Raw genomic sequence first — 444,390 nt, 5'->3', positions numbered from 1 at the left:
AACGACTCGCCGAACACCTTCACGCTCAGATTCACCGACTCCGTCAGCGGCAGTTCCTCCCACTGCCGCAGCAGGGCCTTCTGCGAGCGCAGCGCTTCGGGGCCGCAGTCGAGCAGCGTGCTCACCAGATGCTCGACGGCGGCGTCCAGTTCGCCCGGCGGGGCGACCTTGTCGACCAGTCCCCAAGCCAGTGCCGTCGGTGCGTCGATGTTCTCGGCGGTCATCACCAGCCAGCGCGCACGGGCCCAGCCGATCAGGCGAGGCAAGAGCGCCGCGTGGATCACCGAGGGGATGCCGACGCGCACCTCGGGCATGCCGAAATGCGCATCATGCGCGGCGATCCGGAAGTCGCAGGCCGCCGCCACTTCGAGCCCGCCGCCGAGGCACCAGCCGGGCATGCGCGCGATCACGGGTGCCGGGAATTGGCGTACCGCCTCGCAGAGATCGCGCAGGCGAGTGATGAAGGCCTCGGCGGATCGTTGGTCGAGCCTGGCCATCTCCTTGATGTCGGCACCGCCGATCATGCTCTTCTCGCTCTGGCCGCGCAGTACCACGACGCGGATGCTGCGGTCGGATGCAAGCTGCTGCAGGCCTTCGCGCACGGCGTCGGTCACCGGCGAGCCGAGAATATTGAGCGGGCCGGCGTTGCAGATCGCGACTTGAACGACGCCGCGCGCATCGCGCGTCACGCCGCAGTGGGGGTTGAGCATTTCCATCGTGGCATCTCGAAGGTTTCGTGGACCGGCGCGAGGCGCGGCGGTCGGTGCCACTTGCGGGCCGAAAGGTCCTTGTTGTCAAGCGGGTGGGAGGCGAGTTGCAAGTGCGAAGTCCGTGGCATAGCATGATGCATATCATACAAAAGGCATCCCATGACTGACCCGGACCAATTCGATCTGTTTTCACCCGCGCAACGGCGTGAGCGCGTGGTGGACTGGCAGGTGCCGGCGCCCGTCGCCAAGGTGGCGATGGGCCTGTCGGGCATGGCCGCGATGCAGGGCATTCGCGATGGCCGGCTGCCGCCGCCGCCTTTTGCCAAACTGATCGGCTTCACCATGGCCGTTGTCGAGCCGGGCCGGATCGTCATGGAACTGGAACCGCGCGAGGATCTCGAAAATACCATCGGCCTCCTGCATGGGGCGACGGCGGCGGCACTGATCGACACCGCGATGGGTTGCGCGATCTCGACCCGGCTGGAAGCGGGGCAAAGCTCTGTGACGCTCGACCTGAAAATGACCTTCCTGCGTCCGCTCTCGGTTCGCTCGGGCCTGATCTCGGCCGAAGGCAAGGTGGTCAAGCTCGGACGGCAGACCAGCTACACCGAAGGCTTCGTCCGGGACGGCAAGGGAAGCCTGGCGGTGCATGCAACTGCAACGTTTTCCATGATCGGAAGCAACTTAACATGAATTAATGCACCCGTGGCGTCATTTGCGTGCTATGAGATGACCCTCGACATTCAATGAGAACTGCATGCGCTACTCTCCGGAACACAAGCAGGAAACCCACGACCGCATCGTCAGGAAGGCCTCGGTGCGGCTGCGCGAAAAGGGCGCCCACGGCATTGGCGTCGCCGACCTCATGAAGGAGGCGGGCCTGACCCATGGTGGCTTCTACGCGCATTTCGATTCCCGCGAGGCGCTGGTCATCGAGGCGTTCGGGTATGCGATGGACCGCTCGATGGAGCACTGGCGCAAGCTCACGGAAGAGGTTTCGCCGGACAAGCGGCTGGCGATGATCGCGGACGCCTACTTGTCGACACTTCATCGCGACAATCCCGGCCACGGCTGCTCGATTCCTGCGCTTGGTGCCGAGATCGCCCGCGAGAGCCCGAAGGCGCGAAAGGCATTTGCCGGCAAGCTCGACGAGATGATCGAGCTGCTGGCCGACAACATCCCGAACGTGCCGCGCAAGGCCGCGCGCAAGCAGGCAGTTGCGACATTGGCGACGATGGCCGGCACCATGCTGCTGGCGCGCATCGCCGGGTCGAGCGAGCTCTCCGACGAGGTGTTGAAGGTGGGCCGGGACAGCGCGCTGGATGGCGTGAAGCGCGAGCCGGTTAAGGCCGCAGCAAAAAAGCCAAAGCAGGGCTAGCTCCCGTAGGGTGGGTAAAGGCGCGGTGGCGCCGTGACCACCCTCTCTCCGCGATGTCGGTTGCATGGTGGGCACGCTTCGTTTTGCCTACCCTACGAAACGGAACTCACGGCCCCGCAAACAGCGCCCGTTCGCGCTCGACGATCTCGCTGACGTAGTCCGCCACCGCCCTGATCCGCGCGAGATCCTTGCTGTCTGCGTGCATCAGCATCCAGAACGTGCGCGTGATCGAGATGTCGTCCGGCAGCACCGGAACGAGTTGAGGATAATCGCTCGCCATGAAGTGCGGCAGCACCGCGATGCCGAAGCCCGAGAGTGTCGCGTTGAGCTGCGCGATCAGATTGGCGCTGCGGAAGCGGGCTGAGATCCGCGGCGAGACCTGCGGCAGATAATCGAGCTCCGGCGTGAACAGCAGCTCCTCGATGTAGCCGACGAAGCGGTGCTGCGGCAGGTCCTGACGCGAGGCAATTCTCGGGAAACGCTCCAGGTAGGCGGGGGCGGCGTAGAGGCCGAGACGGTAATCGAGCAGCTTGCGGCCGACGATGCGGCCTTCCTTCGGCATGGTCAGGCTGATGGCGATATCGGCCTCGCGCTTGGAGAGGCTGAACAGCCGCGCGGTGGCCACCAGTTGCAGATCGAGATCGGGATACCGGTCGGCGAAGGGCGCCAGCCGTGGCGCCAGGAAAGCGGTGCCGAACCCGTCGGGCGCTCCGATCCGCACCGTCCCGGTCAGCCGCGCCACCGAGCCGCCGACCTGCTCCTGGTTGGCGACGATGGTCGATTCCATCGCCTCGGCGCTATCGGCAACGCGCTGGCCGGCCTCGGTGAGGAGGTAGCCGGTCTTGCGCCGGTCGAATAGCTTGGCCGAGAGGTGCTTTTCCAGCCGGTCGACGCGGCGGATCACCGTGGCGTGGTCGACTCCGAGCTGTTTCGCCGCAGCCGAGACCGAGCCGCCCCGCACGATGGCCAGCACAAAGCGAAAGTCGTCCCAATCGATAGCGCCTTGATCCAGCATTTTCGCACATCTATGGTGCATTATCTCGGACTTGAATCCTATAAAATGCAGGTCGATAGGATTTGTCAAAGCGGACCAGGCCTTAAGGAGAGCATTCCATGCGTTCAGTCGGACATTTCATCGGGGGCAAGGAGGTCAAAGGCACCTCGGGCCGCACTGCCGACGTTTTCGAGCCGATGACTGGTGACGTCCAAGCCAAGGTGGCGCTGGCGTCGAAGGCCGAAGTCCGCGCCGCCGTCGAGAACGCGCGCGCCGCACAGCCGGAATGGGCAGCCACCAACCCGCAGCGCCGCGCCCGCGTCATGATGAAGTTCGTCGAGCTGGTTCAGCGCGATTATGACAAGCTCGCCGAGTTGCTCGCCCGCGAGCACGGCAAGACCGTTCCGGACGCCAAGGGCGACATCCAGCGCGGCCTCGAGGTCGCCGAGTTCGCCTGCGGCATTCCGCATCTGATGAAGGGCGAATACACCGAGGGCGCCGGCCCCGGCATCGACATCTATTCGATGCGCCAGGCGCTTGGCGTCGTCGCCGGCATCACGCCGTTCAACTTCCCGGCAATGATCCCGATGTGGAAGTTTGCGCCGGCGATCGCCTGCGGCAACGCTTTCATCCTCAAGCCGTCCGAGCGCGATCCGGGCGTGCCGATGCTGCTCGCCGAACTGATGATGGAAGCGGGCCTGCCGGCCGGCATCCTCAACGTCGTCAACGGCGACAAGGAGGCGGTCGACGCCATCCTCGACGATCCCGATATCAAGGCCGTCGGCTTCGTCGGTTCGACGCCGATCGCGCAGTACATCTATGAACGTGCCGCCCAGACCGGCAAGCGCTGCCAGTGCTTTGGCGGCGCCAAGAACCACGCCATCATCATGCCGGACGCCGACATGGACCAGGCCGTGGATGCGCTGATCGGCGCGGGTTATGGCTCGGCCGGCGAGCGCTGCATGGCCGTCTCCGTGGCGGTCCCCGTCGGCAAGTCCACCGCCGACCGTCTGATGGAGAAGCTGATCCCGCGCGTCGAGAGCCTCAAGATCGGCACCTCGATCGATCCATCCGCCGATTACGGCCCGCTGGTGACGCGTGAGGCGGTCGAGAAGGTCAAGGGCTACATCGACATCGGCATCAAGGAAGGCGCCACGCTCGCCGTCGACGGTCGAGGCTTCAAGATGCAGGGTTACGAGAACGGCTTCTATCTCGGCGGCTCGCTGTTCGACAACGTCACCAAGGACATGCGGATCTACAAGGAAGAGATCTTCGGCCCGGTGCTTTCGGTCGTGCGCGCGCACGACTACAAGGAAGCGCTGGCGCTGCCGTCCGAGCATGACTACGGCAACGGCGTTGCCATCTTCACCCGCGACGGCGATGCCGCTCGCGACTTCGCGGCCAAGGTCAATGTCGGCATGGTCGGCATCAACGTGCCGATCCCGGTGCCGATCGCCTATTACACGTTCGGCGGCTGGAAGAAGTCGGGCTTCGGTGACCTCAACCAGCACGGCCCGGATTCAGTCCGCTTCTACACCAAGACCAAGACGGTGACCTCGCGCTGGCCGTCCGGCGTCAAGGAAGGCGCGGAGTTCTCGATCCCGCTGATGAAGTAAACTCCCTCAGCCGTCATTGCGAGGAGCTCTTGCGACGAAACAATCCAGGGCCTTTCCGCGGAGACAGTCTCGATTGCTTCGCTGCGCTCGCAATGACGGAAATAAGGTAAGCGGCAGCATGCAATTCGCTCTGAACGAGGATCAGATCGCAATTCGCGACATGGCGCTGGCGTTTGCGGCCGAGAAGATCGCGCCGCATGCGCTGCGCTGGGACGAGGAGAAGCATTTCCCCGTCGACGTGATGCGCGAGGCGGCGACGCTCGGCATGGGCGGCATCTACATCCGCGAGGATGTCGGGGGATCCGCGATGACGCGGTTCGACGCGGCGCTGATCTTCGAGGCGCTGGCGACGGGCTGTCCGACCACCTCGGCCTTCATCTCTATCCACAACATGGCGAGCTGGATGATCGATGCCTTCGGCAGCGACACCCAGCGCCACACATGGCTTCCGAAGCTCTGCACCATGGAGCTGATCGCGAGCTATTGCCTGACCGAGCCGGGTGCGGGCTCCGATGCGGCCGCATTGCGCACCCGCGCGGTGCAGGATGGCGAGCATTACGTGCTCAACGGCCAAAAGCAGTTCATCTCTGGTGCCGGTGGCACTGATCTCCTGGTCGCGATGGTGCGCACCGGCGGCGATGGTCCCGGCGGCATCTCGACGCTCGTCATCGACGGCAAGACGCCGGGCGTCTCCTTCGGCGCCAATGAGCGCAAGATGGGCTGGAACGCGCAGCCGACCCGCGCTGTGATGTTTGAGAACGCCCGTGTGCCGGTCGCCAATCGCCTCAGCGAGGAGGGCGTCGGCTTCAAGATCGCGATGGCCGGTCTCGACGGCGGCCGGCTCAACATCACGGCGTGCTCGCTGGGTGGTGCGCAGACCGCACTCGACAAGGCGCGCGCCTACATGAAGGAGCGCAAGGCCTTCGGAAAGCGCCTCGACGAATTCCAGGCGCTGCAATTCCGCCTCGCCGACATGGCGATCGAGCTCGAGGCTGCGCGCACGTTTCTGTGGCGGGCGGCCGCGGCGCTGGACCGGAAAGACCCCGACGCCACCATGCTGTGTGCGATGGCCAAGCGCTTCGGCACCGACGTCGGCTTCGAGGTCGCCAACCAGGCGCTGCAGCTCCACGGCGGCTACGGGTACTTGAGCGAATACGGCATCGAGAAGATCGTGCGCGATCTGCGCGTGCACCAGATTCTCGAAGGCACCAATGAGATCATGCGGCTGATCGTGGCGCGCAAGCTGATCGAGGGCGCGCGATGAATTCGGTGGAAGAGGGCGATCTCATCGTTCGCCGTGAGGGCGCGGCGGGCGTGATCCGCCTCAACCGGCCCAAGGCGATCAACGCCATGACCCTGGAGATGTCCGAGGGTATCGACGCTGCGCTCGACCGCTTCGAGACTGATCCGGACGTTGCGCTGATCATTCTGGAAGGCGCGGGCGAGCGCGGCCTCTGTGCCGGCGGTGACATTCGCGGCCTTTGGGAGAGCTCGCGCGAAGGCGGCGATCTCGGCGCGCGGTTCTGGCGTCAGGAATACGTCATGAACGCGCGGATCGCGAAGTATCCGAAGCCCTATGTCGCGTTCATGGACGGCCTCGTGATGGGCGGCGGCGTCGGTCTCTCGGGCCATGCCAGCCATCGTGTGGCCACCGATCGTACCAAGCTCGCGATGCCCGAGGTCGGGCTCGGATTCTTCCCCGACGTCGGCGGCACGTGGCTGTTGTCGCGCTCGCCCGGTGAGATCGGCACTTATTTCGGCCTGACCGGCCAGACCATGAACGGCCCCGATGCGATCCACGCCAGGTTTGCCGATGCGGTGGTGCCGGCGGCGAAGTGGCCGGAGCTGCGCGAGGCGCTGACCAATGCCGGAAGAGATGCCACGGCCGCGGATATCACCAGGCTCATCGACGGCTTCGCGACTGGTGAGACCGCGGGTCCCGTGGCCGCGAAGGAGCCGCTCATCGACGCATTGTTCGGCTTCGATCGTATGGAAGACATCTTTGCCGCGCTGAAACGTGACGGCTCGGAGTTCGCCTTGGCGACCCTGAAGACGCTCAACGAAAAATCGCCGCGCGGCATGGTGGTGACGCTGAAACTGCTGCGGCTCGCGCGCACCGCGTCGAGCCTGGAGGAGTGCCTGGTGCGGGAATATCGCGCTGCGCTCGAAGTGTTCCGCAGCGACGATTTCCGCGAGGGCGTGCGAGCCGCCGTGATCGACAAGGATCGCAACCCGGTCTGGTCGCCGCCGCGGATCGAGGATGTGACGCCAGAGATGCTTGCGCCGTATCTCGCCGGGATCGGTGCCGACGAGCTGAAGTTCAACTAAGCAACGAATTGAAGCGGAGGAAACGACAATGGCCACGATCGCATTCATCGGTCTCGGCAACATGGGCGGCCCGATGGCCGCCAACCTGGTCAAGGCGGGCCACAAGGTAGTGGCGTTCGATCTTGTCGAAGCCTCGCGCAATCAAGCCAAGGCCGATGGCGCCGGCGTTGCCGACAGTGCCGCGAGCGCGGTGAAGGGCGCCGATGTCGTCGTCACCATGTTGCCCGCAGGCAAGCACGTGCTCGGCGTCTGGAACGAAATCCTTCCTGCGATGACCAAGGGCGCACTGGTCATCGACAGCTCAACCATCGACGTGGAGAGCGCGAGGGCCGCGCATGCGCTCGCCGCCAAGCACGGCGTGCTGTCGGTGGATGCGCCGGTCTCCGGCGGCACCGGTGGCGCCAAGGGCGCAACGCTCACCTTCATGTGCGGTGGCGAGGAGAACGCATTCGCGGCGGCCAAGCCGGTGCTGGAGAACATGGGCAAGAAGATCGTGCATTGCGGCGGCGCCGGCGCGGGGCAGGCGGCCAAGATCTGCAACAACATGATCCTCGGCGTTTCCATGATTGCGGTGAGCGAGGCGTTTGCACTGGCTGAGAAGCTCGGGCTCTCGCACCAGGCCCTGTTCGACGTCGCCTCGACCTCGTCGGGGCAGTGCTGGTCGCTGACGACCTATTGCCCGGTGCCGGGCCCGGTGCCGACTTCGCCCGCCAACAACGACTACAAGCCGGGGTTTGCTTCCGCGCTGATGGTGAAGGATCTGACGCTGGCGCAGGACGCCGCCAAGGCCGCGGGCGCGGCGACCCCGCTCGGCAAGCATGCGCAGGAGATCTATCAGTCTTTCGACGCAGCCGGTCAGGGCGGGGTGGATTTTTCCGGAATTATCAAGCACGTTCGCAGCCTCGCTGGGCAATAGCGAGGCTTCGTGGCCCGGATGGCGCGAAGCGAAATCCGGGATGGCTCCATCTGGGGCCAGCCGCGCCGGATTGCGCTTCGCTCCAACCGGGCTACGCTCGAACATCAATTCGACGGGCCCGGAACATGACGACATTTCAGGACGCGCGCGCGTTTCTGCTCAAGCACCGCACCGATTACGATGCCGCGGTCAAAGGATTCCGCTGGCCGGACCCTGTTCCCTTCAACTGGGCGCTTGACTGGTTCGACGAGCTGGCGATGGACGCCGAAGCCAAGGACCGGCCGGCACTCTGGATCGTCGACGCCGCGCAGGATCGCCAGACGAAACTGTCCTTTGCAGCGCTCTCGAAGCGCTCGAACCAGGTCGCGAATTTCCTGCGTGCGCAGGGCCTGAAACGCGGCGATCATCTCCTGCTGCTGCTCGGCAATGTGGTTCCGCTGTGGGAGACGATGCTGGCGGCGATGAAGCTCGGCGTCGTCGTGATTCCCGCGACCACGCTGCTCACCGCCGATGAGCTGCGCGACCGGCTCGATCGCGGCAAGGCGAAGGCGGTGGTGGCGGCCGAGGATCAGGTCGCGAAATTTGCAAGCCTGGGCGCGGAGAACATCGTCCGCATCGTGGTCGGCCCGGCCCATGACGGATGGCTCTCCTACGATGAGGCCGCAAAGGCCTCCGAGGGATTTACCGCCGACGGCTCGACCCATGCCGACGATCCGATGCTGCTTTATTTCACCTCGGGCACGACAGCAAAACCAAAACTCGTCCGGCACAGCCAGCGCAGCTATCCCGTCGGTCATCTCTCGACCATGTACTGGATTGGGCTAAAACCCGGCGACGTCCATCTCAACATCTCCTCGCCCGGCTGGGCCAAGCATGCCTGGAGTTGTTTTTTCGCGCCGTGGAATGCGGGCGCCACCGTGTTCGTGGTCAACCAGCCGCGCTTCGATGCGAAGGGCCTGCTCGCCACCATCGGCCGTTGCGGCGTCACCACGCTGTGCGCGCCGCCGACCGTGTGGCGGCTGTTCATCCAGGAGAACTTGGCATCCTTCAAAGTGGCGCTGCGCGAGGTCTGCGGCGCTGGCGAGCCTCTGAACCCTGAAGTGATCGACCAGGTCCGGGCGGCCTGGGGCCTCACCATCCGCGACGGCTATGGTCAGACCGAAACCACGGCACTGGCCGGCAACTCGCCGGGCCAAAAGATCAAGGTCGGCTCGATGGGCCGGCCGCTGCCGGGCTATCGCGTCCAGATCAGCGACGCCGACGGCAACAAGGCCAGGGAAGGCGAGGTCGCGCTGGTGCTCGGCACCGAGCGGCCCGCCGGCCTGATGCAGGGCTATCAGGGCGACGACGGCAAGCTCTCCGGCGCCGAGGGCGAGCTCTATCGCAGCGGCGATGTCGTGTTCGAGGACGACGAGGGCTATCTTACCTTTGTCGGCCGCTCCGACGACGTGTTCAAATCGTCGGATTACCGCATCAGCCCGTTCGAGCTGGAAAGCGTTCTGCTCGAACACGAACTGGTTGCGGAAGCCGCAGTGGTGCCGAGCCCCGATCCGATCAGGCTCGCGATCCCCAAGGCGTTCGTGCTGCTGACCTCCGGCGCGGAGCGGACGCCGGAGACCGCGCTGTCGATCTTCAAACATCTGCATGCGCGGCTTGCGCCCTTCAAACGCATCCGCCGCCTCGAGATCGTCACCGAACTGCCGAAGACGATCTCAGGAAAGATCCGGCGCGTTCAACTGCGGCGGCTCGAGCGCGACGGCGACCGCGAGGATCCCCTGCGCGGCCGCGAATTCCGGGAAGAGGATTTTTCGGAGCTGGTGAAAACCAGGGGCGACACATAAGTGGACGAAGCCCGGACGTCTTTGCTCTTGTCATTCAGGGGCGCGCGAAGCGCGAACCCGGAATCCATTTGGCAACAGACTCTACGGCAGGATGGATTCCGGGCTCGATGCTGCGCATCGCCCCGGAATGACTGAGGTTGGAGTGCTGAATGAACGAAATCTGGAAGAAGCCGCCGATCACGCTTCAGGCCTATCAGGCCATGGTCGGCAAGGAGATCGGCGTGTCGTCGTGGCACCTGATCGATCAGCCGCGCATCGACACCTATGCCGACGTGACCGAGGATCACCAATTCATCCACGTCGATCCCGAGAGGGCGAAGGAGACGGCGTTCGGCACCACCATCGCGCACGGCTTCCTGACGATGTCGATGCTGTCGGTCATGTCCTACGAAGTGATGCCGGCGATTGCGGGGACCACGATGGGCGTCAATTACGGCTTCGACAAGCTGCGCTTCATCTCGCCGGTCCGTTCGGGCAAGCGCGTCCGCGGCCGCTTCGTGCTGGCCGAAGCCAAGCTGCGCAAGCCCAACGAGTTGCAATCCCGCACCAATGTCACGGTGGAGATCGAAGGCGAGGACAAGCCGGCGCTGGTCGCGGACTGGCTCGGGTTGATCTATTTCGCCTGACGCAGGGGTCGTTGCCGGACTTGACCCGGCAATCCATCGCTGCTCAAAAGCTGACCAAATCTGCGCGGAGGACTTTCACCCTCTCCCCTTGTGGGAGAGGGTGGCTTCGCGGAACGCGAAGCCGGGTGAGGGGTCTCTCTCCGCCAGCGCATCTGTTGCGAGAGACCCCTCATCCGGCGCTTCGCGCCACCTTCTCCCACAGGAGGAGAAGGAAGAAGAGGCAGGAACTGCACAATGGCAATCAGGTTCGACGGACGCGTCGCCATCGTCACCGGCGCTGGCAATGGTCTCGGCAAGGCGCATGCGCTTGGGCTGGCCAGCCGCGGCGCAAAAGTCGTCGTCAACGATTTCGGCGGCGCGCGTGACGGCACCGGCGGTTCGCTGTCGCCGGCGGAGAGCGTGGTCGAGGAAATCTGCAAAGCCGGCGGCACCGCGATGGCCGACGGCGCCGACGTCTCGAATTTCGAGCAGGTCACCGCGATGGTCGAGCGCGCCACCAGGGAGTGGGGCAGCGTCGACATCATGTGCGCCAATGCCGGCATCCTGCGCGACAAGTCGTTCGGCAAAATGGAGGCCGCCGATTTCCAGAAGGTGCTCGACGTGCATCTGGTCGGCACCTTCTATTGCTGCAAGGCGGTCTGGGCCGGCATGCGCGACCGCAATTACGGACGCATCGTGCTGACGACGTCGTCCTCCGGCCTCTACGGCAATTTCGGCCAGGCCAATTACGGCGCGGCGAAGTCCGGCATGGTCGGCCTGATGAACGTGCTCGCCGAGGAAGGCCGCAAGAACAACATCCGCGTCAACATCATCTCGCCGACGGCGGCGACCCGCATGACCGAAGAGCTGCTGCCACCACAGGCGCTGCAACTGATGAAGCCGAACGCGATCACGCCCGCGGTCGAGTACATGCTGAGCGAGGATGCGCCGACCCGCACCATCATGGGCGCCGGTGCCGGCTCGTTCGCGGTGATCAAGATCCTGGAGAGCGAAGGCGTCAACCTGCCGGAGTCCGAATGGACGCCGGACGCGGTCGCCGCGCATTTCGAAGAGATCAGCGACATGTCGAAGGCGAGGGCGCTGACCGGCGCGTTCGAGCAGACGCAGAAATACGTGGCGCAAGCCGCGGCACGGGCGGGGATCAAGCTCTGACCGATGTCGCCGTCATCGGTGCCGGTCCCGCCGGGCTGATGGCGGCGGAGGTGCTGACGCGGGGCGGTGCCCGCGTCACCGTCTACGACGCGATGCCGTCCGCGGGCCGCAAATTCCTGATGGCGGGCCGGGGCGGGCTCAATCTTACCCACAGCGAGCAGCTTGCCGAATTCCTGGCGCGCTATCGCGAGGCGGCGCCCCGGCTGCAGGCGGCGATCGAAGCGTTTTCGCCGGACGCACTGCGCGCGTGGAGCGAAGCGCTGGGTGAGCCGACCTTCGTCGGCAGCAGCGGGCGGGTGTTTCCAAAAGCGTTCAAGGCCTCGCCCTTGCTGCGCGCCTGGTTGCGGCGGCTCGATGCGAGCGGCGTGCGGTTTGCGTTTCGCCATCGCTGGACCGGCTGGGACGGTGAGGGACGGCTGCTGTTTCAGGGCGTAGCGCCCGTGGTCGCCGATGCGACCGTGCTGGCGTTGGGTGGTGCAAGCTGGCCGCGGCTGGGGTCAGATGGCAGCTGGGCCGACATCCTCGCCGCGAAAGGTGTGGCCGTCTCAAAGCTGCGACCAGCCAATTCCGGCTTCACGGTTGCCTGGTCAAACGTGTTTCGAGATCGCTTCGAGGGCCAGCCGCTCAAGGGCGTGGCGCTGACGATTGGTGCGCACACGGTGCGCGGCGAAGCCATGATCACGCGCGGCGGTATCGAGGGCGGTGCGATCTACGCGCTGTCGGCGGAATTGCGCGAAGCGGTGCTGGGTCTCGGGCAGGCGACGCTGATGATCGCCTTGCGGCCCGATCTCGATGCCGCCGCCCTGACCACCCGGCTATCGGGCACGCGCGGCAAGCAATCGCTCGCGAACTTCCTGCGGAAGGCGGCGCAGCTGTCGCCGGTCGGCATCGGCCTGATGCAGGAGGCCGCGCTTGCATCCGGCCGGCCGCTGGCCGCGTTCTCGCCGGCCGAGCTTGCGCAGCTGGTGAACGCGATTCCGGTTCAGCTCACCGGCGTTGCTCCGATCGAGCGCGCGATCTCGACCGCGGGAGGGATCACTTTCGACGAACTCGACGAGCACTTCATGCTGCGCAAGCTGCCCGGCGTGTTCGTCGCGGGCGAGATGCTGGACTGGGAGGCGCCGACCGGCGGCTATCTGCTGCAGGCGTCGTTCGCGACGGGGGCTGCGGCAGGCAGCGGCGTGCTGCAGTGGTCGAAAACATCGTCATTGCGAGCGTAGCGAAGCAATCCAAAATCTTTCCGCAGAGGTAGTCTGAATTGCTTCGTCGCAAGAGCTCCTCGCAATGACGGCTCGAGAACTTCGTCTACCTAAGCTTCCCCCGCGCCGCCACCGGCAGCGTGCCGATGATCTCCTCGCCGCGGACCATCACCACTTCATCCATCATGTTGACGACGACGCAAACATGGTTGGGCACGATGCGGACGACGTCGCCGACATTGGGCCGCGTGTTGCTGCGGGAGAGATCGAGGAAGCCGTGCTCCTCGGCGAATTTCGCGATCTTGGCTTCGGGGTGCTCGAGGATCAGGCCGTGGCCGTCGAGGCCACCGGTATCCGTGGTCAGCGTCTTCGAGCCGGCGTCGAGAATGCCGCGCTCGGGTGCGGCGCGGCTCACCACGGTCGAATAGATGTGCAGCGCGCAGTCGTCCCATGAGGCGACGCCGGCCGCGACCTGCATGCGGTCGTTGTAGATGTAGGTGCCGAAGCGGTGCTCGGTGCCGCCATTGAGTTTGCCGATGTTCGTGAGGTTCGGCGTGCCGCCAGTCGAGACGATCTTGGCGTCCAGCCCGCGAGCACGCACGCCGGCCAGCGCCTCGTCGAGAAATTTCTGCGCATCGCCCCAGCCAGTCTCGGTCGGATACATCATGAAGCCGGCGAATTGCAGCCCCTCCGATGAGGCGATCTCGCGCGCCAGTGCGATCGCCTCTGCCGGCGTCTCGACGCCGGCGCGCTTGCGGCCGGTGTCGCATTCGACCACGACCGAGAGCGGACGGCCTGACGCCGCTGCAGCCTTGGGCAACCCGGCGACGACGGTGGAATTGTCGGCGGCGACCGTCATGCTGGCCTTGGCATTCAGCGCGCCGAGCCGCGCCATCTTTTCTTCGCCGAGAAGGTTGTAGCTGATCAGGATGTCGTCGATGCCGGCATTGGCCATGATCTCAGCCTCGCCGATCTTCTGGCAGGTGATGCCCTTGGCGCCGGCCGCGACCTGCATCTTCGCGAGCGTCGGGTTCTTGTGCGTCTTGATGTGGGGACGGTTGGCGATGCCGGCGTCATCGCAGGCCTTCTGGATCCGCGCGATGTTGCGCTCGACCCGATCCATGTCGATGACGGCGCAGGGCGTGCCGTATTCGCGGGCAATCTTGGCGGCGAGAGTGGTGGTCATGGGTTATGCCTGTTCAATCTCTTCACGGAGCATTTCAAGCTCGAGCCAGCGCTCTTCTGACGCCGACAGTTCTTCATGCGCCTTGGCGATGGCGGCGGAGGTGTCGTCGAATTTCTTGCGATCCTTGGTGTAGAGATTGGGATCGTCGAGCACACGCTGCAGTCTTGCAATATCGGCCTGCAACGCTTCCATCTTCTTCGGAAGCGTGTCCAATGCATGCTTCTCGTTGAAGCTCAGCTTGCGCTTTGGCGTGGAGACGGGAGCCGCGGCGCGTCCCTCTTTCTTCTCGGCAGCCGGCGGTGCTTTGGCCGTTTCGCGTTTCAAATCCGCGCCGCGCTGAATCAGCATGTCGCTGTAGCCGCCGGCATATTCGGTCCATTTGCCATTGCCTTCGGGCGCGATCACGGAGGTGACGACGCGATCGAGGAAATCGCGGTCATGGCTGATCAGGATGACGGTGCCCTCGTAGTCGCCGAGCATGTCTTCGAGCACGTCGAGCGTTTCGAGATCGAGGTCGTTGGTCGGTTCGTCCAGCACCAGCAGGTTCGAGGGCTTGGCCAGCGCGCGCGCCAGCATCAGCCGGCCGCGCTCGCCGCCGGAGAGCACTTCCACCGGCGTGCCGCGCTGCTCCTGCGCGAACAAGAAGTCCTTCATGTAGCCGACGACATGCTTCGGCTTGCCGCCGACCATGATCTGGTCGCCGCGGCCGCCGGTCAGCGCTTCCGCCAGCGTCGATTTCGGATCGAGGCTTTCGCGATGCTGATCGAGCGTTGCGACCTCCAGATTGGCGCCGAGACGGATCGTGCCGGAATCCGGTTGCATGCCGCCGGTGAGCAGGTTGACCAGCGTGGTCTTGCCGGCGCCGTTAGGGCCGATGATGCCGAGCCGGTCGCCGCGCTGGATGCGGGTGGAGAAATTGTCGACGATGATGCGGTCGCCATAGGCCTTGGTGACGCCCTTCGCCTCGATCACCAGCTTGCCGGATTGCTCCGCTTCGGCCGCCGCGAGACTGGCGCTGCCGGCCGTGCCGCGATAATTGCGCCGCTGGTCGCGCAGCGCATGCAGATTGCCGAGACGCTTGACGTTGCGCTTGCGCCGGCCGGAGACGCCGTGGCGCAGCCAGTGCTCCTCGTCGACGATCTTGCGGTCGAGCTTGTGCTGGTCGCGCTCTTCTTCCGCCAGCACCTCGTCGCGCCAGCTCTCGAATGAGGCAAAGCCGCGGTCGATCTGCTTGATCTTGCCGCGGTCGAGCCAGGCGGTTGAGCGCGACAGATTGGTGAGGAAGCGGCGGTCATGGCTGATGATCACCAGCGCGCTGCGGCGACTGTCCAGCTCCTGCTCCAGCCACTCGATGGTCGCGAGATCAAGGTGGTTGGTCGGCTCGTCCAGCAGCAGAATGTCGGGCGAGGGCGCCAGCACGAAGGCCAGCGCTGCGCGGCGCGCCTCGCCGCCGGAGAGCTTATGCGGGTCCTCCTCCCCGGTCAGCCCGAGTTGCTCCAGCAGATAGCGTGCCTGGTGCTGGTCGTCGCCGGGCGCGAGCCCGGACTCGACATAGGCCAGCGTGGTCTTGTGGTCGCCGAAGTCAGGCTCCTGCGGCAGATAGCGCACGGTTGCGCCCGGTTGCACGAAGCGCGTGCCGCCGTCGGGTTCGACGAGGCCGGCCGCGATCTTCAGCAGTGTCGATTTGCCGGAGCCGTTGCGGCCGATCAGGCAGACGCGCTCGGCGGGTGCGACGTTCAGCTCGACACCGCTCAAAAGCGGCGTGCCGCCAAAGGTGAGCTTGATGTCCTTGAGTTGGATCAGCGGGGGCGCCATGATCAGCCTTGATGTGTTGCGGCCTGATCGGCGCGGCGGCGCTGGATCCGGCGCAGCGTCTGGTCGAGCGCCGAGAGAAAGGTGGAGCGGTCGCGCGGCGCGAACGAGCGCGGGCCGCCGGTCACTTCGCCGGCCGAGCGCAGATCGGTCATCAGGTTGCGCACCGCCAGCGTCATGCCGATCGACTCTTCCGTGAACGGCTTGCCGTTCGGGGCGATCACGTCGGCGCCGGCCTTCACGCACCGGCTCGCGAGCGGAATGTCCGATGTCACGACGACGTCGCCGGGTTTGACACGCTCGACGATCCAGTCGTCGGCGGCGTCCATGCCGGCGCCGGCCGCGATGCGCTCGATCAGCGGGTCCTGTGGCACGCGGATGAAATTGCCGGCGACCACGCTGACGGGCACGCCGTGCCGCAGCGCGACGCGGTAAATCTCGTCCTTTACCGGGCAGGCGTCGGCGTCGACATAGATGCGGGTGGGGGTGTCGGTCATTCGCCGCGTGGTACCCCATCCGGGGCGGAAAGGCGAGGGGATTGACCGGTGTTCCCCGGGGCTTACGATCGTGCCGAAACAACAAGAACAGGGAAGACGACCCCATGCCGAACCGGCTCGAAACCTGGCGCGTCGAGGCCTACAACACCGCCAAGCAATCCGAAAACAAGATGCATGACGACACGGTCGCGCGCCGCTTCGGCTTTTCCGGCGGGCTGGTCCCCGGCGTCGATGTCTTCGCCTACATGATGCACGTGCCCATGGCGCGGTGGGGTCGCGATTTCCTGTCCCGTGGGCTGATCGAGGCCCGCTTCATCAAGCCGGTCTATGACGGCGAGACCGCCGATGTCGATGCGACCGAGCACAACGAGTTGCTGACCATCGAGGTGTTCAGTCGCACCACGTTGTGTGCCACGGGCACGGCCTCGCTGCCGGCGGCGGCGCCTGTCGTGTCACTGAGCGACTATGTCGCGGTGCCCGTCGTGGCCGACCGCACGCCGGTCAACCCTGCGACCTTCGAGACCGGCAAATGGCTGGGCACCACGCCCCGGCGCTGGGCCGGGCAGGATGCCGCGGACTACCTCGCCGACATCAGGGAGACGGATCCGATCTTTGCGCGCGAAGGCCTCGGCCATCCCGGCCTGATCCAGCGGGTAATGAACCGCGTGCTGGTCGACAACACCATTCTGGGCCCGTGGATCCACGTCGGCAGCCGCATGCAGCTGCTGTCGGCGGCGCGCGCCGGCGACGAAATCACCGCGCGGGCGAAAGTCACTGCGAATTACGAGAAGAAGGGCCACCGCTTCGTCGAGTTCGACGCACTCGTCGTCGCCAACGGCACGACGCCGATCGCGCACTGCCAGCACGTGGCGATCACCCAGCCGCGTGAGCAGGCGGTGGCGTAGGTCGCAGGAACGGGCACACCGTCACCTCATCGTCATGCCCGCGCTTGTCCCGGGCATCCACGGTCTTGATGCGCGAAGGCGTGGATAGCCGGACAAGCCCGGCCATGACGGCGGAGAAAGAACGCCAGCCTCACGCCGCCTTCGTCTTCGCGTCCTGGATCGCGCGCCACACCCGCTCCGAGGTCAGCGGCATGTCGATGTGCTTGATGCCGTATTCGGACAAGGCGTCGAGCACCGCGTTCACAACCGTCGAGAGGCTGCCGGCGCAGCCGGCTTCGCCGCAACCCTTGCTGCCGAGCGGGTTGGTCGTCGCGGGCACCGGGTGGTCGCCGATCGCCATGTTGGGCACGTCCTCGGCGCGCGGCAGGGCGTAGTCCATCAGCGAGCCGGTGATCGGCTGGCCGCTCTCGTCGTAGCGGATGTGCTCCATCAGCGCCTGCCCTATGCCCTGGACGACGCCGCCATGGAGCTGGCCTGCGACCAGCATCGGATTGACCACCGTGCCGAAATCATTGACCGCGCTGTAGCGCACGATCTGCACCACGCCGGTCTCGGGATCGATCTCGACCTCGGCGACGTGGCAGCCGTTCGGGAATGCCGAGGCGACCGGTTCGCTGGTGTGATCGACGTCGAGGCTGTCCGGCACGCCCTCCGGCGTCTTGCTGTCATGCAAGCGCTTGGCGAGCTCCATGATGTCGATGCTGCGGTCGGTGCCGGCAATGGTGAAGCGGCCGCCTTCGAATTCGATGTCGGCTTCGGATGCTTCGAGCATATGCGCCGCCGCCCGCTTGCCCTTCTCGATGACGAGCTTGGCGGCCCCCACAATGGCCTGGCCGGTCGCCGTGATCGAGCGCGAGCCGCCGGTGCCGTTGCCGGCGTGGACGATGTCGCTGTCGCCCTGCACGAGCTTGACGCTCTCGAAGGGCACGCCGAGCTGCGCACTCAGCACTTGCGCGAACGGCGTGGCATGACCCTGGCCGTAATCGAGCGTGCCCGTAATGAGCTGCACCGTGCCGTCAGCATCGAACACGATCTTGCCGAGCTCCGGGCTCGGCGGCGCGGTGACCTCGAGATAGGAGCCGACGGCGATGCCGCGCAGCTTGCCGGCCTTCTTGCTCTCTTTCTTGCGCTTGGCGAAATTCTCGTGGTCGGAGATTTCGAGCGCCTTGTTGAACACCGCCTGGAAGTCGCCGCTGTCATAGGTGACGCCGGAGGAGGCCGCGAACGGGATCTGGCTCGGCTTGATGAAATTGCGTTTGCGCAAGGTCAGCCGGTTGATGCCCATCTCGTCGGCGGCGCGGTCGATCAGCCGCTCCATGTAATAGTTCGCCTCGGGCCGGCCGGCGCCGCGATAGGCGCCCATCAGCGTGGTGTTGGTCAGGACGACCTTGATGTCGACAGCCATGAGCGGCGTGCGGTAGACGCTGGAAAAGTTCTTGCCGGTGTTGAGCGACAGCGGCCCCGGCGCGACGCCGGTGATGTAGGCGCCGAGATTGCCGTAGCCTTCGAGTTTGGCCGCGAGGAAATTTCCCTCGGCGTCGAGCGCGAGCTCGGCATGGATCTTCTGCGCACGGCCGTGGCTGTCGGAGAGAAACGCGGTGGAGCGCTCGTCGAGCCACTTCACCGGCTTGCCCAGTTCCTTCGCCGCGTACAGGATGCACATGTACTCGGGGTAGTTGATGTTCTTCATGCCGAAGGAGCCGCCGACATTGGCGGTGAGGATGCGTACCTTCTCGTTCGGCACTTTGAGGTTCTTGGCGAGGTTGGCGCGGTTGCCGGCGACGCCCTGGGTCGGAACCTGAAGCGTGTAGCGCTCGGTCTTCTTGTCGTAGGAGGCAAGGCCAACGCGCGGCTCCATCGAGACCACGGCGACCCGGGTGTTCTCGATGTCGATCTTGGTGACATGGGCGGCGCTGGCGAAGGCCGCGTTGACCTTTTCCGTGTCGCCATAATGGTAGTCGAGCGCGACGTTGCCAGGGATGTGGTCGTAGAGCTGCGGCGCGCCGGGTTTTGCGGCTTCCTCGGGATCGGTCACCGCCGGCAGCGGCTCGATGTCGAGCTCGACCGCCTCTGCGGCGTCGCGCGCCTGCGCCAGCGTCTCGGCGACCACGAAGGCGACGGGATCGCCGACGAAGCGGACCTTGTCGGTCGCGAGCGGCTGGCGGTTGGTCTGGTGCAAAGGCGAGCCGTCGCGGCTCTTGAGCGGCAGCCCGCAGGTGAAGGGGCCGTAGCCGGCGGCGTCGAGATCCTTGCCGGTCCACACGCCCAGAACGCCCGGCATGGCCTTGGCGGCGTCGATGCCAATGCCGCGGATGAGTCCATGGGCGTGGGTGGACCGAACGACCACTGCATGGGCTTGGCCGGGCAGGTTGAAATCGTCGGTATAGCGGCCCTTGCCGCGCACCAGGGTGTCGTCCTCCTTGCGGCGGACAGGCTGCCCGACGCCGTATTTTTGCAGTGCAATAGCGTTTTCGAGCGTGGACGATGAGGTGTGATCTTGCATGGAATTGACCTGAAAAGCCGGCATTTGCGCAATTTCGCGGCAATGGGGCACCGGGCTCTCCTCAAATAACCCACCGCCCCGTTCACGACAACGCACGAATGGGCATGGTCCCATGTGATGCGTTGTTGCGCATACCCGCCGCGCTGCTAAGGTTTCAGGCGAAAAATCAATTCCAGACCGGCCCGACCGGCCGCGGAAAGACAGTTTGTATGAATGACCACACGCGGCTCCGCGACGGCCATGCGCCGCACGGTGAGCTGGAGGGGTCGATGGCGGCGGTGGCGTTGGCCACCGGACCGGCTGTCGGCGCGCAGGCGTCGGGAACCGGCGTCTATGCGGCGCTGGACCTCGGCACCAACAATTGCAGGCTGCTGATCGCCTGTCCGACCCAGGACGGCTTTCGCGTTGTCGATTCCTTCTCGCGCATCATCCGGCTCGGGGAGGGGGTCTCGTCGACCGGCTGCATCAGCGAGGCCGCGATCGAGCGCGCCATCGCTGCGCTCAGCATCTGCCGTGACAAGATCAATTTGCGCAAGGCGCGCCGGCTGCGGCTGATCGCGACCGAGGCCTGCCGCGCGGCCTCGAACGCCGAGGGGTTCCGCAGCCGCGTCGCGGCCGAGACGGGCATTGAGCTGGAGGTGATCGACCGCGAGACCGAGGCCGCGCTCGCGGTGGTCGGCTGCTCGCCGCTGGTCGATCCCAGGGGACGCGGCGCGATCCTGTTCGACATCGGCGGCGGTTCGACCGAGCTGGTGCGGATCGAGCGCGACGCAGACAATCCGGAGCCGCGCATCAAGGCCTGGATGTCGATCCCTTACGGTGTGGTTACGCTCGCCGAGCAGTTCGGCGGCCGCGACGTGACGCCGGAGATCTACGCCGCGATGGAGCAGGAGGTCGCCAACCACGTCGCGCCGTTCGCCGAAGTGCACGGCGGCGATCTCGCCGACATGCACCTGCTCGGCACCTCGGGCACGGTGACGACGCTCGCCGGCATCCACCTCAATCTCGCGCGCTACGACCGGCGCCGCATCGACAGCATCTGGATGAACGATTCCGACATCACCGCGACCATCAACAAGCTGCTCGGCATGAGCTACGAGGAGCGCGCCAACAACAGCTGCATCAGCGTCGAGCGCGCCGATCTCGTGCTCGCCGGCTGCGCCATCCTCGATGCCATCAGGCGCTTCTTCCCGCTGCCGCGCCTGCGCGTCGCCGACCGGGGCCTGCGCGAGGGCATGCTGGTCGAGATGATGCGCGAGGACGGCGCCCTCAGGAGCTGGTGAGATGGCGAAAGACACCACCGGCCGCTTGCATGTCCAGGTCAAGACCGGCGGCAAGCGCAAATTGTCGTCGAAGCTCTGGCTGGAGCGGCAGCTCAACGATCCCTACGTCGTCAAGGCCAAGGCGTTGGGCTATCGTTCGCGCGCCGCTTTCAAGCTGCTGGAGATCGACGACAAATACCGGCTGCTGAAGCACGGCATGGCCGTGGTCGATCTCGGCGCCGCGCCAGGCGGCTGGAGCCAGATCGCCGCCAAGCGCGTCGGCTCGGTCGACGGCAAGGGCAAGGTTGTCGCGATCGATCTGCTTGATATGCCCGAGATTGCCGGCGTCGAATTCGCGCAGCTCGACTTCATGGACAATGACGCCCCGGACAAGCTCAAGGCCATGCTTGGCGGCGGCGCCGACCTTGTGATGTCCGATATGGCCGCCAACACCACCGGCCACCGCAAGACCGACCAGCTCCGCATCGTCGGCCTGATCGAAACCGCCGCGGCGTTTGCCTGCGACGTGCTCAAGCCCGGAGGCTCGTTCCTGGCAAAGACGTTCCAAAGCGGCGCCGACGCCGAGTTGCTCGCCCAGCTCAAGCGCGACTTTGCGACGGTGCGCCATGTGAAGCCGTCGGCGAGCCGGCAGGATTCCTCGGAGCGTTACGTGCTGGCGACGGGATTTCGGGGCGCGACGAAGGAGTAGCTACAAGCTCCGTCTTTCCGGTGCGCCTCGCAGAGGTGAGCCCAAAAGCCCTGTCTCAGCGGATTTGCGGTCCGATGGAATTCGGTTTCGATGCTGCGCATCGCTGCGGAATCCCAGAGGAAATATTCACCCCAACCGCTGATCCCGCACGTCCTGGGTATCCTCCGTCGCCGCCTTGACGGCCGCCTTGGCCGCACTTTTGTCCGCACCTTTGCGGCTGGAAATGTCTCCCACCTTGCGGCCGGAGATCTCGTGGCCGGCATCGACGGGCATCTGCCAGAAGAACCAGCTCGACGCCGCCGAGGTCAGCGCGATCACCAGAAAGGCGGGAGCGAACACGGTGGCGTCGATCTCGCTGACATGGTGGAACCACATCGTCGTTTCCACGCAGGCCGCGCCGACGGCGACACCCGCCGACACAGCGAGCTGCTGGTTGACGCTGACGAGCGTGGTGGCGCGGCTCATCTGTGGGGTCTCCACGTCGGCGTAAGCGACGGTGTTGATCGCGGTGAATTCGAGCGAGCGGAAGAAGCCGCCGACCACCAGGATCACCATGATGATCAGCAGCGGCGTCGTCACCGTGAAAAGCGCGCAGACGCCCAGGAAGAACGCGCTGATGATCGCATTCACGGTCATCAGGTTGCGGAAGCCGAAGGTGCGGATCAGGCGGGCCGCCAGCGTCTTCATGCCCATCGCGCCGAGCGAGGAGGCAAAGGTGACGAGGCCCGAATGGAAGGGCGACAGGCCGAAGCCGATCTGCATCAGCAGCGGCAGCAGGAACGGCAGGGCGCCGATGCCGAGCCGGAACAGGAAGCCGCCGAGCACGGCCGCGCGCAGCGTCGGCAGCTTCAGGAGCGAGAAATCGAGCACCGGCGAGCCCGTGCGCCTTGCGTGGATGACGTAGAGCGTCATCGAGATCGCGCCGCCCGCGATCAGTGCGGCGACGGTGCTCCATGGCAGCAGGTTGAGACCGGCAACCGACAGGCCGAAGGCGATGCCGGCGAGGCCGATGCCCGCCAGCACCATGCCATAGAGGTCGAACGGCTCGCGGTCCTCGCTCTTGATGGGGTCGATGAACTTCAAGGCCATGAAGATGCCGAGCAGCCCGATCGGGATGTTGATCAGGAAGATCCAGTGCCACGACGCATAGGTCGTGATGAAGCCGCCGAGCGGCGGGCCGATCACCGGACCGATCAGGGCTGGGACCGTCACCCAGGCCATGGCGTTGACCAGCGCGCTCTTGTCGACCGAGCGCAGCAGCACGAGACGCCCGACCGGCGTCATCATCGCCCCACCCATGCCTTGCAGGATGCGCGCGAACACGAAATCGGTGACCGACCCCGAGAGCGCGCACCCGATCGATCCCACCATGAACACGCCGACCGCGATCGCGAAGACCATCCGTGCGCCGAACCGGTCCGCGGTCCAGCCGCTCGCCGGGATGAATACCGCGAGCGACAGCAGATAGGACGTGATCGCGAGCTTGAGCGTCAGCGGGCTGGTGCCGATGTCGGCCGCGATCGCCGGCAGCGAAGTGGCGATCACGGTCGAGTCCATGTTCTCCATGAAGAGAGCAGTGGCCACGATCAGCGGAATGACGCGTTGCTTTTCGACCATGAGGACGGATTGGTAATGAAAATCGGAAGAGGGATAGAGTTGCGGCTTAACACCGCCGCCCGCCCACGACCATTGCGGATCGACGCATAGCACCTAAATCCTGCGTGACAACGGTGCGACCGCCCAAGACGGTTGTGCTCGCTCCCCTCGTCATTCCGGGGCGCGCCCCTTGGCGCGAGCCTGGAGTCCATTCGGCCCCAGCGACTGCTGCTGGATGGATCCCGGGCTCGTGACTTCGTAGCGCCCCGGAATGACGATGGGGCACGCACGGGCTTTCCCCGCTGAATTTACGTAAAAAGCCTGTGCATGGCTGGCCAGCCATCCGAATTGCTTTGATTCGTCATCCGGCCGTGCTATCGACCCGCGTCAACCCCACCGATGGGCTCCGATTCTCAGGCGATGCCGCAAGGTCCGCCGAGGGCGGCGCTCATCCATAAGCATTTGCGGCAGGGCCGCGGAAGGAGTTGGCACATGGCCACGGTGCAACAAGGCATTCGCGAAGCCCTGACGTTCGACGACGTGCTGTTGAAGCCGGGCCTGTCGGATGTCATGCCGGGCGAGGTCGACATCCGCTCCCGCGTCACCCGCGCCATTCCGCTCAACATCCCGATCATGGCTTCGGCCATGGACACGGTCACCGAGTCCCGCATGGCGATCGCCATGGCGCAGGCCGGCGGTCTCGGCGTCATCCACCGCAATTTCGACCCGGAAGGGCAGGCTGCCCAGGTGCGGCAGGTCAAGCGCTACGAGTCGGGCATGGTGGTGAACCCGCTCACCATCAGTCCCGACGCCACGCTCGACGAAGCGCTGAAGCTGATGAGCGATCACGGCATCTCCGGCATTCCTGTCGTCACCGGCGCCGGCAAGAACACGCCCGGCAAGCTGGTCGGCATTCTCACCAACCGCGACGTGCGCTTTGCCACCGACCGCAGGCAAAAAGTCTCCGAGCTGATGACGCATGAAGGCCTCGTCACGGTGCGCGAGAATGTCAGCCAGGACGAGGCGCGGCGGATGCTGCATCAGCACCGCATCGAGAAGCTGCTGGTGGTCGACGAGCAATATCGCTGCGTCGGCCTCATCACCGTCAAGGACATGGAGAAGGCGGTCGCCCATCCGCTGGCCTGCAAGGATGCGCAGGGGCGCCTGCGCGTTGCCGCCGCCACCACCGTCGGCGACACCGGCTTCGAGCGCACCGAGCGGCTGATCGATGCCGGCGTCGATCTCATCGTCGTCGACACCGCGCACGGCCATTCCCGCCACGTGCTGCATGCCGTGAACCGGATCAAGCGCCTGTCCAACTCCGTTCAGGTCGTTGCCGGAAACGTCGCCACCACTGAAGGCACGCAGGCACTGATCGATGCGGGCGCAGACTGCATCAAGGTCGGCATCGGTCCGGGCTCGATCTGCACCACGCGCATCGTCGCCGGCGTCGGCGTTCCCCAGCTCACCGCGATCATGGATGCGGTCGAGGCGGCCAAGAAGGCCGACATTCCCGTCATTGCCGACGGCGGCATCAAGTTCTCCGGCGATCTCGCCAAGGCGCTCGCCGCCGGCGCCGACATCGCCATGGTCGGCTCGCTGCTGGCCGGCACCGACGAGACGCCCGGCGAAGTGTTCCTGTGGCAGGGCCGTTCCTACAAGGCCTATCGCGGCATGGGCTCGGTCGGAGCGATGGCACGCGGCTCGGCCGACCGCTATTTCCAGCAGGACATCAAGGACACGCTCAAGCTCGTCCCCGAAGGCATCGAGGGCCAGGTGCCTTACAAGGGCGCGGTCGGCCATGTCATGCACCAACTCGCCGGCGGCCTGCGCGCCGCGATGGGCTATGTGGGCGCAAAGGACATGAAGGAACTGCACGAGAAGGCCCAGTTCGTCCGCATCACCGGCGCGGGCCTGCGCGAGAGCCACGTCCACGACGTCACCATCACCCGTGAGAGTCCGAACTATCCGGGCGGGGGTTAGTCGCTCGCTCTCGGCACCGCGCGAGCGCGTGGGTTTCAACGCGCTTGCCTAAGTGCTGGTGTCATGCCTCGGCTTGACCGGGGCATCCAGTACGCCGCGGCCTCTCGGCTCGATTGCGACCGTCTCTGGAATACTGGATCGCCCGGTTCAATGTTTAGTCCGGAGACATGGCTGACACCTGTTCGGACACATCACTGACAGGTTGGGGGTTGGTCAAGTCGATTGATGCGACCTGCCAACTGGCGAAGAAGATGCCGTAACGGCCGTCACGATCCAGTGGCCTGATGGCCAGCCGTTCGCGTGCGAAGGCCTGAGGAACCTTCCAGAAGCGTCCCTTGAAGGAGATATAGGGTCTTGTCGATGAGACCCTGCGCACGATCTCGCCGCTATCGTACTCGACGCTCGGGATACGGGCCGGCATGGCACGGGCACTCGGTCGGAAGCGATCGGCGGGAACGTGCATATCGAGGCCTTGGTGGGGGCGCTCCAGATTGTAGACCGGCCGCCAGGCATCAAAGGCGCGTTGGACTTCCGGGAGAGTGCGGAAGCGACGCATCGCAAAGACTTCAGCTTTCAGCGTGCGATGGAAGCGTTCGTTCTTGCCGCGGGCCTGTGGGTGACATGGCCGGGCATGCACCACCCTGACGCCCAGCTTGAGCAGCCACACCTTCAATCCAGTCCAGCGGACGCCGGACGTATCGCCCCAGGGGGAGCCGTTGTCGGTGTAGAAGGCCTCCGGGAGGCCATAGCAGCGGAACGTCGCCGTCAGGTGATCCTGCACGGTAAGGCGCCGTTCGTCGGCGCACGCCTTCAGGCACAGGACATAGCGCGAGTGATCGTCGACGATGGTCAGCGGATGGCACCGCGTGCCGTCAGCGAGCGGCAGGTGGCCCTTGAAGTCCATCTGCCACAGCAGATTGGGTGCTTCCTTCTCGAAGCGGTGTCCCGGGTTGGGCGGCGCATTCTCGCTCGGTTTGACCCGGCCGTTCCGGCACAGGATCCGGTGCACCGTTGACGGCACAGGTACCGTCTGGCCGTTCCGCTTCAGGCAGTGGGCGATCTTGCGCGCGCCCCAGGCCGGATGCTTGTCACGCACCGCGAGCACCTGCGCCTCGACCGCAGGCTCGCTGCGCCTGGGCATCGCATGCGGCCGCCGCGAACTGTCGGCCAGCTCCCGATCGCCAGCCAGCCAGCGCCGCAGCCATTTGTAGCCGACGTCAGGACTAATGTTGAACCGTCGGCACAGCTCGCGCCGGTTAGCGCCTTCCCGCAAGGCCAGCCGCACAAACTCATGGCGCTGATCCATTCTCACTCCAGGGCATGGACGGCCTCCCGAATCGGACCAATCCAGCCATTGTTGATGTGTCAGCTATGTCTCCGAACACCCGTCAGTGATCTGTCCGGGCTAAACATCAACTCGGGCGATGACAGCGCGTGTGTGGCTCCACCGCTTTTGTGTTGACGCGGCTACCTCGCTCCGCTTCCGTTCACGCCGAAACACAATTCGGAGGAAGCCAACATGTCCCAAGCCAAACGCATCGTTCTCGCCGCCCGTCCCGTCGGCGAACCCAAGCCTTCCGATTTCCGCATTGAGGAATTCGCGGTTCCGACGCCTGGCGCCGGCGAAGTCCTGCTGCGTACGATCTGGCTGTCGCTCGATCCCTATATGCGCGGGCGCATGAGCGATGGTCCGTCCTATGCCGCGCCGGTGCCGGTCGGCGGCGTGATGGAAGGCGAGGCGGTCAGCGAGGTCGCAGCCTCCAGCAATCCGGATTTCGCCAAGGGCGACATCGTCCGTGCACGGACCGGCTGGCAGTCCCACGCGATCTCGAACGGCAAAGGCCTGATCAAGGTCGATCCCAAGCTCGGGCCGATCTCGACCTCAATCGGCGTGCTCGGCATGCCCGGCATGACGGCGTACACGGGCCTGCTCGACATCGGCAAGCCGCAGGAAGGCGAGACCGTCGTGGTTGCGGGCGCCTCCGGTGCGGTCGGCTCGGCGGTCGGCCAGATCGCCAAGATCAAGGGCGCCCGCGCGGTCGGCATCGCCGGCGGCAAGGACAAGTGCGACTACGTCGTGAAAGAGCTCGGCTTCGATGCCTGCATCGATCACCGCGATCCCGATCTTGCCGCCAAGCTGAAGGAGGCTTGCCCGAAAGGGATCGACGTCTATTTCGAGAATGTCGGCGGCGCCGTGTTCGAGGCGGTATTCCCGCTGCTCAACCCGTTCGCGCGCGTGCCGGTCTGCGGCCTGATCGCGCATTACAACGACACCGAGGCCAAGCCGCCGAAATGGGCCGCGAGCATGATGCGCGCGACGCTGACCAAGCGGCTGACCTTCCGCGGCTTCATCGTTTCCGACTTCGCCTCCCGCCACGGCGACTTCCTGCGCGACATGTCCTCCTGGGTCCGCGACGGCAAGGTCAAATACAAGGAGTTCGTCACCGAGGGCCTGGAAAGCGCGCCAAGCGCCTTCATCGGGCTGCTGAAGGGCGCCAATTTCGGCAAGCAGCTGGTTCGGGTCGGGCCGGACAAGGTCTGAACCACCACCTCCGCCACACGAAGGCGGGCGAATATGGTTAACAAAGAGTGACCGATCGGCCACACCTGCTCCGTAAAAGCCGCAGGTGTGACCGCCGGTTCATTGACCGCGGGGCGAAGACGTTGAATCATTGGGCATATTTTAGGTGCTACGATGTTAGAGATCAGTGTTTTCTGCGTTATCCTGCTTGCCGCCGGCTATTGGACGGCCATGTTCATCATGGGCCGCCACGACGACGTCATCCATGGCAAGTTCGTCCATATCGACCATGAGGGCGATCTTACCCGCCCGGCGATGCCGGAACCGCCGCCGCCATTCCCGAAGCGCCCGGTCAAGGCCGCGCAGCCCGTCAGGCAGCCGCCCGCCAACGATCTCTCGGCAAGGCCGGTGAACAGCGACGCGCTGCAATCCCTGCTCGCCGCGATCCAGCAAGATCTCAAGAGCGTGGCCTGAGCCGAACGGTGCGTCTCAATGCGGGCCGCCCATCCGGGCAAGCAGCTCCTCGATGTCGACATCGACCTGGCCCACGGCCCTGACGTGGCGGACCTCGAAGCTGTCGGGTCGGAAGCGATACTCGACCAGCCCGACCTCCTTGATCGCGATTCGGTCCTGCCTTGCATCGTTGATGACGAAGCCTGCCGATGGCGCCCAGATGTGGCGGGTGTGGCGATAGCTGAAGTCGCGTCGCTGGTGGACGTGGCCGCTGGCGACCAGGCGCAAATCGATTGTCCCGAACATCTCGATCAGCCGCGCCCGCGCCGGTTGCGGCACGTAGCGGATCGCGGTCCCCGGTGTTTCAGCATCGTCGGGTCGGTCGAGAAACAGCGGCTTGTGCAGGAACAGCGCAGCCGGCCGGCCGGCCGCGCGCGATATCTCGCGGCTCAGCCAGTCGAACTGCTCGGCCTCGAAGGCGAGCCCTGAATTCATCACCAGCGAGTTGAGGCCAATGAAGCACCAGCCGGCGGCCTCGAACGACCAATGGTCTTCGCCGATCAGGTCACAGAACTGCTGGCGGTACGCTTCCGTCACCGGCGGCTTCGGCGCCGGGCCGACCGCCGTCGGATTGTCGCCGATGTCGTGATTGCCGGGGAGGTAACGGCAGGCGACGGGCAGGGCGTCGTGCAGGTCTTTTGCAAACATAGCATCGTCGCGACTGGTCGGCCCGTCGAAGGCGATGTCGCCGGTGTTGACGACGAGATCGGGCCGGTTGCCGTCGATATGCGCGCGGATCGCCTGGAAGTTGGCGATCAGGCCGGGAAAGCGCCGGCCGAGATGGGTGTCGGAAATCTGCGTCAGGCGAAATTCGGACATGCGATCAGCGTACCCGCGCCGGCGCGTCGGAACGATGACAGCGCGGACATCGATCGCAGCGAACAAAGTTTAAAGCACGCGGTAGCGGATCTTGTAGGCGTCTTGCGGCGCGACGGTGTCGGCGAGCGGTGCGGCGATGCGGTCGGCGAGGTGCCAGGGGCCGAACTCCTGGGAGCGATGCGGCTCGGCGGGCAGGCGGAGGCGGAATTCGAAAATGCCCTTGCCCGGCAGGTTCACGACCAGCACGCGGTCCGCGGTGCGGTGGTTGAGCGCGACCGCGCCGCGCAGCAATGCGCGGCCGTCGCCGAGTTCGCTCACACCGTCGACCAGCGCCAGGGTCTGGTTGCGGTCGGTGTGCAGCTCGATCTGGGACTCGGACGCGGTCGTCAACGTGTCCCGGGGCATGCGGATCTCGAACTCGACCGCCGGCTTGGACGGGTTGAGGCCGAGATAGGCCGCCGCGGCATGGCGCATGTCGTAGGCGGCGAAGGCAAACAGGACGAGCGCGGCGAGGGTGGCGAGGCCATGCCTGACGACGTCGCGCCAGGTGCGGTAGGACAGGCGGAAATACACGGTCATTGCCAGCGCGACCGCGAGGGCCGCCGCAACACCTGACAGCGCCGACATCAGGATACCAAGCCTGCCGTCGGCGGAGTCGGTCAGAAGGCTGGACAAGGTTGTCATGGCTGGCTCGCCGTGCGGCCCGAAGAAGCAAAATCGCTTGAGCTATCGGCGGTTGGTCGCGGGAACGGGAACGCCGGTTCAACTCGTTGATTGTCAGGACCGGCGGACGCGGCTAATGACGGTCCGCGGCATGCCGCCTTACGGGAAAGTTCCGATGTCCATCCAGATGGTTCTGCTGCCTGTGTTCGTGCAGGTGGGTCTCACCTTCGCGCTGCTGATCGGCATGGTGCTGGCGCGCCGCCGAACCCTGGTCGCGGGCGAGACCAAAATTCGCGACATCGCGCTGGGCGAGCCGAACTGGCCCAAGGGCGCCACGCAGTTCGCCAATTGCTACCGCAACCAGTTCGAACTGCCGGTGCTGTTCTATGTCCTGATCGCGCTGGCGCTGCCGTTGCGCCATGCCGATCTCTTCATCGTGCTGATGTCCTGGGTGTTCGTGGTGACGCGGTTCGCCCATGCCGGGGTGTTCGTGTCTTCGAACGATCTCGGCCGCCGCTCCATGGCCTGGCTCGCCGGCGTGCTGGTGCTGCTCGCGATGTGGATCTACTTCGCGCTGAAGATGCTGTTGTTGATCTGACGCTTGCGCGCCGATCCTGACCTGAAAGATTCAAATGACTCCCGCTGCCCGGCTGTCCGCAGCCATCGAACTGATCGACACCATCGAGAAGGACCGCGTGCCCGCGGCCAAGGCGTTGAAGGAGTGGGGTACCGCGCACCGCTTTGCCGGCTCGGGCGACCGCGCCGCCATTGCCGGCCTGGTCTGGGACGTGCTGCGCCGCTACGCCTCGAGCGCGTTCCTGATGGAGTCCGATACCGCGCGTGCCAGGCTGATCGGCATGCTCCGGCTCGAGCGCGACATGGACATGGCCACGATGGGTGCGTTGTTCGACGGTAGCCGCTTCGCGCCGGCGCCGCTGACCGACGCCGAGCAGGCCGCGCTCGGCTCGCGGTCCCTCAAGGACGCGCCGGCGGCGATCGCCGGCGACTATCCGGAATGGCTGGATCCGCACCTGGCAAAAGTGTTCGGCGAGGACCGCGCGGCGGAGGCGGCCGCGATGGCCAGCCGGGCGCCGCTCGACCTCCGCGTCAACACGCTAAAATCCAATCGCGACAAGGCTCTGCAGTCGCTTGCTCATCTTCACGCGAAACCGACGCCCTGGTCGGCAACGGGCCTGCGCATCGCGCTTTCGGCCGATGCGCGCAACCCCGGGATCCAGGCCGAGGAGGATTTCATCAAGGGTGCGATTGAAGTGCAGGATGAGGGATCGCAGCTGGCCGCCCAGTTCACTGCGGCAAAACCCGGCGAGCAGGTGATCGACCTCTGCGCCGGCGCGGGCGGCAAGACGCTCGCGCTCGCTGCCCTGATGCAGGGCAAGGGCCGGCTGATCGCGACCGACAGCGACAAGCGCCAGCTCGCCCCGATCCACGAGCGGCTGTCGCGCGCCGGCGTCCACAATGCCGATGTCCGCACGCCCAAGGGCGACGCCGATCCCCTGGCCGACATCAGCAGCACCGCCGACCTCGTCGTGATCGATGCGCCCTGCACGGGAACCGGGACCTGGCGCCGCAACCCCGACGCCAAATGGCGCATGCGCCCGGGCGCGCTGGAGATTCGCCTGCGTGACCAGGTCGAGGTGCTGGAGCGCGCAGTGCCGCTGGTGAAGGCCGGCGGCCGCATCGCCTACATCACCTGCTCGGTGCTGTCGGAAGAGAACGGCGAGCAGGTGAGGGCATTCGTCGCGCGCCATCCCGAGTTCGCGCCCGTCCCGCCCGAGCAGACCGCGAGCGTGCTCTGGGACAAGGCAGAGGCGTTCGGCGAGGCCGCGCTGCAATCGCCGGAGGGTTGGCTGATGACGCCGCGGCGGACCGGGACGGATGGGTTTTTCGTGTCGGTGCTGAAGAAGGGTGCCTAATGACTCGCCCGTCATTCAGGGTTCGCCCTGCGGGCGCCCCGGAATGACAGACCGCCCCAAAACAAAAACCCCGCAGACCGGATCCCGGTCGCGGGGTTTTCAAGCTCTAACGTTCTGCCGGTACGTCCGTGGTCAGAACGGTGCGTTGGCGTTAGCCGACGCGGAGATTGTCAGCCGAGGACTTGCCGCTGCGACGATCGGCGACGATGTCGAACGAGACCTTCTGACCCTCGTTGAGGGAGGAGAGGCCAGCGCGCTCGACGGCGCTGATGTGCACGAACACGTCCTTCTGGCCGTCGTCCGGCTGGATGAAACCATAACCCTTTTGGGTGTTGAACCACTTCACGGTGCCCATAGCCATGGGAATTTCCTTTAGTTAGTTAAAGAGCCTACGCACGTGGACCGGTACGCAGCATGCGCCCATGGTCCTGTTCAGTCGATGTTTGGAGAAGTCATCTGAAGCGTGCGCGCCCGTCTGCAACGAAGCGAAGCGGCCCAGTCGTTCGGCCAAGTATCGATGATCACAATATAGCGAGAATTTGGGGCCAGTTCAAGGCATCACCCGCGACCCGGCACGTCGCATGACTTTGCTATTTTGCGGTGCAAATAAACCGCCGGTCGGATCTCAGTCCACGATGAAGAGCGTCGCGCCGGTTGCGGTCGACGACCGGTGCGCGGCGTCGCCGTAGTCCGAAACCTGGTAGCTCATCCCCGCCGTCAGCTTGAATGTTCGCCCGTCGCGCAGCTCGCTGTCGAGCTCGCCCTTCAGCACGTAGAGCACGTGGCCGCGATCGCACCAATGGTCGGCCAGATAGCCCGGCGAATATTCCACCATCCTGACCCGGAGATCGCCGATGGTGAGCGTGCGCCAAATGGCCTCACCGCGTTCGCCGGCATGTGCGGTCGGGCTGACCGTGCTCCAGTCGGTGACGGTAAAGGGGGAGGTGGGGAGCTTCATGAGGAGATCCTGTTTCAGAGCCGGCGGGCGCAGTGTTAGCGTACGCTCGTCCAGCGGTCTCTGTCCTGCAAGCGAACCGAAGCAGTCCAGTCATGCATCCGCGGCGACAGGCTGAATTGCTTCGTCGCAAGAGCTCCTCGCAATGACGAGGACAGGTTACTCCACCAGATGGTTCGCCGAACCCTGCACGATCAGCCCCGCCTCGTTCACCCGCAGATATTCGCAGATCCGCTTGCCCCGCTCGTTCTCGTAGAACACGACGACGCTGTCCGGGCTGACGAAGACGTCGATTACCGTGAAATGCAGGTTCGCAATCAGCCCGAGCGCCTTGCCCCAATAGGCCCGCAACGCCGCCTTGCCGCGCACCGTGCCGCTGGCATCGAACCCCAGCATCGGAATGCGGTCCGAGGTCATCACGGCGGCCTCGTCATAGAGTGCGAGCACGCGGTCGAGATCGCGCGCATTCCAGGCCTCGACCCAGGTCCGGCCGAGCGCGGCAAGCGTTGATGGCTGATGGTGCTGTGACACGAGCGCTCTCCCTGATGGGCTCCTGTGTGATCCGGAGCGAATTATGTCAATAATACTGACCTATTAGCGTTTGTCCATGCCCAAAGAAGAATGTGGGCGCGCGGTCCGCGCGGTTGCGGGCCGGTCGCACGTCGCGTATCTGCTGGCCATGACAGCAGCACAGCACGACCGCTCCGCGTCGACGCCCTCGGTGGCCTCGGCGCATGACAAGATTCTCATCGTCGACTTCGGCAGCCAGGTGACGCAGCTGATCGCCCGTCGCGTGCGCGAGGACGGCGTCTATTGCGAGATCGTCCCGTTCAACAAGGCCGAAGAGGCCTTCAAGGAGATGAAGCCGAAAGCGGTGATCCTCTCCGGCGGTCCGGAGTCGGTGCATGAGGCAGGCTCGCCCCGCGCGCCGCAGCTGATCTTCGATTCCGGCGTGCCCGTGATGGGCATCTGCTACGGCCAGATGACCATGGCGGCCCAGCTCGGCGGCGAGGTCGAGGGCGGCCATCACCGCGAATTCGGCCGCGCCGACGTCGAGGTCAAGGCGCCGAGCCAGCTGTTCGAGGACGTCTGGTCATCGGGCGGCAAGAATCAGGTGTGGATGAGCCATGGCGACCGCATCACCAAAATGCCGCCGGGCTTCTCGGTGGCCGGCACCTCGCCGAACGCGCCGTTCGCGATCATCCAGGACGAGACGCGCAAATATTACGGTCTGATGTTCCATCCCGAAGTGGTGCACACGCCCGACGGCGCCAAACTGATCCGCAATTTCGTGCGCAAGATCGCAGGCCTCTCCGGCGACTGGACGATGCGCGCCTTCCGTGAGGAGGAGATCGCGAAGATCCGTGCCCAGGTCGGCAAAGGCAGGGTGCTCTGCGGCCTGTCCGGCGGCGTCGATTCAGCGGTCGCGGCCGTGCTGATCCACGAAGCCATCGGCGACCAGCTCACCTGCGTGTTCGTCGATCACGGCATGCTGCGTCTCGACGAAGCCAAGACCGTCGTCGATCTGTTCCGCCACCACTACAACATCCCGCTGGTGCACGTGGACGCGTCGGAGCGCTTCCTCGGCGAGCTCGAAGGCGTCACTGATCCCGAAACCAAGCGCAAGACCATCGGCCGACTCTTCATCGAGGTGTTCGAGGCCGAAGCGAAGAAGATCGGCGGCGCCGATTTCCTCGCGCAGGGCACGCTCTATCCCGACGTGATCGAGAGCGTCTCCTTCACCGGCGGACCCTCGGTCACCATCAAGTCGCACCACAATGTCGGCGGTCTGCCCGAGCGCATGAACATGAAGCTCGTCGAGCCCCTGCGCGAGCTGTTCAAGGACGAGGTCCGCAAGCTCGGGCGCGAGCTCGGCCTGCCCGAAATCTTCGTCGGCCGCCACCCGTTCCCCGGGCCGGGCCTTGCCATCCGCTGCCCCGGCGAGATCACGAAGGACAAGCTCGACATCCTGCGCAAGGCCGACGCCGTCTACATCGACCAGATCCGCAAGTATGGCCTCTATGACGACATCTGGCAGGCCTTCGCGGTGCTGCTTCCGGTCAAGACCGTCGGCGTCATGGGCGACGGCCGCACCTATGACTTCGTGGTCGGCCTGCGCGCCGTCACTTCCACCGACGGCATGACCGCGGACTTCTACCAGTTCGACATGAAATTCCTGGGCGAGACCGCCACACGCATCATCAACGAAGTGAAGGGCGTGAACCGGGTGGTGTATGATGTGACGAGCAAGCCGCCTGGGACGATTGAGTGGGAGTAGCTTCCTCGCCAAGTTAAGCAAACTGAATTAGGTAGTTACGTCCCGGAGAGGCGACGCCGCAATAATCATGGGATTTGGGGTATTCATCCATCGGTCGGACTCGATCTACGATGACAGTCCCGCTGAACAATATCAATTTCCGAGCCAGTACCTGCGCCGCGTCGAAGCCTGCATCGGCGATTGGATCATCTACTATGAACCGAGCAAGGTGGCTGAAACGCGTGGCTACTTTGCGATAGCTCGTGTTCAGCAGGTCATTCCCGACCCTGCTATTTCGGGAATGTATCTCGCCCTGATTGAACCCGGAAGTTATCTCGACTTTGCCAATCCGGTTTCTTTCAACGGGCCAAATGGTCCGGTGGAGCGGGGCGTCCTGAATGAGCAAGGACGAATTTCGGGGCGTGCCCAGGCGGCAGTCCGGCCAATCTCTCCTGACGATTTCAACAGAATATGCGAACTCGGTTTGGCCGAGAGTGCACCGCTGCTGCCGCGGCTTGATGGAGATGTCCGACAGCTTGATCTCAATGAGACACAGGTGCAGTTCAGGTTCGAACAGCAGCGCGATCGTGTTAGTTTGACTGTCTCGAGAATTTTGCGCGATCGCGTCTTTCGCCGTGTCGTACTGCGCGCTTATGATGAGCGTTGTGCCATTACCGGGCTGAAGCTCATCAATGGAATGGGACGGGCAGAAGTTGCGGCCGCTCACATTCGACCGGTTGAGGCGAATGGGCCAGACATCATTAACAATGGCGTCGCACTTTCTGGCACCGCGCATTGGATGTTTGATCGCGGCCTCGTCAGCTTGGCGGATAATCTGGAAATCTTGATCTCTCGCCAGACAAACGATCTGGATGGAGTGCGGTCGATGATGAATAAGACCGGCTACGCAATTGCGCCGCAGCGGGCATCGGATTACCCGCATCCGCATTTCCTGAGGTGGCACCGCGAGCATTGCTTCAAGCAATAGGCAGGTGAGCCTTGCTTCGCTCGAATGTCGCCTGACGTGGCGCGTCCGGGAGTCCTTGAAATTGATGGCACTTCAATCAGACCGGCCCTGGGGCAGGAGCATGGGCCAGGATTTGCCGATGTCATCATTGCTGCCACTGCACGCCAGTATGCTCTGACGATCCTGTCGCGCAATGTCAGGCACTTCGAGCCGCTCGGCGTGCCCGTGCTCGATCGCTTCAGGGGCGTGCCGCCGTCCTGATTGTCGCGCAAGTGCTCGGCGCGAGCGCTATGGTATCTGGCGGCGAACCAAACGGAGAATACCTTGTTTGACCTACACAGGACTTCGGCAACTCGAGACTGGCGAGAAGCTTTACAAGCGCGGCGACCGCGACGGCATCGACGTTGCCGTCCTGCCCATCACCAAGCGCAAGCAGATCTGGACAGGTGGCGACCACACCTTCAAGGTCATGCATTGATGCGCGCCGCGTTGACAATGGTGATGGCTGCGATATTTGCCATGCCGCCTGCGGCGGCGCTGGCGAAGACTCCGGATTGCGCGAGTTGGCCCACCAACATGGCCCTCGTGCATCTCAAGAACGCCGGCCTCATCGATATCCCGTCCGTGAACGAGACGCAGACCAAGGCCGTTCGTCTCGCGTCCGAAAAGATCGGCAAGGATCGCTACCAGCAGGTTTACGACATCACGTTTCGCACTCGGGATGGCACGACGATCGAGGTCATCACGAACAGCCAGGCATCGAGCGAGGAATGTTCGATGAGTGCCGTCGACGTCTACGTGGTCTCGAAGAAGATCGGCGGCTCGGCAGCGCTGCCATCGGAGGACACGACCAAAAAGTGATCCGACCGTACCGGTCGCGTTCTCGTACCAAACTCCGGTTGCACCCCCGGTGTCCGGCGCGCAGGTGCCCGTCGCAAACGCGGGATGTCCGCGGTATTGTCTGATGCTACGACATCGGCGCCGAACGTCTGGAGCCATTGTCCATGTCCACCACCACACTCGCCGCCAGCCAGCCCACCGCCGCCGAGACCGATCCCGAAACCCTCGGCTGGATGCGCGGTTTCCCGCCGTCCCCCGATCGCCTCATCACCTTCCAGAACGGCTCCTTCCGCAGCTTCCCCGAACTGCGCTGGGCCTGGAGCAACATCCGCCAGCTCGTGCCCACGGTGAACGTCTGGCGCGGGGCAGGGCCGGCGTCGCCGCTTCCGCGCGAGGATCACGACATCGGCGCGGTCGCATCGACCACGATGGACGGCCGGCCCATGACCTTCGCCAAGATGCTGGAGGAGACCTACACCGACGGCATCGCCGTGCTGCATCGGGGCAGGCTGATCTATGAGCGCTATTTCGGCGCGTTGAAGCCGCACAAGCCGCATATCGGGATGTCCGTGACGAAGTCGTTCACCGGCGTGCTTGCCGGCATTCTGGTCAGCGAGGGCAAGATCGATCCGCAGGCGCCCGTGACCGACTATGTGCCGGAGCTGAAGGCGAGCGGGTTCGGCGATGCGCGCGTGCACGAGGTCATGGATATGACCACGGGGCTCGCCTACACCGAGGTCTACACCGACAAGAATTCGGACGTGTGGGGCCTGCGGCGGGCTAACGGCATGGCTCCGATCCCGCCTGATTACGACGGGCCGACCAACATCTTCGATTTTCTGATCGCGCAACAGAAGCAGGGCGAGCACGGCAAGGCCTTCGCCTACAAGACCGTCAACACCGACGTGCTCGCGTGGATCTGCCGACGCGTCAGCGGCTTGACGCTGGCGGAGCTCTTGTCCGAGCGGATTTGGCAACCGATGGGCGCGGAGGAGGATGCGCATTATCACGTCGATCGCATCGGCACCGAGAGCGGCGGCGGCGGCCTCTCCACCACCTTGCGCGATCTCGCCCGCTTCGGCGAGACCATGCGCAATCACGGCCGCTTCAATGGCCGCCAGATCGTGCCGTCGCAGGTGGTCGAGGACATCGCGCGCGGCGGCGATCCCGCAAAATTCGCGCCGGCCGGTTACCCGACGCTGCCGGGCGCGTCCTACCGCAACCAATGGTGGGTCACGCACAATGAACACGGTGCCTACATGGCGCGCGGCGTCTACGGCCAGGGCATCTACATCGATCCCAAGGCCGAGATGGTGATCGCGCGCTACGCATCGCATCCGGTGGCGGGCAACGCCGCCAACGATCCCGTGACGCTGCCGGCCTACATGGCGCTGGCGAAGGAACTGATGGCGGGCGGGTAGGGCGAGCGTAGCTTGTAGGGTGGGTAGAGCGAAGCAAAACCCATCGGCTTCTCTCGCCGAGCGCCAGCCATGATGGGTTCGCTTCGCTCTACCCATCCTACGAACGACACCCTGCCAAACCGCAAGATCGGTCGAGCGCGTCCCGCCCATCTTCGCCTAACTGCAGCCGCCACGGAGGAAGGACGATGACGACGGCGCTGCAAAACTATCAGGACCGGATGCGCCGGGTGCTGGAGCATATCGACCGGCATCTCGACGACGATCTGGACCTGGACAGTCTCGCAGCAATCGCCGCCTTCTCGAAATTCCACTTCCACCGGCAGTTTACCGCGACCTTCGGGCTATCGGTGCATCGTTACGTCCAGCTCGCCCGCATGAAGCGCGCGTCGCACCAGCTGGCCTACAGCGACGCGCGCGATGTCACCGATATCGCAATGGACGCCGGCTACGACGCGCCCGATGCCTTCGCCCGCGCCTTTCGGCAACGGTTCGGGCAATCGCCGTCGTTGTTCCGGAAATCGCCGGAATGGGAGCCGTGGCTTGCGGCCTTCGGGCCTCTCGACAAGGCGAGGAGCAAGCTCATGCAAATACGTTTTACCACGGCCGACGTGACGGTCCGCGACGTGCCTCCGACACGGGTGGCGATCATGGAGCATCGGGGAAACCCCGGAACGCTCGGTGCCACCATCAGGCGGTTCATCGCGTGGCGCAAGGCGGCCAACCTGCACCCCAGGAATCATCCGACTTTCACTGTATGGCATTCCGAGGGGCGTCCTGCGCAGCAGGCCGACTACAGCGTGGACCTTTGCGTCGGGACCGATCAGCCGATCGAGGCGCACGGCGAAGCGATCAAGGCCGGCGAGATCCCCGGCGGTCGCTGCGCCGTGTTGCGCGTCACGGGCTATACCGACAATCTGGAGCCCGCCGCACTCTACCTCTATCGCGATTGGCTTCCGGCCAGCGGCGAGGAGGCGCGCGACTTCCCGATCTATTGCCAGCGGCTGAGCTTCTTCCCGGAGGTGCCGGAGCACGAGACGGTCGCGGACGTGTTCCTGCCGCTGAAGTAGCGATCTTGGCCTGCATGGTTCGAGACGCCTGCTTGTGCGGGCTCCTCACCATGAGGTCCAAGAACTGGCCGCAAGAAGACCTCATCCCGTTTGCCCGCCGCAGGCGGGCGCCATCGAAGGATGGGCCGCGGACGGGCTCGCGCTCACTCGCCAGCCTCCTGCCAATGCGGATAGGTGACATAGGCGGTGACGGCACCCTGCTCGTGCGAGCGGATGGTGACCGTCTCGCCCTTCGGCATGTAGACGATCTCGCCGGCACCTGCCGTGACGGTGCTGCCGGCGCTGCTGACCGAGAGCTTTCCTTCCAGGACGAGCATGACGTCGTCGACGCCGAGCTTTTCGTCCAGCTGCTGGTTCGGTGCGTAGCGGCCGAAGCCGATGGTGATCGGCCCGCCGTGACGCTGGTCGATCACGTTCGCCGCGAAAATCTCGCCGTCCTGTCCCGGTGAGCGTTCGAACGATGCGTCGGCGAGGGTGATTTTGCGAACTTTCATGACAGCCTTCCGTCTGCGAGCACTGGGGGTGGGGTGGGGACGGAATAGACGCTTGGGCAGGGCTTTGGTTCACGCCGCCTGCGAGGTGGTTTGACGCACCGAGACGTAATATAAGTGTTGACTTATATTCGTAGAGACCGATATTCCGGCTCGAACGAAACGATCGGGAGAAATGCCATGCAGATCGACGTCGCCAGAGTCCTGGGCCTCGTTGCGCGCTCGGTGCGCAATTTCGACAAGGACGGGAAACCCGCGAGCGCGGTGACACTGACGCGGCTCTACGACACCGGTGTCGACGATCTCTGGGACGCCGTGACCAACAGGGACCGCATTCCGCGCTGGTTTGCGGCGGTCGAGGGCGACCTCCAGCTCGGCGGACGTTACCAGGTCAAGGGCAATGCCGGCGGCACCATCACGGCGTGCACGCCGCCGACTCATTTCGCAGCGACATGGGAGTTCGGCGGCGCGATCAGCTGGATCGACGTCACGCTGGCGGCCGAACGAGAGCAGGCGCGTTTGACGCTCGAGCACACCGCCATCATCGAGGATCACTGGACTCAGTTCGGTCCGGGCGCGGTGGGCGTCGGCTGGGACCTCGCGCTCGCGGGGCTGGATCGCTATGTTGCGACGGGGGCATCGGTCGACCATGAGACGGCCGAGGCCTGGATGGTCTCGCCGGAGGGCAAGGAGTTCATAACGACCAGCGGCGAGTCCTGGCGCGCGGCGCATGTCGCCAGCGGAGTCGATCCCGCCGAGGCGAAGCGGCGCTCCGACAGGACCATCGCGTTCTATCGCGGCGAGATGCCGCCCGACATCGCACATCCCGGCACAGGAAGCTGATGCAAATTTTCGAAGTCCTCGCCGATCCCGTGCGCCGCCGCGTCCTCGAGTTGCTGGCGCGCGGCGAGATGGCCTCCGGTGAGGTCGTCGAAATGATCGGGGTCGAGTTCGGGATCACCCAGGCGGCGGTCTCGCAGCATCTCAAGGTGCTGCGCGAGAGCGGCTTTGCCAACGTGCGCGCGGACGCGCAGAGGCGGCTCTATTCGGTCGACGTCGCCGGGCTTCGCGCGGTGGATGCGTGGGTCGGTCAGTTCCGGAATTTCTGGGAGCCGAAGCTGGACGCGCTGGCAACCGAGATCGCGCGCGGCAAGCGCGAGCGCCGCAACGCGCCGATCACCAAGCGGGGTGGGAAGAGGGCGTGAGGACGCGGTTGCCTGGTGGGGCGGCTTCGCCTGCCATCCGTCCAGGCGCCTGTCGTTGGCCGTCCCTCGGGATGCGGACCTGATGCGTGGCACGGGTCTCAAGCACCGATGCTGCTCAGCCTCAGCCTGAGGAGACCGCAAAGCGGTCGTCTTGCAGGACGCGGCGTCCGTCCAGATGGCGCAACGCGACGGATGCGATCGTCCTGCAAGCGGGAATGCATGCATTACGAACTCCGCCCCATCTTCTCGAACTTCTTCACCAGCCGCTCGCGCTTCAGCCGCGACAGCCGCTGGATCCAGAACAGGCCGTCGAGCTGGTCGATCTCGTGCTGATGGCACACGGCGCGCAGGCCGTCCGAGTCCTCGCTTCGCACGTTGCCGTCGAGATCCTGATAGCTGATCCGCACGCGCGCATGGCGCTGCACCTCGTCGTTGACCCCCGGCATCGAGACGCTGCCCTCGCGGTGGAGGATCATCTCGGGCGAGGTCCATTCAATGACCGGATTGACGTAAGTGAGAGGGCCATCTTTGGCGTCGAGCTCGAGTACGACGAGCCGCAAGGGCGCACCGATATGCGGTGCGGTGATGCCGATGCCGGGCGCTGCGCGCATGGTGTCGAGCAGATCCGCCGCAAGCTCGCGCAGGCCCTCGTCGAATGCGGTGACGGGGCGGGCCGGCATCGCGAGCCGGCGGTCGGGATAGCGGATGATGGGACGGATGGTCATACAGGGCTCCTAGCATTCACGGATCATTGAAGCATACTGCTTTGCCAGTTCTACCAACTGGAAGGTAGATAGCTTGCATGAGCAACGTTTCCTCTACTGCCGACGACATCCTGGCCTGTGCGCGCTCGCTGATCATTGCAGGGGGCTATAACGGCTTCAGCTATGCCGACATCGCTGACGTCGTCGGCATCCGCAAGCCGAGCATTCACCATCACTTCGCCAGCAAGGTCGATCTGGTCCGCACCCTCGTGGCGCGCTATCGCGAGGAGGCGCAGGCAGGATTGGCGGCGCTCGAGCGCAACATCCCGGACCCGCGCGACCAGCTCGAAAACTACGTGGCCTATTGGGAGGCGTGCATCACCGATGCGACAGCTCCCTTCTGCGTCTGTGCGCTGCTGGCGAGCGAGCTTCCAATACTCCCCGACGAGGTCGCGCTTGAAGTCCGCGCGCATTTTCGTGCCGTGGCATCGTGGCTGACGGCGGTTCTGGAGCGCGGCAAGCGGAAGGGGCGGCTGCACTTGTCCAGTTCTGCGAAGGTCGAGGCTGAAAGCTTCATGGCGACCGTTCACGGCGCGATGCTGTCATCGCGGGCCTATGGTGATGCCAGGATGTTCGGAACGATCACCCGGCCGTTGCTGGACCGGCTGTCCACCAGGCACTGACGGAGGTCGCGCGAGGCCGGTGGTGCAGCCGGCCTGCGATAATGAATTTGAACTATCAATCTACCAACTAGTAGGAAGAAACTGAAATGACAGATCGTGAGACAACCTTGAACATCGCCGACCGCGCCCAATGGCTGAAGCAGTATTACTTCCTGCGAGCGGCGTTTTCGCTCGCCTGGGTCATCGCGGCCTTGGCCATCGCGCCATCCTCGGCGGTCGTCGCCGCTACGCTGCTCGTCGCCTATCCGGCGTGGGATGCCGCCGCCAATTATCTCGACGCGCTCTGCAGCGGCGGATTGAGTCAGAACAGCACGCAGGCCCTGAACGTGCTGGTCAGCCTGCTGACCGCCTTCGCGGTCGCGTGGGCCCTGCGGGTGAGCATGAACTGGGTGCTCGGGATCTTCGGCGCCTGGGCGATGGTGTCGGGCTTGCTGCAACTCGGCACGGCGTTGCGGCGCTGGAAGCTTTACGGCGCGCAATGGGCCATGGTGCTCAGCGGCGGCCAATCGGCGCTCGCCGGCGGCTTCTTCATCTTTCAGGCCACGATGCCGGCAATCCCGTCGATCGCGAACGTCGCCGGCTACGCCGCGGTCGGCGCGGTCTACTTCCTGGTCTCGGCGGTCTGGCTCACGGTCAGCACCTGGCGCCGCAGCGCCGCCGCGTGAGGCCTTGCATCACACGTCCCATGCGTCGCAATCGGGCTGAGTCGTCTCTGCGCAGGAACCGACCGTCGGACAGGTGTTTTGCCCGACGGGTCAAATCGCGGCGGGCCGCCTTCAGCTCATCGACGCCGATCGTTAAGTCCTTGATCCCGCAGGGGCCGGCTACTGTGCATGGGGTTGTTTTCGCGAATTTTGCCTGGCAGGTCCTGCAAAAACTTGCGTGATCCCTGTCGGCCGGCGCAGTTCCCGTCCGTCTTCCCCTAGGACAAGATTAAATGCGGAGGCCAGAGATGAATTCTTCCACCTATCGCTGGGTGATCGTCGCCGCCGGCGGCCTGCTCGGCTGCGTCGCGATCGGCGGCATGTTTTCGCTGCCGGTGTTCCTGCAGCCGATCGCCAAGGACACCGGCTGGTCGGTGACCGGCATCTCCAGCGCGATGACGATCGGCTTCCTGGCAATGGCCTGCACCAGCATGGTCTGGGGCACGCTGTCCGACCGGTTCGGTCCGCTGCCGGTGGTGCTGACGGGATCGACGGTGCTGGCGCTCAGCCTGTTCGCGGCGAGCCATGCGACCTCCCTGATCGTGTTCCAGGTCGTGTTCGGCCTTCTGACCGGTGCCTCCTGCGCGGCGATCTTCGCGCCGATGATGGCGACCGTGACCGGCTGGTTCGATACCCATCGCAGCCTTGCCGTGTCGCTGGTGTCCGCCGGCATGGGCGTGGCGCCGATGACGATGTCGCCGCTGGCGGCCTGGCTCGTCTCGAACCATGACTGGCGTACCTCGATGCAGATCGTGGCTCTGGTGGTCGGCGCCATCATGATCCCGGTCTCGTTCCTGGTGCGCCGTCCGCCGGCGCTCGTACAGGCCGCGGCCGCACCGATGGGCGAGGGGGCCGGGCAGGACGAGATGTCGATGGGCGAGGCGCTGCGCTCGCCGCAATTTCTGATCCTGCTCGCGACCAACTTCTTCTGCTGCGCCACCCATTCCGGTCCGATCATCCACACCGTCAGCTACGCCGTGAGCTGCGGCATTCCGCTGGTCGCGGCGGTGACGATCTACAGCATCGAGGGTTTTGCCGGTCTCGGCGGCCGCATCGCCTTCGGCCTGATGGGCGACCGTTTCGGCGCCAAGCGCGTGCTGGTCTCGGGGCTGCTGCTGCAGGCATTCGGCGCGCTCGCCTACGTCTTCGCCCATCAGCTGGCGACGTTCTACGCCGTCGGCGCGGTGTTCGGCTTCATCTATGCCGGCACCATGCCGCTTTACGCCGTGCTGATCCGCGAAAACTTTCCGCTCAGGATGATGGGCACGGTGATCGGCGGCACGGCGATGGCCGGCAGCCTCGGCATGGCGACGGGCCCGCTCGCCGGCGGCCTGATCTACGACGCCTTCTCCAGCTACGCCTGGCTGTACATTCTTTCCTGGGCGATGGGCCTCGGCGCCTTCCTGATGGCGATGACGTTCAAGCCCTTCGCGAAGCCGCAGGTCGCCGTTGCCCCGGCGGCCGCATGATCGGAGAACTCAGAGGCGCTTCTCGAAGAACAGGTCCGGATAGGGATCGTCGTTGAAGCGCGGAATCTCGCGCCAGCCCATGCTGCGGTAGAGCTGGGCGGCTTCTGGCAGCGCGCTGTTGGTGTCGAGCCGCAGCAGCGTGATGCCGAGCTCGCGCGCGGCGCGTTCTGCCGCGTCCATCAGCCGCCGGCCGAGTCGCAATCCGCGCGCGGCGGGCGCGACCCACAGCCGCTTGATCTCGGCATAGCCGTGATCGGTTCCCTTGAGGCCGACGCAGCCGATCGGCAGCGTGTCTGACATCGCGACGATGAAGCAGCCGCGCGGGCGGCGCATGTCCTTGGCGTCGGGGTCGCGCGACAGCGAGACGTCAAAGCCTTGTTTGAAGCGGCGGCCGAGTTCGGCATAATACTCGCCGAGGCAGTAGCGCGCTTGCTCGCTTCGCGGATCCATCTCCTCCAGCGCAACACGCTCGCGCGTCAACGCGGACGCGATCAGGTCCATCGCCGCCAGCAGCGCCTCGCGTTGCGAATGCTGCGCGAGCAAGCCCTCGGCCTGCGTGTTCGACAGCGCCTCATACGCTGCGAACTCGCGCCGGCCTGTCCGTGTCAATCTCGCGACACGCCGGCGTGCATCGTCCTGATGCGCTTCGGTCTCGACCAGTCCTTCGTCCTCGAGACTGCGCAGCAGACGGCTCATCAATCCGGAGTCGAGACCGAGATAGTCGCGAATCTCGGCGACATCCGAACGCCCGTGCCCGATCGCGTTGAGCACCCGCGCCGCACCCAGCGGCCGGCCGCGCCCCAGGAAGGAACTATCTAGCGCGCCGACGGCGGAGGTGACGGCACGATTGAAGCGGCGAACGCGCGAGACGGGGTCGAGCATGATGTCTGACTTTAGTCAGGTATCGTTGCCTGTCAATTGCGCGATCAAGCGAACAGTCGCGCTTCTTTGTGAGTTGTGCCCGAGCGGCAGGCCGCTACCATATGCCAGCTGCCGTGGAACACGGGAGCCAGCAAAGCGGAGGCGACATGAGCGGGCAGGAGCGCAAGGTGAAGGGATCCGACCTGTTCGTCGCGGCGCTGGAGAACGAGGGGGTCGATCGGATCTTCGGCGTTCCCGGCGAGGAGAATCTCGATCTCGTGGAATCCTTGCGCACCTCCAAAATCGAGCTGGTCCTGACCCGTCACGAGCAAGCCGCCGCTTTCATGGCGGCGACGCATGGCCGGCTGACCGGCAAGCCCGGCGTTTGCCTGTCTACGCTCGGCCCCGGCGCGCTCAACCTGTCCACCGGCGCGGCCTATGCGCATCTCGGCGCGATGCCGATGATCCTGATCACCGGCCAGAAGCCGATCATGAGCAGCCGGCAGGCGCGCTTCCAGATCGTGGACGTGGTCGCGACCATGAAGCCGCTGACGAAGCTGTCGCGGCAGATCATCAATGCCTCGAGCATTCCGACCGTGGTGCGCGACGCCTTTCGCGTCGCGATGGAGGAGCGGCCCGGGCCGGTGCACCTCGAATTGCCCGAGGACGTCGCCGGTGACGAGGTGTCGGATGTCCCCGTGATCCCGGTGCATCCGATCGAGATCCCGGTGGCCCACCGCGCCGCGCTCGACCGCGCCGCGGAGATGATCCTGTCCGCAAAGCGTCCGCTGGTGATGATGGGGGCCGCAACCAGCCGACCGCGTTCGACGCACGGCATATCGAGCTTCGTGCGGCGCACCGGCATTCCGTTCTTCACCACGCAGATGGGCAAGGGCACCGTACCCGGCGGCACAAATCTCTACATGGGCACCGCCGCACTCTCCGAGCGCGACTACGTCCACGACGCCATCGATGCCGCCGACCTGATCGTCGCGATCGGCCACGATCCGATCGAGAAGCCGCCCTTCATCATGGGGCCATCGGGGCCGAAGGTCATTCACGTCAGCTACACGTCGGCCAGTGTCGAGCAGGTCTATTTTCCGGATGCCGAGGTTGTCGGCGATGTCGGCCCGAGCCTCGAACTGCTCGCCGACCGTCTCGAAGGCAAGCTGCCGCAGGCGGCGGCGCTGCTGCCGCTGCGCGAGGAGATCCTGGGCCACCTCGCCGACCGCGCCACCGAGGCTCGCTGGCCGCCGACGCCGCAGCGCATCGTGCACGACATCCGCCAGGTGATCCCCGAGAACGGCATCGTCGCGCTCGACAACGGCATGTACAAAATCTGGTTCGCGCGCAATTACCGCACACGCGTCGCCAACACGCTGCTGCTCGACAATGCTCTGGCGACCATGGGGGCCGGCCTGCCGTCGGCGATGATGGCCGCAATGCTCTATCCTGACTGCCGCGTGCTCGCGGTCGCCGGCGACGGCGGATTCATGATGAATAGCCAAGAGATGGAGACCGCCATCCGTCTCAAGCTCAACCTCGTCGTGCTGGTGCTCGAGGACAATGCCTACGGCATGATCCGCTGGAAGCAGGCCGTTGATCATTTCGCCGATTACGGCATGACCTTCGGCAATCCCGACTTTGTTCTGTATGCGAAGGCATACGGGGCGAAGGGGCATCGGATCGAGAACATCGACAGTTTCGGCCCGACGCTGGATGCCGCGTTCAAGGAGGGCGGCGTGCATCTGGTCGTGATCCCGATCGACTATTCGGAGAACGTGCGGGTGCTGGTCGACGAGCTGCGGGCGCACGAGAAGGCGAAGGCTTGACGACAGTGGTCTCGTGCCCCGGACGCAGCGCCTCTTGGCGGTGCGCTGCAGAGCCGAGTCCCTCCACCAGCGAGCCCTATCGCCTGCTGGTCCCGGCTCTGCGCAGCAACGCTAAAGCGTTGCAGCCCGTCCGGGACACGAGAGTGATAACTTGCGCCGCGCCGCTGGGCGCCGAAACTGAGTAGCCACCAACGATAGGAATAAAACATGGCTCGCATTCGCTGTATCACCGAGATGGGCATGGGCGTCGACGTCCACGGCAGGGACGCCACCAAGGCGGCCAAGCGCGCGGTTTCGGATGCCATCAGGCATTCGAGCCTCGGCTTCTTCCGCATGATCGGCAAGACTGCGAACGACATGTTCGTCGACGTCACGATCGCGGTGCCGAACCCCGAGGCGGTGGACAAGGAAGCCGTTGCGAAGGAGCTGCCTTACGGCACCGTCACCGTCACCGCCGTCAAGGGTGGATTGGAGATTCCCTCCGCCACGGAAGTCGCCAACGATCCCATCCTGATCGCGAATGCCGCCGTCATCGTCAGCTTCGAGAAGGACTGAGGCGGTGTCCGACAGCGATGAGGCGCTGCTTGATCGTCCGATCTGGAGCGCGCTGACGACCAGCCACAAGCATCTGGCCGAGGGAGGTCCGCTAGCCCGGCGCTATCCCGTCGACATGACGCCGTTCGCCGACATGGTCGACATGTCCGCAACAAGTTTTGCAGCGCTCGGCGATCTCATGTCGCCCTCGCAGGTCGCAGCGCTGTTCACGCCGGAGCCGGTCGAGATTCCCTCCGGATTCAAGGTCGTGCTGGCCGAGACGGGCGAGCAGATGATCGGCTCGCCCGCCGACAGTCCGTTGCGGGATGCCGAGATTATCACGCTGGGAGCGGCCGACGTGCCTGCGATGACGGCGCTGGTGGAGTTAACCAAGCCCGGGCCGTTCGCGCGGCGCACCCACGAACTCGGCACGTTCCTCGGCATCCGCGCCGGCGGCGAATTGGTTGCGATGACGGGCGAGCGGATGAAGCCGGGCAAGTTCGTCGAGATGACGGCGGTTTGCGTGCATCCCGACTATCGCGGGCGCGGCTATGCGCAGGCGCTGCTCGCGGCGGTGGCGCGACGGATCGAAGCGCGCGGGGACGTTCCATTCCTGCACGTATTCTCGAACAACACCTCCGCGATTGCGCTGTATCAGCGGCAGGGCATGCGGATCCGGCGTCGGCTGTACGTGACGGCGTTCATGAGGGAAGGATAGGCGGCCTTCATTTCCAACGAAAGTTCGCTATATCCGTTCTAACCAGATTTTGGGGGAAGCACATGGACGCCAGAACGACCGATTTTTCCGCCGTGCGGACGGCTATGCAGCGTTACGTCGATCAGGAGATCATCCCGGGCGCATCCTGGTCCGTGCTGCGCGGGCGCGAATTGGTCGATCAGCAATGCATCGGCTTTGCCGATCGCGAGGCGAACACTGCTCTGCGGCCTGACCATATCTTCCGCGCCTTCTCCAATACCAAGATCTTCGTCACCTGCGCGATCATGCTGCTGGTCGAGGAAGGCCGCATCGGGCTCGACGACCGGATCGAGACAATCCTGCCGCAACTCGGCAATCGCAAGGTGCTCAAGCAGGGTGCGAAGAGCCTTGCCGATGTCGAGCCGGCGAAGAGCCTGATTACGATCCGGCATCTCCTGACCCACACCGCGGGCCTCAGCTACGGCATCTTCGATCCCGGCTCGGTGCTGTTCAGAGGCTACAACGAAGCGCGCGTGCTCAATCCGCTGACGCCGCTCTCCGACATGATCGACAAGCTGGCCGATCTGCCGCTGTCTTATCATCCCGGCGCGGCCTGGGAATATTCGGTGGCGACCGACGTGCTCGGCCGGATCGTGGAGGTCGTCTCCGGCCGGGCGCTCGATGCCTTCCTCAAGGCGCGCATCTTCGATGTGCTGGGTATGACCGATTGGCTTCCACGTTCCCGAGGCGCAGCAGGGCAGGCTGGTTGCGCTCTACAATGGCGCCGACGTGCTCGATCCCATGAAGCCGGGCCTCACGCGGGCCGACAATCTGCCGTTTCCGCAAGCCTATCGACGGCCGTTCCCGCGGCTCTCCGGCGGCGGCGGTCTGGTCTCGACCTTGCCCGACATGCTCGCGCTGGTCCGCGCGTTGCTACCCGGTTCGGATGCGCTGCTGAAGCCGGAAACGCTGCGGCAGATGATGACGAACCAGCTCCCGGCAGGGCAGACCATCCGCTTCGCCAATCTCGGCCCGATCCCCGGCAAGGGTTTCGGCCTCGGCGGTGCCGTCACCTTTGCGCCGACGCCGTTCGATCCGCCGAACTCTACCGGTGAATTCCAGTGGGGCGGCCTTGCCGGCACCCATTGGTGGATATGTCCGCAGGCCAACATGGCAGGCGTCCTGATGGCCCAGCGTTACATGGGCTTCTGGAATCCGTTCTTCTTCGAGTTCAAGCGTCTGGCCTATCAGGCTGTCGGAGGCTGACGCGAAAATAATTACGCCCCCCGCGAATCCTTTTCGGCCGACGCACCCTCTTGATGGTCGAGGCATTGAGCCTCGGCTCATCTCGGAGGATGCAATGGCGTTTTACAGGAAGAACATCGGCGGTCTGCACCAGGCGTTGCGGATCGCCTTGGGCGCAGCGATGGTGGCCGCGGCGTTCATTTATCTGGTCGGGGCGACCGCCTTGCTGGTCGCGCTCGGCGGTGCCGGCGTCGCGTTGACCGGCCTTGTCGGTTATTGCCCGATGTGCGCGGTGGCAGGGATCGGGCGAGGGGGCGTGTCGTGAGTGCGGCTGCGATCTCATCTAAGCTGTTCGAGTGCGCACGGCTCGGCGATCCCCATGCGATCGCTGCGCTGCTCGAGACGGCGCAGCCCGACATCCGCCGGTATGCGCGCGCAACCTGCCGCAGCTCGGCGGATGCCGAGGATGCGGCGCAGGAAGCATTGTGGATCCTGTTCCGTCACGTCGGCACCATCCGCTCGTGGCTCGCGTTTTCGGCGTGGCTGTTCAGCGTTGTCCGCCGCGAATGCCTGCGGCTGGCGCGCAGAGCAGGCCTCGCGCCTGATATTGATGACGATGCGGCCGAAGCTCTGCTGTTGACGCGTCCCGAAAACGATCTGCGGATCGACGTGGCCGCGGCGTTCGAGGCGCTGCCGCCGCACTATCGCGATGTCGCGCTGATGCGGGACGTCAAGGAGATGACCATCGATGAAATCGCCGACGCAATTGGTGCGACCCGGCAAACCGTAAAGGCGCGCCTGCATCGCGCCCGCGCCTTGATGCGCGAATATCTGACGAGGTGAGCCATGACCGATTATCAAAACCCTGACGATCTCAAGTCGGTCCCGGCATTCGCAGCCCTCGCGCCGGTCGAGGCCAAGGCGTTCCTGGCCTTCAACCATGCGGTCGAGCGGAAGGACGGATTGATTCCGCCGAAATACCGCGAGCTGATCTCGCTCGCGGTCGCCCTCACCACGCAGTGCGCCTATTGCCTGGACGTCCACACGGCCGCAGCAGCCAGCGTCGGCGCTTCCCGGGAAGAAGTAGCAGAAGCTGCAATGATCGTGGCGGCCGTCCGGGCTGGTGGCACGCTCGGGCATGCGTTGCTGGCGCAGCGTCTGTTTGAACGCCATCACGACAAGACGTTGTAGGTCTTGGGACGCGCGAGGACATCGACCATGACGGACGCGTAACTTGCCAAATTATCTTGGCCTGGACGGATTTCGCCTTGGCTGGGTCGCGGCCTGGATCAACGAGCGCGGCGATCATGGCTTCGACTATTCGCCAGGCCTGACGCGCCTGCTCGCAATGCCGCATGCGCGTGCGATGATCGACATGCCGATCGGATTGAAACCGGCCGGCTATCGCCTGTGTGACCTGCGCGCGCGAGAGCTGATCGGCCCTGCCGTATTTCTCGGCGCGCGCCGCGATCTCTGGACTTTCTCCGACATGGCGGAGGCTAACCGCCACTATTGGACGCGTGAAGGTAGGGGCAGGGGTGTGTCGGCACAGCTGTGGAATATCAGGGACAAGATCAGGGAAGTCGACGATCTCATGACGCCGGCGCGACAAGCGACGGTCGGAGAAGCGCATCCGGAGCTGATTTTCTGGAATCTCGCCGGACAAGTCCGGCTCGCGAAAAAAACTTCGGCGCAGGGCCGCGAGCAGCGCGTGGCTCTGCTGAAAGCTCGGGGCTTCACCGAGGTCGAGAGATGGCTGACGCTGCGCCACGGCACCGGCATCGGTCGCGACGATCTCATCGACGCCTGTGCCTGCGCGGTGGCGGCGCGCGACAGCGCACAGCGTGCCGGGGGCGAGGAGACAGATCCGCGCGGATTGCGGATGGAGATCAACTATTGAGAAGAGCAGGCTGTTCGGGAAAAAGCGGCAATTTATTTGAAGCTTGCAGGAACTTGCGCCAGTCGCTCGGCGTTCCCGTCCGAACAAATGCCGGAGAAGCTCTTGCGATGAATGATGCCAGTCAGTTCGCCACTGCGATGCTCGCTCTCGTTTTCACTGGAGCACTGCTCGTCACCGGTCAGCTCTTCATCGAGCAACGCGCGCAGCGCGACGTCGCCTACACCAGCGGGCACGTGTTGCGGCCGATGTGACGGACGGGCGATTCGGGCATTGATCTGACGGCTGGTCGACCTTGCGCCGTCGGCAGGCTGGCCTAGATTAGGCGGCGTTTCACCAACGCAGCCGGAGTGCCGATGTCAGATCTCGCCGCCTTTCCCATCACCAAGCGCTGGCCGGCCAAACATCCCGAACTGCTCCAGCTCTATTCGCTTCCGACGCCGAACGGCGTCAAGGTCTCGATCATGCTGGAAGAGATCGGGCTTCCCTACGAGGTCCATCTCGTCGATTTCGGCAAGGACGACCAGAAGACGGCGGAATTCCTCTCGCTCAACCCGAACGGCAAGATCCCGGCGATCCTCGATCCCAACGGTCCCGGCGGCAGGCCGCTGCCGCTGTTCGAGTCCGGCGCGATTCTGCAATACCTCGCGGAGAAGACCGGCAAGCTTCTGCCCGAGGACGCTGCGCGCCGCTACCAGACCATCCAGTGGGTGCACTTTCAGATGGGAGGCATCGGGCCGATGTTCGGCCAGGTCGGCTTCTTCCACAAATTCGCCGGCAAGGATTTCGACGACAAGCGTCCGCGCGACCGCTACGTCGCCGAAGCCAGGCGCCTGCTCGGTGTGATGGAGGCGCATCTTTCGGGACGCCAATGGTTCATGGATGACGATTACACCATCGCCGACATCTCGATGCTTGGGTGGGTGCGCAATCTCATCGGCTTCTACGGCGCCGGCGATCTGGTCGAGTTCAGCCAGTTCAAATCGGTCGGAGCCTGGCTCGAACGCGGGCTGGCGCGCCCGGCGGTGCAGCGTGGGTTGAACATTCCGCCGCGGCCCTGAGAGATCAAAACAGCCTGCCGCCGTTCGGCACCGGCTTGCTCGGCTGCACCAGCACGACCTTGCCGTCGGCATCGGGGAAGCCGAGCGTCAGCACTTCGGAAATGACGGGCCCGATCTGGCGCGGCGGGAAGTTGACCACGGCGGCGACCTGCTGCCCGACCAGGGTATCGAGCGGATGATTCTCGGTGATCTGGGCCGAACTCTTGCGCACCCCGATCACCGGGCCGAAATCGATCCACAGCCGGAAGGCCGGCTTGCGTGCCTCCGGAAACGGCTTTGCATCGACGACGGTGCCGACCCGGATATCGACCGCGAGGAAGCTGTTGAAGTCGATGGTCGGCGTGGCGGCGGCTGCGGGATCGTGGGTGACGTGCATGGGATGTCCGTTCGGCGAGTTGGCGTCGTTCGCAATATTGTCGCGCGGGGCGGAGTTTCGTACAACGCTGCGAACGTCACGTAGGCCATGCGCGAGGGACATCTTGCCCACCACCATCTACGGCATCAAGAACTGCGATACCATGAAGAAGGCGCGCGCCTGGCTCGACACCCACGGCGTCGCGTATGAATTCCACGACTACAAGGCGGCAGGCGTGGACAAGGACAAGCTCAAGCAGTGGAGCGACAAGGTCGGCTGGGAGACGCTGCTCAACCGCGCCGGCACGACGTTCAAAAAGCTGCCCGATTCCGACAAGGAAGGCCTCACTGAGAAAAAAGCGCTGGCGCTGATGCTAGCGCAACCATCGATGATCAAGCGGCCGGTGCTGGAGATCGGCGGCAAGCTGCTGGTCGGCTTCAAACCCGACATCTATTCCAAGGACGTCAAATCGCGCTGAAGGTCAGTTGAGCTCGACGGTCTCGGTAGCGACGGCGGGACCGGACGAGTCGGCGAACTCGACCACGTCAGCGGCCGCGATGCGGCCGGGCGCGCGGTGGAACAGATCGCGTTCGATGACGGCACGCAGTTTCGGGCGCGGCAGCGCGTCATTTCCGCGCATCAGATTTCTGATCTCGAAGCCGCCGTCCTCGCAGAAGGTCTTCAGCGAGGCGATGATGTGGCAAACCTTGCCGTCGGTCCGGAACGGCAGCAGCAGCCGTTCGTAGGCGACCACGCGACCATAGATGTCGTCGACGTCGGCAACGCTGTAGACCGGCAGCCCGCGCGCGGCGCATTCATAATAGATCGGCATCACGAAAGGCACGAGACGCGGCCCGATATAGTCATCGAGCAGCACGCCCTTGCCGGTATGGCCGTAGGCGCGCGAGATCCGCGTGCCTTCGCTCTGGATGGTGAGCCGCGGCTCCGCTGTCGAGGCATCCACCGTATAGTAGATCAGATCGGACAATTCGTCTTCGAGGCGGGCGGGCTGGTACTCCCAGATCGCCGGCGCGTTCTGCTGGCGTGCATAAAGTCGCAGCCACGTGTTCAGGAGATCACGCTGCCTGATCGATTTGACGATGGAGGGAGCGGCGCTAGCGAAATTCAAAACAATATTCCCGGCAGTTCGAAACCCGCGAATGATCCTCCGCGCGGGAAAATTTTTGATGAAGGCTGGCGCGCGGGCCGAAAGACCGTTAACGACGGCTTGACGACCGGTGTCTTGCGAGCCGGGAGGCCGGGCAGGCGATATCGAAACGGGTCCGACTAAGGGAGCATAAGTCTCCCGGGCGGAGACCTGATCTGCTCAGCTTTCCGCCTTGCCTAACCCCCGTCACCTCCGGCATATTCCGCGCCCGGAGGCGACGTTTCGGGACAGGCTGCAAGGATAAGCTCCAAGGCCCCCGGAAAGCCGAAGCAACTAGGGATAGCCACGCTTTTCGCGGGCAGGGGGAAATCTGTTTGGCCGATGAGTTTATTCTCGAAACGGAAGGCTTGAGCAAGGAGTTCGCGGGCTTCTTCGCCGTCCGCGACGTTGCGCTCAAGGTTCGCCGTGGCAGCATTCATGCGTTGATCGGCCCGAACGGGGCCGGCAAGACGACGTGCTTCAATCTTCTGACCAAGTTCCTCAAACCGTCTGCCGGAAAAATCCTCTACAAGGGGCAGGACATCACCGCGATGGCGCCGGCCGACGTGGCGCGCCTGGGGCTTGTTCGTTCGTTCCAGATTTCGGCGGTGTTTCCGCATCTCACCGCACTGGAAAACGTCCGCGTCGCGCTTCAGCGCCAGCACGGCTCCTCGTTCGATTTCTGGCGCTCGAAATCCGTGCTCAACCAATTCAATGATCGCGCACGCGATCTGTTGAACGATGTCGGCCTCAGCGAGTTCGCGAACACGCCCGCGGTCGAGATGCCCTATGGACGCAAGCGTGCATTGGAGATCGCAACCACGCTTGCGCTCGACCCTGAGATGATGCTGCTGGATGAGCCGATGGCCGGCATGGGCCACGAAGACATCGACAAGATCGCGGCGCTGATCAAGCGCATCTCGGCGAAATACACCATCCTGATGGTCGAGCATAATCTAAGCGTCGTGGCCAACCTGTCCGACATCATCACCGTGCTGACGCGCGGGCAGGTGCTGGCGCAAGGCCATTACTCGGAGCTCACCAAGGACGAGCGCGTCAAGGAAGCTTACCTGGGAGCCGGTCATGCCTGACACTGCGATCGCCGGGGCTCCGGCCAAGGCTGCGACCGGCGGAAACATCCTTCAGATCCGCAACCTGGAAGCCTGGTACGGCGAGTCCCACATCCTGCACGGGATCAACTTCGACGTGAACGCGGGCGAGGTTGTCACCCTGCTCGGGCGTAACGGCGCCGGCAAGACGACGACGCTCAAGTCGATCATGGGCATCATCGGCAAGCGTACCGGCTCGGTGAAGTTCAACAACCAGGAGATCATCCGCGCGACCTCCGACAAGATCGCGCGCATGGGCATCGCATTCTGTCCGGAAGAGCGCGGCATATTCGCCAGCCTCGACGTGCGGGAGAATTTGCTGTTGCCCCCGGTGGTCCGTGAAGGCGGCCTGCCGCTCGAACAGATCTTCGACCTGTTTCCGAACCTGAAGGAGCGGCTAAACAGCCAGGGCACCAAGCTGTCCGGTGGCGAGCAGCAGATGCTGGCGATCGCGCGCATCCTGCGCACCGGCGCGAGCTTCCTGATGCTGGACGAGCCGACCGAGGGTCTCGCACCGGTCATCATCCAGCAGATCGGCCACACCATCGCGCGGCTCAAGAAGGAGGGTTTCACGATCCTCCTGGTCGAGCAGAATTTCCGCTTCGCATCGACCGTTGCCGACCGCTACTACGTCGTCGAGCACGGCAAGATCATTGACGGATTTGCCAATGCGGATCTTGCCGCCAACATGGACAAGCTCCACACCTATCTTGGTGTCTGATACCGCCAACGAGAAAATTCAAAAAAGGAAAGTTGCATGAAGACGACGTCGATTGCATCGTTGCTGCTGAGCACCGCGCTCACCTTCGCCGTGACAGGCGTCGCATCCGCCCAGGACAAGACCGTCAAGATCGGCGCGTTGTCCGATCAGTCCGGCCTCTACGCCGACCTTGGAGGTCCCGGCTCGACGCTCGCTGCACAGATGGCCGTTGAGGATTCCGGCCTTGCCGCAAAGGGCTGGAAGATCGACATCATTTCAGGCGATCACCAGAACAAGCCCGATATCGGCACCGCGATCGCGCGGCAGTGGTTCGACGTCGACAAGGTCGACATCATCGTCGACGTCCCGAATTCCGGCGTGGCCCTTGCCGTCAACAACGTCGTCAAGGAAAAGAACGGCGTCTACATCAATTCGGGCGCGGCGACCTCCGATCTCACCAACGCGCAGTGCTCGCCCAACACCGTGCACTGGACCTACGACACCTACATGCTGGCCCACACCACCGGCCAGGCGCTGGTGAAGGCGGGCGGCGACAGCTGGTTCTTCCTGACCGCCGACTACGCCTTCGGTGCGGCGCTCGAGCGCGATACCAGCGCGGTCGTCACCGCCAACGGCGGCAAGGTGGTCGGCGGCGTCAAGCATCCGCTGAACACGCCGGACTTCTCGTCGTTCCTGCTCCAGGCGCAGTCGTCCAAGGCAAAGATCATCGGTCTGGCCAATGCCGGCGGCGACACCACCAACTCGATCAAGCAGGCAGCCGAATTCGGCATCGGCAAGGGCGGTCAGAAGCTCGCGGCGCTGCTGCTCTTCCTGACCGACGTCAAGGCGATCGGTCTGGAAACGGCGCAGGGCCTCAACTTCACCGAGACCTTCTACTGGGACATGAACGACCAGACCCGGGCGTTCTCGAAGCGCTTCGGCGAGAAGATGAAGAACGGCGCGATGCCGACCATGGTGCAGGCCGGTGTCTATGCGGGCGTGCGTCACTATCTCAAGGCGCTCGAAGCCCTCGGCGGCAATCCGCATGACGGCGTCAAGGTCGTCGAGAAGATGAAGTCGATGCCGACGGAGGACGAGCTGTTCGGCAAGGGCGAGATCCAGCCCAACGGCCGCACCATCCACAGCGCCTATCTGTTCGAAGTGAAGAAGCCCTCCGAATCCAAGGGGCCGTGGGACTTCTACAAGCTGGTCGGCACGGTGCCGGGCGATCAGGCTTTCACGCCGCTGTCCGAGAGCAAGTGTCCGCTCTTGAAGAAATAAGACAACAGCCCGCGGCGCCGTCAGGCTCGCGGGCGACTTTCAGGGAACGCCGAAGGGACCGGGTGCGGGATCGATGCAGGCTCTATACGCTCAGCTACTGGTGGGACTGATCAACGGCTCGTTCTACGCGCTGCTCAGTCTCGGGCTTGCCGTTATCTTCGGCATGCTCAACATCATCAATTTCGCCCATGGCGCGCTCTATATGATGGGCGCCTTCGTCGCCTATTTCCTCTTGAACCTCGGCGGCATCAACTACTGGTGGGCGTTGCTGCTGGCGCCCATTATCGTCGGCATCTTCGGCATGATCCTGGAGCGGACCATGCTGCAATGGCTGACCGGGCTCGACCATCTCTACGGCCTGCTCCTGACCTTCGGCATCGCGCTGATCGTGCAGGGCGTGTTTCAGAACTATTTCGGCTCCTCCGGCCTGCCTTACGCGATTCCGGACCAGCTCAAGGGCGGCATGAATCTCGGCTTCATGTTCCTGCCGATCTACCGCGGCTGGGTCGTCATCTTCTCGCTGGTGGTGTGCATCGCGACCTGGTTCCTGATCGAGAAGACGCGGCTCGGCGCCTATTTGCGCGCAGCGACTGAAAATCCAACGCTGGTCCGCGCTTTCGGCGTCAACGTGCCGCGTATGATCACGCTCACCTACGGTCTCGGCGTCGGCCTTGCCGCGCTTGCGGGCGTGCTCTCGGCGCCGATCAACCAGGTGCGGCCGCTGATGGGCGCCGATCTCATCATCGTGGTGTTCGCGGTGGTCGTGATCGGCGGTATGGGATCGATCATGGGCTCCATCATCACCGGCTTCGCGCTCGGGGTGATCGAGGGACTGACCAAGTACTTCTACCCCGAGGCCTCCAACACCGTCGTGTTCGTGCTGATGGTGCTGGTGCTCTTGGTGAAGCCAACGGGATTGACGGGAAGGGCAGCCTGATATGACAACCCTGACGGACGACACGCTGCCGGTGACCCCTCGCGCGATGCGCGACGAGATGATCGCCTTTGTGCTGATGGCGCTGTTGCTGGCGTCGGTCCCATTCACGGGCGTCTACCCGTTCTTCGTGATGCAGGCGCTGTGCTTTGCGCTGCTCGCCTGCGCCTTCAACCTGCTGATCGGCTATGGCGGCCTGTTGTCGTTCGGACACGCCATGTTCCTGGGGACCGCCGGCTATTGCTGCGCGCACGCGCTGAAAGTGTGGGCGTTGCCGCCCGAACTCGGCATCCTCGTCGGCATCGCCGCGGCTTTCGTGCTCTCGCTGATCACCGGCTACATCTCGATCCGCCGCCAGGGCATCTATTTCTCGATGATCACGCTGGCGCTGTCGCAGCTCCTGTACTTCATCTACCTCCAGGCCCCCTTCACCCACGGTGAGGACGGCATCCAGGGCATCCCGCAGGGACGCATGTTCGGCGTCCTCGATCTGTCCAAGCCGACGGTGCTCTACTACGTCGTGCTGGTCGGGTTTCTCGCCGGCTTCCTGCTGATCTTCCGCATCATCAATTCGCCGTTCGGCGAGGTGCTGAAGGCGATCCGCGAGAACGAGCCGCGCGCGATTTCGCTCGGCTACCGGACCGACCAGTACAAGTTCCTGGCTTTCGTGCTGTCGGGAACGCTGGCCGGTTTTGCCGGTGCGCTCAAAGTGTTCGTGGCGCAGAATGCCTCGCTCACCGACGTTCATTGGTCGATGTCGGGCGAGGTCGTGCTGATGACGCTGGTCGGCGGTCTCGGAACCATCTTCGGCCCCGTGGTCGGTGCCTTCGCGATCATCGCCATGCAGCAATATCTCGCGGGCTTCGGCCAGTGGGTGACGGTGATCCAGGGCGCGATCTTCGTGATCTGTGTGCTGACCTTCCGCCGCGGCGTCATCGGTGAAATCGCGCATTACTTCCGGCGGTCGCTCTAACTGTCTGATACGAAAGCGGCTTACCGGCCGCTTGAAAGCGGTGGATGACCCGGCTCCGCGGGCGTGAGATGGCACGCGCGCGGATCGAAAATGGTCTATGACAGTTTCATGACGGCCTGACAGGGCCGGGCCATTTCCAACCGGTAGCCTACCCCCATGATGCGATGGTTTCGTGCTTTCCTGCCCAAGGAAGAACGGTTCTTCGACCTGTTCGACCGGCATGCGCAGACGGTGATCCAAGGCTCCATCGCGCTCCAGGGCATGCTGAACGGGGGCGAGGAGACGCCGGTCTATTGCCAGCGCGTCAACCAGTTCGAGAATGATGCCGACAACATCACCCGGGAGGTGCTGACGGCGGTACGCCGCACCTTCATCACCCCGTTCGACCGCGGCGACATCAAGAACCTGATCACGTCACTGGACGACGCCATCGACCAGATGCAGCAGACGGCGAAGGCGGTGATGCTGTTCGAGGTCCGCACCTTCGAGCCACCGATGCGCGAGATCGGCGGGCTGCTGATCGAATGCGCCAATCTGGTCGGCCGCGCGCTGCCGCTGATGCAATCGATCGGCCCGAACGTTGCCATGCTGACCGCGATCACGGAGGAGCTCGGCAAGCTCGAGGGCCGCGTCGACGATCTCCACGACATCGGCCTGAAGGAGCTGTTTCTCAAGCACCGCGACGGCAATGCGATGGACTTCATTGTCGGCGTCGAGATCTACGACCATCTCGAAAAGGTGGCGGATCGCTTCGATGACGTCGCGAACGAGATCAACAGCATCGTCATCGAGCAGGTCTAGCGCATGATCCGGAACAGTGTGCAGCGGTTTTCCTTCGCGACGAACGCCGAACGCGTTTGCGCGGAGATCATGCGCCAACTTTAAGGCAGGGCCGCCGTGGATGCCGCGTTGGGTCTTCCCGTCCTGGTCGGCTTGATCGCCGTTGCGCTGCTGTTCGACTTCCTGAACGGCCTGCACGACGCCGCCAATTCGATCGCCACCATCGTCTCGACCCGCGTGTTGCGGCCGCAATTCGCGGTATTCTGGGCCGCGTTCTTCAATTTCGTCGCCTTCTTGGTGTTCGGGCTGCACGTCGCCCAGACCATCGGCACCGGCATCATCGATCCCGCGATCGTCGATGCCCAGGTGATCTTCGCAGCCCTGGTCGGCGCCATCGTCTGGAACCTCGTGACCTGGGCGCTCGGCATCCCGTCGTCCTCGTCTCACGCCTTGATCGGCGGCTTGTTTGGTGCCGGCGTGGCCAAAGCCGGGCTTTCGGCTGCGGTCTGGAGCGGATTGTCCAAGACGGTGCTCGCAATCGTGCTGTCTCCGCTCGTCGGCTTCCTGCTCGCGATGGTGCTGGTTGCGATCGTCTCCTGGGCTTCGGTCCGCTCAACGCCTTTCGCCGTGGACCGCGCCTTCCGGATCCTGCAATTCGCGTCGGCCTCGCTGTATTCGCTCGGCCATGGCGGCAACGACGCGCAGAAGACCATGGGTATCATCGCGGTGCTGCTCTATTCGCAAGGCCATCTCGGCAGCGAGTTCTCGGTGCCGTTCTGGGTGGTGCTGTCCTGCCAGGCGGCGATGGCGTTGGGCACGCTGATGGGCGGCTGGCGCATCGTCCGCACCATGGGCCTGCGCATCACCAAATTGACCCCGATGCAGGGCTTCTGCGCCGAGACCGGAGGCGCCGCGACCCTGTTCATAGCGACCTATCTCGGGGTTCCCGTCTCGACCACCCACACCATCACCGGTGCGATCGTTGGCGTCGGCGCCGCCCGGCGCCTCTCGGCGGTTCGCTGGAATGTCGCAAGCTCGATCGTCTATGCCTGGGTCATCACGATGCCGGCCTCGGCCATCGTCGCGGCGCTGACCTGGTGGGCAGTCAAGCTCTTCGTCAGGTAACCAGCTTCAGCCCGACGATCCCGGCGACGATCAGCCCGATGCTGGCCAGGCGGAGGGCGGTCGCCGGTTCGCCGAACAGGATGATGCCGAGCGTTGCGGTGCCGACCGCGCCGATGCCGGTCCACACCGCATAGGCGGTTCCAACGGGCAGGGATTTGAGCGCAAATCCGAGCAGGACGACGCTGCCGGCCATGGCCGCGAGCGTGACGACGGACGGAACGAGCCTGGTAAAGCCCTCGGTGTATTTCAGGCCGATCGCCCAGGTGATCTCGAGAAGGCCCGCGACGAACAGGATGCTCCAGGCCATGACAACCCTCCATTCAAGGCAGGGTCGTCCCCGCGGCTGACATGCTGATGGGCGGGGAGGCCGTCCTCCCCCCAAGGCCGGTAGGGCCAAGGCCGATATGGGGCTGGCTGGAAGGCTCCGCAATCACCAAATGAGGCTTGATAAGGCCCATTTTCCCTGCCACACGCTGCCGCCATGTCCGACATCGCCACCACCACCGCCGAATCGCCGGCTCGTTCGCCGCTTGCCGCCGAAGTGGCGCGGCGACGCACCTTTGCGATCATCTCCCATCCCGACGCCGGCAAGACCACGCTGACCGAAAAGCTGCTGCTGTTCGGCGGCGCCATCAACCTCGCCGGCCAGGTCAAGGCCAAGGGCGAGCGGCGCAACACGCGGTCGGACTGGATGAAGATCGAGCGCGAGCGCGGCATCTCGGTCGTGACCTCGGTGATGACCTTCGAGTTCGAGGGCCTCGTGTTCAACCTCCTGGACACGCCGGGCCACGAGGACTTTTCGGAAGACACTTATCGCACGCTCACGGCGGTCGATTCCGCCGTGATGGTGATCGACGCCGCCAAGGGTATCGAGGCGCGCACCCGAAAGCTGTTCGAGGTGTGTCGTCTTCGCGATATCCCGATCATCACCTTCATCAACAAGATGGACCGCGAGAGCCGCGACGTGTTCGAGCTGCTCGACGAGATCGAGAAGACGCTGGCGCTCGACACCACGCCGATGACATGGCCGGTCGGCCGCGGCCGCGACTTCCTCGGCACCTACGATGTCGTCAACGGCGGCGTGCGCCTGCTCGAAGGAGGCGGAGCCAAAACCGGCGCGGCGCAGCAGATCGCGATTGAGGAACTGGCCAAGCTCAACGCCAACCTCGATGTCTCCGCGGTGAAGGACGAACTGGAGCTCGTCACCGCGGCGTCGAAGCCGTTCGAGCTCGAAGCGTTCCGCGAAGGTCATCTCACGCCGGTCTATTTCGGCAGCGCGCTGCGCAATTTCGGCGTCGGCGATCTCCTCGAAGGCCTCGGCAAGTTCGCGCCGGAGCCGCGCGCGCAGGACAGCGACCAGCGCAGGGTCGAGGCCACTGATCCGCGCATGAGCGCCTTCGTGTTCAAGATCCAGGCCAACATGGACCCGAACCACCGCGACCGCATCGCGTTCGCGCGCCTCTGCTCGGGCAAGCTCAGCCGCGGCATGAAGGCCAAGCTGGTGCGCACCGGCAAGAGCATGCCGCTGTCGAGCCCGCAATTCTTCTTCGCGCAGGACCGTTCGGTCGCGGATGAGGCCTTCGCGGGCGACGTGGTCGGCATTCCCAACCACGGCACCCTGCGCATCGGCGACACACTGACCGAGGGCGAGGATTTCAACTTCGTCGGCGTGCCGAGCTTTGCGCCGGAAATCGTCCGCCGCGTCCGGCTCACCGACGCGATGAAGGCCAAGAAGCTGAAGGAAGCGCTGCAGCAGATGTCGGAGGAGGGCGTGGTGCAGGTGTTCCGCCCGCGCGACGGCGCGCCTGCGCTGGTCGGCGTCGTCGGCGCGCTGCAACTCGACGTGCTGAAGGCGCGGCTGGAGGCGGAGTATTCCTTGCCCGTCGAGTTCGAGGTCAGCGAATTCCAGCTGGCGCGCTGGGTCTCCTCTGACGATCGCAAGAAGCTCGACACCTTCATCGCCGCCAACACCTCCAGCATCGCCGACGACGTCGACGGCGATCCCGTCTATCTCGCGCGGAACGAATTCTATCTCGGCTACACCAAGGAGCGCGCCGAGGGCATCGAATTTACCAACGTCAAGGACGTCAAGAAGAAGGGGTAGCGTGAACGCGCCCCGCTTGCAGCCTCACCCTGAGCTGTCATTCCCCGCGAAGGCGGGGAATCCAGTACGCCGCAGCCCATCGATTCCATCGCCGCCGTAACGGCGTACAGGGTCGCCCGGTCGAGCCCGACGACGACAGTGTGCCTTGAACGCAAGCACGTGAACAGCAACAGGCTTGACGTTGTCGGAGGCAATGCCACCTTCACCTCGTCTGACCTTGCGAGTTCAGTCCATGTGGCGCGGCATCTTCATCCTTCTGCTGTTCGTGGTCGCGGCTCACGCCGACGCGCGTCCCCGCCAGATCAATCCGATCCCGTTCTCCCACGAGCCCTGCAGCGTGCTCGACGGCCGGCCCTGCACCCCGTCTTATTGCAGCCCGCTCGAACCCGGTCCCTGCATTCCCGAGATCGACTATCCCTACGGCCAGAATCTCCAGCTCACCATCCAGAGCGTGCCGTCCGAGTCCGACCGCGCCAAATATCAAAAGCCCGATCACGATCTCGACACGATCGGCGACCTCTTCGCCGAGTTGCGCAGCTGCTGGTCGCCGCCACCGGATGGTGCGCGCGCCGGCATGCAGGTGTCGGTGCGTTTCAGTTTCAACAGGGCCGGTGGCCTGATCGGCCCGCCGCGCCTCACATTCGCGACCCCAGGCGTTCCGGCCGACACCCGCACGACATATCTGAAGGCGATCAACGCATCGCTGAACGCCTGCCTGCCGCTGAAATTCACCGGCGGACTCGCCGGCGCCCTGGCCGGGCGGCCGATCGCGATCCGCTATGTCGACAATCGCGAGCCGGGAAAATAGCTCTATCCCCTCATCCTGAGGAGCGCGTTCTTCACGCGCATCTCGAAGGATGAAAGGCCCCGCTGTTGCCGCAGCCTAGCCTGCATGGTTCGAGACGCGCGCAAGGGCGCGCTCCTCATCATGAGGGGTGAGAGTTGCGACCGCCGGGCAATCGATGATACGCCATTGGCGGGGGCTGCTTTGCGGGGAGGATGTCGTGGGTCTGCTGGTCATGATCCTGGGGCTGGTGCTGTTCTTTGCCACCCATGTTTTCACAACAAAACGAGACGCGCGCGCGCAGGCGATTGCAAGGCTGGGCGAGGGGACCTACAAGATCCTCTACGCCGTGGTGTCGCTTGCGGGCCTCGCACTGATCATCTGGGGCTTTGCGCATTACCGTGCGACGGGGTGGATCGACGTCTGGTATCCGCCGAAGGCGATGAAGCACATCGCGGTCGCCTTGATGCTGCCCGCGGTGATCATGGTGGTCGCTTCTTATCTGCGCGGCCGCATCTACGCGACGCTAAAGCATCCGATGCTGGCCGGTATCAAGCTGTGGGCAGCGGCGCATCTGTTGGCCAATGGCGATCTCGGCTCGATCATCCTGTTCGGCTCCTTCCTGGGCTGGGCGGTGTTTGACCGCATCTCGCTGAAGCATCGCACCGACGCCGGTGGCCCGCCGATCCCGGTCGGTGGTCTCTCCAACGATCTCATCGCGGTCGCGGTGGGTGTCGTCGCCTATCTTGCGCTGGCCTTTGCGTTCCATCCGGTCGTGATCGGCGTTCCCGTGATCGGGGTCTAGCCGGTCGGCACAAGGCGAGACTTGGATGTCCATGCGCGAAAGCTGACACGAGCAACAAGCCGAGGGCCCTTCGATGGATTGGTCGCAATCTCAGATTCCTCAGATGCGGTTCGAGGCGCGCTTTGGCGACCGCGTGGTACCCGCGTTTTGCGACAGGCCGTCGGGCGTGTGGGCGATGATCGCGGAGGCGCGCGATCGCAATGCCGACGGCGAGGCGTTGATCGCAGGCGATGTCCGGTTGAGCTGGCGGCAAATTGTGGAGCAGGCTACGCGGATCGCCACGGGTTTCCGCAAGCTCGGCCTGCAGCGCGGTGACCGCGTTGCGATCCTGCTCGGCAACCGCATCGAATTCCCGCTATTGCTGTTCGCCGCCGCGCATGAGGGGCTGGTGACGGTGCTGCTGAGCCCGCGCCAGCAGAGGCCGGAGATCGCCTATGTCCTCGGAGATTGCGGCGCCAAGATACTGATCTCCGAAGCAGGCCTCGCCGAGCGGCTGCCCGATGCGCGGGAGGTGCCTGATCTCGTCCACCGCATCGCCGTCGACGACGATCCGGCTCGCTCGCGCTTTGCCGAACTCGCCGACAACCCGCCGGCATCTGCACCGGCCGAGGTGAGCGAAGAGGACACTGCGATGATCCTCTACACCTCGGGCACCACAGGCAAGCCGAAGGGCGCGATGCTTGCCCATTGCAACATCGTCCATTCCTCGATGGTGTTCGTGTCCTGCCTGCAATTGACGCAAGCGGATCGATCGATCGCGGCGGTGCCGCTCGGCCATGTCACCGGTGTCGTCGCCAACATCACGACGATGATCCGCTGCGCCGGTGCGCTGATCATCATGCCCGAGTTCAAGGCCGCCGATTACCTCAAGCTCGCCGCGCGCGAGCGCGTCACGTACACCGTGATGGTGTCGGCGATGTACAATCTCTGTCTGCTGCAGCCGGATTTCGACCGCTACGATCTGTCGAGCTGGCGCATCGGCGGCTTCGGCGGCGCGCCGATGCCGGTCGCCACCATCGAGAAGCTGAAGGCGACAATTCCCGGCCTGAAGCTGATGAACTGCTACGGCGCGACCGAGACGACGTCGCCCTCGACGATCATGCCGGGCGAGCTGACCGAGAGCCATATCGACAGCGTCGGCCTGCCATGTCCCGGCGCTCGCATCGTCGCGATGGATCCGGACGGGCGCGAACTGCCCCATGGCGAGATCGGCGAGCTCTGGATCCAGAGCGCCTCCGTCATCAAGGGCTATTGGAACAACCCGAAGGCCACCGCCGAGAGCTTCACCAGCGGGTTCTGGCATTCGGGCGATCTCGGCTCGGTCGATGCGGACGGCTTCGTGCGCGTGTTCGACCGGCAGAAGGACATGATCAATCGCGGCGGCCTGAAGATCTATTCGGCCGAGGTGGAATCCGTGCTGGCCGGCCATCCGGCCGTGATCGAGAGCGCGATCATCGCCAAGGCCTGCCCGGTGCTGGGCGAGCGCGTCCACGCCGTGGTGGTGACGCGGGAGCCGGTCGCCAGCGAGGCCTTGCGGGCCTGGTGCGCTGAGCGCCTGTCCGACTACAAGGTTCCCGAAACCTTGGCGATCACGCCCGAGCCATTGCCCCGCAACGCCAACGGCAAGGTGCTGAAGCGACAGCTGCGGGAGCTGCTGGGCGCTTGAGCGGACAGGCGCGCCCCGGGTCTCCCAGGTTGTTAACGCCTTGATCGGGCTCGCTTTGCCTTGCCAGCGCCATATCGTTAGGGTACCTCGCCGCCACGTGGGGGACGGGATTCCTGACGCGAACGCTTCGGCGCGCGCACCCGGACGGGCATGGGATTAGCATAAGTGTCTGAATTATTTGACGAAGTCGACGAGGAAGTACGTCGCGAACAGCTCAAGAAGCTGTGGGATAGATACTCGGTCTACTTCATCGCCCTGATGGTGCTGGTCGTGGCGGCCGTCGGCGGCTGGCGCGGCTATCAGTATCTGGAGGCCAAGAAGGCCGCCGAGGCCGGAGCCGCCTTCGAGAAGGCGGCCGAGCTATCCGACCAGGACAAGCATGCCGAGGCCGAGGCCGCGTTCACCGAACTCGCCGCCAAGGCGCCGTCGGGCTATCGCACCCTGGCGCGCCTGCGTGCCGCGGCAGAGGCGGCGCCCCGCGACGCCAAGGCTGCCGCCAAGATGTATGACGACATCGCTGCGGACCGCAGCGTCGGTGGTGAGTGGCAGGATCTGGCCAGGATCCGCGCCGCCGGCCTGCTGCTCGACAGCGCGTCCTATGCCGACATGAAGCAGCGGCTGGAGCCCTCCGCCGCGCCCAAATCGACTTTCCGCCACAGCGCGCGCGAGATGCTGGCGCTGTCGGCCTGGCGCAACAACGACATGACCGCCGCCCGCAAATGGCTCGACGCGATCGGCGAGGACGGCGAAACGCCGCCCGGCCTGCGCTCGCGCGCCGAGGCGCTCCAGGCCCTGCTTCCGCCCGTCGCCAAGAGCTGAGCAAGAAGAGCTGAGCAAGAACAGCTGACGACGGCCCTTTGACGTAGACGAGACACACAAGATGCGCCGCACGCCACGCTTGATCGCAGCCGCCGTCCTGATTGCCTTCACGGGCGTCCTGGGCGGCTGCTCCAGCTTCGATCCAAGCGACATGCTCGATTTCCTCGACACCAAGAAGAAGCTGCCGGGCGACCGCAAGCCGGTCTTCCCGGAGGGCGTGCCGGGCCTCGAGCAGGGCGTCCCGAAGGATTTGTACAAGGGCGCGCAGCAACAGCCCGATCCGAACGCGCCGGCCGTCGCGGCTTTGCCCGCCGAGCCGCCGCCCGAGGCGAAGCCGGCGAAGGGTGCCAAGGCGAAGCGTACCAGGCAGCCCGCCGCCGCAGCGGTGGCGCCCGCGGAGGCGCCTGCGGGCGAGGTTGACGGCGAGGCCCAGCCGGAGGCGGCGCCGGCCACAGCCGCTCCGCCGCCCAAGCACAAGATCGTCCGCAAGCGCACCACTGCACCGCCGCCGGACCAGCCGGTCCAGCAGGCGCAACCGACCCAGACCACGCAGCAGCAGACGCAGGGCGGCTTCCCGGCGCCGCTGCCGAGCGGCAGCTTCTCGCGCTGATCTTCTTCATTGCATTGACAGACGCGGCTCCGGCAGCGCACGAATGATTCATGTCCTTCACGATCGCCATCATCGGCCGGCCCAATGTCGGCAAATCGACGCTGTTCAACCGTCTGGTTGGGCAGAAGCTCGCGCTCGTCGATGACCTGCCCGGGGTCACCCGCGACCGCCGCGAGGGTGAGGCCAGGCTCGGCGATCTCGAGTTCACCATCATCGATACCGCCGGCCTCGACGAAGGCGCCAAGGGCTCGCTGACCGCGCGCATGCAGGAGCAGACCGAGACCGCGATCGCGCAGGCCGACGCGCTGTTCTTCGTCATCGATGCCCGCGTCGGCCTCACGCCAACCGACCGCGCGTTCGCCGATTTCGCCCGCAAGGCCAACAAGCCGGTGCTGTTGGTCGCCAACAAGAGCGAAGGCAAGCACGGCGATGCCGGCGCGATGGAAGCGTTTGCGCTCGGCCTCGGCGATCCCATCCAGATCTCGGCCGAGCACGGCGAGGGCATGGGCGAGCTTTACGACGCGCTTGCCAAGCTGATGCCGGAGCCCGTCGACGACGACGAGATCGAGGACGACGCGCCGCTCACCGAGGAAGAGGCCGCGACGCGCCCGATCCGTGTCGCCATCGTCGGCCGGCCCAATGCCGGCAAGTCGACGCTGATCAACCATCTGCTCGGCGAGGAACGGCTGCTGACGAGCCCGGAGGCCGGCACCACGCGCGACTCCATCGCGGTCGAGATCAACTGGAAGGGCCGCGAGTTTCGCGTGTTCGATACCGCCGGTCTCCGCCGGCGCTCCCGCATCGAGGAGAAGCTGGAGAAGCTCTCGGTCGCCGACGCGCTGCGCGCGGTGCGTTTTGCCGAAGTCGTCGTGATGATGATGGATTCGCAGAACCGCTTCGAGGAGCAGGATTTGCGCATCGCCGACCTGATCGAGCGCGAGGGCCGCGCTGTCGTGCTCGCCGTCAACAAATGGGATCTGATGGAGAGCAAGGGAGGCGGCGCGATCTCGGGCCTGCGTCGCGATGCCGACCATTTGCTGCCGCAGATCAAGGGCGTGCCGATCGTCGCCGTCTCTGGCCTGATGGGCGAGGGCATCGATCGGCTGATGCAGGCGATCCAGGATGCCTACGCGCTCTGGAACAAGCGCGTGTCGACTTCGGCATTGAACCGCTGGTTCGAGCAGGCAGTGCAGGCCAATCCGCCGCCGGCTGTGTCCGGCCGACGGCTCAAACTCAACTACATCACCCAGACCAAGGCGCGCCCGCCGAGCTTCGTGCTGTTCTGCTCGCGCGCCGACGCGGTGCCGCAGTCCTATCTGCGCTACCTCATCAATTCCCTGCGCGAGACTTTCGAACTGCCGGGCACGCCGGTTCGCATCACCTTGCGCGAGAAGGCCAATCCCTTCGCCCACAAGCGCAAGCGACCGTCGTGAGCAACGATGCCGGCGAGGCGATGGCGCAGAGCGCTGCGCCGGTCCGGCGCGGTGCCGTTGCCTTCATCTTCGTCACCATCCTCCTGGACATGCTCGCGCTCGGCGTGATCATGCCGATCCTGCCCAAGCTCATCGAGAGCTTCGTCGACAACGACACCGCGCACGCGGCGCGCATCTTCGGCCTGTTCGGCACGGCCTGGGCGCTGATGCAGTTCGTGTTCTCACCGCTGTTGGGGGCACTGTCGGATCGCTTCGGGCGGCGGCCGGTGGTGCTGCTGTCGAATTTCGGCCTCGCCGCCGACTACGTGCTGATGGCGCTGGCGCCGTCCCTGCTGTGGTTGTTCGTCGGCCGCGTGATCTCCGGCATCACCTCGGCCAGCATCTCGACGGCGTTTGCCTACATCGCCGACATCACGCCGCCGGAGCGGCGCGCGGCGGTATTCGGGCGGATCGGCGCGGCCTTCGGCGCCGGCTTCATCCTCGGGCCGGCGCTGGGCGGCCTGCTCGGCGATATCGATCCGCGGCTGCCGTTCTGGGCGTCGGCCGCCCTCAGCTTCGCCAATGCGCTCTACGGGCTGTTCGTCCTGCCGGAATCTCTCGCGCCCGACAAGCGCTCGCCGTTCCGCTGGAGGAGCGCCAGTCCGGTCGGTGCGCTGCGCCTGCTGCGCTCCAATGCGATGCTTGCCGCGTTGTCAGTCGTCAATTTCATCGCGCAGGTCGCGCATGTCGTGCTGCCTTCGACCTTCGTGCTCTATGCGACTTATCGCTACGGCTGGGATTCCAAGACCGTCGGATTGACACTGGCGATGGTCGGCATCTGCGCCATGGTGGTGCAGGGACTCGCAATCGGCGCCATCGTGCGGGTGCTCGGCGAGCGGAATGCGCTGCTGCTCGGCCTGTGTTGCGGGGCGCTCGGCTTTCTGGTCCTCGGCAGTGCACCGACCGGGCCGCTGTCCTGGATCGGGATTCCCATTCTGGCGCTGTGGGGCATCTCGGGTGCTGCCTCGCAAGCGCTGATGACGCGGCTGGTCGCGCCCGATCAGCAGGGCCAGCTTCAGGGCGCGACCGCGAGCGTGCAAAGCGTCTCGCAGCTCGTCGGCCCGTTCCTGTTCACGCTGACATTTTCATATTTCATCGGCACCAGCGCGCCGCTGCATCTGCCCGGCGCGCCGTTCCTGCTCGCGGCGATGCTGATGGTGGTCTGCGTGGTGATCGCGGTGCGGACGCTGGGGACGAAGACCGTTTCGTAGGGTGGGCCAAGGCGCGCAGCGCAATGCCCACCATCTGTTCAGAATCGCAAGAAGTCGAGGGCACGTTTCGCGTTGCCCACCCTACGGCAGCGGAGAATACCGCGCGAGATCCCGGGTTCGATGCTTCGCATCGCCCCGGGATGACCGCGACGCGGTTACTTCTTAACCAGCGGGCAGTCGCTGTCCTTGAGCGGCTTGGCGGCATCTTCCGCCGAGATCGTCGCGATCTGCTTGTAGTAGTCCCACGGTCCCTTCGACTCCTCGGGCTTCTTCACCTCGAACAGGTAGGCCGGGATGAGGCGGCGGCCGTCCTGACGCAGCGGTCCGTTACCGAACAGCGGATCGTCGGTCGGCAGCTCCTTCATCTTGGCGACGACCTTGGCGCCGTCACGCGGATTGCCGCCGAGTGCGTCCATCGCCTTCAGATAGTGCAGCACCATCGCGTAATTGCCGGCCTGGGTCATCGACGGCATCGCGTTCTTGCTGGCCAGCGACGAGAAACGCTTCGACCATTCGCGGGTCTTGTCGTTCATGTCCCAGTAGAACGATTCCGTGAAGGTCAGCCCCTGTGCGGTCTTCAGGCCCAGCGAATGCACGTCGTTGATGAACAGCAGCAATGCCGCGAGCTTTTGACCGGCGGACACGATGCCGAATTCGGCCGCCTGCTTGATCGAGTTCGTGGTGTCGCCGCCGGCATTGGCGAGGCCCACGACCTTGGCCTTGGACGATTGTGCCTGCAGCAGGAAGGACGAGAAGTCCGCGGTGTTGATCGGATGCTTGACGCTGCCGAGCACCTTGCCGCCGTTTGCGGTCACGACCGCCGTGGTGTCGCGTTCGAGCGCGTGGCCGAAGGCATAATCCGCGGTCAGGAAGAACCAGCTGTCACCGCCGGCCTTGGTCAGCGCCTTGCCGGTGCCGTTGGCCAGCATGTAGGTGTCGTAGGTGTAGGAGATCGTGTTCGGCGTGCAGGCCTTGCCGGTCAGGTCGGCGGAGGCAGCGCCGGAGTTCAGCAGCACCGCATTCTTTTCCTTGACGAGGTTGCTGACTGCCAGCGCGACACCGGAGTTCGGCGTATCGGCGATCGCATCGACCTTCTCGTTGTCGATCCACTGCCGGGCGATGTTGACGCCGACGTCGGGCTTGTTCTGATGATCGCCGCTGATGACGTCGATCTTCCAGCCCTTCTTGAGCAGGCCGGAATCCTCGACCGCCATCTTGATCGCAACCACGGAATTGGGGCCGCCGATGTCGGCATAGAGGCTCGACATGTCGTTGAGCACGCCGATCTTGACGGTCTTGTCCTGCGCGTAGGCGGATGTTGAAAAACCGAAGGCGGCACAGGCCAGAAGGGCCGCGGAGCGGCGCACGAACGTCGTCGTCATAAAAGGTTTCCTCCATTGTCAAATATGCGGACGGCTCTCTTGCGGAGCCTTGTTCCGGCTGATGGCTCTAGCCTGTCCCAGGGCCGGCGGCAATGCGCCTAAAGCCGGATGACGCTGCGTCGAAGCGTCATCCGTCGGTTAACTTTTGGGCAAAATGCGTCGAGACGCTATTTGAGGGCGTCCGAGGTGAGCTTGAATTTCTGGATGCGCTTTCCGGTATCGACCTCGGCGGTATAGACATTACCCTTGGCGTCGATCGCCATGGCATGCACCCAGTGGAATTGACCGGCGTTGCGGCCGTTATGCCCGAAGCTGCCGACGACGCTGCCGTCGTCGCGCTTGATCACCCTGATCTCGTTGTTCTCGCCGTCGGCGCTGAGCAGCCAGGTCTGCTTCGGATCGGGCCAGATCGCGATGTCCCATACCGCGCCGTTGCCGAGGGTGTTCTTCTCGAAGAAGAACTCCTTCACGAAGCTGCCGTCCTTCTTGAACACCTGGATGCGGTTGTTGATACGGTCGCAGACATAGACGAGGCCGTCATTGGCGAGCTTCACGCAATGGACTGGATTGCCGAACTGCTGCGACACCGGCGCCTTGGGATCGTAAGCCGCCTGCTTGGCGTCGTCGGGCTTGTTGCCATAGGCGCCCCAGTGCCGCTTGTAGGCAAGCGTCGTTGCATCGAACACGATGACGCGGCGGTTGCCGTAGCCGTCGGCGACGTAGATCTCGTTGGCCTCCTTGTCGATCGCGGTCTCGGCGGGCTTGCCGAGCTGGGTCGTGTCGTTGCTGCCGAGGCTCGGCGCGATCTTGCCGATCTGGGCGACGAACTTGCCGTCGAGCGTGAACTTCAGAATCGCGTTGTCATTGTCGGCGTTGCCGCCGACCCAGACGAAGCCGCGCTCGTCGACCTCGATGCCATGCTCGCGGCCGACCCACTCGTAGCCTTGGCCGGGACCGCCCCATGAGCGCAGCAGATTGCCCTCGGCATCGAACTCGAGCACTGGCGGCGCCGAGACGCAGCATTTCGAGCGTGGCGGGGTGAGGCTTGCGCCCTTCTCGTCGTCGGTGAGCGAGCGCGGGCGATGGATCACCCAGATGTGGCCCTGGCCATCGACGGTGATGCCGCCGACCTGGCCGAGGATCCAGTTGTTCGGCAGCTGCTTCGGCCAGGAGGCATCGACCGCGAAGGTCGGAACGTCGCCGGCGATCGCCCTGCCTGGAAGCACGACGACCACGGCTGTGATCAGAATGGAGAGCGCGTGACGTACGAGCGCAGACGCAGAGCCTGCGCAATCATGCCATGGCGCCATGGCAACCTCCCTTTTTTGGCGTGCGGCTTGCTGCCGCTTGCGTGCGGGCAGTCAATCGCGGGGAGGCAGTCGAGTCAATCAGCCAAGGGATTCACGCGGGAGAGCGGAAGCTCATCAGGCTGCGGGTCTTGTAGTCGTAGAACTTGCCGGTCTCGGTCCAGTCGGGCGCGCACATCGGCACGATGAATTCGGCGACCTGCTCGGCGGTGTCCAGCGTCGCCGGGTCTTCGCCCGGCATCAGCGTGGCGCGCATGCGGGTGCGGACCGGGCCGGGGTTGAACAGATTGACGCGCAGCTTGGTGTTCGCGGTCTCCTGCGCCCAGGCGCGGGCCAGCGTCTCCAGCGCGGCCTTCGACGCCGCGTAGGGGCTGACATAGGCTGTCGCCTTGTTGGCGGCACCCGAAGTGACGAACACGGCGCGGCCGGCGTCGGACTGCTTCAGCAGTGGCTCCATGCAGCGGATCAGCTGGAAGTTGGCGGAGACGTTGACGGCCATCACGTCGGTGAAACTCTTCAGCTCGATATGGCCGATCGGCGAGGACGGGCCGAGCACACCGGCGTTGCCGACGAGGATGTCCAGCTTGCCGTAGCGCTCGTGCAGGCCTGCGCCGAGCCGCGCGATGCCGTCGGAATCGGTCAGGTTGAGCGGCACCAGCGTGGCGCTGCCGCCCAGTTTCCGGATCTCGTCGTCGAGCTCCTCGAGCCCGCCTTGCGTGCGCGCGGTGGCAACGATATGCGCGCCGGCTTTCGCCAGCGCGAGCGCCGTGGCGTAGCCGATGCCGCGCGAGGCGCCGGTGACGAGAGCGATGCGGTCGGCGAGGGGATTTGTCATCGTCGGATACTTCCGTCATGCCCGGGCTTGTCCCGCCGGCGCGGCCGAAGCCGCTTCGGCGAGGCGAAGGCCTGGGGCATCCACGTTCTTGCGGCGGGTATTACAGACGTCGATGGCCGGGACAAGCCCGGCCATGACGAAAAAACAGCTCTCTGATGAGCCCCGGGATGACGGCTGCGCCGTCAGCTCGCCTCCGCAAGCAGAGACAACTGCCGCGGCTGCTGCTCGGTCTGGGTCTGGTCGGTGAGGTGGGTCGGATACGCCCCGGTGAAGCAATGATCCGAGAACTTCGGATTGGCGGGGTCGCGGCCGGGCTCGCCCATGGCGCGGTACATGCCGTCGATCGAGAGGAAGGCGAGCGAATCTGCGCCGATGATCTCGCGCATCTCTTCCAGCGAATGGGTCGCCGCCAGCAGGCCACCGCGATCCGGCAGGTCGATGCCGTAATAGTCGGGATAGAGGATCGGGGGCGAAGCGAGGCGGAAATGTACTTCCTTGGCGCCGGCATCGCGCATCATGCGCACGATCTTCTTCGAGGTGGTGCCGCGCACCAGCGAGTCGTCGATCAGGATGATGCGCTTGCCTTCGATCGCGGCGCGGTTGGCGGAGTGCTTCATGCGCACGCCGGATTCGCGGATCGCCTGCGTCGGCTGGATGAAGGTGCGGCCGACATAATGGTTGCGGATGATGCCGAGCTCGAACGGCACGCCGGAATGCTGGCTGTAGCCGACGGCGGCAGGCACGCCGGAATCCGGCACCGGCACCACGACGTCGATCGGCACGTGGCTCTCGCGCGCGAGCTGCGCGCCGAAGGCCTTGCGCACCTCGTAGACCGAGCGGCCGTGAACGATGGAATCCGGCCGCGAGAAATAGATGTATTCGAAGATGCAGGGACGCGGCGCCATCGGCGGGAACGGCTTGTGGATGTCCTGGCCCTTCTCGTCGAACACGATGACTTCACCGGGTTCGATGTCGCGGACGAAGCGGGCGCCGATGATGTCGAGCGCGCAGGTCTCCGACGTCAGGATCGGGCAGCCGTCGAGTTCGCCGAGCACCAGCGGGCGGATGCCGCGCGGGTCGCGCGCGCCAACCAGCTTCTTGTTGGTTAACGAGACCAGCGCATAGGCGCCCTCGATCTCGCGCAGCGCATCGACATAGCGCTCAATGAAACGGGCGCGCCTGGAGCGCGCGACCAGATGCAGGATCACCTCCGTGTCGGTGGTCGACTGCATCATCGCGCCGTGCTTTACGAGCTCGCGGCGCAGCGTCAGGCCGTTGGTGAGGTTGCCGTTGTGGGCCACCGCGAGGCCGCCGGCGTTGAGCTCGGCGAACAGCGGCTGCACGTTGCGGAGGATGGTGGCGCCGGTGGTGGAGTAGCGGACATGGCCGACGGCCATATTGCCGGGCAGGCGGTCGATCACCTCGCGGCGGGAGAAGGTGTCGCCGACGAGGCCGAGGCGGCGTTCACTGTGGAAGCGGCTGCCGTCGTAGGAGACGATGCCGGCCGCTTCCTGGCCGCGATGCTGAAGGGCGTGCAGGCCAAGTGCGGTGATGGCGGCAGCGTCCGGGTGGCCGTAGATGCCGAAGACGCCGCATTCCTCGCGCAGCGTATCTCCTTCCAGGTCGTCCTGAACCTCTAGCGCGGCCGGCCCCGGGCCGGCGATGGGATCGAGATCGAATTGGGCGTCCTGGTCAGGGTGTCGCATCTCGTCCACGCCTCTCGTTAGGGGCAATCAACGCGCCGCAGGTTTCTCGATCAGCTTTTTCAGGCCGTCACGAGCAGGTTTACTGTATCCGTCGCCACTGCCCGAAGGCTGCTGCTCGGATTCAGCTTGATCATCATCTGGTTTGTTTTTCTTGAATCTCTTCAAGATGGTGTTCTCGGGGTCGTCAGGCAAGAGGGCCATCAGCCAATCCCCGGTTCCCTGCAGAACCACGCGGGATTTGGCCCCCGTGACCCAGTCCGGGCGCTGCTTGTCCGGAACCAGCCAGGTGAAGAACAGGAAGGCGACCACGACGATCAAAAGCCCTCGAGCCAGGCCGAACAGGAAGCCAAGCGTGCGGTCCAGGGCGCCGATTCGTGAATCCAGGATCATGTCGGAGATCCGGACCGTGATCACGGAGACCACGACAAGGGTGCCGATGAACACGCCGGCGACCACGACCACGCTCGCGACGGTGTCGTTGTTGAAATAGCTCTTGGCGGTCGGGAGCAGCTTCGAGAAGGAGTAGAGCGTCACGATCGCCGCCGCGCCCCATGCCGCGATCGACAGGATTTCGCGCATGAAGCCGCGGACCATGGCGAGCAGGCCCGAGATCAGCATCACACCGAGCAGGATCAGGTCGAGGAGTGTTACTGGCATCGGCTGGTCTGGTCCGCTCGTACGTCGAAGGTGCTCTAGCCGAATCGGTGCTTGGCCGCTGACCTAAAAGAGGGGCAGACGGCGTTCCCGGCAAGGCCGCAACTACGCAATCCCATGCTGCTTTTGTGACGGCTGTATAGCGGCGGGGGCGGGGGACGTCACCACCAGCTAACCCTCTCCGCGGCGGAATCTTGCCGGTGTGGCATTTTTCTCCGCCTGCGGGTTCTGTTCGCCCCGGCGGGAGCCTCGGGCGGCGATCTCCGCGACCAGCGTCGTCAGGCTGTTGACCGCGTTCAGGGACAGTCCGGCGTCGCCACCGGCATCACCGCCCCGGGCCGATTCGGGCAGCACGGCGCGCTTGAAGCCGAGCTTGGCCGCTTCTTTCAGCCGCGCCGGGGTCTGCGCCACCGGACGGATGACGCCGGAGAGCGAAATCTCGCCGAAATAGACTGCATCCGTGGGTAACTGAGCGTTAACCAGGGACGACACCAGCGCAGCCGCGGCCGCCATGTCTGCCGCCGGCTCGTGGATGCGCAAGCCGCCCGCGACGTTCAGATAGACGTCATGGCCGGACAGCTTGACCCCGCAATGGGCCTCCAGCACCGCCAGCACCATGGAAAGCCGGCTCTGATCCCAGCCGACCACGGCCCGGCGCGGGGTGCCAAGTGAGGTCGGCGCCACCAGCGCCTGCAATTCGACCAGAACGGGCCGCGTGCCTTCGATGCCCGCGAACACTGCGGTGCCGGGCGTGCCGAGGTCGCGCTCGGACAGGAACAGCTCGGAAGGGTTGGTGACTTCGCGCAAGCCCAGGCCCGTCATCTCGAACACGCCGATCTCATCGGTCGGCCCGAAACGGTTCTTCACGGCGCGCAGGATGCGGAATTGCTGCGAGCCTTCGCCCTCGAACGACAGCACGGCGTCGACCATGTGCTCGACGACGCGGGGACCGGCGATCTGGCCGTCCTTGGTGACATGGCCGACCAGGATGATGGCAGCGCCGGTTTTCTTGGCGAAACGGATCAGCGCCTGCGCCGAGGCGCGGACCTGGGTTACCGTTCCCGGGGCCGATTCCACCGTGTCGGTCCACATCGTCTGGATCGAATCGATCACGATCAGCCGGGGCACCGCGCCCTCGGACAGCGTCGAGACGATGTCTTCGACCGAAGTCTCGGCGGCGAGCTGCACCGGTGCATCCGACAGCCCAAGCCGTTCGGCCCGCAGCCGCACCTGCGCGACCGCCTCTTCGCCCGAGATGTAGACGATGCGGTGGCCGGCGCGCGCCATCATGCTGGTGGCTTGCGTCAACAGCGTCGATTTGCCGATGCCGGGATCGCCGCCGACCAGCAGCACCGAGCCGCGGACGAAGCCGCCGCCGGTGACGCGGTCGAGCTCGGTCATGCCTGAGGACAGGCGAGGCGCATCCTGGGTTTTGCCCGACAGGCTCTCCAGCGCAAACGTCCGTCCCTTGCGCTTGGAGCGAATCGAGACCGGCACGCTGCCGCTGGTGTCCTCTTCCGCGAGCGTATTCCACTCGCCGCAGGATTCGCACTTGCCCTGCCAGCGGTTGTAGGCCGCGCCGCAGTTCTGGCAGACGAAGGAAAGCGTGTTCTTGGCCATAGGGACAGCGAGTCGCGGGTTTCGGGTTTGCGCTGATAGCACGGAATGACAGGTCGAGGAGCGAACCCGACGCACGTCGACTACCGCAACTCCGCGTGCCCGATACACCCTTTGTTAGCTCTACCGGCCGCGCCTTGCGGAACTTTGCCAAATTTTAGCAGACGCGGGTCCAGCATTGGAACCAAGCGGGGATGGCGATACGAATGACGGGGCTTTGGCGGATATTGCTCGCTGCGGGCATGGCCTGGGGCGTTCTTATGCCGCAAGGCGGCGCTGTCGCGGCGGCTGCGAAGCGTCTGGAGATCGTCTTCGTCAATCCCGGCAAGATTGGCGAGGTCTATTGGGACATGGTCGCGCAGACCATGCAGGCCGCCGGCCGCAAGCTCGACGCGCGTGTCGAGGTGCTAACCAGCGAGCGCAACTATCGCACCATGCAGGAGCTCGGCTTCGGCGTGGTGGCGCGTCACGACAAGCCCGATTTCCTCATCCTGTCGAACGAGGAATCCGCCGCCGTCCCGATCATGGAAGCGGCGGAGGCTGCCGGCGTCAAGACGTTGCTGCTCTCGAACACGCTCATCGGCGAGGACGCGGTGCGTCTTGGACCGCCCAGGCAGAAGCTCAAGACCTGGCTCGGCGACATCACGACCGATCTTCAGACCGCAGGCGAACGGATGGCGAATGCGCTGATCCGAACTGCGCGTGACGAGAAATGGCAGAGCCCGGACGGCAAGATCCACATTCTCGGCATCGGCGGTGACGAGATCACGCCGGCCTCGATCGCGCGCAACGCCGGTCTCAAGCTCGCGGTGGATGCCGCGCCCGACGTTGTGGTGGATCGGCTGCTGTTCGCCAACTGGACGCAGTCGGAAGCCGAGACCGTCACCGCGAATTATCTAAGCTGGGCCTCGCGCAAGCAGATCCGACCCGCCGGTATCTGGGCCGGCAACGATCCCATGGCACTCGGTGCGATGCGCGCGGCGACTGCCGCCGGCCTCGTGCCTGGCCGCGACATCCAGCTCGTTGGCCTCAACTGGTCGGAGGAGGCGTTGCGCGAGATCAGGGCAGGCCGCCTGCTGCTGACCGATGGCGGGCATTTCCTGCTGGGCGGCTGGTCGATCGTCCTGTTGCGCGACTATGCCGACGGCTGCGATTTCGCGGCTGTGTCGCCTCGGGTCGAGGTCAAGACGTCCGCGATCACGCGCCAAAATCTCGGCTCGGTCGCCGACCTCATCAAGACGCGCGCGTTCGACCGGATCGACTTTGCCCGCTTCAGGGCGAAGGCGGGTCGCTGCGGCCACTATGACTTCTCCCTCGACGCGCTCGTTTCGTCCATGCCGGTTCCTGAAGGCGTTGCCGACTGATGAGCAAGGATGAGGCGATGACTGATCCTGAACGCCACGAGCCGGCCGCACCGCGCTTGCGCCCGGTCGTTCGCGCCATGATCTGGGCTACGGTGCCCGTGCTGCTGCTGGTGCAATTGCTCGCCTCGACCGGCATGGAGGCTTCGAGCTTCTGGTCCCAGATCAGTCAGCTCGATGCCCACATGGCCCGCGTCGCCGAGAGCCGGGCCGAGCTGATCGCCGAGCCGCTCTGGAAGATGCGCTACGACCAGGTGACCGGCGTGCTCAACGAGATCATGAACGACGAGACCATCGCCGGAGCGACCGTCTATGACGATACGGGCGCCGCGATCGCCCGCGTGGTGGCGCGCTCCGCAGACCATTCGATCGCAGAGATCTCGCGCCCGGTCCATTACAGCAACGGCAACATAGCGGTCCACGCCGGTCGTATCGTCATCGACTATTCCTATGCGGGGCTTTACGCGGGCGCGGGCAGCCGGATGGTGCGCCTGCTGGTCGTCGGCCTGCTCGCGACGTTCGCGACCCTGATCGCGATGCGGATCTCCGCCAACATCTTCATCGGCAGGCCGCTGGCGGCCATGATGTCGGCGATCCAGCGCAGCAAGCAAGACGGCCGGGCCTATCCGGCGGACGTCAAATCCTCCAACGAATTCGGCCAGCTCGCGCGCGCCTTCAACGCCATGCAGCACACGACATCGGGCGCGCTCGACCGGCTCGGGCACATGGCGGGGCACGATCCGCTCACGGGACTGCCCAACCGGCGCTCCCTGACCGAGCGGCTGGCCGTGGCGAGTCGCGATGGAGGCAGGCCGGATGCGCTGGTCGCGTTCTGCTTCATCGATCTCGACGACTTCAAGGGCATCAACGACACTTTCGGCCACGAAGCCGGCGACAATTTCCTGGTTCATATCGCCGAGCGCCTTCGCGGCGCGGTCGAGGCGGAGGACTGGGTCGCCCGGCTCGGCGGTGACGAGTTCGTCGTCATCCGTCCCGAGGTCGGTCACGAAAAGGCGGCGCACGCATTCGCCCAGCAGGTGCTGGACGCCATTTCCGAACCGATCCGGCTCCACGACAAGCAGGTCGTGCCGCGCGCCAGCATCGGCCTTGCCGTGCGCCGCGCCGACGATCCGGAGCTGTCGCATCTGCCGACGCTGGCCGACATCGCGCTCTATCACGCCAAGAGCAAGGCGCCCGGCACGGTCGCCGTGCTCGACGAAGCGCTGCAGCGCGACTATCGCCGCCGCAGGGATCTCGAGCTCGCCATTCCAACGGGCTTTGCCGAGGGGCAGTTCGAGGTCTGGTACCAGGGCCAGGTCGACTTCGAAAGCCACGACGTCGTCGGTCTGGAGGCGCTGATCCGCTGGCGCCATCCCGAACATGGCGTGATCGGTCCCGGCGAATTCCTGCCGCTGATCGAACGCAGCGGCAACAATGCGCGGCTGACCCGCTACGTGCTGACCGAGGCCTGCTGGGCCTTGCAGCGCCTGGCCGCCGCCGGCCGACCGCAGATCCGGATCGCGATCAATCTGCCGCCGTCCGAGCTTGCCGACCACTCGCTCGCCGCCGAGCTGCGCGCGACCTGCGCGCGCTTCAACGTTGCGGTCAGCTCGCTCGAGCTCGAGATCACCGAGGGATCGCTGATCAACAACATCGCCAGCGCCACCGCGACGCTGCATCGCCTGCGCCGCCTGGGTGCCACCATCGCGCTCGACGATTTCGGCACCGGCTACTCATCGCTCGCCCATCTCAGGCGCTTCCCGCTCGACAAGGTCAAGATCGACAAAGCCTTCATCAGCGAAATTCCCGACAGCGCAGAAGACAAGGCGATCGTGGGCGTCATCGCATCGCTCGCCGGCACGCTAGGCCTCACTTTGATCGCCGAAGGCATCGAGCGGCCCGAGCAGGCGGCGGCCATGCGCGAGATGGGCGTAAGGTTCGGGCAGGGCTATCTCTACCAGCGGCCGCAGCCACTCGACGCCATGCTCGAATGGCTCGCGAAGCGGCCCAAGTCCGAGAGCCGCATCGTCACCGACAGCCCTTCGATCGCTCCCGAATTTGCCGCCTGAGCGCAGCCGTTACGGCTGCGTCGCATTCCACAGCATCGAGAGCCCGGCTGCGATCATGATCGCGTCCATCACAAGGCGGAACATGTCCGGCTTCAGATGCAGCACGAAGCGTTTTGCGATGAAGGCGCCCGCCATCAGCGAGCAGCCCGCGATCAGGCCCTTCATGAAGACATCGCCGGTCAGCGCGCCGAAGCGCTCGAAGGTCACCGATTTGGCGAAGTAGAGGCCGAGCGAGCTCGCGGCCTCGGTCGCCAGGAAAGCCCCCCTGGACAGGCCATAGAACAGGAACAGCGGCACGCTGAGCGGGCCGGTCGAGACCACGATGCCGGTGAGATAGCCGATCACGGCGCCGCCGATCGCCAGATGCCAGAGATTGGCCTTGAGGTCGTGCCGCGCCAGCCAGTGCCGCACCGGCACCATCGCAATCAGGAAGACGCCGATGGTAAGATCGACGGCGTGCGAAGGCAGCGCCAACAGCGTCCGTGCGCCGAGCACGGCCGCTGGAATGCCCGTGACCGAATAGGCTGCGCAGGCCCGCCAGTCGACCTCTCGCCACCAGGCCAGGATGCGCGAGAAGTTCGCCATCACGGACGCCACCGCCATGATCGGCACCGCTTCCTTCGGCCCATAGGCATAGACCAGCACCGGCATCAGCATGATCGACGAGCCGGTGCCGACGATGCCAGAGATGGTGCCGGCGACGAGTCCGACGGCAAGGACAAAGAGGAAGGCCAAAGGGGAGGGCTCCGGAATCGCAGCACTTTAGCCGCGGACGGCGCTAAGCGAGAGACGAAATCTTCGCCCGCGTCGGCATGCCGGCCTGCGCACCCGGCGTGAGGCACTGTTGGGCTGCCGCTTCGCATCCGACCCCAAGAGCGGTCTGCAGCGGAACCCCTTCGTGGATCATCGCCGCAAATGCTCCGGCAAAGGTGTCGCCGGCGCCGGTGGTGTCCACGGGCACGATACGCGGCGCGGGCGCGCGCTGACAGGTTCCGTCCGCTGTGACAGCCAAGGCGCCTTGGGCGCCGGCGGTGACGATGCAGGTGAGGTCGCCGGCCCTCGCGAGCTCCATTGCTGCGGCTTCGTCATCGGAGCGAGCGAGGCCGATGGCAGCGGCAGCGTCGCGCGCCTCGTGTTCGTTGGCGAGGAGAAAGTCGGTGGCGGCGAGAAGCTCGGTTACCATCTCGCGGGTCATCTCCTCGGGAACGGGTGCGAGATTCCAGATGACAGTGCCGGAAGCGGAATGCGTCCGGCGTGCCGCTGCCAGCGCCTGCGCAAAGGGTATTTCCATCTGAAGCACAAGCACCGTGCCGGCGCCGAAGAGCACCGCAGGAAGCTCGCCCGCATTCGCCGTCATATTGGCGCCGCTGGCCACCGTAATCGCATTCTCGCCGGCCGGATCGACCGTGATGAAGGCGCAGCCGGTGGGCTCATCCGCCCTGACGACCAGCGCGGCGTCGACGCCATTGGCCAGGAGATTCTCGATCGCACTGTCGCCAAATCCATCCCGTCCGACGCGGCCCGCCATGCGGACCTGTCCGGGTGCGGCTATTCGCGCGGCAGCGACGGCCTGGTTGGCGCCCTTGCCGCCGAAATGGCGCTGGTAGGAGGGTGCGAGCACGGTCCGGCCGGGGCCGGGAATCACCGGGACCTGCGCCACCAGATCGATGTTGATCGACCCGAACACCAGGATCATGACGCGACGTCAGCCTTGCTCGTCCATGATGCGCAGTTTTTCGACGCGGCGGCGGAAATCCTCGTCGGTGGAGAATTCGGCGGAGAGGTAGGACGTGACGAGGTCGACGGCGAGCCACGCGCCGACGATCTGCGCGCCGATGCACATGACGTTCACATCGTCATGCTCGACGCTCTGATGCGCCGAATGGACGTCGTGGCAGACCGCGGCGCGGATGCCTTTCATCTTGTTGGCGGCGATGGAAGCGCCGACGCCGGTGCCGCAGACCATGATCCCGCGCGCTGCTTCGCCCGATGTCACCTTCTGGGCAACCGCCCGGGCGATGTCGGGAAAGTCAACCGGCTTGTCGTCATAGGAGCCGACGTCGACGACGTCGTGGCCGAGCTTGCGGATGTGGTCGATGACGGTCTGCTTGAGCGGCCAACCGGCGTGGTCGGATCCGATGACGAGACGCATGTGATGTCCTTCTTGACCTTGCAATGGCCGTGACAGCCGCACGCGGCTGTCACGGCGTCTGATTTCAGCTACGCATATCCGCGGGAAGATCGACGCCGTGGAATTTCTTGTAGATCGCGTTGAGCTTGCCGTTCTTGACGTTTTCGGTGATCCAGGCGTTGAGCTTGTCCATCAGGGGCTGCTCCCCCTTCTTCAGGCCGATGGCGAGGTCGAAGGTTGCCAGCGGAATCCTGGATTCGAACACGCGCGAAGGATTCTTTACGCCGATCTGGTTGATGATCGTCGCGGACGAGCCGACGCAATCGACCTGGCCCGAGACCGCTGCCGTCACCATGGTGGCGTCGTCGTCGTAGCGTGCGATCTTGAGGTCCTTGTCCTTCATGTTGGACAGGGTGGTGTCCTGCGTGGTGCCACGCGAGACGCCGATCGATTTGTCCTTCAGGTCGGGCCAGTCCTTGACGGTCGAGGATTTCAGGCAACCGACATCGGATTGCAGCGTCGCGTAGCGCTTGGTGAAGTCGATCACCTTGGCGCGGTCCGGTGTCACCGACAGGGTCGAGATGATGATATCCGCCTTGCCGGTCAGGACGTTGGGAATGCGGGTTGCGCCGGTGGTCTGGATGAATTCGAGCTCGAGCCCCCAGTCCTTGGCGAGCAGCTGCGCCACCTCGACGTCGGAGCCGGTCGGCTTCATGGTGGAATCCATCATGCCCGATGGCGGAATGGCAAGGTCCGTCGAGATGCGGATCTTCTTCGCTTTCATGATGTCGTCGAGCAGGTCGGCCGATGCCGGTGTCGCGGCCATCATGATGAAACCGCACAATGCGGCGGCAGCTCCCAGCATTATCTTCCTGGTCATCCCTGGTTCTCCTCTGCTTGTTATGATTTTAGGTTTCCCGTCCCCACGAATTGCGTGAGTTCGGGCGTGGTCGGCGACGTCAGGATCGAGGCGGGTCCGGTCTCGTGAACCTTGCCTCGATGCATGAACACGATCCGGTCGGCGATGCCCTTGGCGAATCCCATCTCGTGGGTGACCATCACCATGGTCATGCCGTCGGCCGCGAGCTGCTCGATCACCTTCAGCACCTCGCTGGTGAGCTCGGGATCGAGCGCGGAGGTGATTTCGTCGAACAGCATCACCTTGGGCTGCATGGCGAGCGAGCGGGCAATTGCGGCGCGCTGCTGCTGGCCGCCCGAGAGCTGCTCCGGATAGGCGTGCAGCTTCTCCTCGAGCCCGACCTGCGCCAGCACCTTCCGGGCGAGATCCCGGGCCTGGGCCGTCGCCATGCCCTTCACCGCGCAAGGCGCGAGCGTGATGTTCTGCTCGATCGTGAGATGGGGAAACAGGTTGTAGCTCTGGAAGACGATGCCGACGTCCTGGCGCAGCGCGCGCAGATCGACGTCGGGGCGGTCGACCCGGTGGCCGCAGACGACGATCTCGCCGCCGTCGACCTTCTCGAAGCGGTCGATGCAACGCAGCGCCGTGCTCTTGCCGGAGCCGGAGCGGCCGATCAGCGCGAGCACTTCGCCGCGCTGGACGGCAAAGGAGACGCCGTCGAGCACCCGGAGCGGGCCAAAGCTCTTTTGCACGTCGCGGAGCGACACGATCGGTTCGGATGATGGGTTCTGCTGCATGTCAGGCTGGCGCAAGGTTGGACCTGCCACGCCCCATCCGCTTCTCCAGCTTCTGGCTGAACAGGGAGAGGGGATAGCACATGGCGAAATAGGTGACGGCGATGATCGCGTAGATGGCGAACGGCTCGAACAGCGAGTTGTTGACGATCTGGCCCGAACGCATCAGCTCCACGAAGCCGACGACCGATGCGAGCGAGGTGTTCTTGATGATCTGCACCATGAAGCCGACGGTCGGCGGCGTGGCGATGCGGATCGCCTGCGGCAGGATCACCTTCATCATGCGCTGGGTCCGGCTCAGCGCCAGGCCCTCGGCGGCCTCCCATTGCGGCTTCGGCACCGACTCGATGCAGCCGCGCCAGATCTCGCCGAGATAGGCGGCGACATAGAGCGTCAGCGAGGCGCCGGCGGCCGCAAGCGGCGAGACCTTCAGGCCGATGGCGGCGAAGCCGAAATAGCCAAGAAACAGGATGACGAGCAGCGGCGTGCCCTGGATGAGCTGGACATAGACGGCGCTGGCGATCCGCACCGATTTGAGCGGCGAAATCCGCGCCAGCGCGATCACGAAGCCGACGATGCCGCCGCCGATCAGCGCGATCACCGACAGGCCGATCGTCCAAAGCGCGCCCTGGCCGAGGAACATCAGATGGTTGATGTTGAGATGTCCGCCCATGGTCATCTCACAGCGGCGTGCCGAGCCGGCGACGGCGCGGGAACAGTACAAGGCCGAGGCCCCAGAAGCCCGCGCGCATCACCAGCGACAGGATGATGTAGAGCACGGCGACGATGATGTAGGTCTCGAAGGCGCGATAGGTGTCCGACTGGATGTAGTTGGCGACGGCGGTGAGCTCTTCCGCCGAGATCTGCGAGCAGACCGAGGAGGCCAGCATCAACAGCACGAACTGGCTGGTGAGTGCCGGATAGACCTTCTCGATCGCGGGCAGCAGGATGATATGCCAGTAGATCTGCAACCGCGACAGCGCCAGGCCTTCGGCGGCCTCGATCTGCCCGCGAGGGATGGCCTCGAAGCCGGCGCGCATGATCTCGGCGGTGTACGCACCGACATTGATCGTCAGCGCCGCTACCGCCACGGTGAAAGCGGAGAGTTTCAGCCCCAGGCTGGCGAGGCCGAAATAAACCAGGAAGATTTGCACCAGCAACGGTGTGTTGCGGATCGCCTCGACATAGAATTTGCAGGCGCCTGCAATCGCTGCGCTCCGCGAGCCGCGGCCGACGGCTGCGAGCGTGCCGATCAGGGCGCCCAGCACGGTCGCGAAGAATGCCAACTCGAGCGTCAGTACGGCGCCGGCCAAAAAGCTTGGCCAGCGTTCCAGGACTGCGGGAAAGTCGAGTTGGATGCTCATTGTCGGAGGTTCAACCCGTGGTCTGGTTGGTCATGCGGTCGTAAACGCGGAACAGCGCCTGGTTGCCGTTGCTGCCTTCGCCATGAGCGCGGGCGTCGACATATTGGCTGGTCACGAGCGCGGTGCCGGGCAGGGGCACGCTCAGCGCCTGCGCGTGCTCCTGCACGAGGCGGAGGTCCTTGAGCTGCAGATCGATCCGGAAGCCGGCAGAGACGTCGCCTGCGATCATCGCAGGCCCGAGCTTGTCGAGCATCCAGGAGGCGGCGGAGCCTCCGAGCAACACCCGGCGCAGCAGGTTGAGGTCGAGGCCCGAAGCACGGCCGAGCGCCAGCGCCTCGCAGATCGCCTGAATGTTGATGCCGCAGATCAGCTGATTGCAGAGCTTGACCGTCTGTCCGGCGCCGGACGCGCCGACATGCGTGATGGTCGTGCCCATCGCGCGGAAGAACGGCTCGGCCCTGGCGAAGGCGTCCACATCGCCGCCGGCCATGATCGAAAGCGCGGCGTTCTTGGCGCCCACGGGACCGCCCGAGACCGGCGCGTCGATGAAGCTGACACCGACCTTTTGCAGGTCGGCGTGGATCTTGCGGACCGCGACCGGCGAGATCGTGCTCATGTCGACGATCAGCTTGCCCGGCGGCGGCGACTTCAGCAGGCCTTGCTCGCCGTAGATGGTCGCTTCGACATGGGGTGTGTCGGGCAGCATGGTGATGACGATGTCGGCGCCTTGCGCAGCATCGGCCGCGCTTCGGCCGCGAACTGCGCCTTCCTTGACGCTGTCGGCCAATGCGGCCTCGTTGAGGTCGAAGACGCGGACGGCGTGGCCGGCCACCAGCAGGTTGCGCACCATCTCGCGGCCCATCGTTCCGATGCCGATGAAGCCGACGCTGCCCTTGTCATTCCGTCCCATGTCGTCAGTCCGTTTCTTGATTGATTGAAGTCCTGGTCCCTTGGCCGGCCTGCATCAGCCCGAGGCGATGGTCCTGTCGATGTCGCCGACGATGGCGCGCCTGCGGTATTCGTCGCCGATGGCAAAGTGCTTGCGCAGCGTCGCGTCGGCGCGCTCGGGGTCGCGCGCGATCACGGCGTCGAAGATGCGGCGGTGGTCGTCGATCAGGTACGTCTTCATCGACGGGAAGGCCTGGACCAGCTTGCGGCGGCTGCGATGCGAATGGGTCAAGAGGCCGGCCAGCGAACCGTGCAGCACGGTCAGCGTCTCCGAATGCGAGGCGACGACGATGGCGCGATGGAATTCGAAATCGGCCATGCCGCCGGCATCCGCCTCGTCGATCGTCTCGCCGATTTTCGCGAGCGCGCGCTGCAGGCGTTCGAAATCGGCAATGTTGGCGCGCTCGCAGGCGAGACGGATGGCCTGGCATTCGATCGCGACACGCGCCTGCATGACGTCGTCGAGCATGTCCGCCTGCTGGGCGAGCGCGAAGGTGAAGAAGTCATTCAGCACGGAGACGTCCGGCCGCGTTACCACGGTGCCGATGCGGTCGCGGATCTCGACGATGCCGAGCACGGTGAGGGCGCGCAGCGCCTCGCGGACGATCGGCCGGCTGACGCCGAGGAGCGTGGCCAGCTCGCGCTCCGAGATGAGGCGGTCGCCCGGCTTGAGCGAGCCCGCAAGCAGCCGCTCCCGCAGGAAGGCAAATACCTTCTCGAACCCGGTTTCGCCGTCGGCGGTTCGCTTGAGTTCCATCCCGATCTCGTTGGTCTGATCTTGGTCAGACCAGTATGCTAACCAGTACGAGACGGTCAAGGGGCTATGATCGGTCGCAAGCGTGCAGCGCCTCCGCTCATGGAAGCGCAAGGCACTAAGCTGGCCACAGCTGTTGCGGCCACGGCCCGCGCACTCGCCGTCGATCCGGCCCTGCGGCCGGGTCGAGGCAAAGTCTTGGCCGCGGATCGGGAGGCCGGCCGGGCTCTGATATGGCTCCGACGGAGACCGTCGAAGGCTAACGGGGCAGCGGCGTCTCGACGATATCGAGCAGCGCCCCCAGACCTTGGCGCAGGCGTTGCGTGGCCGCGTTCTCGGTGGCGAGGCCGAAGACAACGAGCGATCGTCCGGTCACACCATAATCATGACCGAACTCGAACGCGGGCATTTGCGCATCCGGCTGGTTGGTGTCGATCAATCCCAGCCAACGGCTTCCGTCGGTGACGGGCGGCAAAGTGAAGTTCACGACGTCGTAGTGGGCGTTGTAGACCAGGAGCATCGTCGCGTCCGATCCGCGGCGCTTGATGCCGGTCTCCTGGGCGCGGCCATCGAGCAGCATGCCGAAGCACTTGGCCTTGCCGTCCTCCCATTGCTCGGTGCTCATCTCTTCTCCGGAGGGCGACAGCCAGGTCACGTCCTTGACGTCGAGATCCTCGTTGTGAGACCCGACCAGAAAACGGCTGCGATAGAGGATCGGAAAGGCCTTGCGCGTCGCAATCAGCTTGCGCGCGAATTCACGAAGGCTGCGGCCGTTTGCCGTGATTCCCATCCAGTTGAGCCAGGAGGTTTCGTTGTCCTGGGCATAGGCGTTATTGTTGCCGTTCTGCGTGTGGCCGAACTCGTCGCCGGCAAGCAGCATGGGCGTGCCGTGAGACAGCAGCATCGTCGCGAGCAGGTTCCGCTTCTGGCGTTCGCGCAGCGCGATGATTTCAGGGTCGTCCGTTGGTCCCTCCGCCCCGCAATTCCAGGAATGGTTGTTGCTGTGACCGTCGCGATTGTCTTCTCCGTTCGCCTCGTTGTGCTTGTCGTTGTACGAGACGAGATCGTTGAGGTTGAAGCCGTCATGCGCCGTGACGAAGTTGACGCTGGCCCACGGCCGCCGTCCGCGCTTGTTGAAGAGATCGCCGGACCCTGAGACCCGCTTGGCGAAGTCTGCAAGCGCGCCTTCATCGCCCTTCCAGAAGGCCCGCACGGTGTCCCTGAACTTGTCGTTCCACTCGGCCCAGCCGGGCGGAAACTGCCCGACCTGGTAGCCGCCGGGGCCGATGTCCCAGGGCTCGGCGATCAGCTTGACGCTGGACAGCACCGGATCCTGACGACAGGCATCGAGGAAGCCGCCGCCCTCGTCGAAGCCGTAGGGTTCGCGCGCGAGGATGGTGGCGAGATCGAAACGGAAGCCGTCGACCCGCATCTCCGTTGCCCAGTAACGCAAGGAATCCGCGACCAGCTGCAGCACCCGCGGATGCGACAGGTTCACCGTATTACCGGTGCCGGTGTCGTTGATGTAGTAGCGCTTCTGGTCCGGGAGCAAGCGGTAATAGCTTGCGTTGTCGATCCCCTTGAACGACAGGGTCGGGCCGAGCTCATTGCCTTCCGCGGTGTGGTTGTAGACGACGTCCAGGATGATTTCGATGCCGTGGGCGTGGAACTGGTTGACCATTTCCTTGAATTCGTTCGCGACCGGCGTCTTCAGGTAACGCGGCTCCGGCGCAAAGAACGCGATGGAGTTGTAGCCCCAGTAATTGCGCAGGCCCTTGTCGACCAGGTAGCTGTCGTCGACGAAGGCATGGATCGGAAGCAGCTCTGCGCTGGTGATGCCGAGCGAACGCAGATAGGCGGGGACTTCCGAATGCGCGAGCCCCGCGAACGTGCCGCGGTCGGCTTCAGGCACCAGCGGATGGGCCTGGGTGAAACCCTTGACGTGCATCTCGTAGACGATCGTGCGCTCCCACGGCACCTCGGGCTTGCGCGACGCGCCCCAGGTGAAGGCGGGGTCGATCACGCGGCACTTCTGCATGAGCCGGGCGCTGTCGCGCTCGTCAAAGGACAGGTCCTTGTCGGCGTGATCGAGCTTGTAGCCGAACAGTTCGGGTCCCCAGCGCAGCCGTCCGACCAGCTGCTTGGCATAGGGATCGAGCAGGAGCTTGTTGGGATTGAAGCGGTGCCCGGCGTCCGGCTCATAGGGTCCATGGACGCGGTAGCCGTAGACGGTGCCGGGGCGGGCGGACGGCAGATAGCCGTGCCAGACTTCGTCGGTATATTCCGGAAGCTCGATCCGCTCGAGTTCGGTTTTACCATCATCATCGAACAGGCACAGCTCGACCTTGGTGGCGTGGGCCGAGAACAGCGCGAAATTGACGCCGAGGCCATCCCAGGTTGCGCCGAGCGGAAACGGCTTTCCCTCCGTGATCCGGGATCGGCGTAGGCTCGACGCCGCCCGCGTCAGGGCGTCGTCCGGATGCGTTTTTTGGTCCATGTTTGCCCCCAATGACAATCCGGTCAGGATGTCGGCGTTGTTAAAGGTATTTCCGGTGAGGCCTGCTCGGTGGCCCCGGTCGCGGCGATCACGGCCGCCGGCGGCACATCGGCCGGCTTTGGCGGCACGTTGGCGCGCTGTTTGGCGACTTCCTTGCTGATCGCAGAGATCGAATTGCCGATCCGCCCGACGATGGCGGTCAACTCGGCGTCGGACAGGCTCAAACGTTTTCTCACGAGGCGCATCTGTACTCGGTCGGTCAGATCGAGCTTGTTGCGGACGGGTCTGGGTGTCGAGCGGCGCACGGCGGCAACTCCTGTAAGTGGTCGTAACCGTCGCCCCATGATTCCGTTCCCGCGGTCGCAGCGGCGTCAGCCCGCGCTGACGGTACTCATCTCGCGGCCGACGGAAGGCATGGGCATCCGGATCGCGTTTTCGCCGGCAGAGATCGCGAGGACGTCGAGCTGCGGTGCTTGCCGGAGCGCAGGTAAACGGCGGTAAGCCGCCAGATAATCCCGCGCCATCCTTTCGGCCGTAAAGCGTTGCTCGAACCGCTTGCGGATTGCCTGGCGCTCCAGAGTGCCGACCGATTTCGCTGCTGCGATTGCCTCGTCCAAGGTATTCACGACAAATCCACTGACCCCGTGGTCGATGACCTCGGGCACCGAGCCGTGGGCGAAAGCGATCACGGGCGTGCCGCAAGCCATGGCTTCGATCATGACCAGGCCGAACGGCTCCGGCCAGCAGATGGGAAACAGCAGGGCACGAGCGTTGCCGAGGAAGTCGGCCTTTTGGAATTCGTTGATCTCGCCGATGAACTCGACGTTCGGATGGGCCGCGACCATGGGCGCGATGACCTCATCCCAATAGCGCTGATCGGCGGCATCGATCTTGGCCGCCATCTTGAGTGGGACGCCGGCCCTGGCCGCAATCTCGATTGCCTTCTCTGGCCCCTTTTCCGGTGAAATCCGCCCGAGGAACGCAAAATAGTCGCCGGAAGGCGCGTGCTGGTAAGGCAGGACATTCTCGGGCAAGCCGTGAAGCACGGTGCCGAGCCAGTTGACCGGCGGCATCGGACGCCGTTGCGCATTCGATATCGATACCAGCGGAGACTCGGGGAAGGCCGAGTAGAACGGCAGCAGATCCGGCAGATCGAGCCGCCCATGCAGTGTCGTGAGAATCCGGTCTGCGTGGGGCCGCATCAAGGGATAGTGCAGGTGATCGATGTGGAAATGAAGGACGTCGAACTCGTCCGCACGCCGCGCCACCTTATCGAGCATCACGATATATGATGAGGCGTCATGTCCTTGACATCAGGATCGAGACGCAAGGCCATCTTCGAGCACGGCACCAACTCCGCTGACGTGATCGAATCTCCGCTCGCGAACAGCGTGACGTCGTGCCCCTGGCGCACCAGCTCTTCTGTCAGGTAGGAGACGATACGCTCGGTGCCGCCATAAAGACGCGGGGGGCAACTTTCAACCAGTGGTGCGATTTGCGCGATCTTCATGGTTCGTCCCCGATGCCTGCTAGATCGATGATTTGTAGAGCGCGGCGTAGGATTTGGCCGACTGGCTCCAGCTGAACGCCTGAGCCATCGCGGACCTGCGCATGTGGTCGAGGCGATCCTTCATGCCGAAGGTCGAGAAGGCGCGGCAGAGGCTCCCGAGGAAGCCCGGCGCCGATACATGGTCGAACAGGAAGCCGGTCTCGCCGTCGACGATGGTCTCCGCGAGGCCGCCGGTGCGATGGCCGATCGGCAGGGAGCCGAAGCGCTGGGCATACATCTGGCTCAGCCCGCATGGCTCGAAGCGCGACGGCATCAACGTGTAGTCGCTGCCGGCGAAGATCTTCCGCGCCTCGGCATCGTCGAAGCCGATCTTGACGGCGATGGAGCCGGGCGCGCGAGCCTGCGCCTGCAGCAGGGCCTGTTCGAACCGCGGTTCGCCCTTGCCGGTGACGACGATCTGGCCGCCGGCATCGACGATGGCTTGTGCGCTTTCGATCACGAGGTCGACACCCTTCTGGTGAACGAGGCGCGCGACGAGGGCGAACAAGGGGCCACGAGAGACCGCCAGCCCGAACTGATCCCTGACATCGTCGGCATTCAAGGAACGTTCGGCCCAGTCGCCGGCCCCGAACGGCTGGAGCAGCGATGAGCAGGTCCTCGGATCCCAGCTCTCGTCGATGCCGTTCAGGATGCCGGACAATTGGTTGCGGTCAGCTCTCTGCCTCAGGAGACCTTCGAGACCGCAGCCGAATTCGGCGGTCGTGATCTCCCGCGCATAGGTCTGGCTGACCGTCGTCAGGTGAGAGGCGTAGACCAGACCCGCTTTGATGAAGGACAGGCGGTTGTAGAATTCGACGCCGTCGATGTTGAAGCTGGCTTCGGGAATCCCAAGCGGAGCGAGCGAGCTGCGGTCGAAGACACCCTGGTAGGCCAGATTATGGATCGTGAAGACGGTCGGAATGTGCGCGTAGTGCCATTCCAGATAGCCGGGGATCAGCGCGCATTGCCAATCGTTGGCGTGAACCAGATCGGCCGACCAATCCTTGTCGACCAACCCCCTGGCAAGCTGCGCGGCCGCATACGAGAAGGTCGCGAACCTCACATTGTTGTCGCCCCAATCCGCGCCGCTGCCGTCGGCATAGGGCGTGCCGTCGCGCTCGAATAGCTCCGGGCAGCGCACGACATAGTAGGCCAGACCGTCCGCAGTGTGTCCGAGATCAACGTCGAACGCCGGCAGGGCAGCGAATGGCGGGCATCGACCCACGGTCTTGAGATCGCTCAAGCCGCGAAGGACCGCCGGATAGCCTGGAATGATGACGCGTACGTCAGCAAAATCTCGCAAGGCGCGCGGCAGGGCCGCAGAAACGGCGGCAAGTCCGCCAACTTGAATGAAGTCTGATACTTCAGGCGTCGCGAACAGGATCCGCATTCGCTATGCCCACCAACCGGGACAAACGTGGTCTTTGCCAACCATCTTCGAATTCCAAGGGCGCTTCCTCAGTGAAGCGCTGCTTCTCTGAATTCTGCGATGCAACAAAAGTTCCTAAGCTCTGCCTGCGACTGAGCTTTTTTTGTTGGTGAGTGCAAAAGTGTACACAGCTGAGCCGCGTCGGCCAACCGAGCTTACTTGGCGGAATGCATGAAGAAATGTGGACGCGCGCACGACTGTTGCGAGGAACGAATATACGAACGTCAGCTTTCCTGTCCCCAGGCATCCTTAAATACTCGTGACGGTTCGCCGATGGCACTTCATCCAGGGCATGCCGTCCTCGGACCTTGCAGGCGAAGGCAGACGAACTTGATACAAAGATTGGGACTAGCCGGCCAGGCTCGGCGCCACGGTGCTCACATCGTCGATCATGGGGTGAGCTTCAACCTGTGGGCCCCGTCGGCCCGCTCGGTGGAATTGCTGGAGGCCGGCCGACCCGCGCAACGGATGTCGCGCGATGACGATGGCTGGTATCAGCTGCTTAGCCCGACTGCGCATGCCGGCACGCGCTATCAGTTCAGGATCAACGAGGACCTGATCGTCCCGGACCCGGCCTCCTTCTTCCAGCCGGATGATGTCGGCGCACCAAGCGAAGTGGTCGATACGGCGACGCTGCGTGATTCCGTTGTTTATCCGGGTCGTGCATGGTCGGAAGCCGTGATCTATGAGCTGCACGTCGGCACCTTCAGCGAGGAGGGGACCTATGCCGGCGTCGAGAAACGGTTGCCCTATCTGCGCGATCTCGGCATCACCGCGATCGAGCTGATGCCGATCAACGATGTCCCCGGCCAGTACAATTGGGGCTATGACGGGGTGCTGCTGAATGCGCCCAATGCGCGCTACGGCAGGCCGCAGGATCTCAAGCGGCTTTTGCGGGCGGCTCACGCGCTGGACATCATGGTCTATCTCGACGTGGTCCATAACCATTTTGGGCCGCAGTTGAATTATCTTCACAGCTACGCGGAGAATTTCTTCACCCGGCGTCACACCACCGGCTGGGGGCCTGCCGTCAACCTGGAGGGACGAGACGGCGCCCTGGTGCGCGAATTCCTGATCGGGAACGCGCTGATGTGGCTGCGTGATTACGGCTTCGACGGGCTGCGCTTCGATGCGGTGCACGCGCTGAAGGACGATTCCGATCGGCACTTTCTCACCGAGCTTGCCGAGACCATCCGCCATGAATTGCCGGGCAGGCGCGTGCATCTGATGCTGGAGAACGAGGCCAACCAGGCGCATTTGCTGGATCGCGCGGAGGGACGACGCCCCAGACATTACGACGCTCAGTGGGGTGACGATTTCCACAATGCGCTTCATGTCCTGTTGACGGGAGAAGACGAGGGATATTACCGCGCGTTTGCGGACAAGCCGCTTGAACATCTTGCGCGATCGCTTACCGAAGGCTTTGCCTACCAAGGCGAGGTCTTCGCGCTTCATGACGAACCTCGCGGCGAGCCGAGCGCCCATCTGCCGCCGGAAGCGACGATCTTCTTCGCGCAGAACCACGACCAGATCGGTAACCGGGCCTTGGGTGAACGACTGTCCAAACTGGTCAGCCCGGACAAGCTTGGCCAGGCCATGGCGCTGGTCCTGCTCAATCCGCACATTCCGATGCTGTTCATGGGGGAGGAAGCGGCGGTCGAAACGCCGTTCCTGTTCTTCGCAGACTGGAAGGAAGAAGCCGCCGAGCTGACGCGGGAAGGACGGCGCAAGGAGTTCTCGCACTTCAAGTCATTCTCGACGCCTGAGATGCGCGCCAGAATTCCGGATCCGTGCGACGAGAGGACTTTTCATGCCTCGAAGCTTGACTGGAACGACATCGATCGGTCTCCCCGCTGCGCGCGGTTTCGAGCGTTGACGTCGCGGCTGCTAACGATCCGGCGCGAGAAGATCGTGCCGCTGATCGAACAAGGTTTCATGTCTGCGCACCGCGAACTGCTCGGCGATCACCCGCATCAGGGCGGGATCGACGTGCGCTGGACGACAGGGAAGGGCAACACGTTGCAGATTGTCGCGAACTTTGCCGACCGGCCGCTGCCCATGCCGAAGCTGCTGGTGGGCGAATGCCTTTGGCGGGGAGGGCCGGCTGAAGAGAAGGCGTTGCTGCCGGGCGACATCATCGTTCGGCTTGGTCGGCCATGACCTTTCACCGCGACATCGAGCGCGCCTGTCTCGACCGGATCTGGTTGCAATTGTCTGGGCAAATCGCGATCATGAAGCCGTGACCCTGCTGTCTCTCAGAAGCGACGTCCGGCGGCTGTATGAGGGCGCTACGCCGAATGGCGTGCGTTTCCGCTATGCGCTGCTCGCTTTCGATATCGTGACGGTGCTGTTCATCATCGCCACCTCGTTCCTGCATCCCAGCGAGGTCCTCGAGACGCTCGACGTGCTCTTCGGCGTGCTGTTGCTTGCCGACTTTTCGGCACGACTGCTCGCCGGCCGCCATCCATTCCGGAAATTTCGTCAGCTGGCGACCTGGGCTGACATGGTCGCGATCGTATCCTTCCTGGCACCGCTTGCCGGTGAGGCCGGCGGCTTCCTCCGGATCCTGCGAACGTTGGGGCTGCTTCGCGACTATCAGATGCTCGCGAGGCTCCGGATCGACTCTCCGTTTTTTCGTCGCAACGAAGAGGTCATCTTCGCTGTCACGAACCTCGCCGTCTTCATCTTCGTCATGACCGGCATCGTTTACGAGACCCAGAAGTTTCGTAACGAACATATCCACAACTACGCCGATGCGCTGTATTTCACGGTTACGGCGCTGACGACGACCGGCTTCGGCGACATCACGCTGCCGGGAACGCTTGGCCGTCTCATCACCGTCGTGATCATGATCTTCGGCGTCACCCTTTTCTTTAATCTCGCCCGCGCGCTTCTCAGTCCCAACAAAGTGCGATTTCCATGTCCGGATTGCGGGCTGCAGAGGCACGACGCCGACGCCGTGCATTGCAAGGCCTGCGGTGTCCTCCTCAATATTCCCGATGAAGGCGCGACCTGAAGCGCCCCGACCGCCGGATGTGTGGCGCATCGACGCAAGATTCAGGAGGCTCTAAGTCATTGAAACGACTGGCGTCGGCTACTGTGCATGGGGTTGTTTTCGCGATTTTTGCGCCGGCCGAGCCGCTGCAAGCATTATCGCAACACCACCCATGCCGGAGCGTGGTCGCTCGCCCCATCCTCACCGCGCACCTTCTTGTCCACCCCCGCCTTCGTCAGCCGTGAGACCAGCGCTGGGCTCAGCAGGAGATGATCGAGCCGCAGCCCCGAGTCGCGCGGCCAGCGGTTCCGTTTGTAGTCCCAGAACGTGTAGATGCGCTTTTCAGGATGCAGTTCGCGGATCGCATCGCACCAGCCCTGCGAGACGAGTGAGGCATAGGCCGCGCGGCTCTTCGGCTGGATCAACGCGTCCTTGTCCCATGAGCGCGTCGGATAGATGTCGATCTCGGTTGGCGCGACGTTGTAGTCGCCGGCGAGCACCACGGGCAAATCCTGCTTGATGAAGCTCCGGGCGTGGCGCCTGAGGCGGGCGAACCAGTCCAGCTTGTAGTCGAACTTCGGTCCCGGCTGCGGATTGCCGTTCGGGAGATAGATGCTGGTGACGATGATTCCGCGCACGGCAGCCTCGATGTAGCGGGCTTCGAGATCGCTGGGCTTTCCAGGCAAGCGGTCGCGGGTGAGAATGGGCTCTGCACCGCGGGCGAGGATGGCGACACCGTTCCATGTCTTTTGTCCGCGCCACACTGCGCCATAGCCGGCCTTTTCGATCGCGGCCGCCGGAAAATCGCCATCACTTGCCTTCAATTCCTGAAGCGCGACGACATCGGGCTTTGCCGCGCGCAGCCATGCCAACAGATTGGGCAGGCGGCGGTTGACGTTGTTGATGTTGAATGTCGCGATCTTCATGTAGAGCTACCCGCTCCTGCCTTCCGTATCCGGAGATACAATGTCCAAGTTGAACTTTGCCGCCATCGTCGTCGCCCTCGCGTTCTCTGGGGCTGCGTCGGCACAATCGTCCGACCCGCGCGGTGCGTGCAAGGCAGACTATGACAAATTCTGCGCCGGCATCGCGCCCGGTGGCGGCCGCGTCGTCGCTTGCCTCACCGACAAGCGCGACCAGCTCAGCGCGACCTGCAAGTCCGCTCTGGACAACAGGAAGAAGAAGTAAGCGATCCCTTCGTCTCCCGGACGCGCGCAGCGCGAGCCGGGGCGCAGAAAGGCAGCGTGCTCGGATTTTGAGAGATGGACCCCGGCTCAGCAGCGCACAACGCCGCGCAGCGCGCACGAGAGTATCGTTAGCCAGGTAGCGGCGGCGGTGCCGCGGGTTGCTCGATCGGTGGCGGGGAGGGCGGTTGCTCAGCTGTGCTCGCCGGGGTCGGCTTTACCAGCGGCTCCTCTACATTGCCGCCCTTGTAGAGGCGGGCGTAGCGGTGGCCGAGGCTGGTCAACACCTCATAGCCGATGGTGCCGAAATGATGCGCGAGCTCGTCGACGGTAATGCCGTCGCCGAGCAGCGTCACCATATGGCCGCGCCGCGCCGCGTTCGTCGGCAGATCGGTGATGTCGATCGCGATGAGGTCCATCGAGACGCGGCCGGCGACCGGGCAACGTTTGCCGGCGACGATGACTTCCGCACCGCGGGTGCCGTCATTGGAGCTGGCGGCGCGGAAATAGCCGTCGGCATAGCCGACCGCGATGATCGCCAGTTTCGTCGGCCGTCGCGCGGTCCAGGTGCCGCCATAGCCGACGCTCTCGCCGCGCTCGATGGTGCGGATCTGCACGATGCGCGCCTTGAGATCGACCACCGGCTGCATCGGATTGTCGGCCTCCGGCGTCGGGTTGACGCCGTAGAGGGCGGCGCCCGGCCGCACCATGTCGAACTGGAAGGGCGCGCCGAGAAAGATGCCGGAGGAGTTGGCGAGCGCCGCAGGCACGCTGGAGAATTCGCTGGCGATGCTGCGGAAGGCAGCGAGCTGCTTGGCGTTCACCGGGCTGTTGAGCTGCTCGGCCGAGACCAGATGGCTCATCACCAGCGTGATGCCGTGATCGCCGGCATTGATCCGCGGGATGATGGCCTGCGCTTCCGACAATGTCAGGCCGAGCCGGTTCATGCCGGTGTCGATGTGGATCGCCGCACCGCCGGTCCAGCCGGTGCGCCGGCAGAACACGTCCCATTCGGCGAGCTCGTTGAGGTCGCCGATCACGGGGCGGCAATTGATCTTGGCGTAGTGCTCGCCGGTGTTCTGGAAATAGCCGCCGAGCACGTAGATCGTGGGCTCAGGGACGGCGGCGCGCACCTTGCGCGCTTCCTCGACGGTGGCGACGAAAAAGGTCTTGCAGCCGGCCTTGCTCAGCGCACGCGCGACCTCGGCTGCGCCGCAGCCATAGGCGTCGGCCTTGATCACCGCCGAGCATTCGGCCGGCACCGCGGTCTTCTCGAGCTTGCGCCAGTTGGCGATGATGGCGTCGAGATCGACAGTCAGCACGCCGCCATAGGCAGCGAGCGCGGCAGCCTGATTGGCCTCCGCGGAGAGAAGGCCGGATTGCGAGATGGTTTTCGGGTCGGACGCCAGTGTCATGGCGTCGTTTTACGCAAGAGGCAGGTCCTGTTCAAGGAACTCAGTAGTCGTTGCCGCTGCGGGCCGGGAGCTGACTGTCGGGGGCGAGGTCGCCGAACCGCGTGACCGAGGCTTCGAAGGCCAGGTCGACGGTGCCGGTCGGGCCGTGACGCTGCTTGCCGATGATGACCTCGGCCTTTCCGTGCGCAAGGCTCATGTCGAGCTGCCACTTCTCGTGTTCAGGCGTGCCGGGGCGCGGCTCCTTCATGGCGAGGTAATATTCCTCGCGATACACGAACAGCACGACGTCGGCGTCCTGCTCGATCGAGCCGGATTCACGGAGGTCGGAGAGCTGCGGCCGCTTGTCGTCGCGGGACTCGACCTGTCGTGACAGCTGCGACAGCGCGATCACGGGAACGTTGAGTTCCTTCGCCAGCGCCTTCAGGCTGGTCGTGATCTCGGTGATTTCCTGCACGCGATTGTCGCTCCGCTTGCCCGAACCCGACAGCAGCTGGATGTAGTCGATCACCAGCAGGTCGAGGCCCTTCTGTCGCTTCAAGCGGCGCGCGCGCGCCATCAGCTGCGCGATCGACAGGCCGCCGGTCGCGTCGACATAGAACGGCAGCGATTGCAGCTCGATCGAGACCTCCCGGATCTTTTCGAAATCGGCTTCCGAGATGCCGCCGCGTCGGATGTGGGAGGAGGGAATGCCGGTGCGCTCCGCCACGATACGGGTTGCGAGCTGGTCGGCCGACATTTCGCAGGAGAAGAAGCCGATCACGCCGCCATTGGCCGCCTTCGTGGTGCCATCCGCCTGGATCTCGGGAACATAGGCTTGCGCGACGTTGTAGGCGATGTTCGTCGCCAGCGACGTCTTGCCCATGCCGGGACGGCCCGCGACGATGATGAGGTCGGAGTGCTGCAGGCCGCCCATCTTGGTGTCGAGGTCGCGCATGCCGGTCGAGATGCCCGACAGCTTGCCGTCGCGCTGGAACGCCTTTGCGGCGAGATCGACCGCGACCGCCAGTGCCTGGGAGAATTTCTGGAAGCCGCCGTCATAGCGGCCGGACTCGGCGAGTTCGTAGAGGCGGCGCTCGGCATCCTCGATCTGCGCCCGCGGCGCGAAGTCGACCGGCGCGTCATAGGCGACATTGACCATGTCCTCGCCGATGCCGATCAGGTCGCGGCGCAGCGCCAGGTCGTAGATGGTGCGGCCGTAGTCCTGGGCGTTGATGATGGTGGTCGCTTCGGCCGCGAGGCGCGCAAGATACTGCCCGATGGTCATACCGCCGACGTCGGTGTCGGCGGGCAGGAACGTCTTCAGCGTCACGGGCGTGGCGATCTTGCCCATCCGGATCAGGCTGGCAGCGGTCTCGTAGATGGTCTGGTGCAGCGGCTCGAAATAATGCTTCGGCTCGAGGAAGTCGGAGACACGGTAAAAAGCATCATTGTTGACCAGGATCGCGCCCAGAAGGCTCTGTTCCGCTTCGATATTATGCGGCGCGCTCCGGTAGGCGGGCGTGCCGGGCTCGGGCGCGAGCTTGAGGACGTTGGAGTCAGTCAGAGCCATAGTTCATGCTTGTTGTTGGGAGCGCGGGCCGGGGATAAAGCGCTTCTCTCTGCCTCGGAGAAAGCGCTCCCGTGCCTTATGCCCGATTCACACAATGTGCGGTGTGAATCCTCTGATCATGTGCTGTCAACGCCTTGACGCCGGAATTCCCAAAGAAGGCCGCGCTCGATGACGACGACATTCAAAAGCAATTGAGAACGCTGAGATTTTGGTGGGAACTTGGGCGGCGCAGTTCCGGCGATGAAGCTCTACCGAAATGTCCGAATCGCGTGAACCTCAGGGATCGGCTCACAGACGAATCCTGAGGCGCGCGGAATGACGCACGCTGGCGGCTCTCGGCTCGCCTTCAGATCAGCAGGAGGTAGACCAGCGCCGCCAGAGCCGCCCCGACGCCGGTAACGATCAGGGCAAAATCGGTGCGGAGGTCGTCCTGCACGTCGAATGAGGTTTGGGTCTCTTTGCTCATGGCGACGGTCTAAGCCAGGCCCGACCAGACTTATGTGAATTGGATCACATCTCCCCGGATTCTTTCGGGGGTATGGACGGAACAGGCAGGCGGAGAAGGGAATTGTCTCCCGCGATCCGTGAACAGGAGCGAGGCAGGCCATGCGGCCAGAACGGCGGCACCAGATTTGGCGGAGCGAAGCCGCCAGCCGGCTTTGGCTCTCGGGACTGATTGCAGCCATGGAGCACGCGGAACGGCCCGAAACCCGTCGCCAGCCTGTCGCCCCCGAAATTCTCGTCGAAATGCGGGCGCAGCTGGCGTTAACAGCCGGTATCCGCTCCTGCCAGATTTCGACCCTCCGGCACTAGAATTTATTCACCAGCAATGACCCCGTGGGTTTGCTCAAGCCTTGGCGGGCTTGCCGGGTCTCTTCACGCGGCATGTGGTCGCGCGTCACCAGCAACACGTCGGAGGTCTGCACGGTGCACTCGGCCGCGCCTTCGGTATCGGCTGCCCTAATGCGCTGAGTTCACAGCCGATATTCTCAAGCGGCTTAATCACATCCTTGCGTGGGGTGCCTGCTTCCATTCGTGGCTCAATCGGATAAAAGGTGACCCGCCGCCGCGCCCGGCGCCGGCTGCACTCTCGGAATTCAATGGAGATGATGGGAATGTCGAGCCGAGCGCTCAGCCTCGCGACGGTGTTGCTTCTGACCGGCTTCGGCGCGGTCGATGCCGTTTTTGCGCAGGTGACCAACCTCGAGGCCGGCAAGACTCCGTCCCAGATTTTCTCGCAGACCTGCAACGCGTGTCACAAGAGCCCGCGCGGACTTCTGAAGTCCGTCGCGCCGGGCTCGCTGCCGGGCTTCCTGCGGCAGCACTACACCACGAGCTCGGACATGGCGGGCGTGCTCGCCTCCTATCTGGTCTCGAACGGCGCCGCCGATACGCGCTATCAGGCCAAGGACGGCAAGGACAAGAAGGACGCCGCCAAGGACAAGGACGCCAGCTCCAATCCCGATCATCAGGGACGCCGCCCGCGCGCCCATGAGGCCGCCAAGCCGGATGGCGAGGCCGCTCCCGCCGCGGAAGGTGCGCGCCAGAAGCGGGCCGCACGTCCCGCCGAGGAGGGCACGAAGCCCGAGGGGCAGGCTGCGCCCGAAGGACGCAAGGCCAAGCGGCGCGCCAAGCCCGGCACCGAGGAAGCGCCGAAGGCCGACGCCGCTGCGCCGGTCGCTGAAGAGAAGAAGATCGAGCCCAAGCTGGAATCCAAGCCCGAGCCGAAGTCCGATGAGGCGAAGCCCGATAGCGCCAAGGTCGAGCCCCGCGGCAATGAGGCTCCGGCGCTGCGGCCCGATCCGGTCCCGGCCGTGACGCCGGCTGCCCCGGCCGCCGCGAAGCCCGCCGAGCCGGCCGCTTCCAAACCGGCGGAAGAGCCTGCTTCCAAGCCGGCGGCGCCTGCGGCCAGCTCCGAACCGTCGGCCAAGCCGCAGCAGCCGGCTTCGCCTGCCACCGCCGCAGCCCCGCCTGCCGCGCCAGCCGAGTCCTCCGGTCCGCCTGCGCCGCCGATCTCGCGCTGAGCCAGCCTGTTTTCTGATGAACATACGGAGGCCGCGTTCATCGCGGCCTCCGTATCGTCTTGACCATCATTAGAGCGTTGCTCTAGAGTGATACTCTAGGAGGCCTTGATGACGGCGACCATGCGGGACGACCTGTTGGCAGCCGGGTTGATCGTGTTCGACCGCGTCGGCTTTGAAGCCGCGACGGTGGCCGCGATCCGCACCCGGGCGCGCGCTTCCAATGGCAGTTTCTTCCACGCGTTTGCCTCGAAGAAGGAGCTCGCCGGCGCGCTGTTCCTGGAGGTCTTGCGGCACTATCACGCTGCGGTGCTGGCGGCGCTCGATCCCGTGCCCGATGCGGAGCAGGGCATCGGTCGGCTGATCCGGGCCCATCTCGACTGGGTCGTGACCAGCCGGCGCGAGGCGCGCTATTTGTTCGAGATTTCGCGCAGCGAATGGGGCGAGGACGTCCGCGACGCCCAGCGTGCGCAGAATGCACGGCTCGCCGAAGGCATCGAGCGTTGGCGCGCGCCGCTGGTTGCAAACGGCGAGCTGTTGCCGATGACGCCGGTGATGTTCGTGAGCCAGCTCATCGGCCCCGCGCAGATTTTCTGCCGCGCTTTCCTGTCGGGACGCGACCGCGCGGATCCGCGCGTCGAGGCCGATACGCTGATTGCCTGCGCCAGCCGTGCGCTGCGGCCGCCCGAACGCATCAACAGGACATAAGGAGAAGCCTCATGCACGCCGAAGCAGATCCCGAATTCGCGGCAGTCGCCGAACGCATTCACGCCAATGTCGGCCGGCAAGGCTTCATGAACCTGGTCGGCGCCGAGCTTTCGGAATTGTCGCGCGGCACCTGCACGATTGCCGTGGATCGCCGTCCCGAACTGCTGCAGCAGCACGGCTTCTTCCACGGCGGCGTCACCGCCTTCCTGGTCGACAATGCCACGACGATCGCAGCCGCGACCTCGCGTGGCCAGCAGGCGCTGACGGCGGAATACAAGCTCAATCTGCTCTCGCCCGCCGTCGGCGAGAAGCTGGTATGTCGTGCCCGGGTGATCAAGCCTGGGCGGCAGGTGTCGGTGGTCGCGGCCGACGTGTTCTGCGTCAGCGACGGTGTCGAGAAGCACACGGCAACGGCGTTGGCCTCGATCGCGATGTTGAGCGAGGACGTCGCCGCAAAAGCGAAAAACCCGGCCGCCTGAGGCGACCGGGCTTCGCTTCGCGCAGGACTAAGAGGCTTACTTCTCTTCCGCAGCCGGCGCCGGCTCGACGTCCTGCTCGGCTTCCGGATCGAAGAACTCGCCGGCGGCGGCGATCGCCTCGGCGGCCGCGTCGCGGTCCTCGTTGCGGGTCGAGATGTCCTCGCCGCGGTTGATGCGCTCGGCCTCGTCCTGGCTGCGCGCGACCGTGACGGTGATCTCGACCTCGACCTCGGGGTGGACGGCGACGGTGATGGAGCGCTTGCCGATGGTCTTGATCGGTGCGTCGAGCTGGACCTGCGGGCGAGCCAGCGAGATGCCGTCGGCTTCAAACGCGACCACGATGTCACGCACATTGACCGAGCCGAACAGTTGGCCGGCTTCGGAGGCTTGGCGGATCACGATGATGTTCTTGCCCGAGATCTTCTCGGCGACCTTGGACGCTTCGCCCTTCGAGGCGAGGTTGCGGGCTTCGAGGTCTGCCTTCATGCCGTCGTACTTGGCACGGTTGTCGGCGGTGGCGCGCAGCGCCTTGCCGCGCTTGAGCAGGAAATTGCGGGCATAGCCATCGCGAACCTTCACGACTTCGCCCATATGGCCGAGCTTGTTGACGCGTTCCAGCAAAATGACTTCCATATTCGTTCTCCTTTTGAAGTGCTCTGTATGGTTTCAGTTACGGTTTCGGCTTGAACTCAGGGGGTCGGCAGCGGAGGTGGTTGCCGGCTGCGCAGGAAGCGTTCGCGGAAGCCGAACATGGCATCCGCAAGTCCGAGGATCACCATCGCGATCACGGGCCATCCGAACACGACCACGACGGCGTAGGTCGAGCCGAGCCAGAACGTGCGGCTCTTCAATGCCAGCGTGAGCGTATGCAGCACGGCAAAGCCGGTCAGCGCATAGCCCATCATCAGCGCGGTCGCGGTGATCTGTGCGGCGATCGCGAGCAGTCCGCCGGTGAAGCAGAAGGCAAGCGCGATACAAAGCGCCACCAGCGTCATCGGCGGCAGCTCCACCGTCTTCATGTCCGGCCACGGTCGCCGTAGCCGGCCCGAGGTCGCCGTGATCTTGGCGCTGAGCCAGAGGTTGAGGGTCAGCGTCATCATAGTGATGATGGTGGCCCCGGCCGGTGCGATCCGCACCAACGCATCGACGAACTGACCCGCCTCGCCGGAGCTTTGCGGGTCGGCGGCCCGGAGCATGCGCATCAGGCCGCGCCGCAGCGCGCCGAGGATGGTCTCGGCGTCGGTCCCAAGCGTGAGCAGGGCGGCAATCGTGGTCAGCGTGGCGAAGCCCGCGAGCCACAGCAGCATGCGGCCGACCGGATACCATTCGAGCTCGGGCTCGGCGGTCGCAGCGGCGTCCGGCGCGGCCTGTCCGACTGGACGGCTGAGCAGGACGAGATGGCCGAGCCACCACGCCGGCAGTGCGACGGTAACGGCGAAGGCGATGCAATAGGGCAGGCCGAACAGGGCACCGAGGCCGATCGCGGCAGCAATGCCGCCGAGGCTCGCGCAAAGCGGCCCCCAGCCGATCGCGGCGACCATCAGCGGCAGCGGTGCGAGATAGAACAGGACGAGCGAGATCAGCGCGCCCGAAATGATCGAGGCGAACATCAGAGCCGACGCGGCGCCGGCGATCAGGGCTATGAGCACAAAGGCCATCATCAGCTGTCCCGCTCCCTTCGAGCGGTTAGAGGCGTTTCGCCCCAACCATCGGCAACCGGACGGCCCGGGAGCCTTATGAAACTTAAAGAGTGCAGCCGGAGGCGATGTCGCCGCCGGCTGAATTGGTCTTAACGAATGACGTAGGGCAGCAGGCCCAGGAACCGCGCGCGCTTGATCGCGCGGGCGAGTTCACGCTGCTTCTTCGCGGACACCGCGGTGATGCGGCTCGGCACGATCTTGCCGCGCTCGGAGACGTAACGCATCAACAGCTTGGAGTCCTTGTAGTCGATCTTGGGAGCATTGGCGCCCGTGAACGGGCAGCTCTTGCGACGACGGAAAAACGGGCGGCGTGCACCAGCTTCAGCCATTGTTCTTACTCCCCATCCGTCGTGGTCGTGGTTTCAGCGTCTTCGCGCGGACGGCGCGGGCCGCGGTCACCGCGGAAGCCACCACCCTCACGATCGCCGCCACGGAAACCGCCCTCGCGGTCGCCGCGGAAGCCACCGCCTTCGCGGTCGCCACGGAAGCCGCCGCCACGGTCGTCGCGCTCGCGGTCACGGTCCGCCTTGCGCATCATCGCGGACGGGCCTTCCTCGAGTTCCTCGACGCGGACGCTGAGATAGCGGATCACGTCTTCGCTGATGCGCTCCTGGCGCTCGATCTCGGCGATCGCCGCGGACGGCGCGTCGATGTTGAGCAGCACGAAGTGCGCCTTGCGGTTCTTGTTCATACGGTAGGTGAGGGAGCGTACGCCCCAATTCTCGGTTTTGGTAACCTTGCCGCCGAGACCCTCGACGATACCGGTCATCTGCGCAGTCAGCTCTTCGACCTGCTGCGTGCTCGCGTCCTGACGCGCGAGAAAGACATGCTCATAAAGAGCCATGGTGGTCCTTTCCTCATGTTGGCGCATCGCCCGGCGTCAAGCCCTTAAGAGGCCTTCGGAAAGGACTCTGGGATTAAGCTCAGAAGGCGGAAACACGGGACGACGGGCCGACTGGCCCTGCCACACCAAAATCACGAATGATTTGCTGAGACCGTCCGTTCAGCTCCCGGCCGGGGTCTGCGGATGCGCGCCTTATACGGATTTTGGCCGGCTTTGCAAGGTTTCAACCCCTCGTTTTGGGCCAGACGATACCGCCGAGACGGCCAGGTCCCCCCAAACCCGCTTGATCTATTTGTTTGTATAGCATACAAATAGTGCTTCGGGAGGCTCTGATGACGGGTGAGGCGATCCAGGCTCCGTTCGAGGCTTCGACGGGTGACCCCAAGCACGCTGCGCGGGCCACCCGGTCGGCCGGCCGCAAGATGCGCTCGCTGCTGCTGGATGCGGCGAGCCCCTTGTTTCGGGAACGGGGGCTGTCAGGTACGGCGATAACCGATATCGCGGCGGCCGCGGACGCATTCCCGAGCCAGATCACCTACTATTTCCGCACCAAGGAGGCGCTGTTCGTCGAATGCGCCTGCCGCGAGCTGCTGTATCTGGCGCGCGCGACCGAGCAGGCGGCGCTTAAGGCGCGCACGCCGCGGGACTACACGCATGCGCTGGCGGAGACCGTGACGGCGAGCGATTCCGTGGCGTTTTTCGCCGAAGCGCTGACATTGACGCGGCGCCGCCAGGACCTCGCACCGCTGGTCGAGCGCACGATCGAGCGCCTTCACGGCGAAGGCGCGCGTGCCTATGCGAGCCAAGTGGCGCGGCACGGCTGGCGCTCGCTGCGCGCGCCCGACGAAAGCTCGCGGCGGTTCTGGGCCGTTGCGATCGGAATCATTCTCGAAGGCTACGCCATGGGGCGTTCGCCGGAGGCGCTCTGCGCCGAGATGCTGCGCGTGCTCGGCGAGCAGGCGAAAACCACCGGCGACGCGACACCTCTGCGTCTCGTCGATGACGACGCAGGCAATTCGAACGAGGAAGGCTAGGCCATGACCGCGCTTCGCATGCGTGCCCGCGATTTCCTGAGCGACGCCCAGCTTGCCGACGTGCGCCAGCGCGTGACCTGGAAAGGCGTCGCGCTGATCGCGCACGCCTGGGCGCTCATCATCGGTGCGATCGCCTTGGTCGCGTGGTGGCCAAATCCGGTCACTTATGTCCTCGCTGTCGCGATCATCGGTTCGCGCCAGCTCGGCCTTGCGATCCTGATGCATGACGGCGCGCATGGCTGTCTGACCGCCGACGAGAAAACCAATCTGGCCCTGAGCCAGTGGTTCTGTGCCTACCCAATTTTTGCGGAGACCCGCAGCTACCGGCGCTATCACCTTCAACACCATGCGCACACCCAGCAGGACGATGATCCCGATCTCGTGCTGTCGGCGCCGTTTCCGATTACGAAGCTGAGCTATCGCCGCAAGTTCATTCGCGACATCACCGGGCAAACCGGATACCAGCAGCGCAAGTCACAGCTGCTCAACGCGCTCGGTCCGAAGGACTGGCCGTGGCGCCAGCGCGCGGCGCATTTTTGGGAGAAGCTCGGCCCGCAATGCATCGTCAACACCGCGATGTTCGCAGCGCTCGCGGCGGCCGGCGTGTGGTGGGCCTATCCGCTGCTCTGGCTGGTGCCGCTTCTGACCTGGATGATGGTCATCACCCGCATTCGCAACATTGCGGAGCATGCCGTCGTGCCTGACAGTGGCGATCCCCTGCGCAACACCCGCACCACGCATGCCAATGTTCTCGAACGCCTGTTCATCGCGCCCTACTACGTGAACTACCACCTCGAGCATCATCTGCTGTTCTACGTGCCCTGCTACAATCTGCCGAAGGTCCATCGCCTGCTGAGCGACAGCCGGCACGCTGGCCGCATGGAGGTGCAGCCGAATTACGCAGCGGTGCTGCGGCTGGCGACGGCAAGGCCGGACAGGGAGGATCAGCCGGGGCAGTTGGCGAGCAGCGCGCGCCGTGCGCGGGCTGGAGCAGAGGTTGATGCCAACCAGACCGCCGGTGGATTTTGACGGGACGTATCCCCAGTTGAATGCCGGCCAGGAGTTTCGCCGCGGCTTGACAGTCCGGCCCCTGACAGTGTCTACGGCCCCCTTTGGAGCATGATCCGGAACTACGGCCCAGGGCCGTGCGTAAAGGCCGCGTGTAAACGGCTGCCGGTCCTCGAACGGGATCGTGCCCGACAAGCAGGGAGCGCCGATGACGGCTGCATTTACATTTCCTGGGCAGGGTTCCCAGGCGGTCGGCATGGGCAAGGCCCTGGCCGACGCTTTTCCGGTCGCGCGGGCCGTGTTCGACGAGGTCGATGCCGCGCTCGGAGAGAAGCTGACGGCAATCATCTGGGATGGTCCGGCAGAAACCCTTCAACTCACGCAGAACGCCCAGCCGGCGCTGATGGCGGTCTCGATCGCCACCCTGCGTGTGTTGGAAGCTGAAGCGGATTTTTCCGTGGGGCGGGATGCCGCCTTCGTTGCCGGCCACTCGCTCGGTGAATATTCGGCGCTGGCAGCGGCCGGCAGCCTGAGGGTTTCGGATACTGCCCGTCTGCTTCGCACCCGCGGTCTCGCAATGCAAAAGGCCGTCCCGGTCGGCGCCGGCGCGATGGCCGCTCTGCTCGGTCTCGACTACGAGGCTGCCATGGCTGTCGCGGGCGAGGCGGCGCAGGGGCAGGTCTGCCAGGCCGCCAACGACAATGGCGGCGGGCAGGTGGTCGTCTCCGGCGACAAGGCTGCGGTCGATCGCGCCGTCGAGATCGCGAAGGCCAAGGGCGCCAAGCGCGCGATGTTGCTGCCGGTCTCCGCCCCGTTCCACTGCAAGCTGATGCAGCCTGCCGCCGACGCGATGGCGGAAGCGCTCTCGAATGTCACGATCAAGGCGCCGGCAGCGCCGTTGGTGTCGAACGTGCTGGCGAGCGCCATCACCGATCCCGACGAGATCCGCCGTCGCCTGGTCGAGCAGGTGACCGGCACGGTGCGCTGGCGCGAGTCGGTTGCCTATATGGCAGGGCAGGGCGTCACCCGTTTCTTCGAGATCGGCGCCGGCAAGGTGCTGACGGGACTCGTCAAGCGTATTGCCGACGGCGCTGTCGGCGTTGCCGTCGGCGGACCGAATGACATTGCCGCCGCCAAGGATGCATTGGCCGCTGCGAAGCAGGGCTAGAGGAGTTATCGATGTTCGATCTGAATGGCAAAAAGGCGCTCGTTACCGGCGCGACCGGCGGCATCGGCGGCGCGATCGCGCAGGCGCTCCATGCGCAGGGCGCGACGGTTGCGATCTCGGGAACGCGCAAGGAGGTGCTGGACGAGCTGGCCGGCAAGCTCGGCGAGCGCACCTTTGTGCTGCCCTGCAATCTCTCCAAGGCCGACGAGGTCGAGGCGCTGGTGCCTGCTGCCGAAGCGGCAATGGGCCAGGTCGATATCCTCATCGCCAACGCCGGCATCACCCGCGACAATCTCTTCGTGCAGCTTCGTGACGAGGATTGGGAGGAGGTCATCAACATCAATCTGACCTCGACTTTCCGCCTGGCGCGCGCCGCCACAAAGCTGATGATGCGCAAGCGCTTCGGCCGCATCATCGCCATCACCTCGGTGGTCGGCGTCACCGGCAATCCCGGGCAAGGCAATTATACGGCGTCGAAGGCGGGCCTGATCGGCATGATCAAGACGCTGGGAGCCGAATACGCCAAGCGCGGCGTCACCGCCAACTGCATCGCGCCCGGCTTCATCAAGACGCCGATGACCGATGCGCTCAACGACAAGCAGCGCGAAACGATTCTGACCAGGGTTCCGGCAGCCCGCCTGGGGACGCCCGAGGACATCGCCGCGGCCGCCGTCTACCTGAGTTCAAACGAAGCAGCCTACGTCACCGGGCAGACGATCCACGTCAACGGCGGTATGGCCATGATCTGACGTCTCGCTCCGCACCGCCCCTCGGGGCGGCCGGAATGCGGCAAACGGCCGTTTCCGGAGCGAAATGAGGCTTGTAGTCAAGGCAATTGAAGTATGATAACCGGACCTCCAACGGATGGGCAAAGAACGCCATTGCAGGTTTTTGAAACCCTGTATATTGGCGATGCGGAGCCTTGGCCGACGTTCGCCGGGCCCTGTATCGGTTAGCATGGGGCCAAATCAAAGTTCGTAAGCGAAGGCAAGTAACGCGACCACGACGGCTCGTATCGTCCCGGGGGGTCGGGTCTACAGGGAACAACACGAGGTTATGCAATGAGTGACATTGGCGAACGGGTTAAGAAGATCGTGGTCGAACACCTTGGTGTTGAACCCGAGAAGGTTGTCGACAACGCGAGCTTCATCGACGACCTCGGCGCCGACAGTCTGGACACCGTCGAGCTGGTGATGGCGTTCGAAGAAGAATTCGGTTGCGAGATTCCGGACGACGCCGCGGAAACGATTCTCACCGTCGGCGACGCCACGAAGTTTCTCGAGAAGAACGCGAAGAGCTAAGGCTCTTCATTTTCGCGGGGACAACATTGAAACCGGACGGGCCGCTTCCCAGCGGTCAGCCGGTTTCTTGTTATTGGCCGTGAATCTTTCGATGCGGAGTTTTCGGATATGAGGCGGGTCGTCGTTACGGGTCTCGGCATGGTCTCGCCACTCGGCTGTGGCGTCGAGCCGACCTGGAAGCGCATCCTCAACGGCGAAAGTGGTGCTCGCAAGATCGAGAGCTTCGACGTCTCCGATCTGCAGACCCAATACGCCTGCACTGTCGTGCGTGGCGACGGCACCAACGACAGCTTCAATCCTGATATCTGGATGGAGCCGAAGGACCAGCGCAAGGTCGACGACTTCATCATCTTCGGCATGGCGGCCGCGGGGCAGGCGCTCGACGACGCCAATTGGCATCCCGAGTCCGAAGAGGACAAATGCGCGACCGGAACCATGATCGGGTCCGGTATCGGCGGCCTCAGCGGTATCGCCGAGACTGCGATCCTTTTGAAGGAACGCGGGCCGCGCCGGGTGTCGCCGTTCTTCATTCCGGGCCGCCTGATCAATCTCGCCTCCGGATACGTCTCGATCAAGCACGGGCTGAAGGGACCGAACCATTCGGTGGTCACGGCCTGCTCGACCGGCGCACATGCCGTCGGCGATGCCGCGCGCCTGATCGCGCTGGGCGATGCCGACGTGATGGTCGCGGGCGGCGCTGAATCTCCGATCAGCCGCATCGGCATTGCCGGTTTCAACGCCGCGCGTGCGCTCTCGACCGGTTTCAACGACACACCCGAGAAGGCCTCGCGACCCTACGACAAGGACCGCGACGGGTTCGTGATGGGCGAGGGCGCCGGCGTCCTCGTGCTGGAAGAGCTCGAGCACGCCCGGCGCCGCGGCGCCAAAATCTATGCCGAGGTGATCGGCTATGGCCTGTCGGGTGATGCCTATCACATTACGTCGCCGTCGCCCGATGGTGATGGCGGCTTCCGCAGCATGTCGGCCGCGCTCAAGCGCGCCGGCCTGACCGCCTCCGATCTCGACTATATCAACGCGCACGGCACCTCGACGCCGCTCGGTGACGAGATCGAGCTCGGTGCCGTCGAGCGTCTGCTCGGCAATGCCGCCTCCAAGGTTGCGATGTCCTCGACCAAATCGTCGACGGGGCATCTGCTCGGCGCGGCCGGTGCGATCGAAGCAATCTTCGCCATTCTCGCGATTCGCGATAATGTCGTGCCGCCGACCATCAACCTGGACAATCCGTCGGTGGAGACCGCGATTGATCTCGTGCCGCACACGGCGAAGCAGCGAGAGGTCAACGTCGCCTTGTCGAACTCCTTTGGTTTTGGCGGTACCAACGCGTCGGTCATCCTCCGGCGCTTGGTCAGTTAGTTTGAGTTTGAAACAAATCCACCGTTTTGCCGTATTCGGCGATAGTCATGGACGTGGGCGCGTGCATTGGGCAGGGCAAGCGATTGTCGGGCCGCGGTTGAACCGGCAGGATTCAGGTTGTTTTGATGAGTGAAAGGCCGCCCATTTCGCCCCGGAGTCCGCGGGCAGCGCTTGAGCCTGAGCAGCTCCCGCCGCCGCCGAAGCGGTCGGAGCGTGCGCGCAATCCATTCGTGGTCGTCGGCAACGCCATCATCACCCTCCTGCTGATCGCCATGCTGGGCGCCGGCGGCATCTATTATTACGGCCGGCAGGTGCTGGAAGCGCCCGGGCCGTTGAAGGACGACAAGATCGTCAACATCCCGCAGCGTGCGGGCAAGCGCGACATCGCCGAGACGCTGAACCGGGAAGGCGTCACTGACGTCAATCCCTGGGTGTTCATTGCCAGCGTCGCCGCGTTGAAGGCGAGCTCGGACCTCAAGCCGGGTGAATATTCGTTCCAGAAGAACGCCTCGCTCCGCGACGTCATCGCCACCATCGTCGAAGGCAAGGTGGTGCAGCATGCCGTCACGATTCCGGAAGGTCTTACCTCCGAGCAGATCGTGGCACGCCTTTCCGACAACGACATCTTCACCGGCAGCGTGCGCGAGCTGCCGCGCGAGGGCACGTTGTTGCCCGAGACCTACAAATTCCCGCGCGGCACTCCGCGCGAGCAGGTGATCCAGCGCATGCAGCAGGCGCACAAGCGCGTGCTCGGCGAGATCTGGGAGCGCCGCAATCAGGACATTCCGGTCAAGACGCCGGAGCAACTGGTGACGCTCGCCTCGATCGTCGAGAAGGAAACCGGCAAGCCGGACGAGCGCAGCCGCGTCGCCGCGGTGTTCACCAACCGGTTGAAGCAGCGGATCAAGCTGCAGTCCGACCCGACCATCATCTACGGCCTCGTCGGCGGCAAGGGCACGCTGGGCCGCCCGATCAAGCGCAGCGAGATCACGCAGCCGTCACCCTACAACACCTATGTGATCGAGGGCTTGCCGCCGGGTCCGATCGCCAATCCCGGCCGCGCCTCGCTGGAGGCCGCCGCCAACCCGGCGCGCACCCGCGACCTCTTCTTCGTCGCCGACGGCACCGGCGGCCACTCCTTCACCGAGACTTACGACGCGCACCAGAAGAACGTCGCCAAGCTCCGCGCGATGGAGAAGCAGATCCAGAACGACACGGTGGAGCCGGCCGAGGACGCGCAGCCGCCGGCCGCCGCAGCGCCCGGAACTGCAGATACGCCGACGGCAGCAACGCCGGCGCGGCCCAATCAGCAAAAGAAGCCGCCCGCAGCACGCCCCGCTGGTCCGGCGCCGGCGCGGCAGGGCGCGGTGCAACCCTCGCCACCGGTGGTCCAGCGCTAGGCGCGCTGCAGACCTGCCCGCGGACTTTGCGGATTCCACTTTCCTGCAAAATAGTCTTAAGTTTCGCGGGGCTTGATGCCTCGCGAATCCCGTGTTTCTGGAGAATTTGACCTGATGGCGCTGTCGTCCATGACCGGCTTTGCCCGAAGCCACGGCGCAAGCGGGCCGTACACGTTCGAATGGGAATTGAAGTCGGTCAATGCCAAGGGCTTTGATCTCCGGGTGCGGCTGCCGCAGGGGTTCGACGAGCTCGAGGCACACGCCAAGAAGCGCGCCGGCGAGCTGTTGTCGCGCGGCACCGTCTACGCCAATCTCACCGTCAAGCGCGCCAACGCCGCTGCCGCCGTTCGCGTCAATGAGGACGTGCTCAATGCCGTCCTGAAGGCCGCCGCGGTCATCGCCGGCAAGGTCGACGCGGTGGCGCCGAGCGTCGACGGCCTGCTCGCCATCAAGGGCGTGATCGAGGTCGCGGAGCCCGAGGGCGACGAGGAGGAGGACAAGGCTGCGCGAGCGGCTGCCGCCGAGGCCTTCGACAAGGCGCTCGCCGAGCTCGTCGAGATGCGCAAGCGCGAGGGCACCTCGCTCGGGCAGATCCTGACCCAGCGGGTCGACGAGGTCGAGCAACTGGCGAAGCAGGCCGAGGCCGCGCCCGGTCGCAAGCCCGAGGCGATCAAGGCCAGGCTCGCCGAGCAGATCGCAACCCTGCTCGACACCTCCGACCGTTTCGATTCCGACCGCCTGATGCAGGAGGCGATCCTGATCGCGACCCGGGCCGACATCCGCGAGGAGCTCGACCGCATCGCTTCCCATATCGCGCAGGCGCGCGAGCTGATCGGCAAGGGCGGCCCGATCGGCCGCAAACTCGACTTCCTGGCGCAGGAGTTCCACCGCGAGGTCAACACCTGCTGCTCGAAGTCGAACGACATCGAGCTGACCAACACGGGGCTCGCCATGAAGAACGTGGTCGAGCAGTTCCGCGAGCAGGTCCAGAATCTGGAGTGATCGATGACGAGCGGCGGCGGTCACGGAACTGACGGTGTCGAGCGGCGCGGCCTGATGTTCGTGCTGTCCTCGCCCTCGGGCGCGGGCAAGACGACGCTGTCGCGTCTTTTGATGGACCGGATGTCCGGCCTGAAAATGTCGGTCTCGGCGACCACGCGGCCGAAGCGGCCGGGTGAGGTCGACGGCAAGGACTATCTGTTCGTCGACAAGCCGCGCTTCGAGGCGATGGTGAAGGGCGACGAACTGCTGGAATGGGCCACCGTGTTCGACAACAGCTACGGCACGCCGCGTGGCCCCGTCGAAGCCGCGCTGTCGGCCGGGCAGGACGTGCTGTTCGACATCGACTGGCAGGGCACGCAGCAGCTGCGCGAGAAGGCGCGCGCCGACGTCGTCAGTGTCTTCATCCTGCCGCCCTCGGCGGCCGATCTGGAGAAACGGCTGCACTCACGCGCGCAGGACTCCGACGAGGTCATCCGCAAGCGCATGAGCCGCGCCAGCCACGAGATGAGCCACTGGGCCGAGTACGACTACATCGTGATCAACCACGACGTCGACGAGGCCTTTGCCGAGGTGCAGTCGATCCTGAAGGCCGAGCGCCTCAAGCGCGAGCGGCGGACTGGCCTCGTTGGTTTCGTGCGAGGTTTGCAAGGGCAGCTTCAGGCCTAGGCTGCGGCAGTTGCGGCCCTTGCGTGGCCAGGCGTTCCAGCATGGCGGTGATCACGTCGACGTCGACGGCATCCTCGATCTGCACATCTTCGTCGCGACGGTCTTGGTCGCGAGCGACCGGCTTTTCTGCGTCGGCCTTCCGTGCCGCTAGCCGAGGCGCGGCTTCGATCTCGAAGGCGCCGTCGAAGATGTCGGCCTCGTCGAGTTCGGCGGCCTCGCTGCGAACGGCGGCGGATTGCGCCGCGATCCTGCCGATTTCCCTGCTGAAGGCGGTGAGTTGCGCGGTCTGCTGCGGCCGCGCTTCATCGAAGTCGACCGGGCGCGGTCGCGCGTCCGGTGTCGCACCGAGCCAAGGCGCGCGGCTTCCGTCCTGATCCTGCGTGCCCCAATCGTCCCAATGGCCGCGGCGCTCGGCGACCTGGACGCGCACGCGCCTGCGGGCAAGACGATAGATAACGCTGGCGAGCAGACCGGCGAGCGCCAGCGCGCCGCCGATCACGAGCAGCAGCATCTGCAACGAGCCGACCGGTTTGTCGGTGGTGCTGTCTGCCGCGGCCAGGGCCATCGGGGCGGGAGGCTTTGCCGGCTTCGCGCTCGGCGACACGGCGGCCGTGATGGGAGCAGGCTCCGGCGTCGGCGGTGCGACTGAGGTCGAGACATCGGGCCAGGGCGTGGCGACGGCAGGTTGCTGCGGGCTGCTGTCGGTGGCTTGGTCCGGCGTCTGTTGCGCCGGCGTCGAGGCTGTGGCCTGCGCGACGGCGTTCGACGTCCTGGAGGTGACGCCACTGCGTGGCGTCAGATATTCGGCTCGTGCGTCCTGCACCGTCTGCTGCTTTGACGGCGCCGGATCCGGCGTTGGCGTTTCGGTTGTCGCCTGGGCGCTCTGGGTGACCTTGCCGCCCTCGGCGCGCAGATACCAGCATTGCCGCTTGGTCGAGCGCTCAAGACGATAGTGCCAGTGCTGCCCCTGCGGCGCTGCGCCCTTCGGCGAGGCGAGGCAGTCGGCGGCTGCATTGGCTGTGGCTGGTGCGCTTGGCGCGCTTTGCGATACGGCAGCCAGTGGCGCGCCGGCAACGATGCTGCCGATCAGCGCGGATACGAATTTTGCGGTGCGGTTGCCCATCCTGGTCTCCCGGTTACGCATGACGCAACTCTTGAACAGCCCTTGTCATCAAAGACTTGGGTGGCAATGAGCCGCAATTCCGGAGAGGATGTGGCTTGAATCGGGCCTCGCGGAGCAGCCGGTCCGCCGCGGGTTCAGCGGTTGCCGGCTTATTGCTTGGCCGACGTCCAGGTTCCGCCGCAGCCGTCGGAGCGACGCCAGGTGCCGGAGCCGCTGCGGCCGGAGAGGCGGCCTGCACCGGTGAATGTCACGCCCTGGCCTTGGCCGCGTGTGCTGACCGAGCCACTGGAGCTGACGGTTCCGCTGACGCCTTCACCGATCACCTTGCCCGAACTGACGACGACTGCGCCGCTGGTCGAGCCTCCGCAGCCGACGCTGGTTACGATCCATGCACCGTCGAAGCCACCGCCACCTCCACCTCCGCCGCCGCTTCGCCGTGACGACGAGCGCGTGTCGTCGGCTGCCGGCTTGCTCCGGCGCGCGGGAGCGGCGGGCTCGGCCGAGCGATCCTGGCGCGAGCCGGACAACGACTTCTCGTCATTGCCGATCGAGCCGCCGGCGCTGCCGGACTGGGCGAAGATGGGTGACGAGGCGATGGCTGCGGTGAGGAGGACGGCAAGCGCAATCGTGCTGCGGATCACGACAACAGGCATGAGCAAACATCCAAATTGAAAAAAAGATATCAGCGGCCGGAGCCGTCGGCGCAGACGGATCCGATAATGCGGCAAGCTTTGCCAGCCTTGCCGCATTCGTCAAGCGCGGCGTCCTTGGCACGCTGCACGCCCTCGCGCTGGACCAGCGACCAGGACTTGTCGGAGATCGCAAACGCGCCGCAGCTTCGCCCGTAGAAGGACAGCTCGATCGGGCATTTTGCGCCGGCGCAATTGCCGCGCGCATCCGCGACCGCCGCGCGCCGCGAGGCGTGATTCCACGAGATGCCCCATTTGCTGCTGTCGGGCCCGTAGACGATCGAGCCCCAGGGCTTGAGATCCTCCATCTTGCGCATGCGCAGCAGCAGGCCTTCGGTGGCTTCACCCGTGGGTGTCATCGAGATCCGCTGTTGCAGCTTGGTGACGGCGCGGGTGAGGCCGTCGGGCGTATCAGGGTCGAAATTGAGTTCATAGAGCCGCTCGCTGAGCTCACTGAGCAGGGCAGCATCGCGCAAGGGGACACGATCAGGATCGGCACGCAGGCGCTCTGCCGGCAAGGGATCGGGCTGCATCGCCGCAATTTTCGGCGGGGCCGTTTCGGTTGGCGCCACGAAATAGAAGGTGCCGTCGATCGGCGAGGACGACACCCAGGGCTGCTGCGCGCCCGCGGTGGCGCGCTTCACGGCGAGGCCGACCTGGTTGAAGGTCTGGAACACGTCGAGACCCGCGGTCCGGATCGTCGTCGCCAGCGCCTTCGTATACGGGCTGTGACCGTCGCTGCCGTCCTGCGCGACATTGCCGGGCTGCGTCGCGTAGGAGATCAGCGTGCCTTCGGGCGCGCGCATCTGCGCCAAGCCACCGTCCGCGGCGCGCAAGCCGCGTGAGCCGAACGGGTTGTTGCGGCAGGCGTCCAGGATCACGAGGTTGAGCCGCGTGCCCGAACCCTGCATCTGGCGCAGCACCAGGTTGACGTCGGTCATCTGGAAATCGACGTCGGCCTCGCGCGTCGGATTGGCGCCGACAGGCACGAGATAGTTGGAGCCGGCGACCTGTACGCCGTGGCCGGCGTAGTAGAACAGCGCAACGTCGGCGCCCTGGACCTGGCGGCCGAAGTTCTGCACCGCGATGTCCATTGCGCCCTTGTCGAGATCGAGCTGGGCGCGGCCGCCCACCAGCGTAAAGCCGAGCAGGCCCAGCGTCTCCGCCATCAGGCTCGCATCCTTGGAGGGATTGTCCAGCGGCGTGATGTTCTTGTAGGCGGAGTTGCCGACCACCAGCGCGATGCGCCTTTCGGCCGATGCCGGGTGTATGGTGACGACCAGCAAGGCCAGCGCTGCCAGCCCCAAAACGCGATTGAAAATCCTCGCGCGCATCGAAATTCCCCAAAATAATGGCGCCAGTCTAGCAGCCCGGCGCGCGAGCGAAAAGTGGGCGCGAGCGGTGGTAGCCACGTGTCCCAGACAAGCCGCAACGCGTAGGCGTTGCGGCGCGGAGCCCAGCGCCTGGGAGTCCGCGGCGACATGGGCGCCGGCTCTGCAGCGCACCGCCAAGCGCGCTGCGCTGCGTCCGGGGCACGCGAGCGGAAATTCATGACAGAGCGGCGAGCAGACACGCCATCGCAATCTCGCGGCGCGTTTCGCCCGAGGCTTGCTGTCGTTTGCGTTCTTTGAAGGCCAAAGAGCGCAGGGAAGGCCGGGCGCCGGCGGCACCCGCAAGTCCGTGCACAACAAAAAATGCACACGGGTTGGACCACAGGTGTTGCCGGTCGCCCGGCCTTCCCTGCGCGGCTGGTTTTAACGGTGTCCTTCGTGCTCTCCTCGGGGAGCGTTGCACTATTGCCCCCGTCGCCTTGCGGATGGCTGATGCACGTGCCCGGTCGGGCCGCCGCATCACCGCAAGCCTTGACGCCAGAACCCCGGGCGCCAGGACCACACGACTTCTCCGTCCGCGGACGATCCCGCCGAAATCCCCGAAGGCTTGCGTGTGCTCGCCCTCAGGTCTCAATGAGACCGCTGTGACCGCGCCGTGTCGTATCGCGTCGCCTGATGACTCACGGTTGCCCGCCCTGTCATCATGCCGAGCCGCGCCGGCGCTACCGCGTCCACCGCACCCCGGCCCGCATCTCGTGACGATCGCGAAGCGCCCCTTTGGAAGGGCCAAGATGGCGCCTCTCTGCCACAAATCCGAAATTCGGGAAAGAGGAATATTTTTGCGCCGAGGGCTTGACCGGGTGTTTTGCCCGACGCCCCTCCCGAGCCGCCGTCAAGTTACGTTTGCAATGCTGCATAGCGGCAAGCGCTCCATCGGCGCGAATGTGCAAACGGACGTGCCCGCTTGGTCGGCGCTCATGCAGGAAGGTTCATGCGATTCCGGAAAATTTCTCGGCTCCTCAGTGGCCGCGTGCAATCATAGGATTGAAACGTCCGCGCGAAGATGCTGCAATTCCAATCGCGTTCATTCCGATCTCGGACGTTGGCGCCAGCGGCGCATCTGCGCGTCGAAGCGTTGCCTGGCCAAGAAACAAGAAGCACAAGGGGGGACCATCATGTCCGTGTTGTCACGTCGCGATTTCCTGGCACTTTCGACGTCCGCCGCGCTTGTCGGCCTCGCCGCGCCCGCGCGAGCCGCAATGGGGCCGAACGACAAGTACGATCTGGTGATCCGGGGCGGCGAGGTGCTCGACCCCAGCCAGTCGCTGCGCGCCAAGCGTGACATCGGCATCCGCTGGGGCGTGATCGAAACGGTGCAGGAGGCGATCCCGGCCGAGCGCGCGCTGAAGAGCATCGATGCGTCGGGCAAGCTCGTGATGCCTGGTCTGATCGATCTGCATTCTCACGTCTATCCCTACGGCTCGGCGATCGGGATTCCTGCCGACGAACTGGTGCAATTCCAGGGCACGACGACCGTCGTCTCCGCGGGCGACGCCGGGGTCAACAATCTGGCGGCGTTGCGCCGCTTCATCGTGGCCCAGACGCGGGCGCGGATGTACGCCTTCGTCCATATCGCCAATAACGGCCTGTCGGCGTTCCCGGCCGCCGAGCTGTACAATATCGACGTCGCACAGACTGAAGCCTGCGCGATGGCGCTCGCCGAGAACGCCGATTTCCTGCTCGGCGTCAAAGTGCGGATGTCGGAGAACGTGATCTACAAGCACGGGCTCGAGCCGCTGAAGCGCGGCATCCAGGCTTGCGAGATGTGCGGCTGGCCGGCGAAGATGATGGTGCATATCGGCGGAGTCGAGTCCAAGGAGCTGATGTCGCAGATCCTCGATTTGCTGCGCCCGGGCGACGTGCTGACACACGCCTATTCGGGCGCGCCGAACATGTCCAACGTCTTCACCAACATCGTGCAGGAGGGCAAGCTGCTGCCTGCAGCCCTGGCGGCCAAGCAGCGCGGCGTCATCTTCGACGTCGGTCATGGCGGCGGCAGCTTCGATTTCACAGTGGCGGAAGTCGCGATCCCCGGGGGATGCACGCCGGACACCATCTCCTCCGACATCCACGTCTTCTCCGGCAATTCGCCCGGCATTCCGTTCCTGCCCAACGTGATGAGTAAGTTCATGACGCTGGGCTTCACGCTGGAACAGGTGGTTGCGATGGCCACCACGGCGCCGGCGAAGATCATTAACCGCGCGCCGAAGATCGGCACGCTGCAAGTCGGTGCGCCCGGCGACGTCGCCATCATGGAGCTGGTGGAAGGGCCGGTCAGCTTCGTCGACACCCGCAACAACAAGAGAGACGGCAAGGCGCAGCTCAAGCCGATCCAGACCGTCATCAACGGCGTGCCGTTCGGCCGGCCTTATCAGGCGCCGTTCGCGGTCAGGTAGAGATCCGCGGGCGGGTCTCAGCCGTTGTTGAGGCCCGCTTTCGCTTGGTTCCACTCCTCTACTTCTGCGGCCGTCCGGACGCCGGCGGCCGGCGGATACGTTGTCAGCGAAAGACCGGGCATCGGTGGGCAATCAAGGGGGCCCCGGATATCCAGCCTTCCCGATTCCAAGCCTTCCCAATCGAAGCCTTGCAGTCATCGATTGTTAGGGAGCCTACGGTAAACCGCAAGCTGCGAGGAGTGGACCCGGGCAGGGCGTCAATCGTGAAGCAGCGTGAAACCGGATGCTGACAGCTATCGATGGCTTGATCTGCAATTGTCGAGATCGGCAGAACGAGGTCGTTGGCTTCTCGATCTCTGGTGAGCGCGCAGACAGCCGCATTGCCAGGGACTGACGTGGGAGTGCGATGGCTGTCGTTGATCAATACGATCGCCCCGACAAGACAGGCAGGGCGTCGGCGGGTGTCATTGCCCGGATAGAACCTTCGACGGTGGCCATGCTCGCCTGGCTGGGATTGCTTGCGATGGAGATCATCGCGGTCCTGGCGCTGTGTGACTTCAGGCTCTTCTTCACCCTGGACGACGCGTACATCCATCTTGCGGTCGCCGATCAGATCCTGTCCGGCGGATATGGGGTCAATGCCGGTGAATATTCATCACCCAGCTCGTCGATCATCTGGCCATATTTCCTGGCTCTGACTGAAGCGCTTCATCTCGGTGCATTTGGTCCGTTGTTGATCAACGTCGCCGCCGCGGGTGCTTCGGTCCTGGCGATCCTACGCCTCCTGGAGGCGAGTGGCCTGTTCGATGGCTTAGGCGAGCTTTTGTTCGCCCGTGTGATTGCGCTGCTCGTCATCTTCTGCACCAGCGCAGTCGCGCTGCCCATGACCGGCATGGAGCACAGTGCCCACGTCTGGGCGTCGATCGTGACCTTTGCGGGTCTCGTGGCGGCGGCGCGTGGGTTCGCGCCGACATCAGTTCATTTCCTTGCGCTGGTGCTGCTTCCGCTCATCCGCTTCGAGGGGATCGCATTCGCCGGTGCCGCAATCGTGGCGTTCGCGCTGCTGGGCCAGCGCCGCTTCGCGGCCGGCGCTGCCCTTGTCATTGTCGTTGCCCTGTCGGGCTATGCCGTTCTCATGGCGTCGCGTGGCCTGCCGCTGCTGCCGAGCTCGGTGCTGTTGAAAGGCTATCTGACGACCCTTGATCAGCCCGCAGGCGAGTTGCCTGCCATCGTCAGAAACATGCTGCGCAGCGTGACGACGTCGTATGGATTGCGGCTCATCGCACTCGGTCTCGCCGTTGCCTGGTGCGCCAATCTGCTGCGCGCCGATCGCAAGGCTTTGATCGTCCTGCTGAGCGTCATGGTTGCCGTCGGAGCCCATCTGGCGTGCGGGCAATACGGTTGGTTCAATCGGTACGAGGTCTACATCATGGCTCTCGCGGCGGCCGCGTTGCTGTGGGGCGTCGCACAGCTCAAGCCGCGGCTCTCGACGCTGCAATGGTCGCGTGTGAAGATCGGCGTGGTCTTTGGGCTCGGCACCGCCGCGATCCCCTACATGACGGCGGCAGTGGTCACGCCGTTGGGCGCAAGCGATATCTACGAGCAGCAGTACCAGATGGCTCGTTTCGCACATTCGTTCTACAGGCATTCGGTAGGGGTCAACGATCTCGGCCTGGTTGCCTATCGCAATGCCAACTACACGCTCGATCTCTGGGGCCTGGGTTCGGAGCAGGTGCGCAAGGCGAGAATGGCGGACGAATATGGGCCGGCCGAGATGGCGGCCCTTGCCCACGATCACGACGTCGGTCTTATCATGATTTACGAGGGCTGGTTCGAGAAGGGCGTGCCGCCGAGCTGGACGAAGGTGGCGGTGCTTCAGACGAGAAGCGTGACCTTGTCGCGGCAGAATGTCGATTTCTACCGGACGCCGCTCGCCGATGCGGCGGTGGTCGATGCAGCTCTTCGGGCCTTCAAGGCAACGCTGCCGTCCCGGGACAGGCTGGATATCATCACGCCGTAAGCCGGCTCCTGTCCGAGGCCGCGGTGGCCCGCTGCGCATACATGGCGGACGGCGCGGCCGCGCGACGGGCGTCGCGCAGTTCCATCATCCTCTGCGCTCAGGTCAGATAGTCGGGGGTGAAATCGGCGAGCTGGCGCAACTCGTCAGGCTGCAGCAACTCGATCTCGTTGCCCTCCCATGCGATCAATCGGCGATGCCGCAGTTCCTGGATGGTGCGGTTGACGTGCACGATCGACAGGCCGCAGGCATCGGCGACATGACGCTGCGTCATCGGCATCTGGAAGCAGGAATCCTTGAGAAGGCCGACGATCTCCAGCCGCGCTGCAAGCTCGCAGATCAGATGCGCGACCTTCGGCAGGGCCGTTTGCGCACCAAGGCGGGCGATCCACTGCCGCGAGATCGCTGCGTCGATCAGCGTCTCGCGCCAGAACGCGCGGGTCAGATGGATCGAACCATCGAGCAGCTGGCGGAGCTGGCCGTGCCCGACGTAGCCGACAATGGTCGGGCCGAGGCCGACGAGGTCCGCATCCATCGGCGAGACCAGCAGCGTGTGCAGGCAGGGCATGTCGCCGGGGACGTGGAACGCGAGGATCTGGCTGCGGTCGACGACGATGCGGGCCTGGTAGAGGAAGCCGCTGACCACGAAGACGCTGCGCGAAGCGGCCTCGCCCTGGCGCAGCACGATTTCGCCGTCCGCGACCTGGCGCAGCGTGGACGGCAGTCCCGCGATCTGGTGGCGTTCGTCCTCGGACAGGCCCTCGATGGCCTGGAGACGTGTGATGAACTTCGGATGCGGCATCGGGCTCGCAGTATGCTTCAGCCGTCTTCCGGCGCTTCGATGAAGCGCCGCGAGAGCTTGGCAACGGTAGGGTCGGAGACCTCAGCGCCTTGGAACGTGCGGATGGCGCGGGCGAGGTCCTCATCCGACATCGGATGCGCCGGCTCTTGCTGCCTGTCGTTTTCGAAGGCGTCGCCAATGCGGTCGAGGTGCTCGCTGGTGTCGGATGCGAACAGACCGCGGATGCGCTCCAGGATCGTTGCAGGGCTCATGAGACAGGACCGGCTCGGTTAGTAATCGAGACGAGGGTGCGACCGGTGAGGCGCCAACAATTAGCAACTTCAGCGGTCGTCTTGCGTTCTAGTCCGCTGAGCCAGGGCCAGTCGTATCATTTGATAGGTCCGATGCGATTTTTGGGAGTGTCATGGAAAAAGCCCACGACGTGCTGATCGGGAACCTGAGCGAGCACACCGCGCTTGCCGAGGCGGATCTCGACGAGATCCGGGCGTTGACCTTCACGGTGCGTGATATCCCGCCGAACGAGGATTTCATCCGCCAGGGCGACGAGCCCGAACATTCGGCGCTGGTCGTATCGGGCATGGTCGCGCGTTACCATCTGCTCGGCAGCGGGGGGCGCCAATATCTCTCGTTCCATCTCTCCGGTGACCTGCCGGACTCCCAGGGCCTGTTCATCGACCAGATGGATCATGGGCTCTCTGCGCTCGGGCCCGCGTCGGTCGCCTTCATCCCGCATCGGGAATTGTTCACGGCCTTCCGGCGCCGGCCAACTTTCGCGCTCTCGGTCTGGCGCGAGACGCTGCTCGATTCCTCGATCTTTCGCGAGGCCATCACCAACAACAGCGCCCGGCCGATGCAGGCGCGTATGGCGCATTTGTTCTGCGAGCTGTTCTACCGCGCCCGTGCCGCGCAGCTCGTCCGCGGCAACCGCTTCCACGTGCCGATCAGCCTGGCGCAACTCGGCGAGACGCTGGGCATGGCGATCGCGACCGTGAACAGGACGCTCGCCGAACTCAGGCGGAGCGGCACGATGGATCTGCGCGACGGGGAGCTCATCGTCCTGAAATGGCGCGAGCTGCAGCGGCTCGGCGATTTCAACCCGGCCTATCTGCACCTGAAGCGCCAGTCGCCGCCCCAGGCCTGAGGCTCTAGGATGCTAGCCCTCGGCTGCCGCTCCGCCCAGCACCTCGTCGAAATGCTTCCTCACCCAGTCGTTGCAGCAGCAGGCTCTGGCTTCGAGCGCGGCGCCGTCGAGGATCAGGATGGCGCCGCGCCGGGTCGCGAGGATGCGCCTGGCCTTGAACATCTGGATGACGCGGCTGGCATAGCTGCGGGAGACGCCGAGCATGCCGGCAAGCTGCTCGTGGGTGAGAGGGATTTCGGTCCCGCCGATGCTCGCTTTGGCGGAGATGATCCACTTGGCGGCGCGCTGCTCGATCGAATGTGCGGCGTTGCAGGCCGCCGTCTGCAGCAGCTGCGCGAATTGGCAATCGGCATAGCGGGAGAACACCTCCTGGAGCGTCGCCGATCTCTGCTGCGCCTGCTCGAGTGCACGCAGCGGCAACCGAACCAGTGTGCCGCCCAGCTTCACGACGATGCGCGAATAAGCGAGCGAGGCGTTGCGGCCTGCGGCAATGCCCACCGCACCCTCACGGCCCACCAGCAGGCTTTCGACCTCGCGGTCGTCCTCGACCGGCACCGCGAACGATACCAGGGCGGGACCGCAGGGAAAATGCACCGCCGCAACCTCGTCGCCGGCGTGATGCGGGACGTGGCTCGCCGCGAATTCGACCGGCTGGAGGTGAGGCGCGAGGAGTTCGAAATCCTGGGAGGTAAGCTGCCGCAGCAGTTCGTTCGGGGGCCGACCGGTCACAGTTTCTTCTCTTGGCTGGCCGGGAATCGGCGCCGGCCAAAAGCCTACGTTTCCGTGGCGGAACCGACGGTTCCAAAGTGCACACAAGGGCGCATCGCCGGTCGAGAAGTTGGCTCGCGGGCCTTGCGGGGCTTGGTCGGCGCCCGAGGGCGGTGAGCGTCATCACCCGAAGCGGGCTTGGCGATTCCAGGAGGAGCGGTGCAGCGCCGCATGCGCGCGGTAGGCGTCGATCGCCTTGTTGGCCAGCATCAGCTGTCGGCGTTCGCCGGTCTTGAGCTGGGCTTCGATGGAGTCGAGAAGGACGTTGGCGCTCTCGTCGGGCGGGCCGAGCTCGCCGCTCTGCTCGAGGCAGCTCCAGGCAATGAAGAATGCGCTTTCGACGGTGCATCGAATGGTCATGCGCAGCCAACGCGGCGAGGCCGCAGGCGTTCCGCGGCGGGTCCAACTTGCGTCGGGCCCGCCGCGGCGATCGTCAGTTCTTCAGCACGATGCGGCCGACGACCTTGCCGGCCCGCAGTTCGTCGATCCATTTCTGGACGTCGCCCATCGGCTCCTCGCGCATCGGCGTCGGCTTGATCTTGCCGGCGCGCGCCAAGGCCATCAGCTCCTTGGCCTCGGCGAGCGTGCCGACCATGAAGCCTTCGATGGTCATGCGCTTGTAGACCCATTGCACCATCGGCAGCGTGAACTGGCCGCCCATCAGGCCCGACACCACGATCTTGCCGCCGCGCGCGGCGACCGCGACAGCAAAGGCCATCGACTTCTCGTTGCCCGCGAAATCGACGATCTCGTCGAAGCCACCTTCGGTCTCCCTCAGGATGCGCTTGATCACGTCGGGTTCGGACGGGTCGTAGGCGACCGCGGCGCCGTTGTTCAGCGCGGTGTCGCGGGCGGCCGGCGAGAGGTCGGCGACCGTGATCGGCTGCTTGAACATCGCCTGCGCGAACGACAGGCCCATCATGCCGACGCCGCCGAGGCCGATCAGCAGGAGGTTGCGCTGGCGGGGACGATCGACCAGGCGCTTGAGGGCGCCGTAGGCCGTGACGCCCGAGCACATCAGGGTCGCGGCCTGGTTGACGGGCAGCGGATCGTAGTCGAGCAGGTATTTCGCGTCGGGCACCAGCACATGGGTGGCGAAGCCGCCGTCGATGGAGACGCCGAGGAAGCGCTGCTTGACGCAGAGATTCTCGTCGCCGTTGGCGCAGTCGCGGCACTGGCCGCAGCCGATCCACGGGAAGACGGCCTTCTTGGTGCCGACCAGGCCGGCCGCGACGTCCGGGCCGACTTCGTCGACGACGCCGGCGATCTCGTGGCCGAGCGTGAAGGGCAGCGTCATGCCGCGCGTTGTGTCGAGCTTCTTGCCGCCGCCGAGATCGGCGTAGCCGTCCTGGATGTGCAGGTCGGAATGGCAGAGGCCGCAGCGCTCGATGCGCACCAGCACCTCAGCGCCTTTCGGCTTGGGCGTATCGACGATGGTCTCGCACAAGGGCGCATCGAACTTGACCAGGGACTGCCTGCGCATCAGCGCCATATTTCTTCCTCCGAAATTATCGCTGAAGCGCCAGGCGCTTTAGCCGATTGTTCGAGCATGATCTGCTTCGGAAAACCGCTTCACACTTTGCGCTGGCGCGGCCCTTCGGGTCCGGATCATGCTTCTTCGGTTCGTATATTGGCCAATTCACGGGCCATGGCAACAAAGCCTGAGATGGGAATGGTCTCGGCCCGCCGCGTCGCATCGACGCCGGCCGCGTGCGCCAGCCGCGCCGGATCGACGCCCAATGACTTCAGGCTCTGGCGCAGCATCTTGCGGCGCTGGCCGAAGGCGGCGGCTGCGACCTGCTCGAGCAGCTTGCGATCGCAGGCAAGCGGCTCGGCGCGCGGCACCAGGCGCACGACGGAAGACGTGACTTTCGGCGGCGGCACGAAGGCGGACGGTGCGATGTCGAACAGGATTTTGGTCTCGCAGCGCCAATTGGCGAGCACGCCGAGCCGGCCATAGGCCTCCTCGTCGGCCTGCGCGACGATGCGCTCGCCGACCTCGCGCTGAAACATCAACACCATCATGTCGTACCAGGGCGGCCATGGCTCGGTGGTGAGCCAGCCGATCAGGAGCGGGGTCGCGATGTTGTAGGGCAGATTGGCGACGATCTTGGCGCGTTCGCCTGCGAGCAGCGGGCGGGGATCGAAGGTCATGGCATCGCCATTTACGATTTCGAGCCTGCCAGGGTAGCGCGCGGAAATATCCTGCAGGGCCGGGATCGCGCGCTCGTCATGCTCGATGGCGATGACGCGCCGGGCACCGAGCGCGAGCAGCGCACGTGTCAGCCCGCCCGGGCCCGGGCCGATCTCGACGATCGTCGCCTCGTCGAGGGGCGCGGCGGCGCGCGCGATGCGGGCGGTGAGATTGAGGTCGAGCAGAAAGTTCTGGCCGAGCGATTTGCGCGCCGACAACGCGTGCTGGCGAATGACCTCGCGGAGCGGCGGGAGGTCGTCGATCGCGCTCATCAGCTTTGCGAAGCCGCCATGCGGCTGGCCAGCCTCAAGGCCGCGATCAGGCTGGCCGGATTGGCCTTGCCGGTGCCGGCGATGTCGAAGGCGGTGCCGTGATCGGGCGAGGTGCGGATGAAGGGCAGGCCGAGAGTGACGTTGACGGCGTCATCGAAGGCGACGGTCTTGATCGGGATCAGCGCCTGGTCGTGATACATGCAGATTGCGCAGTCATAGGTGCTGCGCGCGGCCTCGTGGAACATGGTGTCGGCGGGCAGCGGGCCACGGGTCTCGATGCCCTCGCTGCGCAAGGTCTTGAGTGCGGGAGCGATGATGGTCTGCTCCTCGTGACCGAGCGAGCCGTCCTCGCCGGCATGCGGATTGAGGCCGGACACCGCGATGCGGGGCTGCGCGATGCCGAAGCGCGATGTCAGCTCGGCTGCGACGATGCGCACGGTCGAGACGATCAGCGCGCTGGTGAGCTCTGCCAGCGCATCGCGGATCGAGACGTGGATGGTCACGGGCACCACAGCGAGCCGCGGCGACCACAGCATCATCACCGGCTGCGGCACGCGGCCGTCGTCCGCGGCGAGCTCGGCGAGGAATTCGGTGTGGCCGGGATGGCGGAAGCCGGCGCGATAGAGCACGCTCTTGGCGATCGGGTTGGTGACGAGGGCGCCGGCGCGGCCTTCGCGCACGTCCATGACCGCCTGCCGGATCGAGGCGAGCGCGGCCGGCGCGCTCGATGCGTCGGGCTTGCCGGGCTCGGCGGTCGCGGGCTCGCCGGCGGCGACCACGGGGAGGGCATCGGAGAAGGCGGAAGCGGCTTCACCGGGGCTCACCGCCACGGTCCTGATATCGGCGCCCAGCGCCTTGGCGCGCCGCGCGATCAGTGCCTCGTCGCCCAGCAGATAGAAGGCCGGCAGGTTCAGTTCGCGGCGCCGGAGCCAGGCTGCGATCGTGATGTCGGGGCCGATGCCGGCGGGCTCTCCCAGGGTCAGGGCAAGGGGAAGCGGATTGGCTGCACGGTTGGCCATCAGCGATTGCGATATTCGATCATCGCCGCCTTGCGGAGCTCGTCGAGATAGGCCTTCTGGGTCTTCTCGTACTTCTCCTGATACATCTTCTCGCGGACCTCGCGCTTTTTCGGCGTGTCGATCATGGTCGGCTTGCGCGAGCACAGCACCACCATCTCGATGCCGTTCTTTGTCGTCTCGGGCGCGGTCAAATGGCCGATCGGCGTGTCGTCGAGCACCTTGCGCAGCGCCTCCGGCAACTCCGCGGTGGTCTTGGTGACGCTGTCGCGGATGGTGGCGTTCGGCGTCGAACGGAACAGCGAGTTGGCTTCCTCGCAGCTTCCGACGCGGGCACGATAGTTCTCGGCTTCCTTCTTGCGCGTCTCCAGGAACCCCGCGGACGAGCCGCGCGGCACGATCAGCACGATCGGCTGCATCTTGTATTCGGTGCCCTCGATCTGGAGCTTGTCGCCGGTCTGGGCCTGCACGGCCTGCGCGACGTCGCGCTCGCCGACGAGCAGCTTCTCCTTGAAGCGGCCGCGCACCAGGCTGGTCCAGACCATCTCGGCCTTCATGCGGCCCTTCAGCGTTTCGGGGCGGACACCCTTGGTTTCGAGCGACTTGGTGAGCTGGTCCGGCGTGATGCGCATGCGCTGCGCCATGCCGTCGTAGGACTGGTTGATATCGGAGATACCAGGATCGACGCCGTACTTCTTGCCCTCCTTCATCTTCACCTTGTCGTCGATCAGCTCGTTGATGACCTCCTGACGGGACGGGGTCTTCTGCGTCGTCAGCTGGTCGAGCTTGGAGCGCTGGTCGATGTCGAAATCGGTGATCGGGTCGCCGTTGACCATCACGACGATGTTCTGCGCGCGCGACGGCGAGGGCAGGCCGGTCAGGATCAGTCCGGCAGCGATGGCGAGGAGGAGGCGGAAGATAGGCAATGGGGTCGTCATGATTGTCGCTCGCATGTCAGCCGCGTCGAGCCTGTGATGGGGCAACGCGCCGGCACTTCAAACCGTTCACTGGAGGCCGGCGGAACTGCTGGTCGTCGACGAGGTCGCCAGCGTGCGCAGGCCGATCTGGAACATGAACGCATGGCTCAGCACGGGCGGCGCCGTGCCCGCCGAATAGCTATACGAAGTTACGTAGTTCGCCGCCAGCACGAAGCAATCGTCGACATAGCCGGCACCGAGCACATACTGGTTGATCTTGTTGGCCTCGAGGTCCCATCGCGCCGAGCCCGACACCACCCAGTTGGTCGCCACCTTCAGCGAGCCCGAAGTCAGGATGCCCTCGCGGCGGGTCAGATAGCCGAGTTCCGGCTGAGGCGCGTAATTGCCGTACATCACGCTGACCGCCCAGCGATTGAAGTTGGCGCGGCCTTCCGCCTCGAAGCGCTGCACGTTCCAGGTCTGCTCGTCCATGCGGGAGCGGACGCTGAAGGTGTAGGTGCTGTTGGGCGAATAACTGGCGCTCGCGACATAATCGGAGCGCGGCTTGTCCAGGCCGGAATCGAGGCCGGTATTGATGGAGTCCTGCACCGCGAAGGAGTTCAGGCCGAACAGCTGGTAGGACTGGCCGAACAGCACCTTGACGGCGCCACCCTTGTCGAACTGCGTGGTGGACTGCACGCCGACATTGGCGCGGCCGCCGCCCTCGACGCGGTCGTAGCCGGAGAACTTGTCGACGCTGAACAGGTTCGATGCGTCGTACACCATGCTCTGGGCGTCCTCGTTCGGGAGCTTGCCGGCATAGGTTTCGTTCGGCCGGATGATGATCTGCGCGATCGGCTCGACGGTGGTCGACCCCCAGGGCTGAATGTTGATGAAGGGATAGCGGTATTCCAGGCCCACGGTCGGCATCAGGCGGAACGCCTGGGTGTCGCCGACGGGAAGATAGTTCGACACGCCCGGCTGGTTGGAGACCGAGGAGTTGATCGCGTCGGCGCGCAGGCTGGCGAACGGCGTCCAGATCTGGCCGAGCGGATCGGTGAAGGATTTGCGCCACTGCGCTTCGGCCGTGAGGCGGGTATAGGTGCCGGGGAAGCCGCGCAGCAGGCACTGCGACGGTGTGCGGGCCAGCGGATCGGCCGACGCCGTCGTGCACAGGCTGCTGGTGTTCGCCACCGTGGTGATCGGATCGAACACCGCCTGGTCGCGCGACATGTTCACGAAATTGGTCTTGTAGCTGAACTCGCCGCCGAAGACCGGATAGTTGAGCACGTTGGAATAGTCGATCACCGGATAGACGATCGGCACCTGGCTCTGGTTACCCGAATAGCTCAGCCAGTACATCGTGCGCGCGTCGAAGAAGCTACGGTTGCCGACGCCGGTCAGATAGAGCTGCGACAGCGCTTCCGTCGGCAGCAGCAGGAACGAGCCGAGCGGGTCGCGGTACTGGTAGAGCCGGTAGTCCGAGAAGAAATAGTAGTCGGACATCAGGACGCCGTCCCAACCCCAGACCCATTTGTCGTTCAGCGCGAACTGACCCTTGGTATCGACGGCGCCGCGGAACTGCTTGTCGCCGGGCTGCCCGGAAAACGCGCCGGGATCGAGCTGGTCGATGCCGTAGGCGCGTATCTGGTAGGCGCCGTCGATCAGGCGCTGGCGGAATTCTCCCTGAAACAGCACGCCCTGCCGCGACATGAAGCGGGGCGTGAAGGTCGCGTCCATGTCGGGCGCGATCGCCCAATAATACGGAACCTCGGCGCCAAACCCCGTGTTCGTCGTGCCCGGGAAATAGCCCGGCATCAGGAAGCCGCTCTTGCGCTTCACGGTCGGGTCGGGCGTCGAGAAATAGGGCATGTAGGCGATCGGCACGCCGAAGAATTCGAGCGACGCCGTTTCGAAATACAGCATCTTCTCCTGCTGGTCGTGGATGATGCGCGCACCCTTGACCTGCCACAGCGGCGGCTTCTTCGGATCGTCCTTGCACGGCGCGCAGGCCGTGTAGACGCCGTTCTCGAACACGGTGTAATTGCCGTCGGAGCGGTCGGAGCGGCTCGCGGCCATGCGGGTCTGGTCGGCGGTGTCCACGCGCAGCGAATCGACGAAACCGTCGCGGTAATCGTCGGACAGATCCAGGATCTCGGCATAGGTGATCTTGCCGTCGGCATCCGTCATGCGGATGTTGCCTTCGGCATGCAGCCGCTTGGTCTTCTGGTCGTAGATGACCTTGTCGGCCTCGACGCTGGTGCCGTTGTAGAACAGCTGGACGTTACCGACCGCGGAGACGCGCGAATTGTTATAGTCGTAGTCGACCTCGGTCGCCTGAACCAGCATCTGGTTGTCGTTGGCGGCCTTCGGCGGCTTCGGGCGGGGCGGCAGCGGATTGTAGGTGAAGCTCTGGGCCGAAGCGGGGGCCACGGCGGCAACATCGATCAGCGCGCCGAGCGATGCCACGGCGGCGCCAGCCAGCACGAGTCTGCGAAGAGCCAAGCCGAACCCGTTCGCGCGCATAACGATGCGGCGCGTCAAACCAGACACGGGTCCTCGACGGACGGCAGTCACTAACCGTCCTCCTGGTACAACAAGGCCAAAAAGCCGGTGAGGCCGCCCACCACCGCGGGCAACCACGCCGCAGCGATCGGATGCATCAACTCAGCCTTGCTCAAGTCTTCAGTCACTTTCGACAGAACGTAGAGCAGAAAGCCTGCGCCCACGCCACTCAAAACCATCTTCTGCACGCCGCCCATCCGGAAGAAGCGCAACGACACCGAGGCCGCGAGCATCACCATGGCGGCCAGCAAAAACGGCTGTGCCAGAAGCTTCTGATACTGGAGTCGGTATCCTGCTGTCGCGAAGCCCGAGCTCTCGGAGGAGCGGATGTAGCTCGGTAGTTGCCAAAAGGACACAGTCTCGGGGGTGGAAAAACTGTTGCGGACCTGGGCCTCGGTCAGCGTCGTCGGAATCTCCAGGGTGGCCTGGTCGATCGGCGGGGAGTCCAACGAGAATCGGCGAACGGATTTGAACAGCCAGTGACCCGCCTCCAATGTCGCCTCGCGCGCCTCGACCCGCTCCTTGAAATGGCTGTCTGTGTCAAAGCGGAACAGCGTCAGGCCGGTGAGTCGGACGCCCTGCTGCTCACTGCGCGCGGCGTTGATGATGGTCTGGCCGTCGCTGGTCAGCTGATTGAGCCAGAACCCGGAGGCGTCCTGAACGCCGCCGCCGGGGGCCGAGCCGAACAGCTCGGCTTCCATGCGCTTGGAGAGCTCGCGCAGGTTTGCCGACATCGGATTGTAGGCGATCGTCGCGATCACCCCGATCAGGAGCGCACTGCCGAGCGCCGGGGAAATGAACTGCCAAGCCGAGATGCCGGCGGCGCGTGCAACCACGAGCTCGAGGCGGCGGGAGAGGGCAAGATAGCAGGTCATGGCGCCGATCAGCATGCAGAACGGCGTCAGCTTCTCCAGCAGCTGCGGCACTCGGAACAGAGAGGTCTCGGCCACCATCAGCGCCGAGGCGGACGCCAGCCCCGAGGTCTTGCGCACCATCTCGATGTAGTCGACCAGCACGAGCAGCAGGAAAATGCCCAGGAATACGCCGAGCGCCGCGACCACGAAGCGGCCGGCGAAGTAGCGTCCGAGTGTGTTGGTGAGCATGCTCATGCGGTGGCCGGCCGTCCGAATAGCCGCGCAATGCGTGCATTCGACCTGTTGATGGCTTCCATGAGGCCAGGGGGCGGCTCGACCACGACGCCGCCGATGATCATCCACAACCCGACGCCGATGGCGCCAAAGACCATTGCGTATTGGACCAGCACCGGGCTCGATGACTTCACCGCCATCACCGAGCATGCAAAGCCGGCCATGCGCAGGCCGAACACCGCGACGACCGAACCGCCGATCGAGAAATTGCGGCTCTGGCGAGTGGTGCGGGGCGCACCGAGGAAGGCGAAGGTCAGCACGGCGAACGCGAAGGGATAGATCGGCGCGAGCAGGCTGTCATGCAGGGCCGAGCGGAACTGGCCGGGAATCTGCTTGTAGACGGGGTCGTTGTCGGACGGCGAAAGCAGCTCCCAGAGATAGCGCTCGCGGATGCCGAGGGTGACGTCGCGGCCCTGGTTGGAGAACTTCGACATGTCGAAGCCGTAGCGGCCGAAGGCCACCAGCGCGGGATCGCGCTTGCCCGCCTCGAAGCGCTGGAGATTGCCGGTCTCCAGCACCAGGAACGAGCCGGTCTCGTTCTTCACGACCTCGCCGTGCTCGGCGACAATCGAGACGCGCTCATGGGGATCGCGGCGGTCGTCGATGAAGATGCCGGCAAGGATGCCGCCGGGCTGGCGTTCGCGAATCCGGATCGTGAGATTCTGGTCGAGCTGGGCGAAGCGGCCGGGCTGCAGGATGTTGGTGAGCACGTCCGCGGTGATCTCGGCATCCCACTGCTTGATCCGCCGCATGCCGTCGGGGGCGAGATAGGCCGCGATGAAGCCCACCAGCAGCGCCACCACGCAGGTGGCGTAGAAGAACGGAAGGAACAGCCGGATCGGCGACAGGCCGGCGGCATTCATCACGATGATCTCGGAATCGGTCGCGAGCTTGTTCAGCGTGTGCGAGATCGCGATCATCAGCGCGATCGGCGAAATGATCAGGACGAGCGCCGGCACGACGAGGCTGGTGATACCGAGGAAGGTGAGGATGGTCTGACCCTGGCTCGTCATCAGGTCGATGCCGCGCAACGCCTGCGTAATCCAGATCACGCCGGTAAGGCTGACCAGGATCAGCGCAAACGACGCCAGCGTCGTGCGGAAGATATACCTGTCGATCGACCCCATGCGCTACCGCACGAACCCCACCAAGTCCCCAATGTCGGCCGAAATTCCGCTGCCCAACCAATCCCCGATCAGGGGATCCCCAAGGTTGGCCAGCGCCTCTTCCGCCAGCTCAGTCTCTCACTACCATCCCTTTGATCCGTCAACAAAATGGCTGCCCCGTGGCACCCTCAATATATGGTTAATATTTCCCTCGTTGTGACCTTGCGGCCACGGGGGTGCTTGGCATCTGCCGGGGCGGTGGCCCATAGTGCACATGGCTCAGTGAATCGTCGTTCAGGTCTGGCCTTGGCCAGGGGCCCTGAACCGCAAAAAGACCAAGCTTTTTAAAGGAGTTACCCATGTCCGATGCCATCAAGGTCGGCTTCGTCCCACTGTCTTCTGCCGCCCGTGGCATCCTGGTCGTGTTCTGCGACGACAGTCTGAAGGTCGGTCCGGCGACGGCCAAGGCGCTGGGCGGCGCTGTCGAACTTGTGAAGCGCGCGGCCGCCGCTGCCGCCTTCAAGGGCAAGACCGGGGCTGCGCTGGACATCCTGGCGCCGGAAGGGGTGAAGGCCACCCGCCTGTTGGTGATCGGCGCCGGCAAGGGGGCGGGGCTGAAGGCGAACGATTTCCTCAAATTCGGCGGGGTCGCAGCGGGCAAGCTTGCCGCGGGAGCGGCCGCCATGACCATCATGGCGGAACTCCCCAATGGTGCGATGACGAGCGAGCAGGCGGTTGCGATCGCCTCGGGCCTGCGCCTGCGCGCCTACAAGTTCGACCGCTACAAGACCAAGAAGAAAGACGGCGAGGAGGGCGGTTCGCGCGCCGACATCTCGCTTGCGGTCGGCGATGCCGCCGCCGCGAAGAAGGCGTTCGCCTCGGCCGGCCATGTCGTCGACGGCGTGATTATCGCGCGCGACCTCGTCAACGAGCCGCCGAACGTGCTCTTCCCCGAGGAATTTGCGCGCCGCGCCAGTCAACTCCGCAAGCTCGGCGTCAAGGTCGAGGTGCTCGACGTCAAGGCGATGCAGAAGCTCGGCATGGGCGCGCTGCTCGGCGTCGGCCAGGGCTCGGCGCGGCCGAGCCGCACCGTGATCATGCGTTGGGACGGCGGCAAGAAGGGCGAGGCGCCGGTGAGCTTCATCGGCAAGGGCGTCTGCTTCGACACCGGCGGCATTTCGATCAAGCCGGCCGGCAGCATGGAAGACATGAAGGGGGATATGGGGGGCGCGGCCTGCGTCGTCGGCCTGATGCACGCACTCGCCGCCCGCAAGGCCAAGGCCAACGTGGTCGGCGCCATCGGCCTGGTCGAGAACATGCCCGACGGCAATGCTCAACGCCCCGGTGACATCGTCACCTCGATGTCGGGCCAGACCATCGAGATCATCAACACCGACGCGGAGGGCCGCCTCGTATTGGCCGACGTGCTCTGGTACGTCGCCAAAAAGGTGAAGCCGAAATTCATGGTGGACCTCGCGACGCTGACCGGTGCGATCGTGGTCGCGCTCGGCACCGAGCACGCCGGCATGTTCTCCAACAATGACGAACTCGCCGAACGCCTGCTGACGGCCGGCATCGAGACCGGGGACAAAGTTTGGCGCATGCCGCTTGGTCCCGAATACGACAAGCTGATCGATTCCCAGTTCGCCGACATGAAGAACACGGGCGGCCGCCATGGCGGCTCGATCACCGCGGCGCAGTTCCTGCAGCGCTTCGTCGACGGCACGCCTTGGGCCCATCTCGACATCGCCGGCACCGCCATGGGCGCGCCGAAGACCGACATCAACCAGAGTTGGGCAAGCGGCTATGGCGTCCGCCTGCTCGACCGCCTGGTCGCCGACCATTACGAGCGCAACTGATCCGAGATGACTGAAGTCCTGTTCTATCATTTGCAAAACATGACGGTGGAGAACGTGTTGCCGCCGCTTCTCGAGAAATCGCTCGAGCGCGGTTGGCGTGTCGTGGTGCAGTCGACCTCGGAGGAGCGCGCCGACGCGCTCGACGCACATTTGTGGACCTATCGCGACGATTCCTTCCTGCCTCACGCGACTTGGCGCGTGGACGATGCTGCCGATCAGCCGATCGTGCTGGCGATCGAGGAGGGCAACCCCAACGGTGCCCATGTTAGATTCCTGGTCGACAACGCAGCCCTGCCGCAGGACACGCAGGGCTATGAGCGCATGGTGCTTCTGTTCAACGGCGACGATCCGGATGCCCTTGCGCTCGCCCGCAATGCGTGGACGGATTGCAAGGCGCGGGGATTTGATGTCACTTATTGGCAAGCCGACGAGCGGGGCCGGTGGCAGCGTCGGAATTAGCGGTCGTTCGCAAATTAATGATAATTTTGACTTTTCGGGCGATGCTGGCTTTTGTCACCTTCGTGCCGCAAAGTGATGTTGGAACAAACGCTTAGGGCTGGTCCTTCACGCGGGGAATTTGGTTTATCGTGCGACATCAAAAGCTTCCCAGCTCGCTCATCATCGCGTTGGCTGCCGTCGGGCCTCTGGTTGCGGGCTGCTCCGGCGGGACCGACCTGCTCGCGTCCGCCAAGGACGCACAATGGTTCAACACGCCGAGCCGGCTGTTCATCAAGAACATCTCGATCGAGTCGCCGCCGCTGACCCCCGACAAGCCGGTCGGAGCTGAGGATCTCGTCAGCGCCGACGGCGCCTGTCCCGGCATGACGCCACCTCCCGGGCCGGCCGATGCCAATGCCTCGACGACGGCGCCGGCTCCGATGGGGGGCACCGTCGCGCTCGGCCACACCGAATGCGACGTGGTGCGCGGCATCGGCGCGCCGTCGAACGTCAATCTTTCAAATGATGGCGCCGGCCGTCGCGTTGCCGTCGTCACCTGGTCCACGGGGCCGCGCGCCGGCATCTACACCTTCACGGCGGGGCGCCTGTCGTCGATCGAGGGCAATCCCGATCCGCAGCCGGTGCCGAAGGCAGCCAAGCCGAAGAAGAAGCACGCGTAATGAAATGCCCGCGTCCCGGACGCGGCGCGGCATGAAACGACGCAACGCTGGGCCGGGACCCAGGCTTCAGCGTGCAAGCTGCGCCTGAGCCGGCGCACATGGGCTACCCTGCCGCCTCATCAAACTGCGTGCTGGCTTCCAACCATTGCTCCTCCGCACGCGCCAGCGCGTCTGCCGCGTTCGCGCGTGCCTTTGATAATTGCGCGGCCTGCTTGGGATCGCGGCTGAAGATATCGGGGAGGGCGAGAGCGGTGTCGATCTTGCTGATGATGTCGGTGACGCGCGCGATTTCGGCTTCGGCTTCGGTGATGCGCTTTTTCAGCGAGCCGCGATTGTCCGACTTCGGACGCTGCGGCCTTTCGCTTGCGACGCTGCGTTCGCGCGGGGCCGGCTCGCCGTTGCGCGTGGACAGCACCAGACGGCGGTACTCGTCGAGGTCGCCGTCGTAGTTCGTGACGGTGCGGTCGGCGACAATCCAGAGCTGGTCGGCACAAGCCTCGATCAGATAGCGGTCATGCGAGACCATGATCACGGCGCCGGGGAATTCATTGATGGCTTCGGCCAGCGCGGCACGGCTGTCGATATCGAGATGGTTGGTCGGCTCGTCCAGGATGATCATGTTAGGGCCGAAGAAGGTCGCAAGTCCCAGCAGCAGCCGCGCCTTCTCGCCGCCGGAGAGTTTTCCCACCTTGGTGTCGGCCGCCTTGCCGGAAAAGCCGATCGCACCGGCGCGGGCGCGGACCTTGGCCTCGGGCGCATCGCCGCCCATCAGCTTGCGGACGTGGTCGTAGGCAGAGCCGTCCTCATTCAACTCGTCGAGCTGATGCTGCGCGAAATAGGCGATCGACAGCTTGTCTGCGCGCGTCACCTTGCCGGAAAACGGCGCAAGGCGGCCTGCGAGCAGTTTGACGAGTGTCGACTTGCCGTTGCCGTTGGAGCCGAGCAGGGCGATGCGGTCGTCATTGTCGATGCGCAAGGTGACGCGATTGAGCACGGGGTTTGCGGGATCGTATCCGACCGAAGCGTTGTCGACCGCGATGATCGGCGGCGACAAAATCTTCTCCGGCGCCGGAAAGCTGATCTCGCGCACGTCCTGGGTGACCAGCGCCGTGATCGGCTTCAGCCGCTCCAGCATTTTGACGCGAGACTGGGCCTGGCGGGCTTTGGAGGCCTTGGCTTTGAAGCGGTCGACGAAGGCTTGCAGGCGGGCTCGCTCGGCCTCCTGACGCTTGACCGCCTTGGCATCGAGCATCTCGCGCATGGCGCGCTGCTCCTCGAAGGAGGAGTAGGTGCCCTTATAGAGCGTGAGCTTGCCGCGCTCCAGATGCAGGATCTGGTCGACCGAGCTTTCGAGCAGATCGCGGTCATGGCTGATCACGATCACCGTGCGCGGATAGTGCGCGAGATGATCCTCCAGCCACAGCGTGCCCTCGAGATCGAGATAGTTGGTGGGCTCGTCGAGCAGCAACAGGTCGGGGGCGGCAAACAACGTGGCGGCGAGCGCGACGCGCATGCGCCAGCCGCCGGAAAATTCGGCGCAGGGTCGAAGCTGGTCGGTGGCGGAGAAGCCGAGGCCGGACAGGATTGCAGCGGCACGGCTCGGCGCCGAATGTGCGTCGATGTCTACCAGCCGGGTCTGGATCTCGGCGATGCGGTGCGGATCGGTCGCCGTCTCGGCTTCGGCGAGCAAAGCATCCCTTTCGAGGTCCGCCTTGAGCACGACGGAGATCAGGCTCTCGGGTCCGTTCGGGGCCTCCTGAGCGAGGCTGCCGACACTCCAGCGCGGGGGCAGGCTTACCGCGCCGTGCTCGGCCGCAAGCTCGCCGCGGATCACCTTGAACAGCGTCGACTTGCCGGTGCCGTTGCGTCCGACCAGACCCACGCGCGATCCCGGCGTGATCTGCACGGAACTCTGGTCAATCAGAAGGCGTCCGGCGAGGCGGATGGAGAGGTCGGTAATCCCAAGCATGCGGCCTTGTCACCGCAAGGCGCGTCGAACGCAACCCGTTTTTCGCACCCGCTCAATGAGCGTCGCGGTCGCGCTGCCGTAGCTCATTCATGAGCTGCTCCAGATGGCTCGGAAGCTGGGATTCGGGACGCAGGCGCTGCTGGAGACGTTCGCCGACGGCATCGCGAATCGAGCGACTGGTGCGGCGGTCGATCTGCTCGCTGTCATTGGCAAAAGCGCCAGCCATAGCCTTGGTTCCGTGTGTTCATAGTCAGGATACGGTACCAAGTCATTGACCCCCAAAATAGTTTCGCCGCTTTCGGGCAATGCCGGCATTCTCGTCAAAATTGCATGATTCCAGGCATGTCCGCTCAAAATGCGAAGCCCCGGCGGGGGGATCGCCGGGGCTTCTCTTGGAAGGTACCTGTGGGGGCGCAGGTACCTGTCGGTCTTCAGGAAGGTGCTGTCGGGCTCAGTAGCAGCGGTTGACCATCCGCCAGCGGGGTCCCCAGGGGGTCGGGACCAGCCGGCGCACGTAGCAGCCTCCATAACCGTAGGAGACGGGGGCATAGAAGCGCGGTCCGCCCCAACGGTAGCCGCCGTGCCAGCCGCCACCGCCGTGCCAACCCGGGCCGCCGCCATGCCAGTGGGCCGAAGCCGAGGTCGGCGCCACCGCGGCACCCAGCGCAACCGCAGCGACAGCGGCAAGCGAAAGTTTCCTCAACATGGTGATCTCCTCAAAACTGCCGGCGCGGGGCTATCGCGTCCGATGGAAAGGCCTCCGAAACGGTCCGCCCGATGATCAGGCTTCGGTTTCGATGGGCCCAACCCTATGCCGGTGAGGCTGAACCGAATCCTGACGGCGCCTTCAGAATGGGTTCATCTGGGTGAAATTGTCGTAATCCACGTCGAAACCGCACCTCCGGTCCTGCGGCGAAGCGCCTGTGACGTCACCCCGGCGGTCGCTTGCCGGATGACAAAGGCGCCGATATAAGCCCGGCAACTCGCCAACCACCGCTATTCTTCCCAAGGACAAGATTATGGCCATCGAACGCACTTTCTCGATCATCAAGCCCGACGCGACCGCCCGTAACCTGACCGGCGCCGTCAACGCCGTGATCGAAAAGGCGGGCCTGCGCATCGTCGCGCAGAAGCGCATCCGCATGACCAAGGAACAGGCCGAGACCTTCTATGCCGTCCACAAGGCGCGGCCGTTCTTCGGTGAACTCGTCGAGTTCATGACCTCGGGCCCCGTGGTCGTCCAGGTGCTCGAAGGCGAGAACGCCGTTGCCAAATATCGCGACACGATGGGCGCGACCGACCCGGCCAAGGCCGCCGACGGCACCATCCGCAAGCTTTACGCCAAGTCGATCGGCGAGAATTCCGCGCACGGCTCGGATGCGCCGGAGACCGCCGCGATCGAGATCGCGCAGTTCTTCTCGGGCAACGAGATCGTCGGCTGATCCATCAGCCGTAATTCAAAGACCGGGCGAAAGGACTTATTGTGAACTGGCTTTGGCAGATCTTCGATCCCGCCACGATCGGGGCATTCTTCACCCAGTTTCGCACCGAGATGGCCGAACCGACCTTCTGGATTGCGGTTGGCAAGATCATCTGGATCAACATCCTCTTGTCCGGTGACAACGCGCTGGTGATCGCGCTCGCCTGCCGCGGCCTCTCGCCGCGACATCGCCTGTGGGGCATGATCTTCGGTGCCGGCGCCGCGGTGCTGCTGCGGATCATCTTTACCGGCATCGTCGCAACCCTGATGGAGTTGCCGTATCTCAAGCTGATCGGCGGTCTCGCGCTGATCGTGATCGCGGCCAAGCTGCTGGTTCCGGAAAACGAGGACGAAGACGACGTCGAGTCCGCCTCGCATCTGTGGCAGGCCGTGCAGATCGTCGTTGTCGCCGACATCGTCATGTCGCTCGACAACGTCATTGCGGTCGCCGCGGCCGCCAATGGCAGCGTGCCGCTGCTGATCCTCGGCCTTGCCATCAGCGTGCCGCTGATCGTGGCCGGTGCGGCGCTGATCATGGCGTTGCTCGAAAAGCTGCCGGTGCTGGTCTGGGCCGGTGCGGCGCTGCTCGGCTGGATCGCCGGCGAGGTGATGGCGACCGATCCGGGCGTTGCGCCCAGGCTGCACACGCTGTTCGAAGGACCGTTCGGCGCCTCGCTCGACAGCATGCTCGGTGCCCTGCGCATCCCGCCGCAGTTCGGCCATGGCGGTGCCGGCGGCGAATATTTCTGCGCGGCGCTCGGCGTCGTCGTCGTGCTGGTGGTCGGCAGCATCTGGCGCCGGCGCAAACTGAATTCTGCCGCACTGGCATCGTCCGAGCGGCACGCCCGGGCGTCGGCAGAGTAGGGCCGCTCAGTCGATCGTGCCGAGCTCCGTCACGGGGATCGTCCAGTACACCAGCTTGGTTCCGGCGAAGGCCAGCCGCAGCCGGTCGAGCAAGCGGCCGGCATCGCTGCTCGCCAGGACGACCTGCACGACAGCCTGATCGGCGTGGCCCTTCACGCGTTCGGCTGCGGTGTGCAAGCGGATCTCAGTGCCGTGACCGGCTCCGTGGGATGCCGTGAAGCCCGAAACCAGGTCGGTCTGCTCGGTGAGATAGTCGAACACCTCCTCGCGCAGGAGATGCGGCACGATCAGTGTGAGACAGACGGGATGCTCAGTCATGTCGTCACCTTCGGCGTCCCGCCATAGCGGCGATAGAGGATCGGGAGCAGAATCAGAGTGAGCAGGGTGGAGGACAGCAGTCCTCCGATCACGACGATGGCGAGCGGCCGCTGCACCTCTGATCCCGGGCCGGTGGCGAACAGCAGCGGGATCAAGCCCAGCGCCGTGATGCTCGCGGTCATCAGCACCGGCCGAAGCCTGCGCATGGCGCCCTCGACGACGATGCGATCTTCGGGAAGGCCGTGGGCGCGGAGCTGGTTGAAATAGGAGACCAGCACGACGCCGTTGAGCACGGCGATGCCGAGCAGCGCGATGAATCCGACCGAGGCCGGCACCGACAGATACTCCCCCGTCACGACGAGCGCGAACACGCCGCCGATCAGCGCGAAGGGAATGTTGACCAGCACCAGCAGCGCCTGGCGGATGGCCCCGAAGGTGGTGAACAGCAGCACGAAGATCAGGCCGACCGCAACGGGGACCACGACGGACAGACGTGCGGCGGCGCGCTGCTGATTCTCGAACTGTCCACCCCAGGTCAGCCGATAGCCGCTCGGCAGCGGCAGTTCGGTCGCCACCTTGTGTTGGGCGGCTTCGACGAAGCCGACCATATCGCGACCGCGGACGTTGGCGCGCACCACGCTCATGCGGGCGCCGTCCTCGCGGTCGATCTTCACCGGGCCGTCCACGCGCTGGATGCGGGCGACCTGCGACAGCGCGACATGCCGTCCCGACGCCAGCGTCAGCGGCAGGCTCGCCAGCAATGTCGGCGCTTCCCGCGTCGTCTCGCTGCCCCGGACCAGGATCGGCGTACGACGCCCTTCCTCGAGCGCGGTTCCGATGACCCGACCCTCGATCTGGGTCCGCAGCGAGGCGACGATCGAATCCACGGTCAGGCCAAGGCGGCCGGCCTCCATGCGATTGACCGCAACCGTGTAATATTGAGCGCCTTCGTTCAGCGTGGTGTAGACGTCCTCGGCACCGTCGATACCGGAGAGGATCGCCGACAGCTTCGCCGCGGTTTCGTTCAGCCTGGCGATGTCGGGGCCGAAGATCTTCACGGCGACGTCGCCGCGCACGCCGCTGATCATCTCCTGCACGCGCATGTCGATCGGCTGGGTGAAGCTGAGCGAGATGCCGGGAAAGCCGGTGAGGACCTCGCGAAGCTTCTGCAGCAGGGCCTCGCGGTCCTCCGTCTGCCTCTCGGCCGCCGGCTTGAGCACCAGGAACGTATCGGTCTGGTTGGGGCCCATGGGATCGAGGCCGAGCTCGTCCGACCCGGTCCGGGCGACGATGCCGGCAATATCAGGCACGGCCAGCAGCGCGGTCTGCAGCCTTGCGTTCATCGCAAGCGACTCGTCGAGATTGACCGAGGGCAGCGTCTCGACACTGACGATGACGTCGCCTTCGTCCATCGTCGGCATGAACGTCTTGCCGAGCTGGGTATAGGCGAAGCCTGCCGCGACGAGGCCGATCAGCGCCGCGACCATCACCTTGCGCTCGTTGTCGAGGGCCCAGCCCAATGCCGGTGCGTAGACCCGTTGCGCCGCACGCACCAGCAGGGGATCGCGATGCGAGGCGGATTTGAGCACGAAGGAAGTCGCCACCGGGATCACGGTGAGCGCGAGCAGCAGCGAGCCGGCCAGCGCGAAGATGATGGCGAGCGCCACCGGGATGAACAGCTTGCCCTCCAGCCCCTGCAGCGTCAGCAGCGGGACGAACACGATGATGATGATGAGCACGCCTGAGGCGACCGGCTCCAGGACTTCGCAGACCGAACGGTAAACCAGATGGATCAGCGGCGCGGTTTTGCCTGGTTCGTGCTTGGCGAGATTGCCGACGATGTTCTCGACCACGACGACCAGCGCGTCGATCAGCATGCCGATCGCGATCGCAAGTCCGCCGAGGCTCATCAAATTGGCCGACATGCCCACCAGGCGCATGATGATCAACGCAATCACGATGGCCAGCGGTAGGCTGAGCGCGATCACCAGCGAAGCGCGCCAGTTGCCAAGGAAGAGCAGCAGGAGAACGATGACGAGGACGGTGGCTTCGCCGAGGGCCCGCACCACGGTGCCGACGGCGCGGTTGACCAGGCGGCTGCGGTCGTAGAACACGTTGATCGACACGCTCTTCGGCAGCGAAGGCTGCAGCTCCGCGAGCCGGGCGCGCACGTCGCGGATGAGCTGACCAGCGTTGGCGCCGCGCAAGCCGAGTACCAGTCCCTCGACGGTTTCGCCGCGGCCGTCCGCCGTGACGGCGCCATAGCGCGTCAGCGTGCCGACTCTGACCCTCGCGACGTCGTTGACCAGGATCGGTACGCCCTCGCGGGTGTCGACGACGATGGCCTTGATGTCCTCGATCGAACGGATGCTGCCTTCGATCCGCACCAAAGCGCTGTCCTCGCCCTGGTTGACCCGTCCGGCGCCGTCGTTGCGGCTGTTGGCCTCGATGGCCCGGCGAAACACATCGTAGGAAATGCCGCGCGCCGCCAGCGCATCGTTGCGCGGCACGATCTCGAAGGCGCGCACATAGCCGCCGAGCGCATTGACGTCGGCAACGCCAGGGACCGTCCGCAGGGCAGGGCGGATCACCCAATCGAGCAGGGTGCGGCGCTCGGCGAGCGAGAGCTCGGGACTGTCGATCGTGAACATGAACATTTCGCCGAGCGGGCTGGTGATCGGCGCAAGCCCGCCGGTCACCCCTTCCGGGAAATCGCGCGAGATGTTCGACAGCCGCTCCGAGACCTGATTGCGCGCCCAGTAGATGTCGGTGCCGTCCTCGAAATCGACGGTGATGTCGGCCAGCGCATATTTCGAGGTCGAACGAAGCACCTTCTTGTTCGGCAATCCGAGCAGCTCGAGCTCGACGGGGACGGTAATGCGCTGCTCGACCTCTTCAGGGGTGAGGCCCGCCGCCTTCATGATGATCTTCACCTGGACCGGCGAGACGTCGGGAAAGGCGTCGATCGGCAGGCCGGGCAGCAGGACGCCGCCGGCGCCGATCACCAGCAGCACGCTCAGCAGAACGAACAGTCGCTGCGACAGCGCGAACGCGACCAGGCGCCGGAGCATTTACTGCCCCAGTCCCGAGAGCATACCGCGCAGCGCCGAGATGCCGCCGATTGCGATCGCGTCCCGCTCCGTGACGGCGCCCGATACGACGACATGGTCCTGGTCTTCCGCGAGCAGCTTGACCGGCACCAGACGGAAGCCGCCGTCGAAGGCGACGAACACCGATGTCTGCTCGCCCCGTCTGATCAGCCCGCTGTAAGGGATCTCGAAGGCGCTTTCGCCCGCCGAGAGAAACCCGATGCGGGCCGCGGTGGTCTGGCCGGGATGCAGCTCGCCGTCATTGGGGACTTCTGCGCGAACCAGAATGGTCTGGGTGGCAGCATCGATGGTCTCTGAGACCAGCACGACCTTGCCTGCAATGGAATAGCCCTCGATCTCGACTTTCGCGCCGGTGTGGATCGCGCGAATATTGGCGGCAGGGACCGCGATTTCGGCCCATAGCGGCGAGAGCCTCGCCAGCTTGACGAGCGGCGCGGATTGTTCAAGCCGTTGCCCTGGCGACACCGCGAGCTCGACCACCGATGCGGTTTGCGGCGCATGAACGGTGAGCGTCGCGCTGATCGCTGCTTGCTGGGCGAGGCGCGAGATTGCATCATCGGACATCCCGCTCAGATGCAGCATCTGGCGCCGTTCGGCGACGACGAGAGCGGCCTGGCGCGCTTCGGCCTGACTGGCCTCGAGCACGCGTTGCGGCACAGCCTTGCCCTCGAACAGATCGACGTTGCGCGCGAGTTGCTGGCTGACGAGATGCTCTTGCGCAATCGCGTGCAGATAGTCGCGTTGCTGGGACACAAAGCTCGGACTTTCCAGGGTGACCAGCGGCTGGCCGGCGGTAGCGCGGTCACCGCGCCCGACCAGGAGATTGGCGACCATGCCCGCCACCGGCGCGCTGACGACCCACAATTGCTGCGTCGGGATCACGAGCTGGACAGGATAAGGCAGCGTCAGATCGGTGCGGCTGGGGATCGGATGCGTGACGCGGACGCCGAGGTTGCGCGCCTGCGCGTCGCTCAGCTTCACTTCGTCCTGCGCCGTCGACAGGGAAGCCGGCAGGCCGAATGCGAGCGCAAGGAAAGCCACGCCCGCCGCTTTCCGGGCGCGGACCGAAAGGCGAATCCCGTGATACAGCTGCATGGCAAATGGGGGTCCGGATCAACGTCGCTGCACGCTAATCCGCCACGCTGCGGGCGAGTTGACATGCATCAACCGCCACAGTGGATGGAGAATTGTTTCATGATCGCCGACGCTAGGCGACGCCGCCTAGATGCAATGGACTCGCATTTGCAACGTCAGCGCCGCACGATCGAGCCGGCGCGGTTGACCAGGCGGGCGAGCTGCTTGAAGCGGCTGCCGACGCGGTCGGCGACGAGGTCGCCGAGGCGGTGCTCGAACATGAGCATCAACTTGCGGCCTTCGCTGCGAAAATGCGTGGCCGGCAGCACGCCCGGACGCGCCGCCGAGATCAGATGCGCGACGCGGAACGCGGCGCCGAGAAGGCGCGCGCGTTCGAGCTGTGCCGGCGTCAGCAGTTCCTGCATCGTCAACGGCGGCTGGTTTTCCTCGCTCAGGCCCGCATAGCGATAGAACACCGAGAGGCCGACGAAGGCCCGCTCGGTGTGGGTGATCGCCCCGAAATTGCCGTTGACGACGAGGCTAAGGGTCTGTTCGCCGCGATGATCGGGATGCACGCGCCAGCCGATGTCGGACAGCAGGCATGCGGCGTGGCGCAAGCGGCGATCCTCCTCGGTCTCGCGCAGCTTCACCACGCGCACGAGGCGCTCGGTCCAGGCAATCAGCTCGTGCGCGTGCTTCGCCGAGCGCGACAGCAGCCGGTTGAGCTCTTCCGCGGCGCAAATCAGGCCGTCCTTGGTGCGTTCCGCCTCCGACAGCTTCTCGTGCAGCAGGCCCTCGCGCACGCCGAAGGTCGAGAACACGATCGTCTTCGGCTTCGCTACCCGGATGATGTGCTCGAGCACCAGCGCCGCATAGGTGAGGAGCGGGCGGCGTGCATCGGCGACGCTCTCGATGTCAGCGAGCATGTCCGCGGCCGCAAGACGACGCAGACGACGCGAGAAGTCGAGCGCCTCGGCGGCCGAAATCGAATAGCCGTGCATCACCTGGAGCGGATAGCCACTCTGGATGATGTGAATGCGTGCGAGCGCGCGCCAGGTGCCGCCGACGGCGTAGAAGGTGCGGCCGCGGCCCGCGGTGAGCAGTTCGACCTCGTCGATCTCTTCGCGCACGATGCGGTCGGCGCGCTTGAGCGATTTATGCGCGAGGTCCTGCAGCGCCAGCCCGCCGAGCGGCAGCGTCACGCCACTGCGCACGCTGTTTCTGCGCACGTCGATCAATTCGAGCGAGCCGCCGCCGAGGTCGCCGACGATACCGTCGGGATGATGGATGCCGGAGATCACGCCGAGCGCCGACAGCCGCGCCTCGCGCGGGCCCGACAGGATCTCGATCTTCACGGCGCAGATGCGCTCGGCCCTGGCGATGAAATCGGCGCCGTTCGAGGCGTCGCGGCAGGCCGCAGTCGCGATCGCGAACACGCGTCCGACCTGCATCACGCGGCACAATGCGCGGAAGCGCCTCAGCGAGGTCAACGCCTTGTCGACCGCATCGGGCGCGAGCAGGCCGGTGCTCTGCACCTCGCGTCCGAGGCCGCAGAGCGTCTTCTCGTTGAAGATCGGAATGAGACTCCGCGTCAGTCCCTCGTAGACGACGAGACGGACCGAGTTGGACCCGATATCGATAACCGCGACGCTCGAGCCGCGCTTGCGCGGCCGCTTCACGTCGAAAATCCCCGGTCAGGATTGATGGCGTTCGTTCCGGCGCGTGAGACGACGCGGCGAGGATTCCTTGAGCGACTTTCCACGGCCAGACAGACTCGGATTTGTCATGAAGTAATTGTGCACGTTGAAAGGCTCCTCGCCCTTCGCGGTCTTCATACGCGTTGAGGACCCGTCCGGCAACAATTGCCAGCTTTGCTCATTGTCCTTCAGGTTCGCGACCATGATCTGTTCGAGAACCTGCTGATGCACCGTGGGATTCTGCAGCGGACACAGGACCTCGACGCGGCGGTCGAGGTTGCGCGGCATCATGTCGGCCGACGAGATATACACAGCCGCTTTGGCGCTCGGCAGACCCTGACCCATGCCGAAGCAGTAGATTCGGCCGTGTTCCAGGAAGCGTCCGATGATCGACTTAACGCGGATGTTCTCGGACAGGCCGGGAATGCCGGGCCGCAGGCAACAGATGCCGCGCACCACGAGCTCGACCTGCACGCCGGCCTGGGAGGCCTCGTACAGCGCGTCGATGATATCAGGATCGACCAGCGCATTCATCTTCATCCAGACCGCGCCGGGCCGGCCGTGCTTCGCGTGTGCGGTCTCTCCCTGGATGTGCTCGATGATGCGTTTGCGCAGGGTGAGCGGCGACACCGCCATCTTTTCCAGATCACTCGGCGCGGCGTAGCCAGTGATGAAATTGAACACGCGCGCGGCATCGCGGCCGATCGTCGGATCGGACGTGAAGTAGGAGAGATCGGTATAGATGCGCGCGGTGACCGGGTGATAGTTGCCGGTGCCGGTGTGAACATAGGTGGTGAGGCTGCCGCCCTCGCGGCGCACCACCATCGAGAGTTTGGCGTGCGTCTTCAGTTCGAGGAAGCCGTAGACAACCTGCACGCCGGCGCGCTCTAGGTCGCGCGCCCAGCGGATGTTGGCCTCCTCGTCGAAGCGCGCTTTCAGCTCGATGAGTGCGGTGACGGATTTGCCGGCTTCGGCAGCTTCCACGAGCGCGCGCACGATCGGCGAGTTGCTCGAGGTGCGGTAAAGCGTCTGCTTGATGGCGACGACGTCGGGGTCGCGCGTCGCCTGCTGCAGAAACTGCACGACGACGTCGAAGGATTCGTAGGGGTGATGGACGACGAGATCCTTCTGTCGGATCGCGGCGAAGATGTCGCCGCCTTGCTCGCGCACGCGCTCGGGATGCCGGGGCACGTAAGGCGTAAATTCCAGGTCGGGCCGGTCGAGGCGGGTGAGTTGCGAAAGCTCGTTCATGGCGAGCACGCCGTCGACGAGGAACACCTCGTCGTCGGCGGTCGACAGGGCGTGCTGCACGAAGCTGCGCAACTGCTCCGGCATCTTGGCGTCGATCTCGAGCCGGATCACCGAGCCGCGGCGGCGGCGCTTCAATGCGGTCTCGAACAGGCGGACGAGATCCTCGGCCTCTTCCTCGATTTCGAGTTCGGAGTCGCGGATGACGCGGAAGGCGCCCTGGCCGTGCAGGTTGTAGCCGGGGAACAGGCGGTTGATGAACAGGGCGGTCGCCTGTTCCAGCGAGATCAGCCGGACCACCTTGCCCTCGGTCGGCAAGCGGATGAAGCGGTCGATCTTGCCGGGCATGCGGATCAGCGCGTTCATCTGCTTGCCGTCGGCGGCACGCGTGAGCTGGAGCGCAATGGTGAAGCCGAGGCTCGGGATGAACGGGAAGGGGTGGGCGGGGTCGATCGCCAGCGGCGTCAGCAGTGGGAACACGTTGTTGAGGAAGTATTCCTCGATCCAGGTCCGCTCCGCCTTGGTGACCTCCTTGCCCTCGACCAGCACGATGCCGACATCGGCCAGGGTGCCGCGCAAGTCGCGCCAGATCGCCTGTTGGTCGGAGGCAAGCTCGGAGACGGTGCGATTGATCAGCGCGAGCTGCTCGGACGGGGTCAGGCCGTCGGGGCTGCGTTCCGCAATGCCCTCGCGCACCTGGGCCTTGATGCCGGCGACGCGGACCATGAAGAACTCGTCGAGATTATTCGCTGAAATCGACAGGAATCGCACCCGCTCCAGCATGGGGTGGTTGGGATTGACCGATTCCTCCAGGACGCGGCGGTTGAAATGCAGCCATGAGAGTTCGCGGTTGATGAATCGCTCGGGACTCGATGCGATCGCCGGCAAGCTCTCGGGCTCTGTGGTTTTTTCTTTAGTTTCAACAACTTGCGCAGAGTCCATCAGAAGTCGGTCCATCCAGTTCGCCCCAATTTGCGACTTATGCGCAAAACCGGCCGGAGCATGTGTTAGAGCGATGACGTTTCGATGACATTGATGTTCCGCCGCTTCGCTGCGTCAAGCTGGCTTCGCGTCGGCCGGAAGCTCAGGTCAGGCGTCCCGCAACAGCTCGGCGGCCAGCGCTCGGGTGACCGGGCGGCCGAGCCTGAGGGCTTCGCTGTCGAGCAGCTCCACGGCCTGGCGGGCAGCCGCCGAGGACCGCTCCAAGCGGGTGGCGAGGTAGCTGACTACGGTTTCGTCGACGGCGAGCTGGCGGTCGGCGCAGAATTTGACGATCAGGCCGCGGAATAGCCGGTCGTCAGGCGGCAACAGCGCAACCACGGGCACGGCCCGCAGACGCGAGCGCAGGTCGCGGAGCTCGATCGCCAGCGCGGACGGCGCCTCGCGTCCGGTGAAGAGGAGGTAGGCCTCGTCCTCGCGGGCAAGGTTCATCAGGTGGAAGAGGGCGCGTTCGTCAAAGTCCCCGCCCTTGAGATCCTCGACCACCAGCGCGCCGGTGGCGAGCGCGCCGGGAACGCCAGCGGCGGTCAGCGCATTGGCCGTCGTGGAGCGGGCGCCGGCCTCCTCGGCCCAGATCGCGGCGAGATGGCTCTTGCCGCTTCCTTCCGGGCCGGCCAGCCACATGATCCGGTTCGGCCATTCCGGCCAGCTATCGATCAGGCCGAGACCGGCCGCGTTGGCAGGGCCTTCGAGGAAATTGTCCCGGCTGAGGCTTTCCGCATGCGGAAGCGAAAACGCCAATTGTCGGGGGTGAACGCGGCCTGGCACGCTTGCTTTGCTCCATGCCGGCGGGCCGGCGTGATGTGAAGAGACCGAACGTATCGAGCGGGAGTTGGCCTTTTGCGGGGCCGCATCGCCTCTCATTTGGCCTCGATCGTACTCATGTGCCGCAGCCACTCGACCAGGTAGAGCGACACGGAGGAGAGCGTGAAGACCGTGACGAGGCCCATCAGGATGATATCATAAGGGGCCGGCTTGAAGCCGAAGGCAAGCGCCGCCAGCACGAGGGCCGCGAACGCCACTTGCGCCACGGTGTTCAGCTTGGACACTTTCGACGGCTTCATCTCGACCGGCCGGTCGAACAGCCAAGACACGATCACGGCGGCTACGATCATGATGTCGCGCGAGACCACCAGGATCACGATCCAGCGCGGAATTGCGCCCCAGATCCCGAGCGCCATGTAGATCGAGACCAGCAGCGCCTTGTCCGCAAGCGGATCGAGCAAGGCGCCGAGCTCGCTCGTCATGTTGAAGCGCTTGGCCAGGAAGCCGTCCACAGCGTCGCTGATACCGGCGATCAGGAAGACGGCGAACGCCACCTCCATTTGGCTCGACACGATGGCCCAGACGATGATGGGGACCAGCAAGATGCGGCCCAGGGTAATGATATTCGGAATACTCACGAAAGCGCTTCCCGGCACCCGGTCTGACCTCGAATCCGGCCCCCTCGGGAGGCTGAACCGGTTGATATCTACATAGTATAGGCGGGAGCGCCATGCGAGCCATTGCGCGTCCCCGGAATTCGACGTAACCAGCCGCAAACCCACTGGAAATCGGGCATGACCGACCGCAAAAACGGCCTCACTTACGCCGATTCAGGCGTCGACATCGACGCGGGCAATCGCCTGGTCGATTTGATCAAGCCGATGGTGCGTGCCACCGCACGGCCCGGCGCCGACGCCGAGATCGGCGGCTTCGGCGGCCTGTTCGACCTCAAGGCGGCCGGTTTCAAGGACCCGGTTCTGGTGGCTGCGACCGACGGGGTCGGCACCAAGGTCAAGATTGCGATCGAGACCGGGCTGCACGGCGGGATCGGCATCGACCTCGTCGCCATGAGCGTCAACGACCTCGTGGTGCAGGGCGCCGAGCCGCTGTTCTTCCTGGATTATTTCGCCTGCGGCAAGCTCGATCCGGAAGCCACGGCTTCGATCGTCGCGGGCGTTGCCGAGGGCTGCCGCGAATCCGGCTGCGCCCTGATCGGCGGTGAGACCGCCGAGATGCCCGGCCTGTACAAGGACGGCGATTACGACCTCGGCGGCTTTGCCGTCGGTGCTGCGGAGCGGGGCACGCTGCTGCCACGCAGGGACATCGCCGCGGGCGACGCCGTGATCGGCCTCGCCTCGTCGGGCGTGCATTCCAACGGCTTCTCGCTGGTCCGCAAGATCGTCGAGCAATCGGGCCTCGGCTTCGAAGCCCAGGCGCCGTTCGCCCCGGTGATGACGCTGGGCGGCGCGCTGCTGACGCCGACCAGGCTCTACGTCAAATCCTGCCTGCGCGCGATCCGCGAGACCGGTGCGGTGAAGGGCCTTGCCCACATTACCGGTGGCGGCTTCACCGATAACATTCCGCGCGTGCTGCCGAAGGAGCTCGGCGTCGGCATCGATCTGGCCCGCCTGCCGGTGCTGCCGGTGTTCAAATGGCTGGCCGCGCAGGGCGGCATCGCCGAACTCGAACTGCTGCGCACCTTCAACTGCGGGATCGGCATGATCGTGATCGTCGAGCCCGACAAGGTCGACGATGTCGTGCAGGTCTTCACCGACGCGGGCGAGACCGTGGCGCAGCTCGGCACCGTGATCCCGGCCGAGGGCGAGCACCGCGTCGTCTACAACGGCCATCTCGACATGGCACTGTAATGACTGGCACTGTAATAACTGGCGCTGTGATGAAGCGCCGCGTCGCCATCCTGATCTCCGGCCGCGGCTCCAACATGGCCGCGCTGATCAAAGCCGCTGCGGCCGTGGATTTCCCGGCCGAAATCTCGCTGGTCATTTCGAACAAGGCCGATGCGCTCGGGCTCGAACGGGCCAAGGCGAGCGGCGTGAACACGCTGGTGATCGAGAGCAAGCCGTTCGGCAAGGACCGCGCCGGCTTCGAGAAGGTACTGCAGGCAGCCCTCGACCAGCACGGTATCGAGCTGATTTGTCTGGGCGGCTTCATGCGCCTGTTCACGGCCGAGTTCACCCGACATTGGTACGGGCGGATGCTCAACATCCATCCCTCGCTGCTGCCGTCCTTCCCCGGCCTCGACCCGCACGGCCAGGCCCTGCGCGCCGGCGTCAAACTGTCAGGCGCGACGGTGCACTTCGTGATCCCCGAGACCGATGCCGGCCCGATCGTGATGCAGGGCGCGGTGCTCGTCAGCGATCACGATACCGGCGAGACGCTGTCGGAGCGCATCCTCGAAGTCGAGCATCGCATCTATCCGGAAGCGCTGCGGCTGCTCGCGACCGGCAAGGTCCGGATCGAGGGCGATGTGTGCAGGACGGCCGGGAGTGCAGCGTCGGAGAATTTCCTGGTGGCGCCGGTAGTGAGCTGAACCCCCGTCCTCGCTGCGGTCTTCACAAACAAAATCCCCCGGCAGAGCCGGGGGCAACGTCATGATCTCTCGTGTAGCCTTGAGAGAATTCAGGAGACCTTGAGGTTCTCCGCGGATGCCTTGCCGCGGTTCTCCACGAGGTCGTATTCAACCACCTGGTTTTCGTTGAGGGTCGAGAGTCCGGCGCGCTCGACGGCGGAGATATGGACGAACACGTCCTTGTCGCTGCCGTTCGGCTTGATGAACCCATAGCCCTTGGTCGGGTTGAACCATTTGACGGTGCCCTTTTGCGGCATCGCTAGTCTCCTCCACTAGATAAAAAAGACGCGGCCGCTTTTCGCGTGCCACGCCACAAACGGGCTTCCGGAAGTCTGTTCGATCTCGAGGCTCAATGTCTTGAAACGCACAGCCGAGCGGCCAATTCCGATTGTGACCAACATTGCAACATGAAAATCGCCGGTTAGCAAGCCGTGCGCGGATTTCAAGGGCGGGCCGTTTGTGCCGGTTTGCAATTTCCGACCTGTGGCCGCGGAACCACAATCGAGGGCAATAGCCGCGGCGACAGTGGGCCGAGCGGTTGACCCTCCGTCGCAGTTCGGCGCAAATCGCGACGTGCGCCGCGCCTGTTGCATTCATGCGCGCCGCCATTTGCTTCGGGATCTTCGTCATGTGCTGCACATCGCAGCTTTCCGCGACACCGCAGGAAGTCGGCCTTGACCGCGCTCGCGAAATCGCGGCGTCGGTCGCAACCGCTCTCGCGCTGGTGCTCGTCGTGACGACGTCGGCAGCGACGCCGGGTTTCGCTCAGGTCGCCCCGCCGCTGCCACCGCCACCCACGCCGTCGGCCGTCTCGACCAATTACGATCAGTCGGCCGGCAACAGCACGCTCGATCTAGGCTCCAACTTCCTGGAGCGGCTCGGCAACCAGTCATCCGGCGGCGTCAACCGGGCGTTTCGCACCAATCCCGGCGGCGGCGGTGCGTCGGCGAGCACCGAAGACCCGCGCTACCGCACCTGGTTCGAGGGCTACGGCATCTCGGTCCGGACGGATGCGCAAGGGGACTTCGTCGGCGACAAGCGCAAGACGCTCGGCGGCGTCGCCGGGTTTGGTGCGCGGGTCGCGCCGGGTGTCAATCTCGGCTTCTCTGTCGATCAGAGCCATACCGACATCGACGTGCCGCTGGCGCTGCAATCGGCTACGCTCGACCTGACGCAACTCGGTTTCAGCGGCTCGGTCGACAAGGGGCCGTGGACCTGGGCCTTTGCCGTGGTGCACGGCTTCGGCAAGATCCGTTCGAGCCGCGACACCGGTGCTGGGCTCGCAACCGCGGGCTATCGCGCCGCAGTCGACGGCGCGTTGACCGAGATCAGCTATTACTGGACCAAGGACCAGATGCGCGTCGTGCCCAAGGGCGCGCTGGAATATGTCCGCGCCACCAGCGCGGCGTTTCAGGAGGCCGGTGGTCTCGATCCCCTCGATGTCGGCTCAACCGCGCTCTCGCGCGCGCGCGTCATGATCGGGGCCGAGATCGGACGCTACTTCATCTTCGACCAGAAAATCCTGGACCTGTCAGCCTACGGCAAGTTCGTCGACAATTTCTACCAGAACCTGGGATCGGTGCAGGTCAGCCTCGGCACCCAGAACATCGTGGTGCCCGGTATTGGCGAGAGCCGTTACGGCATGGATGCAGGTGCCTCGGCTTCGCTCAGCCTGACCAGCGTGGCGCGGCTCTACGTCAATTACGACGGCAAGTTCCGTAACGAGCTGACGTCACACCAGGGCACACTCGGCTTCGAATATCGCTGGTAGTCTCAGCCTGCTAGGTCGGCGTCGCCGCGACATATCCCGTCAATCCAAATCCCTCGCGAGCGGCCGTCATCATCGGCACCAGCGCGTTCGGATGGATGAATTCGTCGCGAAAGCAGGGATAGGTCTTGGGATCGAAGATCTTCTTCAGCCAGTCGATCACGATCTTGTGGCGCTCGGAGGTTCGGAACTCCTTGTGATAGGTGAGCCAGAGGTCGGCGTGGTGACTGACGCCGAGATCGACGGCGATCAGCGGCGCGCCGAGCGCGATCGAGACCGTCGGCAGGAAGCCGATGCCGGCGCCGCGCTCGACGGCATAGAGCGCGCCGACCGAGGAATTGGTCTTGATCCCGACGATGCCCTCGAGCGACTTCAGTCCGAGCACGCGGGCGTAGGCGCCGTCGTCGACCTGTGGGGCGCTCTGCTTGATGATGCGGTGGTTGTTCAGTTCGGCGAGCGTCGTCGGCACGCCGTAGAGGCTTTCGTACTCCTTGGAGACGAAAGGATAGATGTGGAGACGACCGAGCTTGGCGACGATCAGGTCGGGATTGGTCGGAGGCTCGAGCTGGATCGCGATGTCGGATTCAAGTCGCGCGACGTCGGCCTGCTCCATCGCGCAACGCAAATCGACGGTGATCTTGCGGTAGGTCTTCTGGAAGTCGATCAGTCGCGGCAGGATCCAGAAATTGCCGGGGCCTTCGGTCACCGCAACGCGCACGGTGCCGGCAGTGTCGTTCGATGACCGCGAGGCGCGCCGAAAGACGTTGAAGGCATGACGCTCCATATGCGCAACGTCGGCGATCATCGCGGTGCCTTCATCGCTGAGCGTGAGCCCGCTCTGGTCGCGCAGGAACAGTTTGCAGCCGATGCTCTCTTCGAGCCGGTCGACCCGGCGCATAAGCGTGGTGGAGGTGAGGCCGAGCTCTTCGGCGGCATTGCGAAAACTTTTATATTTTGCGCACGCTAAAAACAGCTTCAAATCATCCCAGGACGCATCCAGGGCTTCTTCACGGTGCTGCATCATCGCAGCACCCCGGTGCAATAACTGCTGCATACTCCTGATCCCCAGCCGCTAAGCTCATTGGCAGAGCGGGGTACGAAAGCCCCGGACGATAGAGGCGTGATATGGCTATGGAAAGGGGCTCGTTTGCCGCAAGGCATGATTTCGACGCCTTGCCGCTGAGCGAGAATGTGGACGTTCGCTGCGCACAATTTTCCGAAATTGCCGAGCTTTCGCAGATGGCACACCGGCTGGTGCCGGGTGTGCGGATCGGGACGGCCGAGCTTGCGCATTACTTCTCGTTCGATCCCGAGAGCATTCTGACGTTCAAACGCAAGGGCGATCTCGTCGGCGGCATGGCTTTCCTGTTTCTCAACGAGCGCGGGCACGATGCGTTGCTGCTCGACGAGATCTGCCTCACCGCGCCCGAGACGCACTATCTCGCTTCCGCGAACGAAGAGGTCGCAGCCATCTACCTTTGGGCGATCGCGGCGACAGGACGCGGTATCGCCGGTCTCGGCAAGGCTGCAGCGCATCTGCGACAGCTAAGGTTTCGCAACGCCGATTGCTATGCGCAGCCGTCAACGGTGGCCGGACGCGACATCATGAAGGCGACCGGCTTTGCGCCGATCCCGAGCTTCCAGCCCGACCTCTGGTGCTACGAGCGGCCCTGGCATCGCCAGCCGCTGCGGATGCCGGGCGCGATCATCCAGGCAAGGAGTTTTGCAGATGCACGGTACTAGGATTCCTCTCGCCAAACCCAGTTCCCGCGCCATCTCCGTCCGTCTTGCGCGCGATCCCAACGATCTCATGCTCATCACGGCCATCCGTTCCGCGGTTTATCTCGCCGAGCAGGATTGTCCGTTCGAGGAAGAGTTCGACGGCAATGACATGGTCGCGGCCCATTTCATCGGCTTCGTCGGCAACGAGCCCGCTGGCTGTCTGCGGGTGCGCTTTTTCGGCGATTTCGCCAAGGTGGAGCGGCTTGCGGTGCGTCACCAATACCGGCGTTCACGCGTGTCATTCAAGCTGGTGCAGGCCAGCGTCGACTACGTGAAGCGCAAGGGCTTTCGCAAGATCTACGGCCAGGCACAGGACAGGCTGGTCGATTTCTGGGCCCATTTCGGCGCCAAGCCGCTCGGCCACAATCGCAAGGTCACCTTCTCGGATTTTTCCTACACGGAAATGCTGCTGGAAATCGAGCCGGGCCCGGACGCAATCACGCTGGACAGCGATCCCTACGTGATCATCCGTCCCGAGGGCGATTGGGACCGGCCGGGCGTGCTCGACGCCTCGGCAGGGCGGGCCGTGACCTCACCGCTGCGGGATCTCGCGCTCGCCGACCGTTGAAACTGGTGCAGCTCTGCGCAAGACAATGCTGGCTTCCATCCATGATGATCCGCCGATCCTGGTCTGCGCGGATCTCCAGGTCGAATATCTGACCCCCGGGCGTCGCCACGTCATCCTCGACGGCGACGCGGTCACGTCGCGCTGCCTGGAACTCCTCACCCTGTGGCGCGGCAATCTCTGGCCGGTGATGCATCTGAAGCGCATCGCGCAGGCTGCCTGGTTCAATCCGGCATCGAGGCTGACCGATTGGATCGCGGCGACCAGGCCGCGGCCGGGAGAGCTGACGTTCGATCACCCGCTGCCATCCGCTTATAGCTCGTCGCGGTTCGTGGATTACACGTCCAATATCCGCGCTGTGCGCTGCATTCTGGTCGGTTTCTCCCTGGACGAGACCATTTTGGCCACCGCCGCCGATGGGTTTCACCGCAGTCATCGCTACCATGTGGTCGCCGACGCCGTGGCTTGCCGTCAGCCTGGAACGGGCGATGCTGCCGCCTATAAGCATGCGGTAGTGAATGTCATCGGGAATTTTGCTACAATCCAGCTCAGCGCCGAACTGCTCAGAACCAGCGGCGCCGTTGCGGTGTAGACGGCCGCGACCGGCGGATGGGGTGGAAAGTGTCGCGGGGAGACGAGCTCAAGGAGCTGGCGAGCGATCTGTCGCGTGCGGCCGAGAGGGCGCGCGGGCTTGGTTTACCGACCACGGTCTATCTGCTTTCGATGGCGCTGGTGGAGGTGTGGGAAGCCGCTGCAGGCGCTGACGGCGGACATGACGACGACGCGGCGTGAGCTGCTCCAGGGGCTGCTTGGTCAGGACCGCCATGGGCGGTTTTGTCACGTGCAGCGTGGTCGCGTGCACCTTTGTGCATCGCTGCTGAGCGCTTGCTGCCGACGAATTGGCGTTGCAAGTTCCGTGTTGTCGCAATAGCCAAGGTCATTGATCATCGCGTGATGACGCCGGCTCTGCCTGCGACGTGACGCTTTCAAGGATCTGCGCAAATGTCGATGCTGCCCAATTCGCAAGAAGCCCGTGATGTGGCCTACCAGCTCCACTCCTACACCAATGCGCGCGCGCATCAGCAGGCCGGTCCGCTGGTGATCGAGCGCGGCGAGGGGCCTTACGTATTCGACGCGTCGGGCAAGCGCTATTTCGAGGCGATGTCGGGCTTGTGGAGCGTCGGGCTCGGCTTCAGCGAGAAGCGGTTGGTGGAGGCCGCGCACAAGCAGATGCAAGCGCTGCCGTTCTACCACACATTCTCTTCCAAATCGCACGGCCCCTCGATCGACCTCGCCGAGAAGTTGGTGGCGCTGGCGCCCGTGCCGATGAGCAAGGTGTTCTTCACCAATTCCGGCTCGGAAGCCAACGACACCGTGCTCAAGCTGATTGCCTATCGCTCCAACGCGCTCGGCCAACCGCAGCGCAAGAAGGTGATCAGCCGCATCCGCGGTTATCACGGCGTCACCATTGCCTCGGCCAGCCTCACCGGCCTGCCAAACAACCACCGCTCGTTCGACCTGCCGCTGCCGCACATCCTGCATACGGGCTCGCCGCATTTCTACAAGGACGGCGCCCCTGGCGAGAGCGAGGAAGCCTTTGCGACCCGCCGGGCCGAGGAACTCGATGCGCTGATCCAGAACGAGGGACCGGATACGATCGCGGCCTTCTTCGGCGAGCCGGTGATGGGCGCGGGCGGCGTCGTCGTGCCGCCGAAGACCTATTGGGAGAAGATCCAGGCGGTCCTGAAGAAGTACGATATCCTGCTGGTCGCCGACGAGGTGATCTGCGGCTTCGGCCGCACCGGCAGGATGTTCGGCTGCGAGACCTACGGCATCAAGCCGGACGCGATGGTCGTCTCCAAGCAGATCACCTCGAGCTATTTCCCGCTGTCGGCGATCATCATGAACGAGCGCATGTTCGAGCCGATCGCGGACGAGAGCAACAAGATCGGCGTGCTCGGCCACGGGTTCACCGCGGGCGGCCATCCGGTCGGCTCGGCGATTGCGCTGGAAAACCTCAAGATCATCGAGGAGCGCGGCCTGGTCGCGCATGCCGCCGAGCTCGGCGGCTACATGCAGGGCAAGCTGCGTGAGCTCACCAGCCATCCGCTGGTCGGCGAGGTCCGCGGCGTCGGCTTGATCGCGGCGATCGAGCTCGTGCTCGACAAGGGGCGCAAGACGGCCGCGGCGACGCCCGGTGCGGTCGGCGGCATGGCCAGCCGCATGCTCCAGGAACGCGGCGTGATCTCGCGCAACATGCTGGACGCCATCGCCATCTGCCCGCCGCTGATCGTCACCAAGGCGCAGATCGACGACCTCATCGCCGCGATTTCAGGCGTGCTCAATGACATGAAGGCGGAAGTGACGAAGCTGACGCCGGCGTAATCTTTCTGCTCGTCATTGCGAGGAACGAAGCGACAATGCAATCCAGACAATTCCGTGGATACGGTCTGGATTGCTTCGCTTCGCTCGCAATGAAGGTGCAAGACGAGTTTGCCTATTCGGCCCGCTGAACCCCGATCACGCGGCCCTTCTCGACCGCCAGCGCCAGCTCACCGCGCTTGAGCTTCAAGGCGGCATCGCCGAACAGCTCGCGGCGCCAGCCGCGCAAGGCGGGGACGTCGGCCTCGTCGTCGGCTGCGATCTCTTCGAGATCGTCCACCGTCGCGATCACCTTGCTGGCGACTGCATGCTTTTCGGCCGTCATGCGCAGCAACACCTTCAACAGTTCGACAATGGCCGCGCCATTGTTGTTGTTGCGCGGCTTCTCCAGCTTCGGCAGCGTGGCAGGATCGCGTGCCAGTCCGCGCGTGACCGCGGCGACGATGTCCGCGCCCCATTTGGATTTCTCAAAGCCCTTCGGCACCGAGCGCAGGTTTGCGAGCTTCTCCACCGTGTTCGGCGCATGAGTGGCGATGTCGCTGACGGCCTCGTCGCGCAGCACACGGCCGCGCGGCACGTCGCGGCTCTGCGCCTCCTGCTCGCGCCAGGCTGCGACCTCCATCAGGACCGCGAGATCCTTCGGCTTGCGCACCCGCGTCTTCAGCCGCTCCCAGGCACGCTCCGGGTGGAAGTCGTAGGTCTTGGGAGAGGTCAGGACCTCCATCTCGATGGAAACCCATTCGCTGCGGCGGCGCTTCTTCAAATCGGCGTCGAGCGCTGCAAACACGTCACGCAGATGCGTGACGTCGGACACCGCGTAATGCATCTGTTCCTTGGTCAGCGGGCGGCGCGACCAGTCGGTGAAGCGGTGGGTCTTGTCGGGGCGGTGGCCGGTGACCTTCTCGACCAGGGCGTCGTAGGCGATGCTGTCGCCGTAACCCAGCACCATCGCGGCAACCTGGGTATCGAACACCGGGTGCGGGATGATGTTGGCCTGGTGCCAGATGATTTCGATGTCCTGGCGGGCGGCGTGGAAGACCTTCAGCACGGCTTCGTTGGCCATCAGCTCGAAGAACGGCTTGAGGTCGATGCCCTCGGCCAGGGTATCGACGACAATGGCCTCCTCGGCGCTGGCCATCTGCACCACGCATAGCAGCGGGTAATAGGTGGTCTCGCGCAGGAACTCGGTATCGACGGTAATGACGGGGTGCTTGGCAAGCCGGCTGCAGGCAGCCGCGAGGTCAGCGGTGGTGGTAATCAAATCCATGAACGGCCCATGACACTTGCTATCAGCCGATCTGCCGAAAGTGCTGTGATGTCAAGGGGCTCAGTGCGAATTCGAGCCTTGCATTCGGGCCGGAATCGCTTTTTCCGACGAAATTCCTATTCGTAACGGACCCGGTTCGAGGATTTGCGGGCGCAGGGCAACGCCACCACGACGACGCACATGGCGACCAGCGCCAATCCCAGGAACTCGAAAACCAACAGATCCACGGCGAAACCTCCAGAAACATAGGTAAATTTGTCGGGGGTGCGTTGAGGGTCTGTTAATTGCAATGGTTACCGGCGCAGCGGCCGGGCGGATGGTGGACGGGGGGTTAACGGGGGGCCGAAACGAATTCGGCGCCCCGCCGGGCGGAGCGCCGATGTTTGTTTGCCGTTGCAGCAGCCCTTACGGCAGCTTCAGCGACGTCTCAGCGTTGTACGGCTTCAGCGTCTCGTCTGCAGCCTTCTGCGCGGCGGCGAGGGCCTCCTTCGGCTGCTTCTTGCCGTTGAGGACCAGCATCACCTCGTCCTCCAGCGTCTTGCGCACCGGCACGGTCTTGTAGGTCGCAAACCAGGGCTTCGCGACGTCGAGCTGCTCGACGGCGGTCTTGGCGTCCGGGTTCTTGTTCAGGAACTCGACCATCTCGGGCGTCTTGTACGCCGCCATGTTCGGCGCGAAATAGCCGGTGGCGCGGCTCCACCAGCCGCTCTTCTCGGGTGAGGTCATCCACTTGATCAGCGTCCAGGCGGCCTTCTGCTTGTCGGCCTCGAGCCCTGCCGGAACGATCAGCGAGGCGCCGCCGATCGGCACGGCGTTGCGGACGTTGCGCGGGATGAAGGCGACCTTGTAGGCGAACTTGGCGTTGTCGCGCACGTAAGTCAGCGAGCCCGTCGATAGCATCATCATCGCGGCATTGCCCGAGATGAAGGAGGTGCTGACGGCAGGGCCAGGGGTCGCGCCGGGGGCGTGGACCTTGTGCTTGGTGACGAGGTCATTCCACCAGGTCAGCGCGCCCAGCATCGAGGGCGTGTCGTAATAGACCTCGCCGCCGAACTCCTCGTTGTAGTAGCGCCCGCCATTGCTCATGGTGAGCGTTTCCATCATCCAGCCGCAATAGTCGTAAGCGCAGGGGATCGCGATGCCCCATTGGGTCACCTTGTCGCCCTCGCGCTTGGTGAGCTTCTTGGCCCAGTCGGTGAGCTCGGCCCAGGTCTGCGGCGGCTTCTCCGGATCGAGGCCGGCTTCCTTGGCTTTGTCGGCGTTGATGTAGAGCAACGGCGTCGAATTGTGGAATGGCACGCCGTAGACCGAGCGGTTGATCACCGCGTTGCCCTGCAGCGCGGGAAAGAGCTGGCCAAGGAACTGCTCCTTGGTGGTGCCGTCGGCCTTGATCAGGGCATCGAGATTGGTCAGCTCGTTCTCGATCTGCATGTCGAGCAGGAAGTTCGCCGACATGATCACGGCGGACGGCGGCTTGCCGGCCTTGATCGCGGCGCGAGTCTTGATCAGCGTGTCGTCGTAGGAGCCGGTGTAGACGGCGGTCGCCTTGATGTCAGGGTGACCTTCGTTGAACTCTTTGATCAGGGTGCCCATGTCGCGGGCGAGCTTGCCGTCGACGGGGACGGGAAAGAACAGATCGATCTCGGTCGGGCCTTCGCCGGCAAGGGCCGGGACTGCGAGGGCGCCGGCCATCGTGCCTGCAATGGCGAGGCCGAACATGAGCCTGCGGGAAAACAGCATCGAAGAATCTCCTATTTGATGCCTGAGGTGACGAAAGAGCTGATGAAGCGCTTCTGGAAAATCAGGAACGTGACGAGCAGCGGTGCGATCACCATCAGCGTGCCGGCGGCGATGGTGCCCCAGGCCTGTGTGCCCTCGGCGGTCTTGGTGAAGACCGAGAGCCCGACCGTGAGCGGCCGCTTGTCTGGCGAATTGATCACCATCAGCGGCCACAGGAAGTCGTTCCAGTGGCTGGTGACCGAGATGATGGCGAAAGCCGAGAAGCTCGGCATCGACAGCGGCACGTAGATGTGGCGGATGCGCTGGAGCAGGCTGGCGCCGTCGATCAGGGCGGCATCTTCGAGCTCGGTCGGAATCGCCTCGAAGGCCTGGCGCATCAGGAAGGTGCCGAAGGCGGACGCGAAGAACGGCATCATCACGCCGGCGAGCGTGTCGTAGAGGCCGAGCCGCGCCACGAGGCTGAGATTCGGCACGATCAGCAGCACCGGCACCAGCATCAGCTGCAACAGGAAGAGATAGAAGATCACTGACTTGCCGGCGAAGTCGAGGCGCGCAAAGGCAAAGCCCGCCAGCGTGATCGTGACGAACTGCACCAGCAGAATGCCGGCGCAGATGATCGTGGTGTTGAGCGTGTAGCGCGGGAAATCGCCGATCTCCCAGGCGTCTTTGATATTGTCGAGCGTCGGCTTCAGGCTCGGCATAAGCTCGGCCATGGCGTTGATGCCGTCGGAGGCCGGGCGCAGCGTCGCGACGACCATCCACACGAAGGGGATGAGCCAGACGATCGCGAGCAGCATGGTCAGCAGGAAGCCGAGCTTGGACGTGATCTCGCCGCGTGTGGCGAGCGGCGCGTCCTTGGTGAGCCAGTCGATCAGCTTCATGGCCCGCCCTCGCGGTTGGCCATGGTGCGGAAGGAGAGCGCGGTGAGGCCCATCAATGCCGCGAGCGTCAGCAGCGTCGCGGCCGAGGCCTTGCCGACGTCGTAATGCTCGACCGCCTGCTGGTAGATGTAGAACAGCACGAGATTGGTCGAATTCGACGGTCCACCCTGGGTCATGACGAAGACGTGGTCGACCTGCGTCACCGCGTTGAGGATCGCGATGACGATGACGAACAGGAAGGTGGGCTTGAGCTCCGGCAGAATGATATGGCGCAGGCGCTGGTAAGGCCCGGCGCCGTCGAGATGCGCGGCTTCCATCACGTCTTCGGGCACCGCCTGCAGGCCGGCGAGGAAGAACAGCATGTAATAGCCGGCGTTCTTCCAGATCGTGATGATCATGATCGCGTAAAGCGCGATGTCGGGATCGCCGAGCCAGTTCGGCAGCACCGGCATCAGCCGGCCGATATAATAGTCGAGCAGGCCGACATTGGGCAGGAAGATGAACATGAACAGCGCGGAGGCCGCGACCATCGGGATCAGCACCGGCAGGAACAGCGCGGCGCGCAGCGCGCTGCTCACGGCATGGGTGCGCGACAGCGTCAGCGCGAACAAGAGCGCCAGCCCGATGCTCGGGATCGCCGTGCCGACGGCATAGATGAGATTGTTGACGACCGCGCCGGTGAAGGCGGGGTCGGCCAGCACGGCGCTGATGTTGTCGAGACCGACGAAGCGGACCGGGGCCTTCGGCGTGGCGCGCTGGTAGAGCGCATCGATCAACACGCGGCCCATCGCGCCATAGGTAAACAGCGCGAGAAAGACCAGCGAGGGCAGCAACAGGAGATAGGCGGGCAGCGAAGCTCTGAAGCGCGTGAAGAGGCGCTTCGGCAAGTCCAGGCGCGGCGCCGCCGAGGTCGCGACCGGAAGAGCCGCGGGTCCGGCGAGGCTCATCTCACCGCGCCGGAAAGTTGAGTGCATAGTCGCGGCCGTCCACCCCTGCCGGCGGCTCGAATGGGAAGCGCAGACTGGTGTCGAGGAAGTCGTGGCTGTGGACGACCAGGTTGTCGTCGTCGATCAGCACCACGCCATGGGCGGGCGGCTCGTGGCTGGCCAAATGCGGCGCGCCGGCGTCGAGCTCGAACCAGACCTGATGGTTGGTGCCGCGCAGGGTGGAGAAGGGAATCTTGCCGTAGCTGCCGAAGATGGGACGGTGCACATGACCGAAGAAGAGATGGCGGATGCGGGAGCGATAGGGCGCGATCAGCTCGGCGAACTCCGCGCTCTGTTTCAGGCCGATCTCGTCCATCGCATGGACGCCGACCGGAAAGGGCGGGTGATGCATGAACACGACGAATTGCTGGTCGTCGGGCGCAGCCGCGAGCGTCTTTGCAAGCCAGTCGAAGCGCTTGGGGCACATCTCGCCGGCGTGGCTGGTCTCGTCCAGCGTGTCGAGGAAGACGAACAGGCCGTGCTCGGTGGTGCGCGTACCCTGCACGAAGCCGTTTGAATCGCGCGGCGCGGCCTTCAGGCTATCGAGGCAGGTGACGCGCCGGTCGTGATTGCCGACCATGGCGATGTACGGCATCTTCAGCGCGGCCATCGCGTCGGCGAAATTGGCGTAGGAGTCAGCCTCGCCCCAATGGGTGAGATCGCCGGTCACCACCGCGAAGGCGGCGTCTGATTGATGCGTGTTGATGTCGGCGATCGCCGCGTCCAGCCGGGCGCGCGGGTCGAGGCCGTAGAGGGTCGAGCCGGGATTCGCCAGATGCGTGTCGGTGATGTGGATGAACTTGAAGGGCATGGCGCTTGTCAGGGGTGTTGGAGAACGGACGTCTCCGGCAAGACGACCCTGACAGGCGGTTAGAGCGTGAGTGTTTCAGTTTGATGACAGCGGTTCCGGCGCTCGGGATGTGTCCACAGGGTCCGCGGGACAGCAACGGATCGCGCAAGGCGCGATCCACGCAGCACATAATTTAGGGAATCGTAGTGAGGGCCGTACCCGCCTCACGTCCCGCAGAACGTCTGCAGCACCCGCTGGTCCGGCAGCGGCGGGTCGGCGTAGGCGGCATACTCGGGCTGATCGTCGAACGGCTTGGCCAGCACCTTCACCAGTTCCTCGAACGGCGCGTAATTGTCATCGTCGACGGCGGTCTGGATCACCGCTTCGACGCGATGGTTGCGCGGGATGAACATGGGATTGACGGCGTGCATCGCGGCCTGGCGCTCGGAAGCGCCTTGCGGCTCCAGCGCGATACGCGCGCGCCAGCGGCCGGCCCATTCGTCGAAGGCTGCGGGCTCCATGAACTGCGCACGCGCATCCGCGCTGTCATCAACGGCGGCATCGCCAAGCTTGCGGAAGGTGAGGGTGAAGTCGGCCTGGTTTTTGGCCATGGCATCCAGCAGGTCCTGGATCAGCGCCTCGTCGCCGTCACGCTCCGTGAACAAGCCGACCTTCCTGCGCAGGCCGGCCTGATAGGCGGCGCTGAATTGGTCGGAGAAGGCGCCGAGAATGTCCTGGGCTTCGGCGACCGCCTTCTCCTGCTCGTCGGAAAACAGCGGCAGCAGGCATTCGGCGAGGCGCGTCAGATTCCACAGCGCGATGCGTGGCTGGTTGGCGTAGGCATAGCGCCCCATCTCGTCGATCGACGAAAACACCTGCGAAGGATTGTAGGCGTCCATGAAGGCGCAGGGGCCGTAATCGATGGTCTCGCCGGAAATGGAGCTGTTGTCGGTGTTCATCACGCCGTGGATGAAGCCGACCAGCAGCCAGCGTGCGACGAGATCGGCCTGACGCGCGACGACGCCGGCGAGCAGGGCGTGGTAGGGCCGCTCCGCGTTGCGCAGCTCCGGATAGTGTCTGACGATCACGTGGTCGGCGAGCCGGCGGACCGCCTCGGTATCGCGGCGGGCGGCGAAAAACTGGAAGGTGCCGACCCGGATGTGGCTCGAGGCGACACGCGTCAGCACCGCGCCAGGAAGCGCGGTCTCGCGCATCACGTGCTCGCCAGTGACGACGGCGGCGAGCGAGCGTGTGGTCGGAATGCCCAGCGCGAACATGGCTTCGCTGACGATGTATTCGCGCAGCACGGGTCCGAGCGCGGCGCGGCCGTCGCCGCGGCGGGAGAACGGGGTGGGACCCGAACCCTTGAGCTGGATGTCACGGCGGACGCCGTCCTTGTCGATGACCTCGCCGAGCAGGATGGCGCGGCCGTCGCCGAGTTGGGGCACGAAATGCCCGAACTGGTGACCGGCATAGGCCATGGCGATGGGATCGGCGCCATCCGGAACCGTCTTGCCGGCCAGGATCGCCGCGCCTTCGGGGGTCTCCAGCAAATCTGGATCAAGCCCGAGCTGGAGCGCCAGCGGCCGGTTCAACTTGATCAGCCGGGGGGCCGCGACCGGGGTCGGCGCGACGCGGGCGAAGAAGCTGTCCGGCAGCGCCGAATAGGAGTTCTGGAAGGGGAAATGCACTGTCATGCCCTCAAGATAGGGCTGGAACGGCTGATGGCAAAGGGACGGGCCCGGATTGGGCAAAATTGGACGCTTCCGGCCCAAAACAGGGCTTTCCCTTGGTTGCCGCCTCCGGCCTCGTCGGGTAAACCCTGCCGCAATCTCGGACCGGCCGTGACAGGTCGTCCGATTCGTTTCCTCCGACATCATTTTTGGGACGACCATGCATCGCTACCGGTCACATACATGCGGCGCGCTCCGCGAGAGCAACATCGGCGAGACGGTCCGCCTGTCAGGCTGGGTCCATCGCGTTCGCGACCATGGCGGCGTGCTGTTCATCGACCTGCGCGACCATTATGGCCTGACCCAGTGCGTGGTCGACCCGGACTCGCCGGCCTTCGCGCAGGCCGAGAAGCTGCGCTCGGAATTCGTGGTGCGGATGGACGGCAAGGCCCGCCGCCGCCCCGAAGGCACCGACAATGACGATCTGCCGACCGGCAAGATCGAGATCTATGTCACCGAGATCGAGGTGCTGGGGCCGGCCGGCGACCTGCCGCTGCCGGTGTTCGGCGACCAGGAATATCCCGAAGACATCCGGCTGAAATACCGCTTCCTCGATTTGCGCCGCGAGAAGCTGCACCAGAACATCATGACCCGCGTCGAGATCATCAAGTCGATGCGCCGGCGCATGGAGGGGCAGGGCTTCTTCGAGTTCAATACGCCGATCCTGACTGCGTCCTCGCCGGAAGGCGCGCGCGACTTCCTCGTCCCATCGCGCATCCATCCCGGCAAGTTCTACGCGCTGCCGCAGGCACCGCAGCAGTATAAGCAACTGCTGATGATGTCGGGCTTCGACCGCTACTTCCAGATCGCGCCCTGCTTCCGCGACGAGGACCCGCGTGCCGATCGTCTGCCCGGCGAGTTCTATCAGCTCGACGTCGAGATGAGTTTTGTGACGCAGGAAGACGTGTTCGCGGCCATGGAGCCGGTGATCACGGGCGTGTTCGAAGAGTTCGCCAAGGGCAAGCCGGTGAGCAAGAACTGGCGCCGCATTCCGTTCGCCGAGGCGCTGCGTAAATACGGCAGCGACAAGCCGGATTTGCGCAACCCGATCGAGATGCAGGACGTCTCCGAGCACTTCCGCGGCTCCGGCTTCAAGGTGTTCGCGCGCATGCTCGAGGATCCCAAGAACCAGGTGTGGGCAATTCCGGCACCGGGCGGCGGCAGCCGCGCCTTCTGCGACCGCATGAATTCGTGGGCGCAAGGCGAGGGCCAGCCCGGACTCGGCTACATCATGTGGCGCGAGGGCGGCGAGGGCGCAGGTCCGCTTGCAAACAACATCGGCCCCGAGCGCACGGCTGCGATCCGTGCGCAGATCGGCACCAAGGAGGGCGATGCCGCCTTCTTCGTCGCCGGCGATCCCGACAAGTTCTGGAAGTTCTCAGGTCTGGCCCGCAACAAGGTCGGCGAGGAATTGAACCTTACCGACAAGGAGCGGTTCGAGCTCGCTTGGATCGTCGACTTCCCGATGTACGAGTACAACGAGGAAGACAAGAAGGTCGACTTCTCGCACAACCCGTTCTCGATGCCGCAGGGCGGCCTCGACGCGCTGAAGGGCCAGGACCCGCTGACCATCAAGGCGTTCCAGTACGACATCACCTGCAACGGCTACGAGATCGCCTCGGGAGGCATCCGCAACCACGTGCCGGAAGCGATGGTGAAGGCGTTCGAGATCGCAGGCTACGGCGAGCAGGAAGTGGTCGACCGCTTCGGCGGCATGTACCGCGCGTTCCAGTACGGCGCGCCGCCGCATGGCGGCATGGCCGCGGGCGTCGACCGCATCGTGATGCTGCTCTGCGGCACCAACAATCTGCGCGAAATCTCGCTGTTCCCGATGAACCAGCAGGCGATGGATCTCCTGATGGGCGCGCCGTCGGAAGCCACGACAAAACAGCTCCGCGAGCTGCACGTGCGGGTCAACCTGCCGCAGAAGTAAAGGTCTCGTGCCCCGGACGCAGCGCATCGCGAAGCGGTGCGCTGCAGAGCCGGGGCCTATGCATTCGGAGCTTCGGCAGCTTGCTAGGTCCCGGCTCTTTGCCGCGTCACGGCGTGCCGCAGCGCGTCCAAGACCCGAGAGAGCTTGTCCTACAACCCCGTCGACGCTTCGATCCTGAACTGCGCCAGCGCGATGATCGGCTCATTGTTGAGGACGTCCATGAGCTGAAGCACAGGCAGCTTCCCGTACGGCGTTAGCTTGATGGTGAGCGTCTGGCCTGAGGTCTCGACGAAGCCAGCAAGGGCATCCGCCGCCGCCCTGACATCGAGATTGGAGGCCGCGATCTGCTCGCCCTGGGCCCTGATCATTGCGACGATGGCGTTGCGGGCGGCGTCGCGGCTGACGTTCTGCATGCGCGAGAACTGCGCGACGACGAGATCGACGACGCCGCTGTCGCGCAAGGAAAGCTCGAGCGCGCCGGTCTCAACCTGCGCCGCCTGGCTCATGGCCTGGGCGGGATCAGTCGTGAACATGCCGCGCGGCACCTTGGCGAGAGCCACGCTGACCTGCGCTTTGGCGAGGTTGCCGAGATCGAGCGTGGCCGGTGCCAGCGCAAATGCGCCTGACGATTCCGTCCAGGCCGCGCCGAGGTCGAGGTTGATCGCCAGCTTGTCGATGCCGGCCATGGTGAGCGGCAGCTGCGCCGGATTGGAGGGGTCGGTAGGGGCGACCATCTTCACGGCCAGATTGGCCTTGCTTGGGATCGACCCGACCAGTTGGCCCCAGTTCAGGCTGATCGTATCGATCGTGACGAGCTGCCGCGTGTTCCTGTAGGGCACCGCCACGCCCTTGATCTCGGCGCCTGCAAGCACGTGAAATAGGCCGAGCATTTGGTCCGGCGAGGGCGGCTGTCCTGGCGTTCCGAGGCTTGCCGCCCAGCGCATCAGGTTGGCCGCGCTGAACGATTTCAGCGCGAAGCGATCCATCTTGAGCTGCCCTTGCGGCAGCGGCATGTCGAGGCCTTCCAACGCGATGGTGTCTTCATCGTATTTGATGGCGCTGAGCCGTCCGGTTCCTTGCGGCGTCTCGACCGTCTGCTTGCCGATTTCGACCTTGCCGATCTGGAAGCCCTCGAAGAAATCGGCGACCTTCGCGATCATGTCGCGCGACTGCGCCGGTGTCGGGATCGAGCCGTCGGACGGCACAAGCGCGATGATCTCGGCGGGACGGAATTTCGACGGCTGGATCGCAATGTCGTCGAATGTAAAGCCGTCGATCTGCACGCGCACGTCCGGCGCCAAAGTCAACAAGTAGGAAGTGGCCGAGATGCGCCGGTAGATCCTATGGAGAGTATCGTCACTCGATCCCTGCTGTTCGAGCGCAGCCCTCACAGCGGTTGCGTCGAAGTCGAGGACGGCCAAGCCGGACAGATCGCCGGTCATCTTCGCGGGCTTGCCAGGCTGGGCCAGGTCGATCGAATAGGTGATGCGGTCGGTCTTTGCCGCTTCGATCTTGCCGCGGTTGACGTTCTGAACCGACAGACCGGAATAGACATAATCGCCGCTGCCGGCATTGCCGGTGCCCGCGTCGACGTTGACCGCAATGGTTGGCACGGCGATCGACGACGCCGACACGGTCGCGTACTGCGCGAGCATGAACCGGTACATGTCGACGATCGAGCCGGACAGCGAGGCTCCAGCTGCACGGGTCGGGCCGGAAAAGTCGCGGGCGCTGATCTGCGGGATCTTGTAGCTCGCTTTCAGCTTCGTCCGCTCGGTAGCGGTGAACGCGACCTCAACCCCTGCCACTTCCAGGCTGTCGGCCGAGAAACGGGCCTCATCCGGCTGGCGGATGCCGACGGCCGTGAGCTTTGCGACTTTGACGGTGGCGAGCTGCGGCTGGGCGGGCTCGACAGTGATGTCCTCAATCGTCAGTGTCCGGGTCGCAAGCTCGAACCCGATCTTGCCGTGGCTCGCCTTGCCCCCGCCTGTGCGGATCTGCTCGAAAGCCGCCTCGACCTCGTTCGTCGCGCGGTGCTGGACATAGAGATTGAAGCCGAACCACCCGCCCGCGGTGAGCGCGATGACTGCTATCAGGCCGATCAGGACACGCTTCATTCCCTGCTCCAGTTGCTCATTCCGCACTGCGCAACCCGGCATATTCGGGAAAGGCCCCGCGGTCCAGGGAAAGCTAGCGCTATCAGATATTTGACCGCGCGCCCTGTTGATGGGGGAGCAATCGGATGTTGCCACCGGGGCGCCCGCCGTGCTTCATCCCGTTTCCATGACCCGGAAATTCGGTCCGCTTGGACAGCCGCTTTCGGATCGTGCATTTTGAGGCCGGTAACGCGAAGCGAGAGACCGCATGTCGTCCTATTCTGATGATCTCCACCAGGCGGCGCTCGCCTACCATCGTCTGCCGCGCCCTGGAAAGCTCGAGATCCAGGCAAGCAAGCCGCTTGCCAACCAGCGCGACCTCGCGCTGGCCTATTCTCCGGGCGTTGCCGCGGCCTGCACCGAGATCGCCAAGAATCCGGCGGAAGCCGCCACGCTCACCACCCGCGCCAATCTGGTCGCCGTGGTCTCCAACGGGACCGCCGTGCTCGGCCTCGGCAATATCGGCCCGCTGGCCTCCAAGCCGGTGATGGAAGGGAAGGCGGTCCTGTTCAAGAAGTTCGCCGGCATCGACGTGTTCGACATCGAGATCGCCGCCGACACCATCGAGCGCGTGGTCGAAACGGTGGCGGCGCTGGAGCCGACCTTCGGCGGCATCAATCTGGAAGACATCCGCGGGCCGGAATGCTTCGAGATCGAGGCGCAGCTCAAGGAGCGCATGAAGATCCCGGTCTTCCATGACGATCAGCACGGCACCGCCATCATCGTCGCCGCCGCCGTCACCAACGCCCTGCGACTCAACGGAAAGAAGCTCTCAGACGTCAAGATCGTGGCGTCGGGCGCAGGGGCTGCTGCGATCGCGACCCTCAATCTGCTCGTGTCGATGGGCGCGCAGCGCAAGAACATCTGGGTGTGCGACATCGATGGCCTCGTTCACGAAGGCCGCAACACCACGATGGACCGCTGGAAGGCGGTCTATGCGCAGAAAACCGACAAGCGCACGCTCGGCGACGTCATCGGCGGCGCCGACATCTTCATCGGGCTCTCGGCACCGGGCGTGCTCAAGCCGGAGATGGCCAAGGCGATGGGCGACAAGCCGCTGATCATGGCGCTCGCCAATCCGACGCCGGAGATCATGCCGGAGGAGGCGCGCAAGGTGCGCCCCGACGCGATGATCTGCACCGGCCGCTCCGACTACCCGAACCAGGTCAACAACGTCCTGTGCTTCCCCTTCATCTTCCGCGGCGCGCTCGATGTCGGCGCCAGCGCCATCAACGAGGAGATGAAGCTCGCGGCCGTCGAAGCCATCGCGCAGCTCGCGCGCGAGGCGCCGTCGGATGCCGTCGCGCAGGGTTTCGACACCGGCGAGACGCAAGGCTTCGGCCCGGGCTCGCTGATCCCGAGCCCGTTCGATCCCAGATTGATCCTGCGCATCTCGCCGGCGGTGGCGAAGGCGGCAATGGAATCCGGCGTCGCGACGCGGCCGATCACCAATTTCGACGAATACACCGCGCTGCTGGAGCGCTTCGCCTTCCGCTCCGGCCTCGTCATGAAGCCGGTGTTCGCCAAGGCCAAGACCCAGCCTGTGCGCGTGATCTACGCCGAAGGCGAGGACGAGCGCGTGCTGCGCGCCACGCAGGTGGTGCTGGAGGAAAACCTGGCGCGGCCCATCCTGGTCGGCCGTCCTTCCGTCGTGGACGCTCGCATCAAGCGCTTCGGCCTGTCGATCCGCGCCGGCAAGGATTTCGACCTCGTCAATCCCGAGGACGATCCGCGCTACCGCTCCTACGTGCAGTCCTATGTCGAGGTCGCCGGCCGCCGCGGCGTGACGCCGGATGCGGCGCGCACCGTGGTGCGCACCAACAACACGGTGATCGCCGCGCTCGCGGTGACGCGAGGGGAGGCGGACGCGATGCTGTGCGGCGTCGAGGGTCGCTACATGAGCCATCTGCGCCATGTCAGGGAGATCGTCGGTTTTTGCCCCGGCATCAGCGACTACGCGGCGCTTGCGCTGCTGATCACCAGCAAGGGCGCCTTCTTCATCGCCGACACGCAAGTGCGGCCCAATCCCAGCGCGGAAGAACTCGCCGAGATCGCATCGCTCGCCGCGGTCCACGTCCAGCGCTTCAACATCAAGCCGAAGATCGCCTTCGTCTCGCATTCGGATTTCGGCAGCTACGACACCGATTCCTCTCGCAAGATGCGCCGCGCGACCCAGCTGCTCAAGGACAAGCATCCGGAGCTCGAGGCCGACGGCGAGATGCAGGGCGACACCGCACTGTCGGCGGCCGCGCGAAAAATGGTATTGCCGCACTCCAATCTCGAGGGCGAGGCCAACATACTGATCATGCCGACGCTGGACACCGCCAACGTCGCCTATCAGATGATCAAGTCGCTGGCGGATGCGCTTCCCGTCGGCCCGATCCTGATCGGGCCGGCGCGCCCGGCACATATCCTCACCCCCTCGGTGACGGCACGCGGCATCCTCAACATGACCGCAGTCGCAGTTGTGGAAGCTCAGGAGCGCGCCGCGCGGCAGCCGACGTTGTTTACGTAAAAGGCGGCATCGGTGCTTGAGCTTGCCGCCTTGCCGGGAGGGGCGAATTCGAGCGCAGCAACTCGTCTATTTCGACACTTTGTGTCGGGTCGGAGTCACCGTGCTGGCGGGAGCGGCCTCCGAAATCGAGAACGTCAGCCACGTGTTCCAGCCCGACGGCCGGTTCGCCGCGTCGAACTCGCCATATCCTTTCAGGCCAAGAAATGCCTGATTGCTGCCGATCGGAAAAATATATCCGACCTGCGGACCGACACCGAAAACTCGCGAGCGGAAGCCGCCGAGAACGGCGGGCTGCCCTGAATCGTCGGTAATCTGCTGATAGGCGTAGCCAACGAAGCCGACGAAGACCTGCTTGGACAGGAACTGCGACACGCCCCAGTCCAGATGAAAATCGATACCGCTCTGGTATTGGGTGTCGGAATTCTTGAAATTATAGGTAAAGCCGCCGACGCCCGAGAACTCCGTGCCCGTCGCCGGGTTCAGATAAGTGTAGCCGCCGCCGAAATCGATGGCCCCATGGCCGATGCCGACATTGGCCAGCCGGTTGGGATTGTAGTCGCCGACGGGAATGTCGCCAGCAGCGTAGGCCATATAGTTATGAACGCCGCTATTCCATTTCAGCTTAAGGGTCGGATAAAGATCGCCGTAGGAGACGAGCGCGTCTTCGAGAAATCCATTGCGTGTGGTGACGATCGGTCCGGCAGCTGCCGTCAACGTGCCGGCAAGGCTTGCGGAATTTCTACCGTAAACGCTCGCCAGAGTGGCCGACAATTGGCCACCGAGCACGGGCGTCGCAAACGTATAGGTCGGCGCGATGAACATCAGATCGGCCTGACCACTCAAGGCCAGATTGAGATTGATGTTGATGGTCGGAGAGAACCTCCCAACCTGAAATTCCCGTGCCGCAGCAGCCGCCCCCGACGCATTAACGCTTGTATGGTAGTAGATGGCGGCAATCGACCAGCCCGGTGTGGCGGGAGTGGCGGCGAGGCTCCCGTACAATCCCGGCAGCCAGAACGAAATTCCACTCTCGTCGGCACGGGCGATCTGCGAGGAAAGCAACGCAACGGCGGAGGTCGCGAGAACGGCGCTTAACCGCGGGAATCCGGATCTGTGTGCCGATCTATCGCGTTGCATTGGTCGCCCCCCACGCTCGATCATGATGCCAGTTGATTCCCCAAGGCTTCCCGCCACAACACAAAGAGTGACCGACGGCGTCGATCATTCCGCCTGAAGCTTTCCTGCGGCGCGCGATTTCGATGTCGCGCGCCGACCGCTTCTTCAATCGGAAAGGCCCTTCTTCAATACCGCCGCTTTGCGGGCTTGTGCGGCGTCATCGCGGTCGGCTCGCTTCATTTCCTTCTGCTCGATGGTCACGGCCTCGATCTTTCCGGTGAACTTGAACGGCACCTTGTAGGCCTCCGTGACCGGGGTACCTTCATCGGCACCGACATCGGCGCCTTCATCCGCGGAGAAGATGCAGCATTGGGTCTTGTCGATGCGGCCGGTAGCGATTGGCTTGCCATTGAACAGGATCGTACCGACGCCGCCCTTGCCGATGCCGCCGCCGTCGTAGGCGAACTCGAAGCGCAGCGTGCCTTTACCCGCCGGCAGCGTCTGCTTGGCAGCCACCGTATAGCGCTGCAGCCCCAGGAAATTGTAGGTGTAGGTCGGCTTGCCGTCCTTGAGGTAGAGACTCCAGCCCCCGAACCGGCCGGCCTGGGCGATGATCACGCCATTGGCGCCACCCTTCGGGATGTCCAGATCGGCGGTAATGCTGTGCGACTGGTTCTTCAGACTGATGAAGACGTTTTCCGACATGCCGATCATTCCCTGGTGAACGGTCAAGGAGGTTCGGCCGGCCATCAGGTCGGGCCGGCCGACCATCGAGGCGATGACGCGCTCCTCCATTCGATCGTCAAGCGGCAGCACCTGGTACTTGACCGCTTCCTTGAGAAAGAGGTCCTGCATCTCCTTGAGCTTGTCGGGGTTCTTCGCGGCGAGATCGTTGGTCAGGCTGAAGTCCGACCGGGTGTCGTAGAGTTCCCAGACGTCCTGTTCGAGCGGTCGTCGCGGCTTACGTTCCCAGGCAGCCCTGTGAACCGTACCGGCGAGCCAGCCGTCATTATAGATGGCACGATTGCCGAATATCTCGAAGTATTGGGTAAGATGCGTGCTCGGAGCCTTCGGATCGGCAAAACTATAGAGCATGCTCACGCCCTCGATCGGGGTCTGTGGCGTGCCGTCGACGCTCTTTGGCTCGGGCAGACCGGCTGCTTCAAGAATGGTCGGTGCAATGTCGATGACGTGGTGCCACTGCGAGCGCACCTCGCCCTTGGCCGCAATTCCCCTGGGCCAATGAATGACCATCCCGTTGCGGGTGCCGCCGTAGCTGGACGCAACTTGTTTGGTCCACGTAAAGGGCGTGTCGCCAGCGACCGCCCATCCGGCCGCGTAATGACCATAGGTCGAAGGGCCGCCGAGTTCGTCGTAATGCTTGAGGATGTCCCGGACGCTTTCGCTGACACCATTGAAGTAGGTCATCTCGCTGAACAGCCCGTTCATGCCGCCTTCGGCACTCGCACCGTTGTCGCCGACGACATAGAAGATCAGCGTATTATCGAGTTGACCGGTTGCCTTGACAGCGTCGACCAGCCGACCGATCTCCGTGTCGGCGTACTCGCCAAATCCAGCGAAGACCTCCATCTGCCGCGCGAACAGCTTCTTCTCGTCCGCGTTCAGCGTAGCCCAATCCTTGATTGCCTCGGGCTTCGGGGCCAGCCTTGTGCCAGCGGGTACCACGCCAAGCTTGATCTGTCGCGCCAGCGTTTCCTCGCGCAACGCATCCCAGCCTTGGTCGAACTTGCCCTTGTATTTGGCGATCCATTCCTTCGGGACTTGATGCGGCGCATGCGTCGCGCCCGGTGCGAAGTAGATGAAGAACGGCTTATCCGGGGTCAGCGATTTCTGGTAGCTCATCCAGTCGATCGCCTGGTTGGTCATGTCCGTCATCAGATGATAGTTCGGATCCGTCGATGGCTCGACCTGAGTCATTCCGTCATAGAGCAACGGCGCCCACTGGTTGGTCTCGCCCCCGAGGAAGCCGTAAAATTTGTCGAAGCCGGAGCGGGTCGGCCAACGGTCGGTCGGTCCGGACGGGCTCACCTCCCATGCTGCGGTTTCGTGCGATTTGCCGAACGCCGCCGTGCTGTAACCATTGAGTCGCAGCATCTTTGCGAGCGGGGCGACGCTGTCGGGACGCTGCCCGGTCTGTCCGGGAAAAGCAGTCGCGGTTTCCGTGATCGAGCCCATGTTGTTCATGTGATGATTGCGGCCTGATAACAGCGCGGCGCGCGTCGGCGAACAAAGCGCCGTTGTGTGAAACTCGTTGTAGCGCAGTCCCGAATTGGCAAGGCTCTCTACCGTCGGCATCTGGATAGGCCCGCCGAACGCGCTCGACTGGCCGAAGCCCATATCGTCGATCAATACGATAAGCACGTTAGGGGCCCTGGCTGGAGCCTTGACCTCGAACCGCGCCGGAGGCGTTGCGTTGCGAGCGTCGAGCACCGTGCTGTGCGGATATTGAGGTTCGGGAATCGGCAAGTTCGAGCGATCAGTCGGAAGCACGACGCTTGCCGGCACCGGCTGCTGGGCATTCGCTGGCCCCGCCAGTGCCCCGGCCGAAACAATGCACGTCAAGCTCAGCATGAAGAATGTTCGGTGCAAATTCATGGTGAAATGCTCCCCGCATGAAAGGTGCGCATCGTACATCATTGCAGCCATTGCAGGACTTGGGTTTGATTCACATCAACGCCGAGGAGAGCAAACACCATTTGCGTCAGCATCACTGATGTGTTCGCAGAGTGGACCGCCCGATTTTGCGAGCGATCTTGTCATCGGTCGGCGTCCAACTGCGCTTGAGCTGCATCAAGATGCAACTCGACTTGAGGACCATTCTGGCCATTCCGAAACGAGGGAGGCCAATATGAAGTCCGCAATTGCGTTAGCTGCTGTTCTGGCAACCGCTGGATGCTTGGTGGCGAGCACCGAAAAGGCCGCTGCGGTCGTATACTGTCAATACGTCGAGTATCCCGTCGGCTGCATCGTCAGGCCCGGCGTCGTGCTACGGCCGCGGCCGGTTGCGCGAGCCGTAGTTGCCCCCGGCGTCGGTGCACCAGGCGTTGGAGTGCGGGTCGGAACGCCGATGAATCGTGGCGGTCCCGTGAACCGCGTCGGCAGGCGTTGAGGGCCCCAAAACTCCGATTTCAATCATCAGGGCTGTTGGGAGAAAGACGTCATGAAGATTGCACTGCTGTCTTTGGCGATGCTTGCAGATTTATTGGTGACCCCCGTAAGCGATCGCGTACCGAGGCTCAATGTCGAGGCCACCTGTAAGGCGACCGTCGCAACCGACAAGGCGATGGGCCTGGATCTGGCCCAGTCCTACGACGATTGCATGCGCGATGAGGATGCAGCGCAACAGCAACTGGCTTCCGTTTGGCTGACCAATTCCGACCAGGTCAGAAATCAGTGCGAAGGCGAGGCGACCGCGGGCGGAAGCGATAGTTACGTTGACCTGCTGACGTGCCTGCAGATGACAGACTTCGCCAAATCGCTCGCCCCCACGACCGCTCTCAGAGGCGCCAGCAAGAACCGGAATAAGAAATGAGGCTGCAGGACGCGACGCCGCTTTGGCCGAGACACTTTTGATCCGATGTGCTTCTTGACTTGATGGAAAGGCGGCCGATCATACGTGCGGCGATCCCGATGCAGGATGCTCGATCGCCACTCGGCGAGCGTTGAGGAGGCTGTCGTTGGCAGGCAAACGACGGAAATCCCGCACCAAAGCATCACGGAAAATGGCTGCCGGTGGCGCCTCGCTGGCAGGGGCTGCACCCGCTGCCGGCGGCACGTCAGAAGCCATCCCCTCGTCGAAGCGCCATCTCTGGATTGTGACCGTCGGCGCAGTTGCAGCCATTCTCGGTCTAGGTCTCGCCTTCCTCCTTCCCGGCATCAGCGGGCCAACGTCGGAAGCGCCAGCCACATCCGTCGCAACCTATGTCGGCAGCCAAGCCTGCGCCGGCTGCCACCAGGCCGAAGCCAAACTGTGGGACAAGTCGCAGCACAAGGCCGCGATGGCGCATGCGACGGACAAGACCGTGCTCGGCGATTTCAACGACAAAAGCCTCGACCATTTCGGCGTGCGTTCGCGCTTTTTCCGCGATGACGGAAGATTCATGATCGAGACCGACGGCTCCGACGGCGAGCTGGGTACTTTCGAGGTGAAATACACCTTCGGCATCGAGCCGCTGCAGCAATACCTGGTCGAATTTCCAGATGGGAGAATTCAGGCCTTGTCACTCGCCTGGGATAGCCGACCGCAGGGTAAGGGCGGCCAACGCTGGTTCCATCTCCATCCCGATGAAGCGATCAAGCACGACGACGTCCTGCATTGGACCAAGCTGAATCAGAACTGGAATTTCATGTGCGCGGAGTGCCACTCGACCGGTCTGCGCAAGCACTATGACGCCGCGACGGATCGCTTCGCGACCACTTGGGCGGAAATCAGCGTCGGCTGCGAGGCCTGTCATGGGCAGGGCTCCGCTCACGTATCCTGGGCGCGGAGCCAGCAGAGTTGGTGGCCGTTTGGCAAGCGTGAGGATTCGAGCAAGGGATTGCTGGTTCGGTTCGACGAACGGCTTAGCGCCACGTGGCCGATCGATCCGCAGAGCGGAAATGCGAAGCGTTCGGCCGCGCCGGCTGCGCTGCGAAAGGAGGTCGAGACATGCGGGTTATGCCACGCGCGCCGCGCCAGCTTCAGCGAGGTTTGGGTACCAGGTCAGTCGCTGTCCCAGACGCATGTCGTCGAGGCGCTGACGCGGACCACCTATCATGTCGATGGCCAGATCCGAGATGGGGAGGAACCCTACAACTATACGCCGTTCAAGCAGAGCAAGATGTTTGCCGCCGGCGTCACCTGCAGTGATTGTCACGAGCCGCACAGCGCAAAGCTCCGAGTCTCCGGCGAGGGCGTCTGCCTGCAATGCCATGCGTCCGAAAAATATGCTGATGCGAAGCATCGCCATCACGTCAGCGCCGATCAGGTGCCAACCTGCATGTCGTGCCACATGCCGTCGCGCACCTATATGATGATTGACCCACGTCACGATCACGCCTTCCGCGTTCCGCGACCCGATCTTTCGATCAAGCTGGAAACTCCGAACGCATGCAACGACTGCCATAGCGACAAGCCGGCCCAATGGGCCGCCGCAGCAGTCGAACAACGGTTCGGGCCCGACCGGAAGGGTTTCCAGACCTATGGGCCGGCCTTCCGTGCAGCGCGCAGCGATCAGGCCGACGCCGCCGCGCTGCTTGGCGTCTTAGCCGCAGACAAGATCGCACCGGCCGTGGCGCGCGCGAGTGCACTCGACGAACTCGCTTCCCGCATCTCTCCTGCGAATCTTGCGACCGCCCGGGAAGGCTTGGCCGATCCCGATCCCATGGTGCGGATCGGAGCTCTGGACATGCTGGCATCCGTGCCCACCAGCCAGATTTGGCCGCTGGCCTCGCCGCTGCTCGTGGATCCCGTGCGTGGGGTGCGGATCAGGGCGGCCTCGCTGCTCGCGCCTGTTCCGACTGCAAGCCGGGCGGCGCGTGATCGCGCCCTCTTTGATCAGGCGGCAGGGGAATTTGTCGCGGCGCAGCGCGCCAACGCCGAACGCCCCGAGGCTCGCACCGCCCTTGGAGATTTCCTCGCCCTGCGCGGCCAGACCGGGGATGCGGAGATCGAGTACAAGTCTGCGCTCAGGATCAGCCCCCAATCTGCGACGGCCGCGGTCAATCTGGCTGACCTCTATCGCAAGACCGGTCGCGAGGACGACGGAGAAGCTGTTCTCCGCCGAGCGATTGCAACGTCACCCGCCGACGCGGCCGCGCATCATGCGCTCGGCCTGACCTTGACCCGGCTGAAGCGGCCGGACCAGGCGATCGCCGAGTTGCGCAGAGCAGCCGAACTGGAGCCGGGTCGCCCGCGATACGCCTATGTCTACGCCGTGGCGCTGCATTCCGGCGGGCGGGCCGACGAGGCAATGAAGGTTCTGAACGAGGCTCTGAAAAGTCATCCCAACAACAGGGACGTGCTGTCGGCCCTGGTTTCGTTCAGCCGCGCGGCCGGCGATACAAAGGCGGCGCTGGGCTACGCCGAAATGCTCGCGGTCATCACGCCGGAGGATCGGGCTCTGGCGGCGTTAATCGGGGAGATCAGGCGCCAGATCGACAGTTCGAAATAAGAGGCGTTCCAGGGGATATCTCGCGAATCGACATGGCGACGGCCATTCGTGGAGACAGCGACTCGCCGTCTTGCCGCTGCCGGCGAGGCCTCCGCCCCGCAAGGGGAGCGAGGTTGGTGTGCCCTGTCCCGTTGATTTGCTTGCACGTCGCAATTTACACATTTGTAAACCTCAGGCGGACTCTTCATAATCCCGTCAGCGTCCCGCCCTTAAGCTTTGACAAGAGGCCGATCATGCCAGCGTTCGTGACTTTCGGGCGGATCCTGTTCGCCGTGCTGTTCATCTACACGGGCGCGACCAAGCTCTTTGCCATCCAGGCGACGGCCGACTTCATCGCCACCAAGGTGGTGGTGCCTGACATCGTCGCGCCTTACGCCAAGCAAATCGAGACGGCAACCGCCATGACCACGCCGCAACTGCTGGCGATCGCCGTCGGCGGTCTTGAGATCATCGCAGGCCTGATGATCGCGCTGAATTTCGGCGCGCGGTTCTTCGCGATGCTGATGATCATCTATGTCGCGGTCGCGACCGTGCTGTTCGACGATTTCTGGAACCAGGCGCCGCCCGAGAATGCCAAGATGGTGGTCGACGCGCTGAAAAACCTGTCGATCATGGGCGCCTTGTTCATGATCATGGGATACGGCCGCACCACGCGTCCGGCCGAGGCGGCCTACGGGGACGTCTAGGCGAAGAGCCTAGTGGCTGAGATCGCAGCTCGCGCGGAGCAGGGTGGCCTTGGCCTCGTAAGATTTCGCCAGCGTCACGAGTTGCTCGATTAGCGCTTCCTCGATGACGGAGGTTGCGAGCCTGCGGCAGTGCTGAGCGTGCCCAAGCAGACGTTCGGTTTCCTCACGGGGGTGGTCGGGAACGAGGATATGGGACATTTAGCAGCCTTTCGCACCTGAAGTCCCGGCATTCCAATGCTAGCGCTAGCCGGATCGCGCGCATTGATGCGGGTCAATCCCTGGCGTCGCGCGCTCAATCCGCCGCGCGCGGCGGCGCGATCTCGCGCATCCACCGGGAAATCGTCGCGTTGCTTGCTCCGTCCGTACCGCGCTGCAGGCCGAGCAGGGCGGCCTCGCGGGCTGCGCGGGGCGTGATGCCGTAGGCAGCCTTGAAGGAGCGGGTGAAATGCGCGTCGGTCCCGAGCCGCCATCGCCGCGCGACCTCGCTGATCCGGGGGCCGCGGCCGCCGGAGTTGGCGAGGTCGAAGAAGGCGCGGTGAAGTCGGCGGCTGCGGATGTAGTCGGCGATGCCGCCGGCGGGCGCGAACAACCTGTACAGCGAGGCGCGGGACATGCCGAAATGGGCCGCGACGGAATTGGCCGACAGCTCCTCGGTGGCGAGCTGGCTCTCGATATATTGACGGATGCGGATCAGCGACGGTCCCGCGGTGGCGCCGGGCTCGACATCGGAGCTCTCGATCTCGTTGCGCAGGCACGCGGCCAGTAGCGAGACGGTGCCCTCGACCACAGACTGGCATTCGTGCAGGCTCATGCGCGGGGCGGATTCGAGCAGCGCCGACAGATGCCCGGCGAGGAGCCGGGCGATCACGCTGCTGCCGGGCAGCACTAGACCATGCAGATCTTCGACCCGGAGCAGATGGTCGCCGAGCAGCGGGCGCGGCACCACCAGCGTCACATTCTCGAATGCCACAGCTCGCGTCTCGAGCGTCTGCGCCAAGTCGAACAGGCAGATGTCGCCGGCCCTGACGCGAGTCGGGCGCAAGCCCGCAACGCCGTCAAAGCCACCTTTCAGATACAGCTGCAGGATGATGTGGTCGACCCCGCTGCGCGCGACGGTCTCTGCGGTGCGACGGAAGCGCTGGCCGCTGGCGCGGCTCAATCCGATCAACACCGGACCCATCGCATAGGAGCGGACGTCGGCGCGGAATGGGCCGGGCTCGCCCTGCGCCAGGTCGTCGACGTCGAACAGCGTCGCGACAGCCTCGCGCCAGACCGCGATGTTACGCGCGGTGTCCATCCGGTCGGACGAGAAAGCGAAACTCGACAATTGGGATGAGACCGCGGCAGCTTCGCCGCTCAATCCGGTGAGCCGGGCCGGGCCGGTCGTGGTATGGTCGTTGGTCATGGCGGCGGCGATCGGTCAGTCTTGTTCGTCGTGATGAGCCCGGCGGTGCCGCTTAACCGGCTCTCCATGTGCTCCCATGGCTGAATTAGGCCGGTCACTGGGGGTGCCTAGATACCCCATCGAAAACGGCCTTCGGGTGGTATAAGACGGGTTCCGGTCGAACGGAAGTGGCAGAAGCCACGAGGCAGGGCCCGGCCGGAAGGCGGTCGGCTCCCCTGTTTTGCGCTTTTGTCTCAACCTCTTGATACCCTGTCCCCGCCGCCGCCGCGCGTATTGACCCTGTGCCGCCAACGCTCGAATAGCGCCATGGGCGACGGGAGACCGTGCCCAGGACGTCATGATGACGTCGAAGGCAAGGTAAGTGCTGGAATGCTGTTGCGTGGAGAACTCGGCTCGGTCTTGCAAGGCCGGGCAGCTGACCTGGCTGGATTGGCGCGGTCATTCGGCCGCTGGCTCGGGAGTTCGGCTCTGGTGACGGCGGCGCTGGTCGTGACGGTAGGGCGCGCGGACGCGGTCGATGCGGACTGGCTCTCCAACCCGTCGTCCGGCGATTACTTGGCCGGCGCAAACTGGAGCGGCGGCGCCGTGCCGAACGGAACGGCGACGTTCGGAACGTCCACGATCACCAGCCTGACGATCGGAAGTTCGCGCACGGTAGGCACCTGGATCTTCAGTCCTGGCGCGAGCGACTACACGATCACCGTGGACGGCGAGGCGGCGTTCCAGTTCCTTGGCGATGGCATCGTCGTCAACGGCGGCAGCGTTGCTCTCGACATCAATTCGAGCTTCGTCCGCTTCGGCAATACCAGCAGCGCCGGCACGGCCACGATCAATGTCAACAACGGCTCGCTCAGTTTTGCGCAAACTGCCTCGGCCGGCAGCGCTGTCATCACCAGCGACGGCGAAATCGATTTCAGGAACGGCAGCACCGCCGGCAACGCCACCCTCACCAATTCCATCGGCGGCATCGTCTATTTCCGGGCGAGCAGCAGCGGCGGCACGGCGCGCTTCATCAACCATGGTGAGATCGACGTCTCGGACCGCACGGCCTTCAATATCACGATGGGATCGATCGAGGGCTCCGGCACCATCTATCTCGGCTCGAGCAATCTCGAGGTCGGCGGCAACGATCTGTCGACCAATTATTCTGGCGTGTTGCGGGATGGGGGCGCGGGCGAGGGCGACGGCGGCTCGCTGACAAAGGTCGGGACAGGCACTCTCCGCCTGACCGGAACAAGCACCTACACCGGCGACACCGTGGTGGCCGGCGGCGTGCTCGACGTCGAGGGCTCGCTCAACGGCACGTCCTCCGCAACCGTGCAGACAGGCGCGGTCCTGATGGGCGCCGGCAGCATCGTCTCGCCGTTCGTGTCGGTCGATAGCGGCGGCACGCTCGCGCCGGGCAATGGCAGCGCCGGGACAGTGCTGTCGATCTCAGGCAGTCTCGCTTTCGCGTCCGGCGCGTTCTATCTGCTGCAGGTGAACCCATCGGTGGCGGCGTCCACCACGGTTACGGGCACGGCGGATCTCGGCGGCGCGACCGTGAAGGCAGTGTTCGCTCCCGGCAGCTATGTGTCCAAGACCTACACGATCCTCAGCGCGGCTGGCGGCGTCTCCGGGACGTTCGCATCCGGCATCGTCAACACGGGGCTGCCGTCGAACGTCCACAGCTCGCTGAGCTACGACGCCAACAACGTCTATCTCAACCTTGCACTCGATTTCGCGATCGCTCCAAACCTCAACATCAACCAGCACAATGTCGGCAACGGGCTGACGAATTCGTTCAACCGGAACGGCGGCATTCCCGGCGTCTACGCTGCCTTGTCGGCCGGTGGGTTGACGCTGGCCTCCGGCGAACTCGCTACGCGCGTGCAGCAGACGACGTTCGAGGCAATGGGGCAGTTCACCGGGCTACTGGTTGATCGGGGCATGGATTGCGCCGTGCAGGAGGTGCGAGGCAAGCCGTGGCCGTGTTTCGAGGCCGCGCGCTGGAACGTCTGGGCGGCCGGGTTCGGCGGCGCGCAGGACAGCAGCGGACATGCCGCGCTCGGATCGCACGACGCGACCAGCCGCGTGTTTGGGACCGCCGTCGGGGCCGATTACCGGCTCTCGGCCTATACGCTAGCCGGCTTTGCGCTGGCCGGCGGCGGGACCAATTTCAGCGTGAACGGGCTTGGCAGCGGACGCTCAGACCTGTTCCAGGCCGGCGTTTATCTCCGGCACGTCGATGGTCCGGCCTATATCTCCGCGGCGCTGGCCTATGGCTGGCAGGGCATAACCACCGATCGCATCGTGACCATTGCGGATTCAGAGCGCCTGCACGCCGAGTTCAACGTCAACGCCTTGTCGGGTCGTGTCGAAGGCGGTCATCGCTTCGCTGCGCCATCGATGAAGTTGGGCCTCGCGCCTTATGTGGCTGGGCTGTTCACCACCGTAGCCCTGCCGTCCTATGCGGAGTCCGTGCAGTCAGGCAGCGGCGCGTTTGCGCTGGCCTACAATGCCAAGAGCGTGACCAATCCTCGCACCGAGCTCGGTCTGCGCGCCGACAAGGTTCTCGGCCTGACCGATGGCGCCCTCATGCTGCGCGGGCGGCTCGCCTGGGCGCACGATTTCAATCCGAACCGGTCGATTGCCGCGACCTTCCAGGCGCTACCGGATGCAGGCTTCGTCGTCCACGGCGCCGCGCAGACGGCGGACTCCGCGCTGGTGACGGCTGCCGTCGAGAAGAAATGGCAGAACGGCTGGACGGCGGCAGCGACGTTCGAGGGCGAATTCTCGACCGTGACGCGGTCCTATGCGGGCAAGAGCGTCGTTCGTTATGCGTGGTGATGGACGGCGATAGTTACAGGTAGCAAATACCTGTATTGTGCATGGGGTTGCCTTCGAGTTCTAGCTGGAGCCTCTCACCGCCCCCACGGTGTGACGGTCACATCATGCTCCGCGTCGAGGACGTAGGGCGCTCCCGGCTTCATCCCGTGTGACGCAAGCACCTGGTGCGGCGTACGCTCCGGCACGCCGACGAAACAGCCGTCGCCGCCGGGCAGGCGCACATGCGGGGCTTCCGATAGCCAGAACGTATCGTAGCTGTCCATGAACATGTCGAACACGACGGGGCCGCCGATCACGGCGACGATGCCGGAGGCGACATCGGCAAAGGCGCAGGCTTCCTCGAAGCTCGCGTGTTCCGGATTCCACAGCGTCGCGTTCGGCATCTCAGGATCGACAGTGAGCGGCTTGATCTTGCGGGTGACGATCAGTCGCTTGCGCTGCGGCGAGTTCGGTTGCTGCTCATGCGAGTTGCGGCCGTGCACGATCAGCGCGGCGCGGTCGAGCGCCTGCTCGAAGAACAGCTTGTCGCCCTCGAACTTCAGGCTGTCGGGCATGACGTGGCCGGCGTCGGCGAGCATGCCGTCGGCGGAGACGATGACGTAGCCTTCGATACGGAAAGACAATGCCGTCTATTCGGAAACGGTCGTGACCACGGAATTAACCGGGCGCTGGCTCACCGTCGGCAGCTTGGCGTCTTTGAGCAGCTCCTGGTCATAGTCGGGCAGCGACGAGGCCGGGAATTTGGCGCGCATCGCGACCACCTTGTAGCCGCCCGCCTTCAGGCGCTTGAGCAGCTCGGGCAGGGCCTCCGCCGTGTGCTTCTGGAAATCGTGCATCAGGATGATGCCCTTGCCCTTGGTGTCGAGCTTCTTCATCACGGTTTCGACGATCTTCTCGGGCTTGGAGGCCTTGAAGTCGAAGGAGTCGATATCGCAGGAGAAGATCGCGGTGTTGCGGTTGCCGAGATAGGTGACCATCTCCGGCGGATGCTGGAGCGCCGGGAAGCGGAAGAACGGCGAGGGCGAAATACCGCCGAGCGCCCACTTCACCGCGGACAGGCCTTTCTCGATCTCCTCCTTGCGCTGCGCTTCAGTGAGCTTCTTGTTGTTGAGATTGGCGTGCGACCAGGTGTGAGTGCCGACCGTGTGTCCGGCGTTGTAGACCTGCTTGAGGATCTCGGGCTCGTAGGTCGCGTGCTTGCCGATCGAGAAGAAGATGCCGGTGGTGCATTCGTCGGCGAGCGCCTTCAGCACGGCGGGCGTGTTCTTAGGCCAGGGACCATCGTCGAAGGTCAGCACCACCTCCTTGTCGCGCAGGAAGTCGAGCTCTTTGAAGTGCTCGAAGCCGAATCCGGGACCACCCGTGGTGTCGATCTCGACGGTGCGGGCAACCCCGAGCGCGCCCGGCGTGTTGCAGGCCGCGCGGGCCGGCTGCGACGCCTGCTTGGGTGGGGGCGGATTGACGAAACCCGCTGGTGCCGCGGCGGCCGCGGGAGCTGCAGGCGGAGCCGCGGCAGGCGCGGCTGCAGCCGGCGTCGCCGCCGGGGCGGCTGCGGGTTTTGCGGCCGGGCTTTGCGACCAGGCTGCGCCGGTCATCGCGACCGACATCGCGCTTGCCAAAATCAGTCCTGCCGCCACGCGCATGGTGTTGTCCTCGAGATTGATCCCGTTGTTCCGCCGCTGCTTTTCGCCTTCGGCAAAACCGTCCTGCCCCAAACGACCCTAGCCTAGATGGTGGGCCATCGCCATTGCAACGGCTGTTTGGCATTCCGCCAGAATTGTGCCCAGCCGGATGGGCTCGCCTTGCATCAACTGTCGGCCAGCATCCTGGCGATGGCTGTCTTGATCCGTGTGTCGGCCGGTTCGACCGAGGACGGAAAGACCTCGGCGATGTAGCCGTCGCGGCCGATGAGATATTTGTGGAAGTTCCAGCGCGGAACATCCTTTGGCCGCGCCTCGGCGGCCCATTTGTAGAACGGATGTGCCTTTGCTCCGACCACGATGGCCTTGGCCGTGATCGGAAAGGTAACACCATATTGGTGGTGCGCGGTCTCCGTGATCTCGCTGCTGCCGCCGGGCTCCTGGCCGCCGAAATCGTTGGACGGCACGCCGATCACGGTGAGTCCGCGCGCGCGAAACTCGTTCCAGAGCTGCTGCAGGCCGGCATATTGCGGCGTGTAGCCACAGAGCGAGGCCGTGTTGACCACCAGCAGCGGCTTACCGGAGAAAGCGGCGAGGCGGATATCGTCGCCGGACAACGCGGGGAAGGAGAAGGCGTAGGCCGGAATCCGGCTCATGCCGCTATCGGCAAGCGCGCGCGTTGCCGGCACCAGCGTGCCGGCCACCGCGGCTAAGAGCACGTGTCTGCGATTCATCATGACGGCGTCCCCCCGAGATGATCCGGACCGCATGGTACTCCGCCGCTGCGACCTGCCGCGTCAACACCGCGTTATCGGGCGCCTTGCAACAGCTCAGTACAGGCGGACGATGAAGTCGGTGCCTTCACCGGTTTCGCCCTGGCTGATGCCCTGGTCCGAGACGATGATGGAGCCGCCCGATGTCAGCATCTCGTTGATCTTCGCCATGGTGTCCGCCGGGATCGCAATGCGGTCGAGTGCTTCGGCGGGGCTATCGGGGGTCACCACAGGCTTGGCGGTCACGGGCTTGGCGGCAACCGGGATCACGGCGGCGCCACGCTGGCGGCGCGTCAAGCGGCCGTCGTCCTCGCGGGCCGCCGAACGAGCGGAGACGGGCAGCGACACCACGGACCAGCGCAGCGCATTGGAATCGGTCTTGTCGAGCTCGGCGGTGAAGATATGGGTACCGAGCGGCCGCTCGCTGCTGGCGATCGTCACCGGCACCTCGAACAGCGGCGCAAAATTCTGCCGCACGTAGAGCTTGGAATCCTTGCGGCTGATGAAAACGGCGATCTGGCCGGACCGCCTGGGCGCTTCCGGTTTTGCAGCCGGCGCTGGTTCGGCAACACGGCTGTCGTCCTTCTTCGCGTCGGGCGAGGCGGCGACCGCGGGAACCGGCGCATCAGGTGTCTTCGCGGAGGCCGCGTCCGTCTTGACCGGCTCGCTCTTCCCGGCCTCGACCTTGTCGGCAGGCTTGTCCGCGTTCGCCGGCTTGGCAACGTCTTCCGCCGGAGGCTTGGCTGCATCCGACGCTTCGGCCGTCCTGGCGTTGTCGCCCGGCGCTGTGGCTTCTTCGTGAGCTGCTGCATTGCCCGTGGTCACATCCGACATCACGCTGTGACCGACGGAGGTGCGCAGTTCCAGCACGCTGTCGGCGCTGGCGGTCTTGGTTTCGACGGGCTTGGCTTCGATCGGTTTAGCTTCGGCGGCCTTGGTTTGCGCGGCGCCCTTGTCGGCCTTGTCGCCGACATTGGTTTGCGGCCCGAGGCTGACCACAGGCTGCGGCGGCACGCGCACGGAGGCAAGCAGGGGATGAGAGAAGCTGTGCGGCGACATCTCGCCGGGTGCCACGATGACGCGTGCGCCCATCCTGGTCCAATTCCACATCTTCACCGCGAATGCCATCGGCATGCGGATGCAGCCATGAGAGGCCGGATAACCCGGCAGCACGCCGGCATGCATGGCGACGCCGGACCAGGTGATCCGCTGCATGTACGGCATCGGCGCGCCGCTATAGATGTTGGAATGGTGGAATTTGTGCTTCTGGATGACGCTGAACACACCCATCGGCGTCGAATGGCCCTTCATGCCCGTCGACACCGGCGATTGCGCGAACACGCCGTTGGTATCGTAAACCGTGACCTTCTGCCGGTCGATCGAGACGACGATGACGAGCGGCCCTTGCGGCTTGGTGCCGGCTTCCTTCTCGGCGACAACCTCCTTCTTGCCGGTCGCGCCGCGCTTCTGCGGCTTCTGGCGCGGAATTTCGGGGCGCCGGTCCTGACGGGCGTAATAGGACCCGTCGGAATAATCCGTCCAATAATAAAATGCTGCGTCCGCCTGGCTGGTCGTGCCGATCGCACCCGCCGCCGTCAAAATGGCGACCTGCCACAGCCGCGCCGGCTTGGCAGATAAACCCGACCCGTTCACGCTGTTCATCCTCGAATCCATAATCCAAATCAGACGTTAGTCTCGCAGAGGGGATACGCGTTCACCAGCATGGCGGTTCTGCCGTCAGCTACTTTTGTCCAAGTCGTAGCAAAAAAGCCTCACGGAGCGGTAAACGGCGGCCGCGCCGGTCCGTCCGTCGTCTTCCTGAGCGGCCGTCTCATACCTACATTGTGGCGACTTGTTACCGGAGAACTTCATGTCATCTCGTTTCCTCGGTCTTTCCAGCATCGGCTTGAAAGGCTTTGCCTTCTTCCTTCTGGCCCTTGTCGTGCCTGCGGCGTCCGCGCTGGCTGCCGACGAGCCCGATCTGATCTTCCGCCGCTCTACGGTGTTCAAATGGATGAGCCCGAACGACAAGCTCGCGACCTATGGTCTCGACGATCCCGAGGTCGAGGGCGTCGCCTGTCATTTCACAGTGCCGGAGAAGGGCGGCTTCAAGGGCTGGCTGGGCCTTGCCGAGGAGGTGTCGGACATCTCGCTGGCCTGCCGCCAGATCGGCCCGATCAAATTCAAGAACAAGATGGAGCAGGGCGATGACATGTTCCGCCGGCGCCGCTCGCTGTTCTTCAAGAAGATGCAGATCGTGCGCGGCTGCGACGCCAAGCGCAACGTGCTGGTCTATATGGTCTATTCGGACAGGATCATCGAGGGCTCGCCGAAGAACTCGACCTCGACCGTGCCGATCATGCCGTGGGGGCCGGCGGACACAAACGTCCAGAAGTGCGGCGAGTTCTTCACGGAGTGACGCGTCGGTGCTTCACTCGGCGCGGCGGGACTGCGGTTTGACGAGGTGCGAGCCGGTCAGCCGCACGAACGCTTGTGGCGCGGCTTCGAAACCGCGGTCGGATTGCAGCGACATCGCGCCGGCTGAGGCGGCGCGATTCGATCGGTGATCTCCGCCGTCGGTCCGTTGCTCCGCGTCGCGCGGCATTGCGCGAACTTGCACCACCATAATGACTATCCCTCAAGTGAACGCGCCCGGTGATCCGGGCGTCCTGGCTTCGAAGGCTTGGGTCGCGGCCGATGCGCCTTCGGTTCGACCCAGCCTTCGTTTGCCGCTCCATTCAGCAGAAAAACGTAAAATGCGTGTGAAGCGGGTGAGGCGGGAGCATGACGGCTGCCGCCTCCGGAGCGTTTGCGCTGAGGGTCTGGAACTTGGCAGGATGCTTTGAGCTGCGGTGAGGCCCATCTGAAATGATTGGTCTTTCCGGCGAATTGTGTCGTCGCCCCGGGCCGGACGAAACATTCCTCACGTCAGATGAAACCATTTTGCGCTTTTGGCGCATCACGGACGAAACCGCCCATGGTTATCAGCTTCACAACGACGAACGGCGCACCGCCGGCCAATGGAACTCGGAGACAAGATCATGCGCGCCCTCAGCCTCATCCTTGCCTTTGCTTTCGTTGTTGCCGGTTCTTCGTTCGCAGGCTCGCCGGACGGCAATCTCCCCGGTGTCGGAACTTTCCAGTACAGCGGCTCGCCGATCTCGACAGCCGCGACGCAATCGATCGTGGTCGCCGCGCGCTTCTGATCAACAAGAAACTCAGCCGATAAAGGCCGTCATGATCGTTCGATTTTGCGCCGCTGCGTTCGTGTCTGTTCTGACGATTGCTGCCGCCGAGGCGCAAGTGCGCGCGCCCTCCAGGTTACCGGATCCCCGCACCGAATTCGTGCGCCAATGCGCGCCGCGGATGCTGGGACGGTGGGAACATCCCGAGGAAGTTTGCGGCTGCCTGCACGATCATGCCGCAGCCGCCGTCGAGGACCGCGATCTGCGCGAAGCACTGTTGCGCGGCATCAGCGAAACCGGCGTGCCCACCATCGAGACCGACTGGGTGCCGGCGTCCAAGCAAAGTGAGATTGGCCCCACCTTCACCAAGATCGCCAAGCCGACCCTGCAGTGCATGTTCGACCCGGCGAAGCAGTAGCTATCTCGTCTTCGGACCGTAGCGCGGCACGCAGGCGGCGGTGCGCGCGACCCCCTTTTCGGTCATCTTCGTTCCGCGCACTTCCTTGACCTGTCCGGCGGGACAGGTTCCGTCGTCCACCTGCACGCGCTGACCAAGCTTGAGGTCCACGATGTCCTGCTCGCGCCCGACCGTGACGGCGTGCGCCGTCGTCGCGAGCGCGGCGGAGATCAGGACTGAGAGGCAACCAGCACGGCGCAGCAGCATGGCGAAAGATCCCGGCATTGATACCGCAATGTAAGGACGGGCTCGCGATTCTGATAGTGAACCTTCGTCAGATCTGCCGGGCCGATCTGTTCGCGGTGCGCAGGGCTGCGCGCGATTCCTGCGCGAGGCGTTTTGCGGAGGCGACAAGCAGAGGAACCGGATGGCCGGAAAATCCCAGCACGAAGCCGGGCAGAGGTCGCGCGCGCGAATAGGTATCGGCCAACAGCCAACCTTCCGCGCTGGCCGCATGTTTGGCTCGCGCTGCCACCGAAAGGTCGACAGAGCGATCGAACCGGGCGACGAGATGAAGGCCTTGTGACGGCACCGGGACCGACAGCGCGCCGTCGGACTCGGCCTCCAGCGTTTCCGCCAATGCATCACGTGCTTCGCGATAGAGCTTTCGCACGCGCTTGAGGTTCGCTGCGAACGCGCCCGAGTTGAGCATGTCGGCGACCGCGCCTTCCATCAGCGTGCCGGGGAAGCGGTCGAGCGCCGCGCGCGCAGCCGTCACGTCCGCGATCAGGCGTTCGGGCAGGGCGCAATAGCCAATGCGCAGGCCGGGAAACAGCGTCTTGGCAAAGGTGCCGAGATAGATCACACGCTGGAGGCGGTCGATGCCGGCGAGCGACATCAGCGGTGCGCCGTCATAGCGAAACTCGCTGTCGTAATCGTCCTCCAGCACGAAAGCGCCGGCCCGCCTCGCCCAGTCCAGAAGCTCGAGCCGCCGCTGCATCGACATCTGCACGCCCAGCGGAAATTGATGCGACGGCGTGACATAGGCCGCGCGCGCGGACGGCCCTGCGATGCGGCCCTTCGCGACCCGCATCCCCTGCTCATCGACGGGAACGCCCACGGCGCCATAGCCGCAATTCGCGATGGTTTTCCGCGCTGCCGGGTAACCGGGGTCTTCGCACCAGACCTGGTCGCCCGCCTTGAGGATCGCGCTCAGCACGATGCGTAGCGTGTGCAACGTGCCTGAGGTCAGCATGATCTGATCGGGATCGCAGCGCAGCCCGCGCGCCGACAACAGATGATCGGCGATCGCGGCGCGCAGTTCGCGGCTGCCGCGGGGATCGCCATAGTGCAGATGCTCCGACCCGAAATTGCGCATGCGCCGGCCGACGAAGGCACGGAAGCGCTGTACGGCGCGTTCGTCGATATGGGTGCAGCCGAGCGCGAACGCGCCTTGGCCCGGCGTCTCCACAATGACGTTCGGCTTGTTCGGTTCGGCCGTACGCGCAGGAATGCGCGCGGCGACGAACGTTCCGGAGCCGACGGTCGCCTCGGCGAAGCCGTCGGCGATCAGGCGCTCATAGGCGATGACGACGGCGTTGCGCCGGAAGCCGGTCTGCGTGGCGAGCGTTCGCGACGGCGGCAGCGGCTCGCCGGGCTTGACCAGGCCGGAGACGATCATCTCGCACAGCGCCTGATAGAGCCGGTGCGCGGCAGAGGCGCCCGGCGTGACGTGCGGGCCGGTGAGGTCGAGCGGCAGCCCGGTCTTGGCCGGCAAGGAAGGCTTGGCGGCCGAGGGCAGGGAATTGGTCGGAATATTTCGCATGGAATTGGAACTATCGCAGACCAAACGCGCCGCTACAACTGCTTCGAGATTTCTTCCAATCCGAGCAGGAGCGGCCGTGAGCCAGACCGAGACTTCGCATTCCTATCCGACGTCTGTGCGCAACCAGGTGAAGCGCCGGCACGACCGCGGCTTCTACGATCACGAGACCGTGCATCGCATCCTGGACTCCTCGATGCTCTGCCATGTCTCCTACGTGATCGACGGCCAGCCCTATTGCACGCCGACCTTCTTCTGGCGCGAGGGTACGAAGCTCTATTGGCACGGCTCGAGCGCAAGCCGCATGCTGCGGAATCAAACCAAAGGCGAGCGCGTGTGCCTGACTGTCGCCCATCTCGACAGCCTCGTGCTGGCGCGCTGCGGCTTCAATCACTCGGCCGACTACCGCGCAGTGATGGCATTCGGCACCGCCTATCTCGTCACCAATCCCGAGGAAAAGGAGCGGGCGGTGATCGCGATGGTCGACCGCTTCTTCCCGGATCGCACCGCGAGCCTGCGGGCAAGCACCACGCAGGAGATCAAGGCGACGTCCTTCATCGCGATGGAGATCGAGGAAGCCTCGGCCAAGATACGCGCCAAGGGTGTTGCCGACGACGACGAGGATTATGCGTTGCCAATCTATGCCGAACGCATCCCGGTTCGCACGGTGCTCGGCGCGCCCGAGCCGTGCCCGCGCCTGCTCGACGGCGTCAGCCGGCCCGCGACGCTCAATGGCTATTCGGAAGGCCGCCTGCTCGAAGATGCATTGCGGGATGCATATTTTGTGGAGTACCCGAACGGCTGAAATCGGCTAGCTTGCGCCTCCTTGGGACCAATGAACTGCCTGGAGTTGCCTGATGAATGCCGAAACGCAGCAGAGGATTCTCGACGCCGTCGATGCCGGCTTCGAGGCCCAGCTTGCCACTACCCGCGATTTCGTCGCGATCCCCTCGACCCGCGGGGCGGAGGGGCCGTGCCAGGACATGATCGGCGACCTCCTGCGCGAACGCGGCTACGAGGTCGACGACTGGCACATCGATGTCGAGGACCTCAAGGATCTGCGCGGCTTCGGTCCGATCGAACATGACTTCTCCAAGGCGCGTTCGGTGGTGGGTACCTACCGCCCGCAAACGAACGCCGGCAAATCGCTGATCCTGCAGGGCCACTGTGACGTCGTGCCCGCCGGTCCCCTAGAATTATGGGACACGCCGCCATTCTCTCCCGTCGTCAAGGACGGCAAGATGTTCGGCCGCGGTGCCTGCGACATGAAGTCGGGCACCATCGGCGCGCTCTATGCTCTGGATGCGATCAAGGCCGCGGGCTTCAAGCCGACGGCGCGGATCCACTTCCAGTCCGTGATCGAGGAGGAGAGCACCGGCGTCGGCGCGCTGTCGACGCTGCAGCGCGGCTATCGCGCGGACGCCTGCTTCATTCCGGAGCCGACCGGGGGCAAGATGGTGCGCTCGCAGGTCGGTGTGATCTGGTTTCGGCTGCGTGTGAAGGGGCACCCGACCCATGTCGCCTTCGCCGGCTCCGGCGCGAACGCGATCATGGCCGCCTACCATCTGATCCAGGCGCTGCAGAAGCTCGAGATCGAGTGGAACGAGCGCGCCAAAGCTGACAAACATTTCAAGACGCTCAACCATCCGATCAACTTCAACCCCGGCATCATCAAGGGAGGCGACTGGGCCTCCAGCGTGCCGGCCTGGTGCGACGTCGATTGCCGGATCGCGGTCTTGCCGGGCTGGTCGATTGCCGATCACCAGAAGGAGATTGCGGCCTGCGTCGCGGCTGCAGCGCGCAACCACCGCTTCCTCGCCAACAATCCGCCTGAGATCGAGTGGTCGGGCTTCCTGTCGGAAGGCTACGAATTGACCGATGCCGCTGCGCCGGAGGCCGCGTTCGCCAAAGCGTTCGGCAAGGTCTATGGCGGCATGCCGGAGGACCTTGTCTTCACCGCGCTCACCGACACCCGCTTCTACGGCCTCAATGAGGGCATCCCCAGCCTGTGCTTCGGCGCCAGCGGCGGCGAGATGCACGGCTTCAACGAGTTCGTCGAGCTGGAGTCGTTGAAGAAGACGACCAGGGCGATGGCGCTGTTCATCGCGGAATGGTGCGGAGTGGAAAAGGCGTAGCGTCGCCTCAGGCACAACTCTCGTAGGGTGGGCAAAGGCGCAGTTGCGCCGTGCCCACCGCCTTCCTCGATTTCGTGCGAAGGGTGGGCATGCTACGCTTTGCCCGCCCTGCGGCGTCTCGCGCCATCTGTCCCAACACTGGCTAAGGGGCAGGGAAGTTTCTTGCCGCTTCGCTGGACACCACTCAGGCCGATCCAGATCCTTTAAGCTTAAAATAAAGACTAGGAGGCGGAGCTTGCCGATGGCAGACTGGCACCTAGTTCGCTGGTCGAGACTTGGGAGTTGCGATGCGCGATTGGGATGATGCCTACGCCAACTCGGCCCATATCCCGGGGTCGGATAAAATGCCGGCACAATGGGCGGAGCGGGCCGAAGCTTATCGTGCCGGGCTGAAGTATTTTCGACCCGATATTGCCTACGGCGCAGGCGAGCGCCAGAAGCTCGACCTGATCCTGCCCGATGGCGACAGCAACGGGCTCGTCGTCTTCGTCCACGGCGGCTATTGGATGCGCTTCGACAAGTCGACTTGGACCGATCTGGCCGAAGGCGCGCGCCGCCACGGCTGGAGCGTGGCGCTGCCGAGCTATACGCTGACGCCGGCCGCCCGCATCTCCGACATCACCACCGAGATCGCCGCGGCGATCGGCAAGGCGGCCTCGCTGGTCTCCGGGCCGATCCGGCTCGCCGGACATTCGGCCGGCGGCCACCTCGTCACGCGCATGCTGTGTGACGACAGTCGGCTGGAGCCCGCCGTCTACAACCGCGTCGCCGGCACCCTCTCGATCAGCGGCCTGCACGATTTGCGTCCGCTGCTGAAGACGAAGATGAACGAGACGCTCGGTCTGACCATCGAGGAGGCGACGCTCGAAAGCGCGGCGTTGCATCTGCCGCGCGGGCATTCACCTGTCACCGCCTGGGTCGGCGGCAGCGAGCGGCCGGAATTCATCCGGCAGTCCGACCTGATGGCCAATATCTGGACCGGCTTCGACGTGCCGACGCGCCTCGTCGTCGACCCCGGCCTGAACCATTTCACCGTGATCGACGGGCTGAAGGATCCGTCGTCGCCGATCACCGCGCGCCTGATCGGCCTCGACTGAGCAAAGCCGGGGAAGATCGATCGAAAGGGCCTGCCCATGTCGTCCAGCGATTACGATCCCAGCAGCGAAGGCGCCGAGACCGATTTCGCAAGGCGCATGTCCTACGGCGACTATCTTGCTCTGGATTCGATCCTGGGCGCGCAGCACCCGCTGTCGGAAGCGCATGACGAGATGCTGTTCATCATCCAGCATCAGACCACGGAGCTTTGGATGCGGCTCGCCATCCACGAGCTCAGTGCCGCACGCCGCGCCATCTCAAAAGATGAGGTGCAGCCTGCGATGAAGATGCTGGCACGGATGTCGCGGATCTTCGAGCAGCTCAACAACGCCTGGGACGTGCTGCGCACGATGACGCCGAGCGAGTACACGCGTTTCCGTTCGCAGCTTGGACAGTCCTCCGGTTTCCAGTCGCGCCAGTACCGGCTGATCGAATTCCTGCTCGGCAACCGCAACCACGCCATGCTGAAGCCGCACGCGCACGATGCGGAGACGACGAAGCTGCTCGAGGCGGAACTGGCGACGCCGAGCCTCTACGACGAGGTGCTCAGGCTGGCCGACCGCAACGGGCTGAAAATGCCGGCCGCGGTGCTGGCGCGCGATGTTCGCGAGACCCATGGCTTCAACGAGGGCGTGCTGCAGGCCTGGCGGATCGTCTACGAGGCGCCGGAAGCTTACTGGATGCTCTACGAACTCGCCGAGAAGCTGGTCGACTTCGAGGACTATTTCCGCCGCTGGCGCTTCAATCACGTGACGACGGTCGAGCGCGTCATCGGCTTCAAGCGCGGGACCGGCGGCACCGGCGGCGTCAGCTATCTCAAGCGCATGCTGGAGGTGGAGCTGTTTCCCGAACTCTGGCGCGTGCGAACAATTCTGTAAAAGCTCCCAAGAATATCCAAGAGAATATCCATGACCAGATATCGCGTCTATGACGACACCAAAGCTCTGTTCCATCTGCCTGATGGCGTGATCTATCTCGACGGCAACTCGCTCGGCGCGTTGCCGTTCGGCGTTGCCGAGCGCGTCAACCGCGTCATCACGACGGAGTGGGGCAACGAGCTGATCCGCGCCTGGAACAGTGCAGGATGGTATGCCCAGCCACGCCATGTCGGCGACCGCATCGCGCGGCTGATCGGCGCCGAGGCAGGCTCGGTGATGGTTGGAGACACGCTGTCGCTCAAGGTCTATCAGGCGCTCGCCGCCGCGCTCGACATGAACGTGTCCCGCAAGATCGTCTTGTCGGACACCGGCAACTTCCCGACCGATCTCTACATGGCCGAAGGCCTGATTGCGACGCTCGGGGGCGGCCATCAATTGCGCCTGGTGGCGCCGGAGGAGATCGAGGCCGCCCTGTCGGAGGAGGTCGCAGTGCTTTACGTCACCGAGATCGACTACCGCACCGGCCGCCGCCACGACATGGCGAAGCTCACGGCAAAGGCGCATGCGCTCGGCATCGTGACGGTCTGGGATCTCGCGCACTCCGCCGGCGCGCTGCCGGTCGATCTGGCCGGCTGCGGCGCGGATTTCGCGGCGGGCTGCACCTACAAATATCTCAATGCGGGCCCCGGCGCGCCGGCTTTCCTCTACGTCGCGCCGCGCCACGCCGACAGCGCACGCGCCGCGCTGTCGGGGTGGATGGGACATGCAAAGCCGTTTGCGTTCGAGCTGGGCTATGCGGCCGCAGGTGGCGTCGAACGCATGCGCGTCGGCACGCCGCCGGTGCTGGCGATGGCGGCGCTGGAGGCTTCGCTCGATATCTGGGACCGCGTCGATATGGCGGAGGTCCGTGCGCGTTCCCTGGCGCTCGGCGACTTGCTGATAGCCGAAGTCGAACGCCGCTGCCCGTCCTTGCGGCTGGTCACCCCGCGTGCGCATGACCGTCGCGGCTCGCAGGTCTCCTTCGCTTTCGACGGCGGTTACGCTGCGATGCAGGCCTTGATCGCCCGCGGCGTTATCGGCGATTTCCGCGCCCCTGACATCATGAGGTTCGGGATCACGCCGCTGTACATTGGCGAGAGCGAGATCGTCCGAGCGGCAGAGATCATCGACGAGGTGATTTCAGGGGAGGTGTGGCGACGGCCGGAATTTCAGGTGGTGAATGCGGTGACGTGAACGAAGCCGTGCCCCCGACGCGGCGCCTCGCTCCGCCTTGCGGCGGCTCTGCGCTGCAACGCTGGGCGTTGAAGCGCGTCCGGGACACGAGAGTCATCGCCGTGCGCCCGTGAGCCCGACCATTACCTCTGACGTCATTGCTTTGCCGCACGAAGCAATTCACGCTGGCGCAACAATCAATTGGGAGGACTTTTGATGACGCCGCTCGAGAAGCTTAAAGCGATGAAGATGCCGTTCGCCGAGCTCAAAGGCGTCGAGTTCATCGAGGCCGGGAAGGACCGCGTGGTGGCGCGCATGATGGTCCGGCCTGATCTCTGTACGCTCCACCACACCATCCATGGTGGGGCGGTGATGGCGCTGGCCGATTCCGTCGGGGCGGCGGCGACCGTGATCAACCTGCCCGAGGACGCCAAGGGCACGACCACGCTGGAGAGCAAGACCAATTTCATCGGCGGGGCCAAGGAGGGAATCAAGGTCATTGCCACCGCGACCCCGGTCCATCGTGGCCGGCGGACCCAGGTCTGGACCACCCGGCTGGAAACGGAGGATGGCAAGCTGGTTGCCGTCGTCACCCAGACCCAGCTGATCCTGTAAGATTACGGGTCTTTGATTCTATTAACGAATTAGTCGTTTCCCGTGCCTTCAACTTGGGCAAGTCCTCGTCTTGCAAAAGATGGTGCGATGCACAATATAAGGAGGCCTAGGGATTCGAACGCCTCCTCGAGGGACACCAAGAGGAGTTTTGACGTGGTACTCGAAGACGCTGTCCGGACCACTCCGGGCTATGTGCGGACGCTGATCCAGCACGAAGAATTGCCGCTGTTGCGTGATCATCTGCTGAGGCTCGATGCCGAAAGCCGGCACGACCGTTTCAACGGCTTTCTCGACGATTCTTTCATCGAGCGTTATGCCGCCCGCTGCGCCGAGGACGGCACGGTGATCGTCGCCTATATCGTCGACGGCGTGGTCCGCGGCGCGGCCGAACTGCACCCGCCTGAAGGCGACTCGCTCCCCGAAGTCGCCTTCAGTGTAGAGGCCTCCGCGCGCCGCCAGAACGTCGGCACCGTGCTGTTCAGTCGCCTAATCGCCGAAGCGCGCTGGAAGGGCTACAAGACCCTGCGCATCACCACAGGCGCGGAGAATCACGCCATGCGCGCGCTCGCCCGGAAATTCGGCGCGCATCTCGCTTTCCGCCATGGCGAGTCCACCGGCACGATTGATCTTGCGAAGACGCCCCAGGACGAGCTTGCGGATCTCGCAGCAGCACCGTTCAAGGCGGGACGTGCTCTTCTCAGCTTCAATACGACCTGCTGGAAGCTGATCTCCAGTATGTACGGCAATCGCGCGGCCTGACATCAACGGGGCTGAATCAAAAAAGCGGACCGGCTAACCGGTCCGCTTTTCATTGAAACAAGCAAAAATGAAGCGCTCAGGTGCCGGTGCGCTTGTCGTTGCCGAAACGGCGGACGACGCGGCGTTCGACCACGACGGAGCGCTGTGCGCCCTGTTCGCCGGCGATCACGCGCGTCGCAGTAATGCGGCTGTTGGTACGCGCCTGCTTCTTCACCTCGGCCTGCACGACATCGAGCGGCATCCCCATCAAGGCTGCGGCGATCTCGGCCTGCTGTCCCTGATCGTCGGTGATGCCGACGGCGGCGAAGATCGCCTCGTCCAGGGTCGGCGGATCATGGCGGACGCGCCGCGTGCCATATTTGGTATTCCAGTCTGCGCTCATAACGGCCTCGTTTGATGCCGGGATACCTAGTGCCGGTAATGTTGCATTGCAATATGAAATTGGTGCGGCATCTCAGCTATGCACCGCTCGGGTGTCAGGGCGGTGACGCGACACCGGTCTCGACCTCAATCCGTTGTTGCGGCCAGCGCTTCAGGGCGGCATGCCCGGCCTCGGTGAGCCCGTAGATTCCCCGGTCGGCCCGTTCGAACCAGCCATACACATTGTTAAGCAAGATCTTGCCCGCGTCAGGGCAGCGTACGCGCAACTCGCGCACGGGCCGCGGCCCGTCGGCGAGCGCCGAGGCGCAGGCCAGAGCCTGTTGCCGATAGGCCGTCATGATCGGCGCGCGGGTGCTGCCGCCGAGCACGGGATCGCCCTGGCGGCGCTGATGTTCGGCGACGAGGCGCGAGCGCACCTTCGGCTCGCGGCGTGGCGCTGCGGTCGGAGGCTTCACCAGCACCTCGACCTGGCCGCGGTCGGTGACGCCGAGCATTCCGAAGCCGAGGCGGCGGCAGAGATTGCGATAGCGCGCGTCGCTCTCGCGCCCCTTGCCCCGGATCGACATCTTTGCCGCGATCCAGACCTCGTCGCCGGCCGGCGCACGGTCGACCGCCTGGAGGATCAGCTCGAGATTGAAGGCGAGCTTGAGCTCACCGATCACCACCACGGGCGGATCGCCGGCGCTAAGGCCGACGAGATCGCAGCCGCCGATTTCGCCCTTGACCGTGAAGCCGAGCTCTTCGAGGAAGCGTTTGACGGGAAGATAGAGCGCGGTTTCCAAGGGGGATCCGATCAGCGAATCAGTTGCGGGCAGTCTAGAGCCTTCCCGGCTCCGATTGAATCCGAGCCGGCGCCCGGCACGGACGACCAAACTGCGATCACACCCGCCCGCTGACCGGAATCAGCGCGCCGGTAATGCCGCTTGCGGCATCGCTGGCGAGGAACAGGATCACCTCGGCCAGTTCCTTCGGCGTGACCCATTTGGAAAAATCTGCCTTCGGCATGTCGGCGCGATTGGCCTTGGTGTCGATGATCGACGGCAACACGGCGTTGACGGTGACCTTGCCCTTCCACTCGCCTGCAAGCGCTTCGGTCAGGCGATGTACGCCTGCCTTCGACGCAGCATAGGCACCCATGCCGGAGCCGGCCTGAAGAGCGCCCATGGTGCCGATATTGACGATGCGGCCGGCGCTCGATGCGGCCAGATGCGGCAGCGCCGCGCGCGAGGTGTTGAGCGCGGTCAGGACGTTCAGCGCGTACATGCGCTGCCAGGTCCTGATGTCGCCGTCACCGATGGTCTCGAAGGCGAAGCCGCCGGCGATGTTGACGAGTGCGTCGACCCGGCCGAAATGCTTTGCCGCCGTCTCGACCGCCGTCTTTGCCTGCGCCGCGTCGGAGAGATCGACGCCGCCGATCTCGATGCTTTCAGGCGTCGCGGAGTTCTGTGAAGGCGCGTGATCGATGCTGGCAATGCGCGCGCCGCGCGATTGCGCGATCTCCGCGACCACCTTGCCGAGCGCACCAAGCGCGCCTGTCACGACAATGACTTTTCCCTGCACATCGCTCTCCCTCGTTAGGCGCGTCGACATTGCGCGGGCCGAATTGGACCTGCAATGGCGGCGTCTTCAAGGCCGGGCTATAAATGCAACTTGAGATCGTTGAAGAGGTTGATTCATGTCCGACAATCTTCCGACCATCGAGTTTCCCGCTGCGATCGTCGATCTGAAATATCCACTGATGCGGCTCCGGCAGGCGTTGGGCGGAAAGGGGCCGGTGCGCTTCCTGGCCATGGGCTCGTCGTCAACAGCTGGACGAGGCGATGTTGTCCCGTATCCCTATCGGCTGGAGATGTATCTACGGCAGTACTTCAAGGACGTTGTCCAGCGACCGCACATCCGGATCGATGTGCTGAACCGCGGCAGGGGCGAGAAGAGGCCACTGAAGAACTCGGGCGCTTCGAGACCGATATCTTTCGTGATGATCCGGCACTGGTCATCTGGCAGGTTGGAACCAACGCTGTCTTTCACAACGAAAGTACGACGTGGATGTTGTTGCCGGGGACATCAGGAAGGGCTTGGCGCAACTGCGCGCCCGCGGCTTCGAGGTTTTGGTGATCGATCCTCAGTATGTGCCGAAGATGCTCTGGGACGACCGCGCCGAGCTCTCTGACCGGATGGTCCGGCTAATCCGCGATGTTGCAAATGAAGTGGAGGTCAATCTGTTCCAGCGCTGGGCGCTGATGCGGCATTGGCACGTGCAAAACGGCGTCTCGCTCGAGCAATTGATAGATGCGAGCGATCCCGACAAGCTGCATCAGAACGATTGGAGCACCCAGCAGGTGTCCCTGGCGCTCAAGAACGCCATCATCAAGTCCGTCGAGCCGATGGCTTGAGGCCGCCGCGGATTACGCCTGCAGATAGCGCTCTTTCAGCGCGGTCCGCTCCGCCGCGCCGATCGTGAGTCCGTCGCGCAGATAGGTTTCGAGATCGCCATAGTCCTGGCCGATGGCCTCGAAAGCCGCAGCAAGATAGGAGGCCTCGACGCTGCCGATGGCATTGCGTACGTCTTCCGGCAGGTCGGTGGCGGCCGTTGCATCGCGCCGGTAATGACGGTTGGTGAGCAGGTAGTCCTCGGCAATGATGTCATCGGGTACGCCGAGCGCATGCAGGATCAGCGCACTGGCAAAGCCGGTGCGGTCCTTGCCGGCCGTGCAATGGATCACCAGCGGCGCGCGATCTTCCAGCAGATGGCCGAACAGGCTGCGAAAGCTGTTGGTGTGGTGGCGAACGTAGTTGCGATAGGATTCGCGCATGAGCTCCAGCGCAACCGGTGCAGTCAGCGCGCCCCTCGCGAGTTCGGCCCGCAGCGCAGCCACGACACTCGGCTCGATCGGCAGCGAATGCACCGTGATCTCGCTGACAGCGCAGACGCCGGCCGCGCGCTCCTCAACCCCACGGAAATCGAAAGCGCTGCGCACCCCCAGCGCGCGGATGATCTCGATATCATCCGCGGTGAGCAGGCCGAGATGGTTGGAGCGGAAGATGTGCCGCCAGCGCGTGGTGCGGCCGTCGGTGGTGGGGTAGCCGCCGAGATCGCGAAAATTGCTGGCGCCCTGCAGGGCAAGGTGACGGGCAGGGGATTCTGACATGATATGGTTATAGTTCCATTGGACGCACGAGGGGGCGTCCTTGAAGGCTATTACAGGGGGCGATCATGGGCCGGCACAAGGCCATTCTTTCGGGGATCACCATGCTGGCGGCTGGATTGACCGGGGCGCCGCCGACTGAAGCGCAGACGTTCCGGACCTATCGCTGCACCGATGGTACGCAGTTCATCGCTGGATTTTACGACGAGGACAAGCGCGCGTTCCTTCAGATCGATGGTGAGCCGGTCACGCTCGCAAAGCGGCTGTCGGTTTCAGGCGCTCGCTATTCGGGGGCGGGGGTGACTCTGAAGATTCCAAAGACCGGCCCCACGACGGTGAAACATCTGAGGCGACCGGTCACGGCCTGTGCGGTGGTCGAAAGGTCCGGGATCTGACTGCGCGGACAGCGGGAATCAAAAAGGGCCGAAACATCGTTGTTTCGACCCCTTTTCAAGCTGCCGCTGGGCACCTGCGAGGGCGCGGCGTTCTTAAACCAGCCATAGGCATCAGCGATCCCATTTCGGCTTGGCCTCGTCGACCGCGTCCTGATGGTACCAGCTGTCGCTGCAGATCGAGACGTTCGCAGGAAGCGAAGCATGATCGGCGGCAAGGCGGGTCTCGCCATAGCGGCCTCGGGCGAGAGCAGCGCGGCCCCCGACCGGAAACTGATAGATCGTCGCCGATCCCTGACTCAGACCATTGTTCATCATTGAGATTCTCCTTGGTCGAAGCGCCATAGCCTCCCATGGTGCGCCCGACTCGTTCGATTGTGGTTACCGGACTCCCCATATCGTCCGCCCCTCCCGAATTGGAAAGTGCTGAAAAGGAAATCAGTTGCCGCCCAATTTGTGAGCAGATGGAGCTCTGCATCCTGCAAGGCAGCTTGGCCGTGACTAACGTCTGAGCTGTTCCGAAGGTTGCTGGGCGGTGCTCAGGACTTTGCAAAAATTGCCGGGCGTTGATGCGCGTTTCATCGGCACATTTCAGAACAGCCTGGTTTGCTTTAGAATCGGGCGATTTCCAGAGATTTTTGCGCTGCAGCTTCACGCGAAGGTGCGCGGCTATGACGCATCGTGCTCGAGCTAGTTGGCTCGGGACGGGAGACCGCCGATCACGAAGGCGAACCGTCCGACTGCGGCTTTTTGGCACGTAAAATGCTTGTAAACGGCTGGCCGATGATGGCCGGGTACAAGACGTTCGGGGACCGCCAGGCCCCCAACCTTTCGCATCATCTACAGAGAGGCTCAATGACCAAGTATAAGCTCGAGTACATTTGGCTCGACGGATATACGCCGACTCCGAACCTGCGCGGCAAAACTCAGATCAAGGAATTCGCGTCGTTTCCGACGCTCGAGCAGCTTCCGCTCTGGGGCTTCGATGGCTCCTCCACCCAGCAGGCCGAAGGCCACAGCTCCGATTGCGTGCTGAAGCCGGTCGCCGTCTTCCCGGACGCCGCGCGCACCAACGGCGTGCTCGTGATGTGCGAAGTCATGATGCCCGACGGCAAGACTCCGCACCCCTCCAACAAGCGCGCCACCATTCTCGACGACCCCGGCGCCTGGTTCGGCTTCGAGCAGGAGTACTTCTTCTACAAGGACGGCCGTCCGCTCGGCTTCCCGGCCTCCGGTTATCCGGCGCCGCAGGGCCCGTACTACACCGGCGTCGGCTACTCCAACGTGGGCGACGTCGCCCGCAAGATCGTCGAGGAGCATCTCGACCTCTGCCTGGCCGCCGGCATCAACCATGAAGGCATCAATGCGGAAGTCGCGAAGGGCCAGTGGGAATTCCAGATCTTCGGCAAGGGCTCCAAGAAGGCCGCTGACGAAATGTGGATGGCCCGCTACCTGATGCTGCGCCTTACCGAAAAGTACGGCATCGACATCGAATTCCACTGCAAGCCGCTCGGCGACACCGACTGGAACGGCTCGGGCATGCACGCCAACTTCTCGACCGAGTACATGCGCACCGTCGGCGGCAAGGAGTATTTCGAAGCGCTGATGGCCGCCTTCGACAAGAACCTGATGGATCACATCGCCGTCTACGGCCCGGACAATGACAAGCGTCTGACCGGCAAGCACGAGACCGCGCCGTGGAACAAGTTCAGTTACGGCGTGGCCGACCGCGGCGCCTCGATCCGCGTGCCGCACTCCTTCGTCAACAACGGCTACAAGGGCTATCTGGAAGACCGCCGTCCGAACTCGCAGGGCGACCCATACCAGATCGCTTCGCAGATCCTGAAGACGATCGCGTCCGTGCCGGCCGACAAGAAGGCCGCGGCCTAAGATCCTCCCGGCCCGGGCTGGGGGGCTGGCCCGGGTTGGCTTACAATCCGTCGGAGCTGCGAGGCTCCGGCGGATTTTTGTATTTGGATGGCAGCCGCTCCTGTGGTCATTCTTGCCTTGCCCCAGCGATATTTGTCCTTCGCGCCGGAAAGCGGGATAGAGTGCGCTGTGCGCAAGGGCCGGGGACACGGCTGGTGTTTGAAGGCTTCTACAAGGTTCGATTTCAGCTCGGCGACACCGTCGGCCGCAGCGTGATGCATGCCGGCCATGGCAAGATGCTCGGCGGCAACTCGGCCTTTGCCCATATCGGCACTTACGAGAAGACCGACAGCGGCGTCGACGTCGTGATCAACACCGTCCGCCACAACCCCGATCCGAACTACCGCGCCATGGCAGGCACCGACGATGCCACCTTGCTCGCCAAGGGTTGGGCCGATGGCGACCTCTATCGCTTCAAGGGCGAGCTGAAGGAGCTGCCCGGCATTCCCTTCCAGTCGGTCATGACGCCCATCACGGAAACCGAGGCGCCGATCGCTGGTGGCGTTGGCGAAGCCGGAATCGCCGACGGCCTCTACTCCATCCATCTGCGGATGCTCGACGGTCTCGACGGCGGCCTCACCGGCGTGATGCTGCTCAACCGGGGCCGCATCCTCGGCGGCGATGCCGCGTTCTACTATCTCGGCAGCTACACGGCCGCAAACGGCCGCTGGAAGGGGCAGATCCTCAACCAGGAGCATACGCCGGCCAAGGACGATCCGATCTTCGGCGGCCACGAGGTCGGCATCGGATTCTCCGGTACGTACGATTCAGAGCAGGCGGTCCTGGACGCGACCGCGCTTGCCGGCAAGCGCAGCCTGCGCCTGACCGCCGCGCTCAAGCTGATGCATCGCGCCTGATCGCGACGGGAATAGCTCATGGAAAACCTTCGTATGCTCTCGACGCTCGGCCTGATGGGGGCGATGCGCAGCCTGTCGTCCGCGTACGAAGCCACAACCGGAGTCCGTATCGACGCCGAGTTTGCGCCGACCCTCGCCTTGCTGAAGCGGTTGCGTGCGGGCGAGGCCGCCGATCTCGTGATCCTCACGCGCGAGGGGCTGGACGACATGATCGCGGAGGGCCGCGTACCCGCCGATAGCACGGTCGATCTGGCGCGCTCCTATGTCGGCATTGCAGTGCGGGCAGGGCAGGCGCATCCCGATATCGGAAGCGAAGCGGCGCTGCGCGGGACGCTGCTCGCAGCGCGATCCGTTGCCTATTCGCGGCTGGGCGCCAGCGGCGTCTACTTCGCCCAGCTGATCGCGCGGATGGGGATTGCCGCCGAGATCAACGCCAAGGCCACCGTCGTCGAGCAGGGTTTTACGGCAGAGCGTCTCGTCAGCGGCGAGGCCGACCTCGCCGTGCAGCAGATCAGCGAGCTGAAGCAGGTCGGCGGCATCGAGGTGGTCGGCCCGATTCCGCACGAGCTGCAGACCCCGGCGGTGTTCTCCGCCGGCCGCATCGCGGCTGCGACAAATGCCGACGCCGCGGACTGGCTGCTGCGCTATCTGGCCTCGCCCGAGGTCGTGCCGGTCCTGCGTCAATCAGGACTCGAGCCTTGAATTTGCCGGAGCGGGGACGCAACGTGATGAGCATGCGGAGTTGTTTCCTTGCCATTGTCCTGGTGCTTGCCGCGCCCCTGGCGGCGCGCGCGCAATCGGCCGATCTCGTGTTGTGCGACCGGGTCGCGGCCGATCCCAGCGATCCCGACAAGCCGGCTGACGTGAGGGGCGTGGCGGAGATCGCATCCTCCGACGTCGCCACCGCGATCAGGTTCTGCAAGCAGGCCGCAGCATCGTCGCGCCGCGCGATGTTCGCGCTTGGCCGCGCCTACGCCGCCAACCGGCAAACGGCGGAGGCGATCGCCGCCTGGCGCAAGGCGGCCGACAAGGGATCGAGCGCGGCGATGGTCGAGCTCGGCGTTGCCTATGGCACCGGCTCCGGCATCGCCAAGGACGAGGCCCAGGCGCGCAAGCTGTTCGAGAAGGCGGCGCAAGCAGGCAACCCCCGCGGCGTCAGCAACCTCGCCGCGCTCGGCGGTGCGGGTGGCGCCGGGCCGGCCGATCCGGTACAGGCGCGCGCGCTGCTCGGCAAGGCCGCCGAGACCAATGCGGAGGCGCAATACCAGCTCGGCCTGATGCTGTCCGAAGGTTCGGGCGGTGCGAAGGACGACGTCGCGGCGCGTGCGCTGTTCGAGAAGGCGGCGGCGCAAAACCATCCCGGCGCGCTGGAGCGGATGGGGGCCTTCGCGCAGGAAGGCCGCGGCGGGCCAAAGGACAAGGACGCCGCGAAAGCCTATTACGAACGCGCCGCCGCGCTCGGCGACGCAGACGCCAAGGCTGCGCTGGAGCGGCTGCGCTGTCCCTATGCGATCAAGGACAAGCAGGGCAAGCTCGTCACCACGCTGTGCTTCTAGCGCAATGCTCCCTTTGCGAGAGATGAGCCTGGCGTCCGCCCCGGCAGCTCACTTCATGTAATAGGCGAGATTGTTGCGGGCGTCGCGATAGGTCGTCTCGAGGAAATCGGGATACTCTGCTGCGGCCTGCGCCACGGCGCGAACGACGCATTCCCAGAAATCGCCGTCCCATTTGAAATGAGCTTCAGTCGCGGCCTCGAATTTGACCGCTGTGATGATGGCTCGCCGGATCGCCTCGTCATCGGCATCGGGATGGGCGCGCTTCACATAACCGAACATCGGCCCTTCATGGGCGTGGTCACGGTCGTAGCGGTATTTCACCGCCAACTGCTGCGGGTTGAGGGCGCGATTGATGCGGACCTCGTCGGCGGTCGGGCGTCCCTCGATCGAATCCAGCCGGAAGCGACAGCGCCAGAGTTCGAAGGCGGCATCGAGCAGCGGCTGCTTCGACGCGCTGGCGACAAACGCTGCGATCTGCGCTTCGGCTGATGGCTCGGTCTTACTCATTCGCCTCTTTGTCGGGCGCTCCCGCCTGATGGTTCGAGGCAGGAACCAGCTCCAGCACGGGCGGTTGAGACCATGTCAAGCAGGAGGTGCGGTCATGATCCGCAAACTGGCGTCGGGCGAATACCGCCTCTATTCACGCAAGGTGAATCCGAAGACAGGCAAGCGTCGTAACCTCGGGACCTTCAAGAGCCGTGCGGCTGCCGAGAAGCACGAGCGCGAGGTGCAGTATTTCAAGCGGCATTGATGCGCGATAGAGATCCGCCAAACCAAAAAACGCGAAAACAACCCCATGCACAGTAGGGAGTCCTTGAAATCGCAGCGGAATTGCGAGCCTCGAATTTTGCAAAATCTGCTTTGACCCGTCGGGCAAAACAGGAAGATGTGGCATCGGGCGGCCGCTGTCCTGCAAGGCCCCTGCGCGGAAAAGCCGGGTGGCCGAGCTGCGGCGGCAATGCTAGGTAGCCTGCGTTCCTTTCCGATGTTGTGGGCTGGTTACGTTGCTGGATGGACTCTACAAGGTAGAATACGGCGTCAACGATGCGGCAGGCCGCAGCATCATGTGCCTGCATGACGGAAAGATGCTGGGCGGCAATTCGGGCTTTGCTCATCTCGGCACCTATGTCGAGCGCGATGGCGAGATCATCGCCGAGGTCATCACCGAGCGGCACAACCACGATCCAAACTACAAGCCGCTGATGGGGGCGGACGTGGCCTCGATCGCGGCGCGCGGCCGGCTGGTTGGCAACGAGATCCGTCTACAAGGCGGTGCGGACACCATGCCGGGTGCCAACTTCTGGGCCAATCTCACGCGGCTCGATGACGGGGCGCTGCCGCCCCGCGGCACGATCGGGCAGGGCGGCATCGCCAACGGATTCTACGGCATGAGCCTGCGCGCGCTCGACGGCGTCGAGGCCGGGCTCTCCGGCGTGATGCTGCTGATCGACGGCCGCATCCTCGGCGGGGATGCGTTCTTCTACTATCTCGGCTCCTATTCCTCGGCGGACGGCCGCTGGAAGGGCGAGATGCTCAACCAGGAGCACACGCCAGCGAAGGGCGAGAATCCCGTATTCGGTGGCTACGAGGTCGGGATCGGCTTCTCCGGCACCTGCAACCAAGACAGCGGCGAGCTCGAAGGCATCGCGCTCGCCGGCAAGCGTAGCCTGCGGTTGGCGGCTTCGCTCAGGCTGATGAGAAGGGCCTAGAGCCCGCGCTTGCGCGCCCGGCAATCTTGTCGTTTTCAGCCGAGACGAGCGCCGGCATTCTGCGCGCAGGGAGACGTCGTCATGAGGTTCTCGCCGCGTGGCTCGGCTGCCGGTCTCGGTCGGAAGATTATTGAAAATACGAAAGCTGATCTTCCGTAACGACTCGCTCGATCTTTTCGGACTTGGCCCTGATGCGGTATCTCACGCGTCCGTCGGACTCGATCGGCATGTGTTGGATGATGGTATAGATCATGGGCGGTTCGGTGGTGGCACGTCCTTGCGGACCTTGGGGCTGGTGGCGCACGTCTTCATTCAGCTTATAGGCATACGACATGTGTTACCTCGATGTTTGCAGCTGCTGTGACGTCAAGCGCGGGCGTGACGTAACACATTCTGCCGGCCCCCGCCCTTGCTCGGGGTGAAGCAAAAACCCCGCCCTGACGACTCAGGAGCGGGGCAGGACCACAAGCTCTGCCAGTACATCCGTGGCGAGAGCGACAGGTCTGTCGTGCTCTTAATTAAGCAGCACGAAGATTATCGGCAGCGGACTTGCCCGTGCGGCGGTCTGCCACGACGTCGTAAGACAGCGTCTGCCCCTCGTTGAGGGTGTCCATGCCAGCGCGTTCGACCGCGCTGATATGAACGAAAACGTCGGTGCTGCCGTTTGCCGGTTGGATAAAGCCGAAGCCCTTTTGGCTGTTAAACCACTTCACTGTACCTGTATTCATCAGGTCTTCCTTTCGAATGCGCGCAGCAATGCTGGCGCGCGGACTTGCGGCCAACGTTCCGGTTAGTCGATGTTGGAGAATGTCTGAAACGTGCGCGCCGTCAGGATATGAGGCGAAAGCGGAACAGTTGTTCGGCCAGTATCGATAACGAACACTTTACAGCAGCCGCCGCGAAACTTCAAGAAGAAGCCGACGGCCGTTCTTTCATGATCGGTGCATCGGTTCCGTGGTTGAAAGCCGCACGAACCGATGAGTGATGGTGGGAGTGACCTTGAGTGTTTGGAGAGGTTCCCTTTTCGCTCACTTTCCTGCATAGTTGGGCATGGCAAAAGTAAAAGTGAGCTTCAAACCAATCCGCAAAGCCGAGGGCGACTGGGCGATCATCGCCGAGTACCCGGGCGCAGAACCCCGAGAAATCACGGGCTTCACGAGCAAGGCTGAAATTGACGATTGGATGAACGGAGAGCGTCGGATCTCGTGGCTGCGATCACAGGGTTACGCGAAGTGACCATGATGACTTCTTCCTCCAACTGTCGAGGCTGTCATCACGGCAGGTAGGCGCATTACCGCTGGCTGACCTTGGTCGCCGCCTGTCGGATGTCGGCAAGCGACCTCCAGGGGACTGTGCCGTTTCCGTCGGCCCTCACGGCGTCACGACCTGTTCTGTTAGCTTCTGTTTGGCCTCAAATGTCGCGCGACGCTTTGAGGATCGCAGAACGACGACGGTTGCGGCGCACCTTCAGGCCCGAACTCTACTCCTGGCTGGACGCTCCCTGAGGCTGGGGAGCGGGGCTCTGAGCTGCCTCCAATTTGGTTGGAGGGCCTTTTGCGGCCGGCGCTTTTGGTGGGGTCTTTGGAGCCTGCGCCTGCTTTCTGGGTTCGCTCTTCGGCGCCTCCTGGGAAGGTGCCGCCGTTTGGAGAGGCGCGGTCGAGATATTGAGGCTCAACAGCTTCCACTGGCGAGAAGAGGCTTCATACGCAACTTCGAATTTCACCTGCTGCGGGCTCGTAGGAACATAGCCCGCAACCCGCAGACGTCCTTCGGCGTCGATCTCGGGGGCGCTGGACAGCTGAGGTGACAGCAGCATGACGCTGAACAGGCTCAGATTACTCCTTCGCATGTCGGAAAAGACGAGCGCGAGATCCGCGGACGTATTTCTGGCCTGAAACTCCTGCGAGGCAAGGTCTCGCAGCACGGTGTAGTTGCCGGAATGGTTGGCATCGTTGAGCGTCAACAGGGTCGAACGCACCAATAGCAGCGCCTGGTCCAGCGGCACCTGAACCTTGGCACGGGCGGGCGCCGCATTCGTCTCCGCAGGCCTAGCACCAGGAATTGGAGCTGCGCCGCCCGGCGGATTTTGGGCGGGGCTTGTCTGCGGCAAGACGGCGGTCGGCCCAAGAGCGGCCAGACATAGTGTCAGTGCAAAGACGGCATGAGGCCTGGAGCGCATGGTGGCTACCAGCCGACACGCAAGCCGGCGCGGGCACCGACGAGGTTCTGGTTGGTCGAATAGCCGACGCCGCCTGTGAACTGCAAATTGTCGCTCAGGCGGACTGCGCCATTGAGCGCCAAGCCGTTCTGTCCCTGGAAATTGCCGTAGTTCATGGTGAAGGCAACTCGCTCGTTGGGCAGCACCGTCGGCACGCCGGCCATTGCGAATGCCATGGCGACGCCGGCAGTTGCTTTGGTCGTCCGGTTCGAAATGTCGTCAATCCTGCTGTTGACCCCCGCGAGCGCCTGGTCGAACTGCCCTCCCAGGGAGGCCACGCTGGCGTCGACATAGCTCTTGTTGGCCGCGTCGGTTCCTGCCACCGGTGCGGCGACGTTCTGAACCCTGTTGCCGCCCATGTTGACCGTCGCGCCCGGGGATACCTGGAGTGCCGTCGTGACATTGGCCGTACCGAGGTTGGCCGTTGTCGCGTTGGCGGTTGTTATGTTGGCCGTCGTGGCATTGACGGTGGTCATGTTGGCCGTCGTCACGTTGGCGGTAGTCGCTGTGATCAGCGGCGTGTTGATCGATGTGTTCGCCGTCATTGTGTCGGTGGTCAGATTGCCCGTGTTGGTGATGCCATTGAAGGTCGCTTGGCCCGTTACGCTCAGCGTGCCTCCGATCGTGGCGGCGCCGGTCGTACTCAGCGTGTCCGTCGAGATATTTCCGGTGTTGGTGATGCCTGCGAAATTCTGCGCGCCCGCAAAGGAGACCGTCCCATTGAAAACGGCGTTTCCGTTGAACGTCGCCGTTGTCCCCGCGCCAAAGGTCGAGTTGCCGTTGACGTTCGTCGTGCCGGTCGTCGTGGTGCCGTCCACGGTCATATCCTGGGAGGCGTGGATGCTGTCTCCGAAGAGTAACGGTCCGCCTGCGAACGGCGTGAAAGGATTGGAACAGTCGTCGTCCTGAACCACAAGAACCTGCTGCTCGCTGCCGCTCACGAAGGAGCAGACGGCGTGGATGGCGTGAGCGGGGCGAGGTGTCAGCAGTGTTGCGGCAAGCGCCAGTAGGGGGACCGAGGTTGTCAAAGATCTGGTGATGAAGCCTTGTTGGAATATCATTTGGAATCTCCCAAAAGCCGAATGCAATTGGTTTAGCATCACCTTCGCGGTATCGTTGTAGCGCCGCCGCCACACCAACTTTATTGAATAAACACCGGCATTTGACGGTTGCGCCGACTCATCGATCCGAGCGTCTGTTGTGGTTCCCGGTCAGGGAACCGGCAGTCTATTCGATGCGAGCCACTTGTCGTCTCGCCTGCAATTGCTTCCCCCGAGCGCGCCGAGGTTCGAAGCGGCCGTTGCAAACTCAACGGCGCCGTTCGATAATCCGTTTGCCGGATTGCTCGATTTTTCATTCGCCGTTGTCATTGCCGACGGACTTGTCGGCCCATGATGATTTCAAGAAGAACAATGAGTTCTCAACGTTGCCGCACGTCGCAATTTCCAGTCCGTCGCTTCGGTTTGCGAGGACTGCAGTCCATGCCGCGCACGGCCAACATTCGAGACTGAAATGAACAGGCAAGCCTGACGGTTCGTCTGTTAGTGGTGTGCCAGTGCAGATTATCGATCTTGCCTATGAGAGCGCATTTGTTCCCGAGCTATGGCCCAAACTTCTGACCGATCTGGCTGCGACATCACAATCTATCGGCGCGACCCTTTTCCTGTTCGGCGATGATGCGCGCGCGAGCGGAGTCACGCTGAACAACCTCCAAGATCTCCTCGAAGAATTTCTGATCAGCCCGGATTTGCGCTTCTCGACGTCGGTCGTGCGCATGTGCGATGCCAAGCCCAACAGCTTCGTCCAAGTCGACGACTACATGTCCGCCTCCGAGATCGAGAATGATCTCATTCGCCAGCGTCTGCGCGCCCGAGGCATCGGCGCGCACGTCTGCACCGCGGTGCCGATGCCGACAGGCGAGCTGGCGATCTACGTCCTGCAGAAGGGGCTCGGTGCCGGCCGTTACGAACCAGAGGAGCTAGCGCGCCTCGATGCCTTGCGCCCACATCTGGCCCGCGCGGCGCTGATCGCTTCGCGGCTCGGTCTGGAGCGCGCAAACGGCACGGTCACGGCGCTCGAAGCGCTCGGCCTTGCCGCCACCGTGTGCGTCAACGGCGTCGCCATCGCGGCGAACAAGCGGTTTCTCGAGCGTTCCGATCTGTTCGGTTTCGGACTTGGCGACCGGGTCACCATTGCTCAGGGGCGGGCCAATGAACTGCTGCGCGCTGCCCTCCAGGAAAACCGGCAAAGCGCCATTCCACAAGCGGTTCGTTCCATTCCCATCACCAGTCCGGATGAGACTGCGCCGGGCGTTCTTCACGTCTTGCCCTTGTTGCGGTCTGCCCGTGACCTCTTCTCTGGCGGGGATACGATCCTGGTGTTCACGCCGGCACAGGCGAGTGCGCTCGTTCCGGCACCCGGTCTGTTGTCGGGCCTGTTCGACCTCACGCCTGCCCAGGCCAAACTTGCCGCAAGCCTTTCCTCGGGGCAGACGCTCAAGGCGGCGGCCGAGCAGAGCGGCATCAAGTTTGCGACCGCGCGTTCTTATCTCGAACAGATCTTTCGCAAGACCGGAACCAGCCAGCAAAGCCAACTCGTCGCGCTGCTCAAGAGCGCAACTGCCATTCGCTAGCCAGCCTTGGGCCAGGTGGCCCGTCTACGGCCGCTTCGAGCGAAAATGGGCTGCTTTCGGCGGGAATCCCGCGTCCCGCCGGGCTTCCCCCGGCGGCCCGCATGGCCTATGACGCTGCAACGCAAAAATCCCCCCTGAAAAGACCCCATGATCCGCCTCGACAACGTCAGCAAGCAAGCCGGCCACCAGATCCTGTTCATCGAAGCCTCCGCCGCCCTCAACAAGGGCGAGAAGATCGGCCTGGTCGGGCCGAACGGCGCCGGCAAGACCACGCTGTTCCGGATGATCGCCGGCGAGGAATTGCCAGACGAGGGGCAGGTTTCGACCGATCGCGGCATCACCATCGGCTATTTCAACCAGGACGTCGGCGAGATGTCTGGCCGCAGTGCCGTGGCCGAGGTGATGGATGGGGCCGGTCCGGTCAGCGAGGTCGCGGCCGAGCTGCGCGAGCTCGAGGCCGCCATGGCCGATCCCGACAAGGCCGACCAGATGGACGAGATCATCACCCGCTACGGCGAGGTGCAGCACAGGTTCGAGGAGCTCGACGGCTATGCGCTGGACGGCCGCGCGCGCGAGGCGCTGTCCGGCCTCGGCTTCAGTCAGGAGATGATGGAGGGCGATGTCGGAAAGCTCTCCGGCGGCTGGAAGATGCGCGTGGCGCTCGCCCGCATCCTCCTGATGCGTCCCGATGTCATGCTGCTCGACGAGCCGAGCAACCATCTCGACATCGAAAGCCTGATCTGGTTGGAAAAATTCCTACACGATTACGAAGGCACGCTCTTGATGACCTCGCATGACCGCGAGTTCATCAACCGCGTGATCTCCAAGGTGATCGAGATCGATAGCGGCTCGCTCACCACCTATACCGGCGATTACGAATTCTACGAGCAGCAGCGCGCGCAGAACGAGAAGCAGCAGCAGGCGCAGTTCGAGCGCCAGCAGGCCATGCTCGCGAAGGAAATCAAGTTCATCGAGCGCTTCAAGGCGCGCGCCTCTCATGCGGCGCAGGTGCAGAGCCGGGTGAAGAAGCTCGACAAGATCGAGCGGGTCGAGCCGCCGCGGCGGCGCCAGAGCGTGGCATTCGATTTTCCGCCGGCGCCGCGCTCGGGCGAGGACGTCGTGGCGCTCAAGAGCGTCCACAAGGGATACGGCAGCAAGCGCATCTATGACGGGCTCGATTTCATGATCCGGCGCAGGGAGCGCTGGGCCGTGATGGGCGTCAACGGCGCGGGCAAATCGACGCTGCTCAAGCTCGTTGCGGGCGCGAGCGAGCCGGACCAGGGCACGGTGGCGGTCGGCGGCAGCGTCAAGATGGGCTATTTCGCCCAGCACGCGATGGACCTGCTCGATGGCGAGCAGACGGTGTTCCAGTCACTCGAATACGCGTTTCCGACCGCGGGGCAGGGATCCCTGCGCGCGCTTGCGGGCTGCTTCGGCTTCTCCGGCGACGACGTCGAGAAGCGCTGCCGCGTGCTCTCGGGCGGCGAGAAGGCGCGGCTGGTGATGGCCAAGATGCTGTTCGACCCGCCGAACTTCCTGGTGCTGGACGAGCCGACCAACCATCTCGACCTTGCCACCAAGGAAATGCTGATCAATGCGCTGTCGGATTTCGAGGGCACCATGCTGTTCGTCTCGCATGACCGTCACTTCCTGGCGACGCTGTCGAACCGCGTGCTGGAGCTGACGCCGGAAGGCATCCACCAGTTCGGCGGCGGCTACACGGAATACGTCGCGCGCACCGGGCAGGAAGCGCCGGGGCTGCGGAGCTAGCATGTCGCGGCGTCGCTTGACGGGTTAGCGACTTGCGCTACGCTCCTTGCAAAAAAGGGGAGCGAACCACCATGAAGCAACTTCGGATCGGCGACATCACCATCGATGCGGTGATCGAGCGGGAAGGGCCATGGCGGCGGCCGCAGGATTTCTTCCCGGCCTATGACGACGGCGTGTTCGCCCATCATCTGCCGACGATGGAGCCGGAGGTGTTCGACGCCGCGCGCGGCATGATCGTCATCACCTATCAGACCTTTGTCGTGCGCACGCCGCGCTACACCATCCTGGTCGATACCTGCACCGGCGAGGACAAGGGCCATCCGCCGCCGTTCGATTTTCCCGGCAAGGAGCGCTGGCGCAACGAGCTGTTCGCGCTCGGCATCTCTTTCGAGCAGATCGACTACGTGTTCTGTACGCATCTGCACATCGATCACACCGGCTGGAATACGAGTTTGCGCGACGGTCGCTGGGTGCCGACGTTTCCGAATGCCAAATACGTCTTCCACAAGGGCGAGTACGCGGCCTGGGAGGCCGAGCACGCCAAGGGCAGCAATCCGCCCGGTACCGTGTTTCGCGACAATTGCCTGCCGATCGTCGAGGCCGGGCAGGCGCTCCTGGTCGACGACGATTACGCGCTCGACGACACTGTCACGCTGACGCCGACGCCGGGGCATTCGCCCTGCCATTGCTGCGTGAACATTGTCTCGAAGGGCCAGCGCGCGGTGGTCGCGGGCGATCTCATGCATCACCAGATCCAGTGCCGCGAGCCGGACTGGTCGGCGAAGCCGGATTGGGAGCCGAAACAATCGGCGGTGTCGCGGCGGAAGTTTTTTTCGTCAGTTGCGGACACCGACACGCTGATCTTGCCGGTTCATTTCCCGGCTCCGACGGTCGGGCTCATCAAGCCTCTGGGCGGGGCGTTTGACTATCGGTTCAAGCGCGAGTGATGGCGAAACCAGTAGAGGCCCGATCCGGACGTCTCGTGTCCCGGACGCGCTGCAGCGTTTAACGCTGCTGCGCAGAGCCGGGACCCATCTATCGAACCATGCAGAAGGCATGGGCCGCGGCTCTGCAGCGCACAGCCCCGGACGATGCTTCGCATCGCCGGAGAAGCGCTGCGCTGCATCCAGCACACGAGAGTGTCACAGCAACTTACGCGCCCATCTCGCACTTCTTCATGAAGCTGTTCTTGGCAGCGCCGGCGAGCGGCTTGCCATCGGCGCTGACGGCCTTGGGCGTACAGGCGTCCGCCTTGCACTTCTTGAGGAACGAGGCCTTGGCGGCGCCGGCCAGCGCCTTGCCGTCCTTGCCGACCGCCTTGCTCTCGCAGGTGTCGTCCGCGAAGGCCGAGCCTGCTGCAAAGGTGGCAAGGATCGCAGCCAGGAAAATCCGCTTCATCATGGGTGTCTCCGTAAACCAGAAATGGTGGAGAGATAGGAACCGGGAATCGTGGCGCAATCAAGCTGGATGGAGGCCCGCCGTCCGGTCCGGCTGGCGATTTTTCCGGGTTGGCGTTGGCTGGGCTCGCGTCCTGTTGCAGTGCTCGCTGACCGCGCCGGGCAACCCTGCTAGGCTCGGCCAGCTTAACCGGACGGAGCATCGTGATGGACGCCGTGATCGCCAAACACTCGGAAGCCGCCGATCAGCATTCGCATCTGGTTCGGCCTCAGGACATGGATTGGCAGACGACGCGCTTTCCAGGCTGCGAGGCCAAGACGCTGCTGTTCGATCGCCGGACCGGCCTGATGACCGCCTTGATGCGATTTGCGCCGGGATCGGTGCTGCCCGATCACGAGCATGTCGGCATCGAGCAGAGCTGGGTGATCGAAGGCGCGCTCGTCGACAAGGAGGGGCCGGCCAAGGGCGTTGCCTGCAAGGCCGGCGAATTCATCTGGCGCGAGGCGGGCAGCCGGCATGCCGCCTGGTGTCCGGAGGGGGCCTTGATCCTGGCGATCTTCCAGGTGCCAAACAAATTCTTCGAAGCCGACGGTCGTGTCGTCGATGCTGCCGGTCAGGATTGGGACGAAACCTGGGGGCACGCGGCGGCGCAGCCTGTGCCGCGCGCCTAGCGGCTGCTCATGCGCCCTGCATGAGCAAAGCCTTGAAGTCGGCCCGGGCGCGCTGCGCTTCGGCGCGCGCGACCTCGGAGGCATCGCCGAGACCAAAATAGCCGTGGATCAGGCCGGGGCCTTCATGGTGCTTGACGGGCACGCCGGCAGCCTCCAGCGCCCGCGCATAGGCCGTCCCTTCGTCGCGCAGGGGATCGAACCAGGCGGTGGTCACGACCGCGGGCGCAAGGCCAGCCAGAGACGGTGCCCGCAGCGGCGAGACGCGCCAGTCAAGGGCGTGAGCGGGGTCGGCGAGATAATGGCCGCAGAACCATTCCATGGTGGCACGCGTCAGAAAGTATCCCTCGGCATTCTCGGCGCGCGAAGGATAGCGCGCGTTCTCGCCGGCATCCGCGTAGGCGCCAAGGACGTCGGTTACGGGATAGACCAGCAATTGCCCGGCAAGCCTGATGCCGGCGTCGCGGCAGGCAATGGCGGTGGTGGCCGCGAGATTGCCGCCGGCGCTATCGCCGGCAACACCGAAACGTCTTGCGTCGCCACCAAATTCCGCGACGCGGTTGAAGATGTCGTAGACCGCCGCGAACGCATCCTCGAAAGCGCCGGGAAACCGTGTCTCGGGCGGGCGACGATAATCGACCGAGATGACGACCGCGCCGGTCTCGATGGCGAGGTTGCGCGCCTGCCGGTCGTGGGTTTCGATGTCGCCGGCGACCCAGCCGCCGCCGTGGAAGAACACCACGGTCGGCGCGGGCGTGGTGCCGATCCGGTAGACGCGGGCAGCAAGCGGGCCGGCGCCGCCGCGCACCTCGATATCCTGCACGGTCTCGACTGGTGGCGGCGGAACGGCGGCGCGGGAGGCAGCCAGTGCACGCAAGGAATCGCGGGCGCTCTGTGGCGTCATCGCGGTGGGATCGCGCAGCGGCAGCAGCGGAATGATCTGGGCGATGACGGGATCGAGCGGTGCGGGCATTGTTCCTCACTGGGTTCTTGGTCTTGCTTGCGGGGTAGCATAAGTTTCGCGAGCCGCATCGGCAACGGTGTTCAAGGCCGAGCGAACGGCAGGGAGGTTTACGAGGTGGAATTCGAAACGCTGGTCCAGTCGCGCCGCAGCGTGCGCGGCTTCCGGAACGAGCCGGTGCCGCGCGCGGTGATCGAGGCGATCATCGAGAGTGCCAAGCGCGCGCCGTCGTCGATGAACACCCAGCCCTGGCACGTCCATGTGCTCACCGGCCCGCCGCTCGAGGAGCTTCGCCGCCGCAACATGGAAGAGATGATCGGCGGGGCCAAGGTCAAACGCGACATCGTCAGCCACGGGGAATACCAGGGCGTGCATCGCACGCGGCAGGTCGACATCGCCAAGAAGCTGTTCGGCGCGATGGGGATCGCGCGCGACGACAAGCCGATGCGGCAGGACTGGGTGCTGCGCGGCTTCCGCCAGTTCGACGCGCCGGTCTCGCTCGTCCTGACCTACGATCGCGTGCTGGACCCCGGCGCCGTCTGCCATTTCGATCTCGGCGCGCTCTGCTACGGCATCGTGCTCGCGGCATGGGATCGCGGTCTCGGCTCCGTCATCAACGGGCAGGGCATCATGCGCTCCGACATCGTCCGCGAGGTCGCGAAAATTCCGGAAGACGAGGTGATCATGACCTGCGTCGCGATGGGCTATCCTGACGAGGATTTTGCCGCGAATGCCGTGCGCTCGGATCGCGAGCACAATCAGGAGTTCGTGCGCTACGTCGGTTTTGTCGACTAGGGCGACAGAGAGGAGATTCTTCTCCGGCGGAAATTTTTGGTGCGGACTCCTTGCGGCCTCTTGCAATCTCGAAGACGCGGGAGGAACAATATGCCTCGTGAGAGCTTTGTTGCTGGCGCGAGGGAATTTGACATGCGGCGGCTGGCTAGTCTGGTTCGGCGGTTCTTCGGCCCGCGATTGCGGCGCCCAATCGATGGTGATCCAAGTCTACCTTTTACGCCAGAGGAGTTCGGCCGCTTGATACGCAGCGGCCGGCATGAGGACATGAAGCTGCTGGCCGACGGGCTGGCCTGCCGGTCTATCCCGCGCCGCGCCAGTCATCATCGTGCCATCCACTAGACCGGGCTCGCTGCGCCGTCTTTGCCTGGGGCTCACCGCGTGAGTGCGACCTGCTTGAACGAGGTCACCAGGGCTTTCTCCAGTTTTCCGCCCATCCCGCGCAATATTTCGTAGGCTTCCGCGCGCGGCATGGTCGGCTTGTAATGCCGGTGCTCGATCAGCGCTGCAAAGATGTCGGAGATGGTGAGAATTCTCACGATGTCGCCAATGCTCTCGGCGCAGAGCGCATCGGGATAGCCGCTGCCGTCGAGATATTCGTGATGATGGCGAACGGCATCGAGGATCTCCGGCGAGATTTTGTCGTGTCCTTTGAGGAAGTCGTAGCCGGCGACCGGGTGGGTCTCGATCAGGGCGCGTTCCTCCGCATCGAGGCGGCCCGGCTTGTCGAGAATGGCAAGCGGAATTTGCGCCTTGCCGATGTCGTGGAACATGGCCGCCGAGTAGAGCCGCTCCAGGTCGGTCCTTCCGACACCGAGGCTCAGGCCAAAGTCGACGGCGACACCCGTCACGAGCAGGCAGTGCTGATAGGTTCCCTCGTGGTGGCGCCGCACGGTCGTGAGCCATTCCGAAAGGCCTCGCGCGGCAATGTGATCGGCAATCTGCCGGCCGGCCTCCCTGGTGCCATCGACGTCAAGAGGCTGGCCAAGCGCAACTGCCGTGAACATCGAGGCGATCGCGGTTGCCGCGGCCTCGACCGCGTTGTCGGACTGGGCTGTCTCGCCCGGCGAGGCGGAGGGTGGACCCGCTGGATCTGACAGAGTGGACAGCAGCTTGTTCCGGTTGATGGTCCCGGGCAGGACGTGCGTCGCCCCGAGCGCGTAGGCTTGCGAGATACCGACGTGCGAAGTGTGCTCGAGGAGGAAGATCCGCTTCTTCGCCTTGGCGAGCTTGCAGGCGCGCTTCTTGATGGCCGCGATGTTGTCGACGTCGCGCAGCTCGGCACGAATGACGATGGCAGAGGGCACCTGCGACAGCTTGGCCTCGGCGTCCAACCGTTCGCCCGCGACGACGAAGCGCTCCTCGAGGATCGAGCAAACGCCGGCCAGCTTGTCGGACGTGTCGGCCAGCACATGCACGAAGGCGCGGGCCGGGTCCTTCTCGCCGTTGGCGCCCCGATCTGGGCTGAGAATGGTTCGCGCGTTCTGCACGGTTTGACCTGGTCTGTCACGATTCCAATGGGTGGGATGAATGTCGGCCTATTTGCTTTGGACCGCGCTTTGAGGAGCGGCTGACGGCGCGATCGCGGGCCGCTTCTTGCCATCGGCGGTGATGAAGTGAATGCCCGCCGTGGTGCCATCAATCCAGACCAGCTCGCAGCGCCGATAGGCGAGCCCGGTCGACGACAGCAACATGAAGAATTCCTTGGCCTGCAGCACGTCCAACGTGCCCTCGACCTCGAGCTTTGCGCCTGTCTGCGACACGTCGAGTAGTACGCAGCTGCGCCGCCACGTGCCGTCGGAGCCCATCAGGTTGACGGGCTGCCGGTGGTCCATCCGCACGCGCGCCATCTTGCGGCCATCGAACTTCATCGGTTACCCCCCGCTTTTGCGACGCGATTTCCCCGATCGCTCCCCTTGACGCTTGCGGCGATCTGTCCCCACCGCACCGTCCACTGGCTGGTCGACAGAAGCAGCGTCTCGAAAATGAGCTGTGCGCGTTCGCGCTCGGCAAAGGAAAGCCTGGTCCAGCTGCGGTTGCTCAGGATGGCGAGCGTGGTCTGCCAGTTCAGCCGCGAAGCCCGGCAGGCCATGACCAGCCCTTCGCAATCGCGGTCAGTCATGACGTGCTCGACGATCTCGATGGGAGTGCCCGAAAGCACCGACAAGGCTGTGAGCAAATTGGCGGTCTCGCCGCGGATCGCGAAGCGATTCACCGTGGAGTCGTTGAGCTTGCCGATGCGGTTGAGCGCGACGATCTCCGGCCGTGCGCTTGCATAGTCTGCCGCACTGGGCAACCGGGGCACAATCGGCGCTGCCGCTTGCGGAGCCAAAACGGGGGAGGCCTTTGTCTCCGCGCGAGCGTTGGAGGCCGGCGAGGCCGACAGCAATTTCTTCAAGACCGGATCTGGCGTGCCTGGTCTCAGCGCCAGAGCCTTCGTGAGTTCGTCATCGCTTGCGCACGTCTCGACGAGCGCGACGTAGGCGGCGTCGGAGAATTGTGCGCCCGCGTTGCCGATCAGCGCGAGGAGGACGGCGCGGCCGCCGCGCCTGATGAGTGTCTCGGTCAATTGTGGTTCGATGCGCGCGCGGGCAGCAATCGCGAGCTGCTGCGGCGCGCCGCTCGTCATCGCGATCGTTTTGAGATCGGACGCGGACAGCGCGAGCGATTTGAGCAGAACGCGGCAGGCGACGTCGGGATCGTCGTGCGAGGCAAGACGTCTCGAAGTCTCCGGTGGAGCCGCTTCGAGTTCGGCAAGCGCATCGCCGAGTTGGATCAGCGCGCTGACCTCGAGCCGCTCCACCAATCGCAGCAGGATCCGGTCGACGACAGTGGCAAGCAATTGCTGGCGCCGGTCGCGGCTGCCGCTGAGCAGCTGCAAAATACCTTCGAGGATGCGGGCGCAGCGGTCCAACGGGCAGGTTGCGACCGCATCCTCCAGCTCGATCAATATATTAGCAGGCGCGTTTGCCATCATGGCAGGAGCCCGAATTGCAATGAATTTTCGATCTAACGCGTTTCATTTCGCCCGAAAGCCGTTAATTTGCTTTTTAGGGATTGCGCGGCTGGGTGCCGAATGACCGGAAAACGCTATCGAAATTCGGCGATATCCAACGTCCGTCCTTGTCCTCAGGACTGGACGCCAGTCTCCTGAGAGACACGTTCAGATTGATTCCCTTGGTCTGACGTAAAACCGAAGGAGGGAGCGAACGGCTCATCGCCGGGCGCGCGCCGTTGCGACGCTGCGCTTCTCGTCGCCATGAACAGCATTGATGATGTGCCAAGCTTGGCACCCAGAATATTTCGCTTTTCAGATGTCGATGAATTTCGAAATGCCATCCGAGGCCTGAACTTCGAATTTACGCCTTTCGTTCGGAAGATTTCGGCCGAGCAGATCATTCTGTCGATGCCTGGATGCGACGTGAATCTGACGACCGCATTTCCGCGCGTGGTCGACGCCCAGCTTGTCGAGAACTGCACGGCGGTTGGTTTCACGATGGACGACCTCGACGTGCCGATACGCTTCAACGGCTCGCAGCGTATGCGTCCGGCTGTCGTCATCGGTAGCGGCGGCGCGGCCTATACCATCATCGAAGAAGTGCAGCGGCAGATCGCATCTGTGGTTTTCAGGCCGGAGGTGACCGAACGCGGCTGGCCGAGACCAAGTCAGAGCTTCAAGATTTTCGAAACGAGCGCCATCGGCATTCAGCGGTTGCGCAGTGTGGTTCGCGAGATCCTGGCCGCGGCCTCAGCGCCGGTCGAGGCGTCGGATATTCCGCTCAAGGCGAGAGCGATGAGGGAATCTATTCTCGCGGCCGTTGACCATGCGCTGGAAAACGTCGTCTCGGCCCGCTGGACCCTGCGTCCCAACGACGAGCGGAACTTCAGGATATTCAAGGATATCAACGCTCTTCTGTCCGACGATCTCTCGCAGCCGATCTACAGCGAGGAGATTGCCCGCAAGCTCGGATTGTCCGTCCGCACGATGCACGACGTCGTGCGCCGCTATCGCGGCATGAGCCTGCACCGTTACCTGCGGCTGCGCCGGCTGTGGCTGGTGCGGCAGCGGTTGCTGGCGGGCGCCGAGAGTGTCAAGGCCGTCGCGCTCGCGTTCGGTTTCTGGCATCTCAGCGACTTCTCCCGGAGTTACCGCGACCAGTTTGGCGAGACGCCTTCGCAAACGCTGGAGTCCGGACGCGGCCGATAGTCAGCAAATCGGGTAGGGCGGTCGCCGGTTTCGTGCTACCGTTTAGGTATGAGCAATCGCATCCTCGTTCTCTACGGTTCCTACCGTTCCGACCGCATGGGCATCCGCCTTGCGAATTTCGTCCTCAACCGCCTGCGCGAGCGCGGCGACGATGTCACCTTCATCGACGCAAAGGCGATCGGGCTGCCAATGCTCGACCGCATGTACAAGGAGTACCCGAAGGGCTCGGCGCCCGAGGCGCTGGAGACTCTGGCCGGTCAGATCCGCAGCGCCGACGGCTTCGTCTTCGTCACCGGCGAGTACAATTGGGGTATGCAGCCCGGCCTGAAAAATCTCACCGACCATTTCCTCGAAGAGTGGTTCTGGCGGCCGGCCGCGATCGTGAGCTATTCGGCCGGCCGCCTGTCCGGCGCGCGCGCCGCAACCGCCTGGCACGGCACGCTCTCCGAGATGGGGATGGTGGTGGTGTCGAGCACCATCGGCGTCGGCCCGATCGGGCAGACGCTGTCGGCCGAGGGCGAGCCGATCGGCGACGGCGGCAAGGCCCTAGAGCGCGCGTTCCCGCGCTTTGCCGACGATCTCGCCTGGTGGATCGAGGCGGCGAAAGCGCAGCGGGCGCGCAAGGCGCCGCCCTACTGAACTTGTTTACGCCGCCCTGACCTCGCCGAGGAAGCGGTCGAACTGTCCGGCGAGATCGCGCGATTGCGTCGAAAGCTGCTCGGCTGCGCCGAGCACTTCCCTGGCAGCAGCTCCGGTGTCGTCGGCGGCGCGCTGCACGCCTGCGATGTTGGTGTTGACCTCCTGGGTGCCGCGGGCGGCCTCCTGGACGCTGCGGGAGATCTCCTTGGTCGCCGAGCCCTGTTGCTCGATCGCCGCGGCGATCGCGGTGCCGATCTGGTCGATCTCGCCGATGACGTCGGCGACATTGCGGATCGCGGCCACGGTCTCGTCGCTCGCGGTCTGGATCGCCGTGATCTGTTCGGAGATTTCGGTGGTCGCCTTGGCGGTCTGGCCCGCCAGCGATTTCACCTCGGAGGCGACCACAGCAAAACCGCGGCCGGCCTCGCCGGCGCGGGCGGCCTCGATGGTGGCATTCAGCGCGAGCAGGTTGGTCTGCTCGGCAATGCTCTGGATCAGGGTGACGACGTCGCCGATCCTCTGCGCACCCTCGGCGAGGGTGCGCGCGGTGTCGCCGGTGCGGCGGGCGTTCTCGACGGCGCGGGCCGCGATCTCGGTGGATTGTGCGACCTGACGGCCGATTTCGGAGATCGAGGAGGTCAGCTCTTCGGTGGCGCTGGCGACGGTCTGCACGTTGGTCGAGGTCTGCTCCGAGGCTGTGGCGACGACCGCGGCCTGGCTGTTGGTCTGGGCCGCCGTCGAGGTCATCGACTGTGCCGTGCTTTCCATCGTCGAGGACGCCTTGGACAGACCGCCGACGAGTTCGGTGACCTTGGCCTCGAACGCGCGGGTGAGCTCGTCGAGCGCCTGGGCGCGGCGCATCTTGCCGTCGTTCTCGGCCTGCTTCTCGGCCGCGAGCCGATCTGCCCGGATCATATTGTCCTTGAAGACCTGCACGGCCGCGGCCATCGCCCCGATCTCGTCGGAGCGCTCGGCACCCGGGATGCTGTCCGCAACCTCGCCCTCGGCGAGCCGCGACATCCGGCTCGTCAGGTTGACGATCGGCGCGCAGACGCGGCGGCGAACCATCACGATCAGCCCGACGCTCGCGATCAGGACGGCGACAAGGCCTGCGAGCGCGATGGTGAAGCTGGTGCGCGCGGCGGAGGAGGCCCCGGCGAGGATATGCTCGGCATTGTCGTAGAGCGCATCGCGCACTCCGATGATGGAGCCGAGGCCCTTTTGCGAGGCCGCGTAATAGGTGTCGACATCGTGCTCATACTTGCCGCTGAGGGCGCCGTCCTTGACCAGCTTGAGCTCGCGGCCGAACTCCTCGACATAGCGCGAATTCATCGTCTCGAGCGCAGTGCTGACATTGGCGGGCGTTGCGGGATGGCCGCGCAACTCCATCAGCGACATCACGATCTGGTCGCTGCGTCCCTGCATGCGGGCGACGTCGGCCTTCTCCGCGTCGGTCGCGACCTTCTTGCCGCCGACGAGGTTCTTGTGCACGCTGGCATTGAGGCCGCCGATGTCGCGCAGCGTCATGGCGATGTTCGCGTAGTTCGACTGCCGGTAGGCATCGCCGTTCAGAATTGCCATGCGGCGAACCTGCTCGTTGAGCAGTGCGGTCACGCCCGCATTGAGAACGGCGTTGTCGGCGACCACCTTGCGGGCCGCATCCTTGCGCGCCTCGGCGGGGCCTGCGATTGCCTTGTCGATGGCTTCGCGGAGCGCGGTAAACTTCGAATTGATGGCGTCGATCTCCGTCCCGATGGTGGTGCCGTCGTCAAACGAGCCGGGCAGCTCCTTGCGCAGGGCGTTCATGCGCTCGCGCGCACCATCGGTCTGCTTGCGCAGCTTGTCCTGCTCGGCCATCTGCGCCGGATCCACCGTCGCAGGCCCGTAGAGGATATTGGTCGAAAAGCCCCGTTCGGGATTGAGATAGCGGGGGATGTCGCTGGCGGCGCGGACGATCGCAAGTCGGCCCTGGGCTTCTCCGATCCTGTCCATCGTCTGGTACTTCGTCACGGCGACGTAGACGGCGAGGCCGCCGCCGACGGTCGAGAGCGAGACGATGGCGGTGGTCAGGAGCGTTCCGATTTTCATGATCTGTCCGGCAAGTGGCGCGGGAGGGGAGAAAGATATTCTCCGGAAAATTGACAGACCCGTATTAATCGGGGGTTTACGCTGCCGGGGACCGCGGGTGCGGACCTGGCCTAGCGACCAAGGGTAGCGAGGATCTGCAACGTCGCGGCGTCGCGCTCGCCTGTGAAGTAGCGCGCAAGCGCCTCGCCGAACACGGGCTCGTCGGACACAGCTCCGAACAGTGTCATCGACGAGCGAAATTTGGCATCGTCCGGCTGGCCGAGGATCGCGTTGATGCTCCGCCCCTGAACCGCAAGCACCAGCCTGGTGCATTCGATCAGGCGCGCTCCGAGCACGGGATGGGCGAGATAGGCCTTGGCCTCGGCACGGGAGCCGATGGCGTAGCGCTGCGACATGGCGCTGAGGCCGAGGCCGGCGATTTGCGGGAAGACGAACCACATCCAGTGGCTCTGCTTCCGCCCTCGGGCGAGCTCCGCCAGGACGTCGGCGTAAACCGGGTTCTGAGCCCTGACAAAGCGTTCCAGATCGAAAGAGTCGGTCATTAGATACCTCAAGACGCTTTGTTGGGACCCCTTGTCGGACCCCGGCGGCCGCGATTATGCCTAACTTTTGGCTCCCAATGTGTTAGCTGGTATAGAGTCGCCGGGTGGGGGTTGGGCCCCCCGGGGGTCGTTTTGGGGATCTAATGGTTTCCGACCGCGCAAGCGCCGAAAGGCTGTTGTCGCGCCGCCGTGTGGGGCGAGCGGAGACGATACTGCTGTCTTTGGCTGCCGTCGCGCTGGCATTGGGGGCTGCTGCCTGGGTCGCTGATATCGGCGATACGCCCGCATTGGTCACTGCCGCATTGCCGCCGGCCAATACCCCGTCTTTCGAGGATCGTTTCGCATCGGCGTCCGGCAATCCGCCGGCCCGCGAGCTTGGGCTGCGGACGATGGAGCGTTCCGCCCTGAGCGCGGTCCAGCTCAAGCTTCGCGACGCCAAGGCGATGCTCGCCCAGAAGCTCCAGGGCGACGATTGGCGCTCGACCCTGACCGATGACGACCGGCACGTGATCGACGAGACCAGGCCTGGTACGCAGCGCGCCGACGCGGTGCCCATGCCGCGCTCGCGCCCGCCGCAGGCGGACCTCTCTGCCCAGATCGCGTCGAGCCAGGCGTACGCTGAGACCAACCCCAGGGTCGACAACCGCAACTTCTTGGAGAAATTCACCGACAAGATCAGGCTCGCCTCGCTGACGCCCGGCGACGGCCTGTTCGGCAAGGCGCCGGATCTGGCAGCCCTCGGCTACGACTCGCGCACCGCGGTCTATGACATCAAGGCCAAGGCGCTTTACCTGCCGAGCGGCGTCACGCTGGAAGCCCATTCCGGTATGGGCGCGCTGATGGACGACCCCGACCATGTCGACCAGCGCATGGTCGGTGCGACCCCGCCCGCGATCTACGACCTGAAGCCGCGCGAAAAGCTGTTCCACGGCGTCCGCGCCTTGCGCCTGACGCCGACCGAGGGCACCAGTGCGCTCGGCCGCGTCGGCCTTCTCACCCACAATTACATGCTGGGCCCGCGCGGCGATTCCAACGGCTGCGTCTCGATCAAGGATTATGATCGTTTCCTCAAGGCCTGGGACAATGGCGAGTTCAACCGTCTTGTCGTGGTGCCGAGCCTGAGCGGACCGGCGACCGCCTCGCAGCGCGCCAGCACCAACTCCTGATCTTCGCCTGCTGCGGCGGGGCTGCCGTTTCCCCTTCGTTAAGCCGTCATCGTCCAGAAGCAGCCCATGAGTGATCCATCTAGTTCAGAGACCCCGCTGCGCACGACGTTCAAGATCAAGCTGAACGGCGACACGTTGGCGATAGCGACCGTCGGCCAGGCCTATCAATTCCTCACCAACTTCAAGTCGGTCGAATGGATGGAATTCCGCTCCCTGCACGAGGACGCCGTCGAAGCCCTGGAAGGGGCGGCCGGTAACGCGATGCTGGCGGTGCAGGCAACCAACGCCGTGCGCGCGCTGTTCGTCAGCGCCAAGCTGCTCTGAAGCTCGTCTGCTCACGGTCCCGAGGCCTGGGTGGAGCGCGCCGCGTCATGCGGGCGACCGGCCGTGAGCCTTCCCCTCGCGCATCTTGAACTCCACGACGGGAACGGGCAAACGATCCGCGAAGATCGTCGCTGCAAGCCAATATGTTTGAAATTTAGTTCAGGGAGAGACCCAACATGAAACGCCGTACATTCCTCAAGGGCGGCGCAGTCGCCGGCGCGACGACGCTGGTTGCCGCACCTGCGATCGCGCAGAGCGCGCCCGAGATCAAATGGCGCCTGACCTCGAGCTTCCCGAAGTCGCTCGACACCATCTACGGCACGGCGCAGACCTTCGCGAAATATGTCGCCGAGGCCACCGACAACAAATTCCAGATCCAGACCTTCGGTGCCGGCGAAATCGTTCCGGGCTTGCAGGCGCTCGATGCCGTCAGCACCGCCTCGGTCGAGATGGCGCAGACCCCGCTCTATTTCTACATCGGCAAGGAGCCGGCGCTGGCCTATGCCACCGGCGCGCCGTTCGGCATGAACCACCGCCATCAGGAATCGTGGTGGCACTTCGGCGGCGGCGCCGATCTCACCAACGAGGCGCTCAAGCCGTTCAAGGCGCACGCCATCCTTTGCGGCAATTCCGGCACCCAGATGGGCGGCTGGTTCCGCAAGGAGATCAAGACGGTCGACGATCTCAAGGGCCTCAAATTCCGCATCGCCGGCATGGGCGGGCATGTGCTGGCACGGCTCGGCGTCGTGCCGCAACAGATCGCCGGCGGCGACATCTATCCGGCGCTGGAGAAGGGCACGATCGACGCAGTCGAGTTCGTCGGCCCCTATGACGACGAGAAGCTCGGCTTTCAGAAGGTCGCCAAATACTATTACTTCCCGGGCTGGTGGGAAGGCGGCGCAATGCTGCACATGATCGTCAACGACGAGAAATGGGCCTCGCTGCCCAAGCAGTACCAGGCGATCGTCAACCAGGCGGGCGCGGCGGCCGGCGCCTGGATGCTCGAGAAATACGACAGCGTGAATCCGGCGGCGCTGAAGCGGCTGCTCGCCAATGGCGCGGAGCTGAAGGCGTTCCCGCAGCCGGTGCTGGAGGCCTGCTACAACGCGACCCAGGACCATCTGAATGAGCTCGCCGCCAAGAGCGAACTGTTCAAGCGGACCAAGGACAGCCACGACGCGTATATGAAAGAGCTGCTGTTCTATACGCAGATCGCGGAGAATTTTTACGACAACTATCTGCTCAGCAAGATGCGCAACAAGGGCTGATTGAGAGGGGCGCGGTGTCACGCCGCGCCCCTCTCTCGGAGGGTGGGCAAAGACGCCCTTGCGCCGTGCCCACCATCATGTGCTTGCATTCGTGGGCACGCTTGGCCTTGCCCAGCCTAAGAGGACTGGCGCGCCATCCGCGCTACGGGCTGAGCCCCAGCTTCGCATAAATCCGCCGCGCATAGACACCGAACGCATCGGTCGTCTTGAGCGGCAGGTCACGCGGGAAGGGCAGGTCGATCGGAAAATAGTCGGCCATCTTCGCAGGGCCTGCCGTCAGCACCGCGCAGTGCGACGACAGGAATACCGCTTCCTGGATCGAATGCGTGACGAAGATGATGGTCTTGCCGCTCTCGCGCCAAATTCGCAGCATCTCCAAATTCATCTGCTCTCGCGTCAGCGCATCCAGCGCGCCGAACGGCTCGTCCATCAGGATCAGCTTCGGATCGTGAATGAAAGCGCGCGCGATGGCGGTGCGCTGCTGCATGCCGCCGGAGAGCTCGCGGGGATATTTCTGCTCAAAGCCTGAGAGACCGACGAGGTTGAGCAGGTCACGCGCCCGCTCGCGTGCCGCCTTCATCGGCAAGCCGACGATTTCGGCCGGCAGCAGCACGTTGTCCAGGATCGTGCGCCATTTCAAGAGCAGCGCCTGCTGGAAAACCATACCGATGTCGCGGCTCGGATCGAACGGGCTCTCGGCATTCCCGATCTTCACGCTGCCGCCGTCGGCGCCGTGCAGGCCGGCCAGGATCTTCATCACCGTCGTCTTGCCGCAGCCGGACGGCCCGACCAGCGAGACCAGCTCACCTTCCTGCACGTCCATGGTGACGTCGGAGACTGCCAAAAATTCGGCGCCGCCGCTGCGATAAACCTTGCGGACGCCTCGCAGGCTGATGAAGGGTTCTGAACTCATGCCAGCCATTTGCTTAGATGGGCCGCGACGAAGGCATCGTCGCTGAGGTCGGCGTGCTCGCGGGTGACGCGGTCGATCTCCTCCTTCTGGCCGGGGCTGAGGCCCTCGTTCGGATCGAGGCACCACAGGCCCCGCATCAGGCCCTGGCGCCGCAGCACGTCGTGGCAGCCGGCGATGCAGCCGTGGAAATTGTTGGCGACGTCGAAGAAGGCGCTGTTGCAATCGGTGACGCGGGCATCGAGCGCCAGCAGGTCGGCCGGTACGCTGTCCTTGTGCCGCGCCGCCTTGCAACGCTCGAACTGCTTGATGGCACTCGCGGTCCACACCGACCAATGGCCGAGCAGGCCGCCCTTGAAATAGGTGCGCGTGGTGACGCCGTCGTCGCGCAGGTCGAAAGGCAGCATCAGGTCGAGCAGGATGTGGTCGTCATTGCCGGTATAGAGCGCGACGCGGTCGAGGGCGCCTGCGGCCGCGACGCCGCGCAGGACGTCGAGGGTGCGATAGCGGTTGAACGGGGCGATCTTGATCGCGATGACGTTGTCGATCGAGGCGAAGCGCTGCCAGAACCGGGCGGAGAGGATGACGCCGCCGACGGCCGGCTGAAGATAGAAGCCGACCAAGGGGATCTCCGTGGCAACAGCCGTGCAATGGGCGATGATCTCGTCCTCGGAAGCGCTCTTCATCGCGGCAAGGCTGAGGAGGCCCGCATGATAGCCGATGTCCCGCGCGGTACGGGCCTCAGCCACTGCCTGCGTGGTCGGGCCGGCGAGGCCTGCGACCATCGCCAGCGGACGCTTGGTCCAGTTGGCCGCGGTCTCGGCGGCAAGCTCGAGCACGGGCCGATAGAGACCGACCTCGCGGATGGCGAACTGCGTGGTGTGTACGCCGACTGCAAGGCCGCCGGAGCCGGCGTCGATGTAATAGCGCGTCAGCGCGCGCTGATGCTGTTTGTCGAGCTGGCGATCGGCGGTGAGCGCGAGGGGATGCGCCGGCATCACGGTGCCCTCGGCAATCAGCTTGCGGATGTCGGCGTTGATCTGGCTGTGGTGCATGATGTCCTATCCGAATTCCGGGCCGGCGACGGCGAACGGCATTTCCTCACCGGCAGTGGTGGCGGGGCCGAACCGCATGCGCTGGAACGGCCGTTCGATGGTCCAGCCGGATGCTGTCAGGCCTTCCAGGAACGCTGCTTGCGAGGCGACGGCGTCGAGCAGGAGGGGGCGGGTCTCGGACCGTGTGATCGCATGAACCAGCGCTAGCGCCTCGGCGGCGTTGTCGGCAAACAGTGGGCCGATATGGCGCGCGGTGCGGCCGTCGCGGACCAGCGCGATGGCACCGTTTACACCGACGATGCGTGAGCCGGAGCGCTCTGCGAAGGCTTCGAGCAGTGCGGTCCGGTCGAAACCGGTGGCTCGCAAGTCCCTCGCACGAAGCGCTTCGATGGTCGCGGATGTCGATGGCGGGGTTTCGGCCGGCGCAGGCTGCGTCAGCTTCAGCCGGCGCAATTGCAGCGTTGGCGTGAACCCCAATGGTCCGTAGACGGCGGCGCCGTCGGGCGTGGCGTCGAGCCAGCTGGTCAGGCCATTCTTTCGCGCCGTCTCCAGGCAGGCATCGACAAGGTGCGTGGCAAACCCACGGCGGCGATGCGTGCCTGAGACCAGCACCATGCTGATCCAGGCGTTGTTGCCGGAATAGGGCAGCAGGGCGGCCGTGGCGACCAGCTGCATGCCGTCGCGTATGCCGAACACGATTCCGTCGCGCAGGAAGATGCGCCAGTCCTCGTCGGTCTGGTTCCAGTGCGCTTCCGTCGACAGCGCCAGCCCCGCGATCGCGTCGTCGACGCCGAGCCGGACGATGTCGGGGGCGTCAGTAGCGGCCATCGCGGACCTCGTATTTGGTGGGCTTGCCGAGGCTCGGCATGGCGCGGGAGACCCAATCGGCGGTCCAGGCGATCAACTGCTCGGTGTCGACGACCGGCAGACCGAACAGGTCCACGGCCTTCGAGGTGTCGGTCAGCCATGCTGTCGGCTGCTCCTCGCCGACAAGCACCGGCGCTCGGCCGAATCTTGCGCCGAACTTTGCCGCGAGATCACGCACCGCCAAAATCTCGTGGCCGCTGACATTGATCGGCGAGGTCGGCGCGGTGCAATGGGCGAGGCAGCGCAGCGCCTGCGCGGAGGCGTCGCCCTGCCAGATGAAATTGACGTGGCCCAGGCTGACGTCGATCGGCGACCCCGTCAGCACTTTCGTCGCGATGTCGTGCAGTACGCCATAGCGCATGTCGATCGCGTAGTTGAGGCGGAACAGCCGGCCGGGCGTCGAAAACTTGCGCGAGAAATATTCGAACATCCGTTCGCGGCCGACGCAGGACTGCGCGTATTCGCCGGGCGGGTTCGGTGCCATCTCCTCGGTCGAGCCTTTGCCGTCGACGGGCACGAACGGATAGATGCAGCCGGTCGAGAACGCCACGATGCGCGAGGATGGAAAGGCCTGTGCCACCAGCGCCGGCACATGCGCGTTCATCGCCCAGGTCAGCGACAGATCGCCCTCGGCGCCGAACTTGCGGCCGGCCATGAAGACGATGTTCGGTGCCTTCGGCAGCGATCGGATCGCCTTTTCATCCATCAGATCGCAATTGATGGATTCGACGCCGCGCGCGTGCAGCCATTCCTTCACGCCGGCCTCGCTGAAGCGGGCGACGCCGATGACGCGGCGGTCCGGCGCGGCGGCTTTGGCGAGCCCGGCCAGCGTCGGGCCCATCTTGCCGCCGACGCCGAGGATCATGATGTCGCCCTCGACCTTGGCGAGGTCGTCGATCAGCGCTTGCGTCGGACGGCACAGGAGATCGTCGAGCGCCGCGATATCGGGGATGGTCTTCGGCAGGGTCTCGCGGGTGAGCAGCATAGTCGGTCCTTCTTTAGTTCTGCCTAGCATCGCCGACCACGAACATGCGCTCGAGGACGAGGACCAGGCCGTAGAGAGCGACGCCGAGCAGGGTCAGCAGCACGACGGCCATCACCATCGCGGGCGTGTCGAGCGAGGACTGCACCTGGATCATGAGGTAGCCGAGCCCGCGCTCGGAGGCGATGAATTCGCCGACGATGGCACCGGCGACCGCGAGGATGGCGCCGACCTTCATGCCGGAGAACACGTAAGGCAGCGATCCCGGCAGCTGGATCTTGCGAAACAGCGTCCAGCGCGAGCCGCGCAGCGATCTGACGAGGTCGAGCAGGTCAGGCTCGACCTCGCGCAGCCCGCGCGCGGTCGTGAGCAGGATCGGAAAGAAGCAGATGCTGAAGGCGATCAGGATGTTCGGGATGATGCCGTAGGAGAACCAGACGATGAAGAGCGGGCCAAGCGCGACCTTCGGGATCATGTTCAGCGTCACGAACAACGGCAGCAGCACCAGGCTGAGCAGCGGGGCCCAGCTGAAGATCACCGCGAGCGCGACGCCGACAAAGGCGCCGAGCGCGAAGCCGCCGAGGATCTCGACCGCCGTCACCAGCGTGTTGGCGGCCCAGGCGTAGTTCGCGGTCCCCAGCGTCTGGATCGTCGCGAGAGGGGAGGGCAGAATGAATTTCGGCACATGGAAGGCGTCGACGGCGACCTGCCAGAGCACGAGCACGGCGAGGTGCACGACCAGGATGATCGCAAAGCTGCGCGAGGCCCGTGCGCTGTCTGCTGCCACCGATTGCTCCCTGTTGGCGCGGCGGCGATGCCGCAAATCTTCAGCCCAAGCAAGTCACCAGCCTAGCCGCCCTTGAAGCAAGTTTCAACCAGTTGGTTGATTACGGCCGGAGCGACTGCAGCACGAGGTCGGCGACATGGCGGCGGCGGGCGCGCCGTGCGGTGCGGCTCGACAGGTCCTTGCCGAAGATTGCCGACAGCGTCGGCGTGTTGGAGAAGAAGAAATAGCTCAGGCCCGCAATGGAGATATAGAGCTGGACGGGATCGATGCCCTTGCGGAACACGCCCGCGCGTACCCCCTCGTTGAGAATGTGGGAGACGCTCTTCACCAGCGGGGAATGCATCGCTTCCAGTCGCGTCGAGCCGCGGACGTGGCGGGCGCCGCCGCGATTCTCGTCGTTCAAAAGCACGATGAAATCAGGGTTTGCGGCCAGGTGGTCGAACGAAGCTTCGATCAGCTTGCGGATCGCCTTCTCCGGCGGCAGGCCCTCGAGATTGAGCTTGCGCTCCTGCTCGCGGATGTCCTCATAGACCCATTCGAGCACGGCGAGGTAGAGCGCGTCCTTATCGCCGAAATAGTGATAGACCAGCTGCTTGTTGACGCCCGCGCGCTCGGCGATCTCGTCGACGCGGGCGCCGGCGAAGCCGTGCCGGGCGAATTCCAGCCGCGCCGCGGTGAGCAGTTTTTTGCGGGTGGCGACGGGATCGCGGCGCTGCGGCACGGTGTCGCCAGATCGTTTTGCGGGCATTTCCAACCAAACAGTTGACAAGTGGAGGGCGGGCTTGTTGCATTGGTATCCTCACACGGGGAGAGCGACAAGCCGGGTCGCTGGCATGAGGAGAGATGCGATGAAGCGTTTGCAGGCGGCTGTTGTGGCCCTGATGCTCGGCTTGCCGGCGGTGCCGGCGAACGCGGGCGAGGCGGTGAACCTGATCCTCAATTGGACGCCGACGGCCGATCACGCGCCGTATTATTATGCCAAGGCGCAAGGCTGGTACGAGAAGGCGGGCATCGACCTCACCATCGAAACCGGCAAGGGCTCGGGCGTCTCCGCCGCCAAGGTCGGCTCCGGCGGCTCGCCGTTCGGCGTCGCCGATCTTGCCACCATGCTGGTGGCCAAGAGCAAGGGCGCCGACACCGTCGCGGTGATGAGCGTCTATGCCAACACCGGCCAGACGTTCTATTGGCTGAAGAGCTATGGCGTGAACGGCGTGAAGGATTTTGCCGGCCACAAGATCGGCAATCCGCCCGGAGATGCCTCGCGCGTGATGTGGCCGGCCTTCGCCAAGGCAGCAGGCCTCGCGCCGGATTCCGTAGGCTTCGTCAATGTCGGACCGACCGCAAAGATCGCGGCGTTGAAGAGCCACACCGTCGATATCATCAGCGATTTCTACAACGAGCATGATCTCAAGGTGATCGAGTTCGGTCAGGATCTTGGTTACGTCAACTGGAAGGACATCGGGCTCAATCCCTACGGCAATTCGCTGATCGTCAACGGCGCCTACTTGCAGAAGAATCCGAAGGTCGTCGAAGACTTCGTGCGCGTTACGCAGAAATCATTTGCCGCCTGCGTCGCCGACGTCGCGCCGTGCCTCAAGGCGCTGCTTGACCAGGTCTCCGGTCTCGACCAGGCAAACCAGGAGCGCCAGTGGGAGCGCATCAAGTTCCTGATGACGGACGAGTTCACGACGACCAAGGGTCTCGGGTGGATCGACGGCGAGCGGATGAAGAAGGACTACGAACTGGTCCAGACCTATCTCGGCATGGAGAAGCCGTTCGACGTGACGACGGCGTTCACGACGAAGATGCTGGATCCCGCCATCAAGATGGATGCCAGCAAGGTGAAGAAGTAGGGGCTCCGCGCGCTCTCGTGCCCCGCACACAGCGCAGCGTCCCTTTGCCGGTGCGCTGTAGAGCCGTGGCCCACCTCGCCGAGGCCAGCCATGTGGCATAACTCCCGGCTTGCGCAGCAACGCTGGTGCGTTGCAGCGCGTCCGGGACACGAGAGCGGCGGGTTTCAGCTGGGACCCAGCCGCGTAATCCCACGGAGGAATTAACCGGCCGTTAACCATATCCGCCGCATCGTTAACCATTCAATAACAGGGAACGAGTCGGCCGCTATGGAGGCTGCAGTCAAACCTCAACGCCAAATGGTGCGCCTGCGCGGGCGCTCCTATGTGGCCTTCGTGTTCACGCCGACGGTTCCGGTGCATGATTGGCTGCAGGAGATCGACGCCACCATTGCGCGCTCGCCGGGCTTCTTTGCCGGCCGGCCCGTGGTGATCGACCTGTCCTCGGTTGATCTCAGCCAGTCCGCCATCGGTCATCTGCTCACCAGCCTGCAGGACCGGAACATCCGCGTCCTCGGCATCGAGGGTGTGGATGAGTCGCGGCTGACCCAGATGATGCCGCCGCTGCTCTCGGGTGGGCGAAGCTGCGTGGTCGAGCCGAGTGCACCGAAGAAGCCCGAGACCAAGGCCAAGCCGACATCGCTGCTGCTCGAAGCGCCTGTGCGCTCGGGCCAGACCGTGATCTTTCCCGAAGGCGACGTCACCATCCTCGGCTCGGTCGGCTCCGGCGCGGAAGTCGTTGCCGGGGGCTCCATCCATATCTACGGCGCGCTCCGCGGCCGCGCCATGGCGGGCGTGAACGGTCACACGAGCGCGCGCATCTACTGCCAGAAGATCGAGGCCGAACTGCTTGCAATCGATGGGTTTTATCAGACCGCCGACGATATCGACGCTGCCTTGCGCGGCCGGCCGGCCCAGGCCTGGCTGCAGGGCAACACCATGCGAATTACCGCGCTGAACTGACCAGAAGGAGATATTCGAGATGGCCAAGGTACTGGTCGTGACATCAGGCAAGGGGGGCGTCGGCAAGACCACGACGACTGCCGCGCTGGGGGCTGCGCTGGCACAACGCGGCGACAAGGTCGTCGTCGTCGATTTCGACGTCGGGTTGCGCAACCTCGACCTCGTCATGGGAGCCGAGCGCCGCGTCGTGTTCGACCTGATCAACGTGGTGCAGGGCGTTGCGAAACTGCCGCAGGCGCTGATCAAGGACAAGCGGCTGGAGAATCTCTGGTTGCTGCCGGCCTCGCAGACCCGCGACAAGGACGCGCTGACGGAAGAGGGCGTCGGCAAGGTCATCGACGAGCTGCGCGCCCGCTTCGACTGGGTGATCTGCGACAGCCCGGCCGGCATCGAGCGCGGCGCCTCCATGGCCATGCGCTTCGCCGACGAGGCTGTGATCGTCACCAATCCGGAAGTCTCCTCGGTGCGTGATTCCGACCGCATCATCGGCATGCTCGATTCCAAGACGGTGCGGGCCGAGAAGGGCGAGCGCGTCGAGAAGCACATCCTGATCACCCGCTACGATCCCTCACGCGCTGCGCGCGGCGAGATGCTGACCATCGAGGACATTCTCGAGATCCTCGCAACACCCTTGCTCGGGATCATTCCCGAAAGCCAGGACGTGCTGCGCGCCTCCAATGTCGGCACGCCCGTCACGCTGTCGAATGCGGACGGCGCACCTGCGCGGGCCTATATCGACGCGGCGCGCCGTCTGTGCGGCGAGACCGTCGCCATGCAGGTGCCGACCGAGCGCAAGGGGTTCATGGATCGTCTGCTGCGACGGAGGGCTGCATGAGCATGGGTTTGCTTCGGCTCCTCCGCGGCAACAAGGCCTCTGCACCCGTCGCTCGCGAACGGCTGCAGATCCTGCTTGCCCATGAACGTGGCATGCGCGGCCAGCCCGACCTGCTCGGTGTGCTGCGTGAGGAAATTCTCGCGGTCGTCTCCAGACACGTCACGCTGGATCCGACCAAGGTCATCGTCCGGCTCGAGCGCGGCGACGAGGTGTCGACCCTGGAGGTCGATATCGAGGTGCCCAACGATTTCGAACGCAAGAAAGTGGCGGTCGCATAGGGACGCGACCGGCGACTCCCAGCTTTGGGGTGGGTGAGAAGGCGGTCCGCCGGGCATGGCGGGCCGCTTTCGTCGTTCCGGGCGGATCGAGCTCCGGCGAGTGTCGATGTGATCGGCTCGGCCGGAACGGTGATCATGGCGAGATCGTTGTCTGGGACGCGGCGCGCCGATCCGTGCGCCGCGGTTTCCTCACAGCGGGAGAAAGCCCATGATGTCGGAGGTCCAGGTCCACACCGTTGCGCGGCAGATGCTCGAACAGCACGGGTTTGCTGCGATCGCGAAGGCCGCCGAGCAGGCCCAGGCTTGCGAGGGCCGCGGCGAGGCCGATGAGGCCAAGGAGTGGCGTCACATCGCCGATGCCATGAAGATCATGCGCGGGCCCGCCCATAGCTGACCGCACGACCGGAAAACGTTTCAGGACCTCAAAGGCTTCAGCGCTCCACGCGATCCGGCCCGCGTGACGGGGATCGATGCTGCGTCTGCGGCTGGGCGCGTTCGCCCGCCTCCTTGCAGGGGAGCGGTTCCCACGATCCGTCCGGCCCCTGCTGATAAGCGCTGCACGAAGACGGAGAGGTCGTCGATTTGTCCTCGCCCTTTTGGGCGTCGGAATTCTTTGCCTGCGCCGAGGTGGCCAGCGCGGCGGTGACCGCGAGCGCGCCGGCGACAATGAGATGCGTCATCCGCATTGGGCTTCTCCTGTGCGAAAGGAGCCCGCATGCTGGCGAGGAATGTGACAATTATTGGCCGAAACACGGGGGCTGTCGCAGTGTCGTTAACGCCCCGACAGTGGGCTGGCTAACCGCCTTTGGCGCGGATCAGGCCGGCGAGGTTGGTCTTCTGGGCCTCGCACCAGGTGGGCATGCCAAGGCGGCGCTGGTTGAGATCGGTCGCCTGGGTCGCCACCGCAACCTCGGCCATCAAATCGTCGTCCTGCTTCTCGCCCATCTTGCCGCCGGTGTGCATCCAGGCAATCGCCTTGCGCACCTTTTCCGTCGTGCCTTCGGGTAGCTTCATCTGCTCCGCCTTCTGCACGAGATCCTGGTAGACGACATCCGTGCCCGGACATTCGACCTTGGCGGCGAAGGCCTGCAGGACCAGGGTCACATAGGTCGAGCGTGGGTGCTCCTCGGCCTGGACCGGAGCGGCGATCAGCAAAAGGCCAGCCATCAGGAAACCGTAGCGCATCCCAGGTATCTCCTCCGTTTTTTTGGGAGGCTAGCGTCCGGCGGGCTGCTCTGCAATGGCGCGAAGGGCAGATTTGTCGCGCCGCGCTGCAGTGCGCTATCGTGGCCCGCATCCCGTCTCGGAGAGCGATATGAGCCTGTTCAGCACGCCGTTCGATCCCACCCGCCACACGGCGCTCGTCACCGGCGCAGGCAACGGCATCGGCCGCGCCATCGCGCAGGCCCTGGTCGGCGAGGGCGTCCGGACCGTGTTCGCCGACATCAGTGCGGACCGTGTGAGTGCTGCGATCAGCGCGAGCAAGAAGCCTGATCTGGCGGTGCCCTGGATCGGCGATCTCGCCGAGCCCGATGCGTGCGATGAACTGCTTGCCGCCGCGGACGCAGCATTCGGTGGGATCACGCATTTCGTCCACAGCGCCTCGCCGCCGCGGTGGGAGGCCGATCACGCGCTCGCGGTCGACCGCAGGACCTGGCAGCAGATGCATGCGGTCAATCTCGATGCCGGCTTTCACCTGGCGCGCGAACTCGCACAGCGGCTGATCGCGGCGAAGCGGCCGGGCTCGTTCCTGTTCCTCACCTCGCTGCATGCGGGCACACCGCGCAACCTGCCGCATTATTCGACGGCAAAGGCGGGAATGGCGATGCTGGTGAAGGAACTGGCGAAATCGTTCGGCCGCCACGGCATCCGCGTCAATGCGCTGGTGCCCGGCGCGATCGCCGCCGGCGGGTTCGTCGCGGATCCCGCGCTGGCGCGGCACATTCCGCTCGGGCGCCTCGGCGAGGCCAATGACCTTGCGCCGATGGCGCTTACCGTGTTGTCGAACAAGCTCTCCGCTTACGTCACCGGTGCAGCCTTCGTCGTCGACGGCGGATTGTCGCTGACAAACTGGTTCGAGCCGCCGGTGCTGGACGAGTAGTCAGCGGCGCCAGGCCGGCACGGGATCGAGCGGCGTGCGATAAAGCTCGTTGTCGTCGCGGTCGGTGACGCGCACCGCGCAACCCCTCTGCTGCAGCTCCGGTTTCACCTGCGACAGCTCGGTGGCCAGCTGATCGGCCCGATCGGAGGCAACCTCGATGTCTTCGAGGATGATCCCGCCCTGGTTCTTGAACTCTCCACCAACCACAAGATCGAAAGAGTAGTACGGCATCCGAATTCCCCGGTGTGACGAGATGAGCTTCGGTTGAAGTCTCAACACATCTCGGATGGTACCACTGAGTCGATATCTATCGGGTGAACAGACCGCGCAATCTCTGTGCTTATGGCGCAGAAATGATGTGCAGCATGTGAGTACGTTAACATTTTATTAAACATGTCGACGCGATCATGAGGCATGGAATTGCAGCAGAACCGGGCTCCGGGAACCGGCAGCTGCAAGAGAAGGCCGCCGGCATAGATCCCGACGGCCTTTTCTCTTGAGCGAGAAAACGGCTTTTCGCACTGTCCGGACCTAACCGCACCACATCGACCAGGACAGCCATGCGACGTTTGTCGCAGCGCGCCGTGCTGTTGCGTGGAGGTAGTCTAGCGCAACGGCATCGGCGGACGCACGATTGGTCCGTCGTCATCTGCGACGGCTTGAGACGTGGTGACAGGCGCGACCGGCGGCGGCGGCACTGCGGCTGCCTGCGACGGCGGTGGCGCGAGCGGCGCGGGCGTAGAGGCCGGCATATAGGTATGCGACACCACCGGTTTCGGCTTGCGAACCGGCGGTGGTGACGGAGCCCGCGGTGGGAGCGCAGCGGCGCGTGCGCGCGGATCGACCGGCTTGACGTCAGCTGTCGGCTTTGGCGCAGTCGCTTTGGTCATCTCGCGCGCCATCTGCTCCTGTCCGGACTTCAACTCGGCGATGTCGGCCTTGAGCGCTTCGATCTGCTGCGCCATCGCGGCGAGATCGCGCGTCATCGATTGCACCGACTGCGCTGCATCGGGCTGCGTCGCTGCAGGCGCAACTGCGGCGACCTGGGCTGCCGGCGGCGTCGCAGATAGATCGGCCGGTCGATCACTGGCCACTTGCTCCGTGGGCGGTGCGGCCTGCGCGGCAGCAACAGGTGCGGTCTGCGATGTCGACGGCAGCAGCGACGCCAGTGCCGGTGTCCATTCGGCGATCATCTGCTTGGCGGTGTGGCCGTGTTGCGCCCAGACGATCGTGGCGGCTGCACTGCCGCCCGCAAATAAAAACGTGACGAAAGCGCCGCGCAGCCACTTGCCGGCGGCCGATCGCTTCCGCGGACCGGCACCATCGCTCGCGGCGACGCGGATGGCCGTGTCGACAGAGGGCGAGGGTGCCTCCTGTGGCTCCGAGACCGGACTAAACCGGGGCTCCAGAGAGATCTTGCGCTCGAACGAGGTTTCGGGCGCCGGCACGAATTTTGGCTCCGGTCGGGTTGCGATGTCAGGTGCCAGCGCGGGCGCAAGGCTTATGGGACGCGAAGCCAGCACAATGTCGGGCGAAATCTGAATCGCGTCGTGCGGATCGTTGTCCTCGACCGTGTCCTTCACGATCTCATCGACGATTTGCTTGGGGTTCAGCGTCGCGAGCATCGCAGCTCCTTTGAAGCCGGGCGTGTGAATCCCGGGCGCTTGAAATACTGGTCGTCCGCATTGGCGCGAGCCGATCTATTGAGGTGAGCCCATCCCGATCGGACGGGCCTCGCACGATGACGCACGAGTCCAGCCGGGTTTGACCAAAGCAAGGCAAGGGGATGGAGATGATGCGACGCTCTTACGCCGTTTGTGGTGATGGAACCCGCCTCGTCAAACACGAGCAATTGTTCCGCATGGCCTTGTTTTCAGCACGATTTGGGCGGCATCTGGAAACGCTGGGGGCGCTGCTATCCGCTATTGGGGGCCGACGCGGTGCCAAGATTACTGATCGCTCTATTCGTTGTTGCCGTGCTGCCGCTGGGCGGCTGCATGCAGACCACACTCTCGCCGTCGACCGACGCGAGCATGACGCCGCGGGATCGGCAGTTGCTCGCGCACACGCCTTACGCGCAAGCGAACGTGCCCGAGCAATTTCTCCGTCACGTCGTCGACTACCAGCGTAAGGAGCAGCCAGGTACCATCCTGGTCGACACCGATGCGCGCTACCTCTATTTCGTGCTGCCCGATGGTAAGGCAATTCGCTACGGCGTTGCGGTCGGCGAGGAAGCCATGGCGTTTTCCGGCGTCGCACGGGTCGGCCGTCTGGCGGAATGGCCGGACTGGGTTCCAACGGCAGACATCCAGGCGCGGCTCGGACCGTATCCGGCACGGGTTCCCGGCGGTCCCTCCAATCCGCTTGGCGCGCGGGGCATCTATCTCTATTCCGGCAATAAGGACACGCTCTACCGCATCCACGGCACCAACCAGCCGGAATATATCGGGCAGGCGATCTCGTCCGGCTGCATCCGGATGCGCAACGAGGACGTGATCGACCTCTACGATCGCGTGAAGCTCAATTCGACGGTCGTGGTGCTGCCGCCGGGACAGAGTGCGCAGGCCGAGGCGCGGGGAAGCTGGCGCGGGTGAAGGCTCGCAGGCGTGCACGCCCGGCGCGCTGCTTGCCGACAATTTTAGCCATTGTCTTGCGCGGTCCCTAACGTCTCGCGCCTAGCGTGTGGCGAGCAAGGGGTTGCTCGCATGTATGTCGTGAAGAATTCGCCGCGCGCGCTGTTCGCTGCGCTGATTCCGCTGGCCATCGTCGAAGCTGTGCTTCTGGCCTACGCTCTCGCAGGAAGCCAGGTAACTGATCCGGTCGGCGTGCCGGCGCCCGATCAGATCCTGGTGCTGTATGCCGGCCGCATGGCGATCAACGCGGCCTTGCTGTTCGCCGGACATATTGTGCTGCGGCAATGGACGGTCTCCAGCCGGCTGGCCTACGGCCTGATGGGTGGCGTCATGGCGGCGGTGAGCTACGGCATTGCGATCCGCAACCACATTGAGCTGACGGCGCCTGGCGACGGCAGTGTGATGACGATCGGACTGTTGCCGACCATTGCGGGAATGATCGGTGGCTTCCTTTACGGTCAGTTCGCCGGACTGAGCCCGGTTGTACGCGCAGCCGTGGACGCTTCCGCCGCCGACGCGTCGGGAAAGCTGCCGCCGCTGGCGTTCAACGGGCCGGTCCGCGTTCGCACCTCCTTCGCGGGCATCATCATCGCCGCGCTGATACCGACGGTGCTTGCTACTCTGCTGCCCTACACGTTGGTGCCGCTGCTGATGAACGGTTTCGCCGACAAGAGCACCTCACATATTTTTGCGGCAGTGATCCCGGCCCAGACCTTCATGGTCATGTTGGTGATCTCTGTCGTTCCTTCGAGCATCTTCATGCTCTGCGTTCACCACGCCGCGCGGGCGATGAGCCGCCGCAACGCGTGGGAGTACGCGGCGATTGGCGGCGTTGCGGCGTTCGCCTGCATGCTGCTGCTCGCGTTCGCGTTGCCGCTGCTTTCCTTTCTCGTGGTGCCGGCAGCGTTCTGCGGGGCTGTCATGGGCGCGATCTACCGCCGCTTCGCCGGCCTCGAGCCGATGCCGCTGCCGGAGGCTGTGATCGCGACCGATCCGAACACGCTGGTCGATTCCGATCATCCGTCGCGCCAGCAGCATGGCGTCATCCTCAGCAACTGATCGCCTGGGACGGATACATGAAAGCGCTTGCGGCACTTGGCGCGGGATTGGCAATCGCGGCGGTAGCGGTGCTCTGGTTCACGACCGGGCCCGTGATCGTGAATGCCGAGATCAAGCCGCTTCAGCCGAGCGAAGATATGCCGGTCTTCAGGCCCGTTCCGACCAAACTGGCCGGCCCGACCGGTCGCGACAACCGGTGACGATCTGGCTCTAGTCCTCAGGCCGGGCAATGCGCCATTGCAGCGTGGTTGCGATGCCGTTGGCCTCACCTGGCGCCTTGTCGGCGGGGGAGGTGTAGAGCGGGCGATAGCGGTACGCCCACATCTTGCTGCCGTCGTTGCGACTGATCACGGTGAAATCGCCGACGGCTTTGGCATCTGCGGTCGCCGGAAGGGGCACCCAGCTCTCGGTGCACTTGTCGTTGCAGTTTGAGGTTTTCCCGGTGGTGTCGCGCTCATAGGTATAAAGCGTCATCCCCTTGAGATCGACGAGCTTGGGCCCCTGTTTGGTCAGGATCACCTTCGCGGGCGAGGGCGGTGTCTCGGTCTTCGGCGGAGGAGCGGCACCGCCACCACCGTGACTGTTTGCGAGCGCGGAAGCGGTCGAGAGCGCAATGACCGCGGCCGCGATGACACACCTCAACATTCGATCCCCCGAGCCACAAAGTTAATCGCGCGTTAAGCGCAGAATGTTGCCGACACTAGCAGCCGAAAGTTAGTTCAAGGTTTCGCCGATCCCGGGATGAATACAGGACCATGATACCAGGTCAAACGTCGGGACTGCGCAGCGGCGCACGGCTGAGATCGTTGCCGGCGGCAATCGCCTTGCGCAGCAGCCGCATCAATTCCTCGCCCTCTCTCGTACTGAGGCCGCGCAGCAGGATGCGCTGGGCCGATTCCACGGCCGGTGTGATCTTGCGCAGCGTGCGCCGGCCCTCGTCGGTAATCTCGAGCTCGCGGGCGCGGCGATCGCGGCTGGAGGCGCGGCGCTCGGCCAGTCCCTTCTGCACGAGGCGGTCGATCACGCCGGTGATGGTGGTGCGGTCATAGGCGATCAAGCCTGCGAGCGTGACCTGGTCGAGTCCCGGATTGGCCTTGATGGTCGCCAGCGCGGCGTATTGCACCGGCGTGAGGTCGAACCCGGCATCCGCGACCTCGGCCAAAAACACCGCAACGGCGATCTGCTGAAACCGGCGCGCCAGATGCCCGGGCATATCGTTGTTGTCTTTCACCGATTTCTCCTCGGAGCCAGGGAAGCCGCGTTGACAAGTATACTGATCGTCAGCATACTGAGCAATATCGAACTGAAAGTTGACGGGAGAGGCGCATGCAATTCCATTTGAATGGATTTCAGCCGGGCGACCCCGAGATCGCCGACCCCGCCGAGCGCGTTCAGACGTCAGGCGCAGCGGGCGCCGTGCCTGACGAGGTCGATGTCCTCATCGTCGGCTGTGGCCCTGCGGGCCTCACGCTCGCCGCCCAGCTTGCGCAATTTCCGGATATCAAGACCTGCATCGTCGAGCAGAAGCCGGAACGCCTGCTGGTCGGTCAGGCCGACGGCATCGCCTGCCGGACCATGGAAATGTTCCACGCTTACGGCTTCAGCGAGCGTGTGCTGAAGGAGGCCTATTGGGTCAACGAGACCACCTTCTGGAAGCCAGACGAGCGGCAGCCCGAGACCATCGTCCGCAGCGGCAGGGTGCAGGACGTCGAGGACGGGCTGTCGGAATTCCCGCACGTCATCCTCAACCAGGCGCGCATCCATGACGGCTTTCTCGACGTCATGCGCAAATCGCCGGCCAAGCTCGAACCTCACTACAGCCGCCGCCTGGTCGACCTCGAGGTCGATCCGGAGGCAGGTCCCGCGGATCCTGCGGTGACCGTGCATCTGGAACGCCTCGATGCTGCGAACGAGGGGAAGATTGAAACGATCAAGACGCGCTATGTCGTCGGATGCGACGGTGCGCGCAGCATGGTGCGCAAGTCGATCGGGCGAGAGCTGCACGGCGATTCCGCCAACCACGCCTGGGGCGTGATGGACGTGCTGGCGGTGACCGATTTTCCGGACATCCGCTTCAAGTCCCTGATCCAGTCTGCGAAGGACGGCAGCCTGCTGATCATCCCGCGCGAAGGCGGATACATGGTCCGCATCTATGTCGAGCTCGCCAAGCTCGATGTCGGCGAGCGCGTCGCCAACCGCAACATCACCGCCGACGATGTGATTGCGAAAGCGCAGCGGATACTGATGCCGCATACGCTGGAAGTGAAGGAGATCGCCTGGTGGTCGGTCTACGAGATCGGCCAGCGTCTCACCGACAAGTTCGACGACGTGCCGGAGGCCGACATCGCATCTCGCCTGCCGCGTATCTTCATCGCTGGAGATGCCTGCCATACCCACAGCCCCAAGGCCGGGCAGGGCATGAACGTCTCGATGCAGGACGCCTTCAATCTCGGCTGGAAACTTGCCGGCGTCCTGCGGAAGCAGTGTGCTCCACACCTGTTGCACTCCTATTCGGTGGAGCGCCAGGCGGTTGCGAAAGAGCTGATCGATTTCGATCGCGAGTGGGCGGGGATTTTGGCGTCGTCAGCAAAAGCGGGCGGCGCCGATGCCGCCAGAACGCAGGATTATTTCGTCAGGCACGGCCGCTACACCGCGGGCACGGCGACACATTACAAGCCGTCGATCCTCACCGGCGCAGCCTCGCATCAGCACCTCGCGCAAGGCCTCGTCATCGGCAAGCGCTTTCATTCCGCACCGGTGATCCGGCTGGCGGATGCCAAGCCTGTTCATCTCGGCCACGCTGCGCAGGCTGATGGCCGCTTCCGGATCTACGCGTTTTCGCGGGCCGAAGATCCTGCGGCCGCAGGCTCCGCCATTCGCGCGCTGTGCAACTTCCTCACGGAAGCCCTGGAATCTCCGCTGAAGCGATTCACCCCCGCTGGCGCCGACATCGACAGCGTGATCGATTTCCGGGCGGTCTTTCAGCAAAATCATCGCGAGCTCGACGTCGCGGCGATGCCGTCGCTGCTGCTCCCGCGCAAGGGGCGGTATGGTTTGCGCGACTACGAAAAGATGTTCTGTCCGGACCTCAAGAGCGGCCAGGACATTTTCACGATGCGCGGCATCGATCGGAAAGCCGGCTGCGTGGTCGTGGTGCGGCCGGACCAGTATGTCGCGAACGTGCTGCCGCTCTCCGACTTTACCGGGCTTGCGTCATACTTCGATGCGTTCATGTTGCAGGTCAACTGACTGTCCTTCGGCGCGCCATGCGCGGTGCACCGATGAACGGCGGATGAATATTGAACCGCGCGCGGGTGTTAATCTCAATCTTTCGATCGACGGCGCGCCGTACGCGGAACGCCTGTTCGCTGGCGCGTTCCGCCTTTCAAAGGAGGACTCCGCCATGAAGTTCAGAACCGCTCTCGTTGCAGCATTGTTGCTGGCCCCGACGGCCGCGCTGGCCGCGCCGGGCATCGTCACCGTCTCGACCGGATTGCGCGCCGGGCCAGGTCCGGGCTTTCCCCTTGTCGATCGCGTCCCCGAGGGCGCCCGCGTCAACATCCATGGCTGCCTGCGCGGCAACGCCTGGTGCGATGTCAGCTTCTCCGATGACCGCGGCTGGGTGTCGTCGCAATATCTCGAATATTTGTACCGCAATCATTACGTCTATCTCCCGGACTATGTCGATGAGATCGACGTTCGCGTCGTCCCCTTCGTGCTGACCTCATACTGGTCCAGCCACTACGCAAGCCGTCCTTTCTATCGCCGCCACGCCTATTGGAATAACTACTGGACCTCGCACGAGCGCGTCGCGACGCGGATGACGCTTGATCCGCGTGCGGCTCGCATCGGCCGTGCGGCAACGCGCGATGCCGCGATTGCGCTCGAACGCAGCGGCGTGCGCGGCAAGGGCGCTGCCGCGATTTCAAGGCGTGACGCCGCGACCATGCAGCACGATGGAGCGATTGCGAAACGCGACGCTGCGATCGCGAAGCGCGACGCTGTGATGTCCGACCGAACCCGCGCTGGACGAAACGAGCGCATCGTGCATGAACGGACCAACGTGCAGACCCGCAATCCGCGCGATGCGCAGGCCCGCATGATGCACGAGCGGGCGGCGACCCGCGCTCCGGTGCGTGCGCAGCCGATGGCCCGCGCGCATGAAGCGCCCCGCGTATCGGCCGCGCCTCCTGCGCGTCCGGCGATGCCGCATGTCGCCCAGCCAAACGTGAGCCGTGGTTCGCCGATGAATGCTCGTGCGCAAATGCCGGCGCAACGGGCTGCCGCGCCTGCAACGCCGCACGTCGGCGGGGGCGGTGTCCCGCATATCAATTCTGCGCCCCGTGGCGGCGGCGCCCCGGCGGGCGGCCCCGGGGGCGGACATCAGAAGCACTAGCATTGCATTGGAAAGCCCGGCCTTGGTGCCGGGCTTTTCATCACTCGGCGGGGCTTTTACAATTTAAGATAGTTCTTCGCTGGCAGATTTCATCGATCGTAACATGTCTACCCAAAGCTGTAAGCATCCACTCGGGGCAGCGGGGCACGGGAGGATGACATGAAACAGAGCCAGGCAGAGACGCGCCGCCAAAATGTCGCGAAGCGTTCGATGACGAAGGAGGCCAGGCAACTCAGCGGCCTGATTGCGGGGCTGCGCGAATCCCTCGAGGGGATTCACAGGGAGCGGATGGGCGCCAAGCTCAGCGGCGCCGAGATGGGCCTGCTCGATGAGCGCCGCAACAACCTGCTGCTCACCATCGCAGCCCTCGACGACCGCCTCTCGGCGGTGCAAGGGCTGATCGATCTCGGCCGCCCTCACATCATCCGCATGCACTAGGGGCTGCGGAAGGCAAGATTCGGTTCCTTCGACGCCGGTCGCCAGCGCCGATCATCGGCGCCATGCCTGCGGAGGGCACCAAATTGCCACGCTCCCGGCGAATTGCCGCCAAAGCCCGCTGCCACGAGGAGGGCGGGTGCAGGGCGACGCAAGGGGATGCGAATTGGCCTACAAAATGATCGCAGAACGCGACAACGCGAAGTACAGTTTCGCCCGCGAGAGCCGGCTGCTCATCGTAGCGAAAGCGAAGGTGTGGGCGAGCGAGGGTTGGCAAGTCGTCATCACCGACCAGGACGGCAAGGCTTACGCACCACCGGAGTTCGATCAACTGTTGGCTGCGTGACCGAAAGACGGGACGGCATTTGATACCGCTGTTTCAATCGGGGCGCGACCGGATCGTGCTCGTGATTGCTGTTGCAGCCGCCGCTGTCATGACGGCGACAGTTGCCGCGGCGCAAAACCTCGACGCCGGCAAGCCGGCCGCTAAGCTGTTCGCTGAAGGCTGCGCGACCTGCCATCGCAGCCCGCGCGGCCTCGCCAAGGGGCGCTTCAGCCTGACGCTGACCTGGTTCCTGAAGGACCATTACGCGACCAGCGCGGACTCCGCCAAGTCGCTCGCCGCCTATCTGCAGTCCGTTGACGAGCCGCCGCCGCGCACTGCGGTCAGGCCCAAGAAGCCCGCACGACCCGCTCCGCGTCCGGCAAAGCCCGTGCAGAGCCAATAGCCGGCTCCCGGCATCAACGCACACTGGTCTCCGAGAACAAGTTGATGACCACGACGCCCGATACGATCAGGGCAATGCCGACGAAGGCTGCGGCGTCCAGGATCTGGCGGAACAACACGAAGGACACGGTGGCGGTCAGGATGATGCCGACCCCACCCCAGATCGCGTAGGCGATGCTTAATGGAACAACCCGGATCGCCACCGACAGCGCATAGAACGAGGCGACGTAGAGCAGGACCATCCCCAGTGTCGGCCACGGACGGGTGAACTGTGCCGACTGCTGTAACAACGCTGACGCGGTGACCTCGAACACGATGGCGAGCGCGAGTGCCGCGTAGGCATTGAAAGCGGGGGTCATGAGTCTCTCAACGGGTGAAAGATGCTGCGCGACAGCCAAGGTCAATCATGAACAGACTCTTCGCTAACGGCGAATATCATCCGTAAGTGACGAAGCTGCGACACCGGCTGGACAACGGACAGTGCAGTGTCAGCCGATCCGCACCGAGAGCTCGACGTCTTCGGCGAAGGGTGTGGACATATAGCCGCTGCCGGGGGCGCGCACGCGCGCCAGATAATCCGGGCTGTCGTCGGCGTTGTCGGCGACGATGATCGCGCCCGGTCCGAGATGGCCTTCCAGCAGGTCGAGGATCTCCGGATAGAGTGCCTTGGCGCCGTCGAGCAGCACGAGATCGATGCTATCAGGCAGATCGACGCTGAGCGTCTTCAGCGCATCGCCTTCGCGGATTTCGACGAGATCGATCAAGCCGCCGGCGGCGAGATTTTCCCGTGCCCGCGCCGCCTTGGACGGCTCGAACTCGCTGGTGACGAGGTGGCCTCCGCCATTGTCGCGCAGGCCTGCGGCAAAGTGCAGTGTCGAGACGCCGAACGACGTGCCGAACTCGACGATGGTCCTGGCGCGGGAGGCGCGTGTCAGCATGTAGAGCAGGCGTCCAGTCTCGCGCGAGACCGCGAGCGGCGCGTCCTTCAGGCGTCCGTAGAGGTCGCGATAATCGGTCTTGCTCCGCATCAAGCGTGCCCGGTCGGCACCGGACAAATCCGCGACGGCGGCCAGCGTTGCGCCATTTGCTGCCTCGGCCTCGTCGATCAGGCGCTCCAGCAGCGGCGCAAGCGATGTGATGGTTGGGGTGGTCATTTGGGTCTCCAGACTCGAAGAGAAACGCTTGCTTGCGTGCCGCGTGAAATACGACTAATTCGTCGCATTTCCTATTCGCATTCGCCACGTGAGCCATGGCAGAACGTCGAAGCCGTTCAATTTCTTCACGAAAACAGCCGCAACAGGCCCGCTCCAGCGAGCTTGTCGCGGCCATCCTCGATGCCGCTGTTCAGGTTCTGACGAAGGAGGGCGCGCAGCGTTTCACCACGGCGCGGGTGGCGGAGCGGGCCGGGGTGAGCGTCGGATCGCTCTATCAATATTTTCCGAACAAGGCCGCGATCCTGTTCCGTCTCCAGAGCGACGAGTGGCGGCAAACGAGCGAGCTGCTGCGTGGCATCCTCGAAGATCGGGCAAAGCCACCGCCGGTGCGGCTGCGCGCGCTGGGGCATGCCTTCATTCTGTCCGAGTGCGAGGAGGCCGCGATCCGCGGCGCGCTCGCCGATGCAGCGCCGCTCTATCGCGACGCGCCCGAGGCGCAGGACGCGCGGGCCGCCGGTGAGGGGATCATCGCGGCGTTCATGCGGGAAGCGCTGCCCAAGGCCTCGGCGGCCACCCGTATGCTTGCCGGCGAGCTGATCAAGACGACGCTGAGCGAGGTCGGCAAGCGGTTTTCGGAGACGCCGCGCAGTGAGGCCGAGATCGCGCGTCATGCCGACGGGCTGGCCGACATGTTCTGCGCCTATCTCGGCGAGCTGGCACGACGCTGACATGCGGGCGCTGCGTGCTCTCGGGGCTGAGACGGGCTACTCTTGCATCGCCTGATGTTTCTCCTTACGGACCTCCTCCATGCTCGTCATCTCCATTCAAAGCCAGGTGGTCCACGGCCATGTCGGCAACAGCGCGGCCGTCTATGCCATCCAGGCGGAGGGCGTGAACGTTGCGGCGGTACCGACGACGTTGCTGTCCAACCATCCGCGCTATCCGAGCCTGCGCGGGCGGGTGCTGGAGACCGAACTCGTTGCCGATCTTCTGACCGGTGTGGAGGAGCGCGGCCTGGTCGACGAGGCCGCCGTGCTCGTCACCGGCTATCTCGGCTCGCCAGGCAACGCCGCGGTGATCGCCGATTTCGTGGAGCGGGCACTCACGCGGAATTCCAGGCTCGTCTATCTCTGCGACCCCGTGATCGGCGATGACGGCCGCGTCTATGTCGCCGACGGCATTCTAGACGTGGTCCGGCACCGGCTGCTGCCGGCAGCCAACCTCACCACGCCGAACCAGTTCGAACTCGAGCTGCTCTCAGGCCTCACGATCATGGATGCGCAGGACCTGCGTGCGGCCTGTTCGGCGCTGGCGGTGAGCGGCCGCATCGACGTGGTCGCGACCGGCTGCACGCTCGCCGATACGCCGGAAGGGCAGGTGGAGACTATCCTGTTTGCTTCGGGGCAGTTGTCGCGCTTTGCGACGCCGCGCCTGCCGATCCGCCCCTCTGGCACCGGCGATCTCCTCACCGGCCTGATCGCCGCGCATCTGGCCAAGGGCGAGGCGATCGAGGCCGCAGTGCGGCTTGCGGTCGAAACGGTCTTTGCGGTGCTGGTGCGCACAGAGGGCGCCGGCACGGCCGAGATGTGGCTGGTGCCGCTGCCGATGCCGGGACGCGGAACGTAACGTCCTCAGATGGCGCGCTTGCCGGTCGATTGCGCCGATTTCTGCGGCTTGGCCGGGCTCTTCTGCTCACGCGCGGCCTGGGCCTTTTGGGCCTTTGGCGGCTTGGCGCTCGCGACAGCCCGCGACTTCTTCGGTTTGGCGCTGGCGATTTCCTTGCGCTCACCCGTGCCGCGCTTCGAGATGTATTCGGCGCCGTCGACCGGGCCGACATGCGGCGGATCGCGGCCGAGATAGGGCCGGCCGATGCCGTACGCCTTGCCGTTGGCGTCGACCCACTTCCACAGGATTTCAGTCGAGACCCAGCGCTGCGCGCGGTTATTGCCCTGGGTGCTGACGATGTCCGCCGCCATGCCGTGGCCGTAGCCGCCGCGCGTGCTGCCGCCGTGATAGGACCGGTCGGAGGCGGCCTTCAGGCCGCTCGCGATCGACTGGCGGTAATCGTCGCGGAACGCGCTGGTGATGCCGGGCGAGAGGCCGGCGGCCTCTGCGGCGAGCAACGTGCGGAACAGCTTCCGTTTGAAGCCCTTGTCCATGCCGCCGATGACGTAGTCCATCATCGACATGCCGGCATGCTCGGCCGCCTTCGGATCCTTCCAGCCGAAATCCTGATCGACGAGCTTGGTGAAGCTGCGCATCACCGTGACCGTCTTGCCCTTGCGCTTGACGGTAACGGCGCGGCGCTCCTGGACCTTGATCGAGTCCTCTTTTGCGGTGCGCTGATAGAGCGCCCAGAGATAGCGGTCGATGCAGGCATCCATGACGAAGCATTCGTCGAGCACGGCGACGGTGTCGGCCGGTGGTGATGCCTTGCTCACAGGTGTGACGGGGCCGGTCGCGATCGCCGCGGGGGACAGTTCTTGCGTCGTCACGATCTCGGTGGGATCGGCAGAGGCGAGCTTGATGGTCGCTGGCGCTGCAACTGGGGGAGCCTCACTGACGATGGGCTCTGGTTCAGGCGACATCTGCAACTGCGGCGCGGGCGGCGCCTCCGCCGGCAGAATCAGCACCGGATCGGCCGAGGCGAGCTTGATGGGTTGCGGCTCGGGCACCGTTTCAGTGATCGTCGGGGCCGGTTCCGCGGCCACGGCAGCTGCGATGTCGGCGGTCAAGGCGATGCCGTCCTCGATCATCGCAGCGCGCGGCACGTCGGCGAGGTCGAACCGGCTGAGATCCTTGGCGCGGGACACGGCAGCCGCGTTGGCGCCGGTGTTTTCGACGAGGATAGGAGCATAGGCGGAGAGGGAGAGCGCCAGCCAGCCGGCCACAACGGCCGAGGGGCACGCGACCGCCACCAGAAGAGACCGCCGATCGTTCATGATCCCTGCCTCCAAACGGTTCTGTTCGGACACGCTCTGTCGGAACAGTGATGATGCAAGAACAGTGTTGCACGGAAAGGCACGCAGCGCCTCGATTGTTCGGAGGACGGTGTGGCAGCGCAATGGCGTAAATCGGCGAAACAGGCTTTTCGCGGGGGGTGTTGCCGAGGTGCAACGCGGGTTCCATCGGCGTTTCGAAGGACGGCAACCAAAGGCGGCGTCCATTGTCGTCAACTTGAAGCGATCGGGTTTACTCAATCTTGGATTGTGGTGGTTCATTTCTCGCTTGCCGGCGTTCCGGCAAGAGTTGGGAAGGACGCGATTGTGAATTTGAAATGCAAATGCCTTGAATTCCTCGCCGATGAATCCGGCGCCACCGCGATCGAATACGGCCTGATCGCAGCCGGAATCGCGCTGGCGATCATCGAGATCATCCAAGCGCTTGGTATCAATCTCGTCGCAAAGCTGCAGTCGCTGGCGACGGCGTTGAAATAGCGTGGTAGGGGGCATCACTTCTTGCCCGACATGCGTGGCGACCAACCGGGCCCGGAGGCCTGCCTCGTCGATGACTGAGCCAGCGTGCTCGGTTGCTGAACACCGTCATAAAGCCGTCATGTCGCGGGCAGCCGTGATTCGATCAACGCCTTATACGCATTAAACATATCGCCATGCAGCGCACGCGCTGTTGCAATGCAACAAAACATGTCGCAATGCAGCAAAGCGCACCTAAATTGGTTCCAGCACTTCCACTGGAGCATCACAATGAACAAGAAGACTTTGTCGATCGCCGCCGCCATCCTGGCGATCGCGGGCAGCACCGCGGCTTTTGCCGCCGAGTTGCCGACTTACGAGACCCATGGATTTCCGGTCTCGCCCTTGCAGGTTCGCGTCCTCGGTGCCGCGCATGTCGAGCAGCAGACCGCAGCGCCCACCACGCTCGCCTCGGCCCATCAGGTGAGCGTGCTCAGCCCTCGCAAGGTGAAGACCGCCACGATCGGCGCGGCGCGCTAGGCTGACAATTTGAACGGCAGCGGGCTCCGCGGAAATGCGGGGCCTCCTGCCTCAAGTGAGCGACATCACCGCTGCTTGCGCACCGCGCGAGTTCGATGCGCTGATCGAGAAACCGGCCGCGAACAAGTTCGCGTGAATGTGCCGGAGATGTATCCCGGTTCATAACGGGTGTGATCCTTTTAACAGTTGATTTGCATGTCGCGTTGCCTGATGCGGCTGCCGCATCGTTGCGGCAATTTTTGAAGTCATATTGGAGGCGTCATGCCCGTTGCGCAGAAAGCCGCTACCGTCACCACCTCGCCGCGTGCGTTCATTCTCAAGCAAGCCGCCTTGTGCGCAGCCGCCGTCCTGTTCGTGTTCGTGCTGAGCCTGACCTACGGGCTCGATCTCAGCCCCGGATTTTTCTGAGCGACACCCGGCGCCGCGCTGAAGCCCGAACATCACCGCCGCTTGCCAGCCCTGCAACCGCGTGGGTTGAGCCGATATAGGCGCTGCCATAAGGCTTGAGCCCATGGATCAGCGCACGAGCCGCGCCGGCGCTCTCTCTCAGAACAACGATACGGCGCCGGCACTGCTCGGCGTCGCTTGCGGGCTTGCCGCGGCGCTGTTCTGGGCGTTCGGCTTCGCCGCCACGCGGCACGGCCTCAAGGTCGGCTTCACGCCGGTCGATCTGCTGGTGCATCGCTATGTCTGGTCGGGACTCGTGTTCCTGCCGTTGGTGTTCCGCGCCGGCATCTCCGATCTCTGCGGCATCGGCTGGAGCAGGGGCCTCGTGCTGATGGTGCTCGGCGGCCCCGTGATGTCGCTGATCTCCTACACCGGCTTCCTGTTCGTGCCACTCGGCCATGGCAGCGTGATCCAGCCCTCCTGTGCGACGCTCGGCGGCCTGCTGCTCGCGGCGCTGCTGCTGAAGGAGCACATCTCCGCCTCGCGCCTGGCCGGTGCGATCGTCATCGTCGGCGGCCTCGGTGTGATCGGCGCGGAATCGATCGGCCATATCGGGCCCGACGGCGTGCTCGGCGATCTGATCTTCGTGGTGACCGGATTAATGTTCGCAGGCTTCGGCGCAGCCCTGCGCCACTGGCGCGTCTCGGCCGTGTCGGCTGCGCTGGTGATCAACGTGCTGTCGCTCCTGCTGCTGCCGGTCTACATCGCAACCGTTGGTCTCGCCCATGTCGCGGCGATCGGCGTGAGCGAGAATGCGATCCAGGCGCTGGCGCAGGGCGTGCTCGCCGGGCCCGCGGCGCTCTATCTCTACGCCGTCTCGGTGCAGCGCCTCGGCGTTGCCCGTGCGGCGGTGTTTCCGGCCTGCGTGCCGGCACTGACGCTGCTCACCGGCTGGCTGCTGCTCGGCGAGCCGCCGACCATGCTGCAGGCCGCAGGACTCGTGACGGTGCTGTGCGGATTCTATCTGGCGCAGCGGCAGAGCTAAGCGCGGGCTAGGCCTTCTTCACGAACTCCGACTTCAGGTTCATCGCGCCGATGCCGTCGATCTTGCAGGCGATGTTGTGGCCGTCGCTGGCGTCCTGCAGGCGGATGTTGCGCACCTTGGTGCCGCCCTTCACCACCGAGGAGGAGCCCTTGACCTTGAGATCCTTGAGCACGATGACGCTGTCGCCATCAGCGAGCGCATTGCCGTTGGCATCGCGCACGCCGGCGTCCTGCGCGGTGTCAGCCGCGGCTTCCGCCACACCGCTCCACTCGTGACCGCATTCCGGGCAGACCCAGAGATCGCGGTCCTGATAGGCGTGCTCGGAGTTGCAGGCAGGGCATTTCATCGTGTCGGTCATTGGGACTCGTCTCGGGCTTCGTTCGCGGCGCGACCGTAGGGGCGCAATCGCGGAAAGCAAGGGAAAGCTGCTGCCTGCGATCGCTGCCGGTGCGATATCACCGAAACGGCGCGACGAAGATCTGAGCCAGCCCACACGCTCGCTTGACGCAGATCAACTTCAGTGTCTGCGTCCGACCTACGCTCGATGCGCCTCGAGGCAACAGCGGGGAATGGCGATGTCGCACGGCGTACGAATCTATCTCGGCTTGATCGTCCTGATCGCGTTGTCGGTGCTGTTCCTCCTGGGCATCATTCACTCCGCCGCGGGGGCGCCGCGGTCCGGTCCGCGCGCCGTGGCCGAAGGACATCGTCTGGCCGAGGCGTGGTGCGAAAGCTGTCACGCCGTCGAGCCGCACATGACGGGATTTTTCGACGAGGCTCCGAGCTTCCAGTCCATCGCCGACCGCAGCGGCACCACCGCGCTCTCGCTCAAGGTGTTCTGGCGCACCAGCCACCAGACCATGCCGAACCTCGTGATCTCGCCGCAGCAGGCCGATGCGCTGTCGGCCTACATCCTCAGCCTGAGAGCCCAATGAGGCCGCCGGGGCGATTTTGCGAAAACAACCCCATGCACAGTAGAGATGTCGTTGATAAAGCTCGCGTTTCGGTAGAGCCGAAGAGAGGCTTGCGGCGTCGGGCAAAACACGGGCATGATGGCATGCTCGACCGCGAGGAGTCCGTGCGGAGTGTGTAGGCCGGAGAGGCCAACGGATCGGCGCGAAGCGCGGCCCGATGGCAGGCTTGGCGAAATCCGGGCGTGCGGCATCATCCCGGATTGCGCTGCGCGCCATCCCGGCTAGGCTCGCCGCGCAATCCGCTACGAGCCCGCCATGACATTCCTGCTCAACATCGACGTCCCCGACGTGGCGCAAGCCACGCGCTTCTACACCGCCGCCTTCGGCCTCAGCGTCGGCCGCCGCTTCGGCACTGATTTCGTCGAGCTGCTCGGCTGGCCCGCGCCGGTCTATCTCCTGACCAAGCAGGCCGGCACGATAGGCGCCGGCGGCGACCACCGCCGCTACGAGCGGCACTGGACGCCGATGCATATCGACGTCGTCGTCGAGGATGTCGATGCCGCGGTCGCGCGTGCGCTTGGCGCCGGCGCGATCCTGGAGGCGCCGGCGCGCGATGCGTCCTATGGGCGGATCGCGATGCTGGCCGATCCGTTCGGGCACGGGTTTTGTCTGCTGGCGTTTAGCGAGAAAGGGTATGATGCGTTGATCGAACGTTCGTAGTCACCTGCAGGACGACATGCCGGCCAAGCCGAAACGAAAGCTGAAGACCTACCAGACCTCGCTCGGCTTCTACGACCAGGCCATTGCCGCACCCTCGATGAAGGCAGCGCTCGAGGCCTGGGGCGCCAGCTCCAACCTGTTCCACCAGGGCGCGGCGAAGGAAACCGACGACCCCGACGTGGTCGCGGCGACCATGGCGAAGCCGGGCGTCGTGCTCAGGCGCCCGGTCGGCTCGGACGGCGCGTTCAGCGAAAGCGCCGCACTGCCGACCGATCTCGGCGATGACGACGCCGAGCCCCGAAGCAGGCGCAAGAAACAACCCAAGACGCAGCCGAAGAGCAAGGCGCGATCGGCGAAGCGTCCCGCCAAGGCCGCGAAGACATCATCCGGCAAGAGCGACGAACAGGCAGCCCGCAAGGCCGCAGCCGCGTTCGAAAAGGAGGAGCGGCGGCGCGAGGCCGCGCGCGCCAAGGAGGAGGCCGCCCGTGCCAGGAAGCGCGCCCGCCGCGACAAGGCGGTCGCTGTCGCCGAGGCGGCGCTGGGGAAGGCACGACGGGAGCACGACTCCCGGGCGGAGGCGATCGAGGCCGAGCGCGCCGCGCTGGACGACCGTGCGGAAGCGGAACAGGAGCGCTGGGACAAGCAGCGGATGAAGCTGCAGGAGGCGCTGCGCCGGGCGCGGGAGTAGGGCAGCGAAAACGCGGGCCCAACATGTCTCGCGCGCGCCGCAGGATCGAGGTTCCGTGCCTATATGAGCTGATGTCTCATACAGGTCCTCAATGCCCGAAAAACTCTCGAAATCCCTAAACCCGATGCTCGTGCGCCCCAAGCGCGCGGCGCCGGTGCTGGTCTGCCGCAAATGTCTCAAGCGCAGCGACGAAGGCCGCGATGTCGGTCGCGCGCTGAAATCCGAATTGAAGGCGCGGAGGCCTGATGGCCTGAAGCCCGCCAAGCTGGTCATGACCGGATGCTTCGGCCTGTGCCCGAAGCGGTCGATCGTGGTCGCGAGCGGCGCCAGCCTGCAGCGGCAGGAATACGTGCTGGTCGAGGACCGTGCCCAGGTGCCGCGTGCGCTCGCGCTGTTGAACGGCGAGCGCGAGGGGTGATCCCGCGGGGGCAGGTTCTGCGCGCTGAAGCGTCTGAGCGCGCGCCTCGTCCTTCGAGACGACCGCTTCGCGGTCTCCTCAGGATGAGGCTGGGAAGCGCCGGCGCTTGTTGCAACTGGCGCAGCACACTCCGCCCTCATCCTGAGGAGCCCGCTCAAGCGGGCGTCTCGAAGGATGGCCGCAGAATAGCTCGCGCGAAATTTGCTTGCCTTGCTCCTTGTCCTTTTGCACTCTCGCGGCGAAGGAGACCAATGCATGACAAGAATGACCGCCGCCTGTGCGCTCGGAACCGCCCTGGTGCTGGGCAGCCTCGCAACATCGGGTGCTGAAGCCCGGACGCGGAAAGCCGTCGTGGTTCGCGCACCCCAAGAGCGCCTGATCATCACGGCGCCCGTGCTGCGGCCGACGCCGTGGGATTATAACGTCGTTCCGCGCTACCGCTATCGCCCGGAGGACGACAAGGTCGATCCCTACGGCCCGCCGCTGGTGCCGTCCTATGTGCGCTACGAGGGCTGGCGCTGGCCGTATTGGTGGTAGCGGCCGCGTGCTGACGACGGTGCCCGGATGAGCGAAGCGACATCCGGACGTTCGCGTAGACAGCAATCCCGGATGTCGCTTCGCTCATCCGGGCTACAGGCAAGGCACAATCCTCAGATGTTGCCTTGCTCGCTCTCCGGCACCTTGTCCCAGGGCCGGTAATAGAGCCGGGCGCATTCCTCCCGCAGGACACCGCCTTCGATCGTGAGATCATCGCGATAGGCCTTGGCGACGAAGTCGAGCGTGTCGACGTGCCGCGCCTCGAAATACATTTTGTGGACGTCGTCGCGGCCGGCGCCGTAGACGATGCGCGAAACCTTCGACCAGATCGATGCCATGGTGCACATGCCGCAGGGCTGCAACGTGGTGTAGAGCGTGGCGCCGCGGATCTCGCCGTTCTCGAACGCCGCGCCCGCGGCTCGGATCGCCTCGATCTCGGCGTGGGCGACGGCATCGTGATGCTCGGCGACGTGATTGCGCTCGGCTGCGAGCACGCGCCCATCCAGTACGATGACGCAGCCGATCGGGCTCAGCGCGGGATCGGTTCCCTCGGAGCTTGCCACGCGCAGCGCCTCGCCCATCCAGCGTGCATCCTCGCTCATCAGGCGCCTATTTCGGCTCGATGCTCAGCTTGGGGTCGGTCGGCAGCACGGTGGCGCCGGCATCGGCGGCGGCCTGCTCCGTCGTGACGGGGCGGGCGGCATCGGCTTCCCTGGTCGGGAGCGACAGCACACTGGCGGCACCGAGAACGATGATGGCGAGGACGATGATCAGGACAGGAAGGTTGCGCATGGTCATACAAATCGAATGACCGGCTCAAGTTCCTGAACGCGCAAAGAAGAGAAGAGGTGGATGACGCGGCGCTCATTCGCCTTACGAAATCGACGTGTTCCTCAACCGCTCCGCCATGCGCTCGGCGATGGCGACCGTGGTCAGGTGCGTATTGGCGCGCGGCACCTCAGGCATGATCGAGGCATCGATCACCCGCAGGCCCGTGCAGCCGATCACCCGGCAGTCGGGATCGACGACGGAGCGCGGATCGGAGGCTGCGCCCATGCGGCAGGTGCCGCTGGCGTGCTGGGCGTCGCTGCACTCGGCGAACAGCCAGTCGTCGAGCTCGGCATCGCTGAACGGCGCGTCCATGGAGCGGCCGCTGTTGCCGTAGTCGACGCGGGAGGCGATCTCGGTCACCGCAGGCTGCAGGCAGATCTCGCGCAGGCGGCGGACGCCGTCGCGCATCCTCTCGAGATCGCGCGGGTCGGACAGCATGCGTTCCTCGACCGCGGGATCGACCTCGGGGTCAGTGGTGGTGATGCGGACGTGGCCCTGGCTGAACGCCTGATAGACCGAGACCGCGATGCGTCCCAGCGAGACCACGGCCAGCGCCTGCGGCGTGCGGGCGAGGTTACCTGCGATCATGATCATGTCGTTGTCACCGGCGCCGGCAAGGCCGGAGGAATAACGCAGGCAGCAATTGGTGTGCCGGTGCATCAGCGTCGAGACCTGGCGGTCGTCGCGCAGATGCAGCAGCGCGTTGACGATCGGATGGTCCAGCAGGTTCTCGCCGACCGGCAGGTCGGCGCGGACGGGGATGCCGAGCCGCTCCAGCAGCGCGGCGGGGCCGATGCCGGAGCGTTGCAGGATCGCGGGCGAATGGATCGCGCCGGCGCAGAGGATCACCTCGCGCGCCGCGCGAGGCGTGTGGGACTGGCCGTCGACGCGGACCCGGACGCCGCTGGCATGCAGCCGGTTGCCCTCGAACACGAGGGTGTCGACCAGCGCGTTGCCGACGATGGTGAGGTTGGCGCGGCCGCGGGCCGGCTCCAGATAGCCGTCATTGGTGGAGATGCGCAGGCCCGCCTCGCTGTTGATCGCATAGGGCGAGACGCCGGTGCCATCGGGCGCGTTGTGGTCCTCGCACCAGCCATAGCCCAGCGCGAGCGCCGAGGACCGCAGCGCCCGGTCGACATTGCCCCAAGCCGGAACAGGCGCGCGATAGACCGGGATCGGACCGCGGTCGCCGTGATAGGGCGCATCAGGAAAATTCTTGTCGGTCTCCAGCTTGCAGAAGAACGGCAGCATCTCGTCCCAGGACCAGCCGGTGCAGCCTGCCGCCGCCCAGCGGTCGAGATCATCGGGAACGGCGCGGATCGCGATCTGGCCGTTGATGGTCGAGCTGCCGCCCATCGCACGGCCGCGCCAGAGCAGCAGCGGCTCCTGCCGCTCGGTGCGCCGCGCCAGCAGCTTCGGCCAGCGGAAGTCGTCATCGCCGATGGCCCGCATCGGGTTCGGGATGCGGATATGCTCCGGCGTGGTCGCCGTGCGGAGATCCTGCCCTGCCTCGAGCAAGAGCACGCGATGCGAGGGGTCTTCGCTGAGCCGCGCGGCGAGGGTCGCGCCGGCGGAACCGCCGCCGATGATGATCGTGTCGTAATCCTGCTCAAGCATTTTCGCTTGCTCCATTCCGCGAGCGCCATCCCACGCGCCCCTTGAACGCGACCCGGCGATGTCGCGTCCTAGATCACGACGCGCGGTGTCGATCACCGGGCCGCGTGGCCAACACATAGATCATTGCGCCAGACCGTTTCCAGCCATGTCGCGCACAAAGTTGCGGCGGGGCGGCGATGATAAAACGCGCAGCAGGCCGGGCAGCGCAGCCGTCGCGTCGAGATTGCCGCGCAAGGCCGGGCGCAGATCTCAACGGTGTGGAACGCGCGTTTGCGCAGCGGGGGCTATTGCATATGATTTGTTGTGGCGGCCTGCGCGCACGCCTCGTCCTTCGAGACGGCGCTTACGCGCCTCCTCAGGATGAGGCTAACGGGCGTCAGTGCCCGTTGAGACTGGTGCCACGCATTCAGTCCTCATCCTGAGGAGCCCGCCTAAAGCGGGCGTCTCGAAGGATGGCCGCAGGGGAAAGCTCTCACATGCGATAGCCCCGCGCGGCGGCGAGGTTAATACATTGGTCATCTCTTTGCGGTCATTTTCGCGACCTCAGTCAGCAAAGAGGCACCATGTCCGACATCACCATTCCCGGCGGCAAGATCCGGTCGTTCGTCGAGCGGATCGAGAACCTCGACACGGAAATGCAGGAGTTGAGCGAGCAGAAGAAGGAAGTCTTCGCGGAAGCCAAGGGCGAAGGTTTCGACGTCAAGATCCTCAAGGAGATCATCAAGCTGCGCAAGGAAGACAAGAACGAGCGCGACGAACGCGAAAGCCTTCTCGACCTCTACATGCGCGCGATGGAGACGGCCACGCCGGAGCAGGCGAAGGCGGCGTGAGACGCGCGGGTTGATCGGTGAGGGCGAGACGGCCGCGGTCCAGGCAATCGCGGCTGTCCTGCGGGAGCGACGGGACGAGGCTGCATCTAGCGTCGCGCGCACAGGCCGGGTCGTATCAGAAGCAAAAGTGAGCATTTTCAACAGATTACAGAGGCGTCCCCGAGCCTTTGATTGAGGACGCGCCGGCGCCGGTTGAGGCTTTCTCCGAATAGCCCCATATTGCGAGGATGTTGAAGGATGCGTTCGAGAACCTGACTGCCGCCGTGACGACGATCAACACGCCGATGCCTTACAGCATCGACGAGGACACTCTGCTGGCCTGTCTGAAGGGCGACATCTACGAACGAAAATGGCGTGTGCATGTGCAGGCGTTGTTCGACGAGGTCGATGTATCCGTCATCCACAATCTCGTTGTCGACCATGTCGTGACGTTCGACGAGTTATCGAAGGCAATCGACGCCTGGAAGGTCACGGAGTCCGACAATGAAAGATGGGTCAGGGAGATGGCGTCCTTCGAGGTGGGAAGAGCTGCTGCAGAAGGCGCTGGTCGCGCTCGATAGTCTCGAAGGGGGTGCCGGCGCCTGGACGTTCGGTGGCGGCACTGCGCTGGCGCAGATCCTCTATCATCGGATCAGTTACGACGTCGATATTTTCCTGGATTCCAGTTCCGTCCTGAAGAACCTCGCGCCGAACACGAACCCGGTGACGAAGTCGCTTTGCGATAGCTGGCAATGGCCGGGCAAGTACCTGAAGCTCATCTTGCGCGATGTCGGCGAGATCGATTTCCTGAACGCACCCTCGTTCATCGACAATCCGACGTACGAACTGACGTTTGGCGCTCGTTCCATCAAGGCAGAGCGGCCGGCCGAAATCGCAACCAAGAAACTCGTCTATCGCGCATCGACATACACGCCGCGCGACGTCTTCGATCTTGCCGCGATCCATGTCTGTGATCGTTCAGCGCTCGGCGAGATCGCACGATGTCCGGCCATCACTGGTCATGTGGTATCCTCCGCGTTGAACCGCTTGAATCTCGCGAAAGCGCAGTATCAGGCCGAGATGAGGAACGTGATCAATGCAACGCCGCGAGGCGAGGAGTTTATCGACAAATCTTGCGAAATTGCCTTGGAGGCGCTTGCCGAGATCAGGAAGCAGATTCCCGGCGAGCTCAGCAGGACGTGAACGAGTCCAAATTGAGCGCACTGCAACTATGATTCAAGGTGGGTGAGACCTCACCGTCATTCCGGGGCGCGCGAAGCGCGAACCCGGAATCCATTGCGCCACGCGTGCTGTCGCCCGATGGATTCCGGGCTCGCGCCCAAGCGGGCGCGCCCCGGAATGACCGCCTCAACCGAAGCCCGCCATCAATAGCGGCTGCCGGTGCCCTTCTGCTGCGTGATCCAGTCCGACAATGATTTCGGTTTCGCTTTCACCATCCGGACGGGTGATGCCTTCGGATGGTCGCGCAGGCCTTTTGTCGAGCCTGCGCGCGGCGCTTGCGTTGAGCTGCCTCTCGAGGCCTCCGCAGCTTCCTTTTCGAGACGCAACTGCTTCAATCGCGCCATCTTGGTGCGCTCCGCCTCGACTTCGGGCCGTTCGGCGAGCAGCGACTTGGGGTGAGCCAGTTCGGCCGGGACCAGGACGCCGAGAATGGTCGTCTCGCCGAGCGCCTTGCAGGCCTCCAGCCGGTGCAGTCCCTCGACCAAAACGAGTCGATCTCCGTCGATCCTGATGGAAATGGGGGTCTGTTGCCCGATGTCCAGCATGCTTTCCGCGATCTCCGCAACGGTGGCCGGATTGAGGGTCTTCTTTAATTTTGTGGGAACGAAGATTGTCTCGATCGGGAAGCTTTCCGGCTTGGGCATAATCTGACTCCGCTTCTACCGGGGCCATCGGAACCCATATCGGTGGTGGTCTGGAGTTTAGGAGGGAAGGGCTCGACCGCAAAGGCAATTCGGCCCTAAGGATTGGTTGAACTCTTGCAAAACCGCATAGCCCTGTCGATTGGGGTATGGGTATCCCTGCGCCCCCTCCTGGAACGTGCTGCGGCCGAAGCTGCAACGATTTGTTCCCGAGAGTTGAGTGCTCTGCCGCTATAATTGCGGGGATGGAGCGCGGGGTGTGCGACGGGCCGCGCCTTGATCTGGATCAAGCATGCCGCCCCCGACCGCCCCACTGTGCAGACATTCAATCGGAAGGAAAACATGGTTCAGACAAGAGCGAGCGTCCTTGGTGCCTTCGCGGCCGTGCTGCTGGCTGTGCCGGCCAAAGCCCAGGTGCTGGTCGATGTTTCCAAGATCAGCTGCGACCAGTACATCACCCAGCGCATTACGCACATGCAGACCGTGAACGTCTGGCTCGCCGGGTTCTACGCCGGCCGTCGCAACAATCCCGTTGTGGACACGCAAGCGCTGAACAGGAACGGCAACAAGCTCTCGCGCTTCTGCGAGTCGCATCGCGAAATGCCGCTGCTCGACGCGGTCGAGGCCAACACGAAGTAGGGGGAGGGTTGGTCAGCCGTGTCAATTCTAATGAGGTGTCAGACTGAGCGGATCAGCTCGTAGGATGGGTAGAGTGAAGCGATACCGATCAATCGCCATCGTGGAGTGATGGGTTTGGCAAGTGCTCTACCCATCGTACGGGCTCCCGCATCGCATCCTCTTCCCTGGTTGCCTAATATCAGCGCCTCCCTGCAATTACCCGGTACGTCGGCGCTCCTAGATTTGAGAACATTCTGATCTTCACGATTGCGTAGTCAGTTCCCGCGGATTTGTGCCAGTCGATCTCCATCTCATGGAGGTTTTGTGAAGGCGTCTCTTTGTGGGACGATTCGCGCCTACGAGATCAAAATTCAACGCTGGGTCATTGAATATCGTGCTTGAACGCGAACGGCGGGAGCTCGGTCTGGATATTGAAGCTTGCGATCGGCATTTGAAGGTAGACTTGGACCTTGGGGTGGTTGAAGGGCCTAACCGTTAAAGGACGCCGCTATCCGACGTCTCTCGGCTGATAGCAAAACTCCAAGGTGCGAATGTTCATATCTTTGACAAGGCTTACAAAGCGAGCCGTCTTCTTGTTGAGTCTATTATTGCCAGCAAGAAGCGCTTGCGCGCTGGCATATGCACAGATGTCCGCCATATCCAAAAGGCGGGACTGATCCGATGCTAAGTCGATTGCATTTGAATGAACGCGAGCGAAGTTAGTGGCTTGCAGACGCGCAAGACCCCAATCGATCTTGGTGCGGTCGGGGTCGAATGCTAGTTCGTATGTTGCCCCTTGGCGGTGCTGCATATTCACGATGGCTGCAAAGCAGGCTAGGCCTGTTAAGTGTTTTTCGCTGACGTCAAACAACGGTCCGTCGACGAATTTTAGCTGTCGAGGGTAGCGCGTTTGATCAATCCAGGCCGAGAACCAGAGTCCGCCAAGGTTAAGCATCAATTTCGCGCATTCTTCCACGAAGCTGTAAACATCTGCCGGCTCAAAATGCGCGAATGGTGAGCGACGACGCGCGTCGCCGCTAAACAGAGTTCGGCAGTGAATCTTTGCATCTGTCGGAACATCGCGAGAGGCCTTCAGGCGGACCAATGCGCTCCGAGCGTCTTCGCGGGCAATAGGTGGGAGCCATAGTATCCCTCCGGCGACGAACTGCTCAGCCTTGCTTTCGTCGCACAATGCAAGAGGCCGCTCAAACAGGAGCGGCCTCGGCAATTCAGTTGGTGTGGTTGGTGCGGCCAATGGGTTAGCTACACCCCGTCGTGCTGCCGCAAGTATCGCACTTCATACAAGTCCCATTCCGCACCAGCGTGAAGTTGCCGCACTCCGAGCACATCTCGCCTTCGTAGCCCTTGGCCTTGGCTTCCGCGCGGCGCTCGGCCTTGCTGGGAGCCGCGACCGTTGCGGCGCTGCCGGCCTTGCTCCACTGCAGGGCTTCCAGCTTCTCCGTGGGGGAGAGGTCGTGCTGGACTTCCTGCTTCAGGGCCACGGCGCCTTCGATGGCGTCGCCGACGCGGGCCGAGGTGCCGTGGGCCAGCGCCGTGACCTTGCTGCCGCCCGAGGGCGCGCTGTCATTGCCCTGGGCGATCGCGGCCGAGCCGCCGCGCATCACCACGAGGTTGTCGGTGCGGGAGCGGGTGAGGCCGCGCGACACCAGCTTATTGGCGTGGTGCGTCTCCTCCGGCTCCTTGCCTTCCTCGACGCCCTTGCCGAGCGCGTCGAAGTTCGACTCGGTCGGATCGACATGGGCGAGGTCGAAGCGCGACATGTAGCTCACCGCGAGCTCGCGGAAGACGTAGTCGAGGATCGAGGTTGCGTACTTGATCGAGTCGTTGCCCTGCACGGGGCCGGCCGGCTCGAAGCGGGTGAAGGTGAAGGCGTCGACATATTCGTCGAGCGGCACGCCGTACTGGAGGCCCAGCGACACCGCGATGGCGAAGTTGTTGATGAAGGAGCGCAGTGCGGCGCCTTCCTTGTGCATGTCGATGAAGATCTCGCCGAGACGGCCGTCGTCATACTCGCCGGTGCGGAGATAGACCTTGTGGCCGCCGACGACCGCCTTCTGGGTGTAGCCCTTGCGGCGATCCGGCATCTTCTCGCGCTCGCGCATCACGATGATGCGCTCGACCAGCTTCTCGACGATCTTCTCCGAGACCTGGGCGGTGCGCGCCGCCATCGGCTTGTCGTGGAAGGCCTCGACCGCATCGTCCTCGTCCTCATCGTCGCTGATGAGCTGCGAGTTGAGCGGCTGGGACAGCTTGGAGCCGTCGCGATAGAGCGCGTTGGCCTTCAGCGCCAGCTTCCACGACAGCATGTAGGCGGACTTGCAGTCCTCCACCGTGGCGTCGTTCGGCATGTTGATGGTCTTGGAGATCGCACCCGAGATGAAGGGCTGCGCCGCCGACATCATACGGATGTGGCTTTCGACCGACAGATAGCGCTTGCCAATCTTGCCGCAGGGGTTGGCGCAGTCGAACACGGCGTAGTGCTCGGCCTTGAGGTGCGGGGCACCTTCCACCGTCATCGCGCCGCAGATGTGGACGTTGGCCGCCTCGATCTCGCGCTTGGTGAAGCCGACGGCCTGGAGCAGGTCGAAGCCGGGGGCCGCGATCGCCTCGGCACCGATGCCGAGCTGGTCGCGGATGAAGTCTTCGCCGAAGGTCCATTTGTTGAAGGCGAACTTGATGTCGAAGGCGGTCGGCAGGGCCTTTTCGACCTTGGCGATGGCGTCGTCGGTGAAGCCTTTCGACTTCAAGGTCGAGGCGTTGATGCCCGGCGCGTTGGACAGCGAGCCGTGGCCGACGGCGTAGGCTTCGATCTCCGCGATCTCGCTCTCGCGATAGCCGAGCGCGCGCAGCGCCGCGGGGACCGCGCGGTTGATGATCTTGAAGTAGCCGCCGCCGGCGAGCTTCTTGAACTTCACCAAGGCGAAGTCGGGCTCGATGCCGGTGGTGTCGCAATCCATGACGAGGCCGATCGTGCCCGTGGGCGCGATCACCGTGGTCTGGGCGTTGCGATAGCCGTGCTTCTCGCCGAGCTCGAGCGCCGCATCCCAGGCGGCCTGGGCGTGGGTGACGAGGTCGGTCTGCGGGCAGGAGACCAGGTCCATCGGCACCGGGTTGACGCTGAGCGCCTCGTACCCGTTGGACTGGCCGTGCGCGGCGCGGCGGTGGTTGCGGATGACGCGCAGCATGTGCGCGGCGTTCTTCTTGTAGCCGGGGAAGGTGCCGAGTTCGGCTGCCATCTCCGCCGAGGTCTTGTAGCTGATGCCGGTCATGATCGCGGTCAGCGCGCCGGCGATGGCGCGGCCTTCCTTGCTGTCATAGGGCAGGCCCATGGTCATCAAGAGGCCGCCGATGTTGGCATAGCCGAGGCCGAGGGTGCGGAACTCGTAGGAGAGCTCGGCGATCGCCTTCGACGGGAACTGCGCCATCATCACGGAGATTTCGAGCACGATGGTCCACAAGCGGCAGAGATGCTCGTAGCTATCGACGTCGAAGCGCTTGGCCTCGATGTTGTAGAACGTCAGCAGGTTCGCGGACGCCAGGTTGCACGCCGTGTCGTCCAGGAACATGTATTCCGAGCACGGATTGGACGCGCGGATGTCGCCAGACGCCTTGCAGGTGTGCCAGTCGTTCATCGTGGTGTTGAAGTGCAGGCCCGGGTCGGCCGACGCCCAGGCGGCGTGGCCGATCTTCTCCCAGAGGTCGCGCGCCTTCAGCGTCTTGGTGATCTTCCTGGTGGTGCGTCCGACGAGATTCCAGTCGCCGTCGGTCTCGACGGCGCGGAGGAAATCGTCCTTCAGCGAGACCGAATTGTTGGAGTTCTGGCCGGAGACGGTGAGATAGGCTTCCGAATCCCAGTCGGTGTCGTAGACGTCGAACTGGATGTCCTTGTAGCCCTGCTTGGCGAACTGGATGACGCGCTTGATGTAGTTGTCGGGCACGAGGCTGCGGCGGGCGAGCTTGATCTCGCGGCGGAGCGCCGGGTTCTTCTCGGGGTCGAAGCAATCGTCGCCCGAGCCTTCGCAGTTGACGCAGGCCTTCAGCACCGCCTTGAGGTGCTTCTGGTTGATCTTGGATCCGGTGACGAGAGCGGCGACCTTCTGCTCCTCCTTCACCTTCCAGTCGATATAGGTCTCGATGTCGGGGTGATCGACGTCGACCACGACCATCTTGGCGGCGCGGCGGGTGGTGCCGCCCGACTTGATCGCGCCCGCGGCGCGGTCGCCGATCTTGAGGAAGCTCATCAGTCCGGAGGAGCGGCCGCCGCCGGAGAGCTTTTCGCCTTCGCCGCGCAGGCGCGAGAAGTTGGAGCCGGTGCCCGAGCCGTACTTGAACAGGCGCGCTTCGCGGACCCAGAGGTCCATGATGCCGCCCTCGTTGACGAGGTCGTCACCGACGCCCTGGATGAAGCAGGCGTGCGGCTGCGGATGCTCGTAGGCCGACTTGGACTTGGTCAGCTTGCCGCTGAAGGGGTCGACGTAATAATGGCCCTGGCCGGGACCGTCGATGCCATAGGCCCAATGCAGGCCGGTGTTGAACCATTGCGGCGAGTTCGGCGCGACCATCTGCATCGCGAGCATGTAGCGGAGCTCGTCGTAGAACGCCTGGGCGTCATCGTCGGTCGAGAAATACTTGCCCTTCCAGCCCCAATAGGTCCAGCAGCCGGCGAGGCGGTCGAACACCTGCTTGGCGCTGAGCTCGCTGACATAGCGCTCCTTCTCGGGCAGGAGGCTGAGGGCCTCGGTATCGGGCACGGAGCGCCACAGGAAGGAGGGGACGGATTCCTCCTCGACCTTCTTCAGGCGCGCGGCGACGCCGGCCTTGCGGAAGTACTTCTGGGCCAGCACGTCGGAGGCGACCTGCGACCAGGCGGTCGGGACCTCGACGCCGTCGAGCTTGAACACGACCGAGCCGTCGGGATTCCGGATCTCCGACGTGGTCTGGCGGAAATCGATTCCCGCGTAAGGTGACTGTCCCGCAGTGGTGTGGCGCCGCTCAATCCGCATCGTATTGCCCCGTCCTATTCTTTGACCGGTCCCGCCTCCGTTCAGGCGTGCCGGGTCGACATTTCGTTTCGCGGCGCCTTCCGGCCGTTCGGCCCTCGTGCATCGCAGTTCAGCCGGTGGACCCGGCCCTTGTTCTCCCGACGCGACTTCTCGATGCCTGCATCGATCATCGGCCGGCCTGTCCACGCCCATCCGCCCCAACGGGATGCGCGCGACACGCGTTCAACGCCCCACACCACAACTTCTTTCGATGCCATCCGAGCCTGTTGCCGGCCCGGTCTGACGCCCGAAAAGTCCGCTCATCGCGGGCAGACAAGCCCTCATTCCGCAGCCTTCGGCTGGCTGGCGGAGCTGAGATTTGCGAGACCCTTTGGGGGAGTGCCGGCGGGACGCAAACTCACTCGCGCCGAACGGATCGAAAACTAGGACTCTCCATTGCGCCCGTCAAGAACTAGTGCGAGTTCCTGAATCAAATACTAAATATGGTGGATTGTAGGGGATAACAGGGGGCAAGCCCGCGCCTGTTGTGGGGGCAAGTATCAGTGAGTCCTCAGAGATTCCCAACCGAAAAAATTTGTAGTTCGAGGTGCCCGGAGCATTCATCCCGCTGTTCACAGGGCAGGTATATTTTTGGGCGAAGGGATTGCGCCAGCGGGACTCACGTAGCCCTACGGAAGGTGAGGGCAGGCATGCCCGCCGAGGTGGTGGTGAGCGCGGCGAATCCGGGCCAAGCTGACGCTCAGATTTTGCCGGACCACCCACATGCTTGATTCGACCAGCCGGGATGCGCGGCCGCGCATCGCCCCGGCCGGCCTGATGTTCCTCGCGATCACCTCGATCGGCTGGGGCTTCAATTGGCCGGTGACCAAATTCCTGCTCTCCGAGCTGCCGCCGCTGACGTTGCGCGGGGTGACCGGCGTGCTCGGGGCCGTGCTGCTGGCGGCGCTGGCCCTGGTCCGCGGCGACAGCCTGACGGTGCCGCGCGAGATCTGGCCGCGGCTGCTGACCGCCGCATTACTCAACGTCACCGGCTGGATGGTCCTGATGGGGCTGGCGCTGCTCTGGCTGCCCGCGAGCGAGGCGGCGCTGATCGCCTATACGATGCCGGTCTGGGCCTCGATCATCGCCTGGCCGGTGCTGGGCGAGCGGCCGACACTGCTGCGCACGCTGGGGCTGGTGATGGCCTTCGTCGGGCTTGCCTCGATCATGGGCGGCAACGGCATCGCCGCCAGCGTCGAGAAGCTGCCGGGCATCGTCATGGCGCTCGCCGGCGCGCTCGGCTTTGCCGTCGGCACGGTGTTCTCGAAGAAGTACCCGATCCGTCTGCCGCCGATCACGGCTGCGGCCTGGCAGATCGGGATCGGCTGCCTGCCGATCTCGATCATCGGCCTCATGGTCGAGAGCACGCACCTCTCCAACGTGACGCCGCTCGGCTGGTGGCTGCTGGTCTATTCGACCGTGGTGCAGTTCTGCATCGCCTATGTCAGCTGGTTCGCAGCGCTCGCCCGCCTGCCGGCCTCGGTCGCCGCGATCGGCACGATGGCGGTACCGGTGATCGGCGTCGTCGCCTCGGCGATCGCGCTCGGCGAGCCGCTCGGGCCTGGCCAGATCGCGGCGCTGGTCTTCACGCTGGCGGCGGTGGTGCTGGCGACGCGCTAGCCGCCCCGCCGCCCAGCGCCTTGCGGATCATCTCGGCGAGCTGGTTGCGGCGATAGGGCTTCGTCAGCAGCAGCACGCCGTCATCCAACTTGCCGTGGTGCACGATGGCGTTGTCGGTATAGCCGGAGGTGTACAGCACCTTCACGCCCGGCCGCAGCCTGGCCACCTCGTCGGCCAAGTCGCGCCCGCTCATGCCGCCGGGGATGACGACGTCGGTGAAGAGGAGATCGAACGGCTGTCCGGCAGCAATCAATTCAAGTGCGGTCTTGCCGTCGGGGGCGGCAATCGTCTTGTAGCCGAGGCTCTGCAGCTGCGCAGTGACGAAGGTGCGCACGAGGCTGTCGTCCTCGACGACGAAGATGGTCTCAGCACCGCCTTCGACCTGCGGCGCGGTGGTTGCGGCCACGTCGGCCATGCCATCGCCCGGCGGCAGATAGAGCTTGATCGTGGTGCCGTGGCCTTCCTCGCTGTAGATCTTGATGTGGCCGCCGGACTGCTTGACGAAGCCGTAGACCATGGAGAGGCCGAGGCCTGACCCCTTGCCGACCTCCTTGGTGGTGAAGAATGGCTCGAACGCCTTCTGCTGGGTGTCGGGCGACATGCCGGTACCGGTGTCGCTCACGGCGAGCATGACGTAGGGGCCGGCGACCACGTCTGCATGGGCCTGCGCATAGGCCTCGTCCAGCACGACGCGGTGGGTCTCCAGCAGCAGCTTGCCGCCGTTCGGCATGGCATCGCGCGCGTTGATCGCCATGTTGAGCACGGCATTGGTGAGCCGGGACGGATCGATATGCGCGGTCATCGGCCCCTGTTCGAGCACGGTCTCGATCTCGATCTGCTCGCCGAGGGTGGGGCGCAGCAGTTTTGCGATGTCGGCGATCGCGGCGTTGATCTCGACGTTGCGCGGCTGCAGCGGCTGCCTGCGCGCAAACGCCAGCAGATGCTGGATCAGCTCGGCGCAGCGCTCGGCGGCCTCGTCGATCAGCCTCGCCACGCGCTGGAGCTCGGGCTGCCCTTTCAGGCTCGCCACCAGCGTCTCGGTGTTGCCGGAGATCACGGTCAGCATGTTATTGAAGTCGTGCGCGACGCCGCCGGTCAGCTTGCCGATCGCATCCAGCTTCTGCGACTGGTAGAGCTGCCGCTCGGTCTCGCGCGACATGGTCGCGTCGTGATAGACCAGCACCGCGCCGGAAATGTCGCCGTGCCCGTCCAGCATCGGCCGGCCGCTGACCATGAGATGACGCGGAGGATTGCCGCTGTGCGGGCGGACGATCATCTCCATGTCCTCGAACTTCTCGCCGCGCAGCACGCGCACCGAGGGCAGCTCGTCGGCCTTGAGCGGCGTGACGCCGTCGCCGTGAAACACATCCGACAGCGCGCGCAGATTGCGCAGGTTCATGCCGGTGTGATGCAGCAGCATGCGCTCCGCGGCCGGGTTGGACAGCAGGACGTTGCCCTCGGAGTCGATGACCAGCACCGCCTCCGCCATGCTGTGAAACGTGCTCTGGAGCACGTTGACCGACAGGCGCAGCTCGTCATGCGCGTTGACGAGGTGTTCGGTGCGCTCGGCCACCGCCGCTTCGAGCGCGTGCTTGGCGGCCGTGGTCTCGCTCAGCGTGCTCTCGAGCTGGACCGTCGCGCGCCGGCTCTCGCGCATCACCAGCGCGACCAGCAGCAGGATCAGCAGGGCGCCGGCGACGTCGATGCCGAGCAGCACGATGCCGGTCCGGCGCGAATCCTGGGAGCGCGCGGCAAGCACGCGTTCCTCCTCCGCGCTCAGGTGGTCGAGGTTGCCCATCACGGCGTCCATCAGGCCGCGGCCCTCGGCCTTGCTGCTGAGCGCGGCTATGCCGGCCTCGTCGCCCGCCGCGCGAAGGCGCATTGCCTCGGCCGCGATCTCGATTCGGCGCAGTGCGAGCGGCTCGGTGCCCTCCAGCAGCTTGACCTGATCCGGATTGTCACGCACGTCGCGCTTGAGCTCGGCGAGGGCCGGCGCGATCTGCGCTTGCGCGGCCTGGAATTCGGCGTTGAAGGCAGGGCTACGGTAGAGTTCATAGCCGCGCGCGGCGCTCTCGGCGCGGCGCAGCAGTACGCGCAGATCGGAGATATTCTTCTGTACCCGGACGGTCTGATGGACCCAGGCCGCGTCGGACCGCGACTTGACGTCAAGGGCGATCGAGGCCGCTGTGATGATCAGGAGGATGGCAAGTCCGACACCGAGAATGACGCGCTGCGTTGGGATCAAGGGGCTTCTTTCTTGTCCTTCGGCTGTGCGCTCTCGCCCGGGCTGGCGAGGCATTCCCGGATCGTGGTCAGCAGCGCTTCCGGCGTGAACGGCTTGCGCAGGCAGCGCGTGGCTCCAAGCTCCAGCGCCATGCGGAGGAAATCGGGAGAGGGCGAGGCGGATGAAGCGAAGGCGTAACCGGACATCGCGATCAACGGAGTAGCCGGCGCGCGCTCGTGGAAGATGCGGATGGACTCGAAGCCGCGCATATGCGGCATGAAGATGTCAACGAGCATCACCTCAAAGGTCTGCGCTTCCAGCGCAGCCAGTCCTGTTTCGCCTCCGTCAGCCAGCGTGACGTCGAAGCCCTGACGTTGGAGGAGGACCTCGATGGTCGCGCCGACCATCGGATCGTCATCAACCACGAGAATACGCGGCATGACACTTCCCAGTCATCGAAGTCCCCACTGTGATGGGTGATATCCGCGAATCGTGTGTCGGGTCAATTTTGGATTGGATCGCGATGGATATGCACCGTGCGGTGCATATGGCCTTTGCGCGGGGTTCCATGAGATGTTTGGGCCATCCGTCACGGTTTGCGCGGCAACCGGGGTGGATTCGATAAATGGTTGATGCAAAGTCCAGGGACCATCTGGACCAATGCAACCGGCCAAACACGCGCCGAGGCGCCTGCATGACGTCAGCGCAGCGCTTGCCAATGTGTTCCGACACGGCCGCACGCCCCAATCACGCGGCAGACAAGGATGCTGCTGCAAGTGATAGAAGGGATGCCCCTTGCCGCCATTGCGGCAAAGGCTCAGGCCCGCCAAGCCAAGATCAATAGCGCGCGACGACCGGACCGCCGAAGCGGTAGTTGACGCGTGCGGTCACCTGGTCAGCGGTCAATCTGCCGGTCGAGATTCCGGCTCCCGCCGTGCCGCCGAAGCCATCGGGAATCACGATGTTGACGCTGCGGCGGCCGAAATCCGAATGACGATATTCGGCGGCGAGGCTCCACTGACTGGCGAACGCCCATTCGACACCGCCGCCCAGAGTCCAGCCCCAACGAGTTTCCGAGCCGCTCCCGGCCGACGTGAATGAGCCCGCGGGGAGCGCGATACCCGGACCATTCACGACGGTCGCCTTGCTGCCGCTGACATCGGCAACAGCGGCACCACCGGTTGCATAGAACAGAACGCGCTCAGCGGTAAATCCGAGCCGGCCGCGGAAGGAAGCCATCCACTGGATGTGACCATAATCGACGGTCACGGTCTGGGTGACAGGCGCGCCGATGATCACCGGAGCCCCGAATGTCCGCGACCTTGTTTCGATGGCGCCATCAAAGCCGGTACCGACGGCATCGGCTTCGATTCCCAGCACGACGCGCTGGACCTGCCAATTGTATCCGGCTTGAAGGCCGCCGATCGCGGCGCTACTGGTGCCGGGTCCTGCCAGCGTGTCCAGTTGTCCAGGGAAGATGGTTATGATCGCGGCGTTTGGCGGAAGGACGATGAAGCCTGGAAAGACAACACCGTTGTAGGCGTCCGACGAATTGCGGCTCCAGGCCCCACCGATATTTCCGCCGACGTAGAAGCCGGTCCAGCTGAAAACCGGTGCTGGAATTGCCAGGGGGGTCTTGACCGCCATGTCGGCGGCATCGGCCGTTGCAACCCCTGTTAAAAGGGCGCTTGCTGCCATCACCACGATCGTGCGTGTAGTCATGCCCTTCCCCCTAATGCGTTTGGCCATTCTTCGTGCCAGAATTCGGCTAGCTTAAAAGCCCGACGAAGCGGATGCTGTACCTCTCGGAACACAACCGGAAATTTTCAACTATCGTTTCAGGGATCCCTGGGCAGGTCATCCGAAGTACAAGTCTAGAGCGACGGCGGCAGGCATAGTCGCTTGCTCCGTCGCGGAGCGAGAATGGAGAAACCTGAGCGGCTTGCAAAACGGACATGGGCGGCGCCGGTCTTCACCGGCGCCGCCCATTGGTTCGTTGGATCGTTCAGTCCATCTTACGGACAGGGGTGACGCTGCCCGTCATAGCCGAGATAGGTGCCCGAAGCCGGGTCATATGACTTGTAGCGCTGCGAACAGTAGGCCACGGAATCGCCGCCGCCATCGGGAACGACCGCTACAGACGGCTCGTCATAGTAGCTATCGCCATAGTAGTCGGGATCACCGTAATAGCCGCCGCCGCCATAGTAAGCGTAGGAGCCAATTCCGCCGATCGCGGCACCTGTCGCGAAGCCGGGCCAGAAGCCGCCGCCGCCGTGGCGATGATGGTGCCCGCCGCCGTGCCAATTGCCGCCGCGGCCGCTCCAGTTACCACCGCCACCCTGCCAATTGCCGCCGCTCGCGGCCGCAAAGTTACGCGCTGCGCCGCCAGTGAATGACGTGCCGCCGCTCGGGCGAACCGCTGCACCGGCCGCGAAATTGCCGCCACCGCCGTGGAACGCAGCGCCACCGCCGCCCATCCGCGCTCCGCCACCGAAGCCGCCGCCGCCCATTCGTGCGCCGCCGCCACCGCCACCGAAGTGAGCGCCACCGCCGCCACCTCCGATATGTGCACCGCCGCCGCCACCACGACCACCGAGGCCCTGCGCGAAGCTCGGCGTCGCCATCGGGAGAACCAATGCCACCGCCGCAGCGGCACTTAAAACTTTCAGACTTTTCATGAGTGAACTCCTTTTCCCGGAAGCAAACCCTAAGAAGGGGCGAGGGTTCCTGGGATCACGCCGGTTTGCGCGTGAATGAAAGACTCGCGCACGGGCGCTGTATCCGGCATGAACGGATCGCGCCGAATTTGCGGCCACCTTCGTGTTCGTGTTACCGGACGCGCATCTGGGGAGGGGACAGCCGCGCCCGCCGAACTGGACATTTCGCCGCCCGGATGGCATCAGGACCCGACGAAGCAGGGCCCTAGCCGCATGAAACAGTTCTTCCTCAAGTTCTTCACCTGGTGGAATGGCCAGACCTTTGGCACCCAGCTCTGGACCAGGCGGTACGGCGAACTGGTCGGCCAGGACGAGCAGGGCAATCTCTACTATCGCACCCGCGGCGGGGTGGTCGATCCCACGCTCGGCTTCGAGCGGCGCTGGGTGGTTTATAACGGCTACGCCGAAGCCAGCCGGATCCCGCCGTCCTGGCACGGCTGGATGCATCACACCGTGGACGTTCCGCCGACCGAGGACAATTATCAGCCGCGCGAGTGGGAAAAGCCGCACCAGCCGAATCTCACCGGCACGGCACAGGCCTATCGGCCCTCGGGCTCGACCCTGGCCAGCGGCAAGCGTCCGAAGGCGACCGGCGATTATCAGCCCTGGACGCCTGGCTAGACTTCCCGTCCGCCACCCATCTTGATCGATTTGATCGTTCGATTGAATGCGCCCGCATCCGTCTCACCCGGCTGTGGACAACGGGAACAGTGGGGACGGTATCTGCGCGAACGTTGCGGCCGCGCGTGCCATGCGGCTCAATAATCCCATCTTACGGAGATGGGAGACCATCGCGTTCGGTTCGGGCAACAGTTCGCGACTGTCCCGAGATGCAGCGGCCGCCGACCAGGACTCGATCGGGAGATAGGCCCCCGGTCTGGAAGTTCCGAAATCGCCCGATGGAATGTGCAGCCGCCGTAAGACAGGAAAGGCCGCTTGGGAAACCGAGCGGCCTTTTTCTTTTGGGGCCTTGTGCAGGGTCTCGCGCCTCGACGCTGCGCAGCACGGAATGATGCGCTGCTGAGCCGGGGCCTATGCAGCAGCGGACCGCGTGGGCTTTCCGGGTCTCGGCTCTGCGCGGCAGCGGTGATGGTGCAGCGCGTCGGGGACACGGGAGCAGAGGCTAATTCACCCGCTCCGCCGCTCGCTTGACGGCCTCGAGCCTCCGCGCCTGGTTTTGCGCGCCGCGCTCTTTCAGCAATGCCAAGACTTCAGCGGGCGCAGTGTCTGGTGAGCCCGAATTGAATGGCGGGGCGGGATTGTATTCCATCTGGAGCTGGATTGCTTCAGCCGTGGTACGATCGACCAGCAGGGAAACCAGCGTCAGCGCGAAATCGATTCCCGCGGTGACGCCGCCGCCGGTGATGCGGTTGCGGTCGACACAGACGCGCGTTTTGGTCGGCGTGGCGCCGAACTGGCTGAGCATCCCCATCGCGCTCCAATGGGTAGCAGCGCGGTAGCCCTTCAACAGCCCGGCCGCGCCGAGCGCCAGCGAGCCCGTGCAGACCGAGGTTACATACTTTGCGCCATCGGCCTGCTTGCGCAGGAAGTCGAGCACCTCTTCATCGTTGAGCAGGTCGTTGGTGCCGCCGCCGCCGGGCACGCAGATCACGTCGAGCTGCGGACAGTCGGAGAACGTCGTGGTGGGCGTCAGCATCATCACGGAATCGCTCGGCACCGGCTCGATCCGCTTCCAGATCAGATGCAGCTTCGCGCCGGGCACCATGGAGAACACCTGCAAGGGCCCGGTGAAGTCGAGCTGGGTAACGCGCGGAAACACCAGAAGACCGATCTGGAGTGGTGACGACATCGGCAGGGTCCTCCAAAGATGAGCTTGACGAGCGAAGACTGGCATGGTGCGGTTGTGTCTGAAATGGCGTAATTCCCTCTATTTCGGACATCCCATGATCGGCATCCTGATCTTCCCGGATTTTCAGCTGCTCGATGCGGCCGGCCCGATCTCGGTGTTCGAGGTCGCAGCACGCTGCACGGGCAAGCCGCTTGCGCTGCGGGTGCTGGCCGCGAGCGCGGGACTGGTGCGCAGCTCGTCGGGCGTCGAGATGCTGGCGCGTGACTTCAAGTCGGCCAATGCGATCACGACGCTCGTGATCGCGGGCGGCGCGGGGGTTGCGGACGCCGCGCGCTGCGAGTTCACGCGCGCCTTCGTGCAGCGGCTGGCGCGGCGCGGCGTGCGCGTCGCGAGCGTGTGTTCGGGCGCTTATGTGCTTGCCGAGGCGGGGTTGCTCGACGGCCGCCGCGCCACCACGCATTGGGGACGAACGCGCGATTTCGTCGCGCGCTATCCGAAGGTGAAGTTCGAGCCGGACCACATCTTCACCCGCGACGGCAATGTCTGGACCTCGGCCGGGATCACCGCGGGCATCGATCTGGCGCTTGCGATGGTCACCGAGGATCATGGCGAGGAGATCGCGCAAGAGGCCGCGCGGCACCTCGTGCTCTACCACCGCCGCAGCGGGGGCCAGTCGCAGTTTTCCTCGCTGCTGGAGCTGAAGACGCCGAACGGCCGCTTCGGCGCGCTGTTGTCCTGGGCGCGCGAAAATCTCGACGCGCCGCTGACGGTGGAGGACCTGGCCGATCGCGCCGGCATGAGCGCGCGGCATTTTGCCCGCGCCTTCGCCGCCGAGACCGGCACGACGCCGTCGAAAGCGATCGAGCGGCTTCGGCTCGAAGTCGCGCGCGAGCGGGTGCAGTCCTCGCGCGAGGCAATCGAGCTGGTCGCCCAGACAACCGGCTTCGGCGATCCCGAGCGCATGCGCCGCGCCTTCATCCGCGCCTTCGGCCAGCCCCCGCAGGCGCTGCGGCGCGCGGCGCGGGCGGGTTAGGTGCTCTCAGCCGAGGGGCCAGGTCGTGCCGAACTTGTCCGCTCTTGACGACACTGCGTAGACTGCTTGCGTGGTCGTCAGCGTGATGCCGCCTTGCCGTTCGTCGCCGCGCCGGTCGTATCCGCGCGAGCCGTCAAGCGCCGCGCGATCGGCATCAGCATGTAGGGCGCAAGGTGGATCGGAAACTGCGTCATCGCAAAATAGAGCCAGGTGGTCGGCGGCAATGCGCCGGCGGTTGCCGCCAGCATCAGGCCCAAATTGCGCTGTGACACCATCAGCCCGAGCGCGAGCGCGCGCTCCGTGCCGATGCGGCGGAACAGCAGCGTGGTGATCGCAAGCAGGGTGAAATAGATCGCGAACGAGAGAGCCGCGAGGCCAAGGGTGAACAGCGGCTGTGCGAGGAGGTCGCTCACGACGTCGCCCATGATCGCGGCAGCGAACATGAAGAGGATGATGATGTTGAGACCGTCGATCGGCGCCTTGTGACGCTGGATCGCCTCCGCGCCGAAGATCCATCGGATGGCGGTTGCGGCCAGCAGCGAGGCCGCGAGGATGCCGAGCAGTTTCAGGCCCAGCGTCAACGGCGTGACGCTGAGCATGTCGCCGAGGAACAGGCCGGCGAAGAGCGAGGCCGTGAAGGGCACCAGCGCGGTCGAGGTCACCAGCGTGATCAGCACGAGCGTGGCATCGAGACCCATCAGCGCGGCCAGTGCCGGGGAGGCCATCATCGGCGAGGCCATGCTCTGGAGCATCAGCGCGAGCGAAAGCCCGGGCGCGCGCGCCGTGAGCCCGGTGGCGTGGGCGATCAACCCGACGATCAACGGCACGCCGATCGTGGTCCAGGCCGTGGCAGTTGCAACCAGCGCCGGTCGGCGCAGATGGCTGTAGAGGGCGGCCAGATCGACCCGCATGAAGGAAATGCAGAGCAGGCAGAGGATGGCCTCGGTGAGGTAGGGACGCAGCAGCGCGCCGAGCGGTGGCACCGCGGCCGCGATGAAGACGATAGCTGCGACCCCGCGGGTGCCCTGGCTGCCGAGCCATGTCAGGACGCGCAGCGGGACGGCGAGAGTCGTTTGGAGCGTGGACGGCATTGCGATGGGTGTCGGTGCGTAGCCCGGATGGAGCGCAGCGATATCCGAGACAGATATTTGCGAGAGGTCAGAGCGGTGCCGCATGTCGCTGTCGCTCATGCGGGCTATGGGAGTTCGCTATCCCAATCCCTTCAACCACGCGCCGATCTCTCCGACGGCCACATTGGCCTGCGGCAACAGCTTGCCCATCGTGAAGAAGCCATGGAATTGGCCGGGATAGTGCTTGGTCGTGACCGATACGCCGGCCTGCTTGAGCCGCGCGGCATATTCGTCGCCTTCGTCGCGCAGCGGATCGGCGCCGGCGGTCAGCACATAGGCCGGCGGCAGGCCGGCCAGGTTTTGCGCACGCGCCGGTGAAGCGCGCCAGTCGTGGATGTCGGCGGCGCCATTGAGGTAGTGGTCGCGAAACCAGCGGATCACCGAATGCGTCAGCAGCACGCTGGTCTCGGGCTCGCTGTGGGAGCCGTGCGTCATGGCGAAATCGGTCGCCGGATAGATCAGCACCTGGCCTGCGAGCGCGGGGCCGCCGGCGTCTCGCCCGGCGAGCGCCACGACCGCGGTCAGGTTTCCGCCGGCGCTGTCGCCGCCGATCGACAGGCGCGAGGCATCGATGCCGAGCTCGCGTGCGTTCGCCGCGATCCATTGGGTCGCGGCGATGGCGTCATCGGCGGCAGCGGGAAATTTGTGCTCGGGCGCGAGGCGGTAGTCGACCGAGATCACCATCAGCGCGCCGGCGTCGGCCAGCTGGCGGCAGACGACGTCGTGGGAGTCGAGATCGCCGATCACCCAGCCTCCGCCATGGAAGAACACCAGCGCCGGCGCCAGGCCGTCGTGCAGGCGCGGCTCCTTCGGCACGTAGAGGCGGGCGGGGATCACCCCCTGCGTGGCCGGGATGGAGAGCTGTGCCACGCGGGCGAGCTCGGGCGGCTCGGGATTGGTGGCAAAGCGGGCCTGCGCATAATAGGCGCGCGCTTCCGGCGCGGTCAGGGCCTCATAGGCGGGGCGGCCGGCCTCCTGGAAAGCCCTGTAGACGGCGGCGGCATCGGGATCGAGCACGACGGGCATGGAAGGGCGTACCTCTGGGTTTCCGGTTATCGTCGGACGTCGTTTTCGGGGCGATGCCCGCCGCGCGCCCTAGGGTGGGGCCTTTGGACTATCCCACCCGTCAGCCGCCCTGGCCAGCGGGCGGCGGACAGGGCAGGGATGCCGCCCTTCCCCCGCCGTATTCCCCGTGTTAACCGGAGGGCCTGCGAGCGGCGGTATCCCCTGTAGAATGTCCAACAAGCCCGATTCGCTGTTGAAGCCGCGCGAGATGTTTCGAACCATTACCCTGACAGGTCTTGCGGCGTTTTTGGCCGCCACCGCATTGACGGCTGCGACGCCGGCCCAGGCGCAGATCGGCACGATCTTTTCCGACCCGCCGCCGCTGCGGCCGCCCGGCAACATTCCGCGCGGCCAGCCACAGCCGCAGCCGTTCCCCGATGACGACGAGGAGGTGCCGGAGCTGCCGCCGCAGGGCCGCGTGCTGCCGTCGCGTCCGATGCCTCCGCCCCAGGGGCGCCAGGGCAATGTGATGCCGGGGCCGGTCGAGACCCAGCCGCTGGCGCCGCCACCGGGCTCCACCGTTGCGCCCCCAAACCAGCTGCCGTCCACCGCGGTCGCACCGCCGGGCGCGCCGGGTCGCCAGCCGCAGCAGAAGGGCGGACCGGGTGGTGCCGTGCCGCAGACCCCGGCAAGCCTGCAGCCGGGCGACGAGGTCGTCACCGAGCCGCCCGCCCAGAAGATCGTGAACAAGAAGGCGACCTTCTCGGGCCTCGACAAGATCACCGGGCGCATCATCAATTTCGACGAGGAGATCGGCGAGACCGTCCAGTTCGGCGCGCTCAGGGTCAAGACGGATGCCTGCTACACGCGGCCGGCAACGGAAGCCACCAACACCGACGCTTTCGTCGAGGTCGACGAGATCACTCTGCAGGGCGAGGTGAAGCGGATCTTCTCCGGCTGGATGTATGCGGCGAGCCCGGGCCTGCATGGCGTCGAGCACCCGATCTACGACATCTGGCTCACCGACTGCAAAGAGCCGCAGCAGACAATTGCGACCGCAGCGCCGGATCCTGCGACCAAGCCTGCACCTCCGCCGCCGCCCGCGCAGAAGAAGGCTGCGCCGAAGCAGGTGCAACAGCGTCCGCCGCAGCCTCTGCCGCCGATCCAGCAGCAGCAACCGGCACCGCCGCCTCCGCCCCCGCCGCCGGAGCAGCGACCGGGTCTGTTCGGCATCCCCGGGTTTGGCCGCTAGGCCAAATCCGCCGGTCTGGCCGATAGGCCAGATCCCATCACATTCGGCCGCTAAACCTACCGATCGATCATTGCCTGGCGGCGATGATCTCGAGCGCGCGTGCTCCCGGGATCGGTTCACCCGCAGAGAGCCTCAGAAAATCGCCGGGCTCGCCCGCGAGCGCCTTGTCCAGCAGCGCGGTGTAGCGCCGCCGCGAGATCTCTGCCGCGCCGAAGCTCTTCAGATGATCCGTGACGTATTGGGTGTCGAGCAACTCGAAGCCGCCATGGATCAGCCGCGCGACCAGATGCACCAGCGCGACCTTGGAGGCATCGCGCGCGGTGTGGAACATGCTCTCGCCGAAGAAGGCGCGTCCGAGGCTCACGCCATACAGACCGCCGACGAGGTCCTCGCCCTGCCAGGCCTCGACGCTGTGACAATGGCCGAGTTCGAACAGACCGCCATAGAGGTCACGGATGCGCTTGTTGATCCATGTGTCCTCGCGCCCGGCCTGCGGCGCGGCGCAGCCGGCGATCGTCGCCTTGAATGCGGTGTTGACGGTGACGCGAAACACATCCGAACGCACGGTGCGCGCGAGTCGCGAGGCGACGCGAAATCCGTCGAGGGGGATGACGCCGCGCAGCTCCGGTTCGACCCAGAACAGGGTCGGATCGTCTGCGCTTTCGGCCATCGGAAAAATGCCGCAGGCATAGGCGCGCAGCAGCACGGCCGGTGTAATTTCAGACGGAGCGGAGTCGCGCGAAGTCATGGTTCGCAATCATAGCAGGATCGCGATGTGGTTGCGATGGGGTGCGCGGCGGGGCGGGCAGATCAGCTCGCGGCGGCGGTGTTGGGCCTGCCCGGGACTGCGGGCATGCGCGCAAACTTCAGCACGATCCGGGTTCCGGAATGGGCGGGATCGCGCTCGACGATGGCGTCGAGCTTGGAGGCCATGGCCGCGACGATGCGCTGGCCCATGCCGGTGGAGCGCGGATCGGCCTTGACGTTGTCGCCGACGCCGTTGTCGGTGATCGACAGCAGGACATCCTCGCCGTGCGCGTGCAGCTCGACATGAATCGGGCCGGCGCGGTCGGGATAGGCGTATTTCACCGCGTTCATCACCAGCTCGTTGACGATGATGCCGACGGCGACCGCGCGGTCGGGGTCGATCTCGATCGGCTCGGCCTTCAGGGTCAGGCGCGACATCCGGTTGCCTTCGGCCGAGCGGCGGAGATCCTCGAGCAGCGAGTCCAGGTACTGGTTCAGGACCACGCTCTTCAAATCCTGCGAGGTGTAGAGGCGGCGGTGCACCTGCGCGACCGCGGCGACGCGGCCCATCGCGTTGGTCAGTGCCGCCTTGACCTCGTCCTGGGCGGCGGAGCTTGCCTGCAGGTGCAGCAGTGAAGCGATGATCTGGAGCGAGTTGCCGACGCGGTGGTTGACTTCGCGCAGCAGCATTTCGCGCTCGGCCGCGAGAGCTGCGTAGCGGTCGCGCGAGGCGTGAATCTCGGCTTCGGCTTCCTCGCGCGCCCTCTGCAATTCGGCCTGGCGCAGCGCGCCTTCGGCGGCAACGTGAAGCAGGGGGATGAAATCGCCGGTGACGTCCTTGACCAGATAGTCGGCCGCGCCGGCCTTCAGCGCGGTGACCGCGATGCTGGAATCCTGCGAGGCCGTGACGAAGACCACCGGCGGCGAGCCCGGGATCGCCATGATCTGCTCAAGCGTCTCCAGCCCGTCGAGGCCGGGCATGTACTGGTCGAGTGCCACCACGTCGATGAAGCCGTCGATGCTGCCGTTCGTGCTTTGGGCACACGCGCGGCGGATGCGCTCGAGGCCTTCCTCGCCGCTGGCGGCATGGACCACCTTGTAGCCGCGCCGCGTCAGGCCGCGATCGACCAGGCGCGCGAGCGCACTGTCGTCGTCGATGTAAAGCAAAGTTGGCGAGCGCTGGTTCATGGGGCGGCGGGCGGGACCTGGATGACCGAGAAGAACAGACCAAGCTGCCGGATGGCATTGGCGAAATTCTCGTAGTTAACGGGCTTGGTGATGTAGACGTTGCAGCCGAGCTCGTAGCAGCGCTTGATTTCCTGGGAATCGTCGGTGGTGGTCAGCACCACCACGGGCGAGGCCTTCAGATATTTGTTTTCCTTGATCTGCCTCAGGATGTCGATGCCGCTCATGTCGGGCAGGTTGAGGTCGAGCAGGATCAGCAGCGCGTTGCCCTTCTGCACGAGTCCGCTGCCGTCGGCGCCGAACAGATGCAGCATCGCCTCCGTGCCGTTGGGGAACGAGACGATCTCGTTGTTCACCCCCGAGCGGCGGATATTGCGCTCGATCAGGCGAGCGTGGCCCTCGTCGTCCTCGATCATGATGATGGTGACAGGCTGGGTCATCGATCTGCGTTCCGGTTTTTCACATTCCAGGCAATCGGCAACGTGATGGTGAAGGTGCTGCCGGCGTTCAGTTCCGATGATACCGACATGGTGCCGCCAAGGCGACGTACAAGTGCACGCACATGGGCAAGGCCGATGCCCTGCCCAGGTTTGTCCTGGGTTCCCGCCCGGCGGAACAGGTCGAAGATACGCTGGTGATCCTTCGGATCGATCCCGCGGCCGTTGTCGCTGATCTCGAAGATAGCGTAGCCGAGCTTGGTACGCCCGCGGATTCTGATCTCGCCGGGCACGCCGGGCTTCAGATATTTGATCGCATTGTCGACCAGATTGGAGAAGATCTGTTCGAGTGCGAGGCGGTCGCTCACGACGTCGGGCAGGGGCTCGATGTGGACCTGGGCCTGGGCCTCGGCCGCCTGGTGCGCCAACGTCGACACGATGGCCTCGATCAGTTCGCGCGTGTCGATCTTCACGGGCTGGAATTCGCGTCGGCCCTCGCGGGTGAGGTTGAGGATGGCCGAAATCAGCCGGTCCATCTTGGCGATCGACGTCTTGATGAACCTGAGCGCTTCGGAAACATCGTCCGAGAGCTGCTTGTCGGCCCCTTCGAGCATGATCTCGCCGGGTGCCCCGGGCGCCAGCGGCGGCCCGCCGGCGGGGACCTGGGTGAGGCCGCCGATCCGGCGGAAGACGTCGCCGCTGAGCTCCTCGAGCTCGCTGGTGAAGCCCATGATGTTCACGAGCGGCGAGCGCAGATCGTGGCTGACGATATAGGCAAAGCGCTGGATCTCGTCGTTGGCCTCGCGCAAATCGGCCGTGCGTTCGTCGACGATGGATTCGAGATTGAAATTGGCATCGCGCAGCCGCGTTTCAGCCTCGTCACGGGCGCGAGTCGAGCGCCGCACCAGCCAGATCGAGATCAGCGCCAGCACCACGACGAGGCCGGAGCCGATGCCGGTCATCGAGGCCGCGAATGTCTGGCTGCGGTCGGCGTTTTCCGAGCGCTGCCGGAATAGCCGTTCCTCCTCCAGGATCATGCCCGAGGCGATTTTGGCGATTTCGGCTGTCGCGTCAGTGGAGGCGACCTCGCGGACGACCGCGGCGGCCTTGTCGGGCTGACCCTGGCCGATGAAACTCATTTCCTGCCGGAATTGCCCGAGCCGGGTCTGTATCGCCGGGCCGAGTTTTGCCATGCTGTCGCGCTGAACCGGGTTGTCAACGGTCAGGCGCGTGAGCTTGTCGAAGGCCGGCGGCATCGCCGCGATCGCCCTCTCATGGTCGGCCTTGAAAACCGCTTCTTGGGTCAGGAGGTAGCCGCGCGCGGCACTTTCAGCGCGCCGGATTTCCAACAGCAGGGCGTTGATCTGGTTTTCCGCCTCGATGGTGTGAACCACCCATCTGTTGTCATCTCTGGCCTTGTTGACGAGGTAGACCGAACCCGCGCTGATGCCGGTCAGCACCAGAAGTCCCGCTGCAAACAGCAGGATCTGCCAAAATGTACGCCGTCGTTGGGCTTCGGCCGTCACGACGGCCTCGTTCTGTCACACTCAGCGGAAGTCAAAACGCCCCCATGGAACTGTCCCCGCGTCGAGAACGCAATGGGCACCAAAGGGTTCCACACGGAAACGAATTTATTGCGGGGCGGGTTCCGTCTTGCCGGCCAGGTACTGTTCCAGCCAATGGATGTGGTAGTCGCCGTTGATGATGTCGCCTTCCCGCACCAGCGCGCGGAACAACGGCAGCGTGGTCTCGATGCCTTCCACGACCATCTCGTCCAGGGCCCGGCGCAATCGCATCAGGCATTCGGCGCGGGTTTTGCCGTGCACGATCAGCTTGCCGACCAGGGAATCGTAATAGGGCGGGATCGTGTAGCCTTGGTAGACTGCGGAATCGATGCGGACCCCAAGGCCGCCCGGCGGATGGTATTGCAATATGCGGCCGGGGGACGGGCGGAAGGTCTGGGGATTCTCGGCGTTGATGCGGCACTCGATCGCATGGCCGATGACCTGGATGTCTTCCTGCCTGGCCGGCAAATCGCCGCCGGCGGCGATGCGGATCTGCTCCAGCACGAGGTCGATGTCGGTGATGCTCTCGGTGACAGGATGCTCGACCTGGATGCGGGTGTTCATCTCGATGAAGTAGAACTCGCCGTCCTCGAACAGGAACTCGATGGTGCCGACGCCGAGATATTTCATGTCGCGCATCGCCTTGGCGCAGGTTTCGCCGATCTTGGCGCGCGCGGCGGCGGTAAGGACGGGCGAGGGGCCCTCTTCCCAGACCTTCTGGTGACGGCGTTGCAGCGAGCAGTCGCGCTCGCCGAGATGGATCGCGCCGCCGCGACCGTCGCCGAGGATCTGGATCTCGATGTGGCGCGGCTTCTGCAGATATTTTTCGAGATAGACGGAGGCATCGCCGAAGGCGGATTTGGCCTCGTTGGCCGCCGTCGACAGCGCCATCAGGAGGTCGGCTTCGCTATGCGCGACCTTCATGCCGCGGCCGCCGCCGCCGGCCGCCGCCTTCACCAGCACCGGAAAGCCAATTTGCCTGGCGATCCCCATTGCGTCGTCGTCTGGACCGACGGCACCGTCGGAGCCGGGCACCACGGGGATGCCGAGCTTCTTGGCGGTCTTCTTCGCCTCGATCTTGTCGCCCATCAGGCGGATGTGCTCGGCCTTGGGACCGATGAAATGCAGATTGTGCTCTGAGAGGATCTCCGCAAAGCGGGCATTCTCGGACAGGAAGCCGTAACCGGGATGCACGGCATCGGCGCCCGTGATCTCGCAGGCCGCGAGCAGCGCGGGCACGTTGAGATAGCTGTCCTTGGACGCCGGCGGTCCGATGCAGACGCTCTCGTCGGACAGGCGCACATGCATGGCGTCCGCGTCGGCGGTGGAGTGCACGGCGACGGTCGCGATGCCGAGTTCCTTGCAGGCCCTGAGGATGCGAAGGGCTATCTCGCCGCGATTGGCTATGAGGATCTTGTCGAACATGGTGCCTCAGGGGGCGAACGGGGGATAGCGATTGGCGAACCGGGAAGAGGCATTATCCGCTGCCTCCCTGTTCGCCAGTGCCTCACTCAATGATGACGAGCGGCTCGCCGTACTCGACCGGCTGGCCGTCCTCGACCAGGATCTGCGTCACCGTGCCGGCGCGCGGCGAGGGGATCTGGTTCATGGTCTTCATGGCTTCGATGATCAGGAGCGTCTGTCCGACCGAAACCTTGCTGCCGACCTCGATGAACGGCTTGGCGCCGGGCTCCGGCGCCCAATAGGCCGTGCCGACCATCGGCGAACTGACAGCGCCGGGATGCTTCGACAGGTCGGGGCCCGTTGCGGCGGGCGCCGCGGAGGCTGCGGGAAGTGCGGCGGGAGCGGCTGCCATCTGCATCGGCATGGTCGCGGCAACGCTGATGTTGCGGGCGACGCGCAGGCGCAGGCCCGCCCGTTCGATCTCGATCTCCGTGAGACTGGTCTCATCGAGCAGCAAGGCGAGCTCGCGGACGAGCGCGGAATCTTCGCTGGAAAACTTTGCGGCTGCTTTGTCGTCTGGCTGGCGCGCCATGTTGTTTGATCCGAATGTTCTGTTTGATGAAGGGGGCTTCAGGCTTTGGGCTTGATGGCAAGCTTGGCGGCAAGGCCCTGGATGGCGAGGCGGTAGCCCTCGATGCCGAAACCGCAGAGCGAGGCGAAAGCCGCGCGCGCGGTGTAGGAGTGGTGACGAAAGCTCTCGCGGGCGTGGATGTTGGTCACGTGCACTTCGACCGTCGGGATCTGCACCGCGAGCAGCGCGTCGTGCAGCGCGATCGAGGTGTGCGAATAGCCGCCGGCGTTGACGATGATGCCCTTCATCTTGCGGGCATGCGCCTCGTGGACGAAGTCGATCAGCTCGCCCTCGCGATTGGACTGCCGGCAGTCGGCCTTGAGACCGAAGCTGGCGGCGGTGTCCCGGCACAGTGCCTCGACATCGGCCAGCGTGGCGTGGCCGTACGTCTCGGGCTCGCGCGTCCCCAACATGTTGAGGTTCGGCCCGTTAAGAACGAGGATCGTATCGGTTGCTGGTTCGGCCATTCCCATCCCGGCAGGTGCTTCGGCGTGGCGGGGGTTATAGGTAACAAAGCGGCCTAGGGGAAGCCTAGAAGGGCCTTCCTGGAGCCTTCAAGTACCTCATCCCAAGTGCAAAAACCTGTGCGGAAGCCACGGAAATCGCTTGTTAACCAGTTCCAATCGTGGCTGCCGAAGGGAGGCCGACCAGGGAGGGCGAGGCATAAGCCAAAGGCCCCTGCCGATCTCTCGGCAAGGGCCCATTTGGGGTTCAGCGAGGCAGTTTTAGCCTTCGATGATATAGACGATCTCGCGTGTCTGCGGACGGACGATCACATACTGACCGCGGACGTAGATGACTTCATAGCCACGCCATTCCGGGTAGATTTCCACGATCCGGGGCGGCAGCGGATGGAAGTGGACCGATGCCGGGATCGCGGCGCCGACCGAGATATTGAAGTTGACGTTGGTCGTCTCCTGAATCTTGGTCGACTTGATCGCCGAGGAGATTTCAGTCCGCTTCTCGGGAGGCGGAGCCGAAGCCGTTGCAGAGGCGGTGCCGGTCGTGGTCTGCGACTTGGTGTCGCCAGTCTTGCTGTCCGCGCCCTTGGTCTGCGCGTTCATGTTGCCGCTCTTGGTATCCGTCTCAGTGCTCTTGGACTTGTCCATCTGCGACTTGTCCATCGAGCTCTTCGACTTGTCCTGCATGGGCTTGTCCTGCGCGCCCTGGGCGTGCTCGCCCTTCGCCGTGCCGGCCTTCTCGTCAGCCGCGTTCTTGTTCATCGCGCCGGACTTTTCCATCCCGCCCGACTTCTCCATGGCACCAGACTTTTCCATCGCGCCCGAGGACTTCTCCTCGGCAGCGCCGCCCGGCTTCATGGCGCCGCCGGCCTGGCCGACAGTGCCCTTATCCCGGCTCATGGTGCCACCTGCGCCACCCGACGGCTGCTGTTGCGTCGGCTGTGCGCCGGCTGCACCACCGGTGTCGCCTTTCATGCCCTGTGCGTTCGCCACACCGGCGCCCGCGACAAGTGCGGCCGCGGCAACCGAGATCATAAAGCGGTTCAACATCGAATTCTCCTCACGTGGTTCTTTGCGTCATTGCCCGCGCCGACAACGAAAGGGGATTTGAGTTGTTCCGGAACTTCGGCGGTTCCGCGGCATTTGTTTGTTGAACGCCAGATGAATGACTTTGCACGAAGCGGCCAACGTTCGCCGCTCGAAGAAAAAGGCCGGCTTTTCAGCCGGCCTCGGTGCGTTTCAGCGTTGCAGGCGTGTGATCAGCAGGTCGCCTTGCCACAGCGGGCGATGCCGATCTTTTCCTTCAGGCCCTCGACGCCGACGGCGCCGATCACGATCTGCTTGCCGATCACGTAGCTCGGCGTGCCGTTCATGCCCATCGCTTCGGCGAGTTTGAAGTTCTCCTCGATGGTGGCGCGCACCTCGGGGCTGGCGAGGTCCTTCTCGATCTTGGCGGTATCAAGGCCGGCTTCCTTGGCGGCCTGAAGCGCGCGCGCCTTGTCGGCAGCGCCGCGGCCGCCGAGCAGCTTCTGGTGGAAGTCGAGATATTTCTTGCCCGAGGGATCCTGCATGCGCACGGCAACCGCGACCTGCGCCGCCTCGACCGAGCCCTGGCTCAACACGGGAAATTCCTTCAGCACCACTTTCAGCTTCGGATCGCCCTTCATCAGGGTGAGCATGTCGTCCATGGCGCGCTTGCAGTAGCCGCAATTGTAATCGAAGAACTCGACGAAGGTGACGTCCCCGTCCTTGTTGCCGAGCACGACCTGGCGCGGCGAGTTGAAGATCGCGTCCGCATTCTGCGCGATGCTGGCCTCGTGCTTCTGCGTCTCGGCCGCGGCCTGACGCTTGCTGAGCTCAGCCATGGCCTCTTCGAGCACCTCAGGATGGCTGACGAGATAGTTCTTGATGATCTTCTCGATATCGGTGCGCTGGCCATCGGAGAAACTGTCGGCCGACGCGGGCGCGGCTGCGCCCAACATAGCGAGCGCAAACAGCGCGGGAGCAAGCAGGCGCAGCGAAGGCATCGGTAAATCCTCTTATTGAAAGCGGGTTTCGGAATACGTCCCGGCGGACTTGAGTTCGGTGTCGTGACGTCGTGGTATCGGGCGTCGTTCGAGTGGCGTCAGTTGCGCGACGGTTTCGCCGCTACGATGTCGTCGGCCTTGACCCATCCGGGCGTTCCGACGGCGAAACGGGTTTTCGCGCGCGTGGCGAGCTCGCGGGCGGTCTTGTTATCGCCGCGCAAGTAAGCGGCTTGCGCCGAGGCCAGATCCGCTTCGGCATAATCGCCCTTCCGGCCATAGGCCATCGCGAGCTGGGTATAGCCGAGCACCGCCTCGGGTTCTCGGGCGACCGCGCCGCGGAGAATCCGAACGGCGTCGTCGGTGTAGGCCTTATTATCGGTTCCAACCAGAGCCTGCCCAAGTAACATCTCGATGAGGGGGGCGTTGTTGGAGAGCTGGGCGGCCTTGCGCAGCGGAGCGATCGCCTCGGCCGGCTTGCCGCTTTCCAGCAGGGCCTGGCCGCGGACCTCGTAGAAGTACGGATTGTTGGGCTGGACCTGGATCAGCGCATCGATCTGGGCAAGTGCGCTGCGCAGATCGCCGTGCAGATAGGTGCTGATGGCGCGGGCATAGCGTGCCGGCATGCTGTCATTGGTCTGGGGATAGCGGCGGTACACCGTTTCCGGCCGCTCCATGAACGCGGAGATCTTGGCGCGAACCATGTCGTGACGGAGCTGCAGCGCGGGATCGTCCTTCTTGTTCCAATAGGGGCTGGAACTGGCGAATTCCTGCAGTGCGGCGACGCGCTCGGCCGGCATTGGATGCGACTGGAGATAGGGATCGGCGCCGCGGGCGGCGAACAGGCTCTCGCTGGTGAAGCGCTTGAAGGTCTCGTACATGCCTTTTGGCGATTGCTGGGTCGCGGTGAGGAATTTCACGCCGGCGCGGTCGGCGTTCTCTTCCTGTTGGCGCTGGTAGGACAATAGCGTCCGGCGGATCACCTCTTGCGGAGCGGAGATCGCGGCGGCGCCCGCATTGGCGAGACCGTTGTTGCCTGTGCTGCTGCGCTGGGTGCTTCCCGCGGCGATGGCGCCGGCGCCGAGCAGCATCGCGATGATCATCTGGGTCTGGGCGGCCGCGAGCTGCTCGCGCAGCTTGGACAGATGGCCACCGGCCAGATGCCCGGTCTCGTGGGCGAGCACGCCGATGATCTGGTTCGGCGTTTCCGACTGAAGCAGTGCGCCGTAATTGACGAATATGCGGCGGCCGTCGGCGACGAACGCGTTGAACGAGCCGTCGTTGATGATCACCATCTGGATGTTCTGCTTCTCCAGACCCGCGGCGCGCAGGATCGGGCGCGTATATTCGCGCAGAAGCTGCTCGGTCTCGGTGTCGCGCAGGACCGGCGGCCCCTTCTGCTGCGCCTGCGCCGCCGGGAGCGGCAGCAGCGCGATCGCCCCGGCCGTGACGAGGGCGGTGAGGGCGGAGGCCTTCTTGCGCAATGCGATCTGGAACGACATCAAACGGTCTGGGTCAAACGGTCTGGACAGCAGTTTCGTGATTGGTTTTGGCGATTGGCGGCGGACCGGATACGCGATATGCCCTTATGAGCGTTACCCTTATGAGCCGTACAATGCGGCCAGTCTGGGGCGCAAGCGCCCGGTTTTCCGGACCGGAGGCACCGGTCCGCCAGCGAAATAGCAGAAATCGATGCACGATGCGACATTGAGGACCCGGTTGGGGCAGTGGCTCGAGCCCTCCCGCCGCAGCGATGTTCCCCCGTTCATGGTGATGGACGTCATGGCCGCGGCGGCCCGAATCGAAGCCGCCGGCGGCCATGTCATCCATATGGAGGTCGGCCAGCCCGCAACTGGCGCCCCGCAGACCGCGATTGCTGCCGCCCATGCGGCGCTGGAGGCCGGGCGGATCGACTATACCTCCGCCCTTGGTATTCCCAGCCTGCGCCAGCGCATCGCGCGCCATTATCGCGATGCTTATGGCTGTGACGTCAGCCCTGACCGCATCGTGGTGACCACCGGCTCCTCCGGCGGGTTCATCCTGGCCTTCCTGTCGATGTTCGAGCCCGGCGACCGCGTCGCCGTGACGGTGCCCGGCTATCCGCCTTATCGCCATATCCTCACCGCGCTCGGCTGCGAGCCCGTGCTGATCGAGACCACCAACGAGACGCGCCACGCGCTGACCGGCGAGGCGTTGCTTGCGGCGCATCGCAAGGCACCGCTGAAGGGTGTGCTGGTCGGCAGCCCCGCCAATCCGACGGGGACCATGATGTCGCGCGAAGCGCTCGCCGGCCTGATGGCGGCCGCCGACGACGCCGGCATTCGCTTCATCTCCGACGAGATCTATCACGGGCTCGATTACGCCTTTCCGGCAGTCACCGCAGCCGCGCTCTCCGAGCACGCGCTCGTGATCAACTCTTTTTCGAAGTATTTCTGCATGACCGGCTGGCGCGTCGGCTGGATGGTCGTGCCTGACATCCTGGTGCGGCCGATCGAGCGGCTGCAGCAGAACCTCTCGATCTCGGTGCCGTCGCTCTCACAGATTGCCGCTGAAGCCGCATTCGACGGCGCAGCCGAAATGGAGGCGATCAAGCACGGCTATCAGGAAAACCGGCGGATTTTGATCGAGGGTTTGCCGAAAGCCGGCCTCACCAGGTTCCTGCCGGCCGATGGTGCATTTTATCTCTATGCCGACGTCTCGGACTTCACGTCCGACAGTTTTGAATTCGCCAAGCAGATGCTCGAACAGGCTCGCGTCGCGGCCACGCCGGGGCTTGATTTCGATCCCGTTCACGGCCGCTCGTTCATTCGTCTTTCCTATGCGCGCTCGCCCGGTGAGATGCGCGAGGCAGTTGACCGGATCGCTCACTGGCTTAAATAGCCGCCAGTTTTCGACCGATCCGGAGTTCAACTTGTCTGACCGATCTGCCTCGACCCCCGCCACGTCGCATTTCCCTCTCGCCGCATTGATGTGGCCGACCCGACCGGGCGAAACTGTTGGCGCGGTGCGTGCCGTCGTTCTCGTCGCGCTCGGCACCGCATTGATGGCGCTGTCAGCCAAGGTGAACCTGCCGCTGCCCTATGTGCCCATGACGTTGCAGACTCTGGTGGTGCTGATGATCGGCGCTGCCTATGGCTGGCGTCTTGGCAGCGCAACCATGGTCGCCTACCTCGTGGAAGGCGCGCTCGGGGCGCCGGTCTTTGCCGGGCCGGTCGGCGGAATCGCGCCGCTGGTTGGACCGACCGCGGGCTATCTGTTCGGCTTCATTGCGGCAGCTTTCGTGACCGGCTGGCTTGCCGAGCGTGGTTGGGACCGCAGCGTGATGCTGTTGTTTGCAGCGATGGCGGTCGGCCATATCGTCATTCTGGCGACCGGCTTCGGCTGGCTGGCGTTCGGTCTTGGGTTGGGCGCTGCGAAGGCCTTTCAGGTCGGCATCGTGCCGTTCATTGCGGCCTCGCTGGTGAAGAATGCGCTCGGCGCAACCTTGATGCCGGCCGCGCGCAGGCTGATCGATCGCCGCCGGTAAAACGCGCAAACGCGGCAGTTCCGATTGACAGGGCCGGCCAAGTTGATCTTGGCTGGCCCAGTATTTTGAGGGGGAGTGAAACAATGACGACGACAACCATGACGGGGGCGCCTCCCGCGCCGCCCGTCGCCAAACCGTGGTACAAGGTTCTCTACGTCCAGGTGCTGATCGCTATCGTGCTCGGTGCCATCGTCGGCTGGCTATGGCCTGACTTTGCCAAGAACGAATGGATCAAGGCGCTGGGCGATGGCTTCATCAAGCTGATCAAGATGGTGATCGCACCGATCATCTTCTGCACCGTCGTTTCGGGCATTGCCCACATCCAGGACGCCAAGAAGGTCGGTCGCATCGGCATCAAGGCTCTGATCTATTTCGAGATCGTCTCCACCTTCGCGTTGGTGATCGGGCTTGTCGTGGGCAACCTCGTCAAGCCGGGTGCAGGCTTCGGCAATGCTGCGGCGAATGCGCAGGCCGTTGCGAAGTTCGCAGATCAGGCGAAGGCTCAGAAGAGCTCCGAATTCGTCCTGCACATCATTCCCGATACCGTGGTCGGCGCGTTCGCCCAGGGTGAAATCCTTCAGGTGCTGTTGTTCTCGGTGCTGTTCGGCTTCGCCATCATGAGCCTTGGCGAGCGCGGCCACACCATCCGCAGTTTCATCGACGACGCGGCCCATGCGGTGTTTGGTGTCATCTCGATCGTCATGCGCGCGGCGCCGCTCGGTGCGTTTGGCGCAATGGCCTACACGATCGGCGTGTACGGACCGACGGCGCTCGGCAATCTCCTCGGCCTGATTGCGACCTTCTACGTGACCGCGGCGCTGTTCGTGTTCGTCGTGCTCGGCATCATCGCGCGCATCGCCGGCTTCTCGATCTTCAAGTTCCTGGCCTACATCAAGGACGAACTGCTGATCGTGCTCGGCACTTCCTCCTCCGAAAGCGCACTGCCGTCGATGATGGAGAAGCTCGAGCGGCTCGGATGCTCCAAGTCGGTGGTCGGCCTCGTGGTGCCCACGGGGTACTCTTTCAACCTCGACGGTACCAACATCTACATGACGTTGGCGACGCTCTTCATCGCCCAGGCGCTCGGCGTCGATCTTACCTTCAGCCAGCAACTGACCATTCTGGTCGTGGCGATGCTGACGTCAAAGGGCGCCTCCGGCATCACCGGCGCGGGCTTCATCACGCTGGCGGCAACGCTGGCCGTGGTCGATCCGCGCCTCGTGCCGGGCATGGCGATCGTGCTCGGCATCGACAAGTTCATGAGCGAGTGCCGTGCGCTGACCAACCTGTGCGGCAACGGCGTCGCCTGCGTGATCGTCGCGTGGTGGGAGGGTGAGCTCGACCGCGACAAGCTCAACGCCAACCTCTCCAGGCAGATCGATCCGACCGACATGGAGACGGCGATCACGACGGACTGATCGGGATCCGACAGCGCGCAGCGCTGTCAGACCTTGAAGTAATGGGGCTGGTCGAGATCCTCGATCAGCCCCTTTTGTTTGGGCGCCCAGCCGAGCGCAGCCCGCGTCTTCGCGCTCGAGGTCGGAACGTCGATAGTCGCAAACCGCGCGAGCCAGCCGAAATGAGAATCGGCCTCGTCGGGAGATTTCGAGACCACGGGCACGCCGAGCCTCTTGCCTATCACCTCCGCGATCGCCTTGAACGGCACGCCTTCCTCGGCGATGGCGTGATAGCGGCGAGCGGATGCGCCTTGTTCGAGCGCCAGTCGAAAGACGCTGGCGGCATCGAAGCGATGGGCGGCCGGCCAGCGGTTCATGCCGTCGCCGATATAGGCCGCCACACCTGTCTCGCGGGCGATCGCAATCAGGTGCGGGACAAAGCCGTGATCGCCTTCACCATGGGTCGTGGGGGGCAGCCGCACGATGCCGGCGTGGATGCCGCGGTCGGCGAGCCCTTCGGCGGTCGCTTCCGACACCCGGGGAAACTGGCGGGCCGCTGCATCGTCCTCGGTCGCGAGCCGTCCCGGCGCGAGCAGCGCGACGCCCGACGTGACGATCAGCGGACGTGCGGAGCCTTTCACTTCGTCGCCGAGCGCGAGGATCGCTCGGCGGTCGAGCTCGCAGTTCTCGGCGAACTTCGAGAAGTCGTGGTTGAATGCGAGGTGCAGCACGCCGTCGGAGGCGGCCGCGCCGCTGCGCAGGGAGGCGTGATCCTCCAGCGAGCCGCGATGGACCTCCGCGCCCATCGCGGCGAGGGCGGCGGCACCGGCGTCGGTTCGGGCAAGGCCGGCGACGCGGTGCCCGGCGGCGATCAATTCGGCAACAACGGCGGAGCCGACGAAGCCGGTGGCGCCGGTGACGAACACGCGCATGAGATATCTCCAGGAATTGGCAGCGAGGGGTTGGTGGAGACGACCATCCGCGTTACAGCTATCCGGGTAAAGTAGGGACCTTATCAGGGTATAATAGCTAACAGCATGAGCGAGACCGCCACCGCCGAGAACCTGCTCGGGGCTTATCTCCGGGATCGCCGCACCCGGCTCGATGCCGCGGCGTTCGGCCTTGCCGGCAATCGCAGGCGCACGCCCGGCTTGCGCCGCGAGGAGGTTGCGCAGCGCGCCAATATCAGTCCGACCTGGTACACGTGGCTGGAGCAGGGCCGGGGCGGAGCACCGTCGGCCGACGTGCTCGACCGCATCGCCCGCGCGTTGATGCTGACCGATGTCGAGCGCGAGCATTTGTTCCTGATCGGCCTCGGCCGCCCGCCCGAGGTGCGCTACCAGGCCAGCGAAGGCGTCTCGCCGCGGCTGCAGCGCGTGCTCGACGCGCTCGCATTCAGCCCGGCGCTGGTGCGGACCGCAACCTGGGACGTCGTCGCCTGGAATCGTGCCGCAACCGCCGTCCTGACGGACTACAGCGCGATCCCGCCGGGACAGCGCAACATCCTGCGCTTCATCTTCTGCGATCCGCGCGTGCGCGCCGCGCAATATGACTGGGACAACGTGGCCCGCTTCGTCGTGGCCGCGTTCCGGGCGGACGCCGCGCGCGCCGGCGCGGTCTCGCATGTCGCCGACTTCGTCGATGAGTTGTGCCGCACCAGCCCGGAGTTTGCCGCGCTCTGGCGCGACAACGACGTGCGCCATCACGGCGACGGCACCAAGCGGCTGCGTCACCCGGTGCACGGCATGATGTCGTTCGAATTTTCGAGCTTCGGCGTCGAGGGCCGCTCCGATCTCAGCATGATCGTCTACAACCCGGCGACGCCCGAAGACGCCGAGCGCATCAGAAAGCTGCTTGGCGAGCGACCAGGTTGACGGAAGCAGGCAAGCTTGCCTGATGGGCTTAGAACCGCCCGGGCCGGTACGGCGTCGGATCGATCGTAGGCGTCTCGCCGCTCATCATCTCCGCAAGCAGGCGCCCCGTCGCCGGTCCAAGGGTGAAGCCTTGGTGGCCGTGGCCGAAATTCATCCAGAGGCCCGGATGACGCGGCGCTTGCCCGAGCACCGGCAGCATGTCGGGCGTGCAGGGGCGGGTGCCAAACCACGGATCCGGCTCGACGCGCTTGCCGAGGTCGATCAGTTCGCGTGCGGAGCTTTCCGCGCTGGCGAGCTGCACGGGCGTCGCGAGAGCCTCAGGGCTCGTCAGCTCGGCTCCTGTGGTGATGCGAATGCCCTTGGCCATCGGCCCCATGGCATAGCCGCCTGACTTGTCGATCAGCGGCAGGTCGAGCGAAGCGCCGCCGCTGTAATGCATGTGGTAGCCGCGCTTGCGCACCAGGGGGATGCGATAGCCGAATTTGTGGAGGAGATCGGGCGACCACGGCCCGAGGGTCACGACGGCGTGGGCGGCGTCGAGGCGCCCTTGGTCCGTATCGACCGACCAGCCGGTCGCGGTCTGCCGCATCGACTGTGCATCGCCGAGCACGATGGTGCCGCCGCGGCGCTCGAACAGCTCGGCATAGGCCGTGACCAGCGCGCCGGGGTCGGACACCGTCCAGGTGTCGAGCCAGTGGATCGCGCCGGGGAGATCGTCGCGCAGCACCGGCTCTGCCTTGGCAAGCTCGCTACCCGAGAGCACGCGAAAATTCACGCCGAACTCGCGCTGGTCTTGTTCGGCGTCCTTGACCGAGTGCTCCAGGGCGGCAGCATCACGGTACAGCGCGCGGTAGCCGGCGCGGCGGATGAGATTATCGGCATGGGCTTCGCGAATGAGGATGTCGTGCTCGCTCGTCGCGTAGGCGATCAGCCGTGCCCATGCCTCGATCGCCTCGCGATGGCGCTTCGGCGCCGAATGCCACCAGTAACGGAGCAGGGGCTCGATATGGAGATGAAGCGACGACAGGCTGTAGCGCACGTCGTTGGTGCGGCCGGTCGCGATCTTCAGGAGCGAGGCAAGGTCGCGCGGCATCGGATAGGGACGGACCGCTTCGGCCTGGATCATCCCGGCGTTGCCGTAACTGGTCTCGCGCCCGGGCTCCCTGCGGTCGACGAGCGTGACGGTCCAGCCGCGCTGCTGGAGGTGCAGCGCCGCGCTCACGCCGATCATGCCGCCGCCGAGAACGATTGCGCTTTGCATTGAAACTGCCCTCGCCAAATCAAAAAACGCCCGGCTTGACCGGGCGTTTTCTCTTGAGTGTTCGGTTTTATTCGCCGCCGCCGAAGCGGCGGGACCACCAGCCGGCGCGGCGTGGCGTGGCCGGCGTTTCGGCTGCCGGCTCCGGCGCGGGCTGAGATACCGGCGGTGTGGCCGGCTCCGGCGCCTGCGCCACCGGGGCTGCCGGCGGCTCGCTCGGGCTGCTCGACAGGAAGCTCACCTTTTCACGGACCGTGGAGCGGCGTCGCGCGGCCTTGTCGTCGGCGGGCTCTTCCTCTGCGGCAACGGGCTCCGGCTGGGCCGGTGGCGCCGCCTCGGTCTTCACCTCGGCGCGCGGCTCGGGCTGCGAGACCTCAGGCCCGGCGGAATGCTCGGCGGTGTGATCGGGTTGGGCGATCGACGGCGCAGCCTCGCCGCGGAAGCCGTCAAAATCGGCGACTGCGTCGGATGCTTCTGGCGGCTGACTGGTACCGAGTTCGTCGCTGATGGAGCCTGCGAGACCTTCCTCGCCGCTTCCACGCCGACGGCGTCCGCCACGGCGACCGCGCCGGCGGCGGCGGTCAGCGCTTCCCTGCTGCTCACCGCGAGCCGCCTGCTCCTCGCCCTCTTCGCCATCCTGTTCGGACTCGACATCCTCTTCGCCTTCACCGGCCGCGACAGCCGGCTCGGGAAGGGTGGCGGGGCTATCCTCACGCAACTCGCCGTCGCGCTGGCCACCGCGGCCGCGCCGGCGCCGGCGCCGCTTGCGGCGCTGGCCGTCCTGCTCGGAACCTGCCTCGCCTGTAGCCTCTTCAACGAGGCCTTCGCTCTCCTCGGTCTCGACCTCGGATTCGGTCTCGATGTCGAAACCGTCCTCGTCGTCGAAGGCCTCTTCCGCCAGCGGGGGCGGGCTCGCGGCCGCCTGCGCTGCCAGCAGCGCCTTGGCTGCTTCCAGCGTGTGGACCTGCTCGCCGCGGTCGATCAGATAGGCCTGCGGCCCACTGACGCTTGGGTCGGCGATGACCGACAGCGTCACCTTGAAGCCGTTCTCGAGATCGCGCAGATGGCCGCGCTTGTGGTTCAGCACGTAAAGCGCGACATCGGTGCGGGTGCGGACCACCAGATTGTGGGTCGCGCCCTTCATCAGGATCTCCTCAAGGCCGCGCAGCAACTGCAGCGCCACCGAAGACACCGAGCGGACATGACCGGTGCCGCCGCAATGCGGGCAAGGATCAGTCGAACTCTCGAGCACGCTGGCGCGGATGCGCTGGCGCGACATCTCGAGCAGGCCGAAATGCGAGATGCGGCCGACCTGGATGCGCGCGCGGTCCTGCCGCAGGCAATCCGACAGCTTGCGCTCGACTGCGCGGTTGTTGCGCTTCTCGTCCATGTCGATGAAGTCGATGACGATCAGGCCGGCGAGGTCGCGCAGACGAAGCTGGCGGGCGACCTCTTCGGACGCTTCCAGATTGGTCTTGAGCGCAGTGTCCTCGATATGGTGCTCGCGGGTCGAGCGGCCGGAGTTGACGTCGATCGAGACCAGCGCCTCGGTCTGATTGATCACGATGTAGCCGCCGGAGCGCAGCTGCACGGTCGGCGAGAACATCGCGTCGAGCTGGCTTTCCACGCCCATGCGCGAGAACAGCGGCTGGCCGTCGCGATACTGCTTCACCGCGCTGACATTGGCGGGCATCAGCATCTTCATGAAGTCGCGGGCTTCGCGGTAGCCGGCTTCACCGGCAACCGAGATCTCGTCGATCTCCTTGTTGTAGAGGTCGCGCAGCGAACGCTTGATCAGCGAGCCTTCCTCGTAGACGAGGGTCGGGGCCTGCGACTTCAGCGTCAGATCGCGCACCGTCTCCCACATCCGGATCAGATATTCGAAGTCGCGCTTGATCTCGGGCTTGGTGCGGGCGGCGCCGGCGGTGCGCAGGATGATGCCCATGCCCTCCGGCACGTCCAGATCCTGCACCACTTCCTTCAGGCGCGAGCGGTCCTGAGCGCTGGTGATCTTGCGGCTGATGCCGCCGCCGCGGGCGGTGTTCGGCATCAACACGGCATAGCGGCCGGCGAGCGAGAGATAGGTGGTCAGCGCCGCGCCCTTGTTGCCGCGCTCTTCCTTGACGACCTGCACCAGCATCACCTGCCGGCGCTTGATGACTTCCTGGATCTTGTACTGGCGGCGCGGGCGGAAGGTCCGCTCCGGCACCTCCTCCAGCACGTCGTCGCCGCCGACGGATTCGACGACTTCCTCTTCGGCTTCCTCGTCGTCCTCGTCCTCATCCTCGTCGTCCTCGCCGTTTGTGTCCGCAGCCTCGGCATGCGGGGCCTCGCCGTAGACGGCGTCGGCCGGCTCAGTCGAAGCGGTCACGGCTTCGGCGAGATCCTCGGCATGCGTTTCGTGGGACTCGGAGACGTGAGCCTCGAAGGTCTGGGCCTGCGGTTCGGTAGCAACCGCGGGTTCGGCGCCGACGGCCGCGACAGGCGCGGGGGCCTCATCGGCGTGATGATGCTCGTGATGATCGTGACCATGGTCATGATCATGCGCGTGATCGTCGCCGTGGCCGTGTTGATGATCGTGCGCGTGGTCCTGGTGGTCATGATCGTGGTGATCATGATCGCCATGGTCGTGATGTTCGTGGTCGTGATGATCGTGCCCGCCCTGGTGCTCCGCATCGGCGTGCAGATGCTCACCCTCGTGCGGCGCGCCTTCGGCAATCAGGGCCTCGCTCTCGACCGGCTGGGCCGTGGGATCGGCGCCTTCGACGACGTCGCTGCGGACGCGTTCGCCGTGACTGCGTCGGCGGGAGTTGCGGTGGCGCGAGCGGCGGCGGCCGTGGGAGCGGTTCTCGCTCTCTTCCTCGGCCTCGCGATGGGCCTGTTCCTCGGCCTCGATCAGCGCCTGCCGGTCCGCGACCGGGATCTGATAATAGTCGGGATGGATTTCGCTGAAGGCGAGGAAGCCGTGGCGGTTGCCGCCATATTCGACGAAAGCGGCCTGGAGCGAGGGTTCGACCCTTGTGACCTTGGCCAGGTAGATATTCCCGCGCAGTTGCTTGCGTTGCGCGGTCTCGAAATCAAACTCTTCGACGCGATTGCCGCGGACCACGACGACCCGGGTCTCCTCCGGGTGGGTGGCATCGATCAACATCTTGTTGGGCATGTCTTAACTCTTGGCGGCGGCGGGCGCTTTTCACCGTGGGCGCGAGCTGCGCTGCCGGGTGACGCGACGGTCCACCTGATTCGGGGGTGAGGGGAAGGCCAAAACGCCGTCTCTCGCGCCTTGCCGAACCGGAAGCTTCAGGGCCACGGCGGCGCGCGGGATTTTCACTCCGCAGCGTCGCGAATGATCCTTCAGATTTCGTCGGCACAGTCTGGCGCATCAAGCGTCGGCCCGTATGAAACACTGGGCGGTGAGGCCGCCCTTCAATCAGTTGCTGCTGGCCAGGCATGGCGCGAGCGCGCTCGCCTTGGTGTCACGAACCGCTCCCTTGGGATCAAAGGACCGGGTAATGGGTCACGTCGCCGTCAGACTGTCCCGGAAACGCGAGTGGTAATCCAGGACCGTCCGCCGCCGGTGCTTGACCCGCTCCACCTCGCTGCCGCGCATCGCGCTGGCGTTAGAAGAGAACGGAAAACGCTGGAATTCCCAAACCTTGAGAGTTCCGGCGCTGCACCGGGAGGCTGAATGCGACACAACCGGAAATATCGGCCGTCAGCATTCCGTTCATACGAGGAATGGGCCATCGGTGCAAGGGAGCGTCGCACGCCGGTCACAGTCAGCGAGTTTCGCGCTTCTGTCATTAAGGATCAATTAACCCTGTGGTTCTATTGCGTTAAAAGGGCTGCTCGGAGGCACAGAATCGGTGGCGAGCCGCACACATCAACGGGTTTTGCTGGGATGCGCTCTGCTGTGCGCCGCAGCGTTGCCTTGTGCTGATTCCTCGCGCCTGAGTGCCGCGGAAAGCAAGCCGCAACCCGTTGTTGCGGTAGCGAATTTTCCAACCGCCTCCGCCGCCCGGCTGGCCGGCGATGGCAAGCAGACTCGCTTCATTCTCGACCTCGACCAGACCGTCACCTTCCGCGCCATCACGCTGGCCGACCCCTATCGGGTCGTCGTTGACGTGCCGCAGGTGAATTTTCAGCTGCCCGCGGGGGCCGGAGGCGCGGGGCGCGGACTGGTCAAGGCCTTCCGCTATGGGCTCGTCATGCCCGGCGGCTCGCGAATCGTGTTCGACCTGACCGGACCGGCCCGGATCGCCAATTCCTATGTGGTGGAGGCGGCCAACGGCCAGCCGGCCCGGCTCGTGCTGGAACTGGAGGAGGTTGACCGGACCGCCTTCGTGCAGTCGCTCGCACCCGAAAACCGCCCCGAGCTGCGCCCGACGATCGCCGAAGCGAAGCCTGCGACGGCTCCTGCGGCGGCAGCCCCGGACACGGCGCAACAGAAGGCCGATGGCCGCCCGGTGGTCGTGATCGATCCCGGCCATGGCGGCATCGACAACGGCACGCAGTCGAGCGGCGAGAGCGAGAAGAACCTTGTGCTGGCCTTCGGGCTGGCGCTCCGCGACAGACTGGAAAAGGCCGGCAAATACCGGGTGGTCATGACGCGGGACGACGACACCTTCATTCCCCTCAATGACCGCCCCAAGGTCGCCCGCAATCTGAAGGCGGCCTTGTTCGTCTCCATTCATGCCGATGCGCTGCCTCGCGCCGAGGGTGATGCGCAGGGCGCGACCATCTATACGCTGTCCGACAAGGCGTCCGACGCCGAGGCGCAGCGGCTGGCGGACGCTGAAAACCGGGCGGATGCGATCGCCGGCTTCAACCTCGCCGAAGAGCCGACCGACGTCGCCGATATCCTGATCGACCTCACCCAGCGGGAAACCCGCACCTTTTCAAATCGTTTCGCGCGCCTTCTGATGGGCGAGATGAAGTCGACCGTGCGGATGCACAAGCATCCCCTGAAGTCCGCGGGTTTCCGGGTGCTGAAGGCGCCGGACGTGCCCTCGGTGCTGGTCGAGATCGGCTACGTCTCAAATAAAGGTGACCTCGAGCATCTGGTCTCGGAGGGCTGGCGGTCCCGCGCGGTGGGCTCGATGGCGCAGGCGATCGACGGGTTCCTGACCAAACGGATGGCTACGGCGGGACCTTCAAATTAACGGTCCGAGATCGTTGAAGTGAGGACCCGGGAGCCTCGAGCTGAAAGGGTTTTCGGGTCCCGCCGCAAAAGCCCTAGTTTGGCCACAGCGGGCGCTTTATAGAAATGGCCGCAGGGGGTTCCGGAATCGCGTGAAAATCCTGTTCGGCAAGCGTCTTGAGCCCGGCACTTATGGTATTTCGTAAGCCGGCCAATTCGCGACGTGAGGTCGGCACCTGTTTGGGGTGCCGATTTTAGGTCCGATGGGGCTGATACTGGGCTGATCCAGAGTTTGAACGGATAAACACATAATGCGCTTGCTGGTGCGGTTCATGGGCTTCCTGTTCGCCGCGGGAACGGTGGTGTTCCTTGTCGGTGTCGGGGCCGTGGCAGGCTTGATATGGCATTTCTCCAAGGACTTGCCCGACTACTCTCAGCTTCAGGATTACGAGCCGCCGGTGATGACCCGCGTGCACGCGGTCGACGGCTCGCTGCTCGGCGAATATGCCAAGGAGCGGCGGCTGTACCTGCCGATCCAGGCGGTGCCAAAGCTCGTGATCAACGCGTTCCTGGCGGCCGAAGACAAGAATTTCTACGAGCATGGCGGCATCGACTACACCGGCATGGCGCGCGCCGGCGTGGCCTACATCCAGAACTACGGCTCCAACCGCCGTCCGCAGGGTGCCTCCACCATCACCCAGCAGGTCGCCAAGAACTTCCTGTTGACCAATGAGGTCTCTTTCGCCCGCAAGATCAAGGAAGCCTTGCTCGCGATGCGAATCGAGAAGACCTACTCGAAGGACAAGATCCTCGAGCTGTATCTGAACGAAATCTATCTCGGCCTTGGCGCCTACGGCATCGCGGCCGCGTCGCTGGTCTATTTCGACAAGTCGGTGAACGAGCTGACGGTGGCGGAAGCGTCGTACCTGGCCGCGCTGCCGAAGATGCCGGCAACGCTGCATCCGGTGCGCAACCGTGACCGCGCCATCGAGCGCCGCAATTACGTCATCGACCGTCTGGTAGAGAACGGCTGGATCAAGCAGGCCGACGCGGACAAGGCCCGCAAGGAGCCGCTGGCTGTCACCAACCGGTCCAACGGCGCCCACACCTTCGCCGGCGAATATTTCGCCGAGGAAGTCCGCCGCGACATCTTCGAGCGCTATGGCGAGAAGAAGCTGTATGAGGGCGGTCTTTCCGTCCGCACCACGCTCGATCCGAAGATCCAGGTGATGGCGCGCAAGGCGATGGTTACGGGGCTCGTGAATTACGACGAGCAGCAGGGCTATCGCGGCGCCATGAGCAAGCTCGATATTTCGGGCGATTGGGGCGTGAAGCTCGCCGAGATCAAATCGCTTTCCGACATCTCGCCATGGCGCATGGCGGTGGTACTGGAGACCAGCGACCAGTCTGCCCGCATCGGTTTCCAGCCGAGCCGCGAGCTCGGCGGCGCCGTGAGCAAGCAGCGCGAGACCGGCATCGTCACGGTTGACGGCGTCCGCTGGGCGCGGGCCGCCCAAGGCGGCGCCAAAGGCAAGACGCCGACGGCGGTGTCGCAGGTGCTGCAGCCCGGCGACGTGATCTATGCCGATCCGCTTTATAAGGACGGCCAGCCGGTCGAGGGCCAGTACCGGTTGCGCCAGATCCCCGAAGTGTCCGGCGCGATGGTGGCGATGGATCCCTGGACCGGCCGCGTGCTCGCGATGGTCGGTGGCTTCTCGTTCGACCAGAGCCAGTTCAACCGCGCCACGCAGGCCTATCGGCAGCCGGGTTCGTCGTTCAAGCCGATCGTCTATTCGGCGGCGCTCGACAACGGCTATACGCCCTCGACCGTCGTGCTCGACGCCCCCATCGAAATCGACCAGGGGCAGGGCGCCGGCGTATGGCGGCCGGAAAACTTCTCCTCGGGCAAATTCCAGGGACCTGTGACGCTGCGCAACGCGCTGCGACAGTCGCTCAACACCGTGACGGTGCGGCTGGCGCAGGACATCGGCATGCCCCTGATCGGGGAATATGCCCGCCGTTTCGGCGTCTATGACGAACTGCCGAACTATCTCTCCTACGCGCTGGGCGCCGGCGAGACGACGGCGATGCGCATGGTCACGGCCTACTCGATGCTCGCCAATGGCGGCCGCCGCGTGAAGCCGACGCTGATCGATCGTATCCAGGACCGCTACGGCCACACCATCTTCAAGCACGACCAGCGCGAATGCCGCGGCTGCGACGCGCCGGGCGGCTGGAAGAACCAGGCCGAGCCGCAGCTGATCGACCGCCGCGAGCAGGTGCTGGACTCCATGACCGCCTATCAGATCACCGAGCTGATGGAAGGTGTGGTTCAGGCCGGCACCGCGACCGTGATCAAGGCGGTTGGCAAGCCGATCGCCGGCAAGACCGGCACCACCAACGAGGCCAAGGACGCCTGGTTCGTCGGCTTCTCGCCTGACGTCGCCGTGGCCATCTATATGGGTTACGACAAGCCGCGTCCGCTCGGCAAAGGCAACGCCGCGACCGGTGGCCATCTCGCGGCTCCTATCGCGCGCGACTTCCTCCAGCTCGCGCTCGCCGACAAGCCCGCGGTGCCGTTCAAGGTGCCGGCCGGCATCAAGCTGGTTCGCGTCGTCGCCAAGACCGGCATGCGCGCCGGCCCCGGCGAATCCGGCGGAACCATCCTCGAAGCCTTCAAGCCGGGCACGGCGCCGCCGGATAATTATTCGGTCATCGGCGTGGCCGACGCCGACGGGCGCGGCGGCATGCCGGCCTCGCAGCAGCAGCAGCCGGACTCCGGCTTCCTCATGCGGCCGGGCACCGGCGGGCTGTGGTAGCGGATAACGCCTGATACGGACGAGGCGGGCGGTTGCGCTTTGGCGCTGCCACCGTTACATCCCCGTCACGCGCGATGTTGATCGCGCCTTGGATTTTGCCTTGCTCATGAACTCCCGGGAAGCCGCTTCGCACTTTCCCGGATCATGCGCGTAACGCGGACCCATTCCGCGAGACCAGAGAACGACATGCGCGCCGAAATCGAACGGTTGGTAGAAGAGATCAAGCAGTCAGTCGGGCTGCTGAGGAGGCATCTTTGACGTCGAGAAATCGACGGCGCGCCTCGCTGAGCTGAACAAGCTCGCAGAAGATCCCAACCTCTGGAACGATCCCCAGAAGGCACAGAAGCTGATGCAGGAGCGGACCTCGCTCGAGGATTCGCTTGGCGGCATCGGCAAGGTCGAGCAGGAGCTCGAAGACGATATCGGCATGATCGAGCTCGGCGAGGCCGAGGGCGATGCCGGCGTGGTTGCTGAGGCCGAAGCCGCGTTGAAGACTCTCAAGAAGGAAGTGGCGCGGCGCGAACTCGAGGCGCTGCTGTCGGGCGAAGCCGACCGGTTCGATTCCTATCTCGAGGTCCATGCCGGCGCCGGCGGCACCGAGAGCCAGGACTGGGCGCAGATGCTGCTGCGCATGTACACACGCTGGGCCGAGAACCACGGCTTCAAGGTCGAAGTGCTGGAAGAGTCCGAGGGCGAAGAGGCCGGCATCAAGTCCGCGACCATCCAGGTCTCCGGCCACAACGCCTACGGCTGGCTGAAGACCGAAGCGGGCGTGCATCGCCTGGTGCGCATCTCGCCGTTCGATTCCAACGCGCGGCGACACACCTCGTTCTCGAGCGTTCAGGTGTTTCCCGTCATCGACGACAGCATCAAGATCGACATCAAGGAATCCGACGTCCGCGTCGACACCATGCGTTCGGGCGGCGCCGGCGGTCAGCACGTCAACAAGACCGAATCCGCGGTGCGGCTGACCCACATTCCGACCGGTGTCGCGGTGGTCTGCCAGGCCGGCCGCTCCCAGCACAAGAACCGGGCGCAGGCCTGGGACATGCTGCGCGCTCGACTTTATGAAATGGAGCTGAAGAAGCGCGAGGAGAAGGCGGCCGCCGACCAGGCCGCCAAGACCGATATCGGCTGGGGCCACCAGATCCGCTCCTACGTGCTCCAGCCCTACCAGATGGTGAAGGATCTGCGCACGGGGGTGCAGACCTCGGACACCTCGGGCGTGCTCGGCGGCGATCTCGACGACTTCATGGCCGCAACGCTGGCGCAGCGCGCCTTCGGCACTCCCGGTGCCGACATCGAGGACGTCGATTAGCATGGCACGCGTCGCCTTCATCGGGCTCGGGCGGATGGGTCACGGCATGGCCGGCCGCTATCTCGATGCCGGCTTCACGGTAACGCTGTGGAATCGCAGCAAGGCCAAGGCGGAAGATCTGATCGCACGCGGCGCGCTTTGGGCGACTTCGCCCGAGGACGCCGCGATCGATGCCGATGCGGTCGTGACCATGGTGGCCGACGACGAGGCCTCGCGCGCGGTGTGGCTCGGGCCGAAGGGCGCGGCGAAGACGGCGAAATCCGGCACCATCGCGATCGAATGCTCCACCGTCTCCCATGACCATGCGCGCGAGATGGGGCGTGAACTCAACGCGCGCAGCCTCATCTATATCGATTGCCCCGTAACGGGTTTGCCCGATGCGGCCGCCGCCGGAAAACTGACGCTGCTGGTCGGCGCCAATGCGGCTGACCTCGATCGCGCGCGGCCGTATCTCGCGCCGATCGGCTCGACCATCCGCCATTTCGGACCAGTTGGCGCCGGCACGGTCTACAAACTCATCAACAACCTGATGGGCGCAATCCAGATCGCCGGCCTTGCCGAGGGCCTTGCCATCGCCGAGCAGGCCGGGCTCGACATGAACCTGGTGCTGGAATCGATCCAGGCGGGTGTGGCCGCAAGCCCGCAGGTGCAGCGCCACTCCAAGCGCATGGTCGCCCGCGATTTCAGCGGTGCGACCTTCACGACAGCGCTGCGGCACAAGGATGCCGCCTATGCGGTGAGGCTCGCCGAGAGCCTTTTAGCCGACAAGCCGCTGGTCGCGCGCGCCGCGGTCGACTCCTACGCGCAGGCGAAAGCCACGATGCCCGATGACGACGAAGGCCGGATGATCGAGCTGGTGTCGCGGCCGAAGAAGCCGTCCTAGGGTCCGGACTCAATTGAGCCAGTAAGCACAGGCAGCCGCGATCAGGACGCCTGAGAGGTAGTTTGCGGCGAGCTTGTCGTATCGGGTTGCGACACGTCTGAAGTCCTTAAGTCTACACCACATGCGCTCGACGCGGTTTCGATCTTTATAGGCATGATGTCGTAGGGAATCGGGTCGCGGCGCGAGGTTGTTGAAGGGATGACGGCCTCGGCGCCGCGTTCGGCGAGGCGACGCCGCAGGTGGTTTGCATCGTACCCCTTATCGGCCAGGAGCCTTCGGAAAGGGCCTGCAGCTTGGATCAAGGCCTCAGCCATGCTGATGTCGTTGATGTTTCCGGCGCTGAGCAGCAGGACGCGAGGCTTGCCGCGATCATCGACCAGGCCGTGGATCTTGGTCGTCCGGCCACCACGCGAGCGGCCTATTGCTTGGGAGAAGGCCCCCCTTTTGCGCCGGCGGCGGAGCGGTGCGCTTTGACGTGGGTGGCATCGATCGCCGCTCCGTCAAAGATGCCATTATGCCCCGTCAGAGCTTGGAACATCTGCAGCCACAGACCCTGCCGGCTCCACCGGTTGAAGCGATTGTAGACCGTTGTGTAGGGCCCAAACTCAGGAGGGCAGTCGCGCCATCGCGCCCCACTCTTCAACATGTGCACGATCCCCGAGATTACTCGGCGATCGTCCACCCGATGCGCACCTTTGCGCCCCCGCGGCAGCAGCGGCTCGATCCGAGACCACTCCTCATCACTCAGCCACTGAACCTGCTTTGCCATCTCCAAGGCTCCTCCCGGAATCCTTGAATCAGCAACTCAACTCCAACGCCAGACCTTATTGAGTACGGACCCTAGGGCGGGACTCATGGAGTTCAGCTTGGCAAGGCAAGCGGACGTCTTCGCTGTTGAAGGCGTTCGGTTGCTTGTGACCCATTTGAGACATCCAGCCCGCTTGCTTTCCACTGAAGTTTCGTCAATATCGGTGGCATGACTATCGTCGTGATCATGTTCGCGAACTTGTGGTGGCGCTCCACTTAGGAGCGGCACGGCTTTGTCATTCACCCAACCGTCGCCGCCGTTCATCGGCTTGCGAGGTTGCCTGCATCGACAGTCCGATTGAATGGCGGTTCTTATCTGGAGAACCGTGATGCAACATTCGTCAACCGCACTCCCTGTTATCTTGACCGGCGACAGAACCACCGGTCCGTTGCACCTGGGGCACTACGTCGGTTCGTTGAAGAACCGCGTCACCCTACAGACGACGCACCAGCAATATTTGCTGCTGGCGGATGCCCAGGCACTCACGGACAACGCGCACAATCCTGGTCGGGTGCGTGACAATGTCCTTGAGATCGCGACAGACTACCTGGCTGTCGGGATCGACCCGAACCTGACCACGATCTGTCTTCAATCGCATCTCCCGGCACTTGCCGATTTGACCCTGCTGTACATGAACTATGTCACGGTGGCCCGGCTTGAGCGCAACCCAACCATCAAGGACGAAATCCAGGCGCGAGGTTTTGGCAGAGATATACCAGCAGGCTTTCTATGCTATCCCGTCGCCCAGGCCGCCGACATCACCGGTTTCAAAGCGACGATTGTCCCGGTTGGGGAAGACCAAGCTCCATTGATCGAGCAAACCAATGAGGTCGTTCGCCGCATCAATCGCCAAGCTGGTGTTGACGTGTTGCCCGAAGCCCGCGCGCTTATTCCTCGCATCGGACGCCTTCCAGGCATCGACGGCAAAGCCAAAATGAGCAAGTCGCAGGGCAACGTTATTCAGTTATCAGCCACGGTCGATGAAATACGTGAGGCTGTCCGGCGTATGTTCACTGATCCAAACCATATAAAGGCATCCGACCCGGGTCGCGTCGAAGGCAACGTTGTTTTCACGTACCTGGATGCGTTCGACGAAGATCACGTTGCGGTTGAGGATTTCAAGGCACGCTACATCCGTGGCGGTTTGGGCGACAGCATTGTGAAGAAACGTCTGGATGACGTGCTGCAGGCGCTTCTCGCGCCAATCCGAGACCGTCGCCGCGCACTCGCTCGTGATCCCGGCTATGTGCGCCAAGTCGTCAAGCGTGGCACAATGCGAGCGCGGGAGATAACAGATGCCACTTTGCGCGATGTTCGTGCCGCGCTTGGTCTATTTGCCCTAGATTGATCGGATTGGGGGCCAGCCGGGATATGGCCCATAGCAGACCAATCGCGGCATGATGTGCGAGGGCACGCTTTTGACCGTCAGCCGACATCCAGCGACCGTCGCTGATCAGCCGCGGTATCAGCGCGAGACTGGTATCGGCGCTGCCCGACCTGCATACCCGCGAAGGGAGTGTGCGGACCTGAGGAACCAAACATCCAGATGGCCGTTACGGCGTCAGCGGACGAAATAGGGAGGAGGAGACCGTGTCCGAGAAGCGCCGCAGAGTGAAGCAAACCATCTCCCTCGAAGCGCGCCTCGTCGACGAAGCCAGGCGCCTGCGCGAGGAGGCCGAGCGCCTTCCCCCTGGACATGCTCGTGATGAAACCCTTCGCAAGGCCCGGCAAGCCGAGACCGGATCGCACATGAGCGAGTGGCTCGACTCGCCTGGTCTCAGGCCTCCAGATTAGGAACATAAGGAGGCGCGCTATTTACGGCGACGCCGTAGCTGTTGACCTGCCGGGATGCGACGACCGGGTTTGGGAGCGCTACTCGTCCCAAACGCGGCCACCGCATTCGCACACGAACAAGCGCACGGAACGGCCATTGGTAGGATCGAGAAGGTGCTGGACGAGACGGGGGAATGAACCGCAGCGGGAACACGTCGGCGGTAGCTTTTCCTTCTGGCGACTTTCGGTCAGTGACATCAGTTACGCTAGCATTCCGGGTCACCTTATGATGCCCGGCAAACTACGGGAAGTCGACGGGAGTCGCGTTCGCGTCTGGGTCACGCCGACTTGGTCGGGCCTGCCGCTCGAAGCGTCGGCTTCGACAGGCGCGGACTATTGGCACAAGCGCGTCGGGATTAGTGACGCTCCCGTAGACGGCGCATCCGCTTGCCTCGGAGAAGGCGCCGAGTGGGAAAATCGCGCACCACACCAAAACCACTTGTGCCTCAGGTAGAGGGAAACGCGGTGAAGCTGGCGATCAATGATGGTCGCGATCCCTGTGCAGGTGCAGTCCCGACGGTTTTCCATCGATGAGGCGAGAGGCGGTTTGCAGCAGTTGCTCCTGCGTGAAAGGCTTCGTCAGCACCGTTGCTTGGGCGAAGCTTTCCGGCAAGGCCTGGCGGCCGTATCCCGTCACGAACGTGAAGGGAGTTTGCCGACGCGTCAACGCCGCAGCGATTTCGTCGACGGCCTCTCCTCGCAAATTGCCGTCGAGCAACGCGGCATCGAACGAGCCTTGCTCGACCGCGCGAAGAGCCTCCTTGACCGAACCAACCGGTCCTTCGACGATTACGCCGACGCTTTCCAGGCCCGATACGATGTCGAGCGCGATCAGTGGCTCGTCCTCGACGATCAAGAACCGCTTGCCACTGAGCGGCTCGGCCGGCGCGGACTGACGAACGCTTCGCGGTCCCAAGGAGTTCGGCGCGACGGGCCTGCGCTCCTCTGCGCCCGCGAACCTCCCCACGGTGAGCGGCATCACGATTTCCCAGCGGAGACCGTCCGCTTCCGCAATCATGTGCGAGATTCCGCCCTCGCTTTTCGCAGTCTGCTCGATCAGGGTCGTGCCGAAGCCGCGTTTGAGCGGAGACTTGACCGGCGGTCCGCCGCGCTCGCGCCATTCCAGCCTGAGCTTGTTGTCGTTGACCGACCAATCGACACTCACGGCCCCCTCCGACCGAGACAGAGCACCATACTTGACCGAATTGGTGCCCAGTTCGTGCAGCATGAGCGCGAGATGAAGCGCGACCTGCGGCTCAAGCTGCACCGGCGGACCAGAGGTGAGGATGCGGGACGCTTCGTGCGCCGCAAGCTGATCGCGCACGATCTCCTGGAGATCCGCGTGCTGCCAGCCCGATTGGCTCAGAAGCCCGTGCATGCTCGAAAGCGACTGGATGCGCCCGCCGAAACTCGCCGCGAACTCGGTCGGGTCTTTCGCGCGCCTGAGCGTTTGTTGAGCGATCGCCTGTACGACGGCCAGCATGTTCTTGACGCGATGGCTGAGCTCGCTGACCAGCAGACGCTGCGTCTCGTCGTGCCGTCTGCGCTCGCTGACATCACGGGCCGACCCGAACCACTCAACGATCTCACCGGCTGCATCGAATACCGGCACGGCGCGTGACTGCACCCAGGCGAGTGTGCCATCGATCTGCCTGACCTGGTGTTCGTATTCGAATGGAGTCTTCGTCCGGATCGCTTCGCCGATGGCGGACATGACCTCCGGCTGTTCGTCCGGATGGATGTAGGTCTGGAGCCAGGTAGCGCTCGGATCATCCGTGTCGTGGATCGAATCCTTGCCCTTGAGATTGTGCATGACGCTCCAATCCGGGCTCATGCGATAAACGATGTCCGAGGTCGCGGTCACGAACGCGCGGTAGCGTTCCTCGCTTTGGCGTAGACTTTCCATAACCTCGCCGCGCACGCGCGCGATCTTCAGATGCGCGTCGACGCGTGCCACCAGTTCGCGAGCGGTGAACGGCTTCACGATGTAGTCATCCGCGCCGGCGCCGAGGGCGTCGACCTTGGTCTGCTCGCCCGCGCGCGCGGACAACAGAACCACGGGTAAGGACCGGGTGCGCTGGTCGGCGCGCAGACGTCTCAGCAATTCCATCCCGTCTACGCGTGGCATCATCACGTCGCTGAGCAGGAGATCAGGCAACTTTTGCGCAATGAACTTCAGTGCGGCCTCGCCGTCCGGTACCGCCTCGACGTGATACTGTTCGCGCAGGATGCGCGTCAGGTACTCACGCATGTCGGCGTTGTCGTCCGCCAGCAGGACGAGCGGACGCTGCGCGTCCGGCACCTCGGTCCGGTCCACGGGCAGCGCGACCTCGATGATGTCCTCCGGTACCGGGAAGGCATCGGGCAGCCAACGCAACGCTTCCTCGATGAAGGGTTGAGCGCTGAGGCCCGTCGATGCCTGTGTGCGGACACCACCGATCTGCGTCTGCGGCAGATGCGCCGATCCCGCAGGTATCATCACCCTGAATGTGCTGCCCTTGCCCAACTCGCTATCGACGGTCACGTCGCCGCCATGCAGTCGGGCAAGCTCCTTGACCAGCGCGAGCCCGATGCCCGAGCCTTCATATGTCCTTCCCTTTGCGCCTTCCACCCGATGGAAGCGCTCGAACAACCGGGGCAGTTCAGCGGGCGGGATGCCCGTTCCAGTATCGGCGACGACGAGCTCAAAGCCACTACGTTCGCGTCGCAGCGAGACCTCGATCCTGCCGTCGAGCGTAAACTTGAACGCGTTTGAGAGGAGATTGAGGACGATCTTCTCCCACATCTCGCGGTCGACGAAAGCGGCTTCCGCAATCGGTGGGCAATCCACGGCCAGGGCCAGGCCCGCCTTCTCGATCGCAGAACGAAATTCGCTGGCGAGATGCGCGGTCGTCTCTGCCAGGTTGGTCGGCTCATAGACGGCCTGAACGCGCTCCGCCTCGATCCGCGAAAAGTCGAGTAAGGTATTGACCAACTTGAGTAGCCGCAGGCCGTTCCGGTGGACCAGATCCATCTGATCGAGATACGCTGCCGGAATCGTCGCGTCGGCGGCCTGGCGCTTCATCTCCTCGAGCGAGCCCAGCATCAATGTCAGAGGCGTCCGGAATTCGTGACTGATGTTGGAGAAGAACGCCGTCTTGCCGCGATCAATCTCGGCGAGCGCTTCCGCGCGTCTGCGCTCGGTTTCCAGTTCCCGCTGGTTCTGTTCGGCCCTGACTCGCTCGGTGACGTCCATTCCCGTCGGCACCACGACGGACACGCGTCCGGACGCGTCGCGAACCGGCATGCAGGCGAAGTCGACGATATGTTCCGAGCCGTCGCCCCAGAAATAAAGGGACATTCCGCGGAATGGTTCACCGGCGATGGCCTGCTCAACCGCGCTGCGGACCCACGCCATCACGTCCGGCGAGCGATTCCACCAGCCGCATTCCCAGAACGGCCGGTCGAGTACGTCTGCACGCTTGAAGCCGCACACCTCAAGGGCCGACCGGTTGATGTCGAGCACCGTTCCGTCCAAGCGGAGACGCGCGGCGAACAGGCCCTGATCGTAGACCGCCTGGAATTGCTCCGTAGCCTCCCGCAGTTGCCGGTTGGCTTCCTGCAGTTCTTGCGCCCGCAGCATGATGTCCAGCCGCATCGCCTCGTCCGCCGCGGCGGTCGTGCGGTCGCCACGGGTGATGTCAGTGACGTCTTCGACGCGGTGGATGATGTATTGCATCCGGCCATCGGAGCCGATCACCGGAGCATTCAAGGGCGACCAGTAGCGCTCCTCGAAGACACCGTCCGGCCGGCGGACGCCGTACTTCTGCACGGCCATCGCATCCTGTCGGCGCTCGGTGAGAACCCGTTTCAGGGACGCGCGCAGGTTGAGTATGCCGGTCGCCGAAGGGTCGTCGGGACTGTCCGGAAAGACCTCGAACAGGCGGCGCCCCACGATCGCCTCGCGGTCGGTGTACGTTGCTCGGAGGTAGGCGTCGCTTGCGGCCAGGATCGGGAAGGTTTCGTCAGCGCCAAGAACGAGAAACGGAGCAGGGGAGCTCTCGAAGACCTTTTGAAAATCGACCATGACTTTCCGCGCAGGATTCGGGATACTTAGCTATATGCAGAAAAATGGAATGCTCGGCAGATCGTCAGACTTTCCGGCGAGACTGTAACCGGAGTTAACTCTCGGCCCGATTTCGAGTTCCTTTTGTTTGGAGCATGGCGCCAAGCGCACCGAAGACGGCGCTGCGTCCGGGCCAATCGGTCCCGAGAACACGCCCTAGCCGGCCAGCATCTCGCGGGACAAACTCATCGCCCGATTATATGCCGGCATCGGTTTCGCAAACCGGCATTCATCGGAAATCGGGTGGCGCTGTTCGCTGAATGGTCCTAGGCCAGCGGGCTCGACCGCCGATGTGAGAGCCCATGACCCCGATCGACAACAGGATCCACGCGCGAGACTGGTCGCTGCTCGCGCTCCTCTCGATCCTCTGGGGCGGCTCGTTCTTCTTCAACGGCGCGGCCTTGCGGGAATTGTCACCGCTGACGCTGGTATTCCTGCGCGTCGCGCTCGGTGCGGCCATTCTCCTGCCGCTGTTGCGCATGCAGGGGATCGGCTTTCCCAGGAGCATGTCAGACTGGACGCCGTTCATCGTGATCGGGCTGCTCAACAATGTCATTCCGTTCTCGTTGATCGTGATCGGCCAGACCTTCATCCCGAGCGGACTGGCGTCGATCCTGAATGCGACCACGCCGCTCTTTACGGTCATGGTGATGGCCGCGGCAGGTGAGGAGGCCTTGCAGATGCGGCGCGTTGCCGGCGTGGCACTCGGCCTTGCCGGCGTGATCGTCCTGCGCGGATGGGGCCTCGAGACGAGCCCGGGGCAGGGGCTCGGCATCCTGCTCTGCCTTGGCGGCGCGCTCAGCTACGGTTTTGCGGCGCTGGCAGCGCGGCGTATGCTGAAGGACGCAGCTCCGCTCGGCACGGCGACGTTTCAGCTGATGGCGTCGACGGTCATGATGGCGATCGTCGCCGGCGTGGTGGAGCAGCCCTGGCGTCTTCCGGTGCCGGGCCTGACGATCTGGCTCGCGGTGCTTGGCCTCGCGGGCCTGTCGACGGCGCTCGCCTACATCGTCTTCTTTCAGATCATACGGCGCGCCGGTGCGGCCAACGTCATGCTGGTGACGCTGCTCATTCCCGTCACCGCCATCCTGCTGGGATGGCTGGTGCTGGGTGAGCCGATCTCGATACGCGAGATCGCTGGTGCCATCGTCATCGGCAGCGCGCTGCTCGTGATCGATGGACGCATTCTCAATGTGCTGCGGCGCGTCACGTAGGTTCCGGATTCGCCGTTTCACCGCGCGGAAAATCGAAGCGCTTGCCAGCCGCGAACGGCCTTGCGACACTCCCGGCAAAACAAGACTACAAAACAGGGGAGAGACCGATGCCGGGCCGTCGCGAAAACCTTGCTGCCTTCGCCATTCTTGCCGGCGTGCTCGTCACGACACCGGCCTCGGCGCAGAAGAAATACGATCCCGGAGCCACCGACACCGAAATCAAGATCGGCAACATCATGCCCTATAGCGGGCCGGCGTCGTCCTATGGCGTGATCGGCAAGACCGAGGCCGCCTTCTTCAGGATGATTAACGACCAGGGCGGCATCAACGGCCGCAAGATCAATTTCATCAGCTACGACGATGCCTACTCGCCGCCGAAGGCGATCGAGCAGGCGCGCAAGCTGGTCGAGAGCGATGAGGTCCTCTTGATTTTCCAGCCGCTCGGCACGCCCTCGAACTCCGCGATCATGAAATACATGAACGCCAAGAAGGTGCCGCAGCTCTTTGTCGCCTCCGGCGGCACAAAGTTCGGCGACCCCAAGAACTTCCCGTGGACGATGGGCTTCCAGCCGAACTACCAGAGCGAGGGGCGAATCTACGCGAAGTATATCCGTGACAAGTTTCCGAACAGCAAGATCGCGGTGCTCTGGCAGAATGACGACGCCGGCAAGGACCAGTTCAAGGGCTTGAAGGATGGGCTCGGCGACAAGGTCAACATGATCATCGCCGACAAGTCCTATGAGGTCAGCGATCCCTCGATCGATTCCCAGATCGTCGCCTTGCACGATTCGGGCGCCGACATCTTCTTCTCGTGGGCGGCGCCGAAGGGCTCGGCGCAGGCGATCCGGAAGGTCGGCGAGCTCGGTTGGAAGCCGAAATTCTTCCTCGCCAACACGGCGACATCCATCGCCTCGGTGCTGAAGCCTGCCGGGCTCGACTATGCCAAGGACATCATCTCGACCGCCTACCTCAAGGACCCGACCGATCCGACCTGGGACAAGGATCCGGCCGTGGTGAAGTGGCGCGAATTCATGGACAAATATTATCCCGATGGCGACAAGACCAATGCCAACAACCTCTATGGCTATGTGCAGGCCGAGGCGATGGCGCAGGTGCTGAAGCAGTGCGGCGACAACCTCACGCGCGAGAACGCGATGAAGCAAGCCACCAGCCTGAAGAACTTTCACACCGACCTGATGCTGCCCGGCATCATGGTCAACACCTCGGCCGACGACTACTTCCCGATCGAGCAGATGCAGCTGATGCGTTTCAACGGACAGGCCTGGGAGCTGTTCGGCGACGTCATTACCGGCGAGGTCGGCCACGAACGCGGCCAGTAGTCAGGGCCGGATGCGCTTCAGCACCGCGCCGTCGCGACGCCGAGCACAGACATCCATCCTCGTTGAAATCGACCAGATGAGTTCAGCAGCGCGGCACGGGTGGTGGCGGCTTCTGAACTCCTCGCGGCGGGATGGGCGCCCGGCCCGCTGAGTAGAACCGAGGCGCACGTTAGCGCGCCTCGGCTTCCTTGCTCAGGGCATCTTGACGTGAGGCTCACGTTCCCAGACCCGCAATTTGGCGAGGCCGTCCACGAACGATTTGGCCGCTTTCGCGCTTGCGATCGAGATGCAGCCTTCGTCGAAATCGTCGGAGGCAATGCCCGCTTTTTCGAACAGCGGCAGCGCCGCATCCACGTAGCCGATGAACTTGCAATGCGCGAACGCGTCGGCGAGGAAATCGCGTGCCGAGGATTCCAGCAGCAGATCGCCCATCGCATCCGCAGCCGGCAGCAGCGCGACCGCGTCGTAGAGAACGGACGGTCCGCCGTCGATCATCTGATCGGCGTCGATCCAGCTGCCGTCGCTGGCTTTGGCGCCCGTCACCTTGGGCGCAATGATCTCGAAGGTCGCCCCGGCCTTGTCCAGGGCAGCCTTGAGCGCCTTAAGGATGCCTGCGTCCGAACCGTCGGTGACGAGGATACCGAGCTTGCGCCCCTCGAAGCGCTCCGGACCGTTTTCCACGATGCTCAGGGCTGGGGAAGGATCGAGATCCTGACGCGTGGGCAGGGCTGCATCGGCAGGTTTCGGCATCTTCTGCAGGCCGAGTTGTCTGCGACCTTGCTTGCCAGTGTCTCGTCGATGTTGAGGAGATGCGAGACCATACGCTCCCGGATCGCCGGAATTTTCACCTTGCTGAGCTCGAACGTCAGGGCTGCGGCAATGTGCGACTGCTCGCCTGCCGTCTGACTGATGAAGAACTGGCGGGCCTGGCTGTAGTGGTCGGCGAAGCTTTCAGCACGCAGACGGCGCTTTTCGCCTTCCACCACCTCGGGGAACGGCGTGAAACCGCGTTGTGGCGACTCTCTTGGTCCTTCACCGAAGGAGTTCGGCTGGTAATTGACGCGACCGATCGGATTGCGCATCGCCATGTGTCCGTCCTGCTGAAAATGAGCGAACGGGCATTTGGGCGCATTGATCGGGATGTGAGTGAAATTGGGGCTACCCAGCCGCTTCAGCTGCGTGTCGAGGTACGAGAAATTGCGCCCCTGGAGCAGGGGATCGTTGGAGAAGTCGATCCCAGGTGGAACATTCTGGGTCATGAAGGCGACCTGTTCGGTCTCCGCAAAGAAGTTATCCGGCATCCGATCGAGCACCAGCCGTCCGACCGGGACGGGCGGCAGAATTTCCTCGGGAATGATCTTGGTCGGATCGAGCACGTCGAACTCGAATTTATCGGCAAAGTCCTGATCGAACAGCTGAAGCTGCAGCTCCCATTCGGGGAAATTGCCGGTCTTGATCGCAGTCCAGAGATCGCGACGGTGGAAGTCGGGATCGGCGCCGTTGATCTTGACCGCTTCGTTCCACACGACCGATTGCAGGCCGAGCTTCGGTTTCCAGTGGAATTTGACGAAGGTGGATTCGTTCTTGGTATTGACCAGCCGGAACGTATGAACGCCGAACCCTTCCATGAAGCGAAACGAGCGTGGGATGGCGCGGTCGGACATCACCCACATGACCATGTGCATGCTTTCGGGGGTGAGGCTTATGAAGTCCCAGAAATTGTCATGCGCCGATTGGGCCTGGGGAAATGCGCTGTCCGGCTCTTCCTTCACGGCGTGGATCAGGTCTGGAAACTTGATGGCGTCCTGAATGAAGAAGACAGGGATGTTGTTGCCGACGATGTCCCAATTGCCTTCCTGCGTATAGAGCTTGACCGCAAAGCCCCGCACGTCCCGGGCGAGGTCGACCGAGCCCTTGCTTCCGGCAACGGTTGAAAATCGTACGAAGGCTGGGGTCTTTTCCCCCGCGCGCTGGAACAGGTCGGCCTTGGTGTATTTCGCGAGCGATTTGTAGGTTTCGAAGAACCCATGCGCCGCGTAGCCGCGTGCATGCACGACCCGCTCGGGAATGCGTTCGTGGTCGAAGTGGAAAATCTTCTCTCGGAAATGAAAGTCCTCGAGCAAGGTTGGCCCGCGGGGCCCCACTTTCAGCGAGTTCTGGTCGTCGGACACCGGGCCGCCCTGGGCCGTGGTGAGGACGCTCGCCTTGCCGCTTGCGGTCTGATGAAGTTCGCCGCCTTCGCCGCGTTCCAGCTTTTGGTCGTGGATGGTTACCGTCCTCGCGGTTACGCGAGTCGATTTCGTCGTCTTTGCCATCGTCAGGATCTCCCGGGGCGCCCATGGAGTCCTTAAAGCCGCCTGCGGAGGTTCCGTTCCTAGTCGAAGGCAGCCGCTTGACGCATCAGGTCAGCCCGCGCTGAGACGCACGCCGGCGCGCAGGAATTTTTGCGGATCGACCGCTTCGCCCTCGATGCGGGTCTCATAGTGCAGATGCGGACCGGTGGAGCGGCCGGTCGACCCGACCAGACCGACGACCTGGCCGATCTTCACGATCTCGCCGACCTTGACGTTGATCTCGGAGAGATGGCCGTAGCGAGTCGACAACCCGTTGCCATGGTCGACCTCGACCATGCGGCCGTAACCGCCGGACCAGCCGGCGGACACCACCTTGCCGTTGGCGGTGACACGAACCGGATCGCCGCTGGCGGCGCGGAAATCGAGCCCGGTATGCATCGCGGGCCGGCCGAGGAAGGGATCGCTGCGAACGCCGAAGCCGGAGGTGAATTCGACCTCTCCGATCACGGGCTTGCGGTATGGCACCAGCGCCAGCGTGCGATTGAGACGGTCCATCTCGGCGCGCGTGGTGTTGATGCGGGAGAGCTGCTTCTCGAACGGTCCGGCGTTGGCTGTCAGTTTCACCGGGACGAACGGCCCACCCATCGCGGTGCGCGGCACGGCGGCTTCGAGATTGGCGAGATTCAGGCCGAGATCGCTGACGACGCCGCGCATCCGGCGCATCCGTGAATCCATGCCTTCCTCGACGGCGCTGAGCGCCGCCATCTGGCGCCGCTCGACCTGGTCGAGCGAGGTCGTGAGCCGGACCAGAACGTTGTCGAAACCCTGATTCTTGGCGAACTGGTTGGTCGGGGGCGCCGCGACAGCCGGAGCGCGCGACTCCAGCCGCGCCTCACGGTCCGGCGGCGCTACGAAGATGACGGTGTCGCTGATCGGCGATGGCTTCGGCGTGCTCTGGCTCGAATCGCCGCGCTGAGGCGTCGCACGTGGAATCGAGCCGGTTACATCGGGCATGGACCCGAGCGCCGTGGCCCGGGACTCCAGCGCCGTCTGGCGCTTCATGATCTGGTCGAGTTTCTGATCGAACTGTTCCTGATCGAGCAGCTGGCGGCTGGTGGTTCGGTCGACCTTGGCGCGTAGCTCCGCAATGCGGTCTTCGTAGGCGTATTGCATCTCGGCCTGGCGGGCGATCAGCCGGGTCAGGACGTCGTCACGGAACGCGAAATAGGTGGCGGTTGCCGCCGACCAGAGACCAAGCAGCACGACCGTGCCGACCACGATCCAGAACACCACGGGCCCGAAGCGGACCTGCTTACCGGCATGGACGATGGTGTAGGCGTCGTCGGTCGCGGGGAGGGGAATCGCTGCAGCTGCCGCAGGGGCGGGGCGGCGTTGGAAGGCCCGTCCGTGGTCGTGGGGATGATGTTGGGGGTACTGCGAATATTGGGCAGAACTTTTCGACATCGGCACTCCCGCGCCGGTCGGATGAGTCCGTACGGCCTTAATTGCCGCAGCAATCTGGGCCGGTCATGGTTAATTTTCCGGAAACGGAAGCGCGCGAATTCAATGGACTGGTTAAAGACTTCTTGCCGCTTCCAACACCTCGTCGGCATGGCCGTCGACCCGCACGTTGCGCCAGATCCTGGCTAGCTTGCCATCGGCCCCGATCAATATCGTGGTGCGAAGAATTCCCAGGAAGCTCTTGCCGTACATCGATTTTTCGCCCCAGGCGCCATAGGCTTCCAGCATCTGTTGGGTCTCGTCCGAGAGCAGGGGGATGCCGAGCTTATGCTTGTCTCGGAATTTCTCCTGGGTCTTTAACGGATCGGCGGAAACGCCCAGCACGGCGGTGCCGGCAGCGGCGAAGGCGCTGGCCAGGCGGGTGAAGTCGATCGCTTCCCGGGTGCATCCCGGGGTATCGGCGCGGGGGTAGAAGAACAGCACGAGCTTTCGGCCGGCATAGTCCGCCAATGTGACGACGTCACCGCCGTCGCGGGGCAGGCGGAAGGCGGGGGCTTTCTGGCCCTCGGCCAGGCCGGACTTGGCCTTTGCGGGCGGGGACGCCGATTTGGACGAATTTAACTGTTTCGATGCGGCGCCATGTGATCCTGATTTTGCTAAGGTCCCGGCTGATTTGCTCGCCCGTGTCCGCGGTGGTTTCGCGGATTTGGCCGGCGTTGAGGCCCGGGTCTTGAGGGCCTTCTTTTTAGCCGTCGGACTGCCGGAGGGCGTTTTGGACGATTTCTTTCGGGATTTCTGGGACATACGCCTTCCTTTCGACGCTTTCGGCGGGTCAACCGAACCGGTATTGCAGCTCTCGTCCGGCATGCCGGAATCGCGCCCTCGGCTGGGCAAGTCTGGCGGCGCCGGAGTATGGTTACAAGGAATTCCACGCACCACCCCACTGCTCGTTGAACGCGCTCCCGGGGCGAAATGACGAACAGCAGGAATATTCGAGGTATGGCGGCAATGCCGGCGCAGGGAGCTTCGCTTCCCGTGGACGGCTGCGGTCCCGGCGGCGCTCAATCCTCTGACGGGCGCCTGTATCGAGAGGCAATGGCAAGGAACAGGTCGCCCCAGGATTACAATCCGGACTTCGATCGGCGCGGCGTTCAGCAACAGCCGCAGGAATGGGACGACGCCGATTGGGATCCGGATCAGGAGGCGGCCGCGGGCCATCGCGCGCGCCGGCTGCTGTCGCGTTCCAATTCGGGCTTTCATCGCTTCGGTAGCGGGTTCGGCGGGGTGCGGCGCTGGCTGGCCGCCGATCGCTGGCTGAAACGGGTCGCGCTCGTCGTCGCGACCCTCGCCGTCGTCTTCGTCGGCTGCTTCGGGGCGCTGTGGTGGCGACTCGGTGCCGGCCCCATCAATCTCGATATCGCAACGCCATGGCTGGCGGCCGCCATCGAGGACAATATCGGCCACGGCAACACGGTCGAGATCGGAGGCACCCAGATCGAGCGTGCCGGCCGGGTCCGCATCGCCGTCCGCATCCGGGACATCATCGTCCGCGATCGCGATCATGCCGTCGTCGCCAGCGCGCCGAAAGCCGAAGTCAAACTGTCGGGTGCGGGCCTCTTGATGGGGCACCTGCGCGCCGAAAGTCTCAATTTGGTCGATGCCGAGCTCGCCATCCGCATTGCGCCCGACGGCACCGTCACCGTGTCCGCCGGCGATACCGCAAAGCCGCTCGCAACCGGCGTTGCCTCGAAGAAGGACGCGGGCCTGCCGCCGACATTCCCGCGCAATGGCGTCCCGCCGCCGCCATTCGCCACGGCGCCTGGGAGCCAGGATCCATCCCAGGCCGTCCCTCAAGGCTCGCCTCAGGCGACGGCGCAGAGCGGCATCCTTCAGGGCCTCGACTGGCTCGACAGTCTGAGCATGACCGGCCTCGACGGCCAGAACCTCAACGAGATCGGCCTGAAGAACGGCAATCTGATCGTCGACGATCAGCAGCGCGGCAGCAAATGGTCGTTTGAGAACATCACGCTGAGCCTGCGCCGGCCGAGCCGCGGTGGCGTCACGCTCAGCCTGGGCGAAGAAGGCGCGCGCCCCTGGATGCTGCGCGCAACGATCGGTCCGGCCGAGAACGGCGTGCGCTCGGTCGACATCAAGGCCGACAAGGTCTCGACCTCCAACATCCTCCTGGCGCTGCGGGTCAAGGATCTCACCTACACGGCCGACCTGCCGCTGACGGGCGAGCTCAAGGGCGAGCTCGGCCGTGACGGCGTGCCGACCTTCTTCCGCGGCAAGATCGCGGTCGGCGCCGGCAATATCATCGACACCGACACGCCAGACTATCCGATGGCGATCGACCAGGCCGAGATCAACGTCGAGTGGGACGCCAATCGGCGGGTGCTGGTGGCCCCATTCAAGATCCTGTCGGGCGCGAACCGTCTGACGCTCCTGGCCCATCTCGAGCCGCCCAACGGCACCGTCAATGACTGGCAGCTCGGGTTCAGCGGCGGTTCGATCCTGCTGGGCGGCATCGACAACGAGCCGCCGCTCGTCTTCAACCGCATCGCCGTCGGCTTCCGCTTCGACACCGATCACAAGCGCCTTCTGCTGACGCAGGCCGACATCAGCAATGGCGAGATCGGCGTCGCCGGCACCGGTGCCATCGATTATTCCGGCGAGCCGCGGCTGACGCTGGGCTTTGCGGGAACGCCGATGTCGGCCTCCGCGCTGAAGCGGATGTGGCCGACGCTGGTCGTTCCCGAGTTGCGCGAATGGGTGATCGAGCGGATCGAGCGCGGTACGCTCCAGCGCATCGAGATCGGCGTCAATTCGCCGACGAAGAACCTTCCGCGCAAGGGCCCGCCCATTCCCGACGACGGCCTCTCCGTCAACATCGTGGCGAGCGGCGTCGCGGTCCGTCCGGTGGACGGCATGCCTGTTGTGCACGATGCCGATATGAAGGCGCGCGTGACCGGCCGGACCGCGACCGTGACCATCGGACAGGGCATTGCCGATACGCCCGCCGGCCGCAAGGTCACGATTTCCGATTTCGTTTTCGAGGTGCCCGACATGGCGCCGAAGCCGTCGCCGTCGCGGACCAGGTTTCGCGTCGACGGACCCGTGCCTGCTGCCGCCGAGATGCTCTCGAATGATCGGCTGAGCGACCTGTCGTCGACCGTCATCGATCCCAACACCAGCAAGGGGACGTTCACGGCGAACATCCAGCTCGGCCTCCCGGTCAAGGGCGAGCTGACCAAGGCGGACACCACCTACACCGTCACCGCCGATCTCAACGGTTTTGCCGCCGACAAGCTGGTGATGAACCAGAAGCTGGAGGCCAACACTCTCAAGATCGTTGCAAGCAACCAGGGCTATCAGGTCAAGGGCGACGTCAAGATCAACGGTCAGGCGGCCTCCCTCGACTATCGCAAGCCCGCCGAGGGTGACGCGGATGTAAGGCTGCAGGCGACGCTGGACGATGCGAGCCGGGCGCGCCTGGGATTCGATCTCGGCCCCGCCGTCAGCGGTTCGTTGCCGATCAAGCTTTCAGGCAAGATCGCCGGCGGGCCAGAGCAGACCACCAAGCTCGGCGTCGAGGCCGACTTGACCCCGGTCAAGCTCGACAACATCCTGCCGGGCTGGGTCAAGCTGCCCGGCAAGTCCGGCAAGGCCAGCTTCAAGGTCGTGCCGACGGCGCAATCGACACGTCTGGAAGACATCGTCATCGAAGGCGGTGGCGCCTCGATCAAGGGCTCCCTCGAAGTCGACGCGAACGGCGACCTCATGAATGCGAACTTCCCGACCTATTCGCCGTCGGATGGAGACAAGGCCTCGCTGAAGGTGGAGCGCAGCCAGGACGGCGTGGTCAAGGGCACCATGCGTGGCGACGTGTTCGACGGCCGCGGCTTCCTGAAATCGGCGATCTCGGGCAATTCCAAGGACGACAAGAACAACAAGATGAAGAACGTCGATTTCGACATCGACGTGAAGCTTGGCGCCGTAGCCGGCTTCAATGGCGAGGCAATGCGCAGCGTCGATGCCAAGATGTCGAAACGCAATGGTGCCATCAAGGCGTTCACGCTGAGCGGCAAGATCGGCAAGGACACGCCGGTGGCGGCCGATCTGCGCGGCGGACGTGCGCAGGGCAGCCGCGAGGTGATTTACCTCCAGACCAATGATGCCGGCGCGCTGCTGCGGTTCACCGACACCTATACCAAGGCCGTCGGCGGCCAGATGGTGGTGGCGATGGAGCCGCCGACGTCCGAGCCGAACACCTCGCGCGAGGGCCTCATCAATGTCCGCGACTTCACGGTGAAGGGCGAGGCGCAACTCGAACGCGTTGCCGCCGGCGCGCCGAACGGCGGCAGCAGCGGGGTCTCGTTCAGTGCGCTTCGTGCCGAATTCACGCGGCAGAACGGCGCGCTGACGGTCCGCGACGGCGTGGTCAAGGGTCCCATGATCGGCGCGACCATCGAGGGCTCGATCGACTATCCCGGCAACCAGGTCTGCATGAGCGGCACCTTCGTGCCGATGTATGGCGTCAACAACATCTTCGGCCAGATCCCGCTGTTCGGCATCTTCCTCGGCGGCGGCAACAATGAAGGCTTGATCGGCGTGACCTATGAGGTCGTCGGCACGCCGTCGGCACCCGTGATGCGCGTCAATCCGATCTCGGCGATGGCCCCGGGCCTGTTCCGCAAGATCTTCGAGTTCAACACCGGGAAGCAGAACTCGCCGTTCGAGGAATTCCCCTCGCAGTCGAATGACGGCTCGACCGGGTCGACGCGCCAGCTCTCGAGCGGCTGCACCGTGACGCGGCGTTAAGCGCAGGGCTGTTGAAGAGGCCGTCATGCCCGGGCTTGTCCCGGGCATTCACGTTTTGTCTGTAAGCGCGGAGAACGTGGATGGCCGGGACAAGCCCGGCCACGACGGACGTGGCGCCGCTTTGCGCCAAGCGCCAAGAGGCGGGCGCAGCCTACGCCGCGCGCACGCCGGCGAGGAACGTCCCGACTTCGCCGGAGAGCTGTTCGGCCTGCTTGGAGAGGTTGCTGGCTGCGGCCAGCACCATGCCCGCGGCATTGCCGGTCTCGTTCGCGGCGGTCGAGACGCCGCCGATATTGGTGGTGACTTCCTTGGTGGCTTCCGCGGTCTGCGAGACGCTGCGGGCGATCTCGGCGGTGGCGGCGCCTTGCTCCTCGATGGCGGCGCCGATCGAGGTGGCGATGCGGCTGACCTCCTCGATGGTGGCGGTGATGCCGCCGATGGCATCCACGGCCTCCTTGGTCGCGCCCTGGATCTGCGCAATCTTGTCGCCGATCTCACGGGTGGCTTCGGCGGTCTGGCTTGCGAGCGACTTCACCTCCGAAGCGACGACGGCAAAGCCACGGCCGGCTTCGCCGGCGCGTGCGGCCTCGATGGTGGCGTTGAGCGCGAGCAGGTTGGTCTGGGCGGCGATGCTGGAGATCAACTCGGCGACGTGCTCGATCTGCTGGGCGCCGTCAGAGAGAGCGCGCACGATGGTGTCGGTGCGGCGGGCGCTGTCCACGGCGCGGCCGGTCACTTCGGCGGATTGCGCGACCTGGCGGCTGATCTCGGTGATGGAGGAGGAGAGTTCTTCAGCGGCGGCCGCGACGGTCTGGACGCGCTGGCTGGCTTCGGTCGCGGCGGTACCGACCACGGCGGCGCGGCGGTTGGTGCCTTCGGCGGTGGACGACATCGACTTGGCGGTGGTCTCGAGCTCGCCGGAGCCGGACGCCATCAGGCCGACGAGCTGGCCGACGGAGGCATCGAAGCGGTCGGCAAGCGCGATCAGCGCGTCGCGCTTCTCCTGCTCGGTCCGGGTCTTGGTGGCGACCTGTTCGGCTTCCAGGTTTCGCGCGGTCAGCGCGGTCTGCCTGAGCACTTCGAGCGTCTCGGCCATGCGGCCGATCTCGTCGCCGCGATCGGTCTCCTCGACCGGCTTGTCGATGGCGCCTGCGGAGATCTCCTGCATGCGGTTCTTCTGGCGGTCGAGTGCGCTGAGCACGTCGCGGGCGATCAGCCAGGACAGCATCGCCATCAGCAGCATCAGGCCGATGCCGACCGCGGCGAGCTCCAGCGTCAGGGCGCGCACGTCGGCGTCGATGTCGTCGACATAGAGGCCGTAGCTGATGGTCGCATTCCAGGGGGCGAATTTGCGCGCGAACACCGTCTTGCGCACGGGTTCGGTCTGGCCGGGGCGGGGATAGAGATAGGAGGTCACGCCGCCCTGCGCGGTGTCGCTGCCGGCCTTGATGATGGCGTCGGCGATCAGGACGCCGTTGGAGTCCTTGGCTCCGGTGATCTTGCCTTCCAGCTGCTGGTTGGCGCCATTCACCAGGATGGAGGTGTCGGCGTTGTAGACCACGGGGTAGCCCTGGTTGCCGTTGAAGTTCATACGGCGGCCACGCTGGTGGAATTGGGCCTTGGCGTCGGCCTGCGTCAGCTTGCCGGCAGTCACCTCGTCCTGAAGCGATTGTGCGTAATTGTAGAGCAGCTCCACCGCAGTCCGCATCTGCTGGACCCGGTCCTCCATCATGCGGCTCTTGCTGAGGACGGACGATACGCCGATGATGGCCGTGACCGTGAGAGCCGCAAGGCAGACCATGCTGGCAAGCTTGGTGCGGATCGTCAGATGGCTCAACAGCTTCATCACAGCCCTACGGAATGGTTGTTATTGCTCGCATGGGTAGCATGAAGTTCTTACCAATCATGAATGTAGGCCTGGGTCGGCCGGCCGCGCGAAGGACGCTTTGCAGCCTGATGCGCAAGCGTGCAGGCAGAACGCCATGCATCGCCGTTTGCCCGCATTCTTGCGGGAGGATAAAGCAGCCGGACTATGTTGCTGATCGAGCGCTATCGGAGCGGCAATGAACCGAATCGGTCACCGCCTTGTCATGGCCGTGCTGCTCGTGGCGGCCCTCGTTCTGATCTGGAACGTGCTGGGGGCGCGCTGAGACGGCACCGGCAGACCCGCCGGTACCGTCTTGCTTTCAGGTCAACTCGCGAGCGCCTTGGCGCCGCGCGAACGTGCCGCTAGTCCTTGCCCATCGCCGCATCGGCGCTGACCGAGCCGCCGCCCGCGGCCGACAGATAGAGGCAGGCGAAGCAGAACAGGATCGCAGCAGTGCCGCCATTGAGCAGCGGCAGGAACACCGGCGTTTCGCCCTTGAGCATGTGGCCCATGAAGTAGGCGAAGGCCATTTCGCCTGAAAGGATGAATGCGGTGAGGCGGGTGAACAGGCCGAGCATCAGCAGCGCGCCGAGCACGAGTTCGAGCGCGCCTGCCGTCCAGATCAGCGGCGGGATGTTGGCGAAGTAGGGGAGCACCGGGAATTTGAAGATCTTTGCGACGCCGTACTGGAACAGCAGCAATCCGGTGATGAAGCGAAACAGGCTCAAGAGAACCGGTTGAAAGCGAGTGAGATAAGGAAAGTCCATTGGTTTTTGCCCTCCATCCAATGCCCGACTAGGACCGTATTCAGGTCAACCCCGCAAGCGACCCCGCGTCAATTTGCGCTGACATTTTTGTCATGTCGGACAAAACACCGCAGCTCGCCCGTTCACGCCGCCCGCGCCGGATTTTTTTGCGTAGGTTGTCTGGAGATCATCCGTAGTTTCCCGGTGACACCGAGGGATGCAGGTTACGTTGGGGAGACCTATTCCCGCAAGGCGGGCACGATCAGGAATGGAATCATTCCGAGGATCACGCTTGCAAGTGCGAATACGAGCAGCAGGTTGTAGCCATGGGTAAAATCGTGGATGAGGCCGCCGCTCCATGAGCCGAAGGCGGAGCCGAGGCCGCTGCCGATCGAGATGGTGCCGAATATCGTGCCGACGCGCTTCCCGCGAAAGATCTTCATCGCGGTTGCCGTGATCAGCGGGCCGCGCGAGCCCATCATGCTGCCGAAGCAGACGACGAAGCCGGTGAGCAGGATGATGTTCGGATAGTACTGAAGCAGCCAAAGCAAAACGATGCCGACGATCGAGATCGCGTAGCTCAGCAGCACCGACGGCCGGCGCCCGATCAGGCCGTCGAGCGCGGACACGCCAAGCATGCCGAACACCAGCACGACGCCGGAAAAGCCCCAGGCGGTGGCAGCCTGCAGCGGTGGAAAGCCGGCATCGATCAGATAGGCCACGATCTGCGCGGCGATGGCATACATGCCGACGGCGGTGAAGAAGAAGGTCGAGAACAGCGCCCAGAACGCGTGGTGACGCATGGCGCTTGGGAGCGTCCAGCCGTGATCGATGAAATCAGGATCGCTCCTCTTGGCGACATGCGGCGAGCCGGCGGAAAACATCCGCCACGGCAGCAAGAGCAGCGGCACCAGCAAGCCGAGCGCGGCGAGGCCGAACAGCTGGTAGGTCTCACGCCAGCCGAGATGGTCGATCAGCAGCTGCGAGGCCGGCAGCAAGGCCAACACGCCGCCGCCCATCGCGGAATAGACCACCGCCATTGCGGTCGGCAGCCTTGGACCGAACCAGCGGCCGAGCAGCATCGAGTTCGGCACATTGCCGATGAAGGCGACGCCGATGCCCACGCACAGTCCGATTGAAAGCTGGAATTGCCACAGCGCCTGCGCCTGGCTTGCGACCAGGAAGGCCGCACCAAGCAGGAAAAGACCGAGCGCGTAGACGATGCGCGGTCCGGAATGATCGAACAGCCGCCCCACCAGCGGCGCGGTCAACCCGCTGATCAGCCAGGTCAGTGAATAGATCGAAACGACCTGCGCGCGGTCCCAGCCGAAATTTTCGGAGATCGGTTTGAGAAAAACGGTGAAGCTCTCGCTGAGGCCTCGGCCCAGGACCGCCAGCATGAAGCACAGCGCGAGCACGACGAGTGCGGTGCGCACCGCAGCTTGCTGCGGGCGCTCAGGTTCCGTGGTCGCTCCAACAGGCGTTGCCTTGGCCGTTTCCCTGGGCGTGTTCTGATCCATTGCCCGTCAGGGAGCGCGCATCCGCGCGCCCTGACAAGCAGCGAAAAGCTCATACGCCTATGCAGGCTTGATCAGGACGTGCTTCTTCTTGCCGAAGGACAGCTTGATCACGCCCTCGGGCGTCAGATTGTTTGCCGAGAGCGCCATCTTCTCGTCGGTGACCGGCTCGTCGTTGACGCGAAGGCCGCCGCCCTTGATCTGGCGCCTCGCTTCGCCGTTGGAGGCAACGAGGCCCGCCTTCACGAACGCGTTGAGCACGCCGAGGCCGGCGTCCAACTCGCCGCGCGCAATTTCCACGGTCGGCAGGGTTTCGGCCAGCGCGCCTTCCTCGAAGGTGCGGCGCGCAGTCTCCGCCGCCTCGCTCGCGGCGTCGCGGCCGTGCAGCAGCGCGGTCGCTTCGGTGGCGAGCACCTTCTTGGCCTCGTTGATCTCGGAGCCGCCGAGCGCCTCGAGCTTCCTGATCTCGGCCATCGGCAGCGTCGTGAACAGCTTCAGGAACTTGCCGACGTCGGCATCCTCGGTGTTGCGCCAGTACTGCCAGAAATCATATGGCGAGAACGCGTCGGCGTTGAGCCAGACTGCGCCTTGTGCCGTCTTGCCCATCTTGGCGCCCGATGCCGTCGTCAGCAGCGGCGTCGTCAGCGCGAACAGCTGGTGCGTGCCCATGCGGCGGCCGAGATCGACGCCCATGATGATGTTGCCCCACTGGTCCGAGCCGCCCATCTGCAATTTGCAGCCGGTGCGCTTGGCAAGCTCGACGAAGTCGTAGGCCTGGCAGACCATGTAGTTGAACTCGATGAAGCTCATCTCCTGCTCGCGCTCGAGGCGCAGCCGCACGGAGTCCATGGTCAGCATGCGGTTGACCGAGAAGTGCCGGCCGACGTCGCGCAGCATCTCGATCCAGTTCAGCCTGGTCAGCCACTCCGCGTTGTCGAGCATGATGGCGTCGCTCTTGCCCTCGCCATAGCGCAGCACCTTTGCGAACACGCCGCGGATCGATTCCTTGTTGGCCTCGATCTCGGCGACGGTGCGCATCGCGCGCGTCTCGTCCTTGCCGGAGGGATCGCCCACCATGGTGGTGCCGCCGCCCATCAGCGTGATCGGCTTGTTGCCGGACTGCTGCAGCCAGTGCAGCATCATCATGGTCAGGTAGTTTCCGATATGCAGCGAGCGGGCGGTGCAATCGTAGCCGACATAGGCGGTCGCTTCACCCTTGGCGGCGAGCGCGTCCAGCCCCTCGAAATCGGAGCATTGGTGGATGAAACCACGTTCCTGCAGGGTATTGAGGAAATCCGATTTAAGTGCAGTCATCTGTCGGCATGCCCAGAAATTCTTGGTTTACTGTTTTGGGCGCAATTTAAGGGTCTACCGTCGGAACCCGATTGCTGCCCGCCACTTGGCGCTGTGGCATTATAAGATGTGTCCCTCTGGCACAAGATCGGCATGCTGGAGGGGTGTTTGAGGGCGCTGATCCCATGATGTTGACGGCACTCGGTTTGATGAGCGGCACCTCGCTGGACGGGGTAGATGTCGCGCTGATCGAAACCGATGGAAAGCAGGTGAAGGCGTTCGGGCCGTCCGGCTACCGGGCCTACGGCCCGGCGGAGCGCAATCTGCTGCGTCAGGCGCTGAGCGAGGCCGTGCACCTGGCGCAACGTGATGCCCGGCCGGGCATCCTCGCCGAGGCCGAGCGCGCGGTGACGCGGGCCCATGCCGAGGCGGTCGCCGCATTCTTCGCCCAGAACCGCATGAAGGCGGAGGACATCGACATCGTCGGCTTCCACGGCCAGACCGTCCTTCATCGCCCCGAACGGCGGCTGACGGTGCAGATCGGTGACGCTGCCTCGCTGGCGAAAGCGATCCATATTCCCGTGATGCATGATTTCCGTGCCGCCGACGTCGAGGCCGGCGGGCAGGGGGCGCCGTTCGTACCGGTCTACCACCGCGCGCTCGCCAACTCGCTGGATCGCGAGGGTCCGATCGTCGTCGTCAATATCGGCGGCGTCTCCAACATCACCTATATCGACGGCAACGAGGCGCTGATCGCCTGCGACACCGGGCCTGGCAACGCGCTGCTGGACGATTTCATGTACCGCACCATGAACCAGGCGTTCGATGCGGAAGGAAAGTTCGCGGCGCTCGGAAAGGTCGATGAGGCCTGGATTGCCCGCGCGCTGGAGTTGCCGTTCTTTGCGCTGCCTCCGCCGAAATCGCTGGATCGCAACGACTTTGCGGCGCTCAAGCTCGGCGATGTCGCGCCGGCCGACGGCGCGGCGACACTCACCGCTTTCACCGCGGCGGCGATCGCCCGCATCATCCCGTTGTTGCCACGGCGGCCGCGGAGCTGGATCGTCTGTGGCGGCGGCGCGCGCAACCTCACCATGCTCAGGATGCTGCGGGAGCGGGTGGGAACGGCCACGGTCGAGGCCGCCGAGACGCTCGGCTGGGCGTCCGATGCGATCGAGGCCCAGGCCTTCGGCTTCCTCGCGGCCCGCGGCCTGAAGGGCCTGCCATTGTCCTATCCGTCCACGACGGGGGTGCCGATGCCGATGACGGGCGGGGTGATCGCGCGGCCCTGAATTGATGCAGCTGCATTGATCTTGACGAGTGCATGCAAATGCATCTATATTGGATGCAGCTGCATTCAACCGCCGGGATATTCGCCATGACTGCGTCACTGAAACTCATCAGCCACAAGCTTTGCCCTTACGTGCAGCGTGCGGTGATCGCGCTAGAGGAAAAGGGCGTGCCGTTCGAGCGGATCGACATCGATCTCGCCAACAAGCCGGACTGGTTCTTGCAGCTCTCGCCGCTCGGCAAGGTGCCGGTGCTGGTGGTGACGACTGAGAGGGGCGAGGTCGCGCTGTTCGAGAGCAACGTGATCTGTGAATACATCGAGGAGACGCAGGCGGGCCTCAAGCTGCATCCGGCGGATGCCTTGAAGCGCGCCGGGCATCGCGCCTGGATGGAGTTCGGCTCGGCGATCCTCGGCGATCTCTGGGGCCTGGAGACCACGACGGATCCGGCGACCTTCGAAAGCAAGCGGCAGGCGCTCGCCGCGAAATTCGCGCGTGTCGACGGGGCGCTGGGCGCGGGGCCGTATTTCGCCGGCGATGAATTCAGTCTGGTCGATGCGGTGTTCGCGCCCATCTTCCGCTATTTCGATGTGTTCGACGAACTGACCGAACTCGGCATCTTCAAGGATATACCCAAGGTGCGTGCGTGGCGGGCTGAACTTGCCAAGCGCCCGAGCGTGCGCGCCGCCGTCGGCGCCGACTATCCGCAATTGCTTCGCGCTTTCCTCGTGCGTCACGACGCGCATCTGCTCAAGCTCGCAGCCTGAGCGCGCTGCGATGTCGCCATCGCTGGCCTGGCTCATGCTCATCATTGCCGGCGTGCTTGATGTCGGCTGGGCGATTTCGATGAAATATGCGGAGGGCTACACGCGGCCCGGCTGGAGCATCGCGTCGCTCGTGCTGCTCGCCGCCTTCGTTGTCCTGCTCGGGCGCGCCTTGAAGGTGCTGGAGGTCGGCGTCGCCTATTCGGTGTGGACCGGCATCGGCGCGGCCGGCGCGTTCATCATGGGCGTCGTGCTGTTCGGCGAGACCCTGAGCGCGATGAAACTTGCGGGCATCGCGCTCGTGCTGTTGGGAATCGCTGCGCTCAAGCTGGCTTGAGCTGCGAGCGTCAGCGCACGTTGGCGAGGCGCATGTCGAGATAGGCCGTGATGGTTTCCATCAGCGGCTCGAGCTTGGCGTCGAAGAAGTGATTGGCGCCGGGGATGACCTGCTGGTCGATCACGATGCCCTTCTGCGTCTTCAGCTTCTCGACCAGCGTATTGACGTCCTTGGGCGGCACCACCGCGTCTTTCTCGCCATGCACGATCAGGCCCGAGGACGGGCAGGGTGCAAGGAACGAGAAGTCGTAGAGATTGGCCGGCGGCGCGATCGAGATGAAGCCCTCGACCTCGGGGCGGCGCATCAACAGCTGCATGCCGATCCAGGCGCCGAAGGAGAAGCCGGCAACCCAGCAGGCGCGCGCTTCGGGATTGATGGTCTGCGCCCAGTCGAGCGCTGCGGCCGCATCCGACAATTCGCCGGTGCCGTGGTCGAACGAGCCCTGGCTGCGGCCGACGCCGCGGAAATTGAAGCGCAGCACCGAGAAGCCGCGATGCGCGAACGCGTAGTAGCACTGGTACACGATCTGATGGTTCATCGTGCCGTGAAACTGCGGATGCGGATGCAGGATCATCGCGATCGGCGCGTTCTTCTGCTTGGCCGGGTGATAGCGGCCTTCGAGACGGCCGGCAGGGCCAGTGAAAATAACTTCAGGCATCGATGATCTCTTGATTGATTTGCTGGAGCGACGTTCCTCGGCAATCAACCGATTGTGGCTTCATCGGCGGATGCCGACGGAAGCGCGAATGAAGGGTGAGAAGGCGCGCCTTGCGGTGATGCGCTGGAGGCGCGCGGTGACTTGACGGTGCGGGTTCTAACATAGGCTCAGGGTCAAAAAGCAAGCATCTTCGACATCTGCCAATCCGCTCAAGGCCTTAGCCCTTTTGAGGGGGCGCGTGACACGGCTGGAATCGCGCAGGCCGAGGATCTTGCCCGGCCTTGGCAATTATTTGAAATCACAATGGTTTAGCGGGATTGCCCGAACCGGCACCGATTTCGGCGGGCGCACCGCGGCTTCCGAGCGAGGCAACGGCGGACCGGTAGCGGCGGCTGCCGACCAGCGTCTTGCCATTGTCGAAGGTGAGCTCGAAATCCCCTGACGGCTTGAAGTCGACGGCGCTGACCCGGTCGAGATTGGCCAGCCGGGTCCGGTGAATCCGCGCGATGGTGAAGCGGGCGAGCTCGCTTTCGGTCGCGGCAAGCGTCCCCCGGATCAGGTGCTGCGTGCCGTCGGCAAGGCTGTACTCGATGTAATTGCCGGCGGAGGCGACCCACAGAATATCACGAGGTGCAACGCGGATGCGGCTGCTGCCGTCGCGGAGCCAGATCAGATCGGGAGATGGTTGCTCCTGCGGGGCGAGTGGCCTGGCCTGGGCTTCTCGTACAGCCTTGCGCAGTTCGCGGCGGCTGTCGATCAGCCAAAGCGTTGCCCCGATCAGCAATGCGGTCACCGCGTCCTTCCGAAACTCGTACAGAACCGACGCCATCGAGAAGTGGAAGTCGTAAGCACTGCCCGCCAGCCAGAGCACGGACTTCCGCAAGCCCACCATGCCGGCGATGTGCAGGGCCGAGAAGCCGAGCAGGGCGGCCGCACCGATTCCGATTGTCGCCGCCAAATTTGTCGTCCGGCGCATGCGCCGAACCGACAGGATCAAGCCGGGCACCAGGACGAGGATGACGAGGATGCTGGTCATCTCCCAGAATATGCGCCGGCCGATGTCATAGCCGTCACCGCGCCAGGCGGCGTCCTGGGCGCCGGAGAGCGCATTGACGATGCCGCTGGCGAAGGCGATGGCGGCGATCGCAGCGAACAAGGCCCAGTCGCCGCTGATCCCGCGAGCCCCACCGCTCGTCCCCGAAGACGACGCCTCGTCCCCGGGCGCCCGGTTCCGATCCCAAGACGTCTCGACGAACTCCGCTTCCGGAGCATTTTGGCGGTCAGCCATGGCGCCAAAACCGCTGATGTCGTCCCGTCAAGGAGCAGAAACCCATGTCAACACCACAGCAAGCATCAAACCCGGAACGACGCGTCGATCTGGATTGGGTGCGGATTTTAGCGTTCGGGCTTCTGATCTTCTACCATGTCGGCATGCTCTACGTGTCGTGGGGCTTTCACATCAAGAGCGAGCACCGACTGACCTGGCTCGAGCCCGTGATGCTGCTGCTCAACCCCTGGCGGCTGTCGCTGCTGTTCCTGGTTTCCGGTGTCGCCAGCCGCATCATGCTGGGCAAGTATCGGCTCGCCGCCTTTGCCCGGGCCCGGTCGGTCCGGCTGCTGGTGCCTCTGGCCTTCGGCATGCTCGTGATCGTGCCGCCACAGTCGTATCTGCAGATTGTCGAGAGCCTGGGCTATCCCGCAGGTTTCGCCGATTATTATCTCCAGCACTATCTGTCGTTCAGCGCACAGTTTTGTCCAAGCCCGTGCATCGTGCAGCCAACCTGGAACCATCTCTGGTTCGTGGTCTATCTCTGGGTCTACACGCTGGCGCTGGCTGGCGTGCTATTGGTGTGGCCGGCGGCTGCGGATTGGATCGGCAAGAGGCTGGCGGTCGCGCTCACCGGCCGTTGGCTCATCGTGCGGCCGTGCATACTGTTCGCAGCCTGGCGGCTGTTCTTGTGGCCGATCTTCCCATCCACGCACGCGCTGTTCGGCGACTGGTACAACCATGCCGACTACGCGACCTCATTCCTGATAGGCTTCCTGCTCGCACGCGAGGGCGGCGTCTGGAGCAATATCGAGAGGCAGCGGTGGGCAGCGTTGCTGCTCGCAGCGGTCTGCTTCACCGTCTTTATTCTCATCTATGCCGGCTTGCTGCCGCGGTCGCCGATGCTGCGATGGTTGGCCGGCTCGGCCTATGGCTGCTATCAGTGGATCGCGATGGTGGCGGTGCTCGGCTTTGCGCGGCGCCATCTGACCGCCGATGGTCCGGTGCGTCGCTATCTTACCGACGCGATCTTCCCTTTCTATATCGTGCATCAGACCGCGATCATCGTGATCGCTCACGCGTTGCGGGGAAGCGGGCTGTCTGCCGGCAGCGAGGCCGCCGTTGTGGTTGCGGGTACCGCGCTCACCTGTCTGGTCAGCTACGAGATCGCCCGGCGCATCGGCTGGCTGCGCCCGTTATTCGGGCTGCGGATGGCGCCGCATTCCGCTGGCGGGATCGCGCAGAATCAGCCGGCCTGATCCCTCGGGGGAGCCTCCGATTGGCGCGCGGGGAAAAGGTGCTAAGAGGGCGCCATGCCTGACCGGGTCTATCTCGACTGGAATGCGACCACGCCGCTGCGCGCCGAGGCTCGCCGCGCGATGCTCGCCGCCTTCGACTTGGTCGGCAACCCGTCCTCGATTCATGCCGAGGGGCGGGAGGCACGGCGGCTGGTTGAGGACGCCCGGGCGGCCCTTGCCGTGGCGGTCGGAGCGGTGCCGCGTAATGTCGTCTTCACTTCCGCCGGAACGGAAGCCAACGCGATGGCGCTGTCGCCTGGCCTGCGGCGATCATCCGGCGGCCCGGTTCAACGGCTGCTGGTCTCGGCCGTGGAGCATGCTTCGGTGCTCGCCGGCGGCCGGTTTCCGGCGGACCAGATCGGTCTCATCCCGGTGCTGCGCTCCGGTGTCGTCGATCTCGACCGTCTCCGGGGCCTGCTCGCTGACGGCCCTCCGGCTCTGGTTTCCGTCATGGCGGCGAACAACGAAACCGGCGCGCTGCAGCCGGTCGCGGAAGTCGCCCGGATCGTCCACGAGGCCGGCGGCCTGCTGCACGTTGATGCAATCCAGGCGCTCGGGAAAATTCCGTTCGATATCAACGCTGTGGGTGCGGATCTTGCGACTTTCTCTGCACATAAGGTCGGCGGCCCCAAGGGGGTCGGCGCTCTGGTCGTGGCGGAGGGGTTGATCGGATTGGAGCCGTTACTGCGGGGAGGCGGCCAGGAGCTGAACCGTCGCGCCGGAACAGAGAATGTTGCGGGCATCGCCGGCTTCGGCGCAGCGGTGAAGGCTGCGCTTCAGACTCTTTCGAAAGATGCGGAGCGTTTGACAACTCTTAGAAATCGCTTGGAAAATGGCATCCGGGCGATTGCCCGCGCAACCATCTTCGCGGACGAGGTGGAGCGGTTGCCGAATACCGTTCTCTTCGCCGCGCCCGGCCTCAAAGCGGAGACCGCCGTGATCGGCTTTGACCTCGAAGGTATCGCAGTCTCCTCGGGTTCGGCCTGTTCCTCAGGCAAGGTCCAGCCGTCCCACGTGCTATCGGCCATGGGGTACGATCCCGCCGTGGCCCAAGGAGCGGTCCGCCTCAGTCTGGGCTGGTCCACGGAACCGGATCACATCAATAGGGCGTTAGAGGCTTGGCGAAAGCTCGGTAATACCCTACTTAAGGGATAGGCGATGAAACAGGGCTTGAACGGTTCTAAGCCCGTGCTTTCCGCCAAAAAACATCGTAATAGACATCGTAATACTCGTCCGAGTTTGATCCACCGCGGTCCTTGAAACCGCGAGCGGAGGATAGAATGCCAGCCGTGCAAGAGACGGTCGATCGCGTGAAGCGCATCGACGTCGACCAATACCGCTATGGGTTTGAGACCCTGATCGAGTCCGACAAGGCTCCCAAGGGGCTTTCGGAAGAAACCGTCAAATTCATCTCCGAGAAGAAGAACGAGCCCGCCTGGATGCTCCAGTGGCGGCTCGAGGCCTATCGGCGCTGGCTGACCATGACCGAGCCAACCTGGGCGCGCGTGGACTATCCCAAGATCGATTTCCAGGACCTCTATTACTATTCGGCGCCGAAGCCGAAGAAGACGATCACCTCGCTCGACGAGATCGATCCGGAGATCCTGAAGACCTACGAGAAGCTCGGCATTCCCCTGCGCGAAGTTGCCATGCTTGAGGGCGTCGAGCCCAAGCCCGGCGAGGAAGACCCAAACCGGCGCAAGATCGCGGTCGACGCGGTGTTCGACTCGGTCTCGGTCGCCACCACCTTCAAGGCAGAGCTGAAGAAGGCCGGCGTGATCTTCATGCCGATCTCGGAGGCGATCCGCGAGCATCCCGAGCTCGTCCAGAAGTATCTCGGCTCGGTGGTTCCGACCTCGGACAATTTCTATGCGACGCTGAATTCGGCGGTGTTCTCCGACGGCTCGTTCGTCTACGTGCCGCCGGGCGTGCGCTGCCCGATGGAGCTGTCGACCTATTTCCGCATCAACGAGCGCAACACCGGCCAGTTCGAGCGCACGCTGATCATCGCCGACAAGGGCGCTTACGTCAGTTATCTCGAAGGCTGTACTGCGCCGCAGCGCGACGAGAACCAGCTGCATGCCGCCGTGGTCGAGCTCGTCGCCCATGACGATGCCGAGATCAAATATTCGACGGTGCAGAACTGGTATCCGGGCAATTCGGAAGGCAAGGGCGGCATCTACAATTTCGTCACCAAGCGTGGCGACTGCCGCGGCGACCGCTCCAAGATTTCCTGGACCCAGGTCGAGACCGGGTCCGCAATCACCTGGAAATATCCGAGCTGCATTCTGCGCGGCGACAATTCCAGCGGCGAGTTCTACTCGATCGCGATCTCGAACGGCTTCCAGCAGGTCGATTCTGGCACCAAGATGATCCACCTCGGCAAGAACACGTCGAGCCGGATCATCTCCAAGGGCATCGCCGCCGGCAAGTCGCAGAACACCTATCGCGGCCTCGTCACCGCACACCGCAAGGCGACCGGCGCGCGCAACTTCACCGCTTGCGACTCGCTGCTGATCGGCGACAAGTGCGGCGCGCACACCGTGCCGTACATCGAGGCCAAGAACTCCTCGGCAACCTTCGAGCACGAAGCGACAACCTCGAAGATCTCCGAGGACGTGCTGTTCTACTGCATCCAGCGCGGTCTTTCGCAGGAAGAGGCTGTCGGCCTCGTCGTCAACGGCTTCGTCAAGGACGTGCTGCAGCAGCTGCCGATGGAATTCGCGGTGGAAGCGCAGAAGCTGATCTCGATCTCGCTTGAAGGGTCGGTCGGCTGATCGCCGACCCCAGCGGTGCGCCACGGGCGCTCCAACATCACTGAATAGACTGGATACCAAGATGGCTTTGCTTGAAGTGAAAGACCTCAAGGTTCGTGTCGAGGAGCGTGAGATCCTCCACGGGCTGAATCTGACCGTGAACGAGGGCGAGATCCACGCGATCATGGGGCCGAACGGCTCCGGCAAGTCGACGCTCTCCCACGTCATCGCCGGCAAGCCCGGCTATGAGGTCACCGACGGCCAGATCCTGTTTCGGGGCGAGGACCTGCTGGAGATGTCGCCGGACATGCGCGCCGCCAAGGGCGTGTTCCTGGCCTTCCAGTACCCGGTCGAAATTCCCGGCGTCGCCACCATGAATTTCCTGCGCACGGCGCTGAACGCGCAGCGCAAGGCGCGCGGCGAGAGCGAATATTCGACGCCCGACTTTCTCAAGAAGGTCCGCGAGGTCTCGAAGTCGCTGAACATTCCGCAAGACATGCTCAAGCGCGGCGTCAATGTCGGCTTCTCCGGCGGCGAGAAGAAGCGCAACGAGGTGCTGCAGATGGCGCTGTTCGAGCCCAGCCTGTGCATTCTCGACGAGATGGATTCCGGCCTCGACATCGATGCGCTGCGTATCGCGGCCGACGGCGTCAACGCTCTGCATTCGCCCAAGCGCGCCATGGTTGTCATCACCCATTATCAGCGGCTTCTGAACTACATCGTGCCCGACATCGTGCACGTGATGTCGAAGGGCCGTGTCGTGAAGAGCGGCGGCAAGGAACTGGCGCTCGAGCTGGAGGCGTCCGGCTACGCCCAGTTCGAGGACGCCGCGTAAGGAATTTTGCGATGAACGTTGCTGTGGCAAAGACCGGAAAGGGCCGCGCGGTGAGCGATCTCTTCACCAGCGCTGAAGGCCGGCTGCCGGGTTCGCCTGCGGTCGTTGCGGTGCGCCGCGAGGCGTTCGAGACCTATGAGCGTCTCGGCCTGCCGCATCGCCGGATCGAGGAATGGAAATACACCGACCTGCGCGCGCTGGTCGGCGAGGTGCTGCCGCTGGCGGCCGCCCCCGATGCGGCTGCGCTGAAGCGAGCCGCGGACGCCGTGAAGGCGCATGCGATCACAGGCGCCCGCAAGCTGGTGCTGGTCGACGGCGTGTTCGCAGCCGATCTCTCTGACGTGAAGGCGCTGGCCTCCGAGGCGGGCTTTGGGACGTCGCGGGAGGCGCTTGAAAAGGATGCCGGTCTGCTGAAGACCGCGTCTACGGATGCGGTGATCGCTCTGAACGCTGCGATGGCGACCGACGGTGTCGTGCTGTCCATTGCGGATGGTGCGCAACTCTCTGCACCGATCCAGATCATCCACATCGCGACTGCCGCGTCAGCGTCGACCTTCACCCGCTCGCAGGTGAAGGTCGGGAACGGCGCCCGTGCCACCATCATCGAGACCTTCGTCGCGGCTGATGCGAAAGCCTATCAGGTCAACGACGCCGTCATCGTGACGATCGGCGACAACGCCGATGTCGCGCATATTCGCCTGATGGACGATGCGCCTGACGCCGTGAACATCACCTCGCAGTTCGTCACGGTCGGTGCGAACACCAAGCTGAACTTCTTCAATATGACCACAGGCGCTGCCGTCAGCCGCTTGCAAGGCTTCATCACGCTGGCAGGCGAGGGCAGTGAGCTCCTGGTCAACGGCGCGAACCTGTTGCAGAAGACCGAGCACGGCGACACCACGCTGGTGGTCGACCATGCGGTGCCGAACTGCGTCAGCCGCGAGGTTTTCCGCGCCGTGCTCGATGACCGTGCGCACTCGGTGTTCCAGGGCCGCATCATCGTGCGTCCCGACGCCCAGAAGACCGACGGCAAGATGATGATCCGCGCGTTGCTGCTCTCGGACGAAGCCGAGGCCGACAACAAGCCGGAGCTCGAGATCTTCGCCGACGACGTTTCCTGCGGCCACGGCGCCACAGCCGGCGCGTTGGACGACAGCCTGCTGTTCTATCTCAAGGCGCGCGGCTTGCCCGAGAAGCAGGCCCAGGCGCTGCTGATCCAGGCATTCGTGGGCGAAGCCATCGAGCAGATCGCCGACGACGGCTTGCGCGAGCACGTGATCGGCATCGCCGAGCGCTGGCTGGAGCGGCGGTCATGAGCACGCATCCCGCAGTCAGGAATGGCTCCTACGACGTCGCGCGCGTGCGCCAGGATTTCCCGGCGCTCGCGATGCAGGTGTACGGCAAGCCGCTGGTCTATCTCGACAACGCGGCCTCCGCGCAGAAGCCGAGTGCCGTGCTCGAGCGCATGACCGAGGCCTATACGTCCGAATACGCCAACGTGCATCGCGGCCTGCATTACCTCGCCAATGCCGCGACCGAAGCCTATGAGGGCGGTCGCACCAAGGTGGCGCAGTTCATCAACGCGCCCCGCACCGAGGAAGTGATCTTCACCCGCAACGCGACGGAGGCCATCAACCTGGTCGCCTCGTCCTGGGGCGGGCCGAACATCAAAGAGGGCGACGAGATCGTCCTGTCGATCATGGAGCACCATTCCAACATCGTGCCCTGGCATTTCCTCAGGGAACGTCAGGGTGCCGTGATCAAATGGGCACCTGTCGACGACGAGGGCAATTTCCTCATCGACGAGTTCGAGAAGCTGCTGACGGCAAAGACCAAGCTGGTCGCGATCACGCAGATGTCGAACGCGCTCGGCACCATCGTGCCGGTCAAGGACGTCGTGAAGATCGCCCATGCCCGCGGCATTCCCGTGCTGGTCGACGGCAGCCAGGGCGCGGTGCATCTGCCCGTCGATGTCCAGGACATCGGCTGCGATTTCTATGTCTTCACCGGCCACAAGGTCTATGGTCCGACCGGTATCGGTGTGCTCTGGGCCAAGTATGACCACCTCGTCGCGATGCGCCCCTTCAACGGTGGCGGCGAGATGATCCGCGAGGTCTCGCGCGATGTCATTACCTATGGCGATCCTCCGCATAAGTTCGAGGCGGGCACGCCCGCGATTGTCGAGGCCGTCGGCCTTGGCGCCGCCATTGACTACGTCAATTCGATCGGCAAGGAGCGCATCGCCGCGCACGAGCACGATCTCACCACCTATGCCCAGGAGAAGCTGCGCGAGATCAACTCGCTGCGGCTGATCGGCACGGCACGCGGCAAGGGTCCGGTGATCTCGTTCGAGCTGAAGGGCGCGCACGCCCACGACGTCGCCACCGTGATCGATCGTCAGGGCATCGCGGTGCGCGCCGGCACCCATTGCGTGATGCCGCTTTTAGAGCGGTTCAACGTGACGGCCACCTGCCGGGCCTCGTTCGGCATGTATAATACGCGGGAAGAAGTCGATCATCTGGCACAGGCGCTTTTGAAGGCGCGGGATATGTTCGCATGAGTGACACGGCCGAAATCAAAGCTAGCCCAATGGAAACCCATTCGGCGCTGCCGCCGGAGGAGACTGAGCGTCTCACCACCGAGATCATCGCCGGGCTGAAGACCGTGTTCGACCCGGAAATCCCGGCGGACATCTACGAACTCGGCCTGATCTACAAGGTCGAGATCAAGGACGACCGCTCCGTCGACGTCCAGATGACGCTGACGACGCCGAACTGTCCGGCCGCCGGCGAGCTGCCGACCATGGTCGAAAACGCGGTCGCCAGCGTTCCCGGCGTCGGCGTGGTCGACGTCAAGGTCGTCTGGGAGCCGCCGTGGTCGCCCGAGCGCATGAGCGACGAGGCCCGCCTCGTCCTCAACATGTGGTGACGCGTAATCGCTTGCTTCGAATCCTCGGCATTGAATTCGCGCCGCAACGGACCACATCATTGACATGACCCAGATATCGTCAGGCTCGACACCAGCATCCCCCCCGAAGCCGCGGCGGCCGCGCCCGCAGGTGATGCGGCTGACCGACGCTGCCGCCCAGCGCATCAGCGAACTGACGAGCCGCGCCGATTCCGAGATCGTGGGCCTGCGGGTCGGCGTGAAGAACGGCGGCTGCGCCGGCCAGTCCTACACGGTCGAATACGCCCATGACATCCGCCCGACCGACGAGGTCGTCGAGGACAAGGGCGTCAAGATCCTGGTCGACCCCAAGGCCGTGCTGTTCCTGCTCGGCACAGAGATGGACTACAAGGCCGACAAGATGCAGGCCCAGTTCGTCTTCAACAACCCAAACCAGATCTCCGCCTGCGGCTGCGGCGAGTCGGTCGAGCTGCGTCCGGCCAAGATCGACGGGTAGTTTCGCCTCCAGGCTATGCTCTTGTGTCCCGCACGTGCTGCAGCGCGCTAGCGCTGCTGCGCAGAGCCGGGACCCACGCTATAGTGATTAGCGCAAGAGATCTGGGCCTCGGCTCTGCAGCGCACCGTTTCAGGCTGCGCTGCGTCCGGGGCACGAGAGAGCCTTCGATGGACCGCGAGTTTCTGGCCGACCTGTTTGCCGATTTCGGCCCCGTCACCATCCGCAAGATGTTCTCGGGCTACGGCATCTCCGCCGACGGCGTCAATTTCGCGCTCGCCTTGCGCGCCGGTCTGTTCTTCCGTGTCGACGAAGTAACGATTCCGGACTTTGAAGCTGAAGGCTCAAAACCATTTCAGTATTCCACCCGCGCCAAGACCGTGGTGGTGAACTCCTACTGGGAGTTGCCGGCGCGGCTGTTCGACGATTCCGAGGATCTTGTAAGATGGGCGAGGGGCGCACTCGCCGCCGCCCAGCGCGCCAAGGTGAAGAAGCGGCCCAGGGCAAAGAAGGCGCCGCAGAAGGCCGTTGCGAAGAAGGCAAGGAAGGCGGCCAAGAAGGCGGTACGTGTGGGCAAGGCAAAGCGTGCCCAACGTAAACGAAGATGATGCTAGGTTGTGAGCACGGAACGCTGCGTCCTTTGCCCGCCAAGTGCTTCACTCCAGCGCGTTCGTCAGGCCAACCCTCATATCCTTGGCCACGAAGACGCAGCCGCCGTCGGCGAGCACACGACCATCGGCAATTCCGAGCACCAGCTTGCCGCGCCGGACCATGCGCATGGCGACCTCGTAGCGTACGGATCGCGTATCCGGTGTGATGGTGCCCGTGGCTTCCACCTCGCCGACGCCGATGGCGCGGCCCTTGCCGGGGGAGCCCGACCAGCCGAGCCAATAGCCGATCATCTGCCACATCGCGTCGAGTCCGAGCGACGCGGGCATCATCGGGTCACCGCGGTAGTGACAATCGAAAAACCAGTGGTCCGGCACGATGTCGAGCTCGCCGACGATATGGCCCTTGCCGAACTCGCCGCCGTCGAGGCTGATTTCCGTGATGCGGTCCATCATCAGCATCGGCGGTGCCGGCAATTGCGCATTGCCCGGCCCGAAATAGCCGCCGTCGCTCGATCTCAGCAGTTCGTCCCTGGTGTAGGACGGTTGCGGCGTGTGGAAATCATGCGGATTGGGCACGACGACAAATCCTCGATGCTCGCGGTCTGGGGGCGCAGAGGATGTCGGTCGTCAGGTTGGAATGTCAAGCGCAGCCGTCCGCCACGCCGCGATCGCGTTACGCCACGCGGCCGTGGGTCTCGACAGCGTATTCCGGATCGGCCTCGCAGATCACGCGGTTGCGGCCGTTGCGCTTGGCGGCGTAGAGGCAGGAATCGGCTCGCTCGATCAGCGCATCGGTGTCGTCGCCCGGCTTGAGCATGGAGACGCCGACGGAGATGGTGACACGGCCGAGGATCTCGCCGGTGGACTTCTTCTTTAATTCCTTCGCCATCACCGCGCGGCGGATGTGGTCGGCCACCGTGAGGGCCTGACGCAGCCCGGTGTTGGGCAGCACCACCGCGAATTCCTCGCCGCCATAACGCGCGGTGATGTCCTGGCCCTTGATAGTCTGCTTCAGCGACAGGCCGACGAGCCGCAGCACCTGGTCGCCCGTGAGATGGCCGTAGGAATCGTTGAACGACTTGAAGTGATCGATGTCGAACAGCAACAGCGACAGCGGCTCGCCCGAGGCAAGCGCGGTTTGCACAGCCATGTCGATCATGCGGTCGAAGTATTTGCGGTTGCCAAGGCCGGTGAGCGGATCGGTTAGGCTTTCGGCGCGGATCGCCTCGAGGCTCTGCTGGAGGTTGCTGATCTCGTTCTTCGACAGCGTCAGGCGGTCTTCCAGCGTCTTGTTGGTCTCGCGCATCTCGCTGGTCGAACGCAGCAGCGTTTCGACGATCGACTTGATCTGCTCGCGGCTCTTGGCCGACGCCAGTTTCTCGGTGGCGCCCGACAGGCTGGCATCGTAGGAGCCGGTCACGCCGAGTGCGTCGCTCAAGACCTTCATCACGTCGTCGATTTCGCCGATGACGCGCGCGCCGACCTTGTCGATGCGGTCGGTGGTCTTGATGTGGGAGAGATAGGTCTCGTAGATCTGCTCGAGATCGGCTTCAGTCAGCTTGCCGCTGCGCGCCAGCGTCTCGTTGATGATCTTGTTGAGGGGCGCGTTGTAGCCGGTGGCGTAGACGTACCAGATCTCATAGTTGCGGGGAATTGCCGTCTGCCGCAGCGATCGGATCTGCCCGAGCGCTACCTCGGCGAACGCCATCGTGCGTTCGTGTTCGTCGAGAACGTTGACCACGGACATACCCCACAGCGGTCGTTGCGCCGACGACCGCAGCAATACTTAAATTATGCTCGTAGGCTAACGGACGATCGTGAATGCCCCGTAAATATACGTTCCCGGATACGCCTAAAAAATTGTGCGGAGACTTTGCTCAACCGAAAGCCTGAAGCGCTTTGCGTTTCAGGCCCCGGCGGGGGAACGAACCGGCCGCAGCAGAAATGCCGGCAGATGCGAGTGATCGCCCGGCTCGGTGTCGGCCTCGCGCGGTCGGCGTGGCTCGGGCCGGCCGATCGACGGCACATGCGACGGATTGGCTTGCTGGCGTGAACCATGACGCTCGGATGACTGCCTGGCTTCACGCGGAGGTCTTGCCTCGCGTGCGGGCCTCGCTTCGCGTTCGGGTCTTGCCTCGGGAGCGGGCCGTGTTTCGGCTGCTGGCCGAGCCTCGACGCGCGGCTCGTGGCTGCGCTCACGGTCGCGACCGCCGCGCTGCGGCTTGCCGCGTCCGCCACGTGTGCGCTCGCGGCCGCGCGACTCGCGCGGGCGATCACTGTGTTCGCCGGTGTCGGCACTCACTTCATAGTCGCCTTCGGCGCGCGGAATACTCTGGCCGATCAGCTTCTCGATCGCCACCATCGACTTCTGGTCGAGCGGCGTGACGAGCGAGATCGCGGTGCCGGTGCGACCGGCGCGGCCGGTACGGCCGACGCGATGGACGTAGTCGTCGGGGTGGTGGGGAACGTCGAAATTGAAGACGTGGCTGACCTCGGGAATGTCGAGGCCGCGGGCGGCGACGTCGGAGGCGACCAGCAGCGGCAGCTCGCCCTTGCGAAATTGTTCAAGCGCCGCCGTGCGGGCCGACTGGTCCATGTCGCCGTGCAGCGCGCCGACGCTGAAGCCGTGCTTCTGCAGCGATTTGTGAACGATTGCGACCTCGCGCTTGCGATTGCAGAAGATAATCGCGTTCTGGAGGTCCTTGGCTTCGCGCAGCAGGCGGCGCAACAATTCGCGCTTCTCATGCGCTTCGCGCCCGGCAGGGACCTGACACTGCGTGACGGTCACGGCCGTGGTGGCCGGCTTGGACACTTCGACCTTCTGCGGGTTGTGCAGGAAGGTCTCGGTGATGCGCCGGATTTCCGGCGGCATGGTCGCGGTGAAGAACAGGGTCTGCCGCGTGAACGGGACGAGCTTGCAGACGCGTTCGATGTCGGGAATGAAGCCCATGTCCAGCATGCGATCGGCTTCGTCGATGACGAGCAGCTCGACGCCGGTGAGGAGCAGACCGCCGCGCTCGGTATGGTCGAGCAGGCGGCCGGGGGTGGCGATCAGCACGTCGACGCCGCGCGTCAGCTTGGCATCCTGGTCGCCGAAGGAAACGCCGCCGATCAGGAGGGCGACGTTGAGTTTCTGGCCGGCGCCGTAGCGGTCGAAGTTTTCCTTGACCTGCGCCGCGAGCTCTCGGGTCGGCTCGAGGATCAGCGTGCGCGGCATGCGTGCGCGGGCGCGACCCTTCTCGAGGATGGTGAGCATCGGCAGCACGAAGGCCGCGGTCTTGCCGGTGCCGGTCTGGGCGATGCCGAGCACGTCCTTGCGAGCGAGGACGTGTGGGATCGCCTGTTCCTGAATGGGGGTGGGGGTGGTGTAACCGGTGGCCGCCACTGCGGCGAGGACTTTTTCGGATAGTCCGAGATTTGAAAAGGACATTGAGCCTCTGGTCGAAACCGCCGTTCGGAATCGAGGGTAATAAGGCTGTCGCGTTCCACCCCGAAACGGCGCGCTCTCAAAGAAGCTGGGGGTGCTGACTCACGCGAACAAAGCGCCAGGCTCAGGAATCGCTCTTCGATACCGAACCGCGTCGAACCGGAACATAGGGGGGAATCGGCCAAAGTCAATGGAGCGGGCGCGGGAAGGCCCTAAAAAACCTGAGGTTTTTGCCAAATAGCGGGTGCGACTGGGGTTTTCCGCCCGACCGCGCGCCCGGGCCGGAGCCGCCAAAACGGCGGCTAACGCCCATCCGAGCCCCGCGCCCGGAAGTCGCCGGGGGCCATGCCGTAGGCGGCATTGAAGACCCGGTAATAAGTCGCCAGGCTCTCGAAGCCGCAGGAGGTCGCGATGTCGGCGATCAGCCGCTCCGGTGCCTCCCGCATCAGGCGGCGGCTCTGCTTCAGGCGTTCGTCGGTCACCGTTTGCGAGAAGCTCTTCGCCGCGGTCTCGAACAGCATGTGCAGGTGGCGCACGGACACGCCGAGCTGGTCGGCCACCATCGTCGGCGCCAGATCCGGGTTTTGCAGGTGGCCCGCGATCAGGCGCCGGGCTTGCGAGAGGCGGGCGGTCCGCAGCGCGGCCTGTCCGCGCCGGCTGCCGGGCCTGAGGATGCCTCGCTCGATCAGCGCCAGATGGGCCAGAGCCTGGACGAGGGCGGTCGCAACGTCGGCGCTCCCGTCGGTGGCCCCATCGAGGTCGGCAAAGCAGGCGCCGAGCAGCGGCGCCAGCGTGGGATCGCCGAAGGTCCGGGGCGCAAGCTCGCGCATCCGCCTGTCCTGCGCCGGAATGCTGCTGACCGGGATCTTCAGGATCCGCAGGTGGAAGCCTCCGGCGCCGACCGGCGCGGTGCGGTAGGGCAGATCGGTGTGGCTGGTGGCGAAATCGCCCGGGGCGATGGCAAAGTCGTTTCCGCGCATGCCGCCGAACCAGCCGCCAGTGCCGAGCTGCTGGTAGACACAGATGCTGTCGCCGGGTGCGTAAGCGATGTCGGAGCTGCTGCGCTCGACTGTATAGTGCGAGGCCTTCAGCTCGACGAGGCCGGCGCCGCCGAGCTGGCGCAGCGAGAATTCGCCGAAGAAATCCCCGCGCCGTTCGCGCTCGAGTTCGGCGGTGACGCCGAACAGACCTTTGGAGCGCACCTCGCGCCAATAGTCGAAGCGATCCTTCGCCTCGACTTCGTCGGTACACCAGCGATACACGTCAGCCCCCTCGCGTCCAGTGCGTTTGCGCGATGCCAAAGAAGGAGCAGATTCCAGCGTAATCTGCCATAGGCAGAACCTGGAAACCGGGGCCCGGGCGCTTGAACCCTCGTTACGTCTGGGGCGACTATCACACAGCGGCAAGGGGTCCAATGAACTGCCGTTCGAGAGAACCGGCGTGGCGCCGTTCTGCAACGGGAATTTTGCGATGACGCGTCGGCTTTTCGGAATTCTGGCGGTCCTTGGCCTGGCGGCGAGCTTGAGCGGCTTCGTCGCCCCCGCACATGCCGAGAAGCGTGTTGCGCTCGTCATCGGCAACAACGATTACCGGAACGTCCCGAAGCTGCTCAAGGCGGTCAACGACGCCCGCACCATGGGCGATACGCTCAAGCAGCTCGGCTTCTCGGTGATGGTCGCCGAGAACCAGAGCCGGCAGCAATTCTCCGAGACGCTTCTCGCCTTCGACAAGGCGATCGAGCCCGGCGACACCGCGTTCTTCTTCTACGCCGGCCACGGCTTCGAGATCGCGGGCCAGAACTACCTGCTGCCGACCGACGTGCCGGCGGCGACCGAAGGTCAGGAAGAGCTGGTGCGCGACGCTTCGATCCTGGCCGACCGCATCGTCGAGCGCCTCCAGAACAAGAAGGCGCGGACGTCGATCCTGGTGTTCGACGCCTGCCGCAACAACCCGTTCGAGCGCAAAGGCACCCGCGCGGTCGCCGGCGGCGGCGGTCTTGCTCCGATGGTGCAACTGCCCGAGGGCGTGTTCTCGGTGTTCTCGGCCGGTCCCCGCCAGACCGCGCTCGATCGCCTCTCCAACGACGACGCCAATCCCAATTCGGTGTTCACGCGCACCTTCGCCAAAGAGCTGCTGCGGCCCGGCGAGAATCTCGTGCAGGTGGCGCAGCGCACCCGCCGTGCCGTCAGCGAGATGGCCGACACCGTCAAGCACAGGCAGGTGCCGGTCTATTTCGACCAGATGGTCGACGACGTCTTCCTCAGCGGCACAGCGAAGGATTCCATCGCGCGGCCGGCCGATCCGCCGCCGCAGAAGCTTGCCGCGCTACCGCCTGTGTCGGTGCCGCAGATGCCGAAGGAAGAAACGATCAACGCGCCGATCGCGAGTTTCTCGCGGCACAATGGCGGCTGGAGCGTCGTGTTCTCCTTTGCCGACCCGACGCTCGGCATTTCCTGGCGCATGGCCGGCAAGGGCGACTTCCGCGAGACCGGCTTCATCGACACGCTCGATCCGCGCACGCGCAAACGAATGCCGAACCCGTCGATCGAGTTGCCGCCGGATGCCGCGGCCGGCACCATCGAGGTCCGCTATGTCGATCAGTCCGGCGACATGCAGGGGCCGTTCCCGATCCGGTTCGATCCCGAGGCCGCATTGATCCGCGACCAGCGCAAGATCCTCGACATGACGTCGACGAGCTGGCTGTCGTTCCGTGAGTTCAACGGGCTGCTGGTCTACTACACGCACCTCGTGTCGTACCGCTGCGCCATCCGCGAGGTGCGCATCGGCATCGACAGCGCCGTGCCCAACCAGGTGCTGAAGATGCCCGCTTGCGACATGCGCGACCCCAGTGCGATCACCGCCGGCATGCCGCTCTACATGAAGCTCGCTCCAAGCACGCAGTCCGTCTCTGTGGAACTGACCTATCGCGACGGCAGCGTCTCGGAGATCAAGAGTTTCCGAGCCGCGAACCGCAATAACAATTGAAGCCGGAGTGATCGCGCAGGGCGCGACGGGATGGACGAAGTTTAATCGGACAAGCCAGCACTGGAAGTGTTAGAGCCGGGGATGATAAAATTCCTGATCGTTGCGCTGCTCACGACGCTTCCGGTGCTGGCGCAAACGACCCCAATCCCCACGCCGCCAGTCACCGACAGGGAACGCGTCCAAGCGGACCGTGCGAAAGCCGCCGAGGATGAAAAGGGGGCTCCGTCCACCCGTCCGTGGGATCGCGACGCCGACGGCAAGCGTCCGTGGGAACGGAAATCGTCAAAGCCCTGAGACGAGCAGATCGCCGTTCGCCGCTGGCGAGAGGAACAACTCCTCGGTCAGCTGGATTGTCCACCGAACCAGGGAGACGATCCATGATCCGCAAGTCCATTCTCATAGCCTTCGCATGTGTGGCGCTTTCGACGACTGCCTTTGCCCAGGGAGGCGGCGGTGGCGGAGGGGGAGGCGGCGGTGGTGCGGGGGGCGGCGCCGGCGCGGGTGCTGCTGCCGGGTCGGCGAGTGGCGGCGCGGGATCCGCGGCAAGCTCGGGTGCGGGAACAGGCACGTCATCCAGCAGCGCCAATTCGGGGCCGTCGGCTCCATCAGGCATGGGGACGCATGGCACGACCACTGGAGCCAACGTCAACACCAACAACAGCCAGAACAATCCGAACGTTCAGTCGCCGACTGCGAACGGCACGTCGCCGACAGCCGCGCAAGCTGAGCGGAACGCCGGGGTTGGTCACGCCCCGAACGGGTTGCCGATCGGAAGCCCGGGCACCGGGACCAGCAACGAGGATCAGAAATAAATCGGCTTCCGTCCATGAAAGGCCCGCGCAGTGCGGGCCTTTCTCGTCTCGGGCGATCGGCGTCCTAAAATGCGCAGGTGCTCCCGGCTTTCGAGCAGGCTATGCTAGAGCACGGGCCGGCGTGATCACAGGTGCCGGCCGGCGTTGAAATACGTATCCAGATTTAGGCGCGCGGCCGGAATCGGCGTTACATTGTCCGCCATGTCTTGATCGAACTCGCATCGCGGATCGTGGCTGCCATGACCTCCGGCCAACAAGCGAACCGGACGAAAAGAGTCCGTTGCTGCATCGTCGGCGGTGGGCCCGCCGGGATGATGCTCGGCTATCTCCTGGGGCGGGCCGGCATCGAAGTCTTGGTGCTGGAGAAGCATGCCGATTTCTTCCGCGATTTCCGCGGCGACACCGTGCATCCCTCGACGCTCGAGGTAATGGACGAGCTTGGCCTGATCGATGGCTTCCTGAAGCTGCCGCATCAGCGCCTGCAGAAGATGGATGGCCTGTTCGACGGCACGCCGGTGCGCATCGCCGATCTCTCCCGGCTCCGCACCAAATACCCCTTCATTGCCTTCATGCCGCAATGGGACTTCCTGAACTTCCTGCGCGAGGCCGGCCGGCGCTTCGCCTCGCTCGAAGTGATGATGAGAGCCGAGGCGGTCGATCTGATCCGCCGCGGCGAGACGATCGCCGGGGTGCAGGCGAAGACGCCTGACGGCATCGTCGACATCGAAGCCGATCTCACCATTGCCTGCGACGGCCGCCATTCGACGGTGCGCGAGCGTGCGGGCCTCGGCGTCGAGGAAATCGGCGCGCCGATGGACGTGCTGTGGTTCCGCGCCGGCCGCAAATCCGACGAAACGGAAAACGTGTTCGCGCGCGTCGAGCCGGGCAAGATGATGATCATGTTCGATCGCGGCGACTATTGGCAGTGCGCTTATGTCATCGCCAAGGGACAGTATGAGGCGGTGAAAGCGAGGGGACTGCAGGCGCTGCTCGACGACGTCGTGCGCATGGCGCCGATCCTGAAGGCCGGCATCGCCGACGTGAAGAGCTTCGACGACGTCAAGCTGCTGACCGTCGCCATCAACCGCATGGCGCGCTGGACGCGGCCGGGCCTGCTCTGCATCGGCGATGCCGCGCATGCGATGTCGCCGGTCGGCGGCGTCGGCGTCAATCTCGCCGTGCAGGACGCGGTCGCGACCGCCAATCTCCTGGCGGACAAGCTGCAGCACGGCTGCCCGTCCGAGAACGATCTCGACGCCGTACGCCGCCGTCGCGAATTCCCGGTGAGGATGACGCAGCGGATGCAGGTGATCGTGCAGAACAAGATCATCAGCGGCGCCTTGCACGGGAACGATCGGCCGCTGCAGGTGCCGCTGATCGTGCGCCTGATCACTGCGCTACCGTGGCTGCAGGGCATCCCGGCGCGCTTGCTTGCGCTCGGCGTGCGACCCGAGCATGTGCATTCGAAGGCTGCGCCGTCATCGGAGCGCAGCAATTCGGTAGGGATAATTTCGCGTTAAATCGGGCCTGCGGCGTTGCGTGCCTGCAACAGCGCCGAGGGATTTGCGGACCAGCGCGGGCCCACGCGCCACGTTAACTTTGTTGATTCGAATTTTAGTAACACCCGTCTGTGACCGTGCCTGCATCAAAGGACACGGGGTGTACCATGCGTAACAAGTTGATTGCCGCCTTCGCCTGCACGACCGCTCTGGTTACGGCCGGCGCGGCCTCCGCCGCCGATCTCGGTGCGCGCTATACGAAGGCGCCGGCCTATGTGGAGCCGCTGTTCAACTGGACCGGCTTCTATGTCGGCGGCCACATCGGTGGCGCATGGACCAACGAGCAGTTCGTCAACAACGGGATCGGCGCGCCGTTCGGCGATCTCGTCCCGGGCCAGGGCTATCGTCAGCGCGGATCCGGCATCATGGGCGGTGCGCAGATCGGCTACAACTGGCAGGCCAACAACTACGTGTTCGGCATGGAAGGCACGATCTCCGGCCTCGACAACAAGGGCTCGTTCACCAACACCGCGTTCGGTGCCGGTGACGACGTGTTCTCCTGGCGCGCCAACGTGCTCGCGACCGTGGTCGGCCGCGCCGGCTTCGCCGTGCAGAACAACCTCTTCTACATCAAGGGTGGCTATGCCGGCGTGAACAACCGCCTGTCGGTCAGCGACACTGTCGGCCCGGCGACGGGCTCCGGCGGTCAGACTCACTGGGCCAACGGCTGGACCGTCGGCGCCGGCTGGGAATACGGCATCACCCGCAACTGGATCGTCGGCCTCGAGTACAATTACGCGGCCTTCGGCAGCCAGACCTATCAGCTTGGCGGCACCTCGGGGAACTACACTTTCGATGCCAAGCCGCGCGACATTCAATGGGCGGTCGTGCGCGCGAGCTACAAGTTCGACGCCCCGACCATCGGCCGTTACTGAGCACGTCGACGCAACGCGACCAACGATCAAAAAAAGCACTGCCAAAATTCAAAAGCCCCGGACTTTGTCCGGGGCTTCTTTTTGCATTCTCCGATAGCGTGCGGCTCAGGCTCAGGCCATCACCGAGAAGCCGCCATCGATAGGGATTGCGGTGCCCGTGACGAAGGTCGATGCAGGCGATGCCAGGAACACGGTGATGCCGGCGAAATCGTCGATGTCGCCCCAGCGCCCCGCAGGCGTGCGCGCCAGCACCCGCTCGTGCAATCCCGACACCTGCTGCCGCGCGCCGCGGGTGAGGTCGGTGTCGATCCAGCCTGGCAGGATCGCATTGACCTGGATGTTGTCCGGCGCCCAGGCATTGGCGCAGGCGCGCGTGTACTGCACGATGCCGCCCTTGCTGGCAGCATAGGCGGTGGCAAAGCTCGCGCCGAAGATCGACATCATCGAGCCGATGTTGATCACCTTGCCGTTGCCTGACGCCTTCAGGTGCGGATAGGCGAGCTTGGAGCACAGGAAGGCGCTGGTGAGGTTGGTTTCGATCACCTTGTTCCACTCGTCGAGTTCGAGTTCGTGCGGCGGCTTGCGGATGCTCATGCCGGCATTGTTGACGAGGATATCGATGCGACCGAGATCTTTCACCACGCGCGCGATCATGGCCTCGATCGCCGCTTTGTCGGTGACGTCGGTCGCAACCGCGATCGCCTTGACGCCACGCTGCTTGAGGTCTTCGACGGCTGCCTTGGACTTGGCTTCGTTGCGTCCGACCACGGCGATGTCGGCACCGGCATCGGCAAGGCCGCGGGCCATGCCGAGCCCGATGCCGCCGTTACCTCCCGTGACGATCGCGACCTTGCCGCGGAGATCGAACCGGCTGGATGTCATGCTTGTATTCCCTGGTTTCTTTTATTGGTTGCTCTGCCAGATCAGCACCAGTCCGAAGCCGGCCATGGCGGCGCCATAGCCAGCCCACTGCAGCTGGTCGACCATGAAGCTCGATCGCGGCCAGGGAACCGTGCCCGTGCCCTGTCCGATCCAGAGCAGCCCGATGGCGAGAGCAAACAGGCCTGCCACAAGCAGAAATCTGCGCATGCATTCCTCCCCGGCGGTCCGCTTCTATCGCGACTCGCGGCATCAACGATTGCCGCGGCCACGAAAGCTTGGGCCACACATAACCGTAGCTTTGGCTCGGATACAATGGCGCCGCCGGCAGCGGCCAACGCGGCGAAGCCTGGCACAGGTCGCGATCCCGGGGCGGGCGGTCACCAAATCATGTGAGTGATGGAAACCCGGCTCGCCGCTGCGGCTGGCGAAGGGCAGCATTGGTCGCCCGACGACGCCATAACGAAAAAGCCCCGGCGATGCCGGGGCTTTGACGTCTGAACTTGCGTTCGGCTCAGTACTTGGCGACGACCGGACCGGTCCAGTTGAAGCGGTAGACCAGCGAGGTGGAGATCGTCTGGTTCCAGCTGTTGGCGCGGATGTCGCGGCCGACCAGCGCATTGGTACCATCGAACAGCTCGTTCGAGGTCTTGGCATCGTAGAAGGCCGAACGATACTCGGTCTTCATGAACCAGCCGGGCGAGGAGACGCCGAAGATGTTCAGGCTGTTCTCGACACCGCCGCCGACGAACCAGCCGTTGCGGTTGTAGCTGTTCAGGTGGATGCCAGCGGGAGTGCCGCCCAGCGTCGTGAAGTTGGTCTGGCCGAAGTGGGCGCCAGAGTAACCGCCGTTGACGTAGGATAGAACGTTCGGGGCGACCAGCCAGCCGAGGCGCACGCCCGCGGCCCAGGAGGTTTCCAGCTTCTGATTGCCGGTGATGCCAGCGATCGGATCCTGGATGGTGGCGCGGATGCTGCCGAACTGGCCGTCAGCGAACACGCCGGCAACCCAGGTGCCGCTGAACTGCCAGTCGTAACCGGCGCCGACAGTGCCGAACCAGCCGGAGCCGCCCTGGCGCTGGTCGATCGTCAGCGGAATCGCACCAACGGTGGTCTGGACGTGCTGGTCGGCATTGGAGAGGCCGCCGCCGCCGCCGCCGAACACGTAGAAGCCGGTCCAGTTGGCGACGGGCGCCGGCATGGGGGCCTTCACGTAGGGACGGGCACCGAGATCGGCAGCCGAGGCGGAACCCGTCATCGCGGCAACCGCGGTCAGAGCGAGCAAAATCTTCTTCATGTCAAAATCCCCAACCTTGGTCTGTCTAGCAGCGCGAGCGCACTGTGTTCGTTTCATCTGATGCCCGGACTATAGACGTTTCCTGCGGGAATGCTGTTGCAGGGCAAGCACAGTCGCCGGAAAACGCCGGTGCGTGGGTATTTTGGCTGCAATTGTCAAAATATGAAATAACCATTTGTATTCAGTAGCTTGTCGGGATTTTCGAGTCTCGGATTCAGGTAGGGTTTCGTTAGGAAATCCGGCTTTGTCCGAAATGGAGGCAGCCGTGCTTCGCCTTGAGCGCCTGAGTCGCTGGCCGAGTCGCCGCGACGGTGGCGCGATTCGTTCAAACCCATGCAGACCCTCGGTGACGCCGTCTCGCCCCCTGAAACGCAAAAAGCCCCGGCTTTTGGCCGGGGCTCTCGACGAAGCGCTATTGCGCCGCCGGCTCAAACGTCCAGGAGCTCGTCGCTGGCGAATTCGGCCTTGTCCGTGATGAAGGCGAATCGCGCCTCGGCCTTCGTGCCCATCAGGCGCTCCACCGAATCCGCAGTGGTATCGCGGTCGTCGGGCAGCAGAACCACCTTGAGCAGCGTGCGCTTGGCAGGATCCATGGTGGTCTCCTTGAGCTGCGCCGGCATCATCTCGCCGAGGCCTTTGAAGCGGTTCACCTCGACCTTGGCGTTGGCGTTGAACGCGCTCTTGATCAGCTCTTCCTTGTGCTTGTCGTCGCGCGCGTAGACCGACTTGGTGCCGTGCGTGAGTTTGTAGAGCGGCGGCACCGCGAGGAAGAGATGTCCTTCGTCGATCAGCTTCGGCATCTGCCGGTAGAAGAAGGTGATCAGGAGCGAGGCGATGTGGGCGCCGTCGACGTCGGCGTCGGTCATGATGATGATACGCTGATAGCGCAGATCCTCTTCGCGATATTGCAGGAGCTGACCGCAGCCGATCGCCTGCACGAGGTCGGAGAGCTGGGCATTCGCCGTCAACTTGTCCTTCCCGGCGGAGGCGACGTTGAGGATCTTACCGCGCAAGGGCAGCACCGCTTGCGTCTTGCGATCGCGTGCCTGCTTGGCGCTGCCGCCGGCCGAGTCACCCTCGACGATGAAGAGCTCGGAGCCGTCGGTGCCGGCATCGGTGCAGTCGGCGAGCTTGCCGGGCAGGCGCAGCTTCTTGCCGGCAGTTTTCCGCGCGGTCTCTTTCTCCTGCCGCCGCCGCAGCCGTTCCTCGGCGCGGTCGATCACGAAATCGAGCAGCCGGTTCGCCATGTTCGGATTGCCCGACAGCCAATGGTCGAACGGATCCTTCATCGCCTGTTCGACGATGCGCTGCGCTTCGGCCGTGGCGAGACGATCCTTGGTCTGTCCCTGGAATTCGGGCTCGCGCACGAACACCGACAGCATCACCGCGGCTCCGACCATCACGTCTTCCGACGTAATGGACGAGGCGCGCTTGCCCTGGCCAACGCGCTCGGCGTGATCCTTCAGGCCGCGCAGCAGCGCGCTGCGCAAGCCGGATTCATGCGTGCCGCCATCGGGCGTCGGCACCGTGTTGGTGTAGGAGGACAGGAAGCCGTCGGCATCCGCGGTCCAGGCCACGGCCCATTCGCAGGCGCCATGCGCGCCGTTGCGGCCCGATTTGCCGGAGAAGATATCCGGGTGCACCAGCGTGTCGGCGTGGATCGCTGCCGCAAGATAGTCCTTGAGCCCGCCCGGAAAGTGGAAGGTCGCTTCCGCCGGCACGTCCTCGACGCCCTTGAGCAGCTCGGGCGCGCAATTCCAGCGGATCTCGACGCCGCCGAACAGATACGCTTTCGAACGCGTCATCTTGAACAGGCGCTGCGGCTTGAACGCGGCCTTGGCGCCGAAGATGTCGGTATCGGGCTTGAACCGGACGCGCGTGCCGCGCCGGTTGTTGATCTTGCCGAGGTCCTCGAGCTTGCCCTTGGGATGGCCGCGCTCGAACGTCATGCGGTAGAGCTTCTGGCTGCGCGCGACCTCCACCTCGAGCAGCGAGGAGAGGGCGTTCACCACGGAGATGCCGACGCCGTGCAGACCGCCCGAGGTCTCGTAGACCTTGCTGTCGAACTTGCCGCCCGAATGCAGCGTGCACATGATGACTTCGAGCGCCGACTTCTTCGGGAACTTCGGATGCGGATCGATCGGGATGCCGCGACCGTTGTCCGTGACGGTAAGAAAACCATCCGCGGAGAGCTCGACGCCGATGAAGGTGGCGTGTCCGGCCAGCGCTTCGTCCATCGAGTTGTCGATGACTTCGGCGAACAGATGATGCAGCGCCTTTTCGTCGGTGCCGCCGATATACATGCCGGGCCGCCGCCGTACCGGCTCCAGGCCTTCGAGCACCTCAATGTCGGCTGCGGTGTAGTCGGCCTCGCCGCCGGTTCCGCGCGGCGCCGTCTTGGGCGCGCTGCGCGCTTTTGGCTCATCGCCGCCAAAAAAATCGTCTTTTGCTTTGGGTTTCAACTGCTTGGACATATATCTTGATACGCTGTGAGGGGCCGCATCAGCGGCGAATCGGTTGGGCCGACTATGCCACTTCTGAATTGGAAAGGTTACCGCGGGGCGAGCCGGGCGGTGCGGTTGGGAGCCACATCCCGGCGATTTTACGCCGCAGGCCCAGCAATTGCCGGCAATTTGACCGGCTGGTCCGGGCTGAGCCGAGCTTTGTGACTTGATGTCACACAACCCCTTGGCTTACCAGTCCTTTTTATTGAAGCAGCACCTTGAGACAGGGCGGGAAGGCTAATCTGGAATGGAGCAGTTTGCGCACGCCCTGGCCGATTTCGTGCGCGTTCACCAAGCCTGGGCGGCTCCGATCGTCTTCCTGCTGGCGTTCGGGGAGTCGCTTGCCTTCATCTCGCTGCTGATCCCGGCGTGGGGTGCGCTGGTGGCGATCGGCGCGCTGATCGGGGCAAGTGGCATCAGCTTCTACCCGGTCTGGATCGCCGGCGGCCTCGGTGCGGCGCTGGGCGACTGGGTCTCGTACTGGTTCGGTTTCCGCTACAAGGAGAGGGTCGCCCAGATGTGGCCGCTCTCGCGCTATCCGGAGCTCCTGCCGAGAGGCGAGGCTTTCGTGCGCAGCTGGGGCATCCCCAGCATCTTCATCGGCCGCTTCTTCGGCCCGTTGCGCGCCTCGGTGCCGCTGGCGGCCGGCATTTTCGAGATGCCTTATTGGAGCTTCCAAGCCGCCAATTTCATATCGGCCCTGATCTGGTCGGCTGTGCTCCTGCTGTTCGGCGACGTGCTCGCCAAGATCATGGAATGGATCTGGCGGGTGATCTGACGCCGAAACCTTGACGGAAGCCCGATCTGGCCTTATAGCCGCGCGCCATGATCAACGCCGCGACCATCCTGTTTGCCCGTCGCCGCCGCCGCACTCTTGCGGTTTGGGCGGTCGATCGCGTTTGAGATCATCGTCTTTGCCGCTGGATCCGATCCGCGGCATTCTTTCTCCTGTCAGCGCGATCTGATCCGGCGGCCCCCCGAGGAGGCCCAGCAGGAGACCACGATGTACACGCCACCCTTTTTCAAGCAGGACCGCGCCGCGAGCCTGAAATTCGCCGAGGAGCGCGGCTTCGGCACCATGTGCGCCTTTGACGGCAAGAAGCCGATTGCCTCGCCGTTGCCGTTCTATCTGACCTATGCGGCCGACGGCACACCGCAGGCCGCCTTTCATGTCGCCCGTCACAATCCGCTGCTAAAGCTCGCAAGCGGCGATGCGTCCTGGCTGCTCGCGGTCAACGGCCCCGATGCCTATGTGTCGCCGGACTGGTACGTCTCGCCGGACCAGGTGCCGACCTGGCTCTACCAGTCGGTGCATCTGAGCGGGCCGGTGCGGATGCTGTCGGATGACGAATTGGCGGTACAGATCGACACGCTCAGCGACAAGTTCGAGATCTGGCTGTTGCCAAAGACGCCGTGGACGTCGGGCAAGATGACGGCCGGACGGCTTGAGACGCTGAAGAAGGGGATCGTTGGTCTGGTGATGACGGTTGATGAGGTCGAAGGCAGCTTCAAGCTCAACCAGCACAAATCCGACGCCGACTATACGGCGATCGCCAATGCGCTCAGTGCCGGCGATGCCGACGCCAGGCAGATCTCACATTTGATGCGGCAGGCAAGGCCGCAGGTTTTTGCAAACGACACGAACATGCTCGAAGGGAGCGCGCCATGAGCCTCGCTGACATCAAACAGGCCCCGAAGGGCGCTGCCACCAAACCCGCAACCGTCTTCGTCGACGGCGGCTCCGGCACCACCGGTCTCGGCATCAACGAGCGGCTGAAGCACCAGAGCGACGTCGAGGTGAAGACGATCCCCGACGACAAGCGCAAGGACCCCGCTGCCAAGAAGGCGCTGATGGAGGAGGTGGACCTCGTCATCCTCTGTCTGCCCGACGATGCCGCCAGGGAGACGGTCGCGCTGGTCGACAGCATGGGCACCTCGGGCCCGAAGGTGCTCGACGCCTCGACCGCCTACCGGGTCGCACCCGACTGGGCCTACGGCTTTCCGGAACTGACGCCGGACCAGGCCGGCAAGATCAAGGCGGCGAAGAAAGTCTCCAACCCCGGCTGCTATCCGACCGGTGCGATCGCACTGCTGCGGCCGATCGTCGATGCCGGCCTGCTGCCGCAGGATTATCCCGTCACGGTCAACGCGGTGAGCGGCTATTCCGGCGGCGGCAAGTCGATGATCGCGAGCTTCGAGGACGGCAGCGCGCCGTCGTTCGAGCTGTACGGCCTTGGCTTCGAGCACAAGCATCTGCCGGAGATGCAGCTCTATTCGCACCTGACGCGGCGGCCGATCTTCATTCCCTCGGTCGGCAACTACCGGCAGGGCATGCTGGTCTCGGTGCCGCTGCAGCTCGACACGCTGCCGGGCAAACCCGGGGGTGCCGACCTCCAGGCAGCGCTCGCCAAGCGCTACGCCGGCTCGAAATACGTCAAGGCGATGCCGCTCCAGAACGAGGCGAGCAAAGGCGGCCGGATCGAGCCGGAAGCGCTGAACGAGACCAACATGCTCGAGCTCTACGTCTTTGCCAGCGACAAACATCACCAGGCCGTGCTCGTCGCCCGGCTCGACAATCTTGGCAAGGGTGCCTCGGGCGCAGCCGTGCAGAACACGCGGCTGATGCTCGGCCTCGCAGAGACGTGACCGATTTGGCGTTGAAGGAGCATCTGATGAGCACGAAGAAGATCGGCATTCTCGGCGCCTCCGGCTACACCGGCGCCGACGCGGTGCGCCTGTTGGCGCGGCATCCGAATGCCGAGATCACCGTACTCACGGCCAATACCCACGCCGGCAAAGCCATGAGCGAGGTGTTTCCGCATTTCTTCATGCTGGACCTGCCTCAACTTGTGGAATGGGAAAAAGTCGACTGGAGCCGGCTCGATGCCGTGTTCTGCGGACTGCCCCACGGGACCACGCAGGAGATCATCGCCGCGGTGCTCAAGGCAAATCCGGCGATCAAGGTCCTCGACATGTCCGCCGATTTCAGGCTGCGGGACAAGAACACCTATGCGCAATGGTACGGCCATGAGCATCGGGCGCTCGAGCTGCAGGGCGAGGCGGTCTATGGTCTCACCGAATTCTATCGCGAGAAAATCACGTCGGCGCGGCTGGTGGCCTGTCCTGGCTGCTACCCAACGGCGGCGCTGCTCGCGCTAGTCCCGCTTGCGAAGGCCAGACTGATCGACGTCGACGACATCGTCATCGACGCGAAATCGGGCGTGACAGGCGCCGGACGTGGATTGAAACAGAACACGTTGTTCAGCGAGGCGGGCGAGGGGCTTTCGCCCTATTCGGTCGGCACCCACCGGCATGCGCCCGAGATCGAGCAGGAGATCGGCGTCGCCGCCGGCTCTGCGGTGACGGTGAACTTCACGCCGCATCTGATCCCGATGGCGCGCGGCGAACTCTGTACGTCCTATGTCAAGCTCAATGGCGCGACGCCCGACGATTTGCGGGCCGCGCTCGAGCGGGCCTACGTCAACGAACCCTTCGTGCATGTCGCGAAAAAGGGCGTGCTGCCGCAGACGCAGAATGTACGCGGTTCCAACTATGTGCAGATCGGTGTCGTCGCCGACCGCATCAAGAACCGGGCGATCGTGATTTCAACGCTCGATAATCTGGTGAAGGGCTCGGCCGGGCAGGCGATCCAGAACATGAACCTGATGTTCGGGCTGCCAGAGACGACGGGCCTGGAGCAGATCGCGCTGTTTCCATGACACGAGGTCCTGCGGTGGACGATGCGACCCTGCAATTCTATCGGATCAACGCCCGGTCCTACGCGGATTGGGCGAAGGCGCCCTCGACGCGGCTGCGTGGCTTTCTGTCCCTGCTGCCGCCAGGCGGCGCGATCCTCGAACTCGGCTGCGGCGCCGGCAACCACTCGGCGGTGATGCTGGCCGAGGGATTTTCGGTGCGTGCGACCGATGGCTCCCCCGAAATGGCCGAGATCGCCTCGCAGCGGCTCGGTCATCCGGTCGAGGCGATGCGGTTCGACCAGCTTGAGGCGCACGAGGCCTATGACGGCGTCTGGGCCAGCGCCTGTCTGCTGCACGTGCCGCGCGACGAACTCGCCGGCATCCTGGCGCGGATTCATCGCGCCCTGAAACCGTCAGGCGTGTTCTATGCGAGCTACAAGATGGGCGAGAGCGACGGCCGCGACAGCCTCGGTCGCTATTACAGCTATGTCTCGCCAGAGTGGCTGGAAGCAACCTATGCCAGCGCGGGTCCGTGGATCACGCTGTCATCCGAAACCAGCGTGATCAAGAGCTTCGACGAGACGCCAGCCAACATGCTGAATCTCGTCGTGCGAAAGGCCTTATCTTCACCAGATGTGAAGCCTAAAGCACCTTGAAAATCGCCAAAGCCAGCACGGCCTGCGCGAGGAAGCCGACGGTGAAGGCCAGCGTGCGGAACACCGGAATTCCGAGCGCGTAGACGATCAGATGCGCGACGCGCGACCAGAAATAGACGGCGCAGGCGAGCACGGTCCATTTCGAGGAATAGTCGATCGCGTTGAGGATCAGCACCAGCGGCGCAAAGAGCACGAGGTTCTCGACCGCGTTGTCGTGCGCGAACATCAGGCGGTTTGCCCACTCCGATTGCGGCTTGTCACCACGCGAGGGGTTGGCCATGGCGCCTGAGAGACCGCGGACCTGGCACCGGTTGATGGTGTAGGGAATCCAGAGGACTCCGGTCAGGATCACCGTCAGTGTCAGCCAGAACAATTCGCGCGTCATGGTTCGATTCCCTCTATCGTCGCTGCGTTGAGCGCGAGTCTATACAAAAGCGTGGAAGATTCCGCTATGCGCGGACCCTGACATAGCTGCCGGGCGCGTCCTCGATCGGCGGCATCGCCTCGCTGCCGACGGGGCGCGCCGGGACTTCTTCCGGATCGAGCTCGCCGAGCCACTGGCGCCAGTCCGGCCACCAAGAGCCCTTGTGCTCGACCGCGCCCTTCATCCACTCGGCGACGCTCACGTCCTTGATGTTGTCGTTGGTCCAGTACTGGTACTTGTGCGAGGCAGGCGGATTGACCACGCCGGCGATGTGGCCCGAGCCCGACAGCACGTATTTCACGGGGCCGCCGAAGAACTGCGAACCGTAGAGCACCGATTCAGCGGGCGCGATGTGGTCCTCGCGGGTGGCGAGATTGTAGACGGGCACCTTGACCTTGGAGAGATCGAGCAGCGTGTTGTCCAGCACCATTGTGCCGGTGGAGAGCCGGTTCTCCAGATAGCAATTGCGCAGATAGTAGGAATGGTTCGACGCGGTCATGCGTGTCGCGTCCGAGTTCCAGTGCAGCAGGTCGAATGCGCTCGGCTGCTGTCCCTTCAGATAGTTGCTGACGACGTAGGACCAGATCAGGTCGTTGGAGCGCAGCATGTTGAAGGCCATCGCCATCTTCGAACCTTCGAGGACGCCGGCGGCCTTCATGTCCTGCTCGAGCGCCGAGATCTGCTCCTCGTCGACGAACACCAGGAGATCGCCGGCATGGCTGAAGTCGACCTGCGCCGCGAAGAACGTCGCCGACGCCACCCGCTGGCGGCGCTTCTCCGCGAGCCAGGCCAGCGTGGTCGCGAGCATTGTGCCACCAACGCAATAGCCGGCAGTGTGCACCTTCATCTCGCCGGTGACCTTCTCGATCACGTCCATCGCCGTGAGCGGACCTTGCTTCATGTAGTCTTCCCAGCTCTTGTTGCCGAGCCGCTTGTCGGGATTGACCCATGAGATCACGAACACGGTGATGCCCTGGTCGACGCACCACTTGATGTAGGACTTCTCCGGCTTGAGATCGAGGATGTAGAACTTGTTGATCCAGGGCGGCACGATCAGGAGCGGGGTGCGCAGCACCGTCTCCGTGGTCGGTGAATACTGGATCAGTTGCATCAACTCGTTCTGGTAGATCACCTTGCCCGGCGTCGTCGCCATGTTGACGCCGACCACGAGATTGTCCGGATCGGATTGGCGGATCTTCAGCATGCCCTTGCCGGCGGCGATATCCTCGGCCAGCATCTTCAGGCCGCGCGCAAGGTTTTCGCCGCTGCTGGCCACGGTCTCGCGCAGCACTTCCGGATTGGTTAGCACGAAGTTCGAGGGCGACAGCGCGTTGGTGAGCTGTTGCATGTAGAACTCCGCCTTGCGGCGGGTCTGCGGATCGAGCCCCTCGGCGTCGTGCACCAGCTGCTGCGCCCATTTGGTCGTGAGCAGATAGAGCTGCATCACGAAATCGAAGAACTGGTTCGATTTCCATTCCGGGTCGGCAAAGCGCTTGTCACGCGGCGAGGGCGCGATCGCCGGCGCTGCGTCCTGGCCGGCCATGCGGCGCGCCGCCGAACCCCAGAGGTCGAGATAGTCCTTGGCGAGCTTGATCTGCAGATCGGAGGAGCGGGACGTATCCGACAGCCAGTATTCGGCAACCGACGTGAAGGTCTTCACGACCTCGGTGAGCTCGGCCGGCGGCCGATCCTGCACCTCGCCGCTCTCGCGCGGCTTCAGATAGGCGGCAAGCGCCTTGCCGCCGTTCTCCATCGCCCGCGCGACATTCATCGCGAAGGCTTCCGCATCGAACTTCGTCTCGGGTTTGGGCGTATCGGTCGTGGCCATACTCATGAGCAGAACAGTAACGATTCATTCCGTATTCGTCACCGCGAAGCTCGCATGTTTGACGTTAAACCCTCTCGAAGATGTGTTGCACTGCGACAAATCTTCTCGGTTCCGTCACATTCGGGCCGCACGGCTCGGTTTGTTGGGCAATGGCTGTTTTCAAGCTCGCAACATTTGGGCAGCAATGGTTTGAGCTTGGGCGCGGTCTTGGGTAAGATTGCCCGGGGCCGTGCTTTGGGACGAGTAGGGGATTTCCCAAGTGTTGGCGTTATGGGACCTGCAAAAGACGCTGCCGATCCGCGGCGCGCTGCTGATCGCGGCGCTCGCCGTCGGCGGCTGCTCGAGCCAGCTCGCGGATATGACGCCCTCGGATGCGCAGGCGCATCCGAGGGAGCCCGGCTCCTATCTGCCGGTGCACGATCTGCCGCCCGATCGCGATCAGGCGGTCATCACGCCGGAGCAGCGCGCCAAGATCGAGGCTGAGCTCGCTGCCGCGCGTGACCGGCAGGCGGCCGCCGGCAAGGATCCGAAATGAGCCGCTCCAAGGTAATCGCTGGCGCCCCCGCCTTGCCGTGCTAAAAGACCACGGTTCAGCCGAGAGTCAGGGCTAACGACTTCAGTCTTCGTCGTCGATGATTGCTCTAAGCATTTGATTTTGAGTAATTTTCACGACGAGAGTGGACGCTTTTCCGAATTGCCGTCCCGGCTTGTCGATTCTGTCCTGACCGGTTGCCCCGGAGCCCAGAGAGCCATGGAAGAATTTTACCGCATCCGCCGCCTTCCGCCCTATGTGTTCGAGCAGGTCAATCGGGCCAAGGCGGCCGCGCGGAATGCCGGCGCCGACATCATCGATCTCGGCATGGGCAACCCGGACCTGCCGGCACCTGCGCATGTGCTGGAGAAGCTGAAGGAGACGCTGGGCAAGCCGCGCACCGACCGCTACTCCGCGTCCCGAGGGATCAACGGCCTGCGCAAGGCCCAGGCCGGCTACTACGCCCGCCGCTTCGGCGTGAAGCTCAACCCGGACACCCAGGTCGTGGCAACGCTGGGCTCCAAGGAAGGCTTTGCCAACGTGGCGCAGGCGATCACCGCGCCCGGCGACGTCATCCTCTGTCCGAACCCGAGCTATCCGATTCACGCCTTCGGCTTTTTGATGGCGGGCGGCGTGATCCGCTCGGTGCCCTCCGAGCCGACGCCGCAGTTCTTCGAGGCCGCAGAGCGTGCGATCGTGCATTCGATCCCGAAGCCGCTGGCGCTCGTCGTCTGCTATCCTTCGAACCCGACCGCCTATGTGGCAAGCCTCGATTTCTACAAGGACCTCGTTGCGTTCGCGAAGAAGCACGAGATCCTGATCCTGTCCGACCTCGCTTATGCCGAGGTCTATTTCGACGAGAACAACCCGCCGCCCTCGGTGCTCCAGGTGCCCGGTGCGATGGACGTGGCCGTCGAGTTCACCTCGATGTCCAAGACCTATTCGATGGCCGGCTGGCGCATGGGTTTTGCGGTCGGCAATGAGCGCGTGATCGCAGCCCTTGCCCGCGTCAAATCCTACCTCGACTACGGCGCCTTCACGCCGGTGCAGGTCGCGGCGACCGCCGCACTGAACGGCCCCGACGATTGCATCAAGGAGATGCGCGACACCTACCGCAAGCGCCGCGATGCGCTGGTGGAATCGTTCGGCCGCGCCGGCTGGGAGATTCCGCCGCCGGAGGCCTCGATGTTCGCCTGGGTGCCACTGCCGGAAGCCTTCCGCAGCGTTGGCAGCATGCAATTCGCAACCCTGATGGTGGAGAAATCCGGTGTCGCGGTCTCGCCCGGCGTCGGCTTCGGCGAGCATGGTGAAGGATATGTCCGCATCGCCATGGTGGAAAACGAGCAACGGATCAGGCAGGCCGCGCGCGGCGTGCGACGCTTCCTTGAAAGCGGCATCGAAACGTTGCACAACGTCGTTCCGCTCGCCAATCGGCGTTAAGTTCTCTTCGGCAGGTTTTCTTAGTCATCATGGTTGCACCCCTGAAAGTGGGCATAGCGGGGCTCGGCACCGTGGGCGCCGAAGTTGTCCGTTTGATTGAAGCGCAGGCCCGCGTGCTCGCCGGCCGCAGCGGCCGCGGCATCCGCGTCGTCGCGGTCACCGCGCGCTCGAAGGCGAAGAAGCGCGGCATCGACCTGCGCGGCGTCGAATGGGTCAGGGATCCCATGGCTCTGGCCACCCATCCCGGCATCGACTGCTTCGTCGAGCTGATGGGCGGCGCCGGCGATCCCGCGCTGTCGGCGGTCGAGGCTGCGCTCAGCGCCGGCAAGTCGGTGGTCACCGCCAACAAGGCGCTGCTCGCCAAGCACGGTTTGAAGCTGGCGAAGGCCGCTGAAAAGCACGGCGGTGCGCTGAATTACGAGGCAGCCGTCGGCGCCGCGATTCCCGTCATCAAAACGTTACGCGAGGGTCTTGCCGGAACCGGCATCAACCGCGTCTACGGCATCCTCAACGGCACCTGCAATTACATCCTGACACGCATGGAGCAGGAGGGCCTGTCCTTCGCCGAATGCCTCGCGGATGCGCAGCGGCTCGGTTATGCCGAGGCCAACCCGTCCTTCGACGTCGACGGCCACGACACCGCGCAGAAGCTCGCCATTCTCGCCAGCCTCGCCTTCGGCACGAAAGTTGCTCAAAGCGCGGTGTATGTCGAAGGCATCTCCTCCATCGCGCCGGAAGATCTGCGTGCGGCCGCCGATCTCGGCTACCGCCTCAAGCTGCTCGGCGTTGCGGTGCGCACCGCCAAGGGCATCGAGCAGCGCGTGCACCCGACGATGGTGCCGAAGTCCTCCTCGATCGCGCAGGTGATGGGCGTCACCAATGCGGTCACGATCGACGGCGAGGGCATTCCGCCGATCACGCTGGTCGGCCCCGGCGCCGGTGGTGCTGCGACCGCATCCGCCGTCGTTGCCGACATCGCCGACGTCGCGCGCGGCATCCGCGCCAACCCGTTCGGCCGGCCCATCTCGCAACTGCGCGACACCAAGAAGGCGCCGATGGAGCGGCACGAGGGCGGCTATTACATCCGCCTGCTGGCGCGCGATTTCCCCGGCACTGCGGCCGCGATCGCGACGCGGCTTGCCGAGCAGAAGATTTCGATCGAGTCGATCGTGCAGCGCCATCCCAATGGCGGCGCTGCGCCAGCCGACGGCAAGGCGGTCCCCGTGCCGGTCATCCTGATCACCTATGCCACGCACGAAGACGCCGTGCGCCGTGCGCTCGCCGCCGTGCAGAAGGACAAGGTGATCAGCGGACGGCCGCAGGTGATCCGGATCGAGAAGAACTAGAGCGTGACCAGACGAGCGGTTCGAACGAACCGTAGGTGTTGAGAGTTGATGCGGGCAGAGATGTCCGTCCCAAACGTTTCGAAGGAGTGAGCCGATGTCGACCCATATTTCAGTCCCCCCGCAAGCGTTGCTCGAGCGCATCCTCACGCTGGAGATCGTGCGCGTGACGGAGCGGGCGGCGGTGTCGTCGGCGCGCCTGCGCGGGCACGGTAACGAGAAAGCGGCCGATCAGGCTGCGGTGGATGCGATGCGCCGCGAACTCAACAAGCTCCCGATCGAGGGCACCATCGTGATCGGCGAGGGCGAGCGCGACGAGGCGCCGATGCTCTTCATCGGCGAGAAGGTCGGCATGAACGCCGGCCCGCAGGTCGACATCGCGGTCGATCCGCTCGAAGGCACCACGCTGTGCGCCAAGAACATGCCGGGCTCGATTGCCACCATGGCAATGGCCGACGGCGGCACGCTGCTGCATGCGCCCGACGTCTACATGCAGAAGCTTGCGATCGGGCCGGGCTACGACAAGGGCGTCGTCGATCTCGATGCAACGCCGGCCGACAACGTTCGCCGTCTCGCCAAGGCCAAGGGCGTCCAGCCCGACGGCATCACCGTGCTCGTGCTCGATCGTCCGCGCCATGCCAGCATCATCGAGAGCGTGCGCTCGACCGGCGCTGCCGTGCGCCTGATCACCGACGGCGACGTCGCCGGCGTGATTCACTGCGCCGATCCCGACAACACCGGCGTGGACATGTATCTCGGCACCGGTGGCGCGCCGGAAGGCGTGCTGGCGGCCGTGGCGCTGCGCTGCATCGGCGGCCAGATGCAGTGCCGCCTGATCCTCGATTCCGGAGAGAAGATCGAGCGCGCCGCCAAGATGGGCGTCAACGATCCCAAGATGATCTACGGCATCGAGGACATGGCGCGCGGCGACTGCCTGTTCGCCGCCACCGGCGTCACCACGGGCTCGCTGCTGTCGGGCGTCAAGTTCCGCAAGGACGGCGTGATCGAGACCGAGACGGTGGTGATGCGCTCCGTCACCGGCACCGTGCGCTACATCAAGGCCGAGCACCGCGAGCTTGCGAAGTTCCATCTAGACTAAGTTAAGATACGCGACCCTCGTTCCGGGCCTGCGCTTCGCGGCGCAACCCGGGACGACCAAGAACAAGCAACATTCAGGGAAGCGCCATGTCCGATCTCTCCGCCGTCAGAGCCCTTGTCTTCGACGTGTTCGGCACCGTCGTGGACTGGCGCACCAGCCTGATCACCGACTTCATGTGGTGGGCCAAGGGACGCGGCATCAGCGCCGACTGGACTGCTCTGGTCGATGGCTGGCGCGGCATGTACATGGCCTCGATGGACGATGTGCGCAAACATCCAGAGCGCGGCTACGTCATGCTGGATGATCTGCACCGCCGCTCGCTGGAAAAGCTGGTCGCGCAGTTCGCGATCAAGGGCCTCACCGAGGCCGATCTCGATTATCTCACCAAGGGCTGGCACCGCCTCAATCCCTGGCCGGACAGCGTCGCGGGCCTGACGCGGCTGAAGACGAAATTCGTGATCGCGCCGCTCTCCAACGGCAACGTCGCGCTGCTCACCAACATGGCGAAGTTTGCGGGGCTTCCGTGGGACCTCATCATGTCGGCCGAGCTGTTCGAGCACTACAAGCCCGATCCCGAGACCTATCTCGGCGCAGCAAAGCTGCTCTGCCTCAAGCCGGAGGAGGTCATGATGGTCGCCGCCCACAACGGCGATCTCGCGGCCGCCCAGAAGAACGGGCTGAAGACCGCCTTCGTGGCGCGGCCGACGGAGTACGGTCCGTTGCAGAAAGTCGATTTCGAGGCGACCGGCAGCTGGGACATCGTCGCGAGGGATTTTGGCGGGATCGCCGACAAGCTCGGCTGCTGATGTCGGACCGCTTGGTCGGCGCTGAATCCTGTGAAAGCCAGAATGCGGCCGGCAGCCGCGCGCGCTGGCAGAGCCCGCGGAGTAGCAAGCAACGACCCGGGCGGCGCGTGCGCCACCCGGGGTTGATCTCGACCTACAACGTCATCTGCATCGGTTCGGGATAATAGTGGAAGCCTTCACCGGCCTTGGCGACGTGGCCGTAGCCCGGCCAGGCGAAGTGATAGGACATCACCGGCGTCTTGTTGGCTGCGAGCATCGTCAGCAGTTTGACGCGCGACTCGGCTGCCTGCTTGGGGTCGGTGTCGTAGGAGAACTCCATGCGCGGCCGCTCGAGCAGGAGCACGGAATGGTGCGAGAGGTCGCCCAGGAAGGCGAACGATTTGCCGGCCGAAGAGACCATGAAGATGGTGTGGCCGACGGTATGGCCGGGCGCGGAGATCGCCTGCACGCCGGGCAGGAATTCCTCGCCGTCCTTGAAGAACTTGATCCGATCGCGGACCGGCAGCAGGTTCTTGCGGGCGTGAACGACGAAGTCCTTGGCCGCACTGCCGAGCTTGCCTTCATCGGTCCAGAAGTCGAAATCGGTCTGCGAGATGTAGATCTGGGCGTTCGGAAACAGCGGCTTGTCGTTGGCATCCACGATGCCGCCGATGTGGTCGATATGGGCATGCGAGCAGACCACGGCGTCGATGTCCTCCGGTTTGATCCCGGCCTCCATCATGCTCTTCTGTTGCCGCCCGGTGCTCGCGCCGAACATCTTCGAGGAGCCCATGCCGGTGTCGAACAGGATCAGCTTGTCACCGGTGTTCACGATCGGCGAGTTCTGTTCGAGCACGACGTTGTCCGGCGACAGGAAATTGTCCGCCAGCATCTTCTTGACCTCTTCCTTGGGAACACCGGTGAAGGTTCCGGAGGGATCGCCAAGCGGCAGCGGCCCGTCGGAGACGACGGTGACCTCGGCATCGCCGAGGACGAAGCGGTGCCAGTACGGCGTCTGGGTGCCGAGCTTGGGAGCCCGCGCCAATGCGCTGGTGCCGAGCATGGCGCTGGCACCAAGGCCGGCTCCAAGGCTGGCTCCAAGTGCAAGTAGGGATCGACGGGAGACATCGATTGTCATGCATTTCCTCCGCTTTTGTCTTTTGTTTTGCGCGATTGTTCGCGCGTTGGGGCCGGCCTGATCGGCCACGCGGCCGCGGCCCGGCAGAAAAGTATGCTGCTCCGGCCGCGACAAGCTAGCAAGTGGAATTAGTGCGCAGATTCACGCCGGCCGAGAACCGTCTGCGGCAGCGGGACGGCCGCGTGTGGAGACGCTCTGCGCCCGCACAGACGACGCGAATTGCGCCTCACGCAATTTTCAGCGTGAGATCGCCTCCTTCCGTCTCGGCAAAGCCCGCCTGCAACACCTCTTCGCGCTTGTGGCGGAGATGCGCGCGCAGAATATGAGAGAGGCCGGCGCCGTCGCGACGCTGGAGCGCGTTCAGGATGGCGTCATGCTCCTTCACGGCGAGCGCCCAGCGCTGCGGCGTCATTGGCGTGACGTAGCGCGCCCGACGGATGCGGGCAGTCACGGACGTATACAGGCCCGCGAGCACGGGGTTCCCGGCCGCGCTGACGATGGCTTCGTGAATGGCGCGGTTGCCGCGATAATACTGGATCAGATCGCCGTCGCGATAATGCTGCACCATGGCCGCATGCGCGGCGGCGATCGCGTCGATCTCGGCATCCGTGATGCGCTCGCAGGCGAGCTCGCCGGCGAGGGCTTCAAGCCCCTGGCAGACCTCGAACAGGTCGCGCATGTCCTTGTCGGTCAGTTTTGCCGCGCGCGAGCCGCGATGCGGCAACAGCTGCACGAGTCCTTCCGCGGCCAGCACCTTGAGCGCCTCGCGCAGCGGCGTGCGCGAGATCTCCAGCCGCTCGCACAGCTCGCGCTCCGGGATTCGCGCGCCCGGCGGGATTTCGCCGTCGAGCAGGATGGCGCGGATGCGGCTGACAACGTCCTCGTGAAGCATGGGGCCCGCGCTCCGGTTTGAATGCAAAAATGGGTCAGGCGATCGCTGTTCGCCAAGTTCCAGCTTGCTAATCGCAAATTTTGCATTCAAAAATGTAAAAAACAAGAGGATCTGAGGAAATGGACCGGGCGGTAGCGGCAGACGACCTCGTTTTTGAATGCAAAGACGGCATCGGGCGGATCACCTTCAACCGCCCGCAGGCCCGCAACGCCTTCACTTTCGCCATGTACGAGCGGCTCGCCGCGATCTGCGAAGAGGCCAATAGCGATCATGCGATCAAGGTGCTGGTCCTGCGCGGGGCCGGCGACAAGGCGTTCGCCGCGGGCACCGACATCAACCAGTTCCGGGAGTTCAAATCGCCGCAGGACGCGATCGATTACGAGAAGCGTATCGATCGGGTCCTGACCACGCTCGAACAGTGCCGGGTGCCGACCATCGCTGCGATCAACGGGTTCTGCACCGGCGGGGGCGCCGGCATCGCCGCAGCCTGCGACCTGCGCATCGGCACACGCAGCGCCCAGATCGGATTCCCGATCGCCCGGACGCTCGGCAATTGCCTGTCGATGTCCAATGTCGGCCGTCTCACCGCACTCATCGGCGCCGCGCGCGTCAAGGACCTGATCTTCACCGCACGCCTGATCGACGCCGCGCAGGCGGCGAGCATAGGGCTGCTTGGTGAGGTCGTCGAAGATCTGGCTGCACTGGAGCGGCGCGCCGACGAAGTGGCCCGGCTCGTCGCCGGTCATGCGCCGCTGACGCTGAATGCGACCAAGCAGGCGGTCGGCCGGCTGCAACAGCGGCTGACGGACGAAGGCGAGGACCTCATCCTGATGTGCTACACGAGCCAGGATTTTCGCGAAGGGCTCGATGCTTTCCTCAACAAGCGCGCCCCGCAATGGCGCGGCCAATAGGACGCTCCGATGCAAAGCGATCGAACGCAATCCACCTCCCGCCGTTCGGGGCCTCTTGCCGGCCTCAGGGTCGTCGACCTCACCCATGTCATGGCGGGGCCGACCTGCACCCTGATGCTCGCCGACATGGGCGCCGACGTCATCAAGATCGAGAAATCGCCGAACGGCGACGACACCCGTCATTCGGTGCCGCCGAAGATCGGCGATGAGGCGGCCTCCTTCCTGATGATGAACCGCAACAAGCGCGGCATCGTGCTGGATCTCAAGACCGAGGGCGGCAAGCAGGTGTTGCGGCGGCTGATCGCGGACGCCGACGTGCTGGTCGAGAATTTTGCGCCGGGCGCGATGGAGCGCCTCGGCTTCGGTTACGAGACGCTGCACCAGCAATTCCCGGCGCTGATCTACTGCTCGCTGTCGGGCTTCGGCCGCACCGGTCCCTACAAGCATCGCCGCGGCTTCGACCTTGTGGCGCAGGCGATGAGCGGCATCATGAGCTTCACCGGCGAACGCCCCGACGGTCCGCCCGTCAAATGCGGCCCGCCGCTGTCCGACATTACCGCCGGCCTGCTCGCCAGCATGGGCATCCTCGCGGCCTATGCGCACCGGCTCAAGACCGGGGAAGGGCAGTGGGTCGAGACCTCGCTCTATGAGGCCGCCCTGGTGCAAACCTATTGGCAGTCGACCATCGCGCTCGCCGCGGGCACGGCGCCGCGCGCGATGGGCTCGGCCCATCCGCTCAATGCGCCGTATCAGGCGTTTGAAGCCTCGGACGGCTGGCTCGTGGTCGGAGGCGCCAACAAGAAGCATTGGCTGTTGATGCTGGAAGCACTCGGGGCAAGTGAACTCGCCGCCGATCCGCGTTTCGTCAATGGCGCCGACCGTATGGCCAATCTGAAGGAGTTGGAAGCGGTCCTGAGCGAGCGCTTCCGGACCCGGTCGCGAGCGCATTGGCTTGCGGCATTGGACGAGAAGGGCGTGCCGTGCGGACCCGTGCACGACATGCTGGAGGCGCTGAGCGATCCCCAGACGCTGGCGCGCGAGATGGTCGTCGAGGTCGAGCATTCCACGCTGGGCCCGGTCAAGACGATCGGTCTTCCCGTCAAGTTTTCGGAGACCCCAGGCAAAGTGCTGACGGGCGCCCCGGTCTATGGTGAGCATACGCGCGAGGTCCTGGCCGAATACGGGTTCGACCAGAAGCAGATCGAGGCGCTCGAAAAAGAAGGCGCAATTGTCTTGGGCTCGGGAAGACGCGAGGAACGCGTCGCCTGACCGGACGTCGATACGACAACGATAAAAGACAAAAAATCAGCTGGAGGAAATTATGGGTCGGACGTCGATATTTCTGCTCTCCGCAGCCGCAACGATGCTCGCCGGCACGCTGCCGGCGCTGAGCGCCTGGCAACCGCAAAAGCCGATCGAATTCGTCGCCACCGCCGGGCCCGGCGGCGGGACGGACAACCTCGCGCGTGCGGTGCAGAACATCATCACCAAGCACAAGCTGATTGAGCAGCCGATCGTCGTCGTCAACAAGGGCGGCGGCAGCGGCGCCGAAGGCTATGTCTACGGCAAGGCTTCCGCCGGCGATCCCTACAAGGTGATCTTCGGCACCTCGAACGCCTGGCAGCAACCGCTCGTCTCCAAGGTCGCCTTCAACTACACCGATCTCACGCCCGTGGCGGCGATGGCGCAGGATGAGTTCCTGCTCTGGGTCAAGCAGGACGCGCCCTACAAGAATGCGGGCGACTATCTGAAGGCCGCAGCATCCGGCGAGTTCAAGATGGGCGGCGCGCAGTCGAAGGATACCGACGAGGTCCTGACGCGCATGATCGAGAAGGCCGGCAAGGTCAAGCTGACCTACATTCCCTTCAAGAGCGGCGCGGAGACCGCCGTGCAGCTCGCCGGCGGACACCTCGATTCCCACGTCAACAATCCCAGCGAAAGCCTCGGGCAATGGCGCGGCGGCACGCAGCGGCCGCTCTGCGTTTTCAGCCCGAAGCGGTTGCCGCAGGGCGCCAAGGTGACCGCGACCGAAGGCTGGGGCGACGTTCCGACCTGCGTCGAGCAGGGGCTCGACATCAAGCAATACGAGCAGCCGCGCACCGTGTGGCTGCCCGGCAAGGTCACGCCGGACCAGGCCGCGTTCTATGTCGACCTCATGAAGAAGGTGCAGGCGACGCCCGAGTGGAAGGACTACATCGAGAAGACCTCCCAGGTCGATACCTTCCTGACCGGCGCCGAGTTCGACAAATTCATCAAGGAGGATCTCGAGCACGTCAAGCAGGTCGCAGGCGAGCAGGGCTGGCTGGTGAAGTGAGGCGGCGCATGGGCTTCGATCGCGCAGCCGACTGCAGCCCTGGTCCTCATCCTGAGGAGCCCGCCGGAGGCGGGCGTCTCGAAGGATGGCAGCGGATGCGATGTCGCCTGGAGCCGTCCTTCGAGACCCGCGCCAAGCGCAGGCCTCAAGACGACTATTTCCCCGGAGCTGCCCATGATCTCACGCCGCGCGCTTGAACTTGCGACTGCCGTCCTCACCGGCGGCTTTGGTGTCGCCGTCGTGGTCCAAAGCCTCGACAACGGCGTCGGCTGGTCGAGCGCGGGCGTCGATGCCGGCACGTTCCCACTCCTGACCGGCACCATCATCGTGCTCGGGAGCCTCTACAACCTGGTGCGGGGCGTGTTGCCGGTTGCATCGCTGGCCAATGTCCCCGTCGCGATCACGCGGATAGAATTGAGCCGGCTTGCAGGTCTGTTCGTTCCGGCCGCGATCTTCGTGGCCGCGATCCCGCTCGCGGGGATGTACGTCGCCTCGGCGCTGTATGTCTTCGCGGTGCTGGCGATCCCGCGGCATCAATCGGTGCCGCGCGCGCTGGTGATGGCGGCGGCGACGGCGCTCGCGCTCTACGTGGTGTTCGAGCGCATGTTCCAGGTCAGCTTGCCACACGGCGCGCTCGCCGCCGCACTCGGCTTCTGAGGGCGGGTCCGATGGACAATCTCGGAGAACTCCTGCACGGCTTCAGCATCGCGGTCACCGTGCCGCATCTGGTGCTGATGGTCGTCGGCGTGCTGCTCGGCATTCTCGTTGGTGTGCTGCCGGGATTGGGCGCGCCCAACGGGGTGTCGCTGCTGTTGCCGCTGACCTTCGGCATGCAGCCGGTGTCGGCGATCATCCTGCTCTCCAGCATGTATTGGGGCGCGTTGTTCGGCGGCTCCGTCACCTCGATCCTGTTCAACATTCCGGGCGAGCCGTCGTCGGTCGCGACCACCTTCGACGGCTATCCGATGGCGCGTGACGGAAGGCCGACCACGGCGCTCGCGACCGCCTTCGGCTCGGCGGCCTTCGGCGCGCTGGTCGGCGTCATCCTGATCACCTTCCTGGCGTCCTGGGTGGCGCAGGTCGCGCTCGCCTTCGGGCCGGCGGAATACTTTGCGGTCTATTTCCTGGCCTTCGCCAGCTTCGTCGGCATGGGCGGCGCCGCACCCATCAAGACGGTCGTGGCGCTCGCGATCGGGTTTTCGATCGCCGCGATCGGCATCGACACCGTCTCCGGCAGCGTCCGCCTCACCATGGGCGTCGATGAACTCGTCAAGGGCGTGAGCTTCGTCGTCGCGGTCATGGGCCTGTTCGGGATCGGCGAGCTGCTGGTCGCGGTCGAAGAGGAATTCCATGCCCGCGCGGTGTCCTCGAAGATCGACTGGCGCGAAGTGTTCCGCGCGGTCGGCCGCCTGCCGAGGCATAGCGTTGCCTTGCTGCGCAGCGCCGCCATCGGCTGCTGGATGGGGATCACGCCGGGGGGCCCGACTGCGGCATCCTTCATGAGCTACGGCATTGCCCGCCGCTTCTCGCGTCGTGGCCGCCATTTCGGCACCGGAGAAGTCGAAGGCATCATCTCGCCGGAGACGGCCGATCACGCCGCCGGCACCAGTGCGCTGTTGCCGATGCTTTCGCTCGGCATTCCCGGCTCGGCGACCGCAGCCGTCATGATGGGCGGGCTGATGATCTGGGGCCTCAATCCCGGGCCGATGCTGTTCGTCGACCAGAAGGATTTCGTGTGGGGCCTGATCGCCTCGATGTATGTCGGCAATATCGTCGCCGTCGCTTTGGTGCTGCTGACTGTCCCGGTCTTCGCAGCCCTGATGCGGATTCCCTTCGTGGTGATCGCCCCGCTGATCGTGATCATCTGCGTCGTCGGCGCCTATTCGGTGTCGAACTCCTATCTCGACGTCGTCATGATGCTCGGCTTTGGAATCGTCGGCTATCTCTTCAAGAAGCTGTTCTATCCGCTGGCGCCGCTCGTGCTCGCCATCGTCATCGGCGACAAGGCCGAAGATGCCTTTCGGCAGTCCATGCTGATGTCGAAGGGATCGCTCGGCATCTTCTTTGCCAACAAGCTTGTGACATGCCTGATCGTGGCCGGCATCGCGCTCTTGCTGCTGCCGCTCGTGCTGCAGCTCGCACGTCTCTGGCGCAAGCCCGCAGCCCCCGCGACCGCGCCGACCGCCCAGGAGAAGGTGATCATATGACCGCAAAGCCGCTGATTGCACTGGCCATGGGAGATCCTGCCGGCATCAGCCCTGAGCTGACGGCGAAACTGGTGGCGCAGGACGACATCCGCGCGAGTTGCCGGCTCGTCGTGATCGGCGACCGCCGCATCTTCGAGGAGGGGGCGCGCATTGCCGGTGTCAAGCCGGCGCTGAAGATGGTGGAGCAGGGGGCCGATCTTCGAGCGGCGGAGGAAGACTCGTCGTTTCTCGATCTTGGTCACCTCGATCCCAAACAGGTCGAGCCGAAGACCGCATCGCTGGCCGGCGGCGAATTCGCGCTGGCGAACTACCGGCATGCGCTCGAACTCGGCCGCGACGGCCGTGTCGACGCGGTCTGCTTCACCCCCTTCAACAAGCAGGCGATGCGGCTCGCCCGTGCGGAGTACGACGACGAGATCGCGTTTTCGGCCGAAGTGGTCGGGCTCAAGACGCCGGCAAGCGAATTCAACGTGCTGGACCGGCTGTGGAACGCGCGCGTCACCTCCCACATCCCGCTGCGGGACGTCGCTGCCAAGCTGACCAGCGAACGCATCCATCGTGCGCTTGAGCTGACCAATGCCTGCATGCGCAACGCCGGCTTCGCGCGGCCGCGCATCGCAGTCGCTGGCTTGAATCCGCACGCGGGCGATGGCGGCAATTTCGGCCGTGAGGAGATCGATATCATCGCGCCCGTGGTCGCGGCCGGCCAGCGCGAGGGCATCGCGGCGGAAGGACCGTTTCCCGCCGACACCGTGTTTCTGCGCGCCAAGGGCGGTGCCTTCGATGCGGTGCTGACGATGTATCACGACCAGGGCCAGATCGCGATGAAGCTGATGGGCTTCGATCGTGGCGTCACCTTGCTCGGCGGCTTTCCGTTCCCGATCTGCACGCCCGCACACGGCACCGCCTACGACATCGCAGGGCAGGGCATCGCGTCGATCGGCGCCGGCCGTGCGGCGGTGTTGCTTGCGGCGGAGATGGCGGCGGCCGGCACGCGCCGTGGATGAGCACTATTTCGCAATCGGCGTCGTCAACTCCTTGTCCGTCGTGTCCACCACGAACACGGCCAGCAGTTTGGCAGGCTCGGTGGCGCTGGCATTCGCGCTGATGCCGTGGCGGTCACCGGGGTGTTCGGCAAAGTTTTCTCCCTTGTGAAAGACCTTGGCGGGGCCGTCATTGACCTGACTGCGGATCGCGCCTTCCAGCACCGTGGCGTAGATGAAAGCGGAAGGCGCGTGGATGTGGGCCGGCGACGAGCCTCCTGGACCGTACTCGACCAGCACGCCCTTCATGCTCTTGCCGGGAACGTTGGGCAGTGCCTGGTCGAAGACGACCGTGACTTTCGCCAATGGCGCTGCCGGCTCGGCTGCGTGGACCGGCAGCAATGATGCGGCATAAATCGCTGTCGCGATCAGCAATCTGCGCATGGGATCTCCTTATCTGCGGTGGGTTTCGTGATTGCCGATCTCAGAGGCCAGCGAGCCATGTTGCGAGCTTCGTTGGTCCGAGGCGTGCCTCGCCGAGCGGGACCAGCGATGTGTCGTCAATCGGGCCGCCGTAATAGGGCGCCTTCGGGTCTCCGACCACGGGACGGGCGTCGCCCGACGCCTTCAGGCGGCGTGCGATGAAGTCATTGAAGGGGGCCTTCTCGGAGCCTGCGATGTCGATCGTGCCGTTGAGCGGCGTCCCGGTTGCGACCTCCGCGAGGCGAGCGACGACGTCGTCGGCGGCGATCGGCTGAAACGAGGCCGAGGGAACGACGATCCTGCCGTCGATCGCACCCATGTCGGCGATAGCGCCGAGGAATTCGAAGAATTGGGTGGCGCGCACGATCGAGTAGGGGACCGAGGATGACTTGACGATTGTTTCCTGGGCAAGCTTGGCACGGAAGTATGCGTTGTCGGGCGACCGTTCGGTTCCGACGATCGACAGGACCACGTGATGCTTCACGGCGGCGGCGGCTTCTGCCGCCACCAAATTCCTGCTCGACCGCGCGAAGAAGTCGAGCACGGCGGCGGGCTCCCACGATGGCGCATTGGCGACGTCGACGACGACATCCGCGCCTGTCAGAGCCGCGGCGAGACCATCCCCGGTCACGGCATCGACGCCTGATTTCGGTGAAGCTGCCACAGCCTCATGGCCTTGCTGCCTGAGCCGCGCCACGAGCTTGGACCCGATCAATCCGGTTCCGCCGATCACGACGATCTTCATGGGCTGTCTCCTTGCTATGTGACGTGCGCGAGAGATGGCCAATGCCAGTGCGAATTCGCGCGCTCACGTCGATGAACGTGATGCGAAGCGACTCTAGTCGAACAAGGGCGCCGGGCTCTTGCCCGTAACGGGCGCGGCTTGCCGGAAAATGCTTCAGAAGCCGGGGTGTGATTTCACAAAGCCGCTAGGGGGCATTCCCTCGTGCCGCAACACATTCTGCGAAGATCGCAGCCTGCCAATGTTTTGCCCGTCGTGTCAAAATTTCCGGGGGAAAGGCGAAAAAATTCAAATGAAAAAGCTAGTAAAAACAATCCTCTAGCTACTGTGCATGGGGTTGTTTTCGCATTTTTAGCGAGTCTGCCGCATCACGCACCGCAGACGATCACGCCATACCAGCCGAGGCCGCGATAAGTCTCGTAGCCGGGCGTCGCATGGAAGGCGATCAGCCCACCGGTGCGGTCGTGGTAGAAGCCCGATCGCTGACCGTTCAGCGAGATCGAGATGCGCTCGCTGAGGATGCCCTGGCCGTCGGACGCCGCGATCACGCGGAAATTCGAATCGACCAGCAGAACGCGGGCCTTGTCGCTGTCGCCGACGCGCACACCCTGCACGATGGCGCGGGCCTGCGGCTCCCAGTCGAAATGGATGGCGAGCACGCCGATCGGCGCGCCGTTGGCCTGGCCGCCGGCGCGGACACTGGCGCAATAGGTCGCCACTTGTGCGTTGCCGAGCAACGGCTGGTTCTCGACGTCGCCGGCAACGTAGTCGTCACCGGAGCGCAAGGTCTTCGCCTCGCGAAACCATTTGGTGTGGGCGACGTTCTGGCCGACGACTCGGAAGCGGTCGGCACGGCCGTTGGCGATGACGTTGCCGTCGAGGTCGCAGAGCCAGAGGTCGAGATAGACGGTGTAGGCCCCGAGGATCACGCCCAGGCGCTGCGAGGCGTGCGAGACGGCCTCAGCGCCGGGCGAGGCGGCGCAATCGACCACCGCGGAATCGGTCGCCCACCAGCGTACGTCGCAGGTGCGCTCATAGAGGTTGCGGTCGATCAGTTCGATTGCGTTCAGCGACAGATCCATCATGCGTTCGCCGCGCGAACGCTGGCTCATGCGCTCGATCGACGAGACGAGATCGCCGGTCCGCTTCGTCAATTGGCTTTCGAGTTCGCGGGCGATGGTCTCGACCTGCTGGCCGACGCCGCGGACCTCTTGCGCCACCACCGCAAAGCCCGCGCCTTGCGCGCCGGCGCGCGAGCTTTCGATCAGCGCGTTCAGCGCCAGCATCTTCATTTGGTTGGTGATCTGCTGGATCGACTTGGTCTTGTCGACCGCGATCTGGTTGACCTCCGCAGTCAGGCGGTTGATCAGCGCGGAAATGTCGGAATCGTCCTCAGCGGGTTCGGGGGCGATCGGCTTGGCCTTCAGACCCAGCGCAGCAGACATCGGGGACTTCCCTTGGCAATGAGGTCTGATCTGCAACGAACCCGGACCAATCGCTGACAGATCGAATACGATTCTTTTTCGAAGATTCCGCCTAACGCCCGCTTAATTTGCTGTTCCGCGGAATGCCCAAATGATAGTCAATCGACCTGGCAAATCGGCAATCCACCGCTTTGTGCGGTGCGGAGATTGCAAATGCCGGGGGATTCCGGGCCAATCGTCCTGCACAGCCGACCGGCGCAAGACCGTCGATCACGGGTCCCTCAAACCGACTGCAACCCATGACGCCGCCCGCAACAGCGTTGCCCGTCGAATCGCCCCAGGCCTTTCTCGGCGTCGCGCGTTCGCTGACCGACAAGCTTTGGCGCGACCGGCTGGATGCCCGCGGGGCGGCCCAGGCGCTCGCGATCGTGCAGCGGCACCAGCTTCCCGAACTGCTGGCCCGGGTGCTGGCCGGCCGCGGCGTCGACATCGACGCGGTGCCCGACTTTCTCGATCCGACCATCCGCAAGCTCATGCCGGACCCCTTTACCGTGACGGAGATGGAGGCCGCGGCGAAGCGGATCGCGGATGCTGCGGTGAAGGGTGAGAAGGTCGCGATCTTCGGGGATTACGACGTCGACGGCGCGACCTCGGCGGCTTTGCTGACCTGGCACCTGCGCCATTGCGGGCTCGATCCGCTGATCCACATTCCCGACCGCATTTTCGAGGGCTATGGCCCCAACGTCGAAGCGGTCCGCGGGCTGGCGGCCAAGGGCGCCACGCTGCTCGTCACCGTCGATTGCGGCACCACCAGCATCGAGCCGCTTGCGGAAGCCAAGCGCCTCGGCATGTCCGTTGTCGTGATCGACCATCACCAGGCCGGCACGGAGCTGCCGGAGGTCGATGCCCTGGTCAATCCGAACCGGCTCGACGATCTCTCCGGCCTCGGCCATCTCGCCGCGGTCGGTCTCGTGCTGGTGACGCTGGTTGCGGTCAATCGCGAGCTGCGCCAGCGCGGTTTCTGGACTGCGGAAATGCCTGAACCGGATCTGCTCGGCATGCTGCACCACGTCGCGCTCGGGACGGTTGCCGACGTCGCGCCCCTGATCGGTCTCAACCGCGCTTTCGTCGCCAAGGGGCTGATCGCGATGCGGCGGCGCGACCATGTCGGCCATACCGCGTTGATGGATGTGGCGCGGCTCAACGGGCCGCCGGAGGCCTGGCATCTCGGCTTCATGCTGGGGCCGCGCATCAACGCCGGCGGCCGCATCGGCCGCGCCGATCTCGGCGTGCGATTGCTGCTCGAAGGCGACAGCGTCGAGGCCGCGCGGATCGCCGCCGAGCTCGACCGCCTCAACGGCGAGCGCCGCGTCATCGAGCAGGCCGCCGAAGCGCAGGCCGAAGCCGAAGCGCTGGCCTCGATCGGGCTGGAGGACAAGCTCAGCGTCATCGTCACGGCGTCCGAGGGCTGGCACCCCGGCGTCGTCGGCCTCGTTGCCTCCCGGCTGAAGGAAAAGTTTTCGCGACCCGCTTTCGCCATTGCGCTCGAGCCCGGCGGCATCGGCACCGGCTCGGGGCGCTCGATCGCAGGCGTCGACATCGGCAAGGCCGTGCGGCAGGCGGTCACTGACGGCATTCTGCTGAAGGGCGGCGGCCACGCGATGGCCGCGGGCGTGACGCTCCGGAAAGAGAAGCTCGCCGAATTTCGCGCCTATCTCGAGAACGCGCTGGCGCGGGACGTCGCCGAGGCGCGCCACGTCAACGAGCTCTACATCGACGGGGCGGTCTCCGCGCGCGCCGTGACGCCGGAGCTTGCGGCGACGCTAAACCGTGCCGGCCCGTTCGGCAGCGGCAATCCGGAAGCCGTGCTGGCGCTGCCGGCACATCAGCTCGTGTTTGCCGACGAGGTCGGGCAGGCGCATCTGCGTCTGCGCTTCAAGTCGGGCGACGGCGCCATCGTCAACGGCATCGCGTTCCGCTCGATCGGCCAGAAGCTCGGCAACGCGCTACTCGCCAACCGGGGCCAGCAATTGCATGTCGCCGGTTCGCTCTCGGTCGATCGCTACCAGGGCGCCGAGCGCGTGCAATTCCGTGTCATCGACGTCGCGCTACCGGACCAGGGGCCATCCGTGATTAGATAACGCGAGATCTGACGCGATAGACGCGGCACGCGTTTGCGCGGGGATCATGCGGCATACAATAGGTCGCTCACACAACAAAAAAGGGAGTGAACATGGCAGGGCAGGTTGAGGGCAAGGTCGCGCTGGTGACTGGCGGCGCCTCGGGTATCGGCGAGGCCATCGTCGAGCTGTTCGCGCGCGAAGGCGCGACCGTCGTCATCACCGACATCGATGAGCTGCGCGGACCCGAGCTCGCCGAACGCGTGACAAAAGCCGGCGGCAAGGCGATCTTCCTGGAGCAGGACGTCACCAGCGAGGAGCGCTGGATCGACATCGTCGGCGACATTGCCAAGCGCTATGGCCGGCTCGATGTCATGGTCTCCAATGCCGGCATCGGCATCGCCGTGCCCTCGATCGTCGACATGACGCTCGCAGACTGGCGCAAGCAGAACGCGATCAACCTCGACGGCGTGTTTCTCTCGGTCAAGCATTGCCTGCCGCTGATGCGCAAGCATGGCGGCGGTTCGATCATCATGATGTCCTCGCTCGCGGGCCTGCGCGGCGCGCCGGGCCTGTCGGCCTATTCGGCGACCAAGGGCGGCGTGCGGCTGTTCGCCAAGTCGATCGCGATGGAATGCGCGGCAGCCGGCGACGGCATCCGGGTCAATTCTGTGCATCCCGGGATCATCGACACCCCGATCTGGGGCAAGATCCCGACCGGTGCGACCGGCGCCGGCCAGAATGCGCCGATCGATCCCGAGGAGCGCGCCAGGGCCGCAACCCCGCTCGGTCGCGCCGGACAGGCTGCAGAGATCGCTTCGGGCGTGCTGTATCTGGCCTCCGATGCCTCGCGCTACGTCACGGGCAGTGAACTCGTCATCGACGGCGGCATGAATGCCGGCGGTGTGCCGCGGCGGGCCTGAGGGCGCAGGGCAGGGTGGCACGCACAGGGGCTGACGTGCACGCGCGGCCCCTGTACAAGGCGGACAGCTTCCGACCGACAGAGGTGTTCTTCGTCATGGCGCATAGCCTTCACGCTTCCTCACCCGCGCCCGCCCCATTCCGCTCGAACCGGCCGGATCTCGCCACCGATGCGATCCGCACCGCGCGCGAGGATCTCGCCGCCTGCTTCCGCATGGCGGCGCGCAACGGTTTCGAGGAGGGCATCTGCAACCACTTCTCGGCCGTGGTGCCCGGCCATGACGATCTGTTTCTCGTCAATCCCTATGGTTACGCCTTTCGCGAGATCACGGCCTCGAAGCTGTTGATCTGCGATTTCCACGGCAATGTGCTCGACGGCGAGGGGGTGCCGGAGGCAACAGCGTTTTTCATCCACGCCGAGATGCACAGGTTGCTGCCGCGCGCCAAAGTCGCGTTCCACACCCACATGCCCTACGCGACGGCGCTGTCTATGACCGAAGGCGAGCCTCTGATCTGGGCCGGCCAGACCGCGCTGAAGTTCTACGGCCGCACCGCGGTCGACCGCGACTACAACGGCCTCGCGCTCGACAACCGCGAGGGCGCGCGGATCGCTTCGGCCGTGGGCGACGCCGATATCGTTTTCATGAAGCATCACGGCGTGATGGTGCTGGCCCCGACCATCGCGGAAGCCTGGGACGATCTCTATTATCTCGAACGCGCCGCCGAGGTGCAGGTGCTGGCGATGTCGACGGGACGCAAGGTGCTGCCGGTCGATCCCGCGATCGCGGCCGAGACCTACCGGCAGATGCGTGAAGGCGATTCCGAATCCGCCCGGCTGCATCTCGCCGCGATCCGCCGTCAGCTGGATGCGGAAGAGCCGCAGTACCGGCACTGAACTGGTAGTCATTCCGGGCGCGCGAAGCGCGAGCCCGGACTCCATCGTGCAGCAAGTCATGCGGAGAAATGGATTCCGGGCTCGCGCCAAGGGCGCGCCCCGGAATGACAGAGCGAGGCGCTGGCTCTTACGACCCCTGTCGCAGCTTCGCCAGCACCTTCAGCCCGCCATAACCGTCCGCAGGCGTGATCCCCGCGCGCTGCTGGAAATCCTTGATCGCCTTCATGGTGTCGTTGCCGACCCGGCCGTCGGTGCCGCCGGTGTCGAAACCGGCTTTCGTCAATCGCGTCTGCATTTCCTGCACCTCGGCGAGCGTCAGCGCGCGCTCGGAGCCGGGGAAGGGCTGGATGAAGGGCGGCCCGCCGAGGCAGCGGTCGCCGAGATGACAGATCGCGAGCGCATAATTCATGGAAGGGTTGTAGCTCTTCACCGAGTAGAAATTCGGTCCCAGCAGGAAGGTCGGTCCGCCGGCGACCGGCGTCCACATTTGCGCGGATGCGTTCGGCTGCGGGAACGGCTGGCCGTCGGCGCGGGTGACGCCCGAAGATGCCCAAGCCGCATAGGTGCGACTGCCGCTCATATTGCCGGCCGCCCGCACCTCGTAGCCCCAATGCTCGCCGCGATGCCATTTGCCACGGTTGACGAGATATTTCGCGGTCGAGCCCAGTGCGTCGTCCGGCTTGCCGAACGGCGACACCTTGCCGTCGCCGTCGTAGTCGATGCCGACGTTGAGCCAGACTTCCGGCATCCATTGCGAATGGCCCATCGCGCCGGCCCAGGAGCCCTGCATCTGCTCCGGCGTGCTCCAGCCCTTGTCGACGATGCGGAGCGCGTTGATCAGCTCGGTCTCCCAATAGGCCTTGCGACGCGGCTCGTTCCAGGCAAGCGCGGCGAGGGAGGGAAACACCGGCGTCATGTGGTTCTGTTGCACCAGGGGATCGCCATAGGCGGACTCGACGCCCCACAGCGCCAGCAAGGTGCCGCGCTCGACACCGAAATCCCGCTCGATGCGCGCCAGCAGCGCCTCGTTGTTCTTCAGCGCGATCTTGCCGTTGATGATGCGCCAGTCGGAGACGCGGCGGTTGATGTATTGCCAGACCTGTTCGTGGAATTCGGGCTGGCTGCGCATCTGCTTGAACACGCTCATGTCGGGCTCGACCCGTGCCATCGCGCGCTGCCAGGTCGCGGCCGAGATGCCTTTGGCCATGGCACGTGCGCGAAAGCTCTCGCGCCATTCGTCGAAGCCCGGCGGTGCTGCGAGGACGCCTGCGGGTGCCGCGAGGACGGCGGTCGCGCCGAGCACGGACTTTAGCACTGTGCGGCGGGTGTAATGGGCCGAGGAATCAGCTTGTTTCATGGATCCAGTCTAGCCGGAAACATGGCCGCTGTGAGCCGGTTCCGGGTCCCCCGGAATAGGCAGGTCATGCGGAACAAAGTGTCGCACTCCGGCATTCCCACCCCACGACAACGAGGAGGACGAGATGAGGAAATATCTGTTCGCCGCCGCCGTGGTAACCGCCATTGCGGCCCCTGCATTCGCCGACGAAGTCGGTGTTCACGTTGGCCCGGTCGGTGCTGGCGTAACGGTCGGCCAGTCGCCGGACTATCGCGTCCGCGAGCGTGATCGCACCACGGTCATCCGGGAACGCGAGCCGTCCAGCCGCACCACCGTGATCAAGAAGGAAGACGAGTACGGCAATCGCAGCAAGACCGTGATCCACCACGACAACGATTGACGGAATGGCCCCGGCCTGAGCGCCGGGGCCGCTCCCCTACATCGAGAATTCGGGGTGGAATGAAGATACGCGCGCATGCGGAGAGCCACGTCGTCGAGCTCGAAGACGGATCGCAATGGCAGATCTTTCCCGGCGATCTCGCGACGACACTGAGCTGGAAGCCCGAGACCGATTTGCACCTGGAGCCGAGTGGCGACCGGGTGAGTTCGCATGTTCTGGTCAATGCCACCGACAACAGCCGCGTGCGAGTCATCGCGGCGGACGGGACCTGGGTCGATGGTGAGGTTAAGGATGTCTTGAAGGACGGTTAACCAGCTCCCGCGCTTTCGATTAACTCTGACGTCTAGGGCCTGTCTTTTTACGGTTGGTTCGCTTGCGTGTGCGTAGGATGTGGCATGCGGGAGCTCTTCGACATCATTCGTGCCAATCCCTGGCCCTTCGGCGCCGGGCTCTTCGTCGTTCTCTTGATGATCATCGCCGAGAACTTTGGCCGCGGTATTCAAGGCGGCGGCGATGGCGGTTCGAGCGGCGATCTCTCGGATGCCGGCGGGTGTGACGGAGGGGGCGACTGATCCTCCCCTAGTCTTCCTGCAACTCCTTCGCGACGCTGGCGAGCCAGCGGCGAACGCTCGCCTCGGCCTTGGCGTCGAGGCCGCCAGCCAGGCGCTTCTCCAGCGCGATCACGCGTTCCCTGCAGGCCATCAATAACGTCGTTCCGCGCTTGGTCAGCGCCCATTGCTGGATACGACCGTGGACCGGGTGAGGCGTCATCACGATCGCGCCGTCGCGCTCGAGATTGCGGATGATGACCCCGACCGTTTGCGGAGTGAGGAACGTGAGACGGGCCACGTCGGCGCCCGACAGGCCCGGATAGGCATTCAGCATCGTCAACACCGCAAATTGCGGCGATGTCACGCCGAGGTCTGCAAGCGTCCGCTCCATCGTCAGGCGGACCGCGGCATGGGCCTGGCGCAGGAGATAACCGAGATAGCCTTGCTCGCCGCGCTTGCCTTCGCCCGGGGCGGGCACCTGAACGGGACCAGGCTCGGCGGTCTTGCCCCGGGATTTCGATCTCGTGATGTTCGGTGTCTTGCGTAACATATAAGAGCTCTTATAAGATGTAAGCAATCTTATATTAGACGAGGTGGAAGGCAATGTCACATGCCCGCAGTGAATACGAGGAGTTCAAGCAGATCGCGTCCGATGCGTATGATCTGGTGCTCGCGCTGGGCCAGCTTGCGGCCAAGGCCGGCCTCGACAAGCAGCTTCTCGAGCTCGTCAAGCTGCGCGCCTCGCAGATCAACGGCTGTGCCTTCTGCGTGCAGCACCATGTCCTGCTGTCGGAACAGATCGGCGTGCCCGTCGACAAGCTCCATCTGGTCGCGGTCTGGCGCGAGGCGCCGATCTTCTCGCCGCGCGAGCGCGCGGCGCTGGCCTGGGCTGAGGCGCTGACCTTGCTACCCGACGGCGTGGGCGAGGACGTCTATGCCGAAGCTGCCCGGGAGTTCTCCGAGACCGAGCTGATGTACCTGACCTCGGCGGTCGCTTCAATCAACGTCTGGAACCGTTTCGGCGCGGCGTTTCGCTGGACGCCGGCGCCGCGGCCGGTGGCCGCGAATGCCGCGGCATCCTGACCAGCACGAATGGAGGTTACGATGACAGCAATGAACCTATCTGCCGTGCAACGGCCGGCGCCATCACGTTCGACGGCGCTCGCCGTCGTCGCAGGACTTGCCTGCGCATTTGCGATCGGCAAGATGCTGCCGCTGACGATGGATGCCGTCTCCGGCGCGCTGGCGCCGCTCTGCAACACGGCGGCGGAGAGCTCGCCGCTCGACAAGGTCGAACCAATCGGCTCCTACGCCTTGCCGAACGTGCCGGGCAAGCGCGTCACCATCGTGCGCGTGACCTATGGCCCTGGCGGATTCTCGCGCCCGCATCGTCACGCCGGATCGGTGACCGCCTACATCACCAAGGGCGAGATCCGCTCGCAGCTCGGCGGCGGTCCTGTCGAGACGTTCGGTGTCGGCCAATCCTTCTTCGAGCCGCCGGGCTCGACACATCTCGTCTCGGCCAACGCGAGCCTGACCGAGCCCGCGGAATTGATCGCGGTGTTCGTGGCCGACGAGGGCGCGCAGCTTACGACGTTGCTTGAATAATAGCCGGTAGCGCTCAGGCTTGCTGCCGCAAGCCCTTCAAGCGTTTCCAAGCCGGCGAGACTCCATATTGGACCGCCGGAATCGCAACCGCGCCGACAAGCAATCCAACGATCCCTGAGATGGCCGCCTCGACCGACCATTCGACGATGCCGGCAACGAAGGGCAGGGCGTGCGCGGCAGCCTCGGTTGCAGCATGGACCATGCGGCCGACCATGGGCGGACCGTATTTTTCGATGCCGTGCAGGATGATGCCGCCGCCAACCCAGATCATGGCGGCGGTGCCGATGGCACTCAGCACCGCCAGGAAGACAGGCATGCCGCGGACGAGTGCGCGTCCAAGCGAGCGGATCCCTGCGCCAATGAAGGAGGTCCCGTCGTAGCGCGCGAGGGCCACGCCGGCATCGTCCGCCTTCACGATCAGGGCCACGACGCCATAGACACCGACCGTGATACCGAAGCCGACCAAAGCCAGCACCAATGCCTGGGTCCAGATATTGCCTGCGGGGATAGCCGCCAGCGTGATCGCCATGATCTCCGCCGACAGAATGAAATCCGTCTTGATGGCGCTCGCGACCTTTTCGTCCTCGACCGACCCGGCATCCGCCGCCGTCGGCTGGAGCTGGGCCTCGTGGTGCGCATGATGGGGCATCACGGCTTCGAGCACCTTCTCGGCGCCTTCGTAGCAGAGAAAGGCGCCGCCCAGCATGAGCAGCGGGGTCACCGCGGTAGGAAGGAAATATCCGAGCAGCAGGGCAACGGGCAGCAGAATCAGCAATTTGTTGCGCAGCGATCCGACCGCAATCTTGCCGACGATCGGCAGTTCGCGCTTTGCGGCAAAGCCGATGACGTAGTTCGGCGTGACGGCTGCGTCGTCGATGACCACGCCGGCCGCCTTTGCGCCCGCTTTGGCAGCCTGGCCCGCCACGTCGTCGAGCGATGCCGCTGCCACCTTTGCAATCGCCGCGATATCGTCGAGAAGCCCAAGCAGTCCGACACTCATCAACCCGATCCCTTGTTCGTTCGAGCCAGCGGTGTCCGCGACTGCATATTGCTGTGCCCCTTGTTTGGAGGCGAGCAAGCTCTCAATTCTCTTCGCCGCCTGCCCCCTCGCGGAGGTCTGGCTTCATCACGTCCTCGGGCAGCGCATGTGCGACCGGCTGCGTCGTGACCGCGATCTCCGGGCCGACCTCGCGGCCGCGGGCGCGGATCAGGCGTTCGTAAGCAGAGACCAGCGTGACGTAGGGGCTGACCCAGATCCAGCCGTCGCGCGTAAACACCTGCACATCGAAATGCAGATGCATCGAGGTGCCGGCGGGATGGTCGAGATAGTTCGAGATCACACCGATCTTCTCGCCTTCGGTGACGAGGCGGCCATTGAGCACGCCATCGGCGTTCATGGCATGCGGATTCATGTGCATGTAGCGGAAGCGGATGTGTTCGGTGCGGCTGTTGACCTGAAGCGTCGCGGCCTGGTCCTTGGACGCGCGGATCACGATGGCATCGCGCACGGCGACGACGGCGCGCTGCTTGGGATCGCAGGGCTCGCGGCCTTCGCCGGGCGGCGGGCAGTCGGCGGCGCGGATATCCTCGCCCTGATGGCCGTAACCGCCTGCGCATTGCCAGACCTCGAAACTGCGGGATTCGCAGAAATTGTCGCGCCAGGGATAGGCGGTCGTGCTCTCACTCTTGTCGCGCTTGGCATAGGATTGCGAGCGGACGAAGGCAGGAGCCTTCTCGAGCGGAAAGCGGATTTGTGCATAGGCCATGGCGTCGGGATGGCCGCCCTGCTTGCGATAACCGGTGTTCGGGATGATGTCGCCGCTCGGCCGGTAGCTGAAGTCCGGTGAGCGCCCAGCCGGACGATCGAGGATGTTGGAGGCGATGTCCGTCAATGGCCGCATGCGTTGGCCGCCGGCGACACGCAGGGCCTTCAGGAAGCGCTCGGCGACCGGAGAGGCTTCCCTGCAGGCCAGCCGCCGTGGCCTGGCAACGCTGTCGAGGCATTGGATCGACACCACATAGGCGACGCCGAAACGGGTGAAGGCGTAACGGACATAGCCTTCCCGGATGAACCTGCGCAAGTCCGGGTAGATCGTCGCGAGCGGCTTGATTGGCTCGCCCTTGCCGCCGGCGGGATCGGCGATGTCGTAGACGAGCGCCGAGCCTGTAATCTGCACTTCGACCGGCCTCGTGAACACCCGGGCCGGCATGCCGTCGCCGGCGCCGGGCTCGAGCGAGAAGGTCGCGCTGTAGCCGGCGGGACCGGCATCGAACATGTCAACGGGATTGAAGTCCGCCTGGTAGCGCGACAGCGCAAGCGTCGCGGGCGCGCCGCCTCGCTGCGCCTCGAGGTAAGCGGCGGCATCGAACGGCAGCAGCACGGGCACGGGACTGCGGGTGATGCCGGTGAAGAATCGCGACGAGACCGCGTTAAGTTGCACCAGTGCCGGCGTCGCGCGCGGATCGTAGCGCGGCACCGAACGGCGAGGTGCAAAGACGAAATCGCCCGCCACCCTTGGGCGGCTGTTGATCTCGGTGCGGAGCTGGTCGAGCGCTGCGCGCCAGTCGACGCGCAGGGCCGTGAGCGAGGGGCTGCGGAATTCATCCGCAGCGAGTGGAGTGGTGCTGAGGAGCGAAAGCGACGCCAGGAGCAGCGAGACGAAGCGGAAACCCTTCCCAACCACTGTCTCGCCCCCCGGCGGTACCTGTTGCGCTCGCTCTGTTCCCCGTCAGTCCTTGGCGCGTTCGGAGTAGGAGCCGTCTTCGGTCATGACCACGATGCGGGTGCCGACGGCGATGTGCGGCGGCACGGTGGTGCGCACGCCGTTGGAGAGCACGGCCGGCTTGTACGACGACGAGGCGGTCTGGCCCTTGGTCACCGGCTCGGTCTCGACCACTTCCAAAGTCACACGCTGCGGCAGCGCGAGCGAGACCACGTTGACATCGTGGGTCGACAGCTTGACGGTCATGTCCGGTTGCAGATACGCGGCCGCGTCGCCGACAACGTCCTTGGAAACCTGGACCTGATCGTAGGTCTCCGGGTTCATGAAGTGGTAGCCGTCGCCATCTTCATACAGGAAGGTGTAGTTGCGCTCCTCGATCGTGGCCTTTTCGACCTGGTCGGTGGTCTTGTAGCGTTCGGAGATCTTTACCCCGTCCGAGATTCGGCGCATTTCGATCTGGCTGACCGGGGTGCCCTTGCCGGGATGGATGTTCTCGGCGCTCACGACGACATAAAGCTTGCCGTCTTGCTCGATCACGTTGCCCTTGCGGATAGAACTGGCGATGACTCTCAAAGCTATATTTCCTGCTTGCTTGGCCCGGCACCGGCCAGGACGTGATCAAATTGATGGAGGACCTGGGGCCTCAAATCAGACCGCGGCACCCGTTTCGGGCCGCAACATACTGATTTTGCCGTTAGATGCCAGCATTTTGCTCGAACCTGGGGCGGTCGGGTAATGGCTGGGGACAAGCCCATCTCACCATTCTGGTCGCCTGGCAGGCACCTTGATCGCCGGCCGTTTTTGCAGGCCAGGAGTGCCATTACCGGGGCGCTCAGGGGCTTTTTTGCCGAGCAGGGGTTCGTGGAGGTCGAAACCTCCATCCTCCAGGTTTCCCCGGGCAACGAGACCCATCTGCATGCCCCCCGGACCGAGATCATGCGGCCGGACGGCAGCCGGGCCAGCCGATATTTGCGGACTTCGCCCGAATTCGCTTGCAAGAAGCTGCTGGCGGCGGGCGAGACGCGGATTTTCGAGCTTGCCCGGGTGTTCCGGGACCGCGAGCGCGGCGACCTGCATCTGCCCGAATTCACCATGCTGGAATGGTATCGGGCGGGCGCCTCCTATGACGCCATCATGGCCGATTGCGTCGTCGTCATCGCCCGCGCCGCGCAGGCGACCAGCATCGGGACCTTCTCGTTCCGCGGCCGGACCGCCGATCCCTTCGCCGAGCCCGAGCTCCTGACCGTCGCGGGCGCCTTCGAACGGTTTGCCGGCATCGACCTGCTGTCGACAATCAGGGACGGCGAGGGTAACGGTGCCGCGCTGGCTGAGGCGGCCAGCGGCAAGGTCCGTGTGGCCGGGGACGACACCTGGTCGGATATCTTCAGCAAGGTCCTGGTCGAACATGTTGAGCCGCATCTGGGGCAGGGGCGTTTGACCATCTTGTTCGAATACCCATCTCCCGAGGCGGCGTTGGCTCGGGTGAAGACTGACGATCCCAGGGTCGCCGAGCGCTTCGAGGTCTACGCCTGCGGCGTCGAACTCGCCAACGGCTTTGGGGAACTGACCGATGCCGGAGAGCTTCGAAAGCGCTTTACGGAATCGATGACGGAGAAGCAGCGCCGCTACGGGGAAGCCTATCCGCTCGACGAGGATTTTCTGGCCGCGGTCGCCGCAATGCCGGAGGCGAGCGGTGTCGCGCTTGGCCTCGACCGGCTGGTGATGCTGGCAAGCGGCGCATCGCGGATCGATCAGGTGGTTTGGACGCCACCTGCCAATGAAGTATTTTCTGCGACATGACGAAAACGAACCCTGCACGCACTCTGCGCGAGCCGGCTGAGCTCGTCGCCGAAGGTCTGGCGCCCGCAGCAGCGCTGCCGGCGCTCGAGCGCGTTGCCGCACGCTATGCCTTGGCAATCACGCCGGCACTGGTCGAACTGATTGATCCGTCCGACCCCGACGATCCCATCGCCCTTCAGTTTGTTCCGAGTGCAAGCGAATTGGAGATGCAGCCGGGCGAGGATGCCGATCCGATCGGAGATCATCCGAACTCGCCGGTCTCCGGCATCGTGCACCGCTATCCCGATCGTGTGTTGTTCAAGCTCGTTCACGTCTGCGCGGTCTATTGCCGCTTCTGCTTCCGCCGCGAGATGGTCGGCCCCGGCAAGGAGAATGCGCTGTCGGACAACGCCTATCGCGCGGCGATCGACTACATCCGTTCGCATCACGAGATCTGGGAAGTGATCTTGACCGGCGGCGATCCCCTCATGCTGTCGCCGCGCCGGATGGGCGAGATCATGGCCGAACTCGCGGCGATCGATCACGTCAAGATCATCCGCCTTCACACACGGGTGCCGGTCGCCGATCCCGCGCGGATCAGCAACGAGATGGTCGCGGCGCTCAAGGTCGAGGGTGCGACCACCTGGGTGGCCGTGCATGTCAACCATGCGCGGGAATTGACGGAAACGGCGCGCGCCGCCTGCGCGCGGCTCGTCGATTCCGGCATTCCGCTGGTGAGCCAGTCCGTGCTCTTGCGCGGGGTCAATGACAACGTCGCCGCTCTGTCGGATTTGATGCGAGCTTTCGTCGAATGCCGGATCAAGCCCTATTATCTGCATCACGGCGATCTCGCGCCGGGCACCGCCCATCTGCGGACGACCCTGGCGGAGGGGCAGGACCTGATGCGGCAGTTGCGGGGGCGGGTGTCGGGGCTCTGTCAGCCCGACTATGTCATCGATATTCCCGGCGGTGCCGGGAAGTCGCCGGTCGGACCGAACTACGTGTTGGCGGAGCAAAATACCGCACCTGACGCGCGTGATGCCGACACCGAAACGCGCTATCGTATCGTCGATTATTGCGGCGACGTTCATCTCTACCCGCCCGGAACGTGAGCGGTGAAAGCGGGCGACGCTGGTTTGAGGAATGGAGGCGAGACATGAAGAAGATCATCGTGGCAGCATCGCTCGCGGTCTTGCTCGGTGGCGCGGCGGTCGCGCAGACCGGGAGCAAGGGATCAACGTCAGGCGGCGCCACGTCCGGGCAGTCGGCGGGCTCTCTGCCGTCTGCACCCGTCGGTCATCGTCAGCCGCGCGCCAGCGACGTGCCGAATGAAAAGAATTTGAGCGATCCGAACGATCCGCTCAGCAAGGAAAACCAGGCGCTCGACAAGAAGATCAAGAGCATCTGCCGCGGCTGCTGAGGCTCAACCTCTCCCCGACAGGGAGAGGTTGATAGCCAGTCCCGCGATCGACGCTGCGTCGCGTCATCCGCTATGCCGACCGCTCGTGCAGGCCCGCTCCGCGGAGGTTGCGGCGGACCTCCACCGCGTCGGCAAGCTGCTCGAGCACGGTCGCGGTGGTTGCCCAATCGATGCAGCCATCGGTGATGCTCTGGCCGTAGACGAGCGGCTTGCCCGGCACGACGTCCTGGCGCCCGGCAACGAGGTTGCTCTCGATCATCACGCCCATGATGCGGTTCTCGCCGCCGGAGATCTGACCGGCGATGTCGGCCATCACCAGCGGCTGGTTCTCGGGCTTCTTGTGCGAATTGGCGTGGCTGGCATCCACCATCACCAGCGGTGCGACGCCGGATTTGGTCAGCTCGTTGCAGGCCGCCGCCACACTTGCCGCGTCGTAGTTCGGCTTGCTGCCGCCGCGCAGGATGATGTGGCAGTCCTCGTTGCCTGCGGTCGAAGCGATCGCCGAGCGGCCGAGCTTGGTCACGGCCATGAAGTGGTGCGGATGCGCGGCCGACTTCACGGCGTCTGCTGCGATCCGCACATTGCCATCCGTGCCGTTCTTGAAGCCGACCGGACAGGACAGGCCCGAGGCCAGCTCGCGATGAATCTGGCTCTCGGTCGTGCGAGCGCCGATGGCCGCCCAGGATACGAGGTCTGCGATGTATTGCGGCGTCGTCATGTCGAGGAATTCCGTGCCGGCGGGCAGGCCGAGATTGTTCACAGCTGACAGCACGTTGCGCGCCAGCCTCAGGCCCTTGTTGATGTCGAAGCTGCCGTCCAGATCGGGATCGTTGATCAGGCCCTTCCAGCCGACGGTGGTGCGCGGCTTCTCGAAATAGACCCGCATCACGATTTCGAGCTGGTCGGAGAGCTCTTCGCGCAAGCTCGCCAGGCGCTCGGCATAGTCGAGCGCAGCTTTGGGGTCATGCACAGAGCAGGGGCCGACAACGACCAGCAGGCGGTCGTCCTGGCCGGCCAGAATGGCGTGGATGGCGTTGCGCGAGGCCATCACTACCCGCGTCGCGGTGAGCGTGCGCGGGACTTCCTGCATCACCTCTTCCGGCGTGCTCAGCTCTTTCAGTTCTCGGATACGAAGATCGTCGGTCGTGCTCAGCACGGCGGGCTCCTGTTTGTTTCGAACCTGCCGGCCAATAAAAAAGCCGCCAGGTCTGGCGGCTTGTTCGGACGTTTGCTTCAATATTCAGATTGAGCGCGATCCTCCTGCCGCCAGCGAGCTGTCGTAGCTAAAATACCAAAAATAGCTGGTGGCGACGGTGATCATGGAGCGGCATATAGCGCGCCATCGGCGGATTGTCACCCCCCAATCGGCGCGGAGGTGACGAGGCGGGTCAGGTGTTGCTGTTGCGCGCCGCCAACGCCATGCCGATCAGGCTGGCGCCGCCGAACAGGAGGTTGATACCGACGAGGACGCCGATGGCCCATTCCGCCGAGCTCGGCAGTCCCGTGATCACCATGAAGGAGATCGCGATGTCGACGAGGCCCGAGATCAGAAGCCATGACCAGCGGCCGCTGAGCTCGCGGCGATGCTCCAGCGCGTACATGATGGTGGTGACACCCTCGGCCAGGAAGTAGGCGCCGACCACGATGGTCAGCGTCAGCACGGCCTGCATCGGCCGGGCCAGCAGCAGCAGGCCGGCAAGCACGGCGAGCGCAGCCGAGATCAGCGACCACCAGAATCCCGGCGTGCTGCGCGCCCAGTAAGTCACGACCAACCCGCCGATACCGCTGATCAGGAACATCCAGCCAAGGAAGATCGTGATCGCAAGGCTTGCGAGCGGCGGCAGGATCAGCGCCGCGACGCCGAGAATGGCAAGCAGGATGCCCTCGAACAGGAAAGCCTTCCAGTGATCCTTGACCGTTCGGCTCATCATGGATTGCAGCCGTGAAAACTCTTCGGGCGACGTCATCGGCAGGCTCCAGGTCGAAAGGTCAGTGCCCAGTCTAGTATGCGCGCGGCGCGCTTGCCATCCCGCGGCTCACCCGCCGCCAGGCGCCGAGGAGAAACCTTCCGCGCTGGTGCGGATGCGGTTGCGGCCGAGAACATAGATCGCCGTTGTGACAATCAGAAGCGCCAGGCCGAGCAGGATCGAGACGAGTCCGATCGGGATCAGGGCCAGCGTCAGATTGCGCTCGGGGTTGATCAGCCAGTGATGGATCGAGGTCAGCACGAAGGCGAGCCCGAGAAAGCCGACGCCGCCGCCGGCAAGCAGCAGCGCCCACATTCGCCGGAGCTGGCTGAGCCGCTCCCGCGCGACATCGGTCCGGGGGGCATGGTGGCGGGCGACGCGCCGGACCAGGCGGACCGCGAAGGCGATCGAGCTGAAGCCGATCAGGAGGCTCGCGGCGCCGAGCCACATCCGGAGCGTCGGATCGAGGTCGGGCATTCTTTGCAGGGTCAGCAGCGGAAAGTCGAAGGCCGAATGCAGCGCGAGCGGTCCGGCGAGCATCAGCAGGCGGCTGGAGAGGCGGGCCCAGTCGCGATGGTGGCGGTTGGCGCCGAGCGCCGTGCCGGCGCGCGCGATCGTCAGGTAAGCGCCCGCGATGATCCCGAGCGCGCCGTGGAACGGCACCGTCAGGACGCTGCGCAAGGCGGCCAGCGAGCGCCACATGTCGGCGTGCTGAACCAGATAAGCCAGGTTCTCGTAGGCGGCGAAGCCGAGGCCGACCGCGGCACCGTAGACCACGGTATCCATCGGATTGGCAAAGGTCCGCCGCTTGGCCGAGGAGATCACCACGATGGCAATCACCTTGACGGCTTCTTCGGGCAGCGCGACCCCGAAGATCGAATGCATGGCCAGGGCCGCCCAGGGGTCGTCGGGAGCCGCGACCATCTTGGCGAAAGGCGCGCGGGCGAGGCCCAGCAGCGAAATGCTGGCCGCCCCCAACAGAAACGCAGTCCAGACCTGGGCCGGCGGTCCTGGGCGCTCCTCGGCGGCGATGACAAGCCACAGCATCAGCAGCGCCGGGGCGATGGCGGCAGTTCCGATGACGGTGGGCAATGCTTCAATCAGGTACATCGGCGCCGAAAATAGGTTCCCTTGATCCGCTTATCCACATTTACCGATGCGACCATCTGTCAGGCGCTTGCTGTCTGGCTCGCTTGATGAACTGACAGCTTCGATTCATCTGCGATCAGCCGTGGCAGGAAAATACACGCGTAATCAGTTACATGCCAGCACCCGTTCGTCATCCATGGCAACGACTGCCCAACCGGGGCAGGGCGCCGATCGGCAAGCTGGATCAAGGAACTGCGCAAGTTTCTTCGATTCACCACGCAGCCGCGCGCCAGATAGGCCAGCTAGCTGCGCTCGGTCGGTCCGCGACGGGGCGGTGAGGCGATCCGGCGCGTCCGCGTCTGCTCCAACTCCCAGACGGCGCGCACCAGGCACGTGCCGAGGCAGAAGACGATGAGCAACAGCAGGAAGGCCTGGTCCACGGCGGGCATGTGTATCATGGCCATAAATAAAGCAACGCCCATGCCATCCGTTCCCGGAGCGGCCAGCGTTTTCCGCCTTTCAGTGTGTGGTGAACGGCGGCGGCGCCCCGGGAGCGACGTCGAAGGCGCCGAGATGGAATTCCTCGGCAAGGGATTCGTCGGCCTCGCCCGACTGCATCAGCAACGTGAACGCGGCCTGCGGGTAGAGCTTCCAGATCTCCAGATCGCAGGCGGTGATGGTAAGCCAGCCGAACGTGTACATGTAGCGTCCGGGCTCGGTGACCCGGCCGACCCTGTCCCAGGTGATCTTATCGACTTTGATTTTGTCCGGCGTGATCTTGTCGACTGCCATTCGGTCCCCCGATCGCAAGCCTGCAAATGACGCCCGGCCTGGAGGCACGGACGTTCAAAAGCTGATCCCGCAATGGGGCCGCGATAGGGCAGCGATGCGGAGGCAAGACGGCCCGGCGGTGGCCGCTGCTTGCCAATTCAGCGCGCCGTCGAGGCCGCCTCTGCTTCGGCCGCCCGCTCCAGCTGACGGTGCGAGGCGTGGAAGACGTCGTGGACGAGGCCGATCTTCTCCATGCCCAGGATGATCAGGCCGTTGAGATCGATCTCCCACCAGGCGTGCGAGATGTAGGCGTCCCGCGGGAAGCGGTGATGGTTGTTGTGCAGACCCTCGCCGAAGGTGAGAATCGTGGTCACGAACTCGTTGGTCGAGGCATCGTCGACCTCGAAGCGGCGATAGCCGTAAGCGTGGCAGACCGAGCCGGTGAGCTGGCTGGTGAGGATCAGCAGATAGGCGCGGAGCAAGCCGGAGAACAGCACGCAGCCGATCATGGCGTGCACGCCGCCGAAAGTATAGCCGATCACGCCCGGGATGAAGACGGCCGACATCCCGTACCAAACCCAGCGGGTGCGCACGAAGAACATCGCGATCGGGTCGGCGAGAATGTCCTTGGCGTAGTATTCGTTGTCGGTGGTGGCCTGGTCGAACACCCAGCTACCCTGGGCGTGCAGGAAGCCCTTGAGCGCGCTGACATAGCGATTGCCGAAGCCGTCGAATTGCGGGCTGTGGGGATCGCCGACGTCGTCGGCATAGAGATGATGGCGGCGATGGTTGGCGACCCATTTCGCGATCGAGCCCTGGATCGCCATCTGGGCGATGGCGCAGAAGAACACGCGCATGATCGGGCCGGTACGGAAGCTGCGATGGACGAACAGGCGGTGCATGCCGGCGCCGATGCCGAATGTCGTCAGCGCGAACATCCAGGCGAATGTGAACAGCTCGACCTTGCCGACGCCTTGCGTCACGGCCCAGACGATGCCGGCGACCGCGCCGACATAGAGGATGCCGAGCAGGAGATAGCTCTCGCGCAGCTTGGCCTCGACCAGCGGTCCCTCGGTGACGACGCCGGGTGGAAGCTGCGGCTTGGACGTAACGGGCGCGTTCGGCGCGATCTCTGCCGGGGCGAACTCGGCGTCGGCGATGGACATTCCAGGACTTCCGATACTCGGGGCCCGCAGTGATTGCGGACGTGCTGGGCCACACCCTAACGCGTGGGCGCTGCCACCTCCAGTATTTAGTTAAGGAAAGGTTAAAATCGACGCGCCGGCTTCAGGCCGACTGCTGCAGCGGCGAGCGCACGATGAGCCGGACGAGGTCGTCCCGCGACTGCTTTTCGGCGAATTTGACCGCAAAGCCGTTGTCGAATTTGCGGATGACGCGCCCGACACAGGCGCCGACGGCAAGCGGGGTTCCGACCGGTGGGTCGTACTCGCAGGAGATCGCCACCCCCGCCGTGGAGACGTCGATGATGAAGCAGGAATAGGTGTGGCCATCGGCGAGCGTCAGGACGGTGTGCGAGACCTGCGGAACGAACCGTGCGTCGCGCCGCAGTTCCTTGATGCTGTCATCCTTCTGCTTCTTTTCGAGCCAGGTGAGCTTTTCCGACATCCAGGCGCGCCGCGCGCGCGTCATGTCGAGCTCCATCAGGAAACCCGACTTCAGCGTCGCGCTGATGGTGCACTGGAATTCCCCGAAATCCTGGAAATAGGAGGTGAGGCGCTCCCCGACCTTTCCGACGACGGGCACGTCCACGATCATGCGGAAAGGAGATACACGCTTGGTGCGGCAGGCGAAGCTGCGCAGCTTGCCCTCACAATCGTACCAGCGGGGCAGCGAGTAGCTGCCGCTCACCGTGACTTCCACTGCGCGTTGCCTGAGGAACTCTGCGACGGACATGCGGGCCAATCGTGTTTCGGATTATTTCCGTAATTCCACGGTAGCGGTCAAATTCTAAGCAAGTGATACCCGCGCTCAGGAGCAGGGGTAAATTTCCGGTAAATGCGCGCCTCGGTCGCGCAGACGAAAACGCGGCAAAAGGACCCGTTGGGGTGCAGGCGGTATCACAAGCTCGTCAATGAGGGCTCGATGGCTCAATGAAGCAACGAGGCGCCCCGGCAGCTAGAGAAATCCGAACAGCACCAGCAAAGCCAGCGTGCCCACGGCCAAGACGAGTTGGATCGCCAACCATGTCAGGCCGTTCGGGCTGATCTCCAATCCCAGCGGCGGCAATGCACGCCGCATCGCCAGCGCCGCGAGTGCTTCGGCGACGGCGAGCAGGAGCGCGATACCGGCGATGAAGGACCATGACTCGGCGGGGGGTATCCATGGCGCGAGCCAGGCGGGCACGGAGTCTTTCAAAACTGGAAGCAACGTGAACCAGCCGAACCAGAATGCGGACCGCTTGACGATGTCGGGGCCAATTGCTTCGGGCTCGAAGCGGATACCGATCTTAGCCAGCGCGCTTTCGATGCGCCCGGCGTCGGTCAGGACGACGAACGCGCCGAGATAGAGCGGAATGCGCGACTGGAAGAGCAAAGCGAGGATACCGAACACGATGGCGTAGCCGACGACATCGGCGAGAATATTTTCGACGCTCCGGCCCGGCGGCTCAGGCGCGGCGGGAGCAGAGTCCGGCTGCGGCTCCGGCTTCGATCTGGCGCGCGCCAGGTGCTCAAGCATTTTGGTAAGCCGGTCCGGCGAATATGTCGGCGTGCGATGTATCCATGCCGGCGGCGTCGTCGTCACCGCGGGGGTGCCGGAGTAGCCTTCCGTGGTCGACTTGCGCTGCTCAATGAACCGAACGGGATCCTTCAAACCGTGCCGGCGTCGCGGCGGGCGAGGCAACTGCTGCGCACGTTGGTCGGATACAAGGGCCGGGCAGGTTCATGCCGGGGTGACGAATTCATGCCGCTTGTCACCTAGGACGGAGGGCGAGTTGGCGACGGCTTTCGGCAATCCGCAGGGGATATTTTGCGTTCCGGCACGAAGGTGCTCCGCGACCGGCGGCAAGCTTGCTCATGATCTTCTTGTTGATCTCGCCCCACAGTTGCGCTTGAGTATCGGCAGGTCTGGGGGGACCCTATTGATGTCTATTTTTGTGGCTGCGGCGTCTCGCGCCGCAGTGTTGGATTTTGTAGTCAGTTTCAGTTCGGGCAGGCTCAATAAAACCTGCGTCTTGCCATGGACATGACCGTGATGTCCAGCTGCCTGTCGCCGCGGAAGGCAGGTATTCTCGATCATGCTGACCGTATCGCCACGGACCGGGTGGCATGGCGCGCAAAAAACAGCTTTTTCCACGACGAGGATGAGCGCTATCTCCGGTTTCTGATCCCGCCGGGAAGTCGGGTCCTCGACATCGGCTGCGGCATTGGCGATACGCTCGCGAGTCTCGCGCCGTCACACGGCGTCGGGGTCGATTTCTGTCGCAAGCAAATCGCGATCGCGCGGCAGCGCCACGCCGGTCTCACTTTCGTCGAAGGCGATGTCGAGGACCCCGCGACGCTGGATGCGCTGCAAGGTCCGTTCGACTACATCCTCGTCCTCGATACGATCGGTGCGATGGAGGATTGTCAGAAGTTCATCGCCCAACTGCATCCGCTCTGCACGCGGGATACGCGGCTGGTGATCGGGTACTTCTCGCATCTGTGGTACCCCCTGCTGAAACTGGCCGAGTTCGTCGGCCTGCGAATGCCGCACCCGGACCAGAACGTGCTGTCGCCGTCCGACCTGCGCAGCCTTGCCAGGCTCGCGGATTTCGATCCGGTCAAGTCGGAGCAGCGCGTTCTCTCGCCGGTGCGGATGTTCGGGCTCGGGCGTTTTCTCAATCGTTTCGTCAGCGTGCTGCCGGGAGTCCGCCAATTGGCGCTTCGGCACTATCTGGTCGCAAGGTCCAACCGCACGGCGGGGGAAGAATTCGCCTCCGCCACCGTCGTCGTCCCGGCGCGCAACGAGCGCGGCAATATCGAGCCCGCGGTCCGGCGAATTCCCGACTTCTGCAGCGACATCGAGATCATCTTCGTCGAAGGCCACAGCCAGGATGGCACCTTCGAGGAGATGGAGCGGGTCAGGCAAGCCTATCCATCCAAGGACATCAAGGTGATGCGCCAGCCCGGCAAGGGCAAGGCCGACGCCGTCTTCACCGCCTTCGATGCAGCGCGCGGCGACGTGCTGATCATTCTCGATGCCGACCTGACGATGCCGCCGGAGCAGATTCCGAAATTCGTCGAGGCGCTAGGGGCGGGCAAGGGCGAGTTTGTCAATGGATCCCGCCTGGTCTATCCCATGGACGATGGCGCGATGCGCTTCCTGAATCTGATCGCCAACAAGATCTTCTCCTATCTGTTCTCCTGGCTGCTCAATCAGCGCTATACCGACACCTTGTGTGGCACCAAGGTCATGCGCCGTAGCGACTATCAGCGCCTGAAGGCCGGAAAGGCCTATTTCGGTGATTTCGATCCGTTCGGCGACTTCGACCTGATCTTCGGCGCATCGAAGCTCAACCTGAAATCCGTGGATCTCCCGATCCGCTATGCCGCGCGCACCTATGGCGAAACCCAGATCTCCAGGTTTCGCCATGGCTGGATGTTGTTGAAGATGGTGGCTTTCGCCTTTCTCAAGATCAAGGCGATCTAGGTCGCGGAAGCCAACGACGATGATGTCAGACGATCGCTGCTTTCCCGACGCACGCGTGAGCGGAATGATCAGAGTACTGCTGATCCTCATCGTGCCGTCGCTGTATCTGGCGGCGACGCTGCTCTACTCGGCCTACCAGGCCGTCTGGGGTGTCCAGGTCGATCCGGAATCGGCGTACACCATGAACGGGCTGGTGGCGGCGGCGGGATACGGCTCGCTGAAATTCGATCATCCGGGAACGACGACGACGCTGCTCGTCGAACTGATCGTGAGGGGCTGGGCCCTGCTCGCCAGGGCTGGGGACATCGTCGCGTTCGGGCTCGCGCACTACGACGCGATCACATGGGCGGCGCGCACGGGTGAGGCGCTGGTGCTCGCGGCCGCGCTGCTGGCCGGCGGGATCATCGTCGGCCGGACGACGCACAGCGCGATCGCTGCGACGCTGTTTCAGGCCGGCGCGTTCGTGCACGCGGACGCGTTTCACTTCCAGACGGTGCTTGCGCCGGAAAGCCTGATGGCCGCGATCGCGCTGTTCGGCATGGCGATCGTGATCAAGGCCGCGCTTGATGCGCATCCGCCGTCGATGCGTCTCGGCGTCGTATGTGGGGGCATCTTCGCGCTCGGGTTCTCGACGAAATATCTCTATCTGCCGCAGGCGCTGTTCGCCGTGTGCCTGCTTCGAAACAGGCGCGCCTTCGTCGCCGCTACGGTCACCGGGGCGATCGGATTCGTTGGTTTCAGCCTGGTCTTCAATCCGGGAACGATCACGCGCGGGTTCGGATGGCTCGTGCAGATCGCCACCCACAAGGGGAATTACGGAGAGGGCGAGCCCGGTTTCATTGATTTCGGATTGTTCTGGTCAAACATGGCCGAGATCATCAAGGCCGCGCCGCTCGTGTTCGGCGTGTACGCCGCAGCGGCGGTCGCGGCGCTGGCCGGGTGTATCGAGCACCGGAACTGGCGTGATCCGCTCAGCCTGACGCTCGGTGCCGCCGTCCTTATCCATGCGGCCCATCTCGTGGCGACGTCGAAACATTATGCGCTGCATTACATGATGGCGCCGTGGGTCCTGACCGGCGGCGTGCTGGTCCTGATCGTGGTGCAGGTCAAGCGTCTGGTTCCCGCTGTCCCTCCGGTCGCGCTCAGCCTGCTTGCAGGCAGCCTGTGTGCCGCCATGAGCGCGATGACTCTGGTCGATGTCCGCGCCGCAGCGCTGCAGGCGTCGCACTTGAACGCGATCGGGGCCCGGCTCTCGAAGGCCGTGGTCGCGGCAGGTCCCGCCTGCGCCAACGTCTCCGGCATGTTCGTGCGCGCGCCGGAGAACGACATGAACCACGGCTGGGACATGACGCTGCAGCTCTGGGGCGATCAGCCGATGCGGGACAGGTTTTCCGCGGCCTATGCGAGCGCGTTCAGAGTCCCGTTGCTGGACCACAACAGCTATACACACGTGCTGAAGAACAACTTTCGACCTTACAGCTACGCCAAGCTCGGGGCGGACTATCCGTGCATCATCGTCCGCTCGGCGGCGGCGCTCGATGCCGAAAATTCGATCGGACTGCTGGCGCTAAATCCGGACCATTGCGTGATCGAAGGGATCCACGTCTATACCGTCGGGCTCGCCTGCGCCAAGGTGCGCAGCAGTTTTCTGGAACAGAGGTGAGGGCACCGGGGCTGCCCGGCGCCCTAAGGGGCCGTTCCACAATCGAGGTCGCCGTCAATGTCTCCATCGACTTTTTGGAGGCCAAGAGGAAGCTGCGCAGTTCAGCCAATATGCCACCAACGCTTTCATTAAAATCCAGCGCTCGGCTCCGCTGAGGTTGAGGGCCAAGCCTTTCAATTCGTAACGGACCGAATACCCTCCGCGCGACTCAGCTATTTCGGCTCCGCCAACTCGCTGGCGAGAGGCTGCAAGTTTTTAGTCATCTCGTCGAGGCGCTTCTGCCACTCGGCTCCGGGCATGAAGGCGAGCACCGGAGCATCACCTGGAGAGCTCTTGACGTAGTCGGGATCGGTGAGGCTCTCGGCGATCGCCGTTTCCAGCTTCTTCGCGACGTCGTCGGGCGCACCCTTCGGCAGCGCAAAGCCACGCTCCGCGGTCATGATGACGGGAACGCCCGCTTCCTCGGCGGTGGGTACACCGGGCAAGGACGGGGAACGAGCCTTCGACAGAATCGCGAGGGCCCGGAGCTCTCCCTTGTTGGTGCCGTGCAGTTCGGGCACTTCGCTCAGGCTGACCATTCCGACATCGAGATGGCCGCCGAGAACGTCGGTCCTCTGCGCTGCCGTTCCGCGATAGGAGATCTCGTTTGGCTCGGCGCCGACAGCCTTCGCGAGCATGCGGATGGCCAGATGGCCGTTGGTGCCGGCTCCGTTATGTCCGAACGTGACCGAACCGGGCTTCTTGCGCAGCGCGTCGACAACGCTGGCGAGCGTCATGAACGGGCTGTCGTTGCGAACGACGATCACGCCGGGATCGTCGACCACGCGCGCAACCAGACGGATTTCGTCCATGGTGTACTGGGTCTTGCGCGTCATCGGCAGAAAGTTGTAGCCGGGCACGTTGACCACACCCATCGCATAAGCGTCGGGAGCAGCGCGTGCGATCGCGGTGAACGCGATCTCGCCGCCGGCGCCCGGCTTGTTGAGGACGACAAACCGCGCGTTTCCGCCGAGCCGCTTCTCGACGAAGGGAAGCAGCTTGCGAGCCATGACGTCGGTCCCGCCGCCCGCGGCGAAGCCAACGACGACCTCGATCGGCTTGTCCTCGGGCCACGCGGCCATCGCCGCTCCCGAGGCCGTCAGGACGACCATCAATATGACCGTTCGAACCTTCCTCAACATGAGGGCCATCCTTTCATTCTTCGTAGCCAACAAATCGGGGCTGCGGCGTCTCTGATCTTGCAATGCCGGTCCGGCACTATCGATGCGATGCCATGACCGGTCCAGTGACGGGAAGGCGACGTGCCGCCGTCAATGCTCACGCTCCAATCGGCAAGAGGAGGATTTGAAGGCGCGAGGTCGACAATACGGGGACCAACGGCCCCCACCCATGTATCAGCCACGTGTTTGAACACGGCGGCAGCGCGCGACTGTAAGGGATTGATTTTGCTGGCGCTCCCTAGCGGAATCGAACCGCTCTCTCCACCGTGAAAGGGTGGCGTCCTAACCGATAGACGAAGGGAGCAAACGCAGGGCCCTGCCGATTTTGCCGGCCCGGCCGCTACTGGCCGAGTCGAGCCCGGCGGCTTGCAGCGGGCGAACGTATAGTGGCCTTTCTGGCTCCCGGCAAGCCGTCCGGAAGCGGTCTTTTGACCCCGGTGGACAGCGCTGGCCCCGGGATGATCCGGAGGCGATTTCAACGGTTTCTTAGGGTTACACAAGTAGCGCTGGGTCAGGAGATCTTCGCCAATGCCCCCGCCGAAAAAGCGCGCCAGCCGCAAGCTGTTGTCGCAGCAAGCCTGGATCACCCTCGACGGCGGCTTCGCTGCGCGGCAGTGCCTGGTCCAGGACATCTCGGATTCCGGCGCCAAGATCACGCTGGAGGAGGACGCGAGCCAGCTCCCGGGCGTGATCCAACTTGCCTTCGCACGCGATGCGCGCACCGGGCGGAGCTGCCAGGTGGTCTGGCGCCGCGGCAAATCCGCCGGCATCAAGTTCATCTGATCACGATCACGGCCGCCCCGATGGCGCGCAGCGCCGCTCCGGGCTAGAACGCCGCCATGCGCGTACCGCTCCTCATCCTGATCTCGTTGCTGGTCACACCCGCCGCGGCGACGGAGAGCCTTCGTCTGCCGACCAACGAGCGGCCGCAGGCCGGCAAGACGCTGCCGCTGAAGGGCGCGGCCGGAAAGACACAAGCGGGCTCCTGCGCCAATTACGGTCCGCGCTTCGTCATGGTGGAGGGCACCGGGACCTGCGTGAAGATCGGCGGCTCGATCAGCATCGACACCACTGTCAGGCGCTAGAGCCGATGCCCCAGGATCTGCTGCGCCTCGACCTCATCGTTCCCGTGCTGATGTCCTGCGCAATGTTGTGGTGGGTCGGCCGCGGCCTGAGCTGGACGGCGCGGCTGGCGACCGCGGCGGTGACTCTGGTGCTGATCGTCTGCGTGCTGCTGGTCGAGCGCGGCTGGGGCTGAGCAAGACCTAAAAACGCGAAAACAACCCCATGCACAGTAGCCGTCAAGCGCCGAGTTGCGCCGCAGCTTTTGCGTCCCAACGCAGATTCATCGCGGCTCCACCGCGACTTGCACCGTGCCGCCCCGCTTACGACATCGGCGGTGCGACATGTTGTGCAAATCCGGGCCGTTTGCCGAGCTCGGCAAGCCAGCGAGTCAGATGCGGCTGCGCCGGCCGGGTGATGCCCTCGACGCCGAGCCAGCGCCGCGCATAGGAGCCGAGCGCGATGTCGGCGAGCGTGAACGCATCGCCCTCCATGAAACGGCGCGAGGAGAGCAGGCGGTCGGCAATCGCCCAGACCTCCGCGGCGGCATCGGCATCGCGCTGCACCTGGATCATGTCACGCTCGGCGGGCGCCGTGCGCACGATGCCCCAGAACACGGGGCGATCGACCGGCTGCACGGTCGACAGCGTCCAGTCGAGCCAGCGGTCGACGGAGGCGCGGCTCTTCGGCGCCTGCGGGTAGATCGGCGTGCCGCTGCCATGCGCGAGGCAGAGATAGCGCATGATGGAGTTGGATTCCCACAGCACGAAGTCGCCCTCGACCAGCGTGGGGATTCGCGCATTGGGGTTCATCGCGAGATAGTCGGCCTCGCGGGTCTTGCCGTAGGCCATGCCGGCGTCGATGCGCTCATAGGGCAGGGCGAGTTCGGTCAGGCACCACAGCACCTTCTGCACGTTGACCGAATTGGCACGGCCCCAGATCGTGAGCTTGGTGTCAGGCATGAAGCGTATCTCCCCGCGCGTTGTCCTTGGCCGCGGGTGATAGCGGAATTTCGTCAAACGCGCGATGCGCGATTGCGGCGCGCCCCTCATGCAAAAAGCTCCGCCGGAGGCGGAGCTTCGTTTGCAAAACAACCTGGCCAGTTGAAGCTGTCGCTCAGCGGCCGAAGAACAGCCACAACAGAATGATGACCGGGATCGGCACGCCCAGCATCCACAACAGAAGTCCGCGTCCCATGATTTTCTCCTCCAATCGCATTGTCGGAGAGTGAACGCGGGCAGCGCGGGCTTGTTCCAGTGCTTCGCGCCTACCAATGGCCCGTATTGGGCATCGACGCCCAGGGCTCCTGCGGCGGCTTCGGCTCGCCCTTCTGCAACAGCTCGATCGAGTGCAAGTCCGGCGAGCGGACGAAGGCCATGTTGCCGTCGCGCGGGGGACGGTTGATGGTGACGCCGGCCTTCTGCAGCCTCTCGCAGGTCGCGTAGATATCGTCGACCTCATAGGCGAGATGGCCGAAGAAGCGGTCCTCGCCATATTTTTCCTCGTCCCAATTCCAGGTCAGCTCGACCAGCGGCGCGCCGCGCGTTGGCGGCTGTGTCTTCAGCGCCTCGAGATCGTCCGCCGAGCACAGGAAGACCAGCGTGAACCGCCCCTTGTCGTTCTCGATCCGCCGCACTTCCTTCAGCCCGAAAGCATCAACATAAAACTTCAGCGCGACATCGAGATTGCGCACGCGCAGCATGGTGTGAAGGTATCGCATGGCTGTTGCTCCCTTTGGACAGACGGAGTTTTGCATTGGGCCGGGGACGGCGGGGGTAGGAGATAGCAGGAAAGTTGGGGGAGCGGCAGGGGGCGCGGGACATGCGTGTCAGGGCGGCTGGAGAACCAGGTCAGCCAAGCGTGGACTCAGATGCTACGCAAGGACTCTCACCCATGAAATGGCGCAGCGGACGCGTGGCCGCCTTACAGATGATGCAATGTAGAGCACTTGCAAAACCCATCATGCTTTCACGCAACAAAATCCACGACGGGTCTCTCTCCCCGTCTTACCCACCGGCAGCCGTTATTCGCAACAACCATCCACCTCGGGTCATTTCTGATGTCGTTCTTCGAGAACGAGCAATAACAGGGTGCGACCTCACCATGTCGGCACACTGTGACAACCTAATTCTCAGCGAAAGCTCAGAACGCGAACCAGGCCAGTACCGAATTGAAGGGCAGGACGGCCACGCCGAAGAGCACCAAGGGTGCGGGTTCGTTACCGGTACGGTCACTCATGGCAGGCTCCTTGAAGAAAGCCCCGCAGCGGCGGCGCTACGGGGCAATCAGTGCCGACAAGCGGGGGAGTCGGTCGGCGCCGCTCAGGCACCCAATTCCGATTTCGAGGACTCGTTCCTGGCAGGTGCTTACGCGCCTGATGCTGACGCCTGAAGAAAGCGGCGGGGCGTTGCCGGGCAGCTTGCGCCAGCTTCGGCGACGACGAGCCGGTCTCTCAGGCTGCCTTCTCGACGCCCTTGGCGATGATCTCGACTTCGAAATAGCCCATGTCGCGGAGCTCGTCGGCCTTTTTCTCGGCCGCTTCCCTGGTGTCCCGCTTCAAGATGATCTGGCCGGCGCCGTCGCGGGCGCAAACGAAATAAGGCATTTTCGATTCCCAATTTCGTTTGCATACACACGGCTCCCGGCTGCCGCAACGTTCTATGGCTACTCGTCGAGCCCGGCGTTTTGCCGCAGCTGGTCGATCAATTCCGAGGCTTCGGCCTTGGTCAGATCCTCCTTGGGCAGGTTCTCATGGGCCTGTTCGGCGAGGGTCTTGAGGTAGGATTCCTGGGCTCCGGTCATCGGGTCGCCCCCGGACACCCAGTCTTTAGGGTCCTTTTGCGTATTGTCGGCCATCGCGCATCTCCTTTTCGGTCTCCGTACAACGTCGGACTCGACTTTTCGTTCCGTTTTTGTTCTCTTTGGCCAACTTCAAATTGCGAGGCGGAACATGCCGGACCTGGACTATGTCAGGCGGGAGATCGAACGGATGCGCATCCAGATGGGCAGGCAGAGGAGGGAGATCCTTCAGTTGCAGCGGGCCGGCATCGGAACCGCTTCTGCCGAAGCGCTGCTGTCGCGGATGGAAGCAAAAGTCGAGGGTCTCTGTGCTCAGCGCGATGCGCTGAAGGCGGCGGAGCCGCGCGCGACCAAGGGCAGGGTGCTCGGCGGGAGGACGTGGTGAGCAAGCGATGGTTCGACGACGAAAGAGAACTGTCGCCCTTTCTGATCGCGCTGGAAAGTGTTCGCCGAAGAGCGACGCGGGAAGGGTGGTGCTATGCCCACGTCCAGGCCATTATCGTTGCTATCGACCAATACGCGGAAGCCGCGACAGGCAACCGCGAGTACTTTCTGAACAAGCCCGTTTCGATCGGCGACAGCAGAAAAGCCGCGGACATTCCGTGAGGCGTTGACGCCGCGATCTCACCACCTTGCGAGCGCGCCGTACACGCGACGTGCGTGTTCGAGTTGCGCGCATTACCACGTTGCCGACTTGTCAGCGCAGGCGGGCGCGATCCGCGTTCCGAAAACGGAACGTCGATCGCTTGAGAGCTTGTTAACCGACCGCCCTCAGGATGCCGCCCAAATCGGAGGAGATGATAATGTCGGACTTGGAACAGGCGATCCGCGAACGTGCTTACCAGCTCTGGATTGAAAGCGGTGCCGAGCATGGCCACGCCGAACGACATTGGCTCGACGCCCAGCGCGAAGTTCTCTCGGCATCTCTGGGCGCCGTGGCGCGGGTGTCGAAGGCGAGCTCCGACAAATCGAAAGCGAAACCTGCAGCTGCGCGAAAGAAGCGACGCGCCGCATAGATCCGCTGCCAGGTCGCGAAGAAGCGCTTTCCGACCTCATGAAACTCGGTGAACCGACGAACGCGATTGTCTGGTCCGACCGGAAGATGTGGTCTTTCGAGGCGAGGCCGCACGGCGGGTCTTACCGGATTTCGAATGAACTTCGCAGATGATCCCGTTCTGCTCATCGAATTGCTTCAGCCACGCTTCGATGTAGCCGGGATCGTCGGCACAAAGCCGCTCGAGCAAACGAAGGTTCTGCGCTCTGAATTCCACGAGGGTCTTAGGCATCATCTTTCCTCAAAACCCTGCCCGTTGAAAAAATGCGTGGAAGCGATCGACGGGTCAACGGCAAAGAGGGGCTTGAATTTGCATGTGAGCTGATGCAGCGCGCAAAAGCGAAAACCCCGCCGGGGGGAGCGGGGTTCTCTGTTGGGGTGAAGCTTAGGGACGCTTCAACTGTAAGACGCTCAAGCCGGCGGAAAGTTCAAAGACCAACACGAATTTTCCGTATGAACCTGGCCGAGCCCATTGCGACCAACCGGCATGCTTCAAAGCCTGCTTAGCGCAATCGTGGAACTCATCTTGTCTGCGGCATGGAGTGCCGCCGTGAGATTGCTCGGTGCAGAAAACCTTGTCGAGATCGCGAGTGCCATCGTCGGACTTAGCTTTATTTTGATTGGCTTCACAGTCTTCCTTCTGGACCACTGAAGACCGCCGACGAGAGCCATCGCGCTGCATCGCCGGCGTGGGCTGCGCTGGTGCTACAAGCTGCTCAGTTCGCCGGTTGCTGGGAGCCTGCTATTACAAATCCGCAGGTTAGTTGAAAACCAATCTCGCAAAACTATCCCAACGGCAGGCGGCAGGGTAACAAGCCGCCCCTCAACTGACACCCAGCCGCCGCGCTCAGATAGGGTGAAGCTGGGTCTTTCGAGACTCCCCAAGCCTGGCCCGCCTCACTGGCCTCAGAGGCAACGACCATGGCTACCCGCACGTACAATCACGAACGCTGGTCGAAGGATGACGACCGGCTGCTTCGATCCATGTCCGAGACCGGAAAGAGCCTCACCTTGATGATCGTGAAGCTCAAGCGCCCTGTAGCCTCGATCAGATCGCGGGCGATCGAACTCGGCGTAAATCTTCCGGAAACGCGCATCGGCCCGCGACGGAAGCCGCGGATTGTCTAACCCCACCGTCCGCAGACACCGGCTTCGGCGCAGGAGACACAAAAAGCCGCGCCGTTCCGCAGGGAACGACGCGACTCTGAGGCCGTCTGTCGAGACGCGGCTTACTTCATGTTGCCGCGGGTTTTCGTGCCGCCCTGGTCACTACCTGGGCCGGAGCCGCCCTGGCCGGACGCGTCGGGTTTCACCATTCCGCCCTTCTTCATCCCGTCATTGCTCATGCCGGTCGTGCTGTTGTTCATCGAGCCCCTGTCCGTGTTGGCCATGCCGGGCTTCTGCATGTTGTTGGACTGCGGCGCAGGGCCGGTCGCGTTCTGCGCAAAGGCCGAGCCGCACATCAAACCGAGGGCGGCGGTAGCGATCATGAACTTCTTCATTGTGAACTCCTGTTTGGTGCATGAGCCAAACGGGAGGGCGAAAGTCCTGTTCCTAAATTGGGCGATCGAGGAGAAAGTTGTTCGTGACAAGGGTTCCAACTCGGGCGCAGCGCGATGACCATTCATCTTCATCGCATTGAAAGGTCGTCGACACGCAAGCTGCGTACGAACGCGCTTCGCGTTCGTACGAGGACGACGGTGGCGCGCGTTCCTGGGATCGAGTTAGGCCGCAATCCGGTGCTCGACCGGAGCGGTCAGCAACTTGAGCGCCTGGGCGTGTTGCAGGTCGGGGACTGCGATCGCCGTGTGGCTGTAGACCGCATGCGTCCTCGAGTTTGCAATCGTGTCCAGGATCTGGCTGCCCTTGATGACATGAAGTCCCATGCCATCTTCGGTGGGGAAGATCGCCAGCACCACGTCATAGGCCGTGATGACGGCTCTGAGCGCTTCGGCCTTGTCTTCGGCGACGTCGACGAAGACACGAACATCAGCCGCGAGTTCACGCAGCTCGTCAAAATCCAGCACTGTGGGGGTACTCCAACGCAACAAGGACTGGATGGAGCTTGGCGGCGTTGGGTTACTGAAGTGTCAACAAGGCGTGCCGGGCCACAGGTTTCACGACGAGGTGACTTCGCGTCTAGCGCTTTGCTTGTTCCTTGCGAAGCCGCGCCTCTGCGGCCTCGTCCACGAGTTTCAAGGCGACACCGTCATAACTCAACTTGAATCCGCGGCCGACGATCCATGTCCATCCCTCGCGCTCCCTGATGGCTTCCGCATTGAACTGTTCGGAGATCGATTTGACGGCAGCATCCTGTGCCCCGGGATTGTTCAACTCCGCCTTGACCCGCCAGATCGGGTGCCGGGCGTCGGTCTCATCGCTATCGACCGAAACCTTGGCGCCGTTGATATCGCAGTCGAAGGTGTAGGTGTCGCGGCTTCGGCGGCAGAGATAGCGGCGTTGACTGACGAGCTTGCTGGTCTCGTCAAATGTCATTCCGGGCGAGAAGCCGAAGATGTCGGACTTCTTCAGCACGGCGAGGGAGGCAGGCCTCAGGAAGCCGGGCTGGATCGCGACGAGGGCTGCGACGGCAACGACGATCAAGCCTGCGATGACGATAGCGACCTTCATGAACACCCCTCGAAAAGCCTTCAGACCATTATAGGCAGAAGGGGCGTTCTGCCATGCCCCAAAAGCGAAAACCCCGCCTGGGGGAAGCGGGGCTTTCTGGTGGGGTGAAGCTTGGGGACTTCAATGATATGACGCGCCATCCGCAAAATGGTTCAAAGCGAAATTGCGTGTCCCTGTCGCACCTTGCGCAGGAAGTCGGGAACCCCGCAGAACCCTGCTTGCGTTTTTGGCCTTGATAGGCTCTAAGCCCGGTCAATTCATGACCTCTGGCATGAATCAGAAGCGCGCCTCCGCGGTCCGGCCGCGTCACAGCAGAGTTGTTCGCGCGCACCTCTTCAAAGGAATTCAGACATGGCGAAGATGACGAAGACCCAATTGATTGATGCAATTGCCGAAGGCACGCAGCTTTCGAAGAACGACGTGAAGTCTGTGATCGAGTACATGGCGACGGTCGGCTACAAGGAGCTCAACGAGTCCGGTGAGTTCGTCATTCCCGGCTTTGCAAAGATGTCGGTCGTGAACAAGCCGGCGACGGAAGCCCGCATGGGCGTCAATCCCTTCACCAAGGAGCCGATGCAGTTTGCGGCCAAGCCCGCCAGCAAGTCGGTGAAGGCTTCGCCGCTCAAGGTCGCCAAGGACGCCGTCTAAGCGCCGGCGATATCGTTGCTGCCGGGAGATGCCGCAGCGCGACTGAAAACAGGCGGTGCTCGGCGATTGAGATCCCGAACATCACCATGACGATAGGGACGAGCCCCAGGGCCCGCGCCCATTTTAGCCAGACACGGCTACCAAAGAAAAACCCCGCGCTTTGGCACGGGGCTTTTCTGGCTGACGGCGTTGGGATTTCAGCGCCTGGCCGCCAGCCGTATTTATAACTTAAAGTTGAAAATCCAAAAAGCAACAGCGCCGCGATGACGGAATATGTTCGTCCACCGCGGCGCTGCGATATGACTGGGCGCTGAAATCCCCAGCTTCCATGGGTCCACGCGGCGTTGAAAAGGTTCAACGCGACACGCCGGGAATTTCCAACCGGGGGACTGGACTTTTCGTTCTTTTTTTGTTCTAGTGGGCCACCTTAAGGACGCTTGGGAGGTGACTCATGACCGTCGAAAAGCAGCGCGAAGTGATCAGACTCTGGAATGAGCTCCGGAAGCTCGAGGGCCCGGCCGCAGAAGAGCTCCGCATCCAGATCCTGGAGTGCTTCTCGGAGACGAGCCGGACGAAGCGGGCGGCTTGATCTGCGCCGGCAGATACGGACGACACCGGACGTGCGGCCAGCGCGGGCTCAATTGGACCACTCGCGCTTGATCAGACGGCTGTCGCTGCCCCGACCGGGCGAGCATTTTGAAGTTCGTCTTGGGGGAGAGATTGCGGCGCACGCATTCGCCGCGGACTCGTCAGGAACGAACATGTGCAAGCAGCGTTCGCCTGCATGATATGCCCGCGATGCGCCCAGCCGATGGCGACTTCCACCAACAGCTTTCGATGCGAACCTTGCCGCGAGATCGTCATTGTGTTCGGCGTTGTCGCGAAGCAACTGCCGCCGAGCATCGTGCCGACGCGTGCTGCCGCTTATGAGGTCGCGCCGCGCGCCTTCATCGATCGTTAGGAATCGATCCGCCCTGATTTTTCCGACTCCGATTCGTTCTTCGAGAATGAAATGGAGTCGGATGCAGAACAAGTTGCGCCTGCCGCGACGATGCGGCCGCCCGTATCATAAAGGGACGGTGTGATGCGCAGCACAGCCGCGTCTTCGTCTCCTTCGTAAGCCGTGAGGCGAGGGAGAGCGACATGAATGCGTGCTGGTTTCTCGCCGAGATCGCAAAAGTGTTCTGGTACGATCGGCATCCGCGCCTGCGCAAAGGCAAGCCGTCGGTGCCGCAAGTGCCGCCGCCGCGATCGACGTCTCTCGACACGTCGTCTCCCGATGCCACGTGATCCGACCGTCACGCGCGCACGTATTGTTAAGATCTTCACCGTGCCGATTCTTCGATTCCGATTCGTTCTTCAGGAACGAAATGGTGTCGAAGCTGGAACAAAGCCGGTCGGCGGGACACGGCAGCCTCAGCTCACGAGAAACCCATTGCTGTTCATTAATGGAAGGGTTCGATCAGTTGCTAACGAGAGTTTTCGCCAAAGCCGATAACCCTATTCAGTTAGGTTAAAAGACTAATCGCGTTGCGTACGGCCCTTGTTGCGGTAGGTGTCTGGCAAGGACAAGCAACAAACGACTTTGCCAAGAAGCAATTTTGCCATGACACCTTTTTCAGAACCGTCCTTTTACCAGGGCGACCGTCACACCTATCGTCGCGTCGCGATCGTCGGCACGCTGTTCTGCCTCGCTTTCTTGCTGATCAGCTTCTCGCTGCGGCCGCAGCTCGAAGACACGCGCGTCGCAATCAAGGCCGACCGGCTGGTACGCACGGCGGGCCAGCCAGTGCCCGCCAACTAAAGCGCAACACGCCAGCTAGCGCCCGTTGCCACTGATAGGCTCGTCGGCGCGCACGGAAGCTGACGCTCCGCCGTGCGAAGCAAGCGCCACGAAGCCGGCATAGCCGGACAAATTGAGCAGTACTTCCAGCCACACGGGCATGTCGGCCTCTTCTGATTTTTTGCGTGAAGACGGCATCAACGGCCGCGCGCTAATCTGGTTTCATGCTCCCGTCCGAAAACGCAAAAGAGAACTCAGAGCGGAGAGGAGGGGTCGAGCCGGCGGCCGAGGGTCGCAACGGTTTCGCTCGACGGCTGCTGCTTCAGGAACTCCGCGATTGCGCGCGCGAGCTCGCCGTCGCTCATCGGCGTCGGCGGCGCGTGCAGCGTCCCTATCCCGAAATTTCGAACGATCTCGTCGTAGTGGCCATCCTCGGAACGGGGAACCAGCTTGCGGATACGGGCCAGCAAGGCAGATAACGGCAAACTCTCCTCCTCGGTCGTCCGCCCCGCTGGCAGCAATCCTCGTCTGCTGCCATCTGCTCCCGTTAAACCGAAAACCCCGCCGGCATCGCGGAGATGCTGACGGGGTTTCGGCGCGGCTACCTCGACCGGATGGCGGAAGCTGCTGCGCTGGAGGTCCAATTCACGGGCGTCGATTTAGTTCCAGCCGGATCCAAGGTTTTTTGTCGCACGGGTTCCCCGCCTTGGCGCAACCATCGCCGCTGCTCGCCGTTATCCCGGCAGACGCGAAGGAGAAATAGAATGAAGAAAACATTGGCAGTTTTGGCCACCATCGCAGCGGTCGGTGTCACCGCGGTCGCGGCGCCTGCGCCCGCCGAAGCGCGCGGGCGCGGGATCGGCCCGGGCCTTGCTTTCGGTCTTGCGGCCGGAGCGATCACCGCGGGCGCCGTCGCTGCATCGCAGCCCTACGGATATGGATACGGGTATGGCCCCCGCTACGGCTATTACGGCGGACCCGGCTACTATTCACCGGGCCCCTACGCCTACTATGGTGGCGGACCGTACTACCGGCACCATCGCCATTGGCGCCATTGGTAAGACACTCTCAAACGAAAAGCCCGGAGCGATGCTCCGGGCTTTTTTCATGCGCGTTGATCGGACCGTGCTTTACGGCCAGAGCGAAGGCCGCTCGACCTTGCGAGCGTTTTCCAGGGTCGATACGAAATACTCTTCGCGCTCTCGTTTGAATTTCTCCTGCGTGGCACGGAAGGCGGCGACACGGGCGGCGATTTCGTCGCGCTCACGGGCTTTGCGTTCTTCGTCTTCGGTCATAGCCATCCCCTCAAGTTTGCTACTGAACCCAAGCACTGCCGCCGCATCATCTTGAGTCGCATTGAAACATCCATTGATGCTCCCGAATGGGGCGTCAATGGGGAGGAGGCATTGCAGGATTGTGATATGCGAGGGGCGGAAAAAATTGCCGAGCGCATTGCGTTAGCGCTTGATAAGAGCGTCAGCAATCTTGCCGCGTGCGATTGTTGCTGTCAGGCAAACCGAGTCGGGAGTTGCGATTGATTGCATCGGATCTTCAGAGCGGCGTTGAACGCCTCGGCGAGATGATCGCCGAGGCAAGGGTCATCGTGCCGTTCACGGGCGCCGGCATCTCGACCGAATGCGGCATTCCCGACTTCCGCTCGCCGGGGGGAATCTGGACGCGCAACCGTCCGATCCCGTTCGACGAGTTCGTCGCGAGCCAGGAGGCGCGGGACGAATCCTGGCGCCGCCGTTTTGCGATGGAAGAGGTGTTCGCGGCGGCAAAGCCCGGCCGCGGCCATCGGGCACTCGCCTCGCTCTAAGGCGCGGGCAAGGTTCCCGCCGTCATCACCCAGAACATCGACAACCTGCACCAGGCCTCAGGTGTCGCCGGCGACGACGTGATTGAACTCCATGGCAATACCACTTATGCGCGCTGTATCGGATGCGGCCAGACCTATCCGCTCGATTGGGTGAGGCAGCGCTTCGACGGCGACGGCCTCGCGCCCAACTGCACCGCCTGCGACGAACCGGTGAAGACCGCCACGATATCCTTCGGTCAGATGATGCCCGACGATGAAATGCGGCGCGCGACCGCACTGTCGCGAGCCTGCGATCTCTTCATCGCGATCGGTTCCTCGCTCGTGGTGTGGCCCGCGGCGGGCTTTCCGATGATGGCGAAGAACGCCGGTGCTCGTCTGGTGATCATCAACCGCGAGCCGACCGAACAGGACGACCTCGCCGACCTCGTCATCCACGATGACATCGGCGAAGCGCTCGGGCCCTTTACCGGCAATTGAGGCGTCAGTTTGATTCGCGGCTGTGCAAGCTGTTCATAGGTTCCGGCTGATCTCTTTTTTGTCTATGCCTCGCAACCGGGAGTGTTATCTTTTGAGTCGAAAGATTCGCGTCGCGTCCATTTGAGAACATTCTCTTAAGACGCGTGATTCGAGCGCCGCCGATGTGGCGGGTTGCATGGCAGTGTGGGGTCCGGGGTTATGGGGTCGTCGGACGGATTTGAGTCCAAGAAGCTCGGAGTTCCCGGGCAAATATCGCCCGGGCGGATCACGCCGGGCGAGCACGGCGGTGCCGGTCGCGACAGCGCGCTCAGTCCGTTCAGCGGGTTGGGAGAGGCCAGCGCCAATCTCGTCGAGGTCCACGGCGTCATCAAATGGTTCGACGCTTCCAAAGGTTACGGCTTCATCGTTCCCGACAACGGCTGGCCTGACGTACTCCTGCACGTCACCGTGCTTAGGCGTGACGGCTTTCAGACCGCTTATGAGGGCGCCCGCATCGTCGTCGAATGCATCCAGCGCGCCAAGGGTTACCAGGCGTTCCGCGTGGTCTCGATGGACGAGTCGACCGCAATCCATCCGGCGCAGATGCTGCCGCCACGCACCCACGTCACGGTCACCGCGACCAGCGGGCTGGAACGGGCCCAGGTCAAATGGTTCAACCGGCTGCGCGGCTTCGGCTTCCTGACCTGCGGCGAGGGCACGCCCGACATCTTCGTGCACATGGAGACGCTGCGCCGCTTCGGCATGACCGAGCTCAGGCCCGGCCAATACGTCCTGGTCCGCTTCGGGCCCGGCTCCAAGGGCATGATGGCGGCCGAGATCCATCCCGAGACCGGATCGCCGGGATTGCAGTCGCACTAGGTGCGGCACATCTCGGGCTCTGGCTTTCATTTCCCGCAATCGTGAGCATTAGAGGCGCGCTGGCAGGCCGGCGCGCCTCTGGCTTTTCCGGCGACCGCCGCGTAAGGACTGGTTTCCGTCCTACGCCTCGAGTGCCCCCATGAATCCTGATCGCAAGGCTGTCTGGTCCGCTCTGAAGGGCTGGCTTGCCGCCGTCCTCGTCATCGCCGGTTGTGCCGTTGCCGGCGCGCCCTCCCACGCCGCCAGCTTCCAGCCGCTCGAGATCGTCACCAAGAACGGCGTGCAGGTGTTCTCGGTGGAGATGGCGACGACCGAGGAGGAGAAGCAGACCGGCCTGATGTACCGCAAGGAACTCGCGGACGGCAAAGGCATGCTGTTCGACTTCAATCCCGAGCAGGAAATCTCAATGTGGATGAAGAACACCTATGTCTCGCTCGACATGATCTTCATCAGCGCCAACGGCCGCATCCTGCGCATCGCCGAAAACACCGAGCCGCTGTCGACCAAGATCATCTCGTCCCGCGGGCCCGCCCGGGCCGTGCTGGAGGTGGTGGCGGGCACGGCGCAGAAATACGGCATCCGGCCCGGCGACCGTGTCGGCCACCCGCTGTTCGGCAGCAAATAGCGCGGGCAGGCGGCGGCCGCCCTGGGGGCTTGCTGCCGCCTTGGGTGTCTTGCTGGCACGCTGGGAAGCGTGTATCGACGGGGCTCGCCGGACATTCGGGGTATAGCGCAGCCTGGTAGCGCGGCAGTTTTGGGTACTGCAGGTCGTTGGTTCGAATCCAGCTGCCCCGACCAGTCCCGGGGTTCGATCTCCGAGACATTTCCCTGCGGCCTGCGACGTGATCCGACAGGCGGCGCTTCCGGTGGTCCCGCGATTTCTGCGCGATGTTTCAAGTCATTGTCCTGCCCACCAGGACAGAATTGCCGACGCCGCGTCGAACCTTTGGCTGTCGCCACAGACATATGTGTGTTGGGGATTTCAGCGCCCAATGTCTAAACGGACGCCGCCAAGCGATGATATTCCGCTTGCGCGGCGTTGCGCTTTTTCAGGTGTGCTTTTTCGGATCCGGCCGATCAGCTGGAAGCGTACCAGCCGAGCGGGAACGGCAGCAGCGGCCATATCCCGTGGTTATCGTTGGCGGCTTTTGGCTGTTGCGCCGGCGTCCTCGCGATGGGCGCAGGCGGTGTCGATGCCAGCGTCAGGCGCAGGCGTTCACATTGCAAATTCATTGTGGTCGCCCTGACGAATCGTCTCGAAATTCAGCTTACAAAATTGGACGTCAGCTCAATCAATTAGCAACGCGCCCGAATGGCGCGGTCATTCTCAAATCGTGCGCGCATTCTAGGTAATTCGGCGGCGGCTTTCAACCGATCTCGGCTCCAGGCCGGGAGAGGTAAGGTTGACCGGTTAGGTTAAGGACGAGCGGCTGTTGCGGCCGCTTCGGCGATCGTTATCAGATCGATTGCGGCTCGTGATGGGCTGCCCGACGTTCGTGCTCGCACACGGTCACGGTTCGTCGCAGCGCACGTATCCTGTGAGTTCTGCGTCATGTCCTCCGATCGCAACTTCAAAACCGCCGGCCCGCAATCGAGCTGGAGCGAGATCTGGCACCTCTGGACCGTGATCGTGCCCCGCCGCTCGATCAACGGGCAGCTCGTGGTCGGCAAGGTCTGGCGCCGCCACGACGGCCGCGACTGGATCTACAAGAAGTTCACCGAGTTCGACGGCGAAGAAGCCGCCTGAAGCGCGATGTGCCCGGATGAGCCGTCATCGCGCCCCGGGCAATTCCTGAGGCCGTACGGCCCCGACCCGCGGGTCGTTCGACCGCAGCCTATCCCGGCGCCTGGACGCGCGGCAGCGGCAGCTTGAAGTGACGTTTCGCATAGGCGACGATTTCGGCGTCCGAGGGATGATCGGCGGCTTCCACCGCGGCTATCCGCTTGGCGACATCGGGGGCGTTCGCGCGAATGTGGCTGGCAAGCTCCGTCTTTGCGCTGGCCGGACCGATGATGAGGATCTCACCGGCATCGGCCAGGGCTTTGGTCACCTCGCCGTAAAACGCCTTGTCAGGGGCGGCATGGCCGCTGCCGACCGTGTTGGCCTTGTGATGAAGGTGACGCGTCGCCAGTTGCGGATGCAACGTGATTTCGTCCGAGCCGCTCAGGCCGAGATGGAAGATCCTGGCCTGCGAATGGTCGATCCATACCACGGCATGAAAATGAGAGGGCATGTGCTTATGGCCTTGTCCGAGGGGAGGCCGCCGGTGCGGCGGCGCGTGTCATAACGACACTAGACCGACCGTCGCCGGCTCCGGTTGACCCAAGTCAACCGCACTCTGACCATCGACTAGGCTCGTGGCGATTGAAGAGGCGGCTCTAACCGGCAGGCGTTCCTAGCTCAGGCCGTCTTCGTCGCGGCTGTCGCAGGCTTGGGCGGCGGTGGCTTGAGCGGCTTGTCCTGCTTCTTCGACCACGAAATGTAGTATGCGACCGTCGTCATGATGGCGATGCCGGCGACGCTGACGAAGATCTGCGCGAGCAGCGAGCCGGAGCTCATCGACAGCTCGAAATGGCCGACGAAGGACAGGAACACGCCAACGCAGAACACGGCGAGCGATTGCTGGCCGCAGACGATCAGGGGATCGAACACTCTCCATTCCAGCCCCGGCCATTCCTTCGGCACGAAGCGGATCACCAGGATCACGATCACGACGAAGTGGATGAAGCGGTAGGGCGCGAGGTTGGTCTTGTCGTTCGGGTTGAAGGCCGAGAACAGCCACTCCGGGAACATGCCGCCGAACGCGGGGAAGCGGCCGGCCATGGTCATGACCAGCGCGAACAGGAGATAGCCGAGACACAGATAGAGCGTGATCGGTGCGTTGATCAGCGTCATCGAGCGCCGCGCGCCGCCCATCGCGCACCAGGCGCCGAACACGAACAGCACCTGCCAGCAATACGGGTTGAAGTACCACTGGCCGGCCGGATAGGCGTTCAGATTCCAGCCGAAATGGCGGGCCGTCAGCCACAGGACGATCGATAGCGCCATCGTCAGATCGGGCTTGCGCAGCATGAACCACAGGACCGGCGGAAACAGGCCCATCAGCACGATGTAGAGCGGCAGCACGTCGAGATTGAGCGGCTTGAAGCGCAGGAACAGGCCCTGGCGCAGCGTCTCGGTCGCGTTGTCGACGAGGCCGGCGACGTTGAACTCGTTGATCATCTCGCTGTCGCCGAAGCGCAGCGCCAGATAGCTGATCGAGGCGATATAGATCACGAACAGGATGATGTGGGCGACGTAGAGCTGCCAGACCCGCTTGGTCAATCTGGTGGCGCCGACCAGGAAGCCGCGGTCCAGCATCATCCGGGCATAGACGAACGAGGCGGTATAGCCGGAGATGAACACGAACAGATCGGCGGCGTCGGAAAAGCCGTAATTGCGCGTCGTCACCCAGTTCACGACGTTGTCGGGAATGTGGTCGAGGAAGATTGCCCAGTTCGCGACGCCGCGAAACAGGTCGAGCCGGAGGTCACGGCCTTTTTCAGGAAGCGTGGCGTTGATGTTCAGGAAGGCCATGCGACGGAAGCTCTCGAAGGGGACGGATACGCCGAAATCGGCGAGATGGGGCCGCCGGGCGGGACCCCGGCGCGGAAGACGGGTACGCAATTGTCACGGTGCAGCATAATGACTATACCGTCGGGGAGGGTGCCGGGGCCGGAATCACCGATCAGTTCCCAACCGGTGTCTCTATACTATGCCCGCGGTTTCCACCAACTGCCACCGTGACGCATCGAAATCGAACGAAAGACGAAAGAGGCCCGGATCACCCATGACCGCACGCATTTTCAAGCCCGCCAAAAACGCGATGCAATCCGGCCGGTCCAAAACGAAGGAATGGCAGCTCGACTACGAGCCCGAGCAGCCGCGCTCGGTTGAGCCGCTGATGGGCTGGACTTCGTCCGGCGACATGAAGCAGCAGATCACGCTGCGCTTCCACAGCAAGGAAGAGGCGGTCGCCTATTGCGAGCGCAAGGGCATCGCCTACCAGGTCATCGAGCCCCAGGATTCGATCCGCCGCCCGGTCGCCTATGCCGACAATTTCTCGTTCCGCCGCGGCGAGCCCTGGACGCATTGAGGGCGGCTGGCGCGGTCCATTCCACATCATTCCTCGCGATTGACTTCATGCCGGGGCTTGTCCCGGTTGCGTGGCCGCAAACCGCTTTGGCGAGGCGAAGGCACGGGCATCCACGTTTTTGCAACCGGAAATGGCTGGATAGCCAGGACATAGGCGAGCGGAAGCAAAGCCGGGGTTCGGATGGCTATTCCCGGCCCCGAGGGCGGAGAGGCCGCTCGAACGCTATGGCGCTATGCGCCGTGTCAGCCTCTTGGCACCCCTTCCGCCCCGTGCTTCGCTGCCGCTCATGACACGACCATGACGGGGCAGGGTATGGCCGGGCGTGACCAGCTCGACGGCGTCGATCTGAGGATATTATCCGAGCTGCAGCAGGACGGGCGAATCCGCAACAACGAGCTGGCGCTGCGCGTCGGCGTGTCCGCGCCGAACTGCTTGCGGCGGTTGAAATCGTTGTTTGGCCGCGGCGTGATCCGGGCGGTGCGGGCCATCATCGACGAGCGGCGGCTCGGCTATGAGGTGGTGTCGTTCGTCTCGATCCAGCTCGGCAGCCAGGCGCAGCCGGTGCTCGAGGCGTTCGAGAACTCGATCGCCGCGATCCCGCGCATCCAGCAGTGCTGGCGGATCTCGGGCGACACCGACTATCTCCTCAAATGCGTGGCGCCGAGCGTCGAGAGCATGCGGCAGCAGCTGCTGCACTTCGCCGCGATGCCGGACGTGAAGAACGTCCGCAGCTTCCCGGTGCTGGGTGTTGCGAAGGATGTGCCGCTGCCGTTGCAAGACGTCGCGGCGGCGGCGTCGGCGAGCTAGCGCGGTCTGCCTGTCATGAGGTGAACGGCGCTCGCCTGTTTGGATTGACGCGACGAGGCCCGACGCCCCATTCCGGATGAAGTTTCAGCGATACCTGCCGCGAAACTCTCGCGGGCTCGCGCCTGTCCAGGTGCGGAAGGCGCGGGAAAAGCTCTTCTCATTGCGGAAGCCGGCGATCTCCGCGATGCGCTTGATCGGCGCACGTCCACGCATCAGCTCTTGTTTTGCCAGTTCGAACTTTGCCTCTTCCTTGAGATCGCGCAGCGAGGTGGCCTCCTCGCGCAGGCGCCGATGCATGGTGCGGGTTGATAGCGCGAGCTCGCTTGCGACATCCTCGGCGCCGAGACTGCGGCCGCGCCCATTGCGAAGCACGCGGCGAACGCGCTCGACCAGCAGCCGGTCGCGCCTGTAAGGGAGCACGGTCAGCCGCAACGCGCCCTTGAGCATGCTGTCGAGATCGGCCGCGCTGCGCGTGAATGGCAGCGAAAGATAGTGCTTGTCGAAGACGATGCGGGCGCTGCCGGCATCGAAGCTCAGGTTCTTGCAGAAGATGGTCGGATAGACCGAGACATGGCCGGGCTCGGCAAAGGGAAATTCCGCCGCGCGCAGCGCGATGGCGGAATCGACCGCCCAGCATGAAAAGCCGAGTACGTAACGGAGCAGGGTGACCAGGCAGAATTCCCGGAGATTTCCGAGGTCGCGCTGCTCGCGAATGGAGATGGTCGCGGTCTCGTCGCCAACCGCGAGCTCGAACAGCACGTCCTCGGTCAACAGCCGATGATGCCGGCACCAGCGCTTGAGAGCGACTTCGAGATTGGGCGCCGTGATCGAGGCGCGGCACAGCATGCCATAGGTGCCCCAGGGCAGCCGGCGCGTGAACCAGCCGAGCGCCTCGTCGTCGAGCTCACGCATGGCGTGACCGGCCAATGCCTCGAACTGGGCCGCTGTGATACGTCCGTCCCCGGAATAGACGAGGTCTTCGGTGACCTGGCCCTTGCCCAGGGCCTCGGTCGCGTCCCCCCCGTAGCGGGCATAAGCGGCGACCACACCGCGGACGAAGGCGGCGGGGGTCATGGCACGGCGGGGCGTCGCGGTGGCGGCTTGAAAAGGCATGAAAAATCCTCGCCAAAGTTGGCGGAAAATGCAACCTTTTCGACCGCCAAGGCGCCCGGACGGAGGTAGGTTCGGGCGATAAAAGACGGAGGAATCGCCTTGAACATCCCGAGCATCGATTTCGATCTGGGCGAAGACATCAGCATGCTGCGCGACACCGTGCGCGCCTTCGTGGAGGCGGAGATCACGCCCCGCGCCGCTGAGATCGAGAAAGCCAATCTGTTCCCGGCCGACCTCTGGAAGCGCCTTGGCGACCTCGGCCTGCACGGCATGACCGCGCCGGAGCAATATGGCGGCTCGAACATGGGCTATCTCGCCCACATCGTTGCCATGGAGGAGGTCTCGCGCGGCTCCGCAGCCGTTGGCCTGTCTTACGGCGCCCACTCCAACCTTTGCGTCAACCAGATTCGCCGCAACGGCAACGACGCGCAGCGGCAGCGCTATCTGCCGAAGCTGATCTCCGGCGAGTATGTCGGCGCGCTCGCGATGTCCGAGCCCGGTGCGGGATCGGACGTGGTCTCGATGAAGCTGCGTGCCGACAAGCGCGGCGATCGCTATGTGCTCAACGGCTCCAAGATGTGGATCACCAATGGCGGCGATGCCGACGTGCTGGTGGTCTACGCCAAGACCGATCCGGAGGCCGGCCCACGCGGCATGACCGCCTTCCTGGTCGAGAAGGGTTTCAAGGGCTTCACCCACGGCCAGCATCTGGACAAGCTCGGCATGCGCGGCTCCAACACCTATCCGCTGTTCTTCGACGAATGCGAGGTGCCCGAGGAGAACGTGCTCGGCAGGGTGGGCGAGGGCGTCAAGGTGCTGATGTCCGGGCTCGACTATGAACGCGCAGTGCTCTCGGGGGGGCCGCTCGGGATCATGGCCGCCTGCATGGATGCGGTTGTGCCCTACATGCACGAGCGCAAGCAGTTCGGCCAACCGATCGGTGACTTCCAGCTGATGCAGGGCAAGCTCGCCGACATGTATTCGACCTGGCAGGCCACGCGCGCCTACGTCTATGCGGTGGGCCGCGCCTGCGACCGCGCCGACCACGCCCGCAGCTTGCGCAAGGACGCGGCGGCTGCGATCCTCTATTCCGCGGAGAAGGCAACGTGGATGGCGGGCGAGGCAATCCAGGCGCTTGGCGGCGTCGGCTATACCAGTGACTTCCCCGTGGGGCGCCTGTGGCGCGACGCGAAGCTGTACGAGATCGGCGCTGGGACGTCCGAAGTTCGCCGCATGCTGATCGGCCGCGAACTGATGTCCGAGACGGACTAACACCTTCACTCCATTGGAATCAACATGCCGCTCCATTCCAGCATCGATCCGTCGTCGTCAGACTTTGCGCGCAACTCCGAGGCCATGCGCTCGCTTGTCGCGGACTTGCGCGAAAAGCTCAGCCAGGTCGCTGGCGGCGGCGGCGAAGTCTCGCGCAACCGGCACACCTCGCGCGGCAAGATGCTGGCGCGCCAGCGGGTCGATCTGCTGGTCGATCCCGGCACCTCGTTCCTGGAGCTGTCGCCGCTCGCGGCCTACGGCCTTTATGGCGGTGACGTGCATTCGGCCAGCGTGGTGACCGGGGTCGGGCGCATCGCGGGCCGCGAATGCGTCATCGTCGCCAACGACGCCACCATCAAGGGCGGCACCTATTACCCCATGACCGTGAAGAAGCACCTCCGCGCGCAGGATGTGGCGCGGCAGAACAATCTTCCCTGTGTTTACATGGTCGATTCCGGCGGGGCCTTCCTGCCGCTGCAGGACGAGATCTTTCCGGACGAGCGGCATTTCGGCCGCATCTTCTACAACCAGGCGCAGATGTCCTCGCAGGGCATTCCGCAGATCGCGATCGTGATGGGCTCGTGCACCGCCGGCGGTGCCTATGTCCCGGCGATGTCGGATGAGAGCATCATCGTGCGCAACCAGGGGACCATCTTTCTCGGCGGTCCTCCCCTGGTGAAGGCCGCGACCGGCGAGGTCGTCAGCGCGGAGGAGCTCGGCGGCGCCGACGTGCATTCGCGTCAGTCGGGCGTCACGGACCATTATGCGCAAAACGATGCCCATGCGATCGGCATCGCGCGGCGCATCGTCGGCACGCTGAAGCCGTCGGCACGGCCTCATCTCAACATGCATCCGCCGCGAGATCCGCTGTTCGCTGCCGAGGAGATCTACGGCGTGGTACCCGTCGACGGCCGCAAGCCGTTCGACGTACGCGACATCATCGCCCGGGTCGTCGACGGCTCCGAGTTCGACGAGTTCAAGAAGCTTTACGGCACTACGCTGGTGTGCGGCTTCGCCCACATCTGGGGTTATCCGGTGGGCATCATCGCCAACAACGGCATCCTGTTCAGCGAGAGCTCGCTGAAGGGCGCACATTTCATCGAGCTGTGCTGCCAGCGCGGTATCCCGCTGGTGTTCCTGCAGAACATCACCGGCTTCATGGTCGGCAAGAAATACGAGGCCGGCGGCATCGCGCGCGACGGCGCCAAGCTGGTCACGGCGGTCGCCACCGCCTCGGTGCCGAAATTCACCGTGGTGATCGGCGGTTCTTACGGCGCCGGCAATTACGGCATGTGCGGCCGCGCCTACTCACCGCGTTTCCTGTGGATGTGGCCGAATGCGCGCATCTCGGTGATGGGCGGCGAGCAGGCCTCGATGGTGCTGAGCCAGGTCCGCCGCGACAACATCGAGGCCAAGGGCGAGAGCTGGTCCAAGGACGAAGAAGATAAATTCCGCGAGCCGATCCGCGCGCAATATGAGAGCCAGGGGCATCCCTATTATGCCACCGCGCGGCTGTGGGACGACGGCGTGATCGACCCCGCCGACACGCGCCTCGTGCTTGGTCTTGGTCTCTCGGCGGCGTCGAATGCGCCGATCGAGCCGACGAAATTCGGCCTGTTCAGGATGTGATGCGATGGACCGCTCAAAGCTCTACCGGCGTTTTCGCACGCTCCTGATCGCCAACCGTGGCGAGATCGCAGCCCGCGTCATCCGCACCGCGCGTGCCATGGGCCTGCGCACGGTCGCGGTCTATTCCGAAGCCGATCGCGACGCGATGCATGTCGCACTCGCGGATGAAGCCGTGCTGCTGGGGCCGGCTCGCGCCCGCGACAGTTATCTCAATGTCGATCGGTTGATTGAAGCTGCGAAGAAGACAGGCGCCGAGGCCGTCCATCCCGGTTACGGATTTCTGTCGGAGAATGCCGAGTTCGCGCAGGCCTGTTACGATGCCGGCCTCGTCTTCGTCGGCCCAACTGCCGACATGATGAACGCAATGGGCTCGAAATCCGGCTCCAAGGCACTGATGGAGAAAGCAGGGGTGCCGCTAGTGCCCGGCTATCACGGCGATGCGCAGGACGACGCCACGCTGGCGAAGGCGGCCGACAAGGTCGGCTTCCCCATCCTGGTGAAGGCCTCCGCCGGCGGTGGCGGCCGCGGAATGCGCATCGTGCGCTCGGCCGAAGAGCTTGCGCCAGCCATCGTCAGCGCCAAGCGCGAGGCCAAGGCCGCGTTTGGCGACGATCGCATGCTGATCGAAAAATATGTCGACAATCCCAGGCATATCGAGGTGCAGATCGTCGGCGACAGCCACGGCAATCTGCTGTCGCTTTTCGAGCGCGAATGCACGCTGCAGCGCCGTCATCAGAAGGTGATCGAGGAGGCGCCGTCGCCGACGCTCAATCCTGCCCAGCGCGAGACGGTCTGTGCCGCCGCGCGAAAAGCGGCGGGCGCCGTGAACTATGTCGGCGCCGGCACCATCGAGTTCGTCTCCGACGGCAAGGATGTATTCTTCATCGAGATGAACACCCGGCTCCAGGTCGAACACCCCGTGACCGAGTTGATCACGGGAATTGATCTGGTCGAGTGGCAATTGCGCGTCGCCTTCGGTGAGGCGCTGCCGCTGAAGCAGGACGAGATCCGGCTCAACGGCCACGCCGTCGAGGCGCGCGTCTATGCCGAGAACCCGACCAAGAATTTCATGCCGTCGGTCGGCAGGATTTCGACCTGGCGCTTGCCGGCAGAAGGCGGGGGCTTGCGGATCGATGCCGGCTATCGCGAGGGCGATAGCGTCTCGCCGTATTACGACGCCATGCTCGCAAAGATGATTGCCTGGGCGCCGACGCGGGAGGTCGCGATCGAGCGGCTGAACCGCGGGCTGGAGGAGTCCGACGTCCGCGGGATCGTCACCAACATCCCGTTCCTGTCGGCGCTGATGACGCATCCGAAGGTGCGGACCAATGCCATCGATACCGGCTTCATCGAGCGCGAACTGGCGGTGCTGACACAGGCGTCGCAGGTGCCGGGTGAGCTCGAGCTCTGTGCGGCCGTCGCTGCTGTTATCAACGGCGAGCAGCAGGCCGCCCAAAGCGAGGCGAATTCGCCCTGGCAGACCTTCGGCTGGCAGCCGGTCGGCCGTCGGCAGCGGCGCTTTGCCTTTCGCGTCGGGCATGGGCCCGAGCAGCAGGTCGTTCTGAACTACGGCAGCGGACCATCGACGCTGGTCATCGGCGAGCGCGAATTGGCGTTCTCGATCGTTGCGAAGGACGGCGGCTTTGACCTGACGCTCGACGGCGTCAAATCGTCGGTCGCCGCGGTCATTACCGGGCACGAGCTTTACTTGCGCACGCGTAACGGCCGCTTCGACCTGCACTGGGTCGATCCGTTCGGCGGCGAGACCGAGGAGCAGACCGGCGCGGACAAGATCGCGGCACCGTTGCCGGGCACGGTCGTCGCCGTGCTGGCGGAGGAAGGGGCGAAGCTGGAGAAGGGCGCCCCGATCCTCACCCTGGAAGTGATGAAAATGGAGCAGACACTTCGCGCGCCCTATGCCGGCGTGCTGACGTCCATCAAGTGCAAGGTGGGCGACATCGTGCAGGAGGGCGTCGAACTCGCCGTGGTCGAGCCTTCGAACGAATGACTGGGGGAGAGTGAGATGAGCGACCAGGTCCGCATCATCGAAATGGGCCCGCGCGATGGGCTCCAGAACGAGAAGACGCCGGTCAGCGTCGAGGACCGTATCGCCTTCATCGAAGCGCTGGTCGGGGCCGGCCTCGATACGGTCGAGGTCGGTGCGTTCGTCTCGCCCAAAGCGATCCCGCAGATGGCGAACTCGGATGCCGTGCTGCGCGGTGTAAGCCACGTCAGGGGCGCCGAGTTCCACGTGCTGGTGCCAAACGAAAAGGGCTATGACGCCGCGCGCGCGGCCGGGGCGACAGTGGCCTCGGTGTTCGCGGCGGCCTCGGAGGGCTTTTCGCGCGCCAACATCAACTGCACGATTGCAGAGTCGATCGAGCGCTTCAAGCGGGTGCTGGCGCGCGCGAAGGCCGATGGCACACCGGTGCGCGGCTATATTTCCTGCGTGCTCGGTTGTCCGTTCGACGGCGAGATCAAGCCGAAGGCAGTGGCTGATCTGGCGAGCACGCTGTGGGATCTCGGCTGCTACGAGATCTCGCTCGGCGACACCATCGGCGTCGGCACGCCTGATAAGGCCAGGGAGATGCTGCGCGCGGTTGCCGCCAACATCCCGCCGGCAAAGCTTGCCATGCACTTCCACGACACTTACGGGCAAGCGCTCGCCAATCTCTATGCGGGGATGGAGGAGGGCGTGCGCGTCATCGATGCCGCCGCCGGCGGCCTCGGTGGCTGTCCCTACGCGCCGGGTGCGACCGGCAATGTCGCGACTGAGGATGTCGTCTACATGCTCGAAGGCATGGGCGTCAGGACCGGCGTCGACATGGAGAAGCTGCTCGCTGCCACCAACACGATGAGCGACGTGCTCGGCAAGCCGCCGGTGAGCCGCGTGGCGTCCGCGCTGAATGCGAAGAGGAAGCGGGCTGCTTCGTAGGACGGGCTAAGGCACGTAGCGCCGTGCCCACCATCCCTTAGGAAGAGTATCTGCGGATCGGCGGGCACACTTCGCTTTGCCCACCCTAAGGCAATTGGAAGCTAGTGGCTCCCGTCCGGCCCCATCACCAGATCCGGCAGCCCGGTCGAGATTCCCGGGAAGAAACATAGCAACAGCACTGCGAGCATCATCAGCAGCACGAACGGCAGTGTGCCCCAGATCACCTCGCGCAGCGGAATGTCCGGTGCGACGTTGCGGATGACGAAGATGTTGAGGCCGACGGGGGGATGGATCAGTCCCATCTCCATCACGATGGTCATGACCACGCCGAACCAGATGATGTCGAAATTGGCGGCGCGTAAGGGAGGCAGGATGATCGGCGCGGTCATGAGAATGATGGAAACCGGCGGCAGGAAGAAGCCGAGCACGACCACCATGACGAGGATCGCAAACAGCAGTTCCCAGCGCGGCAGGTGCATCGCGACGATGGATTCGGCGACCGACTGCGAGATGTGCAGATAGCTCATCACGTAGGAATAGAGCAGCGACATGCCGATGATCATCATCAGCATGGTCGATTCCCGGATCGTCGACTTCATGATCGGTGCGAGGTCGCTCGGCCGCCAGACGCTGTAGATCGCCGCGATCAGCGCCAGCGCCAGCAGTCCGCCAAGGCCGGCGGTCTCCGACGGGGTGGCGTAGCCGCCATAGAGCGCGATCATGACGCCGGTAAGCAGCAGCACGAACGGGATCACGCGCGGCAGTACGCTGAAGCGTTCGGCCAGCGTATATTCGTCGCGCTGCAGGATCGGCGCCTCCGGGCCGCCATTCTTGTAGACCGCTTCGGCCGCGGCGTATTCCTGGCGGAAACGGATGACAGCGTAGGCACCGAACAGCGTGACGAGCAGCAGGCCCGGCCCGATGCCGGCGAGAAACAGCCGCCCGAGCGATTTTTCGGCTGCGACCGCGAACAGGATCATGGTGATCGATGGCGGCAGCAGGATGCCAAGCGTGCCGCCGGCAGCGATGATGCCGGCCGCAAAGCCGCCGGAGTAGCCGCGCTTGCGCATCTCGGGGATGCCGGCCGAGCCGATCGCCGAGCAGGTTGCGGGCGACGAGCCCGCCATCGCCGCGAAAAGTGCGCAGGCGAACACGTTGGCGACGCCGAGGCCGCCGGGCACGCGGTGCAGCCAGGCATGAAGGGCTGAATAGAGATCCTGGCCGGCGCGCGACTTGCCGATCGCCGCGCCCTTCAGGATGAAGAGCGGGATCGACAACAGTGTGATCGAGGCCATTTCCTCGTAGACGTTCTGAGTCACCGTATCGAGCGACGCTGTGGGCATGTAGATGCCCATAAAGACGATCGCGACCGCGCCGAGCGCGAATGCGATCGGCATGCCCGAGAACATGACGAGCAGTGTCGCAACGCCGTAGGCGATGCCTATTCCTAACACGCTCATGAACGCTTGGCTCCGGTGAAGGGCAGCGCAAGCTGCACGAGGATCTGGATGCAGAGCAGGCTCATGCCGAGCGCCATCAGCGAATAGGGGATAGCGAGCGGCGGCGACCACATCGAGTTCGAGACCTGGCCGTCGACATAGGCCTCGTGGGCCAGCGTCCAGGACTTCCAAGTGAAGAAGGCGCAGAACAGGAACGTGACGGCATCGACCAGCCAGAGCCTGATCCGGTTCGCCAGCGGCGACAGCAGGCCGACAAAAGCCTCGATGCCGATATGGCCGCGGTTCTGCTGCACATAGGCGGCCGTCATGAAGGTGGCACCGACCAGCAGGAACACGGCGGCCTCGTCCTGCCAGTAATTGGCGGCCTTGAACAGGGCACGGCTGAGCACGCTGTAGCTCAGGATGGCGCAGGCCGCGACCAGCGCGATCGCGGCGAACACGACGATGATGTTGTTGAGGATGGCGAGACCGCGATCAATCGCCGCCGCAGGGCCCGTGCCTGCGGCAGCGTCAGAGCGGGCGTCACGATCCGGAATCGGACCGTGGCTCATGCCGCGACGTCGGTGGCGAGCTTGAGCAGGTTTGCAGCGGTCGCGGTCTTGGCGCTGTAGTCCTTCCAGGCCGTGTCGCGGGCGATGTCGCGCCACTTGCCGACGGTCGCGGCATCGAGCGCCGAGACCTTCGCGCCGGCCTTCTCGTAGACCTTGGCGACCTCGACGTCGTCGTCCTGCGCACCCTTGCGGCCGAAGGCTTCGAGCTCGGTGCCGACCGCGAGCAGGATGTCCTGCTGGTTTTTCGGCAGCTTGTCGAAGATCGCTTTCGACATCATCAGCGGCTCGAGCATGAACCAGTAGGATGCGCCGGCCCCTGAGGTCAGCGACTTCGCGACCTCTTCGAGACGGAACGAGATCAGGCTGGTCGAGGAGGTGATGCCGGCATCGCAGGCGCCGGTCTGCATCGCCGCGTAGATTTCATTCGAGGGCACCGAGAGCACCGAAGCGCCGGCGGTCTGCAGCACCATGTCCATCTCGCGCGAGCCGCCGCGCACCTTGAGGCCCTTCGCGTCTTCCGGCGCGACGATCGCCTTGGAGCGGCTGGCGACGCCGCCGGCCTGCCACACCCAGGTGAGCAGGATGATGCCCTTGTCGGCGAGGAAGTCGGTCAGCGCCTTGCCGACCGGCTCCTTCTTCCAGCGCAGGCCCTGGTCGTAGGTGGTCACGAGGCCGGGCATCAGGCCGATATTGGTCTCCGGCAATTCGCCGCCGGCGTAGGGCATCGGATAGAGGCTGATGTCGAGCGCGCCCTTGCGCATCGCGGAGAACTGCGCGTTGGTCTTGATCAGCGACGAGTTCGGGTAAATCTCGGCGGCGATGTCGCCATTGCTGCGCTTGGCAACTTCAGCTGCGAACATGCGACAGAGCCGGTCGCGGAAATCGCCCTTGTCGATGGTGCCGCCCGGGAATTGATGCGAAATCTTCAGTGTGGTCGCGGCATGGGCCGTCCCGGTGCCGAAGCGGAGGATGGCGGGTGCAGCGACAGCGGTCGCGATCAGATGGCGGCGCGTGAGCATGGTGTGATCCCTTGAACGTTTCTTTGGACGGTTCTTGTTGGCGTGATGTGAGCGGGTCGTGCGACCGGTGCGTAGGCCCATCCTAGCCGGTCTTTCACCCGATATTCTCTCATCTGATAGTTCGAGACCGAATGCGGGGGCAAGGGGGTGGCCGTGCTGCGCTGCAGCACCTGGGCCGTTCGCAATCGGTGGGGCCCGCGCGTCCGCGATTGCGAGAGGCGGCAACGCCTCAGAATTTTATCGGCGAGGCCGTAACAACGCCGGGCGTCACTCCGTCGAAACTGAGTAGCGGCGTCCGTCGCTGACAAACTCAATCCCGAAGGGAATTGCACTCATGATCATTCGTACCCGCATCGTGCTCGGCGTCTCCGCTGCCGTCCTCTCGCTTGGCCTCGCGCTCGCGCCGGCCGCCTTTGCTCAGGACAAGATGGGCAAGGATGACGGCATGATGAAAAAGGACACGATGTCCAAGGACGGCATGATGAAGAAGGACACCATGTCCAAGGACGACGGCATGAAGAAGGATCACATGTCGAAGGACGGCATGAAGAAGGACGACGGGATGATGAAGAAGAACTGATCTTCTCTCGTCGTGGCAGCGTTGGCGACAGGCAAACGCGCGCCAAAAAGCCAGGGGCAGTCACGCCGACCGCCCCTGAGTCTTTCAGTCCAAATTCAATTGAACGTGACTGCGATAGCTACTTACGCTTCGCCTTGCGGGCGGCATAGCGAGCGTCGCGCTTGGCCTTTTGCTCGGCTTCGGCTTCGGCCGCCCTTGCGATGGCTTCTTCGGCTTCGCGGGCGATCCGGGCGGCTTCGAGCGCGGCAGCCTCTTCTGCAAGGCGCTTCTGCTCGGCCTTCTCGGCCTCGCGCGCAGCCTTCGCCTCGGCCCGCTTGGCCGCGAGGGCCTCGCGCTCGGCACGCTTCGCCACAACCGCGGGATCATCGGCCCCGGGCTGCGACTTGAATTTGTTCAAAAGGTTTTTGCGTGCGTCCTGCGCCGCCTTCTGCCGGTCTGCGAAACCGGGTTCCCTGAATCCACTCATCGACGAGCCTTGTCTTCCTCGCTTCCGATCCTACATCACATCGGTTGGTACGTCGGCTGGGCATAGCAGGCGCCACGCGACGCAGAAGCGTTTACATCGCCGCGCGTCGCTACGCCACCCATAATCGCAGCCGATCAGGTAGACGAAAAGTCGCCGCCCAGACGACCTCATCGTAGCCCGGAAAAACTGCCGAATTGTGATGTCCCTCATAAGGGACCACGAGGGCGACGCCTAGCGTCCGCCCCGATACGTGACGGAGCACGGGCATGACGATCTTCCACTTCCGCCTGAAGGCGCTCGCGATCGCCTTGGCTTTGGTTGCCGCGGCGGGGGCCGCGCTGCTGCTCGCTCGTCCGCAGCCCATCGAGAGTGCCGTCCTGGGGGCTGACTGGGAATGTACCCAGACCGCGTTCGTGCTCACGACCTGCGCACCGCGGCTCCAGCAGGCGATTCCGGCGGTCGAAACCTCGCGCAAGGATGCGATCCGGGCGACCCGGGGCTGAGCCTGCCGAATGGGGCCCGGATGTGACGGGGCGTCGCAGAGGTGGTAAGCCGGCTCGCCCGCGCAACAGGTTGCCATGCCCACGTCCAAGCCCGAGTCCAAGCTGGAGTCCGCCCCCGACCCGGGCGAGAAGCCGAAATCCCGGCCGAGGCCCCAATCCGGTGACAGCCGTCGCGGTGCCATCGCCGGCTTGATCATCGCGATCCTGATCCTCGGCGTCGGCTGGTGGCTCGCGCGGGACCTCACCGCAGCCAGCAAGATGCAGGACTGTCTGATGTCCGGGCGACGCAATTGCAACGTGATCGAACCGGCCCGCTAGATGCGCCCCCACGCGGTCCGTCGAGCCGAAAAAATGCCCTGATCCTACCATTTGTAACGCGACTTAGCCGACCAAGCGGGGTCAGCTATATCAGCCGGCATCAAGCCAAGCGCGATTCGAAGCGTGTATCGCGGCGGGCACCACGGCAATCGAGAAAGTTGGGGTCAAGCACGCATGACTGCGTTCAGTCGCATGAAGATCATCATTCCCGTGGTTTCGGCCATGTCGTTGCTCGCGATTCCGGCGCAAGCCCAGGACGCCAGGCCGCCGAGGGACGCCGGCCAGCCTCCGGCGCGCGCGGGCGCTGGGGCGCCGCCGCCGGACAGCCAGACCATCCGCAAGAGCCCGCCGCAGCAGGCGGCCCGGCCCGCGCCGCAGCCCAATGGCCCGCCCCATGCCGGTCCCGGTCCGCACGGCGCCGGCGGTCCGCCGCCGGGACGTCACGTCGCCCGTGGTCCCGCTCCGACGCGCGACTGGGGCGGACAGGTCTACCGGGGCAATCGCTCTTGGGACGGCGGGCGCTGGCGCCACGAAGTCCACAACGGCCGCTCCGGCTGGTGGTGGGACGTTGGCGGTGTCTGGTATTATTATCCGCAACGGATGGCTGGCCCGCCCGGCTATATCTCTGAAGAGTACTACGATGACGTGCCGGTGGCCTACGCCCCGCCGCCGCCTCCGGTCGCCTATGCACCGCCACCTCCGCCTCCGCCGCCGGCTGATCCCGGCGTAAGCGCGCTGGGCGGCGCCATCGTCGGCGGCGTGCTCGGTGGATTAATCTCAGGCAATGCGAGCGGGGCGGCCGCGGGCGCGGTTCTCGGCGGCGCGACCGGAGCCATCGCGGGTGCCACCGCGGCATCCCAGCCGGGCTACTACTGGTCGCAAGGCAATTGTTACTACCGCTATCCGGATGGGCAGTACGTGCCGACTGATCCGCGGGCGTGCCGCTAAAGGCACTGCTTTCATGCTGAGCTGACGGAGGCGGGCGCATTTGCCCGCCTCTTTTCATATTTTGGTGCCGTCACCGATTGTCCGAGAGGTCTCTCGGTCCGGCGTTCGGCGGCGCACAACAACTGCCTCAAAAAAGCACTGGCTCCCGGCGCGGCTTCACGCGATTCTCAAAAGAAAAAATTTGGGAAAGCGATTCGCGGGGACGTGGGACATGCTGGATGCAATCCAGATCAGCTTGGCGCTTTGGGCCATGATCGTTTGCGGCGGGATCAAGATGGGGCAGGTGGTGCACTGCCTGTTCTGAAGCGTCGCAAGCCCTGAGCGCGCCAACGCTCGCGCTGCGTCACACCAGCCAGTTGAAGAACGCAATCGCGCCCCAGACCAGGCCGGCGATCCAGGCCACCATCACGACGCCGATGGTCCCGAGATAGGCGATACCGAGCAGGTCGGCCCTTTGTCGTTGCGTCGGGACGTGGGCCGGGGCTGCTGCTTCGTGTGTCATGACGGGAAATGCCATCGATGTCTCCGCGTGCTGCCGAGAGTGTCGAGGTATGGTTTAACCGAGATACCGGTCGCAGACTGTGACGCAATTCACAGTTGGCCTGGATGAACTCAGCCGAATGGCTTCGCAAGCAGTCATGGGTGGTGAGCCAGTCGCCCGCACCCCCCGTCTGGCAAATGCAGACGTTACCCCGCAATCATACGGATGAAATTGCCATGTGCTGGTCCAGATGGCCGGCTAGAGTCCGGTCTCATGTGTATCAAGTACGACCCACAGCACGAAGCGGAGGCCGCAATGAAGCGGGCCGCGGCATCGGAAGGTGCCGACCGGCAACGGCTGATCCAGTTGGCCCTTGCCTGGCACGAGCTGGCCCGCGAACGCCGCGATGAGCGGGCGGACTGAGGCCCTTCTCTGGGGATTTTCGCAGAACGATGCGGGCCGCGATCGGTGGCAGAGGGCTGATCTCAATGAGAAAAACCCCGTGCTCGGGGGACAAGCACGGGGCCCTTCAAAGCCGACCGGGGCAGGGAGGTCGGCACCACCAGATTTCGTGTCTTCCAACGTACCGGTCGAGATCTCGTTCCGTGCCGCGACGCATTTTGTTGTGCCGTGTTCGATAGGCTCAGCGTTGTGCTGGGAGGCTCGGCTTGCTCGCGCTCGAACAGGAACCTCCGTTCCCTGCGGACGTTGGCCGTCCATGACCGACCCCGAGTTGCGCACACAATCCTTCGACATCGCCTGGAAATATCTCGACCGATCCGGCTTGCTGACAGGCGAGCGCGAGGACTCCGCCCGCTTCATCCTGAACCGGATCGACAGGTTGATGCTGCGAGGAGAGCGGCGCAGGCTGTTGTTGTCGAATGCCGCGATCGACGCGTACCGCTTGCGACCGATGCTCGTGTCCGTCGCTACGTGATCGATCCGCTCCGATCCGACGAAACGCAACGTTAAGACATCGGCAGCGCCGATATTGAGATTGCGATTCGTCCTGTTTGGAACGAAGCGGAGTCGGATCGTGAACAAACATGATGCCCCACGAACTGCTCGATGTTCAGGTGGCTTCCGTCTTCGGTATGGCGTCGGCATTCATCGAAAGTTTCACGACATCGCCTTCGACGGCGCCGACATATTTTGTGTCGATGTAATGATGATGATCCTTGTGACCTTCCGGGCTGTCCTTGCGCGTCAGCTTGATGCGGTTGCCTTCGACGCTGTCGACCGTGCCGACATGTGCGCCGCCTTTGCCGATGATTTTCATATGCTCGCTGATCTCAGACATGTCGTCCTCCTTGTCTGGTCCCAACAGCGAAGCTCGACGTTCGTTGCAGGCGCATGCGCAATAGGAGCCAACGCGCTTGCCGCACGTTGAAGGCCCGTTTCGCCAACGAAAACCCCGATCTCCTGAGACGTCGATCTGCCAAAATGCCCATGGAGAGCATTGAAGCCTATCTTGAACGGAAGCACTGCGAACTCCGGCTGTTGAATGACTGCCTGAGCCATCGTCTCGATTTGACACGTCCGCGATCGGTCGACGAGGTCGTCGCGGCCAAATTCCGGATCACTGCGGCGCTCAGGGCAGAGCACGAGCTGCAGGCGTGGAAGGCGACGGAAACGTCCTGGTCGCACGCCGCCAAACCTGTCAGCGGGCCGTTCGAGTTCCGCTACGATTACCAGCGGGCCGATCTTACCGTGCGCGGTCCTTCCTTCTACGAGCTCGACAGCGGCATGAGCGAGGCGATCTATACGGCTTCAGGCATGGCCGCGATCTCAGCTGTGCTGCTCGCCTCGGCGCAAATCGTCGAGAAGGCTGATTTGCTTGTGCTACCCGGCTCCTATGGCGAGACGCTGGAGCTGATCGAGGGCCTGGTTCCTCATCTGCGGCTCGTGGCTTTGAGTCTGCCGCTGGGCGATGCATTCGCTTCGGCGAACTCGCCCAAGATTTTGTTGCTGGATTCGTGCTCCCTCGCCGGCGCTTTCGAGGCGGCGGTCCGAAGCGACGGCTCCGGTCTCGATCTCGTGATTTTCGATACGACATGCTTCGCGGGCAGCTCGGGCCGGATCCGGCGTGTCCTGAGCTGGGCACGGCGTTACGGCATTCCGCTGGTGCTGGCGCGAAGCCACAACAAGCTCGATTCGCTCGGGGCTGAATATGGCC

At 64.4% G+C, this 444,390-nt stretch carries 449 protein-coding genes, 2 tRNA genes and 5 pseudogenes (2 of these 456 only partly in view); 248 read left to right on the top strand and 208 right to left on the bottom strand.

The window, feature by feature from the left end; translation table 11 throughout:
• Nucleotides 1-716 carry the 5' portion of an enoyl-CoA hydratase gene (locus JQ580_RS07630; RefSeq protein WP_212279029.1) on the bottom strand. It extends 55 nt beyond the left edge of the window, so only the first 716 of its 771 coding nucleotides appear in the window; it begins with the start codon at nt 714-716; the stop codon falls past the left edge of the window.
• 153 nt (nt 717-869) lie between these two features.
• Between JQ580_RS07630 and JQ580_RS07625 the strand changes: the two genes are divergently transcribed.
• Nucleotides 870-1,403, top strand: coding sequence for a PaaI family thioesterase (locus JQ580_RS07625; protein ID WP_212279028.1), 534 nt, complete (start codon nt 870-872; stop codon nt 1,401-1,403).
• A gap of 64 nt (nt 1,404-1,467) precedes the next feature.
• Nucleotides 1,468-2,088, top strand: coding sequence for a TetR/AcrR family transcriptional regulator (locus JQ580_RS07620; protein ID WP_212279027.1), 621 nt, complete (start codon nt 1,468-1,470; stop codon nt 2,086-2,088).
• 106 nt (nt 2,089-2,194) lie between these two features.
• Here JQ580_RS07620 and JQ580_RS07615 read toward each other — a convergent pair whose 3' ends face one another.
• A complete protein-coding gene (locus JQ580_RS07615) occupies nt 2,195-3,103 on the bottom strand; it encodes a LysR family transcriptional regulator (RefSeq protein ID WP_212279026.1) in 909 nt (302 codons plus the stop codon).
• A 98-nt stretch (nt 3,104-3,201) separates the two neighbouring features.
• Here JQ580_RS07615 and JQ580_RS07610 point away from each other — a divergent pair, with 98 nt between their 5' ends.
• From JQ580_RS07610 to JQ580_RS07575, 8 genes are all read left to right on the top strand, one after another.
• Nucleotides 3,202-4,698 (top strand): CoA-acylating methylmalonate-semialdehyde dehydrogenase, encoded by a 1,497-nt coding sequence (locus tag JQ580_RS07610; RefSeq protein ID WP_212279025.1) that lies wholly within the window; start codon nt 3,202-3,204, stop codon nt 4,696-4,698.
• A gap of 118 nt (nt 4,699-4,816) precedes the next feature.
• Nucleotides 4,817-5,962: an isobutyryl-CoA dehydrogenase gene (locus JQ580_RS07605; protein WP_212279024.1), complete on the top strand. Its 1,146-nt coding sequence runs from the start codon at nt 4,817-4,819 to the stop codon at nt 5,960-5,962.
• Nucleotides 5,959-7,026 (top strand): enoyl-CoA hydratase/isomerase family protein, encoded by a 1,068-nt coding sequence (locus tag JQ580_RS07600; RefSeq protein WP_212279023.1) that lies wholly within the window; start codon nt 5,959-5,961, stop codon nt 7,024-7,026. The genes JQ580_RS07605 and JQ580_RS07600 overlap by 4 nt, the downstream gene beginning before the upstream one ends.
• 7 nt (nt 7,027-7,033) lie before the next feature.
• Complete coding sequence (gene mmsB, locus JQ580_RS07595; protein WP_311982300.1) at nt 7,034-7,942, top strand: 3-hydroxyisobutyrate dehydrogenase; 909 nt, start codon at nt 7,034-7,036, stop codon at nt 7,940-7,942.
• 125 nt (nt 7,943-8,067) lie between these two features.
• Nucleotides 8,068-9,783 (top strand): AMP-binding protein, encoded by a 1,716-nt coding sequence (locus JQ580_RS07590; protein WP_212279021.1) that lies wholly within the window; start codon nt 8,068-8,070, stop codon nt 9,781-9,783.
• Between the two features lie 149 nt (nt 9,784-9,932).
• Nucleotides 9,933-10,409, top strand: a complete 477-nt coding sequence (locus JQ580_RS07585; protein WP_212279020.1) for a MaoC family dehydratase — start codon at nt 9,933-9,935, stop codon at nt 10,407-10,409.
• 234 nt (nt 10,410-10,643) lie between these two features.
• Nucleotides 10,644-11,561, top strand: a complete 918-nt coding sequence (locus JQ580_RS07580) for an SDR family NAD(P)-dependent oxidoreductase (RefSeq protein ID WP_212279019.1) — start codon at nt 10,644-10,646, stop codon at nt 11,559-11,561.
• A complete protein-coding gene (locus JQ580_RS07575) occupies nt 11,558-12,781 on the top strand; it encodes a BaiN/RdsA family NAD(P)/FAD-dependent oxidoreductase (RefSeq protein ID WP_212279256.1) in 1,224 nt (407 codons plus the stop codon). The genes JQ580_RS07580 and JQ580_RS07575 overlap by 4 nt, the downstream gene beginning before the upstream one ends.
• A gap of 85 nt (nt 12,782-12,866) precedes the next feature.
• On the opposite strand, the gene JQ580_RS07570 is transcribed toward JQ580_RS07575, so the two are convergent.
• Genes JQ580_RS07570 through JQ580_RS07560 form a run of 3 tightly spaced genes read right to left on the bottom strand, consistent with a single transcriptional unit; the run spans nt 12,867 to nt 16,255 of the window.
• Nucleotides 12,867-13,946, bottom strand: a complete 1,080-nt coding sequence (locus JQ580_RS07570) for a D-TA family PLP-dependent enzyme (RefSeq protein WP_212279018.1) — start codon at nt 13,944-13,946, stop codon at nt 12,867-12,869.
• Nucleotides 13,947-13,949: 3 nt separating this feature from the next.
• The gene (locus JQ580_RS07565) at nt 13,950-15,761 is read right to left on the bottom strand and encodes an ABC-F family ATP-binding cassette domain-containing protein (RefSeq protein WP_212279017.1); all 1,812 of its coding nucleotides are present in this window, start codon (nt 15,759-15,761) and stop codon (nt 13,950-13,952) included.
• Between the two features lie 2 nt (nt 15,762-15,763).
• Nucleotides 15,764-16,255, bottom strand: coding sequence for a YaiI/YqxD family protein (locus JQ580_RS07560; protein ID WP_106952183.1), 492 nt, complete (start codon nt 16,253-16,255; stop codon nt 15,764-15,766).
• Between the two features lie 104 nt (nt 16,256-16,359).
• Here JQ580_RS07560 and JQ580_RS07555 point away from each other — a divergent pair, with 104 nt between their 5' ends.
• Nucleotides 16,360-17,160, top strand: a complete 801-nt coding sequence (locus JQ580_RS07555) for a hotdog family protein (protein ID WP_212279016.1) — start codon at nt 16,360-16,362, stop codon at nt 17,158-17,160.
• A 130-nt stretch (nt 17,161-17,290) separates the two neighbouring features.
• On the opposite strand, the gene JQ580_RS07550 is transcribed toward JQ580_RS07555, so the two are convergent.
• The gene (locus JQ580_RS07550) at nt 17,291-19,663 is read right to left on the bottom strand and encodes a xanthine dehydrogenase family protein molybdopterin-binding subunit (RefSeq protein ID WP_212279015.1); all 2,373 of its coding nucleotides are present in this window, start codon (nt 19,661-19,663) and stop codon (nt 17,291-17,293) included.
• 209 nt (nt 19,664-19,872) lie between these two features.
• Between JQ580_RS07550 and JQ580_RS07545 the strand changes: the two genes are divergently transcribed.
• On the top strand, nt 19,873-20,946 hold the full coding sequence (locus JQ580_RS07545; protein WP_212279014.1) for a Ppx/GppA phosphatase family protein: 1,074 nt from the start codon (nt 19,873-19,875) through the stop codon (nt 20,944-20,946).
• 1 nt (nt 20,947) lies between these two features.
• Entirely contained in the window at nt 20,948-21,634 is a 687-nt protein-coding gene (locus JQ580_RS07540; RefSeq protein ID WP_212279013.1) for an RlmE family RNA methyltransferase, read from the top strand.
• 126 nt (nt 21,635-21,760) lie between these two features.
• Here JQ580_RS07540 and JQ580_RS07535 read toward each other — a convergent pair whose 3' ends face one another.
• Nucleotides 21,761-23,251 (bottom strand): DHA2 family efflux MFS transporter permease subunit, encoded by a 1,491-nt coding sequence (locus tag JQ580_RS07535; RefSeq protein ID WP_212279012.1) that lies wholly within the window; start codon nt 23,249-23,251, stop codon nt 21,761-21,763.
• Between the two features lie 471 nt (nt 23,252-23,722).
• On the opposite strand from JQ580_RS07535, the gene guaB reads away from it, so the two are divergent.
• A complete protein-coding gene (gene guaB, locus JQ580_RS07530; protein ID WP_212279011.1) occupies nt 23,723-25,213 on the top strand; it encodes an IMP dehydrogenase in 1,491 nt (496 codons plus the stop codon).
• 154 nt (nt 25,214-25,367) lie between these two features.
• Here guaB and JQ580_RS07525 read toward each other — a convergent pair whose 3' ends face one another.
• Nucleotides 25,368-26,519, bottom strand: a complete 1,152-nt coding sequence (locus JQ580_RS07525) for an IS481 family transposase (RefSeq protein ID WP_212279010.1) — start codon at nt 26,517-26,519, stop codon at nt 25,368-25,370.
• Nucleotides 26,520-26,732: 213 nt separating this feature from the next.
• Between JQ580_RS07525 and JQ580_RS07520 the strand changes: the two genes are divergently transcribed.
• Both JQ580_RS07520 and JQ580_RS07515 read left to right on the top strand, forming a co-directional pair.
• Nucleotides 26,733-27,755 carry an NADP-dependent oxidoreductase gene (locus tag JQ580_RS07520; RefSeq protein ID WP_212279009.1) on the top strand — a complete coding sequence of 341 codons (1,023 nt, stop codon included), beginning with the start codon at nt 26,733-26,735 and terminating at the stop codon, nt 27,753-27,755.
• Nucleotides 27,756-27,908: 153 nt separating this feature from the next.
• Nucleotides 27,909-28,208 carry a hypothetical protein gene (locus JQ580_RS07515; RefSeq protein ID WP_212279008.1) on the top strand — a complete coding sequence of 100 codons (300 nt, stop codon included), beginning with the start codon at nt 27,909-27,911 and terminating at the stop codon, nt 28,206-28,208.
• A 15-nt stretch (nt 28,209-28,223) separates the two neighbouring features.
• Here JQ580_RS07515 and JQ580_RS07510 read toward each other — a convergent pair whose 3' ends face one another.
• Nucleotides 28,224-29,066, bottom strand: coding sequence for a metallophosphoesterase family protein (locus JQ580_RS07510; protein WP_212279007.1), 843 nt, complete (start codon nt 29,064-29,066; stop codon nt 28,224-28,226).
• Nucleotides 29,067-29,135: 69 nt separating this feature from the next.
• Nucleotides 29,136-29,750 carry an acriflavin resistance protein gene (locus JQ580_RS07505; protein ID WP_212279006.1) on the bottom strand — a complete coding sequence of 205 codons (615 nt, stop codon included), beginning with the start codon at nt 29,748-29,750 and terminating at the stop codon, nt 29,136-29,138.
• A 154-nt stretch (nt 29,751-29,904) separates the two neighbouring features.
• Between JQ580_RS07505 and JQ580_RS07500 the strand changes: the two genes are divergently transcribed.
• The gene (locus tag JQ580_RS07500; RefSeq protein WP_166469628.1) at nt 29,905-30,327 is read left to right on the top strand and encodes an MAPEG family protein; all 423 of its coding nucleotides are present in this window, start codon (nt 29,905-29,907) and stop codon (nt 30,325-30,327) included.
• 34 nt (nt 30,328-30,361) lie between these two features.
• A complete protein-coding gene (locus JQ580_RS07495; protein ID WP_212279005.1) occupies nt 30,362-31,663 on the top strand; it encodes an RsmB/NOP family class I SAM-dependent RNA methyltransferase in 1,302 nt (433 codons plus the stop codon).
• Between the two features lie 151 nt (nt 31,664-31,814).
• On the opposite strand, the gene JQ580_RS07490 is transcribed toward JQ580_RS07495, so the two are convergent.
• The 3 genes from JQ580_RS07490 to JQ580_RS07480 all read right to left on the bottom strand — a co-directional run bounded on the left by JQ580_RS07490 (nt 31,815) and on the right by JQ580_RS07480 (nt 33,149).
• Complete coding sequence (locus tag JQ580_RS07490) at nt 31,815-32,024, bottom strand: cold-shock protein (protein ID WP_008141931.1); 210 nt, start codon at nt 32,022-32,024, stop codon at nt 31,815-31,817.
• Between the two features lie 264 nt (nt 32,025-32,288).
• Nucleotides 32,289-32,621 (bottom strand): DHCW motif cupin fold protein, encoded by a 333-nt coding sequence (locus tag JQ580_RS07485; protein WP_212279004.1) that lies wholly within the window; start codon nt 32,619-32,621, stop codon nt 32,289-32,291.
• Between the two features lie 156 nt (nt 32,622-32,777).
• On the bottom strand, nt 32,778-33,149 hold the full coding sequence (locus JQ580_RS07480; protein WP_212279003.1) for a nuclear transport factor 2 family protein: 372 nt from the start codon (nt 33,147-33,149) through the stop codon (nt 32,778-32,780).
• 148 nt (nt 33,150-33,297) lie between these two features.
• On the opposite strand from JQ580_RS07480, the gene guaA reads away from it, so the two are divergent.
• The 7 genes from guaA (at nt 33,298) to JQ580_RS07445 (ending at nt 39,170) form a co-directional block, all read left to right on the top strand.
• Nucleotides 33,298-34,896 carry a glutamine-hydrolyzing GMP synthase gene (gene guaA / locus JQ580_RS07475; protein ID WP_212279002.1) on the top strand — a complete coding sequence of 533 codons (1,599 nt, stop codon included), beginning with the start codon at nt 33,298-33,300 and terminating at the stop codon, nt 34,894-34,896.
• Nucleotides 34,897-34,963: 67 nt separating this feature from the next.
• On the top strand, nt 34,964-35,863 hold the full coding sequence (locus JQ580_RS07470) for an HNH endonuclease (protein WP_212279001.1): 900 nt from the start codon (nt 34,964-34,966) through the stop codon (nt 35,861-35,863).
• 24 nt (nt 35,864-35,887) lie between these two features.
• A complete protein-coding gene (locus JQ580_RS07465; RefSeq protein WP_409363193.1) occupies nt 35,888-36,103 on the top strand; it encodes a PIN domain-containing protein in 216 nt (71 codons plus the stop codon).
• 67 nt (nt 36,104-36,170) lie between these two features.
• A complete protein-coding gene (locus tag JQ580_RS07460; RefSeq protein ID WP_212279000.1) occupies nt 36,171-36,320 on the top strand; it encodes an integrase in 150 nt (49 codons plus the stop codon).
• A 23-nt stretch (nt 36,321-36,343) separates the two neighbouring features.
• Nucleotides 36,344-36,703 (top strand): hypothetical protein, encoded by a 360-nt coding sequence (locus JQ580_RS07455; protein ID WP_249133956.1) that lies wholly within the window; start codon nt 36,344-36,346, stop codon nt 36,701-36,703.
• A gap of 143 nt (nt 36,704-36,846) precedes the next feature.
• The gene (locus JQ580_RS07450; protein ID WP_212278998.1) at nt 36,847-38,103 is read left to right on the top strand and encodes a serine hydrolase domain-containing protein; all 1,257 of its coding nucleotides are present in this window, start codon (nt 36,847-36,849) and stop codon (nt 38,101-38,103) included.
• A gap of 185 nt (nt 38,104-38,288) precedes the next feature.
• The gene (locus JQ580_RS07445) at nt 38,289-39,170 is read left to right on the top strand and encodes an AraC family transcriptional regulator (RefSeq protein WP_212278997.1); all 882 of its coding nucleotides are present in this window, start codon (nt 38,289-38,291) and stop codon (nt 39,168-39,170) included.
• Between the two features lie 143 nt (nt 39,171-39,313).
• Here JQ580_RS07445 and JQ580_RS07440 read toward each other — a convergent pair whose 3' ends face one another.
• Complete coding sequence (locus tag JQ580_RS07440) at nt 39,314-39,664, bottom strand: cupin domain-containing protein (protein WP_212278996.1); 351 nt, start codon at nt 39,662-39,664, stop codon at nt 39,314-39,316.
• 177 nt (nt 39,665-39,841) lie between these two features.
• On the opposite strand from JQ580_RS07440, the gene JQ580_RS07435 reads away from it, so the two are divergent.
• On the top strand, nt 39,842-40,504 hold the full coding sequence (locus tag JQ580_RS07435; RefSeq protein WP_212278995.1) for an SRPBCC family protein: 663 nt from the start codon (nt 39,842-39,844) through the stop codon (nt 40,502-40,504).
• Complete coding sequence (locus JQ580_RS07430) at nt 40,504-40,866, top strand: ArsR/SmtB family transcription factor (RefSeq protein ID WP_212278994.1); 363 nt, start codon at nt 40,504-40,506, stop codon at nt 40,864-40,866. The genes JQ580_RS07435 and JQ580_RS07430 overlap by 1 nt, the downstream gene beginning before the upstream one ends.
• A 224-nt stretch (nt 40,867-41,090) precedes the next feature.
• Here JQ580_RS07430 and JQ580_RS07425 read toward each other — a convergent pair whose 3' ends face one another.
• On the bottom strand, nt 41,091-41,591 hold the full coding sequence (locus JQ580_RS07425) for a peptide deformylase (RefSeq protein ID WP_212278993.1): 501 nt from the start codon (nt 41,589-41,591) through the stop codon (nt 41,091-41,093).
• A 77-nt stretch (nt 41,592-41,668) separates the two neighbouring features.
• On the opposite strand from JQ580_RS07425, the gene JQ580_RS07420 reads away from it, so the two are divergent.
• From JQ580_RS07420 to JQ580_RS07410, 3 genes are all read left to right on the top strand, one after another.
• Nucleotides 41,669-42,253, top strand: coding sequence for a TetR/AcrR family transcriptional regulator (locus JQ580_RS07420; RefSeq protein WP_212278992.1), 585 nt, complete (start codon nt 41,669-41,671; stop codon nt 42,251-42,253).
• An 86-nt stretch (nt 42,254-42,339) separates the two neighbouring features.
• Nucleotides 42,340-42,918 carry a DUF308 domain-containing protein gene (locus JQ580_RS07415; protein WP_212278991.1) on the top strand — a complete coding sequence of 193 codons (579 nt, stop codon included), beginning with the start codon at nt 42,340-42,342 and terminating at the stop codon, nt 42,916-42,918.
• Nucleotides 42,919-43,205: 287 nt separating this feature from the next.
• Nucleotides 43,206-44,426: an MFS transporter gene (locus JQ580_RS07410; protein ID WP_212278990.1), complete on the top strand. Its 1,221-nt coding sequence runs from the start codon at nt 43,206-43,208 to the stop codon at nt 44,424-44,426.
• A 9-nt stretch (nt 44,427-44,435) separates the two neighbouring features.
• Here the strand turns inward: JQ580_RS07410 and JQ580_RS07405 are convergent, their stop codons facing one another.
• Entirely contained in the window at nt 44,436-45,308 is an 873-nt protein-coding gene (locus JQ580_RS07405) for a bifunctional helix-turn-helix transcriptional regulator/GNAT family N-acetyltransferase (RefSeq protein WP_212278989.1), read from the bottom strand.
• Between the two features lie 146 nt (nt 45,309-45,454).
• Here JQ580_RS07405 and JQ580_RS07400 point away from each other — a divergent pair, with 146 nt between their 5' ends.
• From JQ580_RS07400 to JQ580_RS07355, 11 genes and pseudogenes are all read left to right on the top strand, one after another.
• Nucleotides 45,455-47,119: an acetolactate synthase large subunit gene (locus JQ580_RS07400; RefSeq protein ID WP_212278988.1), complete on the top strand. Its 1,665-nt coding sequence runs from the start codon at nt 45,455-45,457 to the stop codon at nt 47,117-47,119.
• 207 nt (nt 47,120-47,326) lie between these two features.
• Nucleotides 47,327-47,674: a Lin0512 family protein gene (locus tag JQ580_RS07395; RefSeq protein WP_212278987.1), complete on the top strand. Its 348-nt coding sequence runs from the start codon at nt 47,327-47,329 to the stop codon at nt 47,672-47,674.
• 4 nt (nt 47,675-47,678) lie between these two features.
• Nucleotides 47,679-48,371 carry a GNAT family N-acetyltransferase gene (locus JQ580_RS07390; protein ID WP_212278986.1) on the top strand — a complete coding sequence of 231 codons (693 nt, stop codon included), beginning with the start codon at nt 47,679-47,681 and terminating at the stop codon, nt 48,369-48,371.
• A 62-nt stretch (nt 48,372-48,433) separates the two neighbouring features.
• Nucleotides 48,434-49,114 (top strand): annotated as a pseudogene (locus tag JQ580_RS34290) (serine hydrolase domain-containing protein); the annotation flags it as partial.
• A 25-nt stretch (nt 49,115-49,139) separates the two neighbouring features.
• Nucleotides 49,140-49,616, top strand: a complete 477-nt coding sequence (locus tag JQ580_RS33740; RefSeq protein WP_311982232.1) for a serine hydrolase — start codon at nt 49,140-49,142, stop codon at nt 49,614-49,616.
• 94 nt (nt 49,617-49,710) lie between these two features.
• Complete coding sequence (locus JQ580_RS07380; protein ID WP_212278985.1) at nt 49,711-49,920, top strand: YgaP family membrane protein; 210 nt, start codon at nt 49,711-49,713, stop codon at nt 49,918-49,920.
• Complete coding sequence (locus JQ580_RS07375) at nt 49,917-50,438, top strand: RNA polymerase sigma factor (protein ID WP_212278984.1); 522 nt, start codon at nt 49,917-49,919, stop codon at nt 50,436-50,438. Before JQ580_RS07380 ends, JQ580_RS07375 begins: the two co-directional genes overlap by 4 nt.
• 3 nt (nt 50,439-50,441) lie before the next feature.
• Complete coding sequence (locus tag JQ580_RS07370) at nt 50,442-50,786, top strand: carboxymuconolactone decarboxylase family protein (RefSeq protein ID WP_212278983.1); 345 nt, start codon at nt 50,442-50,444, stop codon at nt 50,784-50,786.
• A gap of 43 nt (nt 50,787-50,829) precedes the next feature.
• Nucleotides 50,830-51,495, top strand: a complete 666-nt coding sequence (locus JQ580_RS07365) for a DUF429 domain-containing protein (protein ID WP_212278982.1) — start codon at nt 50,830-50,832, stop codon at nt 51,493-51,495.
• 107 nt (nt 51,496-51,602) lie between these two features.
• The gene (locus JQ580_RS07360; RefSeq protein WP_199581192.1) at nt 51,603-51,746 is read left to right on the top strand and encodes a hypothetical protein; all 144 of its coding nucleotides are present in this window, start codon (nt 51,603-51,605) and stop codon (nt 51,744-51,746) included.
• A gap of 102 nt (nt 51,747-51,848) precedes the next feature.
• Entirely contained in the window at nt 51,849-52,553 is a 705-nt protein-coding gene (locus tag JQ580_RS07355) for a glutathione S-transferase family protein (RefSeq protein ID WP_212278981.1), read from the top strand.
• A gap of 4 nt (nt 52,554-52,557) precedes the next feature.
• Here the strand turns inward: JQ580_RS07355 and JQ580_RS07350 are convergent, their stop codons facing one another.
• Nucleotides 52,558-52,929, bottom strand: a complete 372-nt coding sequence (locus tag JQ580_RS07350) for a tRNA-binding protein (protein ID WP_212278980.1) — start codon at nt 52,927-52,929, stop codon at nt 52,558-52,560.
• 103 nt (nt 52,930-53,032) lie between these two features.
• Here JQ580_RS07350 and JQ580_RS07345 point away from each other — a divergent pair, with 103 nt between their 5' ends.
• Nucleotides 53,033-53,386, top strand: coding sequence for an ArsC family reductase (locus JQ580_RS07345; RefSeq protein WP_212278979.1), 354 nt, complete (start codon nt 53,033-53,035; stop codon nt 53,384-53,386).
• Nucleotides 53,387-53,389: 3 nt separating this feature from the next.
• Here the strand turns inward: JQ580_RS07345 and JQ580_RS07340 are convergent, their stop codons facing one another.
• Nucleotides 53,390-54,037: a PAS domain-containing protein gene (locus JQ580_RS07340; RefSeq protein ID WP_212278978.1), complete on the bottom strand. Its 648-nt coding sequence runs from the start codon at nt 54,035-54,037 to the stop codon at nt 53,390-53,392.
• Between the two features lie 353 nt (nt 54,038-54,390).
• On the opposite strand from JQ580_RS07340, the gene JQ580_RS07335 reads away from it, so the two are divergent.
• The 7 genes from JQ580_RS07335 (at nt 54,391) to JQ580_RS07305 (ending at nt 60,957) form a co-directional block, all read left to right on the top strand.
• The gene (locus JQ580_RS07335) at nt 54,391-55,146 is read left to right on the top strand and encodes an ABC transporter ATP-binding protein (protein WP_094974563.1); all 756 of its coding nucleotides are present in this window, start codon (nt 54,391-54,393) and stop codon (nt 55,144-55,146) included.
• Nucleotides 55,139-55,885, top strand: coding sequence for an ABC transporter ATP-binding protein (locus JQ580_RS07330; RefSeq protein ID WP_212278977.1), 747 nt, complete (start codon nt 55,139-55,141; stop codon nt 55,883-55,885). Before JQ580_RS07335 ends, JQ580_RS07330 begins: the two co-directional genes overlap by 8 nt.
• Before the next feature lie 36 nt (nt 55,886-55,921).
• Nucleotides 55,922-57,145: an ABC transporter substrate-binding protein gene (locus JQ580_RS07325; protein ID WP_212278976.1), complete on the top strand. Its 1,224-nt coding sequence runs from the start codon at nt 55,922-55,924 to the stop codon at nt 57,143-57,145.
• A 73-nt stretch (nt 57,146-57,218) separates the two neighbouring features.
• Nucleotides 57,219-58,082, top strand: coding sequence for a branched-chain amino acid ABC transporter permease (locus tag JQ580_RS07320; RefSeq protein WP_106952223.1), 864 nt, complete (start codon nt 57,219-57,221; stop codon nt 58,080-58,082).
• Between the two features lies 1 nt (nt 58,083).
• A complete protein-coding gene (locus tag JQ580_RS07315; protein ID WP_212278975.1) occupies nt 58,084-59,052 on the top strand; it encodes a branched-chain amino acid ABC transporter permease in 969 nt (322 codons plus the stop codon).
• A gap of 156 nt (nt 59,053-59,208) precedes the next feature.
• Nucleotides 59,209-59,853: a DUF47 domain-containing protein gene (locus tag JQ580_RS07310; protein WP_028136881.1), complete on the top strand. Its 645-nt coding sequence runs from the start codon at nt 59,209-59,211 to the stop codon at nt 59,851-59,853.
• Nucleotides 59,854-59,949: 96 nt separating this feature from the next.
• Nucleotides 59,950-60,957 carry an inorganic phosphate transporter gene (locus tag JQ580_RS07305; protein ID WP_212278974.1) on the top strand — a complete coding sequence of 336 codons (1,008 nt, stop codon included), beginning with the start codon at nt 59,950-59,952 and terminating at the stop codon, nt 60,955-60,957.
• On the opposite strand, the gene sugE is transcribed toward JQ580_RS07305, so the two are convergent.
• Nucleotides 60,950-61,264: a quaternary ammonium compound efflux SMR transporter SugE gene (gene sugE, locus JQ580_RS07300; RefSeq protein ID WP_212278973.1), complete on the bottom strand. Its 315-nt coding sequence runs from the start codon at nt 61,262-61,264 to the stop codon at nt 60,950-60,952. The two genes, JQ580_RS07305 and sugE, sit on opposite strands and share 8 nt — an antisense overlap.
• 174 nt (nt 61,265-61,438) lie before the next feature.
• On the opposite strand from sugE, the gene JQ580_RS07295 reads away from it, so the two are divergent.
• From JQ580_RS07295 to JQ580_RS07260, 8 genes are all read left to right on the top strand, one after another.
• The gene (locus JQ580_RS07295) at nt 61,439-63,061 is read left to right on the top strand and encodes a peptide chain release factor 3 (RefSeq protein WP_212278972.1); all 1,623 of its coding nucleotides are present in this window, start codon (nt 61,439-61,441) and stop codon (nt 63,059-63,061) included.
• Between the two features lie 232 nt (nt 63,062-63,293).
• Nucleotides 63,294-63,869 (top strand): hypothetical protein, encoded by a 576-nt coding sequence (locus tag JQ580_RS07290; RefSeq protein ID WP_212278971.1) that lies wholly within the window; start codon nt 63,294-63,296, stop codon nt 63,867-63,869.
• Nucleotides 63,870-64,065: 196 nt separating this feature from the next.
• On the top strand, nt 64,066-64,650 hold the full coding sequence (locus JQ580_RS07285) for an NnrU family protein (RefSeq protein ID WP_212278970.1): 585 nt from the start codon (nt 64,066-64,068) through the stop codon (nt 64,648-64,650).
• Nucleotides 64,651-64,723: 73 nt separating this feature from the next.
• A complete protein-coding gene (locus JQ580_RS07280; RefSeq protein WP_212278969.1) occupies nt 64,724-66,316 on the top strand; it encodes a class I adenylate-forming enzyme family protein in 1,593 nt (530 codons plus the stop codon).
• 165 nt (nt 66,317-66,481) lie between these two features.
• Entirely contained in the window at nt 66,482-67,135 is a 654-nt protein-coding gene (locus JQ580_RS07275) for a tetratricopeptide repeat protein (protein ID WP_212278968.1), read from the top strand.
• A 61-nt stretch (nt 67,136-67,196) separates the two neighbouring features.
• Entirely contained in the window at nt 67,197-67,745 is a 549-nt protein-coding gene (locus JQ580_RS07270) for a hypothetical protein (protein ID WP_212278967.1), read from the top strand.
• Nucleotides 67,746-67,795: 50 nt separating this feature from the next.
• Nucleotides 67,796-69,178, top strand: coding sequence for a ribosome biogenesis GTPase Der (gene der / locus JQ580_RS07265; RefSeq protein WP_212278966.1), 1,383 nt, complete (start codon nt 67,796-67,798; stop codon nt 69,176-69,178).
• Nucleotides 69,175-70,428 carry a TCR/Tet family MFS transporter gene (locus tag JQ580_RS07260; protein WP_212278965.1) on the top strand — a complete coding sequence of 418 codons (1,254 nt, stop codon included), beginning with the start codon at nt 69,175-69,177 and terminating at the stop codon, nt 70,426-70,428. The genes der and JQ580_RS07260 overlap by 4 nt, the downstream gene beginning before the upstream one ends.
• A gap of 155 nt (nt 70,429-70,583) precedes the next feature.
• On the opposite strand, the gene JQ580_RS07255 is transcribed toward JQ580_RS07260, so the two are convergent.
• The 6 genes from JQ580_RS07255 to radA form a co-directional block, all read right to left on the bottom strand.
• Nucleotides 70,584-71,810, bottom strand: a complete 1,227-nt coding sequence (locus JQ580_RS07255; protein ID WP_212278964.1) for an ABC transporter substrate-binding protein — start codon at nt 71,808-71,810, stop codon at nt 70,584-70,586.
• Nucleotides 71,811-71,977: 167 nt separating this feature from the next.
• Nucleotides 71,978-73,120 carry an NHL repeat-containing protein gene (locus tag JQ580_RS07250; RefSeq protein WP_212278963.1) on the bottom strand — a complete coding sequence of 381 codons (1,143 nt, stop codon included), beginning with the start codon at nt 73,118-73,120 and terminating at the stop codon, nt 71,978-71,980.
• Between the two features lie 91 nt (nt 73,121-73,211).
• The gene (locus JQ580_RS07245) at nt 73,212-73,952 is read right to left on the bottom strand and encodes an SDR family NAD(P)-dependent oxidoreductase (RefSeq protein ID WP_212278962.1); all 741 of its coding nucleotides are present in this window, start codon (nt 73,950-73,952) and stop codon (nt 73,212-73,214) included.
• Nucleotides 73,953-74,134: 182 nt separating this feature from the next.
• Entirely contained in the window at nt 74,135-75,658 is a 1,524-nt protein-coding gene (gene purF, locus JQ580_RS07240; protein ID WP_212278961.1) for an amidophosphoribosyltransferase, read from the bottom strand.
• Between the two features lie 27 nt (nt 75,659-75,685).
• A complete protein-coding gene (locus tag JQ580_RS07235; protein WP_212278960.1) occupies nt 75,686-76,315 on the bottom strand; it encodes a CvpA family protein in 630 nt (209 codons plus the stop codon).
• 168 nt (nt 76,316-76,483) lie between these two features.
• The gene (gene radA / locus JQ580_RS07230) at nt 76,484-77,932 is read right to left on the bottom strand and encodes a DNA repair protein RadA (RefSeq protein WP_212278959.1); all 1,449 of its coding nucleotides are present in this window, start codon (nt 77,930-77,932) and stop codon (nt 76,484-76,486) included.
• Between the two features lie 203 nt (nt 77,933-78,135).
• On the opposite strand from radA, the gene JQ580_RS07225 reads away from it, so the two are divergent.
• Together JQ580_RS07225 and JQ580_RS07220 are read left to right on the top strand one after the other, a co-directional pair.
• On the top strand, nt 78,136-79,293 hold the full coding sequence (locus JQ580_RS07225) for an ABC transporter substrate-binding protein (RefSeq protein ID WP_212278958.1): 1,158 nt from the start codon (nt 78,136-78,138) through the stop codon (nt 79,291-79,293).
• Nucleotides 79,294-79,310: 17 nt separating this feature from the next.
• Nucleotides 79,311-81,359, top strand: coding sequence for a putative bifunctional diguanylate cyclase/phosphodiesterase (locus JQ580_RS07220; RefSeq protein WP_212278957.1), 2,049 nt, complete (start codon nt 79,311-79,313; stop codon nt 81,357-81,359).
• 9 nt (nt 81,360-81,368) lie between these two features.
• Here JQ580_RS07220 and JQ580_RS07215 read toward each other — a convergent pair whose 3' ends face one another.
• The 13 genes and pseudogenes from JQ580_RS07215 to glgA form a co-directional block, all read right to left on the bottom strand.
• Complete coding sequence (locus JQ580_RS07215; protein ID WP_212278956.1) at nt 81,369-82,094, bottom strand: sulfite exporter TauE/SafE family protein; 726 nt, start codon at nt 82,092-82,094, stop codon at nt 81,369-81,371.
• 43 nt (nt 82,095-82,137) lie between these two features.
• Nucleotides 82,138-83,055, bottom strand: a complete 918-nt coding sequence (locus tag JQ580_RS07210; RefSeq protein ID WP_212278955.1) for a ribokinase — start codon at nt 83,053-83,055, stop codon at nt 82,138-82,140.
• Between the two features lie 9 nt (nt 83,056-83,064).
• A complete protein-coding gene (rpiB, locus tag JQ580_RS07205) occupies nt 83,065-83,511 on the bottom strand; it encodes a ribose 5-phosphate isomerase B (RefSeq protein WP_212278954.1) in 447 nt (148 codons plus the stop codon).
• Nucleotides 83,512-83,575: 64 nt separating this feature from the next.
• Nucleotides 83,576-84,370, bottom strand: a complete 795-nt coding sequence (locus tag JQ580_RS07200; RefSeq protein ID WP_212278953.1) for a transporter substrate-binding domain-containing protein — start codon at nt 84,368-84,370, stop codon at nt 83,576-83,578.
• A gap of 20 nt (nt 84,371-84,390) precedes the next feature.
• On the bottom strand, nt 84,391-85,146 hold the full coding sequence (locus JQ580_RS07195) for an amino acid ABC transporter ATP-binding protein (protein WP_106952247.1): 756 nt from the start codon (nt 85,144-85,146) through the stop codon (nt 84,391-84,393).
• A gap of 1 nt (nt 85,147) precedes the next feature.
• On the bottom strand, nt 85,148-85,816 hold the full coding sequence (locus JQ580_RS07190) for an amino acid ABC transporter permease (RefSeq protein ID WP_212278952.1): 669 nt from the start codon (nt 85,814-85,816) through the stop codon (nt 85,148-85,150).
• Between the two features lie 7 nt (nt 85,817-85,823).
• Nucleotides 85,824-86,507: an amino acid ABC transporter permease gene (locus JQ580_RS07185; protein WP_212278951.1), complete on the bottom strand. Its 684-nt coding sequence runs from the start codon at nt 86,505-86,507 to the stop codon at nt 85,824-85,826.
• Between the two features lie 10 nt (nt 86,508-86,517).
• Entirely contained in the window at nt 86,518-87,417 is a 900-nt protein-coding gene (locus JQ580_RS07180) for an NAD(P)-dependent oxidoreductase (protein WP_212278950.1), read from the bottom strand.
• 54 nt (nt 87,418-87,471) lie between these two features.
• Nucleotides 87,472-88,212 (bottom strand): FadR/GntR family transcriptional regulator, encoded by a 741-nt coding sequence (locus JQ580_RS07175; protein ID WP_212278949.1) that lies wholly within the window; start codon nt 88,210-88,212, stop codon nt 87,472-87,474.
• Between the two features lie 256 nt (nt 88,213-88,468).
• Nucleotides 88,469-90,706, bottom strand: coding sequence for a glycogen debranching protein GlgX (gene glgX / locus JQ580_RS07170; RefSeq protein ID WP_212278948.1), 2,238 nt, complete (start codon nt 90,704-90,706; stop codon nt 88,469-88,471).
• A 23-nt stretch (nt 90,707-90,729) separates the two neighbouring features.
• A complete protein-coding gene (locus tag JQ580_RS07165; protein ID WP_212278947.1) occupies nt 90,730-91,011 on the bottom strand; it encodes a DUF3606 domain-containing protein in 282 nt (93 codons plus the stop codon).
• Between the two features lie 66 nt (nt 91,012-91,077).
• A pseudogene (locus JQ580_RS07160) lies at nt 91,078-92,216 on the bottom strand (glycosyltransferase family 4 protein).
• Between the two features lie 19 nt (nt 92,217-92,235).
• On the bottom strand, nt 92,236-93,645 hold the full coding sequence (glgA, locus tag JQ580_RS07155) for a glycogen synthase GlgA (RefSeq protein ID WP_212278946.1): 1,410 nt from the start codon (nt 93,643-93,645) through the stop codon (nt 92,236-92,238).
• 210 nt (nt 93,646-93,855) lie between these two features.
• Between glgA and treZ the strand changes: the two genes are divergently transcribed.
• Entirely contained in the window at nt 93,856-95,844 is a 1,989-nt protein-coding gene (treZ, locus tag JQ580_RS07150) for a malto-oligosyltrehalose trehalohydrolase (protein WP_249133952.1), read from the top strand.
• A 79-nt stretch (nt 95,845-95,923) separates the two neighbouring features.
• A complete protein-coding gene (locus tag JQ580_RS07145; protein ID WP_212279252.1) occupies nt 95,924-96,700 on the top strand; it encodes a potassium channel family protein in 777 nt (258 codons plus the stop codon).
• 134 nt (nt 96,701-96,834) lie between these two features.
• Here the strand turns inward: JQ580_RS07145 and JQ580_RS07140 are convergent, their stop codons facing one another.
• Complete coding sequence (locus tag JQ580_RS07140; protein WP_212278945.1) at nt 96,835-97,605, bottom strand: exodeoxyribonuclease III; 771 nt, start codon at nt 97,603-97,605, stop codon at nt 96,835-96,837.
• A 40-nt stretch (nt 97,606-97,645) separates the two neighbouring features.
• Here JQ580_RS07140 and JQ580_RS07135 point away from each other — a divergent pair, with 40 nt between their 5' ends.
• On the top strand, nt 97,646-97,867 hold the full coding sequence (locus JQ580_RS07135; protein ID WP_212278944.1) for a cysteine rich repeat-containing protein: 222 nt from the start codon (nt 97,646-97,648) through the stop codon (nt 97,865-97,867).
• Nucleotides 97,868-97,994: 127 nt separating this feature from the next.
• Here the strand turns inward: JQ580_RS07135 and alr are convergent, their stop codons facing one another.
• Complete coding sequence (gene alr / locus JQ580_RS07130; protein ID WP_212279250.1) at nt 97,995-99,272, bottom strand: alanine racemase; 1,278 nt, start codon at nt 99,270-99,272, stop codon at nt 97,995-97,997.
• 46 nt (nt 99,273-99,318) lie between these two features.
• A complete protein-coding gene (locus JQ580_RS07125) occupies nt 99,319-100,827 on the bottom strand; it encodes a replicative DNA helicase (RefSeq protein ID WP_212278943.1) in 1,509 nt (502 codons plus the stop codon).
• A 1,115-nt stretch (nt 100,828-101,942) separates the two neighbouring features.
• Between JQ580_RS07125 and JQ580_RS07120 the strand changes: the two genes are divergently transcribed.
• The 3 genes from JQ580_RS07120 (at nt 101,943) to JQ580_RS07110 (ending at nt 104,035) form a co-directional block, all read left to right on the top strand.
• Nucleotides 101,943-102,851 (top strand): hypothetical protein, encoded by a 909-nt coding sequence (locus tag JQ580_RS07120; RefSeq protein WP_212278942.1) that lies wholly within the window; start codon nt 101,943-101,945, stop codon nt 102,849-102,851.
• A gap of 108 nt (nt 102,852-102,959) precedes the next feature.
• Nucleotides 102,960-103,556 (top strand): TetR/AcrR family transcriptional regulator, encoded by a 597-nt coding sequence (locus tag JQ580_RS07115; protein ID WP_212278941.1) that lies wholly within the window; start codon nt 102,960-102,962, stop codon nt 103,554-103,556.
• Between the two features lie 11 nt (nt 103,557-103,567).
• Nucleotides 103,568-104,035: a PaaI family thioesterase gene (locus tag JQ580_RS07110; RefSeq protein ID WP_212278940.1), complete on the top strand. Its 468-nt coding sequence runs from the start codon at nt 103,568-103,570 to the stop codon at nt 104,033-104,035.
• 36 nt (nt 104,036-104,071) lie between these two features.
• On the opposite strand, the gene rplI is transcribed toward JQ580_RS07110, so the two are convergent.
• The 4 genes from rplI to rpsF all read right to left on the bottom strand — a co-directional run bounded on the left by rplI (nt 104,072) and on the right by rpsF (nt 106,579).
• Complete coding sequence (rplI, locus tag JQ580_RS07105) at nt 104,072-104,668, bottom strand: 50S ribosomal protein L9 (protein ID WP_212278939.1); 597 nt, start codon at nt 104,666-104,668, stop codon at nt 104,072-104,074.
• A 56-nt stretch (nt 104,669-104,724) separates the two neighbouring features.
• Nucleotides 104,725-105,696: a YybS family protein gene (locus tag JQ580_RS07100; protein ID WP_212278938.1), complete on the bottom strand. Its 972-nt coding sequence runs from the start codon at nt 105,694-105,696 to the stop codon at nt 104,725-104,727.
• Nucleotides 105,697-105,824: 128 nt separating this feature from the next.
• Entirely contained in the window at nt 105,825-106,064 is a 240-nt protein-coding gene (rpsR, locus tag JQ580_RS07095; protein ID WP_007592020.1) for a 30S ribosomal protein S18, read from the bottom strand.
• A 5-nt stretch (nt 106,065-106,069) separates the two neighbouring features.
• A complete protein-coding gene (gene rpsF, locus JQ580_RS07090; protein WP_212278937.1) occupies nt 106,070-106,579 on the bottom strand; it encodes a 30S ribosomal protein S6 in 510 nt (169 codons plus the stop codon).
• Nucleotides 106,580-106,911: 332 nt separating this feature from the next.
• On the opposite strand from rpsF, the gene JQ580_RS07085 reads away from it, so the two are divergent.
• From JQ580_RS07085 to gmk, 9 genes are all read left to right on the top strand, one after another.
• A complete protein-coding gene (locus JQ580_RS07085) occupies nt 106,912-107,613 on the top strand; it encodes a TetR/AcrR family transcriptional regulator C-terminal domain-containing protein (protein ID WP_212278936.1) in 702 nt (233 codons plus the stop codon).
• Between the two features lie 3 nt (nt 107,614-107,616).
• The gene (locus JQ580_RS07080) at nt 107,617-108,642 is read left to right on the top strand and encodes a fatty acid desaturase family protein (protein WP_212278935.1); all 1,026 of its coding nucleotides are present in this window, start codon (nt 107,617-107,619) and stop codon (nt 108,640-108,642) included.
• A gap of 187 nt (nt 108,643-108,829) precedes the next feature.
• Nucleotides 108,830-109,789 (top strand): ACP S-malonyltransferase, encoded by a 960-nt coding sequence (fabD, locus tag JQ580_RS07075; RefSeq protein ID WP_212278934.1) that lies wholly within the window; start codon nt 108,830-108,832, stop codon nt 109,787-109,789.
• A gap of 11 nt (nt 109,790-109,800) precedes the next feature.
• Entirely contained in the window at nt 109,801-110,538 is a 738-nt protein-coding gene (gene fabG / locus JQ580_RS07070) for a 3-oxoacyl-[acyl-carrier-protein] reductase (protein WP_212278933.1), read from the top strand.
• Nucleotides 110,539-110,850: 312 nt separating this feature from the next.
• Nucleotides 110,851-111,090 (top strand): acyl carrier protein, encoded by a 240-nt coding sequence (locus JQ580_RS07065; RefSeq protein ID WP_008551805.1) that lies wholly within the window; start codon nt 110,851-110,853, stop codon nt 111,088-111,090.
• Between the two features lie 108 nt (nt 111,091-111,198).
• Entirely contained in the window at nt 111,199-112,464 is a 1,266-nt protein-coding gene (gene fabF, locus JQ580_RS07060; RefSeq protein WP_212278932.1) for a beta-ketoacyl-ACP synthase II, read from the top strand.
• Nucleotides 112,465-112,589: 125 nt separating this feature from the next.
• Nucleotides 112,590-113,864 carry an endolytic transglycosylase MltG gene (gene mltG / locus JQ580_RS07055; protein ID WP_212278931.1) on the top strand — a complete coding sequence of 425 codons (1,275 nt, stop codon included), beginning with the start codon at nt 112,590-112,592 and terminating at the stop codon, nt 113,862-113,864.
• 114 nt (nt 113,865-113,978) lie between these two features.
• Nucleotides 113,979-114,866: a YicC/YloC family endoribonuclease gene (locus JQ580_RS07050; protein WP_212278930.1), complete on the top strand. Its 888-nt coding sequence runs from the start codon at nt 113,979-113,981 to the stop codon at nt 114,864-114,866.
• Between the two features lie 3 nt (nt 114,867-114,869).
• A complete protein-coding gene (gene gmk, locus JQ580_RS07045; protein ID WP_212278929.1) occupies nt 114,870-115,532 on the top strand; it encodes a guanylate kinase in 663 nt (220 codons plus the stop codon).
• Here gmk and JQ580_RS07040 read toward each other — a convergent pair.
• The 3 genes from JQ580_RS07040 to JQ580_RS07030 form a co-directional block, all read right to left on the bottom strand.
• Complete coding sequence (locus tag JQ580_RS07040) at nt 115,465-116,655, bottom strand: hypothetical protein (RefSeq protein WP_212278928.1); 1,191 nt, start codon at nt 116,653-116,655, stop codon at nt 115,465-115,467. The genes gmk and JQ580_RS07040 overlap by 68 nt on opposite strands.
• A gap of 149 nt (nt 116,656-116,804) precedes the next feature.
• Entirely contained in the window at nt 116,805-117,308 is a 504-nt protein-coding gene (locus tag JQ580_RS07035; protein WP_212278927.1) for a hypothetical protein, read from the bottom strand.
• A 29-nt stretch (nt 117,309-117,337) separates the two neighbouring features.
• The gene (locus JQ580_RS07030; RefSeq protein WP_212278926.1) at nt 117,338-118,678 is read right to left on the bottom strand and encodes a caspase family protein; all 1,341 of its coding nucleotides are present in this window, start codon (nt 118,676-118,678) and stop codon (nt 117,338-117,340) included.
• A 1,172-nt stretch (nt 118,679-119,850) separates the two neighbouring features.
• Here JQ580_RS07030 and JQ580_RS07025 point away from each other — a divergent pair.
• Both JQ580_RS07025 and JQ580_RS07020 read left to right on the top strand, forming a co-directional pair.
• Nucleotides 119,851-121,131, top strand: coding sequence for an amidohydrolase family protein (locus tag JQ580_RS07025; RefSeq protein WP_212278925.1), 1,281 nt, complete (start codon nt 119,851-119,853; stop codon nt 121,129-121,131).
• A gap of 406 nt (nt 121,132-121,537) precedes the next feature.
• Nucleotides 121,538-123,151 (top strand): hypothetical protein, encoded by a 1,614-nt coding sequence (locus JQ580_RS07020; RefSeq protein WP_249133951.1) that lies wholly within the window; start codon nt 121,538-121,540, stop codon nt 123,149-123,151.
• Nucleotides 123,152-123,248: 97 nt separating this feature from the next.
• Here the strand turns inward: JQ580_RS07020 and JQ580_RS07015 are convergent, their stop codons facing one another.
• Both JQ580_RS07015 and JQ580_RS07010 read right to left on the bottom strand, forming a co-directional pair.
• Nucleotides 123,249-123,950 carry a Crp/Fnr family transcriptional regulator gene (locus JQ580_RS07015; protein ID WP_212278924.1) on the bottom strand — a complete coding sequence of 234 codons (702 nt, stop codon included), beginning with the start codon at nt 123,948-123,950 and terminating at the stop codon, nt 123,249-123,251.
• Nucleotides 123,951-123,967: 17 nt separating this feature from the next.
• Complete coding sequence (locus JQ580_RS07010; protein ID WP_212278923.1) at nt 123,968-124,201, bottom strand: hypothetical protein; 234 nt, start codon at nt 124,199-124,201, stop codon at nt 123,968-123,970.
• A 152-nt stretch (nt 124,202-124,353) separates the two neighbouring features.
• Here JQ580_RS07010 and JQ580_RS07005 point away from each other — a divergent pair, with 152 nt between their 5' ends.
• Nucleotides 124,354-125,091 carry a Crp/Fnr family transcriptional regulator gene (locus JQ580_RS07005; protein ID WP_212278922.1) on the top strand — a complete coding sequence of 246 codons (738 nt, stop codon included), beginning with the start codon at nt 124,354-124,356 and terminating at the stop codon, nt 125,089-125,091.
• Nucleotides 125,092-125,103: 12 nt separating this feature from the next.
• Here the strand turns inward: JQ580_RS07005 and JQ580_RS07000 are convergent, their stop codons facing one another.
• From JQ580_RS07000 to lptF, 9 genes are all read right to left on the bottom strand, one after another.
• Nucleotides 125,104-125,820: a Crp/Fnr family transcriptional regulator gene (locus JQ580_RS07000; protein ID WP_212278921.1), complete on the bottom strand. Its 717-nt coding sequence runs from the start codon at nt 125,818-125,820 to the stop codon at nt 125,104-125,106.
• A gap of 162 nt (nt 125,821-125,982) precedes the next feature.
• The gene (locus JQ580_RS06995) at nt 125,983-126,219 is read right to left on the bottom strand and encodes a hypothetical protein (RefSeq protein WP_212278920.1); all 237 of its coding nucleotides are present in this window, start codon (nt 126,217-126,219) and stop codon (nt 125,983-125,985) included.
• Nucleotides 126,220-126,292: 73 nt separating this feature from the next.
• Nucleotides 126,293-127,351 carry an alcohol dehydrogenase gene (locus JQ580_RS06990; protein WP_212278919.1) on the bottom strand — a complete coding sequence of 353 codons (1,059 nt, stop codon included), beginning with the start codon at nt 127,349-127,351 and terminating at the stop codon, nt 126,293-126,295.
• 116 nt (nt 127,352-127,467) lie between these two features.
• Complete coding sequence (gene rsmA, locus JQ580_RS06985) at nt 127,468-128,325, bottom strand: 16S rRNA (adenine(1518)-N(6)/adenine(1519)-N(6))-dimethyltransferase RsmA (protein ID WP_212278918.1); 858 nt, start codon at nt 128,323-128,325, stop codon at nt 127,468-127,470.
• Nucleotides 128,325-129,344: a 4-hydroxythreonine-4-phosphate dehydrogenase PdxA gene (gene pdxA / locus JQ580_RS06980; RefSeq protein ID WP_212278917.1), complete on the bottom strand. Its 1,020-nt coding sequence runs from the start codon at nt 129,342-129,344 to the stop codon at nt 128,325-128,327. The genes rsmA and pdxA overlap by 1 nt, the downstream gene beginning before the upstream one ends.
• On the bottom strand, nt 129,344-130,279 hold the full coding sequence (locus JQ580_RS06975; protein WP_212278916.1) for a SurA N-terminal domain-containing protein: 936 nt from the start codon (nt 130,277-130,279) through the stop codon (nt 129,344-129,346). Before JQ580_RS06975 ends, pdxA begins: the two co-directional genes overlap by 1 nt.
• Before the next feature lie 66 nt (nt 130,280-130,345).
• Entirely contained in the window at nt 130,346-132,835 is a 2,490-nt protein-coding gene (locus JQ580_RS06970) for an LPS-assembly protein LptD (RefSeq protein WP_212278915.1), read from the bottom strand.
• Nucleotides 132,835-133,932: an LPS export ABC transporter permease LptG gene (lptG, locus tag JQ580_RS06965; protein ID WP_212279246.1), complete on the bottom strand. Its 1,098-nt coding sequence runs from the start codon at nt 133,930-133,932 to the stop codon at nt 132,835-132,837. The genes JQ580_RS06970 and lptG overlap by 1 nt, the downstream gene beginning before the upstream one ends.
• Complete coding sequence (gene lptF / locus JQ580_RS06960; protein WP_212278914.1) at nt 133,929-135,098, bottom strand: LPS export ABC transporter permease LptF; 1,170 nt, start codon at nt 135,096-135,098, stop codon at nt 133,929-133,931. The genes lptG and lptF overlap by 4 nt, the downstream gene beginning before the upstream one ends.
• 338 nt (nt 135,099-135,436) lie before the next feature.
• On the opposite strand from lptF, the gene JQ580_RS06955 reads away from it, so the two are divergent.
• From JQ580_RS06955 to JQ580_RS06945, 3 genes are all read left to right on the top strand, one after another.
• Nucleotides 135,437-136,936 carry a leucyl aminopeptidase gene (locus tag JQ580_RS06955; RefSeq protein ID WP_212278913.1) on the top strand — a complete coding sequence of 500 codons (1,500 nt, stop codon included), beginning with the start codon at nt 135,437-135,439 and terminating at the stop codon, nt 136,934-136,936.
• A gap of 6 nt (nt 136,937-136,942) precedes the next feature.
• A complete protein-coding gene (locus JQ580_RS06950; protein ID WP_212278912.1) occupies nt 136,943-137,395 on the top strand; it encodes a DNA polymerase III subunit chi in 453 nt (150 codons plus the stop codon).
• 167 nt (nt 137,396-137,562) lie between these two features.
• The gene (locus tag JQ580_RS06945; RefSeq protein WP_212279244.1) at nt 137,563-138,054 is read left to right on the top strand and encodes a hypothetical protein; all 492 of its coding nucleotides are present in this window, start codon (nt 137,563-137,565) and stop codon (nt 138,052-138,054) included.
• Nucleotides 138,055-138,157: 103 nt separating this feature from the next.
• Here JQ580_RS06945 and JQ580_RS06940 read toward each other — a convergent pair whose 3' ends face one another.
• From JQ580_RS06940 to JQ580_RS06930, 3 genes are all read right to left on the bottom strand, one after another.
• A complete protein-coding gene (locus JQ580_RS06940; RefSeq protein ID WP_212278911.1) occupies nt 138,158-140,023 on the bottom strand; it encodes an ABC-F family ATP-binding cassette domain-containing protein in 1,866 nt (621 codons plus the stop codon).
• 52 nt (nt 140,024-140,075) lie between these two features.
• Entirely contained in the window at nt 140,076-140,249 is a 174-nt protein-coding gene (locus JQ580_RS06935; protein WP_212278910.1) for a hypothetical protein, read from the bottom strand.
• Nucleotides 140,250-140,474: 225 nt separating this feature from the next.
• Nucleotides 140,475-140,729 carry a sulfur globule protein precursor gene (locus JQ580_RS06930; protein WP_212278909.1) on the bottom strand — a complete coding sequence of 85 codons (255 nt, stop codon included), beginning with the start codon at nt 140,727-140,729 and terminating at the stop codon, nt 140,475-140,477.
• Between the two features lie 313 nt (nt 140,730-141,042).
• Between JQ580_RS06930 and ndk the strand changes: the two genes are divergently transcribed.
• Nucleotides 141,043-141,465, top strand: a complete 423-nt coding sequence (gene ndk, locus JQ580_RS06925) for a nucleoside-diphosphate kinase (protein ID WP_212278908.1) — start codon at nt 141,043-141,045, stop codon at nt 141,463-141,465.
• A gap of 41 nt (nt 141,466-141,506) precedes the next feature.
• Nucleotides 141,507-142,367, top strand: a complete 861-nt coding sequence (locus JQ580_RS06920) for a TerC family protein (protein WP_212278907.1) — start codon at nt 141,507-141,509, stop codon at nt 142,365-142,367.
• A 6-nt stretch (nt 142,368-142,373) separates the two neighbouring features.
• Here the strand turns inward: JQ580_RS06920 and JQ580_RS06915 are convergent, their stop codons facing one another.
• The 7 genes from JQ580_RS06915 to JQ580_RS06885 all read right to left on the bottom strand — a co-directional run bounded on the left by JQ580_RS06915 (nt 142,374) and on the right by JQ580_RS06885 (nt 152,216).
• Nucleotides 142,374-142,685, bottom strand: coding sequence for a DUF3240 family protein (locus JQ580_RS06915; RefSeq protein WP_212278906.1), 312 nt, complete (start codon nt 142,683-142,685; stop codon nt 142,374-142,376).
• The gene (locus JQ580_RS06910; RefSeq protein WP_212278905.1) at nt 142,682-145,756 is read right to left on the bottom strand and encodes an efflux RND transporter permease subunit; all 3,075 of its coding nucleotides are present in this window, start codon (nt 145,754-145,756) and stop codon (nt 142,682-142,684) included. The genes JQ580_RS06915 and JQ580_RS06910 overlap by 4 nt, the downstream gene beginning before the upstream one ends.
• The gene (locus JQ580_RS06905) at nt 145,757-146,890 is read right to left on the bottom strand and encodes an efflux RND transporter periplasmic adaptor subunit (RefSeq protein WP_249133950.1); all 1,134 of its coding nucleotides are present in this window, start codon (nt 146,888-146,890) and stop codon (nt 145,757-145,759) included.
• Nucleotides 146,891-147,045: 155 nt separating this feature from the next.
• Complete coding sequence (gene ppx / locus JQ580_RS06900) at nt 147,046-148,548, bottom strand: exopolyphosphatase (protein ID WP_212278904.1); 1,503 nt, start codon at nt 148,546-148,548, stop codon at nt 147,046-147,048.
• Between the two features lie 15 nt (nt 148,549-148,563).
• A complete protein-coding gene (locus JQ580_RS06895; protein WP_212279240.1) occupies nt 148,564-150,756 on the bottom strand; it encodes an RNA degradosome polyphosphate kinase in 2,193 nt (730 codons plus the stop codon).
• A gap of 147 nt (nt 150,757-150,903) precedes the next feature.
• Nucleotides 150,904-151,581, bottom strand: coding sequence for a P-loop NTPase family protein (locus tag JQ580_RS06890; RefSeq protein WP_212278903.1), 678 nt, complete (start codon nt 151,579-151,581; stop codon nt 150,904-150,906).
• A gap of 92 nt (nt 151,582-151,673) precedes the next feature.
• Nucleotides 151,674-152,216 carry a CDP-alcohol phosphatidyltransferase family protein gene (locus JQ580_RS06885; RefSeq protein WP_212278902.1) on the bottom strand — a complete coding sequence of 181 codons (543 nt, stop codon included), beginning with the start codon at nt 152,214-152,216 and terminating at the stop codon, nt 151,674-151,676.
• A gap of 156 nt (nt 152,217-152,372) precedes the next feature.
• Between JQ580_RS06885 and purM the strand changes: the two genes are divergently transcribed.
• A complete protein-coding gene (purM, locus tag JQ580_RS06880) occupies nt 152,373-153,446 on the top strand; it encodes a phosphoribosylformylglycinamidine cyclo-ligase (protein WP_212278901.1) in 1,074 nt (357 codons plus the stop codon).
• Nucleotides 153,447-153,475: 29 nt separating this feature from the next.
• Entirely contained in the window at nt 153,476-154,129 is a 654-nt protein-coding gene (gene purN / locus JQ580_RS06875) for a phosphoribosylglycinamide formyltransferase (RefSeq protein ID WP_212278900.1), read from the top strand.
• A gap of 89 nt (nt 154,130-154,218) precedes the next feature.
• On the opposite strand, the gene JQ580_RS06870 is transcribed toward purN, so the two are convergent.
• Nucleotides 154,219-154,425: a cold-shock protein gene (locus JQ580_RS06870; protein ID WP_007591938.1), complete on the bottom strand. Its 207-nt coding sequence runs from the start codon at nt 154,423-154,425 to the stop codon at nt 154,219-154,221.
• Nucleotides 154,426-154,796: 371 nt separating this feature from the next.
• Here JQ580_RS06870 and JQ580_RS06865 point away from each other — a divergent pair, with 371 nt between their 5' ends.
• Nucleotides 154,797-155,939, top strand: coding sequence for an autotransporter outer membrane beta-barrel domain-containing protein (locus JQ580_RS06865; protein WP_212278899.1), 1,143 nt, complete (start codon nt 154,797-154,799; stop codon nt 155,937-155,939).
• A gap of 10 nt (nt 155,940-155,949) precedes the next feature.
• Here the strand turns inward: JQ580_RS06865 and JQ580_RS06860 are convergent, their stop codons facing one another.
• A complete protein-coding gene (locus JQ580_RS06860) occupies nt 155,950-156,990 on the bottom strand; it encodes a LysR family transcriptional regulator (RefSeq protein ID WP_212278898.1) in 1,041 nt (346 codons plus the stop codon).
• A 71-nt stretch (nt 156,991-157,061) separates the two neighbouring features.
• On the opposite strand from JQ580_RS06860, the gene JQ580_RS06855 reads away from it, so the two are divergent.
• From JQ580_RS06855 to JQ580_RS06835, 5 genes are all read left to right on the top strand, one after another.
• Entirely contained in the window at nt 157,062-157,679 is a 618-nt protein-coding gene (locus JQ580_RS06855; RefSeq protein WP_212278897.1) for a hypothetical protein, read from the top strand.
• Nucleotides 157,666-158,286 carry a GNAT family N-acetyltransferase gene (locus JQ580_RS06850; protein ID WP_212278896.1) on the top strand — a complete coding sequence of 207 codons (621 nt, stop codon included), beginning with the start codon at nt 157,666-157,668 and terminating at the stop codon, nt 158,284-158,286. The genes JQ580_RS06855 and JQ580_RS06850 overlap by 14 nt, the downstream gene beginning before the upstream one ends.
• Before the next feature lie 25 nt (nt 158,287-158,311).
• Nucleotides 158,312-158,875, top strand: coding sequence for an isochorismatase family protein (locus JQ580_RS06845; protein WP_212278895.1), 564 nt, complete (start codon nt 158,312-158,314; stop codon nt 158,873-158,875).
• Nucleotides 158,876-158,904: 29 nt separating this feature from the next.
• Nucleotides 158,905-159,075, top strand: coding sequence for a hypothetical protein (locus JQ580_RS06840; RefSeq protein WP_212278894.1), 171 nt, complete (start codon nt 158,905-158,907; stop codon nt 159,073-159,075).
• Nucleotides 159,076-159,285: 210 nt separating this feature from the next.
• Nucleotides 159,286-160,668, top strand: a complete 1,383-nt coding sequence (locus tag JQ580_RS06835) for an aspartate aminotransferase family protein (RefSeq protein ID WP_212278893.1) — start codon at nt 159,286-159,288, stop codon at nt 160,666-160,668.
• Between the two features lie 112 nt (nt 160,669-160,780).
• On the opposite strand, the gene rnd is transcribed toward JQ580_RS06835, so the two are convergent.
• The 6 genes from rnd to JQ580_RS06805 all read right to left on the bottom strand — a co-directional run bounded on the left by rnd (nt 160,781) and on the right by JQ580_RS06805 (nt 168,026).
• Nucleotides 160,781-161,932: a ribonuclease D gene (gene rnd / locus JQ580_RS06830; RefSeq protein ID WP_212278892.1), complete on the bottom strand. Its 1,152-nt coding sequence runs from the start codon at nt 161,930-161,932 to the stop codon at nt 160,781-160,783.
• Nucleotides 161,933-162,337: 405 nt separating this feature from the next.
• Entirely contained in the window at nt 162,338-163,672 is a 1,335-nt protein-coding gene (locus JQ580_RS06825; protein ID WP_212278891.1) for an ABC transporter substrate-binding protein, read from the bottom strand.
• A gap of 11 nt (nt 163,673-163,683) precedes the next feature.
• The gene (locus tag JQ580_RS06820; RefSeq protein ID WP_212278890.1) at nt 163,684-164,553 is read right to left on the bottom strand and encodes a carbohydrate ABC transporter permease; all 870 of its coding nucleotides are present in this window, start codon (nt 164,551-164,553) and stop codon (nt 163,684-163,686) included.
• On the bottom strand, nt 164,550-165,500 hold the full coding sequence (locus tag JQ580_RS06815) for a carbohydrate ABC transporter permease (protein WP_212278889.1): 951 nt from the start codon (nt 165,498-165,500) through the stop codon (nt 164,550-164,552). Before JQ580_RS06815 ends, JQ580_RS06820 begins: the two co-directional genes overlap by 4 nt.
• 1 nt (nt 165,501) lies before the next feature.
• Complete coding sequence (locus JQ580_RS06810; protein ID WP_212278888.1) at nt 165,502-166,350, bottom strand: phosphodiesterase; 849 nt, start codon at nt 166,348-166,350, stop codon at nt 165,502-165,504.
• A gap of 203 nt (nt 166,351-166,553) precedes the next feature.
• A complete protein-coding gene (locus tag JQ580_RS06805) occupies nt 166,554-168,026 on the bottom strand; it encodes a protein adenylyltransferase SelO (RefSeq protein ID WP_212278887.1) in 1,473 nt (490 codons plus the stop codon).
• Between the two features lie 196 nt (nt 168,027-168,222).
• On the opposite strand from JQ580_RS06805, the gene aspS reads away from it, so the two are divergent.
• Complete coding sequence (gene aspS, locus JQ580_RS06800; protein WP_212278886.1) at nt 168,223-169,995, top strand: aspartate--tRNA ligase; 1,773 nt, start codon at nt 168,223-168,225, stop codon at nt 169,993-169,995.
• A 149-nt stretch (nt 169,996-170,144) separates the two neighbouring features.
• Here the strand turns inward: aspS and JQ580_RS06795 are convergent, their stop codons facing one another.
• On the bottom strand, nt 170,145-172,112 hold the full coding sequence (locus tag JQ580_RS06795; RefSeq protein ID WP_212278885.1) for a hypothetical protein: 1,968 nt from the start codon (nt 172,110-172,112) through the stop codon (nt 170,145-170,147).
• A gap of 247 nt (nt 172,113-172,359) precedes the next feature.
• On the opposite strand from JQ580_RS06795, the gene JQ580_RS06790 reads away from it, so the two are divergent.
• Nucleotides 172,360-174,666, top strand: a complete 2,307-nt coding sequence (locus JQ580_RS06790) for an NADP-dependent malic enzyme (protein ID WP_212278884.1) — start codon at nt 172,360-172,362, stop codon at nt 174,664-174,666.
• Between the two features lie 66 nt (nt 174,667-174,732).
• Here JQ580_RS06790 and JQ580_RS06785 read toward each other — a convergent pair whose 3' ends face one another.
• Together JQ580_RS06785 and JQ580_RS06780 are read right to left on the bottom strand one after the other, a co-directional pair.
• Complete coding sequence (locus JQ580_RS06785; RefSeq protein WP_249133948.1) at nt 174,733-175,827, bottom strand: SphA family protein; 1,095 nt, start codon at nt 175,825-175,827, stop codon at nt 174,733-174,735.
• Nucleotides 175,828-175,947: 120 nt separating this feature from the next.
• Nucleotides 175,948-178,164 (bottom strand): arylsulfatase, encoded by a 2,217-nt coding sequence (locus JQ580_RS06780; RefSeq protein ID WP_311982199.1) that lies wholly within the window; start codon nt 178,162-178,164, stop codon nt 175,948-175,950.
• 487 nt (nt 178,165-178,651) lie between these two features.
• Here JQ580_RS06780 and JQ580_RS33735 point away from each other — a divergent pair, with 487 nt between their 5' ends.
• From JQ580_RS33735 to JQ580_RS06765, 4 genes are all read left to right on the top strand, one after another.
• Nucleotides 178,652-178,912 (top strand): hypothetical protein, encoded by a 261-nt coding sequence (locus JQ580_RS33735; protein ID WP_249133947.1) that lies wholly within the window; start codon nt 178,652-178,654, stop codon nt 178,910-178,912.
• A gap of 51 nt (nt 178,913-178,963) precedes the next feature.
• Complete coding sequence (locus JQ580_RS06775) at nt 178,964-179,335, top strand: hypothetical protein (protein ID WP_212278883.1); 372 nt, start codon at nt 178,964-178,966, stop codon at nt 179,333-179,335.
• A gap of 466 nt (nt 179,336-179,801) precedes the next feature.
• The gene (locus tag JQ580_RS06770; RefSeq protein ID WP_311982197.1) at nt 179,802-181,955 is read left to right on the top strand and encodes a tetratricopeptide repeat protein; all 2,154 of its coding nucleotides are present in this window, start codon (nt 179,802-179,804) and stop codon (nt 181,953-181,955) included.
• A 233-nt stretch (nt 181,956-182,188) separates the two neighbouring features.
• On the top strand, nt 182,189-182,641 hold the full coding sequence (locus JQ580_RS06765) for a DoxX family protein (RefSeq protein WP_212278881.1): 453 nt from the start codon (nt 182,189-182,191) through the stop codon (nt 182,639-182,641).
• 9 nt (nt 182,642-182,650) lie between these two features.
• Here the strand turns inward: JQ580_RS06765 and JQ580_RS06760 are convergent, their stop codons facing one another.
• Nucleotides 182,651-182,839 (bottom strand): hypothetical protein, encoded by a 189-nt coding sequence (locus tag JQ580_RS06760; RefSeq protein ID WP_212278880.1) that lies wholly within the window; start codon nt 182,837-182,839, stop codon nt 182,651-182,653.
• Between the two features lie 94 nt (nt 182,840-182,933).
• Nucleotides 182,934-184,046, bottom strand: a complete 1,113-nt coding sequence (locus tag JQ580_RS06755) for a helix-turn-helix domain-containing protein (RefSeq protein WP_212278879.1) — start codon at nt 184,044-184,046, stop codon at nt 182,934-182,936.
• Nucleotides 184,047-184,415: 369 nt separating this feature from the next.
• On the opposite strand from JQ580_RS06755, the gene JQ580_RS06750 reads away from it, so the two are divergent.
• Entirely contained in the window at nt 184,416-186,875 is a 2,460-nt protein-coding gene (locus JQ580_RS06750) for an autotransporter family protein (protein WP_212278878.1), read from the top strand.
• A 74-nt stretch (nt 186,876-186,949) separates the two neighbouring features.
• Here the strand turns inward: JQ580_RS06750 and JQ580_RS06745 are convergent, their stop codons facing one another.
• The 4 genes from JQ580_RS06745 to JQ580_RS06730 all read right to left on the bottom strand — a co-directional run bounded on the left by JQ580_RS06745 (nt 186,950) and on the right by JQ580_RS06730 (nt 190,950).
• Complete coding sequence (locus JQ580_RS06745) at nt 186,950-187,498, bottom strand: dihydrofolate reductase family protein (RefSeq protein WP_212278877.1); 549 nt, start codon at nt 187,496-187,498, stop codon at nt 186,950-186,952.
• Between the two features lie 6 nt (nt 187,499-187,504).
• Nucleotides 187,505-188,518: a polysaccharide deacetylase family protein gene (locus tag JQ580_RS06740; RefSeq protein WP_212278876.1), complete on the bottom strand. Its 1,014-nt coding sequence runs from the start codon at nt 188,516-188,518 to the stop codon at nt 187,505-187,507.
• 164 nt (nt 188,519-188,682) lie between these two features.
• The gene (locus JQ580_RS06735; protein WP_212278875.1) at nt 188,683-189,252 is read right to left on the bottom strand and encodes a glutathione peroxidase; all 570 of its coding nucleotides are present in this window, start codon (nt 189,250-189,252) and stop codon (nt 188,683-188,685) included.
• Nucleotides 189,253-189,345: 93 nt separating this feature from the next.
• The gene (locus JQ580_RS06730) at nt 189,346-190,950 is read right to left on the bottom strand and encodes a L,D-transpeptidase family protein (protein WP_212278874.1); all 1,605 of its coding nucleotides are present in this window, start codon (nt 190,948-190,950) and stop codon (nt 189,346-189,348) included.
• Nucleotides 190,951-191,158: 208 nt separating this feature from the next.
• Here JQ580_RS06730 and JQ580_RS06725 point away from each other — a divergent pair, with 208 nt between their 5' ends.
• Nucleotides 191,159-191,707 carry a CreA family protein gene (locus tag JQ580_RS06725; RefSeq protein ID WP_212278873.1) on the top strand — a complete coding sequence of 183 codons (549 nt, stop codon included), beginning with the start codon at nt 191,159-191,161 and terminating at the stop codon, nt 191,705-191,707.
• Nucleotides 191,708-191,719: 12 nt separating this feature from the next.
• Here the strand turns inward: JQ580_RS06725 and JQ580_RS06720 are convergent, their stop codons facing one another.
• Complete coding sequence (locus JQ580_RS06720; RefSeq protein WP_249133946.1) at nt 191,720-191,893, bottom strand: hypothetical protein; 174 nt, start codon at nt 191,891-191,893, stop codon at nt 191,720-191,722.
• 436 nt (nt 191,894-192,329) lie between these two features.
• Between JQ580_RS06720 and JQ580_RS06715 the strand changes: the two genes are divergently transcribed.
• Both JQ580_RS06715 and JQ580_RS06710 read left to right on the top strand, forming a co-directional pair.
• A complete protein-coding gene (locus JQ580_RS06715; protein WP_212278871.1) occupies nt 192,330-192,494 on the top strand; it encodes a hypothetical protein in 165 nt (54 codons plus the stop codon).
• 31 nt (nt 192,495-192,525) lie between these two features.
• Nucleotides 192,526-192,891, top strand: coding sequence for a hypothetical protein (locus JQ580_RS06710; protein WP_212278870.1), 366 nt, complete (start codon nt 192,526-192,528; stop codon nt 192,889-192,891).
• Here the strand turns inward: JQ580_RS06710 and JQ580_RS06705 are convergent, their stop codons facing one another.
• Nucleotides 192,892-193,137, bottom strand: a complete 246-nt coding sequence (locus JQ580_RS06705) for a DUF6719 family protein (protein ID WP_212278869.1) — start codon at nt 193,135-193,137, stop codon at nt 192,892-192,894.
• Nucleotides 193,138-193,204: 67 nt separating this feature from the next.
• Nucleotides 193,205-194,695: a MocR-like pyridoxine biosynthesis transcription factor PdxR gene (gene pdxR / locus JQ580_RS06700; RefSeq protein WP_212278868.1), complete on the bottom strand. Its 1,491-nt coding sequence runs from the start codon at nt 194,693-194,695 to the stop codon at nt 193,205-193,207.
• A gap of 76 nt (nt 194,696-194,771) precedes the next feature.
• Between pdxR and JQ580_RS06695 the strand changes: the two genes are divergently transcribed.
• The 7 genes from JQ580_RS06695 to JQ580_RS06665 all read left to right on the top strand — a co-directional run bounded on the left by JQ580_RS06695 (nt 194,772) and on the right by JQ580_RS06665 (nt 201,386).
• On the top strand, nt 194,772-195,497 hold the full coding sequence (locus JQ580_RS06695) for a pyridoxamine 5'-phosphate oxidase family protein (RefSeq protein WP_212278867.1): 726 nt from the start codon (nt 194,772-194,774) through the stop codon (nt 195,495-195,497).
• A gap of 52 nt (nt 195,498-195,549) precedes the next feature.
• On the top strand, nt 195,550-196,827 hold the full coding sequence (locus JQ580_RS06690) for an ArgE/DapE family deacylase (protein ID WP_212278866.1): 1,278 nt from the start codon (nt 195,550-195,552) through the stop codon (nt 196,825-196,827).
• A gap of 287 nt (nt 196,828-197,114) precedes the next feature.
• Entirely contained in the window at nt 197,115-197,924 is an 810-nt protein-coding gene (locus tag JQ580_RS06685) for an alpha/beta hydrolase (RefSeq protein ID WP_212278865.1), read from the top strand.
• A gap of 36 nt (nt 197,925-197,960) precedes the next feature.
• Nucleotides 197,961-198,800 (top strand): tryptophan 2,3-dioxygenase, encoded by an 840-nt coding sequence (gene kynA, locus JQ580_RS06680; protein ID WP_212278864.1) that lies wholly within the window; start codon nt 197,961-197,963, stop codon nt 198,798-198,800.
• A 30-nt stretch (nt 198,801-198,830) separates the two neighbouring features.
• Nucleotides 198,831-200,033: a kynureninase gene (kynU, locus tag JQ580_RS06675; protein WP_212278863.1), complete on the top strand. Its 1,203-nt coding sequence runs from the start codon at nt 198,831-198,833 to the stop codon at nt 200,031-200,033.
• A 195-nt stretch (nt 200,034-200,228) separates the two neighbouring features.
• Nucleotides 200,229-200,627 carry a PaaI family thioesterase gene (locus JQ580_RS06670; RefSeq protein WP_212278862.1) on the top strand — a complete coding sequence of 133 codons (399 nt, stop codon included), beginning with the start codon at nt 200,229-200,231 and terminating at the stop codon, nt 200,625-200,627.
• Between the two features lie 153 nt (nt 200,628-200,780).
• Nucleotides 200,781-201,386, top strand: a complete 606-nt coding sequence (locus JQ580_RS06665; RefSeq protein WP_212278861.1) for a GNAT family N-acetyltransferase — start codon at nt 200,781-200,783, stop codon at nt 201,384-201,386.
• A gap of 76 nt (nt 201,387-201,462) precedes the next feature.
• On the opposite strand, the gene JQ580_RS06660 is transcribed toward JQ580_RS06665, so the two are convergent.
• The 3 genes from JQ580_RS06660 to JQ580_RS06650 form a co-directional block, all read right to left on the bottom strand.
• On the bottom strand, nt 201,463-201,768 hold the full coding sequence (locus tag JQ580_RS06660) for a hypothetical protein (protein ID WP_084802762.1): 306 nt from the start codon (nt 201,766-201,768) through the stop codon (nt 201,463-201,465).
• Between the two features lie 94 nt (nt 201,769-201,862).
• Complete coding sequence (locus JQ580_RS06655) at nt 201,863-202,549, bottom strand: DUF2161 domain-containing phosphodiesterase (RefSeq protein WP_212278860.1); 687 nt, start codon at nt 202,547-202,549, stop codon at nt 201,863-201,865.
• Between the two features lie 97 nt (nt 202,550-202,646).
• Complete coding sequence (locus JQ580_RS06650) at nt 202,647-203,327, bottom strand: SDR family oxidoreductase (RefSeq protein ID WP_212278859.1); 681 nt, start codon at nt 203,325-203,327, stop codon at nt 202,647-202,649.
• Nucleotides 203,328-203,809: 482 nt separating this feature from the next.
• Here JQ580_RS06650 and JQ580_RS33730 point away from each other — a divergent pair, with 482 nt between their 5' ends.
• The gene (locus tag JQ580_RS33730; RefSeq protein ID WP_249133944.1) at nt 203,810-204,160 is read left to right on the top strand and encodes a hypothetical protein; all 351 of its coding nucleotides are present in this window, start codon (nt 203,810-203,812) and stop codon (nt 204,158-204,160) included.
• Nucleotides 204,161-204,172: 12 nt separating this feature from the next.
• Here the strand turns inward: JQ580_RS33730 and JQ580_RS06640 are convergent, their stop codons facing one another.
• Nucleotides 204,173-204,916 (bottom strand): tyrosine-protein phosphatase, encoded by a 744-nt coding sequence (locus tag JQ580_RS06640; RefSeq protein ID WP_212278858.1) that lies wholly within the window; start codon nt 204,914-204,916, stop codon nt 204,173-204,175.
• Between the two features lie 65 nt (nt 204,917-204,981).
• Here JQ580_RS06640 and JQ580_RS06635 point away from each other — a divergent pair, with 65 nt between their 5' ends.
• Nucleotides 204,982-205,308: an MliC family protein gene (locus JQ580_RS06635; protein ID WP_212278857.1), complete on the top strand. Its 327-nt coding sequence runs from the start codon at nt 204,982-204,984 to the stop codon at nt 205,306-205,308.
• A 111-nt stretch (nt 205,309-205,419) separates the two neighbouring features.
• Here JQ580_RS06635 and JQ580_RS06630 read toward each other — a convergent pair whose 3' ends face one another.
• Nucleotides 205,420-205,623 (bottom strand): DUF2735 domain-containing protein, encoded by a 204-nt coding sequence (locus JQ580_RS06630; protein WP_094974450.1) that lies wholly within the window; start codon nt 205,621-205,623, stop codon nt 205,420-205,422.
• Between the two features lie 537 nt (nt 205,624-206,160).
• On the opposite strand from JQ580_RS06630, the gene JQ580_RS06625 reads away from it, so the two are divergent.
• The 4 genes from JQ580_RS06625 to JQ580_RS06610 all read left to right on the top strand — a co-directional run bounded on the left by JQ580_RS06625 (nt 206,161) and on the right by JQ580_RS06610 (nt 209,647).
• Complete coding sequence (locus tag JQ580_RS06625; protein WP_212278856.1) at nt 206,161-207,195, top strand: glutamine synthetase beta-grasp domain-containing protein; 1,035 nt, start codon at nt 206,161-206,163, stop codon at nt 207,193-207,195.
• A 194-nt stretch (nt 207,196-207,389) separates the two neighbouring features.
• A complete protein-coding gene (locus JQ580_RS06620; protein WP_212278855.1) occupies nt 207,390-208,091 on the top strand; it encodes a GrlR family regulatory protein in 702 nt (233 codons plus the stop codon).
• 18 nt (nt 208,092-208,109) lie between these two features.
• Complete coding sequence (locus JQ580_RS06615) at nt 208,110-208,793, top strand: substrate-binding domain-containing protein (RefSeq protein ID WP_212278854.1); 684 nt, start codon at nt 208,110-208,112, stop codon at nt 208,791-208,793.
• 32 nt (nt 208,794-208,825) lie between these two features.
• Nucleotides 208,826-209,647 (top strand): tetratricopeptide repeat protein, encoded by an 822-nt coding sequence (locus JQ580_RS06610; RefSeq protein ID WP_212278853.1) that lies wholly within the window; start codon nt 208,826-208,828, stop codon nt 209,645-209,647.
• 48 nt (nt 209,648-209,695) lie between these two features.
• Here the strand turns inward: JQ580_RS06610 and JQ580_RS06605 are convergent, their stop codons facing one another.
• Nucleotides 209,696-210,154 (bottom strand): hypothetical protein, encoded by a 459-nt coding sequence (locus tag JQ580_RS06605; RefSeq protein ID WP_212278852.1) that lies wholly within the window; start codon nt 210,152-210,154, stop codon nt 209,696-209,698.
• A 94-nt stretch (nt 210,155-210,248) separates the two neighbouring features.
• Between JQ580_RS06605 and JQ580_RS06600 the strand changes: the two genes are divergently transcribed.
• Nucleotides 210,249-210,398 (top strand): hypothetical protein, encoded by a 150-nt coding sequence (locus JQ580_RS06600; protein WP_007609497.1) that lies wholly within the window; start codon nt 210,249-210,251, stop codon nt 210,396-210,398.
• Between the two features lie 253 nt (nt 210,399-210,651).
• On the top strand, nt 210,652-211,356 hold the full coding sequence (locus JQ580_RS06595) for a hypothetical protein (protein ID WP_212278851.1): 705 nt from the start codon (nt 210,652-210,654) through the stop codon (nt 211,354-211,356).
• A 127-nt stretch (nt 211,357-211,483) separates the two neighbouring features.
• Here JQ580_RS06595 and JQ580_RS06590 read toward each other — a convergent pair whose 3' ends face one another.
• A complete protein-coding gene (locus JQ580_RS06590) occupies nt 211,484-211,690 on the bottom strand; it encodes a hypothetical protein (protein ID WP_094896792.1) in 207 nt (68 codons plus the stop codon).
• Nucleotides 211,691-211,874: 184 nt separating this feature from the next.
• Nucleotides 211,875-212,084 (bottom strand): cold-shock protein, encoded by a 210-nt coding sequence (locus JQ580_RS06585; RefSeq protein ID WP_212278850.1) that lies wholly within the window; start codon nt 212,082-212,084, stop codon nt 211,875-211,877.
• 322 nt (nt 212,085-212,406) lie between these two features.
• Here JQ580_RS06585 and JQ580_RS06580 point away from each other — a divergent pair, with 322 nt between their 5' ends.
• A complete protein-coding gene (locus tag JQ580_RS06580) occupies nt 212,407-212,592 on the top strand; it encodes a hypothetical protein (protein WP_212278849.1) in 186 nt (61 codons plus the stop codon).
• A 244-nt stretch (nt 212,593-212,836) separates the two neighbouring features.
• Here JQ580_RS06580 and JQ580_RS06575 read toward each other — a convergent pair whose 3' ends face one another.
• Together JQ580_RS06575 and JQ580_RS34205 are read right to left on the bottom strand one after the other, a co-directional pair.
• Complete coding sequence (locus JQ580_RS06575; RefSeq protein WP_212278848.1) at nt 212,837-213,361, bottom strand: hypothetical protein; 525 nt, start codon at nt 213,359-213,361, stop codon at nt 212,837-212,839.
• A 179-nt stretch (nt 213,362-213,540) separates the two neighbouring features.
• Nucleotides 213,541-214,515, bottom strand: coding sequence for a YadA-like family protein (locus JQ580_RS34205; RefSeq protein ID WP_212278847.1), 975 nt, complete (start codon nt 214,513-214,515; stop codon nt 213,541-213,543).
• A 614-nt stretch (nt 214,516-215,129) separates the two neighbouring features.
• On the opposite strand from JQ580_RS34205, the gene JQ580_RS06565 reads away from it, so the two are divergent.
• The 3 genes from JQ580_RS06565 to JQ580_RS06555 all read left to right on the top strand — a co-directional run bounded on the left by JQ580_RS06565 (nt 215,130) and on the right by JQ580_RS06555 (nt 218,923).
• Entirely contained in the window at nt 215,130-216,206 is a 1,077-nt protein-coding gene (locus tag JQ580_RS06565; protein ID WP_311982185.1) for a helix-turn-helix transcriptional regulator, read from the top strand.
• A 147-nt stretch (nt 216,207-216,353) separates the two neighbouring features.
• A complete protein-coding gene (locus JQ580_RS06560) occupies nt 216,354-217,976 on the top strand; it encodes an ABC-F family ATP-binding cassette domain-containing protein (RefSeq protein ID WP_212278845.1) in 1,623 nt (540 codons plus the stop codon).
• Nucleotides 217,977-218,047: 71 nt separating this feature from the next.
• On the top strand, nt 218,048-218,923 hold the full coding sequence (locus JQ580_RS06555) for an MBL fold metallo-hydrolase (RefSeq protein ID WP_212278844.1): 876 nt from the start codon (nt 218,048-218,050) through the stop codon (nt 218,921-218,923).
• 205 nt (nt 218,924-219,128) lie between these two features.
• Here JQ580_RS06555 and JQ580_RS06550 read toward each other — a convergent pair whose 3' ends face one another.
• Nucleotides 219,129-219,377 (bottom strand): hypothetical protein, encoded by a 249-nt coding sequence (locus JQ580_RS06550; RefSeq protein WP_212278843.1) that lies wholly within the window; start codon nt 219,375-219,377, stop codon nt 219,129-219,131.
• A gap of 203 nt (nt 219,378-219,580) precedes the next feature.
• On the opposite strand from JQ580_RS06550, the gene JQ580_RS06545 reads away from it, so the two are divergent.
• The gene (locus JQ580_RS06545) at nt 219,581-220,045 is read left to right on the top strand and encodes a cupin domain-containing protein (protein ID WP_212278842.1); all 465 of its coding nucleotides are present in this window, start codon (nt 219,581-219,583) and stop codon (nt 220,043-220,045) included.
• Between the two features lie 7 nt (nt 220,046-220,052).
• Here the strand turns inward: JQ580_RS06545 and JQ580_RS06540 are convergent, their stop codons facing one another.
• Nucleotides 220,053-221,015: an alpha/beta hydrolase gene (locus tag JQ580_RS06540; protein ID WP_212278841.1), complete on the bottom strand. Its 963-nt coding sequence runs from the start codon at nt 221,013-221,015 to the stop codon at nt 220,053-220,055.
• 105 nt (nt 221,016-221,120) lie between these two features.
• On the opposite strand from JQ580_RS06540, the gene JQ580_RS06535 reads away from it, so the two are divergent.
• Nucleotides 221,121-221,798 (top strand): nitroreductase, encoded by a 678-nt coding sequence (locus JQ580_RS06535; protein WP_212278840.1) that lies wholly within the window; start codon nt 221,121-221,123, stop codon nt 221,796-221,798.
• Nucleotides 221,799-222,169: 371 nt separating this feature from the next.
• Here the strand turns inward: JQ580_RS06535 and JQ580_RS06530 are convergent, their stop codons facing one another.
• Genes JQ580_RS06530 through JQ580_RS06520 form a run of 3 tightly spaced genes read right to left on the bottom strand, consistent with a single transcriptional unit; the run spans nt 222,170 to nt 224,772 of the window.
• Nucleotides 222,170-223,285: an HD-GYP domain-containing protein gene (locus JQ580_RS06530; protein ID WP_212278839.1), complete on the bottom strand. Its 1,116-nt coding sequence runs from the start codon at nt 223,283-223,285 to the stop codon at nt 222,170-222,172.
• Between the two features lie 48 nt (nt 223,286-223,333).
• Complete coding sequence (locus JQ580_RS06525; protein WP_212278838.1) at nt 223,334-223,666, bottom strand: PilZ domain-containing protein; 333 nt, start codon at nt 223,664-223,666, stop codon at nt 223,334-223,336.
• Nucleotides 223,663-224,772 carry a DUF2336 domain-containing protein gene (locus JQ580_RS06520; protein WP_212278837.1) on the bottom strand — a complete coding sequence of 370 codons (1,110 nt, stop codon included), beginning with the start codon at nt 224,770-224,772 and terminating at the stop codon, nt 223,663-223,665. The genes JQ580_RS06525 and JQ580_RS06520 overlap by 4 nt, the downstream gene beginning before the upstream one ends.
• Nucleotides 224,773-225,054: 282 nt before the next feature.
• Between JQ580_RS06520 and JQ580_RS06515 the strand changes: the two genes are divergently transcribed.
• Both JQ580_RS06515 and JQ580_RS06510 read left to right on the top strand, forming a co-directional pair.
• Nucleotides 225,055-226,002, top strand: coding sequence for an AraC family transcriptional regulator (locus JQ580_RS06515; RefSeq protein ID WP_212278836.1), 948 nt, complete (start codon nt 225,055-225,057; stop codon nt 226,000-226,002).
• Between the two features lie 48 nt (nt 226,003-226,050).
• Nucleotides 226,051-226,641, top strand: a complete 591-nt coding sequence (locus JQ580_RS06510; protein ID WP_212278835.1) for an NADPH-dependent FMN reductase — start codon at nt 226,051-226,053, stop codon at nt 226,639-226,641.
• Between the two features lie 6 nt (nt 226,642-226,647).
• On the opposite strand, the gene JQ580_RS06505 is transcribed toward JQ580_RS06510, so the two are convergent.
• Nucleotides 226,648-228,729 (bottom strand): methyl-accepting chemotaxis protein, encoded by a 2,082-nt coding sequence (locus tag JQ580_RS06505; RefSeq protein WP_212278834.1) that lies wholly within the window; start codon nt 228,727-228,729, stop codon nt 226,648-226,650.
• 110 nt (nt 228,730-228,839) lie between these two features.
• Nucleotides 228,840-229,271: a DUF1810 domain-containing protein gene (locus JQ580_RS06500; protein ID WP_212278833.1), complete on the bottom strand. Its 432-nt coding sequence runs from the start codon at nt 229,269-229,271 to the stop codon at nt 228,840-228,842.
• 212 nt (nt 229,272-229,483) lie between these two features.
• On the opposite strand from JQ580_RS06500, the gene JQ580_RS06495 reads away from it, so the two are divergent.
• The 3 genes from JQ580_RS06495 (at nt 229,484) to JQ580_RS06485 (ending at nt 232,029) form a co-directional block, all read left to right on the top strand.
• Nucleotides 229,484-230,437 (top strand): DUF2778 domain-containing protein, encoded by a 954-nt coding sequence (locus JQ580_RS06495; protein ID WP_212279234.1) that lies wholly within the window; start codon nt 229,484-229,486, stop codon nt 230,435-230,437.
• Nucleotides 230,438-230,503: 66 nt separating this feature from the next.
• Nucleotides 230,504-230,761 carry a hypothetical protein gene (locus JQ580_RS06490; protein ID WP_018322933.1) on the top strand — a complete coding sequence of 86 codons (258 nt, stop codon included), beginning with the start codon at nt 230,504-230,506 and terminating at the stop codon, nt 230,759-230,761.
• 176 nt (nt 230,762-230,937) lie between these two features.
• Entirely contained in the window at nt 230,938-232,029 is a 1,092-nt protein-coding gene (locus JQ580_RS06485; protein WP_212278832.1) for a TRAP transporter substrate-binding protein, read from the top strand.
• A gap of 142 nt (nt 232,030-232,171) precedes the next feature.
• Here JQ580_RS06485 and JQ580_RS06480 read toward each other — a convergent pair whose 3' ends face one another.
• The 6 genes from JQ580_RS06480 to JQ580_RS06455 form a co-directional block, all read right to left on the bottom strand.
• A complete protein-coding gene (locus tag JQ580_RS06480; protein WP_106950953.1) occupies nt 232,172-232,951 on the bottom strand; it encodes an ABC transporter ATP-binding protein in 780 nt (259 codons plus the stop codon).
• On the bottom strand, nt 232,939-233,994 hold the full coding sequence (locus JQ580_RS06475) for a dihydrodipicolinate synthase family protein (RefSeq protein WP_212278831.1): 1,056 nt from the start codon (nt 233,992-233,994) through the stop codon (nt 232,939-232,941). Before JQ580_RS06475 ends, JQ580_RS06480 begins: the two co-directional genes overlap by 13 nt.
• A 6-nt stretch (nt 233,995-234,000) precedes the next feature.
• A complete protein-coding gene (locus tag JQ580_RS06470; protein WP_212278830.1) occupies nt 234,001-234,822 on the bottom strand; it encodes a GNAT family N-acetyltransferase in 822 nt (273 codons plus the stop codon).
• Nucleotides 234,809-235,846 (bottom strand): NAD-dependent epimerase/dehydratase family protein, encoded by a 1,038-nt coding sequence (locus JQ580_RS06465; RefSeq protein ID WP_212278829.1) that lies wholly within the window; start codon nt 235,844-235,846, stop codon nt 234,809-234,811. The genes JQ580_RS06470 and JQ580_RS06465 overlap by 14 nt, the downstream gene beginning before the upstream one ends.
• A 13-nt stretch (nt 235,847-235,859) precedes the next feature.
• Nucleotides 235,860-236,630 (bottom strand): ABC transporter permease, encoded by a 771-nt coding sequence (locus JQ580_RS06460; RefSeq protein ID WP_212278828.1) that lies wholly within the window; start codon nt 236,628-236,630, stop codon nt 235,860-235,862.
• Nucleotides 236,631-236,730: 100 nt separating this feature from the next.
• Nucleotides 236,731-237,378, bottom strand: coding sequence for a TetR/AcrR family transcriptional regulator (locus JQ580_RS06455; RefSeq protein ID WP_212278827.1), 648 nt, complete (start codon nt 237,376-237,378; stop codon nt 236,731-236,733).
• A gap of 100 nt (nt 237,379-237,478) precedes the next feature.
• On the opposite strand from JQ580_RS06455, the gene JQ580_RS06450 reads away from it, so the two are divergent.
• The 5 genes from JQ580_RS06450 to JQ580_RS06430 all read left to right on the top strand — a co-directional run bounded on the left by JQ580_RS06450 (nt 237,479) and on the right by JQ580_RS06430 (nt 240,950).
• On the top strand, nt 237,479-238,483 hold the full coding sequence (locus tag JQ580_RS06450; RefSeq protein ID WP_212278826.1) for an ABC transporter substrate-binding protein: 1,005 nt from the start codon (nt 237,479-237,481) through the stop codon (nt 238,481-238,483).
• A 267-nt stretch (nt 238,484-238,750) separates the two neighbouring features.
• Nucleotides 238,751-239,443 (top strand): septum site-determining protein MinC, encoded by a 693-nt coding sequence (minC, locus tag JQ580_RS06445; RefSeq protein WP_212278825.1) that lies wholly within the window; start codon nt 238,751-238,753, stop codon nt 239,441-239,443.
• Between the two features lie 19 nt (nt 239,444-239,462).
• The gene (gene minD / locus JQ580_RS06440; RefSeq protein WP_094896820.1) at nt 239,463-240,278 is read left to right on the top strand and encodes a septum site-determining protein MinD; all 816 of its coding nucleotides are present in this window, start codon (nt 239,463-239,465) and stop codon (nt 240,276-240,278) included.
• The gene (gene minE, locus JQ580_RS06435; protein ID WP_100175708.1) at nt 240,275-240,556 is read left to right on the top strand and encodes a cell division topological specificity factor MinE; all 282 of its coding nucleotides are present in this window, start codon (nt 240,275-240,277) and stop codon (nt 240,554-240,556) included. Before minD ends, minE begins: the two co-directional genes overlap by 4 nt.
• Nucleotides 240,557-240,764: 208 nt before the next feature.
• On the top strand, nt 240,765-240,950 hold the full coding sequence (locus JQ580_RS06430) for a hypothetical protein (protein WP_094974415.1): 186 nt from the start codon (nt 240,765-240,767) through the stop codon (nt 240,948-240,950).
• A 37-nt stretch (nt 240,951-240,987) separates the two neighbouring features.
• Here the strand turns inward: JQ580_RS06430 and JQ580_RS06425 are convergent, their stop codons facing one another.
• Nucleotides 240,988-241,236, bottom strand: coding sequence for a hypothetical protein (locus JQ580_RS06425; protein ID WP_409363197.1), 249 nt, complete (start codon nt 241,234-241,236; stop codon nt 240,988-240,990).
• A gap of 115 nt (nt 241,237-241,351) precedes the next feature.
• A complete protein-coding gene (locus JQ580_RS06420; protein WP_212278823.1) occupies nt 241,352-241,741 on the bottom strand; it encodes a hypothetical protein in 390 nt (129 codons plus the stop codon).
• A gap of 130 nt (nt 241,742-241,871) precedes the next feature.
• Here JQ580_RS06420 and JQ580_RS06415 point away from each other — a divergent pair, with 130 nt between their 5' ends.
• Nucleotides 241,872-242,657: an SDR family NAD(P)-dependent oxidoreductase gene (locus JQ580_RS06415; protein ID WP_212278822.1), complete on the top strand. Its 786-nt coding sequence runs from the start codon at nt 241,872-241,874 to the stop codon at nt 242,655-242,657.
• Here JQ580_RS06415 and JQ580_RS06410 read toward each other — a convergent pair whose 3' ends face one another.
• Complete coding sequence (locus JQ580_RS06410) at nt 242,658-242,888, bottom strand: DUF6894 family protein (RefSeq protein WP_212278821.1); 231 nt, start codon at nt 242,886-242,888, stop codon at nt 242,658-242,660.
• A 374-nt stretch (nt 242,889-243,262) separates the two neighbouring features.
• Nucleotides 243,263-244,282 carry a hypothetical protein gene (locus JQ580_RS06405; protein ID WP_212278820.1) on the bottom strand — a complete coding sequence of 340 codons (1,020 nt, stop codon included), beginning with the start codon at nt 244,280-244,282 and terminating at the stop codon, nt 243,263-243,265.
• A gap of 372 nt (nt 244,283-244,654) precedes the next feature.
• On the opposite strand from JQ580_RS06405, the gene JQ580_RS06400 reads away from it, so the two are divergent.
• The 3 genes from JQ580_RS06400 to JQ580_RS06390 all read left to right on the top strand — a co-directional run bounded on the left by JQ580_RS06400 (nt 244,655) and on the right by JQ580_RS06390 (nt 246,549).
• A complete protein-coding gene (locus tag JQ580_RS06400) occupies nt 244,655-245,251 on the top strand; it encodes a L,D-transpeptidase (RefSeq protein WP_249133942.1) in 597 nt (198 codons plus the stop codon).
• 111 nt (nt 245,252-245,362) lie between these two features.
• Entirely contained in the window at nt 245,363-246,349 is a 987-nt protein-coding gene (locus tag JQ580_RS06395) for a hypothetical protein (RefSeq protein ID WP_212278818.1), read from the top strand.
• Between the two features lie 17 nt (nt 246,350-246,366).
• Nucleotides 246,367-246,549 (top strand): hypothetical protein, encoded by a 183-nt coding sequence (locus JQ580_RS06390; protein ID WP_212278817.1) that lies wholly within the window; start codon nt 246,367-246,369, stop codon nt 246,547-246,549.
• Between the two features lie 10 nt (nt 246,550-246,559).
• Here the strand turns inward: JQ580_RS06390 and JQ580_RS06385 are convergent, their stop codons facing one another.
• The gene (locus tag JQ580_RS06385; protein WP_212278816.1) at nt 246,560-246,994 is read right to left on the bottom strand and encodes a COG4315 family predicted lipoprotein; all 435 of its coding nucleotides are present in this window, start codon (nt 246,992-246,994) and stop codon (nt 246,560-246,562) included.
• 121 nt (nt 246,995-247,115) lie between these two features.
• Nucleotides 247,116-247,580: a MarR family winged helix-turn-helix transcriptional regulator gene (locus JQ580_RS06380; protein ID WP_212278815.1), complete on the bottom strand. Its 465-nt coding sequence runs from the start codon at nt 247,578-247,580 to the stop codon at nt 247,116-247,118.
• A 95-nt stretch (nt 247,581-247,675) separates the two neighbouring features.
• On the opposite strand from JQ580_RS06380, the gene JQ580_RS06375 reads away from it, so the two are divergent.
• From JQ580_RS06375 to JQ580_RS06355, 5 genes are all read left to right on the top strand, one after another.
• A complete protein-coding gene (locus JQ580_RS06375) occupies nt 247,676-249,598 on the top strand; it encodes an FAD-binding monooxygenase (RefSeq protein ID WP_212278814.1) in 1,923 nt (640 codons plus the stop codon).
• Nucleotides 249,599-249,752: 154 nt separating this feature from the next.
• On the top strand, nt 249,753-250,745 hold the full coding sequence (locus JQ580_RS06370; protein WP_212278813.1) for an SH3 domain-containing protein: 993 nt from the start codon (nt 249,753-249,755) through the stop codon (nt 250,743-250,745).
• Nucleotides 250,746-250,904: 159 nt separating this feature from the next.
• Nucleotides 250,905-251,183, top strand: a complete 279-nt coding sequence (locus JQ580_RS06365) for a hypothetical protein (protein WP_212278812.1) — start codon at nt 250,905-250,907, stop codon at nt 251,181-251,183.
• Between the two features lie 136 nt (nt 251,184-251,319).
• A complete protein-coding gene (locus JQ580_RS06360) occupies nt 251,320-251,526 on the top strand; it encodes a hypothetical protein (protein ID WP_162307510.1) in 207 nt (68 codons plus the stop codon).
• Nucleotides 251,527-251,590: 64 nt separating this feature from the next.
• Nucleotides 251,591-251,908, top strand: a complete 318-nt coding sequence (locus JQ580_RS06355; protein WP_212279232.1) for a hypothetical protein — start codon at nt 251,591-251,593, stop codon at nt 251,906-251,908.
• Between the two features lie 13 nt (nt 251,909-251,921).
• Here the strand turns inward: JQ580_RS06355 and JQ580_RS06350 are convergent, their stop codons facing one another.
• Both JQ580_RS06350 and JQ580_RS06345 read right to left on the bottom strand, forming a co-directional pair.
• On the bottom strand, nt 251,922-252,266 hold the full coding sequence (locus tag JQ580_RS06350) for a DMT family transporter (protein WP_212278811.1): 345 nt from the start codon (nt 252,264-252,266) through the stop codon (nt 251,922-251,924).
• Nucleotides 252,267-252,395: 129 nt separating this feature from the next.
• Nucleotides 252,396-253,061 (bottom strand): O-methyltransferase, encoded by a 666-nt coding sequence (locus tag JQ580_RS06345; protein ID WP_212278810.1) that lies wholly within the window; start codon nt 253,059-253,061, stop codon nt 252,396-252,398.
• 95 nt (nt 253,062-253,156) lie between these two features.
• Between JQ580_RS06345 and JQ580_RS06340 the strand changes: the two genes are divergently transcribed.
• Both JQ580_RS06340 and pdxY read left to right on the top strand, forming a co-directional pair.
• Nucleotides 253,157-253,789 carry a TetR/AcrR family transcriptional regulator gene (locus JQ580_RS06340; protein ID WP_212278809.1) on the top strand — a complete coding sequence of 211 codons (633 nt, stop codon included), beginning with the start codon at nt 253,157-253,159 and terminating at the stop codon, nt 253,787-253,789.
• Nucleotides 253,790-253,868: 79 nt separating this feature from the next.
• On the top strand, nt 253,869-254,687 hold the full coding sequence (gene pdxY / locus JQ580_RS06335; RefSeq protein WP_212278808.1) for a pyridoxal kinase: 819 nt from the start codon (nt 253,869-253,871) through the stop codon (nt 254,685-254,687).
• A gap of 5 nt (nt 254,688-254,692) precedes the next feature.
• Here pdxY and JQ580_RS06330 read toward each other — a convergent pair whose 3' ends face one another.
• Nucleotides 254,693-256,003, bottom strand: a complete 1,311-nt coding sequence (locus JQ580_RS06330; protein ID WP_212278807.1) for a hypothetical protein — start codon at nt 256,001-256,003, stop codon at nt 254,693-254,695.
• Nucleotides 256,004-256,327: 324 nt separating this feature from the next.
• Between JQ580_RS06330 and JQ580_RS06325 the strand changes: the two genes are divergently transcribed.
• The 4 genes from JQ580_RS06325 to JQ580_RS06310 all read left to right on the top strand — a co-directional run bounded on the left by JQ580_RS06325 (nt 256,328) and on the right by JQ580_RS06310 (nt 258,446).
• Nucleotides 256,328-256,498 (top strand): Flp family type IVb pilin, encoded by a 171-nt coding sequence (locus tag JQ580_RS06325; RefSeq protein WP_212279230.1) that lies wholly within the window; start codon nt 256,328-256,330, stop codon nt 256,496-256,498.
• A gap of 267 nt (nt 256,499-256,765) precedes the next feature.
• Nucleotides 256,766-257,014, top strand: a complete 249-nt coding sequence (locus tag JQ580_RS06320) for a hypothetical protein (RefSeq protein ID WP_212278806.1) — start codon at nt 256,766-256,768, stop codon at nt 257,012-257,014.
• 261 nt (nt 257,015-257,275) lie between these two features.
• The gene (locus JQ580_RS06315; RefSeq protein ID WP_212278805.1) at nt 257,276-257,422 is read left to right on the top strand and encodes a hypothetical protein; all 147 of its coding nucleotides are present in this window, start codon (nt 257,276-257,278) and stop codon (nt 257,420-257,422) included.
• Nucleotides 257,423-257,525: 103 nt separating this feature from the next.
• On the top strand, nt 257,526-258,446 hold the full coding sequence (locus tag JQ580_RS06310; protein WP_212278804.1) for a DMT family transporter: 921 nt from the start codon (nt 257,526-257,528) through the stop codon (nt 258,444-258,446).
• Between the two features lie 7 nt (nt 258,447-258,453).
• On the opposite strand, the gene JQ580_RS06305 is transcribed toward JQ580_RS06310, so the two are convergent.
• Complete coding sequence (locus JQ580_RS06305) at nt 258,454-258,804, bottom strand: zinc ribbon domain-containing protein YjdM (protein ID WP_212278803.1); 351 nt, start codon at nt 258,802-258,804, stop codon at nt 258,454-258,456.
• Nucleotides 258,805-259,021: 217 nt separating this feature from the next.
• Here JQ580_RS06305 and JQ580_RS06300 point away from each other — a divergent pair, with 217 nt between their 5' ends.
• The 5 genes from JQ580_RS06300 (at nt 259,022) to JQ580_RS06280 (ending at nt 261,723) form a co-directional block, all read left to right on the top strand.
• A complete protein-coding gene (locus tag JQ580_RS06300) occupies nt 259,022-259,381 on the top strand; it encodes a c-type cytochrome (protein WP_212278802.1) in 360 nt (119 codons plus the stop codon).
• A gap of 294 nt (nt 259,382-259,675) precedes the next feature.
• A complete protein-coding gene (locus tag JQ580_RS06295; RefSeq protein WP_212278801.1) occupies nt 259,676-260,080 on the top strand; it encodes a VOC family protein in 405 nt (134 codons plus the stop codon).
• Between the two features lie 16 nt (nt 260,081-260,096).
• Nucleotides 260,097-260,768 (top strand): cell envelope biogenesis protein TolA, encoded by a 672-nt coding sequence (locus JQ580_RS06290; RefSeq protein ID WP_212278800.1) that lies wholly within the window; start codon nt 260,097-260,099, stop codon nt 260,766-260,768.
• A gap of 91 nt (nt 260,769-260,859) precedes the next feature.
• A complete protein-coding gene (locus tag JQ580_RS06285; RefSeq protein ID WP_212278799.1) occupies nt 260,860-261,186 on the top strand; it encodes a non-ribosomal peptide synthetase family protein in 327 nt (108 codons plus the stop codon).
• 255 nt (nt 261,187-261,441) lie between these two features.
• Nucleotides 261,442-261,723, top strand: a complete 282-nt coding sequence (locus tag JQ580_RS06280) for a hypothetical protein (protein ID WP_212278798.1) — start codon at nt 261,442-261,444, stop codon at nt 261,721-261,723.
• Between the two features lie 113 nt (nt 261,724-261,836).
• Here JQ580_RS06280 and JQ580_RS06275 read toward each other — a convergent pair whose 3' ends face one another.
• The 3 genes from JQ580_RS06275 to JQ580_RS06265 form a co-directional block, all read right to left on the bottom strand.
• Nucleotides 261,837-262,325, bottom strand: a complete 489-nt coding sequence (locus JQ580_RS06275) for a nucleoside deaminase (RefSeq protein WP_212278797.1) — start codon at nt 262,323-262,325, stop codon at nt 261,837-261,839.
• 7 nt (nt 262,326-262,332) lie between these two features.
• Nucleotides 262,333-262,515 carry a hypothetical protein gene (locus JQ580_RS06270; RefSeq protein WP_212278796.1) on the bottom strand — a complete coding sequence of 61 codons (183 nt, stop codon included), beginning with the start codon at nt 262,513-262,515 and terminating at the stop codon, nt 262,333-262,335.
• Nucleotides 262,516-262,596: 81 nt separating this feature from the next.
• Nucleotides 262,597-264,171 (bottom strand): GMC family oxidoreductase, encoded by a 1,575-nt coding sequence (locus JQ580_RS06265; protein WP_212278795.1) that lies wholly within the window; start codon nt 264,169-264,171, stop codon nt 262,597-262,599.
• A gap of 563 nt (nt 264,172-264,734) precedes the next feature.
• Here JQ580_RS06265 and JQ580_RS06260 point away from each other — a divergent pair.
• The 3 genes from JQ580_RS06260 (at nt 264,735) to JQ580_RS06250 (ending at nt 266,183) form a co-directional block, all read left to right on the top strand.
• Nucleotides 264,735-265,001, top strand: coding sequence for a DUF2312 domain-containing protein (locus tag JQ580_RS06260; protein WP_106950919.1), 267 nt, complete (start codon nt 264,735-264,737; stop codon nt 264,999-265,001).
• A gap of 227 nt (nt 265,002-265,228) precedes the next feature.
• Nucleotides 265,229-265,561, top strand: a complete 333-nt coding sequence (locus JQ580_RS06255) for a hypothetical protein (RefSeq protein ID WP_212278794.1) — start codon at nt 265,229-265,231, stop codon at nt 265,559-265,561.
• Nucleotides 265,485-266,183, top strand: coding sequence for a hypothetical protein (locus JQ580_RS06250; protein ID WP_212278793.1), 699 nt, complete (start codon nt 265,485-265,487; stop codon nt 266,181-266,183). The genes JQ580_RS06255 and JQ580_RS06250 overlap by 77 nt, the downstream gene beginning before the upstream one ends.
• Before the next feature lie 182 nt (nt 266,184-266,365).
• Here JQ580_RS06250 and JQ580_RS06245 read toward each other — a convergent pair whose 3' ends face one another.
• Nucleotides 266,366-266,866 carry a ParB N-terminal domain-containing protein gene (locus tag JQ580_RS06245; RefSeq protein ID WP_212278792.1) on the bottom strand — a complete coding sequence of 167 codons (501 nt, stop codon included), beginning with the start codon at nt 266,864-266,866 and terminating at the stop codon, nt 266,366-266,368.
• Nucleotides 266,867-267,205: 339 nt separating this feature from the next.
• Between JQ580_RS06245 and JQ580_RS06240 the strand changes: the two genes are divergently transcribed.
• Nucleotides 267,206-267,502, top strand: a complete 297-nt coding sequence (locus tag JQ580_RS06240) for an HdeA/HdeB family chaperone (protein WP_249133941.1) — start codon at nt 267,206-267,208, stop codon at nt 267,500-267,502.
• A gap of 487 nt (nt 267,503-267,989) precedes the next feature.
• On the opposite strand, the gene JQ580_RS06235 is transcribed toward JQ580_RS06240, so the two are convergent.
• The gene (locus tag JQ580_RS06235; RefSeq protein WP_212278790.1) at nt 267,990-268,586 is read right to left on the bottom strand and encodes a hypothetical protein; all 597 of its coding nucleotides are present in this window, start codon (nt 268,584-268,586) and stop codon (nt 267,990-267,992) included.
• 154 nt (nt 268,587-268,740) lie between these two features.
• Nucleotides 268,741-272,505, bottom strand: a complete 3,765-nt coding sequence (locus JQ580_RS06230; RefSeq protein ID WP_212278789.1) for a vitamin B12-dependent ribonucleotide reductase — start codon at nt 272,503-272,505, stop codon at nt 268,741-268,743.
• Nucleotides 272,506-273,267: 762 nt separating this feature from the next.
• Between JQ580_RS06230 and JQ580_RS06225 the strand changes: the two genes are divergently transcribed.
• Nucleotides 273,268-274,164, top strand: a complete 897-nt coding sequence (locus JQ580_RS06225) for a DMT family transporter (RefSeq protein WP_212278788.1) — start codon at nt 273,268-273,270, stop codon at nt 274,162-274,164.
• On the opposite strand, the gene JQ580_RS06220 is transcribed toward JQ580_RS06225, so the two are convergent.
• The 4 genes from JQ580_RS06220 to JQ580_RS06205 all read right to left on the bottom strand — a co-directional run bounded on the left by JQ580_RS06220 (nt 274,130) and on the right by JQ580_RS06205 (nt 279,066).
• Nucleotides 274,130-276,409, bottom strand: a complete 2,280-nt coding sequence (locus JQ580_RS06220) for a CHASE3 domain-containing protein (protein WP_212278787.1) — start codon at nt 276,407-276,409, stop codon at nt 274,130-274,132. The genes JQ580_RS06225 and JQ580_RS06220 overlap by 35 nt on opposite strands.
• Nucleotides 276,406-276,828: a response regulator gene (locus JQ580_RS06215; protein ID WP_212278786.1), complete on the bottom strand. Its 423-nt coding sequence runs from the start codon at nt 276,826-276,828 to the stop codon at nt 276,406-276,408. Before JQ580_RS06215 ends, JQ580_RS06220 begins: the two co-directional genes overlap by 4 nt.
• Nucleotides 276,829-277,225: 397 nt before the next feature.
• On the bottom strand, nt 277,226-278,110 hold the full coding sequence (locus JQ580_RS06210; RefSeq protein ID WP_212278785.1) for an outer membrane protein: 885 nt from the start codon (nt 278,108-278,110) through the stop codon (nt 277,226-277,228).
• 293 nt (nt 278,111-278,403) lie between these two features.
• Nucleotides 278,404-279,066, bottom strand: a complete 663-nt coding sequence (locus tag JQ580_RS06205) for a BA14K family protein (RefSeq protein ID WP_212278784.1) — start codon at nt 279,064-279,066, stop codon at nt 278,404-278,406.
• A 252-nt stretch (nt 279,067-279,318) separates the two neighbouring features.
• Here JQ580_RS06205 and JQ580_RS06200 point away from each other — a divergent pair, with 252 nt between their 5' ends.
• A complete protein-coding gene (locus JQ580_RS06200) occupies nt 279,319-279,726 on the top strand; it encodes an NADH:ubiquinone oxidoreductase subunit NDUFA12 (RefSeq protein WP_212278783.1) in 408 nt (135 codons plus the stop codon).
• Nucleotides 279,727-280,228: 502 nt separating this feature from the next.
• Here the strand turns inward: JQ580_RS06200 and JQ580_RS06195 are convergent.
• Nucleotides 280,229-280,915: a DJ-1/PfpI family protein gene (locus JQ580_RS06195; RefSeq protein ID WP_212278782.1), complete on the bottom strand. Its 687-nt coding sequence runs from the start codon at nt 280,913-280,915 to the stop codon at nt 280,229-280,231.
• Nucleotides 280,916-281,009: 94 nt separating this feature from the next.
• On the opposite strand from JQ580_RS06195, the gene JQ580_RS06190 reads away from it, so the two are divergent.
• The gene (locus tag JQ580_RS06190) at nt 281,010-281,948 is read left to right on the top strand and encodes a GlxA family transcriptional regulator (RefSeq protein WP_212279228.1); all 939 of its coding nucleotides are present in this window, start codon (nt 281,010-281,012) and stop codon (nt 281,946-281,948) included.
• Between the two features lie 77 nt (nt 281,949-282,025).
• Here the strand turns inward: JQ580_RS06190 and JQ580_RS06185 are convergent, their stop codons facing one another.
• Both JQ580_RS06185 and JQ580_RS06180 read right to left on the bottom strand, forming a co-directional pair.
• On the bottom strand, nt 282,026-283,039 hold the full coding sequence (locus tag JQ580_RS06185) for a Na+-dependent transporter (RefSeq protein WP_212278781.1): 1,014 nt from the start codon (nt 283,037-283,039) through the stop codon (nt 282,026-282,028).
• 117 nt (nt 283,040-283,156) lie between these two features.
• Complete coding sequence (locus tag JQ580_RS06180; RefSeq protein ID WP_212278780.1) at nt 283,157-284,104, bottom strand: alpha/beta hydrolase; 948 nt, start codon at nt 284,102-284,104, stop codon at nt 283,157-283,159.
• 208 nt (nt 284,105-284,312) lie between these two features.
• Between JQ580_RS06180 and JQ580_RS06175 the strand changes: the two genes are divergently transcribed.
• Nucleotides 284,313-285,335: a DUF2155 domain-containing protein gene (locus tag JQ580_RS06175; protein ID WP_212278779.1), complete on the top strand. Its 1,023-nt coding sequence runs from the start codon at nt 284,313-284,315 to the stop codon at nt 285,333-285,335.
• Nucleotides 285,336-285,402: 67 nt separating this feature from the next.
• On the opposite strand, the gene aat is transcribed toward JQ580_RS06175, so the two are convergent.
• The 10 genes from aat to JQ580_RS06125 form a co-directional block, all read right to left on the bottom strand.
• A complete protein-coding gene (gene aat / locus JQ580_RS06170) occupies nt 285,403-286,083 on the bottom strand; it encodes a leucyl/phenylalanyl-tRNA--protein transferase (RefSeq protein WP_212278778.1) in 681 nt (226 codons plus the stop codon).
• A 62-nt stretch (nt 286,084-286,145) separates the two neighbouring features.
• Nucleotides 286,146-287,270 (bottom strand): histidine kinase dimerization/phosphoacceptor domain -containing protein, encoded by a 1,125-nt coding sequence (locus tag JQ580_RS06165; protein ID WP_212278777.1) that lies wholly within the window; start codon nt 287,268-287,270, stop codon nt 286,146-286,148.
• A complete protein-coding gene (locus JQ580_RS06160; RefSeq protein WP_212278776.1) occupies nt 287,267-287,707 on the bottom strand; it encodes a response regulator in 441 nt (146 codons plus the stop codon). Before JQ580_RS06160 ends, JQ580_RS06165 begins: the two co-directional genes overlap by 4 nt.
• A complete protein-coding gene (locus tag JQ580_RS06155) occupies nt 287,704-289,230 on the bottom strand; it encodes a sensor histidine kinase (protein ID WP_212278775.1) in 1,527 nt (508 codons plus the stop codon). The genes JQ580_RS06160 and JQ580_RS06155 overlap by 4 nt, the downstream gene beginning before the upstream one ends.
• 105 nt (nt 289,231-289,335) lie before the next feature.
• Entirely contained in the window at nt 289,336-290,694 is a 1,359-nt protein-coding gene (accC, locus tag JQ580_RS06150) for an acetyl-CoA carboxylase biotin carboxylase subunit (protein WP_212278774.1), read from the bottom strand.
• A gap of 82 nt (nt 290,695-290,776) precedes the next feature.
• Nucleotides 290,777-291,265, bottom strand: coding sequence for an acetyl-CoA carboxylase biotin carboxyl carrier protein (gene accB, locus JQ580_RS06145; RefSeq protein ID WP_212278773.1), 489 nt, complete (start codon nt 291,263-291,265; stop codon nt 290,777-290,779).
• Nucleotides 291,266-291,303: 38 nt separating this feature from the next.
• Nucleotides 291,304-291,771: a type II 3-dehydroquinate dehydratase gene (aroQ, locus tag JQ580_RS06140; RefSeq protein WP_212278772.1), complete on the bottom strand. Its 468-nt coding sequence runs from the start codon at nt 291,769-291,771 to the stop codon at nt 291,304-291,306.
• Nucleotides 291,772-292,029: 258 nt separating this feature from the next.
• On the bottom strand, nt 292,030-292,815 hold the full coding sequence (locus JQ580_RS06135; protein WP_212278771.1) for a DUF1236 domain-containing protein: 786 nt from the start codon (nt 292,813-292,815) through the stop codon (nt 292,030-292,032).
• Nucleotides 292,816-293,024: 209 nt separating this feature from the next.
• Nucleotides 293,025-293,792: a DsbA family protein gene (locus tag JQ580_RS06130; protein ID WP_212278770.1), complete on the bottom strand. Its 768-nt coding sequence runs from the start codon at nt 293,790-293,792 to the stop codon at nt 293,025-293,027.
• A 98-nt stretch (nt 293,793-293,890) separates the two neighbouring features.
• Entirely contained in the window at nt 293,891-295,291 is a 1,401-nt protein-coding gene (locus JQ580_RS06125; RefSeq protein ID WP_212278769.1) for a M48 family metalloprotease, read from the bottom strand.
• Nucleotides 295,292-295,481: 190 nt separating this feature from the next.
• On the opposite strand from JQ580_RS06125, the gene JQ580_RS06120 reads away from it, so the two are divergent.
• The 3 genes from JQ580_RS06120 to JQ580_RS06110 all read left to right on the top strand — a co-directional run bounded on the left by JQ580_RS06120 (nt 295,482) and on the right by JQ580_RS06110 (nt 298,733).
• The gene (locus JQ580_RS06120) at nt 295,482-296,669 is read left to right on the top strand and encodes a pyridoxal phosphate-dependent aminotransferase (protein ID WP_212278768.1); all 1,188 of its coding nucleotides are present in this window, start codon (nt 295,482-295,484) and stop codon (nt 296,667-296,669) included.
• A gap of 88 nt (nt 296,670-296,757) precedes the next feature.
• Nucleotides 296,758-297,315 carry a biotin transporter BioY gene (locus JQ580_RS06115; RefSeq protein ID WP_212279226.1) on the top strand — a complete coding sequence of 186 codons (558 nt, stop codon included), beginning with the start codon at nt 296,758-296,760 and terminating at the stop codon, nt 297,313-297,315.
• Nucleotides 297,316-297,398: 83 nt separating this feature from the next.
• Entirely contained in the window at nt 297,399-298,733 is a 1,335-nt protein-coding gene (locus tag JQ580_RS06110) for a dicarboxylate/amino acid:cation symporter (RefSeq protein ID WP_212278767.1), read from the top strand.
• 26 nt (nt 298,734-298,759) lie between these two features.
• On the opposite strand, the gene JQ580_RS06105 is transcribed toward JQ580_RS06110, so the two are convergent.
• Nucleotides 298,760-299,644 (bottom strand): SDR family oxidoreductase, encoded by an 885-nt coding sequence (locus JQ580_RS06105; RefSeq protein ID WP_212278766.1) that lies wholly within the window; start codon nt 299,642-299,644, stop codon nt 298,760-298,762.
• A gap of 105 nt (nt 299,645-299,749) precedes the next feature.
• On the opposite strand from JQ580_RS06105, the gene JQ580_RS06100 reads away from it, so the two are divergent.
• The gene (locus tag JQ580_RS06100; RefSeq protein ID WP_212278765.1) at nt 299,750-300,586 is read left to right on the top strand and encodes a helix-turn-helix transcriptional regulator; all 837 of its coding nucleotides are present in this window, start codon (nt 299,750-299,752) and stop codon (nt 300,584-300,586) included.
• Between the two features lie 28 nt (nt 300,587-300,614).
• Here JQ580_RS06100 and JQ580_RS06095 read toward each other — a convergent pair whose 3' ends face one another.
• Together JQ580_RS06095 and JQ580_RS06090 are read right to left on the bottom strand one after the other, a co-directional pair.
• Nucleotides 300,615-301,847, bottom strand: coding sequence for an NAD(P)/FAD-dependent oxidoreductase (locus tag JQ580_RS06095; RefSeq protein ID WP_212278764.1), 1,233 nt, complete (start codon nt 301,845-301,847; stop codon nt 300,615-300,617).
• Nucleotides 301,848-301,914: 67 nt separating this feature from the next.
• Nucleotides 301,915-304,215 (bottom strand): Rne/Rng family ribonuclease, encoded by a 2,301-nt coding sequence (locus tag JQ580_RS06090; protein ID WP_311982163.1) that lies wholly within the window; start codon nt 304,213-304,215, stop codon nt 301,915-301,917.
• 45 nt (nt 304,216-304,260) lie between these two features.
• On the opposite strand from JQ580_RS06090, the gene JQ580_RS34200 reads away from it, so the two are divergent.
• The 5 genes from JQ580_RS34200 to JQ580_RS06070 all read left to right on the top strand — a co-directional run bounded on the left by JQ580_RS34200 (nt 304,261) and on the right by JQ580_RS06070 (nt 312,004).
• Nucleotides 304,261-305,097, top strand: a complete 837-nt coding sequence (locus tag JQ580_RS34200; protein ID WP_311982162.1) for a hypothetical protein — start codon at nt 304,261-304,263, stop codon at nt 305,095-305,097.
• A 613-nt stretch (nt 305,098-305,710) separates the two neighbouring features.
• Nucleotides 305,711-307,006 (top strand): N-acetylmuramoyl-L-alanine amidase, encoded by a 1,296-nt coding sequence (locus JQ580_RS06085; protein ID WP_212278762.1) that lies wholly within the window; start codon nt 305,711-305,713, stop codon nt 307,004-307,006.
• Between the two features lie 289 nt (nt 307,007-307,295).
• Nucleotides 307,296-309,803: a penicillin-binding protein 1A gene (locus tag JQ580_RS06080; RefSeq protein ID WP_212278761.1), complete on the top strand. Its 2,508-nt coding sequence runs from the start codon at nt 307,296-307,298 to the stop codon at nt 309,801-309,803.
• 186 nt (nt 309,804-309,989) lie between these two features.
• Nucleotides 309,990-311,121 (top strand): peptide chain release factor 2 gene (gene prfB / locus JQ580_RS06075; RefSeq protein WP_212278760.1). Its coding sequence is split into 2 segments (ribosomal slippage): nt 309,990-310,058 and nt 310,060-311,121, totalling 1,131 coding nucleotides; the frame shifts between segments, so codons are not numbered across the junction.
• Nucleotide 311,122: 1 nt separating this feature from the next.
• A complete protein-coding gene (locus JQ580_RS06070; RefSeq protein ID WP_212278759.1) occupies nt 311,123-312,004 on the top strand; it encodes an NAD(P)-dependent oxidoreductase in 882 nt (293 codons plus the stop codon).
• A 9-nt stretch (nt 312,005-312,013) separates the two neighbouring features.
• Here the strand turns inward: JQ580_RS06070 and JQ580_RS06065 are convergent.
• Nucleotides 312,014-312,773, bottom strand: a pseudogene (locus JQ580_RS06065) (IS5 family transposase).
• 367 nt (nt 312,774-313,140) lie between these two features.
• Between JQ580_RS06065 and trpS the strand changes: the two are divergent.
• Both trpS and JQ580_RS06055 read left to right on the top strand, forming a co-directional pair.
• Nucleotides 313,141-314,160: a tryptophan--tRNA ligase gene (trpS, locus tag JQ580_RS06060; protein ID WP_212278758.1), complete on the top strand. Its 1,020-nt coding sequence runs from the start codon at nt 313,141-313,143 to the stop codon at nt 314,158-314,160.
• A gap of 242 nt (nt 314,161-314,402) precedes the next feature.
• Nucleotides 314,403-314,606, top strand: a complete 204-nt coding sequence (locus tag JQ580_RS06055; RefSeq protein WP_212278757.1) for a hypothetical protein — start codon at nt 314,403-314,405, stop codon at nt 314,604-314,606.
• A 517-nt stretch (nt 314,607-315,123) separates the two neighbouring features.
• Here the strand turns inward: JQ580_RS06055 and JQ580_RS06050 are convergent.
• The gene (locus JQ580_RS06050) at nt 315,124-318,711 is read right to left on the bottom strand and encodes a response regulator (protein ID WP_212278756.1); all 3,588 of its coding nucleotides are present in this window, start codon (nt 318,709-318,711) and stop codon (nt 315,124-315,126) included.
• Between the two features lie 341 nt (nt 318,712-319,052).
• On the opposite strand from JQ580_RS06050, the gene JQ580_RS06045 reads away from it, so the two are divergent.
• Nucleotides 319,053-319,964, top strand: coding sequence for a DMT family transporter (locus JQ580_RS06045; protein WP_212278755.1), 912 nt, complete (start codon nt 319,053-319,055; stop codon nt 319,962-319,964).
• 107 nt (nt 319,965-320,071) lie between these two features.
• Nucleotides 320,072-321,304, top strand: a complete 1,233-nt coding sequence (locus JQ580_RS06040) for an ABC transporter substrate-binding protein (RefSeq protein ID WP_212278754.1) — start codon at nt 320,072-320,074, stop codon at nt 321,302-321,304.
• Nucleotides 321,305-321,496: 192 nt separating this feature from the next.
• Here JQ580_RS06040 and katE read toward each other — a convergent pair.
• The 3 genes and pseudogenes from katE to JQ580_RS06025 all read right to left on the bottom strand — a co-directional run bounded on the left by katE (nt 321,497) and on the right by JQ580_RS06025 (nt 325,863).
• Nucleotides 321,497-323,619 (bottom strand): annotated as a pseudogene (gene katE / locus JQ580_RS06035) (catalase).
• Nucleotides 323,620-323,709: 90 nt separating this feature from the next.
• On the bottom strand, nt 323,710-325,062 hold the full coding sequence (locus JQ580_RS06030; RefSeq protein ID WP_212278753.1) for a M23 family metallopeptidase: 1,353 nt from the start codon (nt 325,060-325,062) through the stop codon (nt 323,710-323,712).
• A gap of 111 nt (nt 325,063-325,173) precedes the next feature.
• The gene (locus JQ580_RS06025; RefSeq protein ID WP_212278752.1) at nt 325,174-325,863 is read right to left on the bottom strand and encodes a peroxiredoxin family protein; all 690 of its coding nucleotides are present in this window, start codon (nt 325,861-325,863) and stop codon (nt 325,174-325,176) included.
• A 204-nt stretch (nt 325,864-326,067) separates the two neighbouring features.
• Between JQ580_RS06025 and JQ580_RS06020 the strand changes: the two genes are divergently transcribed.
• The gene (locus JQ580_RS06020) at nt 326,068-329,880 is read left to right on the top strand and encodes a YhdP family protein (RefSeq protein ID WP_212279224.1); all 3,813 of its coding nucleotides are present in this window, start codon (nt 326,068-326,070) and stop codon (nt 329,878-329,880) included.
• A 151-nt stretch (nt 329,881-330,031) separates the two neighbouring features.
• Here JQ580_RS06020 and JQ580_RS06015 read toward each other — a convergent pair whose 3' ends face one another.
• From JQ580_RS06015 to tyrS, 4 genes are all read right to left on the bottom strand, one after another.
• Nucleotides 330,032-331,726 carry a methyl-accepting chemotaxis protein gene (locus JQ580_RS06015; protein ID WP_212278751.1) on the bottom strand — a complete coding sequence of 565 codons (1,695 nt, stop codon included), beginning with the start codon at nt 331,724-331,726 and terminating at the stop codon, nt 330,032-330,034.
• A gap of 383 nt (nt 331,727-332,109) precedes the next feature.
• Nucleotides 332,110-332,514, bottom strand: a complete 405-nt coding sequence (locus tag JQ580_RS06010) for a DoxX family protein (RefSeq protein WP_212278750.1) — start codon at nt 332,512-332,514, stop codon at nt 332,110-332,112.
• A 218-nt stretch (nt 332,515-332,732) separates the two neighbouring features.
• Complete coding sequence (locus JQ580_RS06005; RefSeq protein WP_212278749.1) at nt 332,733-334,013, bottom strand: MFS transporter; 1,281 nt, start codon at nt 334,011-334,013, stop codon at nt 332,733-332,735.
• Between the two features lie 57 nt (nt 334,014-334,070).
• A complete protein-coding gene (gene tyrS, locus JQ580_RS06000; RefSeq protein WP_212278748.1) occupies nt 334,071-335,324 on the bottom strand; it encodes a tyrosine--tRNA ligase in 1,254 nt (417 codons plus the stop codon).
• Between the two features lie 164 nt (nt 335,325-335,488).
• Between tyrS and JQ580_RS05995 the strand changes: the two genes are divergently transcribed.
• The 3 genes from JQ580_RS05995 to JQ580_RS05985 all read left to right on the top strand — a co-directional run bounded on the left by JQ580_RS05995 (nt 335,489) and on the right by JQ580_RS05985 (nt 337,690).
• On the top strand, nt 335,489-336,592 hold the full coding sequence (locus JQ580_RS05995; protein ID WP_212278747.1) for an anhydro-N-acetylmuramic acid kinase: 1,104 nt from the start codon (nt 335,489-335,491) through the stop codon (nt 336,590-336,592).
• A gap of 86 nt (nt 336,593-336,678) precedes the next feature.
• A complete protein-coding gene (locus JQ580_RS05990; RefSeq protein ID WP_212278746.1) occupies nt 336,679-337,356 on the top strand; it encodes a glutathione S-transferase family protein in 678 nt (225 codons plus the stop codon).
• Between the two features lie 10 nt (nt 337,357-337,366).
• On the top strand, nt 337,367-337,690 hold the full coding sequence (locus tag JQ580_RS05985; RefSeq protein WP_212278745.1) for a DMT family transporter: 324 nt from the start codon (nt 337,367-337,369) through the stop codon (nt 337,688-337,690).
• Nucleotides 337,691-337,700: 10 nt separating this feature from the next.
• On the opposite strand, the gene JQ580_RS05980 is transcribed toward JQ580_RS05985, so the two are convergent.
• Nucleotides 337,701-338,348: an alpha/beta hydrolase gene (locus tag JQ580_RS05980; protein ID WP_014495555.1), complete on the bottom strand. Its 648-nt coding sequence runs from the start codon at nt 338,346-338,348 to the stop codon at nt 337,701-337,703.
• 298 nt (nt 338,349-338,646) lie between these two features.
• Nucleotides 338,647-339,504, bottom strand: a complete 858-nt coding sequence (locus tag JQ580_RS05975) for a LytTR family DNA-binding domain-containing protein (protein WP_249133939.1) — start codon at nt 339,502-339,504, stop codon at nt 338,647-338,649.
• A 176-nt stretch (nt 339,505-339,680) separates the two neighbouring features.
• Here JQ580_RS05975 and JQ580_RS05970 point away from each other — a divergent pair, with 176 nt between their 5' ends.
• From JQ580_RS05970 to JQ580_RS05930, 9 genes are all read left to right on the top strand, one after another.
• Nucleotides 339,681-340,874 (top strand): acyltransferase family protein, encoded by a 1,194-nt coding sequence (locus JQ580_RS05970; RefSeq protein ID WP_212278743.1) that lies wholly within the window; start codon nt 339,681-339,683, stop codon nt 340,872-340,874.
• A gap of 54 nt (nt 340,875-340,928) precedes the next feature.
• A complete protein-coding gene (locus tag JQ580_RS05965) occupies nt 340,929-342,068 on the top strand; it encodes a cysteine desulfurase family protein (RefSeq protein WP_212278742.1) in 1,140 nt (379 codons plus the stop codon).
• Between the two features lie 125 nt (nt 342,069-342,193).
• Complete coding sequence (gene sufB, locus JQ580_RS05960; RefSeq protein ID WP_212278741.1) at nt 342,194-343,690, top strand: Fe-S cluster assembly protein SufB; 1,497 nt, start codon at nt 342,194-342,196, stop codon at nt 343,688-343,690.
• A 61-nt stretch (nt 343,691-343,751) separates the two neighbouring features.
• Complete coding sequence (gene sufC, locus JQ580_RS05955) at nt 343,752-344,504, top strand: Fe-S cluster assembly ATPase SufC (protein ID WP_094896900.1); 753 nt, start codon at nt 343,752-343,754, stop codon at nt 344,502-344,504.
• Between the two features lie 11 nt (nt 344,505-344,515).
• Nucleotides 344,516-345,820: a Fe-S cluster assembly protein SufD gene (gene sufD / locus JQ580_RS05950; protein WP_212278740.1), complete on the top strand. Its 1,305-nt coding sequence runs from the start codon at nt 344,516-344,518 to the stop codon at nt 345,818-345,820.
• Nucleotides 345,817-347,064 (top strand): cysteine desulfurase, encoded by a 1,248-nt coding sequence (locus JQ580_RS05945; protein ID WP_212278739.1) that lies wholly within the window; start codon nt 345,817-345,819, stop codon nt 347,062-347,064. Before sufD ends, JQ580_RS05945 begins: the two co-directional genes overlap by 4 nt.
• Nucleotides 347,061-347,432: an SUF system Fe-S cluster assembly protein gene (locus JQ580_RS05940; RefSeq protein WP_018323035.1), complete on the top strand. Its 372-nt coding sequence runs from the start codon at nt 347,061-347,063 to the stop codon at nt 347,430-347,432. Before JQ580_RS05945 ends, JQ580_RS05940 begins: the two co-directional genes overlap by 4 nt.
• 64 nt (nt 347,433-347,496) lie before the next feature.
• The gene (locus JQ580_RS05935) at nt 347,497-347,907 is read left to right on the top strand and encodes a HesB/IscA family protein (protein ID WP_212278738.1); all 411 of its coding nucleotides are present in this window, start codon (nt 347,497-347,499) and stop codon (nt 347,905-347,907) included.
• 167 nt (nt 347,908-348,074) lie between these two features.
• Nucleotides 348,075-348,512, top strand: a complete 438-nt coding sequence (locus tag JQ580_RS05930) for a TfoX/Sxy family protein (RefSeq protein WP_212278737.1) — start codon at nt 348,075-348,077, stop codon at nt 348,510-348,512.
• A gap of 48 nt (nt 348,513-348,560) precedes the next feature.
• Here JQ580_RS05930 and fabA read toward each other — a convergent pair whose 3' ends face one another.
• From fabA to JQ580_RS05910, 4 genes are all read right to left on the bottom strand, one after another.
• Nucleotides 348,561-349,091 carry a bifunctional 3-hydroxydecanoyl-ACP dehydratase/trans-2-decenoyl-ACP isomerase gene (gene fabA / locus JQ580_RS05925; protein ID WP_212278736.1) on the bottom strand — a complete coding sequence of 177 codons (531 nt, stop codon included), beginning with the start codon at nt 349,089-349,091 and terminating at the stop codon, nt 348,561-348,563.
• Between the two features lie 97 nt (nt 349,092-349,188).
• Nucleotides 349,189-350,256, bottom strand: coding sequence for a GGDEF domain-containing protein (locus JQ580_RS05920; protein WP_212278735.1), 1,068 nt, complete (start codon nt 350,254-350,256; stop codon nt 349,189-349,191).
• Nucleotides 350,257-350,421: 165 nt separating this feature from the next.
• Complete coding sequence (locus JQ580_RS05915; RefSeq protein WP_212278734.1) at nt 350,422-351,945, bottom strand: DEAD/DEAH box helicase; 1,524 nt, start codon at nt 351,943-351,945, stop codon at nt 350,422-350,424.
• 299 nt (nt 351,946-352,244) lie between these two features.
• The gene (locus JQ580_RS05910; RefSeq protein ID WP_212278733.1) at nt 352,245-353,204 is read right to left on the bottom strand and encodes a helix-turn-helix domain-containing protein; all 960 of its coding nucleotides are present in this window, start codon (nt 353,202-353,204) and stop codon (nt 352,245-352,247) included.
• Between the two features lie 208 nt (nt 353,205-353,412).
• Between JQ580_RS05910 and JQ580_RS05905 the strand changes: the two genes are divergently transcribed.
• From JQ580_RS05905 to JQ580_RS05890, 4 genes are all read left to right on the top strand, one after another.
• The gene (locus tag JQ580_RS05905) at nt 353,413-354,927 is read left to right on the top strand and encodes a caspase family protein (RefSeq protein ID WP_212278732.1); all 1,515 of its coding nucleotides are present in this window, start codon (nt 353,413-353,415) and stop codon (nt 354,925-354,927) included.
• Nucleotides 354,928-355,008: 81 nt separating this feature from the next.
• The gene (locus JQ580_RS05900; RefSeq protein ID WP_212278731.1) at nt 355,009-355,221 is read left to right on the top strand and encodes a hypothetical protein; all 213 of its coding nucleotides are present in this window, start codon (nt 355,009-355,011) and stop codon (nt 355,219-355,221) included.
• A 757-nt stretch (nt 355,222-355,978) separates the two neighbouring features.
• On the top strand, nt 355,979-357,259 hold the full coding sequence (locus JQ580_RS05895; RefSeq protein WP_212278730.1) for an FAD-dependent oxidoreductase: 1,281 nt from the start codon (nt 355,979-355,981) through the stop codon (nt 357,257-357,259).
• A gap of 146 nt (nt 357,260-357,405) precedes the next feature.
• Nucleotides 357,406-358,173: an outer membrane protein gene (locus JQ580_RS05890; RefSeq protein ID WP_212278729.1), complete on the top strand. Its 768-nt coding sequence runs from the start codon at nt 357,406-357,408 to the stop codon at nt 358,171-358,173.
• A 111-nt stretch (nt 358,174-358,284) separates the two neighbouring features.
• Here JQ580_RS05890 and JQ580_RS05885 read toward each other — a convergent pair whose 3' ends face one another.
• The 4 genes from JQ580_RS05885 to parE form a co-directional block, all read right to left on the bottom strand.
• A complete protein-coding gene (locus JQ580_RS05885; protein WP_212278728.1) occupies nt 358,285-359,055 on the bottom strand; it encodes an SDR family NAD(P)-dependent oxidoreductase in 771 nt (256 codons plus the stop codon).
• 21 nt (nt 359,056-359,076) lie between these two features.
• Entirely contained in the window at nt 359,077-359,262 is a 186-nt protein-coding gene (locus tag JQ580_RS05880) for a hypothetical protein (protein ID WP_106950856.1), read from the bottom strand.
• A gap of 304 nt (nt 359,263-359,566) precedes the next feature.
• Nucleotides 359,567-360,349, bottom strand: coding sequence for an outer membrane protein (locus tag JQ580_RS05875; RefSeq protein ID WP_212278727.1), 783 nt, complete (start codon nt 360,347-360,349; stop codon nt 359,567-359,569).
• Nucleotides 360,350-360,777: 428 nt separating this feature from the next.
• On the bottom strand, nt 360,778-362,823 hold the full coding sequence (gene parE / locus JQ580_RS05870; protein WP_212278726.1) for a DNA topoisomerase IV subunit B: 2,046 nt from the start codon (nt 362,821-362,823) through the stop codon (nt 360,778-360,780).
• Nucleotides 362,824-363,100: 277 nt separating this feature from the next.
• Here parE and JQ580_RS05865 point away from each other — a divergent pair, with 277 nt between their 5' ends.
• The 5 genes from JQ580_RS05865 to JQ580_RS05845 all read left to right on the top strand — a co-directional run bounded on the left by JQ580_RS05865 (nt 363,101) and on the right by JQ580_RS05845 (nt 367,207).
• Nucleotides 363,101-363,631, top strand: a complete 531-nt coding sequence (locus JQ580_RS05865; protein WP_212278725.1) for a DedA family protein — start codon at nt 363,101-363,103, stop codon at nt 363,629-363,631.
• 225 nt (nt 363,632-363,856) lie between these two features.
• Nucleotides 363,857-364,522 carry an FMN-binding negative transcriptional regulator gene (locus tag JQ580_RS05860; RefSeq protein WP_212278724.1) on the top strand — a complete coding sequence of 222 codons (666 nt, stop codon included), beginning with the start codon at nt 363,857-363,859 and terminating at the stop codon, nt 364,520-364,522.
• Nucleotides 364,519-365,499 (top strand): N-acetyl-gamma-glutamyl-phosphate reductase, encoded by a 981-nt coding sequence (gene argC / locus JQ580_RS05855; protein ID WP_212278723.1) that lies wholly within the window; start codon nt 364,519-364,521, stop codon nt 365,497-365,499. Before JQ580_RS05860 ends, argC (JQ580_RS05855) begins: the two co-directional genes overlap by 4 nt.
• A gap of 26 nt (nt 365,500-365,525) precedes the next feature.
• The gene (gene argC, locus JQ580_RS05850; protein WP_212278722.1) at nt 365,526-366,572 is read left to right on the top strand and encodes an N-acetyl-gamma-glutamyl-phosphate reductase; all 1,047 of its coding nucleotides are present in this window, start codon (nt 365,526-365,528) and stop codon (nt 366,570-366,572) included.
• Between the two features lie 14 nt (nt 366,573-366,586).
• The gene (locus tag JQ580_RS05845; protein ID WP_212278721.1) at nt 366,587-367,207 is read left to right on the top strand and encodes a class I SAM-dependent methyltransferase; all 621 of its coding nucleotides are present in this window, start codon (nt 366,587-366,589) and stop codon (nt 367,205-367,207) included.
• Here the strand turns inward: JQ580_RS05845 and JQ580_RS05840 are convergent.
• Nucleotides 367,194-367,592 carry an MAPEG family protein gene (locus tag JQ580_RS05840; RefSeq protein WP_212278720.1) on the bottom strand — a complete coding sequence of 133 codons (399 nt, stop codon included), beginning with the start codon at nt 367,590-367,592 and terminating at the stop codon, nt 367,194-367,196. The two genes, JQ580_RS05845 and JQ580_RS05840, sit on opposite strands and share 14 nt — an antisense overlap.
• 64 nt (nt 367,593-367,656) lie before the next feature.
• Entirely contained in the window at nt 367,657-369,465 is a 1,809-nt protein-coding gene (locus tag JQ580_RS05835) for a PHA/PHB synthase family protein (protein ID WP_212278719.1), read from the bottom strand.
• 253 nt (nt 369,466-369,718) lie between these two features.
• Between JQ580_RS05835 and JQ580_RS05830 the strand changes: the two genes are divergently transcribed.
• The 5 genes from JQ580_RS05830 to JQ580_RS05810 all read left to right on the top strand — a co-directional run bounded on the left by JQ580_RS05830 (nt 369,719) and on the right by JQ580_RS05810 (nt 374,679).
• Complete coding sequence (locus JQ580_RS05830) at nt 369,719-369,994, top strand: hypothetical protein (protein ID WP_212278718.1); 276 nt, start codon at nt 369,719-369,721, stop codon at nt 369,992-369,994.
• Between the two features lie 216 nt (nt 369,995-370,210).
• Nucleotides 370,211-371,431, top strand: a complete 1,221-nt coding sequence (locus JQ580_RS05825) for an LL-diaminopimelate aminotransferase (protein ID WP_106950845.1) — start codon at nt 370,211-370,213, stop codon at nt 371,429-371,431.
• A 29-nt stretch (nt 371,432-371,460) separates the two neighbouring features.
• Nucleotides 371,461-372,777, top strand: a complete 1,317-nt coding sequence (locus tag JQ580_RS05820; RefSeq protein ID WP_212278717.1) for a homoserine dehydrogenase — start codon at nt 371,461-371,463, stop codon at nt 372,775-372,777.
• A 94-nt stretch (nt 372,778-372,871) separates the two neighbouring features.
• Complete coding sequence (glpX, locus tag JQ580_RS05815) at nt 372,872-373,873, top strand: class II fructose-bisphosphatase (RefSeq protein ID WP_212278716.1); 1,002 nt, start codon at nt 372,872-372,874, stop codon at nt 373,871-373,873.
• 86 nt (nt 373,874-373,959) lie between these two features.
• Complete coding sequence (locus tag JQ580_RS05810; protein ID WP_212278715.1) at nt 373,960-374,679, top strand: haloacid dehalogenase type II; 720 nt, start codon at nt 373,960-373,962, stop codon at nt 374,677-374,679.
• A 133-nt stretch (nt 374,680-374,812) separates the two neighbouring features.
• Here JQ580_RS05810 and JQ580_RS05805 read toward each other — a convergent pair whose 3' ends face one another.
• Complete coding sequence (locus JQ580_RS05805) at nt 374,813-375,796, bottom strand: MBL fold metallo-hydrolase (protein ID WP_212278714.1); 984 nt, start codon at nt 375,794-375,796, stop codon at nt 374,813-374,815.
• A gap of 226 nt (nt 375,797-376,022) precedes the next feature.
• Nucleotides 376,023-376,688: a GntR family transcriptional regulator gene (locus JQ580_RS05800; protein ID WP_212278713.1), complete on the bottom strand. Its 666-nt coding sequence runs from the start codon at nt 376,686-376,688 to the stop codon at nt 376,023-376,025.
• Between the two features lie 119 nt (nt 376,689-376,807).
• Between JQ580_RS05800 and JQ580_RS05795 the strand changes: the two genes are divergently transcribed.
• From JQ580_RS05795 to JQ580_RS05770, 6 genes are all read left to right on the top strand, one after another.
• The gene (locus JQ580_RS05795) at nt 376,808-377,599 is read left to right on the top strand and encodes an enoyl-CoA hydratase/isomerase family protein (RefSeq protein ID WP_212278712.1); all 792 of its coding nucleotides are present in this window, start codon (nt 376,808-376,810) and stop codon (nt 377,597-377,599) included.
• A gap of 9 nt (nt 377,600-377,608) precedes the next feature.
• The gene (locus JQ580_RS05790) at nt 377,609-378,868 is read left to right on the top strand and encodes a CaiB/BaiF CoA transferase family protein (RefSeq protein ID WP_212278711.1); all 1,260 of its coding nucleotides are present in this window, start codon (nt 377,609-377,611) and stop codon (nt 378,866-378,868) included.
• Between the two features lie 52 nt (nt 378,869-378,920).
• Nucleotides 378,921-379,913: a Bug family tripartite tricarboxylate transporter substrate binding protein gene (locus JQ580_RS05785; protein ID WP_212278710.1), complete on the top strand. Its 993-nt coding sequence runs from the start codon at nt 378,921-378,923 to the stop codon at nt 379,911-379,913.
• 174 nt (nt 379,914-380,087) lie between these two features.
• Nucleotides 380,088-380,570 (top strand): tripartite tricarboxylate transporter TctB family protein, encoded by a 483-nt coding sequence (locus JQ580_RS05780; RefSeq protein WP_212278709.1) that lies wholly within the window; start codon nt 380,088-380,090, stop codon nt 380,568-380,570.
• 11 nt (nt 380,571-380,581) lie between these two features.
• A complete protein-coding gene (locus JQ580_RS05775) occupies nt 380,582-382,120 on the top strand; it encodes a tripartite tricarboxylate transporter permease (protein ID WP_212278708.1) in 1,539 nt (512 codons plus the stop codon).
• Nucleotides 382,117-383,127, top strand: coding sequence for a 4-hydroxythreonine-4-phosphate dehydrogenase PdxA (locus tag JQ580_RS05770; protein ID WP_212278707.1), 1,011 nt, complete (start codon nt 382,117-382,119; stop codon nt 383,125-383,127). Before JQ580_RS05775 ends, JQ580_RS05770 begins: the two co-directional genes overlap by 4 nt.
• 3 nt (nt 383,128-383,130) lie before the next feature.
• Here JQ580_RS05770 and JQ580_RS05765 read toward each other — a convergent pair whose 3' ends face one another.
• The 3 genes from JQ580_RS05765 to JQ580_RS05755 all read right to left on the bottom strand — a co-directional run bounded on the left by JQ580_RS05765 (nt 383,131) and on the right by JQ580_RS05755 (nt 385,773).
• The gene (locus JQ580_RS05765) at nt 383,131-383,547 is read right to left on the bottom strand and encodes a cupin domain-containing protein (RefSeq protein WP_212278706.1); all 417 of its coding nucleotides are present in this window, start codon (nt 383,545-383,547) and stop codon (nt 383,131-383,133) included.
• A 40-nt stretch (nt 383,548-383,587) separates the two neighbouring features.
• Nucleotides 383,588-384,331: an SDR family oxidoreductase gene (locus JQ580_RS05760; RefSeq protein WP_212278705.1), complete on the bottom strand. Its 744-nt coding sequence runs from the start codon at nt 384,329-384,331 to the stop codon at nt 383,588-383,590.
• 365 nt (nt 384,332-384,696) lie between these two features.
• Complete coding sequence (locus JQ580_RS05755; RefSeq protein ID WP_212278704.1) at nt 384,697-385,773, bottom strand: methyl-accepting chemotaxis protein; 1,077 nt, start codon at nt 385,771-385,773, stop codon at nt 384,697-384,699.
• Between the two features lie 278 nt (nt 385,774-386,051).
• Between JQ580_RS05755 and recJ the strand changes: the two genes are divergently transcribed.
• From recJ to JQ580_RS05740, 3 genes are all read left to right on the top strand, one after another.
• Nucleotides 386,052-387,893, top strand: coding sequence for a single-stranded-DNA-specific exonuclease RecJ (gene recJ / locus JQ580_RS05750; protein ID WP_212278703.1), 1,842 nt, complete (start codon nt 386,052-386,054; stop codon nt 387,891-387,893).
• Between the two features lie 92 nt (nt 387,894-387,985).
• Nucleotides 387,986-388,795, top strand: a complete 810-nt coding sequence (locus JQ580_RS05745; RefSeq protein ID WP_212278702.1) for an SDR family NAD(P)-dependent oxidoreductase — start codon at nt 387,986-387,988, stop codon at nt 388,793-388,795.
• A 95-nt stretch (nt 388,796-388,890) separates the two neighbouring features.
• The gene (locus tag JQ580_RS05740) at nt 388,891-389,688 is read left to right on the top strand and encodes an aldolase (protein ID WP_212279222.1); all 798 of its coding nucleotides are present in this window, start codon (nt 388,891-388,893) and stop codon (nt 389,686-389,688) included.
• A 127-nt stretch (nt 389,689-389,815) separates the two neighbouring features.
• Here JQ580_RS05740 and JQ580_RS05735 read toward each other — a convergent pair whose 3' ends face one another.
• Nucleotides 389,816-391,045, bottom strand: coding sequence for a lytic murein transglycosylase (locus JQ580_RS05735; protein ID WP_212278701.1), 1,230 nt, complete (start codon nt 391,043-391,045; stop codon nt 389,816-389,818).
• A gap of 124 nt (nt 391,046-391,169) precedes the next feature.
• On the opposite strand from JQ580_RS05735, the gene JQ580_RS05730 reads away from it, so the two are divergent.
• From JQ580_RS05730 to JQ580_RS05720, 3 genes are all read left to right on the top strand, one after another.
• Nucleotides 391,170-391,424 (top strand): hypothetical protein, encoded by a 255-nt coding sequence (locus tag JQ580_RS05730; RefSeq protein ID WP_212278700.1) that lies wholly within the window; start codon nt 391,170-391,172, stop codon nt 391,422-391,424.
• Between the two features lie 59 nt (nt 391,425-391,483).
• A complete protein-coding gene (locus JQ580_RS05725; protein WP_212278699.1) occupies nt 391,484-391,735 on the top strand; it encodes a hypothetical protein in 252 nt (83 codons plus the stop codon).
• 84 nt (nt 391,736-391,819) lie between these two features.
• A complete protein-coding gene (locus JQ580_RS05720; RefSeq protein ID WP_212278698.1) occupies nt 391,820-391,996 on the top strand; it encodes a hypothetical protein in 177 nt (58 codons plus the stop codon).
• 7 nt (nt 391,997-392,003) lie between these two features.
• On the opposite strand, the gene JQ580_RS05715 is transcribed toward JQ580_RS05720, so the two are convergent.
• The gene (locus tag JQ580_RS05715; protein ID WP_212278697.1) at nt 392,004-392,525 is read right to left on the bottom strand and encodes a MarR family winged helix-turn-helix transcriptional regulator; all 522 of its coding nucleotides are present in this window, start codon (nt 392,523-392,525) and stop codon (nt 392,004-392,006) included.
• Between the two features lie 53 nt (nt 392,526-392,578).
• On the opposite strand from JQ580_RS05715, the gene JQ580_RS05710 reads away from it, so the two are divergent.
• Together JQ580_RS05710 and JQ580_RS05705 are read left to right on the top strand one after the other, a co-directional pair.
• Entirely contained in the window at nt 392,579-393,058 is a 480-nt protein-coding gene (locus tag JQ580_RS05710; protein ID WP_212278696.1) for a carboxymuconolactone decarboxylase family protein, read from the top strand.
• Between the two features lie 21 nt (nt 393,059-393,079).
• Nucleotides 393,080-393,583, top strand: a complete 504-nt coding sequence (locus tag JQ580_RS05705) for a cupin domain-containing protein (protein WP_212278695.1) — start codon at nt 393,080-393,082, stop codon at nt 393,581-393,583.
• A gap of 13 nt (nt 393,584-393,596) precedes the next feature.
• Here the strand turns inward: JQ580_RS05705 and JQ580_RS05700 are convergent, their stop codons facing one another.
• The 3 genes from JQ580_RS05700 to efp all read right to left on the bottom strand — a co-directional run bounded on the left by JQ580_RS05700 (nt 393,597) and on the right by efp (nt 396,879).
• Nucleotides 393,597-394,583: a DUF808 domain-containing protein gene (locus JQ580_RS05700; RefSeq protein ID WP_212278694.1), complete on the bottom strand. Its 987-nt coding sequence runs from the start codon at nt 394,581-394,583 to the stop codon at nt 393,597-393,599.
• An 82-nt stretch (nt 394,584-394,665) separates the two neighbouring features.
• A complete protein-coding gene (locus JQ580_RS05695; RefSeq protein ID WP_212278693.1) occupies nt 394,666-396,267 on the bottom strand; it encodes a M23 family peptidase in 1,602 nt (533 codons plus the stop codon).
• 45 nt (nt 396,268-396,312) lie between these two features.
• A complete protein-coding gene (gene efp, locus JQ580_RS05690; RefSeq protein WP_063194360.1) occupies nt 396,313-396,879 on the bottom strand; it encodes an elongation factor P in 567 nt (188 codons plus the stop codon).
• Between the two features lie 162 nt (nt 396,880-397,041).
• On the opposite strand from efp, the gene epmA reads away from it, so the two are divergent.
• From epmA to JQ580_RS05675, 3 genes are read left to right on the top strand one after another with little or no spacing between them, the layout of a single operon-like run.
• Complete coding sequence (gene epmA / locus JQ580_RS05685) at nt 397,042-398,106, top strand: EF-P lysine aminoacylase EpmA (RefSeq protein ID WP_212278692.1); 1,065 nt, start codon at nt 397,042-397,044, stop codon at nt 398,104-398,106.
• Nucleotides 398,103-399,197: a lysine-2,3-aminomutase-like protein gene (locus JQ580_RS05680; protein WP_212278691.1), complete on the top strand. Its 1,095-nt coding sequence runs from the start codon at nt 398,103-398,105 to the stop codon at nt 399,195-399,197. Before epmA ends, JQ580_RS05680 begins: the two co-directional genes overlap by 4 nt.
• Nucleotides 399,198-399,241: 44 nt before the next feature.
• The gene (locus tag JQ580_RS05675) at nt 399,242-399,505 is read left to right on the top strand and encodes a hypothetical protein (protein WP_212278690.1); all 264 of its coding nucleotides are present in this window, start codon (nt 399,242-399,244) and stop codon (nt 399,503-399,505) included.
• 70 nt (nt 399,506-399,575) lie between these two features.
• On the opposite strand, the gene JQ580_RS05670 is transcribed toward JQ580_RS05675, so the two are convergent.
• From JQ580_RS05670 to JQ580_RS05635, 8 genes are all read right to left on the bottom strand, one after another.
• Nucleotides 399,576-400,661 (bottom strand): 3-deoxy-7-phosphoheptulonate synthase, encoded by a 1,086-nt coding sequence (locus tag JQ580_RS05670; protein WP_212278689.1) that lies wholly within the window; start codon nt 400,659-400,661, stop codon nt 399,576-399,578.
• 232 nt (nt 400,662-400,893) lie between these two features.
• On the bottom strand, nt 400,894-401,472 hold the full coding sequence (locus JQ580_RS05665) for an HdeD family acid-resistance protein (protein WP_212278688.1): 579 nt from the start codon (nt 401,470-401,472) through the stop codon (nt 400,894-400,896).
• A gap of 69 nt (nt 401,473-401,541) precedes the next feature.
• On the bottom strand, nt 401,542-402,582 hold the full coding sequence (locus JQ580_RS05660) for a PrsW family glutamic-type intramembrane protease (RefSeq protein WP_212278687.1): 1,041 nt from the start codon (nt 402,580-402,582) through the stop codon (nt 401,542-401,544).
• A 281-nt stretch (nt 402,583-402,863) separates the two neighbouring features.
• Complete coding sequence (locus JQ580_RS05655; protein WP_212279274.1) at nt 402,864-403,025, bottom strand: hypothetical protein; 162 nt, start codon at nt 403,023-403,025, stop codon at nt 402,864-402,866.
• Nucleotides 403,026-403,080: 55 nt separating this feature from the next.
• Nucleotides 403,081-403,353, bottom strand: a complete 273-nt coding sequence (locus JQ580_RS05650) for a hypothetical protein (protein WP_212278686.1) — start codon at nt 403,351-403,353, stop codon at nt 403,081-403,083.
• Nucleotides 403,354-403,490: 137 nt separating this feature from the next.
• The gene (locus JQ580_RS05645) at nt 403,491-404,498 is read right to left on the bottom strand and encodes an acyl-CoA desaturase (RefSeq protein WP_212278685.1); all 1,008 of its coding nucleotides are present in this window, start codon (nt 404,496-404,498) and stop codon (nt 403,491-403,493) included.
• 121 nt (nt 404,499-404,619) lie between these two features.
• Nucleotides 404,620-405,246 (bottom strand): PilZ domain-containing protein, encoded by a 627-nt coding sequence (locus JQ580_RS05640; protein ID WP_212278684.1) that lies wholly within the window; start codon nt 405,244-405,246, stop codon nt 404,620-404,622.
• Nucleotides 405,247-405,468: 222 nt separating this feature from the next.
• On the bottom strand, nt 405,469-406,095 hold the full coding sequence (locus tag JQ580_RS05635; RefSeq protein WP_212278683.1) for a hypothetical protein: 627 nt from the start codon (nt 406,093-406,095) through the stop codon (nt 405,469-405,471).
• A 441-nt stretch (nt 406,096-406,536) separates the two neighbouring features.
• Here JQ580_RS05635 and JQ580_RS05630 point away from each other — a divergent pair, with 441 nt between their 5' ends.
• Together JQ580_RS05630 and JQ580_RS05625 are read left to right on the top strand one after the other, a co-directional pair.
• Nucleotides 406,537-407,982 carry a glycosyltransferase gene (locus JQ580_RS05630; protein ID WP_212278682.1) on the top strand — a complete coding sequence of 482 codons (1,446 nt, stop codon included), beginning with the start codon at nt 406,537-406,539 and terminating at the stop codon, nt 407,980-407,982.
• A 64-nt stretch (nt 407,983-408,046) separates the two neighbouring features.
• Nucleotides 408,047-409,645, top strand: a complete 1,599-nt coding sequence (locus JQ580_RS05625; RefSeq protein WP_212278681.1) for a hypothetical protein — start codon at nt 408,047-408,049, stop codon at nt 409,643-409,645.
• Nucleotides 409,646-409,857: 212 nt separating this feature from the next.
• Here the strand turns inward: JQ580_RS05625 and JQ580_RS05620 are convergent, their stop codons facing one another.
• Together JQ580_RS05620 and JQ580_RS05615 are read right to left on the bottom strand one after the other, a co-directional pair.
• A complete protein-coding gene (locus tag JQ580_RS05620; protein ID WP_212278680.1) occupies nt 409,858-410,826 on the bottom strand; it encodes a tripartite tricarboxylate transporter substrate binding protein in 969 nt (322 codons plus the stop codon).
• A 268-nt stretch (nt 410,827-411,094) separates the two neighbouring features.
• Nucleotides 411,095-411,169: transfer RNA gene (locus tag JQ580_RS05615), tRNA-Glu, on the bottom strand.
• 224 nt (nt 411,170-411,393) lie between these two features.
• Between JQ580_RS05615 and JQ580_RS05610 the strand changes: the two genes are divergently transcribed.
• The 3 genes from JQ580_RS05610 to JQ580_RS05600 are packed head-to-tail and all read left to right on the top strand — an operon-like array spanning nt 411,394 to nt 412,123.
• The gene (locus tag JQ580_RS05610; protein ID WP_212278679.1) at nt 411,394-411,648 is read left to right on the top strand and encodes a PilZ domain-containing protein; all 255 of its coding nucleotides are present in this window, start codon (nt 411,394-411,396) and stop codon (nt 411,646-411,648) included.
• A gap of 56 nt (nt 411,649-411,704) precedes the next feature.
• Nucleotides 411,705-411,950 carry a hypothetical protein gene (locus JQ580_RS05605; protein ID WP_212278678.1) on the top strand — a complete coding sequence of 82 codons (246 nt, stop codon included), beginning with the start codon at nt 411,705-411,707 and terminating at the stop codon, nt 411,948-411,950.
• Between the two features lie 5 nt (nt 411,951-411,955).
• Nucleotides 411,956-412,123: a hypothetical protein gene (locus tag JQ580_RS05600; protein WP_212278677.1), complete on the top strand. Its 168-nt coding sequence runs from the start codon at nt 411,956-411,958 to the stop codon at nt 412,121-412,123.
• Nucleotides 412,124-412,250: 127 nt separating this feature from the next.
• On the opposite strand, the gene JQ580_RS05595 is transcribed toward JQ580_RS05600, so the two are convergent.
• The 4 genes from JQ580_RS05595 to JQ580_RS05580 form a co-directional block, all read right to left on the bottom strand.
• A complete protein-coding gene (locus JQ580_RS05595) occupies nt 412,251-412,889 on the bottom strand; it encodes a glutathione S-transferase family protein (RefSeq protein ID WP_212278676.1) in 639 nt (212 codons plus the stop codon).
• Nucleotides 412,890-413,194: 305 nt separating this feature from the next.
• Nucleotides 413,195-413,647 carry a VOC family protein gene (locus JQ580_RS05590; RefSeq protein WP_212278675.1) on the bottom strand — a complete coding sequence of 151 codons (453 nt, stop codon included), beginning with the start codon at nt 413,645-413,647 and terminating at the stop codon, nt 413,195-413,197.
• Nucleotides 413,648-414,379: 732 nt separating this feature from the next.
• Nucleotides 414,380-414,532 carry a hypothetical protein gene (locus tag JQ580_RS05585; protein WP_212278674.1) on the bottom strand — a complete coding sequence of 51 codons (153 nt, stop codon included), beginning with the start codon at nt 414,530-414,532 and terminating at the stop codon, nt 414,380-414,382.
• A gap of 59 nt (nt 414,533-414,591) precedes the next feature.
• Entirely contained in the window at nt 414,592-414,783 is a 192-nt protein-coding gene (locus JQ580_RS05580) for a DUF3072 domain-containing protein (protein ID WP_212278673.1), read from the bottom strand.
• 94 nt (nt 414,784-414,877) lie between these two features.
• Between JQ580_RS05580 and JQ580_RS05575 the strand changes: the two genes are divergently transcribed.
• From JQ580_RS05575 to JQ580_RS05560, 4 genes are all read left to right on the top strand, one after another.
• On the top strand, nt 414,878-415,111 hold the full coding sequence (locus JQ580_RS05575) for a hypothetical protein (protein ID WP_212278672.1): 234 nt from the start codon (nt 414,878-414,880) through the stop codon (nt 415,109-415,111).
• A complete protein-coding gene (locus JQ580_RS05570; RefSeq protein WP_409363192.1) occupies nt 415,108-415,332 on the top strand; it encodes a hypothetical protein in 225 nt (74 codons plus the stop codon). The genes JQ580_RS05575 and JQ580_RS05570 overlap by 4 nt, the downstream gene beginning before the upstream one ends.
• A 197-nt stretch (nt 415,333-415,529) precedes the next feature.
• Entirely contained in the window at nt 415,530-415,742 is a 213-nt protein-coding gene (locus JQ580_RS05565; RefSeq protein WP_212278670.1) for a DUF2934 domain-containing protein, read from the top strand.
• Nucleotides 415,743-415,877: 135 nt separating this feature from the next.
• Nucleotides 415,878-416,105: a hypothetical protein gene (locus tag JQ580_RS05560; protein ID WP_212278669.1), complete on the top strand. Its 228-nt coding sequence runs from the start codon at nt 415,878-415,880 to the stop codon at nt 416,103-416,105.
• A 904-nt stretch (nt 416,106-417,009) separates the two neighbouring features.
• Here JQ580_RS05560 and JQ580_RS05555 read toward each other — a convergent pair.
• The 3 genes from JQ580_RS05555 to JQ580_RS05545 form a co-directional block, all read right to left on the bottom strand.
• Nucleotides 417,010-417,282 (bottom strand): hypothetical protein, encoded by a 273-nt coding sequence (locus JQ580_RS05555; RefSeq protein WP_212278668.1) that lies wholly within the window; start codon nt 417,280-417,282, stop codon nt 417,010-417,012.
• A 222-nt stretch (nt 417,283-417,504) separates the two neighbouring features.
• Nucleotides 417,505-417,807 carry a hypothetical protein gene (locus JQ580_RS05550; protein WP_212278667.1) on the bottom strand — a complete coding sequence of 101 codons (303 nt, stop codon included), beginning with the start codon at nt 417,805-417,807 and terminating at the stop codon, nt 417,505-417,507.
• Nucleotides 417,808-417,919: 112 nt separating this feature from the next.
• Nucleotides 417,920-418,411, bottom strand: a complete 492-nt coding sequence (locus JQ580_RS05545) for a hypothetical protein (RefSeq protein WP_212278666.1) — start codon at nt 418,409-418,411, stop codon at nt 417,920-417,922.
• Nucleotides 418,412-418,762: 351 nt separating this feature from the next.
• Between JQ580_RS05545 and JQ580_RS05540 the strand changes: the two genes are divergently transcribed.
• From JQ580_RS05540 to JQ580_RS05520, 5 genes are all read left to right on the top strand, one after another.
• Complete coding sequence (locus JQ580_RS05540; RefSeq protein WP_094896974.1) at nt 418,763-419,059, top strand: HU family DNA-binding protein; 297 nt, start codon at nt 418,763-418,765, stop codon at nt 419,057-419,059.
• A gap of 451 nt (nt 419,060-419,510) precedes the next feature.
• On the top strand, nt 419,511-419,648 hold the full coding sequence (locus tag JQ580_RS05535; protein ID WP_212278665.1) for a hypothetical protein: 138 nt from the start codon (nt 419,511-419,513) through the stop codon (nt 419,646-419,648).
• Between the two features lie 222 nt (nt 419,649-419,870).
• Nucleotides 419,871-420,020 carry a hypothetical protein gene (locus JQ580_RS05530; protein WP_212278664.1) on the top strand — a complete coding sequence of 50 codons (150 nt, stop codon included), beginning with the start codon at nt 419,871-419,873 and terminating at the stop codon, nt 420,018-420,020.
• Between the two features lie 182 nt (nt 420,021-420,202).
• On the top strand, nt 420,203-420,349 hold the full coding sequence (locus JQ580_RS05525) for a hypothetical protein (RefSeq protein ID WP_212278663.1): 147 nt from the start codon (nt 420,203-420,205) through the stop codon (nt 420,347-420,349).
• Between the two features lie 316 nt (nt 420,350-420,665).
• Entirely contained in the window at nt 420,666-420,863 is a 198-nt protein-coding gene (locus tag JQ580_RS05520) for a hypothetical protein (protein WP_212278662.1), read from the top strand.
• A gap of 15 nt (nt 420,864-420,878) precedes the next feature.
• On the opposite strand, the gene JQ580_RS34080 is transcribed toward JQ580_RS05520, so the two are convergent.
• Both JQ580_RS34080 and JQ580_RS33720 read right to left on the bottom strand, forming a co-directional pair.
• A complete protein-coding gene (locus JQ580_RS34080; protein WP_283813935.1) occupies nt 420,879-421,004 on the bottom strand; it encodes a hypothetical protein in 126 nt (41 codons plus the stop codon).
• A gap of 92 nt (nt 421,005-421,096) precedes the next feature.
• Entirely contained in the window at nt 421,097-421,486 is a 390-nt protein-coding gene (locus JQ580_RS33720) for a hypothetical protein (RefSeq protein WP_249133934.1), read from the bottom strand.
• Nucleotides 421,487-421,606: 120 nt separating this feature from the next.
• On the opposite strand from JQ580_RS33720, the gene JQ580_RS05510 reads away from it, so the two are divergent.
• A complete protein-coding gene (locus tag JQ580_RS05510) occupies nt 421,607-421,903 on the top strand; it encodes a hypothetical protein (protein WP_212278661.1) in 297 nt (98 codons plus the stop codon).
• A 69-nt stretch (nt 421,904-421,972) separates the two neighbouring features.
• Here JQ580_RS05510 and JQ580_RS05505 read toward each other — a convergent pair whose 3' ends face one another.
• Nucleotides 421,973-422,137: a hypothetical protein gene (locus JQ580_RS05505; protein WP_162832225.1), complete on the bottom strand. Its 165-nt coding sequence runs from the start codon at nt 422,135-422,137 to the stop codon at nt 421,973-421,975.
• 239 nt (nt 422,138-422,376) lie between these two features.
• Between JQ580_RS05505 and JQ580_RS05500 the strand changes: the two are divergent.
• From JQ580_RS05500 to JQ580_RS05480, 5 genes and pseudogenes are all read left to right on the top strand, one after another.
• Nucleotides 422,377-423,138, top strand: a pseudogene (locus tag JQ580_RS05500) (SIR2 family NAD-dependent protein deacylase).
• 198 nt (nt 423,139-423,336) lie between these two features.
• Nucleotides 423,337-423,996, top strand: a complete 660-nt coding sequence (locus tag JQ580_RS05495; RefSeq protein WP_199581036.1) for a cold-shock protein — start codon at nt 423,337-423,339, stop codon at nt 423,994-423,996.
• Nucleotides 423,997-424,135: 139 nt separating this feature from the next.
• Nucleotides 424,136-424,621 (top strand): DUF192 domain-containing protein, encoded by a 486-nt coding sequence (locus JQ580_RS05490; RefSeq protein ID WP_212278660.1) that lies wholly within the window; start codon nt 424,136-424,138, stop codon nt 424,619-424,621.
• Nucleotides 424,622-424,717: 96 nt separating this feature from the next.
• Nucleotides 424,718-424,794 (top strand) — tRNA-Pro (locus JQ580_RS05485).
• 754 nt (nt 424,795-425,548) lie between these two features.
• The gene (locus JQ580_RS05480; protein ID WP_212278659.1) at nt 425,549-425,743 is read left to right on the top strand and encodes a hypothetical protein; all 195 of its coding nucleotides are present in this window, start codon (nt 425,549-425,551) and stop codon (nt 425,741-425,743) included.
• Between the two features lie 88 nt (nt 425,744-425,831).
• Here JQ580_RS05480 and JQ580_RS05475 read toward each other — a convergent pair whose 3' ends face one another.
• Together JQ580_RS05475 and JQ580_RS05470 are read right to left on the bottom strand one after the other, a co-directional pair.
• Complete coding sequence (locus JQ580_RS05475; protein ID WP_212278658.1) at nt 425,832-426,230, bottom strand: translational machinery protein; 399 nt, start codon at nt 426,228-426,230, stop codon at nt 425,832-425,834.
• Nucleotides 426,231-426,397: 167 nt separating this feature from the next.
• On the bottom strand, nt 426,398-427,573 hold the full coding sequence (locus tag JQ580_RS05470; RefSeq protein ID WP_212278657.1) for an OpgC domain-containing protein: 1,176 nt from the start codon (nt 427,571-427,573) through the stop codon (nt 426,398-426,400).
• A 253-nt stretch (nt 427,574-427,826) separates the two neighbouring features.
• Here JQ580_RS05470 and JQ580_RS05465 point away from each other — a divergent pair, with 253 nt between their 5' ends.
• Together JQ580_RS05465 and JQ580_RS05460 are read left to right on the top strand one after the other, a co-directional pair.
• Entirely contained in the window at nt 427,827-428,132 is a 306-nt protein-coding gene (locus JQ580_RS05465) for an ETC complex I subunit (RefSeq protein WP_014495449.1), read from the top strand.
• Between the two features lie 312 nt (nt 428,133-428,444).
• On the top strand, nt 428,445-428,939 hold the full coding sequence (locus JQ580_RS05460) for an Lrp/AsnC family transcriptional regulator (RefSeq protein WP_212279219.1): 495 nt from the start codon (nt 428,445-428,447) through the stop codon (nt 428,937-428,939).
• Nucleotides 428,940-429,023: 84 nt separating this feature from the next.
• Here the strand turns inward: JQ580_RS05460 and JQ580_RS05455 are convergent, their stop codons facing one another.
• Complete coding sequence (locus JQ580_RS05455) at nt 429,024-430,052, bottom strand: AraC family transcriptional regulator (protein WP_212278656.1); 1,029 nt, start codon at nt 430,050-430,052, stop codon at nt 429,024-429,026.
• 144 nt (nt 430,053-430,196) lie between these two features.
• On the opposite strand from JQ580_RS05455, the gene JQ580_RS05450 reads away from it, so the two are divergent.
• Genes JQ580_RS05450 through JQ580_RS05435 form a run of 4 tightly spaced genes read left to right on the top strand, consistent with a single transcriptional unit; the run spans nt 430,197 to nt 435,888 of the window.
• Nucleotides 430,197-431,324: an isovaleryl-CoA dehydrogenase gene (locus tag JQ580_RS05450; protein WP_283813952.1), complete on the top strand. Its 1,128-nt coding sequence runs from the start codon at nt 430,197-430,199 to the stop codon at nt 431,322-431,324.
• A 24-nt stretch (nt 431,325-431,348) separates the two neighbouring features.
• On the top strand, nt 431,349-432,953 hold the full coding sequence (locus tag JQ580_RS05445; protein WP_212278654.1) for a carboxyl transferase domain-containing protein: 1,605 nt from the start codon (nt 431,349-431,351) through the stop codon (nt 432,951-432,953).
• Between the two features lie 4 nt (nt 432,954-432,957).
• Nucleotides 432,958-434,961 carry an acetyl/propionyl/methylcrotonyl-CoA carboxylase subunit alpha gene (locus JQ580_RS05440; RefSeq protein WP_212278653.1) on the top strand — a complete coding sequence of 668 codons (2,004 nt, stop codon included), beginning with the start codon at nt 432,958-432,960 and terminating at the stop codon, nt 434,959-434,961.
• 15 nt (nt 434,962-434,976) lie between these two features.
• Nucleotides 434,977-435,888 carry a hydroxymethylglutaryl-CoA lyase gene (locus tag JQ580_RS05435; RefSeq protein WP_212278652.1) on the top strand — a complete coding sequence of 304 codons (912 nt, stop codon included), beginning with the start codon at nt 434,977-434,979 and terminating at the stop codon, nt 435,886-435,888.
• Nucleotides 435,889-435,989: 101 nt separating this feature from the next.
• On the opposite strand, the gene JQ580_RS05430 is transcribed toward JQ580_RS05435, so the two are convergent.
• From JQ580_RS05430 to JQ580_RS05420, 3 genes are read right to left on the bottom strand one after another with little or no spacing between them, the layout of a single operon-like run.
• Nucleotides 435,990-437,348: a TRAP transporter large permease gene (locus JQ580_RS05430; RefSeq protein ID WP_212278651.1), complete on the bottom strand. Its 1,359-nt coding sequence runs from the start codon at nt 437,346-437,348 to the stop codon at nt 435,990-435,992.
• Entirely contained in the window at nt 437,345-437,899 is a 555-nt protein-coding gene (locus JQ580_RS05425; RefSeq protein WP_212278650.1) for a TRAP transporter small permease, read from the bottom strand. Before JQ580_RS05425 ends, JQ580_RS05430 begins: the two co-directional genes overlap by 4 nt.
• A complete protein-coding gene (locus JQ580_RS05420) occupies nt 437,896-438,918 on the bottom strand; it encodes a TRAP transporter substrate-binding protein (protein WP_212278649.1) in 1,023 nt (340 codons plus the stop codon). Before JQ580_RS05420 ends, JQ580_RS05425 begins: the two co-directional genes overlap by 4 nt.
• 334 nt (nt 438,919-439,252) lie before the next feature.
• Here JQ580_RS05420 and JQ580_RS05415 point away from each other — a divergent pair, with 334 nt between their 5' ends.
• Nucleotides 439,253-439,498 carry a pentapeptide MXKDX repeat protein gene (locus tag JQ580_RS05415; protein ID WP_212278648.1) on the top strand — a complete coding sequence of 82 codons (246 nt, stop codon included), beginning with the start codon at nt 439,253-439,255 and terminating at the stop codon, nt 439,496-439,498.
• Between the two features lie 118 nt (nt 439,499-439,616).
• Here JQ580_RS05415 and JQ580_RS05410 read toward each other — a convergent pair whose 3' ends face one another.
• The gene (locus tag JQ580_RS05410; protein ID WP_212278647.1) at nt 439,617-439,964 is read right to left on the bottom strand and encodes a DUF6481 family protein; all 348 of its coding nucleotides are present in this window, start codon (nt 439,962-439,964) and stop codon (nt 439,617-439,619) included.
• Between the two features lie 266 nt (nt 439,965-440,230).
• Between JQ580_RS05410 and JQ580_RS05405 the strand changes: the two genes are divergently transcribed.
• The 3 genes from JQ580_RS05405 to JQ580_RS05395 all read left to right on the top strand — a co-directional run bounded on the left by JQ580_RS05405 (nt 440,231) and on the right by JQ580_RS05395 (nt 441,733).
• Nucleotides 440,231-440,467 carry a hypothetical protein gene (locus tag JQ580_RS05405; RefSeq protein WP_212278646.1) on the top strand — a complete coding sequence of 79 codons (237 nt, stop codon included), beginning with the start codon at nt 440,231-440,233 and terminating at the stop codon, nt 440,465-440,467.
• Between the two features lie 75 nt (nt 440,468-440,542).
• Complete coding sequence (locus JQ580_RS05400) at nt 440,543-440,785, top strand: hypothetical protein (RefSeq protein WP_212278645.1); 243 nt, start codon at nt 440,543-440,545, stop codon at nt 440,783-440,785.
• Nucleotides 440,786-440,959: 174 nt separating this feature from the next.
• Nucleotides 440,960-441,733, top strand: coding sequence for a hypothetical protein (locus tag JQ580_RS05395; protein ID WP_212278644.1), 774 nt, complete (start codon nt 440,960-440,962; stop codon nt 441,731-441,733).
• A 343-nt stretch (nt 441,734-442,076) separates the two neighbouring features.
• On the opposite strand, the gene JQ580_RS05390 is transcribed toward JQ580_RS05395, so the two are convergent.
• Nucleotides 442,077-442,250, bottom strand: coding sequence for a hypothetical protein (locus JQ580_RS05390; RefSeq protein WP_212279272.1), 174 nt, complete (start codon nt 442,248-442,250; stop codon nt 442,077-442,079).
• Between the two features lie 682 nt (nt 442,251-442,932).
• On the opposite strand from JQ580_RS05390, the gene JQ580_RS05385 reads away from it, so the two are divergent.
• Complete coding sequence (locus JQ580_RS05385) at nt 442,933-443,151, top strand: hypothetical protein (RefSeq protein WP_212278643.1); 219 nt, start codon at nt 442,933-442,935, stop codon at nt 443,149-443,151.
• Nucleotides 443,152-443,286: 135 nt separating this feature from the next.
• Here JQ580_RS05385 and JQ580_RS05380 read toward each other — a convergent pair whose 3' ends face one another.
• Complete coding sequence (locus JQ580_RS05380; protein WP_212278642.1) at nt 443,287-443,514, bottom strand: DUF2171 domain-containing protein; 228 nt, start codon at nt 443,512-443,514, stop codon at nt 443,287-443,289.
• 149 nt (nt 443,515-443,663) lie between these two features.
• Here JQ580_RS05380 and JQ580_RS05375 point away from each other — a divergent pair, with 149 nt between their 5' ends.
• A protein-coding gene (locus JQ580_RS05375) for a hypothetical protein (protein WP_212278641.1) crosses the window boundary here: on the top strand, nt 443,664-444,390 show its 5' portion. The gene runs 557 nt beyond the window's last position; the window shows 727 of its 1,284 coding nt (coding positions 1-727); it begins with the start codon at nt 443,664-443,666; the stop codon falls past the right edge of the window.

It is taken from the genome of Bradyrhizobium sp. SZCCT0148 (genome assembly GCF_018129985.1).
GTDB classification, from domain to species: domain Bacteria; phylum Pseudomonadota; class Alphaproteobacteria; order Rhizobiales; family Xanthobacteraceae; genus Bradyrhizobium; species Bradyrhizobium japonicum_H.
Note: the sequence above shows the minus strand (reverse complement) of the source record. Positions and strands in the feature narration are given on the sequence as shown.

Excerpts from the sequence above, each read along its gene's own strand:
- JQ580_RS06485 (WP_212278832.1), top strand. The coding sequence starts at position 230,938 with ATGAAACGCCGTACATTCCTCAAGGGCGGCGCAGTCGCCGGCGCGACG.
- JQ580_RS07135 (WP_212278944.1), top strand. The coding sequence starts at position 97,646 with ATGTCCAAGTTGAACTTTGCCGCCATCGTCGTCGCCCTCGCGTTCTCT.
- JQ580_RS06850 (WP_212278896.1), top strand. The coding sequence starts at position 157,666 with ATGCACGGTACTAGGATTCCTCTCGCCAAACCCAGTTCCCGCGCCATC.
- JQ580_RS06040 (WP_212278754.1), top strand. The coding sequence starts at position 320,072 with ATGCCGGGCCGTCGCGAAAACCTTGCTGCCTTCGCCATTCTTGCCGGC.
- lptG (WP_212279246.1), bottom strand. The coding sequence starts at position 133,932 with ATGAGCATGCTCACCAACACACTCGGACGCTACTTCGCCGGCCGCTTC.
- JQ580_RS05575 (WP_212278672.1), top strand. The coding sequence starts at position 414,878 with ATGCCGGACCTGGACTATGTCAGGCGGGAGATCGAACGGATGCGCATC.
- JQ580_RS06390 (WP_212278817.1), top strand. The coding sequence starts at position 246,367 with ATGAAAGCGCTTGCGGCACTTGGCGCGGGATTGGCAATCGCGGCGGTA.
- rpsR (WP_007592020.1), bottom strand. The coding sequence starts at position 106,064 with ATGGCTGAAGCTGGTGCACGCCGCCCGTTTTTCCGTCGTCGCAAGAGC.
- JQ580_RS05505 (WP_162832225.1), bottom strand. The coding sequence starts at position 422,137 with ATGACCGAAGACGAAGAACGCAAAGCCCGTGAGCGCGACGAAATCGCC.
- purN (WP_212278900.1), top strand. The coding sequence starts at position 153,476 with ATGAAGCGCCGCGTCGCCATCCTGATCTCCGGCCGCGGCTCCAACATG.
- JQ580_RS05640 (WP_212278684.1), bottom strand. The coding sequence starts at position 405,246 with ATGTCCGTCGCAGAGTTCCTCAGGCAACGCGCAGTGGAAGTCACGGTG.
- JQ580_RS05915 (WP_212278734.1), bottom strand. The coding sequence starts at position 351,945 with ATGTCCTTTTCAAATCTCGGACTATCCGAAAAAGTCCTCGCCGCAGTG.
- JQ580_RS06610 (WP_212278853.1), top strand. The coding sequence starts at position 208,826 with ATGCGGAGTTGTTTCCTTGCCATTGTCCTGGTGCTTGCCGCGCCCCTG.
- JQ580_RS06070 (WP_212278759.1), top strand. The coding sequence starts at position 311,123 with ATGGCACGCGTCGCCTTCATCGGGCTCGGGCGGATGGGTCACGGCATG.
- JQ580_RS06180 (WP_212278780.1), bottom strand. The coding sequence starts at position 284,104 with ATGCCCGTCGTGCTCGATCCCGATGCCGCCGCCGTCTACAGGGCTTTC.
- JQ580_RS05595 (WP_212278676.1), bottom strand. The coding sequence starts at position 412,889 with ATGCCTGACACCAAGCTCACGATCTGGGGCCGTGCCAATTCGGTCAAC.
- JQ580_RS07225 (WP_212278958.1), top strand. The coding sequence starts at position 78,136 with ATGACGGGGCTTTGGCGGATATTGCTCGCTGCGGGCATGGCCTGGGGC.
- JQ580_RS06635 (WP_212278857.1), top strand. The coding sequence starts at position 204,982 with ATGGGCCGGCACAAGGCCATTCTTTCGGGGATCACCATGCTGGCGGCT.
- JQ580_RS06730 (WP_212278874.1), bottom strand. The coding sequence starts at position 190,950 with ATGAACAGCGTGAACGGGTCGGGTTTATCTGCCAAGCCGGCGCGGCTG.
- rsmA (WP_212278918.1), bottom strand. The coding sequence starts at position 128,325 with ATGAGCGCGATCGACGACCTCCCGCCGCTCCGCGAGGTCATTCGCCAG.
- JQ580_RS06130 (WP_212278770.1), bottom strand. The coding sequence starts at position 293,792 with ATGCCTTCGCTGCGCCTGCTTGCTCCCGCGCTGTTTGCGCTCGCTATG.
- JQ580_RS05775 (WP_212278708.1), top strand. The coding sequence starts at position 380,582 with ATGGACAATCTCGGAGAACTCCTGCACGGCTTCAGCATCGCGGTCACC.
- JQ580_RS06935 (WP_212278910.1), bottom strand. The coding sequence starts at position 140,249 with ATGGCTGGCGCTTTTGCCAATGACAGCGAGCAGATCGACCGCCGCACC.
- JQ580_RS06370 (WP_212278813.1), top strand. The coding sequence starts at position 249,753 with ATGAAGTTCAGAACCGCTCTCGTTGCAGCATTGTTGCTGGCCCCGACG.
- JQ580_RS07585 (WP_212279020.1), top strand. The coding sequence starts at position 9,933 with ATGAACGAAATCTGGAAGAAGCCGCCGATCACGCTTCAGGCCTATCAG.
- JQ580_RS06505 (WP_212278834.1), bottom strand. The coding sequence starts at position 228,729 with ATGAAAATCGGAACGCTCCTGACCACCGCCATCGTCTCGCTCTCGACC.
- JQ580_RS07290 (WP_212278971.1), top strand. The coding sequence starts at position 63,294 with ATGTGGCGCGGCATCTTCATCCTTCTGCTGTTCGTGGTCGCGGCTCAC.
- JQ580_RS06940 (WP_212278911.1), bottom strand. The coding sequence starts at position 140,023 with ATGCTTGGGATTACCGACCTCTCCATCCGCCTCGCCGGACGCCTTCTG.
- JQ580_RS05965 (WP_212278742.1), top strand. The coding sequence starts at position 340,929 with ATGCCTGACCGGGTCTATCTCGACTGGAATGCGACCACGCCGCTGCGC.
- recJ (WP_212278703.1), top strand. The coding sequence starts at position 386,052 with ATGACGCCGCCCGCAACAGCGTTGCCCGTCGAATCGCCCCAGGCCTTT.
- JQ580_RS05665 (WP_212278688.1), bottom strand. The coding sequence starts at position 401,472 with ATGACGTCGCCCGAAGAGTTTTCACGGCTGCAATCCATGATGAGCCGA.
- ndk (WP_212278908.1), top strand. The coding sequence starts at position 141,043 with ATGGCCATCGAACGCACTTTCTCGATCATCAAGCCCGACGCGACCGCC.
- JQ580_RS07320 (WP_106952223.1), top strand. The coding sequence starts at position 57,219 with ATGCAGGCTCTATACGCTCAGCTACTGGTGGGACTGATCAACGGCTCG.
- JQ580_RS05865 (WP_212278725.1), top strand. The coding sequence starts at position 363,101 with ATGGAGCAGTTTGCGCACGCCCTGGCCGATTTCGTGCGCGTTCACCAA.
- JQ580_RS05785 (WP_212278710.1), top strand. The coding sequence starts at position 378,921 with ATGGGTCGGACGTCGATATTTCTGCTCTCCGCAGCCGCAACGATGCTC.
- JQ580_RS07080 (WP_212278935.1), top strand. The coding sequence starts at position 107,617 with ATGACCGCGCTTCGCATGCGTGCCCGCGATTTCCTGAGCGACGCCCAG.
- aroQ (WP_212278772.1), bottom strand. The coding sequence starts at position 291,771 with ATGGCCGAACCAGCAACCGATACGATCCTCGTTCTTAACGGGCCGAAC.
- guaA (WP_212279002.1), top strand. The coding sequence starts at position 33,298 with ATGACAGCAGCACAGCACGACCGCTCCGCGTCGACGCCCTCGGTGGCC.
- accB (WP_212278773.1), bottom strand. The coding sequence starts at position 291,265 with ATGGCGCGCCAGCCAGACGACAAAGCAGCCGCAAAGTTTTCCAGCGAA.
- JQ580_RS05590 (WP_212278675.1), bottom strand. The coding sequence starts at position 413,647 with ATGCGATACCTTCACACCATGCTGCGCGTGCGCAATCTCGATGTCGCG.
- JQ580_RS06340 (WP_212278809.1), top strand. The coding sequence starts at position 253,157 with ATGGCAGAACGTCGAAGCCGTTCAATTTCTTCACGAAAACAGCCGCAA.
- JQ580_RS07395 (WP_212278987.1), top strand. The coding sequence starts at position 47,327 with ATGGCTCGCATTCGCTGTATCACCGAGATGGGCATGGGCGTCGACGTC.
- JQ580_RS06185 (WP_212278781.1), bottom strand. The coding sequence starts at position 283,039 with ATGCCGTCCACGCTCCAAACGACTCTCGCCGTCCCGCTGCGCGTCCTG.
- JQ580_RS05395 (WP_212278644.1), top strand. The coding sequence starts at position 440,960 with ATGACTGCGTTCAGTCGCATGAAGATCATCATTCCCGTGGTTTCGGCC.
- JQ580_RS05700 (WP_212278694.1), bottom strand. The coding sequence starts at position 394,583 with ATGAGTGTCGGACTGCTTGGGCTTCTCGACGATATCGCGGCGATTGCA.
- JQ580_RS07195 (WP_106952247.1), bottom strand. The coding sequence starts at position 85,146 with ATGCAGCAGAACCCATCATCCGAACCGATCGTGTCGCTCCGCGACGTG.
- JQ580_RS06835 (WP_212278893.1), top strand. The coding sequence starts at position 159,286 with ATGTCGATGCTGCCCAATTCGCAAGAAGCCCGTGATGTGGCCTACCAG.
- JQ580_RS05835 (WP_212278719.1), bottom strand. The coding sequence starts at position 369,465 with ATGAGTATGGCCACGACCGATACGCCCAAACCCGAGACGAAGTTCGAT.
- JQ580_RS05535 (WP_212278665.1), top strand. The coding sequence starts at position 419,511 with ATGACCGTCGAAAAGCAGCGCGAAGTGATCAGACTCTGGAATGAGCTC.
- JQ580_RS06470 (WP_212278830.1), bottom strand. The coding sequence starts at position 234,822 with ATGGCCGCTACTGACGCCCCCGACATCGTCCGGCTCGGCGTCGACGAC.
- JQ580_RS07360 (WP_199581192.1), top strand. The coding sequence starts at position 51,603 with ATGAATGATGCCAGTCAGTTCGCCACTGCGATGCTCGCTCTCGTTTTC.
- JQ580_RS06845 (WP_212278895.1), top strand. The coding sequence starts at position 158,312 with ATGCTGGCTTCCATCCATGATGATCCGCCGATCCTGGTCTGCGCGGAT.
- JQ580_RS07380 (WP_212278985.1), top strand. The coding sequence starts at position 49,711 with ATGGCGTTTTACAGGAAGAACATCGGCGGTCTGCACCAGGCGTTGCGG.
- JQ580_RS07490 (WP_008141931.1), bottom strand. The coding sequence starts at position 32,024 with ATGGCTATGGGCACCGTGAAGTGGTTCAACACCCAAAAGGGTTATGGT.
- JQ580_RS06510 (WP_212278835.1), top strand. The coding sequence starts at position 226,051 with ATGAGCAATCGCATCCTCGTTCTCTACGGTTCCTACCGTTCCGACCGC.
- JQ580_RS05795 (WP_212278712.1), top strand. The coding sequence starts at position 376,808 with ATGGACCGGGCGGTAGCGGCAGACGACCTCGTTTTTGAATGCAAAGAC.
- JQ580_RS05565 (WP_212278670.1), top strand. The coding sequence starts at position 415,530 with ATGTCGGACTTGGAACAGGCGATCCGCGAACGTGCTTACCAGCTCTGG.
- JQ580_RS06160 (WP_212278776.1), bottom strand. The coding sequence starts at position 287,707 with ATGACCCAGCCTGTCACCATCATCATGATCGAGGACGACGAGGGCCAC.
- JQ580_RS06415 (WP_212278822.1), top strand. The coding sequence starts at position 241,872 with ATGAGCCTGTTCAGCACGCCGTTCGATCCCACCCGCCACACGGCGCTC.
- minC (WP_212278825.1), top strand. The coding sequence starts at position 238,751 with ATGGAGGCTGCAGTCAAACCTCAACGCCAAATGGTGCGCCTGCGCGGG.
- JQ580_RS06560 (WP_212278845.1), top strand. The coding sequence starts at position 216,354 with ATGATCCGCCTCGACAACGTCAGCAAGCAAGCCGGCCACCAGATCCTG.
- JQ580_RS06770 (WP_311982197.1), top strand. The coding sequence starts at position 179,802 with ATGGCGCATGCGACGGACAAGACCGTGCTCGGCGATTTCAACGACAAA.
- JQ580_RS07550 (WP_212279015.1), bottom strand. The coding sequence starts at position 19,663 with ATGCAAGATCACACCTCATCGTCCACGCTCGAAAACGCTATTGCACTG.
- JQ580_RS06995 (WP_212278920.1), bottom strand. The coding sequence starts at position 126,219 with ATGACCATTCGATGCACCGTCGAAAGCGCATTCTTCATTGCCTGGAGC.
- JQ580_RS06750 (WP_212278878.1), top strand. The coding sequence starts at position 184,416 with ATGCTGTTGCGTGGAGAACTCGGCTCGGTCTTGCAAGGCCGGGCAGCT.
- JQ580_RS05525 (WP_212278663.1), top strand. The coding sequence starts at position 420,203 with ATGAATGCGTGCTGGTTTCTCGCCGAGATCGCAAAAGTGTTCTGGTAC.
- JQ580_RS07590 (WP_212279021.1), top strand. The coding sequence starts at position 8,068 with ATGACGACATTTCAGGACGCGCGCGCGTTTCTGCTCAAGCACCGCACC.
- JQ580_RS06030 (WP_212278753.1), bottom strand. The coding sequence starts at position 325,062 with ATGTCGAAAAGTTCTGCCCAATATTCGCAGTACCCCCAACATCATCCC.
- JQ580_RS06625 (WP_212278856.1), top strand. The coding sequence starts at position 206,161 with ATGACCAAGTATAAGCTCGAGTACATTTGGCTCGACGGATATACGCCG.
- JQ580_RS05660 (WP_212278687.1), bottom strand. The coding sequence starts at position 402,582 with ATGTACCTGATTGAAGCATTGCCCACCGTCATCGGAACTGCCGCCATC.
- JQ580_RS07450 (WP_212278998.1), top strand. The coding sequence starts at position 36,847 with ATGTCCACCACCACACTCGCCGCCAGCCAGCCCACCGCCGCCGAGACC.
- JQ580_RS06475 (WP_212278831.1), bottom strand. The coding sequence starts at position 233,994 with ATGCACCACAGCCAGATCAACGCCGACATCCGCAAGCTGATTGCCGAG.
- rnd (WP_212278892.1), bottom strand. The coding sequence starts at position 161,932 with ATGGATTTGATTACCACCACCGCTGACCTCGCGGCTGCCTGCAGCCGG.
- JQ580_RS05735 (WP_212278701.1), bottom strand. The coding sequence starts at position 391,045 with ATGAAACAAGCTGATTCCTCGGCCCATTACACCCGCCGCACAGTGCTA.
- JQ580_RS07515 (WP_212279008.1), top strand. The coding sequence starts at position 27,909 with ATGTTAGAGATCAGTGTTTTCTGCGTTATCCTGCTTGCCGCCGGCTAT.
- JQ580_RS06580 (WP_212278849.1), top strand. The coding sequence starts at position 212,407 with ATGGCAAAAGTAAAAGTGAGCTTCAAACCAATCCGCAAAGCCGAGGGC.
- aspS (WP_212278886.1), top strand. The coding sequence starts at position 168,223 with ATGCATCGCTACCGGTCACATACATGCGGCGCGCTCCGCGAGAGCAAC.
- JQ580_RS06215 (WP_212278786.1), bottom strand. The coding sequence starts at position 276,828 with ATGCCGCGTATTCTCGTGGTTGATGACGATCCGATGGTCGGCGCGACC.
- JQ580_RS06805 (WP_212278887.1), bottom strand. The coding sequence starts at position 168,026 with ATGACAGTGCATTTCCCCTTCCAGAACTCCTATTCGGCGCTGCCGGAC.
- JQ580_RS05875 (WP_212278727.1), bottom strand. The coding sequence starts at position 360,349 with ATGAAGAAGATTTTGCTCGCTCTGACCGCGGTTGCCGCGATGACGGGT.
- JQ580_RS06585 (WP_212278850.1), bottom strand. The coding sequence starts at position 212,084 with ATGAATACAGGTACAGTGAAGTGGTTTAACAGCCAAAAGGGCTTCGGC.
- JQ580_RS06230 (WP_212278789.1), bottom strand. The coding sequence starts at position 272,505 with ATGCGGATTGAGCGGCGCCACACCACTGCGGGACAGTCACCTTACGCG.
- JQ580_RS07220 (WP_212278957.1), top strand. The coding sequence starts at position 79,311 with ATGACTGATCCTGAACGCCACGAGCCGGCCGCACCGCGCTTGCGCCCG.
- JQ580_RS05390 (WP_212279272.1), bottom strand. The coding sequence starts at position 442,250 with ATGGCATTTCCCGTCATGACACACGAAGCAGCAGCCCCGGCCCACGTC.
- JQ580_RS07030 (WP_212278926.1), bottom strand. The coding sequence starts at position 118,678 with ATGCGCGCGAGGATTTTCAATCGCGTTTTGGGGCTGGCAGCGCTGGCC.
- JQ580_RS07610 (WP_212279025.1), top strand. The coding sequence starts at position 3,202 with ATGCGTTCAGTCGGACATTTCATCGGGGGCAAGGAGGTCAAAGGCACC.
- JQ580_RS07065 (WP_008551805.1), top strand. The coding sequence starts at position 110,851 with ATGAGTGACATTGGCGAACGGGTTAAGAAGATCGTGGTCGAACACCTT.
- JQ580_RS05420 (WP_212278649.1), bottom strand. The coding sequence starts at position 438,918 with ATGCTCACGCGCCGCCATCTGATCGCGACCGCTGTCGCTGCACCCGCC.
- JQ580_RS06310 (WP_212278804.1), top strand. The coding sequence starts at position 257,526 with ATGGATCAGCGCACGAGCCGCGCCGGCGCTCTCTCTCAGAACAACGAT.
- sugE (WP_212278973.1), bottom strand. The coding sequence starts at position 61,264 with ATGGCCTGGAGCATCCTGTTCGTCGCGGGCCTTCTCGAGATCACCTGG.
- JQ580_RS06425 (WP_409363197.1), bottom strand. The coding sequence starts at position 241,236 with ATGACGCATCTCATTGTCGCCGGCGCGCTCGCGGTCACCGCCGCGCTG.
- JQ580_RS05650 (WP_212278686.1), bottom strand. The coding sequence starts at position 403,353 with ATGGCAGTCGACAAGATCACGCCGGACAAAATCAAAGTCGATAAGATC.
- JQ580_RS06555 (WP_212278844.1), top strand. The coding sequence starts at position 218,048 with ATGAAGCAACTTCGGATCGGCGACATCACCATCGATGCGGTGATCGAG.
- JQ580_RS06720 (WP_249133946.1), bottom strand. The coding sequence starts at position 191,893 with ATGCCGCGCGACGCGGAGCAACGGACCGACGGCGGAGATCACCGATCG.
- JQ580_RS07270 (WP_212278967.1), top strand. The coding sequence starts at position 67,197 with ATGCGCCGCACGCCACGCTTGATCGCAGCCGCCGTCCTGATTGCCTTC.
- JQ580_RS05945 (WP_212278739.1), top strand. The coding sequence starts at position 345,817 with ATGAGCACGCATCCCGCAGTCAGGAATGGCTCCTACGACGTCGCGCGC.
- JQ580_RS07100 (WP_212278938.1), bottom strand. The coding sequence starts at position 105,696 with ATGATGGCCTTTGTGCTCATAGCCCTGATCGCCGGCGCCGCGTCGGCT.
- JQ580_RS05400 (WP_212278645.1), top strand. The coding sequence starts at position 440,543 with ATGCCCACGTCCAAGCCCGAGTCCAAGCTGGAGTCCGCCCCCGACCCG.
- fabF (WP_212278932.1), top strand. The coding sequence starts at position 111,199 with ATGAGGCGGGTCGTCGTTACGGGTCTCGGCATGGTCTCGCCACTCGGC.
- JQ580_RS07330 (WP_212278977.1), top strand. The coding sequence starts at position 55,139 with ATGCCTGACACTGCGATCGCCGGGGCTCCGGCCAAGGCTGCGACCGGC.
- lptF (WP_212278914.1), bottom strand. The coding sequence starts at position 135,098 with ATGGGGTCGATCGACAGGTATATCTTCCGCACGACGCTGGCGTCGTTT.
- JQ580_RS06465 (WP_212278829.1), bottom strand. The coding sequence starts at position 235,846 with ATGCTGCTCACCCGCGAGACCCTGCCGAAGACCATCCCCGATATCGCG.
- pdxA (WP_212278917.1), bottom strand. The coding sequence starts at position 129,344 with ATGGCCAACCGTGCAGCCAATCCGCTTCCCCTTGCCCTGACCCTGGGA.
- JQ580_RS05860 (WP_212278724.1), top strand. The coding sequence starts at position 363,857 with ATGTACACGCCACCCTTTTTCAAGCAGGACCGCGCCGCGAGCCTGAAA.
- JQ580_RS05895 (WP_212278730.1), top strand. The coding sequence starts at position 355,979 with ATGACCTCCGGCCAACAAGCGAACCGGACGAAAAGAGTCCGTTGCTGC.
- JQ580_RS06740 (WP_212278876.1), bottom strand. The coding sequence starts at position 188,518 with ATGCGCGTGGCGGCAGGACTGATTTTGGCAAGCGCGATGTCGGTCGCG.
- JQ580_RS07410 (WP_212278990.1), top strand. The coding sequence starts at position 43,206 with ATGAATTCTTCCACCTATCGCTGGGTGATCGTCGCCGCCGGCGGCCTG.
- JQ580_RS06245 (WP_212278792.1), bottom strand. The coding sequence starts at position 266,866 with ATGCCCAAGCCGGAAAGCTTCCCGATCGAGACAATCTTCGTTCCCACA.
- JQ580_RS05470 (WP_212278657.1), bottom strand. The coding sequence starts at position 427,573 with ATGGCCTTCCTGAACATCAACGCCACGCTTCCTGAAAAAGGCCGTGAC.
- JQ580_RS05620 (WP_212278680.1), bottom strand. The coding sequence starts at position 410,826 with ATGTTGAGGAAGGTTCGAACGGTCATATTGATGGTCGTCCTGACGGCC.
- JQ580_RS06265 (WP_212278795.1), bottom strand. The coding sequence starts at position 264,171 with ATGCTTGAGCAGGATTACGACACGATCATCATCGGCGGCGGTTCCGCC.
- JQ580_RS05905 (WP_212278732.1), top strand. The coding sequence starts at position 353,413 with ATGACGCGTCGGCTTTTCGGAATTCTGGCGGTCCTTGGCCTGGCGGCG.
- JQ580_RS33735 (WP_249133947.1), top strand. The coding sequence starts at position 178,652 with ATGAAGTCCGCAATTGCGTTAGCTGCTGTTCTGGCAACCGCTGGATGC.
- fabG (WP_212278933.1), top strand. The coding sequence starts at position 109,801 with ATGTTCGATCTGAATGGCAAAAAGGCGCTCGTTACCGGCGCGACCGGC.
- JQ580_RS06365 (WP_212278812.1), top strand. The coding sequence starts at position 250,905 with ATGAAACAGAGCCAGGCAGAGACGCGCCGCCAAAATGTCGCGAAGCGT.
- JQ580_RS05720 (WP_212278698.1), top strand. The coding sequence starts at position 391,820 with ATGCGGGAGCTCTTCGACATCATTCGTGCCAATCCCTGGCCCTTCGGC.
- JQ580_RS06120 (WP_212278768.1), top strand. The coding sequence starts at position 295,482 with ATGCACGATGCGACATTGAGGACCCGGTTGGGGCAGTGGCTCGAGCCC.
- radA (WP_212278959.1), bottom strand. The coding sequence starts at position 77,932 with ATGGCCAAGAACACGCTTTCCTTCGTCTGCCAGAACTGCGGCGCGGCC.
- JQ580_RS06190 (WP_212279228.1), top strand. The coding sequence starts at position 281,010 with ATGATCGGCATCCTGATCTTCCCGGATTTTCAGCTGCTCGATGCGGCC.
- JQ580_RS06480 (WP_106950953.1), bottom strand. The coding sequence starts at position 232,951 with ATGGCTGGCATGAGTTCAGAACCCTTCATCAGCCTGCGAGGCGTCCGC.
- JQ580_RS06455 (WP_212278827.1), bottom strand. The coding sequence starts at position 237,378 with ATGCCCGCAAAACGATCTGGCGACACCGTGCCGCAGCGCCGCGATCCC.
- minD (WP_094896820.1), top strand. The coding sequence starts at position 239,463 with ATGGCCAAGGTACTGGTCGTGACATCAGGCAAGGGGGGCGTCGGCAAG.
- JQ580_RS06950 (WP_212278912.1), top strand. The coding sequence starts at position 136,943 with ATGACTGAAGTCCTGTTCTATCATTTGCAAAACATGACGGTGGAGAAC.
- JQ580_RS06290 (WP_212278800.1), top strand. The coding sequence starts at position 260,097 with ATGCCGGCCAAGCCGAAACGAAAGCTGAAGACCTACCAGACCTCGCTC.
- JQ580_RS07415 (WP_212278991.1), top strand. The coding sequence starts at position 42,340 with ATGACAGATCGTGAGACAACCTTGAACATCGCCGACCGCGCCCAATGG.
- JQ580_RS07525 (WP_212279010.1), bottom strand. The coding sequence starts at position 26,519 with ATGGATCAGCGCCATGAGTTTGTGCGGCTGGCCTTGCGGGAAGGCGCT.
- JQ580_RS05460 (WP_212279219.1), top strand. The coding sequence starts at position 428,445 with ATGGCCGGGCGTGACCAGCTCGACGGCGTCGATCTGAGGATATTATCC.
- JQ580_RS06330 (WP_212278807.1), bottom strand. The coding sequence starts at position 256,003 with ATGAACGATCGGCGGTCTCTTCTGGTGGCGGTCGCGTGCCCCTCGGCC.
- JQ580_RS06285 (WP_212278799.1), top strand. The coding sequence starts at position 260,860 with ATGCCCGAAAAACTCTCGAAATCCCTAAACCCGATGCTCGTGCGCCCC.
- JQ580_RS05465 (WP_014495449.1), top strand. The coding sequence starts at position 427,827 with ATGACCGCACGCATTTTCAAGCCCGCCAAAAACGCGATGCAATCCGGC.
- JQ580_RS06255 (WP_212278794.1), top strand. The coding sequence starts at position 265,229 with ATGTTGAAGGATGCGTTCGAGAACCTGACTGCCGCCGTGACGACGATC.
- JQ580_RS07010 (WP_212278923.1), bottom strand. The coding sequence starts at position 124,201 with ATGAGCCCTGCAACGATCCTGGAGCGCATCCGCGGTCTGTTCGCATCC.
- JQ580_RS05610 (WP_212278679.1), top strand. The coding sequence starts at position 411,394 with ATGCCCCCGCCGAAAAAGCGCGCCAGCCGCAAGCTGTTGTCGCAGCAA.
- JQ580_RS07125 (WP_212278943.1), bottom strand. The coding sequence starts at position 100,827 with ATGGCTCTGACTGACTCCAACGTCCTCAAGCTCGCGCCCGAGCCCGGC.
- JQ580_RS06105 (WP_212278766.1), bottom strand. The coding sequence starts at position 299,644 with ATGCGCGTGTTCGTCACCGGCGCCACCGGCTTCGTCGGCTCCGCCGTT.
- JQ580_RS06175 (WP_212278779.1), top strand. The coding sequence starts at position 284,313 with ATGTCCAACAAGCCCGATTCGCTGTTGAAGCCGCGCGAGATGTTTCGA.
- JQ580_RS07435 (WP_212278995.1), top strand. The coding sequence starts at position 39,842 with ATGCAGATCGACGTCGCCAGAGTCCTGGGCCTCGTTGCGCGCTCGGTG.
- JQ580_RS07500 (WP_166469628.1), top strand. The coding sequence starts at position 29,905 with ATGTCCATCCAGATGGTTCTGCTGCCTGTGTTCGTGCAGGTGGGTCTC.
- JQ580_RS05715 (WP_212278697.1), bottom strand. The coding sequence starts at position 392,525 with ATGTTACGCAAGACACCGAACATCACGAGATCGAAATCCCGGGGCAAG.
- glgA (WP_212278946.1), bottom strand. The coding sequence starts at position 93,645 with ATGCGGATCCTGTTCGCGACGCCTGAAGTATCAGACTTCATTCAAGTT.
- JQ580_RS07465 (WP_409363193.1), top strand. The coding sequence starts at position 35,888 with ATGTCGCCTGACGTGGCGCGTCCGGGAGTCCTTGAAATTGATGGCACT.
- JQ580_RS05820 (WP_212278717.1), top strand. The coding sequence starts at position 371,461 with ATGGTTGCACCCCTGAAAGTGGGCATAGCGGGGCTCGGCACCGTGGGC.
- treZ (WP_249133952.1), top strand. The coding sequence starts at position 93,856 with ATGAAGAAATGTGGACGCGCGCACGACTGTTGCGAGGAACGAATATAC.
- JQ580_RS07120 (WP_212278942.1), top strand. The coding sequence starts at position 101,943 with ATGTCGAGCCGAGCGCTCAGCCTCGCGACGGTGTTGCTTCTGACCGGC.
- JQ580_RS06050 (WP_212278756.1), bottom strand. The coding sequence starts at position 318,711 with ATGGTCGATTTTCAAAAGGTCTTCGAGAGCTCCCCTGCTCCGTTTCTC.
- JQ580_RS05545 (WP_212278666.1), bottom strand. The coding sequence starts at position 418,411 with ATGAAGGTCGCTATCGTCATCGCAGGCTTGATCGTCGTTGCCGTCGCA.
- JQ580_RS06395 (WP_212278818.1), top strand. The coding sequence starts at position 245,363 with ATGTATGTCGTGAAGAATTCGCCGCGCGCGCTGTTCGCTGCGCTGATT.
- JQ580_RS05705 (WP_212278695.1), top strand. The coding sequence starts at position 393,080 with ATGACAGCAATGAACCTATCTGCCGTGCAACGGCCGGCGCCATCACGT.
- JQ580_RS06280 (WP_212278798.1), top strand. The coding sequence starts at position 261,442 with ATGACAAGAATGACCGCCGCCTGTGCGCTCGGAACCGCCCTGGTGCTG.
- JQ580_RS06250 (WP_212278793.1), top strand. The coding sequence starts at position 265,485 with ATGAAAGATGGGTCAGGGAGATGGCGTCCTTCGAGGTGGGAAGAGCTG.
- der (WP_212278966.1), top strand. The coding sequence starts at position 67,796 with ATGTCCTTCACGATCGCCATCATCGGCCGGCCCAATGTCGGCAAATCG.
- JQ580_RS05745 (WP_212278702.1), top strand. The coding sequence starts at position 387,986 with ATGGCAGGGCAGGTTGAGGGCAAGGTCGCGCTGGTGACTGGCGGCGCC.
- guaB (WP_212279011.1), top strand. The coding sequence starts at position 23,723 with ATGGCCACGGTGCAACAAGGCATTCGCGAAGCCCTGACGTTCGACGAC.
- JQ580_RS07110 (WP_212278940.1), top strand. The coding sequence starts at position 103,568 with ATGCACGCCGAAGCAGATCCCGAATTCGCGGCAGTCGCCGAACGCATT.
- JQ580_RS06315 (WP_212278805.1), top strand. The coding sequence starts at position 257,276 with ATGCCCGTTGCGCAGAAAGCCGCTACCGTCACCACCTCGCCGCGTGCG.
- JQ580_RS05825 (WP_106950845.1), top strand. The coding sequence starts at position 370,211 with ATGGAAGAATTTTACCGCATCCGCCGCCTTCCGCCCTATGTGTTCGAG.
- JQ580_RS05890 (WP_212278729.1), top strand. The coding sequence starts at position 357,406 with ATGCGTAACAAGTTGATTGCCGCCTTCGCCTGCACGACCGCTCTGGTT.
- JQ580_RS05480 (WP_212278659.1), top strand. The coding sequence starts at position 425,549 with ATGTCCTCCGATCGCAACTTCAAAACCGCCGGCCCGCAATCGAGCTGG.
- JQ580_RS07600 (WP_212279023.1), top strand. The coding sequence starts at position 5,959 with ATGAATTCGGTGGAAGAGGGCGATCTCATCGTTCGCCGTGAGGGCGCG.
- JQ580_RS07445 (WP_212278997.1), top strand. The coding sequence starts at position 38,289 with ATGACGACGGCGCTGCAAAACTATCAGGACCGGATGCGCCGGGTGCTG.
- JQ580_RS06525 (WP_212278838.1), bottom strand. The coding sequence starts at position 223,666 with ATGAAGTTCGATGGCCGCAAGATGGCGCGCGTGCGGATGGACCACCGG.
- JQ580_RS05380 (WP_212278642.1), bottom strand. The coding sequence starts at position 443,514 with ATGTCTGAGATCAGCGAGCATATGAAAATCATCGGCAAAGGCGGCGCA.
- JQ580_RS07580 (WP_212279019.1), top strand. The coding sequence starts at position 10,644 with ATGGCAATCAGGTTCGACGGACGCGTCGCCATCGTCACCGGCGCTGGC.
- JQ580_RS07035 (WP_212278927.1), bottom strand. The coding sequence starts at position 117,308 with ATGCCTGTTGTCGTGATCCGCAGCACGATTGCGCTTGCCGTCCTCCTC.
- JQ580_RS05900 (WP_212278731.1), top strand. The coding sequence starts at position 355,009 with ATGATAAAATTCCTGATCGTTGCGCTGCTCACGACGCTTCCGGTGCTG.
- JQ580_RS05645 (WP_212278685.1), bottom strand. The coding sequence starts at position 404,498 with ATGTCCATCGCCGACGCCGAGTTCGCCCCGGCAGAGATCGCGCCGAAC.
- JQ580_RS07115 (WP_212278941.1), top strand. The coding sequence starts at position 102,960 with ATGACGGCGACCATGCGGGACGACCTGTTGGCAGCCGGGTTGATCGTG.
- JQ580_RS06775 (WP_212278883.1), top strand. The coding sequence starts at position 178,964 with ATGAAGATTGCACTGCTGTCTTTGGCGATGCTTGCAGATTTATTGGTG.
- JQ580_RS06275 (WP_212278797.1), bottom strand. The coding sequence starts at position 262,325 with ATGAGCGAGGATGCACGCTGGATGGGCGAGGCGCTGCGCGTGGCAAGC.
- JQ580_RS05885 (WP_212278728.1), bottom strand. The coding sequence starts at position 359,055 with ATGACATCCAGCCGGTTCGATCTCCGCGGCAAGGTCGCGATCGTCACG.
- JQ580_RS06820 (WP_212278890.1), bottom strand. The coding sequence starts at position 164,553 with ATGAAGCTGATCGACTGGCTCACCAAGGACGCGCCGCTCGCCACACGC.
- rpsF (WP_212278937.1), bottom strand. The coding sequence starts at position 106,579 with ATGGCTCTTTATGAGCATGTCTTTCTCGCGCGTCAGGACGCGAGCACG.
- JQ580_RS06955 (WP_212278913.1), top strand. The coding sequence starts at position 135,437 with ATGTCCGATGCCATCAAGGTCGGCTTCGTCCCACTGTCTTCTGCCGCC.
- JQ580_RS05880 (WP_106950856.1), bottom strand. The coding sequence starts at position 359,262 with ATGCGCAGATTTCTGCTTGTGGCAGGCCTGTTTGCTCTCGCCATCGGG.
- JQ580_RS06005 (WP_212278749.1), bottom strand. The coding sequence starts at position 334,013 with ATGGATCAGAACACGCCCAGGGAAACGGCCAAGGCAACGCCTGTTGGA.
- JQ580_RS05995 (WP_212278747.1), top strand. The coding sequence starts at position 335,489 with ATGATGTTGACGGCACTCGGTTTGATGAGCGGCACCTCGCTGGACGGG.
- JQ580_RS06110 (WP_212278767.1), top strand. The coding sequence starts at position 297,399 with ATGACGACGACAACCATGACGGGGGCGCCTCCCGCGCCGCCCGTCGCC.
- JQ580_RS05840 (WP_212278720.1), bottom strand. The coding sequence starts at position 367,592 with ATGACGCGCGAATTGTTCTGGCTGACACTGACGGTGATCCTGACCGGA.
- minE (WP_100175708.1), top strand. The coding sequence starts at position 240,275 with ATGAGCATGGGTTTGCTTCGGCTCCTCCGCGGCAACAAGGCCTCTGCA.
- JQ580_RS06410 (WP_212278821.1), bottom strand. The coding sequence starts at position 242,888 with ATGCCGTACTACTCTTTCGATCTTGTGGTTGGTGGAGAGTTCAAGAAC.
- JQ580_RS07295 (WP_212278972.1), top strand. The coding sequence starts at position 61,439 with ATGTCCGACATCGCCACCACCACCGCCGAATCGCCGGCTCGTTCGCCG.
- accC (WP_212278774.1), bottom strand. The coding sequence starts at position 290,694 with ATGTTCGACAAGATCCTCATAGCCAATCGCGGCGAGATAGCCCTTCGC.
- JQ580_RS05790 (WP_212278711.1), top strand. The coding sequence starts at position 377,609 with ATGCAAAGCGATCGAACGCAATCCACCTCCCGCCGTTCGGGGCCTCTT.
- JQ580_RS07180 (WP_212278950.1), bottom strand. The coding sequence starts at position 87,417 with ATGGGACGGAATGACAAGGGCAGCGTCGGCTTCATCGGCATCGGAACG.
- JQ580_RS07140 (WP_212278945.1), bottom strand. The coding sequence starts at position 97,605 with ATGAAGATCGCGACATTCAACATCAACAACGTCAACCGCCGCCTGCCC.
- JQ580_RS06430 (WP_094974415.1), top strand. The coding sequence starts at position 240,765 with ATGATGTCGGAGGTCCAGGTCCACACCGTTGCGCGGCAGATGCTCGAA.
- glpX (WP_212278716.1), top strand. The coding sequence starts at position 372,872 with ATGTCGACCCATATTTCAGTCCCCCCGCAAGCGTTGCTCGAGCGCATC.
- JQ580_RS07310 (WP_028136881.1), top strand. The coding sequence starts at position 59,209 with ATGATGCGATGGTTTCGTGCTTTCCTGCCCAAGGAAGAACGGTTCTTC.
- JQ580_RS05555 (WP_212278668.1), bottom strand. The coding sequence starts at position 417,282 with ATGAAGAAGTTCATGATCGCTACCGCCGCCCTCGGTTTGATGTGCGGC.
- JQ580_RS05780 (WP_212278709.1), top strand. The coding sequence starts at position 380,088 with ATGATCTCACGCCGCGCGCTTGAACTTGCGACTGCCGTCCTCACCGGC.
- JQ580_RS05560 (WP_212278669.1), top strand. The coding sequence starts at position 415,878 with ATGAACTTCGCAGATGATCCCGTTCTGCTCATCGAATTGCTTCAGCCA.
- argC (WP_212278722.1), top strand. The coding sequence starts at position 365,526 with ATGAGCACGAAGAAGATCGGCATTCTCGGCGCCTCCGGCTACACCGGC.
- glgX (WP_212278948.1), bottom strand. The coding sequence starts at position 90,706 with ATGGACCAAAAAACGCATCCGGACGACGCCCTGACGCGGGCGGCGTCG.
- JQ580_RS06725 (WP_212278873.1), top strand. The coding sequence starts at position 191,159 with ATGTCATCTCGTTTCCTCGGTCTTTCCAGCATCGGCTTGAAAGGCTTT.
- JQ580_RS06590 (WP_094896792.1), bottom strand. The coding sequence starts at position 211,690 with ATGTCGTATGCCTATAAGCTGAATGAAGACGTGCGCCACCAGCCCCAA.
- JQ580_RS05770 (WP_212278707.1), top strand. The coding sequence starts at position 382,117 with ATGACCGCAAAGCCGCTGATTGCACTGGCCATGGGAGATCCTGCCGGC.
- JQ580_RS07280 (WP_212278969.1), top strand. The coding sequence starts at position 64,724 with ATGGATTGGTCGCAATCTCAGATTCCTCAGATGCGGTTCGAGGCGCGC.
- JQ580_RS05935 (WP_212278738.1), top strand. The coding sequence starts at position 347,497 with ATGACCCAGATATCGTCAGGCTCGACACCAGCATCCCCCCCGAAGCCG.
- JQ580_RS06975 (WP_212278916.1), bottom strand. The coding sequence starts at position 130,279 with ATGACGACCCCATTGCCTATCTTCCGCCTCCTCCTCGCCATCGCTGCC.
- JQ580_RS05675 (WP_212278690.1), top strand. The coding sequence starts at position 399,242 with ATGAAGAAGATCATCGTGGCAGCATCGCTCGCGGTCTTGCTCGGTGGC.
- JQ580_RS07400 (WP_212278988.1), top strand. The coding sequence starts at position 45,455 with ATGAGCGGGCAGGAGCGCAAGGTGAAGGGATCCGACCTGTTCGTCGCG.
- JQ580_RS05540 (WP_094896974.1), top strand. The coding sequence starts at position 418,763 with ATGGCGAAGATGACGAAGACCCAATTGATTGATGCAATTGCCGAAGGC.
- JQ580_RS05440 (WP_212278653.1), top strand. The coding sequence starts at position 432,958 with ATGGACCGCTCAAAGCTCTACCGGCGTTTTCGCACGCTCCTGATCGCC.
- JQ580_RS06600 (WP_007609497.1), top strand. The coding sequence starts at position 210,249 with ATGATCCGCAAACTGGCGTCGGGCGAATACCGCCTCTATTCACGCAAG.
- JQ580_RS06095 (WP_212278764.1), bottom strand. The coding sequence starts at position 301,847 with ATGCAAAGCGCAATCGTTCTCGGCGGCGGCATGATCGGCGTGAGCGCG.
- purF (WP_212278961.1), bottom strand. The coding sequence starts at position 75,658 with ATGCGACACCCTGACCAGGACGCCCAATTCGATCTCGATCCCATCGCC.
- JQ580_RS05655 (WP_212279274.1), bottom strand. The coding sequence starts at position 403,025 with ATGGCCATGATACACATGCCCGCCGTGGACCAGGCCTTCCTGCTGTTG.
- argC (WP_212278723.1), top strand. The coding sequence starts at position 364,519 with ATGAGCCTCGCTGACATCAAACAGGCCCCGAAGGGCGCTGCCACCAAA.
- JQ580_RS05385 (WP_212278643.1), top strand. The coding sequence starts at position 442,933 with ATGACCGACCCCGAGTTGCGCACACAATCCTTCGACATCGCCTGGAAA.
- JQ580_RS06420 (WP_212278823.1), bottom strand. The coding sequence starts at position 241,741 with ATGCGCTACGGTTTCCTGATGGCTGGCCTTTTGCTGATCGCCGCTCCG.
- JQ580_RS05765 (WP_212278706.1), bottom strand. The coding sequence starts at position 383,547 with ATGCGCAGATTGCTGATCGCGACAGCGATTTATGCCGCATCATTGCTG.
- JQ580_RS07040 (WP_212278928.1), bottom strand. The coding sequence starts at position 116,655 with ATGGGCAACCGCACCGCAAAATTCGTATCCGCGCTGATCGGCAGCATC.
- JQ580_RS05625 (WP_212278681.1), top strand. The coding sequence starts at position 408,047 with ATGATCAGAGTACTGCTGATCCTCATCGTGCCGTCGCTGTATCTGGCG.
- JQ580_RS06515 (WP_212278836.1), top strand. The coding sequence starts at position 225,055 with ATGAACAGCATTGATGATGTGCCAAGCTTGGCACCCAGAATATTTCGC.
- JQ580_RS07620 (WP_212279027.1), top strand. The coding sequence starts at position 1,468 with ATGCGCTACTCTCCGGAACACAAGCAGGAAACCCACGACCGCATCGTC.
- JQ580_RS05520 (WP_212278662.1), top strand. The coding sequence starts at position 420,666 with ATGACACCTTTTTCAGAACCGTCCTTTTACCAGGGCGACCGTCACACC.
- rplI (WP_212278939.1), bottom strand. The coding sequence starts at position 104,668 with ATGGAAGTCATTTTGCTGGAACGCGTCAACAAGCTCGGCCATATGGGC.
- JQ580_RS06785 (WP_249133948.1), bottom strand. The coding sequence starts at position 175,827 with ATGATCGAGCGTGGGGGGCGACCAATGCAACGCGATAGATCGGCACAC.
- JQ580_RS06520 (WP_212278837.1), bottom strand. The coding sequence starts at position 224,772 with ATGATGGCAAACGCGCCTGCTAATATATTGATCGAGCTGGAGGATGCG.
- JQ580_RS07350 (WP_212278980.1), bottom strand. The coding sequence starts at position 52,929 with ATGCACGTCACCCACGATCCCGCAGCCGCCGCCACGCCGACCATCGAC.
- JQ580_RS06990 (WP_212278919.1), bottom strand. The coding sequence starts at position 127,351 with ATGGCGCTGATGCGCAGGCAGTCCCTGGTCAAGTTCGATGCGCCCTTG.
- JQ580_RS07210 (WP_212278955.1), bottom strand. The coding sequence starts at position 83,055 with ATGATCCTGGTGTTCGGGTCGATCAACATCGATCTGGTGGCGCAGGTC.
- JQ580_RS07420 (WP_212278992.1), top strand. The coding sequence starts at position 41,669 with ATGAGCAACGTTTCCTCTACTGCCGACGACATCCTGGCCTGTGCGCGC.
- JQ580_RS05450 (WP_283813952.1), top strand. The coding sequence starts at position 430,197 with ATGCTGCGCGACACCGTGCGCGCCTTCGTGGAGGCGGAGATCACGCCC.
- JQ580_RS06375 (WP_212278814.1), top strand. The coding sequence starts at position 247,676 with ATGCAATTCCATTTGAATGGATTTCAGCCGGGCGACCCCGAGATCGCC.
- pdxY (WP_212278808.1), top strand. The coding sequence starts at position 253,869 with ATGCTCGTCATCTCCATTCAAAGCCAGGTGGTCCACGGCCATGTCGGC.
- JQ580_RS07455 (WP_249133956.1), top strand. The coding sequence starts at position 36,344 with ATGGCTGCGATATTTGCCATGCCGCCTGCGGCGGCGCTGGCGAAGACT.
- gmk (WP_212278929.1), top strand. The coding sequence starts at position 114,870 with ATGACGAGCGGCGGCGGTCACGGAACTGACGGTGTCGAGCGGCGCGGC.
- kynA (WP_212278864.1), top strand. The coding sequence starts at position 197,961 with ATGTCGTCCAGCGATTACGATCCCAGCAGCGAAGGCGCCGAGACCGAT.
- JQ580_RS05475 (WP_212278658.1), bottom strand. The coding sequence starts at position 426,230 with ATGCCCTCTCATTTTCATGCCGTGGTATGGATCGACCATTCGCAGGCC.
- aat (WP_212278778.1), bottom strand. The coding sequence starts at position 286,083 with ATGACTTCGCGCGACTCCGCTCCGTCTGAAATTACACCGGCCGTGCTG.
- JQ580_RS07020 (WP_249133951.1), top strand. The coding sequence starts at position 121,538 with ATGGCTGTCGTTGATCAATACGATCGCCCCGACAAGACAGGCAGGGCG.
- rpiB (WP_212278954.1), bottom strand. The coding sequence starts at position 83,511 with ATGCGTCTCGTCATCGGATCCGACCACGCCGGTTGGCCGCTCAAGCAG.
- JQ580_RS06540 (WP_212278841.1), bottom strand. The coding sequence starts at position 221,015 with ATGCCCGCACCGCTCGATCCCGTCATCGCCCAGATCATTCCGCTGCTG.
- JQ580_RS07470 (WP_212279001.1), top strand. The coding sequence starts at position 34,964 with ATGGGATTTGGGGTATTCATCCATCGGTCGGACTCGATCTACGATGAC.
- JQ580_RS06450 (WP_212278826.1), top strand. The coding sequence starts at position 237,479 with ATGAAGCGTTTGCAGGCGGCTGTTGTGGCCCTGATGCTCGGCTTGCCG.
- JQ580_RS06405 (WP_212278820.1), bottom strand. The coding sequence starts at position 244,282 with ATGCTCGCGACGCTGAACCCCAAGCAAATCGTCGATGAGATCGTGAAG.
- JQ580_RS06550 (WP_212278843.1), bottom strand. The coding sequence starts at position 219,377 with ATGATGAAGCGGATTTTCCTGGCTGCGATCCTTGCCACCTTTGCAGCA.
- JQ580_RS06870 (WP_007591938.1), bottom strand. The coding sequence starts at position 154,425 with ATGCCGCAAAAGGGCACCGTCAAATGGTTCAACCCGACCAAGGGCTAT.
- JQ580_RS06795 (WP_212278885.1), bottom strand. The coding sequence starts at position 172,112 with ATGAAGCGTGTCCTGATCGGCCTGATAGCAGTCATCGCGCTCACCGCG.
- JQ580_RS05510 (WP_212278661.1), top strand. The coding sequence starts at position 421,607 with ATGAAGAAAACATTGGCAGTTTTGGCCACCATCGCAGCGGTCGGTGTC.
- JQ580_RS07615 (WP_212279026.1), bottom strand. The coding sequence starts at position 3,103 with ATGCTGGATCAAGGCGCTATCGATTGGGACGACTTTCGCTTTGTGCTG.
- JQ580_RS06345 (WP_212278810.1), bottom strand. The coding sequence starts at position 253,061 with ATGACCACCCCAACCATCACATCGCTTGCGCCGCTGCTGGAGCGCCTG.
- JQ580_RS07200 (WP_212278953.1), bottom strand. The coding sequence starts at position 84,370 with ATGACCAGGAAGATAATGCTGGGAGCTGCCGCCGCATTGTGCGGTTTC.
- JQ580_RS05800 (WP_212278713.1), bottom strand. The coding sequence starts at position 376,688 with ATGCTTCACGAGGACGTTGTCAGCCGCATCCGCGCCATCCTGCTCGAC.
- JQ580_RS06755 (WP_212278879.1), bottom strand. The coding sequence starts at position 184,046 with ATGACCAACGACCATACCACGACCGGCCCGGCCCGGCTCACCGGATTG.
- JQ580_RS06705 (WP_212278869.1), bottom strand. The coding sequence starts at position 193,137 with ATGCTGCTGCGCCGTGCTGGTTGCCTCTCAGTCCTGATCTCCGCCGCG.
- JQ580_RS06640 (WP_212278858.1), bottom strand. The coding sequence starts at position 204,916 with ATGTCAGAATCCCCTGCCCGTCACCTTGCCCTGCAGGGCGCCAGCAAT.
- JQ580_RS06615 (WP_212278854.1), top strand. The coding sequence starts at position 208,110 with ATGGAAAACCTTCGTATGCTCTCGACGCTCGGCCTGATGGGGGCGATG.
- JQ580_RS07520 (WP_212279009.1), top strand. The coding sequence starts at position 26,733 with ATGTCCCAAGCCAAACGCATCGTTCTCGCCGCCCGTCCCGTCGGCGAA.
- JQ580_RS05490 (WP_212278660.1), top strand. The coding sequence starts at position 424,136 with ATGAATCCTGATCGCAAGGCTGTCTGGTCCGCTCTGAAGGGCTGGCTT.
- JQ580_RS05985 (WP_212278745.1), top strand. The coding sequence starts at position 337,367 with ATGTCGCCATCGCTGGCCTGGCTCATGCTCATCATTGCCGGCGTGCTT.
- JQ580_RS06260 (WP_106950919.1), top strand. The coding sequence starts at position 264,735 with ATGTCCGACATCACCATTCCCGGCGGCAAGATCCGGTCGTTCGTCGAG.
- JQ580_RS06025 (WP_212278752.1), bottom strand. The coding sequence starts at position 325,863 with ATGTCCCAGAAATCCCGAAAGAAATCGTCCAAAACGCCCTCCGGCAGT.
- JQ580_RS07405 (WP_212278989.1), bottom strand. The coding sequence starts at position 45,308 with ATGCTCGACCCCGTCTCGCGCGTTCGCCGCTTCAATCGTGCCGTCACC.
- JQ580_RS07185 (WP_212278951.1), bottom strand. The coding sequence starts at position 86,507 with ATGAGCATCCAACTCGACTTTCCCGCAGTCCTGGAACGCTGGCCAAGC.
- JQ580_RS06860 (WP_212278898.1), bottom strand. The coding sequence starts at position 156,990 with ATGCAGCAGTTATTGCACCGGGGTGCTGCGATGATGCAGCACCGTGAA.
- purM (WP_212278901.1), top strand. The coding sequence starts at position 152,373 with ATGACCGACCGCAAAAACGGCCTCACTTACGCCGATTCAGGCGTCGAC.
- kynU (WP_212278863.1), top strand. The coding sequence starts at position 198,831 with ATGACCAGATATCGCGTCTATGACGACACCAAAGCTCTGTTCCATCTG.
- sufB (WP_212278741.1), top strand. The coding sequence starts at position 342,194 with ATGCCAGCCGTGCAAGAGACGGTCGATCGCGTGAAGCGCATCGACGTC.
- JQ580_RS05810 (WP_212278715.1), top strand. The coding sequence starts at position 373,960 with ATGTCCGATCTCTCCGCCGTCAGAGCCCTTGTCTTCGACGTGTTCGGC.
- JQ580_RS07190 (WP_212278952.1), bottom strand. The coding sequence starts at position 85,816 with ATGGGCGGACATCTCAACATCAACCATCTGATGTTCCTCGGCCAGGGC.
- JQ580_RS06100 (WP_212278765.1), top strand. The coding sequence starts at position 299,750 with ATGAGCGAGACCGCCACCGCCGAGAACCTGCTCGGGGCTTATCTCCGG.
- JQ580_RS05600 (WP_212278677.1), top strand. The coding sequence starts at position 411,956 with ATGCCCCAGGATCTGCTGCGCCTCGACCTCATCGTTCCCGTGCTGATG.
- JQ580_RS07085 (WP_212278936.1), top strand. The coding sequence starts at position 106,912 with ATGACGGGTGAGGCGATCCAGGCTCCGTTCGAGGCTTCGACGGGTGAC.
- JQ580_RS05430 (WP_212278651.1), bottom strand. The coding sequence starts at position 437,348 with ATGAGCGTGTTAGGAATAGGCATCGCCTACGGCGTTGCGACACTGCTC.
- mltG (WP_212278931.1), top strand. The coding sequence starts at position 112,590 with ATGAGTGAAAGGCCGCCCATTTCGCCCCGGAGTCCGCGGGCAGCGCTT.
- JQ580_RS07430 (WP_212278994.1), top strand. The coding sequence starts at position 40,504 with ATGCAAATTTTCGAAGTCCTCGCCGATCCCGTGCGCCGCCGCGTCCTC.
- JQ580_RS06205 (WP_212278784.1), bottom strand. The coding sequence starts at position 279,066 with ATGAAAAGTCTGAAAGTTTTAAGTGCCGCTGCGGCGGTGGCATTGGTT.
- JQ580_RS06210 (WP_212278785.1), bottom strand. The coding sequence starts at position 278,110 with ATGACTACACGCACGATCGTGGTGATGGCAGCAAGCGCCCTTTTAACA.
- JQ580_RS05530 (WP_212278664.1), top strand. The coding sequence starts at position 419,871 with ATGGCGACTTCCACCAACAGCTTTCGATGCGAACCTTGCCGCGAGATC.
- JQ580_RS06240 (WP_249133941.1), top strand. The coding sequence starts at position 267,206 with ATGGTTCAGACAAGAGCGAGCGTCCTTGGTGCCTTCGCGGCCGTGCTG.
- JQ580_RS06790 (WP_212278884.1), top strand. The coding sequence starts at position 172,360 with ATGTCGTCCTATTCTGATGATCTCCACCAGGCGGCGCTCGCCTACCAT.
- JQ580_RS06735 (WP_212278875.1), bottom strand. The coding sequence starts at position 189,252 with ATGATGAATCGCAGACACGTGCTCTTAGCCGCGGTGGCCGGCACGCTG.
- JQ580_RS07505 (WP_212279006.1), bottom strand. The coding sequence starts at position 29,750 with ATGACAACCTTGTCCAGCCTTCTGACCGACTCCGCCGACGGCAGGCTT.
- JQ580_RS07005 (WP_212278922.1), top strand. The coding sequence starts at position 124,354 with ATGGAAAAAGCCCACGACGTGCTGATCGGGAACCTGAGCGAGCACACC.
- sufC (WP_094896900.1), top strand. The coding sequence starts at position 343,752 with ATGGCTTTGCTTGAAGTGAAAGACCTCAAGGTTCGTGTCGAGGAGCGT.
- JQ580_RS05740 (WP_212279222.1), top strand. The coding sequence starts at position 388,891 with ATGGCGCATAGCCTTCACGCTTCCTCACCCGCGCCCGCCCCATTCCGC.
- pdxR (WP_212278868.1), bottom strand. The coding sequence starts at position 194,695 with ATGCGAAATATTCCGACCAATTCCCTGCCCTCGGCCGCCAAGCCTTCC.
- sufD (WP_212278740.1), top strand. The coding sequence starts at position 344,516 with ATGAACGTTGCTGTGGCAAAGACCGGAAAGGGCCGCGCGGTGAGCGAT.
- JQ580_RS07555 (WP_212279016.1), top strand. The coding sequence starts at position 16,360 with ATGCCGAACCGGCTCGAAACCTGGCGCGTCGAGGCCTACAACACCGCC.
- JQ580_RS07545 (WP_212279014.1), top strand. The coding sequence starts at position 19,873 with ATGAATGACCACACGCGGCTCCGCGACGGCCATGCGCCGCACGGTGAG.
- JQ580_RS05805 (WP_212278714.1), bottom strand. The coding sequence starts at position 375,796 with ATGACAATCGATGTCTCCCGTCGATCCCTACTTGCACTTGGAGCCAGC.
- JQ580_RS06045 (WP_212278755.1), top strand. The coding sequence starts at position 319,053 with ATGACCCCGATCGACAACAGGATCCACGCGCGAGACTGGTCGCTGCTC.
- JQ580_RS07175 (WP_212278949.1), bottom strand. The coding sequence starts at position 88,212 with ATGGAACTCAAGCGAACCGCCGACGGCGAAACCGGGTTCGAGAAGGTA.
- JQ580_RS06630 (WP_094974450.1), bottom strand. The coding sequence starts at position 205,623 with ATGATGAACAATGGTCTGAGTCAGGGATCGGCGACGATCTATCAGTTT.
- JQ580_RS05970 (WP_212278743.1), top strand. The coding sequence starts at position 339,681 with ATGTCAACACCACAGCAAGCATCAAACCCGGAACGACGCGTCGATCTG.
- JQ580_RS06135 (WP_212278771.1), bottom strand. The coding sequence starts at position 292,815 with ATGTTGAACCGCTTTATGATCTCGGTTGCCGCGGCCGCACTTGTCGCG.
- JQ580_RS06905 (WP_249133950.1), bottom strand. The coding sequence starts at position 146,890 with ATGCAGCTGTATCACGGGATTCGCCTTTCGGTCCGCGCCCGGAAAGCG.
- JQ580_RS06915 (WP_212278906.1), bottom strand. The coding sequence starts at position 142,685 with ATGACTGAGCATCCCGTCTGTCTCACACTGATCGTGCCGCATCTCCTG.
- JQ580_RS06165 (WP_212278777.1), bottom strand. The coding sequence starts at position 287,270 with ATGAACCAGCGCTCGCCAACTTTGCTTTACATCGACGACGACAGTGCG.
- JQ580_RS06015 (WP_212278751.1), bottom strand. The coding sequence starts at position 331,726 with ATGAAGCTGTTGAGCCATCTGACGATCCGCACCAAGCTTGCCAGCATG.
- JQ580_RS06810 (WP_212278888.1), bottom strand. The coding sequence starts at position 166,350 with ATGCCCTTCAAGTTCATCCACATCACCGACACGCATCTGGCGAATCCC.
- JQ580_RS07510 (WP_212279007.1), bottom strand. The coding sequence starts at position 29,066 with ATGTCCGAATTTCGCCTGACGCAGATTTCCGACACCCATCTCGGCCGG.
- JQ580_RS05580 (WP_212278673.1), bottom strand. The coding sequence starts at position 414,783 with ATGGCCGACAATACGCAAAAGGACCCTAAAGACTGGGTGTCCGGGGGC.
- JQ580_RS07540 (WP_212279013.1), top strand. The coding sequence starts at position 20,948 with ATGGCGAAAGACACCACCGGCCGCTTGCATGTCCAGGTCAAGACCGGC.
- JQ580_RS06270 (WP_212278796.1), bottom strand. The coding sequence starts at position 262,515 with ATGCGCAACCTTCCTGTCCTGATCATCGTCCTCGCCATCATCGTTCTC.
- JQ580_RS05415 (WP_212278648.1), top strand. The coding sequence starts at position 439,253 with ATGATCATTCGTACCCGCATCGTGCTCGGCGTCTCCGCTGCCGTCCTC.
- JQ580_RS05980 (WP_014495555.1), bottom strand. The coding sequence starts at position 338,348 with ATGCCTGAAGTTATTTTCACTGGCCCTGCCGGCCGTCTCGAAGGCCGC.
- JQ580_RS06020 (WP_212279224.1), top strand. The coding sequence starts at position 326,068 with ATGCCGGCGCAGGGAGCTTCGCTTCCCGTGGACGGCTGCGGTCCCGGC.
- JQ580_RS05405 (WP_212278646.1), top strand. The coding sequence starts at position 440,231 with ATGACGATCTTCCACTTCCGCCTGAAGGCGCTCGCGATCGCCTTGGCT.
- JQ580_RS05940 (WP_018323035.1), top strand. The coding sequence starts at position 347,061 with ATGAGTGACACGGCCGAAATCAAAGCTAGCCCAATGGAAACCCATTCG.
- JQ580_RS07255 (WP_212278964.1), bottom strand. The coding sequence starts at position 71,810 with ATGACGACGACGTTCGTGCGCCGCTCCGCGGCCCTTCTGGCCTGTGCC.
- JQ580_RS06855 (WP_212278897.1), top strand. The coding sequence starts at position 157,062 with ATGGCTATGGAAAGGGGCTCGTTTGCCGCAAGGCATGATTTCGACGCC.
- JQ580_RS05755 (WP_212278704.1), bottom strand. The coding sequence starts at position 385,773 with ATGTCTGCTGCGCTGGGTCTGAAGGCCAAGCCGATCGCCCCCGAACCC.
- JQ580_RS06605 (WP_212278852.1), bottom strand. The coding sequence starts at position 210,154 with ATGAGTAAGACCGAGCCATCAGCCGAAGCGCAGATCGCAGCGTTTGTC.
- JQ580_RS05710 (WP_212278696.1), top strand. The coding sequence starts at position 392,579 with ATGTCACATGCCCGCAGTGAATACGAGGAGTTCAAGCAGATCGCGTCC.
- JQ580_RS05680 (WP_212278691.1), top strand. The coding sequence starts at position 398,103 with ATGACGAAAACGAACCCTGCACGCACTCTGCGCGAGCCGGCTGAGCTC.
- JQ580_RS05445 (WP_212278654.1), top strand. The coding sequence starts at position 431,349 with ATGCCGCTCCATTCCAGCATCGATCCGTCGTCGTCAGACTTTGCGCGC.
- JQ580_RS06295 (WP_212278801.1), top strand. The coding sequence starts at position 259,676 with ATGACATTCCTGCTCAACATCGACGTCCCCGACGTGGCGCAAGCCACG.
- epmA (WP_212278692.1), top strand. The coding sequence starts at position 397,042 with ATGGCTGGGGACAAGCCCATCTCACCATTCTGGTCGCCTGGCAGGCAC.
- JQ580_RS06815 (WP_212278889.1), bottom strand. The coding sequence starts at position 165,500 with ATGAGCCTCGCCGGACCCGCGGCTCTTCCGGTCGCGACCTCGGCGGCG.
- JQ580_RS06715 (WP_212278871.1), top strand. The coding sequence starts at position 192,330 with ATGCGCGCCCTCAGCCTCATCCTTGCCTTTGCTTTCGTTGTTGCCGGT.
- JQ580_RS05605 (WP_212278678.1), top strand. The coding sequence starts at position 411,705 with ATGCGCGTACCGCTCCTCATCCTGATCTCGTTGCTGGTCACACCCGCC.
- JQ580_RS07570 (WP_212279018.1), bottom strand. The coding sequence starts at position 13,946 with ATGACCACCACTCTCGCCGCCAAGATTGCCCGCGAATACGGCACGCCC.
- JQ580_RS06865 (WP_212278899.1), top strand. The coding sequence starts at position 154,797 with ATGTGCTGCACATCGCAGCTTTCCGCGACACCGCAGGAAGTCGGCCTT.
- JQ580_RS07535 (WP_212279012.1), bottom strand. The coding sequence starts at position 23,251 with ATGGTCGAAAAGCAACGCGTCATTCCGCTGATCGTGGCCACTGCTCTC.
- JQ580_RS06690 (WP_212278866.1), top strand. The coding sequence starts at position 195,550 with ATGAATGCCGAAACGCAGCAGAGGATTCTCGACGCCGTCGATGCCGGC.
- JQ580_RS07560 (WP_106952183.1), bottom strand. The coding sequence starts at position 16,255 with ATGACCGACACCCCCACCCGCATCTATGTCGACGCCGACGCCTGCCCG.
- JQ580_RS05930 (WP_212278737.1), top strand. The coding sequence starts at position 348,075 with ATGGACCGCGAGTTTCTGGCCGACCTGTTTGCCGATTTCGGCCCCGTC.
- JQ580_RS06200 (WP_212278783.1), top strand. The coding sequence starts at position 279,319 with ATGAAACAGTTCTTCCTCAAGTTCTTCACCTGGTGGAATGGCCAGACC.
- JQ580_RS06660 (WP_084802762.1), bottom strand. The coding sequence starts at position 201,768 with ATGAGCGCAGACTGGAATACCAAATATGGCACGCGGCGCGTCCGCCAT.
- JQ580_RS07605 (WP_212279024.1), top strand. The coding sequence starts at position 4,817 with ATGCAATTCGCTCTGAACGAGGATCAGATCGCAATTCGCGACATGGCG.
- JQ580_RS06080 (WP_212278761.1), top strand. The coding sequence starts at position 307,296 with ATGCGCTTGCTGGTGCGGTTCATGGGCTTCCTGTTCGCCGCGGGAACG.
- JQ580_RS07425 (WP_212278993.1), bottom strand. The coding sequence starts at position 41,591 with ATGACCATCCGTCCCATCATCCGCTATCCCGACCGCCGGCTCGCGATG.
- JQ580_RS34080 (WP_283813935.1), bottom strand. The coding sequence starts at position 421,004 with ATGCCCGTGTGGCTGGAAGTACTGCTCAATTTGTCCGGCTATGCCGGC.
- JQ580_RS07050 (WP_212278930.1), top strand. The coding sequence starts at position 113,979 with ATGGCGCTGTCGTCCATGACCGGCTTTGCCCGAAGCCACGGCGCAAGC.
- JQ580_RS06195 (WP_212278782.1), bottom strand. The coding sequence starts at position 280,915 with ATGTCGTCACCACTCCAGATCGGTCTTCTGGTGTTTCCGCGCGTTACC.
- JQ580_RS05725 (WP_212278699.1), top strand. The coding sequence starts at position 391,484 with ATGAAGATACGCGCGCATGCGGAGAGCCACGTCGTCGAGCTCGAAGAC.
- JQ580_RS05630 (WP_212278682.1), top strand. The coding sequence starts at position 406,537 with ATGACCGTGATGTCCAGCTGCCTGTCGCCGCGGAAGGCAGGTATTCTC.
- JQ580_RS05990 (WP_212278746.1), top strand. The coding sequence starts at position 336,679 with ATGACTGCGTCACTGAAACTCATCAGCCACAAGCTTTGCCCTTACGTG.
- JQ580_RS07025 (WP_212278925.1), top strand. The coding sequence starts at position 119,851 with ATGTCCGTGTTGTCACGTCGCGATTTCCTGGCACTTTCGACGTCCGCC.
- JQ580_RS07565 (WP_212279017.1), bottom strand. The coding sequence starts at position 15,761 with ATGGCGCCCCCGCTGATCCAACTCAAGGACATCAAGCTCACCTTTGGC.
- JQ580_RS06930 (WP_212278909.1), bottom strand. The coding sequence starts at position 140,729 with ATGTTGAGGAAACTTTCGCTTGCCGCTGTCGCTGCGGTTGCGCTGGGT.
- JQ580_RS05410 (WP_212278647.1), bottom strand. The coding sequence starts at position 439,964 with ATGAGTGGATTCAGGGAACCCGGTTTCGCAGACCGGCAGAAGGCGGCG.
- JQ580_RS06400 (WP_249133942.1), top strand. The coding sequence starts at position 244,655 with ATGCAGACCACACTCTCGCCGTCGACCGACGCGAGCATGACGCCGCGG.
- JQ580_RS06125 (WP_212278769.1), bottom strand. The coding sequence starts at position 295,291 with ATGTCGTTCCAGATCGCATTGCGCAAGAAGGCCTCCGCCCTCACCGCC.
- JQ580_RS06765 (WP_212278881.1), top strand. The coding sequence starts at position 182,189 with ATGCCAGCGTTCGTGACTTTCGGGCGGATCCTGTTCGCCGTGCTGTTC.
- JQ580_RS05425 (WP_212278650.1), bottom strand. The coding sequence starts at position 437,899 with ATGAGCCACGGTCCGATTCCGGATCGTGACGCCCGCTCTGACGCTGCC.
- JQ580_RS06760 (WP_212278880.1), bottom strand. The coding sequence starts at position 182,839 with ATGTCCCATATCCTCGTTCCCGACCACCCCCGTGAGGAAACCGAACGT.
- JQ580_RS05730 (WP_212278700.1), top strand. The coding sequence starts at position 391,170 with ATGAGGAAATATCTGTTCGCCGCCGCCGTGGTAACCGCCATTGCGGCC.
- JQ580_RS06305 (WP_212278803.1), bottom strand. The coding sequence starts at position 258,804 with ATGACCGACACGATGAAATGCCCTGCCTGCAACTCCGAGCACGCCTAT.
- parE (WP_212278726.1), bottom strand. The coding sequence starts at position 362,823 with ATGTCCAAGCAGTTGAAACCCAAAGCAAAAGACGATTTTTTTGGCGGC.
- JQ580_RS06300 (WP_212278802.1), top strand. The coding sequence starts at position 259,022 with ATGTCGCACGGCGTACGAATCTATCTCGGCTTGATCGTCCTGATCGCG.
- JQ580_RS07355 (WP_212278981.1), top strand. The coding sequence starts at position 51,849 with ATGTCAGATCTCGCCGCCTTTCCCATCACCAAGCGCTGGCCGGCCAAA.
- JQ580_RS06350 (WP_212278811.1), bottom strand. The coding sequence starts at position 252,266 with ATGACCCCCGCTTTCAATGCCTACGCGGCACTCGCGCTCGCCATCGTG.
- trpS (WP_212278758.1), top strand. The coding sequence starts at position 313,141 with ATGCAACATTCGTCAACCGCACTCCCTGTTATCTTGACCGGCGACAGA.
- JQ580_RS07485 (WP_212279004.1), bottom strand. The coding sequence starts at position 32,621 with ATGAAGCTCCCCACCTCCCCCTTTACCGTCACCGACTGGAGCACGGTC.
- JQ580_RS05455 (WP_212278656.1), bottom strand. The coding sequence starts at position 430,052 with ATGCCTTTTCAAGCCGCCACCGCGACGCCCCGCCGTGCCATGACCCCC.
- JQ580_RS06910 (WP_212278905.1), bottom strand. The coding sequence starts at position 145,756 with ATGCTCCGGCGCCTGGTCGCGTTCGCGCTGTCGCAGCGACTGTTCGTT.
- JQ580_RS06115 (WP_212279226.1), top strand. The coding sequence starts at position 296,758 with ATGTGGCCGACCCGACCGGGCGAAACTGTTGGCGCGGTGCGTGCCGTC.
- JQ580_RS07440 (WP_212278996.1), bottom strand. The coding sequence starts at position 39,664 with ATGAAAGTTCGCAAAATCACCCTCGCCGACGCATCGTTCGAACGCTCA.
- JQ580_RS06685 (WP_212278865.1), top strand. The coding sequence starts at position 197,115 with ATGCGCGATTGGGATGATGCCTACGCCAACTCGGCCCATATCCCGGGG.
- JQ580_RS06225 (WP_212278788.1), top strand. The coding sequence starts at position 273,268 with ATGCTTGATTCGACCAGCCGGGATGCGCGGCCGCGCATCGCCCCGGCC.
- JQ580_RS07245 (WP_212278962.1), bottom strand. The coding sequence starts at position 73,952 with ATGACAAATCCCCTCGCCGACCGCATCGCTCTCGTCACCGGCGCCTCG.
- fabD (WP_212278934.1), top strand. The coding sequence starts at position 108,830 with ATGACGGCTGCATTTACATTTCCTGGGCAGGGTTCCCAGGCGGTCGGC.
- JQ580_RS06710 (WP_212278870.1), top strand. The coding sequence starts at position 192,526 with ATGATCGTTCGATTTTGCGCCGCTGCGTTCGTGTCTGTTCTGACGATT.
- JQ580_RS06895 (WP_212279240.1), bottom strand. The coding sequence starts at position 150,756 with ATGGACTCTGCGCAAGTTGTTGAAACTAAAGAAAAAACCACAGAGCCC.
- JQ580_RS07325 (WP_212278976.1), top strand. The coding sequence starts at position 55,922 with ATGAAGACGACGTCGATTGCATCGTTGCTGCTGAGCACCGCGCTCACC.
- JQ580_RS05760 (WP_212278705.1), bottom strand. The coding sequence starts at position 384,331 with ATGAAGATCGTCGTGATCGGCGGAACCGGATTGATCGGGTCCAAGCTC.
- JQ580_RS07495 (WP_212279005.1), top strand. The coding sequence starts at position 30,362 with ATGACTCCCGCTGCCCGGCTGTCCGCAGCCATCGAACTGATCGACACC.
- JQ580_RS06490 (WP_018322933.1), top strand. The coding sequence starts at position 230,504 with ATGAGTGATCCATCTAGTTCAGAGACCCCGCTGCGCACGACGTTCAAG.
- JQ580_RS06825 (WP_212278891.1), bottom strand. The coding sequence starts at position 163,672 with ATGCTGTTTTCCCGCAGGCTCATGTTCGGCCTCGCCATTGCAGGCACG.
- JQ580_RS06670 (WP_212278862.1), top strand. The coding sequence starts at position 200,229 with ATGACGCCGCTCGAGAAGCTTAAAGCGATGAAGATGCCGTTCGCCGAG.
- JQ580_RS06385 (WP_212278816.1), bottom strand. The coding sequence starts at position 246,994 with ATGTTGAGGTGTGTCATCGCGGCCGCGGTCATTGCGCTCTCGACCGCT.
- JQ580_RS07625 (WP_212279028.1), top strand. The coding sequence starts at position 870 with ATGACTGACCCGGACCAATTCGATCTGTTTTCACCCGCGCAACGGCGT.
- JQ580_RS05495 (WP_199581036.1), top strand. The coding sequence starts at position 423,337 with ATGGGGTCGTCGGACGGATTTGAGTCCAAGAAGCTCGGAGTTCCCGGG.
- JQ580_RS07235 (WP_212278960.1), bottom strand. The coding sequence starts at position 76,315 with ATGCCAGTAACACTCCTCGACCTGATCCTGCTCGGTGTGATGCTGATC.
- JQ580_RS07015 (WP_212278924.1), bottom strand. The coding sequence starts at position 123,950 with ATGCCGCATCCGAAGTTCATCACACGTCTCCAGGCCATCGAGGGCCTG.
- JQ580_RS07250 (WP_212278963.1), bottom strand. The coding sequence starts at position 73,120 with ATGGCGCCATGGCATGATTGCGCAGGCTCTGCGTCTGCGCTCGTACGT.
- JQ580_RS05585 (WP_212278674.1), bottom strand. The coding sequence starts at position 414,532 with ATGCCTTATTTCGTTTGCGCCCGCGACGGCGCCGGCCAGATCATCTTG.
- JQ580_RS07370 (WP_212278983.1), top strand. The coding sequence starts at position 50,442 with ATGACCGATTATCAAAACCCTGACGATCTCAAGTCGGTCCCGGCATTC.
- JQ580_RS05435 (WP_212278652.1), top strand. The coding sequence starts at position 434,977 with ATGAGCGACCAGGTCCGCATCATCGAAATGGGCCCGCGCGATGGGCTC.
- JQ580_RS06500 (WP_212278833.1), bottom strand. The coding sequence starts at position 229,271 with ATGACCGACTCTTTCGATCTGGAACGCTTTGTCAGGGCTCAGAACCCG.
- JQ580_RS06320 (WP_212278806.1), top strand. The coding sequence starts at position 256,766 with ATGAACAAGAAGACTTTGTCGATCGCCGCCGCCATCCTGGCGATCGCG.
- tyrS (WP_212278748.1), bottom strand. The coding sequence starts at position 335,324 with ATGACTGCACTTAAATCGGATTTCCTCAATACCCTGCAGGAACGTGGT.
- JQ580_RS06545 (WP_212278842.1), top strand. The coding sequence starts at position 219,581 with ATGGACGCCGTGATCGCCAAACACTCGGAAGCCGCCGATCAGCATTCG.
- JQ580_RS07315 (WP_212278975.1), top strand. The coding sequence starts at position 58,084 with ATGACAACCCTGACGGACGACACGCTGCCGGTGACCCCTCGCGCGATG.
- JQ580_RS06010 (WP_212278750.1), bottom strand. The coding sequence starts at position 332,514 with ATGGACTTTCCTTATCTCACTCGCTTTCAACCGGTTCTCTTGAGCCTG.